At 66.8% G+C, this 456,325-nt stretch carries 402 protein-coding genes, 1 tRNA gene, 11 pseudogenes and 1 riboswitch (1 of these 415 only partly in view); of the genes and pseudogenes, 215 read left to right on the top strand and 199 right to left on the bottom strand.

Annotated elements, in window-relative coordinates; all coding sequences use genetic code 11:
* Positions 1-1,733, bottom strand: the 5' portion of a protein-coding gene (locus BG90_RS05265; RefSeq protein WP_010113863.1) for a tetratricopeptide repeat protein. The gene continues 88 nt to the left of window position 1, outside the view; 1,733 of the gene's 1,821 nt are visible here — the first part of the coding sequence; the start codon lies at positions 1,731-1,733; its stop codon lies off the left edge, out of view.
* 89 nt (positions 1,734-1,822) lie between these two features.
* On the opposite strand from BG90_RS05265, the gene mutM reads away from it, so the two are divergent.
* Together mutM and mutY are read left to right on the top strand one after the other, a co-directional pair.
* On the top strand, positions 1,823-2,653 hold the full coding sequence (mutM, locus tag BG90_RS05260; protein ID WP_010101587.1) for a bifunctional DNA-formamidopyrimidine glycosylase/DNA-(apurinic or apyrimidinic site) lyase: 831 nt from the start codon (positions 1,823-1,825) through the stop codon (positions 2,651-2,653).
* Positions 2,654-2,657: 4 nt separating this feature from the next.
* Positions 2,658-3,764, top strand: a complete 1,107-nt coding sequence (mutY, locus tag BG90_RS05255) for an A/G-specific adenine glycosylase (protein WP_010113864.1) — start codon at positions 2,658-2,660, stop codon at positions 3,762-3,764.
* A 283-nt stretch (positions 3,765-4,047) separates the two neighbouring features.
* On the opposite strand, the gene BG90_RS05250 is transcribed toward mutY, so the two are convergent.
* From BG90_RS05250 to kdsD, 11 genes are all read right to left on the bottom strand, one after another.
* A complete protein-coding gene (locus BG90_RS05250) occupies positions 4,048-4,680 on the bottom strand; it encodes an LON peptidase substrate-binding domain-containing protein (RefSeq protein WP_010101591.1) in 633 nt (210 codons plus the stop codon).
* 26 nt (positions 4,681-4,706) lie between these two features.
* Positions 4,707-5,600: an RNase adapter RapZ gene (rapZ, locus tag BG90_RS05245; protein WP_010101593.1), complete on the bottom strand. Its 894-nt coding sequence runs from the start codon at positions 5,598-5,600 to the stop codon at positions 4,707-4,709.
* Positions 5,601-5,674: 74 nt separating this feature from the next.
* Complete coding sequence (gene hprK / locus BG90_RS05240) at positions 5,675-6,643, bottom strand: HPr(Ser) kinase/phosphatase (protein WP_004195225.1); 969 nt, start codon at positions 6,641-6,643, stop codon at positions 5,675-5,677.
* A gap of 128 nt (positions 6,644-6,771) precedes the next feature.
* Positions 6,772-7,281, bottom strand: coding sequence for a PTS IIA-like nitrogen regulatory protein PtsN (gene ptsN, locus BG90_RS05235; RefSeq protein ID WP_025989646.1), 510 nt, complete (start codon positions 7,279-7,281; stop codon positions 6,772-6,774).
* Between the two features lie 235 nt (positions 7,282-7,516).
* Complete coding sequence (hpf, locus tag BG90_RS05230; protein WP_010101605.1) at positions 7,517-7,876, bottom strand: ribosome hibernation-promoting factor, HPF/YfiA family; 360 nt, start codon at positions 7,874-7,876, stop codon at positions 7,517-7,519.
* 152 nt (positions 7,877-8,028) lie between these two features.
* Positions 8,029-9,537, bottom strand: coding sequence for an RNA polymerase factor sigma-54 (locus BG90_RS05225; RefSeq protein ID WP_010113865.1), 1,509 nt, complete (start codon positions 9,535-9,537; stop codon positions 8,029-8,031).
* A gap of 167 nt (positions 9,538-9,704) precedes the next feature.
* Positions 9,705-10,481 carry an LPS export ABC transporter ATP-binding protein gene (gene lptB / locus BG90_RS05220; RefSeq protein WP_010113867.1) on the bottom strand — a complete coding sequence of 259 codons (777 nt, stop codon included), beginning with the start codon at positions 10,479-10,481 and terminating at the stop codon, positions 9,705-9,707.
* Positions 10,478-11,143, bottom strand: a complete 666-nt coding sequence (lptA, locus tag BG90_RS05215; RefSeq protein WP_010113870.1) for a lipopolysaccharide transport periplasmic protein LptA — start codon at positions 11,141-11,143, stop codon at positions 10,478-10,480. Before lptA ends, lptB begins: the two co-directional genes overlap by 4 nt.
* An 18-nt stretch (positions 11,144-11,161) precedes the next feature.
* Positions 11,162-11,776: an LPS export ABC transporter periplasmic protein LptC gene (gene lptC / locus BG90_RS05210; protein ID WP_010101611.1), complete on the bottom strand. Its 615-nt coding sequence runs from the start codon at positions 11,774-11,776 to the stop codon at positions 11,162-11,164.
* A 4-nt stretch (positions 11,777-11,780) separates the two neighbouring features.
* A complete protein-coding gene (locus BG90_RS05205; RefSeq protein ID WP_010113872.1) occupies positions 11,781-12,320 on the bottom strand; it encodes a KdsC family phosphatase in 540 nt (179 codons plus the stop codon).
* On the bottom strand, positions 12,320-13,303 hold the full coding sequence (kdsD, locus tag BG90_RS05200) for an arabinose 5-phosphate isomerase KdsD (RefSeq protein ID WP_010113875.1): 984 nt from the start codon (positions 13,301-13,303) through the stop codon (positions 12,320-12,322). The genes BG90_RS05205 and kdsD overlap by 1 nt, the downstream gene beginning before the upstream one ends.
* 126 nt (positions 13,304-13,429) lie before the next feature.
* Here kdsD and BG90_RS05195 point away from each other — a divergent pair, with 126 nt between their 5' ends.
* The 5 genes from BG90_RS05195 (at position 13,430) to purU (ending at position 18,589) form a co-directional block, all read left to right on the top strand.
* Positions 13,430-15,439, top strand: coding sequence for a monovalent cation:proton antiporter family protein (locus BG90_RS05195; protein WP_010101614.1), 2,010 nt, complete (start codon positions 13,430-13,432; stop codon positions 15,437-15,439).
* A gap of 86 nt (positions 15,440-15,525) precedes the next feature.
* Positions 15,526-16,092 (top strand): adenine phosphoribosyltransferase, encoded by a 567-nt coding sequence (locus tag BG90_RS05190; protein ID WP_010101615.1) that lies wholly within the window; start codon positions 15,526-15,528, stop codon positions 16,090-16,092.
* 88 nt (positions 16,093-16,180) lie between these two features.
* Positions 16,181-16,795, top strand: a complete 615-nt coding sequence (locus BG90_RS05185) for a LysE family translocator (protein ID WP_025989647.1) — start codon at positions 16,181-16,183, stop codon at positions 16,793-16,795.
* An 11-nt stretch (positions 16,796-16,806) separates the two neighbouring features.
* Complete coding sequence (locus BG90_RS05180; protein WP_010101617.1) at positions 16,807-17,658, top strand: NUDIX hydrolase; 852 nt, start codon at positions 16,807-16,809, stop codon at positions 17,656-17,658.
* A gap of 49 nt (positions 17,659-17,707) precedes the next feature.
* The gene (gene purU, locus BG90_RS05175) at positions 17,708-18,589 is read left to right on the top strand and encodes a formyltetrahydrofolate deformylase (RefSeq protein WP_010101618.1); all 882 of its coding nucleotides are present in this window, start codon (positions 17,708-17,710) and stop codon (positions 18,587-18,589) included.
* Between the two features lie 152 nt (positions 18,590-18,741).
* On the opposite strand, the gene BG90_RS05170 is transcribed toward purU, so the two are convergent.
* On the bottom strand, positions 18,742-19,827 hold the full coding sequence (locus BG90_RS05170; protein ID WP_010101620.1) for an AI-2E family transporter: 1,086 nt from the start codon (positions 19,825-19,827) through the stop codon (positions 18,742-18,744).
* 210 nt (positions 19,828-20,037) lie between these two features.
* Complete coding sequence (gene uvrA, locus BG90_RS05165) at positions 20,038-22,905, bottom strand: excinuclease ABC subunit UvrA (RefSeq protein ID WP_010113880.1); 2,868 nt, start codon at positions 22,903-22,905, stop codon at positions 20,038-20,040.
* A gap of 212 nt (positions 22,906-23,117) precedes the next feature.
* On the opposite strand from uvrA, the gene BG90_RS05160 reads away from it, so the two are divergent.
* From BG90_RS05160 to BG90_RS05145, 4 genes are all read left to right on the top strand, one after another.
* Entirely contained in the window at positions 23,118-24,305 is a 1,188-nt protein-coding gene (locus tag BG90_RS05160) for an MFS transporter (RefSeq protein WP_038800378.1), read from the top strand.
* 111 nt (positions 24,306-24,416) lie between these two features.
* Entirely contained in the window at positions 24,417-24,968 is a 552-nt protein-coding gene (locus tag BG90_RS05155) for a single-stranded DNA-binding protein (RefSeq protein WP_045568072.1), read from the top strand.
* 163 nt (positions 24,969-25,131) lie between these two features.
* Complete coding sequence (locus BG90_RS05150; RefSeq protein WP_045568071.1) at positions 25,132-25,446, top strand: DUF1153 domain-containing protein; 315 nt, start codon at positions 25,132-25,134, stop codon at positions 25,444-25,446.
* Positions 25,443-26,102, top strand: coding sequence for a DDE-type integrase/transposase/recombinase (locus BG90_RS05145; protein ID WP_115633512.1), 660 nt, complete (start codon positions 25,443-25,445; stop codon positions 26,100-26,102). The genes BG90_RS05150 and BG90_RS05145 overlap by 4 nt, the downstream gene beginning before the upstream one ends.
* On the opposite strand, the gene BG90_RS05140 is transcribed toward BG90_RS05145, so the two are convergent.
* Positions 26,095-27,363 carry an IS256 family transposase gene (locus BG90_RS05140; RefSeq protein ID WP_045568070.1) on the bottom strand — a complete coding sequence of 423 codons (1,269 nt, stop codon included), beginning with the start codon at positions 27,361-27,363 and terminating at the stop codon, positions 26,095-26,097. The two genes, BG90_RS05145 and BG90_RS05140, sit on opposite strands and share 8 nt — an antisense overlap.
* A gap of 101 nt (positions 27,364-27,464) precedes the next feature.
* Between BG90_RS05140 and BG90_RS05135 the strand changes: the two genes are divergently transcribed.
* The 4 genes and pseudogenes from BG90_RS05135 (at position 27,465) to BG90_RS37720 (ending at position 28,760) form a co-directional block, all read left to right on the top strand.
* A complete protein-coding gene (locus BG90_RS05135) occupies positions 27,465-27,641 on the top strand; it encodes an integrase core domain-containing protein (RefSeq protein WP_014696846.1) in 177 nt (58 codons plus the stop codon).
* 33 nt (positions 27,642-27,674) lie between these two features.
* Entirely contained in the window at positions 27,675-28,019 is a 345-nt protein-coding gene (locus BG90_RS05130) for a group II intron maturase-specific domain-containing protein (protein WP_038802161.1), read from the top strand.
* Positions 28,020-28,098: 79 nt separating this feature from the next.
* A pseudogene (locus BG90_RS05125) lies at positions 28,099-28,563 on the top strand (IS3 family transposase); the annotation flags it as partial.
* Positions 28,560-28,760, top strand: a complete 201-nt coding sequence (locus BG90_RS37720) for an antitoxin Xre/MbcA/ParS toxin-binding domain-containing protein (protein ID WP_081470026.1) — start codon at positions 28,560-28,562, stop codon at positions 28,758-28,760. The pseudogene BG90_RS05125 and the gene BG90_RS37720, both read left to right, overlap by 4 nt.
* A 230-nt stretch (positions 28,761-28,990) precedes the next feature.
* Here the strand turns inward: BG90_RS37720 and BG90_RS31935 are convergent, their stop codons facing one another.
* The 8 genes from BG90_RS31935 to arsQ form a co-directional block, all read right to left on the bottom strand.
* Positions 28,991-29,695, bottom strand: coding sequence for a class I SAM-dependent methyltransferase (locus BG90_RS31935; protein WP_010122003.1), 705 nt, complete (start codon positions 29,693-29,695; stop codon positions 28,991-28,993).
* A gap of 36 nt (positions 29,696-29,731) precedes the next feature.
* Positions 29,732-29,998, bottom strand: a complete 267-nt coding sequence (locus tag BG90_RS05115) for a hypothetical protein (protein WP_124072306.1) — start codon at positions 29,996-29,998, stop codon at positions 29,732-29,734.
* Between the two features lie 11 nt (positions 29,999-30,009).
* Positions 30,010-30,819, bottom strand: coding sequence for an alpha/beta fold hydrolase (locus BG90_RS05110; protein WP_158335886.1), 810 nt, complete (start codon positions 30,817-30,819; stop codon positions 30,010-30,012).
* Positions 30,820-30,837: 18 nt separating this feature from the next.
* The gene (locus BG90_RS05105; RefSeq protein ID WP_010122001.1) at positions 30,838-32,073 is read right to left on the bottom strand and encodes a cytochrome P450; all 1,236 of its coding nucleotides are present in this window, start codon (positions 32,071-32,073) and stop codon (positions 30,838-30,840) included.
* A 38-nt stretch (positions 32,074-32,111) separates the two neighbouring features.
* Positions 32,112-32,750 (bottom strand): class I SAM-dependent methyltransferase, encoded by a 639-nt coding sequence (locus BG90_RS05100; RefSeq protein ID WP_010122000.1) that lies wholly within the window; start codon positions 32,748-32,750, stop codon positions 32,112-32,114.
* Positions 32,751-32,786: 36 nt separating this feature from the next.
* Positions 32,787-34,073 carry an arsinothricin biosynthesis radical SAM protein ArsL gene (gene arsL, locus BG90_RS05095; RefSeq protein WP_038802160.1) on the bottom strand — a complete coding sequence of 429 codons (1,287 nt, stop codon included), beginning with the start codon at positions 34,071-34,073 and terminating at the stop codon, positions 32,787-32,789.
* A 94-nt stretch (positions 34,074-34,167) separates the two neighbouring features.
* Complete coding sequence (arsM, locus tag BG90_RS05090) at positions 34,168-35,301, bottom strand: arsinothricin biosynthesis methyltransferase ArsM (RefSeq protein WP_010121994.1); 1,134 nt, start codon at positions 35,299-35,301, stop codon at positions 34,168-34,170.
* A gap of 38 nt (positions 35,302-35,339) precedes the next feature.
* The gene (arsQ, locus tag BG90_RS05085; RefSeq protein WP_010121992.1) at positions 35,340-36,566 is read right to left on the bottom strand and encodes an arsinothricin export permease ArsQ; all 1,227 of its coding nucleotides are present in this window, start codon (positions 36,564-36,566) and stop codon (positions 35,340-35,342) included.
* A 219-nt stretch (positions 36,567-36,785) separates the two neighbouring features.
* Between arsQ and BG90_RS31930 the strand changes: the two genes are divergently transcribed.
* From BG90_RS31930 to BG90_RS37210, 6 genes are all read left to right on the top strand, one after another.
* Positions 36,786-37,133 (top strand): ArsR/SmtB family transcription factor, encoded by a 348-nt coding sequence (locus BG90_RS31930; RefSeq protein WP_010121990.1) that lies wholly within the window; start codon positions 36,786-36,788, stop codon positions 37,131-37,133.
* A 129-nt stretch (positions 37,134-37,262) separates the two neighbouring features.
* Entirely contained in the window at positions 37,263-38,549 is a 1,287-nt protein-coding gene (locus BG90_RS05080) for an inorganic phosphate transporter (RefSeq protein WP_198140436.1), read from the top strand.
* Between the two features lie 62 nt (positions 38,550-38,611).
* Positions 38,612-39,109 carry an arsenate reductase (azurin) small subunit gene (locus BG90_RS05075; RefSeq protein WP_010121988.1) on the top strand — a complete coding sequence of 166 codons (498 nt, stop codon included), beginning with the start codon at positions 38,612-38,614 and terminating at the stop codon, positions 39,107-39,109.
* A gap of 4 nt (positions 39,110-39,113) precedes the next feature.
* Positions 39,114-41,594 (top strand): arsenate reductase (azurin) large subunit, encoded by a 2,481-nt coding sequence (locus tag BG90_RS05070; RefSeq protein ID WP_025990513.1) that lies wholly within the window; start codon positions 39,114-39,116, stop codon positions 41,592-41,594.
* Positions 41,595-41,687: 93 nt separating this feature from the next.
* Positions 41,688-42,011, top strand: coding sequence for an ArsR/SmtB family transcription factor (locus BG90_RS05065; protein ID WP_010121986.1), 324 nt, complete (start codon positions 41,688-41,690; stop codon positions 42,009-42,011).
* Positions 42,012-42,027: 16 nt separating this feature from the next.
* A complete protein-coding gene (locus BG90_RS37210) occupies positions 42,028-42,504 on the top strand; it encodes an ArsI/CadI family heavy metal resistance metalloenzyme (protein ID WP_010121985.1) in 477 nt (158 codons plus the stop codon).
* Positions 42,505-42,520: 16 nt separating this feature from the next.
* Here the strand turns inward: BG90_RS37210 and BG90_RS38150 are convergent.
* The 4 genes and pseudogenes from BG90_RS38150 to BG90_RS05045 form a co-directional block, all read right to left on the bottom strand.
* Positions 42,521-42,928, bottom strand: a pseudogene (locus BG90_RS38150) (transposase domain-containing protein); the annotation flags it as partial.
* Positions 42,929-43,021: 93 nt separating this feature from the next.
* The gene (gene tnpB, locus BG90_RS05055; protein WP_010112058.1) at positions 43,022-43,375 is read right to left on the bottom strand and encodes an IS66 family insertion sequence element accessory protein TnpB; all 354 of its coding nucleotides are present in this window, start codon (positions 43,373-43,375) and stop codon (positions 43,022-43,024) included.
* Positions 43,356-43,841, bottom strand: a complete 486-nt coding sequence (gene tnpA / locus BG90_RS05050) for an IS66-like element accessory protein TnpA (RefSeq protein ID WP_010112057.1) — start codon at positions 43,839-43,841, stop codon at positions 43,356-43,358. The genes tnpB and tnpA overlap by 20 nt, the downstream gene beginning before the upstream one ends.
* A gap of 42 nt (positions 43,842-43,883) precedes the next feature.
* On the bottom strand, positions 43,884-44,444 hold the full coding sequence (locus BG90_RS05045; RefSeq protein ID WP_232355051.1) for a hypothetical protein: 561 nt from the start codon (positions 44,442-44,444) through the stop codon (positions 43,884-43,886).
* A gap of 119 nt (positions 44,445-44,563) precedes the next feature.
* Between BG90_RS05045 and BG90_RS05040 the strand changes: the two genes are divergently transcribed.
* The 3 genes from BG90_RS05040 (at position 44,564) to arsB (ending at position 46,555) form a co-directional block, all read left to right on the top strand.
* The gene (locus BG90_RS05040; protein ID WP_010113894.1) at positions 44,564-44,899 is read left to right on the top strand and encodes an ArsR/SmtB family transcription factor; all 336 of its coding nucleotides are present in this window, start codon (positions 44,564-44,566) and stop codon (positions 44,897-44,899) included.
* A gap of 22 nt (positions 44,900-44,921) precedes the next feature.
* Positions 44,922-45,416 (top strand): arsenate reductase ArsC, encoded by a 495-nt coding sequence (locus BG90_RS05035; RefSeq protein WP_010113896.1) that lies wholly within the window; start codon positions 44,922-44,924, stop codon positions 45,414-45,416.
* 65 nt (positions 45,417-45,481) lie between these two features.
* Complete coding sequence (gene arsB / locus BG90_RS05030; RefSeq protein ID WP_010113899.1) at positions 45,482-46,555, top strand: ACR3 family arsenite efflux transporter; 1,074 nt, start codon at positions 45,482-45,484, stop codon at positions 46,553-46,555.
* 577 nt (positions 46,556-47,132) lie between these two features.
* On the opposite strand, the gene BG90_RS05025 is transcribed toward arsB, so the two are convergent.
* Both BG90_RS05025 and BG90_RS05020 read right to left on the bottom strand, forming a co-directional pair.
* Positions 47,133-47,417 (bottom strand): hypothetical protein, encoded by a 285-nt coding sequence (locus BG90_RS05025; RefSeq protein ID WP_010113902.1) that lies wholly within the window; start codon positions 47,415-47,417, stop codon positions 47,133-47,135.
* Positions 47,418-47,580: 163 nt separating this feature from the next.
* Positions 47,581-47,898, bottom strand: a complete 318-nt coding sequence (locus BG90_RS05020) for a hypothetical protein (RefSeq protein ID WP_010101630.1) — start codon at positions 47,896-47,898, stop codon at positions 47,581-47,583.
* A gap of 531 nt (positions 47,899-48,429) precedes the next feature.
* Between BG90_RS05020 and BG90_RS05015 the strand changes: the two genes are divergently transcribed.
* On the top strand, positions 48,430-49,122 hold the full coding sequence (locus BG90_RS05015; protein WP_010113906.1) for a hypothetical protein: 693 nt from the start codon (positions 48,430-48,432) through the stop codon (positions 49,120-49,122).
* A 145-nt stretch (positions 49,123-49,267) separates the two neighbouring features.
* Here BG90_RS05015 and BG90_RS38035 read toward each other — a convergent pair.
* From BG90_RS38035 to BG90_RS05005, 3 genes and pseudogenes are all read right to left on the bottom strand, one after another.
* Positions 49,268-49,526: pseudogene (locus BG90_RS38035) on the bottom strand (hypothetical protein); the annotation flags it as partial.
* Positions 49,527-49,798: 272 nt separating this feature from the next.
* Positions 49,799-50,608: an alpha/beta hydrolase gene (locus tag BG90_RS05010; protein WP_010101633.1), complete on the bottom strand. Its 810-nt coding sequence runs from the start codon at positions 50,606-50,608 to the stop codon at positions 49,799-49,801.
* Between the two features lie 13 nt (positions 50,609-50,621).
* On the bottom strand, positions 50,622-51,914 hold the full coding sequence (locus tag BG90_RS05005; protein ID WP_010113910.1) for an MASE1 domain-containing protein: 1,293 nt from the start codon (positions 51,912-51,914) through the stop codon (positions 50,622-50,624).
* 877 nt (positions 51,915-52,791) lie between these two features.
* On the opposite strand from BG90_RS05005, the pseudogene BG90_RS38030 reads away from it, so the two are divergent.
* Positions 52,792-52,863 (top strand): annotated as a pseudogene (locus BG90_RS38030) (SEC-C metal-binding domain-containing protein); the annotation flags it as partial.
* Between the two features lie 69 nt (positions 52,864-52,932).
* Entirely contained in the window at positions 52,933-54,417 is a 1,485-nt protein-coding gene (locus tag BG90_RS31915) for a hypothetical protein (RefSeq protein WP_232288859.1), read from the top strand.
* Positions 54,418-54,718: 301 nt separating this feature from the next.
* Here BG90_RS31915 and BG90_RS04990 read toward each other — a convergent pair whose 3' ends face one another.
* The 8 genes from BG90_RS04990 to BG90_RS04950 form a co-directional block, all read right to left on the bottom strand.
* Positions 54,719-55,117: a hypothetical protein gene (locus BG90_RS04990; RefSeq protein WP_010113916.1), complete on the bottom strand. Its 399-nt coding sequence runs from the start codon at positions 55,115-55,117 to the stop codon at positions 54,719-54,721.
* Positions 55,118-55,165: 48 nt separating this feature from the next.
* Positions 55,166-55,498: a nucleotidyltransferase family protein gene (locus tag BG90_RS04985; RefSeq protein ID WP_010113917.1), complete on the bottom strand. Its 333-nt coding sequence runs from the start codon at positions 55,496-55,498 to the stop codon at positions 55,166-55,168.
* Between the two features lie 288 nt (positions 55,499-55,786).
* Positions 55,787-56,146, bottom strand: a complete 360-nt coding sequence (locus BG90_RS04980; RefSeq protein ID WP_025989652.1) for a carboxymuconolactone decarboxylase family protein — start codon at positions 56,144-56,146, stop codon at positions 55,787-55,789.
* Between the two features lie 381 nt (positions 56,147-56,527).
* Positions 56,528-62,626, bottom strand: coding sequence for a toxin TcdB middle/N-terminal domain-containing protein (locus BG90_RS04975; RefSeq protein WP_010113919.1), 6,099 nt, complete (start codon positions 62,624-62,626; stop codon positions 56,528-56,530).
* A 37-nt stretch (positions 62,627-62,663) separates the two neighbouring features.
* Positions 62,664-65,933 (bottom strand): Tc toxin subunit A-related protein, encoded by a 3,270-nt coding sequence (locus BG90_RS04970; protein WP_010113921.1) that lies wholly within the window; start codon positions 65,931-65,933, stop codon positions 62,664-62,666.
* Positions 65,934-66,948: 1,015 nt separating this feature from the next.
* Positions 66,949-67,290 carry a hypothetical protein gene (locus tag BG90_RS04965; RefSeq protein WP_010101653.1) on the bottom strand — a complete coding sequence of 114 codons (342 nt, stop codon included), beginning with the start codon at positions 67,288-67,290 and terminating at the stop codon, positions 66,949-66,951.
* A gap of 61 nt (positions 67,291-67,351) precedes the next feature.
* Positions 67,352-67,729, bottom strand: a complete 378-nt coding sequence (locus BG90_RS04960) for a hypothetical protein (protein ID WP_025989653.1) — start codon at positions 67,727-67,729, stop codon at positions 67,352-67,354.
* A 636-nt stretch (positions 67,730-68,365) separates the two neighbouring features.
* A complete protein-coding gene (locus BG90_RS04950) occupies positions 68,366-68,719 on the bottom strand; it encodes a hypothetical protein (protein WP_010101657.1) in 354 nt (117 codons plus the stop codon).
* Between the two features lie 269 nt (positions 68,720-68,988).
* Between BG90_RS04950 and BG90_RS04945 the strand changes: the two genes are divergently transcribed.
* The 7 genes from BG90_RS04945 (at position 68,989) to BG90_RS04915 (ending at position 80,862) form a co-directional block, all read left to right on the top strand.
* Entirely contained in the window at positions 68,989-69,990 is a 1,002-nt protein-coding gene (locus tag BG90_RS04945) for an FHA domain-containing protein (RefSeq protein WP_010101658.1), read from the top strand.
* A gap of 10 nt (positions 69,991-70,000) precedes the next feature.
* Entirely contained in the window at positions 70,001-74,032 is a 4,032-nt protein-coding gene (locus BG90_RS04940; RefSeq protein ID WP_045568068.1) for a TOMM system kinase/cyclase fusion protein, read from the top strand.
* 29 nt (positions 74,033-74,061) lie between these two features.
* Positions 74,062-74,424 carry a BMA_0021/BMA_0022 family TOMM bacteriocin gene (locus tag BG90_RS04935; RefSeq protein WP_025989654.1) on the top strand — a complete coding sequence of 121 codons (363 nt, stop codon included), beginning with the start codon at positions 74,062-74,064 and terminating at the stop codon, positions 74,422-74,424.
* A 1-nt stretch (position 74,425) separates the two neighbouring features.
* Positions 74,426-74,785: a BMA_0021/BMA_0022 family TOMM bacteriocin gene (locus BG90_RS04930; protein WP_010101664.1), complete on the top strand. Its 360-nt coding sequence runs from the start codon at positions 74,426-74,428 to the stop codon at positions 74,783-74,785.
* Positions 74,786-74,878: 93 nt separating this feature from the next.
* Positions 74,879-77,137: a TOMM precursor leader peptide-binding protein gene (locus tag BG90_RS04925; RefSeq protein WP_010113941.1), complete on the top strand. Its 2,259-nt coding sequence runs from the start codon at positions 74,879-74,881 to the stop codon at positions 77,135-77,137.
* Between the two features lie 100 nt (positions 77,138-77,237).
* Positions 77,238-78,011, top strand: coding sequence for a class II aldolase/adducin family protein (locus tag BG90_RS04920; protein ID WP_010113943.1), 774 nt, complete (start codon positions 77,238-77,240; stop codon positions 78,009-78,011).
* Positions 78,012-78,441: 430 nt separating this feature from the next.
* Complete coding sequence (locus tag BG90_RS04915) at positions 78,442-80,862, top strand: putative bifunctional diguanylate cyclase/phosphodiesterase (protein ID WP_010113945.1); 2,421 nt, start codon at positions 78,442-78,444, stop codon at positions 80,860-80,862.
* A gap of 95 nt (positions 80,863-80,957) precedes the next feature.
* On the opposite strand, the gene BG90_RS04910 is transcribed toward BG90_RS04915, so the two are convergent.
* The 5 genes and pseudogenes from BG90_RS04910 to BG90_RS37200 all read right to left on the bottom strand — a co-directional run bounded on the left by BG90_RS04910 (position 80,958) and on the right by BG90_RS37200 (position 86,109).
* Positions 80,958-82,226, bottom strand: a complete 1,269-nt coding sequence (locus BG90_RS04910) for a flippase (protein ID WP_010101671.1) — start codon at positions 82,224-82,226, stop codon at positions 80,958-80,960.
* A gap of 76 nt (positions 82,227-82,302) precedes the next feature.
* Entirely contained in the window at positions 82,303-83,499 is a 1,197-nt protein-coding gene (locus tag BG90_RS04905) for a glycosyltransferase family 4 protein (protein WP_010113948.1), read from the bottom strand.
* A gap of 33 nt (positions 83,500-83,532) precedes the next feature.
* Positions 83,533-85,125 (bottom strand): mannose-1-phosphate guanylyltransferase/mannose-6-phosphate isomerase, encoded by a 1,593-nt coding sequence (locus BG90_RS04900; protein ID WP_010113950.1) that lies wholly within the window; start codon positions 85,123-85,125, stop codon positions 83,533-83,535.
* Entirely contained in the window at positions 85,122-85,754 is a 633-nt protein-coding gene (locus tag BG90_RS04895) for a GNAT family N-acetyltransferase (RefSeq protein ID WP_010101678.1), read from the bottom strand. The genes BG90_RS04900 and BG90_RS04895 overlap by 4 nt, the downstream gene beginning before the upstream one ends.
* Positions 85,721-86,109, bottom strand: a pseudogene (locus tag BG90_RS37200) (hypothetical protein). Before BG90_RS37200 ends, BG90_RS04895 begins: the two are co-directional and overlap by 34 nt.
* A gap of 18 nt (positions 86,110-86,127) precedes the next feature.
* Here BG90_RS37200 and BG90_RS04890 point away from each other — a divergent pair.
* The 3 genes from BG90_RS04890 to BG90_RS04880 all read left to right on the top strand — a co-directional run bounded on the left by BG90_RS04890 (position 86,128) and on the right by BG90_RS04880 (position 90,235).
* Positions 86,128-87,396, top strand: coding sequence for a glycosyltransferase family 4 protein (locus BG90_RS04890; protein WP_010113954.1), 1,269 nt, complete (start codon positions 86,128-86,130; stop codon positions 87,394-87,396).
* 27 nt (positions 87,397-87,423) lie between these two features.
* The gene (locus BG90_RS04885) at positions 87,424-88,110 is read left to right on the top strand and encodes a phosphatase PAP2 family protein (protein WP_025989656.1); all 687 of its coding nucleotides are present in this window, start codon (positions 87,424-87,426) and stop codon (positions 88,108-88,110) included.
* Positions 88,111-88,849: 739 nt separating this feature from the next.
* On the top strand, positions 88,850-90,235 hold the full coding sequence (locus tag BG90_RS04880) for a sigma-54 dependent transcriptional regulator (RefSeq protein ID WP_010113958.1): 1,386 nt from the start codon (positions 88,850-88,852) through the stop codon (positions 90,233-90,235).
* A gap of 52 nt (positions 90,236-90,287) precedes the next feature.
* Here BG90_RS04880 and BG90_RS04875 read toward each other — a convergent pair whose 3' ends face one another.
* From BG90_RS04875 to BG90_RS04845, 7 genes are all read right to left on the bottom strand, one after another.
* Positions 90,288-92,255: an alpha/beta hydrolase family protein gene (locus BG90_RS04875; protein ID WP_025989657.1), complete on the bottom strand. Its 1,968-nt coding sequence runs from the start codon at positions 92,253-92,255 to the stop codon at positions 90,288-90,290.
* Positions 92,252-94,771 carry a glycoside hydrolase family 2 protein gene (locus BG90_RS04870; protein ID WP_010113960.1) on the bottom strand — a complete coding sequence of 840 codons (2,520 nt, stop codon included), beginning with the start codon at positions 94,769-94,771 and terminating at the stop codon, positions 92,252-92,254. Before BG90_RS04870 ends, BG90_RS04875 begins: the two co-directional genes overlap by 4 nt.
* Positions 94,768-95,856 (bottom strand): DUF1839 family protein, encoded by a 1,089-nt coding sequence (locus tag BG90_RS04865; RefSeq protein WP_010101684.1) that lies wholly within the window; start codon positions 95,854-95,856, stop codon positions 94,768-94,770. The genes BG90_RS04870 and BG90_RS04865 overlap by 4 nt, the downstream gene beginning before the upstream one ends.
* Positions 95,853-96,827 carry an amino acid--[acyl-carrier-protein] ligase gene (locus BG90_RS04860; RefSeq protein WP_010113963.1) on the bottom strand — a complete coding sequence of 325 codons (975 nt, stop codon included), beginning with the start codon at positions 96,825-96,827 and terminating at the stop codon, positions 95,853-95,855. Before BG90_RS04860 ends, BG90_RS04865 begins: the two co-directional genes overlap by 4 nt.
* Positions 96,824-98,047, bottom strand: a complete 1,224-nt coding sequence (locus BG90_RS04855) for an acyl-CoA dehydrogenase family protein (RefSeq protein WP_010113964.1) — start codon at positions 98,045-98,047, stop codon at positions 96,824-96,826. Before BG90_RS04855 ends, BG90_RS04860 begins: the two co-directional genes overlap by 4 nt.
* Complete coding sequence (locus BG90_RS04850) at positions 98,044-98,295, bottom strand: acyl carrier protein (RefSeq protein ID WP_010101690.1); 252 nt, start codon at positions 98,293-98,295, stop codon at positions 98,044-98,046. The genes BG90_RS04855 and BG90_RS04850 overlap by 4 nt, the downstream gene beginning before the upstream one ends.
* Before the next feature lie 222 nt (positions 98,296-98,517).
* Positions 98,518-99,312, bottom strand: a complete 795-nt coding sequence (locus BG90_RS04845; RefSeq protein ID WP_010113966.1) for a Crp/Fnr family transcriptional regulator — start codon at positions 99,310-99,312, stop codon at positions 98,518-98,520.
* Between the two features lie 927 nt (positions 99,313-100,239).
* Between BG90_RS04845 and BG90_RS04840 the strand changes: the two genes are divergently transcribed.
* The 4 genes from BG90_RS04840 to BG90_RS04825 all read left to right on the top strand — a co-directional run bounded on the left by BG90_RS04840 (position 100,240) and on the right by BG90_RS04825 (position 105,235).
* Complete coding sequence (locus tag BG90_RS04840; protein ID WP_010101692.1) at positions 100,240-101,049, top strand: Crp/Fnr family transcriptional regulator; 810 nt, start codon at positions 100,240-100,242, stop codon at positions 101,047-101,049.
* A 32-nt stretch (positions 101,050-101,081) separates the two neighbouring features.
* Positions 101,082-102,464: an undecaprenyl-phosphate glucose phosphotransferase gene (locus BG90_RS04835; protein ID WP_025989658.1), complete on the top strand. Its 1,383-nt coding sequence runs from the start codon at positions 101,082-101,084 to the stop codon at positions 102,462-102,464.
* A gap of 66 nt (positions 102,465-102,530) precedes the next feature.
* Positions 102,531-103,820, top strand: coding sequence for a polysaccharide biosynthesis/export family protein (locus BG90_RS04830; protein ID WP_010113969.1), 1,290 nt, complete (start codon positions 102,531-102,533; stop codon positions 103,818-103,820).
* Between the two features lie 170 nt (positions 103,821-103,990).
* On the top strand, positions 103,991-105,235 hold the full coding sequence (locus tag BG90_RS04825; RefSeq protein WP_010113970.1) for a glycosyltransferase family 4 protein: 1,245 nt from the start codon (positions 103,991-103,993) through the stop codon (positions 105,233-105,235).
* Positions 105,236-105,241: 6 nt separating this feature from the next.
* On the opposite strand, the gene BG90_RS04820 is transcribed toward BG90_RS04825, so the two are convergent.
* Complete coding sequence (locus tag BG90_RS04820) at positions 105,242-106,273, bottom strand: hypothetical protein (protein WP_010113972.1); 1,032 nt, start codon at positions 106,271-106,273, stop codon at positions 105,242-105,244.
* A gap of 563 nt (positions 106,274-106,836) precedes the next feature.
* On the opposite strand from BG90_RS04820, the gene BG90_RS04815 reads away from it, so the two are divergent.
* Positions 106,837-107,271 (top strand): CHRD domain-containing protein, encoded by a 435-nt coding sequence (locus BG90_RS04815; protein WP_010101697.1) that lies wholly within the window; start codon positions 106,837-106,839, stop codon positions 107,269-107,271.
* 92 nt (positions 107,272-107,363) lie between these two features.
* Complete coding sequence (locus tag BG90_RS04810; protein ID WP_010113976.1) at positions 107,364-108,329, top strand: alpha/beta hydrolase; 966 nt, start codon at positions 107,364-107,366, stop codon at positions 108,327-108,329.
* Here BG90_RS04810 and BG90_RS04805 read toward each other — a convergent pair.
* The gene (locus BG90_RS04805) at positions 108,299-109,228 is read right to left on the bottom strand and encodes an EcsC family protein (protein WP_010113978.1); all 930 of its coding nucleotides are present in this window, start codon (positions 109,226-109,228) and stop codon (positions 108,299-108,301) included. The genes BG90_RS04810 and BG90_RS04805 overlap by 31 nt on opposite strands.
* Positions 109,229-109,333: 105 nt before the next feature.
* Between BG90_RS04805 and BG90_RS04800 the strand changes: the two genes are divergently transcribed.
* Both BG90_RS04800 and BG90_RS04795 read left to right on the top strand, forming a co-directional pair.
* A complete protein-coding gene (locus BG90_RS04800; RefSeq protein WP_010113980.1) occupies positions 109,334-110,929 on the top strand; it encodes an MDR family MFS transporter in 1,596 nt (531 codons plus the stop codon).
* A 56-nt stretch (positions 110,930-110,985) separates the two neighbouring features.
* Positions 110,986-111,444 carry a MarR family winged helix-turn-helix transcriptional regulator gene (locus BG90_RS04795; RefSeq protein ID WP_010113982.1) on the top strand — a complete coding sequence of 153 codons (459 nt, stop codon included), beginning with the start codon at positions 110,986-110,988 and terminating at the stop codon, positions 111,442-111,444.
* Positions 111,445-111,492: 48 nt separating this feature from the next.
* Here BG90_RS04795 and BG90_RS04790 read toward each other — a convergent pair whose 3' ends face one another.
* Both BG90_RS04790 and BG90_RS04785 read right to left on the bottom strand, forming a co-directional pair.
* Positions 111,493-112,074, bottom strand: coding sequence for a DJ-1/PfpI family protein (locus BG90_RS04790; protein ID WP_045568067.1), 582 nt, complete (start codon positions 112,072-112,074; stop codon positions 111,493-111,495).
* A gap of 447 nt (positions 112,075-112,521) precedes the next feature.
* Positions 112,522-113,802 (bottom strand): amino acid deaminase, encoded by a 1,281-nt coding sequence (locus tag BG90_RS04785; protein WP_010101706.1) that lies wholly within the window; start codon positions 113,800-113,802, stop codon positions 112,522-112,524.
* A gap of 132 nt (positions 113,803-113,934) precedes the next feature.
* On the opposite strand from BG90_RS04785, the gene BG90_RS04780 reads away from it, so the two are divergent.
* From BG90_RS04780 to BG90_RS04770, 3 genes are all read left to right on the top strand, one after another.
* A complete protein-coding gene (locus BG90_RS04780; RefSeq protein ID WP_010101707.1) occupies positions 113,935-114,828 on the top strand; it encodes a MurR/RpiR family transcriptional regulator in 894 nt (297 codons plus the stop codon).
* A 1-nt stretch (position 114,829) separates the two neighbouring features.
* Positions 114,830-116,311, top strand: coding sequence for an N-acyl-D-amino-acid deacylase family protein (locus BG90_RS04775; protein WP_010114001.1), 1,482 nt, complete (start codon positions 114,830-114,832; stop codon positions 116,309-116,311).
* Positions 116,312-116,437: 126 nt separating this feature from the next.
* Positions 116,438-116,824: a RidA family protein gene (locus BG90_RS04770; RefSeq protein ID WP_010101711.1), complete on the top strand. Its 387-nt coding sequence runs from the start codon at positions 116,438-116,440 to the stop codon at positions 116,822-116,824.
* 154 nt (positions 116,825-116,978) lie between these two features.
* Here the strand turns inward: BG90_RS04770 and queF are convergent, their stop codons facing one another.
* Both queF and ilvA read right to left on the bottom strand, forming a co-directional pair.
* Complete coding sequence (gene queF, locus BG90_RS04765) at positions 116,979-117,803, bottom strand: NADPH-dependent 7-cyano-7-deazaguanine reductase QueF (RefSeq protein ID WP_010114004.1); 825 nt, start codon at positions 117,801-117,803, stop codon at positions 116,979-116,981.
* A gap of 19 nt (positions 117,804-117,822) precedes the next feature.
* Positions 117,823-119,346, bottom strand: a complete 1,524-nt coding sequence (ilvA, locus tag BG90_RS04760) for a threonine ammonia-lyase, biosynthetic (RefSeq protein WP_038802476.1) — start codon at positions 119,344-119,346, stop codon at positions 117,823-117,825.
* A gap of 653 nt (positions 119,347-119,999) precedes the next feature.
* Between ilvA and BG90_RS04755 the strand changes: the two genes are divergently transcribed.
* From BG90_RS04755 to BG90_RS04670, 18 genes are all read left to right on the top strand, one after another.
* Positions 120,000-124,019: a DUF3683 domain-containing protein gene (locus BG90_RS04755; RefSeq protein ID WP_010114011.1), complete on the top strand. Its 4,020-nt coding sequence runs from the start codon at positions 120,000-120,002 to the stop codon at positions 124,017-124,019.
* A 34-nt stretch (positions 124,020-124,053) separates the two neighbouring features.
* Positions 124,054-124,497, top strand: coding sequence for an HIT family protein (locus BG90_RS04750; RefSeq protein ID WP_010101718.1), 444 nt, complete (start codon positions 124,054-124,056; stop codon positions 124,495-124,497).
* The gene (locus BG90_RS04745; protein WP_010101719.1) at positions 124,494-124,907 is read left to right on the top strand and encodes a gamma-butyrobetaine hydroxylase family protein; all 414 of its coding nucleotides are present in this window, start codon (positions 124,494-124,496) and stop codon (positions 124,905-124,907) included. Before BG90_RS04750 ends, BG90_RS04745 begins: the two co-directional genes overlap by 4 nt.
* Positions 124,908-124,957: 50 nt before the next feature.
* On the top strand, positions 124,958-125,689 hold the full coding sequence (gene ubiE / locus BG90_RS04740; protein ID WP_010114017.1) for a bifunctional demethylmenaquinone methyltransferase/2-methoxy-6-polyprenyl-1,4-benzoquinol methylase UbiE: 732 nt from the start codon (positions 124,958-124,960) through the stop codon (positions 125,687-125,689).
* Between the two features lie 42 nt (positions 125,690-125,731).
* On the top strand, positions 125,732-126,757 hold the full coding sequence (locus tag BG90_RS04735; protein ID WP_045568066.1) for a Tim44 domain-containing protein: 1,026 nt from the start codon (positions 125,732-125,734) through the stop codon (positions 126,755-126,757).
* A 107-nt stretch (positions 126,758-126,864) separates the two neighbouring features.
* Positions 126,865-127,512 carry a ubiquinone biosynthesis accessory factor UbiJ gene (locus tag BG90_RS04730; RefSeq protein ID WP_010101723.1) on the top strand — a complete coding sequence of 216 codons (648 nt, stop codon included), beginning with the start codon at positions 126,865-126,867 and terminating at the stop codon, positions 127,510-127,512.
* 12 nt (positions 127,513-127,524) lie between these two features.
* Positions 127,525-129,102, top strand: coding sequence for a ubiquinone biosynthesis regulatory protein kinase UbiB (ubiB, locus tag BG90_RS04725; protein WP_010114023.1), 1,578 nt, complete (start codon positions 127,525-127,527; stop codon positions 129,100-129,102).
* Between the two features lie 69 nt (positions 129,103-129,171).
* A complete protein-coding gene (locus BG90_RS04720) occupies positions 129,172-129,864 on the top strand; it encodes a methyltransferase domain-containing protein (RefSeq protein ID WP_010114025.1) in 693 nt (230 codons plus the stop codon).
* Between the two features lie 100 nt (positions 129,865-129,964).
* Positions 129,965-130,300: an FmdB family zinc ribbon protein gene (locus BG90_RS04715; RefSeq protein ID WP_045568065.1), complete on the top strand. Its 336-nt coding sequence runs from the start codon at positions 129,965-129,967 to the stop codon at positions 130,298-130,300.
* 67 nt (positions 130,301-130,367) lie between these two features.
* On the top strand, positions 130,368-131,018 hold the full coding sequence (locus tag BG90_RS04710; protein ID WP_010101729.1) for a DUF502 domain-containing protein: 651 nt from the start codon (positions 130,368-130,370) through the stop codon (positions 131,016-131,018).
* A gap of 56 nt (positions 131,019-131,074) precedes the next feature.
* Positions 131,075-132,877 (top strand): aspartate--tRNA ligase, encoded by a 1,803-nt coding sequence (gene aspS / locus BG90_RS04705; protein ID WP_010101731.1) that lies wholly within the window; start codon positions 131,075-131,077, stop codon positions 132,875-132,877.
* A 224-nt stretch (positions 132,878-133,101) separates the two neighbouring features.
* Entirely contained in the window at positions 133,102-133,578 is a 477-nt protein-coding gene (gene nudB / locus BG90_RS04700; RefSeq protein ID WP_010114036.1) for a dihydroneopterin triphosphate diphosphatase, read from the top strand.
* Positions 133,575-134,849: a cardiolipin synthase ClsB gene (gene clsB / locus BG90_RS04695; protein ID WP_010114038.1), complete on the top strand. Its 1,275-nt coding sequence runs from the start codon at positions 133,575-133,577 to the stop codon at positions 134,847-134,849. The genes nudB and clsB overlap by 4 nt, the downstream gene beginning before the upstream one ends.
* Before the next feature lie 188 nt (positions 134,850-135,037).
* Positions 135,038-135,637 carry a TetR/AcrR family transcriptional regulator gene (locus BG90_RS04690; RefSeq protein WP_004189774.1) on the top strand — a complete coding sequence of 200 codons (600 nt, stop codon included), beginning with the start codon at positions 135,038-135,040 and terminating at the stop codon, positions 135,635-135,637.
* Positions 135,638-135,693: 56 nt separating this feature from the next.
* Positions 135,694-137,481, top strand: a complete 1,788-nt coding sequence (locus BG90_RS04685) for an acyl-CoA dehydrogenase C-terminal domain-containing protein (RefSeq protein ID WP_010101737.1) — start codon at positions 135,694-135,696, stop codon at positions 137,479-137,481.
* A 115-nt stretch (positions 137,482-137,596) separates the two neighbouring features.
* Positions 137,597-140,032 (top strand): 3-hydroxyacyl-CoA dehydrogenase/enoyl-CoA hydratase family protein, encoded by a 2,436-nt coding sequence (locus BG90_RS04680; protein ID WP_010114040.1) that lies wholly within the window; start codon positions 137,597-137,599, stop codon positions 140,030-140,032.
* Between the two features lie 75 nt (positions 140,033-140,107).
* The gene (locus BG90_RS04675; RefSeq protein WP_010101739.1) at positions 140,108-141,307 is read left to right on the top strand and encodes an acetyl-CoA C-acyltransferase; all 1,200 of its coding nucleotides are present in this window, start codon (positions 140,108-140,110) and stop codon (positions 141,305-141,307) included.
* Between the two features lie 95 nt (positions 141,308-141,402).
* Positions 141,403-142,167, top strand: coding sequence for an enoyl-CoA hydratase (locus BG90_RS04670; protein WP_025989660.1), 765 nt, complete (start codon positions 141,403-141,405; stop codon positions 142,165-142,167).
* Positions 142,168-142,238: 71 nt separating this feature from the next.
* Here the strand turns inward: BG90_RS04670 and fdhD are convergent, their stop codons facing one another.
* Positions 142,239-143,063 carry a formate dehydrogenase accessory sulfurtransferase FdhD gene (gene fdhD, locus BG90_RS04665; protein WP_010114044.1) on the bottom strand — a complete coding sequence of 275 codons (825 nt, stop codon included), beginning with the start codon at positions 143,061-143,063 and terminating at the stop codon, positions 142,239-142,241.
* 134 nt (positions 143,064-143,197) lie between these two features.
* Between fdhD and BG90_RS04660 the strand changes: the two genes are divergently transcribed.
* The gene (locus BG90_RS04660) at positions 143,198-143,677 is read left to right on the top strand and encodes a nitrate reductase associated protein (RefSeq protein ID WP_010101742.1); all 480 of its coding nucleotides are present in this window, start codon (positions 143,198-143,200) and stop codon (positions 143,675-143,677) included.
* A 76-nt stretch (positions 143,678-143,753) separates the two neighbouring features.
* On the opposite strand, the gene BG90_RS04655 is transcribed toward BG90_RS04660, so the two are convergent.
* Entirely contained in the window at positions 143,754-144,167 is a 414-nt protein-coding gene (locus BG90_RS04655) for an acyl-CoA thioesterase (RefSeq protein WP_010101747.1), read from the bottom strand.
* Positions 144,168-144,731: 564 nt separating this feature from the next.
* Between BG90_RS04655 and BG90_RS04650 the strand changes: the two genes are divergently transcribed.
* Positions 144,732-146,603 carry an ABCB family ABC transporter ATP-binding protein/permease gene (locus BG90_RS04650; protein WP_010114047.1) on the top strand — a complete coding sequence of 624 codons (1,872 nt, stop codon included), beginning with the start codon at positions 144,732-144,734 and terminating at the stop codon, positions 146,601-146,603.
* Positions 146,604-146,637: 34 nt separating this feature from the next.
* Here BG90_RS04650 and murU read toward each other — a convergent pair whose 3' ends face one another.
* Entirely contained in the window at positions 146,638-147,357 is a 720-nt protein-coding gene (gene murU / locus BG90_RS04645; protein ID WP_010101749.1) for an N-acetylmuramate alpha-1-phosphate uridylyltransferase MurU, read from the bottom strand.
* 3 nt (positions 147,358-147,360) lie between these two features.
* Positions 147,361-148,395 carry an aminoglycoside phosphotransferase family protein gene (locus tag BG90_RS04640; protein WP_010114048.1) on the bottom strand — a complete coding sequence of 345 codons (1,035 nt, stop codon included), beginning with the start codon at positions 148,393-148,395 and terminating at the stop codon, positions 147,361-147,363.
* Positions 148,396-148,609: 214 nt separating this feature from the next.
* Here BG90_RS04640 and BG90_RS04635 point away from each other — a divergent pair, with 214 nt between their 5' ends.
* The 4 genes from BG90_RS04635 (at position 148,610) to rsmA (ending at position 154,325) form a co-directional block, all read left to right on the top strand.
* Positions 148,610-150,970: an LPS-assembly protein LptD gene (locus BG90_RS04635; protein ID WP_010101751.1), complete on the top strand. Its 2,361-nt coding sequence runs from the start codon at positions 148,610-148,612 to the stop codon at positions 150,968-150,970.
* 66 nt (positions 150,971-151,036) lie between these two features.
* Positions 151,037-152,386, top strand: a complete 1,350-nt coding sequence (locus BG90_RS04630; protein WP_010114050.1) for a peptidylprolyl isomerase — start codon at positions 151,037-151,039, stop codon at positions 152,384-152,386.
* A gap of 15 nt (positions 152,387-152,401) precedes the next feature.
* Entirely contained in the window at positions 152,402-153,466 is a 1,065-nt protein-coding gene (gene pdxA / locus BG90_RS04625) for a 4-hydroxythreonine-4-phosphate dehydrogenase PdxA (protein WP_010114052.1), read from the top strand.
* Positions 153,467-153,497: 31 nt separating this feature from the next.
* Entirely contained in the window at positions 153,498-154,325 is an 828-nt protein-coding gene (gene rsmA, locus BG90_RS04620) for a 16S rRNA (adenine(1518)-N(6)/adenine(1519)-N(6))-dimethyltransferase RsmA (protein ID WP_010101757.1), read from the top strand.
* 531 nt (positions 154,326-154,856) lie between these two features.
* Here the strand turns inward: rsmA and BG90_RS04615 are convergent.
* Entirely contained in the window at positions 154,857-155,795 is a 939-nt protein-coding gene (locus BG90_RS04615; RefSeq protein WP_010101758.1) for a DMT family transporter, read from the bottom strand.
* Between the two features lie 359 nt (positions 155,796-156,154).
* On the opposite strand from BG90_RS04615, the gene gloA reads away from it, so the two are divergent.
* Complete coding sequence (gene gloA, locus BG90_RS04610) at positions 156,155-156,544, top strand: lactoylglutathione lyase (protein ID WP_010101760.1); 390 nt, start codon at positions 156,155-156,157, stop codon at positions 156,542-156,544.
* Positions 156,545-156,966: 422 nt separating this feature from the next.
* Here the strand turns inward: gloA and BG90_RS04605 are convergent, their stop codons facing one another.
* Genes BG90_RS04605 through glyQ form a run of 5 tightly spaced genes read right to left on the bottom strand, consistent with a single transcriptional unit; the run spans position 156,967 to position 162,419 of the window.
* Positions 156,967-157,845, bottom strand: coding sequence for a M48 family metallopeptidase (locus BG90_RS04605; RefSeq protein WP_010101761.1), 879 nt, complete (start codon positions 157,843-157,845; stop codon positions 156,967-156,969).
* Positions 157,846-157,892: 47 nt separating this feature from the next.
* Positions 157,893-158,672 carry a lysophospholipid acyltransferase family protein gene (locus BG90_RS04600; protein ID WP_010101762.1) on the bottom strand — a complete coding sequence of 260 codons (780 nt, stop codon included), beginning with the start codon at positions 158,670-158,672 and terminating at the stop codon, positions 157,893-157,895.
* A 42-nt stretch (positions 158,673-158,714) separates the two neighbouring features.
* Positions 158,715-159,278: a D-glycero-beta-D-manno-heptose 1,7-bisphosphate 7-phosphatase gene (gene gmhB, locus BG90_RS04595; RefSeq protein WP_010101763.1), complete on the bottom strand. Its 564-nt coding sequence runs from the start codon at positions 159,276-159,278 to the stop codon at positions 158,715-158,717.
* Positions 159,279-159,295: 17 nt separating this feature from the next.
* Positions 159,296-161,395, bottom strand: coding sequence for a glycine--tRNA ligase subunit beta (glyS, locus tag BG90_RS04590; protein ID WP_010114053.1), 2,100 nt, complete (start codon positions 161,393-161,395; stop codon positions 159,296-159,298).
* Between the two features lie 16 nt (positions 161,396-161,411).
* Positions 161,412-162,419 carry a glycine--tRNA ligase subunit alpha gene (glyQ, locus tag BG90_RS04585; protein WP_010101765.1) on the bottom strand — a complete coding sequence of 336 codons (1,008 nt, stop codon included), beginning with the start codon at positions 162,417-162,419 and terminating at the stop codon, positions 161,412-161,414.
* 571 nt (positions 162,420-162,990) lie between these two features.
* Between glyQ and BG90_RS04580 the strand changes: the two genes are divergently transcribed.
* Entirely contained in the window at positions 162,991-164,628 is a 1,638-nt protein-coding gene (locus tag BG90_RS04580) for a tetratricopeptide repeat protein (protein WP_010114054.1), read from the top strand.
* Positions 164,629-164,696: 68 nt separating this feature from the next.
* Here the strand turns inward: BG90_RS04580 and lnt are convergent, their stop codons facing one another.
* From lnt to ybeY, 4 genes are all read right to left on the bottom strand, one after another.
* Positions 164,697-166,382 (bottom strand): apolipoprotein N-acyltransferase, encoded by a 1,686-nt coding sequence (lnt, locus tag BG90_RS04575; RefSeq protein ID WP_010114056.1) that lies wholly within the window; start codon positions 166,380-166,382, stop codon positions 164,697-164,699.
* Between the two features lie 45 nt (positions 166,383-166,427).
* Positions 166,428-167,315, bottom strand: a complete 888-nt coding sequence (locus BG90_RS04570; protein WP_010114058.1) for an HlyC/CorC family transporter — start codon at positions 167,313-167,315, stop codon at positions 166,428-166,430.
* 526 nt (positions 167,316-167,841) lie between these two features.
* The gene (locus tag BG90_RS04565; RefSeq protein ID WP_010101770.1) at positions 167,842-168,480 is read right to left on the bottom strand and encodes a gamma-glutamylcyclotransferase; all 639 of its coding nucleotides are present in this window, start codon (positions 168,478-168,480) and stop codon (positions 167,842-167,844) included.
* Between the two features lie 20 nt (positions 168,481-168,500).
* Entirely contained in the window at positions 168,501-169,289 is a 789-nt protein-coding gene (gene ybeY, locus BG90_RS04560; RefSeq protein WP_010114060.1) for an rRNA maturation RNase YbeY, read from the bottom strand.
* Between the two features lie 181 nt (positions 169,290-169,470).
* Between ybeY and BG90_RS34685 the strand changes: the two genes are divergently transcribed.
* Positions 169,471-169,878 carry a hypothetical protein gene (locus BG90_RS34685; protein ID WP_010114062.1) on the top strand — a complete coding sequence of 136 codons (408 nt, stop codon included), beginning with the start codon at positions 169,471-169,473 and terminating at the stop codon, positions 169,876-169,878.
* A gap of 38 nt (positions 169,879-169,916) precedes the next feature.
* On the opposite strand, the gene BG90_RS04555 is transcribed toward BG90_RS34685, so the two are convergent.
* The 3 genes from BG90_RS04555 to BG90_RS04540 all read right to left on the bottom strand — a co-directional run bounded on the left by BG90_RS04555 (position 169,917) and on the right by BG90_RS04540 (position 173,711).
* A complete protein-coding gene (locus BG90_RS04555; RefSeq protein WP_010101772.1) occupies positions 169,917-170,981 on the bottom strand; it encodes a PhoH family protein in 1,065 nt (354 codons plus the stop codon).
* A gap of 26 nt (positions 170,982-171,007) precedes the next feature.
* The gene (gene miaB, locus BG90_RS04550; protein ID WP_010101773.1) at positions 171,008-172,381 is read right to left on the bottom strand and encodes a tRNA (N6-isopentenyl adenosine(37)-C2)-methylthiotransferase MiaB; all 1,374 of its coding nucleotides are present in this window, start codon (positions 172,379-172,381) and stop codon (positions 171,008-171,010) included.
* 397 nt (positions 172,382-172,778) lie between these two features.
* Entirely contained in the window at positions 172,779-173,711 is a 933-nt protein-coding gene (locus BG90_RS04540; protein WP_010101775.1) for a LysR family transcriptional regulator, read from the bottom strand.
* A gap of 142 nt (positions 173,712-173,853) precedes the next feature.
* On the opposite strand from BG90_RS04540, the gene BG90_RS04535 reads away from it, so the two are divergent.
* The 3 genes from BG90_RS04535 (at position 173,854) to ribB (ending at position 176,955) form a co-directional block, all read left to right on the top strand.
* Positions 173,854-175,026: an MFS transporter gene (locus tag BG90_RS04535; protein WP_010101776.1), complete on the top strand. Its 1,173-nt coding sequence runs from the start codon at positions 173,854-173,856 to the stop codon at positions 175,024-175,026.
* A gap of 133 nt (positions 175,027-175,159) precedes the next feature.
* Positions 175,160-175,822: a helix-turn-helix domain-containing protein gene (locus BG90_RS04530; RefSeq protein ID WP_025989661.1), complete on the top strand. Its 663-nt coding sequence runs from the start codon at positions 175,160-175,162 to the stop codon at positions 175,820-175,822.
* 114 nt (positions 175,823-175,936) lie between these two features.
* Positions 175,937-176,085, top strand: a riboswitch (FMN riboswitch).
* 135 nt (positions 176,086-176,220) lie between these two features.
* Positions 176,221-176,955 (top strand): 3,4-dihydroxy-2-butanone-4-phosphate synthase, encoded by a 735-nt coding sequence (gene ribB, locus BG90_RS04525; RefSeq protein WP_010114064.1) that lies wholly within the window; start codon positions 176,221-176,223, stop codon positions 176,953-176,955.
* A 76-nt stretch (positions 176,956-177,031) separates the two neighbouring features.
* On the opposite strand, the gene BG90_RS04520 is transcribed toward ribB, so the two are convergent.
* The 10 genes from BG90_RS04520 to glpD form a co-directional block, all read right to left on the bottom strand.
* A complete protein-coding gene (locus BG90_RS04520; RefSeq protein WP_010101781.1) occupies positions 177,032-177,718 on the bottom strand; it encodes an HAD family hydrolase in 687 nt (228 codons plus the stop codon).
* Between the two features lie 447 nt (positions 177,719-178,165).
* Complete coding sequence (locus tag BG90_RS04510) at positions 178,166-179,032, bottom strand: DMT family transporter (protein ID WP_045568064.1); 867 nt, start codon at positions 179,030-179,032, stop codon at positions 178,166-178,168.
* Between the two features lie 51 nt (positions 179,033-179,083).
* A complete protein-coding gene (locus BG90_RS04505) occupies positions 179,084-180,304 on the bottom strand; it encodes an ATP-grasp domain-containing protein (protein WP_010101785.1) in 1,221 nt (406 codons plus the stop codon).
* A 49-nt stretch (positions 180,305-180,353) separates the two neighbouring features.
* Positions 180,354-181,886, bottom strand: a complete 1,533-nt coding sequence (locus BG90_RS04500; protein ID WP_010114074.1) for an asparagine synthetase B family protein — start codon at positions 181,884-181,886, stop codon at positions 180,354-180,356.
* A 42-nt stretch (positions 181,887-181,928) separates the two neighbouring features.
* The gene (locus BG90_RS04495; RefSeq protein ID WP_010101787.1) at positions 181,929-183,284 is read right to left on the bottom strand and encodes a 3-phosphoshikimate 1-carboxyvinyltransferase; all 1,356 of its coding nucleotides are present in this window, start codon (positions 183,282-183,284) and stop codon (positions 181,929-181,931) included.
* A gap of 39 nt (positions 183,285-183,323) precedes the next feature.
* Complete coding sequence (locus BG90_RS04490) at positions 183,324-184,625, bottom strand: 3-phosphoshikimate 1-carboxyvinyltransferase (protein WP_010114077.1); 1,302 nt, start codon at positions 184,623-184,625, stop codon at positions 183,324-183,326.
* Positions 184,626-184,645: 20 nt separating this feature from the next.
* Positions 184,646-185,053 (bottom strand): RidA family protein, encoded by a 408-nt coding sequence (locus tag BG90_RS04485; RefSeq protein WP_025989663.1) that lies wholly within the window; start codon positions 185,051-185,053, stop codon positions 184,646-184,648.
* A 923-nt stretch (positions 185,054-185,976) separates the two neighbouring features.
* Positions 185,977-186,693, bottom strand: a complete 717-nt coding sequence (locus BG90_RS04480) for an MIP/aquaporin family protein (protein WP_010101791.1) — start codon at positions 186,691-186,693, stop codon at positions 185,977-185,979.
* 111 nt (positions 186,694-186,804) lie between these two features.
* Positions 186,805-188,307 (bottom strand): glycerol kinase GlpK, encoded by a 1,503-nt coding sequence (glpK, locus tag BG90_RS04475; RefSeq protein ID WP_010114082.1) that lies wholly within the window; start codon positions 188,305-188,307, stop codon positions 186,805-186,807.
* A gap of 114 nt (positions 188,308-188,421) precedes the next feature.
* A complete protein-coding gene (gene glpD, locus BG90_RS04470) occupies positions 188,422-189,954 on the bottom strand; it encodes a glycerol-3-phosphate dehydrogenase (RefSeq protein ID WP_010101794.1) in 1,533 nt (510 codons plus the stop codon).
* Positions 189,955-190,121: 167 nt separating this feature from the next.
* On the opposite strand from glpD, the gene BG90_RS04465 reads away from it, so the two are divergent.
* Positions 190,122-190,493 carry a hypothetical protein gene (locus BG90_RS04465; protein WP_010114084.1) on the top strand — a complete coding sequence of 124 codons (372 nt, stop codon included), beginning with the start codon at positions 190,122-190,124 and terminating at the stop codon, positions 190,491-190,493.
* A gap of 66 nt (positions 190,494-190,559) precedes the next feature.
* Here BG90_RS04465 and BG90_RS04460 read toward each other — a convergent pair whose 3' ends face one another.
* Positions 190,560-190,757, bottom strand: a complete 198-nt coding sequence (locus BG90_RS04460; protein WP_010101796.1) for a phage tail assembly chaperone — start codon at positions 190,755-190,757, stop codon at positions 190,560-190,562.
* 325 nt (positions 190,758-191,082) lie between these two features.
* Positions 191,083-191,862, bottom strand: a complete 780-nt coding sequence (locus BG90_RS04455) for a DeoR/GlpR family DNA-binding transcription regulator (protein ID WP_010101798.1) — start codon at positions 191,860-191,862, stop codon at positions 191,083-191,085.
* Between the two features lie 237 nt (positions 191,863-192,099).
* Here BG90_RS04455 and BG90_RS04450 point away from each other — a divergent pair, with 237 nt between their 5' ends.
* The 3 genes from BG90_RS04450 to BG90_RS04440 all read left to right on the top strand — a co-directional run bounded on the left by BG90_RS04450 (position 192,100) and on the right by BG90_RS04440 (position 195,487).
* Complete coding sequence (locus BG90_RS04450; RefSeq protein WP_010114086.1) at positions 192,100-193,764, top strand: gamma-glutamyltransferase family protein; 1,665 nt, start codon at positions 192,100-192,102, stop codon at positions 193,762-193,764.
* Between the two features lie 324 nt (positions 193,765-194,088).
* A complete protein-coding gene (locus tag BG90_RS04445) occupies positions 194,089-194,916 on the top strand; it encodes a ferritin-like domain-containing protein (RefSeq protein ID WP_010101801.1) in 828 nt (275 codons plus the stop codon).
* A gap of 70 nt (positions 194,917-194,986) precedes the next feature.
* Complete coding sequence (locus BG90_RS04440) at positions 194,987-195,487, top strand: hypothetical protein (protein WP_010101802.1); 501 nt, start codon at positions 194,987-194,989, stop codon at positions 195,485-195,487.
* 89 nt (positions 195,488-195,576) lie between these two features.
* Here the strand turns inward: BG90_RS04440 and BG90_RS04435 are convergent, their stop codons facing one another.
* From BG90_RS04435 to BG90_RS04425, 3 genes are all read right to left on the bottom strand, one after another.
* Complete coding sequence (locus BG90_RS04435) at positions 195,577-197,028, bottom strand: DEAD/DEAH box helicase (protein ID WP_045568062.1); 1,452 nt, start codon at positions 197,026-197,028, stop codon at positions 195,577-195,579.
* Between the two features lie 128 nt (positions 197,029-197,156).
* Positions 197,157-198,455, bottom strand: a complete 1,299-nt coding sequence (locus BG90_RS04430; protein ID WP_010101807.1) for a c-type cytochrome — start codon at positions 198,453-198,455, stop codon at positions 197,157-197,159.
* A 19-nt stretch (positions 198,456-198,474) separates the two neighbouring features.
* Positions 198,475-199,236: a c-type cytochrome gene (locus tag BG90_RS04425; protein ID WP_025989664.1), complete on the bottom strand. Its 762-nt coding sequence runs from the start codon at positions 199,234-199,236 to the stop codon at positions 198,475-198,477.
* A gap of 408 nt (positions 199,237-199,644) precedes the next feature.
* Here BG90_RS04425 and BG90_RS04420 point away from each other — a divergent pair, with 408 nt between their 5' ends.
* Complete coding sequence (locus tag BG90_RS04420; RefSeq protein WP_010101809.1) at positions 199,645-200,571, top strand: CopD family protein; 927 nt, start codon at positions 199,645-199,647, stop codon at positions 200,569-200,571.
* A gap of 370 nt (positions 200,572-200,941) precedes the next feature.
* Here BG90_RS04420 and dgoD read toward each other — a convergent pair whose 3' ends face one another.
* Complete coding sequence (gene dgoD, locus BG90_RS04415; RefSeq protein ID WP_010101810.1) at positions 200,942-202,090, bottom strand: galactonate dehydratase; 1,149 nt, start codon at positions 202,088-202,090, stop codon at positions 200,942-200,944.
* A 341-nt stretch (positions 202,091-202,431) separates the two neighbouring features.
* Here dgoD and BG90_RS04410 point away from each other — a divergent pair, with 341 nt between their 5' ends.
* Positions 202,432-202,779, top strand: a complete 348-nt coding sequence (locus BG90_RS04410; protein WP_010101811.1) for a GFA family protein — start codon at positions 202,432-202,434, stop codon at positions 202,777-202,779.
* A 15-nt stretch (positions 202,780-202,794) separates the two neighbouring features.
* On the opposite strand, the pseudogene BG90_RS04405 reads toward BG90_RS04410, so the two are convergent.
* Positions 202,795-203,241, bottom strand: a pseudogene (locus tag BG90_RS04405) (DUF4377 domain-containing protein); the annotation flags it as partial.
* 510 nt (positions 203,242-203,751) lie between these two features.
* On the opposite strand from BG90_RS04405, the gene BG90_RS04395 reads away from it, so the two are divergent.
* A complete protein-coding gene (locus BG90_RS04395; protein WP_010114107.1) occupies positions 203,752-205,434 on the top strand; it encodes a purple acid phosphatase family protein in 1,683 nt (560 codons plus the stop codon).
* Here BG90_RS04395 and BG90_RS04390 read toward each other — a convergent pair.
* Together BG90_RS04390 and nosR are read right to left on the bottom strand one after the other, a co-directional pair.
* On the bottom strand, positions 205,412-207,253 hold the full coding sequence (locus BG90_RS04390) for a histidine kinase (RefSeq protein ID WP_010114109.1): 1,842 nt from the start codon (positions 207,251-207,253) through the stop codon (positions 205,412-205,414). The genes BG90_RS04395 and BG90_RS04390 overlap by 23 nt on opposite strands.
* 48 nt (positions 207,254-207,301) lie before the next feature.
* Positions 207,302-208,711: a response regulator c-di-GMP phosphodiesterase, NosR family gene (nosR, locus tag BG90_RS04385; RefSeq protein ID WP_010114111.1), complete on the bottom strand. Its 1,410-nt coding sequence runs from the start codon at positions 208,709-208,711 to the stop codon at positions 207,302-207,304.
* A gap of 663 nt (positions 208,712-209,374) precedes the next feature.
* On the opposite strand from nosR, the gene BG90_RS04380 reads away from it, so the two are divergent.
* A complete protein-coding gene (locus BG90_RS04380; RefSeq protein WP_025989665.1) occupies positions 209,375-209,968 on the top strand; it encodes a DUF4142 domain-containing protein in 594 nt (197 codons plus the stop codon).
* A 165-nt stretch (positions 209,969-210,133) separates the two neighbouring features.
* Here the strand turns inward: BG90_RS04380 and BG90_RS04375 are convergent, their stop codons facing one another.
* The 5 genes from BG90_RS04375 to BG90_RS04355 form a co-directional block, all read right to left on the bottom strand.
* A complete protein-coding gene (locus BG90_RS04375; protein ID WP_010114117.1) occupies positions 210,134-211,882 on the bottom strand; it encodes a methyl-accepting chemotaxis protein in 1,749 nt (582 codons plus the stop codon).
* Positions 211,883-212,122: 240 nt separating this feature from the next.
* Entirely contained in the window at positions 212,123-213,040 is a 918-nt protein-coding gene (locus BG90_RS04370; RefSeq protein WP_025989666.1) for an AEC family transporter, read from the bottom strand.
* 11 nt (positions 213,041-213,051) lie between these two features.
* Positions 213,052-213,786: a TSUP family transporter gene (locus BG90_RS04365; protein WP_010114119.1), complete on the bottom strand. Its 735-nt coding sequence runs from the start codon at positions 213,784-213,786 to the stop codon at positions 213,052-213,054.
* Between the two features lies 1 nt (position 213,787).
* Positions 213,788-215,161, bottom strand: coding sequence for a pyruvate kinase (pyk, locus tag BG90_RS04360; protein WP_025989667.1), 1,374 nt, complete (start codon positions 215,159-215,161; stop codon positions 213,788-213,790).
* 126 nt (positions 215,162-215,287) lie between these two features.
* A complete protein-coding gene (locus BG90_RS04355; RefSeq protein ID WP_010114123.1) occupies positions 215,288-217,048 on the bottom strand; it encodes a cholesterol oxidase substrate-binding domain-containing protein in 1,761 nt (586 codons plus the stop codon).
* A gap of 38 nt (positions 217,049-217,086) precedes the next feature.
* Between BG90_RS04355 and BG90_RS37715 the strand changes: the two genes are divergently transcribed.
* Positions 217,087-217,215 carry a hypothetical protein gene (locus BG90_RS37715; protein ID WP_257791831.1) on the top strand — a complete coding sequence of 43 codons (129 nt, stop codon included), beginning with the start codon at positions 217,087-217,089 and terminating at the stop codon, positions 217,213-217,215.
* A 235-nt stretch (positions 217,216-217,450) separates the two neighbouring features.
* On the opposite strand, the gene dctA is transcribed toward BG90_RS37715, so the two are convergent.
* A complete protein-coding gene (gene dctA / locus BG90_RS04350) occupies positions 217,451-218,866 on the bottom strand; it encodes a C4-dicarboxylate transporter DctA (protein WP_010101826.1) in 1,416 nt (471 codons plus the stop codon).
* A gap of 123 nt (positions 218,867-218,989) precedes the next feature.
* Entirely contained in the window at positions 218,990-220,156 is a 1,167-nt protein-coding gene (locus tag BG90_RS04345) for a mandelate racemase/muconate lactonizing enzyme family protein (protein ID WP_010114125.1), read from the bottom strand.
* 138 nt (positions 220,157-220,294) lie between these two features.
* Between BG90_RS04345 and BG90_RS04340 the strand changes: the two genes are divergently transcribed.
* Together BG90_RS04340 and mnmH are read left to right on the top strand one after the other, a co-directional pair.
* Positions 220,295-221,221, top strand: coding sequence for a LysR family transcriptional regulator (locus tag BG90_RS04340; RefSeq protein ID WP_010101828.1), 927 nt, complete (start codon positions 220,295-220,297; stop codon positions 221,219-221,221).
* A 71-nt stretch (positions 221,222-221,292) separates the two neighbouring features.
* Positions 221,293-222,387, top strand: coding sequence for a tRNA 2-selenouridine(34) synthase MnmH (mnmH, locus tag BG90_RS04335; RefSeq protein WP_010114127.1), 1,095 nt, complete (start codon positions 221,293-221,295; stop codon positions 222,385-222,387).
* Positions 222,388-222,636: 249 nt separating this feature from the next.
* Here mnmH and BG90_RS04330 read toward each other — a convergent pair whose 3' ends face one another.
* Positions 222,637-222,831: a hypothetical protein gene (locus tag BG90_RS04330; RefSeq protein WP_025989668.1), complete on the bottom strand. Its 195-nt coding sequence runs from the start codon at positions 222,829-222,831 to the stop codon at positions 222,637-222,639.
* Between BG90_RS04330 and BG90_RS04325 the strand changes: the two genes are divergently transcribed.
* Positions 222,830-223,168, top strand: a complete 339-nt coding sequence (locus BG90_RS04325; protein WP_045568060.1) for a hypothetical protein — start codon at positions 222,830-222,832, stop codon at positions 223,166-223,168. The two genes, BG90_RS04330 and BG90_RS04325, sit on opposite strands and share 2 nt — an antisense overlap.
* A gap of 53 nt (positions 223,169-223,221) precedes the next feature.
* Here the strand turns inward: BG90_RS04325 and BG90_RS04320 are convergent, their stop codons facing one another.
* Both BG90_RS04320 and BG90_RS04315 read right to left on the bottom strand, forming a co-directional pair.
* The gene (locus tag BG90_RS04320) at positions 223,222-224,532 is read right to left on the bottom strand and encodes an ABC transporter ATP-binding protein (protein ID WP_010114138.1); all 1,311 of its coding nucleotides are present in this window, start codon (positions 224,530-224,532) and stop codon (positions 223,222-223,224) included.
* A gap of 71 nt (positions 224,533-224,603) precedes the next feature.
* Positions 224,604-226,337 (bottom strand): ABC transporter permease, encoded by a 1,734-nt coding sequence (locus BG90_RS04315; protein ID WP_045568059.1) that lies wholly within the window; start codon positions 226,335-226,337, stop codon positions 224,604-224,606.
* A gap of 363 nt (positions 226,338-226,700) precedes the next feature.
* On the opposite strand from BG90_RS04315, the gene BG90_RS04310 reads away from it, so the two are divergent.
* The 4 genes from BG90_RS04310 (at position 226,701) to BG90_RS04295 (ending at position 230,886) form a co-directional block, all read left to right on the top strand.
* A complete protein-coding gene (locus tag BG90_RS04310; RefSeq protein ID WP_010114139.1) occupies positions 226,701-228,020 on the top strand; it encodes an erythromycin esterase family protein in 1,320 nt (439 codons plus the stop codon).
* Positions 228,021-228,045: 25 nt separating this feature from the next.
* Positions 228,046-228,723 carry a dienelactone hydrolase family protein gene (locus BG90_RS04305; RefSeq protein ID WP_045568285.1) on the top strand — a complete coding sequence of 226 codons (678 nt, stop codon included), beginning with the start codon at positions 228,046-228,048 and terminating at the stop codon, positions 228,721-228,723.
* Entirely contained in the window at positions 228,720-230,078 is a 1,359-nt protein-coding gene (locus tag BG90_RS04300) for a nicotinate phosphoribosyltransferase (RefSeq protein ID WP_010114146.1), read from the top strand. The genes BG90_RS04305 and BG90_RS04300 overlap by 4 nt, the downstream gene beginning before the upstream one ends.
* Positions 230,079-230,190: 112 nt before the next feature.
* Positions 230,191-230,886 carry a phosphoribosyltransferase gene (locus tag BG90_RS04295; protein ID WP_025989671.1) on the top strand — a complete coding sequence of 232 codons (696 nt, stop codon included), beginning with the start codon at positions 230,191-230,193 and terminating at the stop codon, positions 230,884-230,886.
* 25 nt (positions 230,887-230,911) lie between these two features.
* Here BG90_RS04295 and BG90_RS04290 read toward each other — a convergent pair whose 3' ends face one another.
* A complete protein-coding gene (locus tag BG90_RS04290; protein WP_010114151.1) occupies positions 230,912-233,992 on the bottom strand; it encodes a transglycosylase domain-containing protein in 3,081 nt (1,026 codons plus the stop codon).
* 360 nt (positions 233,993-234,352) lie between these two features.
* Entirely contained in the window at positions 234,353-236,176 is a 1,824-nt protein-coding gene (tssF, locus tag BG90_RS04285) for a type VI secretion system baseplate subunit TssF (RefSeq protein WP_010114155.1), read from the bottom strand.
* A 367-nt stretch (positions 236,177-236,543) separates the two neighbouring features.
* On the opposite strand from tssF, the gene BG90_RS37190 reads away from it, so the two are divergent.
* The 3 genes from BG90_RS37190 to BG90_RS04270 all read left to right on the top strand — a co-directional run bounded on the left by BG90_RS37190 (position 236,544) and on the right by BG90_RS04270 (position 240,749).
* Complete coding sequence (locus BG90_RS37190; RefSeq protein WP_232355052.1) at positions 236,544-237,014, top strand: hypothetical protein; 471 nt, start codon at positions 236,544-236,546, stop codon at positions 237,012-237,014.
* A gap of 189 nt (positions 237,015-237,203) precedes the next feature.
* Positions 237,204-239,579 carry a penicillin acylase family protein gene (locus tag BG90_RS04275; protein WP_025989672.1) on the top strand — a complete coding sequence of 792 codons (2,376 nt, stop codon included), beginning with the start codon at positions 237,204-237,206 and terminating at the stop codon, positions 239,577-239,579.
* Between the two features lie 195 nt (positions 239,580-239,774).
* On the top strand, positions 239,775-240,749 hold the full coding sequence (locus BG90_RS04270; protein ID WP_010101851.1) for a LysR family transcriptional regulator: 975 nt from the start codon (positions 239,775-239,777) through the stop codon (positions 240,747-240,749).
* 92 nt (positions 240,750-240,841) lie between these two features.
* Here BG90_RS04270 and atsR read toward each other — a convergent pair whose 3' ends face one another.
* The 3 genes from atsR to BG90_RS04255 are packed head-to-tail and all read right to left on the bottom strand — an operon-like array spanning position 240,842 to position 244,047.
* Positions 240,842-242,650: a hybrid sensor histidine kinase/response regulator AtsR gene (atsR, locus tag BG90_RS04265; protein ID WP_010114159.1), complete on the bottom strand. Its 1,809-nt coding sequence runs from the start codon at positions 242,648-242,650 to the stop codon at positions 240,842-240,844.
* The gene (locus BG90_RS04260; protein ID WP_025989673.1) at positions 242,647-243,147 is read right to left on the bottom strand and encodes a putative pterin-binding protein; all 501 of its coding nucleotides are present in this window, start codon (positions 243,145-243,147) and stop codon (positions 242,647-242,649) included. Before BG90_RS04260 ends, atsR begins: the two co-directional genes overlap by 4 nt.
* 24 nt (positions 243,148-243,171) lie before the next feature.
* Positions 243,172-244,047, bottom strand: coding sequence for a helix-turn-helix domain-containing protein (locus tag BG90_RS04255; RefSeq protein WP_010114162.1), 876 nt, complete (start codon positions 244,045-244,047; stop codon positions 243,172-243,174).
* A gap of 357 nt (positions 244,048-244,404) precedes the next feature.
* Here BG90_RS04255 and BG90_RS04250 point away from each other — a divergent pair, with 357 nt between their 5' ends.
* Entirely contained in the window at positions 244,405-244,992 is a 588-nt protein-coding gene (locus BG90_RS04250) for a tetratricopeptide repeat protein (protein WP_025989674.1), read from the top strand.
* 122 nt (positions 244,993-245,114) lie between these two features.
* Complete coding sequence (locus tag BG90_RS04245) at positions 245,115-245,945, top strand: hypothetical protein (RefSeq protein WP_010114167.1); 831 nt, start codon at positions 245,115-245,117, stop codon at positions 245,943-245,945.
* A gap of 558 nt (positions 245,946-246,503) precedes the next feature.
* Here the strand turns inward: BG90_RS04245 and BG90_RS37185 are convergent.
* Together BG90_RS37185 and BG90_RS04240 are read right to left on the bottom strand one after the other, a co-directional pair.
* On the bottom strand, positions 246,504-246,731 hold the full coding sequence (locus tag BG90_RS37185; protein ID WP_232355053.1) for a hypothetical protein: 228 nt from the start codon (positions 246,729-246,731) through the stop codon (positions 246,504-246,506).
* A 965-nt stretch (positions 246,732-247,696) separates the two neighbouring features.
* A complete protein-coding gene (locus BG90_RS04240; RefSeq protein WP_025989675.1) occupies positions 247,697-248,839 on the bottom strand; it encodes a trypsin-like serine peptidase in 1,143 nt (380 codons plus the stop codon).
* Between the two features lie 460 nt (positions 248,840-249,299).
* Between BG90_RS04240 and BG90_RS38025 the strand changes: the two are divergent.
* Positions 249,300-249,362: pseudogene (locus tag BG90_RS38025) on the top strand (site-specific DNA-methyltransferase); the annotation flags it as partial.
* A 421-nt stretch (positions 249,363-249,783) separates the two neighbouring features.
* On the opposite strand, the gene BG90_RS34655 reads toward BG90_RS38025, so the two are convergent.
* The 3 genes from BG90_RS34655 to BG90_RS36950 are packed head-to-tail and all read right to left on the bottom strand — an operon-like array spanning position 249,784 to position 250,524.
* Positions 249,784-250,086 carry a DUF7689 domain-containing protein gene (locus tag BG90_RS34655; protein ID WP_124072305.1) on the bottom strand — a complete coding sequence of 101 codons (303 nt, stop codon included), beginning with the start codon at positions 250,084-250,086 and terminating at the stop codon, positions 249,784-249,786.
* Positions 250,087-250,101: 15 nt separating this feature from the next.
* A complete protein-coding gene (locus BG90_RS36080) occupies positions 250,102-250,239 on the bottom strand; it encodes a hypothetical protein (protein ID WP_157135604.1) in 138 nt (45 codons plus the stop codon).
* 12 nt (positions 250,240-250,251) lie between these two features.
* Positions 250,252-250,524, bottom strand: a complete 273-nt coding sequence (locus BG90_RS36950) for a hypothetical protein (protein WP_010114169.1) — start codon at positions 250,522-250,524, stop codon at positions 250,252-250,254.
* Here BG90_RS36950 and BG90_RS37175 point away from each other — a divergent pair.
* Positions 250,462-250,692, top strand: a pseudogene (locus BG90_RS37175) (hypothetical protein); the annotation flags it as partial. The gene BG90_RS36950 and the pseudogene BG90_RS37175 overlap by 63 nt on opposite strands.
* 720 nt (positions 250,693-251,412) lie before the next feature.
* Here BG90_RS37175 and BG90_RS04220 read toward each other — a convergent pair.
* The 4 genes from BG90_RS04220 to BG90_RS04205 all read right to left on the bottom strand — a co-directional run bounded on the left by BG90_RS04220 (position 251,413) and on the right by BG90_RS04205 (position 255,891).
* Positions 251,413-251,489 (bottom strand) — tRNA-Met (locus BG90_RS04220).
* A gap of 201 nt (positions 251,490-251,690) precedes the next feature.
* Positions 251,691-253,349, bottom strand: coding sequence for an MFS transporter (locus tag BG90_RS04215; protein WP_010101863.1), 1,659 nt, complete (start codon positions 253,347-253,349; stop codon positions 251,691-251,693).
* Between the two features lie 215 nt (positions 253,350-253,564).
* A complete protein-coding gene (locus BG90_RS04210; protein WP_010114175.1) occupies positions 253,565-255,124 on the bottom strand; it encodes a sensor histidine kinase N-terminal domain-containing protein in 1,560 nt (519 codons plus the stop codon).
* A 23-nt stretch (positions 255,125-255,147) separates the two neighbouring features.
* Positions 255,148-255,891, bottom strand: a complete 744-nt coding sequence (locus BG90_RS04205) for a response regulator transcription factor (RefSeq protein ID WP_025989676.1) — start codon at positions 255,889-255,891, stop codon at positions 255,148-255,150.
* Between the two features lie 205 nt (positions 255,892-256,096).
* Between BG90_RS04205 and recA the strand changes: the two genes are divergently transcribed.
* From recA to BG90_RS04155, 10 genes are all read left to right on the top strand, one after another.
* Positions 256,097-257,176: a recombinase RecA gene (gene recA, locus BG90_RS04200; protein ID WP_010101869.1), complete on the top strand. Its 1,080-nt coding sequence runs from the start codon at positions 256,097-256,099 to the stop codon at positions 257,174-257,176.
* Entirely contained in the window at positions 257,176-258,129 is a 954-nt protein-coding gene (gene recX / locus BG90_RS04195) for a recombination regulator RecX (protein WP_010114179.1), read from the top strand. Before recA ends, recX begins: the two co-directional genes overlap by 1 nt.
* 209 nt (positions 258,130-258,338) lie before the next feature.
* The gene (locus tag BG90_RS04190) at positions 258,339-258,950 is read left to right on the top strand and encodes a DUF2889 domain-containing protein (RefSeq protein ID WP_010101871.1); all 612 of its coding nucleotides are present in this window, start codon (positions 258,339-258,341) and stop codon (positions 258,948-258,950) included.
* A gap of 79 nt (positions 258,951-259,029) precedes the next feature.
* A complete protein-coding gene (gene sucC, locus BG90_RS04185; RefSeq protein ID WP_010101872.1) occupies positions 259,030-260,196 on the top strand; it encodes an ADP-forming succinate--CoA ligase subunit beta in 1,167 nt (388 codons plus the stop codon).
* Between the two features lie 145 nt (positions 260,197-260,341).
* The gene (sucD, locus tag BG90_RS04180; protein ID WP_010101873.1) at positions 260,342-261,223 is read left to right on the top strand and encodes a succinate--CoA ligase subunit alpha; all 882 of its coding nucleotides are present in this window, start codon (positions 260,342-260,344) and stop codon (positions 261,221-261,223) included.
* A 149-nt stretch (positions 261,224-261,372) separates the two neighbouring features.
* Complete coding sequence (locus BG90_RS04175) at positions 261,373-262,086, top strand: TerC family protein (RefSeq protein ID WP_010101874.1); 714 nt, start codon at positions 261,373-261,375, stop codon at positions 262,084-262,086.
* 221 nt (positions 262,087-262,307) lie between these two features.
* Complete coding sequence (locus BG90_RS04170; protein WP_081463932.1) at positions 262,308-262,826, top strand: pilin; 519 nt, start codon at positions 262,308-262,310, stop codon at positions 262,824-262,826.
* A gap of 204 nt (positions 262,827-263,030) precedes the next feature.
* Entirely contained in the window at positions 263,031-264,818 is a 1,788-nt protein-coding gene (locus BG90_RS04165) for a PglL family O-oligosaccharyltransferase (protein WP_025989677.1), read from the top strand.
* 514 nt (positions 264,819-265,332) lie between these two features.
* Positions 265,333-265,797: a YjjA family protein gene (locus BG90_RS04160; RefSeq protein ID WP_010101879.1), complete on the top strand. Its 465-nt coding sequence runs from the start codon at positions 265,333-265,335 to the stop codon at positions 265,795-265,797.
* A 230-nt stretch (positions 265,798-266,027) separates the two neighbouring features.
* Complete coding sequence (locus tag BG90_RS04155) at positions 266,028-266,393, top strand: TonB family protein (protein ID WP_010114184.1); 366 nt, start codon at positions 266,028-266,030, stop codon at positions 266,391-266,393.
* A 170-nt stretch (positions 266,394-266,563) separates the two neighbouring features.
* Here the strand turns inward: BG90_RS04155 and moaC are convergent, their stop codons facing one another.
* Positions 266,564-267,052, bottom strand: a complete 489-nt coding sequence (gene moaC, locus BG90_RS04150) for a cyclic pyranopterin monophosphate synthase MoaC (protein ID WP_010101882.1) — start codon at positions 267,050-267,052, stop codon at positions 266,564-266,566.
* Positions 267,053-267,205: 153 nt separating this feature from the next.
* Here moaC and BG90_RS04145 point away from each other — a divergent pair, with 153 nt between their 5' ends.
* On the top strand, positions 267,206-268,924 hold the full coding sequence (locus BG90_RS04145) for a M48 family metalloprotease (RefSeq protein WP_038802485.1): 1,719 nt from the start codon (positions 267,206-267,208) through the stop codon (positions 268,922-268,924).
* Between the two features lie 114 nt (positions 268,925-269,038).
* Here BG90_RS04145 and BG90_RS04140 read toward each other — a convergent pair whose 3' ends face one another.
* The 6 genes from BG90_RS04140 to BG90_RS04115 form a co-directional block, all read right to left on the bottom strand.
* Positions 269,039-269,635: a DUF2946 family protein gene (locus BG90_RS04140; protein WP_010101885.1), complete on the bottom strand. Its 597-nt coding sequence runs from the start codon at positions 269,633-269,635 to the stop codon at positions 269,039-269,041.
* The gene (locus tag BG90_RS04135) at positions 269,628-270,665 is read right to left on the bottom strand and encodes a hydrolase (protein WP_010101886.1); all 1,038 of its coding nucleotides are present in this window, start codon (positions 270,663-270,665) and stop codon (positions 269,628-269,630) included. The genes BG90_RS04140 and BG90_RS04135 overlap by 8 nt, the downstream gene beginning before the upstream one ends.
* An 18-nt stretch (positions 270,666-270,683) precedes the next feature.
* Positions 270,684-271,130, bottom strand: coding sequence for a nuclear transport factor 2 family protein (locus BG90_RS04130; protein WP_010101887.1), 447 nt, complete (start codon positions 271,128-271,130; stop codon positions 270,684-270,686).
* Between the two features lie 129 nt (positions 271,131-271,259).
* Positions 271,260-272,300: a lipopolysaccharide heptosyltransferase II gene (waaF, locus tag BG90_RS04125; RefSeq protein ID WP_025989678.1), complete on the bottom strand. Its 1,041-nt coding sequence runs from the start codon at positions 272,298-272,300 to the stop codon at positions 271,260-271,262.
* A 127-nt stretch (positions 272,301-272,427) separates the two neighbouring features.
* Entirely contained in the window at positions 272,428-272,625 is a 198-nt protein-coding gene (locus tag BG90_RS04120; RefSeq protein WP_010101891.1) for a zinc-finger domain-containing protein, read from the bottom strand.
* Positions 272,626-272,686: 61 nt separating this feature from the next.
* Positions 272,687-273,610 (bottom strand): branched-chain amino acid transaminase, encoded by a 924-nt coding sequence (locus BG90_RS04115; protein WP_009892780.1) that lies wholly within the window; start codon positions 273,608-273,610, stop codon positions 272,687-272,689.
* Positions 273,611-273,831: 221 nt separating this feature from the next.
* On the opposite strand from BG90_RS04115, the gene BG90_RS04110 reads away from it, so the two are divergent.
* The 9 genes from BG90_RS04110 (at position 273,832) to BG90_RS04070 (ending at position 283,357) form a co-directional block, all read left to right on the top strand.
* On the top strand, positions 273,832-274,593 hold the full coding sequence (locus tag BG90_RS04110; RefSeq protein WP_010101893.1) for an AzlC family ABC transporter permease: 762 nt from the start codon (positions 273,832-273,834) through the stop codon (positions 274,591-274,593).
* A complete protein-coding gene (locus tag BG90_RS04105; RefSeq protein WP_010114191.1) occupies positions 274,590-274,913 on the top strand; it encodes an AzlD domain-containing protein in 324 nt (107 codons plus the stop codon). Before BG90_RS04110 ends, BG90_RS04105 begins: the two co-directional genes overlap by 4 nt.
* 237 nt (positions 274,914-275,150) lie before the next feature.
* Positions 275,151-276,344 (top strand): phosphoglycerate kinase, encoded by a 1,194-nt coding sequence (locus BG90_RS04100; protein WP_010114193.1) that lies wholly within the window; start codon positions 275,151-275,153, stop codon positions 276,342-276,344.
* A gap of 344 nt (positions 276,345-276,688) precedes the next feature.
* Positions 276,689-278,125: a pyruvate kinase gene (pyk, locus tag BG90_RS04095; RefSeq protein WP_010101899.1), complete on the top strand. Its 1,437-nt coding sequence runs from the start codon at positions 276,689-276,691 to the stop codon at positions 278,123-278,125.
* A 272-nt stretch (positions 278,126-278,397) separates the two neighbouring features.
* Positions 278,398-279,462, top strand: coding sequence for a class II fructose-bisphosphate aldolase (fba, locus tag BG90_RS04090; protein ID WP_010101900.1), 1,065 nt, complete (start codon positions 278,398-278,400; stop codon positions 279,460-279,462).
* A gap of 138 nt (positions 279,463-279,600) precedes the next feature.
* A complete protein-coding gene (locus tag BG90_RS04085; RefSeq protein WP_010101901.1) occupies positions 279,601-280,491 on the top strand; it encodes a phosphoribosylaminoimidazolesuccinocarboxamide synthase in 891 nt (296 codons plus the stop codon).
* Between the two features lie 35 nt (positions 280,492-280,526).
* Positions 280,527-281,045 (top strand): 5-(carboxyamino)imidazole ribonucleotide mutase, encoded by a 519-nt coding sequence (gene purE / locus BG90_RS04080; RefSeq protein WP_010101902.1) that lies wholly within the window; start codon positions 280,527-280,529, stop codon positions 281,043-281,045.
* Between the two features lie 78 nt (positions 281,046-281,123).
* Positions 281,124-282,320 carry a 5-(carboxyamino)imidazole ribonucleotide synthase gene (locus BG90_RS04075; protein ID WP_010101903.1) on the top strand — a complete coding sequence of 399 codons (1,197 nt, stop codon included), beginning with the start codon at positions 281,124-281,126 and terminating at the stop codon, positions 282,318-282,320.
* An 11-nt stretch (positions 282,321-282,331) separates the two neighbouring features.
* The gene (locus BG90_RS04070) at positions 282,332-283,357 is read left to right on the top strand and encodes an L-threonylcarbamoyladenylate synthase (RefSeq protein WP_010114201.1); all 1,026 of its coding nucleotides are present in this window, start codon (positions 282,332-282,334) and stop codon (positions 283,355-283,357) included.
* A gap of 216 nt (positions 283,358-283,573) precedes the next feature.
* Here BG90_RS04070 and BG90_RS04065 read toward each other — a convergent pair whose 3' ends face one another.
* The 3 genes from BG90_RS04065 to dacB form a co-directional block, all read right to left on the bottom strand.
* Positions 283,574-284,713, bottom strand: coding sequence for an SGNH/GDSL hydrolase family protein (locus tag BG90_RS04065; RefSeq protein ID WP_010114207.1), 1,140 nt, complete (start codon positions 284,711-284,713; stop codon positions 283,574-283,576).
* A 107-nt stretch (positions 284,714-284,820) separates the two neighbouring features.
* On the bottom strand, positions 284,821-285,738 hold the full coding sequence (locus BG90_RS04060) for a sterol desaturase family protein (RefSeq protein WP_010114209.1): 918 nt from the start codon (positions 285,736-285,738) through the stop codon (positions 284,821-284,823).
* Positions 285,739-286,286: 548 nt separating this feature from the next.
* Complete coding sequence (gene dacB, locus BG90_RS04050; protein ID WP_045568283.1) at positions 286,287-287,831, bottom strand: D-alanyl-D-alanine carboxypeptidase/D-alanyl-D-alanine endopeptidase; 1,545 nt, start codon at positions 287,829-287,831, stop codon at positions 286,287-286,289.
* 175 nt (positions 287,832-288,006) lie between these two features.
* On the opposite strand from dacB, the gene BG90_RS04045 reads away from it, so the two are divergent.
* The 6 genes from BG90_RS04045 (at position 288,007) to BG90_RS04020 (ending at position 293,551) form a co-directional block, all read left to right on the top strand.
* Positions 288,007-288,669, top strand: coding sequence for a response regulator (locus BG90_RS04045; protein WP_010101916.1), 663 nt, complete (start codon positions 288,007-288,009; stop codon positions 288,667-288,669).
* A gap of 3 nt (positions 288,670-288,672) precedes the next feature.
* A complete protein-coding gene (locus BG90_RS04040; RefSeq protein WP_010114218.1) occupies positions 288,673-289,989 on the top strand; it encodes an ATP-binding protein in 1,317 nt (438 codons plus the stop codon).
* A gap of 272 nt (positions 289,990-290,261) precedes the next feature.
* On the top strand, positions 290,262-291,746 hold the full coding sequence (locus tag BG90_RS04035) for a DegQ family serine endoprotease (protein ID WP_025989679.1): 1,485 nt from the start codon (positions 290,262-290,264) through the stop codon (positions 291,744-291,746).
* Between the two features lie 138 nt (positions 291,747-291,884).
* Entirely contained in the window at positions 291,885-292,307 is a 423-nt protein-coding gene (locus tag BG90_RS04030) for a carboxypeptidase-like regulatory domain-containing protein (RefSeq protein WP_010101921.1), read from the top strand.
* Positions 292,308-292,435: 128 nt separating this feature from the next.
* Complete coding sequence (locus tag BG90_RS04025) at positions 292,436-292,795, top strand: DUF427 domain-containing protein (RefSeq protein ID WP_010114220.1); 360 nt, start codon at positions 292,436-292,438, stop codon at positions 292,793-292,795.
* A 27-nt stretch (positions 292,796-292,822) separates the two neighbouring features.
* Complete coding sequence (locus BG90_RS04020; protein ID WP_010114221.1) at positions 292,823-293,551, top strand: SRPBCC family protein; 729 nt, start codon at positions 292,823-292,825, stop codon at positions 293,549-293,551.
* Between the two features lie 161 nt (positions 293,552-293,712).
* Here BG90_RS04020 and bpeR read toward each other — a convergent pair whose 3' ends face one another.
* Positions 293,713-294,348 carry a TetR family transcriptional regulator BpeR gene (bpeR, locus tag BG90_RS04015; protein WP_010101926.1) on the bottom strand — a complete coding sequence of 212 codons (636 nt, stop codon included), beginning with the start codon at positions 294,346-294,348 and terminating at the stop codon, positions 293,713-293,715.
* Between the two features lie 248 nt (positions 294,349-294,596).
* Between bpeR and BG90_RS37170 the strand changes: the two are divergent.
* From BG90_RS37170 to BG90_RS04000, 4 genes and pseudogenes are all read left to right on the top strand, one after another.
* Positions 294,597-294,735: pseudogene (locus BG90_RS37170) on the top strand (chemotaxis protein); the annotation flags it as partial.
* 19 nt (positions 294,736-294,754) lie between these two features.
* Positions 294,755-296,026: an efflux RND transporter periplasmic adaptor subunit gene (locus BG90_RS04010; protein ID WP_038802487.1), complete on the top strand. Its 1,272-nt coding sequence runs from the start codon at positions 294,755-294,757 to the stop codon at positions 296,024-296,026.
* Between the two features lie 15 nt (positions 296,027-296,041).
* Positions 296,042-299,242 (top strand): efflux RND transporter permease BpeB, encoded by a 3,201-nt coding sequence (bpeB, locus tag BG90_RS04005; RefSeq protein WP_010114226.1) that lies wholly within the window; start codon positions 296,042-296,044, stop codon positions 299,240-299,242.
* Between the two features lie 3 nt (positions 299,243-299,245).
* On the top strand, positions 299,246-300,790 hold the full coding sequence (locus tag BG90_RS04000; RefSeq protein WP_045568056.1) for an efflux transporter outer membrane subunit: 1,545 nt from the start codon (positions 299,246-299,248) through the stop codon (positions 300,788-300,790).
* A 300-nt stretch (positions 300,791-301,090) separates the two neighbouring features.
* Here the strand turns inward: BG90_RS04000 and BG90_RS03995 are convergent, their stop codons facing one another.
* Complete coding sequence (locus BG90_RS03995; protein WP_010114229.1) at positions 301,091-302,464, bottom strand: nucleobase:cation symporter-2 family protein; 1,374 nt, start codon at positions 302,462-302,464, stop codon at positions 301,091-301,093.
* Between the two features lie 399 nt (positions 302,465-302,863).
* On the opposite strand from BG90_RS03995, the gene BG90_RS03990 reads away from it, so the two are divergent.
* Entirely contained in the window at positions 302,864-304,288 is a 1,425-nt protein-coding gene (locus tag BG90_RS03990; protein WP_045568055.1) for a xylulokinase, read from the top strand.
* 183 nt (positions 304,289-304,471) lie between these two features.
* On the opposite strand, the gene BG90_RS03985 is transcribed toward BG90_RS03990, so the two are convergent.
* Positions 304,472-305,506 (bottom strand): GlxA family transcriptional regulator, encoded by a 1,035-nt coding sequence (locus tag BG90_RS03985; protein WP_010101943.1) that lies wholly within the window; start codon positions 305,504-305,506, stop codon positions 304,472-304,474.
* A gap of 546 nt (positions 305,507-306,052) precedes the next feature.
* Between BG90_RS03985 and BG90_RS03980 the strand changes: the two genes are divergently transcribed.
* Both BG90_RS03980 and fghA read left to right on the top strand, forming a co-directional pair.
* A complete protein-coding gene (locus BG90_RS03980) occupies positions 306,053-307,159 on the top strand; it encodes an S-(hydroxymethyl)glutathione dehydrogenase/class III alcohol dehydrogenase (RefSeq protein ID WP_025989680.1) in 1,107 nt (368 codons plus the stop codon).
* A 16-nt stretch (positions 307,160-307,175) separates the two neighbouring features.
* A complete protein-coding gene (gene fghA / locus BG90_RS03975) occupies positions 307,176-308,024 on the top strand; it encodes an S-formylglutathione hydrolase (RefSeq protein WP_010101946.1) in 849 nt (282 codons plus the stop codon).
* 117 nt (positions 308,025-308,141) lie between these two features.
* On the opposite strand, the gene BG90_RS03970 is transcribed toward fghA, so the two are convergent.
* The 4 genes from BG90_RS03970 to BG90_RS03955 all read right to left on the bottom strand — a co-directional run bounded on the left by BG90_RS03970 (position 308,142) and on the right by BG90_RS03955 (position 311,336).
* Complete coding sequence (locus BG90_RS03970; protein WP_010101947.1) at positions 308,142-308,933, bottom strand: metal ABC transporter permease; 792 nt, start codon at positions 308,931-308,933, stop codon at positions 308,142-308,144.
* Positions 308,926-309,804, bottom strand: a complete 879-nt coding sequence (locus tag BG90_RS03965; protein ID WP_010114234.1) for an ABC transporter ATP-binding protein — start codon at positions 309,802-309,804, stop codon at positions 308,926-308,928. The genes BG90_RS03970 and BG90_RS03965 overlap by 8 nt, the downstream gene beginning before the upstream one ends.
* A 16-nt stretch (positions 309,805-309,820) precedes the next feature.
* Positions 309,821-310,801, bottom strand: coding sequence for a metal ABC transporter solute-binding protein, Zn/Mn family (locus BG90_RS03960; protein WP_010114235.1), 981 nt, complete (start codon positions 310,799-310,801; stop codon positions 309,821-309,823).
* A gap of 70 nt (positions 310,802-310,871) precedes the next feature.
* Positions 310,872-311,336: a Fur family transcriptional regulator gene (locus BG90_RS03955; RefSeq protein WP_010101957.1), complete on the bottom strand. Its 465-nt coding sequence runs from the start codon at positions 311,334-311,336 to the stop codon at positions 310,872-310,874.
* A 285-nt stretch (positions 311,337-311,621) separates the two neighbouring features.
* Here BG90_RS03955 and BG90_RS03950 point away from each other — a divergent pair, with 285 nt between their 5' ends.
* The 8 genes from BG90_RS03950 (at position 311,622) to BG90_RS03915 (ending at position 320,090) form a co-directional block, all read left to right on the top strand.
* Complete coding sequence (locus BG90_RS03950) at positions 311,622-312,398, top strand: L-iditol 2-dehydrogenase (protein WP_010101960.1); 777 nt, start codon at positions 311,622-311,624, stop codon at positions 312,396-312,398.
* Positions 312,399-312,485: 87 nt separating this feature from the next.
* Complete coding sequence (locus tag BG90_RS03945; RefSeq protein ID WP_010101961.1) at positions 312,486-313,442, top strand: sugar kinase; 957 nt, start codon at positions 312,486-312,488, stop codon at positions 313,440-313,442.
* Positions 313,430-314,836, top strand: a complete 1,407-nt coding sequence (locus BG90_RS03940) for a D-tagatose-bisphosphate aldolase, class II, non-catalytic subunit (RefSeq protein ID WP_010114236.1) — start codon at positions 313,430-313,432, stop codon at positions 314,834-314,836. The genes BG90_RS03945 and BG90_RS03940 overlap by 13 nt, the downstream gene beginning before the upstream one ends.
* 51 nt (positions 314,837-314,887) lie before the next feature.
* Entirely contained in the window at positions 314,888-316,216 is a 1,329-nt protein-coding gene (locus tag BG90_RS03935) for an ABC transporter substrate-binding protein (protein ID WP_010101963.1), read from the top strand.
* A 100-nt stretch (positions 316,217-316,316) separates the two neighbouring features.
* Complete coding sequence (locus BG90_RS03930; RefSeq protein ID WP_010101966.1) at positions 316,317-317,261, top strand: carbohydrate ABC transporter permease; 945 nt, start codon at positions 316,317-316,319, stop codon at positions 317,259-317,261.
* Positions 317,258-318,136, top strand: a complete 879-nt coding sequence (locus tag BG90_RS03925) for a carbohydrate ABC transporter permease (RefSeq protein WP_010101967.1) — start codon at positions 317,258-317,260, stop codon at positions 318,134-318,136. The genes BG90_RS03930 and BG90_RS03925 overlap by 4 nt, the downstream gene beginning before the upstream one ends.
* Entirely contained in the window at positions 318,133-318,843 is a 711-nt protein-coding gene (locus BG90_RS03920) for an HAD family hydrolase (RefSeq protein WP_010114237.1), read from the top strand. Before BG90_RS03925 ends, BG90_RS03920 begins: the two co-directional genes overlap by 4 nt.
* 59 nt (positions 318,844-318,902) lie before the next feature.
* On the top strand, positions 318,903-320,090 hold the full coding sequence (locus tag BG90_RS03915) for an ABC transporter ATP-binding protein (RefSeq protein WP_010114238.1): 1,188 nt from the start codon (positions 318,903-318,905) through the stop codon (positions 320,088-320,090).
* Positions 320,091-320,214: 124 nt separating this feature from the next.
* On the opposite strand, the gene BG90_RS03910 is transcribed toward BG90_RS03915, so the two are convergent.
* From BG90_RS03910 to BG90_RS03890, 5 genes are all read right to left on the bottom strand, one after another.
* Positions 320,215-321,516, bottom strand: coding sequence for a haloacid dehalogenase-like hydrolase (locus BG90_RS03910; protein WP_025989682.1), 1,302 nt, complete (start codon positions 321,514-321,516; stop codon positions 320,215-320,217).
* A 179-nt stretch (positions 321,517-321,695) separates the two neighbouring features.
* Positions 321,696-322,649, bottom strand: a complete 954-nt coding sequence (locus tag BG90_RS03905) for a sugar-binding transcriptional regulator (RefSeq protein WP_010101973.1) — start codon at positions 322,647-322,649, stop codon at positions 321,696-321,698.
* A gap of 81 nt (positions 322,650-322,730) precedes the next feature.
* Complete coding sequence (xylB, locus tag BG90_RS03900; RefSeq protein ID WP_045568054.1) at positions 322,731-324,212, bottom strand: xylulokinase; 1,482 nt, start codon at positions 324,210-324,212, stop codon at positions 322,731-322,733.
* 96 nt (positions 324,213-324,308) lie between these two features.
* Positions 324,309-325,700, bottom strand: a complete 1,392-nt coding sequence (gene dalD, locus BG90_RS03895; RefSeq protein WP_038801930.1) for a D-arabinitol 4-dehydrogenase — start codon at positions 325,698-325,700, stop codon at positions 324,309-324,311.
* A gap of 178 nt (positions 325,701-325,878) precedes the next feature.
* Positions 325,879-326,790, bottom strand: coding sequence for a LysR family transcriptional regulator (locus BG90_RS03890; protein WP_010101979.1), 912 nt, complete (start codon positions 326,788-326,790; stop codon positions 325,879-325,881).
* A gap of 93 nt (positions 326,791-326,883) precedes the next feature.
* Here BG90_RS03890 and mdlC point away from each other — a divergent pair, with 93 nt between their 5' ends.
* The 4 genes from mdlC (at position 326,884) to BG90_RS03870 (ending at position 332,897) form a co-directional block, all read left to right on the top strand.
* On the top strand, positions 326,884-328,503 hold the full coding sequence (gene mdlC, locus BG90_RS03885; protein WP_045568053.1) for a benzoylformate decarboxylase: 1,620 nt from the start codon (positions 326,884-326,886) through the stop codon (positions 328,501-328,503).
* 82 nt (positions 328,504-328,585) lie between these two features.
* Positions 328,586-330,037, top strand: coding sequence for an aldehyde dehydrogenase (locus BG90_RS03880; protein WP_045568052.1), 1,452 nt, complete (start codon positions 328,586-328,588; stop codon positions 330,035-330,037).
* A 12-nt stretch (positions 330,038-330,049) separates the two neighbouring features.
* Complete coding sequence (locus tag BG90_RS03875; protein ID WP_025989683.1) at positions 330,050-330,982, top strand: ketopantoate reductase family protein; 933 nt, start codon at positions 330,050-330,052, stop codon at positions 330,980-330,982.
* Positions 330,983-331,442: 460 nt separating this feature from the next.
* Positions 331,443-332,897 carry an MFS transporter gene (locus tag BG90_RS03870; RefSeq protein WP_010114247.1) on the top strand — a complete coding sequence of 485 codons (1,455 nt, stop codon included), beginning with the start codon at positions 331,443-331,445 and terminating at the stop codon, positions 332,895-332,897.
* 33 nt (positions 332,898-332,930) lie between these two features.
* Here the strand turns inward: BG90_RS03870 and kynA are convergent, their stop codons facing one another.
* The 3 genes from kynA to kynB form a co-directional block, all read right to left on the bottom strand.
* Positions 332,931-333,851 carry a tryptophan 2,3-dioxygenase gene (gene kynA, locus BG90_RS03865; RefSeq protein WP_010101989.1) on the bottom strand — a complete coding sequence of 307 codons (921 nt, stop codon included), beginning with the start codon at positions 333,849-333,851 and terminating at the stop codon, positions 332,931-332,933.
* A 92-nt stretch (positions 333,852-333,943) separates the two neighbouring features.
* Positions 333,944-335,194: a kynureninase gene (gene kynU, locus BG90_RS03860; protein ID WP_010101991.1), complete on the bottom strand. Its 1,251-nt coding sequence runs from the start codon at positions 335,192-335,194 to the stop codon at positions 333,944-333,946.
* Positions 335,195-335,234: 40 nt separating this feature from the next.
* The gene (gene kynB / locus BG90_RS03855) at positions 335,235-335,876 is read right to left on the bottom strand and encodes an arylformamidase (protein WP_010114248.1); all 642 of its coding nucleotides are present in this window, start codon (positions 335,874-335,876) and stop codon (positions 335,235-335,237) included.
* Between the two features lie 128 nt (positions 335,877-336,004).
* Between kynB and BG90_RS03850 the strand changes: the two genes are divergently transcribed.
* Positions 336,005-336,505 carry an Lrp/AsnC family transcriptional regulator gene (locus BG90_RS03850; protein ID WP_010101995.1) on the top strand — a complete coding sequence of 167 codons (501 nt, stop codon included), beginning with the start codon at positions 336,005-336,007 and terminating at the stop codon, positions 336,503-336,505.
* Here BG90_RS03850 and BG90_RS03845 read toward each other — a convergent pair.
* The gene (locus BG90_RS03845; protein WP_010101997.1) at positions 336,492-337,007 is read right to left on the bottom strand and encodes a flavin reductase family protein; all 516 of its coding nucleotides are present in this window, start codon (positions 337,005-337,007) and stop codon (positions 336,492-336,494) included. The genes BG90_RS03850 and BG90_RS03845 overlap by 14 nt on opposite strands.
* 352 nt (positions 337,008-337,359) lie before the next feature.
* On the opposite strand from BG90_RS03845, the gene msrA reads away from it, so the two are divergent.
* Complete coding sequence (msrA, locus tag BG90_RS03840; RefSeq protein ID WP_025989684.1) at positions 337,360-337,920, top strand: peptide-methionine (S)-S-oxide reductase MsrA; 561 nt, start codon at positions 337,360-337,362, stop codon at positions 337,918-337,920.
* Between the two features lie 109 nt (positions 337,921-338,029).
* Here msrA and BG90_RS03835 read toward each other — a convergent pair whose 3' ends face one another.
* The 3 genes from BG90_RS03835 to pdxH all read right to left on the bottom strand — a co-directional run bounded on the left by BG90_RS03835 (position 338,030) and on the right by pdxH (position 341,543).
* Positions 338,030-339,508 (bottom strand): DUF72 domain-containing protein, encoded by a 1,479-nt coding sequence (locus BG90_RS03835; protein WP_010114250.1) that lies wholly within the window; start codon positions 339,506-339,508, stop codon positions 338,030-338,032.
* Positions 339,509-339,533: 25 nt separating this feature from the next.
* Entirely contained in the window at positions 339,534-340,754 is a 1,221-nt protein-coding gene (locus tag BG90_RS03830) for an SAM-dependent methyltransferase (protein WP_010102004.1), read from the bottom strand.
* A 144-nt stretch (positions 340,755-340,898) separates the two neighbouring features.
* A complete protein-coding gene (gene pdxH, locus BG90_RS03825) occupies positions 340,899-341,543 on the bottom strand; it encodes a pyridoxamine 5'-phosphate oxidase (protein ID WP_010102005.1) in 645 nt (214 codons plus the stop codon).
* A gap of 135 nt (positions 341,544-341,678) precedes the next feature.
* Here pdxH and tcdA point away from each other — a divergent pair, with 135 nt between their 5' ends.
* On the top strand, positions 341,679-342,545 hold the full coding sequence (gene tcdA / locus BG90_RS03820; RefSeq protein ID WP_010102006.1) for a tRNA cyclic N6-threonylcarbamoyladenosine(37) synthase TcdA: 867 nt from the start codon (positions 341,679-341,681) through the stop codon (positions 342,543-342,545).
* Positions 342,546-342,754: 209 nt separating this feature from the next.
* Here tcdA and trxA read toward each other — a convergent pair whose 3' ends face one another.
* A complete protein-coding gene (trxA, locus tag BG90_RS03815) occupies positions 342,755-343,603 on the bottom strand; it encodes a thioredoxin (RefSeq protein WP_010114251.1) in 849 nt (282 codons plus the stop codon).
* Between the two features lie 52 nt (positions 343,604-343,655).
* On the bottom strand, positions 343,656-344,537 hold the full coding sequence (locus BG90_RS03810; protein WP_010114252.1) for a pirin family protein: 882 nt from the start codon (positions 344,535-344,537) through the stop codon (positions 343,656-343,658).
* Positions 344,538-344,699: 162 nt separating this feature from the next.
* Between BG90_RS03810 and BG90_RS03805 the strand changes: the two genes are divergently transcribed.
* Positions 344,700-345,584: an EamA family transporter gene (locus BG90_RS03805; RefSeq protein ID WP_025989685.1), complete on the top strand. Its 885-nt coding sequence runs from the start codon at positions 344,700-344,702 to the stop codon at positions 345,582-345,584.
* Between the two features lie 331 nt (positions 345,585-345,915).
* Here BG90_RS03805 and BG90_RS03795 read toward each other — a convergent pair whose 3' ends face one another.
* Together BG90_RS03795 and BG90_RS03790 are read right to left on the bottom strand one after the other, a co-directional pair.
* Positions 345,916-347,481 carry an N-acetylmuramoyl-L-alanine amidase gene (locus BG90_RS03795; RefSeq protein WP_038801920.1) on the bottom strand — a complete coding sequence of 522 codons (1,566 nt, stop codon included), beginning with the start codon at positions 347,479-347,481 and terminating at the stop codon, positions 345,916-345,918.
* A complete protein-coding gene (locus BG90_RS03790; protein WP_010102015.1) occupies positions 347,463-348,017 on the bottom strand; it encodes a bifunctional tRNA (adenosine(37)-N6)-threonylcarbamoyltransferase complex ATPase subunit type 1 TsaE/phosphotransferase in 555 nt (184 codons plus the stop codon). The genes BG90_RS03795 and BG90_RS03790 overlap by 19 nt, the downstream gene beginning before the upstream one ends.
* 17 nt (positions 348,018-348,034) lie before the next feature.
* Here BG90_RS03790 and queG point away from each other — a divergent pair, with 17 nt between their 5' ends.
* The 3 genes from queG (at position 348,035) to xerD (ending at position 350,798) form a co-directional block, all read left to right on the top strand.
* Positions 348,035-349,258 (top strand): tRNA epoxyqueuosine(34) reductase QueG, encoded by a 1,224-nt coding sequence (gene queG / locus BG90_RS03785; RefSeq protein ID WP_010114255.1) that lies wholly within the window; start codon positions 348,035-348,037, stop codon positions 349,256-349,258.
* 71 nt (positions 349,259-349,329) lie between these two features.
* On the top strand, positions 349,330-349,797 hold the full coding sequence (locus BG90_RS03780) for a methylated-DNA--[protein]-cysteine S-methyltransferase (RefSeq protein ID WP_010102018.1): 468 nt from the start codon (positions 349,330-349,332) through the stop codon (positions 349,795-349,797).
* On the top strand, positions 349,797-350,798 hold the full coding sequence (gene xerD / locus BG90_RS03775) for a site-specific tyrosine recombinase XerD (RefSeq protein ID WP_025989687.1): 1,002 nt from the start codon (positions 349,797-349,799) through the stop codon (positions 350,796-350,798). Before BG90_RS03780 ends, xerD begins: the two co-directional genes overlap by 1 nt.
* A gap of 202 nt (positions 350,799-351,000) precedes the next feature.
* Here xerD and BG90_RS03765 read toward each other — a convergent pair whose 3' ends face one another.
* Complete coding sequence (locus tag BG90_RS03765) at positions 351,001-352,563, bottom strand: class I adenylate-forming enzyme family protein (RefSeq protein ID WP_010102021.1); 1,563 nt, start codon at positions 352,561-352,563, stop codon at positions 351,001-351,003.
* Between the two features lie 140 nt (positions 352,564-352,703).
* Here BG90_RS03765 and ybaK point away from each other — a divergent pair, with 140 nt between their 5' ends.
* Together ybaK and plsY are read left to right on the top strand one after the other, a co-directional pair.
* Complete coding sequence (gene ybaK, locus BG90_RS03760; RefSeq protein ID WP_025989688.1) at positions 352,704-353,195, top strand: Cys-tRNA(Pro) deacylase; 492 nt, start codon at positions 352,704-352,706, stop codon at positions 353,193-353,195.
* A gap of 109 nt (positions 353,196-353,304) precedes the next feature.
* A complete protein-coding gene (gene plsY, locus BG90_RS03755) occupies positions 353,305-353,913 on the top strand; it encodes a glycerol-3-phosphate 1-O-acyltransferase PlsY (protein WP_010102023.1) in 609 nt (202 codons plus the stop codon).
* A gap of 587 nt (positions 353,914-354,500) precedes the next feature.
* Here plsY and BG90_RS03750 read toward each other — a convergent pair.
* Positions 354,501-354,986: a YajQ family cyclic di-GMP-binding protein gene (locus tag BG90_RS03750; RefSeq protein WP_010102025.1), complete on the bottom strand. Its 486-nt coding sequence runs from the start codon at positions 354,984-354,986 to the stop codon at positions 354,501-354,503.
* 136 nt (positions 354,987-355,122) lie between these two features.
* Between BG90_RS03750 and murB the strand changes: the two genes are divergently transcribed.
* On the top strand, positions 355,123-356,172 hold the full coding sequence (gene murB / locus BG90_RS03745; RefSeq protein ID WP_010102027.1) for a UDP-N-acetylmuramate dehydrogenase: 1,050 nt from the start codon (positions 355,123-355,125) through the stop codon (positions 356,170-356,172).
* Between the two features lie 147 nt (positions 356,173-356,319).
* Here murB and argF read toward each other — a convergent pair whose 3' ends face one another.
* Positions 356,320-357,249, bottom strand: coding sequence for an ornithine carbamoyltransferase (gene argF / locus BG90_RS03740; RefSeq protein ID WP_010114258.1), 930 nt, complete (start codon positions 357,247-357,249; stop codon positions 356,320-356,322).
* A 414-nt stretch (positions 357,250-357,663) separates the two neighbouring features.
* Between argF and BG90_RS03735 the strand changes: the two genes are divergently transcribed.
* On the top strand, positions 357,664-357,996 hold the full coding sequence (locus BG90_RS03735; RefSeq protein ID WP_010102029.1) for a DUF3579 domain-containing protein: 333 nt from the start codon (positions 357,664-357,666) through the stop codon (positions 357,994-357,996).
* A gap of 185 nt (positions 357,997-358,181) precedes the next feature.
* On the opposite strand, the gene rpsT is transcribed toward BG90_RS03735, so the two are convergent.
* On the bottom strand, positions 358,182-358,460 hold the full coding sequence (gene rpsT, locus BG90_RS03730) for a 30S ribosomal protein S20 (protein ID WP_010102030.1): 279 nt from the start codon (positions 358,458-358,460) through the stop codon (positions 358,182-358,184).
* A 168-nt stretch (positions 358,461-358,628) separates the two neighbouring features.
* On the opposite strand from rpsT, the gene murJ reads away from it, so the two are divergent.
* Complete coding sequence (gene murJ / locus BG90_RS03725) at positions 358,629-360,335, top strand: murein biosynthesis integral membrane protein MurJ (protein ID WP_309545067.1); 1,707 nt, start codon at positions 358,629-358,631, stop codon at positions 360,333-360,335.
* Between the two features lie 8 nt (positions 360,336-360,343).
* Positions 360,344-361,186 carry a SirB1 family protein gene (locus BG90_RS03720; protein WP_010114259.1) on the top strand — a complete coding sequence of 281 codons (843 nt, stop codon included), beginning with the start codon at positions 360,344-360,346 and terminating at the stop codon, positions 361,184-361,186.
* A 204-nt stretch (positions 361,187-361,390) separates the two neighbouring features.
* Here BG90_RS03720 and BG90_RS03715 read toward each other — a convergent pair whose 3' ends face one another.
* From BG90_RS03715 to lpxK, 5 genes are all read right to left on the bottom strand, one after another.
* Positions 361,391-362,149: a 3-hydroxyacyl-CoA dehydrogenase gene (locus BG90_RS03715; protein WP_010114260.1), complete on the bottom strand. Its 759-nt coding sequence runs from the start codon at positions 362,147-362,149 to the stop codon at positions 361,391-361,393.
* Positions 362,150-362,343: 194 nt separating this feature from the next.
* Positions 362,344-363,006 carry an adenylate kinase gene (gene adk, locus BG90_RS03710; protein ID WP_010102034.1) on the bottom strand — a complete coding sequence of 221 codons (663 nt, stop codon included), beginning with the start codon at positions 363,004-363,006 and terminating at the stop codon, positions 362,344-362,346.
* Positions 363,007-363,217: 211 nt separating this feature from the next.
* Positions 363,218-364,009 (bottom strand): 3-deoxy-manno-octulosonate cytidylyltransferase, encoded by a 792-nt coding sequence (gene kdsB / locus BG90_RS03705; RefSeq protein ID WP_010102035.1) that lies wholly within the window; start codon positions 364,007-364,009, stop codon positions 363,218-363,220.
* Between the two features lie 154 nt (positions 364,010-364,163).
* Entirely contained in the window at positions 364,164-364,370 is a 207-nt protein-coding gene (locus tag BG90_RS03700) for a Trm112 family protein (protein ID WP_006024783.1), read from the bottom strand.
* Complete coding sequence (gene lpxK / locus BG90_RS03695) at positions 364,351-365,379, bottom strand: tetraacyldisaccharide 4'-kinase (RefSeq protein WP_010114262.1); 1,029 nt, start codon at positions 365,377-365,379, stop codon at positions 364,351-364,353. The genes BG90_RS03700 and lpxK overlap by 20 nt, the downstream gene beginning before the upstream one ends.
* A gap of 439 nt (positions 365,380-365,818) precedes the next feature.
* On the opposite strand from lpxK, the gene xseA reads away from it, so the two are divergent.
* Both xseA and sodB read left to right on the top strand, forming a co-directional pair.
* Positions 365,819-367,201, top strand: a complete 1,383-nt coding sequence (gene xseA / locus BG90_RS03690; RefSeq protein WP_045568051.1) for an exodeoxyribonuclease VII large subunit — start codon at positions 365,819-365,821, stop codon at positions 367,199-367,201.
* A 202-nt stretch (positions 367,202-367,403) separates the two neighbouring features.
* Positions 367,404-367,982, top strand: coding sequence for a superoxide dismutase [Fe] (gene sodB / locus BG90_RS03685; RefSeq protein ID WP_010102043.1), 579 nt, complete (start codon positions 367,404-367,406; stop codon positions 367,980-367,982).
* Between the two features lie 253 nt (positions 367,983-368,235).
* Here sodB and BG90_RS37160 read toward each other — a convergent pair whose 3' ends face one another.
* Positions 368,236-368,613: a hypothetical protein gene (locus tag BG90_RS37160; RefSeq protein WP_232355055.1), complete on the bottom strand. Its 378-nt coding sequence runs from the start codon at positions 368,611-368,613 to the stop codon at positions 368,236-368,238.
* A 10-nt stretch (positions 368,614-368,623) separates the two neighbouring features.
* Between BG90_RS37160 and BG90_RS03680 the strand changes: the two genes are divergently transcribed.
* Positions 368,624-369,673 carry a hypothetical protein gene (locus BG90_RS03680; protein ID WP_232288866.1) on the top strand — a complete coding sequence of 350 codons (1,050 nt, stop codon included), beginning with the start codon at positions 368,624-368,626 and terminating at the stop codon, positions 369,671-369,673.
* Positions 369,674-370,055: 382 nt separating this feature from the next.
* On the opposite strand, the gene chrA is transcribed toward BG90_RS03680, so the two are convergent.
* Together chrA and BG90_RS03670 are read right to left on the bottom strand one after the other, a co-directional pair.
* A complete protein-coding gene (gene chrA, locus BG90_RS03675; RefSeq protein ID WP_010102049.1) occupies positions 370,056-371,261 on the bottom strand; it encodes a chromate efflux transporter in 1,206 nt (401 codons plus the stop codon).
* 357 nt (positions 371,262-371,618) lie between these two features.
* Complete coding sequence (locus tag BG90_RS03670) at positions 371,619-372,494, bottom strand: Crp/Fnr family transcriptional regulator (RefSeq protein WP_010114267.1); 876 nt, start codon at positions 372,492-372,494, stop codon at positions 371,619-371,621.
* A gap of 84 nt (positions 372,495-372,578) precedes the next feature.
* On the opposite strand from BG90_RS03670, the gene BG90_RS03665 reads away from it, so the two are divergent.
* The 3 genes from BG90_RS03665 (at position 372,579) to BG90_RS03655 (ending at position 375,322) form a co-directional block, all read left to right on the top strand.
* Entirely contained in the window at positions 372,579-373,106 is a 528-nt protein-coding gene (locus BG90_RS03665) for an Mpo1 family 2-hydroxy fatty acid dioxygenase (RefSeq protein ID WP_025989690.1), read from the top strand.
* 9 nt (positions 373,107-373,115) lie between these two features.
* The gene (locus tag BG90_RS03660) at positions 373,116-374,141 is read left to right on the top strand and encodes a 2-dehydropantoate 2-reductase (protein WP_010114269.1); all 1,026 of its coding nucleotides are present in this window, start codon (positions 373,116-373,118) and stop codon (positions 374,139-374,141) included.
* Positions 374,142-374,716: 575 nt separating this feature from the next.
* A complete protein-coding gene (locus BG90_RS03655) occupies positions 374,717-375,322 on the top strand; it encodes a class I SAM-dependent methyltransferase (RefSeq protein WP_010114270.1) in 606 nt (201 codons plus the stop codon).
* A 69-nt stretch (positions 375,323-375,391) separates the two neighbouring features.
* Here the strand turns inward: BG90_RS03655 and BG90_RS03650 are convergent, their stop codons facing one another.
* Both BG90_RS03650 and mdtD read right to left on the bottom strand, forming a co-directional pair.
* Complete coding sequence (locus BG90_RS03650) at positions 375,392-376,666, bottom strand: EAL domain-containing protein (RefSeq protein WP_010114271.1); 1,275 nt, start codon at positions 376,664-376,666, stop codon at positions 375,392-375,394.
* Between the two features lie 427 nt (positions 376,667-377,093).
* Positions 377,094-378,533 carry a multidrug transporter subunit MdtD gene (gene mdtD / locus BG90_RS03645; protein WP_010114272.1) on the bottom strand — a complete coding sequence of 480 codons (1,440 nt, stop codon included), beginning with the start codon at positions 378,531-378,533 and terminating at the stop codon, positions 377,094-377,096.
* Positions 378,534-378,797: 264 nt separating this feature from the next.
* Between mdtD and BG90_RS03640 the strand changes: the two genes are divergently transcribed.
* Entirely contained in the window at positions 378,798-379,133 is a 336-nt protein-coding gene (locus BG90_RS03640) for a DUF2917 domain-containing protein (protein WP_010114273.1), read from the top strand.
* On the opposite strand, the gene BG90_RS03635 is transcribed toward BG90_RS03640, so the two are convergent.
* On the bottom strand, positions 379,106-380,461 hold the full coding sequence (locus tag BG90_RS03635; protein WP_045568280.1) for a citrate/2-methylcitrate synthase: 1,356 nt from the start codon (positions 380,459-380,461) through the stop codon (positions 379,106-379,108). The two genes, BG90_RS03640 and BG90_RS03635, sit on opposite strands and share 28 nt — an antisense overlap.
* A 161-nt stretch (positions 380,462-380,622) precedes the next feature.
* Between BG90_RS03635 and BG90_RS03630 the strand changes: the two genes are divergently transcribed.
* The gene (locus tag BG90_RS03630; RefSeq protein ID WP_025989692.1) at positions 380,623-382,020 is read left to right on the top strand and encodes a CoA transferase; all 1,398 of its coding nucleotides are present in this window, start codon (positions 380,623-380,625) and stop codon (positions 382,018-382,020) included.
* A 21-nt stretch (positions 382,021-382,041) separates the two neighbouring features.
* On the opposite strand, the gene BG90_RS03625 is transcribed toward BG90_RS03630, so the two are convergent.
* Positions 382,042-382,788, bottom strand: a complete 747-nt coding sequence (locus BG90_RS03625; RefSeq protein WP_010102064.1) for a GntR family transcriptional regulator — start codon at positions 382,786-382,788, stop codon at positions 382,042-382,044.
* Positions 382,789-382,955: 167 nt separating this feature from the next.
* On the opposite strand from BG90_RS03625, the gene BG90_RS03620 reads away from it, so the two are divergent.
* On the top strand, positions 382,956-383,801 hold the full coding sequence (locus BG90_RS03620; RefSeq protein WP_010114277.1) for an aldo/keto reductase: 846 nt from the start codon (positions 382,956-382,958) through the stop codon (positions 383,799-383,801).
* 204 nt (positions 383,802-384,005) lie between these two features.
* On the opposite strand, the gene fusA is transcribed toward BG90_RS03620, so the two are convergent.
* The 4 genes from fusA to BG90_RS03605 form a co-directional block, all read right to left on the bottom strand.
* Positions 384,006-386,120 (bottom strand): elongation factor G, encoded by a 2,115-nt coding sequence (gene fusA / locus BG90_RS03615; protein ID WP_010102066.1) that lies wholly within the window; start codon positions 386,118-386,120, stop codon positions 384,006-384,008.
* Between the two features lie 247 nt (positions 386,121-386,367).
* Positions 386,368-386,877, bottom strand: coding sequence for a DUF192 domain-containing protein (locus BG90_RS03610; RefSeq protein WP_025989693.1), 510 nt, complete (start codon positions 386,875-386,877; stop codon positions 386,368-386,370).
* A 187-nt stretch (positions 386,878-387,064) separates the two neighbouring features.
* On the bottom strand, positions 387,065-387,280 hold the full coding sequence (locus BG90_RS31785) for a hypothetical protein (protein ID WP_081463944.1): 216 nt from the start codon (positions 387,278-387,280) through the stop codon (positions 387,065-387,067).
* A gap of 263 nt (positions 387,281-387,543) precedes the next feature.
* Positions 387,544-388,122: a pseudouridine synthase gene (locus BG90_RS03605; protein ID WP_010102068.1), complete on the bottom strand. Its 579-nt coding sequence runs from the start codon at positions 388,120-388,122 to the stop codon at positions 387,544-387,546.
* 259 nt (positions 388,123-388,381) lie between these two features.
* Between BG90_RS03605 and icd the strand changes: the two genes are divergently transcribed.
* Both icd and BG90_RS03595 read left to right on the top strand, forming a co-directional pair.
* A complete protein-coding gene (gene icd, locus BG90_RS03600) occupies positions 388,382-389,641 on the top strand; it encodes an NADP-dependent isocitrate dehydrogenase (protein ID WP_010102073.1) in 1,260 nt (419 codons plus the stop codon).
* Between the two features lie 167 nt (positions 389,642-389,808).
* Complete coding sequence (locus BG90_RS03595; RefSeq protein WP_045568050.1) at positions 389,809-391,395, top strand: multicopper oxidase family protein; 1,587 nt, start codon at positions 389,809-389,811, stop codon at positions 391,393-391,395.
* Between the two features lie 123 nt (positions 391,396-391,518).
* On the opposite strand, the gene BG90_RS03590 is transcribed toward BG90_RS03595, so the two are convergent.
* A complete protein-coding gene (locus BG90_RS03590; RefSeq protein WP_004196460.1) occupies positions 391,519-391,722 on the bottom strand; it encodes a cold-shock protein in 204 nt (67 codons plus the stop codon).
* 529 nt (positions 391,723-392,251) lie between these two features.
* Here BG90_RS03590 and clpS point away from each other — a divergent pair.
* The 5 genes from clpS to BG90_RS03565 all read left to right on the top strand — a co-directional run bounded on the left by clpS (position 392,252) and on the right by BG90_RS03565 (position 398,106).
* Positions 392,252-392,566, top strand: coding sequence for an ATP-dependent Clp protease adapter ClpS (gene clpS, locus BG90_RS03585; RefSeq protein ID WP_009892611.1), 315 nt, complete (start codon positions 392,252-392,254; stop codon positions 392,564-392,566).
* Entirely contained in the window at positions 392,563-394,863 is a 2,301-nt protein-coding gene (gene clpA / locus BG90_RS03580) for an ATP-dependent Clp protease ATP-binding subunit ClpA (RefSeq protein WP_010114282.1), read from the top strand. Before clpS ends, clpA begins: the two co-directional genes overlap by 4 nt.
* 97 nt (positions 394,864-394,960) lie before the next feature.
* The gene (locus BG90_RS03575) at positions 394,961-396,340 is read left to right on the top strand and encodes an amino acid permease (protein WP_010114283.1); all 1,380 of its coding nucleotides are present in this window, start codon (positions 394,961-394,963) and stop codon (positions 396,338-396,340) included.
* Between the two features lie 76 nt (positions 396,341-396,416).
* A complete protein-coding gene (locus tag BG90_RS03570; protein ID WP_010114284.1) occupies positions 396,417-397,169 on the top strand; it encodes a hypothetical protein in 753 nt (250 codons plus the stop codon).
* 154 nt (positions 397,170-397,323) lie between these two features.
* Positions 397,324-398,106 (top strand): COG4705 family protein, encoded by a 783-nt coding sequence (locus BG90_RS03565; RefSeq protein WP_010102083.1) that lies wholly within the window; start codon positions 397,324-397,326, stop codon positions 398,104-398,106.
* A gap of 79 nt (positions 398,107-398,185) precedes the next feature.
* On the opposite strand, the gene dut is transcribed toward BG90_RS03565, so the two are convergent.
* The 5 genes from dut to BG90_RS03540 form a co-directional block, all read right to left on the bottom strand.
* A complete protein-coding gene (dut, locus tag BG90_RS03560; RefSeq protein WP_010102085.1) occupies positions 398,186-398,632 on the bottom strand; it encodes a dUTP diphosphatase in 447 nt (148 codons plus the stop codon).
* A 62-nt stretch (positions 398,633-398,694) separates the two neighbouring features.
* Positions 398,695-399,906 (bottom strand): bifunctional phosphopantothenoylcysteine decarboxylase/phosphopantothenate--cysteine ligase CoaBC, encoded by a 1,212-nt coding sequence (gene coaBC, locus BG90_RS03555; RefSeq protein WP_010102087.1) that lies wholly within the window; start codon positions 399,904-399,906, stop codon positions 398,695-398,697.
* Between the two features lie 61 nt (positions 399,907-399,967).
* Positions 399,968-400,471 (bottom strand): signal peptidase II, encoded by a 504-nt coding sequence (gene lspA, locus BG90_RS03550; RefSeq protein WP_010102088.1) that lies wholly within the window; start codon positions 400,469-400,471, stop codon positions 399,968-399,970.
* Complete coding sequence (gene ileS, locus BG90_RS03545; protein ID WP_010114285.1) at positions 400,472-403,309, bottom strand: isoleucine--tRNA ligase; 2,838 nt, start codon at positions 403,307-403,309, stop codon at positions 400,472-400,474.
* A 113-nt stretch (positions 403,310-403,422) separates the two neighbouring features.
* Positions 403,423-404,415 carry a bifunctional riboflavin kinase/FAD synthetase gene (locus BG90_RS03540; RefSeq protein ID WP_010114286.1) on the bottom strand — a complete coding sequence of 331 codons (993 nt, stop codon included), beginning with the start codon at positions 404,413-404,415 and terminating at the stop codon, positions 403,423-403,425.
* A gap of 123 nt (positions 404,416-404,538) precedes the next feature.
* Here BG90_RS03540 and purN point away from each other — a divergent pair, with 123 nt between their 5' ends.
* The 6 genes from purN (at position 404,539) to nadC (ending at position 411,407) form a co-directional block, all read left to right on the top strand.
* Complete coding sequence (gene purN / locus BG90_RS03535) at positions 404,539-405,201, top strand: phosphoribosylglycinamide formyltransferase (RefSeq protein ID WP_010114287.1); 663 nt, start codon at positions 404,539-404,541, stop codon at positions 405,199-405,201.
* Positions 405,198-406,460: an RsmB/NOP family class I SAM-dependent RNA methyltransferase gene (locus BG90_RS03530; protein WP_010102096.1), complete on the top strand. Its 1,263-nt coding sequence runs from the start codon at positions 405,198-405,200 to the stop codon at positions 406,458-406,460. Before purN ends, BG90_RS03530 begins: the two co-directional genes overlap by 4 nt.
* Before the next feature lie 15 nt (positions 406,461-406,475).
* Positions 406,476-407,828 (top strand): mechanosensitive ion channel family protein, encoded by a 1,353-nt coding sequence (locus tag BG90_RS03525; protein WP_045568049.1) that lies wholly within the window; start codon positions 406,476-406,478, stop codon positions 407,826-407,828.
* 194 nt (positions 407,829-408,022) lie between these two features.
* Entirely contained in the window at positions 408,023-409,219 is a 1,197-nt protein-coding gene (locus BG90_RS03520; RefSeq protein WP_010102100.1) for a DesA family fatty acid desaturase, read from the top strand.
* Positions 409,220-409,389: 170 nt separating this feature from the next.
* Positions 409,390-410,526 (top strand): quinolinate synthase NadA, encoded by a 1,137-nt coding sequence (nadA, locus tag BG90_RS03515; RefSeq protein WP_010102102.1) that lies wholly within the window; start codon positions 409,390-409,392, stop codon positions 410,524-410,526.
* The gene (gene nadC, locus BG90_RS03510) at positions 410,523-411,407 is read left to right on the top strand and encodes a carboxylating nicotinate-nucleotide diphosphorylase (protein WP_010102103.1); all 885 of its coding nucleotides are present in this window, start codon (positions 410,523-410,525) and stop codon (positions 411,405-411,407) included. The genes nadA and nadC overlap by 4 nt, the downstream gene beginning before the upstream one ends.
* Before the next feature lie 133 nt (positions 411,408-411,540).
* Here the strand turns inward: nadC and nadB are convergent, their stop codons facing one another.
* The 4 genes from nadB to radC form a co-directional block, all read right to left on the bottom strand.
* Positions 411,541-413,142 (bottom strand): L-aspartate oxidase, encoded by a 1,602-nt coding sequence (gene nadB / locus BG90_RS03505; protein ID WP_010114290.1) that lies wholly within the window; start codon positions 413,140-413,142, stop codon positions 411,541-411,543.
* 168 nt (positions 413,143-413,310) lie between these two features.
* Positions 413,311-413,478: a 50S ribosomal protein L33 gene (gene rpmG / locus BG90_RS03500; RefSeq protein ID WP_004185395.1), complete on the bottom strand. Its 168-nt coding sequence runs from the start codon at positions 413,476-413,478 to the stop codon at positions 413,311-413,313.
* A 17-nt stretch (positions 413,479-413,495) separates the two neighbouring features.
* The gene (gene rpmB / locus BG90_RS03495) at positions 413,496-413,729 is read right to left on the bottom strand and encodes a 50S ribosomal protein L28 (protein ID WP_004186391.1); all 234 of its coding nucleotides are present in this window, start codon (positions 413,727-413,729) and stop codon (positions 413,496-413,498) included.
* Positions 413,730-414,029: 300 nt separating this feature from the next.
* Positions 414,030-414,827, bottom strand: a complete 798-nt coding sequence (gene radC, locus BG90_RS03490; protein WP_045568279.1) for a RadC family protein — start codon at positions 414,825-414,827, stop codon at positions 414,030-414,032.
* A gap of 137 nt (positions 414,828-414,964) precedes the next feature.
* On the opposite strand from radC, the gene BG90_RS03485 reads away from it, so the two are divergent.
* The 7 genes from BG90_RS03485 to BG90_RS03455 all read left to right on the top strand — a co-directional run bounded on the left by BG90_RS03485 (position 414,965) and on the right by BG90_RS03455 (position 421,049).
* Complete coding sequence (locus BG90_RS03485; RefSeq protein ID WP_010102111.1) at positions 414,965-415,420, top strand: FKBP-type peptidyl-prolyl cis-trans isomerase; 456 nt, start codon at positions 414,965-414,967, stop codon at positions 415,418-415,420.
* Between the two features lie 2 nt (positions 415,421-415,422).
* Entirely contained in the window at positions 415,423-416,403 is a 981-nt protein-coding gene (gene ispH, locus BG90_RS03480; protein WP_010102112.1) for a 4-hydroxy-3-methylbut-2-enyl diphosphate reductase, read from the top strand.
* Positions 416,404-416,679: 276 nt separating this feature from the next.
* Positions 416,680-417,183 carry a hypothetical protein gene (locus BG90_RS36385; RefSeq protein ID WP_010114292.1) on the top strand — a complete coding sequence of 168 codons (504 nt, stop codon included), beginning with the start codon at positions 416,680-416,682 and terminating at the stop codon, positions 417,181-417,183.
* Between the two features lie 222 nt (positions 417,184-417,405).
* Positions 417,406-418,356 carry a branched-chain amino acid ABC transporter permease gene (locus tag BG90_RS03470; RefSeq protein WP_010102115.1) on the top strand — a complete coding sequence of 317 codons (951 nt, stop codon included), beginning with the start codon at positions 417,406-417,408 and terminating at the stop codon, positions 418,354-418,356.
* Positions 418,357-418,366: 10 nt separating this feature from the next.
* Complete coding sequence (locus tag BG90_RS03465) at positions 418,367-419,533, top strand: ABC transporter permease subunit (RefSeq protein ID WP_010102116.1); 1,167 nt, start codon at positions 418,367-418,369, stop codon at positions 419,531-419,533.
* A 26-nt stretch (positions 419,534-419,559) separates the two neighbouring features.
* Positions 419,560-420,333, top strand: coding sequence for an ABC transporter ATP-binding protein (locus BG90_RS03460; protein ID WP_010102117.1), 774 nt, complete (start codon positions 419,560-419,562; stop codon positions 420,331-420,333).
* Positions 420,333-421,049 carry an ABC transporter ATP-binding protein gene (locus BG90_RS03455; protein WP_025989695.1) on the top strand — a complete coding sequence of 239 codons (717 nt, stop codon included), beginning with the start codon at positions 420,333-420,335 and terminating at the stop codon, positions 421,047-421,049. The genes BG90_RS03460 and BG90_RS03455 overlap by 1 nt, the downstream gene beginning before the upstream one ends.
* Before the next feature lie 56 nt (positions 421,050-421,105).
* Here BG90_RS03455 and BG90_RS36075 read toward each other — a convergent pair whose 3' ends face one another.
* Complete coding sequence (locus BG90_RS36075; RefSeq protein WP_157135606.1) at positions 421,106-421,357, bottom strand: hypothetical protein; 252 nt, start codon at positions 421,355-421,357, stop codon at positions 421,106-421,108.
* Between BG90_RS36075 and BG90_RS03445 the strand changes: the two genes are divergently transcribed.
* Entirely contained in the window at positions 421,358-422,026 is a 669-nt protein-coding gene (locus tag BG90_RS03445; RefSeq protein WP_010102122.1) for a DUF2278 family protein, read from the top strand.
* 170 nt (positions 422,027-422,196) lie between these two features.
* On the opposite strand, the gene BG90_RS03440 is transcribed toward BG90_RS03445, so the two are convergent.
* From BG90_RS03440 to BG90_RS03430, 3 genes are all read right to left on the bottom strand, one after another.
* Positions 422,197-422,655: a GNAT family acetyltransferase gene (locus BG90_RS03440; RefSeq protein ID WP_010114295.1), complete on the bottom strand. Its 459-nt coding sequence runs from the start codon at positions 422,653-422,655 to the stop codon at positions 422,197-422,199.
* 6 nt (positions 422,656-422,661) lie between these two features.
* Positions 422,662-423,846: an acetylornithine transaminase gene (locus BG90_RS03435; protein ID WP_010102124.1), complete on the bottom strand. Its 1,185-nt coding sequence runs from the start codon at positions 423,844-423,846 to the stop codon at positions 422,662-422,664.
* Between the two features lie 279 nt (positions 423,847-424,125).
* Complete coding sequence (locus tag BG90_RS03430; protein ID WP_010102126.1) at positions 424,126-425,157, bottom strand: CDP-6-deoxy-delta-3,4-glucoseen reductase; 1,032 nt, start codon at positions 425,155-425,157, stop codon at positions 424,126-424,128.
* A gap of 28 nt (positions 425,158-425,185) precedes the next feature.
* Between BG90_RS03430 and BG90_RS03425 the strand changes: the two genes are divergently transcribed.
* The gene (locus tag BG90_RS03425) at positions 425,186-426,274 is read left to right on the top strand and encodes an NAD-dependent epimerase/dehydratase family protein (protein WP_010114296.1); all 1,089 of its coding nucleotides are present in this window, start codon (positions 425,186-425,188) and stop codon (positions 426,272-426,274) included.
* Here BG90_RS03425 and BG90_RS03420 read toward each other — a convergent pair.
* Together BG90_RS03420 and BG90_RS03415 are read right to left on the bottom strand one after the other, a co-directional pair.
* Entirely contained in the window at positions 426,267-426,455 is a 189-nt protein-coding gene (locus tag BG90_RS03420; protein WP_010102128.1) for a hypothetical protein, read from the bottom strand. The genes BG90_RS03425 and BG90_RS03420 overlap by 8 nt on opposite strands.
* Positions 426,456-426,571: 116 nt before the next feature.
* Positions 426,572-427,294 carry a pseudouridine synthase gene (locus BG90_RS03415; RefSeq protein ID WP_010114297.1) on the bottom strand — a complete coding sequence of 241 codons (723 nt, stop codon included), beginning with the start codon at positions 427,292-427,294 and terminating at the stop codon, positions 426,572-426,574.
* Between the two features lie 150 nt (positions 427,295-427,444).
* Between BG90_RS03415 and copC the strand changes: the two genes are divergently transcribed.
* The gene (copC, locus tag BG90_RS03410) at positions 427,445-427,816 is read left to right on the top strand and encodes a copper homeostasis periplasmic binding protein CopC (protein WP_010114298.1); all 372 of its coding nucleotides are present in this window, start codon (positions 427,445-427,447) and stop codon (positions 427,814-427,816) included.
* A gap of 490 nt (positions 427,817-428,306) precedes the next feature.
* Positions 428,307-428,510 (top strand): annotated as a pseudogene (locus BG90_RS34635) (IS5/IS1182 family transposase); the annotation flags it as partial.
* 184 nt (positions 428,511-428,694) lie between these two features.
* Here BG90_RS34635 and BG90_RS36380 read toward each other — a convergent pair.
* On the bottom strand, positions 428,695-428,928 hold the full coding sequence (locus BG90_RS36380; protein ID WP_144427322.1) for a hypothetical protein: 234 nt from the start codon (positions 428,926-428,928) through the stop codon (positions 428,695-428,697).
* A 187-nt stretch (positions 428,929-429,115) separates the two neighbouring features.
* On the opposite strand from BG90_RS36380, the gene BG90_RS03405 reads away from it, so the two are divergent.
* From BG90_RS03405 to BG90_RS38170, 8 genes and pseudogenes are all read left to right on the top strand, one after another.
* Positions 429,116-429,349, top strand: coding sequence for a hypothetical protein (locus BG90_RS03405; RefSeq protein ID WP_025989701.1), 234 nt, complete (start codon positions 429,116-429,118; stop codon positions 429,347-429,349).
* Between the two features lie 100 nt (positions 429,350-429,449).
* The gene (locus tag BG90_RS03400; RefSeq protein ID WP_010111786.1) at positions 429,450-430,640 is read left to right on the top strand and encodes a hypothetical protein; all 1,191 of its coding nucleotides are present in this window, start codon (positions 429,450-429,452) and stop codon (positions 430,638-430,640) included.
* Entirely contained in the window at positions 430,640-431,839 is a 1,200-nt protein-coding gene (locus BG90_RS03395; protein ID WP_010114301.1) for an MFS transporter, read from the top strand. Before BG90_RS03400 ends, BG90_RS03395 begins: the two co-directional genes overlap by 1 nt.
* On the top strand, positions 431,839-432,720 hold the full coding sequence (locus tag BG90_RS03390) for a class I SAM-dependent methyltransferase (RefSeq protein WP_025989696.1): 882 nt from the start codon (positions 431,839-431,841) through the stop codon (positions 432,718-432,720). Before BG90_RS03395 ends, BG90_RS03390 begins: the two co-directional genes overlap by 1 nt.
* A 6-nt stretch (positions 432,721-432,726) precedes the next feature.
* A complete protein-coding gene (locus BG90_RS37155) occupies positions 432,727-433,422 on the top strand; it encodes a hypothetical protein (protein ID WP_232288867.1) in 696 nt (231 codons plus the stop codon).
* Between the two features lie 7 nt (positions 433,423-433,429).
* On the top strand, positions 433,430-434,656 hold the full coding sequence (locus BG90_RS03380; protein WP_010114304.1) for a DUF2087 domain-containing protein: 1,227 nt from the start codon (positions 433,430-433,432) through the stop codon (positions 434,654-434,656).
* 442 nt (positions 434,657-435,098) lie between these two features.
* A pseudogene (locus tag BG90_RS38175) lies at positions 435,099-435,440 on the top strand (transposase); the annotation flags it as partial.
* A gap of 56 nt (positions 435,441-435,496) precedes the next feature.
* Positions 435,497-435,856 (top strand): transposase, encoded by a 360-nt coding sequence (locus BG90_RS38170; protein ID WP_441299850.1) that lies wholly within the window; start codon positions 435,497-435,499, stop codon positions 435,854-435,856.
* Positions 435,857-435,973: 117 nt separating this feature from the next.
* Here the strand turns inward: BG90_RS38170 and BG90_RS03365 are convergent, their stop codons facing one another.
* The gene (locus tag BG90_RS03365; RefSeq protein ID WP_010111941.1) at positions 435,974-436,936 is read right to left on the bottom strand and encodes a LysR family transcriptional regulator; all 963 of its coding nucleotides are present in this window, start codon (positions 436,934-436,936) and stop codon (positions 435,974-435,976) included.
* Positions 436,937-437,149: 213 nt separating this feature from the next.
* Positions 437,150-438,043 (bottom strand): LysR family transcriptional regulator, encoded by an 894-nt coding sequence (locus BG90_RS03360; RefSeq protein WP_010111942.1) that lies wholly within the window; start codon positions 438,041-438,043, stop codon positions 437,150-437,152.
* A gap of 115 nt (positions 438,044-438,158) precedes the next feature.
* Between BG90_RS03360 and BG90_RS03355 the strand changes: the two genes are divergently transcribed.
* Entirely contained in the window at positions 438,159-439,049 is an 891-nt protein-coding gene (locus BG90_RS03355) for an alpha/beta fold hydrolase (RefSeq protein WP_010114305.1), read from the top strand.
* Between the two features lie 65 nt (positions 439,050-439,114).
* On the opposite strand, the gene BG90_RS03350 is transcribed toward BG90_RS03355, so the two are convergent.
* Genes BG90_RS03350 through BG90_RS03340 form a run of 3 tightly spaced genes read right to left on the bottom strand, consistent with a single transcriptional unit; the run spans position 439,115 to position 441,558 of the window.
* Positions 439,115-439,804, bottom strand: coding sequence for an MOSC domain-containing protein (locus BG90_RS03350; RefSeq protein WP_025989698.1), 690 nt, complete (start codon positions 439,802-439,804; stop codon positions 439,115-439,117).
* Positions 439,805-439,818: 14 nt separating this feature from the next.
* Positions 439,819-440,715, bottom strand: coding sequence for a dihydrodipicolinate synthase family protein (locus tag BG90_RS03345; RefSeq protein ID WP_010114307.1), 897 nt, complete (start codon positions 440,713-440,715; stop codon positions 439,819-439,821).
* Between the two features lie 60 nt (positions 440,716-440,775).
* Positions 440,776-441,558, bottom strand: coding sequence for an aldolase (locus BG90_RS03340; protein WP_010114308.1), 783 nt, complete (start codon positions 441,556-441,558; stop codon positions 440,776-440,778).
* A 126-nt stretch (positions 441,559-441,684) separates the two neighbouring features.
* Between BG90_RS03340 and BG90_RS03335 the strand changes: the two genes are divergently transcribed.
* Positions 441,685-442,245: a helix-turn-helix domain-containing protein gene (locus BG90_RS03335; protein WP_010114309.1), complete on the top strand. Its 561-nt coding sequence runs from the start codon at positions 441,685-441,687 to the stop codon at positions 442,243-442,245.
* A 153-nt stretch (positions 442,246-442,398) separates the two neighbouring features.
* Here the strand turns inward: BG90_RS03335 and BG90_RS36605 are convergent, their stop codons facing one another.
* Complete coding sequence (locus BG90_RS36605) at positions 442,399-442,542, bottom strand: hypothetical protein (RefSeq protein WP_010114310.1); 144 nt, start codon at positions 442,540-442,542, stop codon at positions 442,399-442,401.
* Positions 442,543-443,750: 1,208 nt separating this feature from the next.
* Between BG90_RS36605 and BG90_RS31765 the strand changes: the two genes are divergently transcribed.
* On the top strand, positions 443,751-444,443 hold the full coding sequence (locus tag BG90_RS31765) for an FRG domain-containing protein (protein ID WP_081469718.1): 693 nt from the start codon (positions 443,751-443,753) through the stop codon (positions 444,441-444,443).
* 202 nt (positions 444,444-444,645) lie between these two features.
* Here BG90_RS31765 and BG90_RS03330 read toward each other — a convergent pair whose 3' ends face one another.
* From BG90_RS03330 to BG90_RS34615, 3 genes are all read right to left on the bottom strand, one after another.
* Positions 444,646-445,221 (bottom strand): recombinase family protein, encoded by a 576-nt coding sequence (locus BG90_RS03330; RefSeq protein ID WP_010114312.1) that lies wholly within the window; start codon positions 445,219-445,221, stop codon positions 444,646-444,648.
* Between the two features lie 323 nt (positions 445,222-445,544).
* The gene (locus BG90_RS03325; protein ID WP_010111955.1) at positions 445,545-446,372 is read right to left on the bottom strand and encodes a hypothetical protein; all 828 of its coding nucleotides are present in this window, start codon (positions 446,370-446,372) and stop codon (positions 445,545-445,547) included.
* Positions 446,373-446,428: 56 nt separating this feature from the next.
* The gene (locus BG90_RS34615) at positions 446,429-447,079 is read right to left on the bottom strand and encodes a hypothetical protein (protein ID WP_124072303.1); all 651 of its coding nucleotides are present in this window, start codon (positions 447,077-447,079) and stop codon (positions 446,429-446,431) included.
* 397 nt (positions 447,080-447,476) lie between these two features.
* On the opposite strand from BG90_RS34615, the gene BG90_RS34610 reads away from it, so the two are divergent.
* The 3 genes from BG90_RS34610 to BG90_RS34600 are packed head-to-tail and all read left to right on the top strand — an operon-like array spanning position 447,477 to position 448,996.
* Entirely contained in the window at positions 447,477-447,998 is a 522-nt protein-coding gene (locus BG90_RS34610; protein ID WP_124072302.1) for a hypothetical protein, read from the top strand.
* Complete coding sequence (locus BG90_RS34605; RefSeq protein WP_124072301.1) at positions 447,991-448,530, top strand: hypothetical protein; 540 nt, start codon at positions 447,991-447,993, stop codon at positions 448,528-448,530. The genes BG90_RS34610 and BG90_RS34605 overlap by 8 nt, the downstream gene beginning before the upstream one ends.
* Positions 448,514-448,996 carry a hypothetical protein gene (locus tag BG90_RS34600; protein WP_124072300.1) on the top strand — a complete coding sequence of 161 codons (483 nt, stop codon included), beginning with the start codon at positions 448,514-448,516 and terminating at the stop codon, positions 448,994-448,996. The genes BG90_RS34605 and BG90_RS34600 overlap by 17 nt, the downstream gene beginning before the upstream one ends.
* Positions 448,997-449,111: 115 nt before the next feature.
* Here BG90_RS34600 and BG90_RS31760 read toward each other — a convergent pair whose 3' ends face one another.
* Complete coding sequence (locus BG90_RS31760) at positions 449,112-449,390, bottom strand: hypothetical protein (protein WP_232239037.1); 279 nt, start codon at positions 449,388-449,390, stop codon at positions 449,112-449,114.
* A 406-nt stretch (positions 449,391-449,796) separates the two neighbouring features.
* Between BG90_RS31760 and BG90_RS37145 the strand changes: the two genes are divergently transcribed.
* The 8 genes from BG90_RS37145 (at position 449,797) to BG90_RS03290 (ending at position 455,308) form a co-directional block, all read left to right on the top strand.
* Positions 449,797-450,120 carry a helix-turn-helix transcriptional regulator gene (locus tag BG90_RS37145; RefSeq protein WP_232239036.1) on the top strand — a complete coding sequence of 108 codons (324 nt, stop codon included), beginning with the start codon at positions 449,797-449,799 and terminating at the stop codon, positions 450,118-450,120.
* Complete coding sequence (locus BG90_RS03315) at positions 450,117-450,641, top strand: hypothetical protein (protein ID WP_025989699.1); 525 nt, start codon at positions 450,117-450,119, stop codon at positions 450,639-450,641. Before BG90_RS37145 ends, BG90_RS03315 begins: the two co-directional genes overlap by 4 nt.
* Before the next feature lie 327 nt (positions 450,642-450,968).
* The gene (locus BG90_RS36600) at positions 450,969-451,145 is read left to right on the top strand and encodes a hypothetical protein (protein WP_038801925.1); all 177 of its coding nucleotides are present in this window, start codon (positions 450,969-450,971) and stop codon (positions 451,143-451,145) included.
* Positions 451,138-451,440, top strand: coding sequence for a hypothetical protein (locus tag BG90_RS03310; protein WP_025989700.1), 303 nt, complete (start codon positions 451,138-451,140; stop codon positions 451,438-451,440). The genes BG90_RS36600 and BG90_RS03310 overlap by 8 nt, the downstream gene beginning before the upstream one ends.
* On the top strand, positions 451,433-451,645 hold the full coding sequence (locus BG90_RS03305; RefSeq protein ID WP_006765346.1) for a hypothetical protein: 213 nt from the start codon (positions 451,433-451,435) through the stop codon (positions 451,643-451,645). The genes BG90_RS03310 and BG90_RS03305 overlap by 8 nt, the downstream gene beginning before the upstream one ends.
* Positions 451,638-451,985 (top strand): hypothetical protein, encoded by a 348-nt coding sequence (locus tag BG90_RS03300; protein ID WP_010111961.1) that lies wholly within the window; start codon positions 451,638-451,640, stop codon positions 451,983-451,985. The genes BG90_RS03305 and BG90_RS03300 overlap by 8 nt, the downstream gene beginning before the upstream one ends.
* Before the next feature lie 10 nt (positions 451,986-451,995).
* Positions 451,996-452,322, top strand: a complete 327-nt coding sequence (locus BG90_RS03295; protein WP_010111962.1) for a hypothetical protein — start codon at positions 451,996-451,998, stop codon at positions 452,320-452,322.
* Between the two features lie 124 nt (positions 452,323-452,446).
* Entirely contained in the window at positions 452,447-455,308 is a 2,862-nt protein-coding gene (locus BG90_RS03290) for a DUF927 domain-containing protein (protein ID WP_010111963.1), read from the top strand.
* Positions 455,309-455,377: 69 nt separating this feature from the next.
* Here BG90_RS03290 and BG90_RS30965 read toward each other — a convergent pair whose 3' ends face one another.
* Positions 455,378-455,623 carry a helix-turn-helix domain-containing protein gene (locus BG90_RS30965; RefSeq protein WP_010111964.1) on the bottom strand — a complete coding sequence of 82 codons (246 nt, stop codon included), beginning with the start codon at positions 455,621-455,623 and terminating at the stop codon, positions 455,378-455,380.
* Positions 455,624-455,882: 259 nt separating this feature from the next.
* Here BG90_RS30965 and BG90_RS31745 point away from each other — a divergent pair, with 259 nt between their 5' ends.
* Entirely contained in the window at positions 455,883-456,182 is a 300-nt protein-coding gene (locus BG90_RS31745; protein ID WP_010111965.1) for an H-NS histone family protein, read from the top strand.
* Positions 456,183-456,325 lie beyond the last annotated feature (143 nt).

Here is a 456,325-nt window from a genome sequence, read left to right as displayed (position 1 = left end):
CGCGCTTCGTCCTGCGCGCCGGTCTTCCACAGCACCTCGCCGAGATGCGCGCCGATCTCCGCGTTCGGCTGCAGGTCGTACGCGCGCTTCAGGATCTTCGCGGCGCCCGTCGTGTCGCCGAGGCGATACTTGACCCAGCCGAGGCTGTCCATGATGAACGCGTCGTTCGGCGCAAGCGAGCTGGCCTTCTCGATCAGCTTGTCCGCTTCCTGCAGGCGCTGGTTGCGATCGGCGAGCGAATAGCCGAGCGCGTTGTATGCCTGCGGATTGTCCGGCTGCGCGCGCATCAGCAGGCGCAGCTGTTGCTCCATCGTCGTGTACTGGCCGATCTTCTCGCACGCCATCGCGTAGTCGTAGCGCAGGTCGGGATCGTCCGGGAAATCCTCGACCGCCTGCGCGAGCCGGTCCGCGGCTTCCTTGTAGCGCTTCGACGTGAAGAGGATCGACGCGTCGGTGCGCGCGATCACCGCGGCGTCGCGCGGGTCGGACACCTGCAGGTTCGCGAGCAGCTTGCGCGCTTCCTCGGCCTTGCCCTGCTTCTGCAGCAGTTGCGCGCGCGTGACCTGCGCGGGCACGTATTGCTGGCTCGATTCGTCGACCTTGTCGAGCCATTGCGCGGCGAGTGCGTCGTTGTTCTGGTCGAGGGCGATCTGCGCGAGATAAACGTAGGCCTGGCCGACGTCCGCGCCCGGCTTCTTCTGCGCGACCTTCACGTACTGCTTCAGGTACGTGCTCGCGTCGTCGAGGTGCTTCTGCTGGATCTTGATGAGCGCGAGCGCCATCAGCGGCGTCGGGTCGCTCGAATCGTTCCGGCGCATCGCCTCGAACTGCTTCTGCGCGTCATCGAGACGGTCGTCGGCGAGATAGAGCTGCGCGAGCGCGAGGCGCCCGTCGCGCGACTTCGGATTCTGCTGGACGAACTTCTCGAACGACACCACCCCGGCCGCGCGCTCGTTCGGCCCCATCTGCGACAGCATCAGCGCGGCCGGCAGGTAGTCGGGCTTAAGCCGCAGCGCTTCCTTCAGCGACTGCGTCGCGCCGCCCTTGTCGTCGGTCGCGAGTTGCTGGCGCGCGATCGCGAGCCGCGCTTCCGGCCGGTTCATGTCGTTCTTCAGCAGATCCTGAAGCACGGTCAGGCCGCCGACGCGGTTCGGGCCGCGCGAGAGCAGCGCCTGCAGCGCGATGATCGCTTCGCCGCGGTTCTCGCCCGTTGCGCGCGCGAGCTCCTGCGCGAGCATCGGCTGCGCGTCGGCCGGCTTGCCGCCGAGCACGAGGAGCGCGGCGTCGACCTGCGCGGCGCGGGGCGAGCTCGGCGAGTACTCGCGCCACAGATTCGCGGCGGTCAGCGCATCGGCCGGACTCTGTGCGGCGAGCGCGATCTCGGTTGCCCGCTGAGCCATCCGCGGATCGCGGGTGTCGCGCGCGAGCGCGAGATAGGTCTGGTAGGCGGGGGCGGGGAGATTGCGTTGCAGCGCGACTTCGGCCGCGAGCACCTGATAGACGATCTGGCTCGTCAGCGCGACGTTCGGCAGATCCTTCTGCTCTTCCGGCAGCGCCGGCGCGAACGTGGCCTGAGGGGCGTCGTCGCCCGCATCGTCTTGCGCGTGAGCGGGGAACGCGGCGAACGCCCACGCCGCGACGAGCGCGGCGCCGATCGCGCGGCGCACCGGAACGGCGCGCGGGCCGCGCGTCGCGGCTGGGCGCTTCTGGGACAGCTTCGAGGACAAAGTCATGGAAATCCGTTCGATGTTTCAGCCGATTGTAACGCGCTCGCTACAATACGCGCACAATCGCCATTAGCCAGATTAGAGACCCGTAAAACATGCCAGAGTTGCCGGAAGTCGAGGTTACGCGCCGCGGCATCGAGCCGTTCGTCGCCGGGCGGCGCGTGAAGCGCGTCGACGTGCGCACCGCGATGCTGCGCTGGCCCGTGCCCGCCGGCTTCGCCGAATTGCTGAGGGCGCGCGAGGTGCTGAACGTCGAGCGGCGCGGCAAGTACCTGCTGTTCGAAGTCGATGCCGGATGGTTCATCGTCCATCTCGGGATGACGGGCACGCTGCGCGTGCTGCCGAACGACGCGCCGCCGCCCGCGCCCGCGAAGCACGATCATGTCGACTGGATCTTCGACGAGTTCGTGCTGCGCTTTCGCGATCCGCGCCGCTTCGGCGCGGTGCTCTGGCATCCGCGCGACGCGGGCGACGTGCAGGCGCATCCGCTTCTCGCGAGCCTCGGCGTCGAGCCGTTCTCGCCGGCGTTCACGGGCGCGCTCCTCTTCAAGCGCACGCGCGGACGCACGGTGTCGGTCAAGCAGGCGCTGCTCTCGGGCGACATCGTCGTCGGCGTGGGCAACATCTACGCGTCCGAGAGCCTCTTTCGCGCCGGCATCCGGCCGACCACCGCGGCGGGGCGCGTGTCGCTGCCGCGCTGCGAGCGCCTCGCCGAAGCCGTGCGCGCGACGCTCGCCGACGCGATCGAGCGCGGCGGCAGCACGTTGCGCGACTTCGTCGGCAGCAACGGCGAGAGCGGCTACTTCCAGCTCGACTGCTCCGTCTACGATCGCGCGGGCGAGCCGTGCCGGGTCTGCGGCACGCCGATCCGCCAGATCGTCCAGGGCCAGCGGTCCACCTATTTTTGTCCGAATTGCCAACGTTGAAATCTTGAAACCGCCCCGCATCCCCCCCGCGCCGCCTGTCGTCACGCCGCTTCACACCGCCTTCGCGCCGACGCTGATCGCGTGGCAGCGCAAGCACGGCCGCCACGACCTGCCGTGGCAGAACACCCGCGATCCGTATCGGATCTGGCTGTCGGAGATCATGCTGCAGCAGACGCAGGTATCGACCGTCGTGCCGTATTACATGCGCTTTCTCGAGCGCTATCCGGACGTCGCCGCGCTCGCGGCCGCGCCGATCGACGACGTGATGGCGCTATGGGCCGGGCTCGGCTACTACTCGCGTGCGCGCAATCTGCATCGCTGCGCGCAGGCGGTCGTCGAGCTGCACGGCGGCGCGTTCCCGGCGTCGCCCGAAGCGCTCGCCGAGCTGCCGGGCATCGGCCGGTCGACGGCCGCGGCGATCGCGTCGTTCGCGTTCGGCGCGCGCGCGACGATCCTCGACGGCAACGTGAAGCGGGTGCTCGCGCGCGTGTTCGGCGTCGAGGGTTTTCCGGGCGACAAGCGTGTCGAGAACGAGATGTGGGCGCTTGCCGAGGCGCTGCTGCCCGATGCGGCCGAGCAGGCCGACGTCACCGCGTACACGCAGGGCTTGATGGATCTCGGCGCGACGCTCTGCGCGCGCGGCAAGCCCGATTGCGCGCGCTGTCCGTTCGCGGGCGACTGCGTGGCCGAGCGCAGCGGGCGGCAGCGCGAACTGCCCGCCGCGCGTCCGAAGAAGGCGGTGCCGACGCGCCGCACATGGATGCTCGTGCTGCGCGACGGCGATGCGGTGCTGTTGCTGCGGCGTCCGCCCGCGGGCATCTGGGGCGGCTTGTGGAGCCTGCCCGAAGCGGACGGCGATGCCGCGCTCGCGCTGCGCGCGCGCGCGTTCGGCGGCGCGGAGCTCGTGCCGCTCGCGCCGCTCACGCATACGTTCACGCACTTCAAGCTCGAGATCGAGCCGCGGCTCGCCGAGCTCGACGGCGCGGCGGGCGGCGTGCTGCAGGCCGCCGACGACGAGTCCGCATGGGTCGCGCTCGACAAGCTCGACGCATACGGCGTGCCGGCGCCCGTGCGCAAGCTGCTCGACGGGTTGAGCGGGTCTTTGCTGTAGGCCGGATGATCGGTCGAAGGCCGGATGATGCGCGCGCAGCGGGTCGTGCGGCGACGGCGTGCGGCATCGAAGGCGCGCGGCGAAAGGGCGGCGGATTGCGGCCGACGAGCCCTCGTCATGAAGCGATGCTCGCGGCGCGGTATGGATCGGATCGTCGTGTACGAACGTGCCTGTCGCCGATCAAGGAGCCGGCCGAGCGCGGCTCATGCGGCTCACGCCGAAAGCGCCGGGCGGCTCCGGCCGCCCCGTCTCGAAGCCCAGGCGATCGCGCGACGCCTCGCGCCTACAGCCACCCGTGACGGTTCAATTCCCGATGAACCGCGTCGATCCGTGCGCCGACATCGGGAAACTCCATCAGCTTCTGCCGCGCGCGCAGATCGAGCGGCAGCACTTCGGCGAGCCGGTTCGACACCCACGTCGGGTCTTCGAAGCGGAACGGCTCCGCGAACGGCAACTCGGCTTCGGATTTGCGCAGCACGTCGACGATCCGGTCGAGCGCCTCCGCGCACGCGCCGAATTGCGCGAGCGCTTCATCGCCTTCGAGCGGGATGTCGTCCTGCATCGGCTCGGCGATGCCGACGAGCAGGCCGTTCGCCTCGACCCGATGCGACAGCAGCTCGAAGCGCTGCGTGCCGATCGTACGCAGGAACAGCATGCCGAATTCGCCGGTGTCGCACTCGACGATCCGCGCCATGCAGCCGATCGTCTCGGGCACCGATACTTCGCCTTCCTGAGCGACTTCGGGGCCGCTCTTCAGCAGGCACACGCCGAACGGCGCGTCGTCGCGCAGGCACGCGCGCGCCATGTCCAGATAGCGCGCCTCGAAGACTTTCAAAGGCAGCAGTCCGCCCGGAAACAACACCGTATGCAGCGGAAAGAGCGGCAAATCGATGAGCGTGGTCGACAGAGAGGACATGGCGAGGACGGTAAAAGTGAGCGGCGCTAGGTCACCAGCCGCGACGACGCGTCCACGGCGACGGGCGCGTCACGATGCCGCACGATCACGTTGGCCTGCCGCGAAAGACGCGCGGCGAGCGTCTCCGCGAGAAACACCGACCGATGCTGGCCGCCCGTGCAGCCGATCGCGACCGTCAGGTAGCTGCGATTGTCTTCGCGGAAATGCGGCAGCCATTTGGTGAGAAACGACTCGATGTCGTCCAGCATCTGATGGACGACGGGCAACGCGTCGAGAAACGCGACGACCGGCTGGTCGAGCCCGGTGAGCGGGCGCAGCTCGTTGTCGTAGTACGGGTTCGGCAGCGCGCGCACGTCGAACATGAAATCGGCGTCGAGCGGCACGCCGCGCTTGAAGCCGAACGATTCGAACATCAGCACGAGATCGTCGTTCTTCTGCTCGATGAAGCGCTTGACCCACGTGCGCAGCACGTTCGCGCGCAGGTTGCTCGTGTCGATCTGATGGCCGAATTCGGCGAGCGGCGCGACGAGGTCGCGCTCGCGCTCGATCGCCTCTTCGAGCGACACGAGCAGGCCGACGTCCGCGTCGTGCGACGGCGAGCCCGACAGCGGATGGCGGCGGCGCGTTTCGGAGAAGCGCTGGATCAGCGCCTGCGTGCTCGCGTTCAGGAACAGCACGCGCACGTCGTGCTCGCGCGACAGCGCGCGGATGAGGCCCGGCATTTCGTCGAGCGAGGCGCTCGAGCGCGCGTCGATCGCGACGGCGAGCCGGTTCTGGCCTTCGGCGGCGAGGTAGCGGGCGAGCTCGGGCAGCACATGGGGCGGCAGGTTGTCGACGCAATAGTAGCCTGCGTCCTCGAGCGCGTTCAGCGCGACGGACTTGCCGGAGCCGGAGATGCCGGTGATGAGGACAATGCGCATGGGAAGAGAAAATCCTGACGTTTCATCATAGCACCGGCTCATTGCGCCAGCGTGGCGGCGGGAGCCGGCGCGGGTTACACGAGCTTGCCGGGGAACTGGCTGTCCGGGTCCTGCATCGCGAGGCGCTGGCGGTCCATGAAGTCGCGCAGCGTGTCGATGCCGCGCAGTTGCAGAATCGTGTTGCGCACCGCCGCCTCGACGAGCACCGCGAGGTTGCGGCCCGCCGCGACCTGGATCGTGACCTTGCTGATCGGCAGACCCAGCACGTCGACCGTCTGACTCTCGAGCGGCAGCCGCTGGAATTCGCCGTCCGGCCGGCGCACGAGCTGGACGATCAGCTTCAGCTTCATCTTCCGGCGGACCGCGGTCTCGCCGAAGATCGTCTTGATGTCGAGGAGGCCGAGGCCGCGCACTTCGAGCAGATTTTGCAGGAGCGGCGGGCAGCGCCCTTCGACGAAATCGGGGCCAAGTCGGACGAAATCGACCGCGTCGTCGGCGACGAGCCCGTGGCCGCGGCTGATCAGCTCGAGACCGAGCTCGCTCTTGCCGAGGCCCGAATCGCCCGTCAGCAGCACGCCCATCCCGAGAATGTCGAGGAACACGCCGTGCAGCGTCGCGCGCGGCGCGAGGATCCGCGACATGTAGAGGCGCAGGCTGTCGATCACCGCGGCGGCGGACATCGGCGTCGTGAAGAGCGGCGTCGACGAGCGCGTGCAGCGCAGGACCAGCTCGGGCGGCGCGGCGGCACCGCCCGCGACCACCAGGAACGGCGGCTCGAGTGCGATCAGCTCGGCCATGTGGCGCGAGCGGTCTTCGTCGGTCTGGCGCTGGTAGTAGTCGATCTCGGCTTCGCCGAGCACCTGGATCCGGTTCGGGTGGATCAGGTTCAAGTGGCCGACGAGGTCGGCGCTCGACGTCGCGTTCGCGACCGTGTCGGCGGAAAACCCGCGTTCCCAGCCTTCATGCCCCGTCAGCCAGCTGAGCTTCAGCATGGCCGCGTTGTCGTCGAAGATGCTCTGGGCGTTGATGCTGGACGTATCCATGAGTCCGTTACTCCAAGGAGCCGGCGCCCGGACGCCGCAACGAAGGTTGCGGCTCCGGCCCGGCGGCGGGCGGCTCGGCTCGGCGGCGCGGGCCGCGACGCAATGGGGAACGAACCGCCCCGATCAGCTTAAGGTTGCCACTGAGTCAGGAGTCCATGCAACTCGTCGCGGTCCGTTTCGGTGTGCAGACGCTCGCGGGTGTCGCGATCGGACAGCAACTGGGCGATTTCGGAGAGGATTTCGAGGTGCTGCTGCGTCGCCTGTTCCGGCACGAGCAGGAAGATCAGCAGCGAGACGGGCTGGCCGTCCGGCGCCTCGAACGGGATCGGCTCGGCGAGCCGCACGAACGCGGCGAGCGGGTGCTTGAGCCCCTTGATCCGGCCGTGCGGAATGGCGACCCCTTCGCCGAGCCCCGTCGAGCCGAGCCGCTCGCGCGCGAACAGATTGTCGGTGACGGTGCTGCGGGCGATGCCGTTCTGATTCTCGAAGATCAGGCCGGCTTGTTCGAAGACGCGTTTCTTGCTTGTGACGGAGAGGTCGATGACGACGTTCTCCAGAGGCAGGATTTTGGCTAGGCGATTCATGTTGGCAGGCATAGGGGCGGCCTGGGGTCTCCTCGCGGCGGACTGATTTTCCATGTCGGTCAAAAAGGACGGCGTTAGGCGACGGAGACCTGTGAAGCGCGGCGAGCCGGCTCATCGCCCCCGATAATAACCGAGACATTATAGAGCACTGCAGACGGCGCCGCGCGCCATGCGAAACGTCGAGAAACGCTTCTATTGCGCAGTGCGCGTGCGTCGTGCCACAGCGGTTTGCACAATAAAAAACCGCCCGTCGAAGCGGGCGGTTCGGCCGGCGCTGTCGCGCCACGGCTCATTGCGGCGGAAGTTCGATTTGCTCGGCCACCTGATGGTGCTTGATCGGCTCGTGCGCGTGCGTTTGCAGACGCTCCATGTGCTTGACGACTTGCCGGTCCAGCTTGTCGATCAGCAGATCGATCGCGGCGTACATATCGCCGTTCGCGCTTTCGACGAAGATATCCTTGCCCTTCAGATGCAGCGTGATTTCCGCCTTTTGCCGCTTGTCCTTCTCCTTGTGATTGTCGACCGTGAGGATCACAGCGCCATCGATGACCTGATCGCTATGCCGTAGCACCCTGTCGAGCTTGGTGATCACGTATTCGCGAATAGCAGGTGTGACTTCGAGATGGTGTCCACTGATCTTCAGGTTCATAGTGCTTCTCCAAGCTAATGACCACCTTCCGCACAGAGGCGGCAGCGTCTGCCGATTTCGTTTGCCGACGCTCGCCGCAGCGAGCGGATCGGTCGGCCGACTTTGCCGTCGACGATGCGGCGGCCGGAAAACGCCCACCGCGTGGCGACGGGCTACAGAGACTTGCGCAGATTCACCGCCGGGATCTTGAGGGCTTCGCGATATTTGGCAACCGTGCGGCGCGCGACCACGAACCCTTGTTCCGCTAGCAGTTCGGCTATGCGACTATCCGAAAGAGGGGATTTGGGGTCTTCGGCTCCTATCAGTTGTTTGATGAGGGCGCGGATTGCCGTCGACGACGCGGCACCTCCGGTGTCTGTCGAAACGTGCGATCCGAAGAAGTACTTAAATTCAAGCGTGCCGAACGGGGTCAGCATGTACTTGCCGGTTGTCACACGGGAGACAGTCGACTCGTGTAGGCCCAGCGTATCAGCTATTTCCCGCAAAACCAAGGGGCGCATCGCAATTTCGCCGTGCGCGAAGAAATTCCTCTGACGTTCGACAATCGCTTGCGCGACGCGCAGGATCGTCTCGAATCGCTGCTGAATATTCTTGATCAGCCAGCGCGCTTCCTGCAGTTGCTGCTTGAGCGAACCCGCGCTCGGATCGCCTCGGCTGTTGCGCAGGATGTTCGCGTACAGATGGTTGATCCGCAGCCGCGGCACGACTTCCGGATTCAGTTCCGCCTGCCAGCTCTGCCCCGCCTTCTTCACGATGATGTCGGGCACCACGTAATCCGCTTCGGCCTTGCCGTACGCCGCGCCGGGGAAAGGCTCGAGCGAGCGGATGAGCGCGTGCGCGTCGCGCAGCTCGTCGTCGGATGCCTTCAGTTGCTTGCGCAGGCGCGTGAAATCGCGTGCGGCGAGCAGTTCGAGATGCTGCGACACGATGTCGAGCGCGAGCGCGCGCGTCGGGGACGGATTCAGCCGCAGCAACTGCAGCTTCAGGCACTCGGATGGGGAGCGCGCGCCGACGCCTGCAGGATCGAAGCTGTGCAGCAGCGCGAGCGCCGCGTTCAGTTCGTCGAGGTCGATCTCGAGTTCCGCCGGCAGATCGGCGAGCACTTCTTCGAGCGACGCGGTCAGATAGCCGTCGTCGTCGAGCGATTCGATCAGGAACAGCACCAGCGCGCGATCGCGCGGGCTCGCTTGCGTGACGCGCAGTTGCGCGGCGAGATGGTCGCGCAGCGACGTCGTCGTTTCGTGGATCTGCATCGGCGGCAGATCGTCGTCGTCGGAAGCGGAGGGCGAGCGGCCGAAGTCGTCGAGGTTCCACTGGCTCGCGTCGCCGCTGTCGGCCGAATAGCTGTCGTATTCGTCGACGCCTGCAGGCTCGTCGCGCTCGGTGCGCTCATTCGTCGCACTCGTGTTGTTCGATGCGCCTTGCATCGGCTCGGGCGCAGACGATGCGGGCGCCTGCGCGATCACCGAGCCGTCGGCCGCGACGCGCAGCGGGCTCGCGATCCAGTCGTCTTCGTTTTCGAGAAGCGGATTCTGCGCGACCGCCATCGCGACTTCCTGCTGCAGTTCGAGCGTCGACAGCTGCAGCAGCCGGATCGACTGCTGAAGCTGGGGGGTGAGCGCGAGATGCTGCGACAGGCGGAGTTGGAGGCTGGCTTTCATGGCAAAAAGGGAGTCGTACCGGAAGTTTGCCACGAGGGCGGCGCGTTGAGGCATCCGGAATGACGCTCGGCGCGCGAATGCGCACGCGCGGCGCGTGCCGGGCGTGCGGAGAGAGGGCGTGGGTCGCGCCGGGGAAAGGGCGGCTGCGGGATCGTGTCCCGCGCCGCTTACATGCGGAAGTGCTCGCCGAGGTAGACGCGCCGTACGCTTTCGTTTTCGATGATGTCCTTCGGGGCGCCGGACGCGAGGACCGATCCGTCGCTGATGATGTATGCGTGATCGCAGATGCCGAGCGTCTCGCGCACGTTGTGATCGGTGATCAGCACGCCGATGTTGCGTTGCTTGAGGAACTTCACGATCTTCTGGATCTCGAGCACCGCGATCGGGTCGACGCCCGCGAACGGCTCGTCGAGCAGGATGAAGCTCGGGTTGCTCGCGAGCGCGCGCGCGATCTCGACGCGGCGGCGCTCGCCGCCCGACAGCGACAGCGCCGGATTCTCGCGCAGATGCGCGATCTGCAGCTCTTCGAGCAGCGCTTCCGCGCGCGCGCCGATCTCGTCCTTCGACAGACGCTTGCCGTTGTCGTCGTGCTGCAGCTCGAGCACCGCGCGGATGTTCTCCTCGACGGTCAGCTTGCGGAACACCGACGCTTCCTGCGGCAGATACGACAGGCCGAGCGACGCGCGCTTGTGGATCGGCATCAGGCTGATCGGGCTGCCGTTCAGCGAGATGTCGCCCGCGTCGAGCGGCACGAGGCCGACGATCATGTAGAACGACGTCGTCTTGCCGGCGCCGTTCGGGCCGAGCAGGCCGACGACCTCGCCGCTCTTCACGTCGAGCGACACGTCCTTGACGACGGTGCGCGTGCCGTAGCGCTTCTTCAGGTTGCGCACGACGAGCGAGCTCGACGTGCCGGCCGGTTGGCGATTGGGGAGCGCGTTCACGGGTTCGGCGCCCCCTGGATGTTGTTCGACGGCGCGAGCTGAGCCGGGCTGCCGGACAGCGGCGCGGGGCCGCTGTTCTTCGGCGTCAGCATCGCGCGCACGCGGCCGCCCGGGTTGCCCGGCCCGGCGACGTCCTTGCCGCCGCGCGCGGTGTAGAAGTCGCGCTGGCCGTCATACGTGATCACGCTGCCGTGGACCGTGTCGGCGACGGTGGACAGACCCTGCAGGCGGCGGACGGTCGCGTTCGTCGTCAGCGTGGTCAGGTCCTGCTTGCCGTCGTAGTCGATCCGCTCGGCGTCGCCGTCGATGTATTCGTCGAGGCCTTCGCGCTTCTGGCGGAACGACGCGTGCTTCTTGCCGCCCGCCGTCGCGGTCGCGTACTGGTAGCCCTGCGGATCCTGGCGCACCTCGACGCGGTCGCCCTTGATCAGGATCGTGCCCTTCGTGATGACGACGTTGCCCGTCGCGACCGTGACCTGCTTCAGGTCGTCATAGGTCAGGTTGTCCGCTTCGACATTGATCGGCTTGTCGCGGTCGGCCTTTTCGGCATGGGCCGCGGGCGCGACGCCCGCGAGCGGCGCCGCGACGAGCGCCGCCGCGAGCGCGGCGCGGACGACGCGGCGTGCGCCGCTTTGAAATAAACAAGGGAACGATTCGTTCATGCAGTCCCGCGTGGTGAGTTACTTGGGTTGGCCTGGAGCGCCGCCGGACGCGTCGGAAGTGGCGATCGTGCCGCGCACGTTGCCGTAAAGTTCGATGACTCGGGTGACGTTGTTGTACTTCATCCCGGCGGCGGCGTTCGCGATCGACAGGCCGCGCTGAAGTTTAACCGGCTTTTCGGTCTCGATCACATCGTCGTTGACCAACACCCGGAAATGCTGGGAATCCGCCTGCATCTGCGGGTCGGTGCCGCCCGCCGCGCGCAGGATCCGCGCTTCGTCATACAAATCGACGATCGACACGTCGCCGTTGACCGTGCCGCGCTTCGCGGTTGCGGTCACGGTCGGCTTGCCGGGCTGGAACGCGCGCAGCGCGGGCTGCGTCAGGTCGCTCGTCTCGTCGTCTTCGTAATGGACGAGGCCCGCGGCCGTCAGCCGGTACTGGGTCGAGCCCGTCTGGTCGAGCTCGGTGACGGAAAAGTTGTCCGCGAAATAGTCGGGCGTGTGCGACTTCGGACGCACGACGCTCTCGCCGGGCGGCGGCAGCGTCGCCTGCAGCAGCCAGTACGTGCCGCCCGCGAGCGCCGCCATCGCGACGAGCGGAATCATCGAAGTCAGCCGGAATTTGCCGTTCATTCGGTCAGGCTCCGCAGGCGGCTGCAAGCAGCGCGTCGTAGCGGTGCTGCGCGCGCAGCACCGCGTCGCATACCTCGCGCACCGCGCCGTGACCGCCGCGGGCCTCGGCGACCCAGTGCGCGCGCGCGATCACGTCCGGATGCGCGTTCGCCGGCGCGGCCGCGAAGCCACAGCGCAGCATCACCGCGAGATCGGGCCAGTCGTCGCCCATGTAGCCGCACTGGCCGGCATCGAGGCCGAGCGTGCGCAGCAGTTCGCCGAATACGGCCAGCTTGTTCTCGACGCCCTGATGCAAATGCGCGATCCGCATTTCCTTCGCGCGCGCGGCGACCGCGTCCGAGCGGCGGCCGGTGATGATCGCGGTCGCGATTCCCGCTTCGCCGAGGAGCTTCACGCCGTGGCCGTCGAGCGTGTTGAACGACTTCATCGTGTCGCCCGCCGCGGTGAAATGGAGGCCGCCGTCGGTCAGCACGCCGTCGACGTCGAAAATCATCAGCTTCACGCGGCTCGCGCGTTCGGCCGCCGTGACAGGGGGCGCGGACATCAAATCACCTTCTTCGAGAACAGATCGTGCATGTTGAGCGCGCCGATCAGCGCGCCTTGCTCGTCGACGACGAGCATCTGGTTGATCCGGTGGCGCTCCATCAGTTCCACTGCTTCGACGGCGAGATGGTCCGGCGCGATCGTGCGCGGGTTGCGCGTCATCACGTCGACGATCGGCAGGCGGCGGAAATCGCCGTCGCGCTCGAGCACGCGGCGCAGGTCGCCGTCGGTGAAGATGCCGGCGACGCGGCCCGCCTCGTCGACGACGGCCGTCATCCCCATGCGCTTCGCGGTGATCTGGAAGAGGGCGTCGGACAGCGTCGAGTCGAGCGTGACGGTGGGCACTTCGCCGCCCGTGCGCATCACGTCGCGCACGTACGTGAGAAGGCGCCGGCCGAGCGCGCCGCCCGGGTGCGAGCGCGCGAAATCCTCCGAGCCGAAGCCGCGCGCGTCGAGCACCGCGACGGCGAGCGCGTCGCCGAGCGCGAGCGCGGCCGTCGTGCTCGCGGTCGGCGCGAGGTTCAGCGGGCATGCTTCCTTCGCGACGCCCGCGTTCAGATGGACGTCGGACAGCGTCGCGAGGCTCGATGCCGGGCGGCCCGTCATCGCGATCAGCTTCGCGCCGAGCCGCTTGATGAGCGGCAGGATCGCGACGAGCTCCTCCGATTCGCCGGAGTGCGAGATCGCGACGAACACGTCGTCTTTCGTGACCATGCCGAGATCGCCGTGGCTTGCCTCGGCGGGGTGGACGAAGAACGCGGGAGTGCCGGTGCTGGCGAGCGTCGCGGCGATCTTGCGGGCGATGTGCCCCGATTTGCCGATCCCGGATACGACGACGCGGCCCCTGCAATTCAGAAGCAGCCCGACCGCGGCGACGAACTCGCCGTCGAGCTGGTCGGCGAGCGCGCGCACGGCGTTCGCCTCGATGTCGAGCACGTCGCGGGCGAGCGCGAGCGCCCGGTCATCATTGATTTTCGCTATCATGCGCGGAGTATAGCAAAGGCGTTTGTTCGCCGCGCCGGGCCCCTTGCGCCCACTTTCCCGAGTATTCCCCCGGCCCAACCCGGCGTCCGTCATGCGGCGCCGACGACGAACGAGGACGCTTCGCCCGTGATTTCCCCGCTCGAAATGACGCTTCTGCTGCTGCTTGCCTCGGTGGCGGGCGTCGTCGTGTTCCGGTCGCTGAACCTGCCGCCGATGCTCGGCTATCTGACGGTCGGCATCGTCGTCGGCCCGCACGCGCTGGGCTTCGCGGCCGACCTCGAACGCGCCGAGCATCTCGCCGAGTTCGGCGTCGTGTTCCTGATGTTCTCGATCGGCCTCGAGTTCTCGCTGTCGAAGCTGCGCGCGATGCGCCGGCTCGTGTTCGGGCTCGGGCTCGCGCAGGTGCTCGGCACGATCGCGATCGCGCTCGTGCTGGGCGCGGTCTTCGAGCGCTGGATGCACGTCACGTGGGAAGGCAGCGTCGCGCTGGGCGGCGCGCTCGCGATGTCGTCGACGGCGATCGTCTCGAAGATGCTCGCCGAGCGGCTCGAGATCGAGACCGAGCACGGCCGCAACATCTTCGGCGTGCTGCTGTTCCAGGATCTCGCCGTCGTGCCGCTCCTCATCGTGATCGCCGCGTTCGGCGGCGAGTCGTCGAAGGATCTCGTGATGTCGCTCGGGCTCGCGGCGGTGAAGATCGTCGTCGCGCTCGCGCTGCTCCTGATCGTCGGCCAGCGTTTCATGACGCGGTGGCTGAACGTCGTCGCGCGGCGGCGCTCGCAGGAGCTGTTCGTGCTGAACCTGCTGCTCGTCACGCTCGGCGCCGCGTTCATCACCGATAAATTCGGACTGTCGCTCGCGCTCGGCGCGTTCATCGCCGGGATGCTGATCTCCGAGACGCCGTACCGGCATCAGGTCGAGGAGGACATCAAGCCGTTCCGCGACGTGCTGCTCGGCCTCTTTTTCGTGACGACCGGGATGCTGCTCGATCCGAGCGTGATCTGGCGGCATCCGTTCCTCGTGTTCGGCTTCTTCGCCGGACAGGTGCTGCTCAAGAGCGTGATGATCACGGGGCTCGCGCGCGCGTTCGGCGCGACGCCCGGCGTCGCGATGCGCACGGGCCTCGGGCTCGCGCAGGCGGGCGAATTCGGCTTCGTGCTGCTGAACCTGATCCTCGACCGGCATCTCGTCGACGCGACGCTCCTGCAGTCGATCCTCGCGTCGATGCTGCTGTCGATGCTCGCCGCGCCGTTCCTGATCCAGAACGCCGACCGGATCGCGATGCGGCTGTCGTCGGCCGAATGGATGCAGCAGTCGCTGCAGATGACGCGGATCGCGACGCAGAGCATCAAGCAGAAGGGCCACGTGATCATCTGCGGCTACGGCCGCGCCGGGCAGAACCTCGCGCGGATGCTCGAGCAGGAAGGGATCGCGTACGTCGCGCTCGACCTCGATCCGGACCGCGTGAGCGCGGCCGCGGCGGCGGGCGAATCGGTCGTGTTCGGCGACGCCGCGCGCCGCGAGTCGCTGCTCGCGGCGGGCATCCACCGCGCGGCGGCCGTCGCGGTCACGTATGCGAACACGCCGTCCGCGCTGCGCGTGCTGCACAACGTGCACGAGCTCGAGCCGACGCTGCCCGCGATCGTGCGCACGGTCGACGACGCCGACCTCGAGAAGCTGCTCGCCGCGGGCGCGACCGAGGTGATTCCGGAGATCGTCGAAGGGAGCCTGATGCTCGCGTCGCACACGCTCGTGCTGATGGGCGTGCCGATGCGGCGCGTCGTGCGGCGCGTCGAGGAGATGCGCGACGCGCGCTACAGCCTGCTGCGCGGCTATTTCCGCGGCGCCGACGACACGGACGACGACGATCACGAGCAGGTGCGGCTACAATCGGTGCCCGTCGACGCGCGTGCGGACGCGGTCGGCCGCTCGCTCGCCGAGCTGGGTCTTTTCGCGCTCGGCCTCGAGGTGACGGCGATCCGCCGCCACGGCATTCGCGGCGTCGAGCCCGACCCCGAGACGAAGCTGCGCGCGAGCGACATCGTCGTGCTGCGCGGGCTGCCGGAAGCGCTCGCGGAGGCCGAGGAGCGGCTGTCGCGGCACCGGCGCGACGGCGGATCGACCGCGGCGGCGTGATGCCGCGCGGCCGCTGATTTTGGGTTGTCGAGCGATCGACGAACGGCGCGAGATTCCTTCCGGCGCCGTTTTTTTCGGAGATTTTCATGATGTCCACGTCGTCGGACGCGCAGCTCGATCCCGTCGAGTTCATTCACAGCCGCATCCGCACGGTGCCGAACTGGCCGCAGCCGGGCGTGATGTTCCGCGACATCACGCCGCTCCTGCAGAGCGCGAAGGCGTTGCGCGTGCTCGTCGATCTGTTCGTCGAGCGCTATGTCGACGCGAAGCTCGATTGCATCGCCGGCCTCGACGCGCGCGGCTTCATCATCGCGCCGATCGTCGCGTACGAGCTGTCCGTCGGCTTCGTGCCGATCCGCAAGGTCGGCAAGCTGCCGTACAAGACGCAGCGCGAGTCGTACGCGCTCGAGTACGGCACCGCGACCGTCGAGATCCACGAGGACGCCTGCCGGCCGGGCGAGCGCGTCGTCATCGTCGACGACCTGATCGCGACGGGCGGCACGATGATGGCGGGCAAGAACCTGCTCGAGCGGCTCGGCGCGGTCGTCGTCGAAGGCGCGGCGATCGTCGACCTGCCGGATCTCGGCGGCTCGGCGCTGCTGCGCGAGGCGGGCCTGCCGCTTTATACGGTCACCGAATTTCCCGGACACTGAGCGCGGCGCGCCGCCGCGCGTCGTCCGTCCCCGGTTCAGGTTTCATTCAGCGTCAGTCCACTCGTCCACGGATTCAAGCGAGCCCGCGATGCCCAATTTCATGCTGTTCCTCGCCACGTCGATCGCGATCACCGTCGCGCCCGGCCCCGACAACCTGCAAGTGCTCGCGCGCGGCATCTCGCAAGGCCGCGCGGCCGGCATCGTCGCGGCGCTCGGCTTTGCGTCGGGCGTGCTGTTCCACACGACGCTCGCCGCGTTCGGCGTCGCCGCGCTGCTGCGCTCGTCGCCCGTCGCGTTCCATCTGCTCAAGCTCGCGGGCGGCGCGTACCTGATCTGGATCGGCATCAAGGCGCTGCGCAGCAAGGGCCTCGCGACCGCGCACGAGCGCCCGCCGCAGCCGCTGTCGACGATCTTCCGCCAGAGCGTGATCGGCAACCTGCTGAATCCGAAGGTGACGCTCTTCTTCATCGTGTTCCTGCCGCAGTTCGTCGATCCGCACGGCGCGCAGCCCGTCGCGCTGCAGATGCTCGAGCTGGGCGCGCTCTTCATGGCGCAGACGGCCGTCGTGTTCTCGATGTTCGGCGTCGGCGCGGGCGTGATCGGCGTATGGCTCAAGCGCCGGCCGCGCGTCGGCGTGTGGCTCGACCGGCTCGCAGGCGCGACGTTCGTCGCGCTCGGCCTGCGCGTCGCGCTGAAGGACTGACGGAGATCGCGATGACGTTTCCGTGCATCGCCGCCGCGCGCCGCTTCGACGCGGCCGCGCACGTGCCGTTCCAGATCGCCGGCCGGCAGGTCGGCTGGCTGCGCCGCGACGACGTCGCGCGCCTCGCGCGCTGGCCCGACGTGTTCGAGTTTCCGGCGGGGCGCGTCGAGCTTGCCGCGCGCTACGACAGCGTCGATGCGCGCAGCATGGCGCTCGCGAGCCCGATCGGCGCGCTCGCGGCGGAAGGCGCGATTCCCGGCTGGCGCGACGAGATCTATGCGATCCGCAACCGCTTCGACGATCCGCCGCTCGCGTACATCGAGCGGGCGGCGTCGCGCTTCTTCGGTACGATGACGTACGCGGTGCATCTGAACGGCATCGTAGAATATGCGCCTTCGGCGCCGCTTCGGATGTGGCTCGGCCGCCGCAGCGCGACGAAGGCGACCGATCCGGGCATGCTCGACAACGTCGTCGCGGGCGGCATCGGCTGGGGACTCGGGATCGAGGACACGATCGCGAAGGAATGCTGGGAAGAAGCGGGCATTCCGGCCGACCTCGCCGCGCGCGCGATTCCCGGCCGCGTCGCGCACGTGCTGTGCTCGCTGCCGGAAGGCACGCAGGCCGAGCAGATCTTCATCTACGATCTGCCGCTGCCGAACGATTTCGCGCCTCACAATCAGGACGGCGAAGTCGCCGAGCACCTGCTCGCCGGCGTCGACGAGGTTCTCGCGTGGCTGCGCGCGGGCGAAGCCACCGTCGACGCGAGCCTCGCGATGCTCGACAGCCTGCTGCGCCACCGCGCGATCTCGCCCGACGACGCGCGCGGGCTCGACGCGCTGTTCGCGCCGCCGCCGCTTCGCTGAGCGCGAAACGCATCCATTGTTCAGAAGATTAGAGAAGGGAGTAGCGGTCATGTCGGCCGATCACAGCTTTATCCTGAAACTGTCGTGCCCGGACCGGCGCGGCATCGTTCACGCGGTCTCGGGCGTCCTGTTCGACCGCGGCAGCAACATCCTCGATTCCGCGCAGTTCGGAGACAGCCGCACCGGTGAGTTCTTCATGCGCGTGCACTTCGATCAGGCAGGCGGCGGCGATGCCGCGACCGCGCTCGACGGCCTGCGCGCCGAGTTCGCGCCGCTCGCCGAGCAGTTCGCGATGCGCTGGGAGCTGCACGACGCGTCGGTGAAGCCGCGCGTCGTGATCCTCGTGTCGAAGATCGGCCACTGCCTGAACGACCTGCTGTTCCGTTACCGCACCGGCCAGCTGCCGATCGAGATCTCGGCGATCGTGTCGAACCACAAGGATTTCTATCAGCTCGCCGCGAGCTACGACATCCCGTTCCATCATTTCCCGCTCGCCGCGGGCGCGTCGGCCGACGCGAAGGCCGCGCAGGAGGCGCGCGTGCTCGAGGTGATCGACGAGCATTCGGCCGATCTCGTCGTGCTCGCGCGCTACATGCAGATCCTGTCGCCGAACATGTGCGAGCAGCTCGCCGGCCGCGCGATCAACATCCACCACTCGTTCCTGCCGAGCTTCAAGGGCGCGAAGCCGTACTACCAGGCGTTCGATCGCGGCGTGAAGCTGATCGGCGCGACCGCGCACTACGTGACGACCGATCTCGACGAAGGCCCGATCATCGAGCAGGAAGTCGAGCGCGTCGATCACAGCATGACGCCGGACGAGCTGACGGCCGTCGGCCGCGACGTCGAATGCGTGACGCTCGCGCGCGCGGTCAAGTGGCACGTCGAGCACCGGATCGTGCTGAACGGCACGAAGACGGTGGTGTTCCGCTAAGCCGTGCGCGCGTTGTCCGCCCGGCCCGCGCGTAACGCGCGGGCGGCGGTGCGGCGAATCGAACGAAGGCCGCGTCCGGCGACGGACACGGCCTTTCTTTTTGCCAGGGAATGCGGCGGGAGGTCCGGCGGACGGGCGGCGGCGCGCGGCGCTCAGATGAGCCGCAGATAGATCAGCTCGCGCTTGACGTACGCATAGAAGATCGGCGCGGCGATCACGCCGGGCACGCCGAACGCGGCTTCCATCACGAGCATCGCGAGCAGCAGCTCCCACGCGCGCGATTCGATCTGGCCGCCGATGATCTTCGCGTTCAGGAAGTATTCGAGCTTGTGGATCACGATGAGGAACACGAGCGACGCGATCGCGGTGCCCATGCTGACCGACAGCGACACCGCGACGATCAGCGCGTTCGAGATCAGATTGCCGACCACGGGCAGGAGGCCCGCGATGAACGTGACGAGCACGAGCGTCTTCGACAGCGGCAGCCGCTGATGGAAGATCGGCAGCGCGGCGAGCAGGTAGATCGCCGTGAAGAACGCGTTGAGCGCCGAAATCTTGATCTGCGCGAAGACGATCCGGCGGAACGAGTCGGAGAAGCGCGAGATCCGCGTGACGAGCGCGGTCGACAGCGGCTGGCGCGGCTTGTGGCGATCGACGCCGATCGCGATCATCGCGCCGATGATCATCCCGAACAGCACGTGCCCGAACCCGCGCGCGACGCTCTTGCCGCCTTGCTGCAGTTGATCCATGTGCTTGTTCATCAGGCCCGCGGCCTTCGCGCGCATCTGCTCGGCGTCGACGGGCAGCAGGTTCGAGATCCACTCGGGCGTGCGCGTGCGCGCCTGGTCGACGATCTGCATCACCTGGCCGAGCAGGTTCTGCGCGTTCGGCACGGTGTGCTCGAAATGCTCGATGACCGCGATCGTGAGGCCCGCGAGCCCGCCGACGATCGCCGCCGACAGCAGCACGACCGCGACCCAGCGCGCGCGCTGGCTCGACATGTGGCGTTCGATCACGGGCGCGATCATGTGGACGAGCTGATAGACGAGGAGGCCGGCCAGCAGGCCGCCGAGCAGCTTCAGGTGCAGGACGAGCCACAGGCCGGCGAGGGCGAGGAGGTAGCTGCCGATCTCGATCGCCGAAAGCTTCGGCAGGCTGAAATCGCTCGTCAGCCGGACGCTGCGCAGGTGCGGTTCCCGCGTTTGCGGCTCGCGCGGCGGCTCAGATTGCTTCTCCATGACTATCCCTGTATTCGGAGGCTATTCGGCGCGCTTGTGGCCGCAAGCGGGCATAGCCTTGCATCGCCGCGAAGTATAGCAACGATTATCGACCTAAATATTAGGATGTTGTAAGGAAGAATTTGGCGACGTATCGGCCGCGCAGGGGGCCCGCGCGTCGCGCGCGGACCGGGCGGCCGCCGGGCGTGCGCCCGGACGGCCGCGTCCCGCTTACTTGCTGCGCTTGAGGAGCGGCGCGAGGTACCTGCCGGTGAAGCTCGCCTTCGTCTTCGCGATCTGCTCGGGCGTGCCCTGCGCGATGATCTGGCCGCCGCCCGCGCCGCCTTCCGGCCCCAGGTCGATCACCCAGTCGGCCGTCTTGATGACGTCAAGGTTGTGCTCGATGATCACGACCGTGTTGCCCTGGTCGCGCAGCCGGTGGATCACTTCGAGCAGGAGCGCGATGTCGTGGAAGTGCAGGCCGGTCGTCGGCTCGTCGAGGATGTAGAGCGTGCGGCCCGTGTCGCGCTTCGAGAGCTCGAGCGACAGCTTCACGCGCTGCGCCTCGCCGCCGGAGAGCGTCGTCGCCGACTGGCCGAGCCGGATGTAGCCGAGGCCCACGTCGAGCAGCGTCTTCAGCTTGCGCGCGACGACGGGCACCGCGTTGAAGAACTCGTACGCGTGCTCGACCGTCATGTCGAGCACTTCGCTGATGTTCTTGCCCTTGTACTGGACTTCGAGCGTCTCGCGGTTGTAGCGCTTGCCGTGGCAGACGTCGCACGGCACGTAGACGTCCGGCAGGAAGTGCATCTCGACCTTCAGCACGCCGTCGCCCTGGCATGACTCGCAGCGGCCGCCCTTCACGTTGAACGAGAAGCGGCCCGGATCGTAGCCGCGCTCCTTCGACGTCGGCACGCCCGAGAACAGCTCGCGGATCGGCGTGAAGACGCCCGTGTAGGTGGCCGGGTTCGAGCGCGGCGTGCGGCCGATCGGCGATTGGTCGACGTTGATCACCTTGTCGAAGTGCTCGAGGCCCTCGATCGACTCGTGCGGCGCGGGTTCCGTCGTCGAGCCGTACAGGTGGCGCGCGACCGCGTTGTACAGCGTGTCGTTGATGAGCGTCGATTTGCCCGAGCCGGACACGCCGGTGATGCACGAGAGCAGGCCGACAGGCAGGTCGAGATCGACGTGCTTCAGGTTGTTGCCGTGCGCGTCGGCGATCCGCAGCATCCGCTCCGAATCGGGGCCGATCCGTTCGTCCGGGAACTCGATCGTCCGCTTGCCGACGAGATACTGGCCCGTCAGCGAATTGCCGTTCGCCTGCACCTGCTTCGGCGTGCCTTCGGCGACCACCGTGCCGCCGTGCTCGCCCGCGCCCGGGCCCATGTCGACGACGTAGTCGGCCGTGCGGATCATGTCCTCGTCGTGCTCGACGACGATCACCGAGTTGCCGAGGTCGCGCAGGTGCTTGAGCGTCGCGATCAGGCGATCGTTGTCACGCTGGTGCAGGCCGATCGACGGCTCGTCGAGCACGTACATCACGCCTGTCAGGCCCGAGCCGATCTGCGACGCGAGCCGGATGCGCTGCGCCTCGCCGCCCGACAGCGTCTCGGCGCTGCGCTCGAGCGACAGGTAATCGAGGCCGACGTTGTTCAGGAACGTGAGCCGCGCGACGATCTCCTTGATCACCTTGTCGGCGATCTCGCGCTTCGCGCCGTCGAGCGAGAGGCCGTCGAAGTAGCCGAGCGTGTCGCGCAGCGGCCAGCTGCTCACTTCGTAGATCGCGCGCGCGTAGTCGCCCTGGCCGACGCGCACGAAGCGCGCCTCGCGGCGCAGGCGCGTGCCGTCGCACGACGGGCACGGCTGGTTGTTCTGATATTTCGCGAGCTCCTCGCGGACCGCGACCGAATCGGTTTCGCGGTAGCGGCGCTCGAGGTTCGGGATGATCCCTTCGAACACGTGCTCGCGGATCGTCGTGCGGCCGCGCTCGTTGATGTACGAGAACGGGATCGTCTGCTTGCCGGAGCCGAACAGCAGGATCTTCTTGATCTTCTCGGGCAGGTCCTCGAACGCGGTGTCGATGTCGAAATCGTAGAACGCCGAGAGGCTCTGCAGCATCTGGAAGTAGAACTGGTTGCGCCGGTCCCAGCCCTTGACCGCGCCCGCCGCGAGCGACAGCGACGGATGCGCGACGACCCGCTTCGGATCGAAGAACGTGATCTGGCCGAGGCCGTCGCATTCCGGGCACGCGCCCATCGGGTTGTTGAACGAGAAGAGGCGCGGCTCGAGCTCCTGCAGCGAGTACGAGCACACCGGGCACGCGAACTTCGAGCTGAACAGATGTTCGTGGTCGGTATCCATCTCCAGCGCGATCGCGCGGCCGTCGGCGAGGCGCAGCGCGGTCTCGAACGATTCGGCGAGGCGCTGCTTCATGTCCGGGCGCACCTTCAGGCGATCGACGACGACGTCGATCGTGTGCTTGTCGTTCTTCTTGAGCTTCGGCAGCGAATCGACCTCGTAGATCTTCGCGACGCCTTCGTTCGCCGTGCCGCCGCCCGAGCGGACGCGAAAGCGCACGAAGCCCTGCGCCTGCATCTCCTCGAACAGCTCGGCGTGCTCGCCCTTGCGGTTCGCGACGACGGGCGCGAGGATCATCAGCTTCGTCTCCTCGGGCAGCGCGAGCGCGGCGTCGACCATCTGCGACACGCTTTGCGCCTCGAGCGGGATCTCGTGATCCGGGCAGTACGGCGTGCCGACCCGTGCGTACAGAAGTCGCAGGTAGTCGTGGATTTCGGTGACGGTGCCGACCGTCGAGCGCGGATTGTGCGACGTCGCCTTCTGCTCGATCGAGATCGCGGGCGACAGGCCCTCGATCAGGTCGACGTCCGGCTTCTCCATCAACTGCAGGAATTGGCGCGCGTACGCCGACAGGCTTTCGACGTAGCGCCGCTGGCCTTCTGCGTACAGCGTGTCGAACGCGAGCGACGACTTGCCCGAGCCGGACAGTCCGGTGATCACGATCAATTTGTGCCGCGGCAGGTCGAGATTGACGTTCTTCAGGTTGTGGGTGCGCGCCCCACGGATACGAATTTGTTCCATGAACCCGGCGGAAGATGAGAGAACCAAACCTGCTACTATAACGACTTTTCGAGTCCGTCGTTTCAGGCTCCCAACCAATTCCCGCGCCTACCGGCGGCGGGCTTTCGCGACGCCCGAGCCGCAGCGAGGCGGCGCGCGGCGGCAGGCGGCCGGCCCGGATCTTCCGCCGCCCGGCGGCGGGCGGACTACCGATTCACTCGAACACACGCCCGATGTCCAATCCGTCCGCTACATCCACTCGCATGAGCGCACCCGAGCTGCGCGCGACCACGTCGCTCGCGGCGATCTTCGCGCTGCGCATGCTCGGCCTCTTCATGATCATGCCGGTGTTTTCCGTCTACGCGAAGACGATTCCCGGCGGCGACAACGTCGTGCTCGTCGGCATCGCGCTCGGCGCGTACGGCGTCACGCAATCCCTGCTTTACATTTTTTACGGCTGGGCGTCGGACAAGTTCGGACGCAAGCCGGTGATCGCCGCGGGTCTCTTGATCTTCGCGCTCGGCAGCTTCGTCGCGGCGTTCGCGCACGACATCACGTGGATCATCGTCGGCCGGGTCATCCAGGGAATGGGGGCGGTATCGTCGGCGGTGCTCGCGTTCATCGCCGACCTCACGTCCGAGCACAACCGGACGAAGGCGATGGCGATGGTGGGCGGCTCGATCGGCGTGTCGTTCGCGGTCGCGATCGTCGGCGCGCCGATCGTGTTCCACTGGGTCGGGATGAGCGGGCTCTTCGCGATCGTCGGCGCGCTGTCGGTCGTCGCGATCGGCGTCGTGCTGTGGGTCGTGCCGGACGCGCCGCCGCCCGTGCACGTGCCGGCGCCGTTCGCCGAAGTGCTGCACAACGTCGAGCTGCTGCGCCTGAATTTCGGCGTGCTCGCGCTGCACGCGACGCAGACCGCGCTCTTCCTCGTCGTGCCGCGGCTGCTCGTCGACGGCGGCTTGCCCGTCGCGTCGCACTGGAAGGTCTATCTGCCGGTGATGGGGCTTGCGTTCGTGATGATGGTGCCGGCCATCATCGTCGCGGAAAAACAGGGCAAGATGAAGCCCGTGCTGTTGGGCGGAATTGCAGCTATCCTAATCGGCCAGTTGTTGCTGGGCTTTGCAACACATACGATTCTGATTGTCGCGGCAATCCTGTTCGTCTACTTCCTGGGCTTCAACATCCTGGAGGCGTCGCAGCCGTCGCTCGTGTCGAAGCTTGCGCCCGGATCGCGCAAGGGCGCGGCCACGGGCGTGTACAACACGACGCAGTCCATCGGGCTCGCGCTGGGCGGCGGCCTGGGCGGCCTGCTGCTGAAGAGCGGCGGCGCGAATACGGTGTTTTTCGCGTGTTCGGCGCTCGTGGCCGTGTGGCTTATAATCGCGGCCGGCATGAAACAGCCGCCGCGCAAAGCCTGACACGCGAACGCCTTTCTAAGCGCGCGGCGTGCTCCGGTCCGGCACACGCCGGCCGATGAAGCCGTGAACGGTTTTGCCGCGCTGTTTGGCATCGATCAATTGGAGAAACACATGGCATCCGTCAACAAGGTCATTCTCGTCGGCAATCTCGGCGCCGATCCCGAAGTGCGTTATCTGCCGAGCGGCGACGCGGTAGCGAACATTCGCCTCGCGACGACCGACCGCTACAAGGACAAGGCGTCCGGCGAATTCAAGGAAATGACCGAATGGCACCGCGTGGCGTTCTTCGGTCGTCTCGCCGAGATCGTCAGCGAGTATCTGAAGAAGGGCTCGTCGGTATACATCGAAGGCCGGATCCGCACGCGCAAGTGGCAAAGCCAGGACGGCCAGGACCGTTATTCGACCGAAATCGTCGCCGACCAGATGCAGATGCTGGGCGGCCGTGGCGGTGCGGGCGGCGGCGGCGGTGACGACGGCAGCTACGGCGGCGGTTATGGCGGCGGTCGCGGCGATGCCGAGCGCGGCGGCAGCAATGGTGGTGGCGGCCGTGCGGCGGGCGGCGCGGCCGCGCGTAGTGGCGGCGGCAGCAGCGGCGGTGCGAGCCGGCCGAGCGCGCCGGCGGGCGGCGGGTTCGACGAGATGGACGACGATATCCCGTTCTAGCCGGAACGTTGTCGCCTAGTGTAAGGATAGACCCGAATTTTCGAGCTAAATCAGTGATTTAGCTTGGATCTTCGGGTCTTTTTTCGTTTACACATATTTAGCTCTAGGCGGAACTGTAATGACCCAGTGAAAACCTGCTCACGTCATAATGGATGGAAAAACGATGAGCACGAAGATGGACGAAGACATCAAGGGATGGACGGCGAAGCGCAAGAGCGCGCTGGTGCTGGACATCATTCAGGGCAAGACGACGGTCGCCGAGGCGAGCCGGGCCTACGACTTGTCGCCCTCTGAGGTTGAGAACTGGGTCGATGATGGCAAGCGCGGCATGGAAAACGCGCTACGAGCAAATCCGCAGGACGTGAAAGAGCAGTACGAGCGGCAGATCAAGGAACTGCAGGAAGCATACGGCGAAGCGATGCTGGAGTTACGTGCGCGAAAAAAATTGCAGTCCCTGCTGGGCGAGGACGAGAAGTGATCGAGACGATCCGCCAGGGACTCAAAGACGAAGGCATCGCCGTCTCGATTTCAAAGCTGTGCCGCTGGTTCGAGGTGCCGCGTCGCACGATGTATTACCGGCCGGTCAAGTCCGAACCGAAGGTGCAAGCCCGGTTTGCCGAGCCGATCAAGGCGCTGATTGAGGAGTCGCCGTCGTTCGGGTATCGGACGGTCGCGCATTTGCTTGGGTTCAACAAGAACACGGTGCAGCGGATCTTCCGATTGATGGGCTGGCAGGTTCGCAAACGGCCAGTTGGCTTTCGGCCGCGTGTTCAAGCCATGCCGTCGGTTGCGACTGCGCCGAACGAACGCTGGTCGACCGATATGTGCCGCGTTTGGGCTGGTCGTGATGGGTGGGCGACGCTGGCGCTGGTGATCGACTGCCATACGCGGGAGTTGCTAGGCTGGCATCTGTCACGTAGCGGTAAGGCCAGCACAGCCTCGAGCGCGTTGGAGCATGCTTTGATTGCCCGGTTCGGCACACTCGGGCGTGTGCCGAAGCCGTTCCTGCTGAGAAGCGACAACGGGCTAGTCTTCACAAGCCGCGACTACACGGCTCTGGTACGCAGTTACGGTCTGCGGCAGGGGACGTGTCAGGAATTTCGTGTGCTGAGGCCGGTTAAAAATCTCAGCTGATGGCGGAGGTGAATCGCTCGCCGAACAGAATGGCGAACTGATTGACTGCTTGCCGCCAGGTGATAGGCGGCATCTTCCAATCCTTTTCGATGTTGCGCAAGGCCAGATACAGCAGTTTGCTGGCGGCTTCGTCGCTCGGGAAGTGGCCGCGGTTCTTGACGATCTTGCGCAACTGCATGTGCATGCTCTCGATAGCGTTTGTCGTATATACGATTCGACGCACCTCGGGCGGATAGGCGAAGAAGGGGATTACCTGTTCCCATTGGCGCTGCCACATGGCCGCGACGGTAGGGAATTTGCGCCCCCACTCGCTTTGCGCAAAGGCGTCGAGCGCCGCTGCCGCCGCCTCGGCCGTGGCGGCCTGATAGATCGGCTTGATCGCGGCAGCCAGCGGCTTGCGATCCTTCCAGCTCGCCAGATTCAGCGAATTGCGGATCAGATGCACGATGCAGGTCTGGATTTGGGCGGCCGGATAGACTGCCTCGATCGCTTCGGGGAAGCCGCGCAACCCATCGACCACCGCGATCAGGATGTCGTGCAAGCCGCGGTTCTTCAGCTCGTTGAAGACCTTCAGCCAGAACTTGGCGCCTTCGGTTTGCTCGATCCACAAACCCAGTACTTCCTTGCGGCCGTCGGCGCGGATGCCCAGCGCCAGATAGACCGCCTTGTTCTTGACCGTGCCTTCGTCGCGGATCTTCAGCCGCAGCGCGTCAAAGTACACGATCGGATACATGGCCTCGAGCGGCCGCTGCTGCCACTGTTCGACGTCGGCCAGCACCTCGTCGGTGACCGTCGAAATCAGGTCGGGCGAGACTTGCAACCCGTACAGTTCCAGCAGATGGCCCTGAATCTCGCGAACGCTCATGCCGCGCGCATACATGCTGATCACGTGGTCGTCGAAGCCTGGCAGCCGGCGTTGGTACTTGCCGACCAACTGCGGCTCGAACGTCGCCTGTCGATCGCGCGGAATATCCAGCTTCAGTTCGCCGTTGGGCGTCAGGACCGCCTTGGGGCTGGTGCCGTTGCGGTGGTTACCGGCCCTGCCTTGCTCGGTCTCGGCTTCCAGATGGTGGCTCAACTCGGCCGCGAGCATGCGCTCGGCCAGTTGCTTCTTGAGCTGGCCGGCCAGCCCCGATTCGCCCAGGATCGACTCGGCATCCTTGCCCTGAACCTGGGCAAGCAACTGATCGATCAGCTCATCGGGAAACAGCTTCGGTGCCTTCGGATTCTTGCTCTTCTTGGTCACAGTTGCATCGGTCATAGGACGTTAGTTCCGTTATCGTCTCATGACCTCAGCACACTAAAAATCTGACAGGCTCGCGGCAGGAGTTCATCACGCCGCACTGCCCGCAACAGAACGGAATGGTCGAGCGCGTCATCCGCACGCTCAAAGAGCAATGCGTACACCGACACCGCTTCGAGACGCTGCAGCATGCCAGCCGCGCCATTGCCGACTGGATCCAGTTTTACAACCATCGACGGCCTCATCAGGCGCTGAAGATGAAAACGCCGGCTGAGGCATTCGCGTTAGCCGCTTAACCTGAGCAGGTTCCGCTGGGTCATTACATCTACGTGAACTTCGCCCCGGCGGTTAGCCGTGACGCCCTCAAGGCGATGCGGCAGACTATCCGGGGATGGCATCTGCAACTGATGTGCGACCGCGAATTAGGCGATCTGGCGGCAATGTTCAATCCGATTCTGAGGGGATGGCAGCAGTACTACGGCCGCTTCCATGGCTCGGCAATGTCGGTGATCTGGAAACACATGAATGACTACCTGGTGCGCTGGATGATGCGCAAGTACAAGACTCTTGCTCGCCATAAAACGCGGGCGAGACACGCCCTCGGGCGGCTTGCGCGTCGATTCCCGACTGCCTTCGTGCATTGGAGAATGGGATGTCTTCCCGCGGTTGGATGATGGGAGCCGGATGAGTCGAGAGGCTCACGTCCGGTTCTGCGAGAGGCTGGGGGTGAAATTCCCCCGGCCTACTCACCCCTATATCCGGACCTACGAGGGTTGGCTGTATCTGGCGGCAGTCATGGATCTGTATTCCCGGCAAATCGTTGGTTGGGCCACACGCGCCACCATGACCAGTGACCTGGTTTTGCAGGCGCTGCTGGCTGCCGTTTGGAAGCGCAAACCTGAACCGGGCGTCATGATTCATTCGGATCAAGGCAGCCAGTTCACCAGCGATGACTGGCAATCGTTTCTGAAGGCTCATCACATGGTGCCGAGCATGAGTCGCCGCGGCAACTGCCACGACAACGCCGTGGCGGAAAGTTTCTTCAGTGCGCTGAAAAAGGAACGAATCAAACGGCGCATCTATCCGACCAGGGCGATGGCGACCACGGACGTGTTCGATTACATTGAGATGTTCTACAACCCAATTCGCCGACATGGTTTCGTTGGCGATATCTCACCTGTAGAGTTTGAGCGGCGCTATGCGCTAAACGGCTCGTGAGTGTCTATGAAACTCTGGCCGGTCCAGTATCCGGGAATCCGGATGGCTTCGACGTGCAGTCGTGGCTATTCGACTGGCTTCATTCACCAGTTCCAGCTCTCGGCGGCCAGCGCCCAATAGATTACCTTCGCAATCCCGAGGGCATAGATCTAATCTCGAGACTGCTGGCGAGTGCTCAAACCGGGACTTACTGGTAAGCCTTTCAACCGCCTGTGGCGTTACGACGCCATCTGGGACCGGAAATTTGGTCCCTTCCGCAGACGGCGTAGCGCCCTATATCGGGTGAGTTCAAGCGTGACGCCCATAAGCCACGGGGTCCCATCCATCTGGACCGGATTCTCCCTCCTCTCTGATAGGCAGAGCCAGGTGATCGCCACAGCTGTAAATTTGATGTTTCTTCGGCTGATGGGGCGTCGTGACACGTATGCTATGCGGTTGCGCTTTCCGATCTCACCGAAATCACGCCCCGCGTCACGTTGGGATCACGCAGTCGCGGCGTCGAGCAATCGAAAACAGGGGCGTTCGAAAGAGCGGGTGCCCCAAGCGCTGGCAAGCCAATAAAGAAGTCGCGATAGGGGGCGCGCATAAGGATGTTGTACGTCTTCTCGCATACCGCCGTTCTCTCACCCCTCACGTATCTGTGGCCGTCATCGTCCCAAACCTCTTTCCAAGGGCCTTTGAGGATGACGGCATGGCCTTGATCCAAACAAGCACCCTGTTTGCCCTTGTAGGCTTCCAGCACCGCGTAACGCAACTCGGCACGGTAACTATCGGACCTCATTGGATAGCCGACCAACAAGTAGGTAATGCCGTAGAATCCAGTGCGCTCCAACTTTGCGCCGGCTAATACTTCCGTTGGAAAATGGGAGACTGCATCGTTTTCGTTGATCGTCGTCGGAACGTCATCATCTGCATCGGCAAGAATGGCGGTCGCGAGCAGTTTGCCTCCGCGCTTCAGGACGCGAAACGCCTCGGCAAGACCTCTCTCCACTTGATCTTGCGCGAGTTGATTCAGTGCGAGATCGATAACGACTACGTCGAAAGTTGAATCGCCGATCAACGGCTGAGCATCGGCTGCAGATTCAATCGCGTTCAACACTTTCGAAAGAGCGGTGGTGTCGAGCAGCGTCATGCTCGAGACAAGTCTGTTTGCAACTTCGGGGTCAGTCTAAAGGTCGGACGCGGCGATACCACTGACATAGCGTATTGCCTGCCGCGTTCGAGTCCGATGTGTGTCGGTCAACGGTTCGAAGACAGAGAGCCTGAGCTGGCCCTCAGGTCGTTCTGCTTCGTTTGCGAGAGCATCTAGCAATCCTGTGGTCGTTGTACCGACCAGCAGCACGTCCACTACGTTGCCCGGTTCGCCGCGCAAGCGGCTGATGAGTGTCGAGATACACGCTTCGGATTGCGTGCTGTTGAGCAGAGAAAGGGGCATGCGTTGCTCCATCAGCCGATGAAGTTGCTAACGATCGAATTGAATTTGCCAGGATTCTCCCAAAACATCAGGTGCCCGCCACCTTCCGATTCTTCGAAGATATGCAATTCGGCGCCCCTGATCTTGGTCGCAATCCATTCTTGAGTCTTCCACTTGATGAGACTTGCGCGACCGCCGATCACGAGAGTTGGCACATCAATTGTTGGGATGACGTCGCGCCAGTCGCTGCATATATGGTCAAGAAGCAATAGTGCAGCTTCACGACGGGGTAGCTTCAAATTTTCGGAGAACAGCCATGCGGCATCCTCCGGTGGCAACTGGGAGGTATGCATGATCTTGAAGAATCCGGCGGAGAACTCCTCCGCATCACCTCCGGACAGACCTGTATACAGCTTGTCCAACATGCCGCAGTCAAGCGTATGTGGCTCGTCTTCGTAAATTGAATACGAGGGGAGCAGCCACGGCGCTTGGTCGACAAGGACCAGCTTCTTGATGCGTTCTCCACCGAAGAGCTCCCAGTAGCACCACACGACAGCACACCCCATTGACCATCCCAACAACGTGATGTTGTCGAGGTCGAGGGATTGGATGAGATCGTGCAGATCCTTGGCAAATCGGGAAATCCGAAATCCCTTGGTGACCTTTTCGGACTCACCATGTCCTCTGAAGTCGACGGTAATCACGCGATAGCGCTTGCCGAGGTCAGTCATCTGGTGCTTGAACATCGCTCCCGATTGCGACCAACCATGGAGCATCACTAGCGTGTCTCCAGATCCTCCAGAGTCGGTATAGAAAAGCTCTACTCCGTCGTTGGTTTTCACGTACGGCATGCTGCTCCCTTAGAGTGAAATGGTCATCGACTGGAGTCCGCGGAATCGCGACTCGCCGCGCCACGAGATCGATTCGTGATTGAGTTTCAGGGCCGGGAATCGATGGAGGAGCGACTGAATCGCAATCTTGGCCTCGAGCCGAGCAAGGTGGGAGCCCACACAGAAATGATGCCCGGAGCCGAATGAGAGGATCTTTCCGGTTCTCGGCCGCCAGATATCAAAGCTATCGGGATGAGCGAATACGCGAGGATCACGGTTACCAGCTCCCAGCATCAGGATGATGATTTGCCCTTTCTTCAGGGTGACGCCGTGAAGCTCGACGTCGTCGGTCAGAACGCGAGCCGTGCGATTGACGGGCGGATAGAAGCGCAACATTTCTTCGATTGCGCCGTCGATCAGTGTCGGGTCGTTCTTGAGAAGGCTGAGCTGATCAGGATGCTCGAGCAATGCAAGCGTCCCCGCCGCGATGAGGTTGGTTGTTGTCTCAAACCCGGAGACGAGGAACAGAATGCAATTGGCCACGACTTCTTCGTCGCTCAAGACATCGTCGCCGATACGGACGTTGATTAGCGAGCTGACAAGATCGTCGGTCGGGTTTTTGCGTCGCTCCTGCACAACCGGGTAGAACAGGTCGGCGAGCTCGGTAAATCCGCGATGTGCCAACGGAATACAGCCCGGAGCCTTCCCGGCACTTCCCACATAGACGGATACGTAATCAGACAGTGTCTTGATCAACTGAACGTCCGCGTTCGGTAGGCCAAGTATGCGGCAGATGAAGCGAATCGGCATTGGGAAGGCGAGATCGGAAATGATTTCCAACTCGCCCTTCTTTTCGACTGCGTCCAGGAGTTCGTCCGTTACTTCTTGTGCGAACGGCCCCAGCGACTCCATGTGTTTGGGCAGGAAAGATTTGTTTGTGAGATTGCGTAGCCGCGTATGACGTTCGCCTTCAAGGTTCAGCAAGAACATCGACAGATACCGAACGATGGCGTCATTCATGTCTCTATCTTCGGCCGGCGTATCGGCGGCCAGGGTCGTGTACCGATCGGCAGATACCCTGGGATCTTTCATCAAGCGTTCGATATCTTCGTGGCGCGAGACGACGTAAAACTTGCTGTTCTCGTCAAAGAACAACGGCGCCTCGGACAGCAAATACTGGAACATCGGATACGGGTTGCGCAAGTTTTCCGGCGCAAGGATGTTGAGAGCAACGGCTTCTTCTTTGTTGACTGCTGCGCTATCCATGACTTTTCTTTCTCTCGAATGCGATGTTGGACGTGTGGTCAGTGCCGCACACCGGAGGCAACAAAAACGCCGATGCCGTATCCGTCGATGGTCATAGCTGATGCGCCGCCGCCGCAGCAAGAACCGACGCTATCAATATGACTTGACTCGAACCCGGCAGACTCGAACCAACCGGCAACGGTCTGCCGATCGAATCCCATCCAGCGGTCGTTGTGCGCCTTTCGGAGATCTTCGAATGAATGGGTATCCATGTCGGTGATGATCAACCGGCCACCCGGTTTGAGGACCCGATACATCTCCGCGACGGCACGTTCGGGCCTTTCAACGTGATGGAGTGACATGTTGGCGAAAACATAATCGACTCCCTTGTCGTCGATTGGGAGGCTCTCCGCTTCGCCGAGGCGACACTCGACGCCATATGCCGAGAAGGGCTTGCGGGCAAGGATGTCCAGCATTTCCTGGACCGGATCTACCGCAATGACTTCCAGGCCGGCTTTTACCAATCCTTCGGTCATGAATCCGGTGCCGGCACCAACGTCGGCCGCTGTTTTCAGTATCGAATCGGTACTGATTTCCGCGGCACGAAATGCTGCTCGGCGCACCTCGTCAGAAAAGAAGTCGCGTCGCATTTGATCCCACTGAGCAGCGACCTCAGCGAAGTAGGTATTCGTGTTCATGGCGTCGATCGTAGGGAGGGGGTATCTCGTTGCTGTTCAGCACTTGAGGCAGCATCGTTTGAATACGCCTGGTTCCGGAGGCGTTACATTGGCGTAGTACATCTCGTCCACTGCTGGATCGGGATGAGACCAGTCGAAGTGAAACTCTCGCTCCGTCAACTTGAGCCCAGCTGTCGATGCCCGATTGAGAAGCGGAGAGCCCTTGTACAGATGGAGACGGGTTTCGTACTGGATGGGGTCGACTACATCTTCGAGGTCGTTTCGTTCGATGAACGCCTTGAACGACAGGATGTCCTCCTTCGACACCCACGGGTTGTACATGATGAAGGTGGGGTTCAGCTTGACGCCGATTGCCTTGAGGCGGCGAATTGCCATTTCGATGTCGTCGACGGATATCTCTTTGGCGACGATGTCGAGGACCTTCTGGGTTGGGAACTCCAGCGCTGATGTGATGAATCGCAACCCGAGACCGGACATTTCGCGAATCGCATCTTCATGCTCGAGAATGTGATCGACACGTGTCGTGAAGTCGTAGGTCAGGTGCGGAAATTCTTCGTGCAGGCGCCGCATGATCCGAACGCCGTGATTCTTGGCGTTGAAGAATTCTGCATCGGTGAACGTCAGATGTTCCATCCCTTGTTTGACGAGATTCCTGACGTCTTCGACCACGATGTCGTCCGTGACCATAATGACTTTGCCGTCGTATGCGGCATACACGGAACAGTAGGTGCATTTGTGATGGCAGCCGCGCGTGGCTTCCACTCCACCGATGAGGTGAATACCGCTTCCGAGGAGCTTCTCGACCTGAGGTTGCGGGTACTTGACCAGGGAAGGGGCGAGCGATCGATCGGGAACACTGATCGCATTGCGAGCAAGATAGGGGTGGGGAACTCTGCCGTTGGCTACGACCTCCAGGTCAACCAGTCCAGCCTTTTCCAGTGCTACTCCCGAGCCGCTGGCATAACGAGCCAGGTTCACCAGCGGATGCTCCCATTCCCCCACAACAGCATAGTCACCGTAGCGACCAACAAGGCGTTCAGCGTTGAGGGTCGCGTACTGGCCAAAATACACAATGATTGCGGTCGGGTTGGCCTTTCGTATCTGATCGGTCAGCTGCAGGCCCGCTTGCAGCGAATCAAACAACGGCATGGAAATAGCGATAACGTCCGCATCATCAAACACTCCGTCGGGGATACCGTCGACGTAGGTGTCGAGCAGTTTCGTGCTATCGAATCCTGCGTTCCGTAGTGCGGTGGCTGCCGACAAGGCGGTATTGGGCTGATATCCACCCTCAAAGGTGGAGACAACTAGATAGTTGGCCATATGGAAACCTATCTCTGGAATGTAGTACAACGAATTGTTATGTATGTATTGCGTTTGTATTGATGTCGTGTGTCGAACTATTCAGTCAAGCGGCTTAGCAGCAGAAGGTGGAACTAGTGCCGTTGGACGTAGGGCTGCAACACGATTCCGCCTGCTGAGCCGGTGTGGAGCAGCACGCGTTTGCATCGACAAACTGCGGTTCGTCAAGGTTGAACAGGTCTGCCTGGTAGGCGTCGGCACGGAACTTGGCTGCAAACTCGGGCGGGATCAATGTGACTTCGCCCTTCTTGAATTTGAGACCGTGTTCGTCAATTACCTCTACCCATGGGCCGCGATACATCAGCTGGAATGCTGCCCGGGTCCCGGAGAGAGGGAGGTGCGGTTTGATCGCAGTCACTGTGACTGACCGGAAAACGACACCCTCGACGGCTTTTGCCGGATCTTCGTTTCGAACTTCAATGCGGAGACCTTCGAAGCCAGCACTTGCGATGGCGCGATAGAAGTCCTGTTCTTGAAAAACGCCTGCGTAACAGGCCGCCCAGAGCTGCTGATCGGACTGGAGGTGCTCGGGCACCTCGATGTTGGAAACGTTGTCAGAGATTGCGATACGGCCGCCCGGTCGAAGAACGCGGAACATTTCTCTGAACACTTCAGACTTATCAGTAGTGCTTACCAAATTGATCACGCAATTTGAGACAATGACGTCGATGCTGTTGTCCGGGATCAGCGGGTTTGCGTTGAAAATTTCACTTTTTCGGCGTTCGAACGCGATCAGCTTCTCGAGGCTATCGATCGAGGCTTTCGCAAGCAGGCGATCGACCTTCTCGAGATCCGTTTTCAGGTCGGTGATGCTCGCGCGGTTGAACCGCATGTTGTCGAACCCCATGACATCCGCAAAGCTCTCCTGCTGGCTGCGAGCGAGATCCACCATTTGCGGCGTGAAGTCAACGCCGAACACTTTTCCTGCAGGTCCGACCACCTGAGACAGGATGTAGCAGATCTTTCCACTACCGCTGCCGAGATCAAGTACGGCATCCCCTTCCTTGACGAACGGAGTGGGGTTGCCACAACCGAAGTCGGCATCAAGAATCGCCTTCGGAATCTTCTCAAGAAGTGTGCGATCGTAGGCCTCGGCCGTACAGAGCACTTGGTACTCGTTCGCAAGCATCGAAGAGTCGGCATGAAGTGCCTTCGAATACTCTTCCTGAATGACGGAATCCATTTCCATATAAGCTCACTCCTTCGATGAGATTGCTGGGAAGATGATTACTGGATGACGAAAGCGTAGATATACAAGCAGGCGAGACCTACGAGCGCCTGAACGATCGAGGCAGCAGTAAACGTGAAGTTCGGTGGTTGAGTCTGGCCTTCCGTGTTCGAGCGCGGCTGCGTTAGCCAGAAGTAGCTGTCGTTCGGAAGGATCGCTACGAAGGCGCCGAGGCAAATGGCGTACACCGCAATGGTCGGGTCCAACGACGCTCCGCTTACCACGTGCGCAAGGATCGGGGGAACAGCCGCGAACGTAGCCAGCGACGAGCCATTGATCACCTTGAAGATCGCGGTGATCGCGAACAACACGAATATCAACGCGAAATTTGAGTAGTGGGTAGCAAACGTTGACGCGAGTTTTGCGAGTGGCAGAACGGTAGCCAGCATCGTGCCGAGCGCGCTCGCTGAGCCGATGATGAACAGAAGGGACGCGCTGCGACGGACTGCTGACTCCAAACACTCTTTCCTGAGTTGCGGCGCGACAAGAAAGTACGTCAGTACCGCTGTGATCGCGAGCGCTCCCGCAGGCGATGTCAGGAATTTGAGCGTCGGCCATGCGCGAAAGTCTGCGGCCAGACCCACAATGATCAGAATCGCGAGACAGTAGAGCGGGAACAGTCGCTTGAGAGCGCTTGCTTTCGCTCCTGTTGGGGCCGAGGCGTGCGTTGCAGATTCAGGGCCGTTATCTCTGTCCGCGATCTTGAGCCAAAGCAGCCCTGCGAGAACGACAGGAATCATCAGCGCGAATCCGAGAATGGCAAAACCCGGTCGATTCACGTCGATCGAAAGCCCGACGCCGATGATCAAAGGGCCGGCTGGGATCATCAGTTTGAAACCGGCATAGCTGCCGACGGCGATGCCCTTGCGATGCGTTGGCGCGATCGGTGCAAGGGTGGCGTAAGATGTGTCCGGACACACCATGCCGGCGCCGGTAAAGGGTGAAATCAACACGCCTAACCGGCCGACTTGGAAAATTTCTCCTTTGCTGATCGCCGCGGCAAGGAAAAAAGAAGAGACAAGGATCAGGGCGAAGTAGCCCATGTTGTACCCGAATCCCTTATTGAACGTCGCTATCAGCTTGGAGTCGTCCATGCCGTAGGCGACACCTATGACAAGAGTCACCAGAATCATGGCAAGCGGGAACGGGACGACGGATAGTGTTTTCGTTACTTCGTTGAACCAGCGCGCGCCGGTTGTACGTTGCATCGATTGAACCTGGGCCATTTCGTTCCTCGCCTCGACAAAGCTGTGAGCATCCGTTTTTAACCGAATGGTGCGTTTCCCTACGGCTGGTTGAGAATGATGCCTAGTTGGTACCATTCCACTATCTGGAGCCTGCCAACATTTCGACGTTTCAGTGTGTGTTGAAGCGTCAGAAAAATCAAGATGTCGAAAATTTTTTTCATGTTGGCATTTCTACAAACGTTGAAGTAACATCCGCCGATGAAAAATCAGGAAGCAATCCTTGCGTTTTCAGCGCTTGCACAGGAAACAAGGCTCAACATTTTTCGCCTCTTGGTGAGGGCGGGACCGGAGGGATTGGCTGCGGGTCGGATCGCAGAACTTCTCGAAAAGAGTCCGTCAGCCCTCTCGTTTCACCTCAAGGAGATGGCGATCGCGGGGTTGGTGCATGTGCGTCAGGAAGGTCGCTTCGTGGTCTACGGAGCAAACTACGACGCGGTGCACGGACTAGTTGGCTTTTTGATGGAGCATTGCTGTGAGGGTGCAGAGTCGCCGACGCGCATTGCTGGGAAGTCATCCTGTGGATCCGGAAAGAAGAAGGCGAAGTAGCAGGGATCTGGTCGTGGATTGAGCACCTTTCGATACTGAATCGGCGGGTTGCGTAAGTCATTAAATTAGGAATGCGTAGTTAATTTCGTGTTGTTACGCGAAAAGTAACTTGATTTACTTGTTCGTGGGATGACGTTGCCTGTTCGGGAGGGCCGAGCAGCACGTCGTCCAAAACATCTCGTCGGGATGCTGGGCGACCATGAGTTGGAGGGCAATGCTGCGTCAACCGGTACCGGGATGTGGTGGCAGCTAGTTTCGTGCCATATTGATGTATCGCTAGTGCTAATTAATAAGGAAAACGAAACTATGGCGGCGATGACAATCTTGTTCTTGGCTACGGCTTTTCTTTCCTACTCCAATGGTGCCAACGACAACTTCAAAGGGGTTGCGACGCTGTATGGAAGCGGCGTGGCTAGTTACCGTACAGCGATCACGGTCGCTACCGCTGCGACAATCGCTGGAAGTCTGTGTTCGCTTGTTCTAGCGAGTGGGTTGGCGCAGGCCTTCTCGGGTAAAGGGTTGGTTCCACCGGAAATATCGAGGTCAGCCAAATTCCTGCTGTCCGTTGCCTTGGGAGCCGGGGCAACCGTGATACTTGCAACGTTTCTCGGGTTCCCGGTATCGACCACGCACGGATTGACCGGCGGGCTTGTGGGCGCCGGATTTGTTGCCATGGGCCACACGCCGAACCTGTCCGTGTTGGGTAGCTCGTTTCTTCTACCGCTCGTCTTCAGCCCGATTGCCGCGGTTGCGCTGACTATTCCGATCTACAAAGTGGCTCATATGGCCGCCGAACGCAGCGGGGTGGGGCGTTCCCTCTGCATGTGTGTGGCGCCGGCTAGGTTCGTACCGGTTGGCCCCCTTTCCGGAGGTAGTTCAATGATGCAAATGCCTGGCGGAATTGTGGTCGATTCGGTCGAGAGTTGTGTCTACAAGTACGACGGAAATGTCCTCGGTATTTCGACGCAGAAACTTGTGGATGTCGCGCACTACGCGAGCGCGATTGCACTTAGCTTTGCACGGGGGCTCAACGACACTCCAAAGATTGCGGGCTTGTTGCTCGTGGTCAAGTGGCTCGACATCAGATGGGGTGCGGTGGTGGTTGCCGCTGGCATGACGCTCGGCGGAATCGTCAACGCCAAGAAGGTAGCCGAGACCATGAGCAAGAAGATTTCCCGCATGAACGACGGGCAAGCATTGACCGCAAACCTGGTGACGGCGGTTCTGGTGATCTTCGCAAGCAAACTCGGGCTTCCTGTTTCGACGACACATGTTTCAGTTGGGGCCATTACGGGCGTCGGCGTCGTCAACGGGACGGCAAACTTCAGCGTGCTGAAGAGCATCCTCATGTCATGGATTTTGACCCTCCCCGTAGCGGCAGTACTAAGTGCTGCTTGCTACTTCATTTTCATGTGAGCGGGTAGGCAGGCGACATAGTTCGTGCGGAGACCATGATGAGTGTAAGTCGTAGAAGTTTTTTGAAATTCACCGGCGGTGCGGCCGCGGCAGCGAGCTCGACGATCGCAGGCGCTTCGACTCTCCAGGCGACGGGACGCCCGGAAGTTGTTGAGCAGGCGAAAGACAACGTGGTCAAGCTGATAGCTCACGTTGGCGAACTGAAGACGAACGTGCCGTTTGACTTCGCCTACCCGGACGCTTCTTCCCCATGCGTGATGATCAAACTCGGTCATCCTGTTAGCGGAGGGATTGGGCCCGGGAGTGACGTTGTTGCTTTCAGTCGGCTCTGTAGTCACATGGGTTGCCCGGTTGCGTACGACACGGAAACGAAGGTATTCCAGTGTCCTTGTCATTTCAGCATTTTCGACGCGGAGAAGCGAGGACAGATGGTGTGCGGTCAAGCCACGGCGGACCTGCCGTCGATCACGCTGAAGTATGCGGAGAGCGATGGCGCGATTTCTGCGGTCGGTGTGGACGGACTGATCTACGGCCGGACTGAAAACGTGTTCAGAGGGTGATGCCATGACAACGGATACCGACCGCATATTTCTTCCGCCGACAAACGCCAAGAAAACCAATCTCACCTGCCAATTCTGCATTGTCGGATGTGGATACCACGTCTACAAATGGCCTGAGGGCGAAGAGGGCGGGCGTGCCCCAGATCAGAATGCATTGAGGGTTGATTTTCGAAGACCTCTGCCACCAATGACGATGGCAGTTTCACCGGCCTCTCAGAATACGATCGTGCATGAAGACGGGGCGCGGTACCGCATTCTCATCGTCCCGGATAGTCAATGCGTGGTTAACAAGGGGTTGTCGTCGACGCGCGGCGGGCAGACGGCAAAGGTCATGTACAGCCCGAGCGGGATGACGAAGCAGAGGCTCCGTCATCCTCAGGTGTTGAAGGCCAACCAATGGGTTGATGCGACGTGGAGCGATGCATTGAAGTTGTATGCGGGACTGACCAAGCGGATTCTCGATGCTGACGGTCCCTCTGCGCTCGCATTCGACTGCTTTGATCATGGAGGGGGCGGAGGCGGATTCGAAAACACATGGGGAACAGGGAAGCTCATGTTCTCGGCATTGCAGACTCCTCTCGTCAGGATCCACAACCGACCAGCCTACAACTCGGAATGTCACGCAACGCGAGAAATGGGAATCGGCGAGCTCAACAACAGTTACGAAGACGCGGAGCTCGCAGACGTCATCATGGCCATCGGTTGCAACCCATACGAAACGCAAACGAACTATTTCTTGGCGCATTGGTTGCCGAACCTCCAGGGAGGCACGGTCGATAAGCGTAAGCGCTCTTTCTCGGATGAATCGCTGCAACCGGCAAAGATCATCTTCGTTGACCCTCGTCGCACTGCAACGGTCGCCATTGCGGAGCGGGTCGCGGGCAAGGAGAACGTTCTGCATTTGGATATCGAGCCGGGAACAGACATCGCGCTTTTCAACGGCCTGTTTACGTATGTAGTCGATCAAGGGTGGCACGACCAAGAGTTCATCAGATCTCATACGAACGGATTCGAGCAAGTGCGAAGCGAGAATCGACTCTCGATGGCCGAAACTAGCCGTATTACTGGGGTTCCGGTTGAGCGATTGAAGCTGGCGGCGGAATGGGCGTACCGTCCACGGGCATCGGGTGCGCGGCCACGGACTATGCATGCCTACGAGAAGGGAATCATCTGGGGGAACAACAATTACCTGATCCAATCCGCGCTGGTCGACGTCGTATTGGCAACGCACAACGTTGGGCGACGAGGCACAGGGGTTGTTCGCATGGGTGGGCACCAGGAGGGTTATGCACGGCCGCCGTACCCTGGAGATTCGAAAATCTATGTTGATCGGGAGATCATCAGCGGCAAGGGCATGATGTATACGGTTTGGGGAACCAATCCGTTTCAAAGCACGCTGAACGCGGAGGAGCATCAGGCTGCTGTTCGACGGCGAGCTCAAATCGTCAGAGATGCGATGAGGGGAGCGCGAGGCGCGTCGACGGACCAGATGATTGAAGTCGCGTACGACGCGGTCAAGAACAAAGGCGGATTGTTCGTCGCGACAGTCAATCTTTATCCGACGAGCCTCTCCGAGGCGGCGCATTTGATGTTGCCGGCAGCGCAATCCGGTGAGATGAACCTGACGTCGATGAACGGCGAACGTCGGATCCGCCTCACCGAGAAGTTTACGGATCCCCCTGGCTCCGCACGCCCCGATTGCTTGATTGCCGCATCGATAGCAAACGAGCTGCGAGCGTTGTACGAGAGGGAAGGGCGAGCCGATATGGTCAGTCGATTCTCCGGCTTTGACTGGAAAACAGAAGAAGACGCGTTCAACGATGGCTTTAGACGGGCGGGCATGGTCGCGGAGGTAAAGATCGATAGCCAGGGCGGGTCAACCGGCCACCTGGTGACATACGAGCGACTCAGGGTCATGGGTAACAACGGTGTCCAGTTACCCGCGAAGGCATATGAAGGAGGGAAATTGACCGGAACCGAGATGCTCTATTCGGACGGCAATTTCGATACACCTGACGGTCGGGCCCAGTTCAAGTCTGCGCCGTGGCCCGGGTTGCCTAAGATTGTCGACGAGCAGAAGTCGAAGTATCGCTTCTGGATCAACAATGGTCGTGTCAACGAGGCGTGGCAAACGCTGTATCACGATCAGTTCAACAGGTTTGTCCTCGATCGTGTGCCGATGGCTTATCTTGAACTTAACCCCGGTGACGCGAAGGACCTGGGGGTCAGTTCTGGTGATGTCGTTGAGGTGTATAACGACTTCGGGTCAACCTACGCGATGGCCTATCTTGAACCGAGTATCAAATCCGGACATACATTCATGCAGTTCGGCCACTTCAACGGAACAGTGGGCAACATAGTGACTCCATGGGTCGATCAGAACGTTGTCCCCTATTACAAGGGTACATGGGCGGACCTTCGACGAGTAGGTTCACTCGAGGATAGCAGGGGCTCAACTAGCTTCAAGAGTCGCCGTCTTTCGTGATTCGGTCTCGTGGTAGGGTAGGGCTGCGGCGCGGCATGATCTAGTGATTGACCGGGAGCCGCGGCCGACGGAATAGTTCGGCCGGTGCGGAACATGGAACGGAAAAAGGCGGTTCGTGTCTTGGAGGCATTGAGTTCCCGTCCGAGGCTCGCGGTATATAGCCTGCTCATGAAGGCGGATATAGGTGGCCTGTCTGCCGGGGACATCGCTCGGTCGCTGGATGTCGCTTCATCGTCTCTGTCGTTTCACTTGAAGGAGCTGATGATGGCTGGCGTCGTGATATGCGAGCAGCGCGGTCGGCAGACGTTCTATTCGCCGAACGTACAGGCAATTAGAGATCTGATCGGTTTCTTGACTGAAAGCTGTTGTGCCGAGGAAGCATCCGTTTTGGGGAGCGGTTCGTCCATGTCCGAATGATCTCGGGAGGTCATTTGTGAAACGCCTACACGTTCATGTTGCTGTTGAAGATCTGCGCGCTAGTATTGAGTTCTATTCCGCGTTGTTTGCCAGTCGCCCTACGGTGGAGAAGGGCGACTACGCCAAATGGATGCTGAACGATCCGCGAGTGAACTTCGCGATATCTGCGCGGGGCTTGGTGCCCGGGGTCGATCATCTGGGGATCCAGGTGGAAGACGAAGGCGAGTTGCTCGAGATGCAGAGCCGGCTGCGTGATGCCGAGTTACCGATTAGTACCCAGATGAACACACCCTGCTGCTATGTCCGTTCGGACAAGCATTGGGTCACTGATCCGCAGGGGATTGCATGGGAGACCTATCTCACGCTGAGCGCGATTCCGGTTTTCGGTGCAGGCGGTCAAAGCCCGAAGAGGGCGGCGGCAGCGAATCTTGCCTGTTGCGTACCGTCTGGGCACAACGTACCGACGGCGCCGAGGGAATCTGATTCTTCGTAAATCGAAAGCCGCCTACTCCTTGGCAGGCAGGCATCCGCGCTCGCTTGGGAGTGTCTGCGGCGGTGACTTCGCGCGGCAAAGCCGGATCGAGCGGTTTGCGCCCGGGCTTTTTACGCGCGTGGCCGGCTACCTGCGTTTGGGCTTCGTCTTCCTCTTGTGCCGGAAGCGTTGCCGCCGTCGGCGCCAGCGCTTCGGCCTCGTTCAAGAACAAGTCCCGTTGATCGGCACTGCGGGCTTCGCTCTTGGCGCCGAACAGCCGTCGCTCATAGGCCTTCAACTGCTCCTTGAGCAAGTCGCGTTCGACCTTCGTCACGCGCAGTTCGCCGCGCAGCGCATCGCGCTCAGCAAGCATCGCGTCGCGCTCGGCAATGAGCGCGGCGAGTTCTTCCGCGGTAATCGATGCGGGTTGTGGGGCGCGAGTCATCCCGTAACCATAGCGGGTTTCGACGGGCCATGGGTTTACGTCGCCGCGCCGATCCCGATCGGTATGTTGCTCTCGTGCAACCATGCGCCTGTCCTAGTTGACGCGCGCATAATGCCGCGCTGGATGCTTGCGCATGGCGGCCAGATCGATGCCGTCAAGTAGCCAGTGCAACTGCTCGACGCTCAGTTCGAGAACGTCCGCGGCCTCGCGTGGCCATACGAAACGATCGGCTTCCAGTCGCTTCATCAAGAGCCAGAACCCGTTGCGCTCCCATAGCAGCAGCTTGATGCGATCAGCGCGCTTGTTGCGGAACACGTACACTGCTCGGGCGAACGGGGCGAGCCCCAGCGCTTGCTCGACCAACGCCGCCAAGCCGGTGATGTTCTTGCGGAAGTCGACCGCGTCGCGATGCACGTAGACCTTCAGCTCACTGTCGAGCCGGAACATGGCAGCGCACCAGCGTCTCGATCATCGTCGACATCAGCGCGACATCATGCTCGTTGCAGCCGAGCTTGAGCGTCACACCGTTAGGTAGCTGCGCGACAAGCTGGGACGGCGGCGACATGGACTCTCGCGATTGCGCAATCCCCATGCGAGTCGGTCGCCCTCGAACGTCAGTGACTGATGCCTCGATCTCGCCGATCTGAACCACGGGCACGAATGCCGGAGCTTGGCTCTCGATCGCCTTGCTTGCTGCAGCTCCGTTGCGCTCGCGCTCGTAGTCTCTGATCCACTTGCGTAGCAGGTTCGCGTTCACTGCGTGGTCCAGCGCCATCCTCGCAACTGACACTCCAGGTTGCATGCATGCCTGAACCAATTCCCGCTTGGCCTGCGGATCAAAACGCCGGCGCCGCCCGTCGCGTTCGAAGCCTGTCACCAGGCGTGACTTCAGATCGTTGCCGTGCTCTGTCATTGCGTCCACTTCCTCGTTCAAGTGGACATAAGCGTCGCCGCTCTAGCTTCCCAGGAACAGGGCGTCGATCATTGATCGCTTACTCTCAATGCCACGGTGCTGGCAGTGAGTACGCAGAAACTTCATCGTAAAGACGTGCAGGCGATCGAGCGCTGTCGCGGGCTCGTTTTGCTCTATCGCAGTGCGAATGTGCTTCGCCGCAGCTTCAAAATCGAGGTCGTTAACGCTGGCCGTAAATGCGTCTACCTCCGGAACCTGACTCGACGGCTTCTGAGAGAGCCGACCGATTATCTGCTGCATGTCAGCGAGCAGCGCCGCGTCTACTTCCGGCGGGAAGCACCAGTACTCATTGGCGTACTCAATCATCGCGAGCAACACCTTGGCGACGACGTGGTCAGGTTCGAGGGTCCAGAAGCTCCGCATCCGATTTGCCTTCGACCCGGAGCTTAGGTTGGCCCGGTATTTGGCGTTGCCTATGTCCAGGCCCGTGTGCTCGTCAAAGAAGATCGAAAATGTACGATCGGAGAAGTTGAGCATGTAGCCGGTGCTCATGCCAAGCAGGCGTTCAAGTTTTCGTTTCTCGATCGAGGACAGGGTTGCCACGTTGCATCTCGCTGTCTTGGCTGGTCTGTTGACGATTGTACTGACGAACAGCGGCCTGGAAGGTCCGGCGAGAGATGATCCTCTTGTCAGTTATTCGATATTTCGACTATTATGGAAACATGGAAACGAATCGGACTATTATCGCCCTTGCGGCGCTCGCGCATGAGTCGCGGCTGGCCGTCTTCCGGACTTTGGTGCAAGCGGGGCCGCAAGGCTTGCCGGCCGGGCAGATTGCCACGCTGCTCGACGTGCCGCCGTCTTCGTTGTCGTTTCACCTGAAGGAATTGGCGCACGCTCAGCTGGTCACAAGCCGCCAGGAAGGCCGTTTCGTCTTCTACTGCGCAAACTTCGCGACGATGAACGGTCTGCTTGCCTACCTCACGGAGAACTGCTGCGGCGGTAATCCGTGCTCGCCGGCGTCAGCTTGCTCGACGTCCAATACACATCAATCGTGAAGCGCATTCGCGCGCTCCGCCCATGACTACCAACGTACTGATTCTCTGCACGCACAATTCGGCGAGAAGCGTGCTGTCGGAAGGGATGCTCAACCACTGGGCCGCGAAGCTCGGCAAGGATGTCCGCGCATACAGCGCGGGAAGTGCGCCGAGCGGGCGACTCAATCCGTTCGCGCTGGAAGCGCTGACGAACGCGGGCGTCGACGTCGACGGCTACCGCAGCAAGAGCTGGGACGAATTCGTCGGCGACGGCGTGCCTGAAATGCGCATCGTGATCACCGTGTGCGACAGCGCGGCGGCAGAGACCTGCCCGTACTGGCCCGGCAGCCCCGTCAAAGTGCATTGGGGCTATGCCGATCCGTCGAATGCGACAGGCGGGGACGAAGGCAAGCGTCTCGCCTTCGAGCTCACGCGGCAAGCGCTCGGTTATCGGATGCTGCAGTTGCTGGCGCTGCCCGTCGATGGTATGAGCAACGCCGAACTCCAGACGGCGCTGATCGAGATCTCGCAAAGCTGATCATGCGCATGGGCGGTCTGCTGAAACGAGCGGCTGCCTACGACTTCAAGACTGAACCCTCTCCAATGAACACGTCCAACGTCGCCCCGACGAGCAACGCCGTCGCAAAGCCTTCCATCAATTTCTTCGAACGCTATCTGACGGTCTGGGTCGCGCTGTGCATCGTCGCCGGCATCGCGCTCGGCCAGGTGCTGCCTGGTCTGTTTCAGCAGATCGGCCGGATGGAGTACGCACAGGTCAACCTCCCGGTCGGGCTGCTGATCTGGGTGATGATCATTCCGATGCTGGTCAAGGTCGACTTCGGCGCGTTGCATGAAGTGCGTCAGCACGTCAAAGGCATCGGCGTCACGCTCATCGTGAACTGGCTCGTCAAGCCGTTTTCGATGGCATTCCTCGGCTGGCTGTTTATCCGCCATCTGTTTGCAACGATGCTGCCGGCGGACCAGCTCGACAGTTATATCGCCGGCCTGATCCTGCTGGCTGCTGCGCCGTGCACGGCGATGGTGTTCGTGTGGAGCCGGCTGACGGGGGGCGATCCGCTGTTCACACTGTCGCAGGTCGCGCTGAACGACAGCATCATGGTGATCGCGTTTGCGCCGCTGGTCGGGCTGCTGCTCGGCATGTCCGCGATCACGGTGCCGTGGGCGACGCTGCTTACGTCGGTCGTGCTCTATATCGTGATCCCGGTAATCCTCGCGCAGATCTGGCGTAAGGTGTTGCTGGCGAAGGGGCAGGCGGCGTTCGATGCGGCAATGGCGAAGATCGGCCCATGGTCGATCGCTTCGCTTCTGGCGACGCTGGTGCTGCTGTTCGCGTTCCAGGGGGCAGCGATCCTGAAGCAACCGCTGGTGATCGCGCTGCTTGCGGTACCAATCCTGATCCAGGTGTTCTTCAATTCGGCACTCGCCTACTGGCTCAATCGGGCAGTCGGTGAGAAGCACAACATCGCATGTCCGTCGGCGTTGATCGGCGCGTCCAACTTCTTCGAGTTGGCCGTCGCGGCCGCGATCAGCCTGTTCGGTTTCCATTCTGGCGCGGCGTTGGCCACCGTCGTCGGCGTGCTGATCGAAGTGCCGGTCATGCTGCTTGTGGTGCGCATCGTCAACCGGTCAAAGGGCTGGTACGAGCGCCGGACCTGACATGTCAAACAGCACGTCCCGCCCGCGCGCTTGGCTGGTAGGCGAGAGAAGGAAACCGGTTGGGAGCGACGCGGGTTCGTTGGTCATCCGGTAAGGTCGGCGGCGGAAGTCGCCCGCCGCTTTTCGATCGTGCAGACGCTTCAGGTGCCGCCGCCCGAGCGTCATCAGGCCATCCTCGGCATCAGGTAGAGGTTGAACGGTACGGAGATGCGCTCGCCGGCCTCGTGGTGAGGATGCCCCAGCGCTCTCAGCCCAACTCGGGAACAGCCGCAGCGATCCGCTGGCCGGACGGATCGTCAAGGTGCTGCGCGCGGCCAACGAGGCTCCGGACAAAGAGGCCGCGGACGCATTTCGAGGCAAGTCTTCGCGATATCCAGTGTATCCAGTGCTGCTCGTCTGCATTGACCTCCCGCGAACGATGCAGCTTCGATCATGGCGCGATCGACAACGGCGTGCCTATGGCGCGCGCGATGTCTCCGGCGCGGACGACATCGGAACCGTCGAGGCCGCGGTCCCGTGCATGTATCGGTGGGAATTGCGCCGTACGTGAGCAGGGCAGCCGCGCGTCGCTTGATCGTCACACCCCGGCGGCGTGCGAGCTGTCGTTCGCCTGATCGAACGCGCCCGCTTCGAGATCGTTCTTGAAGTGCTGGAGCCAATCGCTCGCGTCGCCGAGCGGGTATTCCTTCGTCACGCGCGTCGACCGCCGGGTGATCGTGACGAAGCCCTGTTGACCGATGTTCTCGTCGCTTTTCGGGTCGGTCGTATCGGTTTCGTGAAGCGTGAAATCGCGTCCCGACAGGCCGCGACCATGCAGGGCTTCGAGATAGTCCGCGTGTTCGCTCGGGTCGATCAGTCGCATGGTCGTCCTCTCGTGCGTTCGACGTTCAATGGACGGCGCGTGAATCGAGTCGCACCGATGCGATCGGCGGCTCGCGCTTGCGCGGGAAGCCGTCGATGACGGACGTTCGCTGTCGTGCGGGGCGGCGCATCATGCGCGACGGTCTTGGACGCGGGGAGGGCGGCTATCGGCGCAGGCCCTTCATGTTTTCCGCTTCCATCGCCGCTCGCCATTCCTCGCGCGCCTCGGTGGGGTCCATCTCGTCTTCCACCGACGACATCGCGCGCTCGGCGACCGCTTTCGCCTCGTCAGACAGGAAATCAGCTTCGTTGGCGTCTTCTTCCGGGGGCTGCATCATGTCGCGAATCATCGCCTGCAACTCGGGTGTGTCCCACGGCAGACCACGCTGCGTTCGAACCTTGATGTAATGCCTTACTTCAGCGTCCTGCTCGGGCGTCAACGGCAAGCCGCGGAAGGTGCTTTCAGGGTCGGGAGGAATCATGGTTTTGTCTCCGCTTTCGGCGCCTTTAGTGTAGTCCTGTTGAGGGGCGGGAGGGGATAGGGGAGGTTGATGTTTGTGGGGGTTTTGTATGGTTTTCGGTTTTTGCAGACATGTGAAGCGTATCAGGAATCCCTCGCTTCGCATGTCCGCTTGCGGCTGAAGGCCGTGTCGGTAGCCGATCCGCTGCGGCCTTTCGGCGAATCATCAAGGGAGCGACGGATGCCAAGATCAAGCGGCCATCGGATGGTGCGGCAATCGTCGATACGGCGGTTAGCCTTCTCCACACGATGACGATCGCGGAATGCGAATTCAGTGCCGTGAAGCGTCAGCACGGCTCGCTGCGGACCTTGCGTGACCACTGCGATTCGATTGCCCGCAATGCTGGCGTTTCATGGCGCGAGAACAAATACGGTTGCGAATCGGATCGACTCGATGCGCGGTTTCGGAATCCAGCACCTAGAATTGGACGTAGCGCCTGTCCCCTGGCGCGGAACCAGTCGTCTTTTCCTCCTTCCATCGACTGCAGCGGCCATGAACACTCACAACGCGCGCTTCGTTCGCCCGGCACTGGGCGCATTTTGCGTTGCTTCGCTCGCGACGCTTTACGCGTGCGGCGGCGACGCCTGCTTCGGTTTCGACGCGTGTTTCAACGAAAACGGCATGCAGACCATCGCGCTATCCGGCACTGCCGCCACCGGCCGGGCGCTGGCCAGCGCGACGGTCAACGTCGGTTGTGCGCAGGGTTCGGGCGCTACCCTGTCTGACGGCGGTGGGCACTACAGCATCACGTTCGACGCCACGCTTCCCTGTGTCATCACCGTGAGCTCCGGCGGCACGACGCTGCATTCGCTCGCGTTTTCCGGCGGCACGTTCAATACGACGCCCGAGACCGAGCTGATGCTGGTCTACCTCGCGTCGCAGCTCGGCACGGACACGGCCCATCTGATCGGGGATTTTCCGGGCAATTCGCGCTTCCAGCAGGTGTTGGAAAACCAGACCGACGTGCTGGCCGCGCAAGCGGCTGTCGTCGCGAATCTTCAGCAGCGCTATGCGGTCACGCTGACGGCACAGGCGTTTCTGACGACGCCGTTCGTGGTCGGGCAAGCGGGCGTCGATAGCGATCTCGGCGCGCTCGCGGAAGCAGGCGCGATCGATGCCGATGGGATGCCCGATCCGGTCGCCGTGTCGCTGTTGTTGCAGGCAGGCGCTGCTCATCCGCTGTAAGCGAGCGATAAGCGAGCGATGTTCGCGCCGGAGATGTGTTTGAACACGGACGGTTTCGCTCGTTCAGGAAGCCGGTTGCGGAAGCGCATCGAAGGAGCGGACCATTCCCGCCGGGTACTCCGCAAAACTCACCCACGAGGCCGGGTCACTGGCCTGTGAGCATTTGCAATCGGGTCTGGCGGGAATCTACCGGTTGAGTCTGCAAAGCGGAGCCGCCGCCTGAATGTGCGGCCGACGCCCCAACGAGGGTCCGCGGATGACCGACAAGCGCCCGCTCGCCGAGCAGCAACCGCACCGCCCGAAGATTCTTCTTCGGCGATAGATCAATGTTTTGTGCGATGCATGGTGTGCGTGCCGTACGCCGTATCGTCGAGTCCGATGGAGGCGATCCATCTCCGCATCATTGCGAGGCGAGGCGCACAGAGGTTCAGCATCTAGCAGTGTCTGAAGAAGTGCGCGGACGGCCGCTCGCGAGCGTCAGCTTCATATCGATGTGCTGTTCCGCTCGATCACGTCCTGTTCGCTGCTGCGTTGCCCCATGACGAACTTGCCGCCCATGCGCGACGAGCCGAGGCCGCCGTTCATTTTATGGCGGCAATTTCGAGAGACGTGCAAGCGGGAAACCGGACGGGGAAACAGGCTTTCGGTGGTCTTCCTCGGCCTTCTCCCGGGCCGTTCACACCCGCCCCATCCTGCGCGCCATCGCCGGACTCACCGCATGCGACGGATCGAAGCCGAAAAACGTCAGAACCTGCCGGGCGACTTCATCGCGATCGTTGTCCGCGCAGATCATGTGGTAGCTGTTCTCCAGCACGATTCCGCGCGCGTCGGGCAAGTTCTTCAACAGGAAGTCGGCCGAGCGCAAGCTCGTCAGCTCGTCCTCGCGCGCGTGCAGCACGAGCGTCGGACAGTGCGTGTCGGCTGCGGCCGCGCGCGCCCAGTTCCGCATCCGGTCGATCTGGCGAATGCACGCAAGCGGCACCCACGGGTAGTGGAAATTGTCCTGACGCTCGAATTTCTTCTTCACGATCGCGCGAATCGTCGGATTCTTGATGCCGAACGGCTCGTCCTCATCGACGCGTAACCGTGCCGACACGCCCGGCACGCGATACAGCAGATGTCTCAGCGGCCGGTACCAGGGCGTCGACCAGCCGTCGATGAACATCGGCGTAGCGAGCAACGCGAGCCGCCCGCGCGCATGCCGGACGCGATGACACAGCAGCAACGCGACGAGCGCGCCCATGCACATGCCCGCGACATGCAGGGTCTCGTACTCGCCCTCGAGCGCGCGATACTGCTCGGTGACGGCGTCGAGCCACGCTTCCGCGTGCACGCCGACGAGATCCTCGGGGCGCGTGCCGTGCCCCGGCAGCGTGATCATGTGCGTATTGCCGCCTGCTCGACGCATCGCCTTGTGCAGCGAACCGAGATCGTATTGCGTCCCGCCGAGTCCGTGGATCAGCAGAATGCCTGTCTGGCCGGTCATGGCGTCCGCTCGCTCATTCGTCCGCCGGCCACACGCGCTCGATCTGCCAGACGCCGGCGACGACCGTCACGTCGACGTTCGAGTCGAGCAGCGGCGCGCCGTGATCGGTGATGGTCTGCGTACCGCCGTCGCGCTGCACGACGCGCAGCGACAGCGACGCGCGATCCTCGCCTGCGATCTCGGCGCGCCAGTAGTCGCGCAGCGCGTCGCGGTCGCCGGGGTGCACGCGTTCGAGCACGAGCGGCACGCTCGCGATCTGCGCGGCGTCGACGCCGACGCCGAATATGCGCTCGACGTCGCCGCTCCATTCGATCCGGCCGGATTGCGGATCGAGCACGTACGCGATCTGGCCGGCGCTCGCGAGCGCGAGCTCCATGTTGTTCTGCAGCACCGCCGCGTGTTCGTGCACGCGTTCGCGCGTCGTCTTCAGCGTACTCACCGTGAGCACCAGCAGCGACGCAATCGCGAGATAGAGCTGCGCCTCGAGCAGCGAACGGCCGTGATGCGCGTCGAGCGACGCGAACGGGCCGTCGCCCTGCGCGGTCTGCATGATCACGATCAGCGCGAGCACGAGCACCGACGACGAACCCGCGCGGCCGCCCAGCAGCAGCGTCACCGCGACGGTCAGGAACAGCGGGATGTAGGTCATCGCGAAGCCGGCGCCGACACCGAATTTCGACGCGCTGTCGCCATCGAAGATCGCGAAGGCGACGATCACGACCAGCACGAACGCGACGATACCGAGCATCAGATCGAAGCGCTCATGATCGCCCGAGCGGTGCGCGCGGAAGCGCGACCACGACGCGAGCACCGGCGTGACCAGCAGCACCCCGACGAAATCGGATGCGGCCCACACGAGGCTGACGTCGATGAACGACGCGCCCTTGACGACCGTGTACCAGGCTGCTCCGCCGATCGCGCCGAGTACGCCTGCGATCACGCCGGCCAGGATGACCGAGCGCAGGAAATACAGGCCTTCGAGCGAGAAACGGATGCGCCGCACGAACCATACCGCGAGCGCGGCCGCGCCGACCTCGTCGATCGTGAACAGCGCCGCGTTGAACAGGTTGCCGTGCTCGATACTCGTCAGCGCGAACTGCGCGGCCAGGAACGCGACGGCGAGCATCAGCCATTCGCGCACGGGCCGCAGCATGAACGCGCCGATCGTCACGCCGGCCGGCAGCCAGATGTAGCCTGTCAGCCGGACGGGACCGTTGAACGCGTGCGAGATATAGCCGGTCGCGAGATACAGCGCCGCCCAGAGCAGCGCGGCGACGAGTTCCGTCCGGGAACGCTTGGTGTTCATCGAGGATTCCTGTGTGCTGCGCCGCGCAGGCGAATGCGCCGCCCCTTCCGTTGGAGGCGACGCGCCGGGTGGCCTGCAGATGCGCGATGCGCGAATGATATGCGTCTAGCGCGCGCGTTGGAATACTGAGGGGGATGTGAGACGTTGCGGCATCGGAGCTTCAACGCGTCGGTCTCGAGGTGGCCTGGCGAAAGATCGTGGGTGGCCATCGTGGTGATCGGGTCGCGCGACTGGCTGGCCACGGCGTTGCGCGTCTCGTAGCCAGCGGGTTAATTTGATAAATTCGAGGGCTATAAGAACGTCGTTTCGATTGCGGTGCGCGGCCTCTATTGATTTAAATGTGAAAATTAACAAATGATGTAGATCATCCTCGCCTCGCCTCGCGTGCGTGCGAGATTGCACACCATGCTAATTGTCAGACGAAAATGGACCATGGCAAGGAGGCAACGCTGCTGAAACAAGCGAAGGTGCGTGCGCTCCATGGATGACTGTTTTCGGGCGGCGCGACCGGCGCTTGCCGGCCCGATTCGGCCGGCCGAACGCTTGTAGTGAGTGGTCGCTCCTGGAAATTCGTCGTCGGCCAGTGCTCGATCGCCCCGACCCAGCCCGGAATTTCCGGAGTCGACCCGTTCGAGTCACTGAGTCACCACGGGCGTCGGTCCGCTGACCCGCCGATATGAGACATTCGCACGCTGCGCTGCAGGCACTCACTACGTTGCCTGCCAATGGGATCGCGCGGTAGGACAGTCTCGTTGACTGTTCAACTTGCTCGTCGCCGGCGCTCAGTGCGTCCGCGAAGACCTACTTGCTCGAATGAGTAGGAAGATGTGCGAACATATTTGGAGCGAGTCGGCTTGGGGGCATGCTTATGGCTGCGAAAATCGGACGCAATGAACGTTGTCCATGCGGGAGCGGGAAGAAATATAAGCACTGCCACGGATGGATTGCGCCCGAGCCAGCGCGCCAGACTTTGCCACCAGGTCTAGCAAAGGCCGTTGCCGAGGCAAGCGCAAAAGCTATGGCCAAGGAGGCCCAACGCGTCGCTCAACAGGGGCTAGGCCGACCGATCATCAGTGCGGAGATTGGCGGACGCAGAGTCGTCGCCGTACGAAACAAGCTCTATTACATTAAAGGCAAGACGTTCCACGACTTCCTGGGAGACTATCTCAGGGACGTCTTGGATCCCGCGTGGGGAAACGCCGAACTCAAGAAGCCATTGAGTGATCGACATCCGATTCTCCAGTGGTATGACAGTATCTGCAATTTGCAGCGGCGTTCCGGTTTAACGGGTGACTTCGTTGTGCAGGTCGAAGGGAACGGCGCATCATCCGCATGGCTTCGCCTAGCATACGACCTGTACGCACTGGACCACAATGCCGAGTTGCAGAAGAAGCTAGTCGGCCGACTCAAGAACCCGGACATGTTCCCCGGTGCTCGATATGAAACGTACGTTGCTGCCGCAATGATTCGGGCGGGATTCGACATTGTGTTTGAAGATGAAGATGACCGCTCCGCAACTCACTGCGAATTTGTCGCCACCTGCAAAACAAGCGGCAATATGTATTCAGTAGAAGCGAAGCATCGTAACCGGAGCGATGCAACAGGCACACTCAGGTTTCGGCTCGGAAGACGTCTCCAAGGTGCCCTGAGGAAACAGGCCGCTCATCCACGAATCGTGTTTCTTGACGTTGGAGCTCCAGATGATCAAATGGACGACACGCTGCCGGGCTTCATGCGGCAAGCACTCAACGATTTGCGCCAGTTTGAAGGGCGTGACCTCAACGGCCATCCGCTTCCCGCGGCGTATGTCTTCCTCACGAACATGCCTTCAGACCGAGACCTCGAAGGTGCAGTGAGACGCACTGTCATACTCGCCGAAGGATTCCAGATCCCAGATTTCAAGCTTGACGCGGGGTTCCCCTCCCTGAGAGAAGCATACGCCGCTATGCGAGCGCATCAGGATATCCATGACCTCGCCAGATCACTGCGCGATCACAGCGAAGTGCCATCAACGTTCGACGGAGAAGCCCCTGAGTTGGCGTTTTCGACAAACGAAGCGCGGCTAACTATTGGCTCGTGGTACGAGGTCCAAGTAGGGCCAGAAGGCGAGACGGCACCGGCCAAGCTGCTTCAAGGAATTGTCTCCGAACCTGAACGATCAGCAACGTGCATTTTTCAGTTGCAGGACGGGCGGCAAGTCGTTGTTGGCGTCCCCCTTTCAGCAGCAGAGTTGCAGGCCTATAGACGGCATCCAACAACGTTCTTTGAACGTATTGATCCCTCCGCGAAGCAAACGATCGAGACGCCGTTCAAGACGTTTATGTGGTTGCTTGATGCGCGTAAAAATACAACGCGCGCGCAGTTGCTCGCGAATATGGCCGGGTCGCCCGACTTCGACCGCCTTGAGCGCCTTACTGACCGCGATCTTCTAGAGGAATATGCCGAACGGATGACATGGACTATTTGCGCACAGACTTCGAAGAGTAAACCGGAGACGCCATAGCGATCAAAAAGCGCCAGCGCCCGAAGATTGAAATCTCTCCGTAGATGCAGGGGTACGAACGCAAGCAGACAAGACTCCGGCCGCTTAACCGACATCAAATGGCTCGAATGACCGAACCGCATCGAGGTTCCGCCATACGTCACCATCCGGCGAACGTCGCCTCCTGGCCGCACACCGCCCGACGACGCCATTTCGGTGCTCGACGTTGCGTCAGACGGCGCGCATCGACTCGAAACGGGCCGTGAAAACGGCCGTTCGCGGATCGGCTGTCACACTCAGCCAGCACGACTACATTTGCGACCTATTTGATGTAGCCCCGGTACTGAGACACACTGACCGACTTGTTATTTAGGTAGGCGGCAAGCAAGGTTCCAACCGATACAACGAGGAAACGCTTACTTTTCCTTTCGATGTAGAAGGTATCGGTGCCTCCGGCCGTGCTAACGAATTGGAGAACGATTAAGTTTTCGTTCTCAAAGAGCTTGGATAGCTTTTCGTCGAACCCATCAGGCCAAACAACCGTGGGCTCTGCAGTCGTTATCCCGGTGAAGATGACTCGACTACCCACCCACTTGGAAGAGCTTGGTGCGTCGGTGACCACACCGATCAAGCTGTTCTGACCTTGCTGGGCAAGTGAACGCTGTGGCGACGCTGCTGCGATTATTGCGAGAAGCAGCGCAATTGCGATATGTGCGACCAACGCGCACCCCCTCGTTCGTTGCCTAACGTGCGAGATAACGGATATGACCTAATCACGCTGGTAGACCAACGCGGCACAGCATCCAATATATGCGACGACGCGAGACATCGGGTTTGTGAGATCGTAATCTTGGAGGTGCACTTCATATGGGACGAGCGCTGTCATCTCAGCCTCCCATTCAGCGCGGTGACTGCCCCACGAATCTCGTGCCGTCTCATCGTTGCCGACAGGGTCGATTTCCATGGCAACATCGAGATCGCTGTCGGTCCGCTGGACGCCCTTGAGTCGGCTGCCATAAATCCATAGCCGTCGTACATGGGAATGCTCCTGCGCCCATTCGCGCAGCCGTTTTATGGCGTCGAAGAGACCGTCGTCGATCATCGTGGATCTCCATGGCACGGATTGTCTGTCTCTCACTTTAAGCCATTGCCCGCCCGACGCCAGAAAATACGTGTACCGCCACCACGGCCACAGACTTTGCACCGAAGCGAGAGTCCATCGCACAGCCGATCGACTGCTTTCGAGTCGTCACTGTCGATCGACAGTTCCTAGCCGTTAACCGACATGCCACTCGATAAAAAAACCATCAATCCCAGCACAATATCCTCGATATTCACCGAATACCCACAAAGTCTGAAAACCAGCTATGAAAGCCCCCGGCTTCACCTCTCATATCCCTCTCTCACCCGCAAACTCCTCAAACGCCTTCAACGCATGCGCCGCATACATCATCGAAGGCCCGCCCCCCATATAAACCGCCGTCCCCAAAAGATCCTCGAATTCCTCCCGGGTCGTCCCCAGCTTCACGAGCGTCTGCACGTGAAACCCGATGCAATCGTCGCAGCGCGACGCGATCGCGATGCCGAGCGCGACGAGCTCGCGCGTCTTCTTCCCGAGCGCGCCTTCTTTCGTGCCGGCCGCCGCGAGCGCGGCGAACGCCGACATCAGATCCGGTTGCGTCTTGCGAAGGGCGCGCATTTGCGTCGCGACTTCGCCCGTCAATTCCCGATAGCTTTGTGGCAGAGCCATGATGTTTCCCCGATGACGCGTAGCGAATGAAGCGACACCGATAGCTCACGCCATCGCGCATGCCGATCGAAACGACGGATGCTTTCTCCGAGTTTCGAACGCGCATGCCGGCGAGACCATTTCGTCTGATCTATCGCGCGAGACCGCGCCAAATCGCACGAGATCGAAATGCCTCTAACGGATCGCACTCGCCATCGAGCATAAGAAAGCCAGCCCACGACGATTTGATCTGCCGCAATCAGTCATCTGCAATCCGCCTTCGGCAATCGGCCGTCTGCAATTCGCGCCGCGCCCGAAGCATCGCGTCTTCACGCATCCCCCGATTCCACACAAAACGCCCGCCGCCATCGAATCCGATCGCGCGCCCGCCACGAGCCGAATTCACCCCGTATTACTCGGACTCCCCGACCCAAACGCCCGATTGAACGCCGTCTCGAAGTTGTTCACGCCGCTCGTATCGACGATCTGCGCCATCGTCGCCGCGTAGTCGATGAAGTAGGGCGCGGCGCCGAGCAGCAGCGAGATCTGGTGCGCGTAGCTGAGTCCCGCTTGATCGAGCGCCATCGATGTATCGACGAGCCCCGCGAATCCCGCGTCATTCAGCACGCCCGGCCCGAGCCACGAGATCGGGATCGAGAACCAGCCGGCTGCCTGTTCGTTCGTCGTGACGAGGTTCGGCAGCAGGCCGAGCATGTTGCTCGCGTTGAAGCCGCCCGGCATCGACAGTTGCGCGAGCGATTCGGTCACGCCCGCCGCGTTGTCCGCCGAGTTGATCGCCGTCGACGTGCTCGTGAAATCCGCGAACTTCTGGCCGAACGCGCCGATGTTCAGGAAGTTGTCCGGCTTCGCCGCGCCGCTGATGCCGGTGCCCGCGATCGCGCCGATGCCCGCGCCGAGCAGCGTGCCGAGCACCGCGCCCCACGCGGCGCCCTTCGCCATCGCGATCAGCATCGATTCGGCGTTGCCCTTGCCGCCCGCGTAGCCGATCGCGAGCCCCGTGCCCGCGCCCGCGAGCGTGCCCTGGATCGCGCCCGCCGCGACGAACGACAGGAACGTTTTCGTGCCGCCGATCAGTGTGTCGATGCCGGCCGCGGCCGCGCCGCCGAGCGCGCCGCCGATCAGCGACGTCGCGCCGCCGAGGAAAGCGCCGAGGAACGCGCCCGCCCACAGGTTGCCGCCCGCCTTCTGCGCGGCGAGTTCGCCCGCGATCGCGCCGCCCAGGCTGCCGAGCGCGACGCCCGCGAGCAGCCAGCCGCCGATGTTCGCGGACAGCACGCCGAGCGCGACGAGCGTCGCGCCGCCCGTGAAAATCGCGCCGACGACGCACGCGGCCGCGAGGATCGCGATGCCGATGATCTCGAGCACGCTCAGGAAGCTGCAGCCGTTCGGGTCCGCGAGCAGGATCGGATTGCCGAGGCAGTACACGTACGGGTTCCATGAGCCGACCGTGTAGACGCTCGTCACGATCGGGTCCGGGCTGATGAACTGGCCGACGCGCGGGTCGTACCATCGCAGGCCGTGGCAGACGAGGCCCGTCGCGTCCGTCGTGCCGAGCGCGAGCGCCACTGCCGCGACGCTGCCCGTCGGCGCCGCGCCGTCCGCCGGACGCGCGTAGCCGAACGGCGTCTGCCGCACGCGCGTGCCGTAGGCGCCGTTCGAATCGGTGACGAGGTCCATCACGCCGAGCGCGTTCGGATGCACGAACGTCAGCGCGCCGCCGATGTCGGCCGCGATCCGCTGCCTGCCGAAGGTGATCCACACGATCGCGGTGTCGCCCTGGAATTCGACGTCTTCCGTCGGGCTGAAATACGTTTGCGCGCCGTTCGTCGTCGAGCGCACGCGGCGGCCCTGGTAGTCGTACGTGTGCGCGATGTGCGTCGCGTCCGGCAGCGTCACGCCGGTCAGGTGATCGGCCGCGTCGAACGTTGCCGCGCCGAAGCGGCCCGTCGTCATCCGGCCGGCGCTGTCGAACGCGATCGGCGCGCCGCCGATCGACGCGAGCCGGTGCGTGCCCGCTTCGTAGGTCAGCGCGCCCGCGTCCGTGACGGCGGTCGCGTTGAACGCGTCGTCGAAGCTCCAGCCGTGCGCGTCGGCGGCCGCGGCGCCTTGCCGGTAGTTCGCGCTCGTCAGGCGGCGCAGCGTGTCGTAGCCGAAGTCGACGCTGTCATCGGCCGCGTTCGCGCTCGCGAGCGTCTTCACGAAGCCGTCGCCGCGCGTGAGCGTCGTGTCGCGCAGCACGTTTTGCGACGCGTCGAGCACGCGCACGCGCGCGATGCCGCCCGCGTTCGCCGCGTAGTCGGTCAGCGTCGACGCGCCGTTCGCATAGTCGATCGACGTCAGGCGTCCGAACGGATCGTAGGCCGCCTCGTTGACGACGCCCGACGCGCTGACGAGCCGCCCGTCGGCCGCGTAGCCGTATTCGATCGTGCGGCCCGCGCCGCCGGATGCGGTCGCGGGCAGCGTCGCGCTCGCCGTGCGGCCGAGCGCGTCGTACGTGCGCCGCGTGACGAAGCGCTGGCCGGTGCCCGTCACCGCGCGCGCGGTCGATGTCTTGCGGCCCGCTTCGTCGTATTCGAAGACGAGCGTGCCGATCTCGTCGGTGATGCGCCAGAGGCGCGTGAAGCGATTCGCGGTGATGTCGTCGGCGGGCGGCGTGCCGTTCGCGTCGACGTATTCGTAGCGCACGCGCGGCGTCGTCTCCGCGTCGTGATAAACGTTCGTCACGCGGTTCATCGCGTCGACGTCGGTGCGCACGATCTGGCCGGCCGCGTTCGTGCGGGCCCGCTGGTTGTCCGACGCATCGAGCAGGAACACGGTGCGGCCGGTGTCCGGGCTCTGCTGCACGAACACGCGGCCGAGCAGGTCGAGCGTGAACACGATCTGCGCGCCGCCCGGCAGCGTCACGTGGCTGACCTTGCCCGACGGCGCATAGCCGTATCGCTGCTCGACCCAGTGGTCGCCCGCGTTGCGCGCGACCGAGACGAGCTGGCCCGCCGCGTCGTAGATGTGCCGCTCGACGTCGACCGCCGCGCCGCCCGGCCAGGTCTCGCTCGTGATCACGGCGTCGCCTTCGCGGCGGCTCGTGACGACGAGTCCGTCCGGCCGCGCGAGCCGCACGAGCCGGCCGAGCGCGTCGTAGATCGACGTCGTCGCGCCCGTGCCGTCGGGCGGCGGCTGCCATGCGTCGCCCGTCGCCGTGTACGGCAGGAACGACGCGGCGACGATGCCGCGCGCGTTGCGCCGCACCGCGTTCGTCACGGTCCACTGGCCGGCCGCCGCGGCCGGCGTGCCCTTGCCGAGCACGTTGCCCGCGCCGTCGATCCACGTGACGGCGGGCACGGTGTCGTTGGCGCCGTGCGCGCTGCGCGTCGCGCTCGTGATCGTCGAGATCGCGCCCGCCGCGTACGAGAACGCGATCGACGGCAGCGCGGCCGTGTCGAGCGGACCGATCGTCGCGACGACGCGGCCGAGCGCGTCGAACACGTCGGTCGTCAGGTGGCCGTTCGCGTCGGTGAGCGACGCGGTCTGGAATGCGCGCGCGTCGGTCGTCGCCGATACCGCGTTGCCGAGCGCGTCGATCACCTTGACGACGCGCTGGCCGCTCGCATCGTATTGCAGCGTCTGCGTCGCGCCGAGCGGGCCTTTCGTCGCGAGCGTCGGGCCGGTCGCGTTCGAGCCGCGCTCGTGCGCGCGGCGCGTCTTCCACCAGCCGGTCGCGTCGCCCGGCAGCCGGTGGTAGCCGTATTGCGTGAGGTCGGGGGCGCTCTCGCCCCAGATCGACGCGACGAACGCGTCGTCGAACACGCGGTCTTCGATGCGCGTGACGAGGCCGCGCGTCGCCTGGCCTTCGGGCAATCCGGCGAACGCGTCGCCGTCGTAGAAGCAGACCGATTCGGACACGATGCCGCCGTCGGGCGCGGTCTGCGTCACGCGCGCGGGCATTCTCAGGTTCTTGCCGCCCGTCGCGAGCGTCGTCGTCGTCGTCACGTCCTGGTCGGGCGCGGCGACGCCGGTGCGTTGCGCGCGCGTGCGTTGCAACGTGACGTCGCCTTCGTTCGTGATCGCGAGATAGTCGACGGTGCGCGTCGACACGATCGCGTTCTGCCGCTCCCAGCGCTCTTCGGTCGACGTCGTGCAGTACGGCACCGCGATCCGCTTGCCGTCGCCGAGCGACGAGGCGACGAGCAGCGCGTCGTACGCGTGCCGCGTGACCGAATAGGGCCGGCTCTCGAGCGCGGAGCCGTCGAGGCCGTACGTCGCGGTGACGAGCGGCTTGCGGCGCAGCGCGCCGAGCTTCAGCGCTTCGTCGCCCGTGAGCGGCCGGCTCGGATCGGCCGGATCGAGCCCGAGGTGGAACGTCGTCTCGACGCGCAGCGTCGGGCACGTTGCGTCGCCGAGCTGCTCGCTGTCGACGCGGCCGAAGCCGAGAAACGTGCGCGTGCCGGGATCGTAGCGCGCGTCGTGATACGCGTAGCGGGTCGTCGTCGTCGCGCCCGTGCCGTGATCGGTCTGATCGGTGCCGGCGACGCACTGGATCGGGAACGGATGATAGGTCCGCCACGGCTGGCCGGCCTGCGCGTCGTCGCGCGCGTACTCGGTGCTCGTGCGATAGCGGACGCGCGTGCTCTGCGCGGCGCCGTGCGACAGATCGCTCAGCAGATACGGCTTCGTGCCGCCGCCGAGATCGAGATAGCTCTGGCGCGACGCGCCCGCGATCGACGGCAGCTGGAAGTGCACGCCGGCCGTGCCCGAGCCGAGCAGGTCGACGACCCGATAGCTGCCCGGCAGCGCGATCGGCGTGCCGGCGATCGCGATGGGCGCGGCGAGCCGCGTCGCGCCGACGTTGCGCCACAGCGTCACCGATTGCAGGCCGACGTAGACGAGATCCGCGCAGCCGTCGCCGTCGACGTCGTACAGCGCGAGCCGGTGCGGATCGAAATCGCGCGCGAACGCGGGCGACGGCGTCATCGATATCGCCGCATCCCAGCCGCCGTCCGCGCGCGCGGGCCAGTACGTGACGCCGCCGCCCGTCACGCGCACGATGTCCATCAGGCCGTCGCCCGTCATGTCGGCGAGGTGCACGTGCGGATCGGCGAGCGACACGGGCGGCGTGCGCGCGGGCGGCAGCACGCGCGGCGCGTCGGACCACGTCGTCGGGCCGTCGCGCAGATACATCAGCCAGCCGCGGCCGGTGTCGAGCAGGATGTCGGTGATGCCGTCGCCGTTCAGATCGAGAAAGCGCAGCCGCACGTCGCCCGGCGAGACGGCGGGCGCGCGCTCGAACACGATCGGCCGGCCGAAGCCGGTCGGCTCGGCGCCGCCCGGCGCGGACAGCGGGTAGTAGCCGGAGAACGGCTCGTCGAGCACGAGGACGTCGACGCTGCCGTTGCCCGACATGTCCGCGAACGCGACGGAGGGCGCCGACAGGCGCAGCGGCGCCGCGGTGCGCGCGAGCGGGCGCGGCGCGCCGAAGCGTCCGCCGCCGAGGTTCGGATGCATCGTCGGCATCCCTTGGCCGAGATGGACGATGTCCGGCAGCCCGTCGCCGTTCAGGTCGACGAGATCGGTGTTCGGATCCGACAGCGGCGTCGTCCAGCCCGTCACCGGCACGAGCGCCGGCGCGCCGAACTTCGAGTACGCGAACGTGCGATCGGGCGCCGTGAGCACCGAGCCGTCCGCCGCATGGCCGTGCTCGCGAATCGTCGCGAGCTGCGAGCGGCCGTGTCCGTGGTCGTCGTCGTACAGCAGCGTCCAGCTTCGCACGAGGCTCCGCGCTTCGGTCGTCACGTGCAGCTCGATGCGGCTGCAGCGTTTGTCGAGCGTGACGGGCGCGCCGTAGCTGCCGTCGACGAGCACGTCCGGCCGGCTCTCGTATGCGAAGACGAGCTGATACGTGCCCCACGCGATCGTCTGCGGCACGCGGCTGCCGCCGTCGGCGAGCCACGTGTATGCGATCGCATTGCCGGCGCTGTCGGTGCAGCGGTCGACGAGCCACGCAACCGGCAACGCGCCGTCGCTGCCGATCTGCGCGTTCACGGTCGTGCCGAGCGTGTATTGCGTGTCGCTCTTGTCGGCGGCCGTCCACGACGCGCCCGTGAATTCGATCAGCAGTCCTGTCGCATCGACGATCGGGCGAAAGCGCTGCGCGCCCATGTCGACCAGCTCGCCGACGCCGACGAGCGTGCACGCGCCGGGCGGCGCGGGTTCGGCCCCGCCGGCGGCCGGCGTGATCTTGCGGCGGATCGTCATCAGGCCGAGCGACCAGCCGATGCCGAACGGCCCGTCGCCCGCGCCCGCCGAGTACTGCAGCGTGTGCGGCGGCGTGATGCCGTTCGGGCCGGCCGGCACCGTCAGGTCGAACTTCAGCGTCGCGGTGCCCGTGTTCAGATCGACGCTGAAGTCGCCGCCATCGCCGCTGACCGATCCGCCGCCCGACGGCAGGTTCAGGATCTCGTCAGCGGTACCGCTTGTCTTGGCCACGGTTCGCCCCCTGGTCGGAATTCGGCTGCGAAGGTTCTTAGCTGCGCGGCTTGAACGCGTAGTCGATGACGAGCACGAGATTGATCAGCGACGACAGGTCGAGCTTGCCGCCCGGCGCGAGCGACGGATTCGCGGCGGCGCTCAGCGTGAGCGTCCAATCGCCGAGCGCGGAGCCGCCCGTGACGCCTGCCCACGCGCTGCCCGCGCCTTGCGACGAGATCGCGCCCGTCGCGCCGGTCGTGCCCGAGATCGCGCCCTTGCCGGGCGCGGTCAGCGCGATCGTGACGTTCGACGCGGGCGTGCCCGGCTTCATCGCGACGAGCAGGCTCGCCGCGGTGACGGTCGGCGCGGTCTGGTCGATCGGGAAATCCGCGGCGGACAGGTTGAGCGTCAGCGCGCCCGTCGACACGAAGCCGTAGAACAGGTCCGGATACAGCCACGCGAGCGGGATCGACCGTTCGCGGTTGTAGTAGCCGGGCCGGCTCGCGAGCTGCGCGAGCACGGGCTGCACGAGGCGCGGGTCGAAGCGCGCTTCGTAGATGAACGTCAGCACGACGTCGGTCAGTGTGCCGTAGTTGATGTCGTTGAGCGCGGGCGGGAAGCTCAGCGTCCAGCTGCTCGCGACGCCCGCGCCTTCGAAGATGCCGGTCTGGTTGTCGGGCGGCGGCGCGAGCACCGCATCCTGCACGGGATCGTAGTCCGAAATGACCTGCGTCTCCGCGCTCTGCACGCGCGCCTTGCTCGGCGCGGCCGGCGTCGCGACGTCGGCGGGCAGCCGGTAGAACGAGATGCCGTCGTTGCCGAGCGTGCCGGAGATGCCCGTCGGCGGCACGATGCCCTGCACCGACACGAGCACGCGCCGGATGCGGCCCTGGCAGGTGCCGGGATACGCGGAGTCGAAGTCGTCGAGCGTCGTCTCGAACGCCATCGTGCCCGTCTTGCGCAACTGCGTTTCGAACAGATAGCCGTAGCGGCTCGCGAGCGAGATCGACTGCTTCAGGTATTGCTTCTTGCCGCGCGTCGCGTTGACGAGATCGTCGGTGAACGACTGGATGTCGGCCATCAGCGCGTCGGCGGCGAGCAGTCCGTCGACGACGCCCTGATACGACGCCTTGATGAACGACACGCTCGTGTCGTTCTCGAAGTTGTACGCCTGCTGCATCAGCTTCGCCGCGCGCAGCGCCATGTCCATGTAGCGCTCGTAGATCTGCGCGACGAAGTCGCCCATCGCTTTCCAGACCTGCGGCGTGAACGTGTCCGCGTCGAACACGCCGAGCGTCTGCGCGGCCGCCTGCGCATTGAGCTGCGCGACCGCGAGATTCGCGCCCGCCGCCGTCACCTGCGCGTTCGCCGCGGCGAGCTGCGCTTGCGCCTGCACGGCCGCCTGCTGCATCTCGGTCGTCGTGCGGTTCATGCCGTCGATCTGGAATTGCTGGCTCAAGCGGTTCGCGGCGAGATTGGTCGCGGCCGCGACGGTCGCCGAGTCGCCCGAGATCGTCTGGCCCGACAGGTACTGGTTCGCCATCGCGCTCACGCCGTTGTAGTCGCCGTCGTCGCCGCCCGATACCTGCTGGCCCGTCGCCTGGATGATGATCACCTGGCTGTTGAGCGCGCCGTACTCCTGAGCGTTTTTTGCGGCGTTCGTCGCGCGCGTCTGTGCGAGCGTGACGCCCGCCTGGTATGCCTGCGCCTGTGCCTGGGCGACCGCGAACTGCTGCTGCGCGGCGTTGATCTGGCCGTTCGCCTGGGCGACCTGGTTCGTGAGCTCGGTCTTCGTCAGCGTCGCCTGGTCGGCCTGGTTCCAGAAATTGACGACCTGGTTTTCCGCCTGCAGCGCGAGCTGCGCGAAGTTGATCGCGACCTGCTGCAGATAGCTGAACGACCAGATCGGCACGGCCGCCGCATAGTTGCCCCAGTAGTCGAGCCCCGCGCCGATCTGCACGAGCTTCGCATAGATTTTTAGGAGCGCCGTCGCGATCGCGACGTCGTCGGCCGATACGCCGCCGATGCCCGATTGCGCGAGCGTCGCGAGCTGCGGCAAGAGCGCGGTCGCGCTCTTCGCGGCGACCGCGAGGCCGGCGAACTGATAGAGCGACGTCGCGGGCGCGGCCGGGCTGCCCGGCGTCACGACCTTGCTGTAGATCGCCGCGGCGCCCGCGCGGTCGCCTTGCCGGTAGAGGCTGTCGCCCCATGCGCCATAGAGCCCGGCGAGCGCGACCCATACGTACGGGCCTTCGGTCGTCGTATTGAGGTACGTGTAGCCCGCCGCTTGCAGGTAGTAGGTCTCGGCGTTCGCGTAATCGCCGAGCGCCTGGTAGCACTGCGCGATCGCGAGCGGGATCGTATAGAAGTAGTCGTGCGGGAGCAGCACCGAGCGCTCCCACAGGCTGTTCGCGTTCGACAGCGCGTCGGGCAGCGCGGCCGCGGCCGCGTGCGGCGCGTAGAGAATCGTCTTGATCGACGCGATGTCCGGATTGCCGCTCGCCGCCCACTGGATCGTCTTGACCGCGGCTTGCGCGCCGCTGCCCGTCAGGAGTCCGACCTGCTTCTGCGCGAGCAGCGTGATCGGCACCTTCGGAATCGGCAGGATCTTGATCGGCGCGATCGCCGCCGGCGCGAGATCGATGCCGCGCAGCGGCGTCATGCTCGCCGCCGCCGGATGAATACCCGGCGACGCGGACGGCGCGACGTTCGGATTCGCGGACGGGTGCACGGTCGGATTCGGGATCTGGGGCGGCGAGAACGCGCTCACGACGGTCTCGTCGAGCGCCTTCGCGCGCGTGACGGCCGCGCTGCTCGCGGCGCTGTTGCCTTGCGTCGTGTAGAGCGATGCGAGCTGCATGTCCGACAGCGCCTGCGCGGTCGCGGCCGGATTCGCGCTGACGGGCGTGAGCCCCGCGCCGTGCAGCGCGGCGACGCCCGCAAGCTGCTGCGCGGGCGGCGGCGTCGCGGGCCGCACGGGACTCGCGGGCGCCGGCACCGACAGCACGTTCAGCCATTGCGACGTCGCGGACAGCAGCGAATCGAACAGCGCGGGATCGCGCGGCAGCCGCGACCGCAGCCTGCCGCCGAGCCCGGGATCCCATTGCGTATCGAGCTGCGCGTAGATCAACGATTCGCAGGCGAAGTAGTCGCCGAGCGCGTTGTCGTACGCGCGGGCCTTGAACGACGCGGCGGCCGACGCGAGCAGCGCATCGATCTGCGCGAGCAGCGCGGCGTCCGTGTTCGACGTGCCGATCGCGCGCGGATTGACGGGCGGACGATCGATAAAGCTGTAGGTCAGTACGCGCTGAGTGAGTGAAAGCATCGTGGCGCCCCCCGGAAATGGCGTTCGGCCGCATTCGATCGCCGGCTGGCAGCCGAGCGGCCGAACGCCTGGTTCACTGTTGCAACTCTGTTCACGCGGACAGCAATGGCGGCCTCGAGCGGCGCGCGCCGCTTCGGCCGAGGCAATGCGAAATCGAATACCGGCGTTTCAAGACAATAGGCGTGCTTGCCCGTGTGCACGCGGGCCGCTATGCCTGATTAAATGATTCCTTGTCTCAATATCGTTATTGTCAGATCAATTCGACTGTCGAGATTCTCAAGATTCGCCCGCAAGGACATACCGCCGGCAGCCAGGTCGAGACGTGTCCCGTTCTTGCGTGGATGCGTGGGGACTCCGTTGTGGCGTGCGCCGCGCGCAAGCGATTTCTTTGTGATTTCGCGCGCTTGCCGGAACGTGGCTTGCTCTACTTTAGGCGGATATTCGATTAAGTCAATTCATCTTTGAAGCAATGCGTTCGCTATTGGCTCGGCTTGCCGATTTCATTTAAAAGGCGGTTAATTTGCGTTGACAATTAATTAAGAATTACATGTCGGTGCGCAAGAGCGGGGCGCCTGGCTTCGCCGTCTCGAAGCGACGGCATGCGGCGCTCGCCGCGCCTTCTCATTCGGCATCCTGACAGACGTATTTCAATCCGATGTCGGAATCGGCGAAACGCAAGCGGGATCGCCGCGCCGCTCGCGCGTCGTTCCCGGCCGCGGCCGAAAAAACAAAACCCGGCGATCCTGACCGGACCGCCGGGTTTTTCGTTTGCGCGCTTCTTGTTTGGTCGTTCCCGTCGCATTCGGACGGGCGTGCTTGTGTTATCGCGAAACGACACCAAGGTGCTACCGAAATAGTTTTTATTCCGGACGGACGATGCGCAGTCTGCCGGGCGCCGTTTCGGATCGACGGCGCACGATTTGCCGAAGCCGATACCCGTCGCGCGTGCCCCGCTTGCCGCCGCCGCGGATCACCGCGGCGGCCGGTTCGCAGTCAGCCGGCCCTCGTTCGACGGTCACAGGCCGAGCGTGCCGCTCTTGCTCGTGCCTCCGATGATCGGCGCGCAGACGGTAAGCCTGTAGTCCAGCTTCTTACCGGGCACATCGAGCGTCAGATCGACTTCGGACTTCAGCTTGTCGACCGCGCCGCCGAACTTGCCGCTCGGATGCGCGGGGTTCAGCGTGCAGCCGCCGATCAACTGCCGCGCGATGTACAGCTCGGCCGTTGCGGAAGCCGGTTCCCCGCTGACGCGAAATTCCAGCGTGACCGGACCGATCGTCACCGAATGTCCGGACGCGTTGAAAATACTCCCGTCGAGCTGGTCGGCCCGAATATGTGCGAGCAGGTCTTGGTTCATGCCCGTTCTCGGTTGTTGTCGTCAGGCGATCGATCGGAGCGCAAGCGCGGCGTTCGTCTGCTCACTCGGCGTCGAGCGTCGCCACGGGCGCTTGCGCGGCGTCGTGACAGAACAGCCCGACCCTGACGGGAATGATCCCGTTCGCTCCGCGGATGAAGATCTCCTTGTGATACTGGCTCTCGAACGAGCAAGTCGGCGTCCGGTACTTCTTGACGGTCGGCGACGGGCGCCCCGCGATGCCCACCACCTCGAGCAGCACCCCGCCGATGAAGCCGGGATCGTGCGCGAGATGAATGTTGCCGACGAAGAGCGGCGCTTCGCCTTCCGCGACGATATGGAAGAAGCCCGGCACGTGCGGGCTCAAGGCCGTATACGTGGCCTTTGCGCTCGCGACCGAGACGAGGACCCGGCGTGGTTGGATGATGTCCGACGAACTCATGTTGGTCTCCGCGCGCCGCTTCCCGCAGCGTCATGTATCGAGAGAAGCATCGTTGCCGGCATGCGGCAGTGCCGGTGAAACGAACAGTACGGCGGCGGGGCGGCGAAATCCATTACACTCAATTACGTCGCGTGCGGCGTGCGGCGTGCGGCGGATCGACGGTCAGCGGCGCGCCCCGGCTTGCATCGGCGCACGAGATAGCTGCTCGGCGCGAAATCGGTTTCGTTGCGGCCAGTCGCAATGCGGTTCCGCCGGCATGCACGCGCGCACGCATGCGCGCACGAAATCGTCCCGGTTCCGATCGGCGTATTCATTGACTGTGACAGTCGGCAATGAATGCGATGTCGCCGGCACTCGAAAATCGCGAAGCGTCGGGATCGAAACACATTCAACGCAGCGTGGCGCGCATTTACTTCTCGATAATCGCGGCGCGGCGCGCCCGTTTCGAAAGACAGCCGGACGTTCGATAAAAAAAGACCCGGCGATCCGTTGCCGGATGCCGGGCTCTTTCGTTCGCTTGTTCTTGTTCGACGATTTTCTGGCTTTTAAAGCATTCGTCTTCGATTGTCGTGCAAACGATTCGGAATGCGGCGTTCGCCGCCGCCGGCCGGTGCCGATCCGGCCGGCGCGCCGCGATCACGCGGCGTCGAGCGCCTGCAGGAACGCGTCGGCTTCTTCGTGCGGAATCTGCTTGACCTCGACGACCTCGGTCTTGTTGCTGCCATGGACGACGATCGTCGGGTGGAACACGCCCTGGAACGTATGTCGCACCCGGTATGGCTGCGTGCCGCTCGACAGCGGCCCCGTCCAGCCCATCACGTCCACCTTCAATCCGCCGACGAAGTGCGGATCGCGTACCAGTTGAATGCCAGTCGTGAAGCGAGGCGCGTTGCCTTCCACCTCGACGATGAGGGCGCCGGGTACGCGCAGGCCCAGCCACACGTAGGTGGCGCGCGCTTTTTCGAACGGCTCGGGTCCATAGAATCCCATGGTGATCTCCAAACGCTAGATATCCGTAACATTTTCGGAATATTGAATCTTCGCCGGCATACGGCCGCGCCGGTGAAACAAAACGTAGCCGAGATGATCGCTGAAATCCATTACACCCAATTACGCCTTGTCGCTGATGCGGCGCTTGCCTATGATTCAACAGAATCTGATATTCGACCGTCAATCATTCACATAAAACGCGCGCGATATCCAAATAGGGGTGCCACTGGATGTCGTGCATCTTTCCGCAGGTCGACGAAATGGCGTTATTGGAAAACGGTCTTTCCGGGGAATCCTGTCTGCTGCGCGCGCACCACGTATTGGGTCGCGATCCGCAGCGCTGCGATACGGTCATCGCCGATCCTTACGTGTCGCGCATCCATGCGAGCATCTGCTGGGGGGCGGCGGGGCAGTGGGAACTGCACGACCACGGCCGCAATGGCACGTTCGTGTCCGGGAGATTCGTCGGCGAAGGCGAGCGGGTGGTGCTGACCGACGGCGACCTGATCCAGTTCGGCAGCGCCGGCTCGGTTCGCTGGCGGGCCCGCCAGCTCGGCGAGCCGGTCGACATGCTGTGGCCGCTGCGCTCGCCCGCGCAGCCGATCGTGCTCGATCGCGCGCAGACGCTGCCGGGCGCGGCGACCACGGTCAGCCGCTCCGCGCAGGGCGACTGGCTCTGCGACGACACGACGCCGTCGCGCGTGCTGCACGACGGCGATGCGGTGATCTGCGGCGATTTCGCGTGGCAATTGGTGCTCGCGCATCGCAGCGTGACGGCCGCGCTGCCGCGCGCCGCGCAGGACGCGATGCTGCCGCAGCGAATCGACTTCACGGTGAGCCGCGACGAGGAGCACGTGACGGCGACGCTGCACACGCGCGGCGGCGTCATCGATCTCGGCGCGCGCGCCCATCACTACTGCCTCGTGACGCTCGCCCGCGCGCGCTTCGCCGATGCTCGAGCGGGCTACGACGCCGCATCGCAGGGCTGGATCGAGCTCGACATGCTCGCGCGCATGCTCGGTCTCGACGAATCGCACGTCAACGTGCAGATCCATCGCGCCCGCGCGCAATTCCTGCCGCTCCTGTCGCCCGGCTCCGCCGAACTCGTCGAGCGCCGTCGCGGCGGCGTGCGTTTCGGCGCGCTCGCGTTCCGCGTCGTGCGCGGCGACCGGCTCGAATGCCAGTCGGTCGAGGCCGACGCTTTCGCGCCGCTGCCCGAACCGGCCGCGCGCGGCGCGTCGACGTTCGTCTCGCCCGCGCCGCTGGGCTGAGCGGCACTTCATGTCTTCTTCCGTTCTGGCCGAACGCATGCGCGCCGGCAATCGCCGCGCGCCGCGTGTGCTCGCGCCGCCGCTGCCCGGCGAAGGCGACGAGCTGCAGGGCGAGCATCGCTACCGGCTCGGCGCGGTGCTGGGCGAAGGCGGCGCGGGCCGCGTGCTTGAAGCGATCCGGCTCGACACGTCGCAGCGCGTCGCCGTCAAGCTGCTGCGCGAGGACGCGCCGCGCGGCGCGCGCGAACGCACCCGCCTGCGCGCGCGCTTTCGCCGCGAGATGACGCTGTGCGCGCGGCTGTCGCATCCGAACGTCGTCGCGCTGCTCGACAACGGCGAGACGCCGGACGGCCTGCTGTTCGCGGTGTTCGAGCACGTCGAGGGCCGCACGCTGCGCGCGCTGCTCGCGGCCGATGGCGCGCTGCCTGCCGAGGCGACGGGCGTGCTGATGGCGCAGGTGCTCGACGGTCTCGCGCATGCGCACGCGAGCGGCGTCGTGCATCGCGACCTGAAGCCGCAGAACGTGATGGTGACGACGATCGACGGCGAGCCGCGCGCGAAGATCCTCGACTTCGGAATCGGCGCGCTGCTGCCGGATGCGCACGCGGCCGACGAGCTGACGCTCACCGCGACGACCGAGGTGCTGGGCTCGCCGCAGTATTGCGCGCCGGAGCAACTGCGCGGCGAGCCGCCGACCGCGAAAAGCGACTTCTACGCGTGGGGCCTGATGGTGATCGAATGCCTGACCGGGCATCCGGTGATGCAGGGCGCGAGCGTCGCGGACGTGCTGTATCAGCATCTGAGCCCCGTCGACGTCGCGCTGCCGCCCGCGATCGCCGCGCATCCGCTCGGCGACGTGTTGCGCGATGCGCTGAACAAGGATCCGCGACAGCGTGCGGAGTCCGCGCAGGCGCTCGCGAACCGGTTTCGCGCGATCCATTTTCCGGGGCTCGTCGGCGGCCTGCGCTACGGGCGGCGCGCGCAGGCGGAGCCGGGCGTCGCGTACGGCGAGCGCGGCAGGCAGACCGCCGTCGACGCGCCCGTCGGACGTCGGCAGGTCACCGCGCTGTGCTGCCGCGTCGCGGTCGTCGCGGGCGGCGCGCAGCCGGACGACGCGGCGGCGGCCGAAGAGGCGCTCGACGCATTCCACGCGCACTGGCTCACGCGCTGCTCGGACATCGCGGTGCGCTACGGCGGCCACGTCGCGGGCGCGCTCGGCGACACGCTGCTGTTCTACTTCGGCTATCCGGAAGGGATCGATCGGCCCGCGCAGCGCGCGTGCCGCGCGGCGCTCGAAATGACGCGGCACGCGGGGCAGGCGTCGAGCGCGCCGCAGCCGGCGGCCGACGGCGCGCGCGAGCCCGCGTGGCGCATCGAGATCGCGGGCGCGATCCACGTCGGCACGGCGCTCGCGAATGCGCGCGGCGCGTCGGGCGGCGCGATCGCGAGCGCGGCCGTCGGCCTGCAGCGCGTCGCGCAGCCGGGCCGCATCCTGTTGAGCGACGAAGCGGCGCGCGCGCTCGAGCGTCACGTCGACGCCGCGGCGACCCCGCTCGCGTTCGCCGCGCCCGGCGCGGCGCCGCGGCCGGTGCGCGAGCTGCTCGGCGAGCGCTACGAGCGCGGGCCGTTCGAGTCGCTCGAGCTCGGCGACGCGGCGCCGATCGTCGGACGCGACCGCGAGCAGGCGGCGCTCGCGCGTGCGTGGCGCGACGCGGTGCGCGCGGCGGCGGGCGGCCGGCACACGGCCGAGCGGCGCGCGACGCTCGTCGTCGGCGAGCCGGGGATCGGCAAGTCGCGGCTCGTGCACGCGCTGCGCGAGACGGTGCGCGCGCAGCGCGGCGCGTGCGCCGCGTGCGTGTGCCTGCCGGAGCAGACGAACCACGCGCTGTTTCCGATCCTGCGCTTCGTGCGTGCGCACTGGCAGCTCGATGCGGGCGATCCGCAGGCGCTCGACCGGATGCTCGAAGCGTTCGACGGCGATCGCGCGTCCGCCCGAGCGACGCTCGCCGCGTGGCTCGGCCTGCCGGGCGGCGCCGACAAGCTGCGCTGGTCGGGCGCGCGGCAGCAGCAGGCGCTCTTCGACGTGCTGTGCCAGTTGCTCGGCTCGCTCGGCGGCGGCGGCCCCGTGCTGTTGATCGTCGACGACGTGCAATGGGTCGACAGCGCGACAGGCGATTTTCTCGACGCGCTCGCGCGTCACCCGGCCTGCGCGGCCGTGTGCGTCGTGCTGACGTCGCGGCCGGAACAGCTCGAGCGCTGGCGCCGCGGCGCCGAGCGGCTGATGCTGCGCCGGCTGTCGGCGGCCGCGACGCGCAACCTGATCGTGTCGCTGATGCCCGATGCGGGCGCGGACCGCGCGGCGCTCGACTTCCTCGTGAAGCGCACGGGCGGCGTGCCGCTGTACGTCGAGGAAACGATGCGCGCGCTCGCATTCGGCGGCATCGTGCCGGCGGCGGGCGGGCGCTTGCCGGATCTCGCCGAGGCGGGGCGTTGTCCGTTGCCGGGCAGCCTGCGCGAGACGCTCGAGCTTGCGCTCGAACGCGCGGACGACGCGCTCGACACCGTGCAGCTCGCCGCGACGATCGGCCTCGAAGTCGACGCGCGGCTGCTCGCCGACGTGTCGCCGCACGCGGGCGCGGAGCTCGACGATCGCCTGCGGCGGCTGCTCGAAGGCCGCGTGCTGTACGCGCAGCACCGGATCGGCGGCGCGACTTACGTGTTCCGCCACGCGCTGCTGCGCGAGGCCGCGTATGAATCGATGCCGGCCGCGATGCGCCGCGCGAATCACCGGCGTGTCGCGCAGGCGTTGCTCGCGCGTCCCGCGGGCGGCGATCCGGCGGCGCGGTCCGCGAGCATCGCCGATCATTTCGCGCACGCGCATGCGTTCGCCGACGCGGTGCCGCATGGCATCGCTTCGGCGCGCCGCGCGCTCGAGCGCGCGCTGCACGACGACGCGATCCGCTATGCGGGCGCCGCGCGCGGCTGGCTGCTGCATTGCGACTATCCGGGGCAGGAAGAAGATGCGGTCGCGGTCGACCTGACGCTCGCGCATGCGCAGATGGCGCGCGACGGCTGGGGCGAGCCGCGCGTGCGCGAGCACACCGATCGCGTGCTGTCGCGCGTCGGCGCGCTGCGCGACGCGAAGGCGGCGGCGAGCGCGTTATGGACGATCGCCGTGTATCACCACGTCGCGGGCGATCGCGCGGCGGTGCGCCGCATCGGCGCGCAGCTATCGGATCTCGCGCGCACGTCGGCGCGCGCGGATCTCGGCGTCGCCGCCGACACGCTGCACGGGATGAGCCTCTGGATCGACGGCCACTACACGCTCGCGCTCGACGCGTTCGACGCGGCGCTCGCCGCGTACGACCCGCGCCGCGACGCCGACCATCGCCGCACGTTCGGCCTCGATACGCGCGCGTGGGCGCTGACCGCGCGCGCGAGCGTGCTGTGGGGCATCGACGACGACGTCGCGCATACGCTCGCGCTCGCGCACGATGCGGTCCATCTCGCGACCTGCAGCGACCATCTGCCGACGATCGGCGTGACGATGATGTATCTCGCGCGGATGCAGCAATGCGCGGGCGATCGCGACGGCGCGCGCGTGACGTCGGACGCGGTGCTGCGGCTGTCGCGCTGCTACGGGCTCAATGCGGTCGAGCGCTACGCGGCCGTCGTGCACGCGTGGTGCGACGGCGATCGCGACGCGGCGCTCGCGAACGTCGAGGCGCTGCGCGCATCGGGATGCTTGCTGGGACTCACTTATTACGCGTCGGTCGTCGCCGACATCGACGCCGCGCGCGGCGATTGGCAGTCCGCCGTCGCGACGCTCGACCAATGTCTCGCGCTCGCCGAATCGATGGACGAACGCTACTACGTCGCCGAACTGCTGCTCAAGAAAGCGCGCTGCGTGCACGAAGCGCACGGGCGCCGCGCGGGCGACGCCGTCGAGGCGTTGTGCGCGCAGGCCGCCGCCGTCGCGAAGCAGGGCGGCATGGCTCGAATCGTGAAGAAAGCGCAGGCGGAGCTGCGTGAGTTGCAATGAGAACTCCGTTCAACCACGGGAGAAGAGCGATGATGGACCAAAGCCCCAGTATGCCGTCGTACGACCAGTTTCTCGAATACCGCGCCGTGATCGTGCAGGCGATTGCGGCGGCCTGGCACGACCCGAAGTTTCGCGCGCAGTTGATTGTCGATCCGGTCGAAGCGCTGCACGAGTACTTCGACTATCGGTTCCCGGTGAAGATGCATCTGAAGGTGCACGAGCACAGCGCGAAGTGGACGCCGCTCACGAACGGCGGCTGGACGACGAACGAGACCAACACGCTCGAGCTCGCGCTGCCGCCGGCGCCGCCGCCGGAAGAGCGGGCGGCCGCGCTCGCCGCGTACAACGCGAAGCACATCAGTCTGTTTGGACCGGACCGCAAGGAGATCTGACATGGCCGACAACAACGCACTCCCCACCCAGGAATCGATGCTCGAGTTCCAGGAAGTCTATCTGCGCGCGATCGCGCTGTCTTGGGAGAACGAAGAATTCAGGCAGAAGCTGCTAGCCGATCCTTACGACGCGCTCGAACGCTATCTCGACTATCGCTGTCCGTGGATCCTGAATCTCAAGGTCGTCGAAGCGAATCCGAGAGACGGGTATGGGTGGAAGTCGCATACGCGGCGCTGGCACCTGCCGCTCAACGCGATGAGCGTCGGCATCCCGACGCGGCCGGGCGACGTCGCCGAGGAGGGCATCGCGCTCGCCGCGTATAACGACGCCGGACCGGCTTATCTGTTCACCTGCTGCTGAGCCGTTCACAGGGCGACGGGCGGCGCGGCCCGAAGCGTTTCGCTCGCGGGCTGCGCCGCCCATTCCGATCGCGGTATCCGATACGGGGTGACGATGCTCGACGACTTCTCGCGCGTGCTGCGTTTCAAACCGCATCTGCTGGTGCGCGACGCCGGTCCCGGCGCGTTGTACGTGGTGGACGAATTCAGGCGCTCGGTGCTGCCGGGCGACGTGTTTCCCGCGCTGGCCGCGTGCATCCGCGACGGCCTCACGATCGCGCAGACGTTCGCGACGCTGGCCGCGCGGTTTTCCGAATGGGAGGTGCTCGCCGCGCTCGATCATCTCGTGCGGCGCGGCTACGTGCGCGCCGACGCGCCGAGCGAGCGCGACGCCGCGATCGGCTTCTTCGAGCGCACGGGCATCGACGGCGACGCGGCGAGCGGCGTCGCATCGCGGCTCGCGATCGCCGTCGAGGCGTTCGGCGTGGAGCCGCGCGCGCAGCTCGATGCGTTCGCCGCGTGCGGGATCGACGTCGTGCCGGATGCGCCGATGACGATCGCATTGACGGACGGACACGGCCGCGCCGGATTGATCGATGCCGCCGAACGCGCGGCCGCGCGAGGCGGCGCGCTCTTCGTCGTCGCACCCGATCGCGTGGAGCCGCTGCTCGGGCCGTTGATCGGCCCGCTCGCGGCGTCGCCGGGCGCGGCCGATGCACCGCCCTGCATCGAATGCGTGCGCTACTGGACGGCGCTGAACCGTCCGGTCGAAGCGCTGCTCGCGCGCGTGCACGGCGGCGACGCGGCGCGTCTGCCGCCTGCGCACAGCCGCGCGAGCGCCGCCGCCGTCGCGGCGCTCGTCGCATCGTTCGTCGAGCAGCTCGCGGTAAACGCGCAGCGTCGTCGTCATGCGGGTTCGCACATCGTGTCGCTGCGCATCGATACGCTCGCGACCGCCGCGCATCGCGTGGTCCGGCGGCCGCAATGCCCGCGCTGCGGGAATCCGGCATGGATGCGCGAGCAGGCCGAGCGTCCGGTGACGCTCGCCGCGATGGACGGGGGCGAGGGCGCGCGTCGCGAAGGCGGCTATCGGACGCTCGCCGCGGGCGAACTCTTCAAACGCTACGGACATCTGATTTCTCCGGTGAGCGGCCCGATCGCCTACCTGCATCCGATGCCGGCGCGCAACGCCGGCATGCGGCACGTGTACGTCGCGGGCTATCTGGTGTGTCCACAGAGCGCACCGCGCGAGAACCGGTTCGACAAGCTGTGCTCGGGCAAGGGCGCGAGCGACGCGCAGGCGCGCGCGAGCGCGCTCGCCGAGGCGCTCGAACGGTTCAGCGGCGTTTATCAGGGCGACGAAGCGACGCTGCGCGGCAGTCTCGCGGAATTGTCCGCGCAGGCGCCGCCGGGTGGCGGGCCGATCGACGTCAACGCGCTGCAGCAGTATAGCGATCGCCAGTTCGAACGGCGTGAGCGCCATAACGCGACGACCGACGATCCGCGCAAACAGGTGCCGCAGCGCTTCACGCCGCACAGCGTGATCGACTGGACGCCCGCATGGTCGATCGCGACGGGCGTGCGGCGGCTCGTGCCGCTCGGCTACTGCTATGCGGAAGCGCCCGCGTCGAGCGGCGCCGCCTATTGCGTGCACAACCCGAACGGCTGCGCGGCGGGCGCGTGCATCGAGGAAGCGATCCTGCAAGGCTTGCTCGAGCTCGTCGAGCGCGATGCGGTCGCGATCTGGTGGTACAACGAACTTTGCCGGCCGAGCATCGACATCGCGAGCTTCGGCGATCCGTACTTCGACGCGCTCGTCGCCGAATACGCATCGTTCGGCTGGCGTCTTTGGGCGCTCGACATCACGCACGACCTGCGCATTCCCGTCTTCGTCGCGCTCGCGCGCGAAGACGCGACGGGGCGCTTCTCGATCGGCTTCGGCTGCCATCTCGACAGCCGGATCGCGCTGCAGCGCGCGCTCACCGAGGTGAATCAGCTGCTCGACGTCGGCGCGTCGGCGCCGCCGCCATGGGACGTCGACAAGCTGTCGAGCGACGCGTTTCTCCATCCCGACGCCGCGCTGCCGCCGACGCGCGCGACGGGTGCGACGAGTGCGCCGCGCGCCGCCGCCGATCTGAAGGGCGACATCGGGCGCTGCGTCGCACGGCTGTCGGCGGCGGGAATCGATACGCTCGTCGTCGACAAGACGCGGCCGGACATCGGCCTGCCGGTCGTGCAGGTGATCGCGCCCGGCCTTTGCCACTTCTGGCCGCGCTTCGGCGCGCGGCGGCTGTATTCGGTGCCCGTTCTCGAAGGCTGGCGCGAGCGGCCGCGCGACGAAGACGAACTCAATCGCGCGCTGCTGTTTCTGTAGCGGCAACTCCGGCGGCTTCGGCCGCCGGGTCCGGGGCGCCGCGCCCGGTTCGCGTGCGCGGCGCGTTCGCATCGATTCCATTCGACAAGGAACGCACGACATGACTCACGCGCCGAACCAGCCGTTCGCCCGCCCGTCGCGGTTTGCCGAAGCGGAGTGGCAAGCGCGCGTTCAATTGGCGGCCGCGTATCGGATCTTCGATCATCTCGGCTGGAGCGAGCTGATCTACAACCACATCTCGCTGCGCGTGCCGGGCGAAGACGCACGCTTCCTGATCAATCCGTTCGGGCTGCATTACCGCGAGGTCTGCGCGTCGAATCTCGTGAAGGTCGATCTCGACGGCCATCCGGTCGGCCATGCGGACTGGCCGATCAATCCGGCGGGCTTCACGTTTCATGCGGCGATTCATGCGGCGCTGCCCGGCGCGCATTGCGTGATGCACGTGCACACGACGCCGACGATGGCCGTCTGCGCGTCGCGGCACGGGCTGTCGTTCTCGAACTTCTATGCGGCGCAACTGTACGGCAGGGTCGCTTATCACGATTTCGAAGGCATCACCGTGCGGCTTGACGAAGGCAAGCGGATCGTCGACAGCGCGGCGGGGCGGCCGGTGCTGCTGCTGCGCAATCACGGGCCGGTCACGATCGGCGGCACGCTCGCGCACGCGTTCTCGCTGATGTGGCTGCTCAATCGCGCATGCGAAGTGCAGGTCGCGACACACGCGCTCGGCATGCCGCTCGAGATCGGCGCGCCGATCCTCGAAGCGTGCGCGCGCGATTCGCTGAACCTCGATCCGCGCTACGGCGCGGGACAGGACACGTTCGACGCACTGCAGCGGATCGTCGATCGGATCGATCCGAGTTACCGCGGATGAGTGCGGCGGCAGCCGATTGTTCCGATCAAAATCGTTCGCCGGATCGATTTCAAATATAGAGAATCAATTGAAGCGGAACGTCGGCATTCGGAAATGAAATTTGATTGTTTATGTTTTAATTTTCGATTTCATTCGATTATGTTCGTATGCGAGCGCCGCGGGAACGCTCCGATTCGTTTTTGTTCGACGCGTAGTGGAATGGTAAGCCAGACACGACGGAGCGGGAAAATCGATTGCCGCGCGAAGCATCGGTTAATTCGAAATGAATTGCGTCATCCAGCCCACACACTCGTGTCTTGATGTCGTGGATGATCGTATCAAGTTGAATGGGCGCAAATTGAAATCGATTTGGCATCCGAATTTCAGATCGATCGATTAATGGAACGCGCATTCGAAATGATCGCGGCTTGCCGCTTTCGGTGATGCATCGATGGCTTCCGTTCCGAGTCGACTGTCCGGCGGTCCGAGCGCATGGCGCGTTCGGTTCGCGCGCTCGGCCATTGCGGCCGCGCTGACGGCGGCCGTGCTCGGTACGGCGCTGCTGTCGGCCGAGCTTCGCGAAATCGCGCGCAGCCATGCGTATCTTGCGATGCCGGCGAGCGTCGGCGCGCGCCTGTTTCGCTGCGCGGACATCGTGGGCCGCGTCGAGGCGGCATCGTCGCGGCGCGCGGCGCCGATGGGCGTGGCGGCGTCCGTCGAAGCGGCGCATCGCGGCGCGGCGCCGGACTTCGACGCGGCCGAGCGCGTGTTCGTCGGAATCGGCACGCGCGAAACGAGCGCACGCGGTGTGACGTGCACGGCGAACACGGAGGCGTCGGATGAACGGCTCGCGTGGCGGTCCGGGCATGCGAGCGCGTGCAAGGTCGCGCCGTCCGCGCGGGCCGATGCGCTCGATCGCGGCGTCGACGCCGCGTCGCGCGCCGTTTCGAACTCGATGCCGAGGCGGCCCGATGCGGGCGCCGCGGCGGTCCCCCACACGCAATCGTATTCGGACATGATCCATTCGACGCTTCGCGAACCGGCCGCCATCGTGCTCGCACTCGGCCTGTTCGGCATGATCGTGCTCGCACTGCTGCCCGTGTTCCGGATCAGGCGGCTCGCGCTTCGCCTCGGCGAAGCGGAAGGCGCGCTCGCGATGAGCGAAGCGCGCGCTCGCGCGGCGCTCGTCGCCGTCGGCGACGGCGTGATCTTCACCGGCCGGGCGGGGCGCGTCGAATGCCTGAATCCCGCCGCTGAGCAGCTGATCGGCATGCTCGCCGACGATTGCCGAGGGCGGCCGCTCATCACCACGCTGAGGCTGTCGCGCGCGAACGGCGACGCGGCCGATTCACCCGATTCATCCGATTTGCCTGATGCGTCGCTCGGCGACATCGAGGACGGCGGAAGCTGCGACGTGATGCTGCATCGCGCGGACGGCGGCGAGATCGCCGTGCGTGCGACGGCGTCGTCGATTGCGCCGCCGTCCGCGCGCACGCAGCGCACGCACGGCAGCGGCCGCGTGCTCGTGCTGAAGAGCCTCGCGACCGAGCATGACTTCGTGCGTCGTCTCGCGTGGCAGACGACGCACGATCCGCTTACCGGCCTGCCGAATCGCACCGAGTTCGAACGTCATGTCGATTTCGCGCTCGCGGGCGACGCGCGTGGACCGGTCGCGCTGCTGTTCGTCGATCTCGATCGCTTCCGGATCGTCAACGACACGTGCGGCTATGGGGCGGGCGACGCGATGCTCGCCGCGCTCGCCGCGCGCCTCGTCGCGTGCGCGGCGTCGGCCGACGTCGTCGCCCGGCTCGGCGGCGACGAATTCTGCGTGCTGCTCGACGCGTGCGACGAAGCGGCGGCCGTTTGCGCGGCGGAGCGGCTGCGCGCGAGCGTCGACGGCTTCGTGTTCGTCTGGGACGGCCAGCCGTTCTCGGTGACGGCGAGCGTCGGCGTCGCGCTGCTCGGCACGCCCGAACGCGCGCGGCGCGTCGACGATGCGGTGCGCCTCGCGGGCATCGCGTGCGACGTCGCGAAAGCGCGCGGACGCAATCGCGTGCAGCTTGCCGATCCGCTCGATCGCGAGCTCGCGCATCACATCAGCGACGTATCGTGGTGCGCGCGCGTGCGGCAAGCGCTCGAATTCGACGATTTCTGCCTATACGTGCAGCCGATCATCGATACGGCGACGCACGGCGCGACCGGCTTGCAGCATGCAAGCCGCGGCGAGCTGCTGCTGCGGATGGGAACGCTCGGCGAGCGCGAAGGCATTGCGCCGCCCGGCCTCTTCATTCGCGCGGCGGAGCGCTACGGGCTCGTGACCGACATCGATCGCTGGGTCGTGCGCACCGTGCTCGACGCGCTCGCGCGCACGCCGTACCGGCGTTTTACCGAATACGCGATCAATCTGTCCGGGATGTCGATCGGCGACGAACGCTTTCTCGACTACGTGCTCGACCAGTTCGTTCGGACGGGCGTCGCGCCCGCGCTGATCTGCTTCGAGATCACCGAGACGGCCGCGATCGCGAACCTGGCCGGCGCGCTGCGCTTCATGCACGAACTGAAAGCGCTCGGCTGCCGGTTCGCGCTCGACGATTTCGGTGCGGGAATGGCGTCGTTCAGCTATCTGAAGCAACTGCCGGTCGAGTATCTGAAGATCGACGGCAGCTTCGTGGCGGACATCGCGAACGATGCCGCGAGCCTCGACATCGTCGCGTCGATCAACGACATCGGTCACGCGATGAACTGCAAGACGATCGCCGAGTTCGTCGACAGTGCGGCGACGCTGCAAAAGCTCACCGCGCTCGGCGTCGACTATGCGCAGGGCTATTACATCGGCCGGCCCGTGCCGTGGAGCGAGGCGGCGTGTCCTTAGAGGGCCGTCATTGCGACCGGCAACGCACGTTCGCACGTCCGTCGTTCGCGTGAACGGACGCCGGCGCCGCATGCCGCGCCGAGGACCGCCATCCGTCAGCCGTCCGCGGCGGGCCGCGGCGCCGGGCGCGCGAAGATCGACACGCGGCGCCGGTACAGCACGTACGCGAGCGTCGCGGCGACCGCGGTCTCGGCGATCAGCACCGCGGCGGCCGCGCCCTGCTCGGCGAAGAGCTTCGCGAGGATCGGCAGCAGCGCGACGTTCAGCACGCCGGAGGAAATCAGCACGCGGCTGAACACGGTCTTCATGCCGAGCGGCAGCATCGTCTGCACGCCGAACAGATCGGTCATGCCGGCCATGAACGGAATGAACGCCATGCAGCGCAGCACGCCGACGGTCGGCTCGTAGGTCGGGCCGTACAGGACATGCACGGCAAGCGGCGCGAGCGCGAAGATCGTCAGCGAGATCGCGAGCACCATCGCGCCCTGCACGACGAGCAGCTTGCGCAGGAACGACATCGCGTCTTCGCGCGCGTGATGCATCAGGTAGCTGACGTGCGGATATGCGGCGGCCTTCAACGGCTGCAGCAGGCTGATCGCCGAGCGGATCAGCTTGTCGCCGGCCGCGAAGTAGCCCGCCGCGACGTTGCCCGACACGAAACCGAGCAGCACGGTGTTCGTCGACGCGTAGAACGCGACCGACGTCGACGCGAGAAACACCTGCCAGCCGCCCTTGAGCGACGCGGCGACGTCGGCGACGCCGATGCGCACGAATTCGACTTCGCGCTGCACGATCAGATAGCCGAACACGAGCGCGCCGCAGACGAGCGGCACGGCGGCGTTGATCGCGACTGCGTCGATCAGGTCGGCGGGCGAGCGCACGAGCAGATACATCGCGGGCACGCTGAGGGCGCGGCACGCGAACAGCGTGATGCTGTAGATGCGCAGCTTCTGGATGCCCTGGAAATACCAGCCGGGCGTGAGCGCGGCGCCGACCGTCATCCCGAAGCCGATGACGAGCAGCGTGCGATCGAGCGCGAAGCGGTCGATCGCGAACGTGAGCGCGAGCAGAATCGCGAAGCCGGCCACCGTGATCGCGGCCTGCGCGGCGAAGGTCGCCCAGAAGATCCGCGAACGCGCGGCGAGATCGTCGCGCGCGAGCGCGACGCGCGGCGTCGCGGTCAGATCGAAGCTGTAGTTCGTGAAATTGATGAAATACGTGATGACGGCGAGCACGAGCGACAACTGTCCGTAGGCTTCCGGCCCGAGCACGCGCGTGAGGAGCGGCAGCGTGACGAGCGGCACGACATAGGTCGAGATCTGCAGCGTCATCAGCAGCAGAAAGTTCTTGCGGACGGTCGTCATGCGTGGCCTTCGCGTCGCACGGGCGACATCTTGACGCGTGCGCTCGCGGCGCACGCGACGGAGTGAACCGGATCGATCAATCGCATTGCGGCGCGAGTTCCCGGATTTCGTCGGCGCTCAGTTGCAGCAACGCGGTCAGCCGTTCGGCGTAATGCTGGCGCGTGTAGAACGACCAGTCGTAGCGACGCCGCGGATCGCGCAGATGCGCGCGCAGCGCGTCGAGCGCGTGCGCGAGGCTCGTCTCGTCGCTCGCGTAGCGGATCTTGTTGCCGATCTCGTTGCCGAAGCTCGACAGGCTGCCGATGTCGTGGACGAGCACCGGCAGCCCGATCATCGCCGCCTCGACGATCACGAGCGGCGCGTTCTCCGCCCACACCGACGGCAGCACGAGCGCGTCGTGCCCGCGCAGCGCGACGAAGAGCTGCGCGTGATCGAGGCGGCCGGCGAAGCGCAGCTGTCCCGCGGCGATCAGGTCCGCGTATTTGCGTTCGAGCGCCGCGCGCTGGCCGCCGTCGCCGTATACGGTCATGCTCGCGATGCGCTCGAAGCGCGACGCGCGCGCGAGCTCGAGGAATTCGTCGAGCCCTTTTTCGGGATCGATGCGGCCGACGAACGCGAGGTCGAGCTTTTCGCGATTCACGCATTTCGGTTCGCGCGGCGTGAGCGCGGTGCTGACCGGGTTGTGCAGCAGCGCGGTGCGCGTGAACCCGCGCTGCGCGAGCGCGTCGCGCATGTACGGGCTCGGGCAGAGCAGCAGGTCGAACACGTCGGCCGGCTGCACGAGCGCGTCGATCGCATGCCAATGCAGCTTCTTGATCGCGTCGTGCAGCGCGCCGCGCGGGCTCGCGCGCTCGAAGAGCCGCGTGCCGCGCGCGAGCGCGCCGAGCGGCAGCGGCGTCGCGCGTCCGCCCGGATAGGTCAGCAGGTTCGGGTTGTAGAAGACGAGGTGATAGTCGTGGCACGTGAGGTACACGCGGCAGCCGGCGCGCCGCTTGTAGCGCGCGATCGCCGGCACGACGGAAGGCGACAGCAGGTTGTGATAGTTGTGCACGAGCACGCGTTGCGGCGCCTCGCGTTCGAGCACGGCCGCGAGCGCGCGCGCGGCGGGCGCGTTCCATGCGCGCGCCGCGCCGTTCGATGCGCCGTCGAACGCGCTCTCGTCGAACGTCGCGACTTCGACGCCCGGCTGCGCACGCAACACGTCGACCGATGTCCGGTAGACCTCTTCGGCGCCGCCCTTGCGGGCGAAATCGTTGATGACGAGTACTTTCATGCGAAACGACGCGGGCGGATCCGCCCGCGTTTCTCAGTGCTCGCCGAGCGCGCGGGCGGGCTCGGCGGATGGCTCGAGCCCGGTCGCGGCCGGCTTCGCCGCATCGGGCGCGGATTGCGCGCTCGCGCGGCCATAAAGGTCGTCGAAGCGGACGATGTCGTCTTCGCCGAGATAATCGCCCGATTGAACCTCGATGATCTCGAGCGGAATCTTGCCCGGGTTCTCCAGGCGGTGAACGGCGCCGACCGCGATGTACGTCGATTCGTTCTCGCTCAGCAGGAACGTTTCGTCGCCGCGCGTGACCTTCGCGGTGCCGCGCACGACGATCCAGTGCTCGGCGCGGTGATAGTGCATCTGCAGCGACAGCTGCTTGCCCGGATCGACGACGATCCGCTTCACCTGGAAGCGCTCGCCGCGATCGATCGAATCGTAGTAGCCCCACGGGCGCCGCACCTTGCGGTGATCGCGCACCTGCTCGTGCTGCCCGGACTTCAGGCGCGCGACGACGGTCTTCACGTCCTGCACGCGATGCTTGTTCGCGACGAGCACGGCATCGGGCGTCTCGACGACCACCACGTCCTTCAGCCCGACGCATGCGACGAGCCGGCCCTCGGAGCGCGCGAAGCTGTCCTCGGTGCCTTCGAACAGCACGTCGCCGCGCGCGACGTTGCCCGCTTCGTCCTTCGGCAGCAGTTCCCAGATCGCATCCCACGAACCGACGTCGGACCAGCCGGCCGCGAGCGGGACGATCACGCCCGGGATGTCGAGCTCGCGCGCGCCCGTCAGCCGCTCCATCACCGCGTAGTCGATCGAGTCGGACGGGCAGGCGGCGAAATCCGCCGCGTCGACCTTGAAGAACGGACCTTCGGTCGTGCCGTTGCGCCATGCGGCTTCGCAAGCCGCATGCATGTCCGGCTGCAGCGCGCGGATCGCGGCGAGCCACGTCGACGCGCGCACGACGAAAATGCCGCTGTTCCACCAGTAGTCGCCCGATTGCAGGTATTGCTGCGCGAGTTCCTGATGCGGCTTCTCGACGAAGCTGTCGATCGCGTGGCCGCCTTCGACGCCCCGCGAATCCGCGAGCGGCGCGCCGACCTTGATGTAGCCGTAGCCCGTCTCCGCGCGGCGCGGCAGCACGCCGAGCGTGACGATCGCGCCGTCCTGCGCGTAGCGCGCGGCTTGCGCGATCGTGTCCTGGAACGCGCGCGCGTCGGACACCGCGTGATCGGCGGGCATCGCCGCGAGTACCGGATCGCCGTGATGCGCGAGCGCTTCGAGCGCGGCGAGCGTGAGCGCGGGCGCCGTGTTGCGCGCGGCCGGCTCGAGCAGGATGCGCGCCTTGAGGCCGCGTGCGTTCACTTGCGCGGCGCTCGTGAAGCGATGCTGCTCGCCGCAGACGAGCAGCAGCGTGTCGGCGAGCTCGGCGTTCGCGATGCCCGTGAGGCGGCGCGCGGTCGCGGACAGCGGCGATTCGTCGGCGATCAGATCGATCAGTTGTTTCGGATGATGCTCGCGCGACAGCGGCCAGAGGCGCGTGCCGGAGCCGCCCGCGAGAATCACGGGCAGGATGCGCGGCAGCGCTTGGCGCGGCGCGGCGGAAGTCGGGTTCATGGCGTGATCGGTCATCGGTTCATCCCGGAATCGGCCGGAAGTCGGGTGGCGAACGCATAGCGCTCGCCTTCGGCGGTGGATTCGGCATCGGCCTTGCGCGTCGCGCGCGGCGCCGAGGTCGCGACGGCGCTCGCGCTCGTTGCGGTGCCGACGAGATCGAGCAGGTTGCGCACGGCCTTCGACGGGCTGCTCGCCGCGCGCAGCATGCCGACATACGGCGCGCCGTGCTCGAGAAACGGTCCGTCGACCTTGCGGAAGCCGAAGCGGTTGTAGAAGTCTTCGCGGTGCGCGGGCGCCTGCACGCGCACCGGCGCGTCCGGCCAGCGCGCGTGCGCGGCGGCCAGCACGTGTTCGATCAGCGCGTCGATCGTCCCGTCTTCGCGATGCGCGGCGCTCGTCAGGATCTTGTCGATCGTCGTTTCGGGATCGATGTCGTCACCCGGCATGAGACGCGCATACGCGGCGATCGACGGCCGTTCGCCGCGCTTGTCGGTTGCGAACACGTGGATCGCGAATTCGTCCTTGCCGTCGATGTCGAGATACGTGTGCGCATCCTCGACGACCAGGACTGCGTTGCGTGCGCGAAGGATCATGTAAAGCTCGTTCGAATTCAGATGCCTGAATTCGCAGCATGTCCAGTCCATGATGGAGAGTCCTCGTTTCTGGGCCGCGTGCCGCGTCGTGCGGCGCTGGGTTTTGTGCGCCGCGACATGAGATGCTTCCGATGCGGCCTATTGTCGCCAAGATACGGGCGTCCCTCGTGCCGTTCTGTTCGTAAGCGTACCGTGCTCGTGACGAGCGGGACGCGGCGTGCGGCATGCCGACGTGCGCGGCGCACGCGAGCCGCTGCGCCGATCCTTGCGTACTGTGCGCTTCCGCACATAGGGCATCCGCGCTTGTTCGGATAATGGCCGTCATGCGATGACGACGCGCCGCCGTGCCCGCCGCGCCGCTCGCTGACGACGCAACCTGCGTTCGCTTCGACGCGCCTATGCGCACATCAAAAGGACTTCCTGTTTGAAGGTAGCAATCGTTCACGACTGGCTGGTGGTGCATGGCGGCGCGGAGCGTGTGCTCGCGCAGATGATCGACTGCTTTCCGCAAGCCGACGTCTACAGCCTCGTCGATTTTCTCGACGACCGCTCGTGCCTGCGTGGCCGGCCGGTGCATACGTCGTTCATCCAGAAGCTGCCGTTCGCGCGCAGCAAATACCGCAGCTACCTGCCGCTGTTTCCGCTCGCGATCGAGCAGTTCGACCTGTCCGGCTACGACCTGATCCTGTCGAGCTCGTATGCGGTTGCGAAGGGCGTGTTGAACGGGCCGGATCAACTGCACGCGAGCTACGTGCATTCGCCCGTGCGTTACGCGTGGGATCTGCAGCACCAGTACCTGAACGAAGCGGGGCTCGCGCGCGGCGCGAAGTCGGCGCTTGCGCGCACGCTGCTGCATTACATCCGCAATTGGGATGCGCGCTCGGCGAACGGCGTCGATCTGCTAGCGGCGAATTCGCGCTTCGTCGCGCGCCGCATTCGTAAGACGTATCGACGCGACGCGACGGTCATCTATCCGCCCGTCGACGTCGATCATCTCGCGCTGCGCGACACGAAGGACGACTTCTATCTGACCGCGTCGCGCCTCGTGCCGTACAAGCGGATCGATCTGATCGTCGAAGCGTTTTCGCACATGCCGTCGCGCCGGCTCGTCGTGATCGGCGACGGGCCGGAGACCGGCAAGATCCGCGCGCTCGCGGGCCCGAACGTCACGCTGCTGGGCTACCAGCCGTTCGATGTGCTGCACGATCATCTTCAGCGCGCGAAGGCGTTCGTGTTCGCGGCGGAAGAGGATTTCGGCATTTCGCCTGTCGAAGCGCAGGCGTGCGGAACGCCCGTGATCGCGTACGGCAAGGGCGGCGTCTGCGAATCGGTGCGCGCGACGGGCGCGGCGCCGACGGGTCTGTTCTACGCGAAGCAGACGTGCGACGCGCTGATCGAGGCGATCGACCGGTTCGAGGCGATGCCGGCGGGCGCATTCGATCCGCGCGCGTGCCGCGCGAATGCTGAGCGTTTCAGCGCCGCGCGGTTCCGCTCGGCATTCTCGCGGTTCGTGCTCGAAGGCTATGCGGCCTTGCAAGCGGAATTGGGCGAGTCGTCGGGCGTCTCGATCGTCCCCGCGACGCAAGCCGAGCCGCCAGCGTCGCCGCTCTCGGCGGGCAGCGCGCCCGTCGAACGCGACGCGGCGACGTCGCCGCACGACGCCTCCCGGAACGAAACGCTCGCGCGCACTTGAGCGCGGGCGCTTCTTCTATCTGACGTGATGCGATTACTCGTTCTGTTAACCAATTTTGGCGACCCATTTCTTACCGCGCCGCTCGCCGTCGCGGTGTTGAGCTGGCTCGCGGCGACCGGACGCCGTCGCGCCGCGCTGTATTGGGCGATCGGCTTCGCGTGTGCGGTGGGCTTGGTCGCGTCGACGAAATTCGTCTACGCGGGCTGGGGAATCGGCATCGCCGCTTGGCGATTCACCGGCGTGAGCGGTCACACGATGCTCGGCGCCGCGGTGTATCCGCTCGTCGCGGCGATCTGCGTGCGCGACGCTCACGTACGGCGCGCATTGGCGGCGGGTCTCGCATTCGCGCTCGCGATCGGCATTTCGCGCGTGCTGCTCGGCTTTCATTCGTGGTCCGAAATCGCATCCGGTTGGCTGCTCGGCGCGGGCGTCGCGATGTCGACGGTGAGCCGCTTGCGGCGCGCCGGCGACGCGCATGCGAGCGCGGTTCGTTCGATGTCGATGCGAGCGGATCGCAACACGCATGCGCATGTCGGCGCCGTTGCTGCGCGACGTGCGGCGGGCATTTCGCGATCGACGATCGCGTTCGTCGCGGCGGCTTGCACGATCGCCTTGTCGTGCTACGGACGAAGCGCACCCGTGAGCGCATGGATTTCGCACACCGCGCCGAAAGTCGCCGAATGGAGCCGCGTCTGGCTCGACGATACGCGCTGAACGCGCGAGCCATATTCAAGCAACGCAGAGAAGCCACGCAGACATTCAACGAAATGACTCAACGGAATAACGCAAATGTCTTATCTCAATAAAAACCGGGCAGAAACCGATCGATCTGGAAGGATTTGTTTCATTCATACACAAACATTACAGCGCGACTGCGCCACAATGGACATGTCGTGTTGAAAGTGTCCGATTCCGCCTGTGTCAATTGCCCAATAAATGGTCAACGATGGTCAAATCAAGGTTGGGAATTCGATCGTAAAAGAGTGCGAATGGTAGAGTAACTTTGACAGTCGGCTTCATGAGCATGACGCAGTAATGCCATCCTGAGAGAGCGAGGTGATGAAGATTGCACGGTGCGCCGAGCGATCTTCCCGGACGAGTTCAACAAGCCCGGCCACGCGGGCGATTCGACGCGTGTCGCGGCTTTCGGAGCGGACCTTGCGTCACTTGTCCAAGGCCGCTTGCCGATCCCGCGGCGCGCCGCACGTGAAAAAAAGCGGCCGAAACGACACGTCGCCGCTTTCTTTGCGAAATCTAACCTTCAATCAGAGACCAAAGAGACATCTGACGTGCGCTCCCGAACGATACGAGCGAGCGCGTTCCGGCATCGTGTGCGGGCGGGGCGCGGCACGCCCCCATCTCGCGTTGCGTTGCCGGTAGGCGGACGATTGTCGGCTTTCGCCCACACATGGATTCGTCGAGTCACACAGTCAGTTCATTATCGGAGGCACCAGTGACGACTAGCGCGATCATCGGGGGTCTCTCCCGGAGATCCATCCGACAGCGGCCGCTGATTTACTGGACGCATCAGCCATCGACCCTGCTGCGCAGGGAGCTCGCGCGCCGCGACTGGAAGATTTCCGTCGTCACGAGCGCGAACCAGGTGCGCGCGACGGCAGGCGAAGTCACGGGCGGCATTCTCGATCTGAGCGCCGTATCGATCGAAGAGATGAACGCGGTCGCATCCGTGTGCGCGTCGCTGCGCAACGTCGCGTGGGTCGCGCTCGTCGAAGCGCATCAGGCGAACGTGCCGGAGGTGCGCACGCTGCTGCGCGATTACTGCTTCGACTACATCACGCTGCCGGCGTCGCATCAGCGGATCGCCGACGCGGTCGGCCACGCGTACGGCATGGAATGTCTGTTCGCGCCGAGCACGGCGCCCATCGCGTCCGCGGATCAGGGGATGATCGGCACCTGCGACGCGATGCTGCAACTGTTCGACACGGTGCGCCGCATCGCGCGCACCGACGCGCCCGTGCTCGTGTCGGGCGAGACGGGCACCGGCAAGGAACTCACGGCGGCCGCGATCCATCAGCATTCGGCGCGCCGCGCGGGGCCGTTCGTCGCGGTGAACTGCGGCGCGATTCCGCCGCATCTGCTGCAGTCCGAACTGTTCGGCTACGAGCGCGGCGCGTTCACGGGCGCGAACACGCGCAAGATCGGCCACGTCGAAGCGGCGAACGGCGGCACGCTGCTGCTCGACGAGATCGGCGATCTGCCGCTCGAGAGCCAGGCGAGCCTCCTGCGCTTCCTGCAGGAGCGCACGATCCACCGGCTCGGCAGCAGCGAACCCGTGCCCGTCGACGTGCGCGTCGTCTCGGCGACGCACGTCGACTTGCGCGGCGCGATGAACGACGGGCGCTTCCGTGCGGACCTGTATCACCGTCTTTGCGTGCTGCGCGTCGATCAGCCGCCTCTGCGCGCGCGCGGCAAGGACATCGAGCTGATCGCGCGGCACATGCTCGAGCGTTTTCGCGCCGATTCGCGGCACCGTGTGCGCGGCTTCTCGACCGATGCGATCTCGGTGCTCTACAAGCACGACTGGCCGGGCAACGTGCGCGAACTCATCAATCGCGTGCGCCGCGCGCTCGTGATGGCGGAAGGGCGGCTCATCACCGCGCACGACCTCGAGCTCGACCATTGCACCGAGGTCGCGCCGCTGTCTGTCGCCGCGATTCGCAAATCGATCGAGCGGGAAGTGATCGAGCTCGCGCTGCTGCGCAATCGTGGGCGTCTGGCCGGCACCGCGCGCGAGCTCGGCATCTCGCGCGCGACGCTGTATCGATGGATGGAAGCGTACGGCATCGAGCGTCCGCGCAGCACCGCTTCGTCCAGTTGAGGCGCCGGCGCGCCGCGGCGAAAGCGGCGCGTTCGTGCGAGCATCGTCGCCGTCAGGACGACGCGGCCGCATCGGCGGCAGCCGAGTGCGGCGCGCCGTGCCGCCGGCCGGCCGGCCGGATCCGCGGCTGCGGTCCGCGCGTCTTGTCTTCCCAACCCGTCAACGTGTCGATGCAGAGCGCGATGACCATCTCGGCCGCCGACGTGCCGTACACCGAATGATCGAGCAGGCGGATCATCTCGACGCTCACGAGCGGCGAGCGCCTGAATGCGCGGCGCGGCGAGCCGAAGTAGCGGCTCAGCTCGTCGACGCCGGGATCGAATTCGCCGTAGACGAGCATCGTGTGGACATCGCGGTCCGTGAGCGCCTTGATCAGGCCGCGCGGCGTGTCGTGTTTCGGCGGCCGGCCGAACCGTTCGGCGAGGCGTCCTGCCGGCTCGCTCAGGCGCGCGGTCACGTGGCGGCGCAGCGCGCTCAGCACCGGGCGCAGGTCGCGGCCTTCGCGCAGCAGCCGGCGCCATTTGTCCCAGTCGCGCATCGACGCGAAATAGCCGCGCGCGGAGTTCGTCTGCTGCTTGCGCGCTTCGGCGATCGTGAGCCCGCGCGGCCAGATGAAGCGCGGCAGATTGACCGCGATCACGCCGACGGTCGCATGCGCATGCGCAGCCGCATGCAGCGCGGCGAACGCGCCCGAGCACACGCCGAATGCGACGACCGGCCGACGGCAGCGCGCGCCGAGCCAGTCGGCGGCCGCGGCGACGTCCGCGATCGCCGGATCGGAATACAGCACCACCGACTGATCGTCCGGCGCCCGCGCGCCGCTGTCGCCGATGCCTTCGATGTCGACCCGCAGCGATGCGATGCCGCGTTGCGCGAGCGTGCGCGCGAGCCGTACGCCGATGCGGCCGTCCGCGCTTCGCGGATTCGCCGCGGTGTTCGCGATCAGCAGGCACGGCGTGCCCGCGCGAGCAGGCGCGACGGGTTCGCACAGGGTGCCGACGAGCCGCTTCGCACCGATGTGGACGAGCGTTTCGGCGACGCCGTCGAACGCGAATGTGATCGGCGGCGGGGCTTTCGTCACCGCATGCGCCGCGCGCGTTGCATTTGAAGCGTTCGCTGCGTTGGCCGCGTTGGCCGCGGCGGCGGTCTCGGCGATGCGCGATGCGATCGCGATCGCCTCATCCGACGCCGGTGCGGCGGCCGTGAGATCGTCGCGGACGGCCGCAGCCGGTTCCGCCGCACGCTCGCCGCGCCCGATCCAGCGCGCGATCGATTCGAGCGCCGCGAGCGGCACGCGCGAGCGCGCGCCTTCCTGTAGCGCGTTCGGCCATTCCGGGAAAGACTCGACGTCCGTCGACACGCCGCGCGCGACGAGGGCGGCGCGCAGCGCGGGACCGTCGCCGTAGTCGGTATCGACGAGCAACGCGGCGCGCGGCGGCGCGATCGTCGCCGCGACCGCGTCGTTCAAGTCGACCTGCTTCAGATCGGCGACGAAATCGGCCGGGTAGCGATGGCCGAGGATGTTGAGCCACGGTTCTTCGTGATGCTGCTCGCGGATCGCGGGCGGCGTCGTGTCGAGCCAGCGCTTCTGCACGACCGACAGCTCGCGCAGATAGGCGCGGCCGCGCACGACGGGCGCGAGCGCGACGAACGCATCGACGGCGGGCGCATCGTCGCCCGCGAGCGCGAGCATCGCGAACGCGGCGCCTGCGCGCAGGCCGACGAGCGTGACGTCGTCGACGGGCGCGCTGTCGCGCAGCACGGCGAGCGCGCGCCGCACGCTCGCGACGCTCGCGGGCAGCCGCCCCGGCGCGAGATCGTCGCCCGCCGAATCGCCCGCGGACGGGTAATGAAAGCGCAGCACCCACATGCCGTCGTCGGCGAGACGCTCGGCGAGCGCGCGGACCACCTTGTGCGTCCACAGCGCCTCGTGTCCGAGCGCTTCGCAAATGACGGCGCCGCGTCGCGTGCGCCCCTCATGCAGCCATCCTAAGCAATCGTCGAATCGAATTGGTCTCAATTTTCTATCCTCGGGCGAACGGTCTTGTTGGAATTCAGTGCGCGCACCTCGATCGCGGGCGGCGCAGGGCGAGCTGCGGGCGCGTCGGGCGGATTGTCGTCGGAAGCGGGGGAATGAGGGTCGGCGGAGAGCTCGATTCGCGCGGCGGCACCCGGCGCGAGATGAAACCAGTCGAGGTCCGGCAGCAGGCCGGGCGCGACGACGTGCACGTAGCGCGCGAACGTGCGCGTCTGCACGTCGACGTGCCAGCGGCCGTCGCGATACGCGGCGCTCGCTTCGAGGCCGATGTCGCCGCGCTCGAACACGGTCGGCGCGGTACGTTCCGGGAAGTGGAAGGCCTGCGACAGCAGCGCGCCGTCGACCGCATACAGCGACGCGATCACGACGTCGTGCTCGCGCGGGCCGAAGCGATACGCGTACGTGAAGTCGAAGAATCGTCCGAGCAGATCGGCGGAGTTCATGCATACGCCGGCACGGGCGTCGATGCGCATCGCATGGTTCACGCGCACGAGCGGCGTCCTGCCGTCACGCAGCGCGACGAGCTCGATGCGAGCGTCGAGCGGCGCGGGCGTGTCGTTGAGCACGTGCACGTCGAGGCCGTTGAGCCCTTCGTCGGTCAGCAGGATCTGTCGCGGCTGGCACACGTGCCTGAACGCATGCCAGGCGGATTTCGGCCGGCCATGCGCGTCGACGAGGCCCCAGCCGGCGCCCGGCATCACGTCCTGGAATTGCCAGACGAGCGCGCCCGCGCACGACGAACCGACGCGCCGCCATTCGGACAGCGTCTCGGCGACGAGATCGGCGACGATCGCGCGCGACAGCGTCAGATAGCGTGCGGGATCGCTGCCGCGCAGACGCGCGGGCTCGACGCCATACAGCGTGCGCAGGTAATGGTCGCGCACGTCGTCGAAGTCCCACGGCGCGCCTGGATCGCGCGGCACTGCGCGTTTCCAGCTCGGCTCGTGCGCGGCGGGCGAGCCGATCGATGCGAGCGTCGCGTCGCACGGCACGTTCGCGAACGCGAGGCACTCGCTCGCAAAGCGCACGCCGGCGCGGCGCGCGTCCTCGGGAGGCCGCAGATACGCGCCGACGCCGTAGTAATGCGTGACGCCTCCGCGCGGCGCGAACGGCAATACGCCGCCGTGCGGCGAATCGGCCACGTAGATCGCATCGGGCCGATGCGCGGCGCAGAGCTCGGCGAGTAGCTGCCCGGTGAGGGGCGTGCGGCGCTCGTCGGGCGCGAGCCCGACCATCGCCGCTTGCTGCGCGATTTCACTGCCGCCGCACAGCACGGCGATCGACGGCCGCGCGGCATGCCGATCGAGAAACTGCTCGGCTTCGCGCTTCAGCGACTCGGCGAAGCGCGGGTCGGCCGACGGATAGTCGAAGTTCGCGAGCATGAAATCCTGCCAGACGAGCAGGCCCAGTTCGTCGCACAGCGCGTAGAACGCGTCGGCTTCGTAGATCATCGTGCCGCCGACGCGGATCATGTTGCAGCCGGCGTCGCGCGCGAGCGCGAGCGCGCGGCGGTATGCGGCGGGATCGGCCTGCAGGCCGACCGGGTCCGCGCTCGTCCAGCACGCGCCGCGCGCGAAGATCGGCGTGCCGTTGACCGACAGCGCGAAGCCCTGGCCATCGTCGCCGCGTTCGACGGCGAGCGTGCGAAAGCCGGTTTTCGCGAGCGGAATCGTCGCGCTGCCGATTTCGACGCCGACGTCGTACAGCGCGGGCTCGCCGTGCGTGTGCGGCCACCACGGCGTGACATTCGGAATCCTGAGCGTCGCGCGCGCGGTGCGCGGGCCGGTTATCTCGAGCGCCGCCGCGTGCGCGCCGCACATGAGTTGCGCGTGCGACGCGTTCGCGAGCGGCGCGGCGAATTCGAGTGTCGCGTCGAGGATGCCGTCGCGGCCGTCGAGCGTCGCGCGCAGCGTGTCGCGCAGGATCGTCGGCGCGCCGGCCGGATTCGCGATTTCGATGGCGCGCCACGGCCCGATCGGCTCGATCGCCGGAAACCAGCCGGGCATCCGGCCGAGGAGCGTCGCGCGCACGCCGCGCAGCGCGGGCGTGTCGACGAGGCGCGTGCGCCAGCGCGCACGGCCGCGCGGCGGGTGCGCGGCGAGATGCCGGTCGAGCGAGCGGAAGCAGACGGAGAAGCGGTTCGCGCCGCTGAGCGTCACGGCGACGTCGTGCGCGACGTACATGTTGTCCGAGCAGAGCAGCAGCGTATCGTCGAGCCAGATCTCGGCGATCGTCGCGAGGCCGTTCAGGCGGACGATGCGCGGACCCGCGCCGCGCAAGGTCGTCCGATACCAGTAGTCGCTGTCGCCGAGCGGATACGGATGCGCGGGATCGAAGCGCCGCGCGGCGGCGAGCGCCTGCGCGACGGTGCCGGGCACGGGAGCGGCGCACCAGCCGGCTTCGCAGAGTTCGCTCGGTCGAGCGATCGCGCCAGCGGGCGTCGCGATCAACGTCCATTCGGCGGCGCTGCGCGCCACGCGATCCGGCGCGGATTTCATCTGACTGCGGAGACGGGCCTCGGCGGCACGTACCGCGTGCCGAACGGCGGATTCGACTCGGCCTTGCCGGGCGGCGCGATTCGCGCGACGCCGTCGACGAGCGACGCATACGCGCGCTCGAGAATGTCGAGACTGCTTTCGCCGCGCTCCTCCTTGCCGCGCGCGCTCGCGCGCGCGAGACGGAATTCGAGCACCATCGATTCCGACGCGATCGTGTCGCACGCGGCGACGAGCGCGTCGAACGGCCCGCTGCAGCCGCTCGCCTCGAGCCAGCGCAGATAGCGGCCGAACAGCTCGAAGTTCGCGCCGAGCTGCCGCAGCGTGTTGAACGAATACGCGTGGAAGTACGAGATCGGCTGCGACGCGATCGTCTTCGCGTCGCGCGCGAGCTGCTGGCGGAACGCCGCGATCGGATTCGACGTCGGCCGCCGCTTCAGATGGCGCGTCAGAAGCGCGAGCGACGCTTCGCACAGCTCGCGTTCCTCTAGCGGCTTGAACCGGCGCTTCGCGCATTCGACGTACGGCACGAGCTGCGACGGCGCGTGCTTGCCGAACAGGCCGTCGTAGTCGATGCCTTCCGCGAGGTAGTAGCCGCTGTTGTGGAAGTAGCCGACGCGGCGCCGCTCGCGGTCGATCGCGTCGATGCCGATCGTCGTCTTCGTGTGCTCGGTCTGATAGCTGTTGCCGCGCGTATCCGGCAGATACCACGCGTCGACTTCGACGAGCATCAGATGGCCGCGCGCGACCTGGTTCTCGACGTGCACGTCGACCGGCTCGAAGATCGCATGCTCCTGCACGACGATTCCGTACAGCGTCTCGAGATCCTCGAACGGAAACTTGAAGAACGAGAACTGGTCGCCCTCGAAGTCGAGCGTGATCGTAAACGGCAGCGCCGCATACGGATTGAGCCCCCACCAGCCGAGCACCTCGATCCACAGATCGACGTAGCAGTTGGTCTGCTTCCAGACCATCTGCGGCCCGTGCAGCGCATGCGGCCGGTAGTGCCGCACGCGATGCCGGATGTCGGTGAAGATTTCTTCGAGCGACGCGCCGTTCGCCGGCGCGTCGAGCAGGATGCTGCTCATCGATGTCCCCACAGAACGTCGCGTACCGCCTGCGGCCATGCGTCGAGATCGAGGCCGTGATGCCTGAAGAGGCCGAGCGTCAGGCGCTCGAGGCCGAAGCCGACGCAGCCCGTGTGCGCGACCTCGGCGTCGGCCGTCTTGATGCCCCACAGCAGGCCGAAGTGGTCCATGTGGTAGTTGAAGCTCAGGCACGCGGTCAGGCGTCCGTCGTATTCGATCGGAATCAGGAGTTCGAACTTCAGGTTCTGGTCGCGCTGGCTGCTCGCGACGATCTTGCCGCCGCGGCCGAAGAACGGATCGTTCGCGAGGTCGATGCTGTTCGGCAGCCGCAGCGCTTCGATCATCCGCGTGCCGCGCTCGATCCAGTCCTGGCGGAACGCGAGAATCTGTTCGGGCGTGCCGATGCGGATGTATTCGCGCATCCGGAACAATTGCATGCGCGTCGGATCGAGCGACGGTTCGTGACGGAAGCAGTACGAGAACGCGTCGACGATCCGGCCGCCGGCGGGCAGCGCGCCGCGCTGCGCGATGACGGGATAGACCGGATAGCACGCGGCGGGCGTCATCACGACGTAGGTCGGCTTCTGGCTTTCGGTCCAGTCTTCGCCGCGATCGAGGCATTGCAGCACGCGCTGATGATCGTGCTCGCCGCCGCAGAAGCTGTGCACGGTGCCCGCGAGCTGCGGGAAGCTCTTCAGATATTCGCTGCGCTCGAACTCGGGGCGGCTCATCGCGGGCGGAAAGCGCAGCACTTCCGCGTGCTGGTCGGCGCCGAGGCGCGTGACGTAGGCGTCGAGCGCGTCGACGACGCGCTCGAACTTCTCGCTGCGGCCGAAGAGGCCCTGGATGCCCGTCGAGATCAGCAGCCCCGCTTCGACGAACTCGTCGCGCAGCGCGTTCACGCCGTCGCGATCGATGGGCGCCTGAGCCGTCTCGGCCGCGCGCGCGGAAGGATTGGTCATGTCGTTCAAATCTCTCTCTCCAGCGTTGACGGACGCAACGCGAGCAGCAGGTTGGCCGTGTTGGCTTCGATGCGGTCGTTGCTGATCATGAGCGGCGCCGAATGCAGGTCGCGGATGTGGCGGCCGAGCGTGTACGGCGTGCCGTTCTTGTACGACGCCATCCCGCAGATCATCGTCGCGTGCTTGACCACGTCGAGCGCGGTCGTCGACACGTAGGTCTTCAGCGTGTTGATCTCGGCCGCCTGCGCCATCGACGCGGACCACGAGCGGGCGGCGCTGTGCTCATGCAGGCGCAGCGCGCCGTCGATGCGCGCCTGCATCGCCTGCAGCAGCGCGAGCGCGTCGGCGATCCGGCGGCCGGACGGCGGCAGCGCGCCGCCTTGCTTCTGCATCTGCGCGCGGAAGAACTGGTGCGCGCGCAGGAATGCGTCGTTCGCGATGCCGGTCCACACGGCCGCCCACAGGATGTGCGACGTCGGCACCATGGTTCGCTCGGCGACTTGCGCGAACGGCACGGGGAAGATCTGCTCGCAGTGGCCGCGCGCGTCGAGCGCGAAGCCGTCGCTGCAGGTGCCGCGCATGCCGAACGTGTCCCAGCCGCTGCGCCGCGTGAGCGTCGCGTTTTCCTTCAGCAGCGTGACGAGCACTTGCTCGGCGGCGGGCGCGTCGCGATCGCGCCGCGCGGTCACGAGGATCGCATCCGCCTGCGCGCCGTACGAGATCGTCGGCGCGAGCTTCGCGAGCGTGAACGTGCCGCCTTCGGCTTCGATCGCGCAGCGGCTGTTGCGCAGATTGCCGCCGACTTCTTCTTCGGATGTCGCGGACGCGAGCAGCCATTCGCGCTCGGCGAGCTGTTCGACGAAGCGGCGATGCCAGTCGCTCGACAGCGCGTGATCGACGATGCTCGCGACTTGCGTCTGATGCATCGCGTAGATCATCGCGGCCGACGAGCAGGCCTGGCCGATGATCCGGCACGCGCCGGCGACGGCCGCAAGCGATGCGCCGCGGCCGCCCAGTTCGACCGGTACGAGCGCGCCGAGCAGGCGCTCTTCGCGCATTGCGTCGATCGCTTCGGTCGGAAAGCGCGCGTCGCGATCGACTGCGTCGGCGAAGCGCGCGGCGACTTGCGCGACGCGGCGCGCGGCTTCGTTCAACGCGTGATCGTCGGCGAGCAGGGATGCGACGGCAGCGACGCGTGCGTTGCCGGTTTCGGCGTCGAAGCGCTTCATGCGGATTGCGCGGCACGCTGCAGATGCGTGACGGCGCCGGCAAGCGAATCGATGCTCTGGAACAGCTGGCGGTTCAGCATTTCGTCCGGAATCTCGATGTTGAAGCGCTTCTCGATGGCGAGCATCAGCTGAATCGTGTTCAGCGAAGACAGGCCCGCTTCGTAAAGGTCGTCGCTGTCCGCGATATGGTCGATCGACGCTTCGAGATGTGCGACGTCCTTGATGATTGTTCTCAATTCGTTTTTCATCTGGCGGCTCCGGCTTGGATGAGGGTCCCCGTATCTGCGGGCAAGACATATGACGCCCGCGTGGCGTATGCCGGGTAGTAGACCATCGGGCATGCGGCGGTTCTGTTCGGCACCTAACCGACGGTGTCGGGCGTCGCGCCGAAGACGGGAGGCGTGCGCCGCGCGTGCGGCGCCGGTGTCGTGCGAAGCGCGCGCCGCCGCGAGCGAGCGGCGCGGAGCGGGCTAGCTGCGCAATTCGGTGAGCGCGCCGGACGCGCTCGTCGGCGCGGACAAGATCTTCTTCATCTCTTCGCGAATGATCTTGTCGCATCCGCACGATTGCGCTTCGAGCCCAGGGAGATCGACGAGGATGATCGAGCTGCGGTACTGGCGGATCAGCCCCGTCTTCTGGATGTCGCCGGCCGCGTCGGTGACGGTCTCGCGGCGCACGCCGAGCATCTGCGCGAGCATGCTGTGCGTGACCTGGATTTCGACGCTTCGCGAGCGGTCGTACGCGAGCAGGAACCAGCGGCACAGCTGGTTCTTCAGCACGTGATGCCGGCTGCAGAACGAGATCTGCTTCGCCTGCGCCATCAGCAGGTGCGTGCAGCGAAACACCGCCTGGCGCATCTGCATCGATTCCTCGAGCAGATTCGACAGCACGCGCGCGTTGAGCCGATACGAGAAGCCGTCGCGGCACGTGATCACGCGGCACGGAATCGCGCCGTCGCTGCCGACGAGCTGCGGGCTCACGATCCCTTCGTTGCCGATCTCCGCGATCTCGAGCGTCATGCCGTCGGACGATGCGTACTGGATCGAGATGACGGTCGTGACGGGCAGATAGACGTGTTCGAGCGGCATGCCCGGTTCGCACAGCACCTGGCCGGACTTCACGTGCACGAGCTGCAGGTGGCTCGCGAGCGTCGCGCGCTCGGCGACGCCGAGCGATGCGAGGAAGCGGTTGGCGTCGGTGCGGTGCGGCAGCTCGATGATGCCGCCGGCCCTCGTCGCCGGCTCTTTGAATTCGCGGTAGGTCACGGCTTGTCCTTTCCGGATCGGGGATCCGGAGCAACGGCGCAGAGCCTGGCCAGGCTCTGCGCGCAATCGAGCCTGCCTGGCTAGACAGGTACGATTTTTATTTGTTAATTCAGCTTGACGTTGAAAATGCAATTACAGATTATCACGTCGGATTTTTTGACGTTTGCATCCGATGCGCGTTTCACAAATTTTGACATTTAGGAATTTTCCTAAATCTATTTCGGATGAACTTAATTACTTCGGGAAAGGATAATTTGTTTTGCCATTTTTAATGGAACCGGTACCTGTATTTTGGGTATTTATTTCCGATTTCGGCGGGCGTTCAGAAATTTTTACCTTTTTACGACGGCTGGGTTCGGCGAGCTTTTTGTAATTTCGCTAAATTGTTTGCAATCAATGGCTTGCGTGAGTTGTGTGGGCTGGGTGACAGATTGTATCCGTCTCTCGCTGACTCACATCTGAGACAGTTTCCCGAGAACCGCTGCGAACTCTCGTTTTATCGAGATGAAATGTTCATATCATTCCATTCGTGCCTGTAAATGTTCGCAAACCGTTGTGATGAAAGGGCTAAGCGCTAAGCGGCAAAGGTTGCGTAAAGATTACGAAATTGTTAGATGAGACACCTGCTGTCGCCCGATCTGTATCAAAGTGTCCGCGAATGAGACGCTTTCGGTTGGCGGAAAATATTCGGATAGGAATTGTCTGGCCAATGCCTTTATATATTAAGGAACTGTACCAATTGGCACGTTAATCGCTTAAGGGTTTTCATCCCCCGCCAAGAGGGTGATGCGTCAGTTTGTATGAGGACGACCAGAAGGGCCGCCGACACGATTCCGAGGAACATACGATTCTTGCTGTGACCGTGTCTTGCGAAAAACGGAATCCTGCGCCGCGACTCGAGCGGCGCTGACAAACCGGGACACGAACATGCTTCATCAGACCAATGGTTTTCATGCCAACGCCCTGCTGGGCTCGCTCGCCGACGACAGTCTCCGCGCGCTCGCGCCGCATCTCGAGCTCGTGAAGATCAAGAGCGCGCAACTGCTCTGCGAAACCGACGAGCCGATGCGTCATCTGTATTTCCCAACCACCGCGATGATGTCGGTGCTGTATCTGATGGAGGACGGCGCGATGGTCGAAGTCGCCGCGGTCGGCAGGGAAGGCGTCGTCGGCGTGTCGACGCTTGCTGATTACGGCTGCGGCTGGGCGTCGGGCCGCGTCGAGGTGCGCAGCGGCGGCTTCGCCTATCGCGTGCCGACCCAAGTGTTCCGGCGCGAATTCGACCGCTCGCTCGACACCTATCAATTGATGCTGCGCTATTGGCAGGCTGCGATGACGCAAATCGCGCGCAGCGCGCTCTGCAACCGTCATCACTCCGTCAGCGAGCAACTGAGCCGCTGGCTGCTGCTCGCGCACGATCGCGTCGAAGGCGACGAACTCGCGGTCACGCAACAGACGATCGCGAACATGCTCGGCGTGCGTCGCGAAGGCATTACCGAAGCGGCGGGCAAGCTGCAGGAGGCGGGGCTCATCCGCCAGCGCCGCGGACACATCACGGTGCTCGACCGGCACGGCCTCGAAGCGCACGCGTGCGAGTGCTATGGCGTGATTCGCGGCGAATTCAACCGCCTCATCCTCGAGGCGACGCGCGAAGCGCGCACACCGCAGCCGATTCCGGCGGAAGGCCGGCCGCTACGCGTCGCCGGCTATCGCGGCGCCGTGCGTTCGGCCGCTTGAGACGACAGAACAGGGAAAGTGGAGATTCGGCAATGTTGGGACTCTTGAACAAGCTGCTCGACGTGGTGCTCGTGGCGGCAGGGGCGCTGCTCGCGCAGGTGCTGTACGACGGCGGCACGTTCGACGTGTCGGATGCACAGCGCACGGCCGTCGCGCTGCTGTGCGCGCTGACGCTGATCGTCTTCCCGGCAATCGGCGTCTACGACGGCGCGCGCGAGCAGATGTCGTATCGCACGCTGTCGCGCGTGCTGCTCGGCTGGCTCGGCGTCGCCGCGATCGCCGCGGCGTTCACGCTGGTGCTGAGTCGCGACGCCGACGTGTCGCTCGCCTGGCTCGGCCGGACGATGCTGATGTCGGGTGCGGTGCTGCTGCTCGGCAAGGCGTCGATCCACGGCATGCTGACCGGTTTGCGCCGGCCGGGCGCGAAGCCGCGCGCGGTCGCGATCGTCGGCTCCGAGGTCTATGGGCGTGCGGTGCTCGAGCAACTGCGCGCGTCGTCGTCGCACGGCTATGAGGCGGTTTGCGTGTTCGACGACAGCGTGCGCGTCGCCGATGCGGGGCGCCATGTCGGCGGCGTGCCAGTCGTCGCCGATCTGCGCGAGCTGAAGCGCCGCGTGCGCGCGGGCGCGATCGACGAGGTCTGGCTCGCGCTGCCGCTGTCGCACGAGCGGCAGATTCAGCGGATCGTGCGCGAGTTTCGTCACGATTTCGTGAACCTGCGCTTCCTGCCCGACGTGCGCGGCATCACGTTCTTCAACCGGTCGATCACGCAGGTGGTCGGCATGCCCGCGATCAATCTCGCGACGAGCCCGCTGTCGATTCCGCAGCTCTGGCCGAAGTTCATGTTCGATCGCCTGTTCGCGCTCGCGGTGCTGATTCCGCTGTCGCCGATTCTCGCCTCGCTCGCGCTCGCGGTGAAGCTGTCGTCGCCGGGCCCCGTGCTGTTCCGGCAGAAGCGCAAGGGCGTCGACGGCCGCGAGTTCGAGATCCTGAAGTTCCGCACGATGCGCGTGCATGCCGAGGAGGGAGGCGTCGTGCGCCAGGCCTCGCGCAACGATTCGCGGATCACGAAGGTCGGCGCGTTCCTGCGCCGCACGTCGCTCGATGAGCTGCCGCAGTTCTTCAACGTGCTGTTCGGCCAGATGTCGGTCGTCGGTCCGCGTCCGCACGCGCTCGAGCACGACGACATCTACAAGGAGCTCGTCGACGGCTACATGTACCGCTATCGCGTGCGTCCCGGCATCACCGGCTGGGCGCAGGTGAACGGTTATCGAGGCGAGACGCGCAAGGTCGAGAAGATGGCCGCGCGCGTGAAGTTCGACCTCTTCTACATGCAGAACTGGACCTTCTGGTTCGACATCAAGATCATCCTGATCACGCTCGTCAAGGGATTCGTCGGCCGCAACGCGTTCTGAGCGCGCACCGTTCGAACGACACCGAGATCGTCTTCGACGACCACGCTACCAAGGAGAAACGACAAGATGTTGAAGCCCCTAGCATGGGCGAGCGCCGCGGCGCTCGCCTTGTCGGGCTGTGCGCTGGCCCCGGGACCGGCGCTCGATTCGAGCCGCATGAACGACAACCTGAGCGCACCGACGGATTCGACGGTGTACGACGTCAAGCTGATCACGCCGCAGCTCGTCTATACGCTCAAGCAGGCCGACGAGGCCGACACGCGCGCGAAGGAAGCAGGCATCGCGCAGAGCCTGCCCGCCGCGCCGGCCGACTATCGCGTCGGCCCGGACGACGTGCTCGGCATCGTGGTCTGGGACCACCCCGAGCTCACGCGCGGCGGCGGGAACGGCACCGGCGCGGACACGTCGCCGCTCGCCGACATCGGCACGCTGCAGGCGTCGGGCGGTCTCGGCGGCGTACTGCCGCAGCAGGTCAGCGCATTCGGCACGAACGGGCAGGGCGAGGTCGACTCGCCGGGCCAGCGCGTCGCCGCCAACGGCACGATCTTCTTTCCGACGCTCGGCCGCGTGCGCGTCGAAGGGATGAGCCCCGTGCAGATCTCCGCGCTGCTCGCGCGGCGTCTGAACAAGCAAATCAGGAATCCTCAGATCGACGTGCGCGTGACGCAGTACCGCAGCCAGCGCGTGCAGGTGACGGGCGACGTGAAGAACCCGGGGCAACTGTCGCTGACGGGTTCGCATCTGCGCGTCGTCGACGCGATCAACCGCGCGGGCGGCGGCAATCCCGACGCGGATCTGCAGCGCGTGCTCGTCACGCGCGGCGATCGGGTGATGACGATCGACGTGAACCGCATCCTGAATCGCGGCGACCTGCGGCAGAACGTCGTGCTGCAAGCGGACGACATCGTCCACGTGCCCGACCGCACGCAGAACCGTGTGTTCGTGATGGGCGAGGTGCCGAAGCCTCAGACGGTGTACATGAACCAGGGGCAGCTGTCGCTCGCGGACGCGTTGAGCGCGGCGGGCAGCATCGATCCGACAGGGGCGAATCCGCGGCAGGTGATCGTGATTCGTCATCCGAACCCGCCTCTCGCTCAGGCGCCCGGCGTGCAGAGCGGGCTGCAGGAAGGCTTGAAGAAGGTCAACTACGCGCCCGAGCACAACAAGCCCGACGTGTTCCGTCTCGACATGACGCAGGTGGACGCGCTGATGCTCGCGACCGAGTTCGACATGAAGCCGCTCGACGTCGTGTATGTCGGCACCGCGCCTGCCGCACGCTTCAACCGGATGCTCGCGCAGATCCTGCCGACCGCCGAATCGTTCTATCTGATCTGGTCGGTGAGCCGCGGGCGCTGACGCACGCGAATGCGGCGCACGGCCGGATTCACGTGCCGTGCGCCGCGTTGTGCGACGGAACGCACAGACCGCGCGCGACGGAATGACGACACTTGAACGTGTATAGCGCGCATCCGCGAACGTCGCGAATGCGTTCGTCAACCGGGTGTCGTCACGCCGTTGCTGCCGCCATGAACCTGTCTTCCTCCTTATCCGAGCCTTCGCCGCACGCGCTGCGCGATCGTCAGGACTTCGATGCAACGTCGGCGAGCGCGTCGCAGGCGGCGGGCGCGGTGCACGACGCGCCGCATCACGCCGTGTTCGCCGGCGAGCGCGCGAGCGCCGCGGCTTTGCCGACGCCTGTCGCGATCAACGGCAAGTTCACGTCGCAGCGCCTGACAGGGGTGCAGCGCGTCGCTCACGAATTCACGTCGGCGCTCGCGCGTCTGTTGCCGGGCGAGCGGAATCCGACGCTCGTCGTGCCGCGCGATCACGCGAGCGACGCGCTGCCGCCCGCGGTCGCGCGACGCGTCGTGCCGCGCTTGCGCGGCGCGCTGTGGGAGCAGCTCGCGCTGCCGTTCGCGACGCGCGGGCAGACGCTCGTCAGCCTCTGCAACGTCGGACCGCTCTTCAAGCGCAACCAGGTGGTGATGATTCACGATGTCGCCGTGTTCGACTTTCCGCAAGGCTATTCGCTCGCGTTCCGGCTCTGGTATCGCTTCGCGTTCTGGATGCTGAAGCGCAACGCGCGGCATATCCTGACGGTGTCGCGCTTCTCGAAGGAGCGGATCGTCGCGCGCCTCGGCGTCGCGCCGACCGACGTGTCGACGATCGTGTCCGGCGTCGATCACTTCGGTCGGATCGACAGCGATCCGTCGGTGCTCGAGCGGCTCGGCCTCGCATACGACGGCTTCGTGCTGATCGTCGGCTCGATCGCGCCCGGCAAGAACCTCGCGCGCACGCTCGACGCGATCGCGAGGCTCGAGCGCGCGCGTCCCGAGCTCAAGTTCGTGATCGCGGGCGGCAGCAACGTCAAGATCTTCGGCACGTCGACGCTCGGCGACAACGCAAGCGCGCGCAACGTGACGTGGGCGGGCTACGTGAGCGACGGCGAGCTGAAGGCGCTCTACGAGAACGCCGGCTGCTTCGTGTTTCCTTCGCTATACGAAGGATTCGGTCTGCCGCCGCTCGAGGCGATGTATTGCGGGTGCCCGGTGATCGTGTCGCGCGAGGCGTCGCTGCCCGAGGCGTGCGGCGACGCTGCGCTGTATTGCGACGCGCACGACGCGACCGACATTGCAGCCACGATCGCGCAGCTGATGGGCGATGCCGAGCTGCGGCGCGAGATGCGCGGGAAGGGACGGCGGCATGCGTCGCGATTCCGCTGGGACGTTGCCGCGAAGCAATTGATCGGCGTGCTGCGCGCGCTGGATTGACGGAACTCAGAACCGGTAGCCGAGCCCGGCCTGAATCACGTCGGTATCGCGATCGTAACGCGTGACGACGCGATTCCACGTGATGCGCGCGAGCCAGCGATCGTCGAACCGGTAGCTCGCGGATATCGACACGATGCCCGACACGCGGCCGTCGCCTTCGCCGGGGCGGCCGCGAATGTCGCGCTCGTTGAGCGTCAGATACGCGCCCGCGCCGGCCGACAGCGCGACCTTGTCGTCGAGGAACGCGCGCGTGAGCCAGAACTGCGATGCGATTCCGTTGCGGCGGATCGACTGCTTCGAGCCTTCGTACAGATAGGTCGCCGTCCAGTCGACGTATTTCGCGACGCCGCGCCGGTATTCGAGGCTGCCGCCGAGCGCGCTCGGCGAGCGCCGGCTGTTGAGGATCGTCTCGCCCAGCATCGCGGTGACTTCGTTCGCGGTCACGCGGCCCCTGCGGCTCGCCGCATAGTCGCGCGGGCCGGGCGTATCCGGCGCGTCGAGCTGATAGCCGATGCCGAACATCAGCGAGGTCGTGTTCGGCCCGCTGAACACCTGGGTCCGGTTCACCTGCAGTTGCGCGAGCCAGCGATGCGACGTGTAATACGCGGCGCGCACGCTCATCAGCACGCCCCAGCCGTGCGAGTTCGAATAGCCGCGGCCTTCGGTGGCCGCGGTCGTGTCGAAGTAGCGGTACGGGCCCGCGCCTGCCGAGATCACGAGGCGGTTGTCGCGCAGCGGCAGCCGGCCCCAGAGCTGGACCGCCTGGCCGTCGCGATGATGATTCGGAATGTGTCCCTCGTTGTACCAGGTGAAGCCCGCGGCCGCGTAGCGGCCGAGCCCTTCCTGATAATCGAACGCCCACGCGTAGCTATGACCGCCGCCGCCCGTGAGCAGGCCGCCGAACAATGCGAATTCCTGCGCATGCGCGGATGTCGCGGCGAGCGCGGACAGGCAGAGGGCGCTTCGCAACACGAGCCGGGGGAACCGAGCGACGCGAAGCGGCGGCGACAAGTGGTAAATCGGCACGATCTTGCACATTGTTTCATTCGAGACGAGCCGATTGTCGCGTAAATTGCGAAACAGCGCCGTGTCACGGGCGGAACGATGCTGATTTCGCTCATGGCGGCGCGTGCGCGAGCGGGTCGTTCGGAGGCAAAGCGGCGATGTCGCGCATGCCGTGCGGGCCGGGCGAAGTCGGCGCGAACGCGGTCCGCCGCCGCGCAGCCGCTGATCCGGTGTGGGGGCGCGCGTTGCCGGACGCGCAAAAAAAGCGGCCCGAAGGCCGCGTCAAAACTCGCAGATATTCCTTCGGACGGAAGGAAACAAGCAACTGTGTGCAGGCAGTGTAGCGAAACCCCGCATGCGGATTCAGAGGGTTTCGTGCAAATCTCTGTTCTCGGCGGCTGCTTGCCGCGCGCCGCCATCCGTGCGACGGCCGCCGAACGCGGCGCCGCGCGCCGACGAGCGAGACGGGTCGAGACGGGTCGAGACGGGCCGCCACTTTGCGTCGAGCGCCCCGCGCTCAAGATCGACTACCATCGGATGTCGGGCGGGCAGCGAGCTCGTCCGCGCAATACGGTCGGCGACCGCAAGGAGGGATCATGTTGACATTGCGCAAGATCGGAATCGGCGTGCTTGCGTGCGCACTCGCGGCGGGTGTCGCACATGCGGAGGCGGTGAAGCTCGTCGCGAACCTGCAGCCGTCGAGCGAAGTGCCGCCGACGACGAGCAAGGGCTCGGGCTCGCTCGACGCGACCTACGATACCGCGACTCGCACGCTGCGCTGGAACATCACGTACCGCGATCTGACGGGACCCGCGACCGCCGCGCACTTCCACGGCCCGGCGTCAGTCGGCCAGAACGCGGGCGTGCAGGTGCCGATTCCGAAGGATGCGCTCGCGAGTCCGATTGCGGGCGAGAAGGCGTTGACCGACGAGCAGGTCGGCGACCTGATGGCGGGCAGGTGGTATTTCAATGTGCATACGAAAGCCCATCCGGGCGGCGAGATTCGCGGCCAGGTCCGGCCGGCGAGCTGAGCCGGTCGATCCGGATTTAGAGGGGGCAATCGACGGGCGCGCGCCGAATCGCACGTAGTATCGTCACGTTTTTCCGGTTCGGAGTGCGTCCGATGAGTTGGCAAAGCAAGGTTGCGTGCTGGCTGCTGCGCCGGCAGTTTCGTCCCGAGACGCTGCGTCCCGTGATCGATCCGGCGCGTGCGCGGCGTCTGGCGAATCTGCGGATGCGCGTGCCGCGCCGTCCGCCCACGGGCTGGCGGCTGCGCGAGCGCTACGGCCCGGGCGACGCGCCGCTGCGCGGCGAATGGCTCGAGCGCGCGGACGCCGCGCCCGGCCGCACGCCGCAAAGCCGGATGCTGCTGTATTTCCACGGCGGCGGCTATTATTTTTGCTCGCCGCGGACGCACCGTCCGCTCGTGTTCGCGCTGACGAAGCACGCGGGCGTGCGCTCGTTCTCGCTCGACTACCGGCTCGCGCCCGAGCATCCGTTCCCGGCCGCGGTCGACGACGCGCTCGCGGCGTACCGGCAACTTGTTGCGGCCGGCACGCCGGCCGAGTCGATCGTGTTCGGCGGCGATTCGGCGGGCGGCGGCCTCGCGCTCGCGACGCTCGTCGCGCTGCGCGACGCGGGCGATCCGCTGCCCGCGGGCGCCGTGCTGTTTTCGCCGTGGACCGATCTCGCTGCGACGGGCGACACGCTGCGCGCGCACGACGGCCTCGATCCGATGTTCGCGGGCGCGGCGCTCGGCCGCGCGGCGCGCCTCTATCTCGGCGACACGCCGGGCACGCATCCGTACGCATCGCCGCTGTACGCGGATTTCAAGGGACTGCCGCCGCTCTTCATCCAGGCGGGCAGCACCGAGGTGCTGCTCGACGATTCGCGGCGCGTCGCCGACAAGGCGCGCGCGGCCGGCGTGCACGTGGAGCTCGAGATATGGCCGGAGATGCCGCACGTATGGCAGATCTACGTGCCGTTCGTGCCGGAATCGGCGCGGGCGCTCGAGCGCGCGGCCGCGTTCGTGCGGCGCACCGCGGTCGAGCGCGCGACTCAGCGCACGGCCGACGCGTCGATCGCCTGATACGCGGCTTTCACGGCCGCCTGGCCGTACTTGCGCTCGAGCCGGCGCACCGCGAAGTGGCCGTGCGCGGCCTGCTGGAAGTGGTCGATGAACAGCGTGTTGACGGTCGCGCCGAGCACCGCGCCGATCGCCGGAATCGACTTCGCGGCGATCTGCTCGGTCACCTGCACCGAGAAGCGCGACGCGATCGTCTGCACGAGGCGGAAGAGGGCGGCCGAGCCGTGCGTCGCGAAACCTTTCGACGCGATTTCCGACGACGCCTTCGACACCGCCTGCGCGAGCGCGCCGCGCAGCACGAAATAGCCGATGTCGGCGTCTTCCTCTTCCTTGCCGCGATCGTCGCGCCCGTTGCGCTTGCCGTCTTTGCCGCCCTTGTCGCCGTTCTTCTTGCCCGCGCCCGGCAGAGGGCCGAAGCCGCCGCCCATCCCGAGCACCGCGAGACACTGCAATTGCGCCTCGACGGTCGACAGATCCTCGCCCTCGCTGCGCGCGATGTCGCAGATCGAGCGAAACATCAGCGTCGTCGTGACGGGCAGCTCGACGGGCAGCGCGAACAGGCCGAACGCGCCGCCCGCCGCGCCCGTCGTTGCGACGGCGAGTTTGTGCAGCAGGTTGCTCGGCTTGTTCGGCGTCTCGCCGTCGCTCGCGACGCCGCCCGACTTGCCGAGCGTGCGCAGCGCGAGGTGCAGGCATTTGCGCAGCGCGAGCTGCGTCGCGTCGTTGATCTTGTCGGTCGCGAAGCCGGGCAGCTTGCCGATCATCTTCTCGACGGGCGCGCCGACGATGCTCGTCAGCTTGATCGTCAGCGACGGGCTCTCGAGCGCGAGCTTCGCGCGCCGCAGCGTGTCGAGATCCTCGGCCGACAGCGTCGGTCCGGCAACGATTGTGAGCGGTTCCATCTGACTCCTTCGCGGCGCGCGCATCGCATGGGGCGCCGGCTAGATTACCCGATGCGTGATAGAATTTTCGATTCGTTGACGCATCAAAAGTTGCACGAACAAAAGATGGCTGTCCATACCGCCGCCCACCATTCGAGCGGGCAAGTCCTGCCGTTTCGCGAGTCGCTGCTCGCGATGCTCGGCATTTCCTTCGTCACGATGCTCGTCGCGCTCGACCAGACCGTCGTCGGCACCGCGCTGCCGACGATCGTAGCCGAGCTGCGCGGCTTCGACCTGTACGCGTGGGTCGCGACATCGTACCTGCTCGCGTCGGTGATCACCGTGCCGATCTTCGGCCGGCTCGGCGATTATTACGGGCGCAAGCCGTTCGTGATCGCGTCGCTCGTCGTGTTCACGGGCGCGTCGGTGCTGTGCGGGATGGCGCAGGACATGCTGTCGCTCGTGCTCGCGCGCGGGCTGCAGGGCATCGGCGGCGGGATGCTCGTCGGCACCGCGTTCGCGTGCATTCCGGACCTTTTTCCCGATTCGGTCGTGCGGCTGCGCTGGCAGGTGCTGATGAGCTCGGCGTTCGGCATCGCGAACGCGGTCGGGCCGTCGCTCGGCGGCGTGCTGACGCAGAACTACGGCTGGCGCTCGGTGTTCTACGTGAATCTGCCGGTCGGCCTGCTGTCGCTCCTGTTCGTCTGGCGCTATCTGCCTCACCTGCGGCACGTCGAGCACAGCAGCAAGATGCGGCTCGACTGGCCGGGCGCGCTCCTCATCGCCGTGACGCTCGGCGCGATGCAGCTCTTCGTCGAGTGGCTGCCGAAATACGGGATCGGCGGCTGGCCGACGCTCCTCCTCGTCGTCGCGCTCGCAGGCGGCGTCGCGCTGTGGCGCTGGGAGAAGCGCTGCGCGCAGCCGATTCTGCCGTTCGACATGTTCGCGAACCGCGCGCTGTCGACGCTCTTCATTCTCGCGATCCTCGCCGGCTTCGCGATGTTCTCGCTCCTCTTCTACGCGCCGCTGCTGTTCCAGGGCGGCTTTGGGATGTCGCCGCAGCAGGCGGGCGTCGTCATCACGCCGCTCGTCGTGTTCATCACGATCGGCAGCATCATGAACGGCCGCGTGATCACGCGGATCCGCAACCCGAATGCGATGCTGTACGTCGGCTTCCTGCTGTTCGCGATCGCGTGCGCGGGCATCGTCGCGTCGACGCACGCGACGCCCGGCTGGGCGCTGATGATGCTGATGGTCGCGGGCGGCGTCGGCCTCGGCTTCGTGCTGCCGAACCTGACCGTGTTCGCGCAGCAGACGGCGGGCCGCGAGCATCTCGGGATCGCGACCGCGCTCTTGCAGTCGCTGCGGATGGTGGGCGGGATGGTCGGCACCGCGCTGACGGGCACGCTCGTCAACCAGCTATACGCGAGCGGCGTGCGCGATGCGCTCGCGGCCGACGGCGCGCTGCGCTGGCAAGCGAGCCTCGCCGATCCGCAGGTCCTGATCGACCGCGCCGCGCAGGCGCGCCTGGTGGACGAACTCGCGCGCGCCGGGCATCATGGCGCCCATTTGTTCGAAGCGGCGCGCGATTCCCTCGTCGGCGCGATCCACATCGGCATCGCGGTTGGCGCGGCCGTCGCGCTCGTCGCGGTGTGGCAGAGCCGCCGCGTGCCGCCCGTCGAGCTGCGCCGCGCGCTCGAGCCGACCGTCGTCGCCGAGTGAGCGGGCGTTTCCTCACGTCATCCAAGTCAGTTTGTTACCGGAGCCGAAGCCAGCGCATGGAAGAACAGGACCGCATCGCGATCTTGCAGCAGTTCGGACGCACGTACCGTGCGTTTATGGCCGCGTTCGAGGCGCACGTCGGGCAGCCGCTGCCGCGCTGGCGCATCATGGTCGCGCTCGAGCAGCACGGCGGCGCATCGTCGCAGAAGCGGCTCGTCGAGCTGCTGCGCGTCGATCCGGGCGCGCTCACGCGCCAGTTGAAGACGCTCGAGACGCTCGGCTGGATCGACCGCGAAGCCGATTCGCGCGACAACCGCGTGACGAACGTGAAGCTGACGCCGGCCGGACGCGCGGCGTTCGAAGAATGCCTGCCGCGCCGCAACGCATTCCTGCACGACACGATGGCGTCGCTGCCGGACGACGCGCTCAATGCGCTGTCCGGCGCGTTGACGATGCTGGAGGCGCGCGTCGCCGAAGTGGGCGGCGCGGCGCAGGCGAAGGCCGCGCCGCGCTGAGCGCGGGGCACGCGCGTGTTGCGCGTCGCGTGCCCCGCGCGCGACGGTTCAGAGCTCGATGCGCGTGCCGAGCAGCGCGAGGAATTGCGACAGCCACGCCGGATGCGCGGGCCATGCGGGCGCCGTGACGAACGGCGCGTCGGTGACGGCGGCGTCGACCGGGATGTCCACGTATTCGCCGCCCGCGAGCCGCACTTCCGGCGCGCACGCCGGGTACGCGGAGATCCGCTTGCCGCGGATCACGTCGGCCGCCGCGAGCAATTGCGCGGCATGACAGATCGCCGCGATCGGCTTCTTCGCTTCGGCGAACGCGCGCACGAGCGCGATCACTTTCGGGTCGAGACGCAGATACTCGGGCGCGCGGCCGCCCGCGATCGCGAGCGCGTCGTAGCCCGTCGCGTCGACGTCGTCGAACGTCGCGTTCAGCGTGAACTGGTGACCGGGCTTCTCGGTGTAGGTCTGGTCGCCTTCGAAATCGTGAATCGCCGTCTTCACCTTGTCGCCCGCGCGCTTGCCGGGGCATACGGCGTCGACGTGGTGGCCGATCGCGAGCAGCGCCTGGAACGGCACCATCGTCTCGTAGTCTTCGGCGAAGTCGCCGGTCAGGAACAGAATCTTCTTTGCTGCCATGGCGTTCTCCTGTTGAGCAACAGCGGATGATCCAGGACGAACGGGCAGTGTACCCCGGCCCGCCGCGGCGCAGATGACGCGCGCGTGAAGCGGACGTGAGGGGGCGGGGCGCGCTCGGGCGTGCGGCCGCTGCGTGGGCGCGTGCGGCGGGGCTGGAAGCGGAGGCACGATTGGCGGCCCGATGCGGTGGCCGTTCACGGCGGCGGGGCCGCGCGGAGACGTCGGTCGGCGGCGAGGCGAGGGCGAACGGAGCCGGACGGCGCGACGCGGGTGCTCGAAGCGCGCGCGCCGATGCGCCGCGCGAGCTTGCCGCGAAGGCGAGAGGCCGCGGCGAAGCGCGGAAGCGCCGATGCGCCGCAGCGCACGCCGCGACATCGCCGCGACGCCACGCCGCCTCGCAAGGGCGACGGCCGCCGCCCTTGCGTCCGCCCGGGATTCTCGCCGGCGTCAGAAGTACGTTTCGATCACTTCGGTCACGCGGTACTGCGGATCGACGACGAGCAACTGCCGCCACTTGTCGAACGTGAGGCACGGGTGCGAGATGTCGAACGACACCATGTCGCCGACCTTCAGGTCCGCGCCCGCCGGGATCTTCAGGTACGCGTGCTGATCCATCAGCCCGGTCACTTCCCAGCCTTCGCTCGGTGCGATGTCGCGCGGCAGCCCGCCCGCGCTCGGGCGGAAGTGGCGCGCCGGCTCGGGCAGGCCCGCGTCGAACGCCGAGTCGCGCTTACCGAGCGCGACGATCGCGCGCTCCGGCTCCGGAATCGACTGCACGTAAGCCCAAAGCTGCAGCGCGGGCAACAGGCCCTCGCCCATCTTCTGCGCGATCGGGTTGCGCGCGAAGATGTCGGTCTGCGCCTTCTTGTAGATGCCGACGTCGTGCGTCAGATAGCAGCCGGGGCGCAGCACGACGTCGATCACGCCGGCGTTGGACGCCTGCGCGAACTCGTCGGCGACGACGTCATACCACGCGGAGCCCGCGCCCGACAGCAGCGCCGGCGCGCGCGCGAAGCGGCCGGCCGCCGCGAGCGCGTGCACGAGCGCCACCGCGCGCCGCAGGAACGCGCGGATCTCGCCTTCCTCCTTCAGCACGCCTTCGTACAGCTCGATGCCCGCGAGCTTCAGCACGCCCGCGTGGCGCTCGATCGCGGCGAGCACCGCGTCGCGCTGCGCGTCGTCGCGCACGCCGGCGCGGCCGCCCGGCACGCCGAGCTCGAGCAGCACGTTGAGCGGCTTCTTCGCCGCGCCGAAGAAGCGGCCGAGCTGCTCGACGCCGTCGACCGAATCGACGAGGCAGAAGAACTCGAAATCGGGGTCGGTCAGCAGCTCGGCGATCATCGCCATGTTGTGCCTGCCGACGAGCTGGTTCGCGAGCAGCACGCGCCGCACGCCGCCGTGATACGCGGCGCGCACCTGATGCGCGGTCGCGAGCGTGATGCCCCACGCGCCCGTTTCGAGCTGGCGGCGGAACAGCTGCGGCGCCATCGTCGTCTTGCCGTGCGGCGCGAGCTTCACGCCGTATTCGGCGACGAACGCCTGCATCCACTTCAGGTTGTGCTCGATCCGGTCCGCGTACAGCACGGCGGCGGGCAGACTCACGTCCTCGGCGAGCAGATTCCATTCGAGGCGGGCCGCGTCCGACAGCGGCACGCTCGCGCTCGGCACGTTGCCGAGACCCTTGCCGAACGGATCGATCGTCGCTTCCTGATAGTTTGTAACTTTCATCTCATCTCGCTCCATCGTCCATATATATCGATGCGAAGTTGACTTCGCGATAGTACAGAAAGTAGCATCTCTACGGTAATGTTATTTATTAACAAACCGGTTCACACCGGCCTTCCCCGCTAACCGTCGTCGATGACTCCGTCCACCGAGCAGCCCGCCTTCGACATCGTCGCCCGGATCGCCGAGTGCGCGCCCGAGCTGCGCGGCGCCGAACGCAAGGTCGCCGCGCTGATCCTGGGCGATCTGACCCGCGCCGCGCACGCGAGCATCGGCGCGCTCGCCGCGCAGGCGGACGTGAGCGTCGCGACCGTCACGCGTTTCGCGAAGGCGGTCGGCTGCCGCGACGTGCGCGAGCTGAAGCTGCGGCTCGCGCAGGCGGCGGCCGTCGGCCTGCGCTTTCTGACCCCGGCCGCAGCCGATGCGCAGCGCGACGAGACGCCCGTCGCGCGCGTGTACGAGGATGTGCAGGTCGCGCTCGAGCACAACCACCGGCTGCTGCGCCAGACGTCGTTCGACGAGCCGGCCGCCGCGCTCGCGGCCGCGAGCATGATCTACGTGTACGGGCAGGGCGGCGGCTCGACCGCGCTCGCCGACGAGCTGCGCTTTCGGCTCGTGCGCTTCGGCCGGCCGGTCGCGACGTATCAGGACGCACTGCTGCAGCGGATGGTCGCGACCACGGCGACGCCCGGCTGCGTCGTCGTCGCATTGTCGGTGACGGGGCGCGTCCCCGAGCAGCTCGAAAGCTGCTCGCTCGCGAAGCGCTATGGCGCGACGCTCATCGCGATCACCGCGCCCGCGTCGCCGCTCGCGCAGCTCGCCGATCACCTGATTCCCGTCGTCGCTTTCGAAACCGATTTCATCTTCAAGCCGTCGACGTCGCGCTATGCGATGCTGATGGCGCTCGACGTGCTCGTCACCGAAGTCGCGCTGCGGCTCGGCGACGACTGCCGCGAGCTGCTGCGCCGGATGAAGCACGCGCTCGACATGCACCGCGGCGGCGGCGACCGCCAACCGTTAGGAGACTGACATGCACTCGCATCCCGAAGCCGCCGATACGCTGATCGTCGGCGCCCAGCTGTATGACGGCACGGGCGAGCCGAGCGTCGAGCGCGACGTCGCGATCCGCGGCGACCGGATCGTCGCGATCGGCAACCTGACGAACTGGCTCGCGGAGCGGGTGATCGAGGCGAACGGCCGCGCGCTCGCGCCCGGCTTCGTCGACGTGCACACGCATGACGACACGCACGTGATCGACGCGCCGCAGATGCTGCCGAAGATCTCGCAGGGCGTGACGACGGTGATCGTCGGCAACTGCGGGATCAGCGCGTCGCCCGTCGCGCTGAAAGGCGATCCGCCCGATCCGATGAACCTGCTCGGCGCGCGCGCGGCGTTCCGCTATCCGACGTTCGCCGCGTACGTCGACGCGGTCGGCGCGGCGAAGCCGGCCGTCAACGTCGCGGCGCTCGTCGGCCACACCGCGCTGCGCAACAATCAGATGGACCGGCTCGACCGTGCGGCGAGCGACGCCGAAATCGCCGCGATGCGCGCGCAGCTCGAGGAGGCGCTCGCGCACGGCGCGCTCGGCCTGAGCTCGGGGCTCGCGTACGGCTCGGCGTTCGCCGCGCCGACCGAAGAAGTGATGGCGCTCGCCGAGCCGCTCGCGAACGCGGGCGCTGTCTACACGACGCACATGCGCACCGAGTTCGACGCGATCCTCGACGCGATGGACGAGGCATACCGCGTCGGCCGGCACGCGCGCGTGCCCGTCGTGATCTCGCATCTGAAGTGCGCGGGGCCGTCGAACTGGGGGCGCGGCGCCGAAGTGCTCGCGTCGCTCGAAGGCGCGCGGCGGATCCAGCCCGTCGGCTGCGACTGCTATCCGTACAGCCGCAGCTCGTCGACGCTCGACGTCAAGCAGGCGACGGGCGACATCGACATCACGATCACGTGGTCCGATCCGCATCCGGAGATGGCGGGCAAGCTGTTGAAGACGATCGCGGCCGAATGGGGTATCCCGGAGCGGGACGCGGCGCGCCGCCTGCAACCGGCGGGCGCCGTCTATCACAACATGTCGGAGGACGACGTGCGCCGGATCCTGTCGCATCCGGCGACGATGGTCGGCTCCGACGGTCTGCCGAACGATCCGCTGCCGCATCCGCGCCTCTGGGGCGCGTTCCCGCGCGTGCTCGGCTACTACGCGCGCGACGAGCAGCTGATTTCGCTCGAGGAGGCGGTGCGCAAGATGACGTCGCTGTCCGCGCGGCGCTTCGGGCTCGCGCAGCGCGGCGAGGTGCGGGTCGGCTATCACGCGGATCTCGTGCTGTTCGACGCCGAGCGCGTGCGCGACGCCGCGACGTTCGAGCAGCCGCAGCAGCCCGCGCACGGGATCGAAGCCGTGTGGGTGAACGGCGTGCTGTCGTATTGCGACGGCGAGCCGACGGGCGAGCGCGCGGGCCGCTTCGTCGCGCGCGGCGAGCGTGTCGCGGCGACGGCGGACGGCGCGTTCTGAACATGCTCGATTGACGGATTTCGGCGCGCGCGGTCCGTTCGACGCGCGCGCCGGCGACCGATCGTCGCGCGTCGCCCGCATCGCGCAGGCGGCGCGTGTTGGCAAACGAAACAAAGGAGTGAATCGATGAAGCGATATGGCGTGGGCGAAGCGAAGGGCACGGGCGGTCAGGTGATGCCGTTCGCGCGTGCGGTCGAGGCGGATGGGTGGCTCTACGTGTCCGGCCAGACGCCGATGGTGAACGGCGAGGTCGTCGAAGGCGGGATCGTCACGCAGTCGAAGCAGGCGATCGAGAACGTGATCGCGATCCTGAAGGAAGCGGGCTACGGCCTCGAGCACGTCGTGCGCTGCGGCGTGTGGCTCGACGACGCGCGCGACTTCGCGTCGTTCAACAAAGTCTTCATCTCGTACTTCGGCGCGCATCCGCCCGCGCGCGCGTGCGTGCAGTCGAGCATGGTGATCGACTGCAAGGTCGAAGTCGACTGCATCGCGTACAAGGCGCCCGCGAAGTGACGCGGCGCGCGGTGAGCGGCGCGCGCGGCCGGTAAACGGAAAACGGGGTCCCGAGCGGGACCCCGTTTTTTCTTGCGCGAACGAACCGGCGAGCGGTCCGCCCGCGTCCGCCGTCAGGGCGCGGCGGCGGCGCGCGGACGTCGCGCCGCGTACGTCACTGCCGCGCGGTGCGCGCGTTGTCCGGCATCGGCTGGTTGTAGTTCGTGCGGAACGGATTGATGTCGAGCCCGCCGCGGCGCGTGTAGCGCGCGTAGACGGCGAGCTTCACCGGCTTGCATTCGCGCAGGATGTCGATGAAGATCCGCTCGACGCACTGCTCGTGAAAGCCCGTGTGATTGCGAAACGAGATGATGTAGCGCAAGAGGCCCGCATGATCGATCGGCGCGCCGACGTAATGGATCTGCACGCTGCCCCAGTCGGGCTGGCCCGTCACAGGGCAGTTCGACTTCAGCAGATCGGTCACGAGCGTTTCCTCGATGGGCGCTTCCTCGTGCGATGCGGTGAGGAACGACGGATCGGGCTCGTAGACGTCGGCTTCGAGATCGAGGCGGTCGAGCGACAGCCCGTCGAGCTCTTCCATTCGCAGCTTGCGGAACTCGGCGGGCGTCGAGAGGCGCGCCGTCACGTTCGCGCCGCACGCGGCCGACACGTCGCGCTTGAGCGTGTCGCGCACCGCGTCGACCGATTCGAACGCGGTTTGCGCGAACGAGCCGAGATACAGCTTGAACGATTTCGATTCGACGATGTTCGGCGATTCGGCCGGCACGTAGAACGTCGCGATCGCGACTTGCGGCTTGCCGCGCGCGTTGAGCCACGACAGCTCGTACGCGTTCCAGATGTCGGTGCCGAAGAACGGCAGCTGCGCGCCGATGCCGATCTGCTCGCGCGCGCCCGCGCGCGGGATCGGAAACAGCAGCGACGCATCGTAGGCGCCCGAGTAGACGGTCGTCTTGCCGAGCGGGGAGTGTTCGGGGTTCATATCGTATGTGGATTCCGGTTTACGACAGGAAGAGACGATACGCGGGGTTGCCGCTTTCTTCCCAGAACGGATAGCCGAGCGCCGCGAGGAAGCGGTCGAATTCCGCGTTGTCCGCCTGCGGCACCTGCAGGCCGACGAGGATCGAGCTGTAGTCGGCGCCCTGGTTCCGATAGTGGAACAGGCTGATGTTCCAGTCGGGCGCCATCGACGACAGGAACTTCATCAGCGCGCCCGGCCGTTCGGGGAATTCGAAGCGGAACAGCCGCTCGTCGTGCGCGAGCGGCGAGCGGCCGCCGACCATGTAGCGGATGTGCTGCTTCGACAGCTCGTCGCCGGACAGATCGACGGTCGTGAAGCCGTGCGCGGCGAAGTTGCGCGAGATCTCGTCCGATTCGTCGCGCCGCTTGATCTGCACGCCGACGAAGATGTGCGCCGATTGCGCGTCGGCGATCCGGTAGTTGAACTCGGTCACGTTGCGCTCGCCGACGAGCGAGCAGAAGCGCCTGAAGCTGCCGCGCTCCTCGGGGATCGTCACCGCGAACACCGCCTCGCGTGCCTCGCCCACTTCCGCACGCTCGGCGACGAAGCGCATCCGGTCGAAGTTCATGTTCGCGCCGGACGTGATCGCGACGAGCGTCTCGCCCTCGATGCCTCCGCGCTCCGCATACAGCTTCGCGCCCGCGACCGCGAGCGAGCCGGCCGGCTCGAGCACGCTGCGGGTGTCCTGGAACACGTCCTTGATCGCCGCGCAGAGCGCGTCGGTGTCGACCGTCACGACGTCGTCGAGATACGCGGTGCAGAGCCGGAACGTCTCCTCGCCGACGAGCTTCACCGCGGTGCCGTCGGAGAAGAGGCCGACCTCGGGCAGCTCGACGCGCGCGCCCGCTTCGAGCGAGCGCTTCATCGCGCACGAATCGTCGGTCTGCACGCCGATCACCTTGATCTCCGGCCGCACCGCCTTTACGTACGCGGCGACGCCCGCCGCGAGCCCGCCGCCGCCGATCGGCACGAAGATCGCGTGGATCGGCCCCTGATGCTGGCGCAGGATCTCCATCGCGACCGTGCCCTGGCCCGCGATCACATACGGGTCGTCGAACGGATGGACGAACGTGAGGCCGCGCTCGGCCTGCACCTTTACCGCGTGCGCATAGGCGTCGCTGTACGATTCGCCCGCCTGGATCACCTCGACGGTCGGGCCGCCGTGCGTGCGCACCGCATCGACCTTCACCTGCGGCGTCGTCACCGGCACGACGATCACCGCCTTCACGTTCATCCGCGCGGCCGAGAACGCGACGCCCTGCGCGTGGTTGCCCGCCGACGCGGTGATCACGCCGCGCGCGAGCGCGTCGGCCGGGATGTGCGCCATCTTGTTGTATGCGCCGCGCAGCTTGAACGAGAACACCGGCTGGTTGTCCTCGCGCTTCAGATAGACGTGGTTGTGCAGCCGCGCGGACAGGTTGCGCGCGCGTTCGAGCTCGGTTTCGAGCGCGACGTCGTATACCCGGGCGGTCAGGATTTTCTTCAGATAATCGTGGGAAGCCATGTGAGGGCGCGAAAAGCGTGGATGCGGCGGAAAAGGGCAATGATAGCGCCAACCCTCGCCGTTTCGGCCTTAACCGAATGGTTACCGACCGTCCGGACGGCGAATCGAAGTCGGTCCGATCGCCGTCGGGATACTGAAAGACGGGCGCGCCGCGCGGTGCGGCCGGCCGCAAACGCCCGCCAATCGGGCGCCGCAGCCGGTCCGGCGGCCCATTCGACCGCCGCGCCGACGATTAACGCGTTCGTCCAACCTGGGTTAGAATTTCGTTTTGAATCAAGGATCGGAAGATGCAAAGGCAGTCTCGGATCGTCGTTTTGAAGCCGTCGCCGCGCGCAGCATGTCCCGCGGCGGAACGGCACGCGCGCCGCGCGCGATCGTGTTGACGGTACCGAGCGCCGCCAGGCCGTGTCGACCGGAGTTGCGCTTGTGCGCTGACTCCGGTCCCATGCGAAGCGGTCGATCCGGAGCCGCGCTTCAACGTTTTGTCGACCGGAGTTAGTGCTTCAGCGCTTACCCCGGTCCCATGCAGCGCACTCCGGTCACGTGCAAAGCAGTCACGGGCCTGGTAACAGAAGATTTCCCCAAAATCGCGCACCACGCGCCCGCCGGTTTCGCGCTCCTTCGCCGCGCGCCGGCCTCCGAATCGTCCGAACATGAACGCACCGCAAGTTTTCGATCCGCACGGCGCGGCAGCCGCCGTCGCCGCCGACCCCGCTCCGCGCCTGCGCGAAATTCCCTACAACTACACGTCGTTCTCCGATCGTGAGATCGTGATCCGGCTGCTCGGCGACGAAGCCTGGGCCGCGCTCGACGAACTGCGCGCCGAGCGCCGCACCGGCCGGTCGGCGCGGATGTTGTACGAAGTGCTGGGCGACATCTGGGTGGTGCGCCGCAATCCGTATCTGCAGGACGATCTGCTCGACAATCCGAAGCGCCGCGCGCTCCTGATCGAGGCGCTGAACCATCGGCTGTCCGAGATCGAGAAGCGCCGTCGCGCCGATCTGTCCGAGCACGGCGACGTGGCGGGCCGCGAGCGCTCCGCGCGCGTCGAGATGCTCGCGTCGGCCGCGCAGCGCGCGGTCGACGCGTTCGCGCGGGAATTCGAAAAGATGGCGGAGCTGCGCCGCCGCGCGACGAAGGTGCTCGGCCGCTGCACGCAGAAGGACAACATCCGCTTCGACGGCCTCGCGCGCGTGTCGCACGTGACGGACGCGACCGACTGGCGCGTCGAATATCCGTTCGTCGTGCTGACGCCCGACAACGAAGCGGAAATCGCGAACCTCGTGAAGGCCTGCTTCGAGCTCGGCCTGACCGTGATCCCGCGCGGCGGCGGCACGGGCTACACGGGCGGCGCGGTGCCGCTCACGCCGTTCTCGGCCGTCATCAACACCGAGAAGCTCGAGCAGCTCGGCGCGGTCGAGCTGACCGAGCTGCCGGGCGTCGCGCACAAGGTGCCGACGATCTTCTCCGGCGCGGGCGTCGTCACGCGCCGCGTGACCGAGGCGGCCGAGGCGGCCGGCTACGTGTTCGCGGTCGATCCGACGTCGCTCGACGCATCGTGCATCGGCGGCAACGTCGCGATGAACGCGGGCGGCAAGAAGGCGGTGCTGTGGGGCACCGCGCTCGACAATCTCGCGTGGTGGCGGATGGTCGATCCGGAAGGCAACTGGCTCGAAGTCACGCGCGTCGAGCACAACCTCGGCAAGATTCACGACATCCCGGTCGCGCGCTTCGAGCTCAAGTGGTTCGACGGCGCGCGCGCGCCGGGCGAGAAGCTCTTGCGCGCCGAGACGCTCGACATCGAAGGCCGGCGCTTCCGCAAGGAAGGTCTCGGCAAGGACGTGACCGACAAGTTCCTCGCGGGGCTGCCGGGCGTGCAGAAGGAAGGCTGCGACGGGCTCATCACGTCCGCGCGCTGGGTGCTGCACAAGATGCCCGCGCATACGCGCACTGTCTGCCTCGAATTCTTCGGCCAGGCGCGCGAGGCGATTCCGAGCATCGTCGAGATCAAGGACTACCTGTTCGAGACGTCGAAGCGGGGCGGCGCGATCCTGGCCGGCCTCGAGCACCTCGACGAGCGCTACCTGCGCGCGGTCGGCTACGCGACGAAGAGCAAGCGCAACGCGTTCCCGAAGATGGTGCTGATCGGCGACATCGTCGGCGACGATGCGGACGCGGTCGCGGCCGCGACGTCCGAAGTCGTCCGGATGGCGAACGGCAAGAGCGGCGAAGGCTTCGTCGCGGTGAGCGCGGAGGCGAGAAAGCGCTTCTGGCTCGACCGCAGCCGCACCGCCGCGATCGCGAAGCACACGAATGCGTTCAAGATCAATGAGGACGTCGTCATCCCGCTCGACCGGATGGGCGAGTATACGGACGGCATCGAGCGGATCAACATCGAACTGTCGATCAAGAACAAGCTGCAGCTCGTCGACGCGCTCGAAGCGTTCTTCGCCGCGGGCAACCTGCCGCTCGGCAAGAGCGACGACGCAAACGAGATCCCGAGCGCCGAGCTGCTCGAAGACCGCGTGCAGCAGGCGCTCGATCGGCTGAAGCACGTTCGCGCGCGCTGGGAATTCCTGCGCGACAAGCTCGACCTGCCGCTGCGCGAGGCGCAGCACTATCTCGTCGCGCTCGGCTACGAGGCGCTCGCGGAGAAATTCGCGGATCGCGTCGACGCGCAGCCGGACGCCACCGTGTTTCACATCGCGCAGGACCGCACGGTGCGCATCTCGTGGAAGCAGGAGATCCGCGCGGAACTGCGCGCGATCTTCAACGGCGGCGAATTCAAGCAGATCCTCGACGAGGCGCAGGCGATCCACAAGCAGGTGCTGCGCGGCCGCGTGTTCGTCGCGCTGCACATGCACGCGGGCGACGGCAACGTCCACACGAACATCCCGGTCAACTCCGACAACTACGAGATGCTGCAGGACGCGCACGCGGCCGTCGCGCGCATCATGAAGCTCGCGCGCTCGCTCGACGGCGTGATCTCCGGCGAGCACGGCATCGGCATCACGAAGCTCGAGTTCCTGACCGACGACGAGATCGCCGAATTCCGCGCGTACAAGCAGCGCGTCGATCCGCAGGGCCGCTTCAACAAGGGCAAGCTGCTCGAAGGCGCGGACCTGCGCAACGCGTACACGCCGAGCTTCGGCCTCATGGGCTACGAGTCGCTGATCATGCAGCAGTCCGACATCGGCGCGATCGCCGAATCGGTGAAGGACTGCCTGCGCTGCGGCAAGTGCAAGCCGGTGTGCGCGACGCACGTGCCGCGCGCGAACCTGCTGTACAGCCCGCGCAACAAGATCCTCGCGACGTCGCTGCTCGTCGAGGCGTTCCTGTACGAAGAGCAGACGCGCCGCGGCGTGTCGATCAAGCACTGGGACGAGTTCAACGACGTCGCCGATCACTGCACGGTCTGCCACAAGTGCGCGACGCCGTGTCCGGTGAAGATCGACTTCGGCGACGTGACGATGAACATGCGCAACCTGCTGCGCAAGATGGGCAAGAAGAAGTTCAACCCGGGCAGCGCGGCCGGCATGTTCTTCCTGAACGCGACGAATCCGCAGACGATCAACGCGACGCGCGCGGTGATGATGGGCCTCGGCTACAAGGCGCAGCGCTTCGCGAACGACGTGCTGAAGAAGGTCGCGCAGAAGCAGACCGCGCATCCGCCGTCGACGACCGGCAAGCGGCCCGTCGTCGAGCAGGTGATCCACTTCGTCAACAAGAAGATGCCGGGCAACCTGCCGAAGAAGACGGCGCGCGCGCTGCTCGACATCGAGGACGACAAGATCGTGCCGATCATCCGCGATCCGAAGACGACGACCGTCGATTCGGAAGCGGTGTTCTACTTCCCCGGCTGCGGCTCCGAGCGCCTGTTCTCGCAGGTCGGCCTCGCGACGCAGGCGATGCTGTGGGAAGCGGGCGTGCAGACGGTGCTGCCGCCGGGCTACCTGTGCTGCGGCTATCCGCAGCGCGGCTCGGGCCAGTACGACCGCGCCGAGCAGATCGTCACCGACAACCGCGTGCTGTTCCACCGGGTCGCGAACACGCTGAACTACCTCGACATCAAGACCGTGGTCGTGTCGTGCGGCACCTGTTACGACCAGCTCGCCGGCTACGAATTCGAGAAGATCTTCCCGGGCTGCCGGATCATCGACATCCACGAGTTCCTGCTCGAGAAGGGCTTGAGGCTCGACGGCGTGACGGGCACGCGCTACATGTATCACGACCCGTGCCACACGCCGATCAAGACGATGGATCCCGTCAAGCTCGTCAACGAGCTGATGGGCGCGCAGAACGACGGCTACAAGATCGAGAAGAACGACCGCTGCTGCGGCGAATCGGGCACGCTCGCCGTCGCGCGCCCGGACGTGTCGACCCAGGTCCGCTTCCGAAAGGAGGAAGAGATCAAGAAGGGCGCCGCCAAATTGCGTAACATTCCGGTAGTGTCGGGCAACGGGGCGAGCGGGCCGGCCGCCGGCGCGTCGGACGTGAAGATCCTGACGAGCTGCCCGGCGTGCCTGCAGGGCCTGTCGCGCTACAACGAGGATGCGGACATCGAAGCCGACTACATCGTCGTCGAGATCGCGCGCCACATGCTCGGCGAAAACTGGATGGCCGACTACGTCGCGCGCGCGAACAACGGCGGGATCGAGCGCGTGCTGGTGTAAGGTGACGAACGTTCCACCAGTGAAGGAATTGACGATGGATTGCGTATTCTGCCGCGAAGACGGCGGCGAGCTGCTCTGGAAGGACGACGCGGTGCGCGTCGTCCTCGCGACGACCGAAACCGACTACCCGGGATTCTGCCGGGTGATCTGGCACGCGCACGTCGCCGAATTTTCCGATCTGGCCGAAGCCGAGCGTGCGCATCTGATGCGGATCGTCTATGCGGTCGAGAAGGCGGTGCGGCGCGTGATGCAGCCGACGAAGGTGAATCTCGCGAGCCTCGGCAACCAGGTGCCGCACGTCCACTGGCACGTGATTCCGCGCTTCTCGAACGACGCGCATTTCCCGCAGCCGATCTGGGCGCCGCGCCAGCGGTCGGTGTCCGATGCGCTGCTGCGGCTGCGCGCCGCGCAGGCGACGCTCCTGCACAACGCGGTGCACGAGGAAGTCGAGCAGGCGGTGAGCGGAGGCCGGGCATGAGCGGCCAGACTTCGATGGCGCCCGTGCCGTCCGGCGTCGTCGTGCACGCGGTGTCGCGCGTGCTTGAACTGCAGTACCCGAACGGCGAAAGCTACCGGGTGCCGTTCGAGCTGATGCGCGTCTGTTCGCCGTCCGCGGAGGTGCGCGGCCACGGCCCGGGCCAGGAGACGCTGCAGACCGGCAAGCGCGACGTGACGATCACGGCGCTCGAGCCGGTCGGCAACTACGCGCTCAAGCCGACGTTCTCGGACGGCCATTCGACGGGCATCTACTCGTGGGACCTGCTGTACGAGCTCGCGACGCGGCAGGACGCGCTCTGGCGCGAATATTTCGACAAATTGAAGGCGGCGGGCGTCGAGCGCGACGCGCCAATGCCGGCGGACTCGCTACCGCGAGGCCACCACCACTGAACGACGGCGCCGGTTGCGGCGCCGTTTGCCATTGATAGAGGATCAACGCGATGAGCAAAACCCACTTCGGCTTTGAGACCGTCGAGGAAAACGAAAAAGCGAAGAAGGTCGCGGGGGTGTTTCACTCGGTCGCGGGCAACTACGATCTGATGAACGACCTGATGTCGGCGGGCATGCACCGCGCGTGGAAGGCGTTCACGATCGCGCAGGCGAACGTGCGGCCGGGCTTCAGGGTGCTCGACATCGCCGCCGGCACGGGCGACCTGACGAAGGCGTTCGCGAAGGCCGCCGGGCCGACGGGCGAGGTCTGGCACACCGACATCAACGAATCGATGCTGCGCGTCGGCCGCGATCGCCTGCTCGACAAGGGCGTCGTCACGCCGTCGCTGCTCTGCGACGCGGAGAAGCTGCCGTTCCCGGACAACTACTTCGACGTCGTCACCGTCGCGTTCGGCCTGCGCAACATGACGCACAAGGATGCCGCGCTCGCCGAGATGCGCCGCGTCTCGAAGCCGGGCGGCCGTGTGATGGTGCTCGAATTCTCGAAAGTCTGGGAGCCGCTGAAAAAAGCCTACGATCTTTATTCTTTCAAAGTATTACCGTGGCTTGGCGACAAGTTCGCGAAAGATGCCGACAGTTACCGATATCTTGCTGAATCTATCCGGATGCATCCGGATCAGGACACATTGAAGACGATGATGGAACAAGCTGGCTTGGACGCCGTCAAATATTACAATTTGTCAGGTGGCGTGGTAGCTTTACACGTGGGGACCAAGTATTAAGGGGTTCCATCCATACAATTTACTTTCAGCTTGGAGGCCGGGATGTTCGAATCGCGTTCGTCGTTTAACCGCAGTAGAGGGCCGAAGTCGTTGGCGCGGCGAATCGGCACGTTCCTGATGGTCGGTCTTCTCGCCGCCGGCACGTTTGCGTCGCTCGACGCCGAAGCGAAGCGCATGGGCGGCGGCCGCAGCGTCGGCCGCCAGTCGCAGACGCTGCAGCAGCGTCAGGCGACGCCGCCCGCGCAGCAGCCGATGCAGCAGGCGGCGCCCGCCCAGGCGCCGCGCCAGCAGCCGACGCCCGCCGCGCAGCCGAACCGCTCGCGCTGGCTCGGCCCGATCGCCGGTCTCGCAGCGGGCCTCGGCATTGCGGCGCTGCTGTCGCACCTGGGGCTCGGCGGCGCGTTCGCCAGCATGATGGCCAACGTCATCGTGATCGCGCTTCTCGCGATGGCCGGCATCTGGCTCGTCCGCAAATTCATGAACCGGCGCGGCGCGCAGCAGCAGCCTGCCTACGCGGGCGGCCAGCCGTCGCAGAGCCGCGGCGGCTACGGCCAGGACGCGGGCGTTCCGCGCCAGGCGGCGTCGAATGACGCGTTCCCGGGCTCGGGCAGCGCGTATGCGGGCGAAGCGCAGCGCATGTTCGGCGGCGCGGCCGCCGCGACGACGGCTGCGGCCGCCGCCGCGGCGCCAGCGGTGCCGGCCGGCTTCGATACCGAAGCGTTCCTGCGCAATGCAAAGGTCTACTTCGTGCGACTGCAGGCCGCGTGGGACGAGGGCAACCTCGCCGACATCCGCGAGTTCACGACGCCGGAGATGTTCGCCGAAGTGAAGATCGACCTCGACGGTCGTGGCGCGGGCGCGAACCAGACGGACGTCGTGCAGCTCGACGCCGAGCTGCTCGCGGTCGAGGATCGCGGCGGCGAGCACTTCGCGAGCGTGCGCTTCCACGGCCTCATCCGCGAAGCGCAGGGCGCGTCGGCCGAGCCGTTCGAAGAGGTGTGGAACCTGTCGAAGTCGGGCAGCCAGGGGTGGCTCCTCGCGGGCATCCAGCAGGTGAGCACGCACTGACGGAAGTCGTGCGGCCCGTCGCGCCTCGCGAGGCCGCGGCCGAACCGACGTTACAATGGAAGCCCGCGCAGGCGCCCTGCCTGCGCGGGCTTTTCATTGCCAGCCAGATGACCCTTGCCGCCAAGCCTTTTGCCGCCGCCGTCAACCACCTGCTCGCCCGCGAATCCTGGGCGCGCGACCGTCTGATTCCCTATGCCGGCAAGACCGCCCGGCTCGACATCCCGCCCGTGACGCTCGTGTTGCTCGTGCAGCCGGACGGCTACCTGGCCGCCGTCGACGCACACGACGCGCGTCAGTTCGACGTGTCGATCGCGCTGTCGGGCGGCGACAAGGGCGGCCCGTTCGACGCGGCGACCGCGTTCCTGCAGGGCGGGCAGGCAGCCGTGATGAAGCACGTGAAGATCGACGGCGATGCGGAGTTCGCGACGCAGATCGCGAAGCTCGCCGAGCACCTGCGCTGGGAGCCGGAGGAGGATCTCGCGAAGATCGTCGGCGACGCGGCCGCGCACCGGATCGCGACTTTCGTGCGTTCGACGGGCGAGCACGCGCGCCGCACCGGCCGCAACGTGCTCGATTCGATCGCCGAATACTGGCTCGACGAGAACCCGCAGGTCGTGCGCAAGAGCGTGCTCGCCGATTTCGACGCGGAGCTCGCTCGGGCCCGCGACGCGCTCGCGCGCGTCGAGAAGCGGATCGAGCGACTGGAACAAAAAATCGACGCGCGCGCGGGCGGCAGCTCGCGACGCGCGCAGTGAGGGCCGCGAGGCATGCGCATTTTCCGTTTCGTCAAAATCGTCTTTACCGTCATCCGCTTCGGCCTCGACGAGGTGATGCTGTCGCGCATCGAAAACCCTCGCGTGAAGTTCCTGCTGCGCATCACGACGATCGGCCGTCGCTTCGCCGATCCGCCCGCGGTGCGGCTGCGCCGCGCGCTCGAAAGCCTGGGGCCGATCTTCGTGAAGTTCGGCCAGGTGCTGTCGACGCGGCGCGATCTGCTGCCCGTCGATTTCGCGAACGAGCTCGCGAAGCTGCAGGACCAGGTGCCGCCGTTCGATTCGGCCGTCGCGATCGGGCTCGTCGAGAAGGCGCTCGGCGCGCGCATCGACCAGCTGTTCGACGAGTTCGAGCGCGAGCCGGTCGCGAGCGCGTCGATCGCGCAGGTGCACTTCGCGAAGCTCAAGCAGGGCGAGCACGCGGGCAAGGCGGTCGCGGTCAAGGTGCTGCGGCCCAACATGCTGCCCGTCATCGATTCCGACCTCGCGCTGATGCGCGACATCGCGATCTGGGCCGAGCGCCTGTGGGCGGACGGCCGGCGGCTGAAGCCGCGCGAGGTGGTCGCCGAATTCGACAAATACCTGCACGACGAACTCGATCTGATGCGCGAGGCGGCGAACGGCAGCCAGCTGCGCCGCAACTTCGCGGGGCTCGATTTGCTGCTCGTGCCGGAAATGTTCTGGGATTACTCGACGTCGAGCGTGCTCGTGATGGAGCGGATGGAGGGCGTGCCGATCAGCCAGATCGACACGCTGCGCGCGGCGGGCGTCGACATTCCGAAGCTCGCGCGCGAAGGCGTCGAGATCTTCTTCACGCAGGTGTTCCGCGACGGCTTCTTCCACGCGGACATGCATCCGGGCAACATCCAGGTGAGCCTCGACCCGAAGCACTTCGGGCGCTACATCGCGCTCGACTTCGGGATCGTCGGCGCGCTGTCCGATTTCGACAAGAACTACCTCGCGCAGAACTTCCTCGCGTTCTTCAAGCGCGACTACCACCGCGTCGCGACGCTGCACCTCGAATCGGGCTGGGTGCCGCCCGATACGCGCGTCGAGGAGCTCGAAAGCGCGATTCGCGCGGTCTGCGAACCGTACTTCGACCGCGCGCTGAAGGACATTTCGCTCGGCCAGGTGCTGATGCGGCTCTTCTCGACGTCGCGCCGCTTCAACGTCGAAATCCAGCCGCAGCTCGTGCTCCTGCAGAAGACGATGCTGAACGTCGAGGGGCTCGGCCGCTCGCTCGATCCGGATCTCGACCTGTGGAAGACCGCGAAGCCGTATCTCGAGCGCTGGATGACCGAGCAGATCGGGCTGCGCGGCTGGTACGAGCGTTTGAAGGTCGAGGCGCCGCAGTGGAGCAAGACGCTGCCGCAGCTCCCGCGCCTCGTTCATCAGGCGCTCACCGCCCATCACGAAACGCCGCGCGCGATCAGCGACGATCTCGTCCGGCAGATCCTGGTCGAGCAGAAGCGGACCAACCGGCTGCTGCAGGCGCTTCTCGTGTTCGGGCTCGCGGTCGGCGCGGGCGCGGTGATCGCGCGGGTGCTGATCGTCATCGCGTACGGCGGCTGAGCGCGCGGTGCAGATGCTGGATTCGGACATGCGCCGTCCACGGGCGGCGCGGGAAAGGCGGGCAACGATATGACGAGCGAAACGAAGAAACCCGATGCCGCCGCGCAGGCGGCCGGCGACGCGAGCCCGACGGCTCCGGCTGACGGAGCTGCGCCGGTCGCACCGCCTGCCGCGAACTTCGCGTCGCGCGATCCGGGCGACGCGTCGTTCTGGGACGAGCGCTTCGAGCAGGGTCACATCCCGTGGGACAGCGCGCGCGTGCCCGATGCGTTCGCCGCGTTTGCCGCGCGGCGCGCGCCGTGTCCGGTGCTGATTCCCGGCTGCGGCAGCGCATACGAAGCGCATTGGCTTGCGCGCGCCGGCTGGCCGGTGCGGGCGATCGACTTTTCCGCGCAGGCGGTCGCCGCCGCGCGCCGCCAATTGGGCGAAGACGCCGCGCTCGTCGAGCAGGCCGACTTCTTCACGTACGCGCCGCCCTTCGTCCCGCAGTGGATCTACGAGCGCGCGTTCCTGTGCGCGATCCCGCCGAGCCGCCGCGCCGACTACGCGCGGCGGATGGCCGAGCTGCTGCCGCCGGGCGGCTTTCTCGCGGGTTTCTTCTATGTGGGCGCGACGCCGAAGGGCCCGCCGTTCGGCATCGAACGCGCGGACCTCGATGCGCTTCTTTCTCCGCACTTCGAGCTCGTCGAGGACGCGCCCGTCGCCGATTCGCTGCCTGTATTCGCCGGGCGCGAGCGCTGGCTCGCGTGGCGCCGCTCGTAGCGGCCCGCCCGCGGAGGCGGGGGATAGCGGCCGCCTTTCGGCTATAATTCAAAGCTTTGCAAGCTTTTTATACCGGTTATTGTTTCTGCGGGAAAATACCATGCCGATCTACGCCTATCGTTGCGAAGCGTGCGGTCACGCGAAGGATGTGCTTCAGAAAATGAGCGACGCGCCGCTGTCGCAGTGCCCGGAATGCGGGAAGGACGCTTTTCGCAAGCAGGTCACGGCGGCCGGATTCCAGTTGAAGGGCTCGGGCTGGTATGTGACCGATTTCCGCGGCGGCTCGAGCGGCGCGAGCGCGCCGGCGAGTGCGTCGGCCGCGAACGGCGACCAGGCGGGCGGCGAGAAGGCGAGCGCGCCCGCCGCGGCGGACAGCTCGGCGAGCGCGCCGGCAGCGCCCGCGCCTGCCGCCGCCGCGCCCGCGAGCAGCACTTGATCGCCGCGCCGCCCGTATCGGCGGCGCGTCCTGCGCTTAAGGTCCCGGCGCGATTTTTCGACGGCAGATGATGAAAAAGACGACCCTCAAATCGGTGTTTCTGACGGGACTCCTGGTTCTCGTTCCGCTCGCGATCACGCTGTGGGTCCTCGGGCTCATCATCGGCACGATGGATCAGACGCTGCTCCTCTTGCCCGAATCGTGGCAGCCGGAGCGGCTGCTCGGCTTCCGCCTGCCGGGGATCGGCGCGGTGCTGACGCTCGCGTTCATCTTCGTCGTCGGGCTCGCGACGCAGAACTTCATCGGCCAGAAGCTCGTCACCTGGTGGAACGCGGTCGTGCGGCACATTCCGGTCGTCGGGCCGATCTACACGAGCGTGAAGCAGGTGTCCGACACGCTCTTGTCGAGCAGCGGCAATGCGTTCCGCAAGGCGCTCCTGATCGAGTATCCGCGCCGCGGCTCCTATACGATCGCGTTCCTGACCGGCACGCCGGGCGGCGACGTGGTCAATCACCTGAAGGAAGAGCACGTGAGCGTCTACGTGCCGACGACGCCGAATCCGACGTCCGGCTTCTTCCTGATGGTGCCGAAAAGCGAGGTCGTCGAGCTCGACATGTCGGTCGACGCCGCGCTCAAGTACATCGTCTCGATGGGCGTCGTCGCGCCCCCGGCGCCCGTCGCCGCGCCCGCGCGCCGTCCCGTCGAGCCGCCGCTGTAATGCCCGGGAGAGAGTGCGGCTCTTCCCGTTGATCACTACGAAAGAAAGCAAACATCATGTCGATGCGAACTGAATACTGCGGTCTCGTGACCGAACACCTGCTGGGCCAGACGGTGTCGCTGTGCGGCTGGGTCCACCGTCGCCGCGATCACGGCGGCGTGATCTTCATCGACCTGCGCGATCGCGAAGGTCTCGTGCAGGTGGTGTGCGATCCGGACCGCGCCGAGATGTTCGCTGCCGCCGAGGGCGTGCGCAACGAGTTCTGCATCCAGATCAAGGGCCTCGTGCGCGGCCGTCCGGAGGGCACGATCAACGCCGGCCTGAAGAGCGGCAAGATCGAAGTGCTGTGCCACGAACTGAACGTGCTGAACGCGTCGGTCACGCCGCCGTTCCAGCTCGACGACGACAACCTGTCGGAAACCACGCGCCTCACGCATCGCGTGCTCGACCTGCGCCGTCCGCAGATGCAGCACAACCTGCGCCTGCGCTACCGCGTCGCGATCGAGGCGCGCAAGTACCTCGACGAGCAGGGCTTCATCGACATCGAGACGCCGATGCTGACGAAGAGCACGCCGGAAGGCGCGCGCGATTACCTCGTGCCGTCGCGCGTGAACGCCGGCCAGTTCTTCGCGCTGCCGCAGTCGCCGCAGCTCTTCAAGCAGCTGCTGATGGTCGCGAACTTCGACCGCTACTACCAGATCACGAAGTGCTTCCGCGACGAGGACCTGCGCGCCGACCGCCAGCCGGAATTCACGCAGATCGACTGCGAGACGTCGTTCCTCGGCGAGCAGGAAATCCGCGATCTGTTCGAGGACATGATCCGTCACATCTTCAAGACGACGATCGACGTCGAGCTGGCCGCGAAATTCCCGGTGATGCCGCATTCGGAAGCGATGGCGCGCTTCGGCTCGGACAAGCCGGACCTGCGCGTGAAGCTCGAGTTCACCGAGCTCACCGACGCGATGAAGGACGTCGACTTCAAGGTGTTCAGCACGCCGGCCAACACGAAGGACGGCCGTGTCGCGGCGCTGCGCGTGCCGAAGGGCGCCGAGCTCACGCGCGGCGACATCGACGGCTACACCGAGTTCGTGCGCATTTACGGCGCGAAGGGCCTCGCGTGGATCAAGGTCAACGAGAAGGCGAAGGGCCGCGACGGCCTGCAAAGCCCGATCGTGAAGAACCTGCACGACGCGTCGATCGCGGCGATCCTCGAGCGCACGGGCGCGGAAGACGGCGACATCATCTTCTTCGCGGCCGACCGCGCGAAGGTCGTCAACGACAGCCTGGGCGCGCTGCGCCTGAAGATCGGCCACTCGGAGTTCGGCAAGGCGAACGGCCTCGTCGAAGCGGGCTGGAAGCCGCTGTGGGTCGTCGATTTCCCGATGTTCGAATACGACGACGAAGACGCGCGCTACGTCGCCGCGCATCACCCGTTCACGAGCCCGAAGGACGAGCATCTCGAGTACCTCGAGACCGACCCGGGCCGCTGCCTTGCGAAGGCATACGACATGGTGCTGAACGGCTGGGAAATCGGCGGCGGCTCGGTGCGTATCCACCGCGAGGACGTGCAGAGCAAGGTGTTCCGCGCGCTGAAGATCGGGGCGGAAGAGGCGCAGGCGAAGTTCGGCTTCCTGCTCGACGCGCTGCAATACGGCGCGCCGCCGCACGGCGGGATCGCGTTCGGCCTCGATCGCATCGTCACGATGATGGCGGGCGCCGATTCGATCCGCGACGTGATCGCGTTCCCGAAGACGCAGCGTGCGCAGTGTCTGCTGACGCAGGCGCCGAGTCCCGTCGACGAGCGCCAGCTGCGCGAGCTGCACATCCGCTTGCGCCAGCCGGAGCAGCCGAAGGCGTAACGGTCGCCCGCGCGCCGGCCGCGGCCGATCCTCGACCGTCGTGGATCGGCCGGCGATCGGCGCGGCCGATGACCCCGGCCGCAACCGGCCGGAGCCGGGAGCAATCGCAGAAATGGGCGCGCGATGCGCCCTTTTCGTTTTTTGCGGTACAGTCAGCCCCATGGTTTTTTTGACGGTGCCGCGCTGTCCGCCGCGTCGAGCGGGCTGGCGCCGATGACATCCCGATGACGAAACCGCCGAAAATCCCCGAATCCGTCCTCGTCGTAATCCATACGCCCGCGCTCGACGTGCTCGTCATCAAGCGTGCCGATCAGCCCGACTTCTGGCAGTCCGTGACGGGCTCGAAGGACGCGCTCGACGAGCCGATCGAGCAGGTTGCCGCGCGCGAAGTCGCCGAAGAGACGGGCATCGTCGTCGGCAGCCCCGGCATTCCGCCGAGCGCGCTTGTCGATTGGCATCACGCGATCGAATACACGATCTACCCGCAGTACCTGCACCGCTATGCGCCCGGCGTCACGCGCAACATCGAGCACTGGTTCGGCCTCGAGGTGCCGGGCCGCATCGACGTGACACTGTCGCCGCGCGAGCACACCGCCTATTTGTGGCTGCCTTACCGCGAAGCGGCCGCGCGCTGCTACTCGCCGTCGAACGCCGAGGCGATCCTGCAACTGCCCGAACGCGTCGCATCGCGCGCCGCATGAGCGGCAAGACCCGGCACCGTCTCGCGCAGCTGCGGCAGATGTTCCTGCAGGAGCGCGGCTCCGCGTCGCGGCTCGCGTTCACGTCCGGCAACGCGGTGCGGCTTTGCGACGGCGGCGCCGCGTTCTTCCCGGCGCTGATCGAGCGGATCGACGCCGCCCGCGAGCGCGTCGCGCTCGAAACCTACATCTTCTGCGACGACGCGGTGGGGCGCGCGGTCTCCGATGCGCTGATCCGCGCGGCCGCGCGCGGCGTCCACGTGCGGGTCATCACCGATGGGATCGGCACCGAGCGCCTGCCGCTCTTCGACGCGTGGCCGGACGCGGGCATCGAGCACCGGATCTACAATCCCTATCTGTTCGGCCGCTTCGGCTTCTCGCGCACGCACCGCAAGCTCGCGGTCGTCGACGACGCGTACGCGTTCTGCGGCGGCATCAACATCGTCGACGATTTCGAGCAGAGCGGCGAGCGCCTGCCGTATCCGCGCTGGGATTTCGCGGTCGAACTGCACGGGCCCGCCGTCGCCGACGTGCGCGCCGCATTCGAGGTGCAGTGGCACCGGATCGCCGCCGGCCACAAGAGCTACGCGGAGTTCGTGCCGCACGGCGTCGACAGTCCCGCGTTCGCCGCGCGCTTTCGCCGCTGGATGCGCAGCCACCGGTGGGTGAAGGCGGGCGCGCTGCGTAACGTGACCGAGCCGAGCGTCGCGTTCGTCGCGCGCGACAACGTCGTGAACCGCCGTGCGATCGAAAAGGCGTATCTCGCCGCGATCGGCCGCGCGCGCCAGTCGATCCTGCTCGCCAACCCTTACTTCATGCCCGGGCGCAAGCTGCGCCGCGCGCTCGCGGGCGCCGCGCGCCGCGGCGTCGACGTGCGGATCCTGATCGGCCGCAACGAGTTCGCGTCGCTCGATATGGCGGTGCCGTTCCTATATCATGCGTTGCTGCGCTCCGGGGTGCGCGTCGCCGAGTACGACAAGACAATGCTGCACGGCAAGGTCGCGGTGATCGACGATCATTGGGCGACCGTCGGCTCGTCTAATCTGGACGCGCTGAGCCTGATGCTGAACAATGAGGCGAACGTCGTGCTCGTGCGGCATCGCGACGAGACCGCCGCGCTGCGCGATGCGATCTCCGCCGCGTTCGCGGACGGCCGCGAGATCGACGCCGCGCTCTACGCGGCGCGACCGGCCGTCGAGCGGTTCCTGAACTGGTTCGCGTACACCGCGTACCGGGGGGCGATGAAGCTCCTGACAGTCGGCGGATACGACTAAGCATTCGCTTACACACGCCGCGCGCCACGGCCTGCACAGGGCCTCCTCCAAAGGCGCGCGACCCTGCAAAATAGCGGGGACGGTTAGAAACCGATTTCTAATAATTTCCTTGTTTCGCCGACGGCCGCACTCAATAATAGTACGGCCGTTCGATTTTATTCGGTCACCTTGAACGGTTATTAAAAGCTATGCGAAAAGGCGAACAGACGCGTGCCGCGATACTCGAAGCAGCATTGGACCTTGCCAGCCGTGACGGGCTCGAGGGTCTGACGATCGGCCTATTGGCCGAGCGCATGCAGATGAGCAAGAGCGGCGTGTTCGCGCACTTCGGATCGCGCGACGATTTGCAGGTCGAGGTCGTGCGAGAGTACCACCATCGTTTCGAGAACGAGGTGTTTTTTCCGAGCCTGCGCGAGCCGCGCGGTCTGCCGCGCTTGCGGGCGATGCTCGCGCGCTGGATCGAGAAGCGCATCCAGGAAGTGACGACGGGGTGCATCTACATCAGCGGCGCCGTCGAATACGACGACCGTCCGGACAGCGCGGTGCGCGAGCAGCTGATCGCGAGCGTGAAAGCTTGGCGCGCCGCGCTGCTGCGCGCCATTTCGCAGGCGAAGGAAGAGGGGCATCTGCGTCCGGATACGGACCCGAACCTGATGCTCTTCGAGTTGTACAGCTTCACGCTCGGTCTGCATCACGACGCACGCTTCCTGCATCAGCCGGACGCCGTGCGTCTCACGTGGGCCGCGCTTGAAAAGACGATTGTTTCGTACCAGAGCGAGAGCCGTTAGCGGCGGCGCGACCGCCGCCGGGAGCTCGAGCCGATTGCCTTATCTTGGAGAGAGTCATGGGACAGTACGCCGCGCCGTTGCGCGACATGCAATTCGTGTTGCACGAGCTTCTGAACGTCGAAGCCGAGGTCAAGCAGATGCCCAAGCACGCTGATCTCGACGCCGACACGATCAACCAGGTGCTCGAGGAAGCGGGCAAGTTCTGCTCGGAGGTGCTCTTCCCGCTCAACCAGGTCGGCGACCGTGAAGGCTGCACGTATGTCGGCGACGGCGTCGTGACGACGCCGACGGGCTTCAAGGAAGCGTATCAGCAGTACGTCGAGGCCGGCTGGCCGGCGCTCGGCTGCGATCCGGACTACGGCGGCCAGGGGCTGCCCGCGTTCGTCAACAACGCACTCTACGAAATGCTGAACTCGGCGAACCAGGCGTGGACGATGTATCCGGGCCTGTCGCACGGCGCATACGAATGCCTGCACGCGCACGGCGCGCCCGAGCTGCAGAAAGTCTATCTGCCGAAGCTCGTCGCGGGCGAATGGACGGGCACGATGTGCCTGACCGAGCCGCACTGCGGCACCGACCTCGGCATCCTGCGCACGAAGGCCGAGCCGAACGGCGACGGCTCGTACTCGATCAGCGGCACCAAGATCTTCATCTCGAGCGGCGAACACGACTTCTCGAAGAACATCGTCCACCTCGTGCTCGCGCGCCTGCCGGACGCGCCGAAGGGCACGAAGGGCATCTCCCTCTTCATCGTGCCGAAGTTCATCCCCGACGCGTCGGGCGAGCCGGGCGAGCGCAACGGCGTCAAGTGCGGCTCGATCGAGCACAAGATGGGCATCCACGGCAACGCGACCTGCGTGATGAACCTCGACAACGCGAAGGGCTGGATGATCGGCGAGCCGAACAAGGGCTTGAACGCGATGTTCGTGATGATGAACGCCGCGCGTCTCGGCGTCGGCATGCAAGGTCTCGGCCTCACCGAAGTCGCGTACCAGAACTCGCTCACGTATGCGAAGGAGCGCCTGCAGATGCGCTCGCTGACGGGCCCGAAGGCGCCGGACAAGCCGGCCGACCCGATCATCGTCCACCCGGACGTGCGCCGCATGCTGCTCACGCAGAAGGCGTACGCGGAAGGCGCGCGCGCGTTCACGTACTGGTCGGCGCTGCAGATCGACAAGGCGCTGTCGCACGCCGACGAAGCGGTGCGCAAGGAAGCGGAGGATCTCGTCGCGCTCCTCACGCCGATCATCAAGGCGTTCCTGACCGACAACGCGTTCGAGTGCACGAACCACGCGATGCAGATCTACGGCGGCCACGGCTTCATCTCCGAGTGGGGCATGGAGCAGTACGTGCGCGACGCGCGGATCAACATGATCTATGAAGGAACCAACTCGGTTCAGGCGCTCGACCTGCTCGGCCGCAAGGTGCTGGGCGACATGGGTGCGAAGCTGAAGAAGTTCGGCAAGATCGTCACCGAGTTCGTCGAAGCAGAAGGCGTGAAGCCCGAGATGTCCGAATTCGTCGCGCCGCTCGCCGACATCGGCGAAAAGGTGCAGAAGCTGACGATGGAAATCGGCATGAAGGCGATGCAGAACCCGGACGAAGTGGGCGCCGCGGCCGTGCCGTATCTGCGCACCGTCGGTCACCTGGTGTTCTCGTACTTCTGGGCGCGGATGGCGCGCATCGCGCTCGACAAGGAAGCGTCGGGCGATCCGTTCTACAAGTCGAAGCTCGCGACCGCGCGCTTCTACTTCGCGCGCCTCTTGCCCGAAACGGCGGCGTCGATCCGTCTCGCGCGCGCCGGCGGGAAGACGATGATGGAAGTCGACGAAGCGCTGTTCTAACGCGACCGCCGGGCGGCGTGCGACGCACGTCGCCCGAACGACCGATTCTTAGCACTCACACGCCGCGCCCGCGTCCATACGAACGGCGACGCGCGGCTCAATCCGGAGGAGTCCCGTGAGCAATTTCAACATTCGCAAGGTCGCCGTGCTGGGCGCCGGCGTGATGGGCGCGCAGATCGCCGCGCATCTCGTCAACGCGCGCGTGCCGGTGCTGCTGTTCGATCTACCCGCCAAGGAAGGTCCGAAGAACGGCATCGCGCTGAAGGCGATCGAGAACCTGAAGAAGCTGTCGCCCGCGCCGTTCGGCGTGAAGGACGACGCGAAGTACCTCGAACCCGCGAACTACGACGACGACATCGCGAAGCTCGCCGAATGCGACCTCGTGATCGAAGCGATCGCCGAGCGGATGGACTGGAAGCACGACCTGTACAAGAAGGTCGCGCCGCACATCGCTTCGCACGCGATCTTCGCGACCAACACGTCGGGCCTGTCGATCACGGCGCTGTCCGACGGCTTCGCCGACGAGCTGAAGGCGCGCTTCTGCGGCGTGCACTTCTTCAACCCGCCGCGCTACATGCACTTGGTCGAGCTGATCCCGACCGCGCACACGCGCGGCGAGATCGTCGACCAGCTCGAGACGTTCCTGACGAGCGTCGTCGGCAAGGGCGTCGTGCGCGCGAAGGACACGCCGAACTTCATCGCGAACCGCGTCGGCATCTTCTCGATTCTCGCCGTGATCACCGAGGCCGAGAAGTTCGGCCTGCGCTTCGACGAGGTCGACGACCTGACGGGCAGCCGCCTCGGCCGCGCGAAGTCGGCGACGTTCCGCACGGCGGACGTGGTCGGCCTCGACACGATGGCGCACGTGATCAAGACGATGCAGGACAACCTCGCCGACGATCCGTTCTTCCCGGTCTACAAGACGCCCGCCGTGCTCGCGAAGCTCGTCGAGCAGGGCGCGCTCGGCCAGAAGACGGGCGGCGGCTTCTACAAGAAGGAAGGCAAGGCGATCAAGGTGCTCGACGCGAAGACGGGCGCCTACGTCGACTCCGGCGCGAAGGCGGACGAGACCGTCGGCCGCATCCTGAAGCGCCCGTCCGCGGAGCGCCTGAAGCTCTTGCGCGAGACGGAGCATCCGCACGCGCAGTTCCTGTGGTCGATTTTCCGTGACGTGTTCCACTACATCGCGCTCCACCTCGAGTCGATCGCCGACAACGCGCGCGACGTCGACCTTGCGATACGCTGGGGCTTCGCCTGGAACGAAGGTCCGTTCGAAGGCTGGCAGGCCGCGGGCTGGAAGCAGGTCGCCGAGTGGGTGCAGGAAGACATCGCGGCCGGCAAGGCACTCGCGAACGTGCCGCTGCCCGCGTGGGTGTTCGAAGGCGTCGTCGCCGAGCAGGGCGGCGTGCACACGGCCGAAGGCTCGTGGTCGCCCGCGACGAAGCGCTTCGTGCCGCGCTCGACGCTCGCCGTCTACGACCAGCAGGTGTTCCGTGCGCCGGTCCTGGGCGAAGCGGGCCGCGATCCGAAGGCGTTCGGCAAGACGCTGTTCGAGACCGACTCGGTGCGCGCATGGGTCGACGACCGTGCGGGCGAGGACGACGTCGTGATCGTGTCGTTCAAGTCGAAGATGAACACGATCGGCCCGAGCGTGATCGACGGCCTCGTGCAGGCGATCGAGCTCGCGGAGAAGGACTACAAGGGCGTCGTGATCTGGCAGCCGACGTCGCTCAAGCTCGGCAACCCGGGCGGCCCGTTCTCCGCCGGCGCGAACCTCGAAGAGGCGATGCCCGCGTTCATGATGGGCGGCGCGAAGGGCATCGAGCCGTTCGTGAAGAAGTTCCAGGAAGGCATGCTGCGCGTCAAGTACGCGAACGTGCCGGTCGTCGCGGCGGTGTCGGGCCTCGCGCTCGGCGGCGGTTGCGAGCTGATGCTGCATAGCGCGAAGCGCGTCGTGCACGTCGAGAGCTACATCGGTCTCGTCGAAGTCGGCGTCGGCCTCGTGCCGGCGGGCGGCGGCCTGAAGGAAGCGGCGCTGCGCGCGGCGGACGCGGCGACGGCGGCGGGCCTGACGAGCGAGCTGCTCAAGTTCCTGACGAAGTCGTTCGAGAACGCGGCGATGGCGAAGGTGTCGATGTCCGCGCACGAAGCGCGTGCGATGGGCTACGTGAAGCCGTCGGACACGATCGTGTTCAACGTGTTCGAACTGCTCGACATCGCGAAGAAGGAAGCGCGCGGCCTCGCGGCGGCGGGCTACCGCGCGCCGCTGAAGGCAAAGGAAATCCCGGTGGCCGGCCGCTCGGCGATCGCCACGATCAAGGCGCAGCTCGTCAACATGCGCGACGGCCGCTTCATCAGCGACCACGATTTCCTGATCGCGAGCCGCATCGCCGAGGTGGTCTGCGGCGGCGACGTCGAAGCCGGCAGCACGGTCGACGAGGAATGGCTGCTCGCGCTGGAGCGTCGTGCGTTCGTCGAGCTGCTCGGCACGCAGAAGACGCAGGAACGGATCATGGGCATGTTGCAGACCGGCAAGCCGGTTCGCAACTGATCGAGCCGAGCGGACAACTTTGCATGGGACTGGAGTAAGCGCTGAAGCGCTAACTCCAGTCGACAGGAGCCAGAAATGAGCAAACAGTTGCAAGACGCATACATCGTCGCCGCGAGCCGCACGCCGATCGGCAAGGCGCCCCGCGGCGCATTCAAGAACACGCGCCCGGACGAGCTGCTCGTCCACGCGATCAAGTCGGCGATCGCGCAGGTGCCGGAATTCGACACGAAGCTGATCGAAGACGCGATCGTCGGCTGCGCGATTCCCGAGGCCGAGCAGGGCCTGAACGTCGCACGGATGGGCGCGCTGCTCGCGGGCCTGCCGAACACGGTCGGCGGCGTGACGGTGAACCGTTTCTGCGCGTCGGGCATCACCGCGCTCGCGATGGCGGCGGACCGCATTCGCGTCGGCGAATCGGACGCGCTCCTCGCGGCCGGCGTCGAATCGATGAGCATGGTGCCGATGATGGGCAACAAGCCGTCGATGTCGCCGCACATCTTCGATCGCAACGAAGACGTCGGCATCGCGTACGGGATGGGCCTGACCGCCGAGCGCGTCGCCGAGCAGTGGAAGGTGAGCCGCGAAGACCAGGATGCGTTCTCGGTCGAGTCGCACAAGAAGGCGCTCGCCGCGCAACAGGCGGGCGAATTCAAGGACGAGATCGCGCCGTACGCGATCATCGAGCGCTTCCCGAATCTCGCGACGGGCGAGATCGAGACGAAGACGCGCGAGATCGCGATCGACGAAGGCCCGCGTGCGGACACGTCGCTCGAGGGCCTCGCGAAGCTGCGCGCGGTGTTCGCGAACAAGGGCTCGGTGACGGCGGGCAACAGCTCGCAGACGTCGGACGGCTCGGGCGCGCTCCTCGTCGTGTCGGAGAAGGTGCTCAAGCAGTTCAACCTGACGCCGCTCGCGCGCTTCGTCAGCTTCGCCGTGCGCGGCGTGCCGCCGGAGATCATGGGCATCGGCCCGAAGGAAGCGATTCCGGCCGCGCTGAAGGCGGCGGGCCTGAAGCAGGACGATCTCGACTGGATCGAGCTGAACGAGGCGTTCGCCGCGCAGTCGCTCGCCGTGATCCGCGATCTCGGCCTCGATCCGTCGAAGGTCAACCCGATCGGCGGCGCGATCGCGCTCGGCCACCCGCTCGGCGCGACGGGCGCGATCCGCGCGGCGACCGTCGTGCACGGCCTGCGCCGCCGCAACCTGAAGTACGGGATGGTGACGATGTGCGTCGGGACCGGCATGGGTGCGGCAGGCATCATCGAGCGGCTCTGATCGGAGCGCGCGACGCATGACGACGGTGCGCGGGCGGCCAGCTCGCGCACCGTTTTTTTGTTTATCGAATGTAAACAGCCATGGAGACGGCCCAGATGGATATCCAGATCGAAAACGCAGGCGGCGTGCTGACGATCACGCTCGCGCGCCCCGCGAAAAAGAACGCGATCACCGCGGCGATGTACCAGACGATGGCCGATGCGCTCGCGGCGGCGCAGGACGACAAGTCGGTGCGCGCGATCGTGATTCGCGGCAGCGACGGCAACTTCAGCGCGGGCAACGATCTCGACGACTTCATGAAGGCGCCGCCGAACGACGAAAACGCACCCGTGTTCCAGTTCCTGCGCCAGATCGCGAGCGCGCAGAAGCCGATCGTCGCGGCGGTCTCGGGCGTCGCGGTCGGCATCGGCGTGACGATGCTGCTGCACTGCGATCTCGTCTACGCGGCCGACACCGCGCAGCTCTCGCTGCCGTTCGTGCAGCTCGGCCTGTGTCCCGAGGCGGCGTCGAGCCTGCTGCTGCCGCGTCTTGCCGGCCATCAGGTCGCGGCCGAGAAGCTCCTCCTCGGCGAGCCGTTCGACGCGCTCGAAGCGCACCGGATCGGCCTCGTGAACCGCGTGCTGCCCGCCGCGGATCTCGACGCGTTCGCCGCGGAGCAGGCGGCGAAGCTCGTCGCGCTGCCGGCGTCGTCGCTGCGCGCGACGAAGGCGTTCCTCAAGAAGGAGGGCGGCGCGGACGTCGCCGCGCGGATGTCGGAAGAAGGCGACCAGTTCGGCAGGATGCTGCGCTCGCCCGAAGTGCGCGAAGCGATCACCGCGTTCTTCGAGAAGCGCAAGCCGGACTTCCGGCAGTTCGACTGAACGCGAACGCGGCGGCTTGGCTTGCGGTGGTTTGCCGCCGTCCGCCGCACGCGGATCGATTCGGCGGCGCGCTACGCGGGACCGTAGTCGACGTAGCCCGCTTCGCGGCAGAAGCTCACGAGCCGCAGCCCGGCTTGTCGCGCGATTTCGATCGCGAGCGACGACGGCGCGGAGATCGTCGCGACCATCGGAATGCCGACGCGCGCGGACTTGCGCACGAGCTCGTAGCTCGCGCGGCTCGACAGGAATACGAAGCCGTTCGTCATGTCGGCGCGCGCGAGCGTGAGCGTGCCGATCAGCTTGTCGAGCGCGTTGTGGCGGCCGATGTCCTCGAACGCGTGAACGATCGCGCCCGACGCGTCGCACCACGCGGCCGCGTGCAGGCCGCCCGTCTGCCGCGTGAGTACCTGATGGGCAGGGAGATCGCGCGCCGCGCGTGCGATCGCATCCGGAGCGATGCGCGCGAGAAAGCCGGTATCCGGTACGCGTTCCGGCACGAGATCGAGCAGATCGATGCTCTCGATGCCGCACACGCCGCAGCCGGTGCGTCCCGCGAGCGCGCGGCGCTTCTCCTTCAGCGCGGCGAACGCCTGCTGGACGACCGTGAGCTGCACTTCGGCGTGCGGCAGCGGCGCGTCGCCGTGCAGCAGGACTTCGATGTCCTTCACGTCGCTGCCGCGCTCGACGATGCCTTCCGACACCGCGAAGCCGACCGCGAACGCTTCCAGATCGCGCGGCGTGCACATCATCACCGCGTGCGAGATGCCGTTGAACACGAGCGCGACGGGCCACTCCTGACCGACGTGGTCGACGGTCGCTTCGACCGCGTCGCCGCGCCGCCTGCGCACCGCGAGCTCGACGATGCCGCTGGGTTCGACGGTTTCGGACAGACTCACGGGGGCTCCTTCGATATGGCGAGGCGGGCGAACGGGCGGCGCGCGACATCCGGCGGCACGCTCGTCGTCCGCGAAGGTTCTAAAATACTCCAGACAGGCCAAACGTGCCGGCAAACGTCATAGTGGGTGCAAACATGGGACTGAGCGACGCGCCGTTGCTGTTCAATTTCGAAATCGTATCGTCGGAGGATCTGACCTACATTCCGATGATCGTCCGTTTCAACCTCGACCGCTTCGGGCTGCGGATTTCGCTCGAGCAATGGCAGATGCTGCCGATCGAGGATCGCAAGCTGCTCGCGCGCTTTCCGGCCGACGAAGACGTCGTGATCGAGCCGAACTTCGATCATGCGCTGTTCGAGATGTTGCGCACGCACGCGAACGTGGAGCCGACCTGGTTCCAGCCGGACGAGCATCCGGCCTGGCGCAGCGCCGATGCGGTGCCGGATGCGCTCGTCGCGCAGAGCGGGCTGGCCGGGCTGCGGGCGCCGTCGGCCGCGCAGTGGGCGACGCTCACGCCGTTTCAGCGCTACGTGCTCGCGAAGCTGTCGCGCAAGCCGAAGCTCAACCACGACTTCATCCCCGCGATGCGCGAGTTCGGCCTCTCCACGCATTGAGCGGGCGGCGCGGCGCTCGTTGTCGCGGCGTCTCGCGCGCGGGCGTGGGCGCGCCGGCCGCGAGGCTCGGCCGCGCTTATTCGAGCGGCGGCAGCGCGCGCGGGCGGCGGTCGGCGTCGGTCGCGACGTAGGTGAGGGTCGCCTCGGTCACCTTGACGATTTCGCTCATCAGGCTCATCCGCTGCGCGTAGACCTCGACGTCGACCGTCACCGACGTGTTGCCCGTCTTGACGATGCTCGCGTAGAAGCTCAGCAGATCGCCGACGAACACCGGCTGCTTGAACAGGAACGAATTGACCGCGACCGTCGCGACCCGGCCGTTCGCGCGGCGGCACGCCGGGATCGAGCCCGCGATGTCGACCTGCGCCATGATCCATCCGCCGAATACGTCGCCGTGGACGTTCGCGTCGGACGGTTGCGGCACGACGCGCAGCGCGGGCGGTTTTTGCGGGAGTTGCAGGGACGTATCGGTCATGGTTGAAGCTTCCATCTTGTAAGAAAAGCGGCCGGCTTGCGCGATTTCGCGAGCCGCCGCGGGCGAAGCGGCTTGCAGCGGCGCGAACCGGCTTCTGCGACAATGCAAAGATCTGAAATTGTACGAGAAAGTGTGGATTTGGGCCGAGCCGCGCAGGCCGAGCCGCGCAGGCTGGTTCGCGTTAGGTCGAGCCGTGCAGGCCCGGCTCGCGTAGGCGGCGTCGTGTGGCCGGTCCGCGCGAGTCGAGGCGCACCGGTCGCATTGCGTTGCGCGACGGCGTCGCCGACCGGCTGCGCGCGTGGCGACGCCGGACCCGCCCGAGCCCGATCGGCATGCGAGCAGACGGAACCGCGAACGCAGAGGGCGGCAGACGCGCGATTCGCGCGCGCCGCATCGCGGTCCGCGTCGCGCGTCGTCGATTGCGTTCACCGAGTCCGGCGCGCCGTGCAACGCCTGCGGCCCGACGCACGCGAGCGCGTGTCGCGAGGCGCGAAGTGCGCGAAGTGCGCGCCGCGCCGACGCCGGCAATGGAGCCCGAAACACACACTTTCACCGACGAAGCGAACCCACGAACTCCCCATGCGCCGCTATCCCGCTTCTTCCGAGCCCGCGCCGATCGCGACCGGGCCGCGCAACGATTGGCAGACGATCCGCTCGCTGCTGCCGTACCTGACCGCCTACAAGTGGCGCGTCGCGTTCGCGCTCACGTGCCTGATCGGCGCGAAGGTCGCGAATCTCGGCGTGCCCGTCGTGATGAAGCGGATCGTCGACAGTCTCGCCGCCGTCCAGCATCTGACCGCGCTCGGCCGCGCCGAGCAGTCGGCGAGCATCGTGCTCGCGGGCGGCATGGGGCTCCTCGTGGTCGCGTACGCGTTCGTGCGGCTGTCGACGTCGCTCTTCACCGAATTGCGCGAAATCCTGTTCTCGAAGGTGACGGAGAGCGCGGTGCGGCGGCTCGCGCTGCAAGTGTTCCGGCATCTGCACGGCCTGTCGCTGCGCTTTCACCTCGAACGGCAGACGGGCGGCATGTCGCGCGACATCGAGCGCGGCACGCGCGGCATCCAGCAGCTGATTTCGTACTCGCTGTACAGCATCCTTCCGACGCTCGTCGAAGTGGGGCTCGTGCTCGGCTTCTTCGCCGTCAAGTACGAAGCGTATTACGCGTACGTGACGTTCGCGGCGCTCGTCGCGTACATCGTGTTCACCGTGAAGGTGACCGAGTGGCGCACGCATTTCCGCCGCACGATGAACGAGCTCGATTCGCGGGCGAACTCGCGCGCGATCGATTCGCTGATCAACTACGAGACGGTCAAGTACTTCGGCAACGAGGAGTGGGAAACGCAGCGCTACGACGAGAATCTGAAGCGCTACCGCAAGGCGGCGATCCGTTCGCAGAACTCGCTGTCGTTCCTCAACTTCGGCCAGCAGGCGATCATCGGCACGGGGCTCGTGTTCATCCTGTGGCGCGCGACGCAGGGCGTGCTCGCGGGCAAGCTCACGCTCGGCGACCTCGTCCTCGTCAACACGTTCATGCTGCAGCTGTACATTCCGCTCAACTTCCTGGGCGTCGTCTATCGGGAGCTGAAGCAGAGCCTGACCGACATGGACCGGATGTTCGGGCTGCTGTCGGCCGCGCGCGAAGTCGACGACGCGCCCGGCGCGCCCGCGCTGAAGGTGAACGGCGCGCAGGTGCGCTTCGAGCGGGTGAATTTCAGCTACGAGCCGGCGCGGCAGATCCTGCACGACGTCGATTTCACGATCGAAGCAGGCTCGACGACCGCGGTCGTCGGCCACAGCGGCTCGGGCAAGTCGACGCTGTCGCGCCTGCTGTTCCGCTTCTACGATCTCGATCGTGCGACGGGCGGCGCGATCACGATCGACGGCCAGGACATCCGCGGCGTGAAGCAGGATTCGCTGCGCGCGTCGATCGGCATCGTGCCGCAGGACACGGTGCTCTTCAACGACACGATCTACTACAACATCGCGTACGGCCGGCCGTCGGCGACGCGCGACGAGGTGATCGCGGCCGCGCGCGCCGCGCACATCCACACGTTCATCGAAAGTCTGCCGAAGGGCTATGACACGCCCGTCGGCGAGCGCGGGCTCAAGCTGTCGGGCGGCGAGAAGCAGCGCGTCGCGATCGCGCGGACGATCCTGAAGAACCCGCCGATCCTCGTGTTCGACGAAGCGACGTCGGCGCTCGATTCGCGTTCCGAGCGCGCGATCCAGCACGAGCTCGAGCAGATCGCGCGGCACCGGACGACGCTCGTGATCGCGCACCGGCTGTCGACCGTCGTGCACGCGGACCAGATCATCGTGATGGACCACGGGCGCATCGTCGAGCGCGGCACGCACGCCGAGCTGCTGCGCATGGACGGCCTCTACGCGCAGATGTGGGCGCTGCAGCAGCAGCGCGCGGCGGCCGACGGCGCGGCGGCGGAAGAGGTCTGACGCAGCGGCGCCCGGCGCATCCCGGGCGGGCCGCTCAGCCGGCCGCTTTCAGCGCCGCGTCGAGTTCGCCCAGCTGCGCGGGCGTGCCGACGTTCTCCCATGCACCCGAATACAGCTCGCCCGTCGCGCGGCGCGCGGCGATCGTCTCGTGATAATAGGGCGTGAGCGCGCAGCGCGTGCCGGCGGGCAGAGCGCGGAACATCCGCGTGTCGTAGAGCGCGATGCTGCCGAACGTGACGCGCGGCGCGCCGTCGAGCGACAGCAGGCCGTCGCCGTCGAGCGCGAAGTCGCCCGCCGGATGGAACGGCGGATTCGGCACCATCACGAGGTGCATGCCGGGCTCGGGCGCCGCAGCCAGCGCGGCGGCGCGCGCGATCAGCGTCGCGTAGTCGAAGTTCGCGTAGATATCGCCCGCGACGCCCACGAACACCTTCGGCCCGCCGCCGTCCTCGATGAGCGGCAGCGCCTGCGCGATCCCGCCCGCCGTCTCGAGCGCCTCGCGCTCGGCCGAGTAGACGAGCCGCACGCCCCAGCGCGAGCCGTCGCCGAGCGCGGCCTCGATCCGCGCGCCGAGCCACGCGTGATTGATGACGATCGTGCGAATGCCCGCCGCGACGAGCCGTTCGATCTGCCAGACGATCAGCGGCTTGCCGCCGACCGCGAGGAGCGGCTTCGGCGTCGTGTCGGTGAGCGGGCGCATCCGATCGCCGCGCCCGGCGGCGAAGATCATCGCCGTGTCGAGTGTGTGCATCATCGTTCAGAACGTGTAGCCGACGTCGGCCGTCTTGTCTTCGAGATCGTCGAGGAGCTTCGCGAACGGCGCGAGCGGCCGGTAGCGCAGCGCGACCTTGCGCGCGTAGCCGAGAAAGCGCGGCAGGTCGGCGAGATAGTGCGGCTTGTGATCGCGGTAGTTGATCCGCGCGAACAGGCCGAGCACCTTGACGTGGCGCTGCAGGCCCATCCATTCGAGCTGCCGGTAGAACTCGCCGAAGTCGGGCTCGACGGGCAGCCCGGCCTTCTTCGCCTTTTCCCAGTAGTACGCGAAGCAGTCGAGCTCGAACGCCTCGTCCCAACTGATGAACGCGTCGCGCAACAGCGACGCGACGTCGTACGTGAGCGGCCCGTAGACGGCGTCCTGGAAGTCGAGCACGCCCGGGTTCGGCTGAGCGATCATCAGGTTGCGGGGCATGAAGTCGCGCAGCATGTAGCCCTGCGGCTGCGCCCTCGCGCTCGCGATCAGCAGCGCGAACGTGCGGTCGAGCACGCCGCGCGCGTGATCCGTGAGCGTCTTGCCGAGATGCCGGCTAACGTACCACTCGGGCATCAGTTCCATCTCGCGGCGCAGGAACGCTTCGTCGAACGGCGGCAGCACGTCTTCGCGCGACGCGAGCTGCCAGCGGATCAGCGCGTCGAGCGCGTCGCGCATCAGCGGTCGCGCGGCTTCCGGCGCGGCGGGATCGAGCGCTGAGATGTACGACCGCGTGCCGAGATCGGTGACGAGCATGAAGCCCGCGTCGAAGTCGTGCTCGAGCACCTTCGGCACGTGCAGGCCGGCCGCATCGAGCAACTGCGAGATCTGCACGAATTCGCGGCATTTTTCGGGCGGCGGCGCGTCGACGGCGATTGCGGTCCCGCCCGGCGAGCTCGCGCTCGCGATGCGGAAATAGCGTCGGAAGCTTGCGTCGCTGGATGCCGGGACGAGCGACGCCGGGTCGAGCGCGTGGCGGTCGGCGAACGTGGCGAGCCAGTCGGTGAGGAGGGCGAGACGGGGATCGGCTGAGGGCTGCGTCATTGAAAGTCGGGGAGGGGGAACGTCTTGCCATATAATACCCCACGACTTTTTTGACGCGTCCCGTGTCAATCCCCGCCGGCGCGGGCCCGCAGCCCGCCATGCCGCTCGTTTGCCCGTTTTCCCCCGGTATGCGCGAAGCCGCAGTCACGGTTCGATTGCGAGGGCTGCGACGTGCGGAGGCCGGGTTTGACAGGGTCGATTCGCCGAACGATAGATGCCGCCTAAAACGTTATTCCCGCTCGTCCCAGCTTGCGATGCCGCGCCGCGCAAAAAACGGCTCGCGGTCGCGCTTTTGGCCGTACCGGGCCTCGTGCCGGCGGTGTCGCACGCCCAGTTGTCGGGCGCCGCGGCCGAGCCGCAGGCGTTCGGCTCGCCGTGGGACCTGCGCCTCGCGCCGCAGCTCGACGAGCATCCGCAAAAGCAGCACGGCAAGCCCGCGACGTTCGTGCTCGGCGACCACACGAACGGCACGGCCGACCAGGACCTCGCCGCCAAGGGCTCGGCCGAGATCCGGCGCGGCAACGCGGTCGTCAAGGCGGATGCGATCCACTACGACCAGGACACCGACATGGCCGACGCGTACGGCAAGGTCACGGTGTCGAACGGCGGCACGACGTTCTCGGGCCCCGAGGCGCATCTGAAGGTCGAGGCGAACCAGGGCTTCATGACGACGCCGAAGTACCGTTTCACGGCGACGGGCGGCTCGGGCAGCGCCGAGCGGGTGCAACTGCTCGACAGCGAGCGCTCGGTGTTTACGAACGGCACCTACACGGGCTGCCAGTGCTCGGCGAACCCGGCGTGGTACATCAAGGGCAGCGAGTTCGATTTCGATACGGGCGCGGACGAAGGCGTCGCGCGCAACGGCGTGCTGTTCTTTCAGGGCGTGCCGCTTTTCGGCAGCCCGTGGCTGACGTTCCCGCTGTCGGGCGAGCGGCGCAGCGGCTTCCTGCCGCCGACGTTCTCGCTCGATTCGTCGAGCGGCTTCGAGTTGGCGCTGCCGTACTACTTCAACATCGCGCCGAACCGCGACCTGACGGTCACGCCGCACATCATCTCGAAGCGCGGGATCTTCACGCAGGCGACGTTCCGCTATCTGTCGACGAACTACTCGGGCACGCTGACGGGCGAGTACCTGCCGGACGACCGAGTCGCGAAGCGCAACCGCTACGCGATCTATTGGCAGCACCAGCAGAATTTCGGCAACGGCTTCGGCGGCTACATCTACTACAACAAGGTCTCGGACAACACGTATCCGGAGGACCTTGGGTCGACGAACCAGTTCCTGAACGGGATCCAGACCGTTTATCAGCAGGAAGCCGGCCTCACGTACAACAACGGGCCGTGGTCCGTGCTCGGGCGCTACCAGCACTGGCAGACGCTCACGCCGTCGGTCGCGCCGTACGGCCGCGAGCCGCAGTTGAACGTGAAGTACGCGAAGTACAACGTCGGCGGCTTCGACTTCGGCGCGGAAGCCGATTATTCGCGCTTCCGGATCACGACCGCCGACCAGCCGGAAGGCGACCGCGTGATGTTCAACCCGTACGTGTCGTACGGGCTGTACGGTCCCGGCTATTTCGTCGTCCCGAAGGCGCAGATGCACTTCGCGTCGTACGACCTGACGACGACGACGGGCGGCGTGCCCGGCCAGCCGAAGCGCTTCACCTATTCGATCCCGACGCTCAGCTTCGATACGGGGCTCATCTTCGACCGCTCGGTGCGCCTGTTCGGCCAGGATTTCATCCAGACGCTCGAGCCGCGGCTGTACTATGTATACACGCCGTACCGGAACCAGTCGGACGCGCCGCTCTTCGACACGGCCGTATCGGACTTCGGGCTCGCGGAGATCTTCACGCCGAACACGTTCGTCGGCAACGACCGGATCGCCGACGCGAACCGCCTGACGGCCGCGCTCACGACCCGATTCATCAATCCGACGACGGGCGACGAGCGCGCGCGCTTCGTCATCGCGCAGCAGTACTACTTCACCGACCAGCGCGTGACGCTGCAGCCGACCGAGGCGCCCGCGACGGCTCGGCACTCGGACCTGATCCTCGGCGCGTCGGTCAAGCTCGGCGCGGGCTTCGCGTCGGAAACCGCGTTCCAGTACAACGTCGACAACAACCAGCTCGTCAAGTCGAGCGTCGGCTTCGGCTACAGCCCGGGCGAGCGGCGCGTGATCAACGTCGGCTATCGCTACACGCGGCAGAACCCGACGCTCAGCAACGAGCCGATCAACCAGGTCCTCGTGTCCGCGCAATGGCCGCTCACGCGGCGGCTCTACGCGGTCGGCCGCTTCAACTACGATCTCGCGAGCAGCCGGGTTGTCGACGGTCTCGTCGGCTTCCAGTACGATGCCGACTGCTGGGCGTTCGGCGTCGGCGTCCAGCGCTACGCGAACGGCGTGAACACGTCGGGGCAGCAGAACTCGTCGACCCGCGTGCTCGCGCAACTCGTGCTCAAGGGTCTGACGAGCGTCGACAATGGTCTCGTGTCCGCGTTCCGGGCCGGCGTGCAGGGATATACGCCGCTGCCGCCCGCGCCGGCGCCGCTGTCGCGCTTCAGCAATTACGATTAACCGCCGACGAGGCGTTCGCGGCGAGCGGCGTTTGCGCAGCCCGCTTTCAATGGAGTACCTGTGGCAATGAAGAAAACCCTTCGCTTCGCGGCTGTCGCATCCGGTCTGGTCGCGTCGCTCATCACGGTCGCGCCGGCAGCGTCCGCGCAGGCGCTGCGCGCGCAGGGCGCGTCGCTCGCCGACGAGGTGGTCGCCGTCGTCAACAACGACGTGATCACCGGGCGCGAGCTCGATCAGCGCGTCGGCCTGATCGCGCGCCGTCTGCAGCAGCAGAAGGCGCCCGTGCCGCCGATCGACCAGCTGCGCGCACAGGTGCTGAACCAGATGGTGCTCGAGCGCATCCAGATCCAGCGGGCGAAGGACGACGGCATCGTCGTCGACAACGCCACCGTGCAGGCGACGCTCGGGCGCCTCGCGCAGGCGAACGGGATGCCGCTCGACCAGTACAAGGCGCGCATCGAGGCGCAGGGCGTGCCGTGGGACGTGTTCGTGCGCGACGCGCGCACCGAGCTGATGCTCTCGAAGCTGCGCGAGAAGGAAGTCGACGGCAAGATCACCGTGTCGGACGCCGAAGTCGCGAGCTACATCGCGAGCCAGCGCGGCCCGAACGCCGGCTCGCAGCAGGATCTGCGGCTCGAGCACATCTTCGTGAAGGCGCCGACGAGCGCGCCGCAAGCCGACATCGACGTCGCGCAGAAGAAGGCCGAAGGCCTGCTGCAGCAGGCGCTCGCGTCGGGCGCCGATTTCGAGCGGCTCGCGAAGAACAATTCCGAAGCCGACGATGCGAAGAAGGGCGGCGATCTCGGCTTCAAGTCGCCGTCGTCGCTGCCGTCCGACGTCGTCGACGCGGTGTCGAAGCTGCGTCCCGGCCAGGTCAACCCGACGCTCGTCCGCGTGCCGGACGGCTTCGAGATCGTGCGTCTCGTCGACCGCCGCGCGAGCCAGAGCGTGTCGGCCGCGTCGCCGAAGATCGTGCAGACGCACGTGCGCCACATCCTGCTGCGCGTCGGCGAAGGCAAGTCGGAATCGCAGGCGCGCCAGCAATTGATCGACATCCGCCGGCAGGTCGAGGCGGGCGGCGATTTCGAGAAGTTCGCGCGCACCTACTCGCAGGACGGCTCGGCGTCGCAAGGCGGCGATCTCGGCTGGATCAGCCCGGGCGAGACGGTGCCGGAATTCGAGCGTGCGATGAACAGCCTGCAGGACGGCCAGGTCAGCAATCCGGTGCGTACCGAGTACGGCTACCACCTGATCCAGGTGCTCGGCCGCCGCGACGCGGAAGGCTCGGTGCAGCAGCAGATGGACATCGCGCGCCAGGCGATCGGCCAGCGCAAGGCCGAGCAGGCGTACTCGGACTGGCTGCGCGAGCTGCGCGACTCGTCGTACGTGCAGATCAAGCTGCCCGTCGTCCAGTAAGCGCGTAGCCGAATCATGTCCGCCAGCCCGCAGCCGCTGCGCATCGCGATCACGACCGGCGAGCCGGCCGGCGTCGGTCCCGAGCTGACGGCCCGCGCGCTCGCCGACGCGGCGGCACGCTGGCCCGACGCGCGCTTCACGGTGCTCGGCGACGCGGGCCTGATCGCCCAGCGCGCAGCCGCGGTCGGCGTCGACTGGGCGCGCTTGACGGCGAGCGGCGCGGATGCGCACGTCGCCGACGCGCACGTCGCAAACGCGCACGTCGCAAACGCGCACGTCGCAAACGCGCATGTCGCGGTCGCGCATCGCGCGCTCGCCGCGCCCGCCGAAGCGGGCAAGCTGAATCCGGCGAACGGGCGCTACGTGCTCGATCTGCTCGATGCGGCGATCGACGGCGCGGTCGCCGGCGCATTCGACGCGATCGTCACCGCGCCGCTGCAGAAGAGCACGATCAACGATGCCGGCGTGCCGTTCACCGGCCACACCGAATATCTCGCCGAGCGCACGCACACGCCGCACGTCGTGATGATGCTCGCGGGCACGGGCGAGCGGCCGCTGCGCGTCGCGCTCGCGACGACGCACTTGCCGCTCAAGGACGTGTCGGCCGCGCTGACCATCGACGGCCTCGCCGATACGCTCGCGATCGTCGACCGCGACTTGCGGCGCAGCTTCGGTCTCGCCGCGCCGCGCATCCTCGTGACGGGCCTCAATCCGCACGCGGGCGAGAACGGCTATCTCGGCCGCGAGGAAATCGACGTGATCGAGCCGGCGCTCGAGCGCGCGCGGGCCGCGGGCATCGACGCGCGCGGTCCTTATCCGGCCGACACGCTGTTCCAGCCGCGCTACCTCGAGCATGCGGATTGCGTGCTCGCGATGTTCCACGACCAGGGGCTGCCGGTCCTCAAGTACGCGACGTTCGGCGAGGGCATCAACGTCACGCTCGGCCTGCCGATCATCCGCACGTCGGTCGACCACGGCACCGCGCTCGATCTCGCCGGCACGGGCCGCGCCGATCCGGGCAGCCTCGTCGCCGCGATCGACACCGCCGTGACGATGGCGCGCCATCGGCGCGCAGGCTGAATTTTCGCGTCATCCGTTTTTCTATCTTTCGATGTCGAACAGCAGACAGCACCAAGGGCATTTCGCGCGCAAGCGCTTCGGGCAGAACTTTCTCGTCGATCACGGCGTGATCGACGCGATCGTCGCGGCGATCCGGCCCGAGCGCGGCGAGCGGATGGTCGAGATCGGGCCGGGTCTCGGCGCGCTGACGGGGCCCACGATCGCGCGGCTCGCGACGCCCGACTCGCCGCTGCACGCGGTCGAGCTCGACCGCGACCTGATCGGCCGCCTCAAGCAGCGCTTCGGCGACCTGCTCGAGCTGCACGCGGGCGACGCGCTCGCGTTCGACTTCGGCTCACTCGCACTGCCGGGCGACAAGCCGTCGCTGCGGATCATCGGCAATCTGCCGTACAACATCTCGAGCCCGCTGCTGTTCCATCTGATGTCGTTCGCGCACGTCGTGATCGACCAGCATTTCATGCTTCAGAACGAGGTCGTCGAGCGGATGGTCGCGGAGCCGGGCACGAAGGCGTTCAGCCGGCTGTCGGTGATGCTCCAGTACCGCTACACGATGGACAAGCTGATCGACGTGCCGCCCGAGTCGTTCCAGCCGCCGCCGAAGGTCGATTCGGCGATCGTGCGGATGATCCCGCATGCGCCGCACGAGTTGCAGCCCGTCGATCCGGCAGTGCTCGGCGAAGTCGTGACGGCCGCGTTCTCGCAGCGCCGCAAGATGCTGCGCAACACGCTCGGCGGCTATCGCGATCTCGTCGATTTCGATGCACTCGGCTTCGATCTCGCGCGCCGCGCGGAAGACGTCGATGTCGACGAGTACGTGCGCGTCGCGCAAGCGGTCGGCGCGCGGCGCTCGGGCGGCTGATCCGCGGTTGAAGGGGCGGGGCGCGTCGCGATTGTCCGGTCAGTGCTGGCGATAGGGGCCGCTTGGGGCGGTTTCGTCGCTGCCGCGGATTGCTTCTGACGTCGCTTCTTTCCGGTTGCGGGGCGCGACGCCGCCAGCACGCATCCGCGCGCCGGCCTTGGACGAGAGGCTTTCTCGAACGATGAGCGGTCGATCGTCCGCGGTCGATCGTCGATACGCGGCGGCCTTTCGCGTGGCGGGCCAGGGCTCGGCGACGGCATGGCTGCGCGATGCATTCGCGATGCCGTCGACAACGCTTCTTCAGAGTCGAAGCCTGCAATCTTCACGACGCGCGCATCGGCGTATCCGTGCCGGCACATCAGTACATCAGTACATCAGTACATCAGTACATCAGTACATCGGCACATCGGCACATGCACGTCGACGCACCGGCGCGCTTGCGGTTCCACGCGTCGGCGCATCGACATATCAGCCCATCGGCGCAGCGCTTTGCGCCGGCTTCCATTTCTCTCGACCCACCCCCGCACGCATTTACTTGCGATCGCCGCGCGGCGGCGCGTTGACGAGCCCGATGCCCGCCAGCACGAGCACGGCCGCCGCGCCGAAGCGCGCATCGACCGAATCGCCGAGCAATAGCACGCCGAAGCTCACGCCAAAGAGCGGCGCGAGGAACGTGAACACGGAAAGCCGCGCCGCGCTGTAGCGCGTCAGCAGCCAATACCACGCGAGATAGCTCGCGAACGCGACGATCACGCCCTGATACGCGAGGCTCGCGACGGCGAGCGGCGTCACGTTCGCGAGCGTCGTCTGTCCGGTCGCGACGGCGAGCCCGAGCAGCACGGCCGACGACACCGTCAACTGGTAGAACAGCGTCTTGCTCGCGCTTGCGCGCGCGAGCGACGTCGAGCGCACGACGACCGTCGTCGCCGCCCACATCACGCCGCCGAGCACGCCGAGCGCGTCGCCCGCGAGTCCGGCGAGCGCCGACGCGCCGTCCGCGGCCGGCCGTGCGAAGCCGTCGGCGAATGCGACGGCGATGCCCGCGAACGCGATCGCGACGCCCGTCCATTGCATGCGGCGCATCTTCTCGCCCGGCGCGAACAGATGCAGCCCGAGCGCGGTGAAGCACGGCGCGGTATAGAGAAAGATCGCCATGCGCGCGGCGCTCGTCAGCGTGAGGCCGAAGAAGAGGCAGACGAACTCGCCCGCGAACAGCGTGCCCGCGGCGATGCCGGCGCCGAACGTGCCGTCCGCGCGAAAGAGCGGCGTGCCGCGCGTGCTCGCCCATGCCCACACGCCGACGGCCGCGATCGCCGAGCGCAGCCCGGCCTGGAACATCGGCGGGATCGCGTGCGTCGCGCTCTTGATCGCGACTTGCTGGAAGCCCCAGATCGCGCACAGCAGGACCATCACGCCGATCGCGCGCATATCGAGCGACGGGCGCGCCGGCGCATAGGCGACGGCGCTCATCGGGCGCTCCTGAAGACGGCGGCGTGAGCCGCGCACGGGACGGCGGCCAGGCGCTCGGCGGGCCGGCTCGGTTCGGGGAAATAGATTTGCACGGTTCGCAGGCCGGTGGGGCCGGCCGTCGGAAAGGGTTGTTCGGATCTTCGATTCGTTGCGGGACGCCGACCGGGCGGGCGTCGTCGCGCAGCGCGGCAGGCAGTGTTGCGGCGCGCGCGTCGCGAGCCCGCCGCGACGATCTTAACCGATCGCGCCGCGCGCCGCGTATCGCCCCTGCTGCCCGGATGGACGCGGCGCGTGCCGGCGAGAATCGCGCGGGTCTGGTACATTCGCACGTTCAAGCAAGTCCCCACGGAGTACCCATCATGCGTTTGCTTCACACGATGCTGCGAGTCGGCGATCTCGACCGCTCGATCAAGTTTTACACCGAGCTGCTCGGCATGAAATTGCTGCGCCGCGACGACTATCCGGACGGGAAATTCACGCTCGCGTTCGTCGGCTATGGCGACGAGCGGGACCACACGGTCATCGAGCTCACCCACAACTGGGACACGAAGTCGTACGAGCTCGGCACGGGCTTCGGCCACCTCGCGCTCGAGGTCGACGACGCGTACAAGGCGTGCGAGCAGATCAAGGCGCAAGGCGGCAAGGTCACGCGCGAAGCCGGGCCGATGAAGCATGGCTCGACGGTGATCGCGTTCGTCGAGGATCCGGACGGCTACAAGATCGAGTTCATCCAGCGCAAGAGTCACTGAGCGCTGTCTCACCGCGCGGGGCGCTGCGGCGTTCCGCGCCGGCCCGCGGTGCGTGATGCGATCGAGCATGCGCGCCGCGCTGTTTTTCGTTCCCGTGATTTTGCTTTGCTTCGGCGGCGCGACGCTGCGGCGCGGTTGCGCCCGCGGACTCAACCGCGCGGGTTCGGGCGCCGCTGCGGGTGTTTCGCTGCCGGTCGTCGCGCGGGTGCATCGGATGCGCGATGCGGGACCAAGGCGGTGCAAGGAAAAGAAGAGCGAACCGGCTGAATCGATCCGGATCGGCGTCAGTCGGCCGGCAGCCGTGCGGATGAAGCCGGCCCGTGTCGGCTGCGGCGGCGCTCGGCCGCTGCAAGCGTTTCCCGTTCGACGCTTGCAGGCCGAGTCGCCGCCGAGCGGGCGATCGCACGACCGACGCGCGGCGCTCAGAGCGCCGGCAGCAGCTCCGGCGGATGGTGCTTCAGCGTATGCCGCGCTTCGCGGAATTCCGGGAAGATCGATTCGACCGTCTGCCAGAACGCCGGGCTATGGTTCATCTCGCGCAGATGCGACAGCTCGTGCGCGACGACATAGTCGACGATCGACATCGGAAAGTGGACGAGCCGCCAGTTCAGGCGGATCTTGCCGTCGCTCGAGCAACTACCCCAGCGCGTCGCGGCCGACGACAGCGCGTACGCCGCATACGTGACGCCGAGCCTCTGCGCATATACCGCGAGCCGCTCGCCGAAGATCCGCTTGGCCTCGCTCTGCAGCCAGCCTTGCACGCGATCCTTGATCTGCTGTTCGCTCGCGTGCGCGGGCAAGCCGAGCTCGAGCGTCGCGGCGGCCGCGTCGAAGCTGAGCGCGCCCTTCGCCGACACGAGCGCGATGCTGACGGGCTTGCCGAGATACGGAATCTGCGCGCCTTCCTTCCAGTCGATCTGCGGCAGCGCGCGCTGCTCGGTTCGTGTCTGCCATTCGGCGAGCTTGTTGAAGATCCAGCGGCGCTTTTCGGCGATCGCCGCTTCGATGTCGGCGAGCGTCACCCAGCGCGGCGCGGTGATCGTGAGGCCGCTGCCGTCGATCGCGAAGCCGATCGTGCGGCGCGCCGAGCGCTTCAGCTTGTATTCGAGCACGCGGCCTTCGAGCGCGAGCGTGCGGCGCCGGGAGCGGTCGGCGTCAGGCGGCGTCGCGGGCGAAGCGGGCGGAACGGGCGGCGGGGAAGCGGGGGACGGCGAGGCGGCCGGCCCGTCGAAGAGCGGCAGGTCGAGCTGGCGGTGATCGAGAGCCACGACGGCCGGCCGTGGCCTGGGACGCTTCGGCATCAGTTCGCTTCGTTTGGCAGTGCGCAATGGGTGAAACTCGCTTGACTTCAGGTACGCGCGGCGTCGGACGCACGAGCGGCGCCGCGTGCGCCGTCGCGCTCGTGCCGGTAGGCGTCCGGGTCGATGCGGCGCATTTCCGCTTCGATCCAGTTTTCGACGCGTTCGTTCAATTGATCGGGGGTGAGGCCTTGCGTGTCGATCGGCTTGCCGATCGACACCGTGACGGTGCCGGGATATTTCATAAACGAATTGCGCGGCCACACGCGTCCCGCGTTGTGCGCGATCGGCACGACGGGCGCGCCCGCGCCGATCGCGAAGCGCGCGCCGCCCGTCTTGTACTTGCCCTGGCTGCCGACCGGCGTGCGCGTGCCTTCCGGAAACATGATGACCCACGCGCCGTCCGCCATCCGCGCGCGGCCCTGGCGGATCACCGAGCCGAACGCGTTCTTGCCGTCCTTGCGGTTGATGTGGACCATGTGCAGCATCCCGAGCGCCCAGCCGAAGAACGGCACGTACAGCAGCTCGCGCTTGAACACGTAGCAAAGCGGCTTCGGCATCAGCGCGGGCAGCGCGATCGTTTCCCACGCGGACTGATGCTTCGGCAGCAGCACCGCGGGGCCGTCGGGCAGGTTCTCGAACCCTTCGATGCGGTACCGGATGCCGTTCAGCCAGCGCGCGACGAAGAGCGTCGACTTGCACCAGCCGGCCGCCATCCAGTAGCGCGCGTTCGGGCGCAGGAACGGGAACGCGATGAAGCACGCGGTCGCGTACAGCGCCGTGTAGACGATGAAATAGACGAAAAGCAGCAGGGAGCGGACGAAGCGCATCGGCGTGACGTTACGGTGAGGGAGGATGCGCGCGGGCCGGCATCACTCGTGTTCTTCGGAAAGGAAATCGAGCGCGAACGCGCGCAGGTCGTCGTGCACAAGCGTGCCTTCCGGCAGCCCGCCCGCGGCGAGCGTCTTCTTGCCCTTGCCCGTCAGCACGAGGTGCGGCCGAAAGCCGAGCGCCGCGCCCGCCAGCAGGTCGCGCAGCGAATCGCCGACGACGGGCGTGTCCTCCGGATCGATCTCGAAGCGCTCCGCGATCAGCTTCATCATTCCCGGCTGGGGCTTGCGGCAGTCGCAGTGGTCGTCGGCCGTGTGCGGGCAGAAGAACACCGCGTCGATCCGCCCGCCGACCGCGGCCGCCGCGCGATGCATCTTCAGGTGCATCGCGTTCAGCGTCGCCATGTCGAAGAGGCCGCGGCCGATGCCCGACTGGTTCGTCGCGACGACGACGCGGTAGCCCGCGTGATTGAGCCGCGCGATCGCCTCGAGGCTGCCGGGCAGCGCGACCCATTCGTCGGGCGACTTGACGAACGCGTCCGAATCGACGTTGATGACGCCGTCCCGGTCGAGGATGACGAGCTTCTTGCTGAGACTGGTCGGCATCGTGTGGTTCCTCTGGCTTATGCGGCGAGCTTCGAGATGTCGGCGACGCAGTTCATCTGCTGATGCAGCGCGGACAGCAGCGCGAGCCGGTTCGCGCGCAGCGCGGGATCCTCGGCGTTGACCATCACGTCGTTGAAGAAGGTATCGACGGGCGCGCGCAGCGCGGCGAGCGCGGACAGGGCGCCCGTGTATGCGCGCGCCTCGAGCTGCGACTGCACGCGCGGCGTCACTTCGGCGAGCTGCTCGTGCAGCGCCTTCTCGGCCGCTTCGACGAAGAGGGCCGGTTGCACCGCGCCGTTCGCGCCGCTCTCCGACTTCTTCAGGATGTTCGAGATCCGCTTGTTCGCGGCCGCGAGCGCTTCGCTTTCGTCGAGGCGCGCGAACTCGCGCACCGCGTCGAGGCGCGCGACGATGTCGTCGAGGCGCGTCGGGTTCAGGCTCAGCACCGCGTCGACTTCGCCCGCCGAGTAGCCGCGCTCGCGCAGCAGGCCGCGCAGGCGGTCGATGAAGAACGCGTAGATCGCGTCGGTCGATTCGGCGACGCCCGGCACCGCCGCGAAGCGTTCGTACGCGGTGCGCAACAGCCAGACGAGATCGAGCGGAAGCTGTTTCTCGAGCAACAGGCGCAGCACGCCGAGCGCGTGGCGGCGCAGCGCGAACGGGTCCTTCTCGCCCGTCGGCGCGAGGCCGATGCCCCAGATGCCGACGATCGTCTCGAGCTTGTCGGCGAGCGCGACCGCCGTGCTGACGGGCGTCGTCGGCAGCGTGTCGCCGGAGAAGCGCGGCTGGTAGTGCTCGGTGCACGCGATCGCGACGTCTTCCGGCTCGCCGTCGTGGCGCGCGTAGTACGTGCCCATCGTGCCCTGCAGCTCGGGAAACTCGCCGACCATGTCGGTCAGCAGATCGGCCTTCGCGAGACGGGCCGCGCGGATCGCGATCGTCGCGTCGGCGCCGATCGCGGGCGCGATCTCGCCCGCGAGTGTCTCTAGGCGCTCGATGCGCGCGAGCTGCGAGCCGAGCTTGTTGTGATAGACGACGTTCGCGAGGAGCGGCACGCGGTCGGCGAGCGGCTTCTTCTTGTCCTGCTCGAAGAAGAACTTCGCGTCGGCGAGGCGCGGGCGCACGACGCGCTCGTTGCCTTCGACGATCTCGCCAGGCGTCTTCGTCTCGATGTTCGACACGATCAAAAAGCGCGAGCGCAGCTTGCCCGCCGCATCGGTGAGCGCGAAGTACTTCTGGTTCGTCTGCATCGTGAGGATCAGGCATTCCTGCGGGACCTGCAGGAATTCGTCCTCGAAGCGGCACGGATAGACGACGGGCCATTCGACGAGCGACGTCACTTCGTCGAGCAGCGCCTCCGGCATCACGACCTCGTCGCCTTCCGCATGCGCGTCGAGCTGCGTGCGGATTGCCTCCTTGCGGCCCGCGAAGTGCGCGATCACGCGGCCCTTCTCGCGCAGCGTGTCCGCGTACGCGCTTGCATGCTGGATCGCGACGAGGCCGTCCGACAGGAAGCGGTGGCCGAGCGTCGTGTCGCCCGCGTCGATGCCGAATGCGGAGACGGGCACGACGCGTTCGTCGTGCAGCACGGTCAGGCGGTGCACGGGGCGCACGAACTGGACATCGGTGCCGTCCGGGCGCTGATAGGTCATCACTTTCGGGATCGGCAGCTTCGCGAGCGTTTCGTCGAGCGCGGCCTGCAGGCCGTCGGCGAGCGACGCGCCGGGCGCCGCGTAGTTGACGAAGAACGCGTCGGCCTTGCCGTCGTGCGCGCGCTCGAGATCGGCGATCGACAGGTTCGGGCGGCCGAGCGCCGCGAGCTTCTTCGCGAGCGGCGCGGTCGGCTTGCCTTCGGCGTCGAGCGCGACCGACACCGGCAGCACTTTTTCGCGGACCTGCTTTTCCGGCGCGACGGCGCGCACGTTCTGCACGACGACGGCCAAGCGTCGCGGCGTCGCATAGCGTTCGAACGCGAGTTCGCCTTCGATCAGGTCGCACGCGGCGAGACGTTGCGCGATGCCTTCGGCGAACGCGTCGCCCAGGCGCGCGAGCGCCTTCGGCGGCAGCTCTTCGGTCAGCAGTTCGACGAGCAGCGGAGCGGGATGGTTTTGCGTCATGGTGTGAGGAATCTCGTCAGTCCTGATCGATCTTGCGTTCGGCCTTCAGCGGCGGCGCCCATGCGGGCTGCGCGGCTTCCTGCGCGTCGGTGGTCAAGCCCGGCACGCCCGGCACCGGGTTGCCGATCATCGGGAAGCCGAGCTTCTCGCGCGAATCGTAGTACGCCTGCGCGACGAGCCGCGACAGCGCGCGGATGCGGCCGATGTACGCGGCGCGCTCGGTCACGGAGATCGCGCCGCGCGCGTCGAGCAGGTTGAACGTGTGGCCCGCCTTCAGCACGAGCTCGTACGCGGGCAGCGCGAGCCGCGCTTCGATCATCCGCTTCGCTTCGGCTTCGTAGCTGTTGAAGAACGTGAAGAGCAGGTCGACGTTCGCCTGCTCGAAGTTGTAAGTCGATTGCTCGACTTCGTTCTGATGATAGACGTCGCCGTAGGTCAGGCGGCGCAGCTCGGGGCCGTTCGGGCCCTGCTCTTCCCACTCGGTCCAGATCAGGTCGTAGACGTTCTCGACCTTCTGCAGGTACATCGCGAGGCGCTCGAGGCCGTACGTGATTTCGCCGAGCACCGGCTTGCAGTCGAGGCCGCCCACTTGCTGGAAGTACGTGAACTGCGTGACTTCCATGCCGTTCAGCCAGACTTCCCAGCCGAGGCCCCACGCGCCGAGCGTCGGGTTCTCCCAGTCGTCCTCGACGAAGCGCACGTCGTTCTGCTTCAGGTCGAAGCCGAGCGCTTCCAGCGAGCCGAGGTACAGGTCGAGGATGTTTTCCGGCGCGGGCTTCAGCACGACCTGGTACTGGTAGTAGTGCTGCAGGCGGTTCGGGTTCTCGCCGTAGCGGCCGTCCTTCGGGCGGCGCGACGGCTGCACGTACGCGGCGCGCCACGGCTCGGGGCCGATCGCGCGCAGGAACGTGTGCACGTGCGACGTGCCGGCGCCGACTTCCATGTCGATCGGCTGGAGCAGGGCGCAACCCTGCCTGTCCCAATAGGACTGGAGCGTCAGGATGATTTGCTGAAACGTAAGCATGAGAGGCCTTCGTGGCGCTGGGCGCTTCGCTTCGGGCGGCCGGCGCGAGCGAGGTCCGCGCCGGCCGCTCGCGCGGCGCGCGGCTTGGGTCTGTGCTAAAACATGCAATTTTACCGGATCGGCGGGCGGGTGCGGCCGGAACGGGGTGGGGCAGCCCTCCATATGCGTTCGCGGGCGCGAAAATCGCGGGAAAACGCGCGGTAGCGCGGGGCGGCGCGCACGGCGCGTCGGTGCGATGTGCCGGCGGTTTTGACGCGTTCTTTTTCTTTGCCTCCGGCGATGTCGAGGACGTGAGCCGCGTCCCGGCGAGCGGCGGCGCTGCGCCGAGCGCGCGGTGCTCGGCAGATGGCGTTCGACGCGGCACGCGGCGTGTGGCGTGCTGCACATGGCGCGCGGCGGCGGGCGCTACGCGACGGATCGTCTGTCGGGCATTCGCTCGGGCGCGGCATGCCGCCGGGCGACGCGGCGAAGCCTCCGTCGCATTTTCGAGATGCCGGGCGATGTCGAGCCGGTAAGATGGAGAGCTTCCGGCGCCGTGAGGCGCGCCACGCTGTCACCGTGACGATCGCTCATGTCTTCAGCCGCACCCTGTCCGAATATCCCGCTCGCGCCGCCGCTCGTCGCGATGCTTCGCCGGGCGCTCGACGCGGGCGGCGACGCCCGCGCGATCTGGCTCGAGGCCGCCCGCCTGCTGCATCCCGTGGACGACGACGCGATCCCGCAACTGACGATGGCGCTCGTCGGCGCAGGGCGCGCGGGCGACGCAGTCGAACTCGCGCGCCTCTACGACGCGCTCGCGCCGGCGTCGCCCGCCGCCGCGTTCAATCACGGCTACGCGCTGCAGCATGCGGGGCGGCACGCGGATGCGATCTCGCCGTACCGACGGGTGTTGGCCGTCGCGCCCGCATGGCCGTCGCTGAAGAACAACCTCGCGATTGCCGTTCGCATGACGGGAGGCGACGCGGCGGAAGAGCTTGCGCTGCTCGAAGGGGCGGCGGCCGACGCGCCGTCGGCGCCCGATGCGTGGATCAATCTCGTCATCGCGCGGCTGCGCGGCCGCGACCTGCCGGGCGCGCTCGACGCGTCGGCGAAGGCGCTCGCGCTCGCGCCCGACAGCCCGCTCGCGCTCAACAACGCGGCGATGGCGTACAAGGAGGCGCAGCGCTGGGACGACGCCGAACGCATCGCGGCGCGCGTCAGCGAGCGCGACCCCGATAATGCGTCGCATCGCTTCAACCTCGCGCTGATTCATCTCGCGCGCGGCGACTATGCGGCCGGCTGGCCGGAGCACGAGATGCGCTGGAGCGGCGCGCCCGAGCTGCGCGGCAAGCTGCCAGCGCTGCCCGGCCCGCGCTGGCGCGGCGAGCCGCTCGCGGGCAAGACGCTGCTCGTGTGGGGCGAGCAGGGAATGGGCGACCTGCTGCAGTTCTCCCGTTTCGTGCCGGCGCTCGCCGAGCGCGTGCATCGCGAAGGCGGGCGGCTCGAGTGGAATTCGTTTCCGCAGATGGGCGATCTGCTCGTGCGCAGCCTGGGCGCGCACGTCGACGGTTATCGCGCGGGCGGCGGCGTCGCCGAGCTGCAGCCGTTCGACTATGAGATTCCGCTGATGAGCGTGCCGTGGATGCTCGGACTCGGCGACGCGCTGCTCGGCGACACCGTGCCGTATCTGCGCGCGGACGATGCGGCGATCGCCGGATGGCGCGAGCGCTTCGCCGCGTCGGCGCCGGCGGGCGCAGCGCCGCTGCGCGTGGGGCTCGCGTGGACGGGCAGCCTCGCGCATCAGCGCAATCCGTTCCGGCGCGTCGGTCTCGACCGGTATGCCGCCGCGTTCGGCGGGGTCGGCGGCGTGACGTTTCATTCGCTGCAGCCGGGCGCGGCGGCGGATATCGAGGCGGCGCGCGCGGCGGGCTTTCCGATCGTCGACGAGACCGCCGAGCTGCGCACGTTCGACGATACGGCGGCCTACGTCGGCGCGCTCGATCTGGTCGTGAGCGTCTGCACATCGGTTGCGCATCTGAGCGGCGCGCTCGGGCGGCCGACGTGGGTGCTGCTCGACGTCAATCCGCACTGGGTGTGGCAGCTCGAGCGGCGCGACAGTCCGTGGTATCCGACGGCGACGCTGTATCGTCAGCGCGAGTTCACGCGCTGGGAGCCGGTGATGGAGGAGGCGGCGCGCGATCTGCGCGAATGGGCGCGGCGCGCGCGCTGAGGCGGGAACGCCGGCCGGCCGTTTGCGCGGGCGGGCCGGCGGATGGCCGCGCGCCCGCGCCGACGGCGTCAGCCGCGCCGGCGCAGCCCCGGCCCGAACGCGAAGCCGAATGCGAGCAGCAGCAGCGATAGCGCGAGCACCGTCGCATTGCCGCTCGTCACGTACGGCGTGCGGCCGGCGGTGCCTTCGATCCTCACGTCGAGCGAGCCGATCGTGTACGGCTTCAACTGGCCGAGCACGCGCCCCTGCGCGTCGATCGCGGCCGTCATCCCGGTGTTCGTCGCGCGCAGCATCGGCCGGCCCGTCTCGAGCGAGCGCATCCGCGCGATCTGCAGGTGCTGGTCGAGCGCGATCGTGTCGCCGAACCACGCGAGGTTCGTCACGTTGACGAGCACGCCGGGCGACACCGGATTGTCGCGGATCGTCGCCGCGATCTCTTCGCCGAAGATGTCCTCGTAGCAGATGTCGGCCATCACCGGCTGGTTGCGCACGATGAACGGCTGCTGGACCGGCGCGCCGCGCGCGAAATCGCCGAGCGGCATCTTCATCAGGTCGACGAACCAGCGGAAGCCCCACGGGATGAACTCGCCGAACGGCACCAGATGATGCTTGTCGTAGCGGTAGATGTCGCGCGAATGCGGCGTCACGCCGTACAGGCTGTTCGTGTAGTCGACGATCCGGCCGTCGGCCGTCACCGTGCCGCCGACCGCGCCGAACAGCACCGCCGTATCGGTCGTGTCGCTGAAATTGCGCACCGCGCGCGCGAACGGCTCGGGCAGCTCCTGGATCAGCACCGCGATCGCCGTCTCCGGCGTGACGATCAGATCGGCGGGCTTGTCGGTGATCATCTTCTGATACAGCTCGATCGCCGCGTTGATGCCCGCTTCCTCGAACTTGATGTCCTGCTTCACGTTGCCTTGCAGCAGGCGCACCGTGAGCGGTGCGTTCGCGGGCACCGTCCACGGCACGAGCGCGAGCAGCGGGCCGATCGCGACGAACACGACGGCCGCGAACGCCGGCGCCGCGACGCGCGGCGCGCGGGACGACCGGGGCGCGCCTGTCGCGTTCGTATCGGCGCTGCCGTTTCCGTCGCCGTCGCCGCGCGCACGGACGATCGCCTGCACGGCGAGCGCCGCGACGAGCGCGAGCACCCAGCCGATCCCGTAGACGCCGACGATCGACGCATAGCCGGCGAGCGGCCCGTCGACCTGCGCATAGCCGCTCGCGAGCCACGGAAAGCCGGTGAACACGGTGCCGCGCAGCCATTCGCCGACGGCCCATGCGCTCGCGAACGCGAACGCGCCGTGCCAGGTCGGCGGGAACAGGCGCGGGTCGGCCGCGCGGCCGTTCTGCGCGTGTCCTGCGCAGAACGACCAGAGGCCCGCCGAGAACGCCGGATAGATCGACAGGAACAGGCAGAACAGCACGAGCGCGCCGCCCGCGAGCGGCGCGGCCATCTCGCCGTACACGTGCATGCTGATGTAGAGCCACCAGATGCCGGTGATGAAGTTGCCGAAGCCGAACGCGCCGCCGGTGGCCGCCGCGTGCTTCCAGCTCGTCGTGCGCGTGAGCTGCGCGAAGAGCCACGCGAATACGACGAACTGCAGCCAGCCGCCGTGCGGCGTCGGCGCGAACGTCAGCGTGTTGGCCGCGCCCGCGAGGAGCGCGGCCGGATAGTGCCAGACGGGCAGCGCACGGCCGCTCGCCGAAGAGGAGACGCTCGGTTGCGAGCGGGTCGAGATCGGTTCGGCCATGCGTTGCGTCGGGAGAGCGGGTTGGGGAAACGGGCGGGCGGCGCGTCAGTCTTCGCCGGCCGAGCCGCTGCGCCGGCCCGCGAGCGGCGCGCGGCGCACGAGCAGCACGTGGATCTGGCGGGCGTCGCCGCGCTGGATCTCGAACAGCAGGTCGTCCAGACGCACCTTCTCGCCGCGATGCGGGACGCGGCCGAAATGGTGCGTGATGAGGCCGCCGATCGTGTCGACTTCCTCGTCGGAGAAATCGGTGCCGAACGTTTCGTTGAACTGCTCGATCTCGGTCAGCGCGCGCACGCGGTAGCGGCCGTCCGGCGCGGCGATGATGTTGCCGGCTTCCTCGTCGAAATCGTATTCGTCCTCGATGTCGCCGACGATCTGCTCGAGCACGTCCTCGATCGTGATGAGGCCCGCGACGCCGCCGTATTCGTCGACGACGATCGCGAGGTGGTTGCGGTTCACGCGGAAGTCGTGCAGCAGCACGTTCAGCCGTTTCGATTCGGGGATGAAGACGGCGGGGCGCAGCATCCCGCGCACGTCGAATTCCTCTTCCGCGTAGAAGCGCAGCAGGTCCTTGGCCAGCAGGACGCCGATCACGTTGTCGCGGTTGTCTTCGTACACCGGGTAGCGCGAGTGCGCCTTCTCGAGCACGAACGGGATGAAATCCTCGGGCTTGTCGGCGATGTTGAGCGCGTCCATCTGGGCGCGGGGCACCATGATGTCGCGCGCGCACAGGTCGGACACCTGGAACACGCCTTCGATCATCGACAGCGAATCGGCGTCGATCAGGTTGCGTTCGTGCGCGTCCTGCAGGATTTCGAGGAGCTCGGCCCGCGAGTCGGGCTCGGGCGAGATGAAGTCGGTCAGACGCTCGAGCAGCGAGCGTTTTTCATGCGGTTTGTCGGAGGATTTTCGACTGGGATACGAATCGTTCATGGTGGTGCGCCCCGCGGATCGGAGGCGCGCTGTCACGGAATTGGGAAGGATACACCAAGGTCATGGCGCGACCGTGTCGACGGGCGTGCGCGCGGGCCGAAGCGGCTTTTCGCGCGATTCCGGCCACACGGCGCGGCCTTGGGCGTGCCCCCATCGTAGCGCAGAAACGGGCGCGCGGGCAGCGGCGGGAAAAAAGCGGCGGATGGGACGAGATGCCGCGGCGTGCCGCGTAGCGGAGCGCGTCGTCGGCGCGACGGGAAGCCGTGCGGCGAGGCACGCTGCCCGGCCGGCCCGACGGGACGGCGGCGCGACGAGACGAATTGCATGGCCGATGACGCGGGAAGCCGGGCGAGGCGTGAATTTCGCGGGGCGGGCGATGCAGGTTCGTGGAGCAGGTCGGCGAGACGTGGCGGGGAGACCGCGCGTGCGACCGGCATCGCCGCGCATGCGGCCGGGCGCCCGATCCGTGACGGCGCATGATGCCCGCCGGTTTTGCGCGCCGATCCCGCAGGATGCCGGCAGCGAACTACCGGCAGCGCGCGAGCAGCGCCTCGAGCGCCCGGTCGGGCATTCCGCTGTCGCGCAGCGCGTCGACGGTGCGGCTCACGTAGTCGAGCGTCGTGCCGTAGCGGCCGCTCGCGCAGTCGAACACGGCCTTCACGACGTCGTCGGCCAGCTTGCCGGTGTAGGTCGGGACGTCACGCCGCATCACGAACGCGAGCGCGCTGACCCGCTCGCCGCCCGCGAGCGCGCACGGCAGCCACGCGGGACGGTACGAGCCCATCGCCATCTCGCGCCGCCACAGCGCTTCGAGGTGCGGCATCGCGGTGCGGCCGGCGAGCCGGAACGCGAGCCCCGTGCACGAGCCGCCGCGGTCGAGCGCGAGCACGAGCCCAGGCTGCTCGGGCGTGCCGCGGTTCACGCGCGACCACAAGTAGAGCCCGCGGTGGTAGCCGTGGACCTTCCCGCGCACCGCCTCGACGGCCGGCATGCCCGGGTTCCAGATCAGCGAGCCATAGCCGAACAGCCACAGATCGCTCGTGCGATCCCAGCCGGCGAGCGTCGCGCCGAGCGACGCCGCGAGTTCGTCGTCGCTCAGGTAGCGCGCTTCGCCGAGCGACGGAGGGTAGGGGCAGCGGGTGGGGGCGGATGCGGGGCGGCTCACGGCGGGCAGGGCGGCGCGAATCAGCGATACGGATTCGGAAAGCCGAGCTTCGCGAGGATGTCGATTTCGAGCGCTTCCATCTCGGCCGCGTCTTCGTCGCCGCGCTCGTGGTCGTAGCCCTGCGCATGCAGCGCGCCGTGCACGAGCAGGTGCGCGTAATGCGCGACGAGCGTCTTGCCCTGCTCGCGCGCTTCCTTTTCGACGACGGGGCAGCACAGCACGAGGTCCGCGACCGTGACGCCGTCCGGCTCCTCGCCGTACGCGAACGTCAGCACGTTGGTCGCATAGTCCTTGTGCCGATAGCTGTTGTTGAGCGCGCGCCCTTCGTCCGCGCCGACGAAGCGCACGGTGAACTGCGCATCGGAGAAGATCGCGGGCTCGAGCCATTCGGCGATCACCTTGCGCTTCGGCAGCGACCTGCGCTGCGCGTCGCCGACCTCGTCGCCGTACTGGACCGCGAGGTCGAGCTCGGGCTCGCGCTCCTGTGCTTCGCCGTCGGCTTCATCGTGCGCGAAGTCCGGGTTCTCGTCGGCGCCGACTACGACGGTCACGCTGTCGTAGTGCTCGGGGCGCAGCGCGATCGTCGCGCGCAGCGACGGATCCGTGTGCTGCGCGACGATCGCGACCGCCGCGTCGCCCGAGCTGCCGGACAGGTCGAACATCAGGCTGCGGCCGTCGGCGAAGTCGACGCGCAGCGCCTGCGCATCGACCGTCTTGACTTTGCCTTTCGCGTCGAGCAGCGACAGGCGAGGGAATGCGGGTTGCGCCGCGTCGGCGCGTACGGACTTTGAGGAACGGGACGATTTCATGACGCTTGCGTCGGTTTGAACGCGGTTGAGGATACACCAAACGGACGGGCCTCCGGAGCGCCGTTTAGCAGGATCGCCGGAGGCGGGGGAGGTGCCGGCGCGCGGCGGTCGGGCGATTCGAAGGGCGGTGTTCGGCCGCGTTCTGCGGCGGGCGAGGGCCTGAAAACGATCGGCTGTTGGGGTGGCGTTTCGTCGACGCAAGGTGCGCGCGGAATCAGGCGATCGTGCGATCGTTGCACGGGCGCCGCACCAGTCGGGGCGCGAACGGCGCTCGATCGTCGCCGGATCGGCCGGCGTGGTGTCGCGAGGGTTGGATCGCGATCGCCATGCGCGCGGCCGAGCGCCGCTGCGGTCTATGCTGCCAGCGATCAAGCGATCAAGCGATCAAGCGATCAAGCGATCAAGCGATCAAGCGATCAAGCGACCGACGCAAAGCGGAAGCTGCCCGGACAGGCCGCGCGTGGCGCCCGTCACCCGCCGCGCGCGATCGCGCGGCCGCTCGCCGATCGAATCGACCGCGTGCGATCTGCTCCCGCTCGCCGATCGACCAGCCCCGATCGACCAGCCCCGATCGACCAGCCCCGATTGACCAGCCCGATCGAGCCCGATCGAGCCCGATCGCCCCGCTTACTCGTCCTTGTGCTGCGCGTGGAACTCGTCGTATGCCTCGACGATCCGCGCGACGAGCGGATGCCGGACGACGTCCGCGCTCGTGAAGCGCGTGAGCGCGATGCCGCGCACGCCGGAGAGCACCTGCTGCGCCTCGACGAGCCCGCTCTTGTGTCCGCGCGGCAGGTCGACCTGGCTCGTGTCGCCCGTGACGACCGCCTTCGAGCCGAAGCCGATCCGCGTGAGGAACATCTTCATCTGCTCGGGCGTCGTGTTCTGCGCCTCGTCGAGGATGATGAACGCGTGGTTTAGCGTGCGGCCGCGCATGTACGCGAGCGGCGCGATCTCGATCATCTGCCGCTCGAACATCTTCGCGGTCTTGTCGAAGCCGAGCAGGTCGTACAGCGCGTCGTAGAGCGGCCGCAGGTACGGATCGACCTTCTGTGCAAGGTCGCCCGGCAAGAAGCCGAGCCGCTCGCCCGCCTCGACGGCCGGACGCGTCAGCACGATGCGCTTGACCTGGTCGCGCTCGAGCGCGTCGACCGCGCACGCGACCGCGAGATAGGTCTTGCCGGTGCCCGCCGGCCCGACGCCGAGCGTGACGTCGTGCGACAGGATCTGCTTCAGGTATTCGCGCTGCGCGGGCGTGCGGCCGCGCAGGTCCGCGCGGCGCGTGTAGAGCTTCGGCGCCGTCTCGTCGACGTACGGTTCTTCGTCGATGCGCACGACGGGCTCGTCGAACGGATGATCCGGATCGCCGCGAAAGCGCACGTCGACTTCGGGCTCGCCTTCGCCGTTGCCGTTGCGACGCGGATTGCCCGGGTGGCGCGCCTCGACGAGCGCGAGCTGGATGTCGTCGACCGACAGCGGATCGCGCGCGCGGTTGTAGAAGTCTTCGAGCGCCGCGAGCGCGGTTTTCGCGGCCCGGCCGCGAATCGCGATCCGGTGGCCGCGCCGCGACAGCGTCACGTCGAGCGCCTGTTCGATCTGGCGCAGATTCTCGTCGAGCGGGCCGCAGAGGTTCGCGAGGCGCGCGTTGTCGTCGCGCGGCGCGGTGAATTCCAGTGCTTGAGCGGTTTTCAAAGTGGCGTCGGGTTCCTGTTGGGCGTTCAGTGCGTGGCGGCGCTCGCGTCGTCGTGCGCGAGCACGAGCTCGCCGCGCAGCGAGTGCGGATACGCGTGATTGATCTTCACGTCGATCATCTGGCCGATCAGGCGCGGGTGCGAAGCGAGCGGCGCCGGGAAGTTCACGACCCGGTTGTTCTCGGTGCGGCCCGCGAGCTCGTTCGGATCCTTGCGCGACGGCCCTTCGACCAGAATGCGCTCGACCTTGCCGACCATCGACCGGCTGATGCGCACGACGTTCTCCTCGATCGTCGCCTGCAGATGTTGCAGGCGTTTGAGCTTGAGCTCGCGCGGCGTGTCGTCGGCGAGGTTCGCGGCCGGCGTGCCGGGACGCGGGCTGTAGATGAACGAGAAGCTCGTGTCGTAGCTCATCTCGTGGACGAGCGCCATCGTTTTGTCGAAGTCGGCCTCGGTCTCGCCGGGGAAGCCGACGATGATGTCCGTCGACAGCGACAGGTTCGGGCGGATCGCGCGCAGCTTGCGGATCACCGACTTGTACTCGAGCACCGTGTAGCCGCGCTTCATCGCCATCAGGATGCGGTCCGAGCCGTGCTGGACGGGCAGGTGCAGGTGGTCGACGAGCTTCGGCACCTTCGCGTAGACGTCGAGCAGGCGCTGCGTGAATTCCTTCGGATGCGACGTCGTATAGCGGATTCGCTCGATGCCGGGAATGTCGGCGACGTATTCGATCAGCGTCGCGAAATCGGCGATGTCGCTCGCCCCGGCCGTCAGCGCGCCGCGGTACGCGTTCACGTTCTGGCCGAGCAGCGTCACTTCGCGCACGCCCTGGTCGGCGAGGCCGGCGATTTCGGTCAGCACGTCGTCGAGCGGGCGCGAGACTTCGTCGCCGCGCGTGTACGGCACGACGCAATAGCTGCAGTACTTGCTGCAGCCTTCCATGATCGACACGAACGCGCTCGGGCCTTCGACGCGCGCGGGCGGCAGGTGGTCGAACTTCTCGATTTCGGGGAACGTGATGTCGACCTGCGCGCGGCCGCTCGCGCGCCGCGCGTCGATCATCTGCGGCAGGCGGTGCAGCGTCTGCGGACCGAACACGAGGTCGACGTACGGCGCGCGCGCGACGATCGACGCGCCTTCCTGGCTCGCGACGCAGCCGCCGACGCCGATCAGCAGATCCGGCTTCGCCTCCTTCAGCTCGCGCACGCGGCCGAGGTCGGAGAACACCTTCTCCTGCGCTTTTTCACGCACCGAGCAGGTGTTGAACAGGATGATGTCCGCGTCTTCGGGGGAGTCGGTCTTTTCGAGGCCTTCGGATGCATTGAGCACGTCGACCATCTTGTCGGAGTCGTACTCGTTCATCTGGCAGCCGAAGGTCTTTACGTAAACTTTCTTGGTCATGAGGATTCGCCGTTCGCAGTGGTTGACCTGGGGGCGTCGTTCAAAGTGGATCGGGGGACGGATCGGCGCGCCGCCAACCGCGCGAAAGCGCGTGCCGCGTACGGGGAGATGCCGCCGGGAAAGCTTTCTATTATAGCTTTTCGGGCTCGGCGGGGCGGGCGGCGGCGCGTCGCGCGGGGAGGGCGGTGTTCGTTCGGCCGCGCCGAGGACGGTCGCCGGTCGGCGGCGTGCTTGCGCGATCGCGGGGATGTCCGCGGCGGCGCGCGGCCCTCGCGCTGGAAGCGGAGAAGCGGAGAAGCGGAGAAGCGGAGAAGCGGAGAAGCGGAGAAGCGGAGAAGCGGAGAAGCGGAGAAGCGAATCCGCGGGCGAAGACGCGCGAAGCCGGACGCGCCCCGCGTCACCGGCACGCGTTCAGCAGATCCTCGAGCGCCGCCTCCTCTTTCGCGAAGCGCTCGACGAGGAAGTCGAGCAGCACCCGCACGCGCGGCGCCATGTAGCGCTTGCCGTGATAGATCGCGTGCAGCGGCGCGTCGTGATGCCGCCACTCGGGCAGCAGCACCTTCAGCCGGCCCGCGCGGACGTCGGCGGCGATGTCCCAGATCGATTTCAGCGCGATTCCGTAGCCGCGGATCGTCCATTCGCGCGTGAGGCCGCCGTCGTTCGTCTCGTGCGCGTTCGCGAGCGGCACCGTGTGGGTTTGCGTGACATCGCCGCGCGTGAAGCGCCAGACGTTGATCGGCCCGGATGCGACCGTAATCACGTTGCACGGAAAGCGGGCCAGATCGAGCGGGTCCTTCGGCGCGCCGTGCTTGTCGACGAATGCGGGCGACGCGCACAGCACGCGCCGGTTCGCCGCGAGCCGCCGCGCGATCAGCGCGCCGTCGGGCGGCGCGGCGAAGCGGATCGCGAGATCGATCTCGTCCTGCCACAGGTTCGACGACGAATCCGACGCCGTCACCGCGAACGTCACGTCCGGGTAGCGCGCATTGAACTCGTCGAGCCAGTCGAGCAGCTGGTTGCGCCCGAAATCCGACGTCGACGACAGCCGCACCTTGCCGCTCACGATGTTGCGGCCTTCCTGCAACATCGCGTCGGCGTCGTCGAGCGCCTGCAGCGCCTGGCGGCAGCAGTTCAGGTACAGGCGGCCCTCGTCGGTAAGCCGCAGCCGCCGCGTCGAGCGCTCGAAGAGGCGCGTCGACACCTTCGCCTCCAGTTTCGCGAGCCGCGCGCTCGCGGCGGCGGGCGTCAGGTTCAGCTTGCGCCCGGCGGCCGACAGGCTGCCGAGCTCCGCCGCCTCGACGAACAAGCGGATGTCGCCCAGTCGATCCATGTGATTTTTAGAAAATTTTTGAAAATGGTTCAAATGCTACGCCAATTATCAAAAATATTGTGATTCGGGACAATGCGCGCTCATCAGGTCTTTTGATGCGGTGCGGCATGAGCCGCGCCGCGTCCCGCCCCCGGAGAGTCTCATGCCCCTACCGTTACTCGCGCTCGCGATCAGCGCGTTCGCCATCGGCACTACCGAATTCGTCATCATGGGCCTGTTGCCCGACGTCGCGCGCGACCTCGCGGTCACGCTGCCGTCCGCGGGCCTCCTCGTGAGCGGCTATGCGCTCGGCGTCGCGGCGGGCGCGCCGCTCCTCGCCGTGCTCACGAGCAAGATGCCGCGCAAGGCGGCGCTGCAGCTGCTGATGGCGATCTTCATCGTCGGCAACGTGCTGTGCGCGGTCGCGCAAGGCTACGGGACGCTGATGATCGCGCGCGTCGTCACGTCGTTCGCGCACGGCTCGTTCTTCGGCATCGGCGCGGTCGTCGCCGCGTCGCTCGTGAGCGTCGACAAGCGTGCGAGCGCGATCGCGCTGATGTTCACCGGGCTCACGCTCGCGAACGTGCTCGGCGTGCCGTTCGGCACGTTCGTCGGCCAGATGCTCGGCTGGCGCGCGACGTTCTGGATCGTCGCGGCGCTCGGCGTCGCGTCGTTCGCCGGGATCGCGGCGCTCGTGCCGAAGCAGCGCGGCGCGGCGGGCGCCGCGCTCGGCCACGAGCTGCGCGTGCTGAAGGAGCCGCAGGTGTGGCTCGCGCTCGCGATGACGGTGCTCGGCTTCGGCGGCGTGTTCGTCGTGTTCACGTACATCGCGCCGATCCTCGAGGACGTGGCGGGCTTCTCTCCGCACGCGGTGTCGCTCGTGCTGGTGCTGTTCGGCGCCGGGCTCACGGTCGGCAACGTGATCGGCGGCAAGCTCGCGGATCGCGCGCTGATGCCTTCGCTGATGGCGATTCTCGTCGCGCTCATCGCCGTGATGGCGGTGTTCGCGAAGACGAGCCATCTGCCCGTCGCGGCCGCCGTCACCGTGTTCGTCTGGGGAATCGCTGCTTTTGCGACGGTTCCTCCGCTACAGTCTCGGGTCGTCGAGAAGGCCGCGCACGCGCCGAATCTCGCGTCGACGCTGAACATCGGCGCGTTCAACGTCGGCAATGCGGGCGGCGCGTGGCTGGGCGGCGTCGCGCTGTCGCATGGGGTGCCGCTCGACGCGCTGCCTTGGGTGGCGGCCGTCGTCACGCTCGCCGCGCTCGCGGTCACGGTGCTCGCCGCGCGGCTCGATACGCGCGTCTCGTCCGGCGCGGCTGCAACGGCGCAATGACGCATCGCAAAACGCTGTCCTCTGCGATCCTGATAACAGTGTGAAGATAACTTTGTTTGATGTCCCCGTAGCGGATGTTAGTCTTTGCCTCATCTGAAACCGCTGGGCTCGCTCGGGCCCTGGAGGCAACGTCATGCATTCTCCGTTGGCGCTCGTGCGCGATGTGTCTTCACAGGATGCCGCTTCCGCGGCCGACGCGTCGTACGAGTCGTTCGATGCGCTCGAGCGGCTCGTCGGCGTAAACCTCGCGCGTCTGCGCGCGGAACGCCAGTTGTCGCTCGACGCGCTCGCGCGGCTCTCCGGCGTGTCGCGCGCGATGCTCGCGCAGATCGAATCCGCGCGCAGCGTGCCGTCGATCAAGGTGCTCTGCAAGGTCGCGGCCGCGCTGAAGGTGTCGGTCGCCGCGTTCCTGCGCCGGCATGCGGTCAACGGCTTCGAGCATTTGTCCGCCGAGCGCGCGGTGCGCGTCGTCAGCTCGAACGGGCGCTTCTCCGCGCGTGCGCTTTATCCGGAAGGCGAGCCCGCGGTCGCCGAATTCCACGAGCTGCGGATCGCGCCGCTGCACACTGAGCCCGGCGCGCCGCGCGCGCCCGGCACGAGCGTGAATCTCGTCGTCAGCGAAGGCACGCTCGAAGTCGGCATCCACGATCGCCGGCAGTTGCTCGCCACGGGCGACGCGATCGTGTTCGACGCCGACCAGCCGTACACGCTGCGCAATCCCGGCGACACCGAGGCGCGCGCGTTCCGCGTGACGGTGAACGCCGAAGTGCCGCCGCGCTGGCACGTGCCGGCGTGACGCCGGGCCGCGTCGCGCGGTTTAGACGGATTCGTCAGTAGGGTCTTGGCGGGTTCTCGCTGCGGCGGGCCCGCAGGTGTTGTATGCTTCACCCGCCGGTTCGTCCGGCAATCAGTGCGTCTTCAGGGCGGGGCGGAATTCCCCACCGGCGGTAGGTCGGCATGTTGCCGGCGAGCCCGCGAGCGCCCGCGCGATGCGCGGGGTCAGCAGATCTGGTCCGATGCCAGAGCCGACGGTCATAGTCCGGATGAAAGAAGATGTGCAGATGGTCATGTGCGCAGGTCTCGTCCGTTGCGCGCGGTGTCGTCCGCGCGGCGCGGAAGCGGCGTCGCGCTGTCTGTTTGCTAAGCCCTGAAACGTTTTTCGCCCCATTCTTTCCGCGAGGAGCGTTTCATATCATGTCGTTTCCGTTGCCTTCGAAGTCGGCGCCCGCCGACGCTTTCTCCGATCTCCCGTTGCTCGCCGCCGAACCTGTGCCGCCGCGCATCGCCGCCGCGCTCGCCGCGCTGCGCGAAGGGCGCGCGGTCGTGCTGCAGGACGACCACGACCGCGAGAACGAAGCCGATCTGATCGTCGCCGCCGAGCGTCTCACCGACGAGACGATGGCGCTCTTGATCCGCGAGTGCAGCGGCATCGTGTGCCTGTGCCTGACGGACGAGAGGGTGCGCGCGCTCGAGCTGCCGCCGATGGCGCAATTGAACGAGAGCAAGAACGGCACGGCGTTCACGGTGTCGATCGAGGCGCGCGCCGGCGTGTCGACGGGCGTGTCGGCCGCCGATCGCGTGACGACGATTCGCGCGGCGATCGCCGACGGCGCGTTGCCGCACGACATCGTGCGCCCCGGCCACGTGTTCCCGCTGCGCGCGGCACCGGGCGGCGTGCTCGCGCGGCGCGGCCACACCGAAGGCACCGTCGATCTCGCGATCCTCGCCGGGCTCAAGCCGGCAGGCGTGCTGTGCGAGCTGATGAATCCGGACGGCACGATGACGCGCGGCGCGGACGTCGAGCGCTTCGCCGCGCAGCACGGGCTGCCGATGCTGACGATCGCCGAGCTCGTCGCGTTCCGCGAACGGCTCGCAGCGGTGCGCGAGCGCGAACGCGAACGCGACGCGTGCTGCGAGGACGCCGCCTGATCGATGCCGTCCGGTTCTGCCGAGATGATCGCGCACGGCGCGCCAGCCGCGCCGTGCGCGAAGCGAAATCGCGCGGCTACGACTGCACGTCGCCGAATTCGCCGCGCCTGCCTGCCTCGACGAGCGCGGGCAGCTCGTCCATCGAGCGCATGATCCGCGTGATGCCCATCTTGCGCAGCGCGTCTTCGTAGCCGCCGGGGATGTGGCTCGCGCCAACGAACGCGATCGTCTTCATGCCGGCGGCGCGCGCCGCGTTCAGTCCCGACACGCTGTCCTCGACGACGACGCAGCGCGCCGGCTCGACGCCGAGCGTCTTTGCCGCGTGCAGGTACACGTCCGGATAGGGCTTCGGCCGCGCGACCTGCTCGGCGCTGAACACGCGCTCGCCGAACACGTCGGTGAGCGCCGCGCGCTTGAGCGAGCTGCGCACGCGCTCGAGACGGCTGTTCGACACGACGGCCGCGGGCAGCGCGATCTTCGTCAGCGCGTCGCGCACGCCCGCGATCGGCGCGAGCCATTGCGCGAGGCCGATCTCGATGTTGTGGTCGATCGTCTCGAGGAAATTCGCCGGCATCGCGATGCCGTGACGCGTTTCGAGGCCGGCGAGAAAGCGCGACGTCTGCTGGCCGAACGCGGCTTTCGCATCGGCCGCGAAATCGATCGCGGGGAACGCGGCCGACAGCGTGTCGAACAGCACGCGATCGGCGATCACTTCGCTGTCGACGAGCACGCCGTCGCAGTCGCAAATGAGGTGGTCGAGCATAGAAACAACGATAAATGGGATGAGGCGACGAAGCGCCATGATACGTGCTTTGCCGGCGGCGGGCGCGCTTTGTCTGCGCCGGCGCGCGGTGTCGCGTGTGGCGTTGGCGCGGCGGCGTTCGTGCGTTCGCGCCGGCGCGTTGGCGAGACCGCGAGGATGTCCGCGGCGCCGCGAATCCTGCACGATTCGCGCGCGCAACGCGAAAGGCGATGCGGCGCGCGCAGGGCGGGCGTCGGTCAGTGCGCGGCGCGTCGCGCGAGTTGCGCATCGCGTCGGCATGGCTGCGTCGCATGCGTTTGCGATGCGCGCCCGCACGGCGATGGTGCCGACGTGCGGCCGGCGAGGACGCCGACCGCAACCGCCATCATGCCCGGCCCGGCGGCCGGCGCAACCGGGCTCGATGCGCGCGCCGACTCGTCGGCGTGCGGCCCGAGCGGCACGCGCCGCTCAGGCCGCGAGCGCTTGCGGCGTGATTTTCAGCATCACGACGCCGGCGATGATCGTCGCGATGCCGACCCACTGCAGCGCGCTCGGCCGTTCGCCGCGCAGGAAGAAGCCGAGCAGCGCCGTGACGCCGCTCGCGAGCGAGCTCAGCACGGTGACGATCGCGACGTGCCCCGTTGTCGAGCCGTACGCGAGCGAGAAGAAGCCGACGAGGCTGAACACGCTGATCGACAGGATCAGCAAGACGATCGAGCCGGGCGGCGCGGACAGGTTGCGGGCGCGGGCGAGTGTCGTGAACAGGATCAGGACGGCCGTCAGGTAATAGATCCACAGCGCGCTGACGACGCCCAGGCTCTTGACCGCGAACGCGCCCTGCAGCCAGAAGCCGAGCCCGAACATCGCCGCCGACAGCAGCGCGAAGCCGATCGACGCGGGCGACTCCGGCTTGCCGTCCGCGGACCTCGAGATGCTCGCGAGGCTCGCGCCCGCGATGCAGAGCACGAGGCCGACGATCGCGAGCTGCGTGATCGACTGGCCTGTCGCGAGCGACAGGATCGTCGTCACCGCGCCGTACAGCGACACGATCGGCGCAACGACCGAAGCCTTGCCGATCGACAGCGCCTTGAGCAGCGCGGCCATCGCGACCAGGTTGCAGACAGCCGCGAGGATGCCGACGCCGAAGCCGACGTCGATCGCCGTGATGCGCAGCGAAGACGGATGGAACACGAGCGACGCGGTGAGGATCAGGAAACCGAACGATTGGCTGTAGAACAGCGATTTGGTGACGCCGACGCGCCTTGCCGCGTGTCCCGCGAGAAAATCGGTGCTGCCCCAGCACAATGCCGAAAGCAAACCCATCAGAATCGCCATGTCGTTCCCTCGTCTCTCTGTCGTTGTGTTGGTGCCGCGGTGTTGCGTCGTTCAGCCGAGATCGACGCGCACATCGTCAGCGAGCGCGCGCGCGTGGCGCATCGCTTCGTCGCAGGTGCGGCCGTGCGCGAGCACATAGCCGATCACCGACCCGAAATTCTTCGATGCGGACGTCGATTCGAGCGGGACCTTCCGGAAGCCGCTCGCGACGTAATGCGCGTCGCGGGGCGCGAATGCGATGTCGTGGACGATTCCGGGCGCCGGGGCGAACACGAATGCATCCGCGACGAAGTCGTAACGCATCGATTCCCGCGGCACGATGGGCCGATCGATTCCGCAAACGAAATCTATCAGATGCTCGACCATGTCGATACCCGTCGTCAGCATGATCTGCCGGACGGCGCGCGCGCCCGCGATGCGCAGGTTCACTTCGACGAGCGCCGGCCCCCGTTCGGTCAGGATGAACTCGACGTTCAGCGCGCCGCCCGCGAGGCCGAGCAGATTCACCCAGTCGACGATTTCGCCCGCGATCGCCTCCGCGTCGACGGCGGGCAGGTCGGATGGATGAGAGATGCCCGTCATGCACAGGCTGTCGTGCGGCGATACGAAGATCCGGTTGATCCCGAGCACATGCCAACGGCCCTGGTTGTGCAGCAGTTCCGCGCCGTAGAACGGTCCTTCGAGGAATTCCTCCGCGAGGAACTCGCGATGCCGGTTGCCGAGCATCGACACGCCGTCGCCCGAGCGCAGGCGTTCGACGGCGGCGCGATAGTCGGCCTCGTTCGCGCACAGGCTGACGCCGTACGCGCCCGCGTCGCGCAGCGGCTTGAGCACGCACGGAAAGCCGATGTCGGGGCGCGGCGGAAAGCGATCGGCGGACAGCACCTGGTATCCGGGCTGCCGGTAGCCGTTCGCGTGCAGCGTGTCGCGCACGCGCTTCTTGCTGTACGCGTTGCGCAATCCGGCAAGCGACGGGTGCGGCAGACCGAGCGCGCCGGCGAGCTCCGACCCGGGAATCATCACGTCGTCGTAGCAGCCGAGCACCGCGCCGACCGACATTCGCAGCTCGGCGATACGCTCGCGCATCGCGCGGGCGTCGCGCGTGTCGACATGATGGACTTCGTCGAACAGACTCAGATCGAGGTCGTCGAACAGCCCCTTGTTCATCGACTGCATCGACGTGAACAGGACGGGCGCGTAGCCGAGCCGGCGAATGTAGCCGATGCCGGCGCATTCGATCGGGCGGGCTTCGATGAACAGAAAGGTCTTCATGGGTATTCCCCGGGCTGGCGCGGCGGCGCGGCCGCCGCGCCGGTGCGCGTCACGAGATGAAGTTGAAATATCCGGATTCCGAAAAATCCTGTCCGGCCTGCTTGAAGCGCTGCGTCGGGAAAGGAAAGTTGCAGTCCAGGTATTTCTGCGCGAAGAAGAGCGCCGAGCGATCGGACAGCCCGATTGCTCCGAGCCGCTTGGCGATGTCGGCGGGCGGGACGTCGCCGAGGCTGTCGATGTGATCGATGATGACGTTCTTCACGCCGCTGCCGTCAGGCATCCTGATTTTTGGGCGGTCGATGATGTAGTCCGGCAGCACGTCGCGGAACGCCTCGCGCAGAATGTGCTTCTCGACGCCCCGGTGCAGCTTGTACGAAAAGTCGAGGCTCAGCACGTAATCGATCAGCTCGGCGTCCATGAACGGCACCCGTGCTTCGACCGTATTGCGCATGCTCGCGCGATCGACGCGCTGCAGATCGGTCCGGTGCAGGTTGTTGAGCCGATAGAGCGACAGCGCGCCCGGCCGCGCGTGCGTCTTGAAGAGATCGTAGCCGCCGAATATCTCGTCGCTGCCCTCGCCGCACAGCGCGACCTTGAAGCCGAGCTTGTTCGCGATGTAGTAGCCGAAATGCGCGATCGTCGAATCGATCGCGTCGATCTTCTCGAAGAACTCGCCGTAATAGACCGCGTCGTCGATGTTGTCGAGCAGGTCCTGTTTCGTGAACGTATAGATCACGTGGCGGATTCCGTTTTCGGCGCAGTAGCGATGCGCGATTTCGATGTCGTTCGAGCCGGGCAGGCCGAACGAGATCGCGGTCACGTCCGGGTGATAGCGATGCGCGAGCTGCAGCACGATCGCGCTGTCGATCCCTCCGCTGAACATCACGCAGATCGGCAGATCCGTATCGACGCGGCGCCGCACCGAGTCCTCGAGCAGCGTCCGCACGCGTGCCTTCGCTTCATCGAAGCTGTCGCGGCTGACCGGATGGCTGTCGTCGTACGACACGTACTTGATCGTCTCCCGGCCGTCGAACAGCGTGCCGGGCGCGAGCGTCTCGATCGGCGCGTTCACGTGCGTCAGCGCCTTGATCTCCGACGCGACGTACCAGACGCCGTCGCGCCGCGTGTAATAGAGCGGCTTGATGCCCACGTGGTCGCGGCCGATCAGGAATTTTCCGTTCAGGTTGTCGAAGAGTACGAAGCTGAACATGCCGTCGAGCTTCGTCGCGAACGACGGGCCGTATTCGATGTACGCGCGCAGGATCACTTCGGCGTCGCCCGCATGGCTGAAGCGGTGGCCGCGCGCGGACAGCTCGTCGCGCAATTCCTTGTAGTTGTAGATCTGCCCGTTCAGCACGACGTGCAGGTCGCGCTCCGGATCGGACACCGGCTGGCGCGCATGCTCGCGCTCGACGATCGCGAGCCGGTTCGTCGCCAGTCCGAAGCGATCGCGGATCAGATTCTCGTTGAAGCGCGACGCGTCTCCCCGATGCGCGATCTTCGACATCAACGCGGTCAGCGACCGGTCGATTCCTTCGACCGACGCGCGCTGCGTACTGAAAATGGCCCCAATTCCGCACATGATGTTCTCTCTCGTGAGTGGATTCGATGGTGCGCTCGACGCTCAGGCGCGCGCCGCGGCGATGTCCGGATAGATCAGCTCGTCGACGCTCGCGCCGAGCGAGCCGATGTCGACGAAGTAGTCGGGATAGGTCTGCCCGACGTGAAACGGTTCCTTGATCAGCACCGGATGCTCGCAGTGCAGGCCGACCGTGGTGAGCGCCATGATGAGCCCGTGATCGTAGTGGCCGTCGACGACCGCGCCGCCGCGATAGCCGCGCGGATTGCCGTGGATGATCAGCTGATCGAGCTTTTCCTCGGAGCGCACGCCGAGCTTGTCGAGTTCGCGGCGGAAGTCCGAGATGCGGTCCGATTCCTTATAGCGGATGTGCTCGATGTTGTAGAACGTGCTCGTGCCGTCCGCGAACGCAGCGCGTCCGGCGAGCGCGGGCACGGCATCCGGCGCGAGCGAACCGTCGAAGTCCTGCGGCCGGATCGACGCGCCCCCCTTGATGCGGATCCGGTTGCCGGGAAGTTCGTCGATCAGCGTGCCGGTATCGGTCAGGTAGCGGATCACGGCTCCGTTGCCCAGTTCTTCCTCGAAGAAGCCGTTGAGCGTAACGTCCGATGCGAGCGAGCCGCACAGCGCGAGGATCGCCGCCGTGCTCGCCGGGTCCGCGCCGACCGTGAATTCCGACGGCTTGAAGCGGTCGCTGCCCGGCACGAAGAAGTGGCGAAAGCGCGCGTCGTACTCGATGGCGACGCCTGCGTGCGCGAGATTGTTGATCGTCGTGTGCACCATCGACGGCGCGGTGATGTGATCGACCACGTCGATTTCGAGATCGCGGTCGCCGATCGCGCCGAGATAGAGCAGGCCGCTCAGGAATTGCGAGCTCTTCCTGCACGATACTTCGGTATGCTTGCCGAGCTCGCGCGTCGAGCGGATGCCGATCGGCAGCCGGGCTTCGGGGCCGACCGCCTCGCACTCGACGTTCAGCCGCCGGAGCGCGGCGACCATCTCCGCTTGCGAACGCACGCCGAGCGAATAGCGGTATTGCGTGACGAAGTCGGTTTCCGGCAGGTAGCCCGCGACGCCCATCAGCAGGCGCAGCACGACGCCGGAGTTGCCCGGATCGAAGACGATCTTGCGATCGACGTGCATCGCATCGACGCCCTTGACGACCGTCGTGTCGCCCTCGCTCGAAAACGATGCGCCGAGCCGCTCGCAGTTGTGCTTCATCGCGTTCGAGTTGAAGCCCGTCGCGGCATTGCGGATCGTGCTGATGCCCGGGGTGAGGGCCGCCGTCAGGAGCGCGCGCGTCGACGAGCTCTTCGATGCGGGAAGGTCGATGGTGCCGCTCAGCGTCGAAGTGTTCTTCACTTCGACGAACGAGGGCCGGAGACGATCGCTGGTGGTCATGGCAACTCCGTAATCGTGAAGGAGCGAGGGGCCGGTCGGTTATGCGATTTCGGCGCCCAACGCCCTCAAGGTGTCGATGAATTTTGGAAACCCGTCGTCGAGCTTGTCGGTGTCGTGAACGATCGATTTGCGCTGCGCGCCGAGCGACGCAATGATGTTCGCCGCGCAGATCCGGTGATCGCGATAGCTCGGCAATTCGGCCCCGCCGTGCAGCGGGCCGTCGCTCATCACGTCGATCTTGTCGAACCGCCCGACGTCGTTGAAGACGAGTGCGCTGCGTCCGCCCATTGCGCGGATGTTCTCGTTGATCACGAACGCGCGCTGGCACTTGTGGTTGTTGATGCCGTCCACACCGCCGAAGCGGATCGGATCACCGAGGTTCGACGCGGCCGCGATGATGTTCGTCGCGGCCGACGGCAGTTCGTGCAGCGACAGCTCGCGGCGCGAACGCCGGAAGGCGCGTTCGCGCTCGATCCGCAGCGTATGACGCGCGTCGTCGCGGGTCAGGCGGATGCCGAGCTCGCGATAGACGTCGAACAGCGTCTGTTCGTTGAGCGTGTCTCCCGGCCGGTAGTTCGCGATTTCGATGTCGCTTTCCGCGCCGACGCTCAGCGCGGCGGACGCGATGTAGCTGAGCGACGTGAAATCGGTCGGGATGCGGACGACGATGTCGTCGGCGCGGTACTCGCTCGCCGTCAGGCTGCCCGGCGTTCGAACGACGGCGCTGTGCAGCAGCGACATCGTCTTGACGCTCATGTCGATGTAGCCGGCGTGACTGCCGTCGTCGGCGACGCGCAGCGTCCTGTCGGCCGAGAACGGCGCGACGAACAGCGCGAACGAGATGAACTGCGTGCTCTTGTGCGTCGTGAGCGGTACGCGTTCCGGATGCGATTTTCGCGAGATCGTGACGAGATTGCCTTCCGCGCGGCGCGCGTCGATGCCGAGATGCGAGAAGAACCCGGCGTCGAACACGCTGTCGCGGCTGAACAGCGAATCGTTGCAGCGGATCGTGACGGGTTCTGTCGCCAGCGCCGCGAGCGCCGCGCTCATCCGGAAGAGCATGCCGGAGCCGGCCGCGTCGATCGCGCCGCTTGCCTCGACGTCGCTGCCGACGCCTCGCAGCGTCAGCGACGTGGCAGTGCGCTCGACGACGGTCATGCCGAACTGTCGCAACGCCGCGAACTGCAGCTCGGTCTCGGCGCACCACGACATGTTCTCGATCCGGGTCGTCCTGCCGTTCAGGAGCCCGAGCAGCAGCGCTCTCTGAACGTGGGGCTTGGATGCGGGAAGCGTCGTGGCGCCTTTGAGTGCGCCGCTCGGGTAGACGGTTGCGTGGCTCATGGCTGTCTCGTATGGGAATGTCAGTCGTCGACGATCGCCGTCGCGGTGATCTCGACGTAGTGCCGCGGCTCGACGAGCGACTTCACGGCGACCGTCGTGTTGACGGGGCGGATGTCGCGAAAGCGCTCGCTGAATGCGCGGCAATAGTCGTCGAAGTGCTCGAAGCTCGTCAGGTGCGTGACCGTGCTGACGACGTCGGTCAGCTCGGCGCCGAGCTCGTTCAGGTATTTCTCTATCTTGTCGATGATGAAGGCGGTCTGCTCGTACGCGTCGCTGCCGATCACGGCGGCATTGCCGTCCGACGCGACGCAGCCCGCGATGTACACGTGATTGCCGACCCGCTTGCCTCGCGCGTAGCCCATCTTGTCTTCCCAGAACGAGGGGCTGAAGACGGTTTTTCTGGATTCGCTCGTATCGATAGTGGACATGGTTTTGCTCGCAAGTTGAATGACGTAAAAAAGGAATGAATGGGGGCGATATCAGGCGATTGCTTGTTTCGCGTAATGAATGAATCTCCTTTGATCGGTTTTTATGGATTGGGGTGCATGGCGAGGCATCGATTTAAAAATCGAGAATGAGCTGCGCCCGCCCTCGTTTCGAAACGCGGGCATGAGTAGAGCGGACGGCCGATCCGCTATTTCGTCACGACGGCCGTGCGGCGAACGCGCCGGCCGGAGGTCGCCGGAAGCAAGCGCTGCAACACGGCCTGCCGTTCGCGTTTACGCGAACAGCACGGCGAGAAGCGGCGAATTCGACGGATTCAGGATGGCGGAAGGCTGGCGCGCCGCAATGCGACGCGCGCCCGCGCGGCATGCGGCGCGGCTGCAATGGCCGGCTCGCGTGCGGAGCCGGCGGGAAGGCAAATCACATTCGATGCAACGGGTCTTGCGATCATGGCAATCCTCTGGGTATGGCTTACCGGGTCATCGCGAATAGGTGGAATCGATGCGACAGTGATTTTGTCCGGGCCCGATTCACTTCGACCTGCGCAGATCGACATGCGAGGTCGGAAATAAAAAGTGGTGTTTGATTTGCTAATTATTTTGATGTCCGGGGATCGATTCAATTAGGGAAACTGACAACTGATAAAAATGTCAGGATAAACTTTACTTGAGGTGGTTTTTGTATATTTGATTTGGCGACATAATATTTTAATTTGGCGATGGAATAATTATTTTTATAAGAGCGAAATCGAATATTCGATTGGAATGGGGACTTTGGGGGCGCATTCGAATATCGGCGCGATGCGCCAAATGAAAAACCCCCTCGCTCGTCGACGAGCGAGGGGGCCGGGGGGCGCGGCGGACAGGCTGCGGGAGGATTCGTAACGCGGCTCGACGCCGCGTCGCGGTCAGTGCGTCGTATGCAGATACAGATACAGGTTTGCCGCGAGCACACCGCCGACGAGCGGCCCGAGCACCGGCACCCATGCGTAGCGCCAGTCGCTGTCGCGCTTGCCCGGAATCGGCAGGAGCGCGTGCATGATGCGCGGCGACAGGTCGCGCGCGGGGCTCATCGCGTAGCCCGTCGGGCCGCCGAGCGAGATGCCGATGCCGAGCACGAGAAGGCCGACGGGCAGCGCGTCGAGCGCGCCGAGGCCGACTTGCGGCGACGCGAGGTACAGCACGCCGAGGATCAGCACGAACGTGCAGATCGCTTCCGTCAGCACGTTGTGCGTGACGCTGCGGATCGCGGGCGCCGTGCAGAACACGGCGAGCTTCAGATCGGGATCGGCTTCCTTCGCGAAGTGCTGGCGATACGCGAGCCACACGAGGAACGCGCCCGCCATGCCGCCCAGCATCTGCGACGCGATGTAGCCGCCCACCTTCGCCCACGCGAACTTGCCCGCGAGCGCGAGGCTGATCGTGACGATCGGATTCAGGTGCGCGCCGGAGAACGACGCGGTCACGTAGACCGCGACGAATACCGCCATCGCCCAGCCCATCACGATGACGATCAGGTCGGCGCCCTTGCCCTTGGTTTTCGCGAGCAGCACGTTCGCAACTGCGCCGTTGCCGAGCAGCACGAGGAGCGCCGTGCCGATGAACTCCGCGATATATGGTGACATGATGTCGTCTCTCTACCGGTATGGCGGGCTCGCGGCTTGCGTCGCGCGGCCCGCCTGATTGTTGTGAATATGAGTTGAATCGAGTTTGTTACGGATGCCGAACGAACGGGTTCAGTGCGTGTCGTCCGCCCACGCCTTCGCCGCGCGCACCGCGCGCTGCCAGCCGGCGAGGCACGAGGTGACCTGCTCGCTCTGCATCGACGGCGCGAAGCGGCGCTCGAGCTGCCATTGGCTGTGCAGCTCGTCGACGTTCTTCCAGTAGCCGATCGCGAGGCCCGCGAGATACGCGGCGCCGAGCGCGGTCGTCTCGGTGACGCGCGGACGCACCGTGTCCACGCCGAGCAGATCGGCCTGGAACTGCATCAGCAGATTGTTCGCGCTCGCGCCGCCGTCGACGCGCAGCTCGCCGATCCGGATGCCCGAGTCGGCTTCCATCGCCTTCAGCACGTCGAGCGACTGATACGCGATCGAGTCGAGCGCCGCGCGCGCGAGGTGCGCGGACGTCGTGCCGCGCGTGACGCCGAACAGCGATCCGCGGGCGTGCGCGTTCCAGTGCGGCGCGCCCAGGCCGGCGAACGCGGGCACGAGATAGACGCCGTCCGTGTGCGGCACGCCGCCTGCGAGCGCTTCGATCTCCGATGCGCTCTTGATGATCCCGAGCCCGTCGCGCAGCCATTGCACGACCGCGCCCGCGATGAAGATGCTGCCTTCGAGCGCGTAGTTGACCTTGCCGTCGACCTGCCACGCGATCGTCGTGACGAGGTTGTTCTGCGATTCGATCGGCTGCTCGCCGGTGTTCATCATCAGGAAGCAGCCGGTGCCGTAGGTGTTCTTCACCATGCCGGACGTCGTGCACATCTGGCCGAAGAGGGCAGCCTGCTGGTCGCCCGCGATGCCGGCGAGCGGGATCTTCGACGCGAACACCGTGGTTTTCGTCGGCCCGTAGATCTCGGACGACGCGCGCACCTCCGGCAGCATGCTGCGCGGAATCTCGAGCGCGTCGAGGAGCTCGTCGTCCCAGTCGAGCGTGTGGATGTTGAAGAGCATCGTGCGCGACGCGTTCGTCACGTCGGTCACGTGCAGCTCGTGCTTCGTGAAGTTCCAGACGAGCCAGCTGTCGACCGTGCCGAACGCGAGCCTGCCCTGGCGCGCCTTCGCGCGCGCGCCCTCGACGTTGTCGAGAATCCAGCGGATCTTGGTGGCCGAGAAGTACGAGTCGATCGGCAGGCCGGTCTTCGCGCGGACCTTTTCGCTCAGGCCCTGCGCCTTCAACTGGTCGCAGAAATCGGCGGTGCGGCGATCCTGCCAGACGATCGCGTTGTAGATCGGGTGGCCCGTTTCGCGATCCCAGACGATCGTCGTCTCGCGCTGGTTCGTGATGCCGATCGCGGCGATCGCCGTGCCGTTCAGGCCCACGCGCGTGACGGCTTCCGCCGCGACGCCCGCTTGCGTCGACCAGATCTCCTGAGGGTCATGCTCGACCCAGCCCGGCTGCGGATAAATCTGCTCGAATTCCTTTTGCGCCATCGACACGATGTTGCCTTGTCGGTCGAACAGCATGGCGCGGGAGCTGGTCGTGCCCTGGTCGAGCGCGAGGATGTACTGATCCTGCATTTGTCTCATCTCCATCCGTACGTAGCGTACGTAGTTGTGATTGGCGCCGCGGGCGCGGCGCGTTCCCGGTGTTTCCTGTCGTCGTTCGTTGCCGCCGGCGTCGATGCGCGCCGGTCAGTGCGCGGCGCTCGCCGCTTCGCGCGCGGCGCCGAACCAGGCGTCGAGCGCGGCCGTCACGGTGTCGAGCGTGCCCGGCGCGACATGCAGGCCGAGCTTCGAGCGCCGCCACAGCACGTCGTCCGCGCAGGTCGCCCATTCGGCGTCGCGCAAATAACGCAATTCCGCTTCATGAAGGCCGGGCGCGAGCTCGGCGCCGAGCTCGGCGAGCGACTTCGCGCGGCCGATCACGCGCTCGGCGCGCGTGCCGTACGCGCGCGCATAGCGGCGCGCGAGCGCGGCGGGCAGCCACGGATGGCGTTTCGCGAAGGCTTCGGCGAACGGCGCGAAGCGCGCGCCGGCGATGTCGCCGCCCGGCAGCGGCACGCCTGCCGTCCATGCGCCACGCGCCGTGCCGAGGGCGCGGCCCAGCATGTCGGTCGCCTCTTCGGCGAGCTTGCGGAACGTCGTGATCTTGCCGCCGAATACCGACAGGAGCGGCGCGCTCGCGCCGTCGTCCATCTCGAGGCGATAGTCGCGCGTGACGGCGGACGGGTTGTCCGAGTTTTCGTCTTCGAGGAGCGGGCGCACGCCGGAATAGGTCCAGCACACGTCGGCGGGCGAGATCTTACGCTTGAAATAGCGATTGATCGACTCGCACAGATAGCGCGTTTCGTCGCGGTCAATGGCGACGCGCGAAGGATCGTCGTGATATTCGACGTCGGTCGTGCCGATCAGCGTGAAGTCGCGCTCGTACGGAATCGCGAAGATGATCCGCTTGTCCGGATTCTGGAAGATGTACGCGTGGTCGTGATCGAACAGGCGCCGCGTGACGATGTGGCTGCCCTTCACGAGGCGCACGCTGTGCTGCGCGCCGCGGCCGAGCGCGCCGTGCAGCACTTCGCCGACCCACGGGCCCGCCGCGTTCGCGATCGCGCGGGCGCGCACGTCGAGCGTCGGGCCGTCGGCGCGCTGAAGCTGCGCGTGCCATTCGCCGTCGCGGCGCTCGGCCGACACGAGCTTCGTGCGGGTGAGGATGCGCGCGCCGCGTTCCTGCGCGTCGAGCGCGTTCAGCACGACGAGCCGCGCGTCGTCGACCCAGCCGTCCGAGTAGACGAAGCCGCGCTTGATCGAATCGATGAGCGGCGCGCCCGCCGGGTGGCGGCGCATGTCGATGCCGCGCGAGCCGGGCAGCAGTTCGCGCTTCGCGAGATGGTCGTACAGGAAGAGGCCGATGCGGATGAGCCACGCGGGGCGCAGGTTCGGCATGTGCGGCATCACGAAGCGCAGCGGCCAGATGATGTGCGGCGCCGCGCGCAAGAGCGTCTCGCGTTCCTGCAGCGCCTTGCGCACGAGCCCGAACTCCTTGTACTCGAGGTAGCGCAGACCGCCGTGGATCAGCTTCGTGCTCGAAGAGGACGTGTGCGACGCGAGGTCGTCCTGTTCGCACAGGAGCACCGACAGGCCGCGGCCGGCCGCGTCGCGCGCGATGCCCGCGCCGTTGATCCCGCCGCCGACGACGAGCAGATCGTAACGATTCTGTTGAGTCACCCGCTGATCCTATCGTTCATATAACAGAAAATGAGCGAACCTGAAATGTTCGTATTCGAAATTTAACGAACATAATCGAAAAAGTAAAGTTCGCTTTTGAGGGTCGGGTGGCGCAGCGCACGATCCCGGACGATACTGGCGGAGGAGCAACGAGCGAGGGGATACACATGCGTACGATGATCGCGGCCGGCGCGTTCGCGCTGCTGGCCGGATGTGCGGGCGTGCAGGGCGGATTCGGCAACTGGGGCGGGCCATCGTTCGCCGGGCTGCAGCGGACCTGCGGCGAGGTGCGCGATTACGGCGGCGACGCGCAGTCCGTCTATTCGGCGATGTTCGATGCGTGGGTCGCGAAGCGCCACGGCAAGCTGACGGATGCGCGCTTCTGTGCGTTCGAAAGCGAACTTGCGCAGCGCCACGCGGCGCTGGGGACGAGCGCCGACCCGGCCGAGCGAGGCCGCTGGTTGAGCTATCTCAACGACGCGCGCGCGCAGGCGATCAGCTGGCGCGCAGCCGTCGATCCGTCGCTGCGCGGCGGTTGAGAGGCGGGAGAGGGATGGGCCGGAGGGGCGCGGCCTGGCACTGGCTGCGTCCCTCCGGCCGGTACATCACGAGTAGCGGAGCTTGATCGATCGCAATGCCGCGTCGCCGATTTCGGTGACGCAGTATTTCTTGCCGGAGCCGAGCGCCTCCAGCTTCACGAGCTGTCGCTCAAGCAACGCGTCGAGTTCGTCGCGGTCCATGTCGGCTTGGTCGGGAGCATCCTTCACAAGCAACAGCGTGGCGAATTCATGCGGACTTAGCATCGTTCTCTCCATGACAACCGTACTGTCCCGGGTGCAAATGTCCGGTCGAGTGACCCAGCAAGGGAAGGCGTGGGGGGAAAAGCCGCTGTCCCGGCCTTGGCATTACGTTATTGACGCTGCCCCGGTTGCGCGAGGCACGCGCAACCGCGCCGGGGATTTGCAGTGTAGTCAAGCGAGCCGGCATCTACAAATCGCACCCTGATAATTTTCTGATTGACATCAAGAAATTCCTCAGGCGGTTTTGCCAATGCGGCAATTCCTTGATTTCACTTGAAGTTTTGGGTGCGGTGCAGCAGCGCGGCGCGTCGCTCGGGCGGCCGTTCGGTCATTCGGCGACGTAGACCTGTGTGCCCGCTTGCGCGATCGTCTCGGCCATCTCGTCGGGCAGCGGCTTGTCGGTGAAGAGCGCGTGGATCTGGCTCAGATGCCCCTGCCGCACGAGCGCCGGGCGGCCGAACTTCGAATGGTCGGTGACGAGATAGACGGTGCGCGCGTGCTGGATGATCGCCTCGGCGACGCGCACCTCGCGCGTGTCGAAGTCGCGCAGCGTGCCGTCGCTTTCGATCGACGACGTGCCGATGATCGCGTAATCGACCCTGAACTGGCGGATGAAGTCGATCGCGAGCTCGCCGACGATGCCTTTGTCCCACGGCCGCACGATGCCGCCCGTGATCAGCACCTCGCAGTCCGGATAGCCGCTCATCATGCTCGCGACGTTCAGGTTGTTCGTGATCACGCGCAAGCCCCGATGCCGGTTCAGCGCGCGCGCGACTTCCTCGGTCGTCGTGCCGAGGTTGATGAAGAGCGACGCCTGGTCCGGGATGTGCGACGCGGCGAGCGCCGCGATCTTGCGCTTCTCGTCGTGGAACATCCGCTGGCGCGCGGTGTACGACACGTTTTCCGAGCTCGTCGGCAGGCTTGCGCCGCCGTGGTAGCGGCGCAGCAGGTTCAGGTCGGCGAGCCAGTTGACGTCGCGGCGGATCGTCTGCGGCGTCACGTCGAAATGGGCGGCGAGATCGTCGACTGTGACGAAGCCGTCGCGCTGCACCCATTCGAGCAATTCCTGCTGACGTGCGTTCAGGGTGAGGCGGGGGTCTCGTGTCATGTTCGCGGGTTTCGATTCGGCTCGATGGGGCGGGGAGCTGGGACGGCAATCCGCATTGTAAGGGCTGTTCGGGCCGATTCGCCCGGCGCGCGGCGCACTTGCCCGCGCACGGGCGCCGTACTCGGATTAGACTCGATTCATGCTGCCGGCGCATCGATTCATGTGACAAATGAATTTGTCGCGGCCGCCCATTCGCGCTGGAATGTCTGTTTCGATCCTGTTTACAGTTTACCTGCAATGAATCTTCACTCGAACATGCCCGGCGCGACCTTCTCATGGCGCAACCCGTATCCGACGACACGCGTGCCGGTGTTCGCGCGCAACGTCGTGTCGACGTCGCATCCGCTCGCCGCGCAGGCGGGGCTCAGGATGCTGTGGAAGGGCGGCAACGCGGTCGACGCGGCGATTGCCGCAGCGGCTGCGATCACCGTCGTCGAGCCGGTGTCGTGCGGCCTCGGCGGCGACGCGTTCGCGCTCGTCTGGGACGGCGCGAAGCTGCACGGCCTCAACGCATCGGGCGTCGCGCCCGCCGCGTGGAGCGTCGACTATTTCCGCCGCCGGCACGGCGAAGCGGGCAACGGCCTCGCGCGGCAGCCGACGCGCGGCTGGGACACGGTGACGGTGCCCGGCGTGATCGCCGGCTGGGAAGCGCTGCATGCGAAGTTCGGCTCGCTGCCGTTCGCCGACCTCCTCGAGCCGGCGATCGAGCTCGCGGAGCGCGGGCATGCGGTCGCGGCCATCGTCGCGCACAAGTGGGCGGCCGCCGTGCCCGAGCTGAAAGACCAGCCGGGCTTCGCGGAAACCTTCATGCCGCGCGGCCGCGCGCCCGGGCTGAGCGAGCTGCTGCGGCTGCCGGACCATGCGAAGACGCTGCGCACGCTCGCGGCCGAAGGCGCGCGCGCGTTCTACGAAGGCGCCATCGCCGAGACGATCGCCGCATTCTTCCGCGAAGGCGGCGGCGCGCTGACCGCGGACGATCTGCGCGCGTACCGGCCCGAGTGGGTCGAGCCGATCGGCAAGGACTACCGAGGCTACACGGTGCACGAGATCCCGCCGAACGGGCAGGGGATCGCCGCGCTGATCGCGCTCGGCATCATGGAGCGCTTCGATCTCGCCGACCTGCCGCCCGACTCGGCGGATTCGCAGCACGTGCAGATCGAGGCGATGAAGCTCGCGTTCGCCGACGTCTACCGCTACGTCGCCGATCCGCGAGCGATGGAAGTCACGCCCGCGCAGATGCTCGACGACGCGTATCTCGACGCGCGCGCGAAGCTGATCGACGTCGAGCGCGCGACGCACTTCACGTTCGGGATGCCGCGCGCGGGCGGCACGATCTATCTGTCGGCGGCCGACGAGCGCGGGATGATGGTGAGCTTTATTCAGTCGAACTACATGGGCTTCGGCTCGGGCCTCGTCGTGCCGGGCACGGGGATCGCGCTGCAGAACCGCGGCTGCGGGTTCTCGATGGACCCGGCGTCGCCGAACGTCGTCGCGGGCGGCAAGCGGCCGTTCCATACGATCATTCCGGCGTTCGTCACGCAGCAGGCGGACGGGCGGCGACAAGCGGTGATGAGCTTCGGCGTGATGGGCGGCGACATGCAGCCGCAGGGCCATCTGCAGACGATCGTGCGGATGCTCGGCTACGGCCAGCAGCCGCAGGCCGCATGCGACGCGCCGCGCTGGAAGGTGAGCCGGTCGTTCACGCTCGACGTCGAAGCGACGCTCGATGCGGCCGTCGTCGATTCGCTCGCCGCGCGCGGCCATGCGATCCAGGCGATCGACGATCCTTACATGGACTTCGGATCCGGCCAGTTCATCTGGCGGCTCGACCGCAACGAACCCGAGCGCGGCTATGTCGCGGCGAGCGACAGCCGGCGCGACGGCCTCGCGGCGGGCTTCTGACGCGCACGGGATGCGCGCGCCGCGCATGCGTCTTGCACGTGGCGTTTATTGCAGGCGAAACGATATCGAAAGGCATTTCAAAAAAATAGCTTTCGTTTTCGATATCGCACGCCTTTTCGAATTACGGGTCTAATATTGCGTGATAATCGCTGTGGAACTGCGATTGCCGGTTAAGGTCAGTGCTTCGAAGCACGATCAAAAAAGTCCGGCTAAGATGGCCGGACGTGTCGAATAACCGATTTCAACGCGCCGCAACCGGCGGGATCGCGAGCCGCGTGCGGCGCGGCCCGTCGGGACGCGAAGCAGCGTTTGGGAGCGCGAAACATGCTGGCTGATACATCGCACGAGATGCCCTGGCGCATCGAAGACATCGACCTGACGCGAATCGACCGTCAACGCGCCGCAGCGAACGAAGATCTGTTGCTGCTGCTGTGCGCCGCGTCGTTCATCGAGAGCGGCTCCGATCTGTACACGAGCAACCTGAGCCAATTCTTCGACGACGATCGCGAAGTGTCGGCGTGGCTCAACACCGAATGGGAACACGAGGAGTTGCAGCATGGCCGCGCGCTGAAGGCGTATATCGCGCACGTGTGGCCCGAGTTCGACTGGGATCTCGCATTCGCGAATTTCTTCGAAGAGTATTCGAAGACCTGCTCGCTCGAAGCGTTCGAGAAGACGCGGGCGCTCGAGATGGTCGCGCGCTGCGTCGTCGAGACGGGCACGGCGACGCTCTATCGCGCGATCAACGAGTGCTCGGACGAGCCCGTGCTCAAGGAGATCACCGACAACATCCGCACCGACGAAGTCCGCCATTACAAGCACTTCTTCCGCTATTTCAAGAAGTACAACGAGGTCGAGGGCAACGGCCGGCTCGCGGTGCTCGGCGCGCTGACGCGGCGCGTGCTCGAGATCAAGAACGAGGACTCCGAGATCGCGTTGCGGCACGTGTTCGCGATCCGCTATCCGGACCGCGCGGGCGATTCCGCGTATTGCCGCGAGCGCACCGCGCGCGTGAACGCGCTCGTGCGGCGCAATCTGTCCGCGGACATGTGCGTGAAGATGCTGCTCAAGCCGCTCGACTTGCCCGCGAAGATCCAGCCGGGCGTCCACTATCCGCTGACGAAGCTCACGCAGCACGTGTTCTTCCGGTAAGCGTCGGCGCCGCGTCGCGCCGCGGTATGCTGCGGGTTTCGTTCGACACGACGCGCAGCAGGAGAACACCGTGACCGATCCGGACCGGCCCACCCTCGAACGGACGACGTATGACGCGTGGCCGGGCGCCGCGCTCGCGCTGTTCGACGGCGGCGATCTCGCGCGCAAGGCGGGCTTCACCGCCGCACTCGTCGTCGTCGAGCGCGACGTCGATCCGCCGCAGCCGCGCACGACGCTGCTGAGCGCGGGCGAGCTCTACGCGCCCGATGCGCAGTCGCTGCGCTTCTCATTATGGCCGCAGTCGCGTGCGGCGCGCGCGCTCGCCGCGCATCCCGACGCGACGCTCACGTTCGTCGCCGACGACGCATTCCATCAGGCGCGCTTGCGCATCGATTCATCCGATTTCACCGACGACGGGCTCGCGCGCTTCATCGCCACGCTCGTCGGCGGCGAAGCGCAGCGAGTCGGCTATGCGCGTCTGACGGCGGGCATCGCGTTCGAGCTCGCCGACGCCGATGCGCCCGCCGTGCTCGCGCGCTGGGCGCGGCAGATCGCGCAGCTCAAGCGCTGAAGGACGCACGAGGGCGCGCTCACCCAGAGAGAAGAGGAGGCAGCGCGCCGCCGGGCTGCTTCGACGAGCGGCGCAGCGGCGCGTGACGCTCAATGGCCGCGCTGACCGCTGCGCGACGAACGATTGCGGTTCGCATGCGCGCCGCCGCCGTTCGCGTTGCCGCTGCCCGCCGGTCGTCCGCTGCCGCCGCGCGCTTGCTGCGGCTTCGCGGCCTTGGGTTGCGCGGCCTTCGGTGGCGCAGCCTTCGTCTGCGCGCCGCCGTCGCGACGCGCGGCGGGCTGGCCCGGCGCTTGCCCCTGATTCGCGGCCCGCGGCGCGCGATTGCCGCCGCCGGTGCCCGCGCCGCCGCCATCCCCGCCGCGCTGCCCGCGCCGCTGGATCGGCTCCGGCTTCGCGTTCGGATCCGGCTCGAAGCCCGCAATCACTTCCTGCGAGATCTCGCGCTTGATGAGCCGCTCGATGTCGCGCAGCAACTGCTTCTCGTCGACGCACACGAGCGACACCGCCTCGCCGTTCGCGCCCGCGCGGCCGGTGCGGCCGATCCGGTGCACGTAGTCTTCGGGCACGTTCGGCAGATCGAAGTTGACGACGTGCGGCAATTGATCGATGTCGATCCCGCGCGCGGCGATGTCGGTCGCGACGAGCACCTGCAGCGTGCTGCTCTTGAACTCGGCGAGGGCGCGCGTGCGCGCCGACTGGCTCTTGTTGCCGTGGATCGCCATCGCGCTGATGCCGTCCTTCGTCAGCTGCTCGGCGAGCCGGTTCGCGCCGTGCTTCGTGCGCGTGAACACGAGCACCTGGAACCAGTTGTGCTCGCGGATCAGATGCGTGAGCAGCTCGCGCTTGCGGTCGCGGTCGACCGGGTGGATCTTCTGCGCGACCGTCTCGGCCGTCGTGTTGCGGCGGGCGACTTCGATCAGCGCGGGCGAGTCGAGCAGACTGTCCGCGAGCGACTTGATCTCGTCGGAGAAGGTTGCCGAGAACAGGAGGTTCTGGCGTTTCTTCGGCAGCTTCGCGAGCACGCGCTTGATGTCGTGGATGAAGCCCATGTCGAGCATCCGGTCGGCTTCGTCGAGCACGAGGATGTCGAGGCTCGACACGTCGATCGTCTTTTGCTGCATGTGATCGAGCAGGCGCCCCGGCGTCGCGACGACGATGTCGACGCCGCGCTTCAGCGCATCGATCTGCGGATTGATGCTGACGCCGCCGAACATCACGGTCGAGCGCAGCTTCACATACTTGCTGTATGCGCGCACGCTTTCCTCGACCTGCGCGGCGAGCTCGCGCGTCGGCGTGAGGATGAGGGCGCGCACCGCGCGCCGCGCGCCGCGGTTTTCCGCGTAGAACGTGTGCAGGCGTTGCAGGATCGGCAGCGTGAAGCCGGCCGTCTTGCCGGTGCCCGTCTGCGCGCCGGCGAGAAGATCGCCGCCGCCCAGCACGGCGGGGATGGCCTGGGCCTGGATCGGCGTGGGCTGCGTGTAGCCCAGCTCGTTGACGGCCCGCACGAGTGGTTCGGCGAGGCCGAGAGATGCGAAAGACATAGATACTCTTGATTTATTGGTAAGGCGGCGTCCTCGCGCGGCCCGCGCGGGAAACGGACGTCACCGAAAAAGCAAAAGGGCGCGGCCGCGGTTTCCCGCAGCCGCGCCCCGTTCGCGTCGAGTGCCGATTAATCGAGCGGCGCGGAACGCAGGTCGCTCACCTGTTGCGGCGAGACGGGCGATCCGTTGTTGCCCCACGACATCCGGATGTACGTAACGACTGCCGCGACTTCCTGGTTCGACAGCGACTGTGCGAACGGCGGCATCCCATACGGACGCGGATTCTTGGACGTGCTCGGCGGATAGCCGCCGTTCAGCACCATGCGGATCGGATTCACGGCCGATTCCATCATGATCGAGCGGTTCTGCGCGAGCGGCGGGTACGCGGTCGGCTTGCCTTCGCCGTGCGCGCCGTGGCAGGTCGCGCAGTTGTCCGCGTAGATCTTCTTGCCCTGCTCGAGCAGCGCGCTGCCGAACTGCGGCGACGGCTCGTACTGCATGTTCTTCGGCGCTTCGGCTTTCTGCGGGATCGACTTCAGGTAAGTCGACATCGCGCGCGTGTCCTCGTCCGTCATGTACTGCAGACTGTTGTGGACGACGTCCGCCATCGGGCCGAACACCGCGCCCTTCTTCGACACGCCCGCTTGCAGCAGGTCGGACAGCTCCTGGACGTGCCAGTCGCCGAGGCCGAGTTCCTTGTCGTTCGTGAGCGACGGCGCGTACCAGTTCTGCAGCGGAATCAGGCCGCCCGCGAAGGCCGCCGAACTCACCGGACCGCCCATCATGTTGATCGACGTGTGGCACATGCTGCAGTGGCCGAGGCCTTCGACGAGATACGCGCCGCGGTTCCATTCGACCGACTTCGTCGGATCCGGCTTGTACTCGCCTTCCTTGAAGAACAGCGTGCGCCAGCCGATCAGCAGGTTGCGGTTGTTGAACGGGAAGCGCAGCTCGTGCGGACGGCTCGCCGTGTTGACGGGCGCAACCGAGCGCAGGTACGCGTAGATCGCGTCCGAATCCGCGCGCGTGACCTTCGTGTAGCTCGCGAACGGGAAGCCCGGGTAGAGCAGGCTGCCGTCCTTCGAGCGGCCGGTGTGCATCGCGCGGTAGAAATCGTCCGACGTCCACTTGCCGATGCCGTATTGGTCGTCCGGCGTGATGTTCGGCGTGTACATCGTGCCGAACGGCGTCGCCATCGGCAGGCCGCCCGCGAACGACTTGCCGCCGCGCACGGTGTGGCACGCGATGCAGTCGCCGACGCGCGCGAGGTATTCGCCCTTCTTGATGAGCGCGGCCTGGTCGGCGGGCGTCGCGGCGACGGCGGCGTTGCCGTGCAGCGTGTCGTTGCCCGGCCACAGGACGGGCACGAGGGCCGCTGCCGCGACGATCGCGACAGCCGAGAGTGCAAACAGGGACTTGCGTTTCATTTAGTCTGTCTCCCTTGCCTTATTGCGGTTCGCTGCCGCAGGCGAGCGGAGTCTTCATCGAGCGGGCCGGGGCCGGCACGGGGTTGGCGGGCGCCGGCTGCGCGGCGAGCCACGCGGTCACGGCGGTCACGTCCTCGTCGGACAGTTTGCTCGCGACTTCGTGCATGCAGTCGGGCGCCTTCGCATGACGCGTGCCCGAACGCCACGCGCCGATCTGCGCGCTCAGATAATCGCTATGCAGGCCGACGAGACCCGGAATCGCGGGCTGCATGCCGGTCAGCGTGGTGCCGTGGCACGCGACGCACGCGGGCAGCTTGCGCGCCGGATCGCCGTGCAGCGCGAGCTGCTTGCCGCGCTCGACGACGGCGGCGGGCACGGTCGGCTTCGTCGGCGCCGGGTACGGCGGACGCTGCTCCGAGAAGTGCTGCGCGATCTCGTGCAGGTAGTCGTCGTTCAGGTACGTGAGCAGATAGTTCATCGGCGGGTACTTGCGGCGACCGTCGCGGAAGTTCACGAGCTGGTTGTACAGGTATTCGGCCGGCTTGCCCGCCAGACGCGGAAAGTAGTCGTTGTCGGTGCCCTGCCCGTGCGTGCCGTGGCAGGCCGTACAGCCGCGCACGCGCTCAGCCAACGTGTCGGGCGCCTTCAGGGGCGCCTTCGCGGCGGCCGGCTCGGTGGGCTTGGTCTGCGCGTGCGCAGTGCTCAGAAGGCTCGCTGCGCCCATCAACACAACGGCGAGCAGCGGACGGAAAAGGCGTCTAGAAGACACACGGGACTCCATTGTTATTCGTCGGGGACCTGACCGGGCTCCGATCGGCTCGGCATGACGGCAAGAACTAACGAGGGCAGGCAGCCGGGCTGCTGCGACGCGGCATTCTATCATCGATGGATAATGGCGGCTATTTGACGCGGAGGGCACGGTTCCAAGCCCTGGTCGGGTTGCGACAATTTGACGCGCGGATGACAGTTCAAACGTCGGACAAGCTGCGCAGCCGACGGCGAAGCCCGTACACTTCGGGGGCGCGGCGTCAGGGCGGTCCGCCGCGCCGCCCCGATTTCTTTTCCTTCCATGCGAGTCGATGAAGTCCTCTTTTTCCTGTTTGCCTGAAAACAACAGTCGATCCTTTCATTTCTCCGACGCGCCGTGTGTCGGAGCGGTGTCCGGTGCGCGCGGCGCAGGCGGTGCGCGATGAAGATCGACAGCCTCTGGTTCGGCCAGGCGGCGCTCGCCGCGCTCGGCGACGTCGCGTTCGCGGTCGCCGTCGGCTCCGCGCTGATCGGCGCGTGGCTCGCGAACGACGGCGCGAAGAGCGTCATCGCGCCGTCGCATCCCGCCTGGCGGCAGTCGCTTCGCTCGCTCGCCGTCGCGGCGGCCGTGCTCGTCCTCGCCGACGTCGGCTGGCTCGTCTACGAGGCCGCGTCGATGAGCGGCGCGGGCCTGCGCGGCGCGTTCGGCGTGATTCCGACCGTGCTCGTGCAGACGCACGTCGGGCATGCGTGGAGCGTCGCGTGCGGCGGCGCGCTGCTGCTGCTCGCGGTTGCGCTCGCCCGGCCGAGCGGCCCGCTCGCCGGCGCGCTCTTCGCGATTGCGACGCTCGTCGTCGCGGCGGGCAAGGCGTCGCTCGGCCATGCGGCCGATTCGGGCGCGCTCTCGGCCGCGGTCGGCGTGCAGACGGTGCACGTCGCCGCGACGGCCGCATGGGGCGGGCTCGTGATCGCGGGCGGGATGGCCGTGCTGCCTGCGCTCGGCTCGTCGATCGCGCGCGGCGCGATGATCCGCATCGCGCAGCGGCTGTCGAGCGCGTCGATCGCCGCGCTCGCGTTCGTGGTCGTCACGGGCGCGCTCAACACGATCCGCGGCACGGGCGGTAATTTCGCGGCGCTCGACGGCAGCGCGTGGGGACGCATATTGCTGCTGAAGCTCGCGCTCGTCACGCTCGCGCTGGTGCTCGCGGCGCTCAATCGCTTCTCGGCGCTGCCGCGGCTGCGCCGCACCGCGTCGACCGAGGACGCGCATACGTTCCGCAACGTGCTGCATCTCGAAGCGCTCGCGATGATCGGCGTGTTCGTCGCGGCGGCGGTGCTGTCGTTTATCGCGCCGGTCGCGGCGGGCTGACGCGCGAGCGCGCGCTCGGCGGCGGGTGGGCTCGGGTATGGATCGGGCGGGCCGTCGCGTAGGCGACGGCCGGTCGTTCGGAGCGGCGGGGCGCGCGGCGGGCGTGACGTCGTGATGCGGCCTTCATGCATGGCGTCATGCCGATGCCGACCGAGCGTAGCGACGAACGGCTGCGCATGACGGCCGCTCAGCCGGGATTGTCGGCGCATGCTCGCGCGCGCCGTCGCGCGGCCCGCCTGCAGGCGGCGCGCTTGGCGAATCGCATGCGTTATTCTTCAGCTTTCTTCCGAGCCGGTCGCCCGTTTCGCACGCCGCGCCGCCGCGTTCCCGACATCGGCCCGCGGACGGGCGGTCCGCCCGCCCGCGCGGCTCACCACTCGGCGACGCTGCCGTCCGCGTGCCGCCACACCGGATTGCGCCAGCGGTGCCCGATCTTCGCCATCTCGCGCACCTTCTCCTCGTCGACGTCGATACCGAGCCCCGGCCCCTGCGGGATCGAGACGAAGCCGTCCGCGTAGCGGAACACCTCCGGATTGCGCAGATAGTCGAGCAGGTCGCTGCCCTGGTTGTAGTGGATCCCGAGGCTCTGCTCCTGGATGAACGCGTTGTAGCTGACCGCGTCGAGCTGCAGGCACGCGGCGAGCGCGATCGGCCCGAGCGGGCAGTGCAGCGCGAGCGCGACGTCGTAGCTCTCCGCGAGCGTCGCGATCTTCCGGCATTCGGTGATCCCGCCCGCGTGCGACGCGTCCGGCTGGACGATGTCGACGTAGCCGCCCGCGAGGATGTGCTTGAAGTCCCAGCGCGAGTAGAGCCGCTCGCCGAGCGCGATTGGCGTGCTCGTCTGGTTCGCGATGTCGCGCAGCGCCTCGGCGTTCTCGGACAGCACGGGCTCTTCGATGAACATCAGCTTGTACGGATCGAGCTCCTTCGCGAGCACCTTCGCCATCGGCTTGTGCACGCGGCCGTGGAAGTCGACGCCGATCCCGACGTGCGGCCCGACCGCTTCGCGCACCGCCGCGACGTTCGCGATCACCTTTTCGACCTTGTCGAACGTGTCGATGATCTGCAGCTCCTCCGAGCCGTTCATCTTCACCGCCTGGAAGCCGCGCTCGACGACCGCGCGCGCGTTGTTCGCGACGTCGCTCGGACGGTCGCCGCCGATCCACGAATAGACCTTGATCCGGTCCCGCACCGGGCCGCCGAGGAGCGCGTGGACGGGCGCGCCGTGATGCTTGCCCGAGATGTCCCAGAGCGCCTGGTCGATGCCCGCGATCGCGCTCATCGTGATCGGGCCGCCGCGATAGAAGCCCGCGCGGTACATCACTTGCCAGTGGTCTTCGATGCGAAGCGGGTCCTGGCCGACGAGGTAGTCGGCGAGCTCGTGCACGGCCGCTTCGACCGTGTGCGCGCGGCCCTCGACGATCGGCTCGCCCCAGCCGACGATGCCCGCGTCGGTCTCGATCTTCAGGAACAGCCATCGAGGCGGAACGACGAAGGTTTCGAGGCGGGTGATTTTCATTGCGGGTGTCTCCTGTCGTCTGCATGAATCATGCATGAATCGTACAGCGGCGCCGCGCGAAAGTAGTATCGATCGCGGCCTTGCGCACATAGTGAGCGCCGCGGCGGAGTTCGCGCCGTACGCGGCGGCGGACGCGCGGCCGGATCGCGCCGCGCGTTCGGCGCGAATGTCGTCGGGCGAGTCGGGTCGGGTGCGATTTCCCGCTTCGTCCGCAAGCAGTTCGAGGGGCGCTGCCCGACGGTTGCGGTCCGTCCGGCCGAGCGTTAACGTACGCCACCGGCCGGGCATGCGAACGCGGCGTCGCCGCGTCGCCGAGCCGGGCCCGATCGAAGGAGGCGACGATGCTTTACACCGGCAGCTGCCATTGCGGCAGAGTCAAGTTCGAAGTGGAAGGGGAGATCGAGGGCGCCTGTGCGTGCAACTGTTCGATGTGCATGCGCAAGGGCTCGCTGCTGTGGTTCGTGCCGCGCGACGCGTTCCGCTTGAAAACGCCCGACGGCGACATCGCGACCTATCTGTTCAACAAGCACGTGATCCGGCATCGGTTCTGTCCGACCTGCGGGATTCATCCGTTCGCGGAGGGCACGGATCCGAAGGGCAACGCGATGGCGGCCGTCAACATCCGCTGTCTGGACGGCATCGATCTCGACGCGGTGCCGGTCCGGCATTTCGACGGACGCGCGCTCTGAGCGCGCGTGCCTGATTCGGGATCGCGAGGCGCGGGCGGCATGCGCCGCGCGCGTTTCGCGCCCGTCCCGACGCCGTCCGGCTCAGCGCGGCTGCTGCCGGATGATGCGCTTCAACACCCGGCGAATCGACGAACCGTCGGCAGGCGGATTCGGCACTTCGTACTCGGCGATCTCGAGCTGGTATTCGTAGCCCGGGCGGTAGTCGAAGCCTTCGATGCCGCTGTACCAGAGCTGCCATGGCGCGTTCGGGCTCGTGCGCACCTGCAGGCAGTCCATCGGCGCGACGCCGACACAGCGCGCCGTCTGCGCGGCGACGTAGACGGTCTTCGTCGCGGCTTGCGGCGCAGCCGGCTGCGTGGCGGGCGCGTTCGCCGCGGCATTCGTCTCGCAGCCGGCAAGGCCGGCCGCAACGACGAGCGCGACGGCCGCGAGGGCGAGCGCGTGGCGGGTCTTGCTGAACATGGGAATTCTCGTCGAACAAACCGCGATTGGACCCGGGCTCGCCGGGCGGGTTCACCGCGCGCGGGCGCGCCGTTTCGCGATGTCCGGGCTGTCGCGTCGAAGTGCGATGTCGAAGCGCGATGTCGAAGCGCGATGTCGAAGCGCGACGGTCGCGCGGCGGCGGCCTTGACTGCGATTGCGCCGCGGCGTCGCGGAATTGCGGAATTGCGGAATCGCGGAATCGCGGAATCGCGGAATCGCGGAATCGCGGAATTGCGGAATCGCGCCGAGATGCGGCCGAAACCTGACCGAAGTCGACTCGACGACGCCCGGAGCGCGCGCCGGTTTCCGCCCGAAGCCGACGTGAGCGCAGCGCAACGCGCTGACATCGTCGCGTCACGCATCCCGGCATAAGGTGTCGGCGCTGGCGCGCGCGGCCGAGCTTCGATGCAGGCTGTCGCGCCGCTGCGCGCGGCGAATGCCGGTCGCTTTCATACCTTTCCCACGACTTTCCCACGATCGAACGAAATCATGTCGAACAAGCCAACCCCCGACGTGCCGCCGACCGAGCAGCCTTCCGCCGTTTCCCGCCGCGGCTTTCTCAAGTTCGCCGGCGCATCCGGACTCGCGACCGCCGCGAGCGGCCTTGCCGCCGTGCGGGCAGCGGCCGCCGCGCCGGATGGCACGCCCGAGCAGATTCATCTGACGTGGGGCGACGCGGACGCGAACGAGGTCGTCGTGTCGTGGGCGACGCTCGCGGCCGCGGCGAACCCGCGCGTGCGCTTCGCGGGTCCGAACGAAGCGTGGCGGACCGTGCACGGCGTGCAGCGCACGTACACCGACGGCCTGAACGGCGAAGTCGTGTTCGCGTATCACGCGCGGCTGCGCGGACTCAAGCCGGGCTCCGTCTATCGCTACGAAGTCACGGCCGACAACGACAGCAACGCGGCGAAGCCGTTCGCCGCCCGCTTCGACACGGCGCCGCGCGGCCGCGCGCCATTTCGCTGGACGAGCTACGGCGACCTCGCGACGCCGAATACGGGCTGGGTGCTGTCGTCGCCGCAGAGCCGCTTCGCGGTGCAGGCGGTCGAGCGCTTCCAGCCGCTCTTTCATCTGCTGAACGGCGATCTCTGCTATGCGAACCTGAATCCCGCGCATCAGCCCGACGTGTGGCGCGACTTCGGCAACAACAATCAGACGTCCGCCGCGAATCGGCCGTGGATGCCGTGCCCCGGCAATCACGAGATCGAATTCCACAACGGCCCGCAAGGGCTCGACTCGTATCTCGCGCGCTACACGCTGCCGGAGAACGGCACGCGCTTCCCGGGCCGCTGGTACAGCTTCCGCGTTGGCGCGGTGCTGTTCGTGTCGCTCGACGCGGACGACGTCGTCTATCAGGACGCGGCCGCGTTCGTCGCGGGCCCGAATCCGCTCGTGCCGGCGGCGAGCACCGGCAACGGCCCGATTCCTCCCGGCACGTCGTTCTACGTGCGCGGCTACAGCCGCGGCGAGCAGACGCGCTGGCTCGAAGAGACGCTGCGCCGCGCGTCGCACGATCGCGACATCGACTGGATCGTCGTGCAGATGCACCAGGACGCGCTCAGCTCGTCGAAGACGGGCAACGGCTCGGACAAGGGCATCCGCGAAGCGTGGCTGCCGCTCTTCGACCGCTACGGCGTCGACCTCGTGCTGTGCGGCCACGACCACGACTACGAGCGGAGCTTCCCGGTGCGCGGCTGCAACCATCGCACGGGCGTCGACTCGGCGACGGGCGAGGTCGTCGACACGATGCAGCCGCGTCCCGTCGTCACGTCGGAGCCGACCGACGGCAAGTTCGACACGTCGCGCGGCACGATCCACATGATTCTCGGCGGCGGCGGCACGAGCGCGCCGCTCGACGTGTACGGCGAAAATCCGGCGACGGGCCTGCCGCAGGCGCGCGTGTTCACGAAGCCGAACCGGCCGGTGCCGGGCACGGCGCCGAACACGTTCGTGCGGCACGGCGCGGATGCGCTCGAGGATGCGATCTGGTCCGCGCGGCGCGACACGGGCACGGGCTACGGGATCGCGGTGTTCGACTACGATCCGGGCGAGCACGGCGGCGATACGTCGATCACGGTGAACTACTATCACGCGCCGGGCGCCGATCAGAAGCCGACCGCCGAGTACGAGCTGTTCGAGACGATCGTGCTCAGCAAGGCGCGCCGCGCGTAAGCGGCGAAGCGGGCGGGGCGGCGGCGCGCGCCGTCTTGCGTGCGCCGCCTGCGTCGCGATCGAGCGCGCCCGCGCGTTCGGCCGAGTCGGTCTTGCGCCGGACCGGCAGCGTGATCGTAAACGTCGTGCCGCGGCCGACGCGGCTCTCGACGTCGATGCGCCCGCCGTGGTGCTCGACGATGCCGTGCGAGATCGACAGCCCGAGCCCCGTGCCCCGGCCGACCGGCTTCGTCGTGAAGAACGGATCGAAGATCCTGCCGATCACGTCGCCGGGAATGCCGACGCCCGTGTCGGCGATCGAGATCGACGCGGTGTCGGCGTCGTGCGTCGTGCGAATCGTGATCGTGCCGCGCGCCTCGATCGACTGCGCGGCGTTGACGAGCAGATTCATGAACACCTGGTTCAGCTGCGCGGCGTTGCATTCGACGAGCGGCAGGCCGCCGTATTCGCGCACGACCTCCGCCTTGTACTTGAGCTCGTTGTGGACGACGTTCAGCGTGCTCTCGAGTCCCGCGTGCAGATCGGCGAACGTCCATTCGTCTCCGCTCGGCCGCGAGAAGTCGCGCAGGTCGCAGACGATGCGCCGCACGCGCATCGCGCCGTCGATCGATTCGTCGATGAGCGCCATGATGTCGCCGCGCACGTAGTCGAGGTCGACGTCGCGCGACGCTGCTGCGAGCGGCGCGCGCGCGTCGGCGGCGAGCGCGCGCGTCATCGCTTCCTGCACGGCGATCACGTCGAGCAGGCCCTGGACCCAGCCCTTCAGCGTATTGAGATTCGCGTTGACGAAGCCGATCGGATTGTTGATCTCGTGCGCGACGCCCGCGGCGAGCTGGCCGATCGACGCGAGCTTTTCCGACTGCAGCAACTGCACGTGCGTTTCCTCGAGCTGGTGAATCAGCCGGCGCTGCTCGTCCTTCTCGTGTTCGAGGCGCGCCTGCGCGGCCTTGCGTTCGTCGATCTCCTGCTCCATCTTCCTGCGCGTGCGCTGCAGCACGTGCGTCGTGGCTTCGTATTGCCGCAGCGCGCCTTCGAGCTCGCTCGTGCGCTTCCTGACGAGCTCTTCGAGCGCGTCGGTCATCCCGCGCAGGAACGCGGTGCGCGCGTCGAAGCGCGACACGACGAGCGTCGCGCTCAGGATGGTGGCCGTGAAGAGCGCGATCGTCGCGCCGAGCCACGCACCGCTGATGCCGTTCCTCGCCATGCAGACCGCATTCGCGTGAAAATGCGCGGCCGCCATCCCGGTGTAATGCATGCCGGTGATCGCGATGCCCATCACGCCCGCCGCGGCGATCCGCTTCACGATCACGCGCGGCTGGTTTTCATTGCACAGACGGTGCGCGATCCAGAGCGCGGTCGTCGATGCGCCGATCGCGATCGCGATCGACGCGACGAAGAGCGTCCGGTCGTATTCGATCGCCGGCTGCATCTGCAGCGCGTTCATGCCGGTGTAGTGCATCGCGGCGATGCCGAGTCCCATCAGCACGCCGCCCACCGCGAGCCGCTCGCGCGTGAGCGTGCCGCGCGTCACTGCGTTCAGCGCGAAGTACGAGACGACCATCGCGATCGCGAGCGACAGGAACGTGAGCCGGAAATCGTAGCCGAGTGGAATCGGCAGCGAGAACGCGAGCATGCCGACGAAGTGCATCGCCCAGATGCCCGTGCCCATCGCGGCCGCGCCGCCCGCGAGCCATGCGAGCCGCATCCTCGGCTTGTCGAGGAGCGAGATGAGCGCGCTCAGATCGAGCGCCGTGTACGACGCGAGCGTCGCGATCGCGAGCGACAGCAGGACGAGCGGGAAGTCGAAGGTTCCGTGCATGGGCGTCGGCTCGTCGTGGTGTGCGCGACGGCGAGGGCGGCGCGCGCGTCAGCGCCCGGAGGCCGCCGCGGCATCGACCTTCGGCGGCGGCGTCTGGATCAGGATCGTGAACGGCGTGGCCTCCTGCGCCTCGTAGCGCCGCACGAGCGCGACCTGATGCGCGGACACGACGCTGCCCTTCGTCATCAGCAGCACGCCGCGGCTCGTGCGCAGATCGTCGGCGAGCCGCATGCCCTCCAGCAGCTGGCCGCCCGTGATCTGCGCATACGGCGTGTTGCAGCCGAGCGTCGCCGGGTCTTTCGCGAGCGCGACGAAACGATCGACGACGTGCGGGTCGTAGCGCATGCCGGCCTGCGACTTGATGAGCGCAATCGCCTGTTCGGACTGCATACGCTGGTTGACGACGCCGCCGCGCTGCAGCCCTTCATAGTCGCGCGCGACCGCGAGGATGCGCGCGCCGAGCGGGATGTCGTCGCCCGCGAGGCCGTCCGGCGTGCCGCGGCCGTTGAAGCGTTCGTACTGGTGGCGAATGATGTGCGCGACCTGATTGAGCTGCGCGACGGGCGTGAGCACCATCTGCGCGCGCAGCGGATGCTGATGGAACAGCCGGCTTTCTTCCGCATTCATCCGGTCGATCGATTTGCGCAGCAGCTCGTCCGGCAGCGACAGCTTGCCGATCCCGTGCAGCAGGCCGGCGAAATGGAGATCCTGCGCCTGCAGCGCGCTCATGTCGAACGCGAGCGCGAGCTGCTTCGCGAGCTCGCCGATGCGCCGCGATTCGCCGCCCATCACGCCGCAGCGCAGCTCGATCATGTTCGCGCCGACCTGGATCATCGTCATGAAATTGCGCTTCAGGTCGCGCTGCGCGTCTTCGAGGAACAGCACGGTCTGCCGGATTTCCTCGGTGCGCGCGTGCACCTGCGCTTCGAGCGCGGTGCTGAGCGCGACGAGCGCCTCGTTCTGCTTCTGCGTGAGCGCGAAGAGGCGCGCGGTCTCCTGGCGCAGCCGCCGCTGCTCGAGCGCCTGCTTGACCGTGAGCAGCAGGTCGTGGTCGTCCCACGGCTTGTTCAGATAACGGTACACGCCGCCTTCGTTGATCGCGCTCACGACCGCGTCGATCTCCGAGTAGCCCGTCAGCAGGATGCGCATCGTGTCCGGATGGCGCGTCTGCGCGCGTGCGAGAAATTCGGCGCCCGTCATGCCCGGCATCCGCATGTCGGAGACGATGAGATCGACTTCGCCGGCGGCGAGCACGTCGAGCGCGGCCGCGCCGCTCTCGGCCGTGACGACCTGATAGCGCGCCGTGCGCAGCAGACGCTTGAGCGCCGAGAGGATGCTCGGCTCGTCGTCGACGATCAGGATCACGGGCGCGGCTGGCGCGTTGCCGGCCGTGCCGGCGCACGCGTGCGACGCCTCCGGCGCGACGGGCGTGATCGATTCCTCGGATCCTGTGTTCACGAAGCCTCCGCTTCATTTTTTCATATTGGATTCCTTGCGATATCGGCGCTCGGCCGTTCGCTCTTGAGCGAAAAAACGGGGTGTTAGCGTATCCACCTAGATATCGCACGCGGTGCCGCGGCGACATGCGCGTTCGGCGCGCGTGCATCGAAAGAATCGTCGCGAACGTTTCGGATGCGCGGATCGACGATCGCGCGATATCGATGCGAATGCGGCAAGCGAGACCCGCGTGCGCCGCCGCTCGCGCGACGAGCGAACCGAAGTGTCGACGCGCCAATCTCGATGATTGGATTCGATCGGGCTTACAGCGCCGCGTAAAAGATGCGCGCATCGGCGCCGCCGCTTTCCATCGCAAGAAAATTTTGCGCGATGGGCGCGCGCACGTCGTGCCGACGACGAACGAGAAGAGCGGGTACACGATGTCCGCGCGCAGGTTGCACACGCTCGTGTGGCCTATTGTCTTACCTCCCGTTACACAAGCGACACCATCGTTTCACCTCGATCGCGACGCGCCTCCTAGAATGTTTTGGACGGGTTGCGCCGCATCCGAGTCCACGGCCGGTGTGCCCGCGGCGACGGCATCGAACGCTTCGCCGCCCCCGGCCCGCAGCACCGCAGCCCGGTTCGTCGATCCGTTGATGAATTTCACCTTAAGGAGAACGTATGACTCGCCGCTCTACTTTATCGCTCGTCGGTGCATGTGCCGCCGGTGTGTTCGTCTTCGCGACCGCCGCATCCGCGCAAACCGCGCCTACGACCCCGCCGACGCAGCCGCGCCCCGAGGCAGCCGCTGAAACCGGTACGAGGCTGCATGAGGCCGATCAAGCCTTCGTCACCGACGCGACGAAAGCCGTATCGACGCAGCGCGATGCCGCGCGCATCGCGACGTCGCGCTCGAGCGACCGCGCCGTGAAGGCATTCGCGGAACGCGTCGCGAGCGACAACGAGAAGCTGTCGCAGACGCTGCGCGCCGCGAGCCCGCGCGGCGTCGACGTGCCGCACAACGATCCGGATCCCGCCGTGCTCGACAGCATCAAGAACCTGCGCGGCGACGCGTTCGACAAGGCGTATATCGAGCAGGTCGCGCTCGACGGCAACCGCAAGTCGCTGTCGGTGTTCCAGGCCGAGATCGCGTCGGGCCGCAACGAGCAGTTGAAGAATGCCGCGCGCAAGGGCCTGCCGGTGATCCAGGCGCATTATCAGCAGGCTCAGGCGCTCGCGGGCCGCAAGCACTTGCCGGGCGACGCATCGCAGTGATCGCGATCGTTCGCGGGACGTCGTCGGGCTTGCGATAGCGAAAGCTCGTACGGACGTATCCGTTCGATGCACGCCGCCTATGCGGCGGATCGAGCGGCAAACGGACAGGCGGCGCACAAGCGCCGCCTGTTTCGTATCGAGCGCGCGCCGATTCTCCCGCGCCGTTCAGAACGTTTGCCAATCCGTCTCGGCGACCGCCGCGACGGATGCGGAGGCCGGCGCGGGCATTGCGCTCGCGTTCGCAAACGACGGAGCGGGCACCGCACGCGTCGCGCGCCGGCCCGGCTTGACGGGCGCGCGGACCGCCGCGGACGCGTTTGCCGCACGGGCCGGTCGCGCATCGCGCGGCCGCGTCGCCGCGTTCGCAGTCGATCGGAACACGGCGACCGCATCGACGAGCCGTTGCGTCCGGTTCTTCAGATCGTCGGCGGTCGTGGCCGATTCCTGCACCAGCGCGGCGTTTTGTTGCGTCATCTGATCGAGCTGCGTGACCGCGACGTTGACTTGGCCGATTCCGTCCGACTGCTCGCGCGTCGCCGAGCTGATCTCGCCGATCAAGTCCGCGACTCGCGCGACCTGCGAGCGGATGTCGTTCATTGCTTCGCCGGCCTGATTGACGAGCGCGCCGCCCGCCGTGGTTTTCTGCACGCTGTCGTGAATCAGGCCCGCGATTTCCTTTGCCGCGTTCGCGCTGCGCTGCGCGAGCGTGCGCACTTCGCCCGCGACGACCGCGAAGCCCCGGCCTTGCTCGCCTGCGCGCGCCGCCTCGACGGCCGCGTTTAACGCGAGGATGTTGGTCTGGAACGCGATGCCGTCGATCACGCCGATGATTTCGCTGATCTTGCGGCTCGACGCGCTGATCTCGCCCATCGTCTCGACGACCTTGCCGACCACCGCGTCGCCTTTCGCGGCGGCATCGCTCGTCGAGCCGGCAAGCTGGCTCGCCTGCATCGCGGTTTCCGCGTTGTTGCGCACGGTCGCCGTCATCTGCTCCATCGACGCGGCGGTTTCCTCGAGGCTCGCGGCCGCCTGCTCGCTGCGTCGGCTCAGATCGTCGTTGCCCGCGGTGATGTTGCCGCTCGCGCTTTGCAGGCCGGAAAGCTGATCGCTCACGTCGTCGACGAGCGAGCGCAGGTTGAGTCCCGCCTGGTTGACCGCGCGCAGGATCATGCCGATTTCGTCGACGCGGTTCAGATGCATGTTGTCGCCCGCCTGACCTGCCGCGACCGCGAGCGATTGCTTCAGCACGCGCTGCAGCGGCGCGGTGATCTGCGCGGCGAGCCAGAGCTCCGCGAGCAGCAGGAGCACGGCTTCCATACCGGCGAAGCCGTCGAGCATCAGCCCGCGCAGGCCGAACAGGAATGCGCCCCACGCCGAACATGCGAGAAGGGCGAGCAGCGCGGCGCGGATGCGCCAGCGCACGCTCATCGTCTGCAGCAGCGACGTCCATCCGAGCAGCCCGGTGCGCACGATCAGGCCCTGATGGAATTTCCGGCCGCGTGCGCGGCCGTCGCGAAGATCGCGATAGAGCAATTCCGCCTGCGCGATTTCGTCGCGCGACGGCTTCGTGCGCACCGACATGTAGCCGACCAGCTGCCCGTTCCGGATCACGGGCGTCGCATTTGCGCGCACCCAGTAGTGGTCGCCGTTCTTTCGGCGGTTCTTGACGAGCGCGGTCCACGACCGGCCCGCCTTCAGTGTCGTCCACATGTCGGCGAACGCTTCGGCCGGCATGTCGGGATGCCGAACGAGATTGTGCGGCTCGCCGATGATCTCGCTCGGTTCGAATCCGCTCACTTCGACGAACGCCGCATTCGCGTATGTGACGTAGCTTTGCGGATCGGTGGTCGACATCAGCGTCGCGTCGTCGGGGAAGTCGTATTCCCGTTGAGTGACCGGAAGGTTGGCGCGCATGGAAAGCTCTCCGCAGGGTCATGAAAGGCGAATGTCGCGTTCGCCGCCGATACGCAGTCCTGCGACATAGACGGGTTAACGGTCGATCGCGGGAGCGCTGAATCGGTGGAATCCATGACGCGCGGTTGACGCGGGTCAAAGCTTGTCCGTCGTTCATCGATTTGTCACGGAACGGCGCGATGAACGATCGGATTCCAAATTATTGGGGGACGGGGCGGCGCAACGCGCGGGGCGCGCCCGTCAGCCGCGCGACAGCAGCAGCACGAGCGGCATCGTGATCGCGGCGAGCGCGGTCTGCACGGTGATGATGCCGGCCGCGAGGCGATGGTCGCCGCCGAGCAGTTTCGCCATGATGTACGCGGACGGCGTGCAAGGCAGCGAGTTGAACAGCACGATGATCGTGAGCGCCGGGCCCTTGATGCCGAGGCTCACGCCGATCCAGAGCGTCAGCAGCGGCACGAGCAGCAGCTTGATGAACGACGATTGCAGCACGGGGCCGCTCGCCGCTTTCGCGGCCTTCATGTCGAGTCCCGCGCCGACCGCGAGCAGGCCGAGCGGCAGCGATGCCGAGCCGAGGATCGACAGGAGGCTCGCGAGCGTGCCGGGCAGCGCGAGGCCGCTCAGATTGAAGAGAGCGCCGAGCAGCACCGCGACGATCACGGGATTCCTGACGAGCGCGTTGCCGATCTGCTTGAAAGTCGGCGTGCTGCCGCTGCCGTAGTGCATCAGGATCACGATCGACGCGACGTTCAGCAGCGGAATCGCGATCGCGATGCTGATCGACGTCAGCGTGAGGCCGACGCTGCCGTACATCGCGGCCGCCGCCGCGACGCCGACGTACGTGTTCGGCCGCAGCGCGCCCTGGATCACCGACGAGAACACGGCGCCCGGCTGCCGGCTCCATGCGCGCCATGCGTACAGCACGAGCGCGCCGCAGCCGACCGCGCCGAGGATCGCCGTCGCGATCGGCCGGATCGCGAATTGCGACAGGTTCGCCTTCGCGACCTGGCTGAACATCAGCGCGGGAAACAGATAGTAGTAGTTGAGCGTCTCGCACGGCAGCCAGAACGCATCGGCGAGCAGCCGCCGGCGACGCATCACGAAGCCCATCAGGATCAGCGCGAAGATCGGCACGAGCGCCGCCATGACGTTCGCCATCGAGTGCTCCGTCATAGCGCGGTCTTCGCGAGCACGGCGGCGCCGTATGCGCCGATGAATCCCGTCATCGCGTGCTCGTACAGCGATGCGCCCGCGCGTCGGAACATCGCGTTGCCGAGCGCGAGATAGACGAGCGCGGCGATCGGCGCGACGGCGGCGCCTGCCCAACCGAGCGCGGACGGACGCAGCAGCGCGAGCGTGCCGAGCTGGATCGCGCCGAACAGCAGGTAGTAACGGGCGACGGCCGCGCGGATCTCGTGCTTGTCGCGCCGGCCGCTCGCCGCATAGACGGCGAGCAGCGCGCCGCCCATGTTCGTGAAGCCGTGCACGACGCCCATCAGGACGACGTAGCGTCGATCGTGCCGCGCGATGCGCGCGCGCAGGCGTTCGCGCAGCGCGGGCGCGACGCGCACGACGGCGGCGGCCAGCATCGCGACGCCGACGAGCAGATCGACGCGGGCGTTGAGCTTCGTCAGCACGAGCGTCGCGAGCGACGCGACGACGACGAGCGCGCAGACCGCCATGTTGCCGCGCTCGCGCGCGGGCAGCGGCAGGCTGCGGCTCGACCACACCTGGATCGCGGAGAGCGTCATCGACGCAGGCAGCAAGAGGCCGAGCACCGCGGCGAACTCGACGCCGAACAGCAGCAGCGTCGGCGTGCCGAACACGAGAATGCCCATCCCGAAGATCGATTGAATCAGGGCGAGCGCGGTCACGAGCGCCGCGAGCAGCGTGAGATCGTGCATGTCAGGCCGCCTCGAGCGCGCGGTCGGCCGACCAGCCGCGTTCTTTCGCGAGCGCGCCGACGCGCACCGTCTGCAGCGCGTTCAGCGAAGCGTCGTTCGCGTCGCTCGCGGCGAGCACCGCGTCCGCGGATCCCACGTCGAGCTGCGGCAGATGCACGCCCGTCGTGCCGGGCAGCAGGTTCCATGCGCGCACGCGCGCGGGGTCGCTGCCGACCGCGACGATCGGCTGCCGGATCTGCGCCATCGACACGAGTCGCGCCGCATGGCCCGTGCGCGACAGCACGACGACCTTCGACACGGGCAGCGTGCGCGCGAGCGCCTGGGTCGCCGCGCGCAGATCGTCGTAATCCGCGTCGGCGGCGGGCCGCGCCGAAGCCGCGAGCGCCGCGCGATGCGCGTCGGCTAGCGCGGCGATGCCGTGCAGCCGCGCGACCGCCTCGACCGGAAACCTGCCGACCGCCGTCTCGCCCGACAGCATCACGGCCGACGCGCCGTCGATCACCGAATGCGTGATGTCGCCGATCTCGGCCTTCGTCGGCAGCGGGCTGTCGATCATGCTGTGCAGCAGCTCGGTCGCGACGATCACGGGTTTCGCGTGCCGGCGCGCGCTCGCGACGATCGTCCGCTGATGGAGCGACACATGATCGAGGCCCGTCTCGACCGACAGGTCGCCGCGATCGATCATCAGCGCGTCGGCGGCGGCCGCGATCTCGTCGAGGTGCTCGAGGCCGCCGCGGTTCTCGACCTTCGCGATGATCTGCGGCATCGCGCCGCCGATCAGCGCGCGGATCGCGCCGACGTGCGCCGCCGATTCGACGAAGCTGATGCCGACGAAATCGACGCCCGCTTCCTTCGCGAACGCGATCATCTCGCGGTCGCGCGGCGTGACGAGATCGTGACCGAGGTCGATATCGGGCACGTTGATGCCCTTGCGGCTCTTCAGCGTGCCGGCCGTTTCGGCGATCACGCGCACGTCCCGGCCGCGCACCGCGTCGACGACGAACGACAGCGTGCCGTCGTCCGCATAGACACGCACGCCGGCGCGCAGCTTCTCGTGGAAGCGTGCGTAGTTGACGGGCACTTTCTCCGAGCCGTCGTGCGACGGATCGGTCGTCAGGGTGACGACGTCGCCCGCGGCGAACGACGGCTCGAACCGCAACTGCGTCGTACGGATCTTGCGGCCCGGGATGTCGAGCAGGATCGGCAGGTCGGGCAGCGTGTCGCGCAGGAGCGCGATCGTCGCGCGATGCCAGTCGAGATCGCCATGCGAGCCGTTCAGCCGCGCGACGCCCATGCCGGCGCGATGAAGCGCCCGCAGCGTGTCCGGCGTGGCCGAAGCCGGCCCGATGGTGGCGATGACGGTAGTGGTTGCCATGTTTCCTCGCGTTGTTCTTGTGTGACGGAAATATGACAGACCGCTAACAGCATCAAAAATAATAAAAATTCCGGTTTTTATTTTATTTAGTGATAAAGGACCCGGCCGGTACGTTGGCCGCTCCCGCTAGCGCGCCAGCCGGTCGAGCAGCGGCGACGAAAACACGCGCTGCGGATCGTAGCCGTCGAGCGTGCGCAGCGCCGCGTCCCAATTGTCGGCGGGCGACAACCCTTGCCGGAACAGATCCGGAATCGTCGTCCCGATCATCGTGTCGTCGCTCCACGCGGCGGCGTCGGTGTAGCCCCAGCCCTTCGACCATTCCGGCCGAACGGTCGCATAGTCGCCGCTGTAGTTCGCCAGCATCCAGCGCTCGATTTCGCGATAGAAGCGGTTCGCGTCAGGCGTGCCCGGCAACGTCAGGATGTCGAACCAGATCGCGGCGTTCCAGTCCGGATGGTCGGGCCTCGGCCGGATCGCGGACAGCGACGGCGCCGTCGCGCCCGGGCCGACATCGTCCGGCGAATCGACGCCCGTCACGCGGATCTCGACGGGGCCGTTCATCGGATAGCTGCCGGCCTCGCGATAGGCGGCGACCCGCTGCTGATAGAACTCGACGAACTCGTTGATCGCACGCTGCGCGTTCGCGCGGTTCGTCAGCACCGCATAGCCGTTCGCGGTCACGCGCAGCGTCGTCGGCCGGATATAGTGCAGCACCGAGCGCGACCAGCCCCAGAGATTCGTCAGCGGCTTGAAGATATTCGTCAAGCCGAGATAGGTGATCGTGTATTGCGTTTTTCCGAATAGCGGCGCCAATTGGATTTCGCCGTTCAATAAAATGCGGGTCACCAGATCGGACAATTCCTTCGATATCGAATCGGAAAACGGATAGTTGTATGGCTGATCGACGGCGAGCGCGCCGGACGGCTGATTCGGCTGAACGGTCCATACCTTCAGCCAGGGCTTGTCGGTGAACGGAAACCAGATCGCCTCGATCCGGCCCGAGCGCCGCAGGAACGACTCGACGGTCCGGCCCGGGGCGCCCGCCGGCGCAAACAGCTCCGACGAGGCGATGTCGACGAAGCTCTCGCATTGCAGCCGTTGATTCGCGCCGACCTGCAGCGTCGCCTCGACGATGAACGCTCGGCCGAGGTGCGTGAGAAACGGGCCGATGTCGGGATCGGTCCGCGCGAACGTGCGCAGCGCGTAGCGGCCCGACGAAGCGTCGTGGACGACCGCGGTCAGCGACACGACCGAGTTGCTGAGCGAACCGTACGTGTGTCCCGCCGGCCGCGTCTCGCCCGCGGCCGGCAGCGCGGTGCCGTGCGCGCCGATCGCGAGCGCGCCGCCGAGCGTGATGTCGCCGGGCGCGGGAACGGCGGTCATCCCGAGCCCTTGCCGCTCGAGCGTCGCGAGCAGCGTGTCCATCGACACGCCTGCTTGCGCGGTGACGCGCGCGGGTGTCGTCGACACGTCGACCGACACCGACGTCAGATGCTGCGTCGTGTCGACGAGAATCGCGCGGACGTTCGCATCCTGGGCGGCCACCGTGAGCGGCGACCAGTTGTGCATGTAGCCGCGCGGCCGCACGCGATAGCCGTTCGCCGCCGCCCAGTTGACGATCGCGACGACGTCGGCGGGCGTCGCGGGCGCGGCGGTCCACAGATCCGCCACGGCGATCTCGCCGCTCCAGTTCTGGAATGCCTGCTTGTAGAGCGGAATGCTTGCCGGAAAATTCGGGGGCGTGGAGCCGGAAGGCTGCGCATGCGCGGGAATCTGATAGATCGGCGTCCATCCGGCGACGACGCTCGCACCGGCAAGGCGCGCGATATCGCCAAGAAACGCGCGGCGACGGCGACTGGGAGAATTGCCTCCGATAGTCTTTTTCATGTTTTCTCTCGAAATATTTTTGATTCGGCAACGAAGGAATGGAACATTCTGTTTTTGATGAAATGCGTTTCCCTCTTTTGATGCGTGCTTATATTCGAGACTTGTTATTGTTTATGGAAAAGGTGTTGTTGGCTGATAAAAAGGAATTAAATAATAAGCGGCAGTGAAATTGCGTCAAGCAAATTGATTTTTGAGGCCGGCAGGGACGAAAGGCGGCGGGCGATGGAGTTGCGCGGCCGCTGTATCACGGCGGCGCGAAGCGACGCATATGACGTGCGGCCGCGCATTCGGCGGCCGCGCGCGCGTCGACGGGAAAGGACCGGTGTGGGTGGAAAGCACGCGGCGTGCGCCGCAAGCGGGTCGGCAAAAAGCGCGGCCCGGCCGCGCTCGTGCAGTCCGTGCTCAATCGATGCCGCGTGATGTGCGCGTGCGCTCGATCGCACCGAGCGGCGCATTCAGGCCGGCAACGGCGTTTGGCGCGACGGGCGCGGGCGTCGCGTTGCCGTCGAGCCTTCGCGAATCCGGCTCGCCGCTCGCCGTATCCGATCCGGCCAGCACCGCACGCGCACGCTCGACGTCGAGCGCGCGTTCCCAGCGGGCGACCGCGATCGTCGCGACGCCGTTGCCGATCAGGTTCGTCACGGCGCGCGCTTCGTTCAGGAAGCGGTCGATGCCGAGCAGCAGCACGAGCCCGGATACGGGAATCTTGTGCAGCGACGCGAGCGTCGCCGCGAGCGCGACGAAGCCTGCGCCCGCAACGCCCGCCGAGCCCTTCGACGTGAACAGCAGCACGCCGAGCACGAGCAGCTGATCCCACAGCGTGAGCGGAACGTTCAGCGCCTGCGCGACGAAAAGCGACGCCATCGTCAGATAGATCGCGGTGCCGTCCGCGTTGAACGTGTAGCCCGTCGGCAGCACCATCCCGACGACGGGCCGGGCGCAGCCCATCCGTTCGAGCTTGACGAGCATCTGCGGCAGCACCGCCTCGGTGGACGCGGTGCCGAGCGTGATCAGGATCTCGTCCTTGATGTAGCGGAGGAACTGCCACAGCGACAGCCCGCAGAGCCGCATCACCGCGCCGAGAACGACGACCACGAAGCACGCCGACGTCAGGTACAGGCAGGCGAGCAGTTGTCCGAACGATGCGAGCGTGCCGATCCCGTATTTCGCGACGGTGAACGCGATGCCGCCGAACGCGCCGAGCGGCGCGGCGCGCATCGCGATCCGCACGACGCCGAACATCGCCTGCAGGAACATCTCGAGGATGTCGACGAACGGCGCGGTGCGCGGGCCGAGCTGCGCGAGCGAAATCGCGAGCAGCAGCGAGAAGAAGATCACGCCGAGCATCTCGCCGTTCGCGAACGCGCCGACGACGCTGGTCGGCACGATGCTCAACAGGAAGTCGGCCATGCCGTGCCGCTGCGCATGGCTTGCGTACGTGGCGACGGCCGCGCCGTCGAGATGCGCGGGATCGACGTTCATGCCGGCGCCCGGCTTCAGCACGTTGACGACGACAAGGCCGATCGCGAGCGCGAGCGTCGACGCGATCTCGAAGTAGACGACCGCCTTCACGCCGACGCGTCCGGCCGCGTGGATGTCGTTCATGCGCGCAATGCCGACGACGACCGACGCGAACACGATCGGCGCGAGCAGCATCCGGATCAGGCGGATGAACAGATCGCCGAGCGGCTTGAGCTGCTCGCCGACGCCGGGGGCGAAATGCCCGACGAGCACGCCGGCGACGATGCCGATCAAGACTTGCATATAGAGCGTCGAAAGCGACTTCGACAGCGCGTTGCCGAACTTCGGAATCCACATGATTGTCTCCTGGCGAGGACTTCGTTCGCCGCGCGGCGCTGCGGGCGCGATGCGGCGCGAGTCCCGTTCTCGTGTGTGTCGATCGATGCGATGCCGGCGCGCGCCGGCGGTGCGGTGCGGGGCTCAGTCGGACAGCTTGCGCATTTCCGCGTAGAGATCCGCTTTGCCTTCGAAGCCGATGCCGGGCAGATCCGGCATCAGGACGTAGCCGTTGTCGACGCTCACGCCGTCCGGAAAGCCGCCGTAGGGCTGGAACAGATCCGGATACGATTCGTTGCCGCCGAGGCCGAGCCCCGCCGCGATGTTCAGCGACATCTGATGGCCGCCGTGCGGAATGCAGCGGCTCGGCGACCAGCCGTGGCGGCGCAGCATGTCGAGCGTGCGCAGGTATTCGACGAGTCCGTAGCTGAGCGCGCAGTCGAACTGAAGCCAGTCGCGGTCCGCGCGCATCCCGCCGTAGCGGATCAGGTTGCGCGCGTCCTGCATCGAGAACAGGTCTTCGCCCGTCGCCATCGGCTTGTCGTAGCAGCTGCGCAGCGTCGCCTGCAGTTCATAGTCGAGCGGATCGCCGGGCTCCTCGTACCAGAACAGATCGTATTGCGACAGCGCCTTCGCGTAGCGGATCGCGGTGTCGAGATCGAAGCGGCCGTTCGCGTCGACGGCGAGCTTCTGGCCGTCGCCGAGCACGCTCAGCACCGCGTCGATCCGGCGCAGATCCTCGTCGAGCGACGCGCCGCCGATCTTCTTCTTGACGACCGTGTAGCCGCGGTCGAGATAGCCGCGCATCTCGTCCTTCAGCGCGCCGAGATCCTGACCGGGGTAGTAATAGCCGCCCGCCGCGTAGACGAACACCTTGCGGTTCGGCGTTCCGTCGCCGTAGCGCTCGGCGAGCAACCGGAAGAGCGGCTTGCCTTCGATCTTGGCGACCGCGTCCCACACGGCCATGTCGAGCGTGCCGATCGCGACCGAACGCTCGCCGTGGCCGCCCGGCTTCTCGTTCGCGAAGAGCGTCGCCCAGATCCGGTGCGGATCGAGATTGTCGCGCGCGTCGTCGACGAGGCTCGCCGGATCGGCGTCGAGCAGGCGCGGGATGAAACGCTCGCGCATCAGCATCCCCTGGCCGTAGCGGCCGTTCGAGTTGAAGCCGTAGCCGACGACGGGCTTGCCGTCGCGGACGACGTCGGTGATCACGGCGACGACGCTCAGCGTCATCTTGCTGAAATCGATGTACGCGTTGCGGATCGGGGCGCTGATCGGCACGGTCTTCTCGCGGATGTCTACGATTCTCATTGAGTCTCCTGGGCGCATCGGAAGCCGATGCATCGTTGGCGAAGGCGCTGGGGCCTGTCATTGGCGTGAACAGACCCTAGGTTATTCGCCCGCGCCGGGATTAGAATGAACCGCGATTCACTTGTTTATTTACTTTTAGTGAAAGCTCATCAGATCGACGACCTGACGTTCTTCGTGCTCGTCGCGCGCCACGGCAGCCTGTCCGCCGCCGCGCGCGTGCTCGACGTCACGCCGCCCGCCGCGACGAAGCGGCTCGCCTTGCTCGAGAACCGGCTCGGCGCGCGGCTCGTCAATCGCACGACGCGCAGCTTCAGCCTGACGAGCGAAGGCGAGACCTACCTGCGCTACGCGACGCGCATCGTCGCCGACATCCGGCAGATGGAGGACGCGGTGCGCGCGAGCCGCTCGGTGCCGCGCGGGCTGCTGCGCGTGAACGCGACGCTCGGCTTCGGACGCACGGCGATCGCGCCGCTCGTCTCCGAATTCGCGAAGCTGCATCCGCAGGTCGAGGTGCAGCTCGACGTGACGGATCGGCCGGTCGATCTCGTCGAGGGCGGCTACGATCTCGCGATCCGCTTCGGCGAGCCGCCGGACAAGCGGATCAACGCGCGCCGCATCATGTCGAACCGGCGCTTTCTATGCGCGTCGCCCGCCTATCTTCAGCGTCACGGCGCGCCCGCGAGCCTCGCCGATCTCGCCGCGCATCGCTGCATCGTCCATCGGCAGAACGACGACGCGCACGGCGTGTGGCGCTTCGTGCGCGACGGCGAGATCGAGGTCGTGAAGGTGCGCGGCGCGCTTTCGAGCAACGACGGCGACATCGTGCTCGGCTGGGCGCTCGACGGCCACGGCATCCTGATCCGGTCCGAATGGGATCTCGCGAAGTATCTGGAGAGCGGGCGCCTGAGGCTCGTGCTGCCCGAATACGCGCTGCCGTCGGCCGACCTGTTCGTCTATTACCCGAGCCGGCAGAATCAATCGGCGCGCGCTCGCGCGCTGATCGATTTTCTCGCCGGACGTCTTGGCGCGCCCGAGCCGGCGGGCGACAAGCCCGCCGTCGCGTGAGGCGGCCGCCGCGCGTGAGATAATCGTCGTCCCACCGCCAGCGATGATGCGGCCCCGCCGCGCCCGATACGTTGAATCTCCAGCCCGTTTCCCTCGATCAGATCGACGATTTCGACGAGATCGTCGACGTCCGCACGCCGCTCGAATACGCGGAGGATCACATTCCGGGTGCGCTGAACGCGCCTGTCCTCAGCAACGAAGAGCGGGTGATCGTCGGCACGATGTACAAGCAGGTGTCGCCGTTCGAGGCGACGCGCGTCGGCGCGGCGATGGTCGCGCGCAACATCGCCGCGCATCTCGAAACGACGTTCGCCGACCGTCCGCGCAACTGGCGGCCGCTCGTCTATTGCTGGCGCGGCGGCAAGCGCTCCGGATCGATGACCGTCTGGTTCAACATGATCGGCTGGCGCGCGCGGCAGCTCGACGGCGGCTACAAGTCGTATCGCCGCTCGGTCGTCGACGCGCTCGGCCAGTTGCCGTCCGAATTTCGTTACGTCGTCCTGACGGGCAATACGGGGAGCGGCAAGACGCGGCTGCTGCATGCGCTCGCGCAGGCGGGCGCGCAGACGCTCGATCTCGAAGCGCTTGCCGCGCATCGCGGCTCGCTGCTGGGCGCGCTGCCGAGCGGCGAGCAGCCTTCGCAGAAGGCGTTCGACACGGCGCTCGTCGGCGCGCTGCGCGGCTTCGACCGCGAGCAGCCGGTGTTCATCGAAGCGGAGAGCCGGCGCATCGGCGCGATCACGCTGCCGCTCGCGCTGCTGACCGGAATGCATGCGGCGGATTGCGTGAACGTCGAGACCGAACGCGACGAGCGCGTCGCGCTGCTGCTGCAGGACTACGGGCATCTGTTCGATCAGGCCGCGTTCTTCAAGATCCAGCTCGAGAAGCTCGTGCCGATGCACGGTCACGCGCGGATCCGGAAGTGGCACGAGATGCTCGACGAAGGGCGGCGCGGCGAGCTGTTCGAAGCGCTCGTCGATGTCCACTACGATCCCGCCTATACGCGCAGCAGCCGCGCGCATTTCGTTCGCCTGCCGCAGGCCGAGCATTTTCCGTTCAGGCCGACCGCGAGCGACGTCGTCGAGCAGGCGAAGGCGTTGCTCGCGTATCTCGACGCGGCGGGCGCGCACGCACGCGTGCGGCAGGCAGGCTTGACGCGCACGTAGCGCGCAAGCCGCTTGCACGCGGTGCGCTGTACTGTACGTGCCGCACGCGCGGGCGCCGTCGTGCGCCGCATTTCGCGAATCTCTTCTCCGGCGGCCATCGACGCCGCATGCGCGCCCGAACGATCGGCTATTCTCACGAGCGGCTTTCAATGCATGTTTCGAGCGCTCGCGCGAGCGATGCATCGCCGCGCATCCGCTCGATCGCGTCGCGTGTGCGCGCCGGTCCTTTCCGACCGCAGGCGGCGCCCATCAGTGCTCGATCGTGTCGCCGCCGCGCGGCGGTGCCGGCTGTCCTTGCGCGTCGCCGCCGCGCGGCGCGCCCGGCGGCGCCGCGCTCTTGTCCGGATGCTTGACGACGTGCTCGACCGCATGCTGCGCGGCCGGAACGGCCACGGTCGGAAAGATCACCGCGAGGGCGACCCACAGCACCACACCTGCAACCATGATCGATCTCCAGGAGATTCGTGCGGCGACGCGCATCGACGCGTGCCGCGCCATACGCCGCCGCGCGCGAACGGCGCGTGCCGTTGGCGAACGGCGATGCGCCGCCCGCCGCCCGCCGCCCGCCGCCCGCCGCGCGTGCCGCGTGGAGCCGCCGCGCATGCTTCGCGCCGCGCAAGAGCGCCTCGACGTGCGCGAACTGCGCGCGCGCAATCAATCCGCTCGCGTCGGCATCGTGCGAGCCGTGCGTACGACGGCGTGGGAGCATGGGCTCGTTCCGCGCAACGCGCATGACGAGGTTCTGCGATCACTGTACGAGCAACGTTGCCCCGCCACTTGATCGAACTCAATCGAAGCGGAAACGCTCGGAGTGCAGATCAATTCGGGAGGACGCTAGGCGTGCGCGTCGTCTTCGCCCCGGCGGAACACGCGTGCGTCGTCGTCGTAGTCGTAGAGACCGGCGAAGCGCCCCCAGTCGATCGCGACGCGCAGCGTATTCGCCGCATCGAACGGATTCAGCCGGTCGAGCAGCTCGAGCTCGAAGCGCTCGCGGGGCGCCTGGTGGCCGGCGCGCTCGTCCAGCACCTGGCGGATGTGCGCCGCAAGCGGAACGAAATGTTCGAGATGCTCGCGAAAAAGCTGCTTGCGTTCGCTCACGCTGCCCTGCGCATAGACGCGGCCCGCGGCCGTCAGCCGCAGCGCGCCGTCATGCAGCTCGGCGAACTCGAGCAGGTGCAGCGCGACCGCGAGCGGCAGCAAGTCGTTCACCGGCATCGCGAGCGCCGACGCGAGCCGCGGCAATTCCGCGCAGCCGTCGCGCGCATGCAGGACGAACGCATCGACGAAGCCGTCGAGCCGATGGCTCGACACGTTCGGCAGTCGTTGCGCGGGAACGCCCGGCTTGCCGTTTCGCGCGGCGACCGAATCGGCGATGCGCGACGTGAGCGCCGCATAGATATCTTCGACGATGCGCTGCAGCTCCGGATCGAGCCGATTGCGCGGATAGCCGAGCGGAATCGGCACCTCGGCGAGGATGCGGCCCGGATGCGCGCCGAGCACGAGAATCCGGTCGCACATCAGCACCGCTTCCTCGATGTTGTGCGTGACCAGCAGCACCGCGTCGATCGGCAACTGGCGCGCGTGCCACAGGTCGAGAAAATCGGTGCGCAGCGTATCGGCGGTCAGCACGTCGAGCGCGGAGAACGGCTCGTCCATCAACAGCAGCGCCGGATCGCCGGCGAGCGCGCGCGCGAAGCCGACGCGCTGGCGCATGCCGCCCGACAGCTCGCGCGGATACGCGGATTCGAAGCCGTCGAGGCCGATCAGCTCGATCGCCGACATCACGCGCTTGCGCGCTTCGTCCGGCGGCACGCGGATCGCGTCGAGCCCGAGCTCGACGTTTTCGGCGACGGTGAGCCACGGATAGAGCGCGAAGGTCTGAAACACGACGCCGATGCCGGCGGCGGGGCCGTCGAGCGGCTCGCCGCGATATTCGACGCGCCCGGCGCTCGGCCTGACGAGCCCGGCCGCGATGTGCAGCAGCGTCGATTTGCCGGAGCCCGAGCGGCCGAGCAATCCGAGGATCTCGCCTTCATGGACCGTCAGGTCGATGTCGGCGAGCACGGGCAGCGGTTCGCCCGACGGCTTCGCGAACGACATGCTGACGCCGCGCAGCGCGATCACGGGCGCGCGTGCGTCGCGCATGTCGCGTGCATCGTCGGCGGAGGCGGGCGGCGAAGCGGGGGCGGGGCGTGTCGGCGTGGACATGGCGGCACCTAGTCGAGACGGGAGCGGCGTTCCGCAAACGCATAGAGCGGCCGCCACATCAGACGATTCATCGCGATCACGAGCAGCGACATCGCGGCGACGCCGAGCGCGATCCGCGGATAGTCGCCCGCCGCGGTCATCCGCGCGACGTACGCGCCGAGGCCGGATGCGTCGAGCGTCGTGTGTCCCCAGCCGACGAGCTCCGACACGATGCTCGCGTTCCATGCGCCGCCCGACGCGGTGATCGCGCCCGTCACGTAGTACGGCAGGATGCCGGGCAGCACGACCTTGGTCCACCACGTCGGCGTGCGCACGCGCAGGCTTGCCGCCGCTTCCTTCAGATCGTCGGGAAACACGGTTGCGCCGGCGATCACGTTGAAGAGGATGTACCACTGCGTGCCGAGGATCATCAGCGGACTGAGCCAGATCGCGGGCGTGAGCTCAAAGTGCGCGATCGCGAACACGGCGGGCGGGAACAGCAGGTTCGCGGGAAACGCGGCGAGGAACTGCGCGATCGGCTGCACGAACGCGGTCGCGCGCGGCCGCAGGCCGATCAGCACGCCGATCGGCACCCAGACGGCCGACGCGACGCCGATCAGCACGAGCACGCGCGCGAGCGTCAGTGCGCCGTTGCGCGCGACGTCGACGACATCGGCCCATGTGAGCACGGGCGCCGCGAACCGGAAGAGCCCGATGCCCGCATACACGATGCCCGCCGCGCACAGTGAGAACCAGACGATGCGGCCGAAGCGCCGCGACAGCGAGCGCTCGTGCGCGGGCAGCCGCGCGCCGAGCGACAGGCGGGCGCGCGCCGCGCGATGCAGCATCGCGCCGAGCGGCGTGCCGACACGCTGCGGCAGGCTCGCGCGATGCAGCAGGTCGAGCAGCCAGCTGCGCGGCGCGGGGCCGCTCACGGTCTGATCGCAGCGGAACTTGTGCGCCCACGCGACCATCGGCCTGAACAGCAACTGATCGTAGAGCACGATCGCGATCGTCATCGCGGCGATCGCATAGCCGACGGCGGCGAGATCGCGCTCGGCGATCGCGCGCGCGACGTACGCGCCGACGCCCGGCAACGCGATGTGCAGATCGCCGACCGAGATCGCCTCGGACGCGACGACGAAGAACCAGCCGCCCGACATCGACATCATCGCGTTCCATGCGAGGCCCGGCATCGCGAACGGCACTTCGAGGCGCCAGAAGCGCTGCCAGCCGGTTTGCCGCAGGCTGCGGCTCGCCTCGTCGAGATCGCGCGGCACCGTGCACAGCGACTGATAGAAGCTGAACGCCATGTTCCAGGCCTGGCTCGTGAAGATCGCGAAGATCGCCGCGAGTTCCGCGCCGAACGTCGAGCCGGGCGTGATCGACAGGAAGAACACGACGGTGAACGACAGGTAGCCGAGAATCGGCACCGACTGCAGTACGTCGAGAAGCGGAATCAGCACGGCCTCCGCCGCGCGGCTTCTCGCGGCGAGGGTCGCGTACGCGAACGTGAACACGAACGAAGCGCCGAGCGCGGCCAGCATCCGCAGCACGGTGCGCAGCGCATAGCCCGGCAGCGCGAGCGGCGACAGCGAGATCGCCTCCGGCCGCGCGACGTCGAGCGGCAGCGCCATCTGGCGCGCGCCGGAGCCGAGCAGCACGATGAGCGCGAGCACGAGCAGCACCGCGATCGCGTCGCGCCACCCGAGCGTGCGCGGGCGCCAGCGTCCGCCGGCAAGCAGGTCGGCATGTTGCTCCACGTTAACCCCCGTGCGATTGGCCGCGCACGATCGTCGGCGAAAGCGCGGCGCGCGCGTTTGACGTGCATCAAGCGTCGCTGGCTTGACGGCGTGCGCTCCGCTGCGCCGCGCATCGAAAAATGATGCGAGCGCATGCGTGCGGATCGGGTTATTCGCACTGCAACTTCCGCGCGAAGCGCGTAAATTGAAAGAGACGCGCCGCTGCGTGAGCGACGGCGCGACCGCGGCCGCGATCGTTGACTCAACGCAATGTTCCGGTGAAACCGCGGTCGAGAATGATCGGACCAGCCGCCTTGCGCGGCGTCGCGCGACGGTCCGTCGCGAGCGGCGCGCGCTCGGGCGGCGGTCGTCCGGAGACGATTCATGCATCCTGCGAAGACGCCCTTTCTTGCCGCGCGGGATGTCGCTCGCCCGTTGCACGGCGATTCGGCCGATTTCGACGAATTGATCGACATGACGACCGATGCCGATGTCGTGCTGCTCGGCGAGGCGACGCACGGCACGACCGAGTTCTATCGGATGCGCGCGCAGATCACCGCGCGGCTCGTCGACGAATGCGGTTTCGACACCATTGCGATCGAAGGCGACTGGCCCGACGCGTGGCGCGTGAATTGCTACGTGCAGGGCGACGCCGCGATCGGCGACGCCGACGCGGCGCTCGCGGACTTTACGCGTTTTCCCGCATGGATGTGGCGCAATCGTCCGATGCGCGAATTCGTCGGCTGGTTGCGCGATCACAATGCGACGCTGCCGCGCGAAACGCGGGTCGGCGTCTACGGGCTCGATCTGTACAGCCTGTACCGCTCGGCGGACGCGGTGATCCGCTATCTCGACGACGTCGATCCCGACCAGGCCGAACTCGCGCGGCGGCGCTACGCGGCGCTCGATCACGTGCGCGAGCCGAGCGCATACGGCCATGCGGTCGCAACGGGCGCACGGCCTGCCGCGACCGCCGATGCGGTCACGCAATTGCTGCAGCTTCGCTCGAGCGAAGCGGCTTATCTCGCGCAAGACGGCATCGACGCGCTCGATGCGCAGTTCTTCGCGGAACGCAACGCGCAAGTCGTCGTCAACGCGGAGACCTACTACCGCGCGATGTTCGGGCCGCGCGCGAACACGTGGAATCTGCGCGATTCGCACATGCGCGACACGCTGTTCGCGCTGCGCCGCTATCGCGCGCGGCGCGGCGGCACCGGACGCGCAGTCGTCTGGGCGCACAACTCGCACGTCGGCGACGCGCGCGCGACCGCGATGCATCTGCGCGGCGAATGGACGCTCGGCCAGCTCGTGCGTCAGTCGCTCGGCGAACGCGCGCTGTCGATCGGCTTCACCGCCTATACGGGCCGCGTGTCGGCCGCGTCGCGCTGGGACGGCGACGTCGAGCAGAAATGGATGCGTCCCGCGCTGCACGACAGCTACGAACACCTTTTCCATACGACCGGGCTCGATCGTTTCTTCCTGCCGCTGCGCGAGACTGTCGCGCAGCCGCTCGGCGAAGCGCTGCTCGAGCGCGCGATCGGCGTGATCTATCTGCCGGAGACGGAGCGCGACAGTCATTACTTCATGTCGTCGATCACCGGGCAGTTCGACGCGCTGTTCCATCTCGACGAGACGAGCCCGCTCGAACCGCTCGCGCCGCCCGATGCGTGGCGTCCGCGCGAGAAGCCGGTGCCGGCGCCGTGACGGCGACGCAGGCATGGAGAATGCAATGCAGACGCAAGAAGTACGGATACCTATTGGAAAAGTCGAATTGAACGGCATCCTCGCGACGCCCGAGCATGCGCCGGGAATCGTCGTGTTCGCGCACGGCAGCGGCAGCAGCCGGCTGAGTCCGCGCAACCAGGAAGTCGCGGCGGTGCTGCAGCGCGCGGGCCTCGCGACGCTGCTGTTCGATCTGCTGACGGTGGAAGAGCAGCGGCGCGATGCGGTGACGGCCGAGTACCGTTTCGCGATCGCGTTCCTCGCGCGCCGGCTCGTCAGCGCGCTCGACTGGCTGCGCGAGCGGCCGCACGTCGGCGAGCTGCCCGTCGGCCTGTTCGGCGCGAGCACGGGCGCGGCGGCGGCGCTGATCGCGGCGAACTCGCGCGCTCGCGCCGTGCGCGCGGTCGTCTCGCGCGGCGGCCGCCCGGATCTCGCGGGCGACGCGCTGCCGCGCGTGCGTGTGCCGACGCTCCTCATCGTCGGCGAGCGCGACGAGGAAGTGATCCGGCTGAACCGCGTCGCGGCCGGCTGGCTCATCGGCGAGTCGAAGCTCGTCATCGTGCCGGGCGCGACGCATCTGTTCGAGGAGCCGGGCACGCTCGACGAAGTCGCGCGCCTCGCGGCCGACTGGTTCGTCGCGCATCTCGGCGGCGACCGGGACGCGCACAAGAGGAGCCGAAGATGACGAGCCCCGTTCGCGACGGCGCGCTGCTGACCGACCTGTACGAATTCACGATGCTGCAGTCGTACTTCGACTGCGGGATGAACGAGACGGCGACGTTCGAGTTCTTCGTCCGCAAGCTGCCCGAGCATCGCAACTTCCTGATGGCGGCGGGTCTCGAGCAGGTGCTCGACTACCTCGCGGGCCTGAAGCTCGACGCCGACGAACTCGAGGGGCTCGCGAGCACGGGGCTTTTCAGCGACGGGTTTCTCGCGTCGCTCGAATCGCTGCGCTTCACCGGTTCGGTCCACGCGATGCGCGAAGGCACGGTGTTCTTCGTCGACGAGCCGATCCTGCAGATCACCGCGCCGATGCGCGAAGCGCAACTGATCGAGAGCCGCGTGATGAACCTGTTGCATTACGAATCGATCGTCGCGAGCAAGGCGGCGCGCGCGGTGCTCGCGGCGCCGGGCAAGACGCTCGTCGACTTCGGGCTGCGCCGCGCGCACGGCGCGGAAGCGGCGCTGCTGTCGGCCCGTGCGAGCTACATCGCGGGCTTCACCGGCACCGCGACGCTGCTCGCCGGCCTGCGCTACGGCATTCCGGTGTACGGCACGATGGCGCATTCATACGTGCAGGCGCACGACAGCGAGTCGCTCGCGTTCGAGCATTTCGCGCGTTCGTTTCCGCGCAACGCGATGCTGCTGATCGACACGTACGACACCGAGGCGGCCGCGCACAAGGTGATCGACGTCGCGAAGAAGCTCGCGCGCGACGGCGTCGAGGTGAAGGGCGTGCGGCTCGACAGCGGCGATCTCGCGCAGCACGCGATGCGAGTGCGCGCGATTCTCGATCGCGCGGGGCTGCGGCAGGTGACGATCTTCGCGAGCGGCAATCTCGACGAATACAAGCTGGAAGCGCTGATCGGGAAGGGCGCGCCGATCGACGGCTTCGGCATCGGGACGCGGATGAACACGTCGGCGGACGCGCCGTATGCGGATTGCGCGTACAAGCTGACCGAGTACGCGGGCGTGCCGCGCCGCAAGCGCTCCGAGGGCAAGGCGACGTGGCCCGGACGCAAGCAGGTGTACCGCCGCCACCGTGACGACGGCGTTCTCGACGGCGACAGTCTCGCGCTGCGCGACGAAGCGCATCCGGGCGTCGCGTTGCTCGAGCCGTTCGTGATCGACGGCGCGCGCGCGGCGTCGCTGCCGAGCCTGGCCGACGTGCGCGCGCACGCGCGCAGCCAGCTCGACGCGCTGCCCGCCGGGCTGCGCGATCTTGCGCACGCAGCCGACTATCCGATCGCCGTGACCGACGCGCTCACCGCGCTCGCGCAACGGATCGACGCGCAGACGGCGAGCGAGGCGCACGCATAGTGGAACGTTCCGTGCGTCGCGCGTCGACGCACATCCTTGCATGCATGCGCATGCAATCGAACGAGCCGCGGCATCGCGAGGACGTCGATCGCGACGCGGCGAAGGAGGCGTGATGAACGATTATTTTCGCGATCGCGTCGATGCAGGCAGACAGCTCGCCGCGCATCTCGCCGATTATGCGAACCGCAGCGACGTCATCGTGCTCGCGCTGCCGCGCGGCGGCGTGCCGGTCGCGTACGAGGTCGCGAAGGCGCTGCGCGTGAAGCTCGACGTGCTGATCGTCAGGAAGCTCGGCGCGCCCGGCAATCCGGAGCTGGCGATGGGCGCGATCGCGGCGGGCGGCGTCGTGCTGCTCGAGCAATCGGTGCTGCGCACGATGCGCGTGTCCGAACGCGAGCTCGCCGACACGATCGAGCGCGAACGCGACGAACTCGCGCGGCGCGAGGCCGCGTATCGCGGCGATCGCGCGCCGCCCGACATCGAAGGCCGGACCGTGATCGTCGTCGACGACGGGATCGCGACGGGCTCGACGATGCTCGCCGCGATCGAAGCGGTGCGCGAGCGCAAGCCGGCGAAGCTGGTCGCGGCGGTGCCGGTCGCGTCGCCGAGCAGCGCGGAGAAGGTGAAGGCGGCGGCGGACGCGATCGTCTGCGTGATGCGGCCGGACTGGCTGATGGGCATCGGCCAGTTCTATCGGGATTTCGATCAGACGAGCGACGACGAGGTGCGGACGCTGCTCGGCCGCGCGCGCGAGTGGGAGCGGCCGGCCGGAGGGGACGCTTCGACGGCCGGCGCCGGCCCCGGCTGATGGCGGCCGGCCGCGCGATGTCCGATCAACCCGCGGCGGCGGCCTTCGGCGGCGCCTCGTTCGCGCTCGGCTCGGCGGGCGCGGTCGTCAGCGGCTGCAGCGCCGGCGCGAGCGACTTCAGCAACTGCACCGCCATCGCGCTCGTGAAGTTGTAACGCGCCGCGTACGGCTCGTGGACGTAGGCGGTCAGCACGCCGAAGAATCGATCGTCGAGCGAGAACGCGAATGTCGCGCTGCGATTGACCTTGCGCGACTCGATCAAGCGCGCGCCGCGCGCGTACACGTTGAAGCGCTGGTCGCCCGTGCCGGTCTTGCCGTAGACGGGCAGCGTCAGGCCGTCGGGGAACGCCAATCCCTGGGCGAGACGGCGGCCCGTGCCTTTCTGCACGACGTCGCCGAGCAGCGCATGCACCTGGTTCGCGATCTCCGGCGACAGCAGCGGCTGCGGCTGCGCGGCCGCGCGAACGAAGCGCGTCTCGTACGGCGTGCCGTGCGCGAACTCGAGCGATGCGATCCGCTCGTTCGGCACCTTCGCGCCGTTGTTCGCGATCAGGCCGACGAGCTTCGCGAGCGCGGCCGGCTGATCGCCCGACGCCCCGATCGCCGCCGCGTACGACGGCGTCAGATGATCGAACGGGTAGCCGAGCGCGCGCCACGATTCGCCGATCGCGTCGTACGCGCGCAGCTCGACCATGCGCTTGATGCGGCGGTCCTGCGTCGCGTGATAGCGCGTCTTGAAGAGCCACGAGTACGACGTCATCCGCGCGTCGCGGCTCGCCTTCTGCACGTCGTCGAGCGACGCGTCGGGATGCCGGCGCAGATACGCGAGCGTCCACAGCGCGAGCGGATGCACGCCGGCGATGTAGCCGCGATCGTTGAGGTTGAAGCGGTCGATCGCATACTTCGCATAGAGCTTCTCGAGCGTGTCGTCCGACAGCTTCGCCGCTGCCGGCGTGCCGTGCAGCGCGGTGCGCATCTTCGCGTCGAACCACGCGCGCGGCTGCTCGGGCGCGACGCTGCGCAGCACCGTCGCGACGCGCGGCGGCGACTTGCGCACGTTGTCGAGCATCGCGGCGAGCGCGTCGTCGCCGGACTTGCCCGCGTACTTCGTGTAGAAGCGCTTCACGTACACGCGGCTCTCCGCATCGACGAAGCGCAGCAGATAATGCTGGCGCTGCGCGGGATCGTCGAGCCACGACGCCGACGGCCCGCTCGTGCGGATCATTTCGTAGTGGACGATGTCGCGCATCAGCCGCACGAACACGAGGTTCACCGAGTTCTGGAACGCGACGTGCACGGTCAGGATCCTGCCGTTGTCGGATTTCTCGAAATTCGTGAAGCTCTGCGCGCCGCCGCCCGTGTAGAACGTTTCGCCCGGACTCGCCGAATACTTGCGCTCGACGGCCGCCGCGAGCATCGCCGGCAGCGAGCGGTCCTGCGTGTGCGCGAGATAGTCGAGCGCCCAGCGCGTGAGCGCATCGGTCGGATCGGGCTTCACCTTCGCGAGCTCGGCCGCGCTCATGTCCGCGTAGCGCGCGTGCAGCTCGGAGATGATCTGCAGATACGTGACGATCGTGCGCAGCTTGGCGGTCGAGCCGAGGTTCAGGCGCGCGCCCTGGTTGATGTCGAACGGCTGGTCGACGCTGTCGGTCTGCACGCGCAGCAGGTTCGCGCCGTTGCGGCGCTCGTAGAGCGTGAAGCTGTACAGGATCTTCGACGGATCGTCGCCCGGGCGCAGCATCTCGAAGCCGTAGAGGCCGGCTTCGCGCGCGCCGTCGCGCGTCGCCGCGCGCGCGAGGCCCGCGGCGACCGCCTGCTGCACCTTGTTGTTCAGCGTGTCGGTCGCGCGCAGGTCGAGGCGGTCGAGCTGGTAGACGTTGTCGATGCCGAGCGCGCCGAGCAGGTGCGAACGCGAGGACGTCACCGCCTTGCGCGTGACGAACGACTGCGCTTCGGTCGCGGCGGGCGCCGGGCTGCGCTCGATGTGCGCGGAAAGCGCGGCGTCGCGCAGCGCGGGCGTGATCACGCCGCCTGTCGCGAGCAGGCGCAGATAGCTGTCGGTGAGCCGCTGCAGCGTCGGATAGCCGCGGTTCAGGAAGTACGACGGCGCGCGCTGCGCGATCATCAGCGACAGCACCTGCCGGAACGCAGTCCCTTGTGCGTCGACGTTGCCGGGCGTCGTCGGCGCGGCGAGCAGCCGGTTCACTTCGTCGAAGTCGCGGCCGTACCACGCGGTGAGGCCGTCGCCGATGCCCGTGATTTCGCCGACGCGCGCGCGTGCGGCGAGCGGCACCGAGTTCAGGTAATGGACGACGATCGCGTGACGCGCGGCCATCGTCTGCGGCCCGTTCAGATACGCGCGCACCGACGCCGACGCGATCTGCCGGAGCTTCTCCGGCGGCGTCGCGGTGCGGCCGTCGGGCGAGTGGCGGAATTTCTCGAGCTGCGTCGCGAGCGTGCTGCCGCCGGGCGCGGCCTGATGGCGGTTCACGAAGCGCAGCCCCTGGTCGGCGAGCGCGCGGCTGAAGCGTCCCCAGTCGATCGCCGGATTGCGGTTCGGCTGGTTCTCATCGAGCAAATAACGATCCTCGATGAAGAGAAGCGATTGCACGACGAGCGGCGGGATCGCCTCGAAGCCGCCGTAGACGCGGTGCGGATAGGTGACGCCGAAGAGCGGCGAGCCCGTCGAATCGACGATCGACAGGCCGGCCTGATCTTTTTCGTCGTACGGCAGGAAGAGGCCGTCGTCGGCGAGCGACAGCATCCGGTCGGATGCGCGCGACTGCGACGCGACGACGAAGCCGTGCGACAGCAGCCGCTGCTGGAACGACGGCAGCAGCGCATAGCCGAGGCGCAGGTCGTACGGGCCGTTTTCGGGGAAGCGGATGCGGTCGCTCGCGCCTTCGTCGACGCTGTAGCCGATGTCGCGCGTCAGTTCAGACAAGAAGCGCGCCTGCAGCCGGGAGGTCTCAATCTCGATCTGGACGAGGCGCGCGACGATCGCGATCACGACCGCGACGATCGCGATCAGCGACCACTTGAGCGCCTTCCAGAACGACAGGGTTCCGGTCGGGCGAAAGGGAATCCGAATCAGCGGCCGATTCATGGCGGCGTCTCCCGGCGGGCCCCGGCACTTGCCGCGGCCATTTCGATAAGTTTAGTACTGAATCGTGCGAGCCACTCTACGGATTGACTCTGAAAAACCACAGTCGATGGAAACGATTCCGCTTTCGCGCGGCTTGCGGCGCGCGGCGTGTGCGGCGGCGATGCTCGGAAATGGTGCGGCGCGCACCGGTTGCGCGGCTCGAGGTTCGCGGCGCCAATCCTTCGCTGACGATTCAGGCGATCGCGCAGCGCGCCGCCGAATGCATCCGCGAACCGGGCGCGCGCGGCGAGCGGCGGCATTCGGCGGCGCGCTTTCGCAAAATCGGATGGCGGCGCTCGCCGGGCGGATCGACGAGCGAAACTACACGAGCTGCGCGATCCCGCCGCGCGGCGCGCATCGATACAGCTCGCGGCCCGTGTCCCGCGAATGCACGACGAGCTGGATGAAGCCGTTGGGCGGCGCGTGCAGCGCGAGGAAGCCGTCCATCACGTCGATGAACACCTTCAGGCTGCTCATCGCGAACGCCGCTTCGTTCAACGTCAGCGCGACCTCGACGCCGCGCACGAACGTCGGCATCGGTTTCACGGCCATCCAGCGCACGGCGGCCTTGTGATCGAGATTCGCGATGCCGTCGATCTGCGGAACCGCGCTCGACGAGCGCGCCGCGTACTGAACGAGCAGCGACTTCAGCGCGCCGAGCCCCGACGGCTGCAGCAGCAGCGCGTGCGGCGTCATCGCCGCGATCAGGCGCCAGAGCGCGCCGTGGTCGCGCGGGAACCGGCGGGTCTGCGTCGGCCGGCGCAGGATCGCGATCCTGCCCGGCAGATTGTCCTTCTCGTTGAGCAAGTCGCCTTCGGGATCGCCGATCGGCAGCGTCTGCGGATAGTCGCCGTTCGTGCAGGTCAGCTCGACGTTCAACTGATCGGCGCGAGGCTCGACGAGCGCGCCGTCCGCGTCGACGAGCCTGAGCGCCGCGGGCGCGGCCGATTGCGCGCCGTACGCATGCGGATCGCGCTCGGCGATCCAGTAGACCTGCTCGTTGCGGCCGCGCCGCCCGTGCAGCAGCGAGCGATACGGCATCACGTCGAGGTTCTCGCCGCGCTCGCCTTCGCGCGCGATGCGCACCGCGTCGATCGATCGCACCTCGATGCCGTTCGACTTCAGCGCCTGCGGCGTGACGGGATACGCGGTCGCAGCGTCGTGCAGCGAGATCGGCATCGCATCCTGGCTGAACAGATTGACGATCGGCGTGCAGAAGAGACGCAGGTTCGACGCGGAGAACGTGTCGAGCGCGCGCGCATGCGGCGAATCCATGGCGAGGTCGACGACGGGCAGGTGCAGCGAGAAGCGCCTGCACGTGCCGGCGGTGCGCGCGATACGCGCGACGTCAATATCGACGAAATCGAATTTGGCAGGGAATGCGAAATATTCCATCAGCAGCCGGAACGGCGGCGCGCTGTGCGCGGGATCGAGCAGCGCGTCTTCGTCGGCGAAACCCACCGGCGCGAGCGGCGCCTTCGACAGCGGTTTCCAGCGCCCGTCGCCGTCGAGTTCGACGAACGCGGTCGGCACGCGCATCGCGAACGTGTCGAGCAGCGCGGCGACGAGCGGCGCGTCGCCGTGCAGATGCACGCGCAGGCTGCGCGCGCGCAGCGCCGCGAGCGCCGGCTGGGCGGTCAGCGAATCGAACGTGATCGACACGATGCCGGTCGACGACGGCGGCATCCGCGCGGCGGACGGCGCGGCCGACGCCGGGCGATAGCGCGCGTCGACGATCGTCACGGGCGCGAGCGCGACGTCGTACGCGGTGCGGAACCGGTTCGCGCCAACCCGGCTTTCGAGCGTGGTGCCGCGCCGGATCGTTACGCCTTCCGTCAACTGGCTGAACATCGACGCCGCGTCGAACTGCGCGATCGCGCACGCGGGAAACGGACGCAGATAGTCGGGGCACGCGGTCTCGAGCAGCGCTTCGGTGAATGCCGGGTACTCGTCGTCGAGCGTCTCGCCGATCTGCGCGCCGAGCAGCGCGAACGACTGGAGCATGCGCTCGACGTGCATGTCGTCGGTGTGGCCGTCCGCGATGCCGAAGCGCGTCGCGATCTTCGGATGGCGCATCGCGAATTCGCGCACCGAGTTGCGCAGCAGCGCGATCTCGCGTTCGTAGTAGGGGAGGAGGTCGTTCATCGGAAAGAGACGGTCCGGGTTCGAGCCGATTGGCGTGATCGAATGCGGGGCGTTGTCACGTGCGATTCGCGGGCGCGCCGCAGCCGACGGAGTTCCGTTTCCGGCAAAGGGCGGCAGGGTTCCCGGAATTCAGGCGAGGTCGGCATGATTTCGCGTCATTCATTAAGTGCCGGATGACGGCGGCGCCGTCGGGGTCATCGGCCGCGCGGCGAGTCCGAATGCGACGCACACGCGTCGTGACGAATCTCGAAGCGGCGAACGAGAAATCACAACCGTCATTTTCAGGATAGGCGTCGAGTGGCCACATTATTGCTGCTTTTCGTTCGAAGCGACGTCAGCGGAATTATCGAATGCCAACGGACGATCGATGCTTGCAGCCGCCTCATTAAACCAGGATTGGCGGAGGCAACGGCAAACATTCGAGGCGATCATGCAACCGCATGATATGAAAGGTGTTTTTAATGTTTGGGGCAGTTGCTGTGACGATCGTCGAGATGAGGTTGTCCGGCCCGTGTTCATGCCTGGCGATTTTCGATGCAATGGCGGATTATCGCAACCATTCGTTATCTCGTTCGAGATGATGCCGCGCGATCCGGTCATCGAATTGAATCATCTGACGGAGGCGGCCGATTATCGTTTGGTTTGCATCGGCATGCGGAAAAACGGCTGCAACGCGATTCGCCGTATTGTCGAATGCCGGAAGCGCAAGAACGGAGGATCGATCGTATCGGCGAGCGTACGAGCGTACGAGCGCAAAAGCGGCCGCTTCCTCGGCGCGCCTGATGCCTTGACGGAACGCGCGCCGCTGCCGAATATTCGGGGCAGGTCGCGCGGATGACACGACGCGCGATCAAGCTGTCGGCGATGATATGACGACCGGCGTCGACGCGCGGCGCCAGGCCGCCTTCGGCGCATGAAGCAGGCCCCGAAGGCGGCGCCGGTTCACCGCCCAACCCGCAAGCGCGGCCGCCCTCCGCCCGGAACCGGGCAGGCGGCGCGCCGGCGCAACCCACGGACTCGCGCAACCATGGCTTCGACCCGCAACCGCATGCGGCGCCACCTGAAGATCCTGTCGGGCCTGATCCTGCTCTGCTTGCTGCTCGCGATCGCGGGCGCGGCGGCGTATCTGCGTTCGAGTCTCCCGCAGCTCGACGGCGACGTCCGCGCACCGACGCTCGGCGCGCCGATGACGGTCGAGCGCGATGCGTTCGGCGTGCCGACGATTTCCGCGCGCGACCGGTTCGACGCCGCTTACGGGATCGGCTACCTGCATGCGCAGGACCGCTTCTTCCAGATGGACATGCTGCGCAGGAGCGGCGCCGGAGAGCTGTCGGAGCTGTTCGGGCCGATCGCGCTCAACGTCGATCGCGCTCATCGTCTGTTCCGATTCCGCGCGCTCGCTGCGGCCGTCGTCGCGCATTTGCCGCCTGACGACCTGCGCCTGCTGCAGCGCTACACGCAAGGCGTCAACGACGGCCTGGCGGCGCTGCGCGCGCGCCCGTTCGAATACGCGCTGCTGCGCATGCAGCCGCAGCCGTGGCGGCCCGAAGATTCGATGCTCGTGATCTGGGCGATGTACTTCGATCTACAAGGCCGGCTCGCGTCGCGCGAGTTCGCGCGGCACTGGCTGCAAGCGCACTCGACGCCCGAGCAGCTTGCGTTTCTGCTGCCGTCGTCGAGCCGATTCGATGCGCCGCTCGACGCGCCGGGCGTCGCCGCGCCGGTTGCGCGAGTGAGCGCGGCCGCGCCCGCGTGGCTGCGCGAAGCGGGACCCACGGCGCCGATCGACAGCGTGTCGCTCGACGAACGATCGTCGGTCGGCAGCAACAACTGGGTGCTCGCGGGCAGCCGCAGCGTACGCGGCGCCGCGATCGTCGGCGACGACATGCATCTGTCGCTCGGCTTGCCGAACATCTGGTATCGCGCGGCGTTCACGTCGTCGGGCGGCGCGTCGCCGGCGACGCGCGTCGTCGGCGTGACGCTGCCCGGCCTGCCGGCCGTCGTCGTCGGCAGCAACGGGCGCATCGCATGGGGCTTCACGAACGGCTACGCGGACTGCCTCGATCTCATGCCGCTCGAGCGCGACGCACAGGATCCGCGCCGCTTCAGGCTCGGCGACGGGTGGCAGACCGCGCGCGCGAGCATCGAGACGATTCGCGTCCACGGCGCCGCGCCCGTCGATCTGACCGTGCTCGAGACGACGGCCGGCCCCGTGCGCGACATCGGCGGCAAGTTCTACGCGGCGCACTGGATCGCGCAGTCGAGCGGTGCGGCGAATCTGGAATTCGTGCGGATGACCGATGCGGCCGGCATCGAGGATGCGATCCGGATCGCCAACGCGGCGGGCCTTCCCGCGCAGAACATCGTGATCGGCGACAGCACGGGGCGCATCGGCTGGACGATCGCGGGCGCGTTGCCCGACCGCAGGAGCCGGCCGGCCAACGGCGCTTCGTCGTGGCAGGCGGCGCTGCCGCCCGACGCGTATCCGCGCATCGTCGATCCTGCAGGCGGTCAGTTGTGGACGGCGAACAACCGGCAATTGGCGAGCGATGCGTACCGGTTGATCGGCGACGGCGGCGCGGATCTCGGCGCGCGCGCGAGCCAGTTGCGCGACGGCCTGACGGCGCTCGGCCGCACCGACGAGCGGTCCGCGTACCGGCTCGATCTCGACGATCGCGCGCGCTTCATGTCGCTGTGGCGCGACCGGGCGCTGCGCGTGCTCGACGACGCGGCGCTCGCGGGCCATCCGGCGCGCGCGGAATTCCGGCGGCTGCTCGTGAACGGCTGGACGGGGCGGGCGAGCGTCGACTCGGTTGGATACACGCTCGCGCGCGGCTATTTGCATCGGCTCTACGACGTGATCTTCGGCAGTCTCGACGCGCGGCTGAAGCGGCAGCAGCCCGATGCCGACTACGCATTGGCGAATCCGCGCTGGCCGGTCGTGATCGCGCGGCTGCTCGACGCGCAGCCGGCCGCGTGGCTGCCGCCCGACGCGTCGAGCTGGCGCGACGTTCAACTGACGGCGATCGATCGGACGATTGCCGCGCTGACCGGTAAGGGCGCGCCGCTCGCCGACGCGACCTGGGGCGATCGCAACACGCTGCGGATCGCGCATCCGTTCGCGCGCAGCGTGCCGCTCGTGGGACGCTGGCTGTCCGCGCCCGCCGACCAGGTGCCGGGCGACGCGAACATGCCGCGCGTCGCCGGACCGAAGTTCGGGCAGTCGGAGCGGATCGTCGTGTCGCCGGGGCACGAGGAGGACGGTCTCTTCAACATGCCGGGCGGGCAGAGCGGGCATCCGCTCAGTCCGTTCTTTCTGGCGGGCCATGAGGCGTGGGTGAAGGGCGAGCCGATGCCGTTCCTGCCGGGGCCGACCGAGCATACATTGCGCTTTGCGCCTTAGTTCGGCACACGAACGATCGGCCCCGGTCGGCGGCGATGCCGGTCGGGACCGCCGCCGAATCGACAGCGCCCGGATGTGGACCCTCGCCGCGCGAAATGCCCGACTATTCGGCGAATGCGAATAGTCGCGAAGCGGCTTGAATCGGAGCTGTCGCGTGCTCTATTCTGCCCCGTTGACGATTCGAAGGGGGATAGCATGGACCGCATCCAGGCAATGGAAGTCTTCACCCGCGTGGTCGATGCGAACAGCTTCACGCGGGCCGCCGAGACGCTCGGGATGCCGCGTGCGTCGGTGACGACGATCATCCAGAATCTCGAGGCGCTGCTCGGCGTGCGCCTGATGCATCGGACGACGCGTCGGCTGTCGCTGACGCCGGAAGGCGCCGCGTACTACGAGCACTGCATCAAGATCATCACCGAGATCGCGGAGACGGACGCGAGCTTTCAGGTCGGCAACCGCAAGCCGAGCGGCGCGCTGCGCGTGCACATGCCGAGCTCGCTCGGGCGGCGGCTCGTGATTCCCGCGCTGCCGATCTTCCATCAGCGCTACCCGGACATCGTGCTCGATCTGGGGCTGTCCGATCGTCCGGTGGATCCGGTCGAAGAGGGGATCGACTGCATGATTCGCATCGGGCCGCTCGAAGATTCGTCGATGGTCGCGCGCCGGATCGGGATGCTCAAGCGCGTCACCTGCGCGTCGCCCGACTACCTGAAGCGCTTCGGCGAGCCGCGGGAGATCGCGGAGCTGGCTGAGCATCACGCGGTGAATTTCCGCGCGAGCCATGGTTCGCGGCCGGTGCCGTGGGTGTTCGTGATCGACGGCAAGCCGGTCGAGGTCAGGCTGAACGGCGTCGTGACCGTCAACGATTCGGATGCCTACGTGACGTGCGGCGTCGAAGGCTTCGGCATGATCCAGCCGACGCTCTTCATGGTGCTGCCGCACCTGCTCGACGGGTCGCTGCGGGAAGTGCTGCCGGGCTTCAATCCGAAGCCCAAGCCGATTTCGATCGTCTATCCGAACAACCGGCATCTGTCCGCGAAGGTCCGCGTGTTCGCCGACTGGATCGCGGAGTTGTTCGACTCGACGCCCGCGCTCGAAGGCGGCGAAGACTGGCGCGGCGGCGTCGCGGCGCGCGAGCGGAAGGCGAGCCGCGGGCAGGTCGCGGCGTAGCGGTTGCGTCGAGCGCGTTCGCGTGCGCCGTCGAATGCACGCCGAAGCAACGGCGCGCTGCGCAACGGCCGCGTGCACGTGAAACGCCGCGATCATTTGAGGAGCCGGCCGACGACGCTGCTGAGCGTGTCCAGATGAATCGGCTTGGGGATGAATTCGTCGAAGATCGTCCGATCCCCTTTGAGAATGGCCGATTCGTACGCGCTCACGCCGAGTATCGCGGTCTTCCTGCGGGCGTCGGGCGGAGTTGCCGAGCGAATCCGTTCGGCAACGTCGAAGCCGCTCAAATCGGGCAATTCCAGATCCAGCACGACGATGTCGTGCCGCCGTTCTCTGAAGCGCGTCACGCCGTCCTTGCCGGTATCGCACAGATCCACCTGAATGCCCAGGGCCGTCAGCATCGAGCCCAACGTTTCGCGCGCGTTCTCGTTGTCGTCGACGACGAGCGCATGCAGATCGTGATGCGGCGTCTGCCATGACGGCTCCGTCGCGTCGCCGAGCGCGTCGGCGCGGCCGGGCGGCTCGACCGGGAACGTGACGACGAACTCGCTTCCTTCGCCGACGACGCTTCGAACGTCGATGCGGCCGCGCAGCGTGGTGACGAGCTCCTGCACGACGGCGAGCCCCATGCCGATGCCGTCGACATGACGGATGCCCGGATCGTTTGCCCGAAAGAAAGGCTCGAAGATTTTCGATAGCAGATTCTTTGCGATGCCGACGCCGGTGTCGCGGACGGCGATTCTCATCTCCCGGTTGACCGGCGTGCCTGTCAGGTCCGCGGAAATCGCGATCGTCCCGCTGTTCGTGTATTTGATCGAGTTTTCGATCAGATTCGACACGATCTGCTGGATCAGCTTGCGATCGGATTTGACGACCAGGCCGACCGGCTCGACGCGAAGCGACGCTTTCAGATTCTTGTCGCCGATCTTGCCGCGGAGCGGATCGAGGGCTTCCGCGAGCAGCGGAGCGATCTCCACGGTTTCGGATTGGACGGATCGGTTCGTGGACCGAAGCTTGATGTAGTCGGTGAGTTCCTTCACCTGCGCTTCGAGCGATGCGGCCGAGTTCTGCAAGCGCTTGATCGTCTTCATGTTGGCTTCGGATTGCGGCCGCGCGAGCAGGACCTCGATGGACCCGCAGATCGCCTGCAAGGGCGTGCGCAATTCGTGGCTGACCATGCCGAGGAACGCGTTTTTGGCCGCGATCATCTCGAATGCGCGATCCGATGCCTTTCTTTCCGCGTCGAGCGCCGCCTGCTGCCGTTCGAGCAGACTGCCGCGCGTGCGTATCGTGTAGAACAGCAGCAGGAACAGCGCGCCGAGGATGACGCCCAGCACGCCGCCCAACATGACGATGGCCCGCCGCTTCTCCTTCAGCTGATGGAACGTGAAGTCGCGTTGCTCCATTTCGATCGCGCGAAAGTAATTCGCGAGCGCGTTCACCTTGGGCCAGTATTCGGCGACGTCGCGCAACATGCGCTTCGCGTCGTCGGGACGATCGCGCAGCGCCGGAACCTCGCGACGCAAGCTCGTCATGAAATGGCCCAGGTCCCCGATGTCGTCGTGCGCCTTGGGTATGCTCAGCCAGTATGCGGAGACCTCGGACGGCCGCTGCAGAAAGCCGAACGACGCTTCGAGGCTGTCGAGCTGAAGCAGCAGGTTGTCGAAGTCGCGATCCTGGCGGGTCGCATAGAGAATCAGTTGCCGATCGAACCGGCTGAACGAGTTTCGGTATTGCGCAGCAGTCCAGAATACGCCTTCGCGCGGGCCTTCCAGAATGCCTTCCTTGACCGAGGTCCCGAGCAGGTCGTACAACAGGAATGCCCACGCGGCGAAGCCCAGGATCCACAGGGATCCCAGGACGACGATGATTTTTTCATTTCTCCATCTGACCGGGCTCATTTCACCGTGAGTCCGATGATCTGCCATGCAAACTTCGCTTCGCTGATCGGGGTCTTCAGCTCATCCGGAAATTGGTCGCGCGGGTACATGATCCACAGCGGCCCGTAGTTGTTGTTGTCCAGCACCTTGCCGTTCATCGTGCGCGCGAGGATGACGCCGTATTTGTCGGCATCGGAAGCCGGGATCGTGAACGTGTACTCATCGATGCAATGGAATTCGATTTGCGTGCCGGTCGCGCCGACTGCCCTGAGTATGTCGCTCAGGCGCGGGCCGGTGAACGTGGCCTTCGGCGTCCAGCTGGTGGACGTGGTGATCGAATGCTGCGGCAAGGCCATCAGATCCTGCTCGGAAAAGACGTACGCATGCCGCGCCGTCTGGTTGGTGTGCTTGATGTTCCCGTCGACGGTGAACTTGAAGGGGGCCGCGTAAGCCGAAATCGCGGCGCCCAGCAGCAGCGACAGCACCAGGCTTTTCATCCAGTCCATGGAAACTCGCATTTCTTATCCTCGCAAAGTGATGGTTCAACTCGCATGTGCATTGAGCGGGTACGCAATCTTCAGCGCGCGCGCCACTTCGGCAAACAGGATCGGCAGCCTGACCGGCTTCTCTTCGCAGCGGGCGTTGAAGTTCGAAACGATGTCCGCGATTTCGTCTTCGCTCGCCTCGCCGGTCGAGATCTTCCCGGTCAAGAGGAAGATCGGCGCGTCGGCATTTTCGCTCGCGCGGATGCCGCGCACGAGGCCGGCGGCGGTTTCCGCGCCGAGCATCCAGTCCAGAATGTATCCGTCGAAGTCCTCGACTTCCAGTGCTTTGCGAAAGGATGCGCCGTCGTAATACGCGATCGCGGTGACGCCTTTTTCCGCGAAGTACTCGCATATCGTTTCGGCGACGTCGGGCGAGTCGTCGACAACCGCGATCCGCACTTCGTACGCGCAGCTTTCGCTCGATCGAAGCTCGATGACCTCGACTGGATAGGTACGGCCGGCGGGCGCGTGTTTCTTCTCATACACGATCCAGCCGTCCTGCCACTGGAGCGCGACGAAATTCGACTCGACCTGGCTGCTCGCCTTCGTCGAAATTGCTGCGCGACAGCGGAAGCGCCTCGTCTCGATGACGAGCGTCGCGTCGTGCATTTCGGCGATTGTGCTCGATTGGACGCCCTTGTCGTCGAGCAGGATCGCGGGCGGCACGCCGAAGTAGGAGGCGATGTCCTGAAGCTGCGACAAATTCCACGGAATTTGTCCTTTCATCTTGCGCGTGACGACGGAAAAACTCAGGCCCAGGACGTTGGCGATCGTCGTGTTGTGGCTACGCGGCGGAATGCCCGTCCGAGTGAGGAGATCTCGAACTTTGGTCGCGGTGATCAGGTCGGCGTTGGCCGGATCGGGGTAGGTCATCTCGATGCGCTCCTCGCTGGATTTTTGGGTGGAAGAATAGCAAATATGACGTGATACGCAAACTTGTTTAATCTCAATTGGCTTGACATGCCAATTTTCTGCATTATTATGACGTTTTGCGTCACCATTGTTTGCCGCGTCATGTTCGGCGGCGGATGATGTCCGGCGATGCAGGTCTTCGGTGCGAGAGAAAAACGAATGCACCGGGCCGAGGGATTCGACAAGAGGAACCTGAGAGAGGCCGTAGGCAGTGGCGTCCGATGACGGCGGTGTTGCTCCCGCTCGTCGGGCGTATGGCTTGGTGCGGGTTCGAGCGATTCTAATTTGCAGTCCAAATAAAACCCGGGGTCACGCCAAATGCACTGCCGTTTGCTCGCATCGTCGCTGCTGCTATTGCTGACCGCGTGCGCACAGAATCCGTCCGCGAGCGACATGGTACGGATATGCGACGACCGCGGCTGTTCCGATCGACCGAAAAATCAGGTCTCCTATGAATCGAAGAACGATGGTGCGGACCAGGAAGACCCGCGGATCGCGACGCTGAAGGAGCGCGCGACGACGGAGCCGAAGGCGGCCTACGACCTGGGCCTGCGCTATTTCCGCGGCGACGGCGTCCGGCAGGACAGCTATCAGGCGCTCGCATGGATGCGCAAAGCCGCGGAGCGCGGCAATCTGCAGGCGCAGAAGGCGCTCGGCGCCTTTTATCTGTTCGGCCTCGAAGAGATGGGCTCGGACCCGCGCGAGGCCGACAGGTGGCTGTCGATTGCCGCGAGCCGCGGCGACAAGGAATCGCAAAAGCTGCTCGAGCAGGCGCGGGCCGCGAAGCAAGCAGACGAAGACGACTACAAGTGGCGCACGCAATGGCGTGACGTTTACTACGGCTACTGGTATTCGGGCTATCCGTATCTCGGCGTCTGGCGTCAGTCGGACTGGTACGGGTATTGACCGGGTGCCGGCGCAACGGGGCGATCGCAGGAGACCAACTCATCGCACGTCTTGCCGGGGGGGCTTATCGGGGTTCGCACCGACGCATAAGCCGAACATAGACTAACTATATCGATAACGACATGAAGACCCTCTTCTCCAACCCACTCATTCTCAAGGCCGCGAGCGTTGCGGGGCTGGCCGCTTCCCTTGCCGCGTGCGGCGGTATCGTTTCGCCCGGCGGACAGAACGCGGGCGTGACGGGCGCGGCGGGCGGCGCGGTGAGCGCCGGCGCCGATCCGACGCTGCAGCGCTGCAGCGCGCCGCTCGGCACGATCGCGGTGGACGACGGCCGCAATGCGGACTGGTGGGGGCCATTCGGCAGTGCGACCAAGGTGACGAGTATCGATCCTTTGCTGCGTCTCGCGGTGCAGCAGTCGAACTGCTTCGTCATTACGTCGATCGGCAATCAGAAGAGCGATGCGCGCCTGATGCGGATCACCGACATGCAGCGCAATTCGGGTGAATACCGCGCCGGTTCGAAGCAGCACAAAGGACAGCGCGTTGCGGCCGACTACTACATGGAGCCGCAGATCGTGATCAACGATTCGCCGATCGGCGGCGTCGGCAGCATGATCGGCGGCCTGATTGGCAACAGCGCGGTGGCGATGTTGGCGGGCAGCGTGAAGACGAAGGCGTCGGTCGTGACGCTGACGCTGTTCGACGTGCGCTCGGCGGTGCAGATCGCTGCGGCGGAGGGGAGCTCGACGGCGACCAATTACGGCGCGATGCTTGCCGGCTTCGGCGGAAACGTCGGCGGTGGCTTGGGCGGCTTTTCGACGACGCCGGAAGGCAAGGCGACCGTGGTTGCGTTCATCGATGCATGGAACAAGCTGGTCGTCGCGGTGCGTAATTACAAGGTGCAGGATGTGAAGGGCGGGCTCGGGCGCGGCGGGCAATTGCAGGTCAATTGATGCGTGGATGGGCGCGACGCTGCTGCGCTGCCTTCGGGCGAGGGCGGGTGGCGGTTCGCGAAGTCTTTCGTCTTCGATCGGGGTGATGCAGTTGTCGGCCGTTACGTCGATTGTGGCATGGCGCGATCGAAGTCGAAGATGGGGCTGGCGTCGCAAGCCGTGGGTTCGGTGCGGGGACCGAGATTCCGGCTTGGCAGAGATTCCGAGTTCATGGCGAACGCGGGTTTCTCGCCTGTCAAGGGCGACTCTGAAACCGAAGCGAAGGCGATAAGCGCTTCGATCGATGCCGGTAGATGTGTGGGGGCCTTGTGCGCGGGAAGGCCGCGCCAAGTGGCTGGCTGGGTAGTGAAGAGAAAAGCCCCTGGCAATCGGTTGATTGCCAGGGGCTTTGGGTTTTGGTGGAGAAACAGGGACTCGAATCCGGACCTGCGGATTATGATGGCCGGCCTCTAACACCCCATAAAGTCTTGTCATGTAGGGGCTTGAGCGCGCATCTCGTCCAATATGTTCAGTCAGTTCGTCCGTGTTCGATGCAGTTCCGGCGGGGTTCGCGGCGTTTCATTGGATGGCGGTTTGCTGCCGATTGGACTCGATCGCGCGTCGCCAACGGCACTTCACATGGATTTCAGTTGCCGTAACGGAATCACGGCCGCACAGAACCTGAACACGTTCGAGCGGGACGCCGGCAAGCCACATGTCGGTTGCTCCTTTCGTCTTCATGTCACGAGGCCCGAAGAATTCGAACGGCTGGAATCCTCTTGCTTCGCGGGCGCGGTTGACCTTCATGATGTAACGATGGAGCATCGATTTCAGGCCGGAGTACGCGCAGGGTTCGGCATTGCGCGTTCTAATCCAGTTTCTTCCCGGCCCCGGCGTCGGTCCGGTCCCTTTCGGATTGGCGAGAATTACGTCGATCTCGGGGGGGCTGCGATGTCGACGACGGTCCCGGTCTTGCCTGGGTCATCGCGAATCACGCGTCGCACGGATCCGTCAGATTCGAGCTTATGGACGATGTTTGACGGTCCCAATGGATAATGTCCCGTGGCCGTTGCCCGGTTCGATATGTGAGGCCGAGAAGCCTGCGAATCCGAGACGCGGCGATTGCCCATGCGGCGTGATATTCCTCGTGCTCGACGCACCGTTCGCGCTTGGTCTCCTTGTTCCGCTTGACTCCACGGCACGGATTGAACCCGACGCTGCCTTCCCGGTTCGAATGAGCGATGTGAAGCACGTCGCCAGGCGCGCCCTCTCGCGATTGCCTTGCGCGGGCCGACCGTTTTTCGCACGAAGGTCGAGGTACGCGCCCACATGCTTGGGCCCCACGCTCGCGGGGGCATGTGCTCGAAGTACACCTTCAAAGGTGCGACGTCCCGCTTGCAGTGCTCGTACGTGTGAAGCTTCAAATAGCCGAGCAGCGCCCGCGTCTCGCAATGCGCGACGAACTCGTCGAGGCAGTACGCCATCGTGCCGTACGTCGAGTCCGGGGCGTTGTAGAGGTTGCCCTTCTGTTTCGCTTCGGCAAGGTCGGCACCGAGGCGTTTCCAACGATGCGCGCAGCATACGCGGTGCGCACATTTTTCATTTCCGCAAGTCGATGACGATTCGATCGACCGTCGGGCAGTTCGTCGTGTCGGACTGTTTTTCTGATGCTGAGCAGTTGAGAGGATGCGCCGCGGAAAGCGTCTGACCTGCCGTGCCCCATCGGTACGGCGAGCGCGACGCCATGCACGGCGCACTCCGTTAGATGGCCGTCAACAAGCTGCCGGCGTGCTGCCGCATACGGTGTTCACAAGCGTCACGATGTTGCCGCTCGTGAACGGGGACGCACCTTGCTGTTTCACCGCAGTATCCGTATAGCCCCAGCTCGTCACGCCGACCACGGTGTTGTGTGCGGCCGCATTGCCGAAAGTCGTGCCGTTGAGCGCCGGCGGCATGCCGAGATTGACGAGCCACGGGCCGCCGCTCGATCCTCCGGTCATCAGCGATCCGATGATCGTGTTGTTCGAGTAGCTGGATGACACGAAACCTTGCGATTCGTTGCGCTCCATGTAGAGGCCGTTATCCAGTGCCACGGGGTAACCGAGCTGGTCGATCAAAGCGAGTCCTGACGGATTGTAGCTATAGCCGTTCCATCCATAGCCATACCATCCGGTGCGATTGCCCGCGTACGATCCTCCCTGCGGAATCAGCACGATCACAGCCACGTCGTCTTGGCAGACGACGCCGGCAACGGCGCATGAGTCGGTGCCGTCGTAGTAGGACGTCATGATGGTGGCGGATGCCGCGTTCCATACGCCATAGGGGGCGGTTCCGTTGCTATAGTCGGGAACGAATACCCAGTTCGAGTAAAACTGTCGTTGGCCGAAATTGGCTACGCAGTGCGCCGCAGTGACGACCACTCCCGGTTTGATGAGGGAGGCGGAGCACACATAGGATGAGGAACCGATGTTGAAAAACAGCCGGCCGGTTGGACGGAACGGGTAGTAATACTGGGTATTGTCTCCGTATGCGTTCACTTGGCTGGTGGTGTACGGCTGATTGGACGATCCGTACTCTTGCGGTTCGATCCCGCTCTGATTCAAGTTTGCGGGAGCTACCAGTTGCACCGGCTGCTGCTTGCCGTCTCCAGCGCCGCCTCGCGCGTAACCAGGCGTCCCGAGAGCCGGCTTGGCGTTGTACATCAGCGAGTCCAATATCGTGGGCGGCGCTAGGATCGGTTTCGGCAGCGGCATCGGCAGAGCGTTCTTGAAATCGATCCCAGCAACTTGTAGACCGCGTTCCGGTAACGTGATTTGCGTCACGCCTCCTTGCGTTTTGATTAGCTGGGCAACGGCGCTGGTCGCGATCAGCGAACTCAACGCGGCAAATGTGATTTTTTTGATCAATTGGTTCATTTGAATCTCCTGGTGCATATTTTGAGTGATTTTCTGAGATTCGAAATTTCCGCCGAATTTTAAAGCGCCCCTCAGTTTGCATGAAAATTATGCTGGACGAATTAAACGCTTTTCGAGGTTGTCGTATGGGTGGCGATCCCAATGAGCTCTCTTTGTTGTTCTTGGTTAATCGAGTCGATGATGCGGCGGGTTATTTTTAATTTGGTATTTAATATTTTGCGCCGGATTGGGGTGATATGGTGTTAATTGGAATTGGTTTTTTAAGTGATGGCCATATTGTGGGGGGTAATGGCGTCAGTACGATTCGTGTTTTGTCTCGGTGAAAGGAAGTGTAGATCGACTTTTCATTTTATTTTCGATTTGTAATATTATATTTTTTCATGAGGATTATTATTTTTTGTAATTAGAATCCGATTTGCGCGGCTGTCAAATTCCCTGCGAGAAATGGTAGGGCCGGCACCCAGCGCTCACGGATGTCGGGCGGGCGGCCGGCTTGATCCTGCGTGGGATCGCAGTATGGGACTAGACGCACGGCCGTGTGCGGCCACGATGCGGAGGCATCGTGCAGTAAGCCAAATTCTTCATGTGCGCGAGCTGCGAGCCGCGGTGCGACCGCGACGTATATCAGATGCCCCTAACATCGCCGTCGGGGCGCTTTGCACTGGCGCCATTGTCCGACTGCTTGAGTCAAGGGCTTTGCGCCGAAAGACTTATGCGATGTTCCTATTGCGGAGATGCAGCGGTATTTCGTGTGTTACCGAAATGACTTGGTGTTGGAGTTGGTTTACCGAAAAACCAACCGTTAAGTATGAGGCGGCTGCGGTCGAGACGATTTTTACAGAGCGTGATGTTGTAATGTGTGGCAGCAGTGAAATTTAGCGGCTAAATTCATGGGTCATGCGCCAGCGTCGAAATGGTCGCATATGCGACACCCGCTGGCCGCTTCATCCGCCGTTGGTTTTGCGGCGGCGTAGAAAGACTTGGGATTTCCCGGAAAGTTGTCCGTCTACATCCGTCGGCTGACCGTGTCGAATATCGTATTGAGGCCCGAGCTTGCTGGTCCAGCAACCGTCGTCTAGCTGCCTTGCCATGTGCTTAGTCCTGCTGCCATCTGCATAGATGACCACCTTTTCGTAGCCGTCTTCCAGCGCAGGTGATTCACAGCGTTCGTAGCCAAGCCCCTCAAAAGCTCTGACGAAGTTGTCGATAGAGTCATCAAGAGGCAAGCCATCGGGCCAATAGTTCATGCCGTCTGGCCACCATCAATTGCCTTGATCGCCAGCAGCCCGCGCAATGCAGTTGTAGTCGTCAGTTCTTGGGTTCGTAATCTTGAATGTATCGTGAGCCAAGCTAGGGAATAATCCCTTAACAAAACGATGCTCGTCGTCGGAAAAAGTCATGGCGCTTTCGTGTTAGATGATTTGTTGTTCCTTCGCCCAATTAACCCAAGCTTCAGCTATTTGTTTGGTTTTCCCGCGTAGCTCTTTCGGTACTGGGTCCCGTCGCGCGATCATTCGGAGCGCCCAGAACCATTGACCGCCATTTTTCTCAAGCTCGCGGATGATCAGCGGCAACGCCGCAGGCCCAAGACCGATGATCTGCTGGTAAGCATCGTTTAGAACGATGTCTACGATAACGCGCTGGCTGAAACGATCAACGGCCTGTACAAGACGGAACTGATTCATCGGCGCGCCCCGTGGAAAACGAGGGAATCCGTCGAACTGGCAACGCTCGAATGGGTGCGCGGCGTCGCGAATTCCGCCAGCAACCGCCGGAAACTGTCTGACGCCGCGGGCCGCCAGGTATGCTCAAACGTCGGCAGTTCCTCGACCTGCTCGCGCAGGTCGGTGTAGTCCTCGCCTGCGTGCGCGTGCTTCAGCTGTTCCATTTCCTGCCGGAGCAGGGCGAGGTGGGCTGCGGTGTCATAGCCCTCGTCCGCCAGGCGCTGGCGAGCATCGGCCAGAACTTCCTCGTCGGGTTCGCCTTCGGCGGTTGGAATGTCCTTCGCAAGCAGCGCGACGCGGTACTCCCGTTCTCTGGCGAGGGCGTGCGCGCGATACTGCTCGAGCAGCCCGGCACCTGGACATCGGCCAGCGGGGAGCAGCCAGCGGGGCAGGCGGTCGGGCGGTAGGGGTGAGTTCGTCGTCGCTCGCGGGACGCAGACCATGCGGCAGCCAGTGCTCTCTGACCGCGTCGGCCGCGTCCCGCGCCGGGGCGATGAGGCGTTCGAATTCGAGGGCGGCATCGGCAGGCGCGTGATGGCCTCGTTGAGACGCGGCGTTTCCAGGCTCAGCCAGATTTCGGTCTTTTCGAAAAAGGCACGCAGCTTGAGCGGCACCTTGCGGCGAAAGTAGTAACTGGTCGAGTCGGCGCGGGTGGTCAGGTAGGGGTGTTTCACGGGGTGCTCTCCACAGAAGGTAACGGTGGCGTGTAGCACCCGCGGCCGGAGAACCGCCCCGCATCTAAAACGTTCGCGCGCTTTAGACGCCCAACACGCCTGTTCGGGCGCATTACCGGCGTTTTAACGCAAAAAAGCCGCTGTCCTTGCGGAACAGCGGCTTTTTTGATGAAGCTGGTGGCGAATCAGGGACTCGAACCCCGGACCTGCGGATTATGATTCCGTCGCTCTAACCGACTGAGCTAATTCGCCAGGAGAAGGCGAATTATGGAGATCGGTGCGGGGGGTGTCAAGCCCTTTTTGTCGATTTCTTCAAAAAGGGCGGGGCGGCATCGCGAGAACGTCATCCTTGACCGTTCCGCGAACCGGGCAGTCTGCCTGCCGACCACCGACCACCGACCACCGACCACCGACCACCGTCCGCCCGCCGCCCGCCGCCCGCGACACGCCCCATCAATCCTGCGCGTAGATATTCGAATCCTTGGTTTCCTTCACGAACAGCAGCCCGATGACGAACGTGGCGAGCGCGATCACGATCGGATACCACAGCCCCGAATAGATGTCGCCCCTCGCCGCGACGATCGCGAACGCGGTCGCCGGCAGGAAGCCGCCAAACCAGCCGTTGCCGATGTGATACGGCAGCGACATCGACGTATAGCGGATCCGCGTCGGGAACATCTCGACCAGCATCGCGGCGATCGGACCGTAGACCATCGTCACGTAGATCACGAGGATCGTCAGGATCGCGATCGTCATCGGCCAGTTGAGCTGCGCCGGATCGGCCTTCGCCGGGTAGCCCGCGGACTTCAGCGTCGCGGCGAGCGTCTTGTCGAACGTCGCGCCCTTCGCCTTCGCGTCGGCGGCCTTGCCGTCATACGACTCGATCACGGTGTCGCCGACCTTGACCTGCGCGGTCGTTCCCGCGGGCGCCGCGACATTCTCGTAGTTGAGGCCTGCTTTCGCCAGCGCGCTCTTCGCGATGTCGCAGGAGTCCGTGAACTTCGACGTGCCGACCGGGTTGAACTGGAACGAGCAGGTCGACGGATCGGCCACGACGGTGATCGGCGCCTTCTGCGTCGCCACTTCGAGCGCCGGGTTCGCGAAGTGCGTGAGCGCCTTGAACAGCGGGAAGTAGGTGAGCGCGGCGATCAGGCAGCCGGCGAGGATGATCGGCTTGCGGCCGATCTTGTCCGACAGCGAGCCGAAGAACACGAAGAACGGCGTGCCGATCAGGAGCGCGATCGCGATCAGGATGTTCGCGCTCGCGCCATCGACCTTCAGCGTCTGCGTGAGGAAGAACAGCGCGTAGAACTGGCCCGTGTACCAGACGACCGCCTGGCCGGCCGTCAGGCCGACGAGCGCGAGGATCACGAGCTTCAGGTTCTTCCACTGGCCGAACGCTTCGGTGAGCGGCGCCTTCGAGGTCTTGCCTTCGGCCTTGATGCGCAGGAACACCGGCGATTCGTTCAACTGCAGCCGGATCCACACCGACACCGCGAGCAGCAGGATCGACGCGACGAACGGCACCCGCCAGCCCCACGTGCCGAACGCCTCCTCGCCGATGAAGGTCCGCACGCCGAGAATCACGAGCAGCGACAGGAACAGCCCGAGCGTGGCGGTCGTCTGGATCCAGGCGGTGTAGAAGCCGCGCCGGTGCGCGGGTGCGTGCTCGGCGACGTAGGTCGCGGCGCCGCCGTACTCTCCGCCGAGCGCGAGGCCCTGCAGCAGCCGCATCCCGATGAAGATCACCGGCGCGGCGATGCCGATCGTCGCATAGCCTGGCAGGAAGCCGACCACGAACGTCGAGATCCCCATGATGACGATCGTGATGAGGAACGTGTGCTTGCGGCCGACGAGGTCGCCGAGGCGGCCGAATACGATTGCGCCGAACGGCCGGACGGCGAAGCCCGCCGCGAAGCCGAGCAGCGTGAAGATGAACGCCGCGGTCGGATTGACGCCCGAGAAGAAGCTCTTGCTGATGTAGGCCGCGAGCGAACCGGCCAGATAGAAGTCGTACCACTCGAACACGGTGCCGAGCGACGATGCGAAGATCACGCGCTTTTCGTCGCCTGTCATCGGCGCGTGCGCAATTTGTCCGCCTACCGTTGCCATGAATGTCTCCAATTTTGATATAGGGGCGCGCCCACTCGGGCGGCTCCGTGTCGATTATTGGAGGGCAAACTTACGGCGCACTGACTCGGCGAGTCAAAATGGCGAAACGGCAATTTTCTTTATATGTTGCGCTTTGCGCGCCATCTTCTTCTATTTTGACGTCAATGCTTGTTTTCGTGATTTTTTGCGAGGCGCGCGAAGCGGCGCCTTAAGGGTTATTCCGGGGCCGCTTGCCGTAAGCCGAGGCTCACGCGCACGAGCGTGCCCGCGAGGCGCGGCGACGTCTGATACACGTTGTCGTCGATCGTCAGCGTGCCGCCGTGCTGCGCGACGATCTCGCGGACGATCGCAAGGCCGAGCCCGCTGCCGTCGCCCTCGCGGCCGAGGATCCGATAGAAGCGCTCGACGACGCGTTCTCGCTCGTTCGCCGGAATGCCCGGGCCCGTGTCCTCGACTTCGAGATGCACGACGCCCGCCGCTCGGTCGGCGCGTACGCGCACGGTGATGCGCCCGCCCGTCGGCGTGTAGCGGATCGCGTTGTCGATCAGGTTGCCGAGCATCTCGCGCAGCATCACCGGGTGGCCGTCGATGCGAAGCGGCCCGGCGTCGTCGTCCGGGCCTTCGTAGCCGAGGTCCATCTGCTTCGCGAGCGCGGCCTGCACCCAGTCGCGCACGGCCTGCCGCGCGAGCGGCGCGATTTCGACGGGCTCGAACATGAGCCCCGTCGCGCGGTTTTCCGCGCGCGCGAGCGCGAGCAACTGCGTGACGAGCCGCGCGGCCTGCTCGGAACTCGTCGCGATCTGTTCGAGCGAACGCGCGACTTCGTCCGGCACGTCGTGGCGCAGCGCGAATTCGGCCTGCGTGCGCAATCCGGCGAGCGGGGTCTTCATCTGGTGCGCGGCGTCGGCGATGAAGCGCTTTTGCAGCGTGATGTTCTGTTCGAGGCGCGCGAGCAGGTCGTTGAACGACGTGACGAGCGGCTCGATCTCGGGCGGCGCGCGCTGCGCCTCGACGGGCGACAGGTCGTCCGGGCGCCGGCCGCGGATGTGCGCCTGCAGCGCGGTGAGCGGCGCGAGCCCGCGCGACAGTCCGAACCAGACGAGCAGGATCGCAAGCGGCAGGATCACGAATTGCGGCAGGATCACGCCCTTGATGATGTCGTTCGCGAGCGCGTTGCGCTTGTCGAGCGTCTCGCCGACCTGCACGAGCACGGGCTGCGAGCCCGTCGCGCCCGGCAGCGCGACGGTCGTGTACGCGACGCGCACGTCGTCGCCGCGCAGCAGGTCGTCGCGGAACACGACGACACCGGGCGGCGGGCGGTCGTCGTCGCGCGGCAGCGGCAGGTCGGCTTCGCCCGCGACGAGCTCGCCGCGCGTGCCGAGCACCTGGAAGTACAGGCTGTCGACATTGTCGGCGCGCAGGAAGTCGAGCGTCGCCTGCGGCAGCCTCAGCTCGGCGACGCCGTTCACGGGCGTGATCTGCCGCGCGAGCACGTACGCATCGGTCTCGAGCGCGCGGTCGAACGGGCCGTTCGCGATCGTCTTCGCGACGAGGTAGGTGACGGCGATGCTCATCGGCCACAGCAGCAGGAGCGGCGCGAGCATCCAGTCGAGAATCTCGCCGAACAGCGAGCGGGGGCGGGGGCCTTCGGCGGCGTCGTCTTCGTCCGGCGGTGCGAACGGGTTTTCGTAGCGCGCGTCGCGCGCGGCGTCCGTATCGGTCGCGGCGGCGGCCGGACGGCGCGCCGTGTGCGCGGAATGGGCCGGCGTGGCCATCGGCCGCTCCTTCCTTGGGGGCGTCAGCGCAGCGACTGGCTCGCGGCGGCCTCGGCCGGTTGCGGTGCGGTTGCGCTCGGCGCGTCGTTCGCCGGGGCGGGCGCGGCCTTCTCGAGGCAGTAGCCGAGGCCGCGCACGGTCGTGATCCGCACGCCGCTCGGCTCGATCTTCTTGCGCAGCCGGTGAACGTAGACTTCGATCGCGTTGTTGCTGACTTCCTCGCCCCATTCGCACAGATGATCGACGAGCTGCTCCTTCGACACGAGCCGGCCGATCCGCTGCAGCAGCACTTCGAGCAGGCCGAGCTCGCGCGCGGACAGGTCGAGCACGCGGTCGTTCGCGCAGGCGATCCGGCCGACCTGGTCGAACGACAGCGAGCCGTGCCGCACGACGGTCGGCCCGCCGCCCGCGCCGCGCCGGGTCAGCGCGCGCACGCGCGCTTCGAGCTCGTTCAGCGCGAACGGCTTCGCCATGTAGTCGTCGGCGCCGAGGTCGAGCCCCTTCACGCGCTCGTCGACGCTGTCGGCGGCCGTCAGGATCAGCACGGGCAGATTCGAATTGCGCGCGCGCAGGCGGCGCAGCACGTCGAGGCCGGGCATCTTGGGGAGGCCGAGATCGAGGATCAGGAGGTCGAACGTCTGCATCGACAAGGCCGTATCGGCCTCGGCGCCGTTCCTCACATGGTCGACGGCATAGCCCGATTGGCGGAGTGACCGGGTGAGGCCGTCCGCGAGTATGCTGTCGTCTTCGGCGATGAGAATTCGCATGATGCGCAACCGGTTGCCGTCCCGCGGCGATGGCGCTGCGCGCGGCTGTCTCCGAAATATAGGGCGATGCCTGCCCGCAACGCGGGCTTGCATAAACCACTGTTTTTTTATACAGTATCTGCATTCGCGCACCTAACGGCTTGCTGGCCGTGTCGAAGCCGGTGCGTCCGTTTCAGACGCTGCTCATCATAGCAAAGGACGATTCATGGAAGAAGGCAAGAAAGGCTCCGGGATGACTGCCGAAAAGAGCAAGGCGCTTGCCGCCGCGCTCGCGCAGATCGAGAAGCAGTTCGGCAAAGGGTCGATCATGCGGCTCGGCGACGGCGAGGTGGTCGAGGATATCCAGGTGGTGTCCACGGGCTCGCTCGGTCTCGATATCGCGCTCGGCGTCGGCGGCCTGCCGCGCGGCCGTGTGGTCGAGATCTACGGACCGGAATCGTCCGGCAAGACGACGCTGACGCTGCAGGTGGTCGCCGAGATGCAGAAGCTCGGCGGCACCGCGGCGTTCATCGACGCGGAGCACGCGCTCGACGTCCAGTACGCGTCGAAGCTCGGCGTGAACGTGCCGGAACTGCTGATCTCGCAGCCGGACACGGGCGAGCAGGCACTGGAAATCGTCGATGCGCTGGTGCGCTCGGGCTCGATCGACATGATCGTGATTGACTCGGTCGCGGCGCTCGTGCCGAAGGCCGAAATCGAAGGCGAGATGGGCGACGCGCTGCCCGGCCTGCAGGCCCGCCTGATGTCGCAGGCGCTGCGCAAGCTGACGGGCTCGATCAAGCGTACGAACTGCCTCGTGATCTTCATCAACCAGATCCGGATGAAGATCGGCGTGATGTTCGGCAACCCGGAAACCACGACGGGCGGCAACGCGCTCAAGTTCTATTCGTCGGTGCGTCTCGACATCCGCCGGATCGGCTCGATCAAGAAGAACGACGAGGTGATCGGCAACGAAACGCGCGTGAAGGTCGTGAAGAACAAGGTGTCGCCGCCGTTCCGCGAAGCGATCTTCGACATCCTGTACGGCGAAGGCATTTCGCGTCAGGGCGAAATCGTTGATCTCGGCGTGCAGGCGAAGATCGTCGACAAGGCGGGTGCGTGGTACAGCTATAGCGGCGAGAAGATCGGCCAGGGCAAGGACAACGCACGTGAATTTCTGCGCGAGAATTCGGAAATCGCGCGCGAGATCGAAAATCGCATTCGCGAGTCGCTCGGCGTCGCCGCCATGCCGCAGGGCGCCAACTCCGCCAACTCCAAAGCCGAGATCATGGACGAAGAGGAGTAATGCGCAAGCACCGGGGGGGCGCGGATTCGCAACAGGTAGGGCGCGGCGCGCGGACGAGGTCCGCCGGCGAGGCCCGCGCCGAACACGAAGCGCGCGCGCCGGTTTCGAGCGAAGGGCGGCCGGTTGGCCGCCCGGCAGCGAGGGCATCCGACGATGCCCTCGTTTCGTTTGGGCGATCGGTTGCGTTCGAATCGGACGATCCGTTCGATCCGCACGAATCGTTCGACGCGCATGACGTCGCGCGGCGGCGTGCGTCGGACGGCGCAGCCGGCACGAACGACGATGCGTCCGGCGGTGGCCGGGCGGGCGGCGGCTTGCGCGCCGGCGGCCGTTCGCGTGCATCGACGGCATTTTCGTCGGCGGCGGGCGGGGATGAAGTGACGGGCGACGTCTATATGCGCACGAGCCAGGCCGGAGCACGGTCGCGGCGGCGGGCATCGTCTTTCCGTTCCGATTCGTCCGTGTCCGAAGACGCGGCGCGTTCGTCGGCGTCGCAACGTCCCGCGCGCTCGCTGAAAGGGCGCGCGATCGCGTATCTGTCGCGCCGCGAGTACAGTCGCGCGGAACTCGCACGCAAGCTCGCGCCGTACGTCGAGGAAGGCGACGATCTCGAGTCGCTGCTCGACACGCTCGAGCGGGAGGGCTGGCTGTCCGACGCGCGGTTTGCCGAAAGCCTCGTGCATCGGCGCTCGGCGCGCGTCGGCTCGGCGCGCATCGTGAGCGAGCTGAAGCGACATGCGGTCGGCGACGCGCTCGTCGAGGCCGTCGGCGCGCAGTTGCGCGAGAGCGAGTTCGAGCGCGCGCAGTCGGTCTGGCGCAAGAAGTTCGGCGCGGTGCCGCAAACGCCCGCGGAGCGCGCAAAACAGGCGCGCTTCCTCGCGATGCGCGGTTTTTCGGGCGCGACGATCGCGAAGCTGTTGAAAGGCGACGTCGACGAGTTCGGCGGCGATTGAGCGCGGCGAGCCGGCTTGCACGCTCGCGTTCGGCATCAAGCCGACGCTGCAAGCTCGAATTCCTTGCGACAGCCCGGCGGACCACTACGCCGACCGCCGACCACCGACCACCCCCAAAATCCCCCGAAACCCCGCACGGGGCCAGACCGGGCCCTTACGGCCGGTATGTTAGAATCCGCGAGTTTCCCTCTTCGGCTTCACCTTCCCGCATGCCGCTACCCGAGCCCGTACCCCGACAGTTGCGCCATCGCCGCGCAATTCGAGCGGAAGCCTACGAGCGTGCCGACGGCTTGTGGGACATCGAAGCCTGCCTGACCGATCACAAGCCGCGCGACGTCACGCTGGCGTCGGGCGTCAGACCGGACGGCCTGCCGATCCACGAACTCTGGTTGCGCGTGACGATCGATCGCGAACTCAACATCGTCGATGCCGAGGCGTCGTCGGACTGGGTGCCCTATCCCGGTCAATGCGAAACCGCCAAGCCCGCCTACCGTGCCCTCATCGGACTCAATCTCTTCCGCCATTTCCGTCGCGACGTCTCCCGGCTGCTGTCGGGCGTCGCCGGCTGCTCGCACCTGACCGAGCTGTGCGCGGTGCTGCCGACGGCCGCGATCCAGGCGTTCGCGGGCGACGTATGGGATGTGCGCGAGCAGTTGGGCGGCGGAGCCGACGGACGCGATCGCGCGGCAGCCGAGCCGCCGTTCCAGCTCGGCCGCTGCCACGCGCTGCGGTTCGACGGAGAAGCGGTCCGGCAGTTCTATCCGCGTTGGTACGGCGCGAGCCGCCCCGCGCGCGAAGGCTCGGACGGCGCGAAGGAATGAGAGCGGACGCTTAAATCGTAAGAAGAAGCGATCGCCAATCGACTTTTTTTAGCCAACTCACAGACTGAAGGAATCACGCATGAAGATTCACGAGTACCAGGGTAAGGAAATCCTGCGGAAATTCGGAGTCGCGGTACCGCGCGGCAAGCCGGCGTTCTCGGTGGACGAGGCCGTCAAGGTGGCGGAAGAGCTGGGCGGCCCGGTTTGGGTCGTCAAGGCCCAGATTCATGCGGGCGGCCGCGGCAAGGGCGGCGGCGTGAAGGTCGCGAAGTCGCTCGAGCAAGTGCGCGAATACGCGAACCAGATCCTCGGCATGCAGCTGAAGACGCACCAGACCGGTCCGGAGGGCCAGAAGGTCAACCGTCTGCTGATCGAAGAAGGCGCGGACATCAAGAAGGAACTGTATGTCGGCATCGTGATCGACCGCGTGTCGCAGAAGGTCGTCGTGATGGCGTCGAGCGAAGGCGGCATGGACATCGAGGAAGTCGCGGAAAAGACGCCGGAAGCGATCCACAAGGTCGCCGTCGAGCCGTCGCTGGGCCTGCAGGACGCGGAAGCCGACGATCTCGCGAAGAAGATCGGCGTGCCGGACGCATCGATTCCGCAAGCGCGCGAAATCCTGAAGGGCTTGTACAAGTCGTTCTGGGAAACCGACGCGTCGCTCGCCGAAATCAACCCGCTCGTGCTGACGGGCGACGGCAAGGTGATCGCGCTCGACGCGAAGTTCAACTTCGACTCGAACGCGCTGTTCCGTCATCCGGAAATCGTCGCGTACCGCGACCTGGACGAAGAAGATCCGGCTGAAATCGAAGCGTCGAAGTTCGACCTCGCGTACATCTCGCTCGACGGCAACATCGGCTGCCTCGTGAACGGCGCGGGTCTCGCGATGGCGACGATGGACACGATCAAGCTGTTCGGCGGCGAGCCGGCGAACTTCCTCGACGTCGGCGGCGGCGCGACGACCGAGAAGGTCACCGAAGCGTTCAAGCTGATGCTGAAGAACCCGGGCCTGAAGGCGATCCTCGTGAACATCTTCGGCGGCATCATGCGCTGCGACGTGATCGCGGAAGGCGTGATCGCGGGCTCGAAGGCCGTGAACCTGAACGTGCCGCTCGTCGTGCGCATGAAGGGCACGAACGAAGACCTCGGCAAGAAGATGCTCGCCGAATCCGGCCTGCCGATCATCTCGGCGGACAGCATGGAAGAAGCGGCGCAGAAGGTCGTCGCCGCGGCTGCGGGCAAGTAACGAGCGCCCGCGGACCTGGCGCTGCGCGCCGGGCCCCCGATGGGGGCAAGAAAACGCGGGGCAGCCCGGCGTTTTCTTGAGCGCATCATTGAAACGCATGGCGGCGCGGTTTCTCTCGCGACGCCGATCGAACAGAGGTCAATACATGTCGATTCTGATCAACAAAGACACGAAGGTCATCACGCAGGGCATCACCGGCAAGACCGGCCAGTTCCACACGCGCGCCTGCCGTGAATACGCAAACGGCCGCGAAGCGTTCGTCGCGGGCGTGAACCCGAAGCGCGCCGGCGAAGATTTCGAAGGCATTCCGATCTACGCGAGCGTCAAGGAAGCGAAGGCCGAAACCGGCGCGACCGTGTCGGTCATCTACGTGCCGCCCGCGGGCGCCGCTGCGGCGATCTGGGAAGCGGTGGAAGCCGATCTCGATCTCGCGATCTGCATCACGGAAGGCATCCCCGTGCGCGACATGATCGAAGTGAAGGACCGCATGCGCCGCGAAGGCCGCAAGACGCTGCTGCTCGGGCCGAACTGCCCGGGCACGATCACGCCGGACGAACTGAAGATCGGCATCATGCCGGGCCACATCCATCGCAAGGGCCGCATCGGCGTCGTGTCGCGCTCGGGCACGCTGACGTACGAAGCGGTCGCGCAGCTGACGGCGCTCGGCCTCGGCCAGTCGTCGGCAGTCGGCATCGGCGGCGATCCGATCAACGGTCTGAAGCACATCGACGTAATGAAGATGTTCAACGACGATCCGGATACGGACGCGGTCGTGATGATCGGTGAAATCGGCGGTCCGGACGAAGCCAACGCGGCTCAGTGGATCAAGGACAACATGAAGAAGCCGGTCGTCGGCTTCATCGCGGGCGTCACGGCGCCTCCGGGCAAGCGCATGGGCCACGCCGGCGCGCTGATCTCGGGCGGCGCGGACACGGCCGAAGCGAAGCTGGAAATCATGGAAGCGTGCGGCATCACGGTCACGCGCAATCCGTCGGAGATGGGCCGCCTGCTGAAGGCAGCACTGTAAGCATCGGTTTCATCGCCACGAAAAACGCCGGTTCCGCCGGCGTTTTTTGTTATGCTCGCGCAATTGTTTCGTAAGCCCCGGCCGGACGGCCGGGCGCGGCCGCAACGCTCGCGTTCGCCCGCCGGCCTCACTTTCTTTGCTTCGCCCTCATGCTCGAATTCTTCGCCTCGCTCCATTGGGGCGCCGTCGTCCAGATCATCGTCATCGATATCCTGCTCGGCGGCGACAACGCGGTCGTGATCGCGCTCGCCTGCCGCAACCTGCCCGTGCAGCAGCGCGTGCGCGGCGTGCTGTGGGGGACGGCCGGTGCGATCGTGCTGCGCGTCATGCTGATCGCGTTCGCGGTGCTGCTGCTCGATGTGCCGCTCCTCAAGTTCGCGGGCGGCGTGCTGCTGCTGTGGATCGGCGTGCGGCTGATGGCGCCCGCCGACGACGCGCACGACAACATCAAGCCTGCCGACAAGCTGTGGGAGGCGGTGAAGACGATCGTGATCGCCGACGCGGTGATGAGCCTCGACAACGTGATCGCGATCGCCGGCGCGGCCGAGCAGGCGGATCCGGGCCACCGGATCGCGCTCGTGATCTTCGGCCTGATCGTCAGCATTCCGATCATCGTCTGGGGCAGCACGCTCGTGCTCAAGCTGCTCGACCGCTTTCCGATCTTCATCACGCTTGGCGCGGCGCTTCTCGGCTGGATCGCGGGCGGGCTGATGGTCAACGATCCGGCGGGCGACCGCTGGCCGCTCCTCGACACGCCCGCCGCGATCTATGGCGCGAGCGTGGCGGGCGCGCTCTTTGTCGTGATCGCCGGATATGCGCTGAAGAAGCGCCGCGCGACGTCGGGGACGGCGAATTCGCACTGACTGACACCGGCGCTTCGCGGCGTCGGCCGTCCGGCCGACTGCCCGCGTTGCCGCACGCTGGCTACGATCGACACGCCTGCCGCTTTCGGCGGGCGTGTTCGTTTCCGGAGCCTGTCATGAGCGAATTTCTTTCCGTTTTATCGCCGTTTGCGTCGCTTTTGCTGCCGCGGGCGGGGGGCGCGCGCGGCCTGCGCCGGGTGTGGCGCGCGTCGACGCGTGCGGTGCGCGGCCGTGGTTTCACGCTGATCGAATTGATGATCGTGCTCGCGATCGTCGGCGTCGTCGCTGCGTACGCGATTCCCGCATATCAGGACTACCTCGCGCGCAGCCGGGTCGGCGAGGGGCTTGCGCTCGCCGCGTCCGCGCGGCTCGCGGTCGCGGAGAACGCGGCGAGCGGCAGCGGTTTTTCGGGCGGATACGTGTCGCCGCCGGGCACGCGCAACGTCGAGTCGATTCGCGTCGACGACGACACCGGGCAGATCGTCGTCGCGTTCACGTCGCGCGTCGCGGCGTCGGGCGCGAACACGCTCGTGCTCGTGCCGTCGGCGCCGGATCAGGCGGAGACGCCGACGGCGCGCGTCGCGCTGTCGAAGGGCGCCGTGCAGGCGGGGGCGATCACGTGGGAGTGCTTCGCCGACGGCAAGACGTCGTCGTCGCTGCCCGCGCCGGGCGCCGGGCCGATGCCGAGCGATGCGCCGACGCTGGCCGGCAAGCTCGCGCCGCCGGAGTGCCGAGCGTGACGTCCGGCGGCGAATAGCGGCGAATAGCGGCGAAGCGGCGGGGCGGCGCGTGCCTTGAGCATCGGCTACCGGGAGAAGAATTGCGCGGCGTTCGTGCACTGTGATGGTGCGTGACATAACGGCCGTGCGCAACCGGCGCCCCGCGCCCGCACAGCGGGAGGTTTTTTTTGTATAGTGCGCCGGTTGCTGACACCCGGTTCGCTCATGCCTTCCTCTTTTCTGCGTTCTTTGTCGCTGATCGCGCTTGCAGTCGCCCTGATCCTGCCGTATGCGGTCACGAATCACACGTATCCGATTCCGACCTTCTATTCCGAATTCGCCGCGTTTGCGCTGTATTGGGTGCTCGGCGCGACCGTCGTCCTGCTCGTGAAAGCCGAGCGCTCCGCGCAGCCGTTCGCGGTGCCGATGGCGCTCGTCGCGCCGCTCGGCTTCGGCGCGGTGCTGCTCGCGCAGGTCGCGCTGCTGCCGTTGCATCAGCCTTCGATGAACTGGCTCGCGACGGGCTACCTGCTCGGCGCGATCGTCGCGATGCAGTCGGGCTATGCGCTCGCGCGCGCGAACATGGTCGACATGGTCGCGAGGATGATCGCGGGGGCGACGATCGTCGGCGGCATCTTCGCCGTCGCCTGCCAGTTCGTGCAGCTGTTCCATCTGGAGACGACGTTCTCGCCGTTCGTCGTGTCGTACGGCGTGACCGTCGATCGCCGGCCGTACGGCAACATGGCGCAGGCGAATCACCTCGCGACCTACATCGCGTTCGCGCTTGCGGGCGCGCTGTATCTCGTGCAGACGCGCCGCATGCCGGCGCTCGCGTGGGCGGCGCTGTCGGTGTTCCTGTCCGTCGGGCTCGCGCTTACCGTGTCGCGCGGGCCGTGGCTGCAGGTCGGCGTGATGGTCGTCGCCGGCTTCTGGATGGCGTTCGCGCAGGCGCGGCGCGATCCGGCCGCGAGCCGCATGCGCGCATGGGCGATTCCGGTCGTGCTCGGCGCGTTGTTCGTCGCGGTCAATGTCGCCGTGCGCTGGGTGAACGTGCATTACCACCTCGGCCTTGCCGAGTCGGCCGCCGACCGCATGCGCGACGCCGGCCAGATCGCGCCGCGCCTCGCGCTCTGGAAGTACGGCCTGACGATGTTCCGCGAGCATCCGCTGCTCGGCGTCGGCTGGGGCGAATTCCCGATCCATCAGTTCGAACTCGTGCGCAGGCTGGGCGGCGTCGAGATCGCCAACAACTCGCATGACATCTTCATCGATCTGCTCGCGAAGTCCGGCTTGCTCGGCCTCGGCGTGCTGGTCGTCGCGCTCGTCGCGTGGTTCGTGCGCGCGCTGCGCGTGCCGCATACCGAGAGCCGTGTGTTCGGCTTCGCGCTCGTCGGCATTTTGCTGATGCACGCGCTCGTCGAGTACCCGCAGCAGTACACGTTCTTCCTGCTGCCCGTGATGTTCGTGATCGGCCTGCTCGAGACGAAGCCGTTGCGCGTGCTGCCAAGCCGTGCGGCGTTCGCGCTGTTCGCTGCGCTGTCGGTTGCGGGGCTTGCGTCGCTGTACCCGGTGCTGCGCGACTACCAGCGCGCGGAAGTGCTGTACTACGGCACGAATCCGGCCGAGCAGTACCGCGAGGATCCGTCGTTCCTGTTCGGCGCGTGGGGCGATTACGGCGAGGCGACGCTGCTGACGATTTCGCGCGACAACCTGCAGGCGAAGCTCGCCGCGCACGAACGGGCGATCGCGCTGCTGCCGGGCGAGACCGTCCTGCGCCGCTACGCGGTGCTGCAGGCGCTCGACGGCCGCGAAGCCGACGCGTTCGACACGGTCGAGCGGCTGCGCGTGTTCGCGCAAGAACTGCATGACTGGCCGGTGCAGCTTGCCGCGTTGTACAAGCTGCTCGACGATCAGCCGTCGCTGAGGCCGTTCAAGGCGTCGCTCGTGTCGAAGTACGGGACGCCGGCCGCGAACGTATCCGCCGACGGTGAGGAAGACGACAGCGACGACTGATCGCGGGTCGGCTGGAAACGGGACGATCGAAGAAACCGCCGCTTTTCGCGGCGGTTTTGATTGGGAGGGCGCGACGGCGTCGCGATCGAACGATGCGGCGGGCGCGATGCACGACGCGTGATGCTTGATGCGCGGCGGCGCGCGCCGGAATTTCGTCATGCGGACGGCACGAGGAGCGTTGCGTGGCCGCGGCATCGCATCGTGTGCAAAGCGTGCGTCGACGTCGCTTGGCCGACACTCGCGCAGCCTAAGCACGCGGCCGTCACAAGAAGCCGCCGAAAGAAACCGCCACAAGGAATCGCGGCAAGAAACTACCGAAAGAAACCGCCGAAAGAAACCGCCGTGAGCAGCCGCTATCCCCGCCCCGCTCCGACAGGCGACGTTAAGCAGTGTCAAATCGCGCCGCACTCGCGCACGGCGAGCCGGTACGAGCGGATTTGCGTCGCATCGTTCGGGTATGCTTGGGCGCGGTATTCATCGACTGGAAACGAATTCTTGCCCTGAGAGGAAGCCTATGAAAACGCGTCCCCATCGTATTGCGGCAGCAGGCATCCTGATTGCCAGCATCGCGTCGTTCTCGACCGCTCACGCGCAGCTCGGCGACTTGCTGAAGCAAGGCACCGACAGCGGCGCGGGCGGCGTAGCGAGCGCGCTCGGCAATCTCGGCGGCGCGGGCGGCGCCGCGTCGGCCGGCTCGCTGCTGTCACCCGGCAGCACCGGCAACGTCGCGGGCCTGCTGCAGTTCTGCATCAAGAACAACTATCTCGGCGACGGCGGCGCGTCGTCGGTCAAGGACGCGCTGATGAGCAAGCTGGGCGGCGGCGTCACGTCGGACAGCAGCTACGCGAGCGGCGCGAGCGGGATTCTCGACGCCGGCAACGGCCGCACGCTCGACCTGAGCGGCGGGCAGAGCTTCAAGCAGCAGTTGACGAAGCAGGTCTGCGACAAGGTGCTGTCGCAGGCGAAGTCGCTGCTGTAAGCGGGACGCCGGCGCCGTGTCGCGGAGCGGGCGGTGCGCGATCGACGCGCGCTGCCGACGCGACGCGTCGGCGGACGCCGGGGATCGCGCGCGGCGCTCGGTATCGGGCGCCGGTGCGAATGAAGCATGGATAAGAATGGACAAGAAACGGGGGGGCGGAATCGCACGGCGTGCGCAACGCAGGCGCTGACGATTCACGCGATCGACAGCGCGGACTGACCAGAACGAACATGAAGACTTATTCGACGTACCTGACGTTTCCTCTTGCCGCGTCGCTGCTCGCCGGCTGCGCGGCGTTCGCGCCGCGGGACTCGGCGAAGCTCGAATGCACGATGCCCGTCGCGGTGTATCCGGACAGCGCGAAGCCGCTCGAGCGCCGGGCGACCGTGCTCGTGCGGGCGATGATCACGTCGTCGGGCAATGCGGAGAACGTCACGGTCACGACGAGTAGCCGGAATGCCGCCGCGGACCGTGCGGCCGTCGAAGCGATGTCGAAGGTCGCGTGCTCGCAGACGCCCGCGCGCGGCGGCGAGCCCTATCCGTTTACGCTGACGCGGCCGTTCGTGTTCGAGCCGACGGCGAAGGCCGCGCGGTGACGCGCATCGAGTGCGTGGGCGCGGGCGCGGGCGGCAACGCGCGTGTCTCGTTGCGCGCCGTTGTCCCGACTCGAAGCGCCTTGTCGAGTGCGGCGCTTCGATAACCGCTTGACGCGCACCCGCCCGGATTCGGCGGTGCGCTAGCTGGCGGTTTGCGGGGCAGGCCGGCGTTACGCGCCGGCCTCGCCAGCTTTCCAGTCCCCCGACTTTCCGCCGCGCTTCTCCCTGACGCTCACATCGGTGATCACCATTCCCCGATCGACGGCCTTGCACATGTCGTAGACAGTCAGCAGCCCGACCTGCACCGCGGTCAGCGCCTCCATCTCGACGCCCGTGCGTCCGTACGTCTCGACCTGCGCGCTGCAGCGCACGCCGGGCAGCGCGTCGTCGAACTCGAACTCGACCGCGACGCGCGTGAGCGCGAGCGGGTGGCAGAGCGGAATCAGATCGGCGGTGCGCTTCGCGCCCTGGATCGCCGCGATCCGCGCGACGCCGAGCACGTCGCCTTTCTTCGCGCGTCCTTCGCGGATCAGCGCGAGCGTGTCGGGCAGCATCCGGATCGCGCCGCGCGCCACCGCGATGCGCTTCGTTTCCTGCTTGTCGCCGACGTCGACCATGTGCGCGTGGCCGGCAGCGTCGAAGTGTGTGAATCCAGACATGTCGTGCTCCGTTAGAGGGCGCCTATCATAGCAGCGCGGCTCGTCGGTCGATTCGAGCGGTGCGCGTCGGCGTCGCGCGAACGGCGGCCGGCGCGCCGTTACAATGACGCAGCTCTATCGATCATTACGCCACGGCCGCCCTGATCCTTGTCCATGCGCGTCAAACCGTTGCTCGTCGTGTCGCTGTCCGCGGCGCTCGCCCTGCCGCCCGGCGGCTACGCTCAGCCGCGCGCCGATGCTCAGCCGCTCGAATCCGCTCCCGCCACCGGCGCCGCCGAGCCCGCGCCGCTCGCGCCCGACGCGATCTCGACCGTGCCGTCCGGCATCGCGGCCGGCGTGTTCGGCACGTACGGCGGCGCGCAGAGCCGGCTGTCCGATCCGGCGTCCGGCACGCCCAGTTTGCGCGCGCCGCTTCGATCGCTGCAACTGCCGGATCTCGGCGACGGCTCGGGCGGATCGCTGACGCCGCAGGCGGAGCGCCGTCTCGGCGAACGCGTGATGCGCGAGGTGCGGCGCGATCCCGACTATCTCGACGACTGGCTCGTGCGCGACTACCTGAATTCAGTCGCGGCGAAGCTGTCGGCGGCGGCGGCCGCGCAGTTCATCGGCGGCTACATGCCCGACTTCGATCTGTTCGCGATACGCGACCCGCAGATCAACGCGTTCTCGCTGCCGGGCGGTTTCATCGGCATCAACAGCGGGCTCGTCGCGACGACGCAGACGGAATCCGAGCTCGCGTCGGTGATCGGTCACGAGATGGGGCACGTGCTGCAGCGGCATATCGCGCGGATGATCGTCGCGAGCGAGAAGAGCGGCTACGCGGCGCTCGCGACGATGCTGTTCGGCGTGCTCGCGGGCATCCTCGCGCGCAGCGGCGATCTCGGCAGCGCGATCGCGATCGGCGGCCAGGCGTTCGCGGTCGACAGCCAGTTGCGGTTCTCGCGCACGGCCGAGCGCGAGGCTGACCGCGTCGGCTTTCAACTGCTCGCGGGCGCCGGCTACGATCCGTATGGGATGCCGGGCTTCTTCGAGCGGCTCGAACGCGCGTCGATGGGCGACGCGGGCGTGCCCGCGTATGCGCGCACGCATCCGCTGACGGGCGAGCGGATCGCCGACATGGACGATCGCGCGCGGCGCGCGCCGTACAAGCAGCCGAGGCAGTCGCCGGAGTACGGTTTCGTGCGCGCGCGTCTGCGGATGCTGCAGAACCGCTCGCCGACCGATTACGCGAACGAGGTGCGGCGGATGCGCGTCGAGCTCGACGACAGGATCGCGCCGAACGTCGCGGCAAATTGGTACGGGATCGCGCTGGGCGAGATGCTGGGCAGCCGCTACGACGATGCGGATCGCGCGCTCGGGGCGGCGCGCGACGCGTTCGCGCGCACGGCCGCGCGCGAGGGCGACTCGGCGCGCAGCTCGCCGAGCCTCGACGTGCTCGCGGCGGAGATCGCGCGCCGCGCGGGCCGCACCGACGACGCGGTGCAGCTCGCCGCCGCCGCGCAGCGGCGCTGGCCGGGCTCGCACGCGGCGATCGCCGCGCATCTGCAGGCGCTCCTTGCCGCGCGCCGCTACGCGCACGCACAGACGCTCGCGCAGTCCGAGGCGAGCGCCGATTCCGGCCAGCCGGATTGGTGGAATTATCTCGCGCAGGCGAGCCTCGGCAACGGCGATGCGGTGACGCAGCGCCGCGCGCTCGCGGAGAAATTCGCGCTCGAGGGCGCGTGGCCGTCGGCGATCCGGCAACTGCGCGAGGCGCGCGACATCAAGTCGGCCAGCTTCTACGAGCAGTCGATCATCAGCGCGCGGCTGCACGAGTTCGAGGCGCGCTACAAGGAAGAGCGGGAAGAGGACAAGGACAACAAGCGCGGCTGACGCGCGGCGCCGCGGCCGGGCCGCCCGCCCGCCGGGCGTTCGCGCCGGCAGCCCGGCTCCTTTTCCGGCGACGTCGAACGACGCGCCGTGCGCGGCCGCGCGCTTTCCCGCGCGTCAGTCCGCCGCCTGACCGCCCGCGCGCGCGGCCGGGCTCGCGACGAACCGGAACCGCCGCGCGACGTCGTCGCGCCGGATCGGCTCGAGCGGCAGGTCTACGCCGCCGCCGAGGTGCAGCACGCCGTGCGCGCCGTCGTCGTCGAGGTCCGCATGATCGGCGAAGAGCCCGAGATCGTGATCGTGCAGCGCGGCGACGCGCGGCGGCGTCGCCGCGTCGGCGAACAGCACGCCGCCCGCGTCGTCGAGCCACGCGCGCGCCGGCTCGAACGCGCGGCCCGTGTGGTCGGTGAGCGCGACGCGCGCCGGATCGTCGCGATCGGCCGCGAGCCGGACGATCCACGGCGTGTACGCGAGCTCGACGTACACGCGCTGCGGCCCGTTCTGGAAGAACCACTGCCCGTCGGCGTCGCGCTCGTAGTTGCGGGCGATGAAGTCGATCAGCGCCGGGTGCCGGACAGGCGAGCCGAGCGCGCCCGCCGCCTGCGCCGCGTCGTCGCGCATCCGCCAGCAGCCGCGCCGGTCGAGCAGCAGCCATCCGGTGCAGTGCGGGACGTTAGGCCACTTGGCGAGCGCCTGTTTGACGATGTCATCCATGATCGGTGAAGCGTGAGCAGAAATCGAAGATGCGGGTCGGCAGCCACCAGTCGATGCGTCCCGGAAACGGGCCCGTCATGAAGCCCGCATGGCCGCCGTGCTCGGGCTGGTCGAGCACGACCACGCGCGACACGTCGCGCGGGCCGGGCAGCGCCGACGCCGGCAGGAACGGGTCGTTGCGCGCGTTGAGGATCAGCGTCGGCACGTCGATCGCCGCGAGGAGCGGGCGCGTCGTCGCCTGCGTCCAGTAGTCGTTCGCGTCGGCGAAGCCGTGCAGCGGCGCGGTCACGACGTCGTCGAAGTCGTGCATCGTGCGCGCGGCGAGCATCGTTTCCTTGTCGAAGAGCCCCGGGTATTGCTCGAGCTTGAGGAGCGCCTTCAGCTTCAGCGTCTTCAGGAAGCTGTGCGTGTAGACCATCGAGAAGCCTTGCGACAGCGCGCGTCCGCCCGCGTGGATGTCGATCGGCGTCGAGACCGCCGCGGCCGCCGTGACGATCGACGTGTCGCCGCGCCGCTCGCCGAGCCAGCGCAGCAGCACGTTGCCGCCGAGCGACACGCCGACCGCGACGAGCGGCCCGCGATGGCCTTTAGCGAGCCGCCGCAGGATCCAGTCGACTTCGGCGCTGTCGGCGAGGTGATAGAAGCGCGGCATCCGGTTCATCTCGCCGCTGCAGCTGCGGAAATGCGGGACGACGCCGCGCCAGCCGCGTGCGCGGGCGGCCGCCATCAGCACGCGTGCGTAATGTGAATCGGAGCTGCCTTCGAGGCCGTGGAACAGCACGGCGAGCGGGGCGCTTGGCCCGGGCGCCGCGCCGTCCGGGTGCGTGAGCCAGTCGATGTCGATGAAGTCGCCGTCGGGCGTGTCCCAGCGCTCGCGCCGGTATCCGACGTCCGGCCGGCGCGCGAAGAGCGCAGGGACGATCGTCTGCGCGTGGCTCGTCGGCAGCCAGAGCGGCGCGCGGTAGAGGGACGAGGCTGCCGGGCGGGCGGTCTCGTCGGCAGCGGGAAGCGGAGGAAGCGCGGTGCTCATCGCTGCAAACGCCTGTGCTTAGTGGAGCGGCCCCTGAGCGTGGCGGATCTTCGCGGCGAACTGAGTCGCCGTCTGCTCGGGGATCGGGCTCGCGTGGATGTGGGCGATCCGCCATTCGCCGCGCTCGTGGATCATCACGTAGGTCGTGAACACCATCTGCGGCTCGGCCGTGAGATCGGCCTGCTGGTGCGCCTCCGCGACCGTGTAGACGACGGTGCCGAGGCTGTCGTAGACGCGGATGTCGAGCGGCTCGATCGTGACGGGCTGGGTCGACAGCCGTTGCGCGAACCCGCTCCTGATCTGCTCGAGGCCGTGCAGATGCGCGCCGTCTGCCCAGATGCAGCTGGCGAAATCCTCGTCGATCCAGAGGACCATCAGCGCGTCGAGGTTGGCGTCGGCGACTGCCTGATAGTACGCGTTCAGCGTATCGGCGGCGGCTTCGAAGAGGCGGGCAAAACGTGGCATCGGGTCTATCTCTCGCGCGCGGCGCGCGCCGTTTCATCAAGGCGGCCCATGCGTGAACAAGGCCGCCCGCTTACCGGTGAGTCGGGTGCGGGTGCGTGGCGCGTAACGGACGGCCTTGCGGCCGCGGCGTCAGCGCTGTCCGACGAGCATCCCGCGCAAATCGCCGAACACCTGCTCCGGGCTCAGCTCGCGCAGGCACTTCAGGTGGCCGAGCGGGCATTCGCGTTCGAAGCAGGGACTGCATTCGAGATGCAGCCATTGTACCTTTGCCAGGTCCGACAGCGGCGGGGTATGACGCGGATCCGTCGACCCGTAGAGCGCGACGAGCGGCCGGCGCAGCGCCGCCGCGACGTGCATCAGCCCGGAATCGTTCGTGACGACCGCGTTCGCGCGCGCGATCAGCGCGCACGCCTCGGTGAGCGAAGTCTGGCCGCAGAGGTTGCGCACGTTCGGCGCGCGCTCGGCGATCGCCTGTGCGGCCGCCGCGTCCTTCGGCGAGCCGAGCGCGACGATCTGCGTATAGGGAAAAGACTGACTCACGCTCTGCGCGAGCGCCGCGAAGTGCTCGGGCGGCCAGCGCTTCGCCGGGCCGTACTCGGCGCCCGGGCAGAACACGACGAGCGGCTTGCGCGTATCGAGGTTGAAGCGCGCGGACACGCGCGCCGTCTCGTTCAGGTCCGCTTCGAGCCGCGGCGGCGGCAGCGTCTTGAACGACTCGGGCAGCTTCGCGCCGGGCGCGTATGCAAGCGTCGCGTAATGTTGGACCATCGGCGCTCGCTCGTCGCGCGCCTTGCTCGGATTCGCGTGGCGCACGTTGAGGAGCGCGTAGCGATGCTCGCCCGTGTAGCCGATCCTCAGCGGAATGCCGGCGAGCCACGGGATCAGCGCGGACTTCAGCGAGTTCGGCAGCACGTACGCGGCGTCGTAGCCGAGCTCGCGCAGATCGCTCGCGAGCTGCCAGCGGCGCAGCATCTGCAGCTTGCCGTGCGCGAGGTCGGTCGCGTGAACATCGTGAATCTCGGGCATTCGCTCGAGCGCGGGCGCGACCCACGTCGGGGCCACGGCGTCGATGACGATGCGGGGATGCAGTTTCTTCAGCAGCGCGAAAAGCGGCTGCGCCATCAATGCGTCACCGATCCAGTTCGGTGCGATAACCAACGCGCGACGCATCAGGTCGATTTCCGATGTCGTAATGAAGCGCGACGCTCATGCGCCGCGCTCGGGTTGCGGGGGAGGGGCGGCGGCGCGTGCCGGTCGGGCCGGCCGCGCCGCGTCGGGCGGAACAGCCGCCGCGCGCTCAATGATGGCCGCGGACGATTTCGCCTTCGCGCAGCTTGTAGCGCGTGCCGCAGTACGGGCAGCGCGCTTCGCCGTGCGAGACGTCGATGAACACGCGCGGATGCGCGCTCCAGCGCGGCATCGCGGGGTTCGGGCAGTAAGCGGGCAGATCCTTGGCCGTCAGTTCGATGAGCGGCATTTCCTTGATTTCACTCATGGGGCTTTCTCGTTATGGCGATGGCGAGCGGCGCGCGCCCGGCCTCGGGCGCGCGGCGCGCTCAAATCTTGGTGAGCCAGTCCGCGTGCTTCGCGCTCTTGCCGTTCACGACGTCGAAGAACGCGCTCTGCAGCTTCTCGGTGATCGGGCCGCGCGCGCCGCTGCCGATCGTGCGGTTGTCGAGCTCGCGGATCGGCGTGACTTCGGCCGCGGTGCCGGTGAAGAACGCTTCGTCGGCCGTGTAGACCTCGTCGCGCGTGATGCGCTTCTCGATCACTTCGATGCCGGCTTCCTTCGCGAGCGTGATGACCGTGTCGCGCGTGATGCCGTCGAGGCACGACGCCAGATCGGGCGTGTAGAGCTTGCCGCGGTTCACGAGGAAGAAGTTCTCGCCGGAGCCTTCGGACACGTAGCCGTCGACGTCGAGGAGGAGCGCCTCGTCGTAGCCGTCGGCCGTCGCTTCCTGGTTCGCGAGGATCGAGTTCACGTACCAGCCCGACGCCTTCGCGCGCACCATCGACACGTTCACGTGATGGCGGGTGAACGACGACGTCTTCACGCGGATGCCCTTCGCGAGGCCTTCCTCGCCGAGGTACGCGCCCCACGGCCAGGCCGCGATCGCGACGTGGATCGTGTTGCCCTTCGCCGACACGCCGAGCTTCTCCGAGCCGATCCAGATGATCGGGCGCAGGTAGCACGACTCGAGCTTGTTCTCGCGGACGACGTCGCGCTGCGCCGCTTCGAGCGTTTCCTGGTCGAACGGCACGTCCATCTGGAAGATCTTCGCCGAGTTCAGCAGGCGCTTCGTGTGCTCCTTCAGGCGGAAGATCGCCGTGCCGCCGTCGGCCGTCTTGTATGCGCGCACGCCCTCGAAGACGCCCATGCCGTAGTGCAGCGTGTGGGTCAGCACGTGGATCTTGGCGTCGCGCCATTCGATCAGCTTGCCGTCCATCCAAATCTTGCCGTCGCGATCGGCCATTGACATAGGTCTTCTCCTAGTGGATGCGGGATGCGCAGAAGCAGCGCGCGGCGGCTCGGAACGGCACCGCGTCGCAAAGACGCTCATTTTAGCGTTTTTGTGCGGGCAACGGTCGGTACGGCGGGGTCCGGCGCTATAATCGACGCGCAACCTGCGTGAAAAATAACGGGCGGCGGCGCGCGACGCGCGCGAGCGGCCCGGCTTTCCGCCTTCGCGGCGCTTCCCCGATGCTCGCTCGCTTCTCCGCCTCCGACCGCTTCGCCCTCGTCCAGGGCTTTCGCGACTTTTCCCCGACGCTGATGGCGATCCTGTCGTGGGGGCTCGTCACCGGCATCGCGATGAGCAAGTCGGTGCTGTCGACGGGGCAGGCGGTCGGCATGTCGGTCCTCGTCTACGCGGGCTCGTCGCAGCTCGCGGTGCTGCCTCTCTTCGCCGCGAAGCTGCCCGTCTGGACGATCCTCCTCACGGCCGCGATGGTCAACATGCGCTTCGTGATCTTCAGCGCGGGGCTCGCGCCCCATTTCTCGTATCTGCCGCTGTGGCGGCGCCTCGCGATCGGCTATTTCAACGGCGACGTGATCTATCTGCTGTTCCAGAAGCAGGGCTTCGCGACGGGCCGCGTGCCCGGCAAGGAAGCCTATTTCTGGGGGATGGCGCTCACGAGCTGGTTCGCCTGGCAGGCGTCGTCGCTCGTCGGCATCGCGCTCGCGAACGCCTTTCCCGACAGCTGGGGGCTCGCGCTCGCCGGCACGCTCGCGCTGATCCCGATCATGGTGTCCGCGATCTCGAACCGCTCGACGCTCGCGGCCGTCGCGATCGCCGGGATCGTGTCGCTCGTCGCGTTCGAGCTGCCGTACCGGCTCGCGCTGCCGCTCGCGGTGTGCGCGGCGCTCGCGGCGGGCAGCGTCGCCGACTGGTTCGTCGAGCGCGCCGACTGGCGGCGCATCCGCGCGGCGGGCCGCGCGACGCACACGGAGGACGTCGAATGAGCGACTGGCAGATCTGGCTCGCGATCGCCGGGATGACGCTCGTCACCGCGGTCACGCGCGCGCTCTTTCTCGCCGGCGGCGAGCGCACGGTGCTGCCCGAGCGCGCGCAGCGCGCGCTGCGTTACGCGCCCGCCGCCGCGCTCGTCGCGGTCGTCCTGCCCGACGTGCTCGAGACGCCTGCGGGCATCTCGCTCGCGCTGTCGAACCACGATTTCTACGCGGCCGCGGCCGGCCTCGCGTGGTTCCTGTGGCGCCGCAGCATGCTCGGCACGATCGTCGTCGGGATGCTCGTGTTCACCGCGCTGCGGATCCTGTACTGACGCGCGGCCGCCGCGCGGGCGCGACCCAACGGCGCACGTCGCCGCCGAATAGCAGGAATTCGCCGCCGCGCGGGGTAGCGCCCCGGGCGGATCGGCTAGAATGACCCCTTCCGGATTTTTTTCGCGCGCGCGTCGCGCGGGCCTTGCCGTGCGAAGCCGGCGGGCCGCGCGAGGCGCCCGGGCCGGCAGCCCGCGCGCGCTTCGTACCGCCTTCCTCCATCAACCTTCATCAGTCCCATGAGCCAAGTAAAGCGTCTTACCGACCTGATCGCCGAAGGCAAGCTCTCCGGCAAACGTGTGTTCATCCGCGCCGATCTGAACGTGCCGCAGGACGATCATGGCAACATCACCGAAGACACGCGCATCCGCGCATCGGTGCCCGCGATCCAGGCGGCGCTCGACGCGGGCGCGGCCGTGATGGTCACGTCGCACCTCGGCCGCCCGACGGAAGGCGAGTTCAAGCCCGAGGATTCGCTCGCGCCCGTCGCGAAGCGCCTGGCCGAGCTGCTCGGCCGTGACGTGCCGCTCGTCGCGAACTGGGTCGAGAACGGCGTTTCGGTCGCGCCGGGCCAGGTCGTGCTGCTCGAGAACTGCCGCGTGAACAAGGGCGAGAAGAAGAATTCGGACGAGCTCGCGCAGAAGATGGCGAAGCTCTGCGACGTCTACGTGAACGACGCGTTCGGCACCGCGCACCGCGCGGAAGCCACGACGCACGGCATCGCGAAGTACGCGCCCGTCGCATGCGCGGGCCCGCTGCTGGCGGCCGAGCTCGACGCGCTCGGCAAGGCGCTCGGCAACCCGAAGCGCCCGCTCGTCGCGATCGTCGCCGGCTCGAAGGTGTCGACGAAGCTGACCATCCTGAAGTCGCTCGCGGCGAAGGTCGATCAGTTGATCGTCGGCGGCGGCATCGCGAACACGTTCATGCTCGCGGCGGGCCTGCCGATCGGCAAGTCGCTCGCGGAAGCAGACCTCGTCGGCGAGGCGAAGGCGATCATCGACGAAGCCCGCAAGCTCGGCGCGTCGGTGCCGATCCCGACCGACGTCGTCGTCGCGAAGGAGTTTTCCCCGACGGCCGCGGCTGCCGTGAAGAACGTCGCCGACATCGAAGCCGACGACATGATCCTCGACATCGGGCCGGAAACCGCGAAGGCGCTCGCCGGCCAGCTCGAGAAGGCGGGCACGATCGTCTGGAACGGCCCCGTCGGCGTGTTCGAATTCGACCAGTTCGGCAACGGCACGAAGACGCTCGCCGATGCGATCGCGAACTCGGCCGCGTTCTCGATCGCGGGCGGCGGCGACACGCTCGCCGCGATCGCGAAGTACGGGATCCACGACAAGATCAGCTATATCTCGACGGGCGGCGGCGCGTTCCTCGAATTTCTCGAGGGCAAGAAGCTGCCCGCCGTCGAAGTGCTCGAAACGCGCGCGTAAGCGCGTGACGCGGCGCGCGTCGCATCCCGCTTCGCGCGCGGCATGAAGTGGGAAGCGCGGTGCGGCCGGACATGCCGGCCGCCCGCGCGGCGGCGGGCACGCGGATGGCGCCCGGCGCCGGGGCGACGGCAGTCGGCCGATCGCCGGGCGGGCCGCGCGAGCGGTCCCGCCGAACCCGATACGACGACGCGGCGCCGGCTGCCAATGCCGGCGCCCGCGGACAAAGCGACGCCGGGCGCAGCACGCACCGGCGCGCGTTCCGGAGCGGCGGCGGCTGGGCCGCGCGGCTTTCGGCTCTCGCGGCGGTACATCCAGCGCTTTCACTCAGTCAAACGAGGAGATTCATGCATCGCGCCACCAAGATAGTCGCCACGATCGGTCCGGCATCCAGCTCGCCGGAGGTCCTGTTGCAGATGATGCACGCGGGTCTCGACGTCGTGCGGCTCAATTTCTCGCACGGCACCGCCGACGATCACCGCGAACGCGCCGAGATGGTCCGCGAGGCCGCGCGCCGGGTCGGCCGGGAAATCGCGATCATGGCGGACCTGCAGGGGCCGAAGATCCGCGTCGGCAGGTTCGAGGCGGGCAAGACGACGCTCGCGCCCGGCCAGTCGTTCATCCTCGACGCGACGTGCGAGCTCGGCAACGACGAGCGGGTCGGCCTCGACTACAAGGATCTGCCGCGCGACCTGAAGCCGGGCGACGTGCTGCTCCTGAACGACGGCCTCATCGTGCTGAAGGTCGACCGCGTGCTCGGCGACGAGATCCACACGACCGTCAAGGTGGGCGGCGACCTGTCGAACAACAAGGGGATCAACCGGCAGGGCGGCGGGCTGTCGGCGCCCGCGCTGACCGCGAAGGACATGGAGGACATCCGCACCGCGATGTCGCTCGGCGCGGATCTCGTCGCCGTGTCGTTCCCGAAGAACGCGACCGACATGGAGATGGCGCGCCAGCTCGCGAACATCGCGGGCGCGCCTTACGGCATCAAGCCGAAGATGATCGCGAAGATCGAGCGCGCCGAGGCGATTCCGGCGCTGCAGGAGATCCTCGACGCGTCGGACGGCATCATGGTCGCGCGCGGCGACCTGGCCGTCGAGGTCGGCAACGCGGCGGTGCCCGCGCTGCAGAAGCGGATGATCCGGATGGCGCGCGAATCGAACAAGCTGGTGATCACCGCGACGCAGATGATGGAGTCGATGATCCACGCGCCCGTGCCGACCCGCGCGGAGGTGTCGGACGTCGCGAACGCGGTGCTCGACGGCACCGACGCCGTGATGCTGTCCGCCGAGACCGCGACGGGCAAGTACCCGACCGTCACGATCGAGGCGATGGCGGCCGTCTGCGTCGAGGCGGAGAAATCCGAGCACGTCGAGCTCGACAAGGATTTCCTCGACCGCACGTTCACGCGGATCGATCAGTCGATCGCGATGGGCGCGCTTTTCACCGCGTACCACCTGGGCGCGAAGGCGATCGTCGCGCTGACCGAATCGGGCGCGACGGCGCTCTGGATGTCGCGCCACTACACGCACGTGCCGATCTTCGCGCTGACGCCGCGGGTCGGCAGCGAGCGCGCGATGGCCCTCTTCCGCAACGTGACGCCGCTGCACGTCGACTTCGACAGCGACCGCGATTCCGCGCTGCAGCAGGCGCTCGAGCTGATCGTGCGGCGCGGCTACGTCGCGCACGGCGACATGGTCGTGCTGACGGTCGGCGAGCCGATGGGGCAGGCGGGCGGCACGAACACGCTGAAGATCGTGCGCGTCGGCGAGCACTACTGATACCGGGCCGGGAGCAGCACGCCCGCCGGGCATGCCGCTTGCGCCCGGAGCGAGCCGCGTGGGGTCGGATGCCCCCGCGGCTTTTTTTGCTTGAAGGCGATCTGAAAGACGTAACAAATTGCCAGCGAATCCGCCATTTGGTCTGAATCGGAGGCGCTTCGCGATAAAATGCGGCTATTCGACGCTCGGCCGCGCCGGTCCTCCCGTCTTCCGTCGGGGCGGGCCGTAAGACGCCGCGTAGGGCGCAAGGTTTTCATTCAAGGAGTACCACAATGCCTCTCGTATCAATGCGTCAACTGCTGGATCACGCGGCGGAAAACGGCTACGGCCTGCCCGCATTCAACGTGAACAACCTGGAGCAGGTGCAGGCGATCATGGCGGCCGCCGACGAAGTCGGCGCGCCCGTGATCATGCAGGCGTCGGCCGGCGCCCGGAAGTACGCGGGCGAGCCGTTCCTGCGCCACCTGATCGAAGCGGCGGTCGAGTCGTACCCGCACATTCCCGTCGTGATGCATCAGGATCACGGTCAGTCGCCGGCGGTGTGTCTGACGGCGATCCGCAGCGGCTTCACGAGCGTGATGATGGACGGCTCGCTGCAGGCCGACGGCAAGACGGTCGCATCGTACGAATACAACGTCGACGTGTCGCGCAAGGTCGTCGAGATGGCGCACTCGATCGGCGTGACGGTCGAGGCCGAGCTCGGCGTGCTCGGCTCGCTCGAGACGATGAAGGGCGACAAGGAAGACGGCCACGGCGCGGAAGGCACGATGACCCGCGAGCAGCTGCTGACGGACCCCGAGCAGGCCGCCGACTTCGTGAAGCTCACGCAGTGCGACGCGCTCGCGATCGCGATCGGCACGTCGCACGGCGCGTACAAGTTCACGAAGAAGCCGACGGGCGACATCCTGTCGATCGAGCGCATCAAGGAAATCCACGCGCGCATTCCGAACACGCACCTCGTGATGCACGGTTCGTCGTCGGTGCCGCAGGACCTGCTCGCGGAAATCCGCGAGTTCGGCGGCGACATGAAGGAAACCTACGGCGTGCCCGTCGAGGAGATCCAGGAAGGCATCAAGCACGGCGTGCGCAAGGTCAACATCGACACCGACCTGCGTCTCGCGATCACGGGCGCGATCCGCCGCTACATGTTCGAGAATCCGTCGAAGTTCGACCCGCGCGACTACCTGAAGCCCGCGCGCGAAGCGGCGAAGAAGATCTGCGTCGCGCGCTATCTGGCGTTCGGCTGCGAAGGCCAGGCGGCGAAGATCAAGCCGGTTGCGCTCGACAAGATGGCCGAGAAGTACAAGGCCGGCGACCTCGCGCAAGTGGTGCGTTAAATGGTGCCGCGCGGCCGGACGGGAGAGGGCGCCGCCCCTCGCCGCCCGGCCGCGGGCAGGTTGCAAGACCGCCGTTCCCGCGTGCCGACGGGAACGGCGTTTCCCTTTTTGTTTGGCTCTTAATTCTGCGAAAAGACGATGTCTACCCTTTACGAATCCACGCTGCGCTCGCTGCCGCTCCTCGGTCGCGGCAAGGTCCGCGACAACTACGCGGTCGGCAACGACAAGCTCCTGATCGTCACGACCGATCGCCTGTCGGCGTTCGACGTCATCATGGGCGAGCCGATTCCGAACAAGGGGCGCGTCCTGAACCAGATGGCGAACTTCTGGTTCGACAAGCTCGCGCACATCGTCCCGAACCACCTGACGGGCGTCGCGCCGGAGACGGTCGTCGCGGCTGACGAGGTCGAGCAGGTGAAGGGGCGCGGCGTCGTCGTCAAGCGTCTCGAGCCGATCCTCGTCGAGGCGGTCGTGCGCGGCTATCTCGCGGGCAGCGGCTGGAAGGACTACCAGGCGACGGGCAAGGTGTGCGGCGTCGAGCTGCCGGCCGGCCTCTCGAACGCGCAGAAGCTCCCCGAGCCGATCTTCACGCCCGCGGCCAAGGCCGAGATGGGCCATCACGACGAGAACATCTCGTTCGAGGAAACCGAGCGCCGCATCGGCACCGAGCTCGCCGCGACGATCCGCGACATCTCGATCAAGCTGTACAGGGAAGCCGCCGACTACGCGGCGACGCGCGGCATCATCATCGCCGACACCAAGTTCGAGTTCGGCCTCGACGAGCACGGCAAGCTGTTCCTGATGGACGAGGCGCTGACGGCCGACTCGTCGCGCTTCTGGCCTGCCGACGAGTACCAGGTCGGCACGAACCCGCCGTCGTTCGACAAGCAGTTCGTCCGCGACTGGCTCGAGGCGCAGGACTGGAACAAGGAGCCGCCCGCGCCGAAGCTGCCCGACGACGTGATCGCGAAGACGAGCGCGAAGTACCAGGAAGCGCTCGAGCGCATCACGGGCAAGACGCTCGACTGATCATCGTTCGATTCACCGAAACAAGGAAGCGCACGATGAGCGAAGTCCAGACCGCCCACACGCACAGCGCGCCGCTCGTCGGCGTGCTGATGGGTTCCAGTTCCGATTGGGACGTGATGAAGCATGCCGTCGCGATCCTGCAGGCGTTCGACGTGCCTTACGAGGCGAAGGTCGTCTCAGCGCACCGGATGCCCGACGAGATGTTCGACTACGCGGAGAAGGCGCGCGAGCGCGGCCTGCGCGCGATCATCGCGGGCGCGGGCGGCGCGGCGCACCTGCCCGGCATGCTGGCCGCGAAGACGACGGTGCCCGTGCTCGGCGTGCCGGTCGCGAGCAAGTACCTGAAGGGCGTCGATTCGCTGCATTCGATCGTCCAGATGCCGAAGGGCGTGCCGGTCGCGACGTTCGCGATCGGCGAGGCGGGCGCGGCGAACGCGGCGCTGTTCGCGGTGTCGATCCTGTCCGGCACGTCGACCGACTACGCGAACCGGCTCGCCGCGTTCCGCGTGCGCCAGAACGAAGCCGCGCACGCGATGGTGCTCCCGCCGCTGTGAGGCCGCCGCGCAGCCGCCGGCGATCTCGATCGTCCTGACCGCGGCGGGCGCAGCCGCCCGCCGCCACCGACCCTAGACATGACTGCACTCCCCACCCCGATTTTCCCGATCCTGCCCGGCGCCTGGCTCGGCATGGTCGGCGGCGGCCAGCTCGGCCGCATGTTCTGTTTTGCCGCGCAGGCGATGGGCTATCGCGTCGCCGTGCTCGATCCCGATCCGACGAGCCCGGCGGGCGCCGTCGCCGACAAGCATCTGCGCGCCGCGTACGACGACGAGGCCGCGCTCGCCGAGCTCGCGCAAGTGTGCGACGCCGTATCGACCGAGTTCGAGAACGTGCCCGCCGCGAGCCTCGATTTCCTCGCGCAATCGACGTTCGTCGCGCCCGCCGGCCGTTGCGTCGCGATCGCGCAGGACCGGATCGCCGAGAAGCGCTTCATCGCGGCGTCCGGCGTGCCCGTCGCGCCGCACGTCGTGATCGAGTCGGCCGCGCAGCTCGCGGCGCTCGCCGACGCCGAGCTCGCCGCGGTGCTGCCCGGCATCCTGAAGACCGCGCGCCTCGGCTACGACGGCAAGGGGCAGGTGCGCATCGCGAACGTGCAGGAAGCGCGCGACGCGTATGCGTCGCTGGGCGGCGTGCCGTGCGTGCTCGAACAGCGCCTGCCGCTCAAGTACGAGGTGTCGGCGCTGATCGCGCGCGGCGCGAACGGCGAGTCCGCCGTATTCCCGCTCGCGCAGAACGCGCATCACGGCGGCATCCTGTCGCTGACCGTCGTGCCCGCGCCCGCGGCGAGCGACGCGCTCATGCGCGAAGCGCAGCAGGCGGCCGTGCGGATCGCCGATTCGCTCGATTACGTCGGCGTGCTGTGCGTCGAGTTCTTCGTGCTCGAAGACGGCTCGCTCGTCGCGAACGAAATGGCGCCGCGGCCGCACAACTCCGGCCACTACACGGTCGACGCGTGCGAGACGAGCCAGTTCGAGCAGCAGGTTCGCGCGATGACGCGGCTGCCGCTCGGCAGCACGCGCCAGCATTCGCCCGCCGCGATGCTCAACGTGCTCGGCGACGTGTGGTTCGCGAACGGCGCGTCGAACGAATCGGTCACGCCGCCGTGGGACCAGGTCGCCGCGATGCCGACCGCGCGGCTGCATCTGTACGGCAAGGAGGAGGCGCGCGCCGGCCGCAAGATGGGCCACGTGAACTTCACCGCGGCGACGCTCGACGATGCGGTCGCGGGCGCGACCGCGTGCGCGCGGCTGCTGCGCATTCCGCTCGACTGACGGGACGCACGATGTCGAACGATCGACCGTTCCCGAGCGCCGCGCAAATCGACGAAGCGGCCGCGCTGCTCGACGCGGGCGAGCTCGTCGCGTTTCCGACCGAGACCGTCTACGGCCTCGGCGGCGATGCGCAGAGTCCGGCCGCCGTCGCGCGCATCTACGCGGCGAAAGGGCGTCCGGCGAACCATCCGGTGATCGTCCACCTCGCGCCGGGCAGTGATCCGGGCTATTGGGTCGATGAACTGCCCGCCGATGCGAAGAAGTTGATCGACGCGTTCTGGCCGGGGCCGCTCACGCTGATCCTGAAGCGCGCCGCGCACATTCCGGACGCGGTGAGCGGCGGGCAGGAATCGGTCGGGCTGCGCTGCCCGTCGCATCCGGTCGCGCAGGCGCTGTTGCGCGCGTTCGATGCGCGCCGCGGCGGGCACGGCGGCGTCGCCGCGCCGTCCGCGAACCGCTTCGGCCACGTGAGCCCGACGACCGCGCAGCACGTGCGCGACGAGTTCGGCGATTCCGTCCACGTGCTCGACGGCGGCGCGTCCGACGTCGGGATCGAGTCGACGATCCTCGATCTGTCGCGCGGCTTTCCGGCGCTGCTGCGCCCCGGCCGCGTGACGCCGCAGCAGATCGCCGACGTGCTCGGCGTCGCGCCGCGCCTGCCCGACGGCGGTGATGCGACCGCGCCGCGCGCGTCCGGCACGCTGAAAGCGCATTACGCACCGCGCACGCCGCTCGCGCTCGCACCGTTCGAGCGGCTCGAGCGGCTCCTGTCGGCCGCGCGCGACGCGGGCGAGCGGATCGCGCTCGTCGCGCGCGCGTCGCGCGCCGGCGCGTGGGCGCACACGGACGGCGTGCATTTCGTCGCGGCGCCCGAGGATCCGCTGGTTTACGCACGCGAGCTCTACGGGCTGCTGCGCGCGCTCGATCGTGCGCAGGTCGCGCGCATCCTCGTCGAGAAGCTGCCGGATACGGCGGAGTGGATCGCTGTGAACGATCGGCTAGGCCGCGCGGCGGCCGCGTTCGAAGCGCACGAATGAACGGCGCGCGTTCGGGCGGTTGACAGGCGGAAACGACGCGGCTTCGTTACGCTCTTGTCGTCGAAGCGCCGAAGCGCCGAATCATTCGAAAACACCCGATCCCGATGAGAAACGCCCGGTTCGCATCACGCGAACCGGGCGTTTTCATTTGAAGCGTGGATCGTCGTCGAGCCGCGGACGGCGGGCAGGGCGAATCCGAGCCCGCCGCCCGCCGGCTTACTTGCCGACGCCCGTCTTCGCGATCTGCTGCTCGACGTACTGCGCGAACAGCGCGTGCAGATGCGTCGTCGGGTGGACCGTATCGGCGAACATGTAGGTCTGGTCGGCGTTCGCGACCGTGTACATCTGCGGCGAGCAGAACAGCGACGAGCCGAACGCGGTCGGGTTCGACACGCCCGACTTCGTCGCGGCGGCGATCATCGACTGCAGGTTGCATGCGGTGCCCGTGTTCGACACCGAGAAGCCGTTCGCCTGGTAGCTCGCGGTGATGCCGTCCTGCCACGTGAACGCGTCGATCAGCACGGCCTTCGTCGGATCGACGTTGAGCGCCTTCAGCGCCGCGGCGAGCGTGCTGTTGAAGACCGTCGAAAGCTGCGTGAGCGCGGCCTGCTGGCCCGTCGACACCGCGAGCGGCGTGCCGCCGATGTCCGGCACGTTCGACACGAACACGTGCGTCGCGCCCGCGGCGACGATCTGCTGGACGATCCCCGCGAGCTGCTGCGCGGCGAGGCCGATCTGCTGCGCGGCGGCGAGCTGCGCGGCCGGCGTGTTGCCCGACGCCTGCGCGACCTGCACCTGATAGAAGATGTCGTTCGCGCCGCCGTTGACGAGCACGATCTGGTTCGCGTTGAAGCTGCCGTGCTGCTGCAGGTATTGCTGAACCTGCGTCGCGACGGGCACGGTCGTCGCTTGTGCGTAGTCGGCGTTCGCGACGCTCGGATCGGCGTGGCCGATGCCCGGCTGCTGCGTGACGCGCGAGCCGCCCTGCGCGTAGCCCAGGCCGCCCGCCGCCTGCAGCGGCACGCCGAAGCCGCCTTCGAACGCGGGCGTGAGCGTGCCGCCGTAATACGCGGCGACGTCCTGCGTCCACACCTGGCCCGGGTTCGTCGTGAAGCGGCCGCCGCCGAAGCCGATCAGGATTTGCGGCGAGTAGGTGCCGGTGTCCGACAGGCTGTCGCCGAACGACACGACCTGCATGTTCACGCCGGCGCTCGGCTGCGACGAGCCGTTGTCGTCGCCGCCGCCGCATGCGGCGAGGATGGCGAACGCGGCACTCGCGAGAGCGACTTGCGCGCCGCGCCACAGACGGCGGCGTGCGGTGCGGGCGGGTTGTTGTTGTCGTTGCAGCTGATTCATGCGGGTCTCTCCTCGTAGATATGCTTGTGTTGCATGGCCTGCGCCGTGCCGCGGCGCGCGGCGGCGCGGCACGGCGCGATGGTTGTGAATCCGTGTCTCGCGTCTCGTTATCGTTCGCGCCGCGCGGCGGCGAGCGCGGGCGGCTCGTGCGGCTGCGCGCGCGCGTTCGCAACCCGAGCATGATAAGCGCTCGCCCATTCGGGCGGACCGAAAACCGCACGCAGCTTGTTTCGCCAGCCTTCGACGCCGAACGCGTCGACGGCCATCGACCGCCATTCGTGGAACGTCGCGACGAGCGGGTTGTTCGAGTCGAGCGGCTCGACGATTCCGTATTCGGGCGGATCGCGCGGGTCCTCTTCGACGAAGCTGCCGAACAGGCGGTCCCAGATCACGAGCACGCCAGCGTAGTTGCGGTCGATGTAGCGCGGATTGCGCGCGTGGTGCGCGCGATGGATCGACGGCGTGTTCAGCACGTACTCGAGCCAGCCGAGCTTCGGGATCGTCTGCGTGTGGACGAAGAACTGGAATGCGAGGTTGATGAGCACGATGCCGACGATCTGCTGAGGCGGAAAGCCGAGGAACGCGAGCGGCAGCCAGAACGCCCACATGCCGGCGATCGGGTACATCAGGCTTTGCCGCATCGCGGTAGAGAAATTCAGGCGTTCGGACGAATGGTGGACGACGTGCGCGGCCCACAGCCAGCGCACGCGATGGCTGCAGCGGTGGAACACGTAATAGAGCAGGTCCTGCGCGACGAACAGCACGGCGAACGACACCCAGGTGCTGTCCCACGTGAAGAGCCGGTAATGCGTGTAGCAGTACGCATAGATCGGAATCACGAAGATCCACGCGACCTTGTCCGCGCCCTGGTGCATCAGCGCGAGCGCCGCGTTGCACAGCGTGTCGCGCAGGTTGTAGACGTGCTCGCCGGGGCGCGTGCGCGCGAGGTGCCACGCTTCCCAGCCGATGCAGAGCAGGAAGACGGGCGCGAGCGCGAGTAGAAGCAATTCGACGTTGAATTGCATGAGTGTCTCCCCCTTGTTGTGGCCCGAGCGATGCGGCGCGTGCGGCGTGCGGCCCGCGTGCTCGGCTCGGTGACGTCAATTGCAGCTAAAAGGGTACGCAATCGGCGTATCGGGTGCGAGAGTGTTTCGTAGAGGGAGTCTTCGACGGGCGGGGGCGCGGGACGGCGGGCGGGGCTGTCGCGTCGCGGCGGTGGGCGAAAACGCACGGTTGCGGGCGGCCTTCGGGTGAGCGCGACTGGGAAACGGCGAGGGAAACGGCGAGGGAAACGGCGAGGGAAACGGCGAGGGAAACGGCGAGGGAAACGGCGAGGGAAACGGCGAGGGAAACGGCGAGGGAAACGGCGAGGGAAACGGCGAGGGAAACGGCGAGGGAAACGGCGAGGGAAACGGCGAGGGAAACGGCGAGGGAAACGGCGAGGGAAACGGCGAGGGAAACGGCGAGGGAAACGGCGAGGGAAACGGCGAGGGAAACGGCGAGGGCGGAATCGGTTCCGGCCGGCTCGCGGCGGCGCGCCACGCGTGCCGCCGCGATTCGGGCGCCGATCGGATCAGCGCGGCCCCTCGTACACCCATTCGAGCAGCGCGTCATGCGCGGCGCGCGCGGCCGATGCGCGATCGTCGTTGATGAAGCTGACGACGACATAGCTCGATCCATCCGCCGACGCGACGTAACCCGCGATCGCGCGCACGTCGCGCAGCGTGCCTGTCTTGATGTGCGCGTTGCCGCCGACGGGCGCGCTCGTCAGCCGGTTCTTCATCGTGCCGTCGACGCCCGCGATCGGCAGCGAATCGACGAACGCCTGCGCGATGGGGCTCGCGTTCGCCGCCTGCAGCATGTCGGCGAGCGACAGCGCGCTCACGCGCTCGTCGCGCGACAGCCCGGAACCGTTCTCGAGCGCGAGCCCTTCGGTCGGCAGTCCGTTGTGCGCGAGAAACGCGCGGATCGTATCCGCCGATTGCGCGGGCGTCGCGGGCGGCCGGTGCTCGACCGCGCCGATCGTGAGGAACAGGTTGCGCGCCATCACGTTGTTGCTGAACTTGTTGATGTCGTGCACGACGCTCGACAGCACCGGGCCGTGGTGCGCCGCAACGAGCCGCGCGCGCCCCGGCACCTTGCCTTCGGCGATCGTGCCGGAGAACGCGCCGCCCGTCTGGCGCCACAGCGCGAGGAAGCCGCGCGCGAAGAACGCGGAGTGGTCCAGCACGGCGAGATTGGTCGTCGTCGGGCCGCAGCGCAGCGGGTAGTCGCCGGCGAACGAAGCGGTGAGGTCGCCGTTCGCGCCGGTCATGAGCGCGGGCCGCGCGGCCGCCGCCGCGGCGCCGCACGAGCCTGCGCCTTCGACGAGCTGGTTGTCGACGTTCAGGTTCGCGAGCGGCGGCACGACGTCGATCGCGACCGCGCCGTTGTCGGTCGGCGTCACCGTGAACGACAGCGCCTTGAATGCATAGAGGAGCGGGTCGGGGCCGACGTTGTACGGCGCGGTCGCGTCGTCGTCGAGCGGCGGCAGGTCGCGCGTCTCGGGCGCGAAGAAGGTCTTGTCGAGCACGAGCGCGCCGTCGACGTTGACGATGCCCGCGCGGCGGATCTTGTTGACGAGGTCGATCAGCTCCTCCGGCACGAGCTTCGGATCGCCCGTGCCCTTCACGTACAGCGTGCCGTGCAGCGTGCCGTTCTCGTCGACGGCGCCGTCCGCGTACGCGCTCGTGCGCCAGCGATAGTCGGCGCCGAGCATCGACAGCCCGGCGTAGGTCGTGACGAGCTTCATCGTCGATGCGGGCTGCATCGGCCGGCTCGCGTTCCACGCGACGACGGGCGTCCGGTCGCCGATCCGCTCGATGACGACGCTCAGGTTCGACGCCGGCACGCGCGCGCGCTGCAGCGCGGCGAGCACCGACCCCGGCAGCACGTTGCGCGCGGTCGAGACCGCGGCCGGGTAGCGCGGAGGCTTCTTGCGGGCGTCGGCGGGCGCGGCGAACGCGAGCGCGAAGCACGCGGCGACGAGCGCCGCGCAGCGCAGGACGGCGCGCGGCGCGCGGGCGGCGGGGCGTGTCGGGCGAGGCGAAGCGGCGATGCAGGGGGCGTTGTGATTCATCGACGAATGCGGAACGAAAGGCGACGTGAGCAATTGACTTGCGCGCGGCGGCGCAAGCCGGACATTGTAGAGAAAATGGCGCGCGCAGCGTTGAAATCGGCCGAAGGTCCGCTCGCGCACGAGGCGGCGCTACAATGTCCGCCATCTCGAACGCATGCGACGGACGTTTTTCAGGATGCGGATATTGCTAGTCGAAGACGATCGGATGATCGCCGAAGGGGTGCGCAAGGCGCTGAAGGCCGACGGCTGCGCGGTCGATTGGGTGCAGGACGGCGAAGCCGCGCTGACCGCGCTGGGCGGCGAGGCGTACGACCTGCTGCTGCTCGATCTCGGGCTGCCGAAGCGCGACGGCATCGACGTGCTGCGCACGCTGCGCGCGCGCGGGCTCGCGCTGCCCGTGCTGATCCTGACCGCGCGCGACGCGGTCGCCGATCGCGTGAAGGGCCTCGACGCGGGCGCGGACGACTATCTCGTGAAGCCGTTCGATCTCGACGAGCTCGCCGCGCGGATGCGCGCGCTGATCCGCCGCCAGTCGGGGCGCAGCGAGTCGATGATCCGCCACGGCGCGCTGACGCTCGATCCGGCGTCGCACCAGGTGACGCTCGACGGCGCGCCCGTCGCGCTGTCCGCACGCGAATTCGCGCTGCTCGAGGCGCTGCTCGCGCGTCCGGGCGCGGTGCTGTCGAAGAGCCAGCTCGAAGAAAAGATGTACGGCTGGGGTGAGGAGATCGGCAGCAACACCGTCGAAGTCTATATCCACGCGCTGCGCAAGAAGCTCGGCTCGGACCTGATCCGCAACGTCCGCGGCCTGGGCTACATGGTCGTGAAGGAAGCGTAGCGCGTGAGGTCGATTCGCCATCAATTGCTGATCTGGCTGCTCGCGATCGTCGTGGCCGGGGTGGGGCTCGCCGGCTGGATGATCTATCGGCAGGCGCTCGCCGCCGCGAACGAGCTGTTCGACTACCAGTTGCAGCAGATCGCGGCCGCGCTGCCGTCCGAACCGTTCTCGCAGGTGCTCGGCTCGCAGACGAACGGCGACGAAGGGATCGTGATCCAGATCTGGAACCGCAACGGCGTGCTGATGTACTTCTCGCATCCGCGCGCGCCGATCGCGCCGCGCGCCGAGCTCGGCTTCTCGACCGAGCGCACCGAGCGCGGCGCATGGCGCGTGTACGGCGCGATCGTCGGCGACAACGTCGTGCAGCTCGCGCAGCCGCTGTCGGTGCGCAACCGGCTCGCCGCGAGCGTCGCGCTGCGCACGTTGTGGCCGCTCATCGTGCTGCTGCCGTTCCTCGGCGCGGCCGTCTGGATGATCGTCGGGCGCGGGCTCGCGCCGCTGCAGCGCGTGACCCGCGCGGTCGAGACGCGCCGGCCCGAGGCGCTCGATCCGCTGCCCGACTGGCCGCTGCCGCTCGAAGTGCGCCCGCTCGTGCGCGCGCTGAACGGGCTGCTCGCGCGGCTGTCCGCCGCGCTCGACACGCAAAAGGCGTTCGTCGCGGACGCCGCGCACGAGCTGCGCACGCCGCTCGCCGCCGTGCAGATCCAGGCGCAGCTCGTCGCGCGCGCGCAGGACGACGCGTCGCGGCGCGAGGCGATCGTCGATCTGCAGAGCGGCGTCACCCGCGCGACGCGTCTCGCCGAGCAACTGCTCGCGCTCGCGCGCGCGGAGCCGGGCGACGCGACGGTGCGCGAGCGCGTCGATCTGCGCGCGATCGTCGAGGAATGCGTCGCCTCGCACGCGCCGATCGCGCAGCGGCGCAACATCGATCTCGGCTTCGAGGAAGTCGAGGACGCGGCCGTGGTCGCCGATCCCGCCGCGCTGCGCGTGATGTTCAACAATCTGCTCGACAACGCCGTGAAGTACACGCCGGAGGGCGGGCGCATCGACGTGTCGCTCACGCGCGGCGACGGCGCGCGCGCCTGCGTGCGGATCGGCGACAGCGGCCCCGGCATTCCGGCGGGCGAGCGCGAGCGCGTGTTCGACCGCTTCTACCGCGACACGTCCGCGCGGGCGCGCACCGACGTGTCGGGCAGCGGCCTCGGTCTTGCGATCGTCAAGCGGGTGGCGGCGCAGCAGCGCGCGACCGTGACGCTCGGCGAAGCGCCGGCGGGCGGGTTGCTCGTCAGCGTCGCGCTGCCGTGCGCGGCCGAAGCGTGACGGTCGCGCCGGATGCGTGACGGGCGGGCCGCGCATCAGCCGCCTCATTGCCTGTCCTGCCTGCCCGGCGCGCGGCGCGCGGCGCCGCCGGGCCGTGGCCGCCCCCGCCAGTTCGGCCGGGCCGCGGCCGCCGTCCGGCCGATACGCGCGCGGGCCCGACGCGGGCCCCGGATTTGCTCCGTTTTCGTCCGTTTAATGGTTCCCGAAGCCGATTAAGCCTGCTTTAAGACAGGGTCGCTACGCTTCGAACCACTAGACGAGGAGAACGATCGATGACTACCCGAATCCTTGCGCGTGGCGCAGTTGCCGTGGCCGTTGCCGCGGCGTTGTCGGCGGGGTACGTGGCGGGCACCCGTCATGCGGAGCCGCAGATCATCGCGCCGGCCGTCGCCGCGCTGATGCCGGCCGAAGCGGCCGCGAAGACCGGCATTCCCGACTTTTCCGGGCTGGTCGAAACCTACGGGCCTGCCGTCGTGAACATCAGCGCGAAGCACGTCGTGCAGCGCACCGCGCAGCGCCGCGCGGCGCCGCAGTTGCCGATCGACCCGGACGATCCGTTCTACCAGTTCTTCCGACATTTCTACGGGCAGATCCCGGGAATGGGCGGCGGCCAGCAGCAGCCGGACGACCAGCCGAGCACGAGCCTCGGCTCCGGATTCATCATCAGCCCGGACGGGTATATCCTGACTAACGCGCACGTGATCGACGGTGCGAACGTCGTCACCGTGAAGCTCACCGACAAGCGCGAGTACAAGGCAAAGGTCGTCGGCGCGGACAAGCAGTCGGACGTCGCGGTGCTGAAGATCGACGCGTCGAGCCTGCCGACCGTGAGGATCGGCGATCCGGCGCAGAGCAAGGTCGGCCAGTGGGTCGTCGCGATCGGCTCGCCGTACGGGTTCGACAACACGGTCACGTCGGGCATCATCAGCGCGAAGTCGCGCGCGCTGCCCGACGAGAACTACACGCCGTTCATCCAGACCGACGTGCCGGTGAACCCCGGCAACTCGGGCGGTCCGCTCTTCAACCTGAACGGCGAGGTGATCGGCATCAACTCGATGATCTACTCGCAGACGGGCGGCTTCCAGGGCCTGTCGTTCGCGATCCCGATCAACGAGGCGATGAAGGTGAAGGACGAACTCGTGAAGACGGGCCACGTGAGCCGCGGCCGGCTCGGCGTCGCCGTGCAGGGGCTCAACCAGACGCTCGCGAGCTCGTTCGGCCTGCAAAAGCCCGACGGCGCGCTCGTCAGCTCGGTCGATCCGAAGGGGCCGGCGGCGAAGGCGGGGCTGCAGCCGGGCGACGTGATCCTGTCGGTCGACGGCGTGCCGGTGCAGGATTCGACGACGCTGCCCGCGCAGATCGCGAGCATGAAGCCCGGAACGAAGGCCGATCTGCAGGTTTGGCGCGACAAGTCGAAGAAGACCGTGTCGGTGACGCTCGCGTCGCTGACCGACGACCAGGCGAAGGCGGGCGTCGACGAGCCCGTCGAGCAAGGGCGTCTCGGCGTCGCGGTGCGGCCGCTTTCGCCGCGCGAGCGCAACGGCTCGTCGCTCACGCACGGCCTCGTCGTCCAGCAGTCGACGGGCCCCGCCGCGAACGCGGGCATCCAGCCGGGCGACGTGATCCTCGCGGTGAACGGCCGGCCGGTCACGAGCGCGGAGCAATTGCGCGATGCGGTCAAGCGCGCGGGCAACAGCCTTGCGCTGCTGATCCAGCGCGACGACGCCCAGATCTTCGTGCCGGTCGATCTGGGCTGAGCCGGGTATCCCGGCGTGGCGGGCGGGCCGGCGCGGCGGCCTGGCGGCCGCCTCCCGCCGCTTGCCGTCGTCCGTCGCCTTCGCCGGTCGTCCATGGTGGACCTCCGGCGCCCGGCGGACAGATTCAAGGAGCGAGTCATGCGACAGCCAACCGTTTCCAAGTACCTGATCGCTGCGGCGCTGGCCTTCGGCCTCGCGGGCGCCGCGAATGCGCAGCCCGGCTTGCCGGACGTGCAGCATCAAGGCGACGTCAGCTTCGTGTCGGGCGGGGTGGGGCAGGACGAATCCACCGCGTTCCAGCGCAGCGAAAGCAGTTGGCCGCTCGCGCTGCGCTTCACGGGCGCGGGCGGCGAGTATCTCGCCGACGTCCACGTGTCCGTGCTCGATGCGCACGGCGGCGAAGTGCTGAAGACCGACGCGCGCGGCCCCTACATGCTCGTCAGGCTGCAGCCGGGGCGCTACACCGTGCAGGCGAGCTACAACGGCAACGAGCAGACCCATGCGGTCACGGTGCCGGCGAAGGGCGGCGTGAAATCGGCGTTCTCGTGGAAGGCGCAGTGACCCCGCTGCGGCGATGACGCCGCGCAATTTGCGGCGGTTTGGCCGATAATGCGACTATAAGCGGCGTTTCGCCGCGGCCATGCTTATTTCCGGCCGGCGCGTGCGCGCGGCGGCCGCAGGGGAAACCGATGTCCGACGCCGCAGGTCATCGCATCGAAATCGAGCCGAATCGCCATCGCGTTCGCGTGATCCACCAAGGGATCACCTACGCCGATTCGCATGCCGCCTATACGCTGAAGGAAGCGGGCCTGCCCCACGTCCAATATCTGCCGCGCGGCGACGTCAACATGTCGCGGCTTGCGCCGTCCGACCACGTGTCGTACTGCGAGCAAAAGGGGCAGGCGACCTATTTTCATCTGCATACCGAAGAAGGCGTCATCGAGAACGCCGCATGGAGCTACGAGGCGCCGCTGGAGGTCGCGGATGCGATCCGGCAATACATCGCATTCGATGCCGCGTGCGTCGACCGCATCGACGTGACGTCCTGACGCGGCGGTTCATCGGGGGAGGCGATCATGGAACTGAACGACGCGTTGTTCATCCCGCTTGCGCCGTCCGTCGTCCGGGACGCGCTGCAGGATCTCGCGCTCGTGCGCGCGAGCCTCGATCATTGCGAGTCGTTTTCGCGGCTGGCGCGCGGCGAGTACGCGCTCGCGCTGACGGTGCCGCTCGGCCCGCTGCGTGCGCGTTACGACGTCCGCGCGCACGTCGTCAGCGAGCGCAGCGACGAACCGGAGCACACGAGACGCACGTTGAACTTCCGGGCCCGCGCAGATGGCATCGGCGCGCTGCGCGGCCAGATCGACGTCGTGCTCGCGCCGGCCGACGACGCGTCGGACGCCGGCCGCGGCGCCCCCGCGACGCGCATCGAATACGCGGTGTGGGCGACGGCGTCCGGCCCGCTCGCCGAACTGCCGGGCCGCCAGATCCAGAATGCGCTGCACGAGCTCGCGGACGATTTCTTCGCCGAGTTTTGCGCGGTCGTGCAGGCGAAGCACGGGCTCGCGCCGAACCGCGCGCGCGATGGCGCGCCGCAGCGCCAGCACGTGTTCCTGCGGCCCGCGGGATTCAAGGGCGTCGCGCGCCGCGCGCACGCGCAGCACCTGGGCGGCGCGCTGACCGGGCGCGCGGCGAGCGCGCTCCACCATCGCGAATCGAACCCGGTGCCGTTGTGGGCGTGGGCCGCGATGATCTTCTTCGTCGCGCTGCTGCTCTATGCGGCGCGCTGGTTCAACGGCGGCTGAGCCGCGCGGCCCTTGCCGCGACGCCGCTTGCCGGGCAGGGCGCCTCGCCCGGCAAGCCGCATCGCCGGCTTTTCGATTTTCCTTCCGATTCGCCGCCGACTAGCGGCCGTTCATCGCGCGCGTGCCTGGCGCGTGCCTGATCCGGCGGCCGCGCGGCCGGATCAGGCGTCCTTGCGCATCGCGGGGCTCGTGCGCAGCATGTCGAAGCAGCCGTCGACGAGCTTTTCCGCGTGCCGCTCCGCATCGATCTCGCCCGGCAGCATCAGCATGTCGCGCACGAAGCCGCTGACGAGCGTATGCAGCATCAGCGTCGCGCGCCACGTATCGAGATCCGCCGGCAGTTGGCCGTTCGCGACGCCTTGCGCGAGATCCGCTTCGATGTTGCGCAGCGCGTCGCGCATCCCTTCGCGGTTGCGCTGCAGGAGCGGCCCCATGTCCGCGACGTACTCGCACTTCATGAACAGGATGCTGAACACGCGCCGCAGTTGCGGATCGCGCGCGACGCCGAGCAGGCACCAGATCAGGATTTCGCGGATCCGGCCGAGCGGATCGGCGTGCGGCGCGCCCGTGCCGGACTTCAGCTCGTCGATCGGCAGGAGCACGCGGTCGAACATCGCGTCGAAGAGCTCGCTCTTGCTCGCGAAGTGCCAATAGATCGCGCCGCGCGTGACGCCCGCGTGCTGGGCAATGTCGGCGAGCGACGTGTGCGACACGCCTTTTTCGAAGAAGACGTGCTCGGCGGCGTCGAGGATGCGGTCGCGCGTCGCGAGCGCTTCCTCCTTCGTGCGTCTGGCCATTCAGGAGCTCATCGTGTGCAAGGTCGAGGTCATTGCATGAATAATAAGGGTTGTATCATGAGCGCCGCACGCGGGTCGCCCGGTTCGACCTGTTGTAAACCTTGGTAATGTGTAAGAAATTGTGCGGCGCATAAAGGACTTTTACATACATTCGTGAATGTATATACAATGCCAGCTTACGGCCGAATGGCCTTCGAGGCAATCAGTTAATATCCGTCTCTGCTGATTTCCCTCCTCATTGTTGTTCCGCGCGTACCGCGCGGCGGCATCCCGGCACGGCAGTCGCGTGCCGCCGTTGTATCCGCAGTCAAGCAATTCAGTTGTCCGATCCGCGCCGCAAGGCGCGTTCGTGTTGTGTCCCCGAAGGCCGGCACTTATTTCATCTAGTTACAAACGAGGTCGCTCCATGCGCGTCGAACGGGTTCCATACCGCTTAATCACTGTCGCGACGGCTGCCGTTTTCCTGGCCGCGTGCGGAAAAAAAGAATCGGCTCCACCCCCTCAAACGCCGGAAGTCGGCGTCGTCACCGTCCAGCCGCAATCCGTGCCGGTCGTCTCCGAACTGCCGGGCCGCACGAGCGCGTACCTGGTCGCGCAGGTGCGGGCGCGGGTCGACGGCATCGTGTTGCGACGCGAGTTCACGGAAGGCGGCGACGTCAAGGCCGGCCAGCGTCTCTACAAGATCGATCCCGCACCGTACATCGCGACGTTGAACAGCGCGAAGGCGACGCTCGCGAAGGCGCAGGCGAACCTCGCGACGCAGAACGCGCTCGTCGCGCGCTACAAGGTGCTCGTCGCCGCGAACGCGGTCAGCAAGCAGCAGTACGACGACGCGGTCGCCGCGCAAGGGCAGGCGTCCGCCGACGTCGCGTCCGGCAAGGCCGCGGTCGAGACCGCGCAGATCAACCTCGGCTACACCGACGTGGTGTCGCCGATCTCGGGCCGCGTCGGCATCTCGCAGGTCACGCCGGGCGCCTACGTGCAGGCGAGCCAGGCGACGCTGATGTCGACCGTCCAGCAGCTCGATCCGGTGTACGTCGACCTCACGCAGTCGAGCCTCGAAGGCCTGAAGCTGCGTCAGGACATCCAGAGCGGGCGCATCAAGACGGAAGGTCCGGGCGCGGCGAAGGTCACGCTGATCCTCGAAGACGGCAAGCCGTATTCGGAGCCGGGCAAGCTGCAGTTCAGCGACGTGACGGTCGACCAGACGACGGGCTCGGTCACGATCCGCGCGATCTTCCCGAACAAGCAGCGCGTGCTGCTGCCGGGCATGTTCGTGCGCGCGCGCATCGAAGAGGGCGTCAACGACAACGCGTTCCTCGTTCCGCAGATCGGCGTCACGCACGATCCGAAGGGCCAGGCGATCGCGATGATCGTCGACGCGAAGGGCAAGGTCGAGCCGCGCGTTCTCACGACGAGCGGCATGCGAGGCCAGGACTGGGTCGTCGAAGGCGGCCTGCAGGCGGGCGACCGCGTGATCGTGCAGGGCATCGACAAGGTGCGTCCGGGCATGACGGTGAAGACCGCCGCCGCGCAACTGACGGCCGCCGCCGCGTCGCCGGGGGCATCGCCCGCCGGCGCCGCGCCGGCCCAGGCCGCGGCAGCGAGCGCGGCCGCATCGGGCGGCGCGTCGTCGAGCACGGCCGCGAGTGCCGCCGCAGCGTCGAGCGCGCAATAACAGGGGGCCTGTTTCATGGCAAAGTTTTTTATCGATCGCCCGATCTTCGCATGGGTGATCGCCATTATCCTGATGCTGGCCGGTATCGCGGCGATCTTCACGCTGCCGATCTCGCAGTATCCGACGATCGCGCCGCCGTCGATCCAGATCACCGCGAACTACCCGGGCGCTTCCGCGAAGACGGTGGAAGACACGGTGACGCAGGTGATCGAGCAGCAGATGAGCGGCCTCGACAACTTCCTGTACATGTCGTCGACGAGTGACGACTCGGGCAACGCGACCATCACGCTGACGTTCGCGCCGGGCACCAACGCCGACATCGCGCAGGTGCAGGTGCAGAACAAGCTGTCGCTCGCGACGCCGATCCTCCCGCAGGTGGTTCAGCAGCTCGGCCTGTCGGTGACGAAGTCGAGCAGCAGCTTCCTGCTCGTGCTCGCCTTCAACTCCGAAGACGGCAGCATGAACAAGTACGACCTCGCGAACTACGTGGCGTCGCACGTGAAGGACCCGATCAGCCGGATCAACGGCGTCGGCACCGTCACGCTGTTCGGCTCGCAGTACGCGATGCGGATCTGGCTCGACCCGACGCGCCTGACGAACTACGGCCTCACGCCGGTGGACGTCACGACCGCGATCACGCAGCAGAACGTGCAGATCGCGGGCGGCCAGATCGGCGGTACGCCGGCCGTGCCGGGCACCGTGCTGCAGGCGACGATCACCGAGTCGACGCTGCTGCAGACGCCCGAGCAGTTCGGGAACATCCTGCTGAAGGTCAATCAGGACGGCTCGCAGGTGCGCCTGAAGGACGTCGCGAAGATCGGCCTCGGCGGCGAGAACTACAGCTTCGACACGAAGTACAACGGCCAGCCGACCGCGGCGCTGGGCATCCAGCTCGCGACCAACGCGAACGCGCTCGCGACCGCGAAGGCGGTGCGCGCGAAGATCGACGATCTGTCGAAGGACTTCCCGCACGGCCTCGTCGTCAAGTATCCGTACGACACGACGCCGTTCGTGCGCCTGTCGATCGAGGAAGTGGTCAAGACGCTGCTCGAGGGTATCGTCCTTGTGTTCCTCGTGATGTATCTGTTCCTGCAGAACCTGCGGGCGACGATCATCCCGACGATCGCGGTGCCGGTCGTGCTGCTCGGCACGTTTGCGATCATGTCGATGGTGGGCTTCTCGATCAACACGCTATCGATGTTCGGTCTCGTGCTCGCGATCGGTCTATTGGTGGACGATGCGATCGTGGTGGTCGAGAACGTCGAGCGGGTGATGGCGGAAGAAGGGCTATCGCCGAGAGAAGCGACCCGCAAGGCGATGGGGCAGATTACCGGCGCGCTGGTGGGCGTGGCGCTCGTGCTGTCGGCGGTGTTCGTGCCGGTCGCGTTCTCGGGCGGTTCGGTCGGTGCGATCTATCGTCAGTTCTCGCTGACGATCGTGACGGCGATGGTGCTGTCGGTGCTCGTCGCGTTGATTCTGACGCCGGCGCTGTGCGCGACGATCCTCAAGCCGATCCCGCAAGGGCACCACGAGGAGAAGACGGGCTTCTTCGGCTGGTTCAACCGGAACTTCAACGCGAGCCGCGACAAGTATCACGTCGGCGTGCACCACGTGATCAAGCGTTCGGGCCGCTGGCTCATCATCTATCTCGCGGTGATCGTCGCGGTCGGCCTGCTGTTCGTGCGCCTGCCGAAGTCGTTCCTGCCGGATGAGGATCAGGGCCTGATGTTCGTGATCGTACAGACGCCGTCCGGCTCGACGCAGGAAACCACGGCGAAGACGCTCGCGAACATCTCGGACTACCTGCTGAACGACGAGAAGGAGATCGTCGAATCGGCGTTCACGGTTAACGGCTTCAGCTTCGCGGGCCGCGGCCAGAACTCGGGTCTCGTGTTCGTCAGGCTGAAGGACTACGCGCAGCGTCAGCACGCGAACCAGAAGGTGCAGGCGCTGATCGGCCGGATGTTCGGGCGCTACGCGGGCTACAAGGACGCGCTCGTGATTCCGTTCAACCCGCCGTCGATTCCGGAACTCGGCACGGCCGCCGGCTTCGACTTCGAGCTGACCGACAACGCGGGCCACGGCCACGACGCGCTGATGGCGGCGCGTAACCAGTTGCTGATGCTGGCCGCGAAGGATCCGACGCTGCAGGGCGTGCGCCCGAACGGCCTGAATGACACGCCGCAGTACAAGGTGGATATCGATCGCGAGAAGGCGAACGCGCTCGGCGTCACGGCATCGGCGATCGACCAGACGTTCTCGATCGCATGGGCGTCCAGCTACGTGAACAACTTTCTCGACACCGACGGCCGGATCAAGAAGGTGTACGTGCAGTCCGACGCGCCGTTCCGGATGACGCCGGACGACATGAACATCTGGTACGTGCGCAACGGTTCGGGCGGGATGGTGCCGTTCTCGGCGTTCTCGACCGGCCACTGGACCTACGGTTCGCCGAAGCTCGAGCGCTACAACGGCATTTCGGCGATGGAAATCCAGGGCCAGGCCGCGCCGGGCAAGAGTACCGGCCAGGCGATGACGGCGATGGAATCGCTCGCGAAGAAGCTGCCGAACGGCATCGGCTATTCGTGGACGGGGCTGTCGTTCCAGGAAATCCAGTCGGGTTCGCAGGCGCCGATCCTGTACGCGATCTCGATCCTCGTCGTGTTCCTGTGTCTCGCGGCGCTGTACGAGAGCTGGTCGATCCCGTTCTCGGTGATCATGGTCGTGCCGCTCGGCGTGATCGGCGCGCTGCTCGCCGCGACGCTGCGCGGGCTCGAGAACGACGTGTTCTTCCAGGTCGGTCTGTTGACGACCGTCGGTCTGTCCGCGAAGAATGCGATTCTGATCGTCGAGTTCGCGCGTGAGCTGCAGCAGTCGGAGAAGATGGGGCCGATCGAGGCGGCGCTGGAGGCGGCGCGGCTGCGGCTGCGCCCGATTCTGATGACGTCGCTCGCGTTCATTCTCGGCGTGCTGCCGCTCGCGATCAGCAACGGCGCCGGCTCGGCGAGCCAGCACGCGATCGGCACCGGCGTGATCGGCGGGATGATCACCGCGACGTTCCTCGCGATCTTCATGATCCCGATGTTCTTCGTGAAGGTGCGGGCGGTGTTCAGCGGCGAGAAGGAAGATGCCGACGAAGCGCTGCGCCTCGCGCATGAGCACATGCATCGTGACGAAAAGCCGGAGCACGGCGATGACGCTGGCAAGAAGGAATAAGTGATGAAGCGAAAACATGCTTTGACTGCACTCGCAGTCGCACTGCTCGCGACGGGCTGCACGCTCGCGCCGCGCTACGAGCGTCCGGCCGCGCCCGTGTCGGGCGCGTTCCCGACCGACGGCGTCTACGCCGCGCAGCCGGGCGCCGCGTCCGGCGCGCGCAGCGCGAACGGTCAGACGGCCGCCGACATCGGCTGGCGCGAGTTCTTCGTCGATCCGCGCCTGCAGCGGCTGATCGACATCGCGCTGAAAAACAACCGCGACCTGCGCGTGTCGGTGCTGAACGTCGAGGCGTCGCGCGCGCAGTATCAGATCACGCGCGCGGGCCTGTTCCCGACGCTCGACGGCACCGGCACGGGTGCGATCCAGCGCTACCCGTCCGGCGTGTCGACGACGGGCCGGCCGCTCATCTCGCGCGCCTACAACGTCGGCGTGTCCGCGTCGTGGGAGCTCGATCTGTTCGGCCGCGTGCAGAGCCTGAAGGACCAGGCGCTCGCGCAGTACTTCGCGACCGCGCAGGCCCGCAAGGCGGCGGAGATCTCGCTCGTCGCGAGCGTCGCCGACCAGTACCTGGCGCTGCTGTCGACCGACGATCTGCTGCAGGTCACGGAGAACACGCTGAAGACGGCGCGCGCGTCGTACGACCTGACGAAGCTGCAGTTCGACAACGGCACCGGCTCGGAGCTCGATCTGCGCCAGGCGCAGACGGTCGTCGAGACGGCGCTCGCGAACCAGCAGGCGCAGGCGCGTGCGCGCGCGCAGGCGGTCAACGCGCTCGTGCTGCTGGTCGGCGAGCCGCTGCCCGACGATCTGCCGGCCGGCTTGCCGCTGAACGCGCAGAACCTGCTGACCGACATTCCGGCCGGGCTGCCGTCCGATCTGCTCACGCGCCGGCCGGACATCATGCAGGCGGAAGAGACGCTGCGCGCGGCGAACGCGAACATCGGCGCGGCGCGTGCGGCGTTCTTCCCGAAGATCTCGCTGACGGGGGCGTTCGGCACCGCGAGCCCGACGCTGGGCGGGCTCTTCAAGGCCGGCACGGCGGCGTGGTCGTTCGCGCCGAGCATCGCGCTGCCGATCTTCGAGGGCGGGCAGAACATCGCGAACCTCGATCTCGCGCACGTGCAGAAGCGCATCGAGATCGCGAACTACGAGAAGGCGATCCAGAGCGCGTTCCGCGAAGTGTCGGACGGGCTCGCCGCGCGCGGCACGTACGACCAGCAGATCGCGGCGCTCGAGCGCAACGAGCACGCGCAGCAGCGCCGCTACGATCTGTCGGACCTGCGCTACAAGAACGGCGTCGACAGCTACCTGTCGGTGCTGACCGCGCAGACCGATCTGTACTCGGCGCAGCAGCAGCTCATCAGCGCGCGGCTCGCACGCTGGTCGAATCTCGTCGATCTGTATCGCGCGCTCGGCGGCGGCTGGATCGAGCGCGCGGGCGAGACGCCGCGCCCCGCCGACGCACCGGTCGACTACGGCAAGGCGGCGCCTGCGCCGGCGTCGGCTGCGCCCGCCGCTGCGGCTGGCGCGACGACGGCCGGCTGAGCGTTCGCACGCGCCGCGCGGCGGACGAAGGCGGTCGATTCGTTCGTCGCGCGCCGTGCGATCGGAAGCAGGTGCGTCGCATCGCGATGCATGAACAAAAACCCCGCGTTGTTCGGAACGCGGGGTTTTTTGTCTTCAGCGCAGCGGACGCGTCGAGAAACGGAATGTGCCGCGTGAAATGAGCCGCACCGAGGAGACCGGATCCGTGTCCGGTTTTGGGGCGGCCATTCGAAATGGCATTCGAAAAGAGGCGTTTTCGTTCGATCGACTGCGTGGCGGCGCGCGCCGCGCAGGCGCGGCTCAATGCAGGTCGACAGGCTGTCCGTCGAAGTCGCGGCCTGCGCGGCGGATGTCGCTGCGCGCGTCATTCTCGCCCTTCATGCCGTTGAACACGAGATTGAGCACGACGGCCGACACCGATGCGAGCAGGATCCCGCTGTGGAGGATCGGCGCGAGCGCGGCGGGCAGCTTCGAGAAGAAGTTCGGCGACACGACGGGCACGAGCCCGAGGCCGATGCTCACCGCGACGATGAACAGGTTGTGATGGTTGCGCACGAAGTCGACCTTCGACAGCACCTTCACGCCGTTCGCCGCGACCATCCCGAACATCACGATGCCCGCGCCGCCGAGCACGAACGGCGGCACCGACGCGACGAGCTGCGCCATCTTCGGAAAGAGCCCGAGCAGCACGAGGATCGCGCCGCCCGTCGCGCAGACGAAGCGGCTCTTCACGCCCGTCACGCCGATGAGCCCGACGTTCTGCGAGAACGACGTGTGCGGGAACGAGTTGAAGATGCCGCCGATCAGCGTGCCGAGCCCGTCGACGCGCAGCCCGCGCACGAGCGTGTCCTGATCGACGGGCCGCTCGACCATGTCGCCGACCGCGAGGAACATCCCGGTCGATTCGATGAACGTGACGAACATCACGATCACCATCGTCGCGATCGACAGCGGATCGAAGTGCGGGAGTCCGAAATGGAACGGCATCACGAAGCCGACCCACGGCGCGGCCGCGACGCCGTCGGTGTTCACGCGGCCCGTGGCGAACGCGATCGCGAAGCCCGCGACCATGCCGAGCAGCACCGAGATGTTCGCGATGAAGCCGCGGCCGAACTTGTTGATGAGGAGGATCAGCATCAGCACGAGGAGCGACAGGCCGAGATAGACCGGATCGCCGTAATTCGGATTGCCGACGCCGCCCGCCGCCCAGTTGATCCCGACTTCCATCAGCGACAGGCCGATCACGGAGATCACGGTGCCGACGACGACGGGCGGAAAGAACCGCAGCAGCTTGCCGATCATCGGCGCGAGCACGATGCCGATCGCGCCCGCCGCGATCGTCGAGCCGAAGATGTCGAGGATGCCGAGGCCGGGGTTCGTGCCGATCGCGATCATCGGGCCGACGGCCGCGAACGTGCAGCCCATGATGACGGGCAGGCGGATCCCGAAGAGCCAAACGCCGAGCGTCTGGATCAGCGTCGCAATCCCGCACGCGAACAGGTCCGCGCTGATCAGGAAGGCGATCTGGTCTTTCGGCAGCTTGAGCGCGCCGCCGACGATGAGCGGCACCGCGACGGCGCCGGCATACATGACGAGAACGTGTTGCAGCCCGAGCGTCAGCAGCTTGCCGGACGGCAGCACTTCATCGCACGGATGGACCGTGTTCGATTGCATCTGTCTCACTCCATGATCTTGTTTTGAAGATGATTCAACGTTATGCGCATCGACGAACCGCAACAAGAGCACTGGGTACTATTCCGTGCTTTGCTGCGTCGATATGCGCGCGGGACGTCTGTGAGCGATGCGTTCATCTCGGAGACCTGCGTGGCGAGTGGGTGTCGCGGTTTTATCGCCGGCCAAAATTGATCGGTCGACGTCGCCAAATATCGTCTGGTTTATGGTCTGTATCGACGGATCGGCATAGTGGCCGCGCGCGACGCGCGAAAATCGCGCCGGGTTAACCCGCGCGCAGCCGATTCGCGCGGGCATTCGGGCGGTGGACGCGGATTGCGTGAGCGCGGACAAGTGGGGCGGTTATCATCGGCGTCGGCTCATTCGAATCCATGTTTCGTTATGCGATTTCTCGGCATCGATCTGGGGACCGGTTCCCTGAAGCTCGCGATCGTCGGCGGCGACGGCCGCGTGTGCGCGTCGGCGGGCGCCGCGTACGCGGTCGCGACGCCGCAGCCCGGCTGGGCGGAGATCGACGTCGCCGCGTGGCGGCGTGCGCTCGCCGACGCCGCGCAGCGCTTGCCCGAACGCGAGCGCGCGCAGGTGCGGGCGATCGGCTTTTCCGGGCAGATGCACGGCGTCGTGCTGACCGACGCGTCCGGGCATGCGCTGCGGCCCGCGATGCTGTGGCCCGATGCGCGCGCGACCGCGCGCGTCGCGAGCTGGCCCGCGGCGTCCAATCCCGTGTCGCCCGGCATGGCGGGGCCGCTGCTCGCATGGCTCGCCGCGCATGAGCCCGACACGCTGCGCGCCGCGCGCTGGGCGCTGCAGCCGAAAGACTGGCTGCGCGTCGCGCTGGGCGGCGACGTCGCGAGCGATCCGTCCGATGCGTGCGCGACCGCGCTCGCGGGCCCGGACGGGGAATGGGACGATGCGCTGATCGAATCGCTCGGCTTGCCGCGCGCGCTGTTCGCGCCGGCATGCGCATCGGACGCGCAGTGCGGCACGCTGTCTGCCGATGCGGCGCGCGCGCTCGGCCTGCCCGCGGGCATCGCGCTCGCGACGGGCGCGGGCGACACGCCGTGCGCGGCGCTCGGCAGCGGCCTCGCGCACGACGGCGACGCGCTCCTGACGACCGGCACGGGCGGCCAGATCGTCGTGCTCACCGCGCAGGGCGCCGCGCCGCGCGCGGGCCTGCACCGTTATCGTGCGGCGGGCGGCGCGCGCTATTACACGATGGCCGCGATGCAGAACGTCGGGATCGCGCTCGAGTCGGCGCGCGGCTGGCTCGTCTATCCGGATTGGCGCGCCGCCTACGACGACGCGTTCGGCACGAACGCATCGCCGCAAATCAGCTTCCTGCCGTATCTGACGGGGGAGCGCTCGCCGTGGATGAATCCCGCCGCGAGAGGCGGCTGGCTCGGCTTGTCGCTCGGCGACTCGCGCGGCGCGCTGATGCGCGCGGCGTTCGAAGGTGTCGCGTTCGCGCTGCGCGCGGGGCTCGACGCGATCCGTGCCGACGGCTCGCCCGTGCGCGCGCTGCGGCTCGCGGGCGGCGGCTCGGTCGAGCCTCGCTGGCGGCAGTTGCTTGCCGATGCGCTCGACGCCGAGCTCTTCGCGGTCGACGGCGCGGACGCCGCCGCGCGCGGCGCGGCGCTGCTCGGCGGCGTCGCGGCGGGCCACTGGCGGGGAGCGGAGCTCGCCGCGCTCGCGCCGGGCGCGACCCGCGTCGCCGCGCCGACGCACGATGCCGCGCTTGCCGCGCGCCACGCGCGCTTCGTCGAACTGTATCGACGCACCGAAGCGTGGTTCGCGCCGGGCGCGTGAGGGGTTCCGTCGCGTCGGCGGGCGTCGATGCCGCTTCGAGCGGCGCGACGCGGATGTCGTCGTGAAAGCGATGTGTTCGCGACGCGAATCGCATCGCCGCGCCGCCGAACAGGGCGGTCGGATGCGGCGAAGCAGCGCGTTTCGCCGCGAGCCCGGCTGGAGGCCGCCCGCGCGGCCGACGCTTCAGTCCGCGTCGCCGCTCGCGGGCAGCTCGCGCACGCCGGTGCCGGAGAACCGTTCGCGATAGGCGCCGGGCGTCACGCCCAGGCGGCGCACGAACACGCGCCGCAGCTGATCGTCGGAATGAAATCCGCTGCGAACGGCGACGGTCTTGAGCGGCAGCTCCTCCTGCTCGAGCATTCGGCGCGCCTTTTCGAGCCGCGCGATTTCGATGAACTCGGCCGGACGATAGCCGGTTTCCCGCACGAAGACGCGGATGAAGTTGCGCTCGCTCATCGCGGCGCGCTTCGCGAGCTGCGCAACGCTCAAGCGCGCGTCCAGCGAATTCAGGATCCAGTCCTGAACGTCGCGAATGGACGAGTGAGCGGTCATCTGACTGGCCAGATACACGCTGAACTGCGACTGTCCGCCGGGGCGTTTCAGATAGATCACGAGATCGCGCGCGACGGCGAGCGCAATCTCGCGGCCGAGATCCTCTTCGACCATCGCGAGCGCGAGATCGAGGCCGGCCGTGACGCCCGCCGACGTCCACACGTTGCCTTCCCGCACGAAAATGGCGTCGGGCTCCACTTTTACCGCCGGATAGCGAACCTGCAACAGCGTGGCGACGCTCCAGTGCGTCGTCGCCCGGCGGCCGTCCAGCATCCCGGACTCGGCAAGAAAGAAGCAGCCGGAGCACAGCCCCACCATCCGGCCGATCCGGCCGGACACGTCGCGGCACCAGCCGGCGAGCATCGACGTGTCGCGCAGCGCGCGTTCGATGTCGCGCGCGCCGACGACGATCGCCGTGTCCGGCACGGCGAGGGTGTCGAGCGCCTTGGTCGCCTCGAGCACGATGAGGGTGTCGGACTTGACCGCGCCCTTCGCGGGCGCGGCGATCTGAAGATCGTAGACGGGCGCGTGTCCGGCGGCGGCGAGCCGCGCGTTCGCGTAATCGAACACGTTGATGACGCCGACGGCCTCGATTGCCTTGAATCCCGGATAGATCACGACATCGACGGTCGTCGTTCGATGTCGGGGGGGAATTTCCGCTGCCATGCCGTTTCACCATCGACTTGCCGAGACGGCGCCGATCTTAACCCACTTCGTCGATCCGGACGATTGCTCGCGCCGCGGGAGCGCGCCGCGGCGCGCGCGGTTGCCGTGGTCCGCGAGCGCCCCGGCGGCGCGGCCGTCCCCGGCGCGGAGCGTGCTTCGTCCTGCGCGCCTGCGCCGGCATTGCCGTCTCGCTTGCTTTTCCGGGCCGCTCGCGCACCGCGGCCGTTCGCGCCGCTGGCGAACGGCGGCGCGAACGGCAAGTTGGGGCACAATCACGGGCGGCACGTTCGTCCGCGGCGCGCGGGCGCGCGTGCTCCGGATGCGTCGGCGACGCCCGCCGTGCGTCGCGGGCATTCGGCCCCCGGACGTGTGCGCGCCCGGGCGGGAAGAACAGGCGGCGCCGGCGGAACGGCCATCGCGGCCGCCGCCGGGTCCTGACAACTTTCCGCCGATTCCTGCCAATTTCCTCGCCGCCGCCGCCGGGCCGGCCGTGCATGCGGATACACTTCGGGACACTCAACCCAGCTACTTCTCTGGAGATTACGCATGAAAACGAAAGCCGCGATTGCCTGGAAGGCGGGCGCACCGCTGACGATCGAAGAGGTCGATCTCGAAGGCCCGCGTGCAGGCGAGGTGCTGATCGAGGTGAAGGCGACGGGCATCTGCCACACGGACTACTACACGCTGTCCGGTGCGGATCCCGAAGGCATCTTCCCGGCGATCCTCGGCCACGAAGGCGCGGGCGTCGTCGTCGACGTCGGGCCGGGCGTCGGCACCGTGAGGAAGGGCGACCACGTGATTCCGCTCTACACGCCCGAATGCCGCGAGTGCAAGTTCTGCCTGTCGCGCAAGACCAACCTGTGCCAGAAGATCCGCGCGACGCAAGGCAAGGGCCTGATGCCCGACGCGACGTCGCGCTTCTCGGTCGGCGGCAAGCCGATCTTCCACTACATGGGCACGTCGACGTTCTCGAACTACATCGTGGTGCCGGAGATCGCGGTCGCGAAGGTGCGCGAGGACGCGCCGTTCGACAAGATCTGCTACATCGGCTGCGGCGTGACGACGGGCGTCGGCGCGGTCGTCTATTCGGCGAAGGTCGAGGCGGGCGCGAACGTCGTCGTGTTCGGTCTCGGCGGGATCGGGCTGAACGTGATCCAGGGCGCGAAGATGGTCGGCGCGGACAAGATCATCGGCGTCGATCTCAACCCGAAGCGCGTCGAGCTCGCGAAGAAGTTCGGGATGACGCACTTCGTCAATCCGAACGAGGTCGAGAACGTCGTCGATCACATCGTGCAGCTGACGGACGGCGGCGCGGACTACTCGTTCGAATGCATCGGCAACGTGAAGGTGATGCGCCAGGCGCTCGAATGCACGCACAAGGGCTGGGGCCAGTCGTTCATCATCGGCGTCGCGGCGGCGGGCGAGGAGATCAGCACGCGGCCGTTCCAGCTCGTGACGGGCCGCGAATGGAAGGGCTCGGCGTTCGGCGGCGCGCGCGGGCGCACCGACGTGCCGAAGATCGTCGACTGGTACATGGAAGGCAAGCTCAACATCGACGACCTGATCACGCACACGCTGCCGCTCGAGCGGATCAACGACGGCTTCGACCTGATGAAGAAGGGCGAGTCGATTCGCTCGGTCGTGCTGTACTGATCGCGAGGGAACGACGATGCTCGAACTCGTTTCGTCACACGCGTGCCACGGCGGCGAGCAGCGCTTCTATCGTCACGAATCGAAGACGATCGGACTGCCGATGAAGTTCTCGGTGTACGTGCCGCCGCAGGCGGCGCGCGGCCGCGTGCCGGCGCTGTTCTATCTGGCGGGGCTCACGTGCACCGAGGAGACGTTCGCGATCAAGGCGGGCGCGCAGCGCTTCGCCGCGCGGCATGGAATCGCGCTCGTCGCGCCCGACACGAGCCCGCGCGGCGCCGGCGTGCCGGGCGAGGCGGATGCGTGGGACTTCGGCGTCGGCGCGGGCTTCTACGTCGATGCGACGCAAGCGCCGTGGTCGACGCACTATCGGATGCACTCGTATGTGGTCGACGAACTGCGCGGGATCGTGACGGCCGAGCTGCCGATCGACGGCGCGCGGCTCGGCATCTTCGGTCATTCGATGGGCGGCCACGGTGCGCTCGTGCTCGCGCTGCGCAATCCGGGCGTGTATCGGTCGGTGTCGGCGTTCGCGCCGATCGCGGCGCCGACGCGCTGCCCGTGGGGCGAGAAGGCGTTCACCGGTTATCTGGGCGCCGATCGCGACGCGTGGAAGCAGTACGACGCAAGCGAACTGGTCGCGCGCGCGGACGCGAAGCACTTCGACGAAGGCATCCTGATCGATCAGGGGCTCGCCGACTCGTTCCTCCCGACGCAGCTGAACCCGGACGCGTTCGAGGCCGCATGCCGGGCGGCGGGGCAGCCGCTCACGCTGCGCCGTCACGAAGGCTACGATCACGGCTATTACTTCATCTCGACTTTCATCGCCGATCACATCGAGCATCACGCACGCGTGCTGTGCCGATGAGCATGCGATAGCGCGATCGCGAGAAGCGGCTCGGCAACGAAAAAAGCCCACACGGCTCTGGCGAGCGGTGCGGGCTTTTCTATCGGCCGATCGGAGCGTTTCGCGCGCCGCCGAGCATCATGCGCTGTGCCGCCTCCCGACGAGACTCGCGCCATAGACGAGCGCCGACAGCGCGGTGATCCAGAAGCTCGTCGGCCAGTCGGTGTAATACGCGAGCGTGATGCCGAGCCACGCTTCGCTAAGCGCGAACGCGGCGGCGAGCCAGACGCCCGTCGTGAGGCGCGTCGCGAGATTCTGCGCGGCGGCCGCGGGCCCGACGAGCAGCGTGAACACGAGCAGCACGCCGACGATCTGCGTGCATGCGGCGACGGCGAGCGCGCAGATCGACAGGAACAGGATCGACACGAGCCGCAGCGACACGCCTTTCGCTTCCGCGAGCTCCGGCTGCAGCGACGCGAAGAGGAGCGGCCGCGCGATCGCCGCGAGCGCGACGAGGCTCACCGCGCCGATCGCGACGAGCACGACGAGCGTCGCGTGGCTCACGCCGAGCACGTTGCCGAACAGGAGCGCCGTGACCTGCGTCGCGTAGCTCGTATAGAAATGCAGGAACAGCAGCCCGCAGCCGAGCGCGACCGACAGGATCACGCCGATCGCGACGTCTCGGCCCGCGAGCCGCTCGCCGAGCGCGCCCATGCCGATGCCGGCGGCGAGCGTGAAGCCGACCATTCCCCAGATCGGCGACACGCCGAGGAGCGCCGCGCCCGTCGCGCCGGTGAAGCCGACGTGCGACAGCGCATGGCCCGCGAACGTCTGCCCGCGCAGCACGAGGAAGTAGCCGACGATGCCCGCGAGCACGGCGACGATCCCCGCCGCCGCGAACGCATTGACCATGAATTCGTATTCAAACATCGTGTGAGTGTCCGGCGCCGTGCGAGTGGGCATGTCCATGGCCGTGCCCGTGTCCGTGAGCATGCTCGTGGTCGTGCTCGTCTTCGTGTCCGTGATCGTGCTTCTCGACTTCGACGTCGCCCGACATCACGAAGATGCGGCCGTTCACGCGCATCACGTCGATCGGCGAGCCGTAGAGGCGCGACAGCACGGGCTTCGTGATCACTTCGTCGACGGTGCCGAGCGCCGCGACGCCGTTGCCGAGATACAGCACGCGATCGAGCGCGTTCAGGAGCGGGTTGAGCTCGTGCGCGGAGAACAGCACGGTGATGCCGAGCTCGCGCTGCACGCGCCGCACGAGCTCGACGACGCCGCGCTGATGATTCGGATCGAGGCTGATGAGCGGCTCGTCGAGCAGCAGGAGCTTCGGCGCGCCGAGCAGGCATTGCGCGAGCAGCAGGCGCTGGCGCTCGCCGCCCGACAGCTCGGAAAGCGGTCGCTTCGCGAGGGCAGTCGCGCCGACGAGCTCGAGCACGCGGTCGACGTCGGCCGCGACCGAAGCGCTCGCGTGCGGCAGCCCCCAGCGATGGCCGTCCGCCGCCATCGCGACGAAGTCGTGGCCGCGCACGCGGCGTCCGGCGAGCGCGCTGCGGATCTGCGGCATGTAGCCGATCGCCGGATTGCCGCGCGCGACGGGCCTGCCCGCGACGCGGATCGCGCCGGATTCGGCCGGCACGAGGCCGAGCACCGCGCGCATCAGCGTCGTCTTGCCGGCGCCGTTCGGCCCGAGCACGCCGACGAATTCGCCCGCCTCGACGGCGAAGCTCACGTCGCGCAGGATCGTGCGGCCGCCGAGCGCGAGCGTCACGTGATCGAGTTCGAGCGCATGCATGGATCGGGTCATTTCGTTACGGACGTTGGCCGAGCGCCGCCGCGAGCGCGTCGAGCTGCGCGAGCATCCATTGCTGGAAGGTCTTGCCGGGGGGCTGCGTTTCGGTGACGCTCACGGTCGGCACGCGCGCATCCTGCGCGATCGTCAGCATCCGTTTCGTCATCGGCTCGACCGCCTGGCTGTTGTAGATCAGCACGCGCACCTGGCGCTTTCTCAGATCGTTCTCGAACGCGGCGATGTCGGCGGGGCTCGCCTCGGTGTCGTTCATCGTCGCGAGCTGGAAGCGCTGGTTGCGCATCTCGAGCCCGATCGCATCGGACATGTAGCCGAACACGGGCTCCGTCGCGGTCACGGGCACGCCCTTGTAGCGTGCGCGCAGCTCGGCGACCTTCGCGTCGATCGGCTTGATCGACGCGACGAACTTCGCGAGGTTCGCGTCGTACTCGGCCTTGTGCGCCGGATCGGCCGAGCCGAGCGCCGCGGCGAGCGCGCGCGCGGCGACGGGCATCGTCGCCGGGTCGTACCACAGGTGCGGGTTGTCGCCCGCCTTCTTGCCGACGAGCTCCGCGACGACGACCGCCTTGCGCTTCGTATTCTTCGACGCGGCGAGGAGCTTCGCCATCCACGGATCGTAGTCGGCGCCGTTGTAGATCACGAGATCCGCGCGCTGCAGCTCGCGCGCGACCTTCGGGCTCGCTTCGAACAGATGCGGATCCTGATCGGGATTGCTGAGAATGTCCGACACCGCGACGTGCGAGCCGCCGATCTGCCGCGCGACGTCGCCGTAGAAGTTTTCGGCGGCGACGATCTTGAGCGTCGCGTTCTGCGCAAACGCGGTGCCGGCGAGCGCGAGCGCGGCGATGCCGGCGGCGAGCGTGCGCAGCGCGCGCGACAGCCGTGGCGAGCGCGACGCAAGCAGCGAGCGCATCAGGCGCGCGGCGCGCGGCGAAGAGGCAGGCGCGCTCGGCGGCGCGTGCGTCGTGGCGGCAAAGGACATGCGGTCGATCCTCGATTCGGTTGACGGAATGAAAAGCCGGAGAAGGCAGCCGGAAAAGACGTCGAGCGGCTCAGCCGTGGTGCGCGTGCTTCGTCTTGCACTGTCCGCAGAGGCCCGTCAGCTCGACGACCTGCCGATGCACCTCGAAGCCGTGCGCGGGCGGGCTCGCCGAGAGCTGCTTCGCGAGATCGCCGCCGGGAATCTCGACGGTTTCGCCGCATTCCTCGCAGATCAGGAACTGCCCTTCGTGCGGCTTGCCGATCTCGCAGCACGCGATGAACGCGTTCTTCGATTCGATCCGGTGGATGAAGCCGTGCTCGACGAGAAACTCGAGCGCGCGGTAGACGGTCGTCGGCGGCACGCGGCCGCGCTGCGGCTCGAGCTCGGCGAGCAGATCGTACGCGCCGATCGGCCGGCCGGAGGCGAGCACGCGCTCGTAGACCTGCCGGCGCAGCGGCGTCCACGCGAGGCCGTGCTCGGCGGCGAACGCGTCGGCGCGGGAGAGGCGGGCGGCGAGGGAGTGGGTCGAGGCCATCGTGCGAACCGGTCGGACGGAAGATGGCGTGATGATATAACGTATCCGTCCGCGTTGCATCCTCGCGCCGCACACTCCGCCTGCAATCCCGTCTGTAGCCCTTGTCCCGCCTGAGCCGCCCGCATTCGCGATGCGGCGGCGCATCATCGAAAGACCGCTTTTCCGCCTTGACAGTGCCGGCTTCGTGGCCGATCATTCGTTCGCATTCAGAGCAAATGATCGATCTGCGAGCGAACGCTCGATTCGACGACCGGCGGCACGACGTATAACGAATCGGAGACACCAGTGAGACTGCAGGAGAAGGTCGCGATCCTGACGGGCGCGGCAAGCGGTATCGGCGAAGCGGTGGCGCGACGCTATCTGGAAGAGGGCGCGCTTTGCGTGCTCGTCGATCTGAAACCGGCCGACGGCTCGCTCGCGCGGCTCATCGACGCGCATCCCGGCCGCGCGATCGCCGTGCCGGCGGACGTCACGCGCCGCGACGACATCGCGCGCATCGTCGCCACGGCGGTCGAGCGCTTCGGCGGCGTCGACATCCTCTTCAACAACGCGGCGCTCTTCGACATGCGCCCGCTTCTCGACGAATCGTGGGACGTATTCGACCGCCTCTTCGCCGTCAACGTGAAGGGCATGTTCTTCCTGATGCAGGCGGTCGCGCAGCGGATGGTCGAGCAGGGGCGCGGCGGCAAGATCGTCAACATGTCGTCGCAGGCGGGCCGCCGCGGCGAGGCGCTCGTGTCGCACTACTGCGCGACGAAGGCCGCGGTGCTGAGCTACACGCAGTCGGCCGCGCTCGCGCTCGCGAAGCACCGGATCAACGTGAACGGCATCGCGCCCGGCGTCGTCGATACGCCGATGTGGGAGCAGGTCGACGCGCTGTTCGCGCGCTACGAGAACCGGCCGCTCGGCGAGAAGAAGCGGCTTGTCGGCGAAGCGGTGCCGCTCGGCAGAATGGGCGTGCCCGACGATCTCACCGGCGCCGCGCTGTTCCTCGCGTCGGCCGATGCCGACTACATCACTGCCCAGACGCTCAATGTCGACGGCGGCAACTGGATGAGCTGACATGAAACGGTTTCCACGCTTTCCTCGCCCGCTCCCTCTTGGGCGGGCTGTCAGCCCCCTCGGGGCGGCCCCGCGCGGGCTGACGTGATGGCCGCGATCGTCGCCGCGGGCGAGCTGCTCGCCGAATTCGTCGCCGTGCAGCGCGGCCAGGGCTTCGACGCGCCGGGCGAGTTCGCCGGCCCGTTTCCGAGCGGCGCGCCCGCGATCTTCGCCGATCAGGCGGCGCGCATGGGCGCGTCGGTCGCGTACGCGGGCTGCGTCGGGAAAGACGCGTTCGGCGACGCGATCGTCGCGCGGCTCGCGGGCCACGGCGTCGATGTCGCGCACGTCCGCCGCGCCGCGCGGCCGACCGGCATCGCGTGCGTCGCCTATCGCGCGGACGGCGGCCGGCAATTCGTATTCAGCATCGAAGGCAGCGCATCCGCGCTTCTCCAGCCGGCCGACGTCGATCCGTCGATGTTCGCGGGCTGCCGCTATTTCCACGTGATGGGCTCGTCGCTCACGAGCGAGAACGCGATCGCCGCGGTCAAGCGCGGCGTGGTCGAGGCGGCGCGCGTCGGCGCGAAGATCTCGTTCGATCCGAACGTGCGCGCCGAGATGCTCGCGTTCGCGCCGATGCGCTCGGCGCTCCACGAGATGCTCGATGCGTGCCACCTGTTCCTGCCGAGCGAGGCCGATCTGCCGTTCTTCTGCGGGCCGCAGCCGGCCGAGCGCGCGATCGCGGGGCTGCTCGCGACGCATCCGCTCCTCGAGCGCGTCGTGCTGAAGCGCGGCGCGGCGGGCAGCGCCGCGTTCGACCGCACGGGCAGCGTTGCCGCGCCCGCGTACGAAACCGCCGAAGTCGATCCGACCGGCGCGGGCGACTGCTTCGGCGGCACGTTCGTCGCGTGCCTGATCGCGGGGCTGCCGGTCGCGACCGCGCTCGCTCGCGCGAACGCGGCGGGCGCGCTCGCGGTGTCGCGCGTCGGGCCGATGGAGGGCAACAGCATGCCGGACGAAATCGATCGTTTTCTCGCCGAGCGGGGTGTGCGATGCGCGGCGTGAACACCGTCGTCGAGCGTCCGCGCGCGAGCGGCCACTCCGTGCAGATGCTGCGCGAGATCTTCGACGCGAACCGCGCGGGCCGCGCGAGCGGCATCTATTCGGTGTGCAGCGCGCATCGTCTCGTGCTCGAAGCGGCGTTCGAGGCGGCGCGCGCCGACGAATCGCCGCTGCTCGTCGAGGCGACCTGCAACCAGGTCAATCATCGCGGCGGCTATACCGGGATGACGCCCGCGGATTTCCGCCGCGACGTCGACGCGCTCGCGCGCGACGCGGGCTTTCCGGCGCAGGCGCTGATTCTCGGCGGCGATCACCTCGGCCCGAATCCGTGGCGGCACCTGTGCGCGCACGATGCGATGCGCGAGGCGCGGACGATGGTCGCCGCGTACGTCGCCGCCGGCTTCATGAAGATCCATCTCGACGCGAGCATGGCGTGCGCGGACGACGTCGCGCCGCTGTCCGGCGCGACGATCGCCGAGCGCGCGGCGCAGCTTTGCGCGGCCGCGGAAGAGGCGGCGGCCGCCGTGGGCGTGTCGCCCGTCTACGTGATCGGCACCGAAGTGCCGACGCCGGGCGGCGAGGTGAGCGTCGCGACGGCCGATAATTCGGACGACGCCGCCGAGCCGCAGGCGAGCGGCGCGGCGGCCGACGGCGGCGCGTTCGCGCAAATCGAAGTCACGCGCGCGGACAGCGTGAGCGCGACGCTCGCCGCGCATCGCGGCGCGTTCGCGCGGCACGGCTTGCGCGACGCGTGGTCGCGCGTGATCGCGATCGTCGCGCAGCCGGGCGTCGATTTCGACGATCGCCGCGTGCTCGACTACGATCCGGCGCGCGGGGCCGAGCTCGGCGCGAGCATCCTGCGCACGCCGCCGCTCGTGTTCGAAGCGCATTCGACCGATTATCAGACGGACGGCGCGCTCGCCGCGCTCGTGCGCGATCACTTCGCGATCCTGAAGGTCGGGCCGGCGCTCACCTTCGCGCTGCGCGAGGCGCTGTTCGCGCTGACCTACATCGAGGATGCGCTCTTCGACGACGCGTCCGAGCGCTCGCAACTGCGCGACGTGATCGACGCGGCGATGCGCGAGCGTCCCGAATACTGGGCGCCGTACTACCGCGGCGACGCGCTCGCGCAGCGGCTCGCGCGCCAGTTCAGCTACAGTGACCGGATTCGCTATTACTGGCTGCAGCCCGCCGTCGCGGCGGCGCTCGCGCGCCTCTTCGACAACCTCGCGCACCGCGCGCCGCCCGAGACGCTCGTCGCGCAGTGGCTGCCCGACGTGTATGCCGCATGCCGTCGCGGCGAGCTCGCGCGCGAGCCGGTCGCGTGGGTGCGCCACCGAATCCGGGACGTGATCTCGCGCTACGCGCGCGCGTGCGGGATGCAGCAAAGCGCTTGAAGCAGCCCGCCCGACGGGCGGCAAACACGATATCAAGACAGGAGACATGCCATGCAACGAAAGACGCTCATCGCCGCCGCCGCGCGCCTCTTCGCCGGCGCCGCGCTCGCGTCGTCGGCGCTCGCCGCGCAGGCGGCGACGCTGACGATCGCGACGCTCAACAATCCGGACATGATCGAGCTGAAGAAGCTGTCGTCCGCGTTCGAGAAGGCGAACCCGGACATTCGCCTGAACTGGGTGATTCTCGAAGAAAACGTGCTGCGCCAGCGCGCGACGACCGACATCACGACGGGCAGCGGCCAGTTCGACGTGATGGCGATCGGCACGTACGAGGCGCCGCAGTGGGGCAAGCGCGGCTGGCTCGCGCCGATGACGAACCTGCCCGCCGACTACGACCTGAACGACGTGATCAAGACGGCGCGCGACTCGCTGTCGTACAACGGCCAGCTCTACGCGCTGCCGTTCTACGTCGAGAGCTCGATGACGTTCTACCGGAAGGACCTGTTCGCGGCGAAGGGCCTGAAGATGCCCGAGCAACCGACCTACGACCAGATCGCCGAGTTCGCCGACAAGCTGACCGACAAGGCGAACGGCACGTACGGGGTCTGCCTGCGCGGCAAGGCCGGCTGGGGCGAGAACATGGCGTACGTGTCGACGGTCGTCAACACGTTCGGCGGCCGCTGGTTCGACGAGAACTGGAACGCGCAGCTCACGTCGCCCGAGTGGAAGAAGGCGATCAACTTCTACGTGAACCTGCTGAAGAAGAACGGGCCGCCGGGCGCGAGCTCGAACGGCTTCAACGAGAACCTGACGCTCACCGCATCGGGCAAGTGCGCGATGTGGATCGACGCGACGGTCGCGGCGGGCATGCTGTACAACAAGCAGCAGTCGCAGGTCGCGGACAAGATCGGTTTCGCGGCGGCGCCTGTCGCCGCCACGCCGAAGGGCTCGCACTGGCTGTGGGCGTGGGCGCTCGCGATCCCGAAGACGTCGAAGCAGCAGGACGCGGCGAAGAAGTTCATCGAATGGGCGACGTCGAAGCAGTACGTCGAGATGGTCGGCAAGGACGAAGGCTGGGCGTCGGTGCCGCCGGGAACGCGCCAATCGACCTATCAGCGCGCCGAGTACAAGGCCGCCGCGCCGTTCTCCGACTTCGTGCTGAAGGCGATCCAGACCGCGGATCCGAACGATCCTACGCTGAAGAAGGTGCCGTACACGGGCGTCCAGTATGTCGGCATTCCTGAATTCCAGTCGTTCGGCACGGTCGTCGGCCAGGCGATCGCGGGCGCGGTCGCGGGACAGATGAGCGTCGATCAGGCGCTCGCGGCCGGCCAGGCCGCGGCCGACCGCGCGGTGCGCCAGGCCGGCTACCGGAAGTGAAGCGCCGCGCGCGCCGCGCCGCTCGCGGCGCGCGCGGCATCGCAGTCACGCGGGCGCAAGCGGCACGCGCGCCCGCGCATCGAAAGAGGCGGTCCCGATCATGCGTCACTTACGTCTTCCTCTCGCTCACTCGGCGTCGCTCGGCGACGCGGGGCCCGCCGCCGGCGAGCGTGCGCGCGGCAAGCCGGCGCGCTGGCTCGCGACGCCGTCCGTCGCCGTGCTGTTCCTGTGGATGGCGATCCCGCTCGCGATGACGATCTGGTTCTCGCTTTCGCGCTACAACCTGCTGAATCCCGATGTCAAAGGCTTCGCCGGCCTCGACAACTACCGCTTCCTCGCGACCGATCCGTCGTTTTTGCCGGCGATCTGGCACACGCTCGCGCTGATCGGCTCGGTGCTCGCGATCACGGTGATCGGCGGCGTGCTGATGGCCGTGCTGTTCGACCGCAAGTTCTACGGGCAGGGCATCGCGCGCCTGTTCGCGATCGCGCCGTTCTTCGTGATGCCGACGGTGTCGGCGCTCATCTGGAAGAACATGATCCTGCATCCGGTGTACGGGCTCGTCGCGCGGGCGATGCTTGCGCTCGGGATGCAGCCGATCGACTGGTTCGCGCAATATCCGCTCGCGTCGATCGTGATGATCGTCGCGTGGCAATGGCTGCCGTTCGCATTCCTGATTCTCTTCACCGCGATCCAGTCGCTCGACCAGGAGCAGAAGGAGGCCGCGCGGATCGACGGCGCGGGCCCGTTCGCGATGTTCTTCTACATCACGCTGCCGCACCTGAAGCGCGCGATCGCGGTCGTCGTGATGATGGAGACGATCTTCCTGCTGTCGATCTTCGCGGAAATCTATACGACGACGGGCGGCGGCCCGGGCGACGCGACGACGAACCTGTCGTACCTGATCTACGCGCTCGGCCTGCAGCAGTTCGACGTGGGGCTTGCATCGGCGGGCGGGATTCTCGCCGTCGTGCTCGCGAACGTCGTGTCGTTCTTCCTCGTGAGAATGCTCGCGCGGAATCTGAAAGGGGAGTACGAAGCATGAGCGATCTGACCGTATCGACTTCGCACGGAACTTCTCACGGCGCGGGCGGCGGGCCGCCCGCCGCGTTCGGCGCCGTGAAGCGCGCGCTGCCCGGCGTGCTTGCATGGCTCGTCGCGCTCGTGCTGTTCTTTCCGATCTTCTGGATGGCGATCACCGCGTTCAAGACCGAGCAGCAGGCGTATTCGTCGACGCTCGTGTTCGTGCCGACGCTCGACAGCTTCCGCGAGGTGTTCGCGCGCAGCAACTACTTCGCGTTCGCGTGGAACTCGGTGCTGATCTCGGCGGGCGTCACGGTGATCTGCCTGCTGCTCGCCGTGCCCGCCGCGTACGCGATGGCGTTCTTTCCCGGCAAGCGCACGCAGAAAGTGCTGCTGTGGATGCTGTCGACGAAGATGATGCCGTCCGTCGGCGTGCTCGTGCCGATCTATCTGATGTGGAAGAACGCGGGGCTCCTCGACACCGTCTCGGGGCTCGTGATCGTCTACACGCTGATCAATCTGCCGATCGCCGTGTGGATGACGTTCACGTACTTCAACGAGATTCCGAGGGACATCCTCGAAGCCGGACGCATCGACGGCGCGTCGACGTGGCAGGAGATCGTCTATCTGCTGATGCCGATGGCGCTGCCCGGGCTCGCGTCGACCGCGCTCCTGCTCGTGATCCTGTCGTGGAACGAGGCATTCTGGAGCATCAACCTGTCGAGCTCGAACGCCGCGCCGCTGACCGTGTTCATCGCGTCGTACTCGAGCCCCGAAGGGCTCTTCTGGGCGAAGCTGTCGGCGGCGTCGCTGCTCGCGGTCGCGCCGATCCTCGTCGTCGGCTGGCTGTCGCAGAAGCAGCTCGTGCGCGGCCTCACGTTCGGGGCGGTCAAATGAAGGCAGACGCGACGGCGCAGGCGAACGACGCGCGCGTGCTCGTCTGCGATTGCGACGGCGTACTGATCGACAGCGAGACGATCGCGGCCGACGTGCTCGTGCGCGAGCTCGAGGCGCGCTGGCCGGGCGTCGCGGTGCGTCCGATCGTGATGCCGCTCCTCGGCCTGCGGACCGAGCGCGTGCTCGGCGGCGCGAGCGCGCGCGCAGGCCGTGCGCTCGCCGATTCGGACATCGAAGCGATTCGGCGCAGCGTCGAGGCGGCGGCCGTCGAGGCGCCGATCGTCGACGGCATCGACGCCGCGCTCGCGCAGGTCGATCTGACGATCGCGTGCGCGAGCAACAGCCGGCGGCATTACGTCGACGCCGCGCTGCGCCGGACGGGCCTGAAGCGCTTCTTCGGCGAGCGGCTCTTCTGCGCGGACGGCGTCGCGCGGCCGAAGCCCGCGCCCGACGTCTATCTCGCCGCCGCGCACACGCTCGGCGTCGCGCCGTCGCGGTGCCTCGTCGTCGAGGACAGCGCGACGGGCGTGACGGCCGCGGCGGCGGCGGGCATGACGGTGCTCGGCTTCATCGGCGGCGGGCACACGTCGCCGTCGCAGGTCGATGCGCTGCGCGGGATCGGCGCGCGGCGCGTGTTCGACGACATGCGCGAGCTGCCCGGGCTCGTCGCGCAATGGGTCGCGACGGGCGCGGTGCAGCCGTACTGAACGATCATGCCGCGCGCGTTCGATCGCCGCGCGGCCGCATAACTGAACGGAGACAAATCATGGCAAGCGTGCTCCTGCGCAATATCGCGAAGCGCTACGACGACAACGAAGTGCTGCGCAGCGTCAATCTCGACATCGCGGACGGCGAGTTCGTCGTGTTCGTCGGGCCGAGCGGCTGCGGCAAATCCACGCTGATGCGGATGATCGCCGGGCTCGAGGACATCTCGAGCGGCGATCTGCTGATCGACGGCGCGAAGGTCAACGACGTGCCGAGCGCGAAGCGCGGCATCGCGATGGTGTTCCAGTCGTATGCGCTCTATCCGCACATGACGCTCTACGACAACATGGCGTTCGGCCTCAAGCTCGCGGGCGCGAAGAAGCAGGAGATCGACGACGCGGTCAGGCAGGCGGCGAAGATCCTGCACATCGATCATCTGCTCGAGCGCAAGCCGAAGCAGCTGTCGGGCGGCCAGCGGCAGCGCGTCGCGATCGGCCGCGCGATCACGAGAAAGCCGAAGGTGTTTCTGTTCGACGAGCCACTGTCGAACCTCGACGCGGCGCTGCGCGTGAAGATGCGGCTCGAGTTCGCGCGGCTGCACGACGAGCTGAAGACGACGATGATCTATGTGACGCACGATCAGGTCGAGGCGATGACGCTCGCCGACAAGATCGTCGTGCTGTCGGCGGGCAGCGTCCAGCAGGTCGGCACGCCGAACGAGCTGTATCACGCGCCCGCGAACCAGTTCGTCGCGGGCTTCATCGGCTCGCCGAAGATGAACTTTCTCGCGGGCGTCGTTGAATCGGCGTCGGCCGACGGCGTGCTCGTGCGCTTCGAGTCGGGCGAGACGCAGCGCGTCGCGGTCGATGCGGCGGCGCTGCACGCGGGCGACGTGCGCGTAGGCGACGTGCGCGTAGGCGACGTGCGCGTAGGCGACATGCGCGTAGGCGACATGCGCGTGGGCGAGCGCGTGACGGTCGGTATCCGGCCCGAGCATCTGCACGTCGGCGTCGCGGGCGGCGACGGCGTCGTCGCGCGGACGATGGCGGTCGAGTCGCTCGGCGACGCCGCTTATCTGTACGCGGAGTCGCCGGTCGCGCCGGACGGGCTGATCGCGCGGATTCCGCCGCTCGACACGTATCGCGCGGGCGAGATGCTGCGCGTCGGCGCGCAGCCCGAGCACTGCCATCTGTTCGACGAAGCAGGGCGCGCGTTCAAGCGGAAGCCGAAGCACGCGATGGCGGCTTGATGCAAGGGCGGCGCGCGCCGGCCGCGCACACCTGGCCCGCCGCCCGATTCGGCGCGCGTCGCGGTGCGCATTGCGGTGCATATCGCGGCGCGCATTCCGGTGCGATACGCGTGCGCCGGCCTGCTCATGCGAGCAGCTTGGGCTCGCTCTTGCCGTACTTGATCGAGCGTTCGTCGGCGACCATCAGCCCGGTGTTCTCGTTGCGTCCCTGCAGCACGAGACGCGCGTCCTTCGCGCCGATCTGCTCGGCCGCCTTCCGGCTGTCGAGACCGATCTCGCCTTTCTTCATCCGGTTGACGATCACGCCGACAGCGGTATCGGCGAAGTCGCGCAGCATCCACGCGTCGCCGTCGCTGTCGCCGAACACGAGGAGCGGCCCGTAGCCCTTCTTCGACTGCAGCTCGTTGCGAATGCCGACGGTCTTGCCCGGCCCGTAGTTGAACTGCCAGTTCGGCGCGTATTCGTTCACGTACTTGCCGTCGGCCGTCACGAGCCGCATGCCGATCACGTTCTCCGCGGGCACGCCGTAGCCGAACGCCGGATGGCCGGCGAACACGCGCACGACGTCGTCGAGCGATGCGGTGCTCACGTACACGTCGATCCCGTTCGAGCGCAGCGTGTCCATCATCGCGCGAATTTCCTCGTGGATGCGGATGCCGTGGAAGTGTGTCGCGGCGACGACGCCAGCCTTGCCCGGCAGCGCGCGCGAGCTTTCGTACGCGACCTTGCGCAGCGCGTCGCCGAGATTCGCGACGTTGCTCTGATACGCCATCGCCTGCAGCTCGTCGCGCGTCATGCCCGCGTACCAGTACATGATCCACTTGTAGCCGATCTCGACCGGATACGTGTCGCAGATCGCGTCGTACATGAAATACAGCTTCGCGCGGAAATCCTTGAACTGCTCGCTGCGATGGATCTCGTCGAGCGGCTTGTCGCCGCCGAGGCCCTGATAGTTCGCATGCAGCCAGCGATAGTCGGCATCGACGTCGGCCGCGATGTCCTCCATCCGCACCGGCTTGCCGTCGATCGTCGTGTAGCCGAGCTTTGCGTCGAACGGGCCGTCCGGCACGCCCTGGCGCAGGATCGCGGAGAACTGGCCAGGCGTCAGCCGGTAGTGCAGCCCGTCGATCTGGTACATCAGCAGCGCCTCTTCGCAGTCGTTCATGATGCTCGTGTTGTCCCAGTCGAACACCGCGTAGGGCCGGCGGTCGGCGCGGTAGCGCGCGCTCGACGAGCCGTGCCCGGCGAGCACGTCGCGCAGCCGCGCGACGTTGTGCGGCGACCAGCGGCCGGGCGTCAGCGACAGCGGGGCGGCGGGCGTGGCGGCCGCGTCGGACGCGGCGCGCGCCGGGGACCATGCGGCGGCGGCCATCGCGGCCGAGGCGCTCGCCAACGAGCGAACGAAGTGTCGACGTCCTGTTTTCATCGAGGTTCTCCGAAGGGATCGCGCGGCGAAGCGGCGCGACGGAAATGACGCCGCCCGATCCGCCGGAAGCGACGGGATGCCGGTCAGCATCGCTTCCCATAAAACGGACTACCCGACGAAATCGGACATTGGTCTGTCGAAACGCGACTGATGCGGCGCAGCACGCGGCGTGCCTGTCGCTAGGCTTGCTCCGCGAGCGCCGCCCGCGCGCAGGTCTCGTCGGTCACGAGCCCCGACAGCCACCCGCCGCGCAGCGCCGCGAGCACCGCGACGCGCTTGCGCGGCCCGCCCGCGAAGCCGATCGTCGGCCGCTTCGGCGGCGCGTCGAGCGCGACGCTCGTCACGCGCGCGCTCGTCGACGCTGCGATTCGCCGCCCTTGCGCGTCGATCGGCAGACCGAGCATCTCGGCCACCGCGCCGAGCTCGACCATCTCGCTCAGCTCGTCGGCGGTGATGAAGCCGTCCTCGAACAGCGGGCAGTGCGCGCCGATGTTGCCGACGCCGACGAACGCGACGTCCGCTTGCGCCGACAGCTTCTCGACGATCCGGTACAGCCGGTGATTGCACCACTGCGCGCGCTCGGCGTCGCTGTCCGCGAAGAGCGGCGCGGGCAGCAGGAAGTGCTTGCCGCCCGTCTTCTCGGAGATGTGCTGCGCGACGTCGTACGGGTTCGACGAGCCGTCCTGCGCGATCGCGCCGACCATCGACACGAGCCGGTGCTGCGGCCGCTCGAGCTGCGCGATCTGCGCGACCGCGGCCTTCAGCGTCCGGCCGCTGCTGACCGCGACCACCATCGGCTTTTCTTCGTTCAGATAGCGCTCCATCACCTGCGCGCCCGCGACCGCGAGCTTGCGGTCGATCGCGTCGGGCGCGTCGCCGTCGATCGGCACGACTTCGCACATCGCGAGGCCGTAGCGCTTCGACAGCTGCGCGGCGAGATCGAGGCAGTCGGCGACGCGATGGTCGACGCGCACGCGAATCAGGTTCTTCTCGACCGCGAACGCGACGAGGCGCTGCGCGACGGGGCGCGACACCTGCAGCTTCTCGGCGATTTCGTTCTGGGTGTCGCCCGCGACGTAGTAGAGCCATGCGGCGCGCGTCGCGAGATCGAGTTTTTCGGAGGATTTGGACACGATAGGGGGATCTCAGGTCAGGCGGGCCGTCGAGCGCCGGGAAAAGTTCGCACTGTAGCGCACTCGCACTCGCACTCGCGCTCACGCGAGCCGCCGGCGCGACGGCTCGAACAGCGGCCGCACGTGACGGTACAGCGCGCGGAACGTGTCGAGCCGCTCGCGCAGCGCCGCGTGGCGAGCCGCGTTCGGCGCGAACTCGTCGCGCAGCGGCGGCTTCGTCAGCACGTCGCGCGGATCGCCGCCGACCGCGAGCCAGCCGAGCCGAGCCGCGCCGAGCGCCGCGCCCGTCTCGCCGCCGCCGTGCCGGCGCGTGCGCACGCCGAGCGCGTCGGCGATCAGTTGCGCCCAGTACGCGCTCCTCGCGCCGCCGCCGATCAGCGACAGCGCATCGGTTTGCGTGCCCCCTGCGATCAGCGCGTCGAAGCCGTCGGCGAGCGCGAGCGTCACGCCTTCGAGCACCGCGTAGCCGAGGAGGGCGCGGTCGGTGCCGTGCGTCATCCCGAAGAACACGCCTTGCGCGTACGGATCGTTGTGCGGCGTGCGCTCGCCCGACAGATAGGGCAGGAAGTACGGCGCGTTCCCGCAGGCGGCGGGATCGAGCGCGGCGACTTCGGCGAGGAGCGCCGGCTCGTCGGTCGACGTCAGCTTGCAGATCCAGCGCAGGCAGCTCGCCGCCGACAGCACGACGCTCATCTGCTGCCAGCGGTCGGGAATCGCGTGGCAGAACGCGTGGACGGCCGACGCCGGATTCGGCCGGAAGCGGTCGCCGACGACGCTCAGCACGCCCGACGTGCCGAGCGACACGAAGCCGTCGCCCGGCTGCGTCGCGCCGATGCCGAGCGCGCTCGTCGCATTGTCGCCGCCGCCGCCCGCGACGACGATCGCCTCGGCAAGGCCGAGCTCGCGCGCGACGTCCGCGCGCAGCGTGCCGGACGGCGCGTTGCCTTCGACGATCCTCGGCATCTGCGCGCGCGTCATGCCGCCCGCGGCGAGGAGCGCGCCGGACCAGTCGCGCTTCGCGGCGTCGAGCCACAGCGTGCCCGCCGCGTCGGACGGGTCCGACACCTTCGCGCCCGTGAGTCTCAGGCGCAGATAATCCTTCGGCATCAGCACGCACGCGATCTCGCGGAACACGTGCGGCTCGTGCCGCGCGATCCACAGGAGCTTCGGCGCGGTGAAGCCCGGCATCGCGAGATTGCCGGCGATCGCATGCAGATCGGGCGCGCGGGCTTCGAGTTCCGCGCATTCGTCGGCGCTGCGCATGTCGTTCCACAGGATCGCGGGGCGCAGCACGCGATCGTCGCGATCGAGCAGCACCGCGCCGTGCATCTGGCCGGACAGGCCGATTCCGCGCACTTCGCCGAATGCGCGAGGATGCCGCGCGCGCAACGCGGCGAGCGCGGCGAGCGTGCCCGCCCACCAGTCGTGCGGATGCTGCTCGGCCCAGCGCGGATGCGCGCGCGCGACGGTAAACGGCGTGCCCGCCGTGCCGACGACGATGCCGTCGGGCGAAAGCAGCAGCACCTTGACTTCGGAGGTGCCGAGATCGATGCCGAGATACATGGGCGGAAAACGGTGCGTCGACAGGGAGCCGCTACTTTAGCCGCGCGCCCGCCGCCGTGCCAATGGCGATTTGACCCGAGTGACGCGCGCGGCCGTTCAGCGGCGCGCGAGCCACGCGTCGACGCGCGCGAGGCCCGCGCGCAGCGCGTGGTCGAGCGCGGCCGTGCCGGCGAGCGATCCCCACAGCAGGCGCTGCCCGGCGAGCGCGGCGACGGGATCGTCCGCGCCCGCGATCGCGCGCGCGACGTCGGCGTCCATCACGCCGTCCTGGTACGCGTACGGCAGCGCGCCTTTCGCCCAGCGCTGCAGGAAGCGCAGGAAGAGGGCGGGCAGCACCGCGGTCGACGCCGGCTCGACGCCACGCGCGATCGATTCGGCGAGCGTCGGCGCGATGAAGCCGGGAATTTTCGAGAAGCCGTCGGCCGCGACGCGCTGGTTCGTGTCACGGATGTGCGGATTGCCGAAGCGGTCGAGCACGACGTCGCGGTAGCGCGCGAGATCGAGCGGGCTCGGCGTGAGGCACGGGATCACGTCGTCGGTCACGTATGCGTGCGCGAAGCCGCGGATGTCGGCGTCGTGCATGCCTTCGTGGATGTACGCGTAGCCCGCGAGCGTGCCCGCCCATGCGATGCAGCTGTGCGTCGCGTTCAGGATCCGGATCTTCGCTTCCTCGTACGGATGGACGTCGCCGACGAGTTCCGCGCCCGCCTTCTCCCATGCCGGGCGGCCGGCCGCGAAGCGGTCTTCGATCACCCACTGGATGAACGCTTCGCCCATGACCGGGCACGCGTCGTCGACGCCCGTCGCCGCGAGCACGCGCTCGCGCACGTCGGGCGTCGGGCGCGGCGTGATGCGGTCGACCATCGAGCTCGGGCACGCGACGTTCGCGTCGAACCACGCGAGCAGATCGACGAGCCCGCGCCGCGACAGGAATTCGCGCATGCCGGCGCGAAAGCGCGCGCCGTTGCTGCGCAGGTTGTCGCAGCTCAGCAGCGTGACGGGGCCCGCGCCGCGCGCGGCGCGCTCGGCGAGCAGCGCCGCGAGCGCGCCGTAGATCGTGACGCGCGCGCCTTGCAGATCGGCCGCGAGATCGGGATTCGACGCGTCGAGCCGGTCGTGTTCGTCGAGGTAGTAGCCGCCTTCCGTCACCGTGAACGACACGATCCTGCACGCCGGATCGGCGCCCGCGTCGACGAGCGCCGCGAGATCGATCGACCAGGGCAGCACGCGCGAGATCGAGCGGATCGTCTCGTATGCGCGCTCGCCCTGCGGCGTGACCGTTTCGAGCGTATAGACGCCGTGCTGCGCGGCGAGCGCGTCGCGCGTCGCGCGCAGGTCGTCGCGAATGTCGCCGACGACGAGCGACCAGCGCTCGCCGGCGGGCGACGCTTCGTTGACGCGATGCAGGTACCACGCCTGATGCGCGCGGTGGAACGAGCCGACGCCGATGTGCAAGATCGCCGGCGCGGCGCTGGATGGACTGCTCATCCCGTGTCTCCTGACGGCCGGCTGGCGCCTGCCGAATCTCGTATAGATCATTTGCTCTTGATGTGAGCGAATGATCGTATTCGGGTGGGCGAAAGTCAAGGCGATCGCGCGGGATTTCGATGCTGCGGCGCGCCAATCCGTGCGCGACGCGCGTGAGGCGACGCGTCGGCGCGAAGCGTCAGAATGGTTGGCGGGTCAGCAGCGCGAGCTGCTCGAGCAGCTTCGCCGCGGGGCCGGGCAGGATCCCGTGGCGGCGGCGGAACGCGGTCAGCGTGCGGGTCGCGGCGACGCCTTCGACGGGCAGCGTGTCGATCGTGCGCGCGCGGCGCTCCGCGCGGTACATCGGCTCGGCCATCCAGCTCAGGAAGCCCGCATGCGCGACGAGGCTCTTGAGCGCCGTCACCGAGCGGGTCTCGACGGCGATGGCGGGCGGCGCGAGCCCTTGCGCGTCGAACGCCGCGCGCATCTGCTCGTACGGCGCGGTGCCGCGCGGCGGGATCGCCCAGCGCGCGGCGCGCGTGTCGGCGAGCGCGAGCGGCGCGCCGGCGCCGCGCAGCGGATGATCGGGCGCGGCGACGACGTGGCTCACGTCGTCCCACCGGCATTCGGGGACACCGACGACGTCGTCCGTGTCCGGCACGCGCGTGCTGAGCGCGACGTCGATCTCGTGCGTCAGGAGCGCTTCGACGAGCCGGTCCCACACGCCTTCGACGATCTCGACGCGCAGGTTGGGCCACCGGTCGAGCACGCGCCCGATCGCGACGGGCAGCACGAGGCTCGCGATGCTGCCGACCGCGCCGACCTTGATCGTGCCCTTCGCGAGCCCGCGCAGCGCGTCGATTTCCTCGCGCGCGTGCTCGGCCTCGTGCTGCAGGAGCGTCGCGTGCGGCAACAGCGCCTCGCCGATCGCGGTGAGCTGCATCCCCTTCGAATGACGCTCGAAGAGCGGCGCGCCGATCTGGTCCTCGAGCCGCTTCAGGATGCGGCTCAGCGCGGGCTGCGTGACGTGCAGCGCGTCCGCCGCGCGGCCGAGGCTGCCGCTCGCGGCGATCGTCGTGAAAGCGCGCAGCTGGCGCAGATCGAAAGTCATGCCGTCGCGTAATGGCTTATTGCAGAAAATACAGTATCGGGGAATGTACCTGCCGCCGATACTGTGGAAATCGATATGAGGAGACACGCCCGCATGACCGCCCCCGACCTTCGCGCCGACGCGCCGATGCGCACCCCGTACACGGTCCGCGACGCCGTCATCGATCTGCTGCGCCAGTTCGGCATCCACAAGGTGTTCGGCAATCCGGGCTCGACCGAGCTGCCGATGTTTCGCGACTTCCCCGACGATTTTCAGTACGTGCTCGGCCTGCACGAGGCGGTCGTGGTCGGGATGGCGGACGGCTACGCACAGGCGACGGGCAATGCGGCCGTCGTGAACCTGCATTCGGCGGCGGGCGTCGGCAATGCGATGGGCAACCTCTTCACCGCGTACAAGAACAGGACGCCGCTCATCGTCACGGCCGGCCAGCAGGCGCGCTCGATTCTGCCGTTCGAGCCGTTTCTCGCGTCGGTGCAGGCGGCCGAGCTGCCGAAGCCGTATGTGAAGTGGAGCATCGAGCCCGCGCGCGCGGAGGACGTGCCCGCCGCGATCGCGCGCGCATACCACGTCGCGATGCAGGAGCCGCGCGGGCCCGTGTTCGTGTCGATCCCGGCCGACGATTGGGACCGGGCTGCCGAGCCCGTGCCCGCGCGCACGGTGAGCGCCGAAGTGCGGCCCGCGCCCGACGCGCTCGCGCGCCTCGCCGACGCGCTCGACGCGAGCGAGCGCCCGGCGTTCGTGATCGGCGCGGCCGTCGCGCGCGGGGGCGCGTGGGACGAGGCGGTGCAGCTCGCCGAGCGGCATCGCGCGCGCGTGTTCGTCGCGCCGATGTCGGGACGCTGCAGCTTTCCCGAGGACCATCCGCTGTTCGCGGGCTTCCTGCCGGCGATCCGCGAGCGGATCGTCGAGCGGCTCGCGGGCCACGACTTCATCCTCGCGTTCGGCGCGCCCGCGTTCACATATCACGTCGAAGGCTTCGGCCCGCACGTGCCCGCGGGCGCGGCGCTTCACCAGCTCGTCGACGATCCGTCGGTCGCCGCGTGGACGCCCGTCGGCGATGCGGTCGTCGGCAATCTGCGGCTTGCCGCGCGCGATCTGCTCGCGCGCCCCGCGCCGCGTGCGCGGCCGATGCCCGCGCCGCAAGCGCCGCGCGAGCGCGTCGGCCCGGGTGCGCCGGGCGGGCGGATGCCGGCCGCGTTCGCGCTGCAGACGCTCGCCGACGTGCGCGATCCGGGCGACGTCGTCGTCGAGGAGGCGCCGAGCGCGCGGCCGGTGATGCAGCGGCATCTGCCGTTCACGCGCCGCGACACGTTCTACACGATGGACAGCGGCGGCCTCGGCTACGGCATGCCGGCCGCGGTCGGCGTCGCGCTTGGCTCACCGGGGCGGCGTGTGATCGCGCTGATCGGCGACGGCTCCAGCCTCTATTCGATCCAGGCGCTCTGGAGCGCCGCGCATCTGAAGCTGCCGATCACGTTCGTGATCCTGAACAACGCGCGCTATGCGGCATTGCAGGACTTCGCGCCCGTGTTCGGCTTTCGCGACGGCGAGCCGGTGCAGGGCACCGCGCTGCCCGACCTCGACTTCGTGTCGCTCGCGCACGGGATGGGCTGCGCGGGCGTGCGCGTCGCCGACGCCGCGCGCCTGCGCGATGCGCTCGAACAGGCGCTCGCGTCGCCGGCCCCCGTCGTCGTCGACGTCGAGATCGCGTGACGCGCGCGGTCGCGACGTTGCATTCATCCGCATGACTGCGCATTGTCCAGCGTTGACAAGCACCCCGAAGGAGAATACCCGCATGCAGGACATCTCGATGCTGATCGGCGGCGAGCGCCGCCCGGCCACGGGCGGCGCGACGTTCGAGCGCCGCAATCCGCTCGACGGCGAAGTCGCGACGCGCGCGCCCGCCGCGACCGTCGACGATGCGCGCGCGGCCGTCGGCGCCGCCGCGGCCGCCTTCGCGCCGTGGGCCGCGCTCGGCCCGACCGCACGCCGCGCGCTGCTGCTGAAGGCGGCCGCCGCGCTCGAAGCGAAGCGCGACGCGTTCGTCGCCGCGATGGCGGCCGAGACGGGCGCATCGGTGATCTGGGCGCAGTTCAACGTGCAGCTCGCCGCGAACGGCCTGATCGAGGCGGCCGCGCTGACGACGCAGATCGGCGGCGAGCTGATTCCGTCCGACGTGCCGGGCTCGCTCGCGATGGGCGTGCGTCAGCCGGCGGGCGTCGTGCTCGGCGTCGCGCCGTGGAACGCGCCCGTGATCCTCGGCGTGCGCGCGATCGCGCTGCCGCTCGCATGCGGCAACACCGTCGTGCTGAAGGGCTCGGAGCTGTGTCCGGCGACGCACGGGCTCATCGTCGATGCGCTGCAGGAAGCCGGGCTGCCGCCCGGCGTCGTGAACTTCGTGACGAACGCGCCCGCCGACGCCGGCGCGATCGTCGACGCGATGATCGCGCACCCGGCCGTGCGCCGCGTGAACTTCACGGGCTCGACGCGCGTCGGCCGGATCATCGCCGAGCGCTGCGCTCGGCATCTGAAGCCCGCCGTGCTGGAGCTCGGCGGCAAGGCGCCGTTCATCGTGCTCGACGACGCCGATCTCGACGCGGCCGTCGCGGCGGCCGCGTTCGGCGCGTTCGCGAATTCCGGGCAGATCTGCATGTCGACCGAGCGGATCATCGTCGACGAGCGGATCGCCGACGCGTTCGTCGCGAAGCTCGCCGACAAGGCCGCGTCGCTGCCGGTGGGCGATCCGCGCAAGGGGCCCGTCGTGCTCGGCTCGGTCATCGACATGCGCACCGTCGAGCGCTGCAACGCGCTCGTCGACGACGCGCTCGCGAAAGGCGCGGCGCTGCTCTGCGGCGGCAAGGCGGACAGCACGCTGATGCCCGCGACGCTCGTCGATCGCGTGACGCCCGCGATGCGGATCTACGAAGACGAATCGTTCGGGCCGGTGAAGGGCATCGTGCGCGTCGCGGGCGAGGACGCGGCGATCGCGTGCGCGAACGACAACGCGTTCGGGCTGTCGTCGGCGGTGTTCAGCCGCGACGTCGCGCGCGCGATGCGCGTCGCCGCGCGGATCGAATCGGGAATCTGCCACGTGAACGGGCCGACCGTCCACGACGAGGCGCAGATGCCGTTCGGCGGCGTGAAGGAGAGCGGCTTCGGCCATTTCGGCGGCAAGGCGGGCATCGCCGAATTCACCGATCTGCGCTGGATCACCGTGCAGACGACGCCGCGCCACTATCCGTTCTGAACGATGACGACGATGAAGATTGCGATTGTCGGCGCGGGCGCGATGGGCTCGCTGTTCGGCGGCCTGCTCGCGGAAGATGGGCACGACGTGACGCTCGTCGACGTGAACGCCGCGCACGTCGACGCGATCGCGCGCGACGGGCTGCGGCTCGACACCGATCGCGGCGACCGGCGCGTCGCACGGCTGCGCGCGCTGCGGCCGGGCGACGCTCGGGCGGGCGCGCACACGCCGCCCGACTTGCTGATCGTATTCACGAAGACGCTGCACACGCGCGCGGCGCTCGCCGGCGTGCGCGCGCTGCTCGGCCCGCGGACGTTCGTGCTGACGCTGCAGAACGGGCTCGGCAACGTCGAGACGCTCGGCGAATTCGTGCCGCTCGAGCGGATTCTCGTCGGCGTGACGACGTGGCCCGCCGATCTCGCCGGGCCCGCGCACGTGCGCTCGCACGGCGCCGGCTGGATCCGGCTGATGAGCGCGGACGGCGCGATGCGGCCGATCGTGCAGGCGAGCGCCGACGCGTTCGAGCGCGCCGGGCTGAACTGCACGGTGGACGCCGGCGTGTGGACGACGATCTGGGAGAAGGTCGGATTCAACGCCGCGCTCAACACGCTGTGCGCGGTCACGCGCTGCACGGTCGACGAGCTCGGCGCGCGCGAAGACGGGCCGGCGCTCGCGCTCGCGATCGTCGCGGAGGTGGCGGCGGTCGCCCGTGCGAAGGGCATCGGCGTCGACGCAGGCAAGATGCGCGACAACGTGCTGCATGCGATCCGCGAGCATTCCGGACATCGGCCGTCGATGCTGCAGGACGTGCTCGCGGGGCGGCGCACCGAGGTCGAGGCGATCAACGGCGCGATGGTCGCGGCCGCGCGCGGCGTTGGCGTCGTGACGCCGCATACGGAGACGCTGCTGCAGCTCGTCAGGCTGATCGACGCGCGCGTCGGATGACGCAGATACAAGCGCGGGCGCGAGCGGACGTTCGGCTGCGGTCGTTCGCGCGGTCGGCCGTTTAGATCGATGCATCGGCGTCGGCGCCGACAGCGCGTGCATCGTCCGCTGTCGAACCGACGTTACCCGCATTCGTCAGCAGGATCGATGCGCACGTCCGGCATTCGACGGCCGCCGCGCGACCGCATGCCAGCGGCGCTAGGGGTTTCCAATAATTCAACTAATCGAAATTAGTTTTACCATGCGTAAATTCATGACCTTGCGCCAGATCAATGTCTTGTCGTGCGGATGCCGCCAGCCGGCGCCGCGCGGCGCCGGCGCGAGGCCGATGAAGCCCTAGCGCCGCAGGGTTTGCCCGCGACATCGCGAACGGTTCCGAAGAAAGCCGGGCGGGGCGGGTCAGCGCGACGCGCCGATCCAGAGGACATTCAGGAGACGACATGCAGCACACCCCGACCCCGTGTTTCGCCGCGGCGCACCGCCGCGTTCGTTGTTCGACCGCCGCGCGCCGGAGGCTCGCATGAGCGCCCGCCACGGCGTCGCGCCGCTTGCGGTCGACATCGGCGCGACGCTCGACCACGGACCGTTCACGGCGATGCAGCGCATCGCCGTGCTGCTCGCCGCGTTCGCGATCGTGCTCGACGGCTTCGACAGCCAGCTGATCGGCTTCGCGATTCCCGTGTTGATCAAGGAGTGGGGGATCACGCGCGGCGCGTTCGCGCCCGCGGTCGCGGCGGGCCTGTTCGGGATGGGAGTCGGCAGCGCGTGCGCGGGTCTCTTCGCGGACCGCTTCGGCCGGCGCTGGGCGATCATCGGCAGCGTGTTCGTATTCGGCGCGGCCACGTGCGCGATCGGTTTCGCGCCGAACATCGCGACGATCGCCGCGCTGCGCTTCGTCGCCGGGCTCGGGATCGGCGGCGCGCTGCCGACCGCGACGACGATGACGGCCGAATACACGCCCGCGCGCCGCCGCACGGTGATGGTGACGGCGACGATCGTCTGCGTGCCGCTCGGCGGGATGCTTGCGGGCCTGTTCGCGCACGAGGTGCTGCCCGCGTACGGCTGGCGCGGCCTCTTCTGGATCGGCGGCGCGCTGCCGCTCGCGCTCGGTTTGCTGCTCGTGCGCGCGCTGCCCGAATCGCCGCGCTATCTCGCGCGCAATCCGGCGCGCTGGCGCGAGCTCGGCGCACTGCTCGCGCGGATGGGGCGGCCCGTCTCCGACGGCACCGCGTTCACCGATCTCGCCGAAGCGCGCACGCACGAAGGCCGGCAGCGCGGCCTGCGCGCGCTGTTCTCGGCCGGCTACGCGCGCGACACGATCGCGCTGTGGTGCGCGTTCTGCATGTGTCTGCTCGCCGTCTACAGCGCGTTCAGCTGGCTGCCGACGATGCTGACTGCGCAGGGCTTGAGCGTGTCGGTCGCCGGTTCGGGGCTCACCGCGTACAACCTGGGCGGCGTGCTGGGCGCGCTCGGCTGTGCGTTCGCGATCGGACGCTTCGGGTCGCGCTGGCCGCTCGCGTTCTGCTGCGCGGGCGGCGCGGCGAGCGCCGCGTGGCTGCTCGGCGTCGATGCGGCGAGCCACACCGGCTGGCTGATCGTCGGCCTCGGCGCGCACGGCTTCTTCGTCAACGCGGTGCAATCGACGATGTACGCGCTCTGCACGTTCATCTACCCGACGCCCGTGCGCGCGACGGGCACCGCGGGCGCCGTCGCGTTCGGCCGCATCGGCGCGATCCTGAGCGCGTTCGCGGGCGCGTACGTGATCTCGGCGGGCGGCGCGAACGCGTATCTGACGATGCTCGCCGCCGCGATGACGGTCGTGCTCGTCGCGCTGCTCGCGCTGCGCCGCCACATCCCGCGGCTGCGCAGCGGCGGGCTGCCGGCGAGCGACGAGCTCGCGCGCACGACGCCCTGACGCGCGGCCGTCCGGATGGGCGGACGGCGCGCGCTACAGCGTCGTCCGCACGTGCCAGAGCTCGGGGAACAGCACGACGTCGAGCATCTTGCGCAGATACGGCGCGCCGCTCGTGCCGCCCGTGCCCTGCTTGAAGCCGATGATCCGCTCGACCGTCGTCACGTGGCGGAAGCGCCACTGGCGGAACGCGTCTTCGAGATCGACGAGCTCTTCGGCCATTTCATACAGCTCCCAGTGCGCGTTCGGCTCGCGGTAGACCGCGAGCCACGCGGCCTCGACCGTCGGATCGTGGCGCGTCGGCTGCGTCCAGTCCGCATCGAGCCGCTCGGGCGCGATCGGAAAGCCGCGGCGCGCGAGCAGGCGAATCACTTCGTCGTACAGCGACGGCGCCCGCAGCGACGCCTCGAGATGCGCATAGACTTCCGGCCGGTGCGCGTGCGGACGCAGCATCTGCTCGTGCTTGTTGCCGAGGATGAACTCGAGCTCGCGATACTGATACGACTGGAACCCCGACGACGCGCCGAGATACGGCCGCATCGCCGAATACTCGGACGGCGTCATCGTCGCGAGCACGTTCCACGCCTGCACGAGCTGCTCGAGCACGCGCGACACGCGCGCGAGCATCTTGAACGCGGGCGGCAGCGCGTCGTCGCGGATCGACGTGAGCGCCGCGCGCAGCTCGAAGAGCGCGAGCTTCATCCACAGCTCGCTCGTCTGATGCTGGATGATGAACAGCATCTCGTTGTGGTCCGGCGAGCGCGGATGCTGCGCGTCGAGCACCGTCGACAGCGACAGGTAGTCGCCGTAGCTCATCGATTGCGAGAAGTCGAGCTGCGCGTGGTGCCAGCCGGACGGCGCGTCGCCGTCTTCGGCGACGGGCACGTGCGGCGCTTCGTGCGCATGGGTGCCGGCGAACGGGCAGCCGGGCGCGTTACCGTCGCCGGGCGGCTGCATGTGACCTGAATTCACGGTTGTCTCCATTGAGAATGCGTTGCGGGGTGAGCGACGAGTCGCGGCGTGGCGCGCACGGCGCGCGATCGGGCGGCTCAGGTCACCTCGGCGCGCGTCGCGAATTCGGGTGCGCGCCATGCGTCGGTTTCGACGATGTCGCGCAGCGTCTCCACCGCGTCCCATGCGTCGACGAAGCGCGTGTAGAGCGGCGTGAAGCCGAAGCGCAGGATGTGCGGCTCGCGGTAGTCGCCGATCACGCCGCGCGCGATCAGCGCCTGCATCACTTCGTAGCCGTGCGGATGCTCGAAGCTCGCCTGCGAGCCGCGCTGATGATGCGCGCGCGGCGTGACGAGCTTGAGCGGCTGGCCCGCGCAGCGCGATTCGACGAGCGCGATGAACGCGTCGGTCAGCGCGAGCGACTTGCGGCGGATCGCGTGCATGTCGGTCTGCGCGAACACGTCGAGCCCGCATTCGACCATCGACATCGACACGATCGGCTGCGTGCCGCACAGAAAGCGCGCGATGCCCGGATCGGGCTCGAACGTCGGCTGCATCGCGAACGGCGCGCGATGGCCCCACCAGCCGGAGAGCGGCTGCTCGAACGCATGCTGATGGCGCTTCGGCACCCAGACGAACGCGGGCGAGCCGGGGCCGCCGTTCAGATACTTGTACGTGCAGCCGACCGCGCCGTCCGCGAGCGCGCCGTTCAGATCGACGGGCACGGCGCCCGCCGAGTGCGCGAGATCCCACAGCATCAGCGCGCCCGCCTGGCGAACCGTCTGCGTGACGGACGGCATGTCGTGCATGTAGCCCGTCCGGTAGTTCACGTGCGTGATCATCGCGACGGCGGTTTCGTCGTCGAGCGCATCGGGCAGGTCGGCGGGATCGTCGACGAGGCGCAGCTCGTAGTCGCCGCCGAGCTGCGCGATCAGGCCCTGCGCGATGTACAGGTCGGTCGGAAAGTTCGAGCGCTCCGACACGATCACGCGCCGCTTCGGCGCGCGCTGCGCCTGGTGGCGCAGCATCGCGGACAGCAGCTTGAAGAGGTTGATCGAGATCGTGTCGGTGATCGCGATTTCGCCCGCCGCCGCGCCGACGAGCGGCGCGAGCCGGTCGCCGAGGCGGCGCGGCAGCGCGAACCAGCCGGCCGTGTTCCAGCTGCGGATGAGGCCTTCGCCCCATTCGGCGCCGATCACCTGCTGCGCGCGGGCGGCCGCGGCGCGCGGCTGCGCGCCGAGCGAATTGCCGTCGAGATAGATCACGCCGTCGGGCAGCGCGAACTGGTCGCGCAGCGACGCGAGCGGGTCGTCGCGGTCGAGCGCGAGCGCTTCTTCACGTGTTTTCATGATGTCGAACCTGGTTGGGGAAAGGGGGCGACGCGCGGTTTCAGCGCGGCGCGCCGGGCAGCGCGCGCAGCACCGCGCGCACGGGGCTCGCGTCGAGCGTCGCGAACTTGAGCGGCAGCGCGATCAATTCGTAGTCGCCCGCTGCGATGTCGTCGAGCACGAGTCCTTCGAGAATCGCCATCCGGTGCGCGCGAATGCGCCGGTGCGCGTCCATCGTCTTCGATTCCTGCGGGTCGAGCGACGGCGTGTCGATGCCGACGAGGCGCACGCCGTGCGCGGCGAGCAGATCGATCGTTTCCGGCGCGACTGCGCAGAACGCGCTGTCCCACGCGCGCTGCGGCGCCTGCCGGTACGTGCGCAGCAGCACGCGCGGCGGCGCGTCGGCGAGCGCCGCGCGCACGTCGTCGGGCGCGACGGCGCGGCCGGCGCCGATGCAATGGATCACGCGGCATCGCCCGAGATATGCGTCGAGCGGCACCGCGCCGATCGGCGCGCCGCGCTCGTCGTAATGGAGCGGCGCGTCCGCGTGCGCGCCCGTGTGCGGCGACAGCGTGATGCGCGCGACGTTGACGGGCGAGCCCGCCTCCATGCGCCACACGCGCTCGACGCCGACGGGCGTGTCGCCCGGCCAGACGGGCGTTGCGGGGTCGATTGACGGGGAGATGTCCCAGATCGTGTCCATGCGATATCGAAGAACGTTGGATGCTTCGGATGATAGGCAAACCTGCGAAGCAGGTGCTTGCGAAATAAGCATGGACAATCCACCAATATGGCAGATAATTCGAAATAGACCTAAAACGGAGACCAAAAATGCATGCGATCACGCTTGACGCAACCGATTGCCGTATTCTCGCGGTCCTGCAGCAGGAAGGCCGGATCAGCAACCTCGACCTGGCGGAACGCATTTCGCTGTCGCCGTCCGCCTGCCTGCGGCGGATGCGGCTTCTCGAAGAGCAGGGGGTGATCGAACGCTATCGCGCGTGCCTGAGCCGCGAGAAGCTCGGGTTCGAGCTGGAGGCGTTCGTGCAGGTGTCGATGCGCAACGACCAGACGCAATGGCACGAGCGTTTCGCGGAAGCGGTGCGCGAATGGCCGGAGGTGGTCGGCGCATTCGTCGTGACGGGCGAGACGCACTATCTGCTGCGCGTGCTCGCGCACAACCTGAAGCACTACTCCGATTTCGTGCTGAATCAGCTGTACAAGGCGCCCGGCGTGCTCGACATCCGCTCGAACATCGTGCTGCAGACGCTGAAGGACGAAGCGGGGCCGCCCGTCGCGCTCGCGCGCACGGGCGCCGTCAAAGTCGTGTGAGACGGTGGAAGCCGCCGCTCTGGAACACGAGCGGCGCGAGCGACGCGGCGTCGGGGTGCACGCCGCAGCGTTCGACCTCGCCGACGAAGATCACGTGGTCGCCTTCGTCGTAGCGGCTGCGGTTGTGGCATTCGAACCACGCGAGCGCGCCGTCGAGCACGGGCATGCCGCTGTCGCCTTCCGCGTGCGACACGCCTTCGAAGCGGTTGCCCTTCAGCGTCGCGAAGCGCATGCACAGATCGTGCTGTGACGCGGCGAGCACGTTGACGACATAATGGCTGTTCGTGCGGAATACCGGCATCGACGCCGATTTGTGCGCGAGGCTCCACAGCACGAGCGGCGGATCGAGCGACACCGAATTGAACGAACTCGCGGTGATGCCGATCAATTGACCGGACGGCGCGCGCGTCGTGACGACGGTCACGCCGGTTGCGAACTGGCTGAGCGCCTGGCGGAACGCGCCGATATCGAAATTCGGAGGGCTGGCCTGTTCTTTTTTCATCGCGTGACGGCCTCGAGCGACGAAAGCGCGCTGCGGCAAGTGGAACGGGCGGCGGCGCCGCGTGCGGAATGGCGGGAAGGGAGCAGGACGGTCATCGGAAAATTCGTCTGGTTGGGGACGATTTTAGCGGAATCGCGCGGAGCTGCGACGGGCCGCCGCGCCCGGCGAGTGGCCGACGCCACATTTTTCGTGGAATGCGTCGCGCGTTTCGGCGCATGCGGACGCGGGAGCCGTGATGGCGACGCGGTGTGCCGGCGGGGCGCGCATGCGCGCCGGACCGCCGGAAAAGCATCGCGCGCGGAGGCCGGGCGCGGCGCGTGCAACGGGCATGACGAACGAAAGGGAAACCGATATGAGTAGTCAAGCAACGAACGAAGTGGCCACGTTGGGCGGCGGCTGTTTCTGGTGCCAGGAGGCGGTGTTCCTGGACGTCGACGGCGTGACGGCCGTCGAATCGGGCTATGCGGGCGGCCGCACGCGCAACCCCGGCTATCGCGACGTGTGCGATGGCGACACGGGGCACGCGGAAGTCGTCAACGTGACGTTCGATCCGAGCCGGATCGGCTATCGCGAAATCCTCGAGATCTTCTTCGCGACGCACGATCCGACGCAGTTGAACCGTCAGGGCAACGACGTCGGCACGCAATACCGGTCGGCGATCTTCACGCACTCGGACGCGCAGCGCGACACCGCGCTCGACTTGATCCGGACGCTCGAGCGCGACAAGCTCTACGACGATCCGATCGTCACGCAGGTCGAGCCGCTGAACGGCAACTACTGGCCCGCCGAGGCGTATCACCAGAACTACTACGCGCGCAATCCGGGGCAGGGCTACTGTGTGGTCGTGATCGGGCCGAAGCTCGCGAAGTTTCGCCGGAAGTTCGCGCATCGATTGAAGTCGCGCGGCGCTTGACGGCGGTTGGGGCGGCGCGGGCGGCGGCGCCGGGCTTTTCGCTTTTCGCCGGGTCGTCGATCGTGTGAATCGGCGCCGGCCGCGGACGGCGCCCGACACGCAACGCGCGTTACGCCGCCTCGCCGCGCCAGCGCGCGCACGCGGCCGCGATCTCCTTCGCGAGCGCGATGCACGACAGCGGCGCGGACCCTTCCGCCTTGTTGTTCACCGTGATGAGCACCGGCTGCCCGGCGAGCACGTAGCGCGCGGCGAGTTCCGCGAGCGCCGAGCGCGTGTGCGGATCCTCGTCGACGAGCCGGTCGAACGGCTCGTACTTCGCCTTCGCCTGTTCGTACTTGAAGCCGCCGTGCAGGCTCCAGCGGACGATGAGCGGGCCCGACGGCTCGCCGTCGAGGAGCGCGAGCGCCGCCGCCTGCCGCAGCGGATCGGGCATCTTCGCGTGCAGCCCGACGCAGTAGCGCACGCCCGCCGCCGCGAGCGCGCGGATGAAGCGCGGCGTCAGCAGGCTCGCGTCGCGGATCTCGACCGCGTAGCGCGGGCCGTCCTGATCGTCCGGCAGCGGCGGCAGCGCGCCGAGGAACGCGCTCAGGCGGTCGACGAGCGCGGCCGGGTCGGCGAGCAGCGCGTCGGGCATCGGCGGGAACTGGAACACGAGCGCGCCCGCCTTCCGGCCGAGGCCTTCGATGCACGGGCGCACGAATTCGTCGGCGGCGAGCTGCGCGTTCAGGAACGCCGGGTTCGGGCCGGCCGGCTCGCCTCGCGTGCCGCGCAGCACGGCGTCCGTGACGAGCGCGGGCGCCTTGACGACGAAGCGGAAGTCGTCCGGCACCTGCTGCGCGTAGCGCAGATAGTCGGCGACCGTGAGCGGCGCGTAGAACGAGCGATCGAGGCTCACGCTCTTGAGAAGCGGATGCGCGCCGTACGCTTCGAGGCCTTCGCGCGACAGCTTCGATTGCGCGTAGTCGTCGCCGTAGACGATGTCCTTCCAGCCGGGGAAATACCACGACGACGTGCCGAGCCGCACGTGCGGCGGCAGTTTGCGCGCAGTGACGGCGACTTCGTCGGAGATCGCGGCGGGGGCGACGCCGCGCCGGCGGGGGCGCTTCTTCGGCGGGGCGGCGGGGGGCGGCGCGTCGAAGCCGGGGAGCGGGGGCGTCGCGGTGGAGTCGGCTGGGGCGGCGGTATCGGCGGGCTTGTCCGGACCGTCGGCCTCGGGGTTACGCTCGGCTTTGGCTTTGGCGTCGGCTTTTGCCTCGGCATCGGCATCGGCGCCTGCGCCTGCGCCTGCGCCGGCATCGACTTCGCCATTGATGGCATCGCCGGCACCTGGCGCAGCACCGAGCGCCGGCTCGGCGGTTCGCGCGACATCGTCGTCCGGCAGCGGCGCATCGCCTGCCGCCGCATCGTGCGTCACGTCGCGCGGCTTGCCGCTCGCCGCGCGCTTGCGCTTCGTCCCCGAGGCGGACGAAGCGGGCGAAGGAGGCGGCTCCGGCAGCGGCTCCGCCCCGAACAGGTCGAACTGATCGCTTGGCGCGTCGTCTTGTCGTCGTGGCTGCGCTGGTTTGCGCCGCGTGCTGCCGTCACCCATCCGTCATCGCAAAAAGGCGCCGCCTTCAGCGCGGCAGCGCGTGTTCGTACATGTAGCGCCGCGACCACGGCAGCGTCTTCGCGCTCTGCCCGGCCTTGCGGCACACGATCTGGAAGATCGACACGTCGTCGTGCTCGAATGCATACGCGCAACCGGCCAGATACACGCGCCAGATGCGGAATTTTTCGTCGTCGACGAGCTTTCTGGCTTCTTCGGCCTTCGCCTCGAAGTTCTCGGTCCAGATGTCGAGCGTGCGCGCATAGTGCCGTCGCAGGCTCTCGACGTCAACCGCCTCGAGCCCGCCGCGCTGCGCCGCCTCGAGCGCGAGGCTGATGTGCGGCAGCTCGCCGTCCGGGAACACGTAGCGGTCGATGAACTCGCCGCCGCCGAGCGCCGTTTCGCCGCTTTCGGCGTCGGTCGACGTGATGCCGTGGTTCATCGCGACGCCGTCGTCCGCGAGCAGCTCGCGGATTCGCGAGAAGTAGAGCGGCAGGTTCTTGCGGCCGACGTGCTCGAACATCCCGACGCTCGTGATCCGGTCGAACTGGCCTTCGATTTCGCGATAGTCCTGCAGCCGGATTTCGATCTTGTCTTCGAGGCCGGCCTTCTTCACGCGCTCGGTCGCGAGATCGAACTGGTTTTGCGACAGCGTGACGCCGACGCAGCGCGCGCCGAACTTGCCCGCCGCGCGCAGCACGAGCGCGCCCCAGCCGCAGCCGATGTCGAGCAGGCGCTGGCCGGGCCGCACCTGGATCTTGGTGAGGATGTGATCGATTTTCTTGAGCTGCGCGGTGTCGAGGTCTTCGTCGCCGTTCTCGAAGTACGCGCACGAATAGACCATGTTCTCGTCGAGCCACAGCCTGTAGAACTCGTTCGACACGTCGTAGTGATACTGGATCGCCTTCCTGTCGGAGCTCTTCGAGTGATTGAAGTAGCGCCGCACGCGCGCGAGCTTGCTTGCGCTCGTCACCGTGCTGCGCGCGAGCGAATAGCCGATGTTGATGATGTCGGCGAGCTTGCCTTCGATGTCGATCTTGCCCTTCACGTACGCCTCGCCGAGATTGTCGAGGCTCGGTTCGAGCAGCAGCGGCAGCGCCGACGCGCTGTTGACCTTGAGCGTCACCTGCGGCGCCGCGAACGTGCCGAAATCGAGTTGCTGCCCGTTCCAGAGGACGAGGCGCGCCGGTATGTTCGACTTCTCCCGTACTTCGTCCGCCCACTGTGCCAGTTTCTTTTCCCAGAACATTTGGAATCTCCGTTGTTCGTTGAAACGAAATGAAGCCTAGTTTTCGAGCGGGCGGCCGGCGCTCGGAAACGCCGACCGCCCGCGAGCAAAACGAAACGCACGGCAGGGCGGACGCGGTCGCGGGCGCGGGCGCGCCGCGGCGAATTACGGCGCGAGGCGCGTGATCTTCCAGCCGCTCGCCGACGCGGGATCGCGCGCATACAGCAGGCGGTCGTGGAGCCGCGACGGGCGGCCCTGCCAGAATTCGATCGAGGTCGGCACGAGACGGTAGCCGCCCCAGTGCGGCGGGCGCGGCGGATTCTCGCCGAAGCGCGCGCTGATTTCCTTCTCGCGGGTTTCGAGCATCGCGCGGTTCTCGATCACCGCGCTCTGGTCGGACGCCCATGCGCCGATCCGCGAGCCGAGCGGCCGCGACGCGAAATAACGGTCGCTTTCTTCTTCACTCGTCTTCTCGATGCGTCCTTCGACGCGCACCTGCCGCTCGAGCTCGATCCAGTAAAAGAGCAGCGCCGCGTTCGGGTTGTGCGCGAGCTCGCGTCCCTTGCGGCTCTCGTAGTTCGTGAAGAACACGAAGCCGCGCTCGTCGACGCCCTTGATGAGGACGATCCGCGCGGACGGCCGGCCGGATTCGTCGACGGTTGCAAGCGTCATCGTGTTGGGCTCGGGCAGCTGCGCGCTGAGCGCTTCCTTGAACCAGACGTCGAACTGGACGAACGGATTCGGATTCACGTCCGCGACGTCGAGCGACGCGCGGGAATAGTTGGTGCGGAGATCGGCAAGTGTCGTCATCGGTGTGCGAGCGCTCAATCGGGGTCAGTATAGCGAAGGTGGAAAAATCCTGCGTTGCAACGGTTCGGCGCGTGTTCGCCGCGGGGCGATCAGGCAAAATAGCGGGCCATCCGCCTTTCATTTCATTCAGCTTGTATGCCCCGTACCGACGCCATTGCGACGCCTCACGATCTTACTCCGCAGCCATCCGGACAGCTTGACGCGGATCGGGCGCGGCGCTTCGGCGGCGTCGCCCGGCTCTACGGCGCCGACGCGCTCGCCGCGTTCGAGCGCGCGCGCGTCGCCGTGATCGGCATCGGCGGCGTCGGCTCGTGGGCGGCCGAGGCGCTCGCGCGCAGCGCGGTCGGGGAACTGACCCTGATCGACCTCGACAACGTCGCCGAAAGCAACACGAACCGGCAGATCCACGCGCTCGACGGCAATTACGGCAAGCCGAAGGTCGACGCGATGGCCGAGCGGATCGCGCTCATCGATCCGGCGTGCAAGGTCGTGAAGATCGAGGATTTCGTCGAGCCGGACAATCTCGACGCGCTGCTCGGCGGCGGCTTCGATTTCATCGTCGACGCGATCGACAGCGTGCGCACGAAAGTCGCGCTGATCGCGTGGTGCGTCGCGCGCGGGCAGCCGCTCGTCACGGTCGGCGGCGCGGGCGGCCAGCTCGATCCGACCCGCATCCGGATCGACGATCTCGCGCAGACGATCCAGGATCCGCTGCTGTCGAAGGTGCGCGCGCAGTTGCGCAAGCAGCACGGCTTTCCGCGCGGGCCGAAAGCGAAATTCAAGGTGAGCGCCGTCTATTCGGACGAGCCGCTGATCTATCCGGAGGCGGCCGTGTGCGACGTCGACGACGTCGCGATGCACACGGCGACGGACGCGCAGGCGCCGGGGCCGACGGGGCTCAATTGCGCGGGCTTCGGCTCGAGCGTGTGCGTGACCGCGAGCTTCGGCTTCGCGGCGGCGGCTTACGCGCTGCGCGCGCTCGCCGCGCGCTCGGGCCGATAGCGCTCACCCTGACGCGCGACGCTCGCCGCCGGATCCGCGTTCGCGAGGCGGGACCGCTCGGGCGCGATTCCGGCGCGGCGCAGGCGTCGGCCCGTTCATCGAAAGGAAGGACGGCGTGGCCGCCGCGAAATCGCGTTGAAAGAAAAAAGCGGCGGACGCGCAATACGCGCGCCGCCGCCGCATGGCCGCTCCGCCTTGGCCTTCTGTCGTCAGTTCAGCGCCGCGCTCAGCTTGCGCCGCCACGCGGACACGAGCGTCGGCTGGTCCGCCGCGAGCTCGAACACCGAAATCATCGTCTTGCGGCCGACGTCGTCGCCGAACGTCCGGTCGCGCAGGACGATCTCCAGCAACTGCTCGAGCGCGCCTTCATACGCGCGCCGCGCGATCAGGGTCTGCGCGAGATCGAAGCGCGCTTCCAGATCGGCGGGGTTGCTCGCGATCCGCGCCTCGAGCGCGTCGGTCGGCGGCAGATCGGCGGCCGCGTCGAGCGCGTCGAAGCGTGTCTTGATCGCCTGGTAGCGGGCGTCGGCGCCGTCCGTTATCTGCGGCGACAGGCGCTCCGCTTCGGCGCGCGCATCGTCGATCCGGTTCAGCGCGAGCAGCAGCTCGATGAAATCGAGGCGCGCCTCGTCGTAGCCGGGATTCAGCGCGAGCGCATTTTCGAGGTGCGACATCGCGTCGTCGATGCGTTCTTCGGCGAGCGCGGCTTGCGCGGCGTTGCGCTCGGCTTCGTCGGGCGCGGGCACGAGACGGTCGAGGAACACGCGCAGCTGCCCCTCGGGCAGCACCCCGACGAACTGGTCGACCGGCCGCCCGCCCGCGAACGCGATCACGTGCGGGATGCTGCGCGTCTGGAAGTGCGCGGCGAGCTCCTGGTTCTCGTCGACGTTCACCTTGACGAGCTTCCAGCGGCCTTCGTATTCGCGTTCGAGCTTTTCGAGCAGCGGACCGAGCGTCTTGCACGGACCGCACCAGGGCGCCCAGAAGTCGACCAGCACGGGGGCGGCAAGCGATGCTTCGATGACGTCTCGTTCGAAAGTGGCGAGCGTGGTGTCCATGGCGTCCTCGTCAGTATTGGATGAATGCACAATGAGGGTGCGCGGCTTTTTTTCAATGCGCGCGGCGCTCGGGGAGCGGAATCCAGTCGGTTTCGCCGGGTACCGTCCCCATCTCCTGCGCCGCCCACGCGCGCTTCGCGCGCTCGATCGCATCGCGCGAGCTCGCGACGAAATTCCATTCGATGAAGCGCTCGCCGTCGAGCTTGTCGCCGCCGAGCAGCATGGCGCGCGCGCCGCCGGCGCTTGCGAGCGCGGCCCGCGCGCCCGGCGCGAGCACCGCCATCTGCGCGGCTTCGAGCGGCGTGCCGTCGACGGTCAGGTCGCCGTCGACGAGATAGACCGCGCGCTCTTCGTGCTCGGCGTCGAGCGCGAGCGCGCCGCCCGGTGCGAGCACGGCGGCGACGTACAGCGTGCGCGAGAACGTCGTGACGGGCGAGCGCACGCCGAACGCGTCGCCCGCGATCACCGTCATCGCGACGCCGTCGCGCTCGAGTTTCGGCAGCGTCGCGGCCGCGTGGTGCTCGAACGACGGCTCGCGCGTCTCGTGCGCGAGCGGCAGCGCGACCCAGGTCTGGATGCCGTGCACCGTCTGCCCGCGCGCGCGCGCGTCGTCGGGCGTGCGCTCCGAATGGACGATCCCGCGTCCGGCCGTCATCCAGTTGACGTCGCCCGGCACGATCTTCTGCACGGAGCCGAGGCTGTCGCGATGCATGATCGCGCCGTCGAACAGATAGGTGACGGTCGCGAGGCCGATGTGCGGATGCGGGCGCACGTCGAGACCCGCGCCCGCTGGCTGTTCGGCGGGGCCCATGTGGTCGAAGAAGATGAACGGGCCGACGGTGCGCGCGGCGAGCGCGGGCAGCGTGCGGCGCACGGTCAGGTTGCCGATGTCGCGGATATGCGGCTTCAGGATGGCTTTGATCGAGTCGGTCATGGCGGGCGGCGTTCGAGGCGTTCGTGCGGTGGAATGCGACCCATTGTAACGGCGTAGCGGCGGTCGCGGCGGGTGCGCTCGCGGATTGCGCGCGGCCGCCTGCAAGCTTGGCGAAACGCCGGTAGACTCGGCGGCTTGCGCAAAAAACACATGGAGACGACGATGGCCCCGAGAGACTTGCTGCTGGCGCTGGTGGTGATCCTGGCGTGGGGCGTGAACTTCGTCGTGATCAAGGTCGGGCTGCACGGCGTGCCGCCGATGCTGCTCGGCGGGCTGCGCTTCCTGCTCGCGTCGGTGCCTGCGGTGTTCTTCGTGCGCCGCCCGCAGATCCCGTGGCGCCTCCTCGCGCTGTACGGATCGACGATCCTGCTCGGCCAGTTCGTGTTCCTGTTCTCCGCGATGTACGTCGGCATGCCGGCCGGGCTCGCGTCGCTCGTGCTGCAGTCGCAGGCGTTCTTCACGCTGTTCTTCGCGATGCTCGTCCTCGGCGAGCGGCTGCGCGCGCAGAATCTCGCGGGCCTCGCGATCGCGGCGGCGGGTCTCGTCCTGATCGCCGTGCAGGGCGGCCGCGGCATGACGCTCGCGGGCTTCCTGCTGACGATCGGCGCCGCCGCGCTGTGGGCGCTCGGCAACGTCGTGACGAAGAAGCTCGGCAAGGTCGACCTCGTGTCGCTCGTCGTCTGGGCGAGCCTCGTGCCGCCCGTGCCGTTCTTCGTGCTGTCGTATTGCTTCGAGGGGCCGCAGCGGATCGAGACCGCGCTGACGTCGCTGTCGGGCGCGTCGATCTTCGCGGTCGTCTATCTCGCGTTCGTCGCGACGCTGCTCGGCTATGGGCTGTGGAGCCGCCTGCTGTCGCGCTATCCGGCCGGGCAGGTCGCGCCGTTCTCGCTGCTCGTGCCGATCGTCGGCCTTGCGTCGTCGTCGCTGCTGCTCGGCGAGCAGTTGACGCATGCGCAGCTCGCGGGCGCGGTGCTCGTGATGGCCGGGCTCGCGGTCAACGTGTTCGGCGACCGGCTCGCGCGGCGCTTCTTCGCCGCGGCGTCGTGATCGCGCCGGGGGATTCCGACTGCGAAAAGGCGGCGCACGGCAACCCGGGTATTCGGAGCGAGGCCCGGCGCCGGATCCGCGGAGGACACGTGCTGATCGGCCGGTCATGGAATTCGCGTGCGGCGACGGCGATCGACGAAGGCGAGGGCGGGACGGCGAAGGCTGGCGCGCCGAAGCGATGCGCATCGCCGTGAAAATCGGCGTGCGAGACGCGGTGCGGCGCGCCATATGACGAACGCAATGGAACGAAGGCGCGCGGGCCGAATCGCCGGGCTCGAGCATCCCGCGCGCAGCGGCGCGGGACGCCGCCGCGCCGCTGCGCGCGGGCGCGTCAGGTCATCCGGCTCTTCGCGAGCGGCGGATTCGCCGCGAAATAGCGCTTGATTCCGCGGAAGATCGCATCGGCCATCTGGTCGCGGTACGCGTCGTCGTTCAGCCGGCGCTCCTCGTCCGGATTGCTGATGAACGCGGTTTCGACGAGGATCGACGGAATGTCGGGCGCCTTCAGCACCGCGAACCCCGCCTGCTCGACCGAGCCCTTGTGCAGCTTGTTGATGCCGCCGACTTCCTTCAGCACGTAGCCGCCGTAGCGCAGCGAATCGCGGATCTGCGCGGTCGTCGACATGTCGAAGAGCGCGCGGTTCACCGACACGTCCTGCGTCTTGATGTTGATCCCGCCGATCTGGTCCGACGAGTTCTCCTTGTTCGCGAGCCAGCGCGCGGCCGCGCTCGATGCGCCGTGGTCCGACAGCGCGAACACCGACGAGCCGCGCGCCGACGGCGTCGTGAACGCGTCCGCGTGGATCGACACGAACAGATCCGCGCCGACGCGCCGCGCTTTCTGCACGCGCACGTTGAGCGGCACGAAGAAGTCGGCGTCGCGCGTCATCATCGCGCGCATGTTCGGCGCGGCGTCGATCTTCGCGCGCAGCTTCTTCGCGATGTCGAGCGCGACGTGCTTCTCGTACGTGCCGCCGCCGCCGATCGCGCCCGGATCCTCGCCGCCGTGGCCCGGATCGATCGCGACGGTGAGGAGGCGCACCGTGCCGCGGCCGGATTTCGGCGCGGTGAACGCGTAGGTGTCGGCATCGCCCGCATTCTCGTCGTCGTTCTTGCGCGCGATGACGGGCGGCGGCTTGACCGCGGGCCGCGACGGCGCGACGGGCGGCGTCTGCGCGATGGGCGGATTGGCAGGCGCGCCCGGCGCCGGGCGCGCGGCGTGCGCGGGCGGCGGGTTGTTCTGCGCGAAGCGCTGGAAGAACGCGTCGCTGTTGTCGGCCGCGGCGGGCGGCGCGGCGGCCGGGCCGTTGAGCGCGGCCGTCGGCGGCTGTGCCTGCTGCGCGCGCATCGTGTCGTTCAACTGCTGTTCCTTGCGCTCGGTCTGCGCGATCAGGTCGGACAGCGGATCGGGCGCGACGGCCGGATACAGGTCGAACACGAGCCGGTAGCGATAGGTGCCGACGGGCGGCAGCGTGAACACCTGCGGCTTCACCGAGCCCTTCAGGTCGAACACCATCCGCACGACGTGCGGCTGATACTGGCCGACCCGCACCGACTGGATCTGCGGATCGTTCGGCGTGATCTTCGACACGAGGTCGCGCAGCGCCTGGTCGAGTTCGAGACCGTTCAGATCGACGACGAGCCGGTCCGGTCCTTGCAGCAGCTGCTGCGAGTTCTGCAGCGGCTGGTCGGATTCGATCGTCACGCGCGTGTAGTCGCGCGCGGGCCAAACGCGCACGCCGAGCACCGAACTCGCGTGCGCGAGACGCGGCAGCGCGAGCCCGAGCACGAGCGTCGACGCGCCGGCGCGCAGGATCTGCCGGCGCCGCCAGTTATGGGTCGCGGTGGCCGCCGATTCGATCGAGCGGAACGGTTTGATCAACATCTTTCGAGACATGCCTTTCCTGATGCGCTGTACGCCCGGGCGGTGAGGAGCCGGCCTTCGCCGTCCACGTCGAGCGAGAACACGAGATCCGGCACGCCAAGGAGCGCGCCCGCCCGCTGCGGCCATTCGACGACGCAGATCGCGCCGGAATTGAAATACTCGCGAAAGCCTGCGTCGGCCCATTCGGCCGGATCGCTAAAACGGTACAGATCGAAGTGATAGACCTCGAGTTCCCCATCGGAACGCGCGAGCGCGTACGGCTCGACGAGCGTGTAGGTCGGGCTCTTCACGCGGCCCGCGTGGCCGAGGCCGCGCAGCATCGCGCGCACGAGGGTCGTCTTGCCCGCGCCGAGATCGCCGTAAAGCTGGATTTGCAGGCCGTCGAACGCGTGCGCGGCGGCGCGCTCGCCGCGCACCGCGTCGAGCGCGTGCGCGAAGCGCTCGCCGAACGCGAGCGTCGCCGCTTCGTCGGCGAGCGCGAGCGTGCGCTCGGCGAGCGGAGCGGGCAGGAGGGGCGCGGCATGCGCGTGGCTAGGCTGCTCGGGCATTCTCGTAAAATAGAGCGATGGACCGAATTCCGGAACTCGCTGTCGCAGATGCGCGCCCCTCGCAGGACGGGCGCGCCGCGCCGTCTCGCCTCGACGATGCGAAGCTCGCCGAGCTCGCGTCGCGCATCAAGGCGTGGGGGCGCGAATTGGGTTTCGGGGCGATCGGCATCAGCGATACCGAACTCTCGGATGCCGAAGCGGGGCTCGCCGCCTGGCTGGAAGCCGGATGCCACGGCGAGATGGATTATATGGCCAAACATGGGATGAAACGCGCGCGGCCGGCCGAACTTGTGGCCGGCACGCGACGCGTGATCTCCGCGCGGCTCGCCTATCTGCCCGCCGCGACGCTCGGCGACGCACCCGATTCGAGCGCCGCGCCGCGCGACTGGCGCGCGCGCGAGGCGGCGCGCATCGCCGATCCGCAGGCGGCCGTCGTGTCCGTCTACGCGCGCGGCCGCGACTATCACAAGGTGCTGCGCAACCGGTTGCAGACGCTCGCCGAGCGGATCGAAGCCGAAATCGGCGCATTCGGCTATCGCGTGTTCACCGATTCCGCGCCGGTGCTCGAAGTCGAGCTCGCGCAGAAGGCGGGCGTCGGCTGGCGCGGCAAGCACACGCTGCTCTTGCAGCGCGACGCGGGCTCGTTCTTCTTCCTCGGCGAGATCTATGTCGACGTGCCGCTGCCGGCCGACGCGCAGACGTCGCCCGCCGCCGCGCCCGAGACGCCCGGCGCGCATTGCGGCAGTTGCACGCGCTGCATCGGCGCGTGCCCGACCGGCGCGATCGTCGCGCCGTATCGCGTCGACGCGCGGCGCTGCATCTCCTATCTGACGATCGAATTACACGGCAGCATTCCCGAGCCGCTGCGGCCGCTCGTCGGCAATCGCGTGTACGGCTGCGACGACTGCCAGCTCGTCTGTCCGTGGAACAAGTTCGCGCAGGCGGCGCCCGTGGCCGACTTCGACGTGCGGCACGGGCTCGATCGCGCGTCGCTCGTCGAGCTGTTCGCGTGGACTGCCGAGCAATTCGACGAGCGGATGCAAGGCAGCGCGATTCGCCGGATCGGCTACGAGCGCTGGCTGCGCAATCTTGCGGTCGGCCTCGGCAACGCGCTGCGCGCGGCGCCCGGCAGCGTCGAGCCCGCCGCGCGCGCGGCGATCGTCGCGGCGTTGCGCGCGCGTGCGGACGATTCGTCCGAGCTTGTGCGCGAGCACGTCGAGTGGGCGCTGCGCGCTGCGTGAAGGCGGCGTAAAGTGACGGTTTGGCGGGCGGCCGGCGCATGGCGCGGGCGCGCCCCTTTCAGGAGACGACGATGTTCAATGCAGTAATCGATGCGCCATTCGGCAAGATGGGTATCCGCACCGATGCGTCGGTCGTGCGCGAGATCGTCTATCTGCCCGAATCGATGAAGAGCGTCGCGCCGGACACGACGCTCGCGAAGCGGGCCGCGCGCCAGATCGAGCGCTATTTCGAGCGTGCGTCCGCGCGTTTCGACCTGCCGCTCGCGGAAGTCGGCACGCCGTTCCAGCATCGCGTGTGGAATGCGATCAGCGCGATTCCGCCCGGCATCGTGCTCACCTACGGACAGATCGCGAAGCAGATCGGCAGCGCGCCGCGCGCGGTCGGCCAGGCGTGCGGCTCGAACTATTTTCCGCTCGTGATTCCGTGCCATCGCGTTGTCGCGTCGGGCGGGATCGGCGGCTTCGCGAACCACGACGACGACGGCTACTTCCTCAAGGTCAAGCGCTGGCTGCTTGCGCACGAGGGCGTGCAGTACTGATGGCGCGCGCAGTACGTGCCCCTGTGGCTCACGCGGCGCTCGTCGATGCCGAGCGTGCGCACGCGCCGTCGCCCGATCGTCCGTCCGGCGAGCTGGCCGCGTCGCCCGCATGGGTCGACAGCCGCACGTCGATCGATCTGTTTTGCGATGCGATGTGGCTCGAGCACGGGCTGTCGCGCAACACGCTCGACGCGTATCGGCGCGACCTGCAGCTGTTCGCGCAATGGCTCGCCGCGCAGCATGCGGAGAACGTCGATCATGCGAACGAGGCGATGCTGACGGGCTACATCGCCGCGCGCAGCGACGGCAAGGCGACGTCGTCGAACCGCCGGCTGTCGGTGTTTCGCCGCTATTACGGCTGGGCGGTGCGCGAGCATCGCGCGGCCGTCGACCCGACGCTCAGGATCGCATCGGCGAAGCAGGCGCCGCGGTTTCCGTCGACGCTGTCCGAGGCGCAGGTCGAGGCATTGCTCGCCGCACCCGACGTCGATACGCCGCTCGGCCTGCGCGACCGGACGATGCTCGAGTTGATGTACGCGAGCGGGCTGCGCGTGAGCGAGCTCGTCACGCTGAAGTCGGTCGAGGTCGGGTTGAACGAAGGCGTCGTGCGCGTGACGGGCAAGGGCTCGAAGGAGCGGCTCGTGCCGTTCGGCGAAGTCGCGCACGGCTGGATCGAGCGCTATCTGCGAGACGGGCGGCCCGCGCTTCTCGGCGCGCGCGCGGCCGATGCGCTCTTCGTCACCGCGCGCGGCGACGGGATGACGCGCCAGCAATTCTGGAACATCATCAAGCGCCACGCGCAGCAGGCGGACGTCCGCGCGCATCTGTCGCCGCATACGCTGCGGCATGCGTTCGCGACGCATCTGCTGAACCACGGCGCGGACCTGCGGGTCGTGCAGCTGCTGCTCGGCCACAGCGACATCTCGACGACGCAGATCTACACGCACGTCGCGCGCGAGCGGCTGAAGACGCTGCATGCGGCGCATCATCCGCGCGGGTGATGCCGGCGGCGCGACCATGCGCGCGTCCGCACGTGCGAGATTCCGCCTCCGACGTTCGAGCGTCGCGAGTTCCGTGGCGGCGCGATCCGTGCGTCGAGCATGAAGTCGATCGTCGGCGCAGCGGGTTTTTCCGGCGCGCAACCGCGTTCGCCGGACATCCGGTTTCCATGCGCTTCGGACGCCCGCGCGCGTTCGCGCGACGTCACAGCATCTCGCGCAGCCGGTGCTTGAGCACCTTGCCCGTCGACGCGGCCGGCAGCGCGGCAAGCGCGCGGATCTGCGCGGGGCGCTTGTACGGCGTGAGCCGGCCCGCGCACCATTCCTTCAGATCGTCTTCGGTTGCGACCGCGTTCGGCGCGAGCTCGACGAACGCGATCACCTCCTCGTTGCCTTCGATCGCGCGGCCGATCACGGCCGACTGCACGACGTCCGGATGCGCGTTCAGCGCCTGCTCGACTTCGGACGGATAGACGTTGAAGCCCGAGCGAATGATGAGCTCCTTGCCGCGGCCGGCGATCGTCACCGCGCCGTCGTCGGCCGCGCGCGCGAGGTCGCCCGTCTTCAGCCAGCCGTCCGCCGTGACGGCCGCGCGCGTGCCTTCCGGATTGCGGTAGTAGCCGAGCATCACGTTCGGCCCGCACACCCATAGCTCGCCGACTTCGCCCGGCTCAACGTCGGCGCCGTCCGCCGTGCGGAAGCGGACGGCGACGCCCGGAATCGGCATGCCGACCGAGCAGTCGGCGCGCGGTGCGTCGATCGGCGTTTGCGTGATTGTCGGGCTGCTTTCGGTCATCCCGTAGCCGTTGTGCAGCGGCAGGCCGTAGACGCGTTCGACGCGCGCTTTCAGATCGGCGTCGAGCGGCGAGCCGCCCGAGTAGACGAAGCGCAGATGCGGCGCGTGCCACGCGTGTCCGTGCGCGCGCAGATGCTCGAGCAGCTTCGCGTGCATGGCCGGCACGCCCTGGAAGATGGTCACGCGCTCGTCGGCGAGCGCGCGGCGCAGCGCCTCCGGCGAAAAGCGGGGCACGAGCTTGAGCGTCGCGCCCGCGTAGAGGCTGCCGAGGCATACCGACGCGAGCCCGTAGACATGCGACACGGGCAGCGCCGCGTAGACCACGTCGGTCGGCGCGACGCGCCGCTGCGTGCTCGACACCGCCGCGACGAACAGCAGGTTGCGGTGCGACAGCATCACGCCCTTCGGCGTGCCGGTCGTGCCCGTCGTATAGATGAGCGCCGCGCACTGGCGTGCACCGTCCGCTTCGACCGGTTCCGCGCGCACGCTCGCATCGAGCGTGTACGACCACGCGCCGATGTCGAGCTCGAACGGCGCGGCCGGCTGCGCGCCGCGACGTTCGGCATGCGCGCATGCATCGGGCGACGTGCCGGTGACGAACGCAGTCAGGCGCGGCTGCGCATGCGCGGCGATCGCATCGAGCTCGGCCGCCGCAAGGCGCGCGTTCGACACGATCGCCCATGCATCGAGCCGCGTCGTGGCGAACAGCAGCACGAGCTGCGCGACGCTGTTCTCCGCGACGATCATCACGCGGTCGCCGCCTTGCACGCCGAGGCCTCGCAGCCGGTCGGCGGCCGCGTCGATCGCATGCGCGAGCTGCGCGTACGTGAGCCGGCGCGCGTCCTCAATCAGCGCGACGTGATCAGGCGTGCGTTCGGCGATGCGCGCGGGCAGCGCCGCGATCCGCGACGGCAACGCGGCGATCAGCGCGTCGACGTCGATCGCCGCGCCGGCGGGAAAGTGAGTTGTCATGGTGTCTCCGGATGGCCGGCGCGAGCGCGGTGTCGCGCCGCCGCCGACCATGTGCCGACGATCGTGCCACGCGGCGGCCGCGCGGACAATCTGCCATTCGGACAATGGTCCCGCGCGCCGCCTGCAATTAAAATGCGCACATGAGCAAATCCAAACACGTTTCCGAAACGCCCGCGACGCAGTTTCTGCGCCGCCACGGCGTCGCGTTCGGCGAGCACGTCTACGATTACGTCGACCACGGCGGCACGTCCGAATCGGCGCGGCAACTGGGCATCGACGAGCACGTCGTCGTCAAGACGCTCGTGATGGAAGACGAGCACGCGAAGCCGCTCATCATCCTGATGCACGGCGACCGCACCGTGTCGACGAAGAACCTCGCGCGGCAGATCGGCGCGAAGCGCGTCGAGCCGTGCAAGCCCGAGGTCGCGAACCGGCATTCGGGCTACCTCGTCGGCGGCACGTCGCCGTTCGGCACGAAGAAGGCGATGCCCGTCTACGTCGAATCGACGATCCTCGACTTGCCGTCGATCTACCTGAACGGCGGCCGGCGCGGCTACCTCGTGAGCGTCGCGCCCGCGGCGCTGACGACGCTCCTGGACGCACGGCCCGTGCAGTGCGCGAGCGTCGACTGAGGGTTTCACCCGCATGGCGCGCCGCGCCGCTTCGGTAGAATGAGCGCCGCCGCGACCTCGCGACCGAGGCCGTCCATCCCACCCATATGTTGAAACAAGAGTCCTTCGCATGCAGATCCTGCTCGCTACTGTCGCCGCCTATCTGATCGGATCGGTGTCGTTTGCCGTCGTCGTCAGCGCCGCGATGGGGCTCGCCGACCCCCGCTCGTACGGCTCGAAGAATCCCGGCGCGACCAACGTGCTGCGCAGCGGCAACAAGAAGGCGGCGATTTTCACGCTCGTCGGCGACGCGTTCAAGGGCTGGCTCGCGGTCTGGCTCGTCAAGCGCTTCGGCATCGGCGGCGAGATCGGCGTCGCGCTCTCGGCGATCGCCGTGTTCCTCGGCCACCTGTTTCCGGTATTCTTCCGCTTCCAGGGCGGCAAGGGCGTCGCGACGGCGGCGGGCGTGCTGCTTGCCGTGCATCCGGTGCTCGGCCTCGCGACCGCGCTGACCTGGGTCATCGTCGCGTTCTTCTTCCGCTATTCGTCGCTGGCGGCGCTCGTCGCCGCCGTGTTCGCGCCGGTTTTCGACGTGTTCCTGTTCGGCACGCGCAACAACCCGGTCGCGTGGGCGGTGCTCGCGATGAGCGTGCTGCTGATCTGGCGGCATCGTTCGAACATTTCGAAGCTCCTCGCAGGCGAGGAAAGCCGGATCGGGCAGAAGAAGACGGGCGCGTAATCCGCGCGGATTCGTCCGATTTCGTTCGATTTCGTCCGGTTTTGTTCGGGACGCGCGGATGCGACGCGCTGCGCGTCGCGGTGCCGTCGCGTATCGAGATGCATTCGATCGGAGCGGGAAGGGCGGTTTTGAATCGGCGGCGCACGCGATTCGGGCGTCGATCGCATCCACGAACGCTGGTGCCGCAATTGGCGCAAGCGGCATGCGAACGAGCGCGGATGCAAGGCGCATCGCGCGTTCCGGAGTCCGTCGTGCTCGCGCATCAATCACGCAAGCGACACAAGCCGCTGCGGCGCGTGCAAGGAAGACGCGCTTGGCTTCGGCGATTCGCCGCTTGGCGAACGGTGAGTTCGCTCATTCGGCCGACCGTCATGCCGCGAACGACGCAGCCGCGCCAGGCGATACGCTGCGTGGCAAACGGCAAACGGCAAACGGCAAACGGCAAACGGCAAACGGCAAACGGCAAACGGCAAACGGCAAACGGCAAACGGCGAATCGACCTTCGACGGCTTGTCGCGCGCCGCGACCGGCGCGCCCCGACTCCAAGCCGCCCGCCACGATACGTCCTGCGAGCGGCCCGTGCGGCTTCAGTCGCGAAAGTTGTTGAAGTCGAGCGGCGTGTCGGTCACTTCCTTGCGCAGCAGCGCGATCACGCTTTGCAGGTCGTCGCGCTTCGCGCCGGACACGCGCACCGCGTCGCCCTGGATGCTCGCCTGCACCTTGATCTTGCTGTCCTTCACGATGCGCACGACCTTCTTCGCGAGGTCGCCCGACACGCCTTTCTTGATCGTCGCAACTTGCTTCACCTTGTCGCCGCCGATCTTCTCGATCTTGCCGTAGTCGAGGAAACGCACGTCGACGTTGCGCTTCGCCAACTTGCCGACGAGCACGTCCTTGACCTGGCCGAGCTTGAAGTCGTCGTCGGCGTAGAGCGTGAGCTCGCGCTCCTTCTGCTCGACGCGCGCGTCGGAGCCCTTGAAGTCGAAGCGGGTGGAAATTTCCTTGTTCGACTGCTCGACTGCATTTTTCACTTCAATCATGTTCGCTTCGGAAACGACGTCGAACGATGGCATGGCATTCTCCTGTAGAGCGTGCCGCGCGCGGCCTGCGCGCGGTCACTCGCTATAATTGCGGGCTGAACGCCATTTTACCGGCGCCCCTACATTTGCCCAAGGCCGCAGGCTTGACCGCGCGCCGGCGCAACCGCGAATGCCGATGTCCCGTCCCGATTCCTCCGTCCAATTGATTCCCGATTATCCGCTGCGTGCGCACAACACGTTCGGCTTCGACGTGCGCGCGCGCGTCGCTGCGCGGATCGTCGCGCCCGAGCAGTTCGCGTCGCTCGCGGGCGATCCGCGCGTCGCGGGGCTCGATACGCTCGTGCTCGGCGGCGGCAGCAATGTCGTGTTCACGGGCGACTTCGACGGCCTCGTGCTGCTCGACGAAATCCGCGGCCGCGCGCTCGTGCGCGAAGACGACGGTGCATGGTATGTCGAGGCGGGCGGCGGCGAGAACTGGCATGCGTTCGTCGAATGGACGCTTGCCGAAGGGATGCCGGGGCTCGAGAATCTCGCGCTGATTCCAGGCACGGTCGGCGCGGCGCCGATCCAGAACATCGGCGCGTACGGGATCGAGATGAAGGAACATTTCGCGTCGCTGCGCGCGGTCGAGCTCGCGACGGGCGAGATCGTCGAATTCGATGCGCAGCGCTGCGCATTCGGCTATCGCGACAGCTTCTTCAAGCGGGAAGGGCGCGGCCGATTCGCGATCGTGGCGGTGACGTTCCGCCTGCCGAAGGCGTGGACGCCGCGGCTCGGCTACGCGGACGTCGCGCGCGAGCTTGCCGCGCGCGGGATCGACGCGGGCCGAGCGAGTGCGCGCGATGTGTTCGACGCGGTCGTCGCGATCCGGCGTGCGAAGCTGCCCGATCCGCTCGAGCTCGGCAATGCGGGCAGCTTCTTCAAGAACCCGGTGATCGGCGCGCATGTGTTCGCCGCGCTGCGCGCGCGGGAGCCGGACGTCGTGTCGTATCCGCAGCCGGACGGCCGCGTGAAGCTCGCGGCCGGCTGGCTCATCGACCGCTGCGGGTGGAAGGGGCGCGCGCTCGGCGCGGCGGCCGTCCACGAGCGGCAGGCGCTTGTGCTCGTCAATCGGGGCGGCGCGACGGGCGCCGACGTGCTCGCGCTCGCGCGCGCAATCCAGCGCGACGTGCTGGAGCGGTTCGGCGTCGAGCTGGAGGCGGAGCCGGTGTGCCTGTAGGCGGCCTATAGACGGTGCGGGCGGTGCGCGGCCACGCGCGCATCGGCAATAAAAAACCTCGCTGGTTCGTCGCGAGGTTTTTTCGTTGCGCCGAAGGAGGGGGCGGCGGCGCTTGCCCCGCCGTCGCGGCGGCGGTACGAGCGCGCGTCAGTGATTCAGCCGCCCGAGCAGCAGAAACTCCATCAGCGCCTTCTGCACGTGCAGGCGGTTTTCCGCCTCGTCCCACACGACGCTCTGCGGCCCGTCGATCACGCCCGCCGTCACTTCCTCGCCGCGGTGCGCGGGCAGGCAGTGCATGAAGAGCGCGTCGGGATTCGCGTGCGACATCATCTCCTCGTCGACGCACCAGTCGGCGAACGCCTGCTTGCGCGCCTCGTTCTCCGCTTCGAAGCCCATGCTCGTCCAGACGTCGGTCGTGACGAGATCCGCGCCCTTGCAGGCTTCGTTCGGATCGTCGAACACCTGATAGAACGGCGCGCTTTCCGGATCGACGAGCTTCGCGTCGAGCGTATAGCCGGGCGGCGTCGACAGGCGCAGCTTGAAGTCGAGGATGCGCGCGGCCTGAATCCACGTGTACAGCATGTTGTTCGCATCGCCGACCCACGCGACCGTCTTGCCGCGGATCGGCCCGCGGTGTTCGTAATACGTGAAGATGTCGGCGAGCACCTGGCACGGGTGGTATTCGTTCGTCAGACCATTGATCACCGGCACGCGCGAATTCTCGGCGAAGCGCTGGATGATGCCCTGCTCGAACGTGCGGATCATGATGATGTCGACCATCCGCGAGATCACCTGCGCCGAATCCTCGACGGGCTCGCCGCGGCCGAGCTGCGTGTCGCGCGTGCTCATGAACACGGCATGGCCGCCCAGCTGGAAGATCCCGGCTTCGAACGACAGGCGCGTGCGCGTCGAACTCTTCTCGAAGATCATCGCGAGCGTGCGGTCGTGCAGCGGGTGATAGGTCTCGTAGTTCTTGAATTTGCGCTTCAGGATACCCGTGCGTTCGAGCACGTACTCGTAGTCTTCCAGCGAGAAATCCTTGAACTGCAGGTAGTGACGAATGGTTTTGGCGGTCATGAAACGAAACGCGGCGGACTCACCCGGCGGAGAACGCGCCGGACGGCGCCGCCGTCGGATGTGATAACTCGATGCAGCATAAAGGATTTTTTCCGCTTTGACGAGCCGCGCGCCGCCGCCGCCCGCCGTGCGGGACGGCGCGCGGCCGGTTCCCGGCATGTGTTCGATACGACGCGCAATGGCGCGCTGCGGTATAATTTCGAAGTTTTCTCAAGCCCGGCGGGCAAGGTTCATGCTTGGTCTGCCGGACACAATCGACCAAGGCGGCGGCTTGCCTGCGCACGATGCGCCGCAAGCCGGAACGCACGTTCAGGCGGGCTCGTCGCGAGCCGCCGCGAAACCGCTTCCATTGTGTTCGAAGTGTCCAGGCGAAGCTTCGCCGGTGCACTGCTGGGCCGTCACTTGGGTACCCTCATGGCTGAAACTCTCCCGACCGAATATTTCATTCAGGGCATCACGAAAGATGGGAAAAAGTTTCGGCCGAGCGATTGGTCCGAACGCCTGGCTGGCGTGATGTCGTGCTACGGCCCGGGGGCGAGCGGGCCCAATGCCCGCCTTCAGTATTCGCGCTACGTGCGGCCGACGCTGCTCGGCGACCTCAAATGCGTGATCGTCGATGCCCGGCTGCGCGACATCGAGCCGATGGCATTCGATTTCGTGATGAATTTCGCGAAGGACAACAACCTCGTCGTCACCGAGGCGTGCGAACTGCCTGATTACGACGGGGCGCAGAAAGTGACGCGATGACGGCGGTGGCGTCGGATCGGCCGGGCGGCAGTCCGATCAGGCCGATAATCGAAGCATCGGAAGGAAGCATCGAAAGATGACCGTCGAAATGACCGCAGAAGAATCAGCAAAAAAAGCCCGCACGAAGCGGGCTTTTTTGTCGATCGCAGAGGAAACAGGGCGCCCGCTTCGCGGGCGCGCCGGATTTACTGCGCGGCTTGCGCTTGCAGGCCCTTGACGGCTGCGGCGAGGCGGCTCTTGTGGCGAGCGGCCTTGTTCTTGTGAACGATCTTCTTGTCGGCGATCGTGTCGATCGTCTTCGTCGCGACCTTGAAGACTTCGGCGGCCTTGGCGTGATCGCCGGCGTCGATCGCCTTGCGAACGGCCTTGATCGCGGTGCGGAATTTCGAGCGCAGCGCCGAGTTGTGCGAGTTTGCCTTCGCTGCCTGGCGGGCGCGCTTGCGTGCTTGTGCGGAGTTAGCCATGACGGTTCCTTATCCTGTCCTGTTTCCAGAGCTTGGAGCCTGACGGCCAAGCGCTGCTTTTCGATTCGACTCCCGGGAGCGATTGCCGGGGAGCGCAAAAAAACGTCGGTTTTAACCGAGGCCGGCCGACACGCTTGACCGCGAAACGACGCTTGTGCGACGCACGCAATGCGTATGACAGGCTCAGAAACCGGGAATTATAACAACAAAATCAAGCGGGTGACAAGCGCGGGCGCATCTGGCCGGATCGCCCGCGCCGGCATGCCCGCCTTTTCCTCAGGCGTACCGGTCGCCGACGCCCGAGGTCCGTATAATAAGCGCCCCATGAATCTATTCCGAGCCCTGCTGACGGTCAGCGGCTTCACGCTGCTGTCGCGCGTGACCGGTCTGGCCCGTGAGACGCTGATCGCCCGTGCGTTCGGCGCCAGTCAATTCACCGACGCGTTCTACGTTGCGTTCCGCATTCCGAACCTGCTGCGCCGGCTGTCCGCCGAAGGCGCGTTCTCGCAGGCGTTCGTGCCGATTCTCGCCGAGTTCAAGAATCAAAAAGGGCACGATGCGACGAAGGCGCTCGTCGACGCGATGTCGACCGTGCTCGCGTGGGCGCTCGCGCTCCTGTCGCTCGTCGGGATCGCCGGCGCGTCGTGGGTCGTGTTCGCGGTCGCGTCGGGGCTGCGCACGGACGGGCAGGCATTCCCGCTCGCCGTCACGATGACGCAGATCATGTTCCCGTACATCGTGTTCATCTCGCTGACGACGCTCGCGTCGGGCGTGCTCAACACGTACAAGAGCTTCTCACTGCCCGCGTTCGCGCCCGTGCTGCTGAACGTCGCGTTCATCGTCGCGGCCGTGTTCGTCGCGCCGCATCTGAAGGTGCCCGTCTACGCGCTCGCATGGGCGGTGATCGCGGGCGGCATCCTGCAGTTCGCGGTGCAACTGCCCGGCCTGAAGAAGATCGACATGGTGCCCGTGATCGGCGTCAACCCGCTGCGCGCGCTCGCGCATCCGGGCGTCAAGCGCGTGCTCGCAAAGATGGTGCCCGCGACGTTCGCGGTGTCGGTCGCGCAACTGTCGCTCATCATCAACACGAACATCGCGTCGCGGCTCGGGCAGGGCGCCGTGTCGTGGATCAACTACGCGGACCGGCTGATGGAGTTCCCGACCGCGCTCCTCGGCGTCGCGCTCGGCACGATCCTGCTGCCGAGCCTGTCGAAGGCGCACGTCGATGCCGATTCGACCGAGTATTCGGCGCTCCTCGACTGGGGGCTGCGGGTCACTTTCCTGTTGGCCGCGCCGAGCGCGCTCGCGCTCTTCTTCTTCGCCGAGCCGTTGACGGCGACGCTCTTCAACTACGGCAAATTCGACGCGCACACGGTCACGATGGTCGCGCGCGCGCTCGCCGCGTACGGGATCGGCCTCGTCGGCATCATCCTCATCAAGATCCTCGCGCCCGGCTTCTACGCGAAGCAGGACATCAAGACGCCGGTGAAGATCGCGATCGGCGTGCTCGTCGTCACGCAGCTGTCGAACTATGTGTTCGTGCCGATCATCGGCACGGCGGGCTTGACGCTCAGCATCGGCGTCGGCGCGTGCCTGAATTCTTTCTTGCTGTTCGTCGGGCTGCGCCGCCGCGGCATCTATCAGCCGTCGCCCGGCTGGCTGCGCTTCTTCGTGCAGCTCACGGGCGCGTCGCTCGTGCTCGCGGGCGTGATGCACTGGCTCGCGCTCAACTTCGACTGGACCGCGATGCGCGCGGTGCCGTTCGAGCGGATCGCGCTGATGGGCGCCTGCCTCGTTCTGTTCGCTGCACTATATTTTGGTATGTTGTGGCTGATGGGCTTCAAATACGCGTACTTCAGACGACGCGCCAAGTAACGGATTCCATGACTCGCGTTCTCGACTATTTCAGTTCGCTCGTCGCCGAAGACGACGGCCTGCCGCTCACCGAGGCGGCGCTGTCGCTCGCGCAGGACGTCTATCCCGACGTGGACCTGCAAGGCGTGCTGGCCGAGCTCGACGCGCTCGCGGCGCGGCTCGTCAAGCGCCTGCCGGACGGCGCCGGCGCGAGCGGCAAGCTCGCGCTGCTGAACGACTTCTTCTTCCGCGAACTCGGTTTCGCGTGCAACCACAACGATTACTACGACCCGGACAACAGCTACCTGAACATGGTGCTGAAGCGCCGCCGCGGGATTCCGATCTCGCTCGCGGTGCTGTATCTGGAGCTCGCCGAGCAGGTCGGCGTGCCGGCGCGCGGCGTGTCGTTCCCCGGGCACTTCCTGCTGCGCATCGCGCTGCCCGACGGCGACGCGATCCTCGATCCGACGACGGGGCGCTCGTTGTCGGAATCGGAGCTCGTCGAGATGCTCGAGCCGTACGTCACCCGCACCGACGGCGGCACGACGAGCGTGCTGCGCGCGCTGCTGCAGCCGGCGACGGATCGCGAGGTCGTCGCGCGGATGCTGAACAACCTGAAGGCCGTCTATCTGCAGACGGAACGCTGGCAGCGGCTGCTCGGCGTGCAGGAGCGGCTCGTGATCCTGCTGCCGGGACAGCTCGACGAACTGCGCGACCGCGGCTTCGCGTATGCGCGGCTCGATTACCTGCGGCCGGCGCTCGAGGATCTGGAGACGTATCTCGGCGAGCGGCCCGACGCGGCCGATGCGACGATCGTCGAGGCGCAGGTCGGCGAATTGCGGCAGCGGATGCGGCGCGACGAAGACGATTGATCGACGGGCAGCGGCACGGGGCGACATCTGATGCGCAAACGCCGGTGCTCGATCGAGCGAGCGTGCGCGACGCGCTTCGAACGTCCGCTCGGATCTGACCATACGATGTAACGACGCCCGCGGATGCCATGCATCTCGCGGGCGTTTCTTCGTTCGGCGACGCGGCGACGCGCACGCAGCGCCGCCCTCGCACGCGGCCGCTTCCTACTTCGGCTGCATCCGGATCGCGCCGTCGAGGCGGATCACTTCGCCGTTGAGCATCGGGTTCTCGAAGATCTGCTTGACGAGCATCGCGTATTCCGCCGGCTTGCCGAGGCGCGGCGGAAACGGCACCATCGCGCCGAGCGCGTCCTGCACTTCCTTCGGCATTCCGAGCAGCATCGGCGTTTCGAAGAGGCCGGGCGCGATCGTCATCACGCGGATCGCGTTGCGCGACAGGTCGCGCGCAATCGGCAGCGTCATGCCCGCGACGCCCGCCTTCGACGCCGCGTACGCAGCCTGGCCGATCTGGCCGTCGAACGCGGCAACCGATGCGGTGCTGACGATCACGCCGCGCTCGCCCGTTTGCGTCGGCTCGTTCGCGGCCATCGCGGCGGCGGCGACGCGGATCATGTTGAACGTGCCGATCAGGTTCACCGTGATCGTCTTCGCGAACAGGTCGAGCGGGTGCGGGCCGTCCTTGCCGACGGTCTTCGACGCGGGCGCGATGCCCGCGCAGTTGACGAGCCCGCGCAGCGTGCCGAGCTTCGTCGCGGCCGTGACGGCCGCCTGCGCGTCGTCCTCGCGCGCGACATCGCACTTGACGAACGCGCCGCCCAGCTCGCGCGCGAGCGCTTCGCCCGCGTCCTGATTGAGGTCGGCGAGCACGACCTTGCCGCCCGCTTCGGTCAAGAGGCGCGCGGTGCCCGCGCCGAGCCCCGATGCGCCGCCCGTGATCAGGAAGACGTTGTCGCGAATCTCCATGTTTGCTCCTTCTCCTGGATTGGAATGAATGTCGTTCGAATGTCGTGAAGCGCCACGCGCTTGGCGACGATTGTACGAGCGGCCGCCAAAGCGCGGCGCGAAGCGAACGACCGGACGAAAAAAAACCGCCCGGGGAGGGCGGTTTGCTTGCCGTCATGGACGGGCGGCGTGCGCCGCGCTTCGTCCTGGCGTCGTCACTTCAGCGCATCGAATACGCGCGTGCGGATTTCGTCGACGCTGCCGAGGCCGGAGATCTTCCGGTACGCGGGCGCCTTCAGGCCGTTCTCCTCGCCGCGCTGCGCCCAGTCGCCGTAGTACGTGATGAGCGGCTTCGTCTGCGCTTCGTACACTTCGAGACGCTTCTTCACCGTCTCTTCCTTGTCGTCGTCGCGCTGGATCAGCGGTTCGCCCGTCACGTCGTCCTTGCCTTCGACCTTCGGCGGATTGAACTTCACGTGGTACGTGCGGCCCGACGCCGGGTGCGTGCGGCGGCCGCTCATCCGTTCGATGATCTCCGAGAACGGCACGTCGATCTCGAGCACGTAGTCGATCGCGACGCCCGCGTCCTTCATCGCGTCAGCCTGCGCGATCGTGCGCGGGAAGCCGTCGAACAGATAGCCGTTCGCGCAGTCCGCTTCCTTCAGGCGCTCCTTCACGAGGCCGATGATCAGCGAATCCGGCACGAGCTTGCCTTCGTCCATGTAGGTCTTCGCCTCGACGCCGAGCGGCGTGCCGGCCTTCACGGCGGCGCGCAGCATGTCGCCCGTCGAGATTTGCGGGATGCCGAACTTTTCCTTGATGAAGTTTGCCTGGGTGCCCTTTCCCGCGCCGGGCGCGCCCAACAGGATCAAACGCATGGTGATATCTCCGGTATGTGAATGCTTTGGCGCGAGACGCTATCGCATCGGCTGCGCGGCTCGGCGGTTCTGCCGCAAGCGCGGTCGGCCGGTCTGACTGCGGCGCGTCGGAAGCGACGCGCGGCGGCCGGCGAATGACGGCGGGCTTGGGGCGAATCTCGGTGAGCGGCGCGGGCGGATCGCTCGCACAATCGCCCGATTATGCCATGGGTTATTTGGCGCGAGACTGAAAAAGGGCCTGCACCCGTTCGAGATCGGCCGGCGTGTCGATGCCGGCTTCGGGCGCGTGCTCGGTGACGAGCACGGCAATGCGCTCGCCGTGCCACATCGCGCGCAGTTGCTCGAGCTGCTCGGCCGCCTCGATCGGCGCTTGCGCGAGCGTTGGATACGTGCGCAGGAAGCGTGCGCGATACGCGTAAAGGCCGATGTGCCGATAGACCGGGCACGTCGGCGCGGGCATCGCGGCCACGTTCGGCCAGTGCGGCAGGTACGCGTCGCGCGACCACGGAATCGGCGCGCGCGAGAAGTACAGCGCGACGCCGTTCGCATCGAGCACGACCTTCACGTAGTTCGGGTTGAACACGTCCTGCGCGTCGTGCAGCGGGTGCGCGGCCGTCGCGATCGCGCACGACGGATGCGCGGCGAGGTGCGACGCTACGTCGCGGACCAGTTGCGGATCGATCAGCGGCTCGTCGCCCTGCACGTTGACGACGATCGTGTCGTCGCCGAAGCCGAGCTTCGCGGCGACTTCCGCGAGACGGTCGGTGCCGGACGGGTGGTCGGCGCGCGTCAGCACCGCGTCGAAGCCGTGCTCGCGCACCGCGTCGAGCACGCTTTGCGCGTCGGACGCGACGAGCACCTGCTGCGCGCCGGCTTCGCGCGCGCGTTCGGCGACGCGCACGACCATCGGCTTGCCGCCGAGATCGGCGAGCGGCTTGTTCGGCAGGCGGGTCGAGGCGAGACGGGCGGGAACGACGGCGACGAAAGGGAGCGGGGAGGTCATCGGACGTGCGCGAAGCGGATAGGGTTCGGAACATGCACCCGCCTGGCGAGGCGGGCGGCGGCGTTGGGCCGGGCGGTCGGCGGTTCGGCGCCGGCGCTCGGGCGGAACGACGAAGGCGCGCGCGATGCGAAACGATCGGCGCGCGGCGCTTTCGTCAGCGGCCTTGAGCGGGGCCGGCCGGATCGACCGGCGTGCCTTCGACCGTCTGGCGCGCTTCGTCGACGAGCATCACCGGGATGCCGTCGCGGATCGGGTACGCGAGCTTGTCGGCGTTGCAGACGAGCTCCTGCGCGCCGCGGTCGTAGTGGAGCGGGCCCTTGCAAATCGGGCATACAAGGATTTCAAGCAGGCGTGCGTCCACGGAGTTTCTCCACAACGAGAGCGATAAGGCGAGGGTCGAGCGCGGCTTCGACCGGGACGACCCAGATTCGAGCGTCGCGCCACGAAGTCCCCAATTTTACTGCATCCTTCTCGGTGATCAGGATCGCATCGAAATGATCGTCGACGAACGGATTGTCGGCGAACGCGTAATGGTCGGGCAGCGCGCGCGTCGCGGGCGCGACGCCCGCCGCGCGCAGCGTCGCGAAGAAGCGCTCGGGCGCGCCGATGCCCGCCGCGGCGAGCACGCGCTCGCCCGCGAACTGCGCGAGCGGTTTGCGGCGCGATGGCCGATCGAGATGCCACGCGTCGCCGGGCGCGAGCGTGAGCGCGAACGTGTCGGGCCACGGCGGCAGTGCGCGGCTGTACGGATCGTTGACGAGCGTCGCGTCGCGGCGGCGCGAAAGCGGCTCGCGCAGCGGCCCGGCGGGCAGCAGGAAGCCGTTGCCGCCCAGGCGATGATCGAACACGACGATCTCGACCGTGCGCGCGAGCCGGTAGTGCTGCAGGCCGTCGTCGCTGACGACGACGTCGACGTCCGGATGCGCGGCCGTGAGCGCGCGCACGGCCGCGACGCGGTCCGGGCACACCCACACGGGCGCGAGCGTGCGGCGCGCGATCAGGAGCGGCTCGTCGCCCGCCTGCTTCGGCGACGACGCGGGCGTGACCGCGGCGGGCGCGACGATCTTCGCGCCGTAGCCGCGCGACACGACGCCCGGCGTGAAGCCCGCGGCGCGCAATGCGTCGACGAGCGCGATCACGGTCGGCGTCTTGCCGGTGCCGCCGACCGTCACGTTGCCGACGACGACGACGGGCACGCCGCAATCGATCCGCTCCTTCCAGCCGCGCGCATAGGCGGCGCGGCGCAGCGCGGCGATCGCGCCGAACACGCACGCGAGCGGCGTGAGCGCCCATGCGAGCGCGCCGCGGCGCTGCCACTCGCGGGTCAGGCGCGCTTCTGCGCGCGCGAGGAGTCCCGGCTGCGCGTTCATGGCGCGCCGCGCAGCGCGGCTGAGGACGGATTCGTCAACACGTTTCTCCGGAAGGCGGCCGGCGGCCGCGCGGTCTTCGAAAGGCGGCACTCTAGCGCGCCCGCCGCGCGGCCGGCAAGTCGCACGGATGCGGCAAGCGTCGCGCGCCGCGATGTCGCGGATTTGAACAGCCTGTGGATAACTCTGTGAAAAACTCCGCGTCGATGCGTCCGGCAGGGCCGTGCGGCGGGCTTCCGGTCGGCGAGATGCGTGTCGAATTCTCAAAAAAAATGATTGAAATCAGTGGGTTGTTCGAAATCATCAGGGGTTTCGAGGAGATTGTTACAGCCCCGTCCCCGTTTCCCGCATGGTGTGGACACTTGCGAGGCCCTGCACGATCGGCTTGCCGCGCGCGCCGAGGCGGTCTATCGTTGGGCCGCCTGAAATTTTCCGAGCGTCCATGCATTCCGAAACCACCTTCGCCGGCCCCGGGGGCGCGCCCGCGGGCGACGGCGTGATTCCCGTGTCCGCGCTCAACCGCGCGATCGGCACGATGCTCGAGCGCACCTTCCCGCTGCTGTGGGTCGCGGGCGAAGTGTCGAACTTCACGCGCGCGGCGAGCGGCCATTGGTACTTCTCGATCAAGGATCAGCAGGCGCAGATGCGCTGCGTGATGTTTCGCGGCCGCGCGCAGCACGCGGAGTTCACGCCGCGCGAAGGCGACAAGATCGAAGTGCGCGCGCTCGTCACGATGTACGAGCCGCGCGGCGAAGTGCAGCTGAACGTCGAGGCGGTCCGGCGCACGGGTCAAGGGCGGCTCTACGAAGCGTTCCTGCGGCTGAAGGCGCAGCTCGAGGCCGAAGGGCTCTTCGCGCCCGAGCGCAAGCGGCCGCTGCCGACGCATCCGCGCGCGATCGGCATCGTCACGTCGCTGCAGGCGGCCGCGCTGCGCGACGTGCTGACGACGCTGTCGCGCCGCGCGCCGCACGTGCCGGTGATCGTCTACCCGGCGCCCGTGCAGGGCGCGGGCGCGGCGGAGAAGCTTGCTGCGATGGTCGAGGCCGCGAACGCGCGGCGCGAGGTCGACGTGCTGATCGTCTGCCGCGGCGGCGGCTCGATCGAAGACTTGTGGTCGTTCAACGACGAGGGGCTCGCGCGCGCGATCGCGGCGAGCGAGGTGCCCGTCGTCTGCGGCGTCGGCCATGAGACCGATTTCACGATCGCCGATTTCGCGGCTGACGTGCGCGCGCCGACGCCGACCGGCGCGGCCGAGCTCGTGAGCCCGCAGCGCGCGCTGTTGTTGCGCGAGCTGAACGACCGGCGGAACGCGCTCGCGCGCGGCCTGCGGCGCGGCCTCGATTTGCGCGCGCAGCAGCTCGACTGGCTCGCGCGCCGATTGATCAGTCCGGCCGAGCGTCTGCAGCGCCAATCCACGCACGTGGGCCAGCTCGCCGCGCGGCTCGCGGCGGCGGGCGCGCGGCCCGTGCGTGACGCGCGTGCGCGCTTCGCGCTCGTGCAGCTGCGCTGGCAGCGCGCGCGGCCCGACCTCACGCAGGCCCGCCAAATGCTCGCGACGCTCGCGCAAAGACTCGACACCGCGCTGCAGCGGCGCCACGAGCGCGACGCCGCACGCGTTACCGCGTGCGCGGCGCGGCTCGAGGTGCTGAGTCCGCGACGCACGCTCGAGCGCGGCTATGCGGCGCTCATCGATGCGCAGACGGGCCGCGCGGTGCGCGCGCCCGCGGCGCTCAAGCCGCAGCGCCGGCTGACCGTGCATCTCGCGGAGGGCTCGGCGGACGTATCGCTTGCCGACGTGCAACCGCGTCTTTCGGATACATTCTGACTGTGCGCCGCGTGTGCGGCACGCGGATGACGCGCGCTTTTCCGGGCGTCGATCGGCGGGCCGCGCACGCCGCATCAACGTCGATTCTTCGGATACGACGGATAAAGGCCCGCGAGTTTGCGGGGTTATTCGGAGTCGCCTACAATCGGGCGTTCCGCGGCATCCAACATTGCCCCCTACATACACTTCGAAGGAACCGATCATGGCTCATACGCTCCCGCCGTTGCCGTACGCTGAAGACGCGCTCGCTCCGCACATCTCGCAGGAGACGATCCAGTATCACTACGGCAAGCATCATCAGACCTATGTGACGAACCTGAACAATCTGATCCCCGGCACCGAGTTCGAGAACCTGCCGCTGGAAGAGATCGTGAAGAAGTCGTCGGGCGGCATCTTCAACAACGCCGCGCAAATCTGGAATCACACGTTCTTCTGGAACAGCCTGTCGCCGCAGGGCGGCGGCGCGCCGACGGGCGCGCTCGGCGACGCGATCAACGCGAAGTGGGGCTCGTTCGACGCGTTCAAGGAAGCGTTCACGAAGGCAGCGGTCGGCACCTTCGGCTCGGGCTGGGCGTGGCTCGTGAAGAAGGCGGACGGCTCGCTCGACATCGTGTCGACGAGCAACGCGGCAACGCCGCTCACGACGGCCGACAAGCCGCTCCTCACGATCGACGTGTGGGAGCACGCTTACTACATCGATTACCGCAACGCGCGTCCGAAGTTCGTCGAAGCGTTCTGGAACATCGTGAACTGGGACTTCGCCGCGAAGAACTTCGCGTAAGCGGCCTCCGTCATCTGACAATTTCAGTTCGGAAAAAATCGAGCGATACGCAGTGACAAGATTTCGAATCAGTCTCGAAGAAAAAGCCCTCCATCGGAGGGCTTTTTTTTCGCCTTTAACGGGGGCTCACCCTACTTGCATCACGTTGTCATTTCATCGGCAGATTGGCCGGTGGTCGTGAATTTCGGCGCCGACGAGCGGGGCGCCCCCGCTCGCCAGGGGTCGAATCGCAGCGGCCGGCCGATGCTTCCATTCACCGCGCGCTTCGAGTGAGCGATTGCGGTTCCATTTTTTTTTCGGGGCGTGGCGCAGTACCCGCCACGCCCGATTTCGCCGGACGACGGTGTTCGCACCGCTGTCCGGCACGTAGTGTGCCGTCGCGTCCGGGGGGGCGCGGTACTTTTCTTTCTCTTAGAAAAGGCTGATACATAACCATGGCACTTCCAAGAAGCACTCGGACCTTGATCAGTGCAGCGCTTTGCGCATCCGTCACCCTGATGACCGCCGGTTGCGGCGGCTCGGACGGCTCGGGCGGCGCGCCCGGCGCGAGCACCCTCAAAGGCCGGAACGGTTCGAACACATCGACCAGTTCCGGCACGTCGAGCACCACCACCACCAGCAGCACCAGCACGCAGAGCACGATGGCGCTGCATATCGCGGACTTCATCCTCGCGCAGCAGGACATCAACGGCGCGATTCCCGACGAGGCCGACACCGGCACCGCCAACACGGATTCCGACATGGAGTACGCGTTGATCGGTCTCGCCGCCGCCTACGGCGCCACGCACGACGCCAAATACCTGACCGGCCTCGAGAAAGGCATCGCGTGGCTCGCCGCCCGCGAGGAGATGACCGACCCGAACTGGATAGGCAGCTGGCGTTACGCGTATTCGATGACACCGCCGTACGATCCGATCGCGACATCGCCGGGCGACGGCATCGCCGACGTGCGCGGCGTCGATGCGACGTCCGCGCTGTTCGTCTACCTGCTCTATCTCGACCGTCAACTGACGGGCAGCACGGCGCTGGTGACCCAGTACGGCGCCAACGCGCGCGCGGCACTCGACTTCGTCCTGGCGAAGAACATCAACCCGAGCGGCTATTCGGGCAGCTCGTGGCAACTGCCCGTCGGCAGCACCACGTGGCAGTTCTGGCCATACGAGTACGCGGCGGATCAGGGCGACGTCTATCTCGGCATGAACGCGGGCGCGCTGCTGTTCCCGGACAATCCGAACTACGCGGCGAAGGCGTCCTTCCTGAAGGCCAACGTGCCGTCGCAGTTCTACATGGCGGACGCGCAGCGTTACTCGGTCGGCCGCGACACGGGCGCGCCGCTGGATTCGGATCTCGGCATCGACACGATTTTCCCGCAGGGCTACCTGCCGTGGGTGTTCGGCGCCAATTCGCAGAGCATCGGCTCGATCCAGTGGATGATCAATCAGACGGCTGCCGATGGCAGCATTCGCTCGCCGTCGACCGATCCCGCCTACGCGCTGTCCAACGTGATCCTGCTGCTCGGGGCGCCGACGCAGGGCATGCAGGCGCCGTCGACGACGCTGCCGTGGATCGTGAACAACGTGCTCGATCCGCAGACGTACGGCATCCACGATTATCCCGGCTCGCCCGACCAGGAGACGAACGTCTCCGGTTTCGCGGTCGCGGCGCTGCTCGGGATGAAGGCGTTCCCCTGAGCGGGACGTGAATCCGGCTGGTAGCGTCGAGCGCCGGCCGGATTCCGCTTCCGCCGCCGGATGCGCCCGCGAGGGGCGTCCGGCGCGCCCGCGCAGCCGGCGACGGCCGCGCGGGCGGCTCGGGGCGGCCGGAGGCGGATGCGCCGCGTTGCGCGTTGCTCGAAATCGGCGAGCGTGGCGGCGACAAGCATCGACGCATCCGATGATTCGGGGCGCGGTCCGCGTCCAATTCCCAAATTTTGTTCGGCCGGCCGCTCGGTCGGGCGGACGCTCGACGTCGAAATCGAGCGTGCCGCCGCTGCCGCGACGGTAATCGCGCCGGGCGTTCGATAGCCGGCGGCGATCCGGTCGCCGCGATGGGCCGACGGCCGGTGAAGCCCGGTCACGCCGAAACGACACCCCACCCCGCGACGCACGCGCCGACGACCACGATCCACGGCGGCACGCGCCAGAACGTCAAGGCGACGAAGCAGACGAGCGCGAGCACGAAATCGGCGGGCGCGTGGATCGCGCTCGTCCATACCGGCTGATAGAGCGCGGCGAGCAGCAAGCCGACCACGGCCGCATTGACGCCCGCGAGCGCGGCCTGCATCCGCGCGTTCTTCCGCCAGCGCTCCCAGAACGGGATCGCGCCCGTCACGAGCAGGAACGACGGCGCGAAGATCGCGACGAGCGCGAGCGCGCCGCCGAGCCAGCCCGACGGCGCATTCTTCATCGATGCGCCGAGAAACGCGGCGAACGTGAAGAGCGGGCCGGGCACCGCCTGCGCGGCGCCGTAGCCCGCGAGAAACGCCTGATCGCCGACCCAGCCGGGCGCGACGACGGACGCCTGCAGCAGCGGCAGCACGACGTGCCCGCCGCCGAACACGAGCGCGCCTGCGCGATAGAACGCATCGACGATCGCGAGCGCATGGCTGCCCGACGCGCGCGCGGCGAACGGCAGACCGATCAGCAGCGCGCCGAACAGCACGAGAAAGACCGCGCCGGCGCGGCGGCCGACGGAGATCGGCAACGGATCGTGCGCGCCGTCGCGCGCCGGATCGACGTGCAGGAGCCCGATGCAGCCCGCGCCCGCGATGACGGCGAGCTGCGTCCACGTCGATGGCGCGACGAGCGCGATGCCCGCGGCGATCGTCATGATCGTCACGCGCCGCGCGTCGGGACACAGGTTGCGCGCCATGCCCCAGACGGCTTGCGCGACGACGGCCGCCGACACGATCTTCAGTCCGTGCAGCGCGCCCGGCGCGAGCGTGTGGCCGGCCGCGCCGGCGATGCCGTATGCGAACAGGATCATCGCTAGCGCGGACGGCAGCGTGAAGCCCGCCCATGCGGCGAGCGCGCCCGCATAGCCCGCGCGCGACAGGCCGATCGCGATTCCGACCTGACTGCTCGCCGGACCGGGCAGGAATTGGCAGAGGCCGACGAGGTCGGCGTAGCTGCGCTCGCTGAGCCAGCGCCGGCGGACGACGAATTCGTCGCGGAAGTACCCGAGGTGTGCGATCGGGCCGCCGAACGACGTGAGGCCGAGTCGCAGGAACACGACGAAGATCGGCCAGGCTCGGCCGTGGGCGGTGCGGGATTCGGGCATACGGTGGGGCGGCTGTGCGCGTGCGGACGAAGGGCGATGCGCGATGATAGCGGACGCGCGTGAGCGTCGCCGGAGCGGTTCGGCGCGAAAGGCGTGCTCGACGCGGGACGCGTGCGACGGACGCGAATACCCTCGTGGCAAGCGTGACGGACGGCGCGGGCGGCTCGACGAAAGCGGGCGATCGATGCGCGCGCAACGAACGGAACGGCACGGCGCGCGTGCCGCGTACTTCGCTTCGGCGGCCTGCGCGGCAATAGTCGTCGTTTGCGCGGCCGCGCGCGCAAACGACGGCGCGTGTTGCATCGCGAAGGGAGTCAGCGACGGCGCGCGTTCGCGCCGCTGTCGCCGCCTGCGTGACTACGGACGGCGGCGGGACGCGCGCGATGCGTCCGCGCCGCCTGCGTCGCCCGTGGCGTCCGCATCGCCGGATGCCCGCGCATCGCATTTTCCTCGGCCGCCGCCATGCGCGACATCGTCGGCGCCGTGCGCATCGCCCGAACCGCGCGCGCCGCTTTCCGCACGATCCGCCGCACGACCATCCGCCGCGCCGCTCGCCGTCCGCAGCGCATTCAGATCGACGATCTCGATTTCGCCGACGTGCAGTTTCACGACGCCGCGCGCCGCGAGATCCTTCAGCAACTGGTTCGCGGTCTGCCGCGACAGCGACAGCATCGCGCCGAGCCGCTCCTGCGACAGCTTGATCCGCCGGTGCCGCGCGCTGATCCCGCCGTAGCCGTCCGCGATCATGAGAAGCCGTGACGCGAGCCGCTGCGGGGCGGGCATCAGGGTCAGCGCCTCGACGTTCATGAACGACATCCGCAGCTTTTGCGCCATCAGGAGCGCAAAATGTCGCCAGTAGCGCGGCGTTTCGTCGAGCAATTGCTGCAGTGCGGCTTGCGGGACGTGCATCAGCAGCGCGTCCTCGAGCGCGATCGCGTCGTGCGTGCGCGGCAGTTCGTCGAAGAGCGCGATCTCGCCGAACCACGTCGTCGGCTCGGCGACCGTGAGGAGCGCCTCCTTGCCGCTCGCGTCGACGGCGCCCACCGACAGCGCGCCGCTCAGCACCGCGTAGAGCCCGCATGGCGCGTCGCCGCGGCGGAACAGGACCTGGCCCGCCGCGAGGCGGCGCGGCGCCGCCGCCGCGACGAGCGCATCGCGCAGCTCGGCGGGCAGCGCGCCGAACCACGGATGCGCATCGAGCTGGGATCGGTAGGGTTCGAAAAGCGGATGCATCGGCGGTTGCGGTGTCGGGTAGCTGACAGAGAAATCGTCGCGTGACGGGCATGATAGCGCTCACTCGCATCAGGAGGAGACACGATGAAAACCTTGGTCGATCAACTCGCGCAGTACGCGGCCTATCACCGCGACGCGCGCAACATCGCGACGCATCTGGTCGGCATCCCGATGATCGTCGTCGCGGTGACGGCGCTGCTGTCGCGGCCGGCGTTCGGCATCGGGGGCGCTTTCGCGTTCACGCCCGCGGCGCTCGCCGCGTTCGCCGCGGCGATCTTCTACCTGCGGCTCGATCTGCGCTTCGGCGTCGCGATGGCCGTGCTGCTCGCGCTGAGCCTCTGGGCGGGCCGCGCGCTCGCCGCGCAGACGACCGCGCTGTGGCTCGGCGCCGGGCTCGGGCTCTTTTTCGTCGGCTGGGTGATCCAGTTCGTCGGCCATTACTTCGAGGGGCGCAAGCCCGCGTTCGTCGACGATCTGATCGGGCTCATCGTCGGGCCGCTGTTCGTCGTCGCCGAAGTCGCGTTCTTCGCCGGGCTGCGCGGCGAAGTGCGCGACGAGGTCGAGCGGCGCGTCGGGCCGGTGCGCGTCGGCGCGCGCAATGCGCGCGTCTGATCCGCGTCGATGGCGGCGATCTGCATCTACGGCGCGGGCGCGGTCGGTTGCTACATCGGCGGCCGGCTGCTCGCGGGCGGCGCGGACGTCGCGCTGATCGGTCGCGAGCGGATCGGCGCCGAGCTGCGCGCGCACGGTCTTGCGCTGTCCGATTACCGCGGCCGCGACGCGCGGGTGCCGGCGTCCGCGATCGCGTTCTCGACGAGCGATGCCGCGGCCGCCCCCGCCGAGCTCGTGCTCGTGACGGTGAAGTCGGCGGCGACGCCTGCCGTCGCCGCCGCGCTTGCGCATGTCGTGCGGCCAGACGCGGTCGTCGTCAGCTTCCAGAACGGCGTGCGCAACGCGGACGCGCTGCGCGCGGCGCTGCCGGGCGCGACCGTGCTCGCCGGCATGGTGCCGTTCAACGTGATCGCGCGCGGCGCGGGCGGATTCCATCAAGGCTCGGCGGGCGATTTGCAGATCGAGGCCGCGCCCGCGCTGCAGCGCTTCGCGGACGCGTTCGAGCAAGCCGGGCTGCCGCTCGTGCAGCGCGCGGACATGCGCGCCGTCCTGTGGGCGAAACTGCTGCTCAATCTCAACAACGCGATCAACGCGCTGGCGAACCGGCCGCTGAAGGACGAGCTTTCGGCGCGCGGCTATCGGCGTTGTCTCGCGCTCGCGCAGACCGAAGCGCTGCGTCTGCTTTCCCATGCGGGAATCCGTCCGGCTCGGCTCACGCCGCTGCCCGCCGCGTGGGTGCCGCGATTCCTGAGCATGCCGGACGCGCTGTTCGCGCGGCTCGGCCGGACGATGCTCGAGATCGATCCGCTCGCGCGCTCGTCGATGTCGGACGATCTGGCTGCCGGGCGGATAACCGAGGTCGACTGGATCAACGGCGAGATCGTGCATCTTGCCGAGCGGCTCGGGCGCACGGCGCCCGTCAACGAGCGCCTTTGCGAGCTCGTGCGCGACGCGGAGCGTGCGGGTGCGCGGCCCGCGTGGAGCGGCGACGCGCTGTTCGCCGAATTGCGCGCGGCGGCGGGGCGGGCGGGGTAGGCCGTCGGCGGACGGGCGTGGGCGGGCGACGCCGCGCCGCGTGCCGTCGCGCGGTCATCGGAACGCGGCGCTTCGGCTCGCATTCGGCTGCCGAATGCGGGTGCCGATGACCGGCAGCCGATGATCGATTGTCAATTGCCGATTGTCGATTGTCAGCGCCGAGCGCCGATTGTCGACGGCAAGCTGTCACGTCCGCTGCCGTCTGCCGACGGCTTGTCGGCCATCGCCAGTCGGAGTTGGCTTCGCGCCGATCATTCGCGCTGCCGCTTGCATCGGCTGCGGCGGCTGACACGCTGCAGTTGTCGGCATCGGCATCGGCATCGGCATCGGCATCGACATCGGCATTGGCATTGGCATTGGCATTGGCACCGGCACGGCACGGCGACGCAAAGTGCGGCGTCGCAATGCCTGCGCGCGCCAATCCGTAGTCGCAGCATCGAAGAAGCCGCCGCCGCCGCCGTCGCTTCCCGACGCGACGCTCGCATGTGCGAATCGCCCGCCGCGATTAACATGGCGTCAGCGCGCGTTCGCGCCCCGCGAACCGCAGCGCGCAACCGTCAACCGAGGAGACGACGATGGACCGCACGACGCTCGACGTATACGACCGCCACGCGGCCGACTATGCGCGCGAATGGCACGAACAACCCGCGCCCGACGACATGTACGCGCTGCTCGAACGCTACTTCGAGCCCGGGCCGACCGTCGACGTCGGTTGCGGCGCGGGCCGCGACGTCGCGTGGCTCGCGAGCCGCGGCTTCGATGCATGCGGCTACGACGGCAGCGCGTCGCTCGTCGCCGAAGCGCGGCGCAGCCATCCGGCGCTGCGCTTCGAGCAGGCGCTGCTGCCCGGGCTCGCGGGCGTGCCGTCCGGCGCGTTCCGCAACGTGCTGTGCGAAACGGTGATCATGCATCTGCCGAGCAGCGACGTCGACGCGGCGCTCGCGCGGCTCGTCGCGCTGCTCGCGCCGGGCGGCACGCTGTATCTGAGCTGGCGCGTGACGACGGGCGACGCGCAGCGCGACGGCCGCGGCCGTCTCTACGAGGTCGTCGATACGCCGCGCGTGCATGCGGCGCTCGGCGACGCATGCGAGGTGCTGTTCGAGCACGAGAAGGTGAGCGAGTCGTCCGGCAAGTGCGTGCACCGGCTCGTCGTCAGGAAGGACGCGCACGCGGCCGGCTGATGCCGGCTGCGCGCGCGAACGGCGGCGCGGCGGAGGCGGAGCGGCAGGGGCGGCGCGGGCGCGCCTCGTCTAGTCGCGGTGCGCGGCCGCTTCCCAGTTGATGTCGACACACAGCACCTGCATGCCTTGCGCGGCCGGCGTCGCGATCGACGCCGTCACGCACAGGTGCGCTTCGTTGATCGACAGATAGGGCGGCGTGAAATGCACGCGCCCCGGCACCCGCATCGCCTCGATGAAGTACGGCCGGCGCTCCCAGCTCGCGCCTTCCGAATGCAGCAGCGGGCTGAAGCGCTTCGCGCGCTGCGACGCGTGGACGCGCGGCAGCACGTTGTCGCCGATCTGTCGGCCCGACGCGTCGAGCAGGAAGCAGCGCGCCGCTTCCTGCAGCTCGAGCAGCTCCTTCGACGCGTCGGTCAGGTCGCGGCCTGCGCGCAAGAGCGCGCTCGCCTGGAGCAGCGCGGCGACGTACGGCGCGAGGCGCGCGTCCTGCGCGCGCGCGCGTTCGGCGACGCGCAGCCGCAGCGCCGCGGACAGCGTATCCATGATCCCCGCCGCGACCTGCGGCTGCACCGGCTCGACGCTCGGTCCGGCGAAGTACTGCCCCTGCACGAAATCGACGTCGCATTCGAGCGCGATGAGCGCCTCGCGCTCGGTCGTGATCCCGCCCATCAGCACCAGTTGCCCCGATTCGTGCAGCAGCGACACGAGGCCGGGCAGCACGCGCTCGAGATGCGAATGCTCGCTCGCCTGCGCGAGGATCCCGCGATCGAGCGTGACGATGTCCGGATGCAGGTGCCAGACGCGGTCGATGTTCGAATGCTTCGCGCCGAAGCCGCCGAGCGCGATCAGGAAGCCCGCCTTGCGCAGCCCGTCGACGATCGCCGCGAAGCGCGGCGTCTCGCCGCCCGCCTGCTCGGGCACTTCGAGCACGACGCGCTGCGGCGGCAGCCCGAGCGTCTTCAGGTTCGCGAGGAGCGCGTCGCCGTAGACGGTATCCATCAGCGCGGCCGGATGCAGGCTCAGGAAGAGCCATTCGTCGTGGCTGTCGAACGTATGGAAATTGCCGAGATGCAGCGATTCGGCGAGGCGGCCGAGCTCGAGCAGGTCGCCGCGGCGCGCCGCCTGCGTGAACACCTCGTGCGACGGCACCTGGTTGCCGTGCGAATCGTGCGCGCGCAGCGACGCGTGGTAGCCGATCGCACGGCGATGCGACACCGAGAAGACCGGCTGGAACACGCTGAATACGGTGTAGTCGCCGTACAGCACGGTGCGCCGGTTGCCGTCGTCACCCGCGATCGGGCGCGGCGACTGGAAGCTTGGGGGATCGATGTCGATCATGCTCATGATGTCGGCTGCTTGAGAACCGTCAGTTTACCTACAGAATAGGCGAGCAAGAACCGTGCGCAAAAAGCCGTCCCTGCTTGCCGCCGCATCGCGCGCGGCGCGGGGTTCGTGCACCCGCGTGGTGCGCGGCGCGTCGCGGTGGCGCGGGAGCAGGGTGCGCGGACGTCGGGCCGCTTCGCCGGGACGCCGCGGACGGACGCCGGGCGGCGGCGGAGCCGGCCGCGCTGCGACAATCGGACTCGAACGTCTTTGATGTGAGCGCCTCTCGCGCGGGCACTCTTTACGCGGGCACCGCGACGCCGGCCCAGCAGCGCGTCCGTCCGGCCCGGCGTGCGCCGAACACCCGCGCGCCGGCCGGCCGCCGCGAGCCCGTCGCCGCCGCAGCGCGAGCCTCATGTCCGTCAGCCACGCGCCGGCCACGTCCGCGTCAAGCGCGCTCTGACGGATCGGTCTTGCGCCGCGCGGCGCCGCGGACGTCGGGCGACAACTGCGCGAAGATCCACGCGGACGCGGCGGTAATGATGCCGACGCAAACGAACGTCGCATGAAACGCGGGCAGCGAGTGGGTCGGCGTGACGCTCGGCATCATCCCGGTGAAGGTCGCGAGGAGTGCGCCCGCGACCGTCACGCCGAGACTCATCGACAGCATCTGCACGAGCGAGAACAGGCTGTTGCCGCTGCTCGCGCCGCCCGTGCCGAGATCCTTCAGCGTCAGCGTGTTCATCGCGGTGAACTGCATCGAGTTGAAGCCGCCGAACAGCGCGAGCTGCGCGATCTTGAGCCACGTCGGCATCGCGTCGCCGATCAGCGCGAAGCTCGCCATCATCAGCCCGACCATGATCGTGTTCGCGAGCAGCACCTTGCGGTAGCCGTGGCGCGTGATGAGCACCGTGATGATCCGCTTCGAGAACATCCCCGCGGCCGCGACGGGCAGCATCATCAGGCCCGCCTCGAACGCGCTGTAGCCGAGGCTCACCTGCAGCAGCAGCGGAATCAGGTACGGCATCGCGCCGCTGCCGATCCGCGCGAACAGGTTGCCGAGCAGGCCGACGCTGAACGTATGGATCTTGAAGAGCTCGAGCGAGAAGATCGGCTGCGGCGCGCGCACCGCGTAGAGGCCGTACGCGACGAAGCACGCGAGGCTCAGGATCAGCAGCACGAGCACCATCGCGTGCTGCATCCCGAGGTCGGCGAGGCCGTCGAGCGACAGCGAGATCGCGATCATCCCGATCGTCAGCAGCAGATAGCCCTTCAGGTCGAAGCGGCCCGCGGCCGGATTGCGCGCGTCGGTCATCGAGTAGAACGTCGCGATGCAGCCCGCGATGCCGACCGGCACGTTGATGAGGAAGATCCAGTGCCAGGACGCGATCTTCACGAGCCAGCCGCCGAGCGTCGGGCCGATCAGCGGGCCGATCAGGCCCGGAATCGCGACGAACGACAGCGCGGGCAGATAGCGCTCGGCGGGGAACGTGCGCAGCACGGCGAGGCGCCCGACGGGCAGCAGCATCGCGCCGCCGACGCCCTGGATCACGCGGAACGCGACGAGGAGCGACAGCGTGTGCGCGTTCGCGCACAGCAGCGAGCCGAGCGTGAAGATCAGGATCGCGCTGAAGAACACGCGGCGCGTGCCGAGCGTATCGGCGAGCCAGCCGGACACGGGGATCATCACGGCCATCGTCAGCGAGTACGCGATCACGACCGACTGCATCCTGAGCGGCGATTCGCCGAGGCTCGCCGCCATCGACGGCAGCGCGGTGTTGACGATCGTCGCGTCGAGGGTTTGCATGAAGAAGCCGGTGGCGACGAGCCACAGCATCACGGTCAGCGATTTTTCGCTGGGGGCGGCGGCGGGCGGGGCTTGGAGCATGAAAGCGAGGCGCGGCGGGCGCGTTCGGAGCGGGCAGCCGACATTGTAGGGAAAGCCGGGGATGCGCGCAGTGACGGTATGCGGCCGCCGTGCCCGACCGGCCGTGCCCGACCGGCCGTGCTTGACCAGCCGTGCCTAAACTGGCCGTGCCTGACCGCGCGCCGGTACAGTGCGGGGCGATGCGCACGCAAGTGTGCATGGGGGGCAATGCGCGCGCGTCGCGATAATCGGGATATCCAACGATCTTCGCTACCGGAGCGGGCGATGCGCGAAATCCGCGCCTACGTTCTCGACTATCGCGAGCCGGCCGCCGTCTGGCGCGCCGCGCGCGACGCGACGCTGCGCGTGACGGCGGGCGAAGCCTGGCTCACCGTCGATGGCCGCCGCGACGACTATTGGCTCGCGGCCGGCGAATCGTTCGAGCTGCCGCGCGGATGGCGCGTGTGGATCGGCGCGGGACGCGGCGGCGCGCGAATCGAAGTGTCGCAGGCCGCTGTCGTCGGCGTGCAACCGGTCTTTCGCGCGATCGCGATGCACGTCGGCGCGTGGTGGCCGGCGCGCCGGCGCCGCGGTCACGCCGCGTGGTCGACGCCGACGTAACGCGCGCGCGGCCGGATCAGCTTGCCGTCCGCGCGCTGTTCGAGCGCATGGGCGATCCAGCCCGCGACGCGCCCCGCGGCGAACAGCGTGAATGCCGCGCCCGCAGGCAGCGCGAGCGTGCGTTCGAGCGCGGCGAGCGCGAAATCGATCGTCGGCTTCTCGCCGAGCGCGGCTTGCACGGCTTCGGCGAGCGCGAGCGTGCCGTCGAGCGCGGGACTCGCGGCCGAGCGGGCGGCGAGCGCATCGATGAGCGCGTCGATGAGCAGCGTCGCACGCGGATCGCCGCCGGGATACAGCGGATGGCCGAAGCCCGGCAGCCGCGTGCGCGCGTCGGGCTCGAGCGCGTACGACGCGATCTGCGCGGCGACGTAGCGGTCGAGATCGCGCGCCCGCGCGGCGCCGTCGAGGAGCGCCGCGACGCGCAGCGTCTCGCCGCCGTGCCGCGGCCCGGACAGCGCGGCGAGCCCGCCCGCGATCGCGCCGAACAGCGGCGCGCCCGTCGACGCGATGCAGCGCACGGTGAACGTCGACGGATTGAGCTCATGGTCGGCGCAGAGCACGAGCGCGATCCGCAGCAGGCCGACGTCGCGCGGATCGTTCACGCGCCACGCTGCGGCGAGCTGCCGATGCACGGGCTCGGCGGATGGCGTGCTCGCCGCGAGCGCGGCTGTCGCGAGGCGCAGCAGCGTGGCGGCTTCGTCGAGTCGTGCGTCGCGGCGCCGGAAATCGGCATCGGCATCGGCATCGGCATCGGCATCGGCATCGGCATCGCGCGCGGGCAGGCCGCGCGCCGCGTCGAATGGCGCGGCATCGGCGATCGATGGCACAGAGCGAGCGGTTTCGGACAGCGCCGCGGGCGCGGTGGCGGGCAGCAGCGCGAGCGCGCGCTCGAGCGGCGGGCGATCGCGCCAGAGATCGAGCCAGCCGCGCCAGCGTGCCGCGTCGAACGATTGTGCGACGAAGGGCGCCGCTTGCACGCGCGCGAGCGGGCATTCCCACAGCAGCGCGGCGGCTTCTTCGAGCGTCGCGGCCGTCGCGAGCGCGATCGCGTCGCGGCCGCGATAGCTGAGCTTGCCGTCCGCGATCTGCGTGATCCGCGATTCGAGGACGGGCACGCCCCAATCGAGCGTGCGTTCGGCGACGTTGCCCGCGCGCTTCGCGTCCGCGCGGCGCCGCGCGAGCAGGCGGACCTCGTCCGCGTCGTAATAGCGGCGCTTGCTCGCGCCGTCGGCGCGCGAATGCAGCAAACCGCGGCTCACATACGCGTAGAGGGTCGGCACGCTCACGCCGAGCAGTTGCGCGGCCTCGTTCGCGCTCAAGCGGGACATGGCGGCGGTTCCTCGTGTCGAAGACCGGACGACCGGATGCGACGCGCGCTGGCGTTCGCGTCGCGGCCATTCGTCGAGCATGGTTTCTCGCAATCGGGATTGAATGCGTCTGCGCGCAATTCTAGACTCGTTTGCATGTTCACCATGACGAGGCCGATGCGATGAGCCCCCGGCACGCATTGACGCATCTGTGGCGTCTCGCGGACGGCGATCCGGCCGCGCTCGAGCGCGTCGATCTCGACGGCGGCGATCCGTGCCTGCCGTCGGTCCACCGGGTCGGCACGCTCGCGGCCGCCTCGATCGCGGCGGCGGGCCTCGCCGCCGCCGAATGCGATCGCGTGCGAACGGGGCGCGCGCAGCGCGTTCGCGTATCGGTGCGGCATGCGCTCGCGGCGTTTCGCAGCGAACGGTATCTGCGCGTCGACGGCCGTGCGCCGCCCGAGCCGCGGCATCCCGTCACCGGCTTCTACGAGACGCGCGACGCGCGCTGGATCCAATTGCACGCGAATTTCCCGCATCACTTGCAAGGCGCGCTCGACGTGCTCGGCTGCGGCGGTGAGCGCGAGCAGGTCGCGGCGGCGATTCGCGGCCGGGACGGCGAGGCGCTCGATGCCGCGCTCGCCGATGCGGGCTTGTGCGCGGCACTGATACGGTCTCCCGACGAATGGCAGGCGCACGAGCAGGCGCGCGCGCTCGCGCGGCGGCCGCTCTTCGAGATCGAGCGGACCGGCGACGCGCCGCCGCGGCCGATCGGCTCGGGCGCGGCCGCGCAGCCGCTGTCCGGCGCGCGCGTGCTCGATCTGACGCGGATCATCGCGGGGCCCGTCGCGGGACGCACGCTCGCCGCGCACGGCGCGCAGACGCTGCTCGTCACCGGCCCGCATCTGCCGAACATTCCCGCTTTCGTGATCGACAACGGCCGCGGCAAGCGTTCGGCGTTCGTCGATCTGCGCGATGCGGCGGGCAGGGCGGCGCTCGATGCGCTCGCGTCGCAAGCGGACGTGTTCGTGCAGTCGTATCGGCCGGGCGCGCTCGACGCGTGCGGCTTCGGCGCGCACGACCTCGCGCGGCGTCATCCGGGCATGGTCTGCGTATCGGTGTGCGCATACGGCTGCGACGGGCCGTGGGCGTCGCGGCGCGGCTTCGACAGTCTCGTGCAGTCGGCGAGCGGCATCGCGTGGGTCGAACGGCAGGCGGCGGGCGGGCGTGCGCCCAGGCATCTGCCGTGTCAGGCGCTCGATCACGCGACCGGCTATCTCGCCGCGTTCGGCGCGATGACGGCGCTCGCGCGGCGCGCGCGCGAAGGCGGCAGCTGGCACGTGCGCGTGTCGCTCGCGCAGACGGGGCGGTGGCTGCAGTCGTTCGGTCTCGTCGAAGGCGGCGCGCGCGTGCCCGACACGACGCTCGACGATGTGCGGGATTGTCTCGACGACGCGCTCGCCTCGCCGTTCGGCGCGGTGCGCGGGGTGCGGCCGGCGGAGAGGCTGTCGGCGACGCCGCCGCGCTTCGCGCGCGGGCCCGTGCCGCTCGGCATCGACGCGCCGTGCTGGCTGCCGTGACGCGTTCCTGCCGCCGGCCGCCTACTTGCGCAGCTCGACGACGAAATCGTAATAATCGTTTCGACAATAAGTGTCGGTGAGCTCGATCGCGCGCTGATCGTGCGTGAAGCCGGTCCGCGTGATGAGCAGGAGCGCGTCGTGCGGCGCGATGCCCATCTGCCGGGCGATCTCGTCGGTCGCGTTGACCGCGCGGAAGTGCTGCAGCGCGCGCACGATCGGCGTGCCGCGCTGCTCGAGATAGCTGTACAGCGAATCGCCGATCGCCTGCGGATCGGGAACGATCGTGGCGGGAAACGTCGAGTTCTCGACCGCCATCACGATGCCGTCCGCGAGCCGCAGGCGCTTCAGGCGCGTGACCGACGCGGCGGGCGACAGCCCGAGCTGGATCACTTCATCGCGGTTCGCGGGCTGGATCTCGCGCGCGAGCCACGTCGAGCTCGGCGTGAAGCCGCGGCGCTTCAGCATCTCGCTGAAGCTCGACAGCCGCGACAGCGGATCTTCATAGCGCGGCTGGATGAAGTTGCCCGCGCCTTGCGTGCGCCGGATGAGCCCTTGTTCGACGAGGAGCGCGATCGCCTTGCGCGCGGTGATCCGCGACACGCCGAGCGACTCCGCGAGCAACCGCTCCGACGGCAGCGCTTCGCCCGCGGTCCAGCGGTTGTCGTGGATCGCGTCGCCCAGCTTGCGGGCGAGTTGCAGATAGAGCGGCGTGTCGTTGTCGGGGTCGGGGCGCAGGTCGGACCAGCGGTCTTCCGTCGATGGCTTCATGGAGTGGACATAAAAAACGGTGCGGCCATTCTAAGACATCGCGTGCCGCGGTTATAGCCGGGTTTTGCGCTGAATGCTGCCCGAAGCCGTGCGAATCGCTACACTGACGAATCACGCGCGGGCCGCATGCGACGCGTTCCGCGCTCGAACACGTGACGAGGAGCGATATGACCAGCATGCTCGAAACCGTCGCGCTGCCCGGCGGCGAACGTATACCGAAGCTCGGGCAGGGCACCTGGGAAATGGGCGAGCGGCACGCGAAGCGCGCGGCCGAGATCGCCGCGCTGCGCGAAGGCGTCGACCTCGGGATGACGCTCATCGATACCGCGGAGATGTACGGTGACGGCGCGACCGAGACGCTCGTCGGCGAAGCGCTCGCCGGCGTGCGCGACGGCCTCTTCGTCGTCAGCAAGGTCCTGCCGCATCGTGCGAGCCGCGCGGGCGTCGTCGCCGCGTGCGAGGCGAGCCTGAAGCGCCTGCGTACCGACCGCATCGATCTGTATCTGCTGCACTGGCGCGGTTCGATTCCGCTCGCGGAGACGATTGCCGGCTTCGAGACGCTGCGCGACGCGGGCAAGATCCGCTACTGGGGCGTCAGCAATTTCGACGTCGACGACATGGAGGCACTCGCAGCCGCCGCGGGCGGCGCAGTCTGCGCGACGAACCAGATTCTCTACAACCTCGCGCGCCGCGGCCCCGAGTTCGATCTCCTGCCGTGGCTCGCGCGCCGCGAGATGCCGGCGATGGCGTACAGCCCGATCGATCACATGCGGCTGCCGAAGCGCACGGCGCTCGGCGACATCGCGCGCGAGCGCGGCGTGTCGCCGACGCGCGTCGCGCTCGCGTGGGTGCTTAGGCAACCGAACGTTCTGGCGATTCCGAAGGCGGGCAGCGTCGAGCACGTGCGCGACAATCGCGCGGCGCTCGATCTCGTGCTCGACGACGGCGAGCTTGCGCGGCTCGACGCGCACTTCGAGCCGCCGCGCGGCAAGCGTCCGCTCGAAATGCTGTAGCCGCGGGTGCTGCGGCCACGCGGACGGCTCGCGCGGGCGGCGGCTCGCCGAACGAGCGGGCATCGGGTTGCGGCGCGCCCGATCGAATTGCGGATGCGCGGATGACGCAACAAAAAGCCCGTCCGTTTCCGGACGGGCTCGTCATTCACCGGCCGCGCCGCGTGTTGCGCAGTGCGGCGCAGCGCGGCCCCGAGCGCCGGCTGCTTACCTGCGCTCGACCTGCTTCGCGTTGATGACGGCCTCCGACACGTTGTTGGGCGTTTCCGCGTAGTGCTTGAACTCCATCGTGTAGGTCGCGCGGCCTTGCGTCGCCGAGCGCAGCGACGTCGAATAGCCGAACATCTCGGCGAGCGGCACCTCGGCGCGCACGAGCTTGCCGCCGCCGCCCGCGATGTCCTCCATGCCCTGCACGATGCCGCGCCGGCTCGACAGGTCGCCCATCACGTTGCCCATGAAGTCCTCGGGCGTCTCGACTTCGACCGCCATCATCGGCTCGAGCAGCACCGGCTTCGCGCGGCGCATCGCTTCCTTGAACGCCATCGAGCCGGCCATCCGGAACGCGTTTTCGTTCGAGTCGACGTCGTGGTACGAGCCGAACGTCAGGTGCACCTTCACGTCGACGACCGGGTAGCCCGCGAGCACGCCCGCCTTCAGCGTTTCCGTGATGCCCTTGTCGACGGCCGGGATGAATTCGCGCGGAATCACACCGCCCTTGATCTCGTCGAGGAACTCGTAGCCCTTGCCGGGGTTCGGCTCCAGCGTGATCACCGCGTGACCGTACTGGCCGCGGCCGCCCGACTGCTTGACGAACTTGCCCTCGACGTCGGACGCCGTCGTGCGCACCGTCTCGCGATACGCGACCTGCGGCTTGCCGACCGTCGCTTCGACGCCGAATTCGCGCTTCATCCGGTCGACCAGGATTTCGAGGTGGAGCTCGCCCATCCCCGAGATGATCGTCTGGCCCGATTCCTCGTCGGTCTGCACGCGGAACGACGGATCTTCCTGCGCGAGGCGATTGAGCGCGAGGCCCATCTTCTCCTGGTCGGCCTTCGTCTTCGGCTCCACGGCCTGCGAGATCACGGGCTCCGGGAATTCCATCTTCTCGAGGATGATCGGCTTCGTCGGATCGCACAGCGTGTCGCCGGTGGTCGCTTCCTTCAGGCCGACCGCGGCCGCGATGTCGCCCGCGCGCACCTCCTTGATTTCCTTGCGCTCGTTCGCATGCATCTGCAGGATCCGGCCGAGCCGTTCCTTCTTGTCCTTCGTCGGGTTCAGCACCGTGTTGCCCGATTCGACGACGCCCGAATAGACGCGGAAGAAGATCAGCTGGCCGACGAACGGGTCGGTCATGATCTTGAACGCGAGCGCGGAGAACGGCTCGTCGTCGTTCGGATGACGCTCCGCTTCCTGGTCGTCGAGCGTGTGGCCGAGGATCGCGGGCACGTCGGCGGGCGACGGCAGGTAGTCGATCACCGCGTCGAGCATCGCCTGCACGCCCTTGTTCTTGAACGCGCTGCCGCACAGCATCGGCACGATCTCGTTCGCGATCGTGCGCTTGCGCAGCGCGGCCTTGATCTCGTCCTCGGTCAGCGAGTGGTGATCTGTCAGGTATTTCTCGAGCAGCTCCTCGCTCGCCTCGGCGGCCGCCTCGACCATCTTGTCGCGCCATTCCTCGGCGATCGCGCGCAGGTTCTCGGGGATCTCTTCGTACGTGAACTTGACGCCCTGGCTTTCGTCGTCCCAGATGATCGCTTTCATCTTCACGAGATCGACGACGCCCTGGAAATGCTCTTCCGTGCCGATCGGAATCTGGATCGGCACCGCGACGCCCTTCAGGCGCTCGCCGATCTGCCGCTGCACGCGGAAGAAATCCGCGCCGACGCGGTCCATCTTGTTGACGAACGCGATCCGCGGCACCTTGTACTTGTTCGCCTGGCGCCAGACGGTTTCGGACTGCGGCTGCACGCCGCCGACCGAGTCGTAGACCATGCACGCGCCGTCGAGCACGCGCATCGAGCGCTCGACTTCGATCGTGAAGTCGACGTGGCCCGGGGTGTCGATGATGTTGATCCGATGCTCCGGATAATTGCCGGCCATGCCTTTCCAGAACGCCGTCGTCGCCGCGGACGTGATCGTGATGCCGCGCTCCTGCTCCTGCTCCATCCAGTCCATCGTGGCCGCGCCGTCGTGAACCTCGCCGATCTTGTGGCTTACGCCGGTATAGAAGAGGATGCGCTCGGTCGTCGTGGTTTTGCCGGCGTCGATGTGAGCGCTGATACCGATGTTGCGATAGCGCTCGATGGGGGTTTTGCGGGGCACGTGAACCTCCTGATGGTTCTGGACGGAAACGGGCCGGCCGGTGCGGCCGGCCCGTCGCTCTTTCGAGACTTAAAGCATAGCGCTTGCTCGAGGCTTTTGCAGATGCGGGCGATGTATCGGCAATCAAGCCTTTGCCGCCGGCGGCGCATCGATCGGCGCCGCCCGCGCACGAAGACGGCGCGCGCAAAAAAGCCGGCGCTCGGCCGGCTTCCGGGCGGGGACGAGCGGCGCGCATCGGCCGCCGGCGTCACTGCGGCTTCGGCAGTCCGTCGATCTTCATTCCCGGCTTGATGCCCTTCGCGGCGAACCAGCCGCGGCTCATCTCGAGCGCATAGACGCCGTTGTTGCGCGGGCAGTGGTTGTCGGTCGTCTCGGCCTTCATCTCGTCGATGTCGGTGATCGTGCCGTCCGCGCGGACGAACGCGATCGACAGCGGGATCAGCGTGTTCTTCATCCAGAAGCAATGCACGGCGTTCTCGTTGAACACGAACAGCATGCCTTCGTTCGGCGCGAGCTGCGAGCGGTACATGAGACCTTGCTCGCGATCGGCGTCGTTCGCGGCGACGGCCGCGTCGATCACGTACATGCCGGCGCGCAGCTTGACGCGCGGGAATTCGCTCGGCTGCTTCGCGCCGGGCGGCAGCTGCGCGGTCTGCGCAAACGCGGCGTGCATGCCGCCCGCGGCGAGCGCGAGCGCGACCGGAATGACGGCGGCTCGCGCGAGACGGGCGAGCGAAGAGCGCGGGGAAAATCGCACGGCTTGGGCTCCTATCGGGAATTCGAGACCCGCATGGTACGCGAAGCGCGGCGTCGCGCGCGGATCGGGCGCGCAGCGCGAAGCGGGCAAACAAAAAGAAAAGGCAGATCGCCTCGCGGTGATCTGCCTTGCAACGCCGTCAGAACGGCAACAACGTGTTCTTAACTGCGTCTTACAACTTGCTTACTTAGTTCGAAGCAGCAGCCGGGGCTTCAGCAGCGCTGGCTTCCTTCGCCTTCTTCGCATGCTTCTTGTGAGCGTGCTTCTTGTGGGCCTTCTTAGCCGGTGCCGAAGCAGCTTCAGCCTTCTCAGCCGGAGCCGAAGCGGCGGCCGGAGCCGAAGCTTGCGCGAAAGCAGCCGTTGCGAAGAGACCAGCGACCAGAGCGGCGATCAGTTTGTTCATGTTGTGTTCCTCAGCTTTAGTTAATTAACCAAATGACCCGGCATAGGAGTCATGTCGTCTAACGTGCCATCCACCTTTCGGTTGACAGGCGCATCGAGAAAAATCTCGTCGCGCTGCGGGCGGCCTGTCCGCTGCGGGTCGTCGCTCGAGCGACGGGCCTGCGGTTCGGTCGCCAATGCCGGATAGCTGGAAGTGGCATCTGCGTCGTTTAACGCGTCGGGTTCGCGCTCGGTTGACGCACGGTTTCGCGCGTCACCGAAATGTCATCCGGGCCGCTTTGCGCGCTCCCACGGCGCGCGCGGCGGCAGCTCGCGGGTTTCGCCGGGCGCGAGGCCGAGCGCGAACAGGTCGAGCGCGCCGATGCCGACCCGGATGAGGCGCAGCGTCGGGAAGCCGACCGCTGCGGTCATCCGCCGCACCTGGCGGTTCTTGCCCTCGGCGATCTCGAGCTCGATCCAGGTCGTCGGGATCGCCGCGCGGTAGCGGACCGGCGGGTTGCGCGGCCAGAGCGTGTCGGGCGGCGTGACGAAGCGCGCGCGGCATGGGCGGGTCACATAGTCGCCGAGGTCGACGCCGCGCTCGAGCGTCGCGAGCGCGCCCGCATCCGGCGCGCCCTCGACCTGCGCCCAGTAGCGCTTGACGAGCTTGTGGCGCGGCTCGGCGATCTTCGCCTGCAGCGCGCCGTCGTCGGTAAGGAGGAGGAGCCCTTCGCTGTCGGCGTCGAGGCGGCCCGCCGGATAGACGCCGGGCGTCTTCACCCAGTCGCCGAGCGATCCGCGGGTTTCGTGCGGGGAGAACTGGCAGATCGTGCCGAACGGCTTGTTGAGAGCGATGAGGTGCATGGGGCAAGGCTCGCGGTGGCGCGCGGCGCAACGCGGGCCGCGTTCTATGGCAAATGGCGGAATCTTAATGCATAATACGGAACGGCAAGTCTTTTGTCTTATATAAGACTTGTGCGGGGCCGACACGCCAGGTTCGCGCCGCCCTGCGCCGCGGGAGCGCTAGAATAGCGGCTCGCTGTTGTCGGCGCCGGGCAGGCGCCGCCGCCCGACCGCGCAAAACCAGATACCCACCAGCCCAGCCATATCACTGGAGTCGATCATGCCGTATCAGCACATCAAGGTTCCGGAAGGCGGTGACAAGATCACCGTCAACAAGGATTTCTCGCTCAACGTTTCCGATCAGCCGATCATTCCTTACATCGAAGGCGACGGCACGGGCTTCGACATCACGCCGGTGATGATCAAGGTCGTCGACGCGGCGGTCGAGAAGGCGTACGCCGGCAAGAAGAAGATCCACTGGATGGAGATCTACGCCGGCGAGAAGGCGACGAAGGTCTACGGTCCGGACGTATGGCTGCCGGAAGAGACGCTGCAGGTGCTGAAGGAATACGTCGTGTCGATCAAGGGGCCGCTCACGACCCCGGTCGGCGGCGGCATCCGCTCGCTGAACGTCGCGCTGCGCCAGGATCTCGACCTGTACGTCTGCCTGCGCCCCGTGCAGTACTTCAAGGGCGTGCCGTCGCCGGTGCGCGCGCCGGAAAAGACCGACATGGTGATCTTCCGCGAGAATTCGGAAGACATCTACGCCGGCATCGAATGGGCGGCCGAGTCCGAGCAGGCGAAGAAGGTCATCAAGTTCCTGCAGGAAGAGATGGGCGTGAAGAAGATCCGCTTCCCGGAAACGTCGGGCATCGGCATCAAGCCCGTGTCGAAGGAAGGCACCGAGCGTCTCGTGCGCAAGGCGATCCAGTACGCGATCGACAACGACCGCAAGTCGGTCACGCTCGTCCACAAGGGCAACATCATGAAGTTCACGGAAGGCGCGTTCCGTGACTACGGCTATGCGCTCGCGCAGAAGGAGTTCGGCGCCGAGCTGATCGACGGCGGCCCGTGGATGAAGTTCAAGAACCCGAAGACGGGCAACGAGATCGTCATCAAGGATTCGATCGCCGACGCGTTCCTGCAGCAGATCCTGCTGCGTCCGGCCGAGTACGACGTGATCGCGACGCTGAACCTGAACGGCGACTACATCTCCGACGCGCTCGCCGCGCAAGTCGGCGGCATCGGCATCGCGCCGGGCGCGAACCTGTCGGATTCGGTCGCGATGTTCGAAGCGACGCACGGCACGGCGCCGAAGTACGCGGGCAAGGATTACGTGAACCCGGGCTCGGAAATCCTGTCGGCCGAAATGATGCTGCGCCACCTCGGCTGGACCGAAGCGGCAGACGTCATCATCGCCGCGATGGAAAAGTCGATCCTGCAGAAGCGCGTCACGTACGACTTCGCGCGCCTGATGGAAGGCGCGACGCAAGTGTCGTGCTCGGGCTTCGGCCAGGTGCTGATCGAAAACATGCAGTAAGCGCGTCGGCTCGGCCGATGTCGAACGACACCCCGGCGGGCCTCGCGCCCGCCGGGGTGTTTCATTTTGATGCGGCGCATGCGCGCAGCGACCGCAAGCGGTGAGCGGCGCGCATGCGGACTGGTGTATCGTCGGAATCTCCGTTTCAGCGACACAGGAACCGATCGATGTTGCGCAGACATTTTCTTTCGAGCGCGCTGGCGGCAGCCGTCGCGTCGCTCCTCGCGCGCGGCGCGTTCGCCGCGGGCCGCGCGATGGACGGCATGGAAGGGATGGGCGACATGCCGGACATGAAGCCCGCGCCCGCCCGCGGGCGGCACGGCAAGCCTGCGCCGCCCGCGCTCGCGGCTGCGGACGCGCTGCCTGCGGGCGCGTCGCTCGCCGCGCTGCGCGTGCTCGCGAACGAGAGCCGCGAGCCGGGCGTATTCCGCGCGACGCTCACCGCGCAGCCCGTCGCGCGTGCGCTGCTGCCGGGCGCCGCGCCGACGACGTTCTGGCAATTCGGCGCGGGCGCGCGGGGGCCGGCGGTCGGGCCGCTCATCGACGTGCGCGAAGGCGACACGGTCGAGATCCGCTTCGTCAATCGCCTGCCGCAGCCGTCGACGATCCACTGGCACGGGCTGCCCGTGCCGCCCGAACAGGACGGCAATCCGTCCGATCTCGTCGCGCCGGGCGCGACGCATGTCTATCGGTTCACGCTGCCGAAGGGGAGCGCGGGCACGTACTGGTATCACCCGCATCCGCACATGATGACGGCCGAGCAGGTGTTTCGCGGGCTCGCGGGGCCGTTCGTCGTGCGAGCGGCCGACGATCCGCTCGCCGGCTGGCCCGAGCGGCATCTATTCGTCTCCGATCTCAAGCTTGCACGCGACGGCACGATTGCACCGAGCGGCATGATGGACTGGATGAACGGCCGCCAAGGCCAGTTCGTGCTCGTCAACGGTGCGCGCCGGCCGCGCATTTCACTCACCGGCGACGAGCGCTGGCGCGTGTGGAACGCGTGCAGCGCGCGCTATCTGCACATCGCGTTCGATGACGGGCGATTGTTCGCGCACGTCGGCACTGATGGCGGCCTGTTCGATGCGCCGCGCGACGTGACGTCGCTGCTGCTCGCGCCGGGCGAGCGCGCCGAGCTCGTCGTGCGCGCGGGCGATAAGGCGTCGCGCGCGGTGCTGACGGCACTCGAGTACGACCGCGGCAAGATGTCGATGTCGGACGCCGAGCATGGCGGCCTGCCGCCCGATCCCGCGCAGCCGCTCGCCGACGTCGCGTTCGAGCCCGCCGCGCCGCGCGCGCTGCCCGAGCGGCTGCGCGCGGTGCCCGCGCTCGGCGAGCCCGTCGCGCGCAAGGAAGTCGTGTTCGGCGAGCAGATGGACATGGACGCGATGATGCGCGCGGGCGCGCACGGCCGACCGGCCGGCATGCGCTTCATGGTGAACGGCGCGACGTTCGAGCCGCATCGTGCGACGTTGACGAGCCGGCGCGGCGATGTCGAGTCGTGGACGATTCGTAACGAAACCGACATGGATCATCCGTTTCATCTGCACGGCACGCAGTTCCAGGTGATCGAGCGCGAGACGGCGGGGAAGACGGCGCCGGAGCCCTATCGCGCATGGCGCGACACGGTGAACGTTCGGAAGGGCGAGAGCGTGCGCATCCTCACGACGCAGACGGAGCGCGGCGAGCGGATGTTTCATTGCCATATCCTCGAGCACGAGGATCTCGGGATGATGGGAACGCTGAAAGTCGTTTGAAATGCGTTGCGGCCGAGTTCGGCGACCGAGCGCACGCTCGGCTCGCGGCTCGCGGCGCCCGACGGGCGGGCGAAAAAAAACCCGGCTGGAAGCCGGGTTTTCTATTCCTGATCCAGACGGCCCTCAAGCAGCTTGGATGTTCGACGCCTGCTTACCCTTCGGGCCCTGCACAACCTCGAAGCTGACCTTTTGGCCTTCCTTCAGGGTCTTGAAGCCCTGCATGTTGATCGCCGAGAAATGTGCAAACAGATCTTCGCCGCCTTCGTCGGGCGTGATGAAGCCGAAGCCCTTCGCGTCATTGAACCATTTGACAATACCAGTTGCCATACCTACTTCCCCTGTCACACAGTCGCTACTTACAACGAGCACGCTCGAAAAGCTAAACGACCGGCATACGCAGCCGTTCCCCCCTCACAAGCTCACCTCGGCCTCTTTCGATTGTCAAAGACAAATTGAAAAAAGTGCCAGCTTGATTGTTGGCGCTCTTTAATGGAGTGTCAAGAAAATTTTTAGACGTATACGGGGACGTTGTAAAGAACCCATTTTCAGGGTTTATCCCGCTTTGCTTCGCAGTGTCGGGGCGAGCGAGGCGGCTTGAAAAGTCGCATAATCGTCGCACATACCAGGCTCGAGTGACGCGCGTTCGAGGTTGTCCGCGTTGTGGGATACTCGATCCATGCACAGTGCGCGGGCGGCACGCCGCATGCTTGCACATCGAACGGGAGCCGGCCCCGCAGCCGGCTCCCGTTCGATGTGAGAGGGACGCTGCCGCACGTGGGGAGCCGGGGAGGGCGCCGGCTGGTCAGTCGGTTAACGACAGGATTGCGGGCCTGTCCGAGTTGTTTAGAATGGGTGTATGGCGATTATCCCGGACAAGCAGGACAGCACCGTCCTGGAACGCAAGGAGCAGAAGCTCAAGCCGCCTTCGATGTACAAGGTGGTGCTCCTGAACGATGACTTCACGCCAATGGAATTCGTCGTGATGATCGTGCAGGAGTATTTCAAGAAGGATCGCGAAACGGCCACGCAGATTATGTTGAAGGTGCATCGCGAAGGGCGGGGGGTTTGTGGGGTCTATACGCGAGACATCGCGTCGACCAAAGTCGAGCAAGTCGTTACCCATGCGCGGCAGGCCGGGCATCCGCTGCAGTGCGTGATGGAGGAAGCATGATTGCCCAGGAATTGGAAGTCAGCCTGCACATGGCGTTCATGGAAGCGCGCCAGGCGCGGCATGAGTTCATTACGGTCGAGCATCTCTTGTTGGCGCTGCTGGATAATCCGACGGCAGCCGAAGTGTTGCGCGCGTGTGCCGCGAACATCGAGGACCTGCGCCAGAACCTGCGCAATTTCATCCACGACAACACGCCGACCGTACCCGGCACCGACGACGTCGACACGCAGCCGACGCTCGGTTTTCAGCGCGTGATCCAGCGCGCGATCATGCATGTGCAGTCGACGTCGAACGGCAAGAAGGAAGTCACGGGCGCGAACGTGCTCGTCGCGATCTTCGGCGAGAAGGATTCGCACGCGGTCTACTATCTGCAGCAGCAGGGCGTGACGCGCCTCGACGTCGTCAACTTCATCTCGCACGGCATCGCGAAGACGAGCAGCAGCGAGTCCGCGAAGCCCGCCGACGCGAGCGCGGAAGCCGACGACGCGAACACGCAGAAGGAAACGCCGCTCGCGCAGTTCACGCAGAATCTGAACCAGATGGCGAAGGACGGCCGCATCGATCCGCTCATCGGACGCGAGTCCGAGGTCGAGCGCGTCGTGCAGGTGCTCTGCCGTCGCCGCAAGAACAATCCGCTCCTCGTCGGCGAGGCGGGCGTCGGCAAGACGGCGATCGCCGAGGGCCTCGCATATCGCATCACGCGCGGCGAGGTGCCGGACATTCTCGCGAACGCGCAGGTGTATTCGCTCGACATGGGCGCGCTCCTCGCGGGCACGAAGTATCGCGGCGACTTCGAGCAGCGTCTGAAGACGGTGCTCAAGGAACTGAAGGAGCGTCCGCACGCGATCCTCTTCATCGACGAGATCCATACGCTGATCGGCGCGGGCGCCGCGTCGGGCGGCACGCTCGACGCGTCGAACCTGCTGAAGCCGGCGCTGTCGTCGGGCACGCTCAAGTGCATCGGCGCGACGACGTTCACCGAGTATCGCGGGATCTTCGAAAAGGATGCGGCGCTGTCGCGGCGCTTCCAGAAGATCGACGTGACGGAGCCGACCGTCGAGCAGACGGTTGCGATCCTGCGCGGCCTGAAGTCGCGCTTCGAGGAGCATCACGGCGTCAAGTATTCGTCGGGCGCGCTGTCGGCGGCCGCCGAGCTGTCGGCGCGCTTCATCACCGACCGTCATCTGCCCGACAAGGCGATCGACGTGATCGACGAGGCGGGCGCCGCGCAGCGCGTGCTGCCGAAGTCGAAGCAGAAGAAGACGATCGGCAAGAGCGAGATCGAGGAAATCATCTCGAAGATCGCGCGCGTTCCGCCGCAGAGCGTGTCGCAGGACGACCGCAGCAAGCTGCAGACGCTCGACCGCGATCTGAAGAGCGTCGTGTTCGGCCAGGATCCGGCGATCGACGCGCTCGCGGCCGCGATCAAGATGGCGCGCGCGGGCCTCGGCAAGCTCGACAAGCCGATCGGCGCGTTCCTGTTCTCCGGTCCGACGGGCGTCGGCAAGACCGAAGTGGCGCGGCAGCTCGCGTTCACGCTCGGCATCGAGCTGATCCGCTTCGACATGTCCGAGTACATGGAGCGTCACGCGGTGAGCCGCCTGATCGGCGCGCCGCCGGGCTACGTCGGGTTCGACCAGGGCGGGCTCCTCACCGAGGCCGTCACGAAGAAGCCGCATTGCGTGCTGCTGCTCGACGAAATCGAGAAGGCGCATCCGGACATCTTCAACGTGCTGCTGCAGGTGATGGACCACGGCACGCTGACCGACAACAACGGCCGCAAGGCGGATTTCCGCAACGTCATCATCATCATGACGACGAACGCGGGCGCGGAGTCGATGCAGAAGGCGTCGATCGGCTTCACGACGCGCCGCGAAACCGGCGACGAAATGGTCGACATCAAGCGTCTGTTCACGCCGGAGTTCCGCAACCGTCTCGACGCGATCATCAGCTTCCGCTCGCTCGATGAGGAAATCATCATGCGGGTGGTCGACAAGTTCCTGATCCAGCTCGAGGAGCAACTGCACGAGAAGAAGGTCGACGCGCTGTTCACCGACGCGTTGCGCAAGCATCTCGCGAAGCACGGCTTCGACCCGCTGATGGGCGCGCGGCCGATGCAGCGGCTGATTCAGGATACGATCCGGCGCGCGCTTGCCGACGAGCTGCTGTTCGGCAAGCTCGTCAACGGCGGTCACGTGACGGTCGACGTCGACGAGAGCGACAAGGTGCAACTGTCGTTCGACAAGACGGCGACGCCGCCCAGCAAGCCCAACGAAGAGACGGTGGAAGTCGAATAACCGCTGGTCGAACGCTTCGAACGAACGGCGCGGGAAGTCTCCCGCGCCGTTTCGTTTTGTTTGCAGCAGATAAAAAGCACGAAAGCAGGAGTTTGGTTTGACGCAACAACAACGAACGTTCGACCCGATCGTCGAGCGCGAGAAGGGTCTGCGGCGCGGGCTCTCGTCGGGGCAGATGGCGATGATCGCGATCGGGGGCGCGATCGGGACGGGTCTCTTTCTGGGCAGCGGCTTCGCGATCGGGCTCGCGGGGCCGGGCGTGCTGGTGTCGTATGCGATCGGCGCGCTGATCGCGCTGCTGCTGATGGGCGCGCTGGCGGAAATGACGGTCGCGCATCCGACGTCGGGCTCGTTCGGCGCGTATGCCGAGCATTATGTCGGTCCGCTCGCCGGGTTTCTCGTCCGCTATGCGTACTGGTCGGCCGTCGTGTTCGCGGTCGGCACCGAGGTGAGCGCGATCGCCGTCTTCATGAAATACTGGTGTCCGGCCGTGCCCGGCTGGTACTGGGTCATCGGGTTTTCGGCCGTGCTGATCGCCGTGAACATGGCGAGCGTCACGCTGTACGGCGTCGTCGAATACGTGTTCTCGCTGCTGAAGATCACCGCGATCGTCGCGTTCATCGTGCTCGGCGCGTACTTTGTCTCGACAGCGCCCGCTTCGTCCGGCATCGGTTTCGCGAACTACGCGGCGCACGGCGGCTTCTTTCCGAAGGGTTTCTCGGGCGCGTGGGTCGCGGTGATCGTCGCGATCTTCAGCTACATGAGCATCGAAACCGTCGCGATCGCGGCGGGTGAAGCGCGCGATCCGCAGCGCGCGGTGTCGCAAGCGTTTCGGTCGACCGTGCTTCGTCTCGTGCTGTTCTATCTGCTCACGCTGTCGCTGATGCTCGCGATCGTGCCGTGGACGCAGGCCGGCACCGACGAAAGCCCGTTCGTCAAGGTGATGGCCGCCACGCACGTGCCGTACGCGGCGGGCGTCATCAACTTCGTCGTGCTCGTCGCGGCGCTCTCCGCGATGAACAGCCAGCTCTACGTGACGACGCGAATGATGTTCAGCCTGTCGCGCGCGCGGCTCGCGCCCGCGCTCTTCGGGCGCATCGGCGCGAACGGCGTGCCGCTCGCGGCGCTCGTCGTATCGTCGAGCGGCGTCGCGATCGCGGCCGTGCTGGTCGCGCTGTATCCGGAAACCGCGTTCACGCTGCTGATGGCGATCGCGATGTTCGGCGCGCTGTTCACGTGGCTGATGATCTTCGTCACGCATCTCTGCTTTCGCGCGCGCTATCGCGGTCCGACGCCCGCGTTCAGGATGTGGCTGCATCCGATCGGCAGTCTGCTCGGCGCGGCGCTCGTCGGCGCGGTGCTCGTGACGACGGCGTTTACGCGCGAGTTCAGAATGACGATGATGGTCGGCATTGCGTTCATGGTGCTGCTGACGCTCGCGTATCGGCTGCATTACCGCGCGCGGCACGCCGGCTAGCTGCAGCGTGAAGAGCGCGAAGCCGGGACGCGGCGGCGGCGCGGCATGAGGGGCGGCATTTCTGGCGAGAGACAGAATGACGATGGCGAAGAACACCGGCGAAGCGACCGATGCCGAGCACACGACGGCGCATGCGCGCGCGGGAGCGCTCGCGCGTGCGGTGAAGCGCATCGCGTTGGGCGCGCTCGTCGGCGTCGCGCTCGCTTGTCCGTTCGCGGCCTCGTTCGGGGCGACCTTGCGCGCGTCTTCGAGCGGCGGGGCCGTGCCGCTTCTCGACACGACGCCGTGGCTCGCGAGCGTGCAAGCGCCGAAGTCCCCGTTCTTCACGCGCGAATCGGACGCCGAAGGCGTGTCGTTCCACTTCAAGAACAGCGGCCGCTACGTCGCGAAGGGCGGCGAGGTGGTCGTCAGCGAGTCGGCGGACGGCGACATGTGGCTGAGCGGCATGGTGCACGCGACGTACATCGACGGCGCGGGTGTCGCGACATCCGGATGGCTCGTGCGCTCGCACTTGCGGCCGATCCGGACGCCCATGCGCGCGCCCGGCTGGGACGGCCGCTGGCGCAGCAGCGAGGGCGCGCGCAGGCTGATCGTGCGCGGCGATCGCGTCAGCTATTCGTTCATGGGGGGCGGCGCGCGGTCGCGCGTCGAGATGCTGTTGCGGATGCGGCCCGTGTCTGACGTCGAAGCGACGCTGTCGCGCGCGCAAGCGTCGGACGGCGTATGCGATCTCGATGTGCGGCGTCTCGGCGACTATCTCGTCGTGACCGCGCGGGATTGTTTCATCCATGGCGTGAATCCAGAGGGAATCCTGCGCAGACAGCAATAACGTGCACTGCCTGTGTGCGTCAACGCGCGAATCGGTCGATGTTCGCACGCCGCGGATGCGGGTTAACGCTCTCTTAAGCGACCGTTCTTTAGCATTCGAGTCTCGTGCCGCATGGCGGCGATTGGTCTATTCCGAATTCCTTCGAGAGGCTCGCATGAACAAGCTCCCTGCGATTACGCTCGCGTTCTGGGTGATGAAGATCTGCGCGACGACGCTCGGCGAAACCGGCGGCGATCTGCTGTCGATGACGCTCAATGTCGGCTATGCGTACAGCTCGTTGATCCTGTTCTCGTTCTTCATCGTCACGCTCGCCGCGCAGCTCGCGACGACGCGCTACCGTCCGGCGATCTACTGGGCGGTGATCGTCGCGACGAGCACCGCCGGCACGACGATGTCCGACTTCATGGACCGCACGCTCGGTCTCGGCTACGCGGCCGGCTCCGGCATTCTCGTCGCGATCCTGCTGACGATCTTCGCCGTGTGGCGGCTGCAGGGCGAATCGCTCGCGGTCACCGAGATCCGCACGCGCAAGGTCGAGCTCCTCTACTGGGTCGCGATTCTGTTCTCGAACACGCTCGGCACCGCGCTCGGCGACTTCCTCGCCGACAGTTCGGGCCTGGGCTTCGCGGGCGGCGCGTTCCTGATCGGCGGCTTGCTCGCGGTGATCGTGCTCGCCGCGTACCTGACGAACGTGTCGAAGGTGCTCCTGTTCTGGGCGGCGTTCGTGCTGACGCGGCCGTTCGGCGCGACGGTCGGCGACCTGCTGACGAAGCCCGTCGCGAAGGGCGGCCTCGGGTTCGGCACCGTCGGTTCGTCGGCGATTCTCGCGGGCGTGCTGATCGCGCTCGTGATCTATGCGATGTTCGCCGAAGCGAAGCAGGCGAAGCAAGGGGAGCAGCCGCAGCTCGGCTGGAAGCAGCCGGCGCTCGAGGAGTGAGCGGCAGCGTAACGGCAAGAGGCGGGAAGCGAAGCGCGTGCGGGGGCGGTTGGGCCCCGCACGCGTTTTGTCGCGTGGCTCAGTTGCGGCCGGTGCTGCCGAAGCCGCCCGCGCCGCGCTCGCTCTGCGCGAAGTCGTCGACGAGATTGAACGCCGCCTGCACGACCGGCACGATCACGAGTTGCGCGAGGCGTTCGAACGGGTTCAGCACGAATTCGGTCTGGCCGCGGTTCCACGTCGAGATCATCAGCTCGCCCTGGTAGTCCGAATCGATGAGGCCGACCAGGTTGCCGAGCACGATCCCGTGCTTGTGGCCGAGGCCCGAGCGCGGCAGGATCAGCGCCGCGTAGCCGGGATCGGCGAGATGGATCGCGAGGCCGGTCGGCACGAGCGCCGTGTCGCCCGGCTTCAGCGTGATGGGCGCGTCGAGGCACGCGCGCAGATCGAGGCCCGCGCTGCCGGTCGTCGCGTATTTCGGCAGGTAGTCGCGCACGCGCGCGTCGAGAATCTTGAGATCGAGTTTCATGCGGCGAAAATCGGTGACGGTGGTTGAGAGGCGCGGCCGCGCGAGGCGGCCGCGGCGATGCGTCAGATGAGGCTCGTGTCGGGCAGCCGCTTCGCGATTTCGGCGACGAGCGCGTGCGCGAGCGTCATCTTGTCGGCGCGCGGCAGGCGCGTCGTGCCGCTCGCTTCGAACAGCACGACTTCGTTATCGTCGAGGCCGAACGTCAGCGGGCCGAGATTGCCGATCAGAAGGGGCACGTTCTTGCGCACGCGCTTTTCCTCGCCGTGCACGTCGAGATCGCCGCTCTCCGCCGCGAAGCCGACGCAATAGGGCGCATCGGGCCGCGCCGCGACGGTCGCGAGGATGTCCGGATTCTCGACGAACGTGAGCGCCGGCATCTTGTGGTCGGCGGTCTTCTTGATCTTGTGCTCGGCGGGCTGCGCGGCGCGCCAGTCGGCGACCGCGGCGACCGCGATGAATACGTCGGCGTCCGGCACCGCGTTCAGCACCGCGTCGTGCATCTGCTGCGCGGTCTGCACGTCTTCGCGGTACACGCCCCACGGCGTCGGCAGATGGACGGGGCCCGCGACGAGATGCACGTCGGCGCCCGCCTGCTGCGCGGCGCGCGCGATCGCGAAGCCCATCTTGCCGCTCGAGCGGTTCGTGAGCCCGCGGACCGGATCGAGCGGCTCGAACGTCGGGCCCGCGGTGATCAGCACGCGGCGATGCGCGAACACCTTCGGCTGGAAGTGCGACACGATCGCTTCGTAGATCGCCTCCGGCTCGAGCATCCGGCCGTCGCCGACTTCGCCGCACGCCTGCGCGCCCGAATCGGGCCCGAGCACCGCGACGCCGTCGTGGCGCAACTGCGCGACGTTGCGCTGCGTCGCCGGGTTCTGCCACATCTGGCGGTTCATCGCGGGCACGACGAGCAGCGGGCAGTCGCGCGCGATGCACAGCGTCGACAGCAGATCGTCGGCGAAACCGTGCGCGAGCTTCGCGAGGAAATCGGTCGACGCGGGCGCGATCACGATCGCGTCGGCTTCGCGCGACAAGTCGATGTGCGCCATGTTGTTCGGCATCCGCGCGTCCCACTGGCTCGTGTAGACGGGGCGGCCGGACAGCGCCTGCATCGTGACGGGGGTGATGAATTGCGTCGCGGCGTCGGTCATCACGACCTGCACGGTCGCGCCCGCCTTCGTCAGAAGACGCGTGAGCTCGGCGATCTTGTAGCAGGCGATGCCGCCCGTGAGGCCGAGGACGAGGTGTTTTCCTGCGAGTTCTGCGTGTGCCAACTGAAGTCTCCGGAAGCACGTGGGGCCGGCGCGCGCCGGCCCCTGCGCGAAGTGTATGCGCTCAGCGTGCGCCGCGCACGCGGCGCAGCTCGTCGTAGATGAGGAGCACCGCGCCTACCGTGATCGCGGAGTCGGCGAGGTTGAACGCGGGCCAGTGCCACGCGCCGGCGTGGAAGTCGAGGAAGTCGATCACGTGACCGTACAGCAGGCGGTCGATCACGTTGCCGAGCGCGCCGCCGAGGATCAGCGCGAGCGACAAGCTGAAGAGGCGCTGATGGCCATGGCGCTTCAGCAGGTAGCAGATCACGAGCGTCGCGCCGATGCCGAGCGCCGTGAACGCCCAGCGCTGCCAGCCGCCCGCCGTCGCGAGGAAGCCGAACGCCGCGCCGCGGTTGTAGATCAGCGTCAGGTTGAAGAACGGCGTCAACGGGTGCATCGCGCCGTACGCGAACGTCTTCAGCACGGCGATCTTCGTCAGCTGATCGAACAGGATCACGATCAGCGAGATGCCGAGCCACGGCGCGAGCGCGCCGCCCGAGGATTTCGACAGGGTGGTCTTCGCCATTTATGCAGCGCTCCGGGTTTCGCCGTTTTCGAACAGGTTGGAGAAGCAGCGGCCGCAGAGCGTCGGATGATCGGCGTGCGCGCCGACGTCTTCGCGGTAGTGCCAGCAGCGTTCGCACTTCTGGTACTTCGACGTCGCGACGTCGACGCCCTCGTCGCTTTCCGCATCGACCTTCGCGACCGTCGCCGCCGACGTGATCAGCACGAACTTCAGATCGTCGCCGAGGCTCGCGAGCGCGTCGAAGCGCGCGCCCGACGCGCGCACTTCGACTTCTGCCTGCAGCGACGAGCCGATGCGGTTCTCGGTGCGCGCTTCCTCGAGCGCCTTCGTCACGCTGCCGCGCACGTCGCGCAGCAGCGACCATTTCGCGACGAGCGCGTCGGCGTCGGCGACTTCCGGATATGCGTAGTAGGTTTCGGTGAAGATCGTGTCGCTTTGCGGCCGGAACACGCGCCACGCTTCCTCGGCCGTGAACGACAGGAACGGCGCGAGCACGCGCAGGAGGCCCTGCGTCACGTGGTAGAGCGCCGTCTGCGCGGAGCGGCGCGCGTTCGACGCCGGCGCGCTCGTGTACAGGCGATCCTTCAGCACGTCGAGATAGAAGCCGCCCAAGTCTTCCGAGCAGAACGTCTGCAGCTTCGCGACGACCGGGTGGAACTCGTACTTCTCGTAATGCGCGAGCAGCTCGGTCTGAAGCTGCGCGGCGAACGCGACCGCATAGCGGTCGATCTCGAGCCATTCGCTCGCGGGCAGCGCGTCCTTCGCGTAATCGAAGTCCGACAGGTTCGCGAGCAGGAAGCGCAGCGTGTTGCGGATCCGGCGATAGCCTTCCGTCACGCGCTTGAGAATCTCCTCGGAGATCGCGAGCTCGCCCGAATAATCGGTCGATGCGATCCACAGGCGGATGATCTCCGCGCCGAGGCGGTTCGCGACTTCGTGCGGATCGATCCCGTTGCCGAGCGACTTGCTCATCTTGCGGCCTTCGCCGTCGACCGTGAAGCCGTGCGTGAGGAGGCCCTTGTACGGCGCGCAGCCGTCGAGCATCGACGCGGTCAAGAGCGACGAGTGGAACCAGCCGCGGTGCTGGTCCGAGCCTTCGAGGTACAGGTCGGCCGGGAACTGCAGCTGATCCTTGTGCGAGCCGCGCAGCACGTGCCAGTGCGTCGTGCCCGAGTCGAACCAGACGTCGAGCGTGTCGCGGTTCTTTTCATAGAGGTTCGCGTCGTCGCCGATCAGCTCGCGCGGATCGAGCGTCTGCCATGCTTCGATGCCCGCCCGCTCGATGCGCTTCGCGACTTCCTCGAGCAGCTCGAGCGTGCGCGGATGCAGCTCGCCCGTTTCCTTGTGGACGAAGAACGCCATCGGCACGCCCCATTGGCGCTGGCGCGACAGCGTCCAGTCCGGACGGTTCGCGATCATGCTGTGCAGGCGCTGCTTGCCCCACGACGGATAGAACGCGGTCGCGTCGACCGCGTCGAGCGCGGTCTCGCGCAGCGTCCGGCCGCCGTCCGTCGGCTGCGTGTCCATGCCGGCGAACCATTGCGACGTCGCGCGATAGATGATCGGCGTCTTGTGGCGCCAGCAGTGCATGTAGCTGTGCGAGTAGTGCTCGTTGCGCAGCAGCGAGCCCGCCGCCTTCAGCGCGTCGACGATCTTCGGATTCGCGTCCCAGATCGTGAGGCCGCCGAAGAGCGGCAGCGATTCGATGTAGCGGCCGTCGCCCATCACCGGGTTGATGATGTCCGAATCGGTCATGCCGTGCGACTTGCAGGAGACGAAGTCCTCGACGCCGTACGCGGGCGACGAGTGGACGACGCCCGTGCCGGTGTCGGTCGTCACGTAGTCGCCGAGATAGACGGGCGCGGTGCGCTTGTAGCCCGGATGCGCGGCGGCGAGCGGGTGATGGAAGCGCAGGTTCGCGAGCTTGTCGCCGCGCGTCGTCGCGATCACGCGGCCCGTCAGATCGAAGTCCTTCATGCACGCTTCGACGCGTTCCTCGGCGATGACGAGGAGGCCGCGCTGCGTGTCGACGAGCGCGTAGACGATTTCCGGATGGAGGTTGAGCGCCTGGTTTGCCGGAATGGTCCAGGGCGTCGTGGTCCAGATCACGATCCCGCCTTCGGCGCGCGGCAGCGCGGGGAGGCCGAACGCCTGCGCGGTTTTTTCCGGTTCCGCGAACGCGAACAGCACGTCGATCGTCGGATCGGTGCGGTCCTTGTATTCGACCTCCGCTTCGGCGAGCGCCGAGCCGCAGTCGAAGCACCAGTTCACGGGCTTCAGGCCGCGATACACGTAGCCCTTCTCGATGATCTTGCCGAGCGCGCGGATTTCTTCCGCCTCGTTCTGGAAGTTCATCGTCTTGTACGGATTGTCCCATTCGCCGAGCACGCCGAGGCGCTTGAAGCCCGCCTTCTGCTTCTCGATCTGCTCGGTCGCATAGGCGCGCGCCTTCTCCATCACCTCGGCGGCGGGCAGCGACTTGCCGAACTGCTTCTCGATCTGGATCTCGATCGGCATCCCGTGGCAGTCCCAGCCGGGCACGTACGGCGCGTCGAAGCCCGCCATGTTGCGCGACTTCACGACCATGTCCTTCAGGATCTTGTTGACCGCGTGGCCCAGGTGGATGTCGCCGTTCGCGTACGGCGGGCCGTCATGCAGGATGAACTTCGGGCGGCCCTGGCTCGCCGCGCGGATCTTGTCGTAGACGCCGCGCGTTTCCCAGTCCTTCACCCATTGCGGTTCGCGCTTCGGGAGGTCGCCGCGCATCGGGAACGGCGTGTCGAGCAGGTTGACCGGATACTTGGCCTGCGGTTTCGAATCGGCTTTCTTGTTGCTCATGTCGGGATCGCTGTGAAATCTTGGGGACGCTCGTGCGTCGTGAAATCGGAGAGGCGCGGCGCGGGCTTCGGGCGGCGCGGCGGACGGCGCGCCCGGCGCGGGCGCGGCGTCGATCAGCTAATTCGGTCGGTGGCCGACGTCGCGAAGCCGGTCGCGCGGCTGCCCGGCGCGCGGCCGTGCGCGGCGAAGTACGCGCGCGTGTCGACGACGTCCTGCGCGATCGCGCGCGCGAGCGTCTCGAGATCGACGAATTTCGCCTCGTCGCGCAGCTTCTTCAGGAACTCGACGCGAACGAGTTTGCCATACGCGTCGCCGTGCCAGTCGAGCAGATGCACTTCGAGCAGCACACGGCCCGAATCGTCGACGGTCGGCCGCACGCCCAAGCTCGCGACGCCCGGCAGCGGCTCGGGCCCGATGCCGTGCACGTGGACGACGAAGATGCCGGACAGCGCCGGGCGCTTGTGCGCGATCGGCAGGTTCAGCGTCGGGAAGCCGAGGTCGCGGCCGAGCTTCAGGCCGTGCGTGACGTGGCCGCTGATCGCGTAGCCGTGGCCGAGCGCGCGCGCGGCCGCGTCGAGATCGCCCGCCGCGAGCGCGGCGCGCACGCCGGAGCTCGAGATCCGCGCGCCGTCGGCGTCGGCGAGCGTCTCCATCTGCTCGACCTCGAAGCCGTGGCGCTCGCCCGCCGCCTTCAGCGACGCGAAATTGCCCGCGCGCTTCGCGCCGTAGCAGAAATCGTCGCCGACCATGATCCAGCGCGTGTGCAGCCCGTGGACGAGCGTGTGCTCGACGAACGTCTCGGGTGACTGGCTCGCGAACGTGTGGTTGAAGTGCTCGACGACCACGCGGTCGACGCCGTGCTCGCGCAGCGCCTCGAGCTTGTCGCGCAGCATCGCGATCCGCGGCGGCGCGCCGGCCGGATTGAAGAATTCGCGCGGGTGCGGCTCGAACGTCATCACGCACACGGGCAGCCCGCGCGCATCCGCCGCCGCGCGCACGCGCGCGAGCAGGGCCTGGTGGCCGCGATGGACACCGTCGAAGTTGCCGATCGTCAGCGCGCACGGGGCGCGGCTTTCGGCGTTGGGCAGGCCGCGAAAGACTTTCACGATAGCGGATGGCAGCGTGGGGGATGAGCGGCCGGATGCCGCAAAGCAAAAGATTATAAACGCTCGGGCGGCCGGGCGGCTCAGGATGCCGGAAACGGCAGGGCCGAATGGTAAAATCCGCGGATGAAAAAACTCGTCATCCTGATTTCCGGCCGCGGCAGCAACATGGAGGCCATCGTACGCGCTTGCGCGCGCGAGGGCTGGCCTGCCGAGGTCGCCGCCGTGATTTCCAGCCGGCCGGGCGCCGCGGGCCTCGAATTCGCGGCGTCGCACGGCATCGCGACCGCCGTCGTCGACCATCGCGCATTCGACGGCCGCGACAGCTTCGACGCGGCGCTCGCCGCCGAGATCGACCGTTTCGGCCCCGATCTCATCGTGCTCGCCGGCTTCATGCGCATTCTCACGCCGGCCTTCGTCGCCAGATATGAGGGCCGGATGCTCAACATCCATCCGTCGCTGCTGCCGAGCTTCAAGGGCATCCATACGCACCAGCAGGCGCTCGACGCGGGCGTCGCGCTGCACGGCGCATCCGTCCACTTCGTGATTCCGGAGCTCGACAGCGGCGCGATCGTGGCTCAAGCGGCCGTGCCCGTCGTCGCGGGCGACGACGCCGGCGCGCTCGCCGCGCGCGTGCTCGCGGCCGAGCACGTGCTGTATCCGCGCGCGGTGCGCTGGTTCGTCGAAGGGAAGCTGCGCCTCGAAGCGGGGCGCGCGGTCGTCGCGCCCGACGAGGCGCGCTGGCTGTTCGCGGATGCAATCGACACATCGACGAGCGAGGGCGTATGAAGCTGCACGGTTTCCTGATTGGCCAGACCGAGGCGCTGCTCGCCGAGGTCCTGAAATTCGTCGGCCCGGCCGACGTCACGACGAGCCGCTTCTTCCGCGCGCATCCGAAGCTCGGCCACGCCGAGCGCGGCGTGATCGCCGAGGCGGTGTTCGCGGTGCTGCGGCGGAAGATGGAATACGCGCACCTCGCCGAGAGCGGCACGGGCGCGCCTGCGCGGCGCCTCGCGCTGCTCGGCCTGATGCAGACGGCCGGCCGCTCGGCGCTCAAGCCGTTCGTGACGGACGCCGAGTGGGCGTGGCTCGACCACGTCGCGAAAATCGATCCGGCGAGCCTGCCGCTGCGCGTGCGCACGAACCTGCCCGACTGGATTCATCAGGCGCTTGCCGAGCGTGTCAGCGCGGATGAGCTCGCGCAGTTCGCCGCCGCCGTCAATTATCCGGCGCCGCTCGATCTGCGCGCGAACGCGCTGAAGGCGACGCGCGACCAGGTCATCGACGGCCTGCGCGCGGCGGGCATCGACGCGGGCGCGACGCCGTTCGCGCCGTTCGGCGTGCGCGTCGTCGGCAAGCCGGCGCTCACGAAGCTCAAGCTGTTCGAGGAGGGGCAGATCGAAGTCCAGGACGAGGGCAGCCAGCTGCTGTGCTCGCTCGTCGCGCCGCGGCGCGGCGAGATGGTCGTCGATTTCTGCGCGGGCGCGGGCGGCAAGACGCTCGCGCTCGGCGCGATGATGCGCTCGACGGGCCGCCTGTATGCGTTCGACGTGTCCGAGAAGCGTCTCGCGAAGCTGAAGCCGCGCCTCGCGCGCAGCGGGCTGTCGAACGTGAACCCGGTGCTGATCGACAGCGAGCACGACGCGAAGATCAAGCGGCTCGCGGGCAAGATCGACCGCGTGCTCGTCGATGCGCCGTGCAGCGGCCTCGGCACGCTGCGCCGCAATCCGGACCTGAAGTGGCGCCAGTCGCGCGAGTCGGTCGCCGAGCTCGCGCCGAAGCAGGCGTCGATCCTCGCGAGCGCCGCGCGCCTCGTGAAGAAGGGCGGACGGCTCGTCTACGCGACCTGCAGCGTGCTCGAAGCGGAGAACGAGGCGATCGTGTCCGAATTCCTCGCCGCGCATCCGGAGTTCGCGCTCGTGCCGGCGAACCGCTTGCTCGCCGAGCAGCGGATCGCGCTCGACACGGGCGACTACCTGTCGCTCTGGCCGCACCGCCACGCGACCGACGGCTTCTTCGCCGCGGTCCTCGAGCGGCGTGCGCAATAGCGGGCGGGTTCGCGCATGATCACGAATCACCTGACCCGGCGGCTCGCGGCGGTCGCCCACGACTTCGGCCAGCCGGCGATGATCTGGCAGGCGGTCGCGTTCCTCGGCTCGCTCGCGCTCGCGTGGCTCGTCGCGCGCTTTCTGCGCGGCCGGATCGACGCGCGCCGCCGCGCGGCCGGCCGCCCGCCCGGGCCGGGCGCGCTGAGCCTGAACCGCGCGCTGTTTCCGCTCGTCGGCGGCGCGTTCATGTGGCTCGCGGAGACGGCGTTCGACGAATTGATGCCGACGTCGCTCCTGCAGCTCGCGCTCGTGCCGCTCTTCGGCATCGGCCTCATCTACATCCTGTTCTTCGTCGCGCGCCGCGTGTTCGCGCGCGACGGCCACACGCACGCGTGGCTGTCGATCGTCGAGAAGATCGTGTCGATCGTCGTGTGGGCCGCGATGGCGCTCACGGTGCTCGGCATCCAGCGCGACGTGCTCGCATGGCTCGACAGCGTCCAGTTTCGCGTCGCGAACGCGCGCCTGACGCTCTTGTCGGTGGTGTCGGGCGCGTTGTGGATCTGCGTGACGCTCGTCGTCGCGATGTGGCTCGGCTCGGTGCTCGAAGAGCGGCTGATGCGCGCGCGCTCGCTCGATGCGAACCTGCGGGTCGTGCTCGCGCGCGTCGGCCGCGCGCTGCTCATCTTCGCAGCGGTGCTGATCGGCCTGTCGCTCGTCGGGATCGACGTGACGGTGCTCGGCGTGTTCGGCGGCGCGCTCGGCGTCGGGCTCGGCTTCGGCCTGCAGAAGATCGCGAGCAATTACGTGTCGGGCTTCATCATCCTGCTCGACCGGTCGCTCAGGCTCGGCGACGCGATCAACGTCGGCGGCCTGCAGGGCGTCGTCACGCAGATCCGCACGCGCTACACGGTCGTGCGCGGCCTCGACGGCAACGAGACGCTGATTCCGAACGAGAAGCTCATCACCGACGTCGTGCAGAACCAGTCGTCGTACCTGACGCGCGGCTATGCGAAGGTCGCGGTGCAGGTGGCGTACACGTCGGACGTCGAGCACGCGATGTCGTTGCTCGTCGAGGCGGTGCAGGGCGTCGAGCGCGTGCTCGAGGAGCCGGCGCCGACGCCGTATCTCGTCGGCTTCGGCGCGGACGGCATCGATCTCGAACTCGGTTTCTGGATTGCCGACGCGGCGAAGGGGACGGCGGGCGTGCGCTCGACGGTCAACCGGAACATCTGGCGGCTTTTTGTCGCACACGGGATTTCGATCCCGTTTCCGCAGCGCGAAGTTCGCGTGATCGGGCTGCCGGACGGCATCGCGCCCGCGGCCGGCGCAAACGGCTTCGCGGCCGAGCGGACGCGGCAGGACGCGTAGCGGGCAGGGCGCCGCCGCGCCCCGCTCAGCCCGAATACGCCCGCGTGCGTATTGCACTGCCGCAAGAAATATTCATTTTTTACAAAGACTTGGAACGGATGCAGTAAAATCCCGTCCTACTACGCGGTATGCTTTCATTTTCTTGACGCAGGTTATTTGAGCCGGCGTCCTTACTACTTGCACAGGTAACTGCCTTGTTGAATTCCCTGCTCGATTTCTTTGCCAACGGGCTTCTGCGCTTCACGTGGTGGCAGATCGTGCTGTTCACGCTCGCCGTCACGCACGTGACGATCGTCGGCGTGACCGTCTATCTGCACCGCTGCCAGGCGCACCGCGCGCTCGATCTGCATCCGATCGTGAGCCACTTCTTCCGTTTCTGGCTGTGGATGACGACAGGCATGCTGACGGGCCAGTGGGCGGCGATCCACCGCAAGCACCACGCGAAGTGCGAGACCGAGGAAGATCCGCACAGCCCGCAGACGCGCGGCATCTGGAAGGTGCTGCTCGAAGGCGCCGAGCTGTATCGCGCGGAAGCGAAGAACGAAGAGACGATGCGCAAGTACGGCCACGGCACGCCGAACGACTGGCTCGAGCGCAATCTCTACTCGAAGTATCCGATTCTCGGCGTGAGCGTGATGATGGTGGTCGACGTCGCGCTGTTCGGCCTCGTCGGCCTCACCGTGTGGGCGGTCCAGATGGTGTGGATTCCGTTCTGGGCGGCGGGCGTCGTCAACGGCCTCGGCCACTTCTGGGGCTATCGCAACTTCAACGCGGCCGACGCGAGCACGAACCTGTTTCCGTGGGGCATCGTGATCGGCGGCGAGGAGCTGCACAACAACCACCACACGTTCGCCACGTCGGCGAAGCTGTCGAACAAGTGGTACGAGTTCGACATCGGCTGGATGTATATCCGCATCATGTCGGCGTTCGGGCTCGCGAAGGTGAAGAAGATCGCGCCGACGCCGCGCCTCGCCGCGCGCAAGACCGTGCTCGACCAGGAAACGCTGCAGGCCGTGCTGTCGAACCGCTACGAGGTGATGGCGCGCTACGCGAAGACGCTCAAGCGCGCGTACAAGCAGGAGCTCGCGCATCTGAAGGAGCTCGGCGCGCGCGAGAAGTACCAACTGATGCGCGGCGCGCGCAAGTGGTTCCACAAGGACGAGGCGGGCCTCGACGAGCCGCAGAAGCGGATGCTGCCGGAGATCTTCGCGAACAGCCAGAAGCTGCACACGTTCTTCCAGCTGCGCGCCGAACTTGCCGCGATCTGGGAGCGTTCGAACGCGTCGCGCGAACAGTTGCTCGCGCAGCTGCAGGACTGGTGCCATCGCGCCGAGCAAAGCGGCATCAAGGCGCTGCAAGAGTTCGCGACGCGCCTGCGCCGCTACGCCTGAGTCGTCCGAGCCGAAATCGATTAGAATTTCAGGACGTCACAAACCCCGCGCTGGCGGGGTTTTTTCTTTTGGGCCGGCCGTTTGGCGATGCCGGCCTGTTAGCAGGGCTGAGCTTTGCATAGAACCGGAGTGAGCGCGAAAGCGCCAACGCCGGTCGATAGGAGATGAAGATGCAATCGGCGATCAAACCCGTCGAGTACGACCGCCCGCTCGCGGCAGGGGCGGCCTGCGGCGTCGGCGAGGCGTGGGCGAAGGTGCCCGAGCCGCTCGCCGCCGGCGAGCGCGACGCGCTGAAGGCGCGGATCAAGGCCTTGCTCGCGCGCGAGAAGGCCGTGCTGGTCGCGCACTATTACGTCGACGCGGATCTGCAGGAGCTCGCGGACGAGACGGGCGGCTGCGTCGCCGATTCGCTCGAAATGGCACGCTTCGGCCGCGATCACGACGCGCAGACGCTCGTCGTCGCCGGCGTGCGCTTCATGGGGGAGACGGCGAAGATCTTGAGCCCGGACAAGCGCGTGCTGATGCCCGACCTCGACGCGACGTGCTCGCTCGATCTCGGCTGCCCGGTCGACGAGTTCTCGCAGTTCTGCGACGCGCATCCGAATCGCACGGTCGTCGTCTACGCGAATACGAGCGCCGCGGTGAAGGCGCGCGCCGACTGGATGGTCACGTCGTCGATCGGCCTCGAGATTGTCGCCGATCTGCATGCGCGCGGCGAGAAGCTCATCTGGGCGCCGGACCGTCACCTCGGCGGCTACATCCAGAAGAAGACGGGCGCCGACATGCTGATGTGGCAGGGCTCGTGCCTCGTCCACGACGAGTTCAAGGGCATTGAGCTCGATCTGCTGCGCGCCGAGTATCCGGACGCGAAGATCCTCGTGCATCCCGAGTCGCCCGAGAGCGTCGTCGCGCTCGCGGACGTTGTCGGCTCGACGACGCAGCTCATCGACGCGGCCGTGAAGCTCGATGCGCAGCGCTTCATCGTCGCGACCGATCTCGGCATCCTGCACAAGATGCGGCTCGCGGCGCCCGGCAAGACCTTCATCGAGGCGCCGACGGCCGGCAACAGCGCGACGTGCAAGAGCTGCGCGCATTGTCCGTGGATGGCGATGAACGCGCTGTCGAATCTGGCCGAGGTGCTCGAGCGCGGCCACCACGAGATCTTCGTCGACGCGCCGGTCGCCGAGCGTGCGCGCGTGCCGATCGACCGGATGCTCGATTTCGCGGCGCGCCACAGGAAGCGCGTGCAGGCGAGCGGCGACCTGCAGCGCGATCAGCAACTCTTCGCGAACGTGGGGGCGGCATGACGAACGACGCAGTGTCGCCGCTCTTCGCCGAGATCTCGCGCGAATACGGCGCCGCATTCGAAGCGGCGATCGCGCGTAATGTCGCCGATGCGCTTGCCGAGGATGTCGGCAGCGGCGATCAGACCGGGCGCCTCGTGCCGGACGGCGCACCGCGCCGCGCGCGCGTGATCGTGCGCGAGGCGGCCGTGCTGTGCGGCGTGCCGTGGTTCGTCGCGGTGGTGCGCGCGGTCGATCCGTCGATCGAAGTCGACTGGCGCTATCGCGAAGGCGATCGGATGACGGCCGACTCGACCGTTTGCGAATTGCGCGGCGCCGCGCGGTCGCTGTTGACGGCCGAGCGCAACGCGCTCAATTTCCTGCAGCTGCTGTCGGGCATTGCGACTGCGACGCGCCGCTACGTCGACCGGATCGGGGATACGCGCACGCGCATCCTCGACACGCGCAAGACGCTGCCGGGCCTGCGGCTCGCGCAGAAGTACGCGGTGCGCGTCGGCGGCGGCGCGAACCAGCGGCTCGCGCTCTATGCCGGCATCCTGATCAAGGAAAATCACATCGCGGCGGCGGGCGGCGTCGGCGAGGCGCTCGACGCGGCGTTCGCGCTGAATGCCGACGTGCCGGTGCAGATCGAGGTCGAAACGCTCGAGCAGCTGCGTACGGCGCTTGCGCACGGCGCGCAGTCGGTGCTGCTCGACAATTTCACGCTCGACATGATGCGCGACGCGGTGCGCATCACGGAAGGCCGCGCGGTGCTCGAGGTGTCGGGCGGCGTGAACTTCGACACGGTGCGTGCGATCGCGGACACGGGCGTCGACCGGATCTCGATCGGCGCGCTGACGAAGGACGTGCGCGCGACCGATTATTCGATGCGCATTGTCGAATGATGTCGCGGCCGCGCGCGTCCGGATCGTCGGGCGCGCCGCGGCCGGGCTGAATAAAAGGGCCGCCGGCGAGGAGCAATGCGCCGGCGGCCCTTTTGCCTATTGCGCGCCGTTTTCGGCGCGCATCATCCGGGCTTCATTTCGATGCGCGCCGCACCGGCGTGAGCACGGTCGGTAGCGCCTTCGGCAATGCCTGCGGCCAGTCGCGGCTGTAGTGCAGGCCGCGGCTTTCGTGGCGCGCCCGTGCGCTGTCGACGATCAGCGACGCGACGTCGACGAGATTGCGCAGCTCGAGCAGATCGCGGCTCACGCGGAAGTGCGCGTAGTACTCGTGGATCTCGTCGCGCAACAGCTTCAGGCGGTGCTGCGCGCGCTCGAGGCGCTTGTCGGTGCGCACGATGCCGACGTAGTTCCACATCAGGCGGCGCAGCTCGTCCCAGTTGTGCGCGACGACCACTTCCTCGTCCGCGTCCGCCACGCGGCTCTCGTCCCATGCGGGCAGCGGGCCGTGCGTCGCCGAATCGTAGCCGGCGCTCTCGATCGCGTCGGCGGCCGCGCGGCCGATCACGAGGCATTCGAGGAGCGAATTGCTCGCGAGGCGGTTCGCGCCGTGCAGGCCCGTGCACGACGTCTCGCCGACCGCATAGAGGCCCGCGATGTCGGTGCGTCCGGCGAGATCCGTGACAACGCCGCCGCACGTGTAGTGCGCGGCCGGCACGACCGGGATCGGCGCCTTCGAGATGTCGATGCCGAACTCGAGGCAGCGCGCGAAGATCGTCGGGAAGTGCTCGCGCAGGAACGCTTCGGGCTGGTGGCTGATGTCGAGATACACGCAGTCGATCCCGCGCTTCTTGATCTCGAAGTCGATCGCGCGCGCGACGATGTCGCGCGGCGCGAGCTCGGCGCGCGGATCGTGCGCGGGCATGAAGCGGGTGCCGTCCGGCAGCTTGAGGATGCCGCCTTCGCCGCGCACCGCCTCGGAAATGAGGAACGACTTCGCGTACGGGTGGAACAGGCAGGTCGGATGGAACTGGATGAACTCCATGTTCGCGATCCGGCAGCCCGCGCGCCACGCCATCGCAATGCCGTCGCCCGTCGCGGTGTCCGGGTTCGTCGTGTACAGATAGACTTTGCCGGCGCCGCCCGTCGCGAGCACCGTGTGCGGCGCCTCGATCGTCACCGTTTGGCCGGTCTGTACGTCGAGCGCGTAGAGGCCGACGCAGCGCCGGCCCGGTAGTCCGGGCAGTCCGAGGCGATCGGACGTGATGAGGTCGATCGCGTGGTGATCCTCGAAGAACGTGATGTTCGGGTGCGTGCGGGCGCGCTCGGAAAGCGTCGCGAGCACGGCGTGGCCCGTCGCGTCGGCCGCATGAATGATGCGGCGATGGCTGTGGCCGCCTTCGCGGGTCAGGTGGAAGCCGAGCTCCGCGGCGTCGTCCTTCGTAAACGGCACGCCTTGCGAGATCAGCCATTCGATCGCTTCGCGGCCGTGCTCGACGATGTAGCGCGTCGCGGCTTCGTCGCACAAGCCGCCGCCCGCGATCAGCGTGTCGTTCACGTGATTCTCGACGCTGTCCGCCGAATCGAGCACCGCGGCGATGCCGCCTTGCGCGTAGTCGCTCGCGCCCTCCATCATCGACCGCTTCGCGACCAGTGCGACGCGTCGCGTTTGTGCGAGATTGAGCGCGACCGACAAACCGGCGAGGCCGCTGCCGACGATCGCCACATCGAAATTCATCTGCATCTCCGTTTCTTGCGCGTTTTGTCTTATCTTTTCCACCGCGCGCAATGCGGGCGGAAAGGGCAGAGCATACCGCGTCGAAGAAGAGGGTGTACGCCCGCCAACGCGAAAAGCCCCGCGATTGCGGGGCTTTTCGTCGTCGTCAGGCTCTTTGAAACCGGAGAATTACTTGATCTTGGTTTCTTTGTACGCCACATGCTTGCGGGCGACGGGATCGAACTTCATGATCTCCATCTTTTCCGGCATGTTGCGCTTGTTCTTCGTGGTCGTATAGAAGTGACCCGTGCCTGCGGTCGACTCGAGCTTGATCTTGTCGCGTGCGCCTTTCGCCATGTTAGTGCTCCTTGGACTTAGGCTTCGCCGCGTGCGCGCAGGTCGGCGAGCACGGAATCGATGCCGTTCTTGTCGATCAGGCGCAGGCCGGCGTTCGAAACGCGCAGACGCACCCAACGGTTTTCGCTTTCAACCCAGAACCGGCGGTTTTGCAGATTCGGCAGGAAGCGACGCTTCGTCTTGTTGTTGGCGTGGGAAACGTTGTTGCCGCTCATCGGCGCTTTCCCAGTTACTTGGCATACGCGTGCCATGAGAGCACTCCTAATACGCTGAATTCGGGGTTCGATCGCCGGTGAAGGTTCTCTTCTTTGCGCGACCACGTAAGTCTCGGCCGTGCCAGGAAAAGCGCCTCCGATCCGTGGTTGATCCTTGATCGACAAGGCCACGAGACCGCTTCAGCGGCTTCAGAACTGGTTGGAAAAAAGACAGACGGCGATTCTAACAGAAAAACTTCAGGAAAATCAAACCTAATTTCGCACGGGGGAATCGCACGGCGTCGGCGCCTGGCGGCGCGGTGCCGGGCGGGCCCGAGGCGCGGGGCAGGCGGCACGCTAGATCCAGCCCGCCTGCGCGAAAGAAAACGTATCGTTTGCGCCGACGACGAAATGGTCCATCAATCGCACGTCGATGAGCGCGAGCGCGTCGCGCAGCACGCGCGTCAAGCGCCGATCCGCGGCGCTCGGCCGCACCGCGCCCGACGGATGATTATGCGCGACGATGAGCGCCGCCGCATTCAGCGACAGGGCGCGCCGCACGATTTCGCGCGGATAGACGGCCATCCGCGTGAGCGACCCGTGCGCGGTTTCCTCCGTCCGCAGCAGCCGATGCCGGGCATCGAGGAAGAGGCATACGAACACTTCGTGCTGCCGCGTGCCGATCAGCAGCCGCAGATAATCCTCGACCGCGCCCGGCGAATCGACGAGCGGCCGCTCGCGAGCCTTCTCGGCGAGCGCGCGGCGCGCCAGCTCGACGACCGCGACCAGGATCGCGGTGCGCGCGGGGCCGATCCCGCGCAGGCCCTTGAAGTCGTCGGGCGCCGCGTCGAGGAGTGCGCGCAGCGAGCCGAAGCGCGCGAGCAGCGTGTGCGCGAGCGCGAACACGTCGTGGCCGGGCAGGCCCGAACCGAGCAGGAGCGCGACGAGCTCCGCGTCCGACAGCGCGGCGGGCCCGCGCGCAAGCAGGCGTTCGCGCGGCAGGTCGCGCCCGCGGTGCGCCGCGGCGGCGGGCGGCGCGGGCGTTGCGGCTGGGGCCGGGGCCGGGGCCGGCGGGGCGGCCGGCGGCGGGGCGAGCCGATCGCGCGCGGGCTCGTCGTCGACGTTCTCGCCGACTGCAAGAGTCTCGTATTGCATGCTGTTGACCTCCAATATCCTGCGTGCTCGCAAGGCGAATCACGTCCGCATTCAGCCTCGATCGCCGAGGTGACTTACAATAGGGCCTTTGCGTAGTGCCGCCCGTCGTTTTCGGGCGCCGATTGAACGAGTACCACATGAGCCTCATCGACCTTGCAGAAGTGAAGCCCGGTTCGCACGTCACGCTTCATTACCGGCTCGCCCTTGCCGACGGCGCCGACATCGTCAACACGTTCTCCGACAAGCCCGCCACGCTCCTGCTCGGCGCGGGACAGCTTGCGCCGTCGCTGGAAGACATTCTGATCGGCCTCAAGGCGGGCCACCATTCGACTTTCCGGCTAACGCCCGAGCAAGCGTTCGGGCCGCGCAATCCGGACATGATCCAGCGCGTGTCGCTCGCGACGCTGCGGGACAACGGCATGGTCGGCGATGATTTCGCGCCGGGCGACCTGATCGAATTCAACGCGCCGGACGGCGGGCGCTACGCGGGCGTGCTGAAGGAGATCGGCGAGACGTCCGCGCTCTTCGATTTCAATCATCCGCTCGCGGGCCAGGCGCTCGCGTTCGAAGTGAAAATCATCGGGATTCTGTAATCATGAGCTCCACCGATACGCTGTCCGGTCAGGTCGCCGCGGCCGACGCCGAGATTCTGCTCGCTCAGCCGCGCGGTTTCTGCGCGGGCGTCGATCGCGCGATCGAGATCGTCGAGCGCGCGATCGCGATGCACGGCGCGCCGATCTACGTGCGCCACGAGATCGTGCACAACAAGTACGTCGTCGAGGATCTGAAGAAGAAGGGGGCGATCTTCGTCGAGGAACTCGCGGAAGTGCCGTCCGGCAACACGGTGATCTTCAGTGCGCACGGCGTGTCGAAGGCGGTGCGCGACGAGGCGGCCGTGCGCGGCCTGCGTATCTATGACGCAACGTGTCCGCTCGTCACGAAGGTGCACGTCGAGGTCGCGAAGATGCGCCAGGAAGGCGTCGACATCGTGATGATCGGCCACAAGGGGCACCCGGAAGTCGAAGGCACGATGGGCCAGGTGGAGCGCGGGATGCATCTCGTCGAGAGCGTCGAAGACGTGCGGAAGCTCGAGCTGCCCGATCCGGAGCGCGTCGCGCTCGTCACGCAGACGACGCTGTCGGTCGACGACGCGGCCGAGATCATCGGCGCGCTCAAGACGAAATTCCCCGCGATCCGCGAGCCGAAGAAGCAGGACATCTGCTACGCGACGCAGAACCGTCAGGATGCGGTGAAGTTCATGGCGCCGCAGTGCGACGTCGTGATCGTCGTCGGCAGCCCGAATAGCTCGAATTCGAGCCGCTTGCGCGAAGTCGCCGAGAAGCGCGGCGTCGCCGCCTACATGGTGGACGCGCCCGAGCAGATCGATCCGGCCTGGGTTGCCGGCAAGCGTCGAATCGGCGTGACGGCGGGCGCATCGGCGCCCGAGGTGCTCGCACAAGCGGTGATCGCGCGTTTGCGCGAGCTCGGCGTGACCAACGTGCGCGCGCTCGAGGGCATCGAGGAGAACGTGTCGTTCCCATTGCCGCGCGGCTTGAATCTGTCGCCCGCGACCTGATCGCCGGTTTCGTTTCCGTCAGATTGCAAAAAGCGCGCCTTGGGGCGCGCTTTTATTTTGGGCGAATTTTCCCATGGAGCAACCATTCGGCACTGTGACGGTGCAACCGGGTTGCAATATCGTCTGAAATGGCGTGCTCAAAAAAGGTTGCAATGCAGGAAAACCCTGTCGAATCAGGAATATTGGTCGTCCTATAAATAGAGTTACAATGCGCCCGTTTTCAGGCCCGATGGCCTTTGAAACATGGTTTTGGCAAGGCGCTGGAGACCTTATTTGATGCATCTGAAGTTGGTTTACGCCGGGCCCGTCGACGCTGCGGTTGCGCTTTTCGCCGCGGCCGCCGACGGACGCGACGGCGGGGCGGCGGCGCAGGCCGAGGCGGCCCCGACGGCCTCCCCGAGCGACGTGCCCGCCGCCGGGGCCGGGCGTTCTGCGGCGAATTTCGCCGCGATGCCGACTCAGATCAAGCGCGCGCGCACCGACGTCGTCGTATCCGTCGGCATCGGCGCGCCGGGCGACCCGGTCGCGCGACGGACGGCCGTCGTTTGCGCGGCGGCGTCGTCCGGACGTGCGCCGATCGCAAACGACGCAGTGCGCGCGACCGCCGACACCACGAGGCGCGCCAACCCGAGCGGAGCATTCGACGTGCCGCATCCGATGCCGGCGCCCGCCCGCGAGGCGGCGGCCGATGTCGCGCGCGGCCGCATCGACGACGCGAAGGCCGGCGCATGGACGCTCTACGACTTCAAGGAGGCCAAGCACACCGTCCTCAAGTCGTGAATTACAGACGGGACTCGCGACGGCACCGAAGCTTCAGTGCGGTGCCGTTTTCGTATCCGTCCCGGCAAGACGCGCGGTCGCACAGTCCGCACCGTCCGCGCCGGGCCGACATCACCTTACCGGTATTGATCAGGTACCCGCAGTGTCGTCGAGTTGGCGCGATTCCATCGCTTATCCGCGTGGCGGAGCGCTCATCCGGCGGCACGGGCCAAGGAGCTTTAAATGGATATTTTCGTCCAGCAGATCCTCAACGGACTGGTGCTCGGCAGTGTCTACGCCATCATCGCGTTGGGCTATACGATGGTGTACGGCATTCTCGGCATCATCAACTTCGCGCACGGCGACGTGCTGATGGTGGGCGCGATGGTCGCGCTTTCCGCGATCACGGTGCTGCAGAACCACTTCCCCGGTCTTGGCCACGTCGCGACGCTCGCGATCGGGCTCGGGATCGCGGCGATCGTCTGCGCATGCGTCGGCTTCACGATCGAGCGCGTCGCATACCGGCCGCTGCGCCGGGCGCCGCGTCTCGCGCCGCTCATCACCGCGATCGGCGTGTCGATCCTGCTGCAGACGGCCGCCATGATGATCTGGTCGCGCAATCCGCTGCCGTTCCCGCAACTGCTGCCGACCGATCCGATCAACGTGATCAAGGCGGGCGAGAACAATCCGGGCGCGGTGATTTCGATGACCGAGATCGCGATCATCATCGTCGCGTTCCTCGTGATGGCGGGCCTGCTGCTGCTCGTGCACAAGACGAAGCTCGGCCGCGCGATGCGCGCGATCGCCGAGAACCCGAACACGGCGAGCCTGATGGGCGTGAATCCGAACTTCGTGATTTCGGCGACCTTCATGATCGGCTCGGCGCTCGCCGCGCTCGCGGGCGTGATGATCGCTTCCGAATACGGCAACGTGCACTTCTACATGGGCTTCATCCCCGGCATGAAGGCGTTCACGGCGGCGGTGCTGGGCGGGATCGGCAACCTGGGCGGCGCGATGGTGGGCGGCGTGCTGCTCGGCCTCATCGAGCAGTTGGGCGCGGGCTACATCGGCAATCTGACGGGCGGGGTGTTCGGCAGCAACTACCAGGACGTGTTCGCGTTCATCGTGCTCATCATCGTGCTGGTGTTCCGGCCGTCGGGCCTGTTGGGCGAACGTGTCGCCGATCGCGCGTAAGGAGAACAACATGACATCCATTCAACCGATCGAAACGTCTGCTTCGCTCGTCGAAGAGCGCCATACCGCGAAGACCGTCACCGTCGGCGTGCTGACCGCGGCGCTCGTCGTCGCGGCGCCGCTCCTCATCGGCGCGGCGGGCGGCAACTACTGGGTGCGCGTGCTCGACTTCGCGATGCTGTACGTGATGCTCGCGCTGGGTCTGAACGTCGTCGTCGGCTTCGCAGGCCTGCTCGACCTGGGCTACATCGCGTTCTACGCGGTGGGCGCATACACCGCGGCGCTCCTGAGCTCGCCGCACCTGACGTCGCACTTCGACTGGATCGCGCAATTGGTGCCGGGCGGCCTGCACGTGCCGTTCTTCCTGATCGTACCGATCGCGATGGCGTTCGCGGCGTTCTTCGGCATCCTGCTCGGCGCGCCGACGCTGCGTCTGCGCGGCGACTACCTCGCGATCGTCACGCTTGGCTTCGGCGAGATCGTCCGGATCTTCATGAACAACCTCGACCGACCGGTCAACGTGACGAACGGGCCGCAGGGGATCACCGGCATCGATCCCGTCACGGTCGCGGGCTTCAACCTGTCGCAGACGCACGAGATCTTCGGCTTCTCGCTGCCGTCGGTCTACATGTACTACTACCTGTTCGTGCTCTGCGCGCTGCTCGTGATCTGGGTCTGCACGCGCCTGCAGCACTCGCGGATCGGCCGCGCATGGGCCGCGATCCGCGAAGACGAGATCGCCGCGAAGGCGATGGGCATCAACACCCGCAACGTGAAGCTGCTCGCGTTCGCGATGGGCGCGTCGTTCGGCGGCCTGTCGGGCGCGATGTTCGGCGCGTTCCAGGGCTTCGTATCGCCGGAATCGTTCACGTTCTGGGAATCGGTCGTCGTGCTGGCCTGCGTCGTGCTGGGCGGCATGGGCCACATTCCGGGCGTGATCCTCGGCGCCGTGCTGCTCGCGGTGTTTCCCGAATTCCTGCGCTCGACGATGAGCCCGCTGCAGCACATGCTGTTCGGCCATGACGTCATCGATACGGAAGTGATTCGCCAGGGCCTGTACGGTCTCGCGATGGTGCTCATCATGCTGTACCGCTCGGAAGGCATCTGGCCCGCGCCGAAGCACGAGGACCGAATCGCAAAACTGGCGAAGCGCGGCAAGAAGCCGGCGCGCGCGTAACGAACGGCATGCAGGAGAACATTGCAATGAGCGAACAAATTCGACTGTCCGTCAAAGGCGTGAACAAGCGCTTCGGCGGCCTGCAGGCCCTGTCCGACGTCGGGCTCGAGATCAAGGAAGGGCAGATCTACGGTCTGATCGGCCCGAACGGCGCGGGCAAGACCACGTTCTTCAACGTGATCACGGGGCTCTACACGCCCGATTCCGGCGAGTTCCGGCTCGACGGCGACACGTACACGCCGACCGCGGTCCACCAGGTCGCGAAGGCGGGCATCGCGCGCACGTTCCAGAACATCCGCCTGTTCGGCGGGATGACGGCGCTCGAGAACGTCATGGTCGGGCGCCACGTGCGCACGAAGCACGGTCTCCTGGGCGCGGTGTTCCAGACGCCCGCCGAGCGCAGGGAAGAGCGCGAGATCAAGGAGCGCGCGATCGAGCTGCTCGACTACGTCGGCGTGCTGCAGTACGCCGACTACACCGCGCGCAATCTGTCGTACGGCCATCAGCGCCGGCTGGAAATCGCGCGCGCGCTCGCGACCGATCCGAAGCTGCTCGCACTCGACGAGCCGGCGGCGGGCATGAACGCGACCGAGAAGGTCGAGCTCACGCGCCTGCTCGACAAGATCCGCTCGGACGGCCGCACGATCCTGCTGATCGAGCACGACGTGAAGCTCGTGATGCACTTGTGCAACCGCATGACGGTGCTCGATTACGGCAAGGTGATCGCCGAGGGTCTGCCGCAGGACGTGCAGAAGAACCCGAAGGTGATTGAGGCATATCTCGGCGCAGGGGTGCACTGATGGCAGCGGCAATGTTGAAAATCAAGGGCTTGCAGGTCAACTACGGCGGCATCCAGGCCGTCAAGGGCGTTGACATGGAAGTCCGCCAGGGCGAGCTCGTCACGCTGATCGGCGCGAACGGCGCGGGCAAGACGACGACGATGAAGGCGATCACGGGTCTCAAGCCGTATTCGGCGGGCGACATCGAGTACGACGGGCAGTCGATCAAGGGCGTGCCGCCGCACGAGCTCCTGAAGCGCGGCCTCGCGATGGTGCCGGAAGGCCGCGGGATCTTCGCGCGGATGTCGATCGTCGAGAACATGCAGATGGGCGCGTATCTGCGCAACGACAAGGAAGGGATCAAGAAGGACGTCGACCGGATGTTCGGTTTCTTCCCGCGCCTGAAGGAGCGGGCGACGCAGCTCGCGGGCACGCTGTCGGGCGGCGAGCAGCAGATGCTCGCGATGGCGCGCGCGATCCTCTCCAAGCCGAAGCTGCTGCTGCTCGACGAGCCGTCGATGGGCCTGTCGCCGATCATGGTCGAGAAGATCTTCGAAGTGGTGCGCACGGTCTCGAAGGAGGGCATCACGGTGCTGCTCGTCGAGCAGAACGCGCGTCTCGCGCTGCAGGCGGCCGACCGCGGCTACGTGATGGATTCGGGCACGGTCACGATGGAAGGCGACGCGAAGCAGATGCTCGACGATCCGAAGGTGCGCGCCGCGTATCTGGGCGAGTAAGCCCGATCGGACGCTCGCCGCGCGCTGAGTCGCGCGGCGCGGCTTTCAGGAAGCCGTCACGGTTCGCCGTGGCGGCTTTTTGTTTTGTGCGGCGGCGTGGCGGCGCGTGCATCGGGGGCGTGGCGGCCGAGTGCGACGGCGTGCGATGGCGTGCCGCCGAGTGCGGCGTCGAAGCGACGTGCGATGTCGACGCTTTCGTGCCTGGCCGAGGCCCCGATGCGCGACGTGCGGCGTTCGCCGATCGGCATATCGAAAACCGACACGCAGCTCGGGCACAATGTGCGGGCCACCATCGAACGGAGACGCATATGAGCCTCGATTACGGTTTCGTGAAAGCGAAGATCAAAGCGGTCGCGGGTCTGAAGGCGGCGAGGCGCGCGAACGAGACGCAGTATCACGTCCACCTGACGCTCGCGTTGCCCGACGGCGACTGGGACGTCGCGATCAATGTCGGCACCAACGACGCGGACGACTTGCTCAAGTACAAGCTCGTCTACGATTTTCATCATCCGGTCACGCGGACACTCGCCGCCGCCGCGGAAGGCTACGTCGACCTGACGAACGGCGATGCGCTGCCGGCGCTCGATTACGTGCGCAGCGACGTCCTGAGCGAAACGGGGGCGTGGCGGGTCAGCGACGTGATGGACGGCACCGAGCATCCGGAACCGATTCCGTCGGTGTTGCGGCTCGTCGACGCCGCGCATCAGCAGAATCTCGATCTGTACGTGTTCGGGCGCACGTACGTCGAAGGCAACGGGATTCACGACACGCACATGAACCAGGGATCGACCGGCCCGCATTTTCTGCATCAGGCGGGCGACGACGCGAACGACCACAACGACGTGTGGCAGGACGGCGCGCTGCTCGTCGATCTCGGCGGCGAGCAGTGGGCCGCGTATTTCGCCGCGTTCGAGCAGCAGGCGGTGCCGACCGACAGCCTCGGCAACCCGTTGCCGGGCGCGGGGCCGATTTCGTAGCGAGTCGCAGGCGGCGCGAAGGGGCGAGCGCTAGCGCGGCGGCGTGTCAGCCGGCGTGCCGATGGGGAATCACGTGAACCGGGGCATCCGCTCGGAGCCGCACGCGTCGTGGCGGCCGGAAGAGGGCGGGGCGCGCCGCGCAGTCCCGCGCGGCGCTCTCGTTCTCAGCCTCAATCCGGCGCGAGCCGCTTGCCGAACGAGATCCGCTCTTCCGCGCTATAGCCGAGCGCTTCGTAGAATCGGCACGCGTCGTCGTTGCCGGGCAGCACCTGCAGGTTCACTTTCGGGCAGCCGAGCGCGGCGAGCGCCGCTTCCGCATGCGCGAGCAGCGCGCGGCCGATGCCGAGCCGCCGCGCGTCGCGCTCGACGGCGAGCGAATACAGCCAGCCGCGGTGGCCGTCGTAGCCGGCCATCACGGTCCCGGCGACGCGCCCGCGGGCGATCGCGACGAAGAACAGCTCCGGCTGCGTCGCGAGCTTGAGCGCGATCGAGCGTCGCGGATCGCGATGCGGCGTGCTCGTGTCGGAGTACGCGGGAAATGCGTCGCGCCACACGGCAAGCACGGCATCGGTGTCGCCGTGCTCGAACGGCCGGATCGCGACGTCGTCGGCAACGAGCGTGGTCGACATGTGCGATCAGAGCGAGTCGAGCACCGAACGCAGCATCGCCATCATCTGGTCGATCTCTTCGTTCGTCACGTTGAGCGCCGGCATGAAGCGCAGCAGGTTCGGACGCGCGGCGTTCAGCAGCAGGCCGTCCGGCTGCATGTCGCGCGCCTTCTCGACGATCTGCGGGCCGATGTCCTTGCCGAGCAGCAGCGCGCGCAACAGGCCTTCGCCGCGCTCGCCCCCGAAGCCGCGCTCTTCCGACAGCTCGAGCAGCTTGCGCTTCAGGTATTCGCCGCGCGCGCGCACGCCTTCGAGAAAGCCCGGCGCGACGAGCTGCGAGATCACCGCGTAGCCGGCGGCCGTCATCAGCGGGTTGCCGTTGTAGGTGCCGCCCTGGTCGCCCGCCTCGAACACCGCGACGTCCGCCTTCGACAGCAGCGCCGCGAGCGGCGCGCCGCCGCCGATGCCCTTGCCGAGCGTCATGATGTCCGGCTCGATGTTCGCGAGCTCGTATGCGAACAGCGTGCCCGCGCGGCCGCAGCCGCTCTGCACTTCGTCGACGATGAGGAGGAGATCGTGCTGCTTCGTCAGCGCGCGCAACTGCTGCATGAACTCGTTCGACGCCGGGATCACGCCGCCTTCGCCCTGGATCGGCTCGAGCATCACGGCGACGGTCTTGTCGCTGATCAGCTTCTCGACCGAGTTGATGTTGTTGATCTCGGCCTTCGGGAAGCCCGGCACCTGCGGCGCGTAGATCGTGTCCCATCCGGCCTTGCCGCTCGCGGACATCGTCGCGAGCGTGCGGCCGTGGAAGCTGTGGTCGAACGTGATGATCTCGTACGCGCCGTTCTTGAATTTGCGGCCCCATTTGCGTGCGAGCTTGATCGCGCCTTCGTTCGCTTCCGCGCCGCTGTTCGCGAAGAACACCTTGTCGAACACGCTGTGCTGCGTGAGCAGGCTCGCGAGCTTCGCCATCGGCTCGTTGTAGAACGCGGGCGACGGGTTCAGCAGCTTTTCCGCCTGTGCCTGCAGCGCCTGGACGAGGCCGTCGTTGCAATGGCCGAGGCAGTTGACCGCCCAACCCTGGATGAAGTCCAGGTAGCGCTTGCCGGTGTGGTCGTAGAGCCACGAGCCCTTGCCGTGCGTAAACACGATGTCGGGGCGGTTCGTGATGTACATCAGCGAGTCGATCGGGTAGTCGTTCAGCGGCATGGCGGCAAGCTCCAGGGGGAGGTCGGCGAAAAGACAATAAAAAAAGCCACGGGATGCCGTGGCTTGGTGGTTCGAACAGCTTTTGCGTAACGGGGAAGCGGTTACGCGCGAGTCCGTGACGAGCCGGCGGCATCCGTGCGGAGCGGCGAGCGGCGACGTCGGAGGGCGGACTGGAAGCGGTTCATGTGCGCAAGCATAAGGCATCATGCGGCCTCGAGTAAACCGCTGCGACGCGACAATTCGGTGTCGCGTCGGTTTTTTCCCGAGGCCGCGCGGCGCTCAGACGGCGTGGGCGAGGTCTGCGGCGCTCGTAAACGAGTCCGCATAGAACTCGTCGGCGGGCAGGCTGTGGTGCTGCGTGAAGTCGCGCTGCGCGGATTCGACCATCACCGGCGCGCCGCACGCGTACACCTGGTAGCCGGACAGATCCGGCAGATCCTCGATCACCGCGCGGTGCACGAAGCCCGTGCGGCCCGTCCAGGCGTCGCTCGCGTCGGGCTCGGAGAGCACCGGCACGAACTCGAAGTTCGGGATCTCCTTCGCCCATTGCTCGGCGATGTCGAGCAGATACAGATCCTTCTTGCGGCGCGCGCCCCAGTAGAGCGTCATCGGGCGCCCGAGCTTCAGATGATGCGCGTGCTCGATGATCGCCTTGATCGGCGCGAAGCCCGTGCCGGACGCGAGCAGCACGATCGGCTTGTCCGAATCCTCGCGCAGGAAGAACGTGCCGAGCGGGCCTTCGAAGCGCAGGATGTCGCGCTCCTTCATCGCGCCGAACACGTGGTCGGTGAACTTGCCGCCCGCCATGTGGCGGATGTGCAGCTCGATCGGGCCTTCGTCGTGCGGCGCGGTCGCCATCGAGTAGCTGCGGCGCGTGCCGTCCTTCAGGATGAATTCGATGTACTGGCCGGCGAGATACTGCAGGCGCTCGTTCGCCGGTAGCTGCAGCCTCAGCACGATCACGTCGTCCGCGCGGCGCTCGAGCGCCGCGACGCGGCACGGCAGCTTCTTCACCTGGACGCCGTCGACGCCCGCGATCTCGCGCACGTCGACTTCGAGGTCGCTCTGCGGCTTCGAGCAGCACAGCAGCGCGAGGCCGCGCGTGCGCTCGTCGTTCGACAGCGCCGACGAGGAGTGCGGTCCCTGCTCGAACTGGCCTTGCACGATCGTGCCCTTGCACGAGCCGCACGCGCCGTTCTTGCAGCCGTAGGGCAGATGGACGTTCTGACGCAGCGCCGCCGCGAGCACGGTTTCGTCGGCTTCGACCTGGAACTGCCGGCCGCTTTGCTTGAGGGTTACGTTAAAAGCCATAAGTCGTTGAGAACAAAAAGTGGGGACCGTGCAAGGCGCACACGGCAGCTACAATGCATTCCTACGGATCAATCGATACACCATGATTGCGACACGAATCCTGCGCAGGCCGCGCGTATTGATCGTCGGCTGCGGCGACGTCGGCATGCGCTGCGCCGCGCAGTTGCGCGCGCGGCGCCAGAACCTGCGCATCGTCGCGCTGACGAGCCGGCGGGCGCGTTGCGCCGAACTGCGGGCGGCGGGCGTCGTGCCCGTCGTCGGCGATCTGGACGAGCGCGCGACGCTCGCACGGATCGCGCGGATCGCGCGGATCGCGAGCGTCGTGCTGCATCTCGCGCCGCCGCAGGCGACGGGCGACGTCGACCGCAGAACGCAGGCGCTCGTCGCTGCGCTCGCGTCGCCGCGGCGGCCGTCGCGTCAGCTCGCGCCGGCGTACGGCAGGCTGCGCGCGGGGCGGGCCGCTGCCGGATCGGCCTGGCCGCCTTTTCAGGCAACGGGTATTGTACCCGACGCCTTGTCGCGTCCCGTCGTCGTCTACGCGAGCACGAGCGGCGTCTATGGCGATTGCGGCGGCGCACGGGTTGACGAAACGCGTCCGGTGCGGCCTGCGAATCCGCGCGCCCGACGTCGCGTGTCGGCCGAGCGTCAATTGCGCCGCGCGACCGTGCGCGGCGCGCTGTCCGCGCGCATCGTGCGGATTCCCGGCATCTACGCGGCGAACCGGCTGCCGCTCGCGCGGCTCGAGAAGGGGACGCCGGCCCTCGTCGAGGCCGACGACGTCTATACCAACCATATCCATGCCGACGATCTCGCGTCGATCCTGCTGCGCGCCGCGGCGCGCGGCAAGCCTGCGCGGGTCGTCCATGCGAGCGACGACACCGAGCTGAAGATGGGGGATTATTTCGAGCTGGTCGCGCGCGCATTCGGCATGCGCAACCCGCCGCGCATCACACGTGCCGAGGCGGAGCGACAGCTCGAGCCGATGCTGCTGTCGTTCATGCGCGAGTCGCGACGGCTCGCGAACGCGAGGATGAAGCGCGAATTGCGCGTCACGCTGCGCTATCCGACCGTCGACGATTTCCTGCGCACCGCGGCCGCGCCGCGCCCGATCAAGTGATCGCCGGCAGCGCCTCGATCAGCAGGAAGCACAGCAGCGCGCCGATCAGCGCGCCGATCAGGCTCGGATGATATTTGCGCTTCAGATGCATCGCGGTGAGCAGCCCGCCGATCATGATTGCGCCGAGCGCCGCGAACGCGAGTATCACGGACGAAATTTCAATCGGATTGCTGATGGTCATGATGTCCCCCAAACCCGGAACGCATTGTGATTTTGTTTCGAGTATAGCGGGGCTTGATGACAGTGCCATGCTGCGAAGCAGCATGATTCGGATGGCCGTGCAGCAGCCGTTCGGGCTTACCCTGACAGGGTTTTCGCCGTGTCGCGCAATGCGGCCAGATCGCATTCGTCGAGCCAGCGCCACGCGCCTTCGGCGAGATCCGCCGGCAGCGTGAAGCCGCCGATGCTCGCGCGATGCAGCGCCTCGACGCGGTTGCTCGCCGCCGCGACCATCCGCTTCACCTGGTGATATTTCCCTTCGGCGACCGTCATTTCGAGGAGTCGTTCTCCTCGGGCGTGCGCGGCGACCGCGGCGATCGGCTTCGGCTCGCCGTGCAGCAGCACGCCCGCGCGCAGCGCGTCGAGCAGCGCGTCGTCGAGCGGGTGGCGCACCGTCGCGACATAGGTCTTCGGCACCTTGCGCTTCGGCGACGTGTACGCGTGGACGAACTGGCCGTCGTCGGACAGCAGCAGGAGGCCCGTCGTGTCCTGATCGAGTCGGCCGACGCACTGGACGCCGCGCTCGGCGAACTGCGGCGGCAGCAGGCGGAAGACGCTCGAATGATGCTGCGGCTCGCGCGAGCACTCGTAGCCCGCCGGTTTGTTGAGCACGACGTACGCGCGTGCGTGGTACGGCCACGCGACGCCGTCGACTTCGAACGCGAGGCGGGCGGTGTCGAACGACGCGTGCGCGTCGGTGCACGTCGCGCCGCCGACGGCGACGCGTCCTGCTTCGACGAGCGCGCGGCACTGGCGGCGCGACCCGAAGCCTTGCGTAAACAGAATGCTTTCGAGATCCATGGCGCGCGCATTGTACCAAGCGTATCAAACGCGGATCGGGTAGACAGTCGCGGCGCGCCCGAGCGCAAGCGCACGCCGGGGCTGGTAAGCTCGGGGCCGCGCGGCCGCGCTCGGCGCGACCGCAACTCTCCGTTCGAACGAAGGTATCCGATGACAATCACGATGACTTCCGTCGCGCGGCGCGGCCTTGCCGCCGCGCTCGCGCTCGCGCTGTCGAGCGTCGCGTTCGCGCACGCGAAACCCGAAAAGACCGATCCGCCCGCGAACGCCGCGGTCGCCGCACCGCAGGCCGTGTCGATCGACTTCACCGAAACGCTCGAGCCGGCGTTCAGCTCGATCGTCGTCGTCGACGCGGCGGGCGCGCCGGCCGCGGCCGCGAAGGCGGTCGTCGACGCATCCGATCGCAAGCGCATGTCGGTCGCGCTCAAGCCGCTGCAGGCGGGCGCGTATACGGTCAAGTGGGTTGCGGTCGCGACCGACGGCCATCGCACGCAGGGCAGCTACAAGTTCACCGTGAAATAAGCGGCAAGCAGTAAGCAATGTGCGGCCGCGGCATCCGGACATGCCGCGGCATTTGCCGAAACCGGATTTTTCCGAATCCGTCATTCGACATCATCCGTATTCGATCCGGTTGCGCGGAATCGATTAATCTGGATCGATCGGTTTCTTGTCGCTTGGTCGAATCGATTTAACGCGCATTCGAATACGAATATATCCGCGCATTCGAGGCGCGCCATTCACTGTGGCGCCGACGATCGTCGAAACGGATCGCTCATGCTTCTTTTTGCATCTCGAAGTCTCGCCCGCCGGCGTGATGCGTCGAACGCGTGACGCGGCGAACCCGCCCGGCGGCGCTCGACGATATGTCCTGCATCGAAACGCTATCGTAGTCGGCCCTGCATAAGATAGGCGAGGCAAGTGCGGCAAGGCATTGGAGGGAGATCGTGATTTGGCGAACGTCCAGAGTCGATATTGATTTGATCGGTTTTCTGGGAGCTTGCGAGCCACGCCGATGAGCACGCCCGACTTTTTCCGCAGCCGTCCGGACACGATGATCGATCTTCGTCACCCGCTGGCGGTGTTGGCCACGCGCATGCCGTGGGGGTCGATCGAAGCGACGCTCGCGCCGATGTTCGAACGCCGTGCTCGTGAAGGCCGTGTTCTCGAAGGCGTTGATCTGTTCGCGCGCCCTCGCATCGCCCTCACGCTAGCAGGCGAGCGCTGGCGTCAAACGCCCGTGCGCTGGACGCGGCGAATTTTGCCGGGCCGACGACTTAGTAGAAAACCACAATCACCACGTACGCGATGTGGCCTTGCGAAAGGATCACTGCTCGACGCGAACCAAGCGCGGAATTCTGGCGCGTCTGCGCTCCATGGCCCTGAACTGCATGCGGGCTACGTCAGGCCGAAGCATCACCATCGAGCGCCACCGCAACGCGCTGAACTTTGAACATTTGCGGCGCTGCGTTTGCGGAGACACGAGAAATTAACAGCCATCGCATCAATCGGGTTGCTGCTTGGCGTGACGAGCGCCCAAAGCTCGCCGCATCTGTTTGGCCAATGACCAAGGTGCGGGAATTGCCATCATAATTGCAAGTTATAAATGTGACGAAATTTGTGTGGATTTTTGACATAAGTAACTCAGTCGGTATGCAAATAAATCGACGTGGTCGAAATCGGCTGAATTTAACCTACATTACAAATGCTTGACATGGAAATTACATTTGTTGTAATTTCTATCCGCCTGTAACCTCTTAATGGAAAAAGAGGATGCACGCGTCACCTTCCCTAAATTCAGTTTCGTTAAAAAGGAGCATCAATATGACGATTTCCTTGAAAAACATAACGAGAAATCATGAATTGACCGCTGGCGAGGTCGAGCCGATCGTAGCCAATGTGAAATACGCACAGCGTAACGACGTCGAGGTGGCGCCAGTCGTAGCCAACGTGAAATACGCGCAGCGCAATGATGTCGAGATAGAGCCGGTTGTGGCCAATGTCAAGTATGCGCAGCGTAACGATGAAGAAGTAATGGCTGTCGCCGAGGCTGCCTGAAGGGCGCGGTAATGCTCATGCATTGCTGAATCCGCTTCTTGAGCAAGAGGCTTTGGCCTCTTGCTCACGTATCCATGTTTCTCTGAACGGAGAGTCGAATATGGTCGCATTGTTGTCGCCGCAATTTGTGAAAGAATTATGGGGTAAGCAAGCGACGGAGCTGGCCATATCGCAGATCCCATTCAACGATAAAGATGTGCTGGATGCGCTCAGGGAATATGCGGTGTGCGCGAACGACATTCGATCCCGCAACTCTCAGTCCGAAGCCATAACCGCTTTCAACGGAAAGCGCACGCCAGAGCCGCATCCTGATTTTCTTGTGCGTCCCACCGATAACACGCTCGAGGATTATGTATCGAGAATTGAGCGTCTTGCCGGCGACGACGAGTGGACGGTCATGTACTATGGGCTTCATGCGGCAAGCCCCGTCATTTGGGACGTCGCAAAAGCTTTTTCCGACCAGCTCGCCTTGTCGATAGGCTATCGGCCTGGCGGCCGCGTCGATATTGATTGCTTTATCGGGCGATATTCATCCACCTACATCGGAATCCATGTGGATCATGCGCATAATTTCGGGTTCACCTTGCGCGATGGGAAAACGATGTTCACCTGGCCCGGAACCCGGTCGGATCTCGTCGGCGTGCGATTTCCAGACTATGAGTCATTCAAGCCTGAAGGCATTCCGCTCGAGAACAAAACGAATCGAGTAACCTATTTCCCCGAGGACTGGCTTCACGTTGCCGAAACAAAATCCGACGTTTCGGTAAACGTGAATATCGCTTTTTGGGAGACCGGCAACGATTCTCAGCAAAACGCGAACTACGTGAAGGGCCTGCTCCAGGCGCCCAATCGTACCCGCCATGACGTGCGTTCCTCAGGCATCGCGAGCCTGAACCCCGATGATGCGCTTCTGCTTTCATCCCTGAAGGCCTTGCTTGACAGCGCGTCTCTGAAAAGACGAATGATGATTTCTCAACTCATCTCGGACACCAGCAGCCGCTTGAATGTCGGCCGTCCAATCGTCGAAGTCGAAGAATTGGACGATGTCATCGCCCTCAACGCCGTCAGCACCCTGCAGTGGATGCCGGTATTGCAGGAGGGGGAGGTCCTGGTCGCGGCCAACGGCCACTGCGGCAGCTTCAGATACAGCCGCGCATTACACGACTTTCTGAATAGCCTGTCCGCCGGTCAGCAAGTGAACATTTCGGATTTATCGAGCGGGAAAGACAGGCTGCTTAACGATGATTTCCTGAGTGTTGCCGCATCGCTGGCGCGGTGGGGAGCACTTTGATGGGCATCCGAGGTCGATGGGCGCTCGTTTTTATTTGTATCTCCCTGTCGTTTGGCAGCTTCGCCGATGAAGCGGCTCAAGTGACCTTTGCCCTGAGGCTGGCTGACCACACTTCCTCGGTCTCGATATTGCTCGCCGCCGGTCTCATCGGAGGCATTCTTTCCGGCCCGATCGCACCCATGGTCCTTCGGCGGATCGGGCCTCGCAAAACGATTCCCGCGGTATTTCTCCTTCAGTCGCTTCTGATCGCGGTCGCGTCCCTGGCCAATCAGTTCTGGAGCTACGTCGTCGTGTCGATGGCGCTCGGATCCACGGGGTCCCTTCAGTGGGCGGCAATCATGGTCGCCATTCCAAGCTACACAAACAACGAGCGGTACATCGATCGCGTAAACCGGATTACGCAATCGGTGCGGAACATGGGTTACGTGGGCGGCCCGGCTCTCGGCGGGCTGCTGTACGGCACGGCCGAGCGTTCACGGGGGCTTTTGCTGCTGGCATTGTTGGTGTTGGTCGCCGCGCTTGTCACTGCGCTATGTTTCAAGGTGCTGGATTCTTTCAGTCAAAAATCCGATCAGGCGCCCACGCAAGAAAAGCAGAAGGGGCGATTCGACTTGCCCGATCTCTTTCGCACGGCCGGCGTGATCCGTGCGGTCGCCCCGTTGTTGATGACGGTCGCGCTGACATCCACGCTCAATGTGCTGCTGATATTTCGAATTCGCACCGAGCTGCAGTTCAGTGCCGAGATCTACGGATTCGTTATCAGCGCGTTGAGTGTGGGGCTGATCGTCGGTCCCGTGGTTTTCTCCGGGATGTTGGCGAGGTTCGGCGATGCCGCCGGCGCCTCCATTGCCGCCAGTATCATCGGCTTCGGCATTTTATGGCTCGCATTGAGCGACGCGGCATGGATCATCATGTGCGCCACGTTTCTAATCGGATCGGCAAACGGCATCCAGAACGCGCTCACGGCAAGTTTCATGATGAAGGCGATCGATCCGCAGCGGCGTGTCAACCTGATGCCGGCCTACATATTTTGCATCCAGACTTCGGTATTTCTCGGATTCCTGAGCGCCGGCATGATTAGTACGGCGCACGTGAGCATGGCTCTCGTGGCTGTTGGAGTCGTAACGGCGATCATCGGCGCATGCGGCTTCGCGTTGAATGTCAAAAACCGACCAAGCATGGTTACAAAAGGAGCTTAATGATGGATGGTATAGGACGCTTCGGATCGAAGCCAAGCGATACGAAATCAATCAAACTACAAGCCCCTTTGGATCGAATCGTGACATCGGGCATAGCGGATCTCAGAGTCAGCCACTACTACTTCGACGAGCCGTTATTCGACGAGTATGAATTGACGACGGTCCGTGCGACATGGGATTTTTCCGCCGCGGAATCCATTGTCCGGGATGGGCACAATATTCTCGATCTGGGCTGCGGCGATGGCCGGCTGCTCCTGCACCTCGCCGAAAAATTTTCGCTGAAGGAGAGCTTTGGCATCGACATCTCCCCGGTCGCCATCGATCGCTTCAATAAGTCCATCAATCACAGCCACATTCACGCGCTCCAGGGCGACATATTTGATTTGCCGACGCCGATCACGCAACGACGCTTCGACGTCGTTACGTTTGGCGATGCGACGGTCAATTTCATTCTGGACGACGATAAGCTCGAAGTGCTGTTGCGTAGCGCGAAGGCGCAGCTGCGCGACTCCGGATCGAGGATCATGGTCGCCGTCTTCGGTGACGGAACACCCGAGCGTCTTTCGTTCATGGACAAACGATGCACGGTGGTGCCATTTCGGCGGAGCAACGGGGAAGCCGCGCTCATCTGGTGGGCCTACAAATACGACAGCGACAAGCTGATCATGCATCGATCGGTCTTTGCGCAATCGGGACGGAATGACAACGGGAATATCGAAGGGGTCGTATGCGATCTTCGAGACCGGATGTGGACGCCGTCGGCACTCGTCCCCATCGCGGAGGCCAGCGGCCTCACGGTCGAAAAAGTGATCGCATCCGAAGTGCAGGACGGGACCGCCGTGGGCATGGCAACGGCAATTGTCATATTGAAATCGGCTTGAACCCCCATGAGAACAGATCCGATTCGACCAAACTTTTATCAGGGCGCGGGGGGGTATGCCTGGCAGCTCGCCGAATATCTCCAGGGCGACCAGGCCGACGGAAATGGCAGCTACACGCTCAGCAAGTCAATGCCACCGGAATTGCGGAACCCGCTCGCCACCTGCCCTGAATTCCTGGCGCCAGACCGCTCGGTCAGATGGTCCAAGTCAGTGCGCATTACTCGCAATACGCCTCGGCTTGTCGGTGCGCGGGGGATTCGATCATCGCTTGTCGTGGTTGAAGGCGCGCAGGCGTTTGGAGGGTTTCGCCATGAAGACGTTCAGGCGCTCGCCGAAGGGACAACAGTGGGCGCGTTGCCGGGTATGGAAATCAATGGCGTGGCGCATGAGGCGGGCACGCTATTGGTCGCGCTATATCGACATGGGTTCATCGAGACTGACCAAGTGTTCCCGGCATCTCCTCCGGTCGGCTACATGATCGAACCCACCTGCATCGTTGCCGACGCCCCCGGGATCGGACGCGTAGCCATCAACCAGCTTAACGGTCGAACCATTCGATTGAGCGAAGCTTCTCAAGGTATCTTTTCCCTGGACAAGCTTTTGAACGAGATACCGGAACCACTGCACCCGAACATCGTCCACTTTGTGGAAGCCGGCATGTTGCGATTGATTTCTGGAGAGAACGCCCGTGCACATGATTAGACCCGGAATGGGTACCGAGAACAGCGCCAGTCTGATCTCGGCGCTCATCCGCATGACCCGCCCCGCAACAGTCGTTGAGATAGGTGCCGGTGACAGCACGATTTTCATCGCGAAGGCGCTCCAGCAGGCGCGGCAGGATTGGCAACACGACAAGGATTTACTGGATGCCTCGACATGGCAGGAGCGCAGCGCACTTCTGGATCCGACCGGAATTCCCGATATCTATCAACCCAGGCTGATTACCATTGACAACTTCACGGCCGAAGGCTCCTCGGCCGAAGAAGCATGGGATGCGTTGAAGAATCACGATGTCGACGGGGGCCTCGTTACATTCGTCAAAAGCAACTTCTACGCACTCGACGAAGCCACCATTGCTTCATGGGGAGCGATAGACATCGCGTGGATCGATGCGGGCACGCCGGCCGACGATGTCCGCTTTGTCGCGGCGCTTTGGGAACACGTCGCGCCTGGTGGATACCTGTGCTTGCACGAGCCAACCATGTTGACCACCGTCAGTATGGAGGGCGGACAACAACGCGTTCGCAGAGTCAGAACGCCGATCTGGGAAGAGCTGTTTCGCAGGCTGGACGATTCATTCGAGCTGATAACACTGCCGGAGTTGCACAAATACCGCCAGAGTGGCTTGGGTATCGTCCGGAAGCGTCAACAAAATGAACGCGTGCTCCGTTCGCAGCCGCTGCAGTCCGAGCTCGTCGAACTGGGAGAAATTCCAATTCGCAGCAGCTATTTGCCGATTGGCGAGGAGGCGTTGAACCAGCGTCTTCGCAAAGACGCCATCATTGCCGCGATGACGTCGCGCGAAACGCGCTCCGTTTATGCTGCGATCGTCCTCGGCGTCAATCGGCTTGCCGATATCGTGGAGAGAGTCGGCATCGATGCGAAGGCCATCAGCAAAATCGTGACCCGGTTGTTGAGCATCGGCCTTATTCAGCGAGATGAGAGTGGATTTTTGGATATCGACACAGTGTGGGGAGAGATTGCCGATCGACAGCATCGCAGCGCTGAAGATTTGAGCGATCGACAGCTGGAAACGGATCTCGCCATCGAAAAGATCGCGACGGCTTTCGCCCCGGATGTCCAATACACCGAATCGGAGATATCCAAAATCTGTCAGTTGTTCACGACCGATTACGCTCGGCTGAGGCGATATCTTGTCGATCGCGGCGTGCTGCAACGTCAAAATAACGTATATCGACGGGTTCTGTCGCAATAAGGCGGACGGTATTCAACTGATCGCTAGTTTTTTTGAGTTGCCCGAATTGGGCGCTGACCGAGATCCCGTCAAATTGCGATCATAAGACTTGTGGTTATGAAGTCGCCGGTACTTTGTCGGCACTGCATAAGGTAGGCGAGGCAAGTGCGGCAAGGCAGTGGAGGGAGATCGTGATTTAGCGAACGCCGAGAGTCGATATTGATCTGATTGGTTTTCTGGGAGTTTGCGAGCCACGCCGATGAGCACGCCCGACTTTTTCCGCAGCCGTCCGGACACGAGGATCGATCTTCGTCACCCGCTGGCGGTGTTGGCCACGCGTATGCCGTGAGGGTCGATCGAAGCGGCGCTCGCGCCGATGTTCGAGCGCCGTGCTCGTGAAGGCCGTGTTCTCGAAGGCGTTGATCTGTTCGGCGCGATGAAGGTAATGGCGGGCGGTGGCGCGAGCGCGGCGGGCCGCCCACGATTGCCGATTCGCTTGATGGTGGGGCTGCTGTATTTGAAGCATGCCTACAACGAGAGCGACGAATCGGTATGCGAGCGCTGGGCGCAAGACGTGTACTTCCAGTTCTTCTGCGGCGAGGCGTACTTTCAGGCGCGCATGTCCTGCGATCCGACCGATCTCGTGCGCTTTCGGCAAGCCTTGGGCGAGGCCGGCGTTGAGGCGTTGCTGACGACGACGATTGCCACGGCGACTCAAATGAAGGCGATTCAGCCGGCCGAGTTCGAGCGCGTGATCGTCGACAGCACGGTTCAAGAGAAAGCGATCGCCTATCCAACTGACAATTGGCGCAGACCTCGATCCTGCTGCAAGAGGTGCAAGGCGAACCGCGCGTGAAGACGATGCTGACCGATCTCGGGTATCGCGGCGTGGACGCCGACATTGCGCCGGTGCAACTCGTTCAATGCAGCAAGAGCAAGACGCTTTCAAACAAGCAGCGGCGTTGGCTCAAACGCCGGCAGGTCATCGAACCGATCACTGGGCACGTGAAGCACGATCACGGCATGCGCCGCTGCTGGCTCAAAGGGAAAACAGGTGACGCCGTGCATGCCGAGACGCGCGCGGCCGGCTATAACCTGCGCTGGCTGCTGCGCGCCATTGCTCGTTTGGGCCTGACGGCCTTTTATGCGCTCGCCGCTTTGCTCGTCGCCTTTGCGTTCACGAACGGCGAATCGCGCGCGCTCGCATCGCCTTCACGCTAGCAGGCGAGCGCTGGCATCAAACGCCCATTCGATGGACGCGGTGAATTTCGCAGGACCGACTATCGTAAGAGGGCGATGCGACGGCGGGCGCCGAGACGCGCGTCGACCGCGGCGCGCTCAGCGCAGTCGCGTGACGATGGCGCCAGTGCCGGCCGCCGGTGCGTCGCCTCGATCGTCGATCATGCGCGATCCGATGCGAATCCGCTCTTTCAGGAAATCGAGCAGCACGCGCACACGCGCGGGCAGTTGCTCGCTCGGACCGACGAACACGGCGCTGATCTCTTCCTCGTCGCCCGGATTGAACGCTTCGAGCACCGGCACGAGGCGCTCCGCATCGATGTCCTCGGCGACATGACAGCGTGCGAGCCGCGCGAGCCCGAGCCCGGCGACGGCCGCCTCGCGGATGCTCTCGCCGTCGCCGAGCAGCAGGTTGCCGCCCGACGGCAGCAGACGCCGGCCTTCCGCCACGACGAACGGCCATGTCTTCGTGTTGCCGCTGAGACCGATGCAATGGTGGCGATCGAGATCGTCCGGCGTCTCCGGCACGCCCCAGCGCTCGAAATACGCGGGCGAGCCGACGACGACCATCCGGCTGCCGCCGAGCTTGCGCATCACGAGCCGAGAATCGTCGGGCGCGCCCGAGCGGATCGCGATGTCGCTGCGGTCGTCGAGCAGATCGACGACCGCATCCGATAGCACGATGTCGAGCGTGATTTCCGGATAGCGGCGCTGGAACTCGGGTAGAAGCGGCATCAGATGGCGCTTGCCGAACGGCACGTGCGAATTGATTCGCACGCGCCCCTGCGGACTCGCGCCGCGCGTCGCTTCGCGCTCGGCGTCGGCGATGTCCTCGAGGATGCGCACGCAACGTTCGTAGAACGCGGCGCCTTCCGGCGTGAGCTGCAGCTTGCGCGTCGTGCGGTTCAGCAGGCGCACGCCGAGCCGCGTCTCGAGCCGTTGAATGAACTTGCTGATCGCCGACGGCGTCATGTCGAGCCGTCGTCCCGCCGCAGAGAATCCGCACGACTCGATCACCTGAACGAACACCGCCATCTCGGAGAAACGATTGACCTCGCGCATAGATAATTTGACGAGACTTTAAGTGTCTTGTTAATGGATGAATCCTAGTATATCCGTGACTTGTTTTTTGATTGGCGTGGTCTTCGTATTTTCATATTCGCGGATTCTCACCGACTTATCGCCGATCGCGCATCTCTCTCGGCGCGCTCTGTATCGGCGATTCATTGCCGAGACGGGCGTCGCAGTCGATGCGCGTTCGTCCGCATAGGCGCGTCAATTCGTCGGCACGAACCGGTTGCGCCGCCCGGTTTCCCGCACCGCGTCGATCAGTGCGGCGCTCGCGGGCGTCGGCTGGCGCGAGAACGCGTAGAAGCGCGCGGCGGGCAGCGCGGGCAGCCCGTCTCCCGATCCGCATTCGCGCAAGCCGTCGCGCAGCTGACTGCGTGCGACGACGGTGACGGCGAACCCCGCAAGCGCCGCCGACACGCAGCCCGCCATGCTGCCGCTTTCGAACACGATGCGAAAAGGACGCGGCGCGCCGCTCAGCGCGGCGATCGCCGCTTCGCGATAGACGCACGGCTCCGGAAAGAGCGCGAGCGGCAGCGTGTCGGCTGCGTCGAGCGCGGCGTCCGACGCGTATGCCCACACGAGCGGCTCTTCCCACAGCAACTCGCCGGCTTCGTCGATTCGGCTGCATTGCTTGCCGAACACGACGTCGACGCGTCCCGATGCCTGCTGGCGCAGCAGATCCGCGGTGATGCCGACTTTCAGCTCGATCGACGCCCGCGGATGCCGGCGACGAAACATGTGCAGCACCTGCGGCAGCCACGCGCCCGCGAAATCCTCGGACGCGCCGACGCGCAGCCGGCCGTGCAGCGGCGAGCCGCGCAGCCGCGCGCGCGCTTCGCGCTCCATCTCGACGATGTTGCGCGCATAGGCATACAGCGTCTCGCCTGCTTGCGTGAGCTCGAGGCGCCGCGTCGTGCGGGCGAGCAGCGCAACGCCCGCCGCCTGCTCGAGCCGCTTGATGTGCCCGCTGACCGCGGACGGCGTGAGCGCGAGGCGCTCGGCGGCGAGGGCGAAGCTGTGACGCTCGACGACTTCGAGGAAGGTGCGCAGCAGCACGATGTCGAGCGACATCGATGCCGAATCCGGCGGCGTATCCATAGGGGCGGGGCAATCGATTCAACGAGATATTCGAATAATAGATGATGATTCTTTGTGAATCGTGATGATCGATCGGTCTACGATCGGCATGACTTGTCGATCGACGGAGACCACGATGTCCGGCTATGCGTTTGCGGCGACTCCCTTGCTGAACGTCGCGTATCTCGAATGGAATCCCGCGGGTGCGCGCACCGCCGTGCTGCTGCACGGCTGGCCGGATAGTCCGGCATGCTGGAAAGCGGTCGCGCCGGCGCTCGCCGACGCCGGCTATCGCGTGCTCGCGCCGGCGCTGCGGGGTTTCGCGCCGACCCGCTTTCGCGACGCGGCGACGCCGCGCAGCGGGCAACTCGCGGCGCTGGGGCGCGACCTGCTCGATTTCGTCGACGCGCTGCGGCTCGAATGCCCGGTGCTCGTCGGACACGATTGGGGGGCGCGCGCCGTCGCGAACGCGTGCGGACTGCGCGAGCGGGTCGCATCGCATCTCGTGATGCTGTCGGTCGGCTACGGCACGAACGATCCGAATCAGCCGCTGTCGCTTCAGCAGGCGCGCAATTACTGGTATCACTGGTTCATGGCGACGCCGCGCGGCGAGCGGGCGGTGCGCGACGACCGCCGGGCATTCGCGCGCGCGATGTGGGACACCTGGGCGCCTTCCGGCTGGTATGCGCAAGCCGATTTCGACGAGGCGGCCGACGCGTTCGACGCACCCGACTGGGCGGACGTCGTGCTGCATTCGTATCGGCACCGGTGGGGCTTCGCGAGCGGCGACGCCGCCTATGCGGCCGACGAAGTGCGCCTGAATCCGGCGCCCGTGCTGGCCGTGCCGACGCTCGTGCTGCACGGCGGCGCGGACACCTGCAATCATCCGGACGGCTCCGCGTCGCGCGAGCGTTATTTCGCCGGACGCTACGAGCGCAGCGTGCTCGACGGCATCGGCCATTTTCCGCAGCGCGAAGCGGCTGCTCAGGTCGCCGAAGCGATCGTGACGTTCTGCGCGCGCGAATGAGGAAGGCGGGGCGGCGGGCGCGCGCCGAGCGATTCGCGCCTGCCGCCGTGTGCCGCGCGGCCGCGTCATCCGTCGAGCCGCTTCGTCCAGTCTTCGACCGCGCCTGCCTTCAGGCGCCGCTCGAACAATTGCCGCCACGACGGCGGCAGCGCGTCGATGCCCGACAGCGCCTCGAGCGCGCCGGCATCGAGCGTGCGCCGGTACAGCACGTCGAGCACGCTCGACAGCGGCCATTCCGGATGCGGCCGTTCGCGCAACGCGAGTTCGCCGTCGGGCTCGACCCAGCCTTCATTGAGCACGCGGTAGTACCAGCCGGTTCGCCCGCTTTGCTGGACGCGCGCGGACATCGTCCGGAAGCCGAAGCGCGCGTTGAGCTTCCAGCACGGCTGCCGTGATTGCGACACCTGCAGCGTCGCGCCGCCGATCGTGAAGACGTCGCCGATGCAGACGTCGCGCTCGGTGACGCCGCGCGTCGACAGGTTCTCGCCGAACGCACCCGGGCGCGCGAGCACGTCGCGCGGACCGATCTCGACCGCCCAGAGCGGATAGTGATCGAGCGCATAGTGATGGACCGCCTTGTCCGGGCCGCCGTGGTGCTTGCGATCGGCCTGCTCGTCGCCAGCGAACCCGGTTCGTCCGAGCCACAGCCGCTCGCGCACCGGCTGCTTGTCGATCGCGCTCGAATGCGGCGTGTCCGCGAGCGGACGTATTGCGCCGATCAGCAGCGCATCGAGTTTCGCTTTCGTCGAATGCATGCGTCCCGATCCGCTCATGCGCGCTCGACGTCGCGCAACGCATCGAGGATCGCCGCGAGCTCGCGCGTCTTGTCTGCGCCGAGCGGTCGCAGCGGCTTTCTCGGCTCGCCCGCGTCGAAGCCCGCGAGCCTCAGGCCCGCCTTCACCGTGACCGGCAGCCCGCCGGCGACGATGAACTGCAAGAGCGGCAATTGCCGGTAGAAGACATCGCGGGCCGCGCCGAGATCGCCCGCGCGCATCGCCGCATCCAACGCGAGCGGCAAGCGCGCGTTCAGGTTCGGCGCCGCGGTGCACCAGCCGGCCGCGCCCGCCGCGAGCGCGGCGAGCGCCATCGGATTGCTGCCGTTGTAGAACGGGATCGCGCCGTCGCCCAGTTGCGCGAGCCGATGCATCCGCTTGATGTCGCCCGTGCTCTCCTTGACCATCGTCACGTTGTCGACCGTGCGGAAGATGCGCGCGATCAGCTCGGGCGGCATGTCGATGCCGCTCGTCGCCGGGTTGTTGTAGAGCATGATCGGAATGCCGATCGCGTCGCCGATCGCGCGGTAGTGGCCGACGATCTCTTCGTCGTCGAGCTTCCAGTACGACACGGGCAGGACCATGACCGCATCGGCGCCCGCGCGCTCGGCGAATTTCGCGCGGCGCACCGCGTTCGCGGTCGTCAGGTCCGAAATGCCGACGACGGTCGGCACGCGGCGGCCGACGGCAAGAATCGATGCCGAGGCGACGGCTTCCCATTCGGCGTCGGACAGATAGGCGCTCTCGCCCGTGCTGCCGAGCGGCGCGATGCCGTGCACGCCGCTTGCGATCAGGCGTTCGATGAGCGCGCCGAGAACGCCCGTATCGACGCGGCCGTCGGACGAGAAAGGCGTGACGGGATAGGCGATGACGCCATGCAGTGCATTGGACATGGGTTGAGGTGCTCCGGAATGTTCGATGTTGCCGGTCTGACAATTGGACGAGCCGACGACTCAGCCCAGGCAGTCGGGATGCCGGCGCAGCGCGCGGCGCGCGTAATACGCGAACGTCACCGCGTCGCGCTTCGGCGTCGAGATCCAGTCGTGCGCTTCTATCGCGAGCGCGGGCGGAATCGGCTTGATCGCGCCGGCCGCCATCGCCATCAGTTGCAGCCGCGCCGCGCGCTCGATCAGGATCGCGAGCATGCACGCCTCTTCGATCGTCGCGCCGACGACGAGCTGCCCGTGATGCGACAGCAGGATCGCGCGCTTGTCGCCGAGCGCCTTCGAGATGATCTCGCCCTCTTCGTTGCCGACGGGCACGCCTGGCCAATCCTCCAGAAACGCGCAGTCTTCGTAGAGCGGACACGTGTCCATGTGCGACACGACGAGCGGCGCCTCGAGCATCGACAGCGCGGCGACGTGCGCCGGATGCGTGTGGATGATGCAGTTGACGTCGGGGCGCTCGCGATAGATCCACGTGTGAAAGCGATTCGCGGGATTCGGAATGCCCTGGCCGCCGATCACTTCGAGATCCTGATCGACCTGCAGCAGATTCGATTCGGCGATCTCGTCGAAGCCGAGCCCGAGGCGCTGCGTGTAATACGTGTCCGGCGCGTCGGCGCGGCAGGTGATCTGCCCGGCGAGGCCGGAATCGTGCCCGTCGTCGAACAGGATCCGGCACGTGAGCGCGAGCTTCTGGCGCGTGGTCCAGCCGCTGTCCTTGACTTCGATGTCGAGACGCTGCTGCGCCAGCGCGACGAGCTCGCTCTTGGGCATCTTCAATGTGTCGACCATGCAACCTCCATGATGTGAACGGATGTGCGTGCAGTGCGCCATTGCGAGCCACTGAAAACACGAGGTCGATTATAGGACACGATGTGTCATACGATACAATCGGTTTTTCAAAAGACACCTGCCGTCATGACGATTCGACTCAAGCTCCTGAGAAAGCAGAAAGGATGGACGCTCGACGTACTGGCCGAAGCGACCGGCCTCACGAAGAGCTATTTGTCGAAGGTCGAGCGCGGCATCAGCGTGCCGTCGATCGCGGTGGCGCTCAAGTTGTCGAAGGCGCTGCAGGTCGACGTCGAGCGGCTGTTCTCGGATAGCCACGACCGCGAGCTGATCACGGTCACGCGCGCGTCGGAGCGCACGTCGATGGGCGGCGGGACGAGCGCGCGCACGTACGAGAGCATCGCGGCGGGCGTCGCGCCGAAGAAACTGCTGCCGTTCGTCGTGCATCCGCCGCGCGATTACGTGACGTCGGCGTTTCGCGAGCACGAAGGCGAAGAGATGCTGTTCGTCCACAAGGGGCGCGTCGAGATCGAGTTCCCGAACGAGACGATCAGGCTCAAGACGGGCGATTCCGTCTATTTCAACGCGCTGATTCCGCACCGGATGCGCAGCGTCGGCGCGACGCAGGCGGAGGTGCTCGTCGTCGTGAGCAACGAGGAGGGCGTGCGAGAGGGCGGCGCTGGCTAGTGATGGAGGCTGCTGCGGCCGAACGCGCGGCGCATGGAAGAAGTCGGGGGAGCGATCGAGGCGCGTCGGGAAGGGCGATGGCGGTTTGCTGCGCACGGCTCGGCGCGATCGGCGCGAACGAGATTCGTCTGTTATTCGTTCGTTAGCGAGGACTTACTCGTCGTTGCCGATCTTCATGAAGAGGCGGATCGATCGGATCGCGTACGCCAGGCCGCCCACCAGGACGAGGCCGGCCAGCCCCAGCAGGACGCCCTTGAGCGACAGGGCGTTTTGAAGAAATAAAACAATGTGTTGCATATGTTACATTTTGTGCACATTCGAGGGGTGATTGTAACAATTCCCTTCTGATCCGTTTGTGAAATTTGTATATGGCGCAACTTTCCCCAATGTGCAGGACGCCGTGTTCCGGGTGCAATGGCGATTTTTTATGCCGGCGGCAAACCTGTGGCGCTGAATGTTCGCGAATCGGGTGAGGCGGATGGCGGATGGCGGGCGCTCGAGTGGCTACGAAATGGACGAGCCGCGGCGAGTTCAAATGAAAAGCCCCGCGCTGTATCTATCAGGCGGGGCTCGATTGCGGCGGCCCGGCGGCGAGGAGCGTAGCCGGTGCCGTGTCGTGAGCATCGGCACGTTGCGCGCGATGCTTCGATGTCTGTCTGGTGCCAGGGCCGGAATGAAATAATTCTCTGTGATGCCGGTAGTGTAAGGGCATTGCTTGTTGGGTGTTGCTGAGTTGCCCCCAGAGTTGCCCCCCGCGCTTCTGGCAGCCGCAGAATTCATATCGCTCTGCTGCGTGTGCCGTTCAGGCGAGGTCGTTCAGAAGATACCGACGGGCGTATCGGCGTAGGCTCGATCAGTCGAAGGCCCGTGCCGTGCGGAACGTTGCTGTGCCGCCGGAAGCAAAAATATTTGGAGATTTGGAGATAGACGGTTGTATCGGCCTGTAAGCCTTGTCTGGTAAGGCTGTGGTCATCTCCAAGTCTATCTCCAAAGTACACATTTTCTTGGAGATAAAGTTGGAGACAGGCTGCTTAGCCATGGGGCCCGTACGACGACGTTGAGAGTTGCCCCGCCTTCTGGAACGCTGCGCGCAAAGAACGCCCCGCGCGCCCACACCCCCGAGCCGCCGTCACGCTAGAAAGCTACTTTGCAACCGTCGCATCACGTCAGTGATTGGCACGAGCAAGTGCGGCATAATCGCGACAAGATTGGTGATTCGGGGGCTGAGATGCGCAAGTCCAGACCTGATCTCTCAGTCGGATGCAGATCAGGTCTGAGATTACGTGGACGTCACCTCATCAAGGGCCGTGATCGACCCATTACCGCCGCTCGTCACGAGCGGACCTCTATGGCGGCTTCCAAAGTACAGCGGCCCTCGATCGCGACATCGAAAGCGCAGCGCATAAAGTCGAAGATAGAACGTAAACTCAAGTTTCCCGTAGAAACTGTCGTTAGCTGAAATGGCAGAAGGTCAGTGATAATAGGTCGATACTGAACAAATTCCTATGGCAATGATTTCAACTTTCGAGCAGTTGCACGCCGCATTCGATGCGTACCGGTCTGACAAGCGCTGGATTTTCCGAGGGCATGCCAAAGCAGATTGGCCGCTGATCCCGAAGGCCGGCCGAGAGCCGTACCAGCAGATAGACGATAAAGTCGTATTTCAGTCATGGCGCCGGCAGGCTGTCGCCTACATTACTTCACGACCTCAAGACGATTGGGAATGGCTTGCCGTTGGGCAGCATCATGGCCTCGCCACTCGTCTCCTAGACTGGTCGCTCAATCCGCTCGTAGCATGCTACTTCGCTGTGCGTGAACAGCAACCGGGCGATGCGATCGTTTACGCAGCGAAATTTCAATGGACAGTTCCTCCAGAGACCGAAAGTAGTCCCCACAAGTTCTCAGATTTGGCAGTATTTCGAACTCATCGGATCGCCGAACGCATAACGAGTCAAAGTGGAGCATTTACGATACATCCCGACCCTAAGTTGCCAATTCGAGCGGACTCCAAGGGTGTTCTGGGTCTGGACGAAATTCGGATCTCAGAGGGGTTCAGAAATACGTTGCGTAGCCAGTTGTCATATTACGGATTCAATGATGCAACATTGTTTCCGGGGCTTGATGGAGTATCAAGTCACATCAATTGGACGATCGAAGCCAAGGAATACTGGAAACAATTGTCGCCTTCGGTGATATAAAACCGCCCCATAGACAAAGGTCGATAGCGCGACGCCGGCACTCGACGATCGAGTGACCGCTTGCGGAGTTCAGCAGCCGTCTCAATGTCTTGGCGGCGCATCGAATGACGGTCTCCTTCTGGCCGAACTCAGCCAGACAACCTGTCTGCATGGTCCGCTGAGTCGGGCTCTAGCAGGGCGTGAGTTGAACGACGCGCGCCGCTTAGACTGCGTCGCGTACCCGCATGATCGTCTGGCGGCTCGTGCCAAATCGCCGAGCAAGTGCGGCCACGCTTGCCCCCGCGTCCAACTCGCGCAGCACGTCCGCCCGCTGCTCGTTTGACAGGGCGGACGGCCGCCCCATCGCCTTGCCTTCCGCCTTCGCGCGAGCGATACCGGCGTGCGTGCGCTCAATCAACAGATCCCGCTCGAATTCGGCCACCGCGTTCAACACCTGCATCGTCATCCGGCCGGCCGCGCTAGTCAGATCGACGCCGCCCAGGGCGAGACAATGAACCCGGATACCGCGTTCGGCCAATCCCTCGACTGTGGCCCGCACGTCCATCGCATTGCGGCCGAGTCGGTCGAGCTTCGTCACGATCAACACGTCGCCTTCTTCCATCTTGACGAGCAACTGCGCAAACCCCGGCCGCTGATCGGCGCTTACGCTCCCCGAAATGCTTTCCGACACAACGCGGCGCTTGTCGACCGAGAAGCCGGCCGCCTCGATCTCTCGTAACTGGTTCGCGGTGGTCTGGTCGGACGTACTGACACGGGCATAGGCAAAGGTTCGGGACATATCGGGCACTCAATCTGTACGAAATGGACGTCCGAATGTAAGGCAATGTCCAAAACATTTCAACCCTTATTTACGGACAGGGCAAAATGCCCCTGTCCGCAAGGGATCGGTTTTGGACAGGCGCATTTAATTGGAGACCGATTGCCTTCTGGTCGGTCGCGGGGACAGATAGGAAGGCGCCACTATTCGAACGACAACAAGCGACCCGAAGCTGCCGGTCGCGGGGGCCTGCACGTGACGGCGGCTTTTATGTGTACACCGGCCACTCAGTGGCCGAGTGGTAGGTCCCAATAGGGGCTGCGAATCCGTGGTCTTTCTGGGGATCAGTTTTCGCGGAACGCCCCAATCCAAGACAGCACTTTGATGACGTCGCGGTACACGTCATTGACCATCTTTTCCTTCGACAATAAGCCGTCAAAGTACGTGGCATATGCGATGTAAACCATGTCGGCGACGTCGCTGGCAAGGTGCGCGCTTTCAACAGCCCGATGGCCACCATTCAGGAGTTTACGAAGGAAGAGCAGATAGTGGGCTATCGCATATCTCGCAGGAAGCCGTCGTACGGCCTTATTCAGTCGTCGCGGCAAATCCTGCACGTCTGGGTGCTTGCTGAGAGCGAAGGCGGCAATTTCCAGCAATTGGCAAACGAGCTTGTCTCGTAGCGGTTCACGGATATTGTCGAGCCCCGCCCGCAGTTGCTGCTTGTCGGCGTTTGTATAGGCCGAAGCCATGCCCTCGTATGCGGCCGGTATACAGGCCACATCGCGACGGACGCGGTCGAAATGCTCGACAGCATCCTTTGCGATCTGATGCACAGCACGGATATGGCTCTCCTCGCCTGTGGCTGCGAGTTTGATCTGTCGGTAAAACAGTTCAAAGCCCGCTGTCTGATCCTTGTCCTCCATCCAGCGTGTATGACTCTTCGTGTCTGCTGCGGTTTTCACGATTACCCGAGTCCCGCGCAGGATGAGTACCTGTTGAGGAAAGCGATGAAGAATCTCGTACGACCGCTCAAGGTTCTTCACGGGGTCACCTTTGTACGTCTCCATGCCGGCTATGTCCGGAAGCACCGCAATATTCGCCCTGGATTCCGCGAGGTAGGACGTGAGATCTGGCGACTGGAAGTAGTTTGCATCGATGACTTTTCGCATGAGCGACTGACCTAGGTGATAACGTAGATTTAGTGGTCGTCACTTAAAATCTAACACTATCGCTTTTGCTGCGAAGCGACATTGGCGATTGGCGTATCGTTGGGCTTGGCGATAGCCAAGTAGGTCGAATAACCTCCAACGAAGAAGGTTGCGAACGATACAGCGCCCAGGACGATCGACGTCCAATTGAGTGTGTTAGCGGTTGCTTTCACGCCGCGTCTTTGTTGGTTGGCGTGACATACCGAGTAGGCAAACTGAGCCAGATATCGCAGGCCGGTGGCCATACCAGCGCAACCCATTCCAGCGACGAACCATGCGAGACCTAGGCCGATCTTAGAGAGCAGAGGATCACCGGCCAGCGATTGCCCCTTCGTGATCGCATTTCCAGCGAAAGCAAGCAATGCAGCTGCAGCCCCGCCGTTGATCACAATTGCCGATCGAAGAGCGGTTTGGCCAGCCTCGACAACCGACTTGAACATCTCAATGCTGTGGTTAGTATTAGCCGCAAGCCGTGCTTTCCATACTTCTAAGTTGTGTTCAACCTGAGCGATTTGTTCGGCGCTGGCGGCAGATTCTTCCGCTTGTGCTTTTTGTAGGGCAGTGGCTAGGTACGCCTCGAGGTTGGCAATAACAATCTGTTGCGCCCCATCCGCCTTGGCGCCGGCGACGTCGGTTTGTATTTGCTGGATCGCTTCCGATGCTTTCATTTTGCCTCGGGTCTGTCTGTTTTAGGCATTGGTGCCAATACCGATCATGACAGATTTTTCTGCTGCTAACCAAACCCATCAAAGGTCGGGTTTCTGTTTCGCTGCAGTCATTCGGATGAACAATCGAGTCACAGGGTGAGAGACCGTTCATGGCCGATCCCGGCCTGCAACGCGGGACTGGCGCAGATCGACCCAAAGCGGCCGCATGGCCGATTCGAAAGCAGCCATTCATGGAACTACCATCGCCCGTTGCCGCACCTTCTGCCGCGAGTTTGACTCTCATGACTGGGCAATGTCATGATCGATCAAGGGATAGCCCAACGTTTCCGACACAAACTGATGCACGGATGTCACGCTTTCGTGCAGAATCATCACACCTTCGAAAGCTGGCATAAAAATGGACCCAACCGAAAAATGCTACCGATTGCACCTTCGTGATCCAATCGCCATCAGGAAGCTCGTCCAGTCATTGCTGGACTCTGGGCGCCTTCTGGAAGCAGCATTTTATTTCGAAAAATTAAAAAAACTAAAACCGCAATCTTATGAAGTAAATAAGCTTGGATATTTGCTTTCCATTAAACGTCTCGACCCCCACGTCCAAGCGTACGATATTGCCTTGAAGGGATTTGGTGGCGATTCGGAGGATTTACACGCGCTTCGTCTGGCATACTATATTGCATTTTCAAATTTGCCTCTTGCTTTGGAGGAGGCGAAGTATCTTTGCACTCTGGACGTGAGCGAGAGATTCACAATGGACGTATTGATTCAAACAATCGAAGAAACGCATGATGAACCGCTATCGCTGTTATTTTTTGACAAGCAGCTGGCAAAGATAATCCCAAGCCCAAAACTGGAAAAAACATTTCGTCAAATATTGATTAAACGTCTAATTAGAGTCGCAAGAAATATTCATGATTAAAATTGTGAATTTTTATATTGTGAAAATTTTGGCAGGCGGTGGCGCTGTCTTTCCAGTAACTGAGGTGTACGGCGACGTTGAAATACGTCCTGCAAGCACCGACGACGAAACAGAGGCCGCTGCGATTAGCGACTCAGCGTCTGAAAAATTCCCGAAGGATGAGCGTCAAATCGCAGCAAGAATTGCCACCATCGTTCGCGCGACGTCGATCGAAGAGGCCATTCGATTGGCCGATGAAAAATTCGTCCCGATTCTCGATTTACTTTCCGCGAAGTTTGCCTTAAGCGATTTTTCCTTAACGCAAGTTGGTCACGTCAAAAATTTGGATGATGGAACCATATGCCCGATAAAGAGCAATTTTTTTGGGCCAAGCTTGACCTTCATCGCCCCCCGAGGAGTCGTGAATAAATCAGATTTTGAACATTGGATCATTCGTCAAAAAAACCGATCTTGCCGAGCGATACAAGCGCTCGCTTCATTGGGCGCGAAATGCGAAGTGGGAGAAAAGCACGCAAATGGCGATTCTGTATAGATGGTTTTCTGTTGAAGCCCTATTTAAGGAAAGCGAAAAGGATAATATATCGAGCTTGCTGTTGCTGTACCTTGGATTTCCAGGGGGCACGTACTCAAAAGATATTTCTCGAGACCTCTTATCGCAGCTATCTAAAAACGAGAGCTGGGTAAAGTGGAAGAAGTTGTTGCAGGGTATTGTTGAAAAAATAAGAATATTCCGAAATGATTCGGTTCATTCTGGTTTTAGAAGTGTCGACTACACTGCGGATGAACTGGTTTTGTATAATACAATAATGACGTATGCAACATCTCGATGCCAGGGCGCTGTTAGAGATGCGCTGATGCAAAGAATAGATACGGTTTCCGACTTCAAAAGCTATGCTGGTGCCGTATTTGAGAATCGCGGAAACGTTGTGAACGATATCATTGGCAATATAGTCTTCTCATTGGACAACAATGTCTCCACCTCTGCCAGAAGGGCGTAGCGGTGATGCGCCACGCCCAATTGCTATATATCGCCATGGACCGCCTCACACAGACAGCATACACAGTTGAATTGCATGAGGCTGCGATCGACTGCACGCCATCCGAAGCCGATCATCAGCCTTTCCACCACCCGATCGACCGGCCCAATTCGAGAATGAACACGCCGAAGGTGCCTACTGCTGCCAAAATGGCAAGAGCGCGTTCAAACGACCCCAAGGTGACTGGCTTTTGAATAACCACTTTCTTGCCGTCCCAATACAATTCGCCAGTTTCCGTGTGAACCCCGATGAACGACGTCCCATCAATGGATATGGCGCGCACACCATCGGGCCACTCCGATGGCCGATCGGCCGAATACATAGTTTCGCGCAAGCGTTGCCAATCAGTGTTCACGGGTACCCCACATGGTTGATGCCGATCGGTTGTCAACCATCCAGCCAGGGTTGTCGAATGTCTCCAAATGGCCGAACAGTGACGCCTTGTATTGCTGTCTTAGATAATACGAGACAAATCTTTTATGGGGGCAGACCTTTCGATATAATTGAGGTACTTGTTGGCACCTAATCGAACACGGCTCTAGGAATCTGTGGGCGATGCAAGGAAAAAAGGCGGGGAATGCTCAATCGTTGAGCATATTTCGTCGCGCTGACGAGAGGGTGCCGGGGGTGTGCTACCAACACATCCCACCGGCGATTTTTGGCTTGGCTGCCTGTTCCATAATTGGAGGAACGACAAGAGCCACCGCGCCTAGGAAACGCATAGCTCTTGTTAGGACGAATGATACCGCGCGCGGCGCGCCGTGCAAAGTAACTTTGCAGGATTACTTTGTGCCTCTTCCTCAACTTCATTGCGCCCGTACTTTGATAGTACGGCGCGGTTTATTGCCGCCGCTTTCCTCCTTCTTGCGGAACAGGCCATTTCTGAACAGAAAATGGCTCTTAAGATTCTTCGACTTATTGGTGTGCTGGATTGCGTCGGCGTCAAGAAAACAACGCTGTATCGCTGGATTCGCGAAGGCAAGTTTCCAGCGCCGGTCCAGTTAGGGGCCAGGAGCGTCGGCTGGCGCGCGACAGACGTCCAGCAATGGCTCGAATCCCGTCAGTCCACGCGGGGGCAGGCATGAGCGCGCATGCCCCGCTGATCAGTCGCGGCGGCCCGTATGGTCGCGCGATGGGCGCGGCCGTCACGGCGCGCGACGCCGCGTTCGTGCGTTGCCGCGACGCTCGACTGCGCAAGCTCGCCGGAATCCTTGATGACATCGAGGGTTGCTTCTGGAACCGTGGCGACGACACAGGGAAGCTCGTAGCGATCGCCGTCACGCTCGCCTCGACGCTCGCGCTCGAAGCCCCGCGTCTGACGACAAAGCAACTTGGCACCGCCTGCGAGAAGTTCGTCCAGGCGATCGCCGCTGCTGAACAGGATTCGGCGAACTATCGTCGTCGACAGTATCGACAGCTGCGGAAAGCCTATCGCGCGCTTTACAACGACATCGATGCGCAGTGCACGGACGGGACGCGCCGTTTGCAAGTTAGCGCCCTGCTGCGAGGCGTCGCGCTCGGCCAATCACTGGCGCAGGGCAGCTTGCGACTGGATATCGAACAGCTCAAGCTGGCGACCGCTGTGCTCAAGGGGGAGGCCGCCTGATGCTCCCCCAAAGTCGCTTTGCACTAGGCGATACACGGCGAGGGGCGTCGCGATTTGCGTCGTCCAGCATCGCGCGGTATTCTGTGCGCGTCGCTGAGACAACAGTGACCCGGTTTGGCGACCGGAGATGCTCCAAGGCGGACAACCGCCTTCGCGCGGTTTTTTTACGTCCGTACACCTTGCGCCTTCTATGGTCGGGCCTTGGTGGGGGTGCGTTCGCGCACGCCGGTTCCCTTGGACGCCGGTTCGCCAACCCTGCCTTGTGCCCGGCCACCCCATTTGGCGATGGGGCCGGGTTCGTCAACCCGTCCAAGGAGGTCGCATTCAATGCGCCAGCCCTCGCACGCCCGTACCGGGCAGCAATCCCACCTCATTCGATCCATCGTCCGCGCAGCACTGCGCGACGCGGCAACGGCCAGCACGTATCAAGACGCGCTCGACGCAACCGGTGCGGCATCGGCCGCAATCGCAGCGCTCGTCCGTGCAGAGGTGCGCCATGGCTGAGCTGCGCTGCAAGATTGGCGATCTGGCGATCGTCACGAAGTGCGATGCACGCGCTCGCATCGGCATGCTGGTTGAGGTGGCATCGGCTCGTCCGACGCCCGATCACGATTGGCGCGTGCGGATCTTGGGCGGCCCCGTCTCGGGGCGCAGCGTCTACGGCCGGAGGTTCGGCGAATTCACGCATGCAGCCGTCCACGACTGGAACCTCACGCCGATTCGCGGCGAAGCGGAGCTGGATTGCACGGTCGACGTCCGGCAACTCCTCGCGTCGATTCTGGAGGTGCGCCATGTCTAAATACCGCCTGCCGAACGAAGTCACGATGATCGCCATGTGTGCGGCCCATCAGTTCGCCCAGCTCGAAGCCCTGTTCGATGCTGTCCGTTCGCATCTTGCGGAGGGCACCTACGAGCGAGCGCTCGTCGACATGGGGCAAAGCGTTGCAAGCCGGTATTCGGCCGAAATGCGCCGCACCGCGCAGCCGGAGGTGTGCCATGACTGACCAGCGCATCCGAACCGCGGTTGTCGACGGATTCGACAACGCACCGCCGCTGGATACCGGCGCACCGATCGAGCTGCAATTCGCCGTCGACCTGGGCGCGATTTGCGCCGACGCATGGCTCGACCTGAAAGGCGACGTGCGGCTGCACGACTACGCGGCGCATCAAGCCGCTGCGTTCGCGCGCGGTATGGAAGCCGCCATGCAGGACGCGGGCGACGTCGACGCGCACCGCGTGTCGATCAGCCGCCAAGCGTTCGCGGCCGGCCTGATGGGGCGCGTGCAACAGCATCTGTTCGCGGCGCTCGGTCTGGTCATGCGCGAACCGCGTACAACGCACTGAGGAGACGGTCATGGCAAAGACGAACAAAAACGCCGTGCAACCGCTCGCCTCGCACTTCGTGGCCGAGGTGAACCGCCCCGATCGCAACCGTATCGGTACGCAGATCAGTGACGCAATGGAGCTGCTGGACAGCCTGCATTGGGCGACCGACAAGGCCATGTCCGATGACGACTACTGGCTTGTGCTGAGCCTGTTCCGTGCGTCCCTGCCGTCGATTGGCGCGGCGCTGGAGGCGGCCAACGACGCACTCGGCGAGTCGCGGCTCGGCCGCTACGTCTACAGCAACGACGTCACGGCCGGCGGGGCGGTTCTGTCGGTGCCTCGCGCGGCCGGCTGACGCTGCACCGCTAGGCATCGCATCATTCAATGCTTCGCGCGTCGGGTAGCTGTTTGCCCGATATGGACTACTAATCGGAAGGCGACCGACGCGCGTCTAGTGGGAACCTATGAGTAACGCACCCATGTCCGAATTCGAGCGGGCGAGAGTCGCGCTCGGCTATGTTCCGCCCGACGACCGCGACACGTGGAGTCAGGTGGGGATGGCGCTCAAGGCCGAGTTTGGCGAGGAGGGCTTCGCCCTCTGGAACGAATGGAGCCAAGGCGCGCAGAACTACAACGGGAAGGACGCGCGCGATGTGTGGAAGTCGTTCAAGGGCGGCAAAATCACCATCAACACGCTGTTTCACCTTGCCAAACAAAGCGGTTTCGATCCGCGTGCGCATCGAGCGAAGCCGGTCGATCCAGCGGAGCGCGAGCGGCAGAAAGCCGAGCGCGCGGCCCGCGAAGCGGCCGAGCTGGCCGAACTGACCGAGAAACAGCAAACCGCGTCGGCGCTCGCTGAATCGATCTGGTCGGCGGCCGAGCCTGCGCCGGCCGATCACCCGTACCTCGTTCGCAAGCGCATCCCGGTCGACGCGCTGCGTGTCTATCGCGGCGCCTTGTGCATTGGCACGGCCGCGTGTGACGGCGCACTCGTCATCCCGGCGCGTGACGCGGACGGCAAGCTGTGGACGCTGGAGTTCATCCTGACGGACGGCCAGAAACGCTACCTGCCGAACGGTCGCAAGGCAGGCTGCTTCTCGTTGATCGGCGGCCCGCTATCTTCCGCGCCGTCCACGGTACTGGTCGGCGAGGGTTACGCCACGTGCGCGACGCTCGCGGCCGCGACGGGCTATCCGGCCGCCGTCGCGTTCGACGCCGGCAACCTGCACGCGGTCGCGACGGCACTGCGCGGCCAGTATCCGGACGCCCGCATCGTCGTGTGCGCCGATGACGACCACACGACAAAGGGCAATCCGGGCGTGACGAAGGCCCGCGCGGCGGCCGCGGCCGTCGCCGGCATCGTCGCGGTGCCCGACTTCGGTCCGAACCGTCCGGCGGCCGGCACCGACTTCAACGACCTGGCTGCGCACCTCGGCCCGGATGCGGTGGCCGCCGCCGTGCGCGCTGCGCTCGCACCGGCCGGCTCGGCGGATGCCAGCAAGGGCAAGACCGCTCCAGCCGCCGCGAAGCCCGCCAAGCGCCCGAAAACGGCCCGCGCGCAGGACGGCAAGTCGCGGTTCGTCGTCGACGACAAGGGCGTGTGGTTTCACGGCTTCAACAATCAGGGCGATCCGCTTCCGCCGCATTGGGTCAGCACGCGGATCGACGTGATCGCGGAGACGCGGAACGAAATGAACAGCGAATGGGGATACCTGCTCGAATTCATGGACCGCGACGGCATCCTGAAACGGTGGGCGGTGCCGGCCGGCCTCTTTGCCGGCGACGGCACGGAGCTGCGCCGCATGCTGCTCGATATGGGCGTGAAGCTCGGCGTCACGCAGATCGCCCGCACGCAGATCGCGAACTATGTGCAGATGGCGCAGCCGGACGAGCGCGTGCGCTGTGTGCCGCGCGTCGGCTGGCATCACGGCGCGTTCGTGCTGCCCGATCGCGTCATCGGCACCGGCAAAGAGGCGCTGATCTATCAGGCCGACACACCGATCCAGAGCCAGTTCAAAGAGCGCGGCACGCTGGACGACTGGCAACGCGAGGTTGCGGCCTACTGCGTCGGCAATAGCCGGCTACTGTTCTGCGTTGCTACGGCCTTCGCTGGTCCGTTGCTGCACTTCTCCGGGCTTCAGTCGGGCGGGTTTCACTTGCTCGGCACGACGTCGAAAGGCAAGTCCACGGGCGGCGTCATCGCCGCGTCCGTGTTCGGCTCGCCGGACTACGTGCGCAGCTGGAAGGCGACCGACAACGCGCTCGAAGCCGTCGCCACGCAGCATAGCGACGCGCTGCTGATCCTCGACGAAATCGGGCAGGTCGAGCCGCGTTTGGTCGGCGATGTGATTTACATGCTCGCGAATGAGTCGGGCAAGGCCCGCGCGTCTCGCAGCGGCTCGGCCAAGCCTGTACTGACGTGGCGGCTGCTGTTCCTGTCGAACGGCGAAAAGAGCGTGTCCGCGTTGATGGCCGAGGGCAACAAGCCCATGAAAGGCGGTATCGAGGTGCGTTTGCCCGCGATCCCGGCCGAGGTCGGCGAAATGGGCGTCGTGGAGAAACTGCACGGCTTCCCGACGCCGGCCGCGCTGATCGAGCATCTAGAGAGGCACGCAGGCATGCACTACGGCACGGCCGGCCCCGCGTTCATCGAGTGGGCGTCGTCGCAGGCCGGCGAGCTGGCCGAGCATCTGCGCATCCGCGTCGATGAGCTGGTCGGTCAATGGGTGCCGGACGGCTCGCATTCGCAGGTCGCGCGCGTCGCTAAGCGGTTCTGCCTCGTCGCAGTGGCCGGTGAGCTGGCGACGGCGCACGGGCTGACCGGCTGGCCGCAGGGCGAAGCGGTGGAGGCTGCGCGGCGCTGCTTCGAAGGCTGGCTCGAACTGCGTGGCGGGACCGGCAATTCGGACGAGGCGGAAGCCGTGCGGCAGGTACAGCATTTCCTCGCCGCGCACGGCGACAACCGTTTCGTGTGGATGAACCGGGCGCAGGACGACCATCGGCCCAACGTGCCGCATCGAGCGGGCTTCAAGCAGCACGTGAAGCGCGACGAGCGCCGCACGCCCATCGCTTCCGATCGCGAGTATTACGCCGAGTTCGGCGGCAAGATGAGCGCCGACGATGCAGAAAGCGTCGAGACGGAATACCTGATCGAAGCGGCCGTGTTCCGCAAGGACGTGTGCGCCGGCTTCGATCACAAGATCGTCGCCAAGGCACTGATGAAGCGGGGCGTGCTGATGCCGCGCAGCGACGGCTACCCGTATCGGCAGGAGTACATCCCCGGCCACGGGAAATTCATGGTGTACCGCGTTCGTCCGTCCATCTTCACGCTCGAACTGTGAACTGTGAACTGTGAACTGTGCCGCCGCCGTGCGGGAGGGGGCGGCGGCGCACGCTAGTGTTGTTTGCGCCTACAAACCGGCGTTGCGCAGTAGCTCGGAGGGAAGAAGTTGCATTGCGCGCGCAATGCGGACGATATTCATGACGGTAACGTTTCGTTCACCGCGTTCAATCTTGCCCATGTGCGAGCGGTCAATCTCTGCAAAATCGGCCAGTGCTTCTTGCGATATCGCCAACTCCTTGCGGCGAGCGCGAATCGCCGCGCCGAGCGACACAAGGTTTCTATCCTTATCAAGTTTTCGCGAGACTCTTGCCATGCCTTGAATCGTCGCGCTATGATGCATTCAAGGACACGGCATTTACGACCCATTTTCAATTCGTCATGTCGCTTAGCTATCATGTTGAGCTACGGATTGTTCTAAATTCCGATTGCCAATTGCGATTCGTTTCTAGTTCTGTTCTGTGTTCATGATGATCCAGGAGTCGATTCGGCAGTTCTAGAATGAATGGTCACGTCGGTTTGCGGCGTAGCCGTGCCTCCCTTAACCGGGGTATCTACTTCGAGGACCAACAGTGATGACTTTTCAAGAGCTACAAAACCAAATCCGGCAATTGCAGCAGCAGGCTGAGGCGATACGGAAGGAAGAAGCGAGTGCTGTGATTGCCAAGCTACGCGCAACCATTCTCGAATTTGGCATTACGCCCGACGAAGTATTCGGCGCAAGCGCGAAGCAAATCCGGCGGTCGCCAAGAGGTCCCGCTACCCAGAAATACCGTGATCCGTTATCAGGGGCGACATGGAGTGGCCGCGGGAGAGCACCTCGCTGGATTGTGGGTCGTAATCGCGACGACTTCCTTATCACTCGGACTCAATAGTCCTAGCATCGTGCATCCCCCCGGCATTGCGCTGACCGTAAGTGCAACCATCAGCGATCCAACTCCAAGGTTGTTCGGGGCTTGAAGATGGTAAAGGGGGCTGCGTGTAACGGCCGAACGTGCCAAACCGCACGGGCTTAAGA

Origin of the sequence: Burkholderia oklahomensis C6786 (assembly GCF_000959365.1) — a bacterium.
GTDB classification, from domain to species: Bacteria; Pseudomonadota; Gammaproteobacteria; order Burkholderiales; family Burkholderiaceae; genus Burkholderia; species Burkholderia oklahomensis.
The sequence above is the reverse complement of the archived record's forward strand: the minus strand, read 5'-3'. Positions and strand labels throughout refer to the sequence as shown.

Excerpts from the sequence above, each read along its gene's own strand:
- mutM (WP_010101587.1), top strand. The coding sequence starts at position 1,823 with ATGCCAGAGTTGCCGGAAGTCGAGGTTACGCGCCGCGGCATCGAGCCG.
- BG90_RS05250 (WP_010101591.1), bottom strand. The coding sequence starts at position 4,680 with ATGTCCTCTCTGTCGACCACGCTCATCGATTTGCCGCTCTTTCCGCTG.
- rapZ (WP_010101593.1), bottom strand. The coding sequence starts at position 5,600 with ATGCGCATTGTCCTCATCACCGGCATCTCCGGCTCCGGCAAGTCCGTC.
- hprK (WP_004195225.1), bottom strand. The coding sequence starts at position 6,643 with ATGGATACGTCCAGCATCAACGCCCAGAGCATCTTCGACGACAACGCG.
- ptsN (WP_025989646.1), bottom strand. The coding sequence starts at position 7,281 with ATGGAAAATCAGTCCGCCGCGAGGAGACCCCAGGCCGCCCCTATGCCT.
- hpf (WP_010101605.1), bottom strand. The coding sequence starts at position 7,876 with ATGAACCTGAAGATCAGTGGACACCATCTCGAAGTCACACCTGCTATT.
- BG90_RS05225 (WP_010113865.1), bottom strand. The coding sequence starts at position 9,537 with ATGAAAGCCAGCCTCCAACTCCGCCTGTCGCAGCATCTCGCGCTCACC.
- lptA (WP_010113870.1), bottom strand. The coding sequence starts at position 11,143 with ATGAACGAATCGTTCCCTTGTTTATTTCAAAGCGGCGCACGCCGCGTC.
- lptC (WP_010101611.1), bottom strand. The coding sequence starts at position 11,776 with ATGAACGGCAAATTCCGGCTGACTTCGATGATTCCGCTCGTCGCGATG.
- BG90_RS05205 (WP_010113872.1), bottom strand. The coding sequence starts at position 12,320 with ATGTCCGCGCCCCCTGTCACGGCGGCCGAACGCGCGAGCCGCGTGAAG.
- kdsD (WP_010113875.1), bottom strand. The coding sequence starts at position 13,303 with ATGATAGCGAAAATCAATGATGACCGGGCGCTCGCGCTCGCCCGCGAC.
- BG90_RS05190 (WP_010101615.1), top strand. The coding sequence starts at position 15,526 with ATGATGTCCACGTCGTCGGACGCGCAGCTCGATCCCGTCGAGTTCATT.
- BG90_RS05185 (WP_025989647.1), top strand. The coding sequence starts at position 16,181 with ATGCCCAATTTCATGCTGTTCCTCGCCACGTCGATCGCGATCACCGTC.
- BG90_RS05180 (WP_010101617.1), top strand. The coding sequence starts at position 16,807 with ATGACGTTTCCGTGCATCGCCGCCGCGCGCCGCTTCGACGCGGCCGCG.
- purU (WP_010101618.1), top strand. The coding sequence starts at position 17,708 with ATGTCGGCCGATCACAGCTTTATCCTGAAACTGTCGTGCCCGGACCGG.
- BG90_RS05170 (WP_010101620.1), bottom strand. The coding sequence starts at position 19,827 with ATGGAGAAGCAATCTGAGCCGCCGCGCGAGCCGCAAACGCGGGAACCG.
- uvrA (WP_010113880.1), bottom strand. The coding sequence starts at position 22,905 with ATGGAACAAATTCGTATCCGTGGGGCGCGCACCCACAACCTGAAGAAC.
- BG90_RS05160 (WP_038800378.1), top strand. The coding sequence starts at position 23,118 with ATGTCCAATCCGTCCGCTACATCCACTCGCATGAGCGCACCCGAGCTG.
- BG90_RS05155 (WP_045568072.1), top strand. The coding sequence starts at position 24,417 with ATGGCATCCGTCAACAAGGTCATTCTCGTCGGCAATCTCGGCGCCGAT.
- BG90_RS05150 (WP_045568071.1), top strand. The coding sequence starts at position 25,132 with ATGAGCACGAAGATGGACGAAGACATCAAGGGATGGACGGCGAAGCGC.
- BG90_RS05140 (WP_045568070.1), bottom strand. The coding sequence starts at position 27,363 with ATGACCGATGCAACTGTGACCAAGAAGAGCAAGAATCCGAAGGCACCG.
- BG90_RS05135 (WP_014696846.1), top strand. The coding sequence starts at position 27,465 with ATGGTCGAGCGCGTCATCCGCACGCTCAAAGAGCAATGCGTACACCGA.
- BG90_RS31935 (WP_010122003.1), bottom strand. The coding sequence starts at position 29,695 with ATGACGCTGCTCGACACCACCGCTCTTTCGAAAGTGTTGAACGCGATT.
- BG90_RS05115 (WP_124072306.1), bottom strand. The coding sequence starts at position 29,998 with ATGCCCCTTTCTCTGCTCAACAGCACGCAATCCGAAGCGTGTATCTCG.
- BG90_RS05105 (WP_010122001.1), bottom strand. The coding sequence starts at position 32,073 with ATGGATAGCGCAGCAGTCAACAAAGAAGAAGCCGTTGCTCTCAACATC.
- BG90_RS05100 (WP_010122000.1), bottom strand. The coding sequence starts at position 32,750 with ATGAACACGAATACCTACTTCGCTGAGGTCGCTGCTCAGTGGGATCAA.
- arsL (WP_038802160.1), bottom strand. The coding sequence starts at position 34,073 with ATGGCCAACTATCTAGTTGTCTCCACCTTTGAGGGTGGATATCAGCCC.
- arsM (WP_010121994.1), bottom strand. The coding sequence starts at position 35,301 with ATGGAAATGGATTCCGTCATTCAGGAAGAGTATTCGAAGGCACTTCAT.
- arsQ (WP_010121992.1), bottom strand. The coding sequence starts at position 36,566 with ATGGCCCAGGTTCAATCGATGCAACGTACAACCGGCGCGCGCTGGTTC.
- BG90_RS31930 (WP_010121990.1), top strand. The coding sequence starts at position 36,786 with ATGAAAAATCAGGAAGCAATCCTTGCGTTTTCAGCGCTTGCACAGGAA.
- BG90_RS05080 (WP_198140436.1), top strand. The coding sequence starts at position 37,263 with ATGACGTTGCCTGTTCGGGAGGGCCGAGCAGCACGTCGTCCAAAACAT.
- BG90_RS05070 (WP_025990513.1), top strand. The coding sequence starts at position 39,114 with ATGACAACGGATACCGACCGCATATTTCTTCCGCCGACAAACGCCAAG.
- BG90_RS05065 (WP_010121986.1), top strand. The coding sequence starts at position 41,688 with ATGGAACGGAAAAAGGCGGTTCGTGTCTTGGAGGCATTGAGTTCCCGT.
- tnpB (WP_010112058.1), bottom strand. The coding sequence starts at position 43,375 with ATGTTCCGGCTCGACAGTGAGCTGAAGGTCTACGTGCATCGCGACGCG.
- tnpA (WP_010112057.1), bottom strand. The coding sequence starts at position 43,841 with ATGACAGAGCACGGCAACGATCTGAAGTCACGCCTGGTGACAGGCTTC.
- BG90_RS05040 (WP_010113894.1), top strand. The coding sequence starts at position 44,564 with ATGGAAACGAATCGGACTATTATCGCCCTTGCGGCGCTCGCGCATGAG.
- BG90_RS05035 (WP_010113896.1), top strand. The coding sequence starts at position 44,922 with ATGACTACCAACGTACTGATTCTCTGCACGCACAATTCGGCGAGAAGC.
- arsB (WP_010113899.1), top strand. The coding sequence starts at position 45,482 with ATGAACACGTCCAACGTCGCCCCGACGAGCAACGCCGTCGCAAAGCCT.
- BG90_RS05025 (WP_010113902.1), bottom strand. The coding sequence starts at position 47,417 with ATGCGACTGATCGACCCGAGCGAACACGCGGACTATCTCGAAGCCCTG.
- BG90_RS05020 (WP_010101630.1), bottom strand. The coding sequence starts at position 47,898 with ATGATTCCTCCCGACCCTGAAAGCACCTTCCGCGGCTTGCCGTTGACG.
- BG90_RS05015 (WP_010113906.1), top strand. The coding sequence starts at position 48,430 with ATGAACACTCACAACGCGCGCTTCGTTCGCCCGGCACTGGGCGCATTT.
- BG90_RS05010 (WP_010101633.1), bottom strand. The coding sequence starts at position 50,608 with ATGACCGGCCAGACAGGCATTCTGCTGATCCACGGACTCGGCGGGACG.
- BG90_RS05005 (WP_010113910.1), bottom strand. The coding sequence starts at position 51,914 with ATGAACACCAAGCGTTCCCGGACGGAACTCGTCGCCGCGCTGCTCTGG.
- BG90_RS31915 (WP_232288859.1), top strand. The coding sequence starts at position 52,933 with ATGGCCAAGGAGGCCCAACGCGTCGCTCAACAGGGGCTAGGCCGACCG.
- BG90_RS04985 (WP_010113917.1), bottom strand. The coding sequence starts at position 55,498 with ATGATCGACGACGGTCTCTTCGACGCCATAAAACGGCTGCGCGAATGG.
- BG90_RS04980 (WP_025989652.1), bottom strand. The coding sequence starts at position 56,146 with ATGGCTCTGCCACAAAGCTATCGGGAATTGACGGGCGAAGTCGCGACG.
- BG90_RS04970 (WP_010113921.1), bottom strand. The coding sequence starts at position 65,933 with ATGCTTTCACTCACTCAGCGCGTACTGACCTACAGCTTTATCGATCGT.
- BG90_RS04965 (WP_010101653.1), bottom strand. The coding sequence starts at position 67,290 with ATGAACCAAGACCTGCTCGCACATATTCGGGCCGACCAGCTCGACGGG.
- BG90_RS04960 (WP_025989653.1), bottom strand. The coding sequence starts at position 67,729 with ATGAGTTCGTCGGACATCATCCAACCACGCCGGGTCCTCGTCTCGGTC.
- BG90_RS04950 (WP_010101657.1), bottom strand. The coding sequence starts at position 68,719 with ATGGGATTCTATGGACCCGAGCCGTTCGAAAAAGCGCGCGCCACCTAC.
- BG90_RS04940 (WP_045568068.1), top strand. The coding sequence starts at position 70,001 with ATGTCTTCTTCCGTTCTGGCCGAACGCATGCGCGCCGGCAATCGCCGC.
- BG90_RS04935 (WP_025989654.1), top strand. The coding sequence starts at position 74,062 with ATGATGGACCAAAGCCCCAGTATGCCGTCGTACGACCAGTTTCTCGAA.
- BG90_RS04930 (WP_010101664.1), top strand. The coding sequence starts at position 74,426 with ATGGCCGACAACAACGCACTCCCCACCCAGGAATCGATGCTCGAGTTC.
- BG90_RS04925 (WP_010113941.1), top strand. The coding sequence starts at position 74,879 with ATGCTCGACGACTTCTCGCGCGTGCTGCGTTTCAAACCGCATCTGCTG.
- BG90_RS04920 (WP_010113943.1), top strand. The coding sequence starts at position 77,238 with ATGACTCACGCGCCGAACCAGCCGTTCGCCCGCCCGTCGCGGTTTGCC.
- BG90_RS04915 (WP_010113945.1), top strand. The coding sequence starts at position 78,442 with ATGGCTTCCGTTCCGAGTCGACTGTCCGGCGGTCCGAGCGCATGGCGC.
- BG90_RS04910 (WP_010101671.1), bottom strand. The coding sequence starts at position 82,226 with ATGACGACCGTCCGCAAGAACTTTCTGCTGCTGATGACGCTGCAGATC.
- BG90_RS04905 (WP_010113948.1), bottom strand. The coding sequence starts at position 83,499 with ATGAAAGTACTCGTCATCAACGATTTCGCCCGCAAGGGCGGCGCCGAA.
- BG90_RS04900 (WP_010113950.1), bottom strand. The coding sequence starts at position 85,125 with ATGACCGATCACGCCATGAACCCGACTTCCGCCGCGCCGCGCCAAGCG.
- BG90_RS04895 (WP_010101678.1), bottom strand. The coding sequence starts at position 85,754 with ATGGACTGGACATGCTGCGAATTCAGGCATCTGAATTCGAACGAGCTT.
- BG90_RS04885 (WP_025989656.1), top strand. The coding sequence starts at position 87,424 with ATGCGATTACTCGTTCTGTTAACCAATTTTGGCGACCCATTTCTTACC.
- BG90_RS04870 (WP_010113960.1), bottom strand. The coding sequence starts at position 94,771 with ATGAAATCCGCGCCGGATCGCGTGGCGCGCAGCGCCGCCGAATGGACG.
- BG90_RS04865 (WP_010101684.1), bottom strand. The coding sequence starts at position 95,856 with ATGAGCAGCATCCTGCTCGACGCGCCGGCGAACGGCGCGTCGCTCGAA.
- BG90_RS04855 (WP_010113964.1), bottom strand. The coding sequence starts at position 98,047 with ATGAAGCGCTTCGACGCCGAAACCGGCAACGCACGCGTCGCTGCCGTC.
- BG90_RS04850 (WP_010101690.1), bottom strand. The coding sequence starts at position 98,295 with ATGAAAAACGAATTGAGAACAATCATCAAGGACGTCGCACATCTCGAA.
- BG90_RS04840 (WP_010101692.1), top strand. The coding sequence starts at position 100,240 with ATGCTTCATCAGACCAATGGTTTTCATGCCAACGCCCTGCTGGGCTCG.
- BG90_RS04835 (WP_025989658.1), top strand. The coding sequence starts at position 101,082 with ATGTTGGGACTCTTGAACAAGCTGCTCGACGTGGTGCTCGTGGCGGCA.
- BG90_RS04830 (WP_010113969.1), top strand. The coding sequence starts at position 102,531 with ATGTTGAAGCCCCTAGCATGGGCGAGCGCCGCGGCGCTCGCCTTGTCG.
- BG90_RS04825 (WP_010113970.1), top strand. The coding sequence starts at position 103,991 with ATGAACCTGTCTTCCTCCTTATCCGAGCCTTCGCCGCACGCGCTGCGC.
- BG90_RS04820 (WP_010113972.1), bottom strand. The coding sequence starts at position 106,273 with ATGTGCAAGATCGTGCCGATTTACCACTTGTCGCCGCCGCTTCGCGTC.
- BG90_RS04815 (WP_010101697.1), top strand. The coding sequence starts at position 106,837 with ATGTTGACATTGCGCAAGATCGGAATCGGCGTGCTTGCGTGCGCACTC.
- BG90_RS04810 (WP_010113976.1), top strand. The coding sequence starts at position 107,364 with ATGAGTTGGCAAAGCAAGGTTGCGTGCTGGCTGCTGCGCCGGCAGTTT.
- BG90_RS04805 (WP_010113978.1), bottom strand. The coding sequence starts at position 109,228 with ATGGAACCGCTCACAATCGTTGCCGGACCGACGCTGTCGGCCGAGGAT.
- BG90_RS04800 (WP_010113980.1), top strand. The coding sequence starts at position 109,334 with ATGGCTGTCCATACCGCCGCCCACCATTCGAGCGGGCAAGTCCTGCCG.
- BG90_RS04795 (WP_010113982.1), top strand. The coding sequence starts at position 110,986 with ATGGAAGAACAGGACCGCATCGCGATCTTGCAGCAGTTCGGACGCACG.
- BG90_RS04790 (WP_045568067.1), bottom strand. The coding sequence starts at position 112,074 with ATGGCAGCAAAGAAGATTCTGTTCCTGACCGGCGACTTCGCCGAAGAC.
- BG90_RS04785 (WP_010101706.1), bottom strand. The coding sequence starts at position 113,802 with ATGAAAGTTACAAACTATCAGGAAGCGACGATCGATCCGTTCGGCAAG.
- BG90_RS04780 (WP_010101707.1), top strand. The coding sequence starts at position 113,935 with ATGACTCCGTCCACCGAGCAGCCCGCCTTCGACATCGTCGCCCGGATC.
- BG90_RS04775 (WP_010114001.1), top strand. The coding sequence starts at position 114,830 with ATGCACTCGCATCCCGAAGCCGCCGATACGCTGATCGTCGGCGCCCAG.
- BG90_RS04770 (WP_010101711.1), top strand. The coding sequence starts at position 116,438 with ATGAAGCGATATGGCGTGGGCGAAGCGAAGGGCACGGGCGGTCAGGTG.
- queF (WP_010114004.1), bottom strand. The coding sequence starts at position 117,803 with ATGAACCCCGAACACTCCCCGCTCGGCAAGACGACCGTCTACTCGGGC.
- ilvA (WP_038802476.1), bottom strand. The coding sequence starts at position 119,346 with ATGGCTTCCCACGATTATCTGAAGAAAATCCTGACCGCCCGGGTATAC.
- BG90_RS04755 (WP_010114011.1), top strand. The coding sequence starts at position 120,000 with ATGAACGCACCGCAAGTTTTCGATCCGCACGGCGCGGCAGCCGCCGTC.
- BG90_RS04750 (WP_010101718.1), top strand. The coding sequence starts at position 124,054 with ATGGATTGCGTATTCTGCCGCGAAGACGGCGGCGAGCTGCTCTGGAAG.
- BG90_RS04745 (WP_010101719.1), top strand. The coding sequence starts at position 124,494 with ATGAGCGGCCAGACTTCGATGGCGCCCGTGCCGTCCGGCGTCGTCGTG.
- ubiE (WP_010114017.1), top strand. The coding sequence starts at position 124,958 with ATGAGCAAAACCCACTTCGGCTTTGAGACCGTCGAGGAAAACGAAAAA.
- BG90_RS04735 (WP_045568066.1), top strand. The coding sequence starts at position 125,732 with ATGTTCGAATCGCGTTCGTCGTTTAACCGCAGTAGAGGGCCGAAGTCG.
- BG90_RS04730 (WP_010101723.1), top strand. The coding sequence starts at position 126,865 with ATGACCCTTGCCGCCAAGCCTTTTGCCGCCGCCGTCAACCACCTGCTC.
- ubiB (WP_010114023.1), top strand. The coding sequence starts at position 127,525 with ATGCGCATTTTCCGTTTCGTCAAAATCGTCTTTACCGTCATCCGCTTC.
- BG90_RS04720 (WP_010114025.1), top strand. The coding sequence starts at position 129,172 with ATGACGAGCGAAACGAAGAAACCCGATGCCGCCGCGCAGGCGGCCGGC.
- BG90_RS04715 (WP_045568065.1), top strand. The coding sequence starts at position 129,965 with ATGCCGATCTACGCCTATCGTTGCGAAGCGTGCGGTCACGCGAAGGAT.
- BG90_RS04710 (WP_010101729.1), top strand. The coding sequence starts at position 130,368 with ATGATGAAAAAGACGACCCTCAAATCGGTGTTTCTGACGGGACTCCTG.
- aspS (WP_010101731.1), top strand. The coding sequence starts at position 131,075 with ATGTCGATGCGAACTGAATACTGCGGTCTCGTGACCGAACACCTGCTG.
- nudB (WP_010114036.1), top strand. The coding sequence starts at position 133,102 with ATGACGAAACCGCCGAAAATCCCCGAATCCGTCCTCGTCGTAATCCAT.
- clsB (WP_010114038.1), top strand. The coding sequence starts at position 133,575 with ATGAGCGGCAAGACCCGGCACCGTCTCGCGCAGCTGCGGCAGATGTTC.
- BG90_RS04690 (WP_004189774.1), top strand. The coding sequence starts at position 135,038 with ATGCGAAAAGGCGAACAGACGCGTGCCGCGATACTCGAAGCAGCATTG.
- BG90_RS04685 (WP_010101737.1), top strand. The coding sequence starts at position 135,694 with ATGGGACAGTACGCCGCGCCGTTGCGCGACATGCAATTCGTGTTGCAC.
- BG90_RS04675 (WP_010101739.1), top strand. The coding sequence starts at position 140,108 with ATGAGCAAACAGTTGCAAGACGCATACATCGTCGCCGCGAGCCGCACG.
- BG90_RS04670 (WP_025989660.1), top strand. The coding sequence starts at position 141,403 with ATGGATATCCAGATCGAAAACGCAGGCGGCGTGCTGACGATCACGCTC.
- BG90_RS04660 (WP_010101742.1), top strand. The coding sequence starts at position 143,198 with ATGGGACTGAGCGACGCGCCGTTGCTGTTCAATTTCGAAATCGTATCG.
- BG90_RS04655 (WP_010101747.1), bottom strand. The coding sequence starts at position 144,167 with ATGGAAGCTTCAACCATGACCGATACGTCCCTGCAACTCCCGCAAAAA.
- BG90_RS04650 (WP_010114047.1), top strand. The coding sequence starts at position 144,732 with ATGCGCCGCTATCCCGCTTCTTCCGAGCCCGCGCCGATCGCGACCGGG.
- murU (WP_010101749.1), bottom strand. The coding sequence starts at position 147,357 with ATGATGCACACACTCGACACGGCGATGATCTTCGCCGCCGGGCGCGGC.
- BG90_RS04640 (WP_010114048.1), bottom strand. The coding sequence starts at position 148,395 with ATGACGCAGCCCTCAGCCGATCCCCGTCTCGCCCTCCTCACCGACTGG.
- BG90_RS04635 (WP_010101751.1), top strand. The coding sequence starts at position 148,610 with ATGCCGCCTAAAACGTTATTCCCGCTCGTCCCAGCTTGCGATGCCGCG.
- BG90_RS04630 (WP_010114050.1), top strand. The coding sequence starts at position 151,037 with ATGAAGAAAACCCTTCGCTTCGCGGCTGTCGCATCCGGTCTGGTCGCG.
- pdxA (WP_010114052.1), top strand. The coding sequence starts at position 152,402 with ATGTCCGCCAGCCCGCAGCCGCTGCGCATCGCGATCACGACCGGCGAG.
- rsmA (WP_010101757.1), top strand. The coding sequence starts at position 153,498 with ATGTCGAACAGCAGACAGCACCAAGGGCATTTCGCGCGCAAGCGCTTC.
- BG90_RS04615 (WP_010101758.1), bottom strand. The coding sequence starts at position 155,795 with ATGAGCGCCGTCGCCTATGCGCCGGCGCGCCCGTCGCTCGATATGCGC.
- gloA (WP_010101760.1), top strand. The coding sequence starts at position 156,155 with ATGCGTTTGCTTCACACGATGCTGCGAGTCGGCGATCTCGACCGCTCG.
- BG90_RS04605 (WP_010101761.1), bottom strand. The coding sequence starts at position 157,845 with ATGCCGAAGCGTCCCAGGCCACGGCCGGCCGTCGTGGCTCTCGATCAC.
- BG90_RS04600 (WP_010101762.1), bottom strand. The coding sequence starts at position 158,672 with ATGCGCTTCGTCCGCTCCCTGCTGCTTTTCGTCTATTTCATCGTCTAC.
- gmhB (WP_010101763.1), bottom strand. The coding sequence starts at position 159,278 with ATGCCGACCAGTCTCAGCAAGAAGCTCGTCATCCTCGACCGGGACGGC.
- glyS (WP_010114053.1), bottom strand. The coding sequence starts at position 161,395 with ATGACGCAAAACCATCCCGCTCCGCTGCTCGTCGAACTGCTGACCGAA.
- glyQ (WP_010101765.1), bottom strand. The coding sequence starts at position 162,419 with ATGCTTACGTTTCAGCAAATCATCCTGACGCTCCAGTCCTATTGGGAC.
- BG90_RS04580 (WP_010114054.1), top strand. The coding sequence starts at position 162,991 with ATGTCTTCAGCCGCACCCTGTCCGAATATCCCGCTCGCGCCGCCGCTC.
- lnt (WP_010114056.1), bottom strand. The coding sequence starts at position 166,382 with ATGGCCGAACCGATCTCGACCCGCTCGCAACCGAGCGTCTCCTCTTCG.
- BG90_RS04570 (WP_010114058.1), bottom strand. The coding sequence starts at position 167,315 with ATGAACGATTCGTATCCCAGTCGAAAATCCTCCGACAAACCGCATGAA.
- ybeY (WP_010114060.1), bottom strand. The coding sequence starts at position 169,289 with ATGAAATCGTCCCGTTCCTCAAAGTCCGTACGCGCCGACGCGGCGCAA.
- miaB (WP_010101773.1), bottom strand. The coding sequence starts at position 172,381 with ATGACCAAGAAAGTTTACGTAAAGACCTTCGGCTGCCAGATGAACGAG.
- BG90_RS04540 (WP_010101775.1), bottom strand. The coding sequence starts at position 173,711 with ATGGATCGACTGGGCGACATCCGCTTGTTCGTCGAGGCGGCGGAGCTC.
- BG90_RS04535 (WP_010101776.1), top strand. The coding sequence starts at position 173,854 with ATGCCCCTACCGTTACTCGCGCTCGCGATCAGCGCGTTCGCCATCGGC.
- BG90_RS04530 (WP_025989661.1), top strand. The coding sequence starts at position 175,160 with ATGCATTCTCCGTTGGCGCTCGTGCGCGATGTGTCTTCACAGGATGCC.
- ribB (WP_010114064.1), top strand. The coding sequence starts at position 176,221 with ATGTCGTTTCCGTTGCCTTCGAAGTCGGCGCCCGCCGACGCTTTCTCC.
- BG90_RS04520 (WP_010101781.1), bottom strand. The coding sequence starts at position 177,718 with ATGCTCGACCACCTCATTTGCGACTGCGACGGCGTGCTCGTCGACAGC.
- BG90_RS04510 (WP_045568064.1), bottom strand. The coding sequence starts at position 179,032 with ATGGCGATTCTGATGGGTTTGCTTTCGGCATTGTGCTGGGGCAGCACC.
- BG90_RS04505 (WP_010101785.1), bottom strand. The coding sequence starts at position 180,304 with ATGAAGACCTTTCTGTTCATCGAAGCCCGCCCGATCGAATGCGCCGGC.
- BG90_RS04500 (WP_010114074.1), bottom strand. The coding sequence starts at position 181,886 with ATGTGCGGAATTGGGGCCATTTTCAGTACGCAGCGCGCGTCGGTCGAA.
- BG90_RS04495 (WP_010101787.1), bottom strand. The coding sequence starts at position 183,284 with ATGACCACCAGCGATCGTCTCCGGCCCTCGTTCGTCGAAGTGAAGAAC.
- BG90_RS04490 (WP_010114077.1), bottom strand. The coding sequence starts at position 184,625 with ATGAGCCACGCAACCGTCTACCCGAGCGGCGCACTCAAAGGCGCCACG.
- BG90_RS04485 (WP_025989663.1), bottom strand. The coding sequence starts at position 185,053 with ATGTCCACTATCGATACGAGCGAATCCAGAAAAACCGTCTTCAGCCCC.
- BG90_RS04480 (WP_010101791.1), bottom strand. The coding sequence starts at position 186,693 with ATGTCACCATATATCGCGGAGTTCATCGGCACGGCGCTCCTCGTGCTG.
- glpK (WP_010114082.1), bottom strand. The coding sequence starts at position 188,307 with ATGCAGGATCAGTACATCCTCGCGCTCGACCAGGGCACGACCAGCTCC.
- BG90_RS04465 (WP_010114084.1), top strand. The coding sequence starts at position 190,122 with ATGCGTACGATGATCGCGGCCGGCGCGTTCGCGCTGCTGGCCGGATGT.
- BG90_RS04460 (WP_010101796.1), bottom strand. The coding sequence starts at position 190,757 with ATGCTAAGTCCGCATGAATTCGCCACGCTGTTGCTTGTGAAGGATGCT.
- BG90_RS04455 (WP_010101798.1), bottom strand. The coding sequence starts at position 191,862 with ATGACACGAGACCCCCGCCTCACCCTGAACGCACGTCAGCAGGAATTG.
- BG90_RS04450 (WP_010114086.1), top strand. The coding sequence starts at position 192,100 with ATGAATCTTCACTCGAACATGCCCGGCGCGACCTTCTCATGGCGCAAC.
- BG90_RS04445 (WP_010101801.1), top strand. The coding sequence starts at position 194,089 with ATGCTGGCTGATACATCGCACGAGATGCCCTGGCGCATCGAAGACATC.
- BG90_RS04435 (WP_045568062.1), bottom strand. The coding sequence starts at position 197,028 with ATGTCTTTCGCATCTCTCGGCCTCGCCGAACCACTCGTGCGGGCCGTC.
- BG90_RS04430 (WP_010101807.1), bottom strand. The coding sequence starts at position 198,455 with ATGAAACGCAAGTCCCTGTTTGCACTCTCGGCTGTCGCGATCGTCGCG.
- BG90_RS04425 (WP_025989664.1), bottom strand. The coding sequence starts at position 199,236 with ATGGAGTCCCGTGTGTCTTCTAGACGCCTTTTCCGTCCGCTGCTCGCC.
- BG90_RS04420 (WP_010101809.1), top strand. The coding sequence starts at position 199,645 with ATGAAGATCGACAGCCTCTGGTTCGGCCAGGCGGCGCTCGCCGCGCTC.
- dgoD (WP_010101810.1), bottom strand. The coding sequence starts at position 202,090 with ATGAAAATCACCCGCCTCGAAACCTTCGTCGTTCCGCCTCGATGGCTG.
- BG90_RS04410 (WP_010101811.1), top strand. The coding sequence starts at position 202,432 with ATGCTTTACACCGGCAGCTGCCATTGCGGCAGAGTCAAGTTCGAAGTG.
- BG90_RS04395 (WP_010114107.1), top strand. The coding sequence starts at position 203,752 with ATGTCGAACAAGCCAACCCCCGACGTGCCGCCGACCGAGCAGCCTTCC.
- BG90_RS04390 (WP_010114109.1), bottom strand. The coding sequence starts at position 207,253 with ATGCACGGAACCTTCGACTTCCCGCTCGTCCTGCTGTCGCTCGCGATC.
- BG90_RS04380 (WP_025989665.1), top strand. The coding sequence starts at position 209,375 with ATGACTCGCCGCTCTACTTTATCGCTCGTCGGTGCATGTGCCGCCGGT.
- BG90_RS04375 (WP_010114117.1), bottom strand. The coding sequence starts at position 211,882 with ATGCGCGCCAACCTTCCGGTCACTCAACGGGAATACGACTTCCCCGAC.
- BG90_RS04370 (WP_025989666.1), bottom strand. The coding sequence starts at position 213,040 with ATGGCGAACGTCATGGCGGCGCTCGTGCCGATCTTCGCGCTGATCCTG.
- BG90_RS04365 (WP_010114119.1), bottom strand. The coding sequence starts at position 213,786 with ATGCACGATCTCACGCTGCTCGCGGCGCTCGTGACCGCGCTCGCCCTG.
- pyk (WP_025989667.1), bottom strand. The coding sequence starts at position 215,161 with ATGGCAACCACTACCGTCATCGCCACCATCGGGCCGGCTTCGGCCACG.
- BG90_RS04355 (WP_010114123.1), bottom strand. The coding sequence starts at position 217,048 with ATGAAAAAGACTATCGGAGGCAATTCTCCCAGTCGCCGTCGCCGCGCG.
- BG90_RS37715 (WP_257791831.1), top strand. The coding sequence starts at position 217,087 with ATGGAACATTCTGTTTTTGATGAAATGCGTTTCCCTCTTTTGATGCGT.
- dctA (WP_010101826.1), bottom strand. The coding sequence starts at position 218,866 with ATGTGGATTCCGAAGTTCGGCAACGCGCTGTCGAAGTCGCTTTCGACG.
- BG90_RS04345 (WP_010114125.1), bottom strand. The coding sequence starts at position 220,156 with ATGAGAATCGTAGACATCCGCGAGAAGACCGTGCCGATCAGCGCCCCG.
- BG90_RS04325 (WP_045568060.1), top strand. The coding sequence starts at position 222,830 with ATGATCGATCTCCAGGAGATTCGTGCGGCGACGCGCATCGACGCGTGC.
- BG90_RS04330 (WP_025989668.1), bottom strand. The coding sequence starts at position 222,831 with ATGGTTGCAGGTGTGGTGCTGTGGGTCGCCCTCGCGGTGATCTTTCCG.
- BG90_RS04320 (WP_010114138.1), bottom strand. The coding sequence starts at position 224,532 with ATGCGCGACGCACGCGCGCCCGTGATCGCGCTGCGCGGCGTCAGCATG.
- BG90_RS04310 (WP_010114139.1), top strand. The coding sequence starts at position 226,701 with ATGCATCCTGCGAAGACGCCCTTTCTTGCCGCGCGGGATGTCGCTCGC.
- BG90_RS04305 (WP_045568285.1), top strand. The coding sequence starts at position 228,046 with ATGCAGACGCAAGAAGTACGGATACCTATTGGAAAAGTCGAATTGAAC.
- BG90_RS04300 (WP_010114146.1), top strand. The coding sequence starts at position 228,720 with ATGACGAGCCCCGTTCGCGACGGCGCGCTGCTGACCGACCTGTACGAA.
- BG90_RS04295 (WP_025989671.1), top strand. The coding sequence starts at position 230,191 with ATGAACGATTATTTTCGCGATCGCGTCGATGCAGGCAGACAGCTCGCC.
- BG90_RS04290 (WP_010114151.1), bottom strand. The coding sequence starts at position 233,992 with ATGAATCGGCCGCTGATTCGGATTCCCTTTCGCCCGACCGGAACCCTG.
- tssF (WP_010114155.1), bottom strand. The coding sequence starts at position 236,176 with ATGAACGACCTCCTCCCCTACTACGAACGCGAGATCGCGCTGCTGCGC.
- BG90_RS37190 (WP_232355052.1), top strand. The coding sequence starts at position 236,544 with ATGCTTGCAGCCGCCTCATTAAACCAGGATTGGCGGAGGCAACGGCAA.
- BG90_RS04275 (WP_025989672.1), top strand. The coding sequence starts at position 237,204 with ATGGCTTCGACCCGCAACCGCATGCGGCGCCACCTGAAGATCCTGTCG.
- BG90_RS04270 (WP_010101851.1), top strand. The coding sequence starts at position 239,775 with ATGGACCGCATCCAGGCAATGGAAGTCTTCACCCGCGTGGTCGATGCG.
- atsR (WP_010114159.1), bottom strand. The coding sequence starts at position 242,650 with ATGAGCCCGGTCAGATGGAGAAATGAAAAAATCATCGTCGTCCTGGGA.
- BG90_RS04260 (WP_025989673.1), bottom strand. The coding sequence starts at position 243,147 with ATGCGAGTTTCCATGGACTGGATGAAAAGCCTGGTGCTGTCGCTGCTG.
- BG90_RS04255 (WP_010114162.1), bottom strand. The coding sequence starts at position 244,047 with ATGACCTACCCCGATCCGGCCAACGCCGACCTGATCACCGCGACCAAA.
- BG90_RS04250 (WP_025989674.1), top strand. The coding sequence starts at position 244,405 with ATGCACTGCCGTTTGCTCGCATCGTCGCTGCTGCTATTGCTGACCGCG.
- BG90_RS04245 (WP_010114167.1), top strand. The coding sequence starts at position 245,115 with ATGAAGACCCTCTTCTCCAACCCACTCATTCTCAAGGCCGCGAGCGTT.
- BG90_RS37185 (WP_232355053.1), bottom strand. The coding sequence starts at position 246,731 with ATGAAGGTCAACCGCGCCCGCGAAGCAAGAGGATTCCAGCCGTTCGAA.
- BG90_RS04240 (WP_025989675.1), bottom strand. The coding sequence starts at position 248,839 with ATGAACCAATTGATCAAAAAAATCACATTTGCCGCGTTGAGTTCGCTG.
- BG90_RS34655 (WP_124072305.1), bottom strand. The coding sequence starts at position 250,086 with ATGAACTATTGGCCCGATGGCTTGCCTCTTGATGACTCTATCGACAAC.
- BG90_RS36080 (WP_157135604.1), bottom strand. The coding sequence starts at position 250,239 with ATGACTTTTTCCGACGACGAGCATCGTTTTGTTAAGGGATTATTCCCT.
- BG90_RS36950 (WP_010114169.1), bottom strand. The coding sequence starts at position 250,524 with ATGAATCAGTTCCGTCTTGTACAGGCCGTTGATCGTTTCAGCCAGCGC.
- BG90_RS04215 (WP_010101863.1), bottom strand. The coding sequence starts at position 253,349 with ATGGCAACGGTAGGCGGACAAATTGCGCACGCGCCGATGACAGGCGAC.
- BG90_RS04210 (WP_010114175.1), bottom strand. The coding sequence starts at position 255,124 with ATGGCCACGCCGGCCCATTCCGCGCACACGGCGCGCCGTCCGGCCGCC.
- BG90_RS04205 (WP_025989676.1), bottom strand. The coding sequence starts at position 255,891 with ATGCGAATTCTCATCGCCGAAGACGACAGCATACTCGCGGACGGCCTC.
- recA (WP_010101869.1), top strand. The coding sequence starts at position 256,097 with ATGGAAGAAGGCAAGAAAGGCTCCGGGATGACTGCCGAAAAGAGCAAG.
- recX (WP_010114179.1), top strand. The coding sequence starts at position 257,176 with ATGCGCAAGCACCGGGGGGGCGCGGATTCGCAACAGGTAGGGCGCGGC.
- BG90_RS04190 (WP_010101871.1), top strand. The coding sequence starts at position 258,339 with ATGCCGCTACCCGAGCCCGTACCCCGACAGTTGCGCCATCGCCGCGCA.
- sucC (WP_010101872.1), top strand. The coding sequence starts at position 259,030 with ATGAAGATTCACGAGTACCAGGGTAAGGAAATCCTGCGGAAATTCGGA.
- sucD (WP_010101873.1), top strand. The coding sequence starts at position 260,342 with ATGTCGATTCTGATCAACAAAGACACGAAGGTCATCACGCAGGGCATC.
- BG90_RS04175 (WP_010101874.1), top strand. The coding sequence starts at position 261,373 with ATGCTCGAATTCTTCGCCTCGCTCCATTGGGGCGCCGTCGTCCAGATC.
- BG90_RS04165 (WP_025989677.1), top strand. The coding sequence starts at position 263,031 with ATGCCTTCCTCTTTTCTGCGTTCTTTGTCGCTGATCGCGCTTGCAGTC.
- BG90_RS04160 (WP_010101879.1), top strand. The coding sequence starts at position 265,333 with ATGAAAACGCGTCCCCATCGTATTGCGGCAGCAGGCATCCTGATTGCC.
- BG90_RS04155 (WP_010114184.1), top strand. The coding sequence starts at position 266,028 with ATGAAGACTTATTCGACGTACCTGACGTTTCCTCTTGCCGCGTCGCTG.
- moaC (WP_010101882.1), bottom strand. The coding sequence starts at position 267,052 with ATGTCTGGATTCACACACTTCGACGCTGCCGGCCACGCGCACATGGTC.
- BG90_RS04145 (WP_038802485.1), top strand. The coding sequence starts at position 267,206 with ATGCGCGTCAAACCGTTGCTCGTCGTGTCGCTGTCCGCGGCGCTCGCC.
- BG90_RS04140 (WP_010101885.1), bottom strand. The coding sequence starts at position 269,635 with ATGGATGACATCGTCAAACAGGCGCTCGCCAAGTGGCCTAACGTCCCG.
- BG90_RS04135 (WP_010101886.1), bottom strand. The coding sequence starts at position 270,665 with ATGAGCACCGCGCTTCCTCCGCTTCCCGCTGCCGACGAGACCGCCCGC.
- BG90_RS04130 (WP_010101887.1), bottom strand. The coding sequence starts at position 271,130 with ATGCCACGTTTTGCCCGCCTCTTCGAAGCCGCCGCCGATACGCTGAAC.
- waaF (WP_025989678.1), bottom strand. The coding sequence starts at position 272,300 with ATGCGTCGCGCGTTGGTTATCGCACCGAACTGGATCGGTGACGCATTG.
- BG90_RS04120 (WP_010101891.1), bottom strand. The coding sequence starts at position 272,625 with ATGAGTGAAATCAAGGAAATGCCGCTCATCGAACTGACGGCCAAGGAT.
- BG90_RS04115 (WP_009892780.1), bottom strand. The coding sequence starts at position 273,610 with ATGTCAATGGCCGATCGCGACGGCAAGATTTGGATGGACGGCAAGCTG.
- BG90_RS04110 (WP_010101893.1), top strand. The coding sequence starts at position 273,832 with ATGCTCGCTCGCTTCTCCGCCTCCGACCGCTTCGCCCTCGTCCAGGGC.
- BG90_RS04105 (WP_010114191.1), top strand. The coding sequence starts at position 274,590 with ATGAGCGACTGGCAGATCTGGCTCGCGATCGCCGGGATGACGCTCGTC.
- BG90_RS04100 (WP_010114193.1), top strand. The coding sequence starts at position 275,151 with ATGAGCCAAGTAAAGCGTCTTACCGACCTGATCGCCGAAGGCAAGCTC.
- pyk (WP_010101899.1), top strand. The coding sequence starts at position 276,689 with ATGCATCGCGCCACCAAGATAGTCGCCACGATCGGTCCGGCATCCAGC.
- fba (WP_010101900.1), top strand. The coding sequence starts at position 278,398 with ATGCCTCTCGTATCAATGCGTCAACTGCTGGATCACGCGGCGGAAAAC.
- BG90_RS04085 (WP_010101901.1), top strand. The coding sequence starts at position 279,601 with ATGTCTACCCTTTACGAATCCACGCTGCGCTCGCTGCCGCTCCTCGGT.
- purE (WP_010101902.1), top strand. The coding sequence starts at position 280,527 with ATGAGCGAAGTCCAGACCGCCCACACGCACAGCGCGCCGCTCGTCGGC.
- BG90_RS04075 (WP_010101903.1), top strand. The coding sequence starts at position 281,124 with ATGACTGCACTCCCCACCCCGATTTTCCCGATCCTGCCCGGCGCCTGG.
- BG90_RS04070 (WP_010114201.1), top strand. The coding sequence starts at position 282,332 with ATGTCGAACGATCGACCGTTCCCGAGCGCCGCGCAAATCGACGAAGCG.
- BG90_RS04065 (WP_010114207.1), bottom strand. The coding sequence starts at position 284,713 with ATGAATCAGCTGCAACGACAACAACAACCCGCCCGCACCGCACGCCGC.
- BG90_RS04060 (WP_010114209.1), bottom strand. The coding sequence starts at position 285,738 with ATGCAATTCAACGTCGAATTGCTTCTACTCGCGCTCGCGCCCGTCTTC.
- dacB (WP_045568283.1), bottom strand. The coding sequence starts at position 287,831 with ATGAATCACAACGCCCCCTGCATCGCCGCTTCGCCTCGCCCGACACGC.
- BG90_RS04045 (WP_010101916.1), top strand. The coding sequence starts at position 288,007 with ATGCGGATATTGCTAGTCGAAGACGATCGGATGATCGCCGAAGGGGTG.
- BG90_RS04035 (WP_025989679.1), top strand. The coding sequence starts at position 290,262 with ATGACTACCCGAATCCTTGCGCGTGGCGCAGTTGCCGTGGCCGTTGCC.
- BG90_RS04030 (WP_010101921.1), top strand. The coding sequence starts at position 291,885 with ATGCGACAGCCAACCGTTTCCAAGTACCTGATCGCTGCGGCGCTGGCC.
- BG90_RS04025 (WP_010114220.1), top strand. The coding sequence starts at position 292,436 with ATGTCCGACGCCGCAGGTCATCGCATCGAAATCGAGCCGAATCGCCAT.
- BG90_RS04020 (WP_010114221.1), top strand. The coding sequence starts at position 292,823 with ATGGAACTGAACGACGCGTTGTTCATCCCGCTTGCGCCGTCCGTCGTC.
- bpeR (WP_010101926.1), bottom strand. The coding sequence starts at position 294,348 with ATGGCCAGACGCACGAAGGAGGAAGCGCTCGCGACGCGCGACCGCATC.
- BG90_RS04010 (WP_038802487.1), top strand. The coding sequence starts at position 294,755 with ATGCGCGTCGAACGGGTTCCATACCGCTTAATCACTGTCGCGACGGCT.
- bpeB (WP_010114226.1), top strand. The coding sequence starts at position 296,042 with ATGGCAAAGTTTTTTATCGATCGCCCGATCTTCGCATGGGTGATCGCC.
- BG90_RS04000 (WP_045568056.1), top strand. The coding sequence starts at position 299,246 with ATGAAGCGAAAACATGCTTTGACTGCACTCGCAGTCGCACTGCTCGCG.
- BG90_RS03995 (WP_010114229.1), bottom strand. The coding sequence starts at position 302,464 with ATGCAATCGAACACGGTCCATCCGTGCGATGAAGTGCTGCCGTCCGGC.
- BG90_RS03990 (WP_045568055.1), top strand. The coding sequence starts at position 302,864 with ATGCGATTTCTCGGCATCGATCTGGGGACCGGTTCCCTGAAGCTCGCG.
- BG90_RS03985 (WP_010101943.1), bottom strand. The coding sequence starts at position 305,506 with ATGGCAGCGGAAATTCCCCCCCGACATCGAACGACGACCGTCGATGTC.
- BG90_RS03980 (WP_025989680.1), top strand. The coding sequence starts at position 306,053 with ATGAAAACGAAAGCCGCGATTGCCTGGAAGGCGGGCGCACCGCTGACG.
- fghA (WP_010101946.1), top strand. The coding sequence starts at position 307,176 with ATGCTCGAACTCGTTTCGTCACACGCGTGCCACGGCGGCGAGCAGCGC.
- BG90_RS03970 (WP_010101947.1), bottom strand. The coding sequence starts at position 308,933 with ATGTTTGAATACGAATTCATGGTCAATGCGTTCGCGGCGGCGGGGATC.
- BG90_RS03965 (WP_010114234.1), bottom strand. The coding sequence starts at position 309,804 with ATGCATGCGCTCGAACTCGATCACGTGACGCTCGCGCTCGGCGGCCGC.
- BG90_RS03960 (WP_010114235.1), bottom strand. The coding sequence starts at position 310,801 with ATGTCCTTTGCCGCCACGACGCACGCGCCGCCGAGCGCGCCTGCCTCT.
- BG90_RS03955 (WP_010101957.1), bottom strand. The coding sequence starts at position 311,336 with ATGGCCTCGACCCACTCCCTCGCCGCCCGCCTCTCCCGCGCCGACGCG.
- BG90_RS03945 (WP_010101961.1), top strand. The coding sequence starts at position 312,486 with ATGGCCGCGATCGTCGCCGCGGGCGAGCTGCTCGCCGAATTCGTCGCC.
- BG90_RS03940 (WP_010114236.1), top strand. The coding sequence starts at position 313,430 with ATGCGCGGCGTGAACACCGTCGTCGAGCGTCCGCGCGCGAGCGGCCAC.
- BG90_RS03935 (WP_010101963.1), top strand. The coding sequence starts at position 314,888 with ATGCAACGAAAGACGCTCATCGCCGCCGCCGCGCGCCTCTTCGCCGGC.
- BG90_RS03930 (WP_010101966.1), top strand. The coding sequence starts at position 316,317 with ATGCGTCACTTACGTCTTCCTCTCGCTCACTCGGCGTCGCTCGGCGAC.
- BG90_RS03925 (WP_010101967.1), top strand. The coding sequence starts at position 317,258 with ATGAGCGATCTGACCGTATCGACTTCGCACGGAACTTCTCACGGCGCG.
- BG90_RS03920 (WP_010114237.1), top strand. The coding sequence starts at position 318,133 with ATGAAGGCAGACGCGACGGCGCAGGCGAACGACGCGCGCGTGCTCGTC.
- BG90_RS03915 (WP_010114238.1), top strand. The coding sequence starts at position 318,903 with ATGGCAAGCGTGCTCCTGCGCAATATCGCGAAGCGCTACGACGACAAC.
- BG90_RS03910 (WP_025989682.1), bottom strand. The coding sequence starts at position 321,516 with ATGAAAACAGGACGTCGACACTTCGTTCGCTCGTTGGCGAGCGCCTCG.
- xylB (WP_045568054.1), bottom strand. The coding sequence starts at position 324,212 with ATGTATCTCGGCATCGATCTCGGCACCTCCGAAGTCAAGGTGCTGCTG.
- dalD (WP_038801930.1), bottom strand. The coding sequence starts at position 325,700 with ATGAGCAGTCCATCCAGCGCCGCGCCGGCGATCTTGCACATCGGCGTC.
- BG90_RS03890 (WP_010101979.1), bottom strand. The coding sequence starts at position 326,790 with ATGACTTTCGATCTGCGCCAGCTGCGCGCTTTCACGACGATCGCCGCG.
- mdlC (WP_045568053.1), top strand. The coding sequence starts at position 326,884 with ATGACCGCCCCCGACCTTCGCGCCGACGCGCCGATGCGCACCCCGTAC.
- BG90_RS03880 (WP_045568052.1), top strand. The coding sequence starts at position 328,586 with ATGCAGGACATCTCGATGCTGATCGGCGGCGAGCGCCGCCCGGCCACG.
- BG90_RS03875 (WP_025989683.1), top strand. The coding sequence starts at position 330,050 with ATGAAGATTGCGATTGTCGGCGCGGGCGCGATGGGCTCGCTGTTCGGC.
- kynA (WP_010101989.1), bottom strand. The coding sequence starts at position 333,851 with ATGCAGCCGCCCGGCGACGGTAACGCGCCCGGCTGCCCGTTCGCCGGC.
- kynU (WP_010101991.1), bottom strand. The coding sequence starts at position 335,194 with ATGAAAACACGTGAAGAAGCGCTCGCGCTCGACCGCGACGACCCGCTC.
- kynB (WP_010114248.1), bottom strand. The coding sequence starts at position 335,876 with ATGGACACGATCTGGGACATCTCCCCGTCAATCGACCCCGCAACGCCC.
- BG90_RS03850 (WP_010101995.1), top strand. The coding sequence starts at position 336,005 with ATGCATGCGATCACGCTTGACGCAACCGATTGCCGTATTCTCGCGGTC.
- BG90_RS03845 (WP_010101997.1), bottom strand. The coding sequence starts at position 337,007 with ATGAAAAAAGAACAGGCCAGCCCTCCGAATTTCGATATCGGCGCGTTC.
- msrA (WP_025989684.1), top strand. The coding sequence starts at position 337,360 with ATGAGTAGTCAAGCAACGAACGAAGTGGCCACGTTGGGCGGCGGCTGT.
- BG90_RS03835 (WP_010114250.1), bottom strand. The coding sequence starts at position 339,508 with ATGGGTGACGGCAGCACGCGGCGCAAACCAGCGCAGCCACGACGACAA.
- BG90_RS03830 (WP_010102004.1), bottom strand. The coding sequence starts at position 340,754 with ATGTTCTGGGAAAAGAAACTGGCACAGTGGGCGGACGAAGTACGGGAG.
- pdxH (WP_010102005.1), bottom strand. The coding sequence starts at position 341,543 with ATGACGACACTTGCCGATCTCCGCACCAACTATTCCCGCGCGTCGCTC.
- tcdA (WP_010102006.1), top strand. The coding sequence starts at position 341,679 with ATGCCCCGTACCGACGCCATTGCGACGCCTCACGATCTTACTCCGCAG.
- trxA (WP_010114251.1), bottom strand. The coding sequence starts at position 343,603 with ATGGACACCACGCTCGCCACTTTCGAACGAGACGTCATCGAAGCATCG.
- BG90_RS03810 (WP_010114252.1), bottom strand. The coding sequence starts at position 344,537 with ATGACCGACTCGATCAAAGCCATCCTGAAGCCGCATATCCGCGACATC.
- BG90_RS03805 (WP_025989685.1), top strand. The coding sequence starts at position 344,700 with ATGGCCCCGAGAGACTTGCTGCTGGCGCTGGTGGTGATCCTGGCGTGG.
- BG90_RS03795 (WP_038801920.1), bottom strand. The coding sequence starts at position 347,481 with ATGTCTCGAAAGATGTTGATCAAACCGTTCCGCTCGATCGAATCGGCG.
- BG90_RS03790 (WP_010102015.1), bottom strand. The coding sequence starts at position 348,017 with ATGCCCGAGCAGCCTAGCCACGCGCATGCCGCGCCCCTCCTGCCCGCT.
- queG (WP_010114255.1), top strand. The coding sequence starts at position 348,035 with ATGGACCGAATTCCGGAACTCGCTGTCGCAGATGCGCGCCCCTCGCAG.
- BG90_RS03780 (WP_010102018.1), top strand. The coding sequence starts at position 349,330 with ATGTTCAATGCAGTAATCGATGCGCCATTCGGCAAGATGGGTATCCGC.
- xerD (WP_025989687.1), top strand. The coding sequence starts at position 349,797 with ATGGCGCGCGCAGTACGTGCCCCTGTGGCTCACGCGGCGCTCGTCGAT.
- BG90_RS03765 (WP_010102021.1), bottom strand. The coding sequence starts at position 352,563 with ATGACAACTCACTTTCCCGCCGGCGCGGCGATCGACGTCGACGCGCTG.
- ybaK (WP_025989688.1), top strand. The coding sequence starts at position 352,704 with ATGAGCAAATCCAAACACGTTTCCGAAACGCCCGCGACGCAGTTTCTG.
- plsY (WP_010102023.1), top strand. The coding sequence starts at position 353,305 with ATGCAGATCCTGCTCGCTACTGTCGCCGCCTATCTGATCGGATCGGTG.
- BG90_RS03750 (WP_010102025.1), bottom strand. The coding sequence starts at position 354,986 with ATGCCATCGTTCGACGTCGTTTCCGAAGCGAACATGATTGAAGTGAAA.
- murB (WP_010102027.1), top strand. The coding sequence starts at position 355,123 with ATGCCGATGTCCCGTCCCGATTCCTCCGTCCAATTGATTCCCGATTAT.
- argF (WP_010114258.1), bottom strand. The coding sequence starts at position 357,249 with ATGACCGCCAAAACCATTCGTCACTACCTGCAGTTCAAGGATTTCTCG.
- BG90_RS03735 (WP_010102029.1), top strand. The coding sequence starts at position 357,664 with ATGGCTGAAACTCTCCCGACCGAATATTTCATTCAGGGCATCACGAAA.
- rpsT (WP_010102030.1), bottom strand. The coding sequence starts at position 358,460 with ATGGCTAACTCCGCACAAGCACGCAAGCGCGCCCGCCAGGCAGCGAAG.
- murJ (WP_309545067.1), top strand. The coding sequence starts at position 358,629 with ATGCGTATGACAGGCTCAGAAACCGGGAATTATAACAACAAAATCAAG.
- BG90_RS03720 (WP_010114259.1), top strand. The coding sequence starts at position 360,344 with ATGACTCGCGTTCTCGACTATTTCAGTTCGCTCGTCGCCGAAGACGAC.
- BG90_RS03715 (WP_010114260.1), bottom strand. The coding sequence starts at position 362,149 with ATGGAGATTCGCGACAACGTCTTCCTGATCACGGGCGGCGCATCGGGG.
- adk (WP_010102034.1), bottom strand. The coding sequence starts at position 363,006 with ATGCGTTTGATCCTGTTGGGCGCGCCCGGCGCGGGAAAGGGCACCCAG.
- kdsB (WP_010102035.1), bottom strand. The coding sequence starts at position 364,009 with ATGACCTCCCCGCTCCCTTTCGTCGCCGTCGTTCCCGCCCGTCTCGCC.
- lpxK (WP_010114262.1), bottom strand. The coding sequence starts at position 365,379 with ATGAACGCGCAGCCGGGACTCCTCGCGCGCGCAGAAGCGCGCCTGACC.
- xseA (WP_045568051.1), top strand. The coding sequence starts at position 365,819 with ATGCATTCCGAAACCACCTTCGCCGGCCCCGGGGGCGCGCCCGCGGGC.
- sodB (WP_010102043.1), top strand. The coding sequence starts at position 367,404 with ATGGCTCATACGCTCCCGCCGTTGCCGTACGCTGAAGACGCGCTCGCT.
- BG90_RS03680 (WP_232288866.1), top strand. The coding sequence starts at position 368,624 with ATGGCGCTGCATATCGCGGACTTCATCCTCGCGCAGCAGGACATCAAC.
- chrA (WP_010102049.1), bottom strand. The coding sequence starts at position 371,261 with ATGCCCGAATCCCGCACCGCCCACGGCCGAGCCTGGCCGATCTTCGTC.
- BG90_RS03670 (WP_010114267.1), bottom strand. The coding sequence starts at position 372,494 with ATGCATCCGCTTTTCGAACCCTACCGATCCCAGCTCGATGCGCATCCG.
- BG90_RS03665 (WP_025989690.1), top strand. The coding sequence starts at position 372,579 with ATGAAAACCTTGGTCGATCAACTCGCGCAGTACGCGGCCTATCACCGC.
- BG90_RS03660 (WP_010114269.1), top strand. The coding sequence starts at position 373,116 with ATGGCGGCGATCTGCATCTACGGCGCGGGCGCGGTCGGTTGCTACATC.
- BG90_RS03655 (WP_010114270.1), top strand. The coding sequence starts at position 374,717 with ATGGACCGCACGACGCTCGACGTATACGACCGCCACGCGGCCGACTAT.
- BG90_RS03650 (WP_010114271.1), bottom strand. The coding sequence starts at position 376,666 with ATGAGCATGATCGACATCGATCCCCCAAGCTTCCAGTCGCCGCGCCCG.
- mdtD (WP_010114272.1), bottom strand. The coding sequence starts at position 378,533 with ATGCTCCAAGCCCCGCCCGCCGCCGCCCCCAGCGAAAAATCGCTGACC.
- BG90_RS03640 (WP_010114273.1), top strand. The coding sequence starts at position 378,798 with ATGCGCGAAATCCGCGCCTACGTTCTCGACTATCGCGAGCCGGCCGCC.
- BG90_RS03635 (WP_045568280.1), bottom strand. The coding sequence starts at position 380,461 with ATGTCCCGCTTGAGCGCGAACGAGGCCGCGCAACTGCTCGGCGTGAGC.
- BG90_RS03630 (WP_025989692.1), top strand. The coding sequence starts at position 380,623 with ATGAGCCCCCGGCACGCATTGACGCATCTGTGGCGTCTCGCGGACGGC.
- BG90_RS03625 (WP_010102064.1), bottom strand. The coding sequence starts at position 382,788 with ATGAAGCCATCGACGGAAGACCGCTGGTCCGACCTGCGCCCCGACCCC.
- BG90_RS03620 (WP_010114277.1), top strand. The coding sequence starts at position 382,956 with ATGACCAGCATGCTCGAAACCGTCGCGCTGCCCGGCGGCGAACGTATA.
- BG90_RS31785 (WP_081463944.1), bottom strand. The coding sequence starts at position 387,280 with ATGAACAAACTGATCGCCGCTCTGGTCGCTGGTCTCTTCGCAACGGCT.
- BG90_RS03605 (WP_010102068.1), bottom strand. The coding sequence starts at position 388,122 with ATGCACCTCATCGCTCTCAACAAGCCGTTCGGCACGATCTGCCAGTTC.
- icd (WP_010102073.1), top strand. The coding sequence starts at position 388,382 with ATGCCGTATCAGCACATCAAGGTTCCGGAAGGCGGTGACAAGATCACC.
- BG90_RS03595 (WP_045568050.1), top strand. The coding sequence starts at position 389,809 with ATGTTGCGCAGACATTTTCTTTCGAGCGCGCTGGCGGCAGCCGTCGCG.
- BG90_RS03590 (WP_004196460.1), bottom strand. The coding sequence starts at position 391,722 with ATGGCAACTGGTATTGTCAAATGGTTCAATGACGCGAAGGGCTTCGGC.
- clpS (WP_009892611.1), top strand. The coding sequence starts at position 392,252 with ATGGCGATTATCCCGGACAAGCAGGACAGCACCGTCCTGGAACGCAAG.
- clpA (WP_010114282.1), top strand. The coding sequence starts at position 392,563 with ATGATTGCCCAGGAATTGGAAGTCAGCCTGCACATGGCGTTCATGGAA.
- BG90_RS03570 (WP_010114284.1), top strand. The coding sequence starts at position 396,417 with ATGACGATGGCGAAGAACACCGGCGAAGCGACCGATGCCGAGCACACG.
- BG90_RS03565 (WP_010102083.1), top strand. The coding sequence starts at position 397,324 with ATGAACAAGCTCCCTGCGATTACGCTCGCGTTCTGGGTGATGAAGATC.
- dut (WP_010102085.1), bottom strand. The coding sequence starts at position 398,632 with ATGAAACTCGATCTCAAGATTCTCGACGCGCGCGTGCGCGACTACCTG.
- lspA (WP_010102088.1), bottom strand. The coding sequence starts at position 400,471 with ATGGCGAAGACCACCCTGTCGAAATCCTCGGGCGGCGCGCTCGCGCCG.
- ileS (WP_010114285.1), bottom strand. The coding sequence starts at position 403,309 with ATGAGCAACAAGAAAGCCGATTCGAAACCGCAGGCCAAGTATCCGGTC.
- purN (WP_010114287.1), top strand. The coding sequence starts at position 404,539 with ATGAAAAAACTCGTCATCCTGATTTCCGGCCGCGGCAGCAACATGGAG.
- BG90_RS03530 (WP_010102096.1), top strand. The coding sequence starts at position 405,198 with ATGAAGCTGCACGGTTTCCTGATTGGCCAGACCGAGGCGCTGCTCGCC.
- BG90_RS03525 (WP_045568049.1), top strand. The coding sequence starts at position 406,476 with ATGATCACGAATCACCTGACCCGGCGGCTCGCGGCGGTCGCCCACGAC.
- nadA (WP_010102102.1), top strand. The coding sequence starts at position 409,390 with ATGCAATCGGCGATCAAACCCGTCGAGTACGACCGCCCGCTCGCGGCA.
- nadC (WP_010102103.1), top strand. The coding sequence starts at position 410,523 with ATGACGAACGACGCAGTGTCGCCGCTCTTCGCCGAGATCTCGCGCGAA.
- nadB (WP_010114290.1), bottom strand. The coding sequence starts at position 413,142 with ATGAATTTCGATGTGGCGATCGTCGGCAGCGGCCTCGCCGGTTTGTCG.
- rpmG (WP_004185395.1), bottom strand. The coding sequence starts at position 413,478 with ATGGCGAAAGGCGCACGCGACAAGATCAAGCTCGAGTCGACCGCAGGC.
- rpmB (WP_004186391.1), bottom strand. The coding sequence starts at position 413,729 with ATGGCACGCGTATGCCAAGTAACTGGGAAAGCGCCGATGAGCGGCAAC.
- radC (WP_045568279.1), bottom strand. The coding sequence starts at position 414,827 with ATGCAATACGAGACTCTTGCAGTCGGCGAGAACGTCGACGACGAGCCC.
- BG90_RS03485 (WP_010102111.1), top strand. The coding sequence starts at position 414,965 with ATGAGCCTCATCGACCTTGCAGAAGTGAAGCCCGGTTCGCACGTCACG.
- ispH (WP_010102112.1), top strand. The coding sequence starts at position 415,423 with ATGAGCTCCACCGATACGCTGTCCGGTCAGGTCGCCGCGGCCGACGCC.
- BG90_RS36385 (WP_010114292.1), top strand. The coding sequence starts at position 416,680 with ATGCATCTGAAGTTGGTTTACGCCGGGCCCGTCGACGCTGCGGTTGCG.
- BG90_RS03470 (WP_010102115.1), top strand. The coding sequence starts at position 417,406 with ATGGATATTTTCGTCCAGCAGATCCTCAACGGACTGGTGCTCGGCAGT.
- BG90_RS03465 (WP_010102116.1), top strand. The coding sequence starts at position 418,367 with ATGACATCCATTCAACCGATCGAAACGTCTGCTTCGCTCGTCGAAGAG.
- BG90_RS03460 (WP_010102117.1), top strand. The coding sequence starts at position 419,560 with ATGAGCGAACAAATTCGACTGTCCGTCAAAGGCGTGAACAAGCGCTTC.
- BG90_RS03455 (WP_025989695.1), top strand. The coding sequence starts at position 420,333 with ATGGCAGCGGCAATGTTGAAAATCAAGGGCTTGCAGGTCAACTACGGC.
- BG90_RS36075 (WP_157135606.1), bottom strand. The coding sequence starts at position 421,357 with ATGCGTCTCCGTTCGATGGTGGCCCGCACATTGTGCCCGAGCTGCGTG.
- BG90_RS03445 (WP_010102122.1), top strand. The coding sequence starts at position 421,358 with ATGAGCCTCGATTACGGTTTCGTGAAAGCGAAGATCAAAGCGGTCGCG.
- BG90_RS03440 (WP_010114295.1), bottom strand. The coding sequence starts at position 422,655 with ATGTCGACCACGCTCGTTGCCGACGACGTCGCGATCCGGCCGTTCGAG.
- BG90_RS03435 (WP_010102124.1), bottom strand. The coding sequence starts at position 423,846 with ATGCCGCTGAACGACTACCCGATCGACTCGCTGATGTACATCACGAAC.
- BG90_RS03430 (WP_010102126.1), bottom strand. The coding sequence starts at position 425,157 with ATGGCTTTTAACGTAACCCTCAAGCAAAGCGGCCGGCAGTTCCAGGTC.
- BG90_RS03420 (WP_010102128.1), bottom strand. The coding sequence starts at position 426,455 with ATGACCATCAGCAATCCGATTGAAATTTCGTCCGTGATACTCGCGTTC.
- BG90_RS03415 (WP_010114297.1), bottom strand. The coding sequence starts at position 427,294 with ATGGATCTCGAAAGCATTCTGTTTACGCAAGGCTTCGGGTCGCGCCGC.
- copC (WP_010114298.1), top strand. The coding sequence starts at position 427,445 with ATGACAATCACGATGACTTCCGTCGCGCGGCGCGGCCTTGCCGCCGCG.
- BG90_RS36380 (WP_144427322.1), bottom strand. The coding sequence starts at position 428,928 with ATGTCAAAAATCCACACAAATTTCGTCACATTTATAACTTGCAATTAT.
- BG90_RS03405 (WP_025989701.1), top strand. The coding sequence starts at position 429,116 with ATGACGATTTCCTTGAAAAACATAACGAGAAATCATGAATTGACCGCT.
- BG90_RS03400 (WP_010111786.1), top strand. The coding sequence starts at position 429,450 with ATGGTCGCATTGTTGTCGCCGCAATTTGTGAAAGAATTATGGGGTAAG.
- BG90_RS03395 (WP_010114301.1), top strand. The coding sequence starts at position 430,640 with ATGGGCATCCGAGGTCGATGGGCGCTCGTTTTTATTTGTATCTCCCTG.
- BG90_RS03390 (WP_025989696.1), top strand. The coding sequence starts at position 431,839 with ATGATGGATGGTATAGGACGCTTCGGATCGAAGCCAAGCGATACGAAA.
- BG90_RS37155 (WP_232288867.1), top strand. The coding sequence starts at position 432,727 with ATGAGAACAGATCCGATTCGACCAAACTTTTATCAGGGCGCGGGGGGG.
- BG90_RS03380 (WP_010114304.1), top strand. The coding sequence starts at position 433,430 with ATGGGTACCGAGAACAGCGCCAGTCTGATCTCGGCGCTCATCCGCATG.
- BG90_RS38170 (WP_441299850.1), top strand. The coding sequence starts at position 435,497 with ATGCTGACCGATCTCGGGTATCGCGGCGTGGACGCCGACATTGCGCCG.
- BG90_RS03365 (WP_010111941.1), bottom strand. The coding sequence starts at position 436,936 with ATGCGCGAGGTCAATCGTTTCTCCGAGATGGCGGTGTTCGTTCAGGTG.
- BG90_RS03360 (WP_010111942.1), bottom strand. The coding sequence starts at position 438,043 with ATGGATACGCCGCCGGATTCGGCATCGATGTCGCTCGACATCGTGCTG.
- BG90_RS03355 (WP_010114305.1), top strand. The coding sequence starts at position 438,159 with ATGTCCGGCTATGCGTTTGCGGCGACTCCCTTGCTGAACGTCGCGTAT.
- BG90_RS03350 (WP_025989698.1), bottom strand. The coding sequence starts at position 439,804 with ATGCATTCGACGAAAGCGAAACTCGATGCGCTGCTGATCGGCGCAATA.
- BG90_RS03345 (WP_010114307.1), bottom strand. The coding sequence starts at position 440,715 with ATGTCCAATGCACTGCATGGCGTCATCGCCTATCCCGTCACGCCTTTC.
- BG90_RS03340 (WP_010114308.1), bottom strand. The coding sequence starts at position 441,558 with ATGGTCGACACATTGAAGATGCCCAAGAGCGAGCTCGTCGCGCTGGCG.
- BG90_RS03335 (WP_010114309.1), top strand. The coding sequence starts at position 441,685 with ATGACGATTCGACTCAAGCTCCTGAGAAAGCAGAAAGGATGGACGCTC.
- BG90_RS36605 (WP_010114310.1), bottom strand. The coding sequence starts at position 442,542 with ATGCAACACATTGTTTTATTTCTTCAAAACGCCCTGTCGCTCAAGGGC.
- BG90_RS31765 (WP_081469718.1), top strand. The coding sequence starts at position 443,751 with ATGGCAATGATTTCAACTTTCGAGCAGTTGCACGCCGCATTCGATGCG.
- BG90_RS03330 (WP_010114312.1), bottom strand. The coding sequence starts at position 445,221 with ATGTCCCGAACCTTTGCCTATGCCCGTGTCAGTACGTCCGACCAGACC.
- BG90_RS03325 (WP_010111955.1), bottom strand. The coding sequence starts at position 446,372 with ATGCGAAAAGTCATCGATGCAAACTACTTCCAGTCGCCAGATCTCACG.
- BG90_RS34615 (WP_124072303.1), bottom strand. The coding sequence starts at position 447,079 with ATGAAAGCATCGGAAGCGATCCAGCAAATACAAACCGACGTCGCCGGC.
- BG90_RS34610 (WP_124072302.1), top strand. The coding sequence starts at position 447,477 with ATGGACCCAACCGAAAAATGCTACCGATTGCACCTTCGTGATCCAATC.
- BG90_RS34605 (WP_124072301.1), top strand. The coding sequence starts at position 447,991 with ATGATTAAAATTGTGAATTTTTATATTGTGAAAATTTTGGCAGGCGGT.
- BG90_RS34600 (WP_124072300.1), top strand. The coding sequence starts at position 448,514 with ATGGCGATTCTGTATAGATGGTTTTCTGTTGAAGCCCTATTTAAGGAA.
- BG90_RS03315 (WP_025989699.1), top strand. The coding sequence starts at position 450,117 with ATGAGCGCGCATGCCCCGCTGATCAGTCGCGGCGGCCCGTATGGTCGC.
- BG90_RS36600 (WP_038801925.1), top strand. The coding sequence starts at position 450,969 with ATGCGCCAGCCCTCGCACGCCCGTACCGGGCAGCAATCCCACCTCATT.
- BG90_RS03310 (WP_025989700.1), top strand. The coding sequence starts at position 451,138 with ATGGCTGAGCTGCGCTGCAAGATTGGCGATCTGGCGATCGTCACGAAG.
- BG90_RS03305 (WP_006765346.1), top strand. The coding sequence starts at position 451,433 with ATGTCTAAATACCGCCTGCCGAACGAAGTCACGATGATCGCCATGTGT.
- BG90_RS03300 (WP_010111961.1), top strand. The coding sequence starts at position 451,638 with ATGACTGACCAGCGCATCCGAACCGCGGTTGTCGACGGATTCGACAAC.
- BG90_RS03295 (WP_010111962.1), top strand. The coding sequence starts at position 451,996 with ATGGCAAAGACGAACAAAAACGCCGTGCAACCGCTCGCCTCGCACTTC.
- BG90_RS03290 (WP_010111963.1), top strand. The coding sequence starts at position 452,447 with ATGTCCGAATTCGAGCGGGCGAGAGTCGCGCTCGGCTATGTTCCGCCC.
- BG90_RS30965 (WP_010111964.1), bottom strand. The coding sequence starts at position 455,623 with ATGGCAAGAGTCTCGCGAAAACTTGATAAGGATAGAAACCTTGTGTCG.
- BG90_RS31745 (WP_010111965.1), top strand. The coding sequence starts at position 455,883 with ATGACTTTTCAAGAGCTACAAAACCAAATCCGGCAATTGCAGCAGCAG.